381 protein-coding genes and 6 pseudogenes (2 of these 387 only partly in view) are annotated in these 460,019 nt (G+C 65.5%); 198 read left to right on the forward strand and 189 right to left on the reverse strand.

The window, feature by feature from the left end:
* The 3 genes in view from VUG52_RS11905 to VUG52_RS11915 are tightly spaced (each overlapping or abutting the next) and all read right to left on the reverse strand, a layout consistent with a single transcriptional unit that may run on beyond the window.
* Positions 1-643 carry the 5' portion of a plasmid partitioning protein RepB C-terminal domain-containing protein gene (locus VUG52_RS11905; protein WP_015270467.1) on the reverse strand. It extends 263 nt beyond the left edge of the window, so only the first 643 of its 906 coding nucleotides appear in the window; the start codon lies at positions 641-643; the stop codon falls past the left edge of the window.
* The gene (locus VUG52_RS11910) at positions 640-1,533 is read right to left on the reverse strand and encodes a ParB/RepB/Spo0J family partition protein (RefSeq protein ID WP_015270466.1); all 894 of its coding nucleotides are present in this window, start codon (positions 1,531-1,533) and stop codon (positions 640-642) included. The genes VUG52_RS11905 and VUG52_RS11910 overlap by 4 nt, the downstream gene beginning before the upstream one ends.
* Positions 1,533-3,086, reverse strand: a complete 1,554-nt coding sequence (locus VUG52_RS11915) for a recombinase family protein (protein WP_331833003.1) — start codon at positions 3,084-3,086, stop codon at positions 1,533-1,535. Before VUG52_RS11915 ends, VUG52_RS11910 begins: the two co-directional genes overlap by 1 nt.
* Positions 3,087-3,208: 122 nt before the next feature.
* Here VUG52_RS11915 and VUG52_RS11920 point away from each other — a divergent pair, with 122 nt between their 5' ends.
* Positions 3,209-3,562, forward strand: coding sequence for a hypothetical protein (locus VUG52_RS11920; RefSeq protein WP_015270464.1), 354 nt, complete (start codon positions 3,209-3,211; stop codon positions 3,560-3,562).
* A gap of 560 nt (positions 3,563-4,122) precedes the next feature.
* On the opposite strand, the gene prpR is transcribed toward VUG52_RS11920, so the two are convergent.
* The gene (gene prpR, locus VUG52_RS11925) at positions 4,123-6,075 is read right to left on the reverse strand and encodes a propionate catabolism operon regulatory protein PrpR (RefSeq protein WP_090342431.1); all 1,953 of its coding nucleotides are present in this window, start codon (positions 6,073-6,075) and stop codon (positions 4,123-4,125) included.
* A gap of 202 nt (positions 6,076-6,277) precedes the next feature.
* On the opposite strand from prpR, the gene VUG52_RS11930 reads away from it, so the two are divergent.
* The 7 genes from VUG52_RS11930 to VUG52_RS11960 all read left to right on the forward strand — a co-directional run bounded on the left by VUG52_RS11930 (position 6,278) and on the right by VUG52_RS11960 (position 13,453).
* Positions 6,278-7,336 (forward strand): phosphotransferase family protein, encoded by a 1,059-nt coding sequence (locus VUG52_RS11930; RefSeq protein ID WP_015270462.1) that lies wholly within the window; start codon positions 6,278-6,280, stop codon positions 7,334-7,336.
* Positions 7,333-7,689 carry a 4-hydroxypentanoyl-CoA kinase subunit LvaB gene (gene lvaB, locus VUG52_RS11935; RefSeq protein WP_015270461.1) on the forward strand — a complete coding sequence of 119 codons (357 nt, stop codon included), beginning with the start codon at positions 7,333-7,335 and terminating at the stop codon, positions 7,687-7,689. The genes VUG52_RS11930 and lvaB overlap by 4 nt, the downstream gene beginning before the upstream one ends.
* Positions 7,690-7,742: 53 nt before the next feature.
* Entirely contained in the window at positions 7,743-8,915 is a 1,173-nt protein-coding gene (locus VUG52_RS11940) for an acyl-CoA dehydrogenase family protein (protein WP_090342435.1), read from the forward strand.
* Positions 8,915-9,682 (forward strand): SDR family NAD(P)-dependent oxidoreductase, encoded by a 768-nt coding sequence (locus VUG52_RS11945; protein ID WP_015270459.1) that lies wholly within the window; start codon positions 8,915-8,917, stop codon positions 9,680-9,682. The genes VUG52_RS11940 and VUG52_RS11945 overlap by 1 nt, the downstream gene beginning before the upstream one ends.
* A gap of 83 nt (positions 9,683-9,765) precedes the next feature.
* A complete protein-coding gene (locus tag VUG52_RS11950; RefSeq protein WP_331833006.1) occupies positions 9,766-11,418 on the forward strand; it encodes an acyl-CoA synthetase in 1,653 nt (550 codons plus the stop codon).
* A gap of 56 nt (positions 11,419-11,474) precedes the next feature.
* A complete protein-coding gene (locus VUG52_RS11955; protein ID WP_331833007.1) occupies positions 11,475-11,798 on the forward strand; it encodes a DUF485 domain-containing protein in 324 nt (107 codons plus the stop codon).
* Positions 11,795-13,453, forward strand: a complete 1,659-nt coding sequence (locus tag VUG52_RS11960) for a cation acetate symporter (RefSeq protein ID WP_196145915.1) — start codon at positions 11,795-11,797, stop codon at positions 13,451-13,453. The genes VUG52_RS11955 and VUG52_RS11960 overlap by 4 nt, the downstream gene beginning before the upstream one ends.
* A gap of 268 nt (positions 13,454-13,721) precedes the next feature.
* Here the strand turns inward: VUG52_RS11960 and VUG52_RS11965 are convergent, their stop codons facing one another.
* The 9 genes from VUG52_RS11965 to VUG52_RS12005 all read right to left on the reverse strand — a co-directional run bounded on the left by VUG52_RS11965 (position 13,722) and on the right by VUG52_RS12005 (position 24,963).
* Positions 13,722-14,630: an NAD(P)-dependent oxidoreductase gene (locus VUG52_RS11965; RefSeq protein WP_331833008.1), complete on the reverse strand. Its 909-nt coding sequence runs from the start codon at positions 14,628-14,630 to the stop codon at positions 13,722-13,724.
* 54 nt (positions 14,631-14,684) lie between these two features.
* The gene (locus VUG52_RS11970) at positions 14,685-16,064 is read right to left on the reverse strand and encodes an aspartate aminotransferase family protein (protein ID WP_331833009.1); all 1,380 of its coding nucleotides are present in this window, start codon (positions 16,062-16,064) and stop codon (positions 14,685-14,687) included.
* Positions 16,065-16,160: 96 nt separating this feature from the next.
* A complete protein-coding gene (locus VUG52_RS11975) occupies positions 16,161-17,414 on the reverse strand; it encodes an aspartate aminotransferase family protein (RefSeq protein WP_015270453.1) in 1,254 nt (417 codons plus the stop codon).
* A gap of 45 nt (positions 17,415-17,459) precedes the next feature.
* A complete protein-coding gene (locus VUG52_RS11980; protein ID WP_015270452.1) occupies positions 17,460-18,884 on the reverse strand; it encodes a gamma-aminobutyraldehyde dehydrogenase in 1,425 nt (474 codons plus the stop codon).
* Between the two features lie 79 nt (positions 18,885-18,963).
* On the reverse strand, positions 18,964-20,295 hold the full coding sequence (locus tag VUG52_RS11985) for an APC family permease (protein WP_213660801.1): 1,332 nt from the start codon (positions 20,293-20,295) through the stop codon (positions 18,964-18,966).
* 12 nt (positions 20,296-20,307) lie between these two features.
* Positions 20,308-21,465: an iron-containing alcohol dehydrogenase gene (locus tag VUG52_RS11990; protein ID WP_331833011.1), complete on the reverse strand. Its 1,158-nt coding sequence runs from the start codon at positions 21,463-21,465 to the stop codon at positions 20,308-20,310.
* A 219-nt stretch (positions 21,466-21,684) separates the two neighbouring features.
* A complete protein-coding gene (locus VUG52_RS11995; RefSeq protein ID WP_213660803.1) occupies positions 21,685-22,560 on the reverse strand; it encodes an alpha/beta fold hydrolase in 876 nt (291 codons plus the stop codon).
* Positions 22,557-24,083 (reverse strand): flavin-containing monooxygenase, encoded by a 1,527-nt coding sequence (locus VUG52_RS12000; RefSeq protein ID WP_085663859.1) that lies wholly within the window; start codon positions 24,081-24,083, stop codon positions 22,557-22,559. Before VUG52_RS12000 ends, VUG52_RS11995 begins: the two co-directional genes overlap by 4 nt.
* A 301-nt stretch (positions 24,084-24,384) precedes the next feature.
* A complete protein-coding gene (locus VUG52_RS12005; protein WP_331833012.1) occupies positions 24,385-24,963 on the reverse strand; it encodes a TetR/AcrR family transcriptional regulator in 579 nt (192 codons plus the stop codon).
* Between the two features lie 388 nt (positions 24,964-25,351).
* Here VUG52_RS12005 and VUG52_RS12010 point away from each other — a divergent pair, with 388 nt between their 5' ends.
* The 7 genes from VUG52_RS12010 (at position 25,352) to VUG52_RS12040 (ending at position 34,312) form a co-directional block, all read left to right on the forward strand.
* On the forward strand, positions 25,352-26,239 hold the full coding sequence (locus VUG52_RS12010) for a phytanoyl-CoA dioxygenase family protein (protein WP_085663920.1): 888 nt from the start codon (positions 25,352-25,354) through the stop codon (positions 26,237-26,239).
* 71 nt (positions 26,240-26,310) lie between these two features.
* Positions 26,311-26,526, forward strand: coding sequence for a hypothetical protein (locus tag VUG52_RS12015; RefSeq protein WP_054905267.1), 216 nt, complete (start codon positions 26,311-26,313; stop codon positions 26,524-26,526).
* A gap of 177 nt (positions 26,527-26,703) precedes the next feature.
* On the forward strand, positions 26,704-27,351 hold the full coding sequence (locus VUG52_RS12020; RefSeq protein ID WP_139833475.1) for a hypothetical protein: 648 nt from the start codon (positions 26,704-26,706) through the stop codon (positions 27,349-27,351).
* Positions 27,352-27,856: 505 nt separating this feature from the next.
* Entirely contained in the window at positions 27,857-29,245 is a 1,389-nt protein-coding gene (locus VUG52_RS12025) for a DUF1329 domain-containing protein (RefSeq protein ID WP_371858537.1), read from the forward strand.
* A gap of 24 nt (positions 29,246-29,269) precedes the next feature.
* Positions 29,270-30,916, forward strand: coding sequence for a DUF1302 domain-containing protein (locus tag VUG52_RS12030; protein WP_331833015.1), 1,647 nt, complete (start codon positions 29,270-29,272; stop codon positions 30,914-30,916).
* Positions 30,917-30,924: 8 nt separating this feature from the next.
* Positions 30,925-33,339: an efflux RND transporter permease subunit gene (locus tag VUG52_RS12035; protein ID WP_331833017.1), complete on the forward strand. Its 2,415-nt coding sequence runs from the start codon at positions 30,925-30,927 to the stop codon at positions 33,337-33,339.
* Between the two features lie 10 nt (positions 33,340-33,349).
* Entirely contained in the window at positions 33,350-34,312 is a 963-nt protein-coding gene (locus VUG52_RS12040) for a WD40/YVTN/BNR-like repeat-containing protein (protein ID WP_015270442.1), read from the forward strand.
* A gap of 111 nt (positions 34,313-34,423) precedes the next feature.
* Here VUG52_RS12040 and VUG52_RS12045 read toward each other — a convergent pair whose 3' ends face one another.
* Complete coding sequence (locus VUG52_RS12045) at positions 34,424-35,293, reverse strand: phytanoyl-CoA dioxygenase family protein (RefSeq protein WP_015270441.1); 870 nt, start codon at positions 35,291-35,293, stop codon at positions 34,424-34,426.
* Between the two features lie 179 nt (positions 35,294-35,472).
* Here VUG52_RS12045 and VUG52_RS12050 point away from each other — a divergent pair, with 179 nt between their 5' ends.
* Positions 35,473-36,786, forward strand: a complete 1,314-nt coding sequence (locus VUG52_RS12050; RefSeq protein ID WP_015270440.1) for a PucR family transcriptional regulator — start codon at positions 35,473-35,475, stop codon at positions 36,784-36,786.
* Between the two features lie 60 nt (positions 36,787-36,846).
* On the opposite strand, the gene VUG52_RS12055 is transcribed toward VUG52_RS12050, so the two are convergent.
* Entirely contained in the window at positions 36,847-37,413 is a 567-nt protein-coding gene (locus tag VUG52_RS12055) for a TetR/AcrR family transcriptional regulator (RefSeq protein WP_015270439.1), read from the reverse strand.
* 94 nt (positions 37,414-37,507) lie between these two features.
* Here VUG52_RS12055 and VUG52_RS12060 point away from each other — a divergent pair, with 94 nt between their 5' ends.
* Genes VUG52_RS12060 through VUG52_RS12070 form a run of 3 tightly spaced genes read left to right on the forward strand, consistent with a single transcriptional unit; the run spans position 37,508 to position 43,188 of the window.
* The gene (locus VUG52_RS12060; protein WP_043935643.1) at positions 37,508-38,641 is read left to right on the forward strand and encodes a MexC family multidrug efflux RND transporter periplasmic adaptor subunit; all 1,134 of its coding nucleotides are present in this window, start codon (positions 37,508-37,510) and stop codon (positions 38,639-38,641) included.
* Between the two features lie 15 nt (positions 38,642-38,656).
* Entirely contained in the window at positions 38,657-41,785 is a 3,129-nt protein-coding gene (locus VUG52_RS12065; protein ID WP_015270437.1) for an efflux RND transporter permease subunit, read from the forward strand.
* Positions 41,785-43,188: an efflux transporter outer membrane subunit gene (locus tag VUG52_RS12070; RefSeq protein ID WP_015270436.1), complete on the forward strand. Its 1,404-nt coding sequence runs from the start codon at positions 41,785-41,787 to the stop codon at positions 43,186-43,188. The genes VUG52_RS12065 and VUG52_RS12070 overlap by 1 nt, the downstream gene beginning before the upstream one ends.
* Before the next feature lie 85 nt (positions 43,189-43,273).
* Here the strand turns inward: VUG52_RS12070 and VUG52_RS12075 are convergent, their stop codons facing one another.
* From VUG52_RS12075 to VUG52_RS12100, 6 genes and pseudogenes are all read right to left on the reverse strand, one after another.
* A complete protein-coding gene (locus VUG52_RS12075) occupies positions 43,274-43,831 on the reverse strand; it encodes a TetR/AcrR family transcriptional regulator (RefSeq protein ID WP_015270435.1) in 558 nt (185 codons plus the stop codon).
* Positions 43,832-44,009: 178 nt separating this feature from the next.
* The gene (locus tag VUG52_RS12080) at positions 44,010-44,414 is read right to left on the reverse strand and encodes a hypothetical protein (protein WP_003259136.1); all 405 of its coding nucleotides are present in this window, start codon (positions 44,412-44,414) and stop codon (positions 44,010-44,012) included.
* Between the two features lie 10 nt (positions 44,415-44,424).
* Positions 44,425-45,585: a porin gene (locus tag VUG52_RS12085; protein WP_080604876.1), complete on the reverse strand. Its 1,161-nt coding sequence runs from the start codon at positions 45,583-45,585 to the stop codon at positions 44,425-44,427.
* Between the two features lie 29 nt (positions 45,586-45,614).
* Positions 45,615-47,234, reverse strand: coding sequence for a methyl-accepting chemotaxis protein (locus tag VUG52_RS12090; protein ID WP_015270433.1), 1,620 nt, complete (start codon positions 47,232-47,234; stop codon positions 45,615-45,617).
* A 586-nt stretch (positions 47,235-47,820) separates the two neighbouring features.
* Positions 47,821-48,495, reverse strand: coding sequence for a TetR/AcrR family transcriptional regulator (locus VUG52_RS12095; RefSeq protein WP_015270431.1), 675 nt, complete (start codon positions 48,493-48,495; stop codon positions 47,821-47,823).
* A 113-nt stretch (positions 48,496-48,608) separates the two neighbouring features.
* Positions 48,609-48,749 (reverse strand): annotated as a pseudogene (locus VUG52_RS12100) (integrase); the annotation flags it as partial.
* A gap of 172 nt (positions 48,750-48,921) precedes the next feature.
* Here VUG52_RS12100 and VUG52_RS12105 point away from each other — a divergent pair.
* The 3 genes from VUG52_RS12105 (at position 48,922) to VUG52_RS12115 (ending at position 53,660) form a co-directional block, all read left to right on the forward strand.
* Positions 48,922-49,890 carry a DNA-binding protein gene (locus VUG52_RS12105; RefSeq protein ID WP_085588724.1) on the forward strand — a complete coding sequence of 323 codons (969 nt, stop codon included), beginning with the start codon at positions 48,922-48,924 and terminating at the stop codon, positions 49,888-49,890.
* A gap of 236 nt (positions 49,891-50,126) precedes the next feature.
* Entirely contained in the window at positions 50,127-51,938 is a 1,812-nt protein-coding gene (locus VUG52_RS12110) for an ATP-dependent nuclease (RefSeq protein WP_015270429.1), read from the forward strand.
* A 3-nt stretch (positions 51,939-51,941) separates the two neighbouring features.
* Positions 51,942-53,660: a UvrD-helicase domain-containing protein gene (locus tag VUG52_RS12115; protein WP_182329345.1), complete on the forward strand. Its 1,719-nt coding sequence runs from the start codon at positions 51,942-51,944 to the stop codon at positions 53,658-53,660.
* A 303-nt stretch (positions 53,661-53,963) separates the two neighbouring features.
* Here the strand turns inward: VUG52_RS12115 and VUG52_RS12120 are convergent, their stop codons facing one another.
* On the reverse strand, positions 53,964-54,281 hold the full coding sequence (locus VUG52_RS12120) for a hypothetical protein (RefSeq protein ID WP_015270427.1): 318 nt from the start codon (positions 54,279-54,281) through the stop codon (positions 53,964-53,966).
* The gene (locus VUG52_RS12125; RefSeq protein ID WP_085588730.1) at positions 54,278-54,679 is read right to left on the reverse strand and encodes a hypothetical protein; all 402 of its coding nucleotides are present in this window, start codon (positions 54,677-54,679) and stop codon (positions 54,278-54,280) included. Before VUG52_RS12125 ends, VUG52_RS12120 begins: the two co-directional genes overlap by 4 nt.
* Positions 54,680-55,062: 383 nt before the next feature.
* On the opposite strand from VUG52_RS12125, the gene lexA reads away from it, so the two are divergent.
* Genes lexA through VUG52_RS12145 form a run of 4 tightly spaced genes read left to right on the forward strand, consistent with a single transcriptional unit; the run spans position 55,063 to position 60,796 of the window.
* Positions 55,063-55,680, forward strand: coding sequence for a transcriptional repressor LexA (gene lexA / locus VUG52_RS12130; protein ID WP_050705618.1), 618 nt, complete (start codon positions 55,063-55,065; stop codon positions 55,678-55,680).
* Positions 55,680-56,300: a translesion DNA synthesis-associated protein ImuA gene (imuA, locus tag VUG52_RS12135; protein WP_050705619.1), complete on the forward strand. Its 621-nt coding sequence runs from the start codon at positions 55,680-55,682 to the stop codon at positions 56,298-56,300. The genes lexA and imuA overlap by 1 nt, the downstream gene beginning before the upstream one ends.
* Positions 56,301-56,306: 6 nt before the next feature.
* The gene (locus VUG52_RS12140) at positions 56,307-57,725 is read left to right on the forward strand and encodes a Y-family DNA polymerase (RefSeq protein ID WP_050705620.1); all 1,419 of its coding nucleotides are present in this window, start codon (positions 56,307-56,309) and stop codon (positions 57,723-57,725) included.
* Positions 57,722-60,796, forward strand: a complete 3,075-nt coding sequence (locus VUG52_RS12145; RefSeq protein WP_262951274.1) for an error-prone DNA polymerase — start codon at positions 57,722-57,724, stop codon at positions 60,794-60,796. Before VUG52_RS12140 ends, VUG52_RS12145 begins: the two co-directional genes overlap by 4 nt.
* 17 nt (positions 60,797-60,813) lie before the next feature.
* On the opposite strand, the gene VUG52_RS12150 is transcribed toward VUG52_RS12145, so the two are convergent.
* Both VUG52_RS12150 and VUG52_RS12155 read right to left on the reverse strand, forming a co-directional pair.
* Entirely contained in the window at positions 60,814-62,100 is a 1,287-nt protein-coding gene (locus tag VUG52_RS12150; RefSeq protein WP_050705622.1) for a sensor histidine kinase, read from the reverse strand.
* Positions 62,097-62,837 carry a response regulator gene (locus VUG52_RS12155; RefSeq protein WP_050705623.1) on the reverse strand — a complete coding sequence of 247 codons (741 nt, stop codon included), beginning with the start codon at positions 62,835-62,837 and terminating at the stop codon, positions 62,097-62,099. The genes VUG52_RS12150 and VUG52_RS12155 overlap by 4 nt, the downstream gene beginning before the upstream one ends.
* A 219-nt stretch (positions 62,838-63,056) precedes the next feature.
* On the opposite strand from VUG52_RS12155, the gene VUG52_RS12160 reads away from it, so the two are divergent.
* Complete coding sequence (locus VUG52_RS12160; RefSeq protein WP_050705624.1) at positions 63,057-63,332, forward strand: DUF2790 domain-containing protein; 276 nt, start codon at positions 63,057-63,059, stop codon at positions 63,330-63,332.
* The gene (locus VUG52_RS12165) at positions 63,322-63,867 is read left to right on the forward strand and encodes a thioredoxin family protein (protein ID WP_186714448.1); all 546 of its coding nucleotides are present in this window, start codon (positions 63,322-63,324) and stop codon (positions 63,865-63,867) included. The genes VUG52_RS12160 and VUG52_RS12165 overlap by 11 nt, the downstream gene beginning before the upstream one ends.
* A 124-nt stretch (positions 63,868-63,991) precedes the next feature.
* Here the strand turns inward: VUG52_RS12165 and VUG52_RS12170 are convergent, their stop codons facing one another.
* The 5 genes from VUG52_RS12170 to xthA all read right to left on the reverse strand — a co-directional run bounded on the left by VUG52_RS12170 (position 63,992) and on the right by xthA (position 71,476).
* Complete coding sequence (locus tag VUG52_RS12170; RefSeq protein WP_331833023.1) at positions 63,992-64,999, reverse strand: GlxA family transcriptional regulator; 1,008 nt, start codon at positions 64,997-64,999, stop codon at positions 63,992-63,994.
* 130 nt (positions 65,000-65,129) lie between these two features.
* Positions 65,130-67,574 carry a TonB-dependent siderophore receptor gene (locus VUG52_RS12175; RefSeq protein WP_050705626.1) on the reverse strand — a complete coding sequence of 815 codons (2,445 nt, stop codon included), beginning with the start codon at positions 67,572-67,574 and terminating at the stop codon, positions 65,130-65,132.
* Between the two features lie 230 nt (positions 67,575-67,804).
* The gene (locus VUG52_RS12180) at positions 67,805-69,469 is read right to left on the reverse strand and encodes a cyclic peptide export ABC transporter (protein WP_050705627.1); all 1,665 of its coding nucleotides are present in this window, start codon (positions 69,467-69,469) and stop codon (positions 67,805-67,807) included.
* Positions 69,470-69,599: 130 nt separating this feature from the next.
* Positions 69,600-70,478, reverse strand: coding sequence for a formylglycine-generating enzyme family protein (locus tag VUG52_RS12185; protein WP_331833024.1), 879 nt, complete (start codon positions 70,476-70,478; stop codon positions 69,600-69,602).
* 185 nt (positions 70,479-70,663) lie between these two features.
* Entirely contained in the window at positions 70,664-71,476 is an 813-nt protein-coding gene (xthA, locus tag VUG52_RS12190; RefSeq protein WP_050705629.1) for an exodeoxyribonuclease III, read from the reverse strand.
* A gap of 163 nt (positions 71,477-71,639) precedes the next feature.
* On the opposite strand from xthA, the gene VUG52_RS12195 reads away from it, so the two are divergent.
* From VUG52_RS12195 to VUG52_RS12205, 3 genes are read left to right on the forward strand one after another with little or no spacing between them, the layout of a single operon-like run.
* The gene (locus tag VUG52_RS12195) at positions 71,640-72,290 is read left to right on the forward strand and encodes a GNAT family N-acetyltransferase (protein WP_050705630.1); all 651 of its coding nucleotides are present in this window, start codon (positions 71,640-71,642) and stop codon (positions 72,288-72,290) included.
* A gap of 53 nt (positions 72,291-72,343) precedes the next feature.
* Positions 72,344-74,086 carry an autotransporter assembly complex protein TamA gene (locus tag VUG52_RS12200; RefSeq protein ID WP_331833025.1) on the forward strand — a complete coding sequence of 581 codons (1,743 nt, stop codon included), beginning with the start codon at positions 72,344-72,346 and terminating at the stop codon, positions 74,084-74,086.
* A complete protein-coding gene (locus VUG52_RS12205) occupies positions 74,083-77,757 on the forward strand; it encodes a translocation/assembly module TamB domain-containing protein (protein WP_442964603.1) in 3,675 nt (1,224 codons plus the stop codon). Before VUG52_RS12200 ends, VUG52_RS12205 begins: the two co-directional genes overlap by 4 nt.
* 18 nt (positions 77,758-77,775) lie before the next feature.
* Here VUG52_RS12205 and VUG52_RS12210 read toward each other — a convergent pair whose 3' ends face one another.
* Positions 77,776-78,156: a Mor transcription activator family protein gene (locus tag VUG52_RS12210; protein WP_050705633.1), complete on the reverse strand. Its 381-nt coding sequence runs from the start codon at positions 78,154-78,156 to the stop codon at positions 77,776-77,778.
* Between the two features lie 436 nt (positions 78,157-78,592).
* Here VUG52_RS12210 and VUG52_RS12215 point away from each other — a divergent pair, with 436 nt between their 5' ends.
* Positions 78,593-78,781 carry a hypothetical protein gene (locus tag VUG52_RS12215; protein WP_011533313.1) on the forward strand — a complete coding sequence of 63 codons (189 nt, stop codon included), beginning with the start codon at positions 78,593-78,595 and terminating at the stop codon, positions 78,779-78,781.
* A 36-nt stretch (positions 78,782-78,817) separates the two neighbouring features.
* Here VUG52_RS12215 and VUG52_RS12220 read toward each other — a convergent pair whose 3' ends face one another.
* Positions 78,818-79,180: a fe2+ zn2+ uptake regulation protein gene (locus VUG52_RS12220; protein ID WP_050706026.1), complete on the reverse strand. Its 363-nt coding sequence runs from the start codon at positions 79,178-79,180 to the stop codon at positions 78,818-78,820.
* A gap of 199 nt (positions 79,181-79,379) precedes the next feature.
* Between VUG52_RS12220 and pvdQ the strand changes: the two genes are divergently transcribed.
* Positions 79,380-81,686 carry a bifunctional acylase PvdQ gene (pvdQ, locus tag VUG52_RS12225; RefSeq protein ID WP_371263143.1) on the forward strand — a complete coding sequence of 769 codons (2,307 nt, stop codon included), beginning with the start codon at positions 79,380-79,382 and terminating at the stop codon, positions 81,684-81,686.
* Positions 81,687-81,834: 148 nt separating this feature from the next.
* On the opposite strand, the gene lpxH is transcribed toward pvdQ, so the two are convergent.
* Both lpxH and VUG52_RS12235 read right to left on the reverse strand, forming a co-directional pair.
* Complete coding sequence (gene lpxH / locus VUG52_RS12230; protein WP_331833027.1) at positions 81,835-82,557, reverse strand: UDP-2,3-diacylglucosamine diphosphatase; 723 nt, start codon at positions 82,555-82,557, stop codon at positions 81,835-81,837.
* Positions 82,554-83,054: a peptidylprolyl isomerase gene (locus VUG52_RS12235; protein ID WP_050706023.1), complete on the reverse strand. Its 501-nt coding sequence runs from the start codon at positions 83,052-83,054 to the stop codon at positions 82,554-82,556. The genes lpxH and VUG52_RS12235 overlap by 4 nt, the downstream gene beginning before the upstream one ends.
* Positions 83,055-83,301: 247 nt before the next feature.
* Between VUG52_RS12235 and VUG52_RS12240 the strand changes: the two genes are divergently transcribed.
* Both VUG52_RS12240 and cysS read left to right on the forward strand, forming a co-directional pair.
* Entirely contained in the window at positions 83,302-85,005 is a 1,704-nt protein-coding gene (locus VUG52_RS12240) for a glutamine--tRNA ligase/YqeY domain fusion protein (protein ID WP_050706022.1), read from the forward strand.
* A gap of 9 nt (positions 85,006-85,014) precedes the next feature.
* Positions 85,015-86,397 carry a cysteine--tRNA ligase gene (cysS, locus tag VUG52_RS12245; RefSeq protein ID WP_050706021.1) on the forward strand — a complete coding sequence of 461 codons (1,383 nt, stop codon included), beginning with the start codon at positions 85,015-85,017 and terminating at the stop codon, positions 86,395-86,397.
* A 91-nt stretch (positions 86,398-86,488) separates the two neighbouring features.
* Here cysS and VUG52_RS12250 read toward each other — a convergent pair whose 3' ends face one another.
* From VUG52_RS12250 to VUG52_RS12270, 5 genes are all read right to left on the reverse strand, one after another.
* Positions 86,489-87,868, reverse strand: coding sequence for a sensor histidine kinase (locus VUG52_RS12250; protein ID WP_331833029.1), 1,380 nt, complete (start codon positions 87,866-87,868; stop codon positions 86,489-86,491).
* Positions 87,846-88,526, reverse strand: coding sequence for a response regulator transcription factor (locus VUG52_RS12255; protein ID WP_050706019.1), 681 nt, complete (start codon positions 88,524-88,526; stop codon positions 87,846-87,848). Before VUG52_RS12255 ends, VUG52_RS12250 begins: the two co-directional genes overlap by 23 nt.
* Positions 88,527-88,800: 274 nt before the next feature.
* The gene (locus VUG52_RS12260) at positions 88,801-89,820 is read right to left on the reverse strand and encodes a branched-chain amino acid aminotransferase (protein WP_028690746.1); all 1,020 of its coding nucleotides are present in this window, start codon (positions 89,818-89,820) and stop codon (positions 88,801-88,803) included.
* Between the two features lie 587 nt (positions 89,821-90,407).
* Positions 90,408-90,761, reverse strand: coding sequence for a hypothetical protein (locus VUG52_RS12265; protein ID WP_050706018.1), 354 nt, complete (start codon positions 90,759-90,761; stop codon positions 90,408-90,410).
* The gene (locus VUG52_RS12270; protein WP_050706017.1) at positions 90,758-91,126 is read right to left on the reverse strand and encodes a glyoxalase superfamily protein; all 369 of its coding nucleotides are present in this window, start codon (positions 91,124-91,126) and stop codon (positions 90,758-90,760) included. The genes VUG52_RS12265 and VUG52_RS12270 overlap by 4 nt, the downstream gene beginning before the upstream one ends.
* 284 nt (positions 91,127-91,410) lie before the next feature.
* Between VUG52_RS12270 and VUG52_RS12275 the strand changes: the two genes are divergently transcribed.
* The 10 genes from VUG52_RS12275 (at position 91,411) to VUG52_RS12320 (ending at position 97,785) form a co-directional block, all read left to right on the forward strand.
* A complete protein-coding gene (locus tag VUG52_RS12275) occupies positions 91,411-92,244 on the forward strand; it encodes an urease accessory protein UreD (protein WP_331833030.1) in 834 nt (277 codons plus the stop codon).
* Between the two features lie 11 nt (positions 92,245-92,255).
* Entirely contained in the window at positions 92,256-92,558 is a 303-nt protein-coding gene (locus VUG52_RS12280) for an urease subunit gamma (RefSeq protein ID WP_038706005.1), read from the forward strand.
* A gap of 10 nt (positions 92,559-92,568) precedes the next feature.
* Complete coding sequence (locus tag VUG52_RS12285) at positions 92,569-92,886, forward strand: urease subunit beta (protein ID WP_050706015.1); 318 nt, start codon at positions 92,569-92,571, stop codon at positions 92,884-92,886.
* Positions 92,883-94,586, forward strand: coding sequence for an urease subunit alpha (gene ureC / locus VUG52_RS12290; protein ID WP_050706014.1), 1,704 nt, complete (start codon positions 92,883-92,885; stop codon positions 94,584-94,586). Before VUG52_RS12285 ends, ureC begins: the two co-directional genes overlap by 4 nt.
* Before the next feature lie 10 nt (positions 94,587-94,596).
* A complete protein-coding gene (gene ureE, locus VUG52_RS12295) occupies positions 94,597-95,082 on the forward strand; it encodes an urease accessory protein UreE (RefSeq protein WP_331833032.1) in 486 nt (161 codons plus the stop codon).
* A gap of 19 nt (positions 95,083-95,101) precedes the next feature.
* Positions 95,102-95,647 carry a HupE/UreJ family protein gene (locus VUG52_RS12300; RefSeq protein ID WP_050706012.1) on the forward strand — a complete coding sequence of 182 codons (546 nt, stop codon included), beginning with the start codon at positions 95,102-95,104 and terminating at the stop codon, positions 95,645-95,647.
* Entirely contained in the window at positions 95,647-96,321 is a 675-nt protein-coding gene (locus tag VUG52_RS12305; protein ID WP_050706011.1) for an urease accessory protein UreF, read from the forward strand. Before VUG52_RS12300 ends, VUG52_RS12305 begins: the two co-directional genes overlap by 1 nt.
* An 11-nt stretch (positions 96,322-96,332) precedes the next feature.
* Entirely contained in the window at positions 96,333-96,974 is a 642-nt protein-coding gene (ureG, locus tag VUG52_RS12310) for an urease accessory protein UreG (RefSeq protein ID WP_050706010.1), read from the forward strand.
* A 165-nt stretch (positions 96,975-97,139) separates the two neighbouring features.
* Positions 97,140-97,382 (forward strand): hypothetical protein, encoded by a 243-nt coding sequence (locus VUG52_RS12315; RefSeq protein ID WP_156329640.1) that lies wholly within the window; start codon positions 97,140-97,142, stop codon positions 97,380-97,382.
* A 202-nt stretch (positions 97,383-97,584) separates the two neighbouring features.
* On the forward strand, positions 97,585-97,785 hold the full coding sequence (locus VUG52_RS12320; RefSeq protein ID WP_050706009.1) for a hypothetical protein: 201 nt from the start codon (positions 97,585-97,587) through the stop codon (positions 97,783-97,785).
* A 127-nt stretch (positions 97,786-97,912) separates the two neighbouring features.
* On the opposite strand, the gene VUG52_RS12325 is transcribed toward VUG52_RS12320, so the two are convergent.
* From VUG52_RS12325 to VUG52_RS27260, 7 genes and pseudogenes are all read right to left on the reverse strand, one after another.
* On the reverse strand, positions 97,913-98,524 hold the full coding sequence (locus VUG52_RS12325; protein WP_331833033.1) for a cell wall hydrolase: 612 nt from the start codon (positions 98,522-98,524) through the stop codon (positions 97,913-97,915).
* Between the two features lie 47 nt (positions 98,525-98,571).
* Positions 98,572-99,489: an AEC family transporter gene (locus tag VUG52_RS12330; RefSeq protein ID WP_050706007.1), complete on the reverse strand. Its 918-nt coding sequence runs from the start codon at positions 99,487-99,489 to the stop codon at positions 98,572-98,574.
* A 132-nt stretch (positions 99,490-99,621) separates the two neighbouring features.
* A complete protein-coding gene (locus tag VUG52_RS12335) occupies positions 99,622-100,485 on the reverse strand; it encodes a LysR family transcriptional regulator (protein ID WP_331833034.1) in 864 nt (287 codons plus the stop codon).
* Positions 100,486-100,540: 55 nt separating this feature from the next.
* Entirely contained in the window at positions 100,541-101,389 is an 849-nt protein-coding gene (locus VUG52_RS12340) for an ABC transporter permease (RefSeq protein WP_050706005.1), read from the reverse strand.
* Positions 101,386-102,402: an ABC transporter substrate-binding protein gene (locus VUG52_RS12345; RefSeq protein WP_331833035.1), complete on the reverse strand. Its 1,017-nt coding sequence runs from the start codon at positions 102,400-102,402 to the stop codon at positions 101,386-101,388. Before VUG52_RS12345 ends, VUG52_RS12340 begins: the two co-directional genes overlap by 4 nt.
* 177 nt (positions 102,403-102,579) lie before the next feature.
* Positions 102,580-103,335: a methyl-accepting chemotaxis protein gene (locus VUG52_RS27255; RefSeq protein ID WP_371041468.1), complete on the reverse strand. Its 756-nt coding sequence runs from the start codon at positions 103,333-103,335 to the stop codon at positions 102,580-102,582.
* Positions 103,336-103,437: 102 nt separating this feature from the next.
* A pseudogene (locus tag VUG52_RS27260) lies at positions 103,438-104,727 on the reverse strand (PDC sensor domain-containing protein); the annotation flags it as partial.
* 262 nt (positions 104,728-104,989) lie between these two features.
* Here VUG52_RS27260 and VUG52_RS12355 point away from each other — a divergent pair.
* A complete protein-coding gene (locus tag VUG52_RS12355; RefSeq protein WP_050706002.1) occupies positions 104,990-106,309 on the forward strand; it encodes a Na+/H+ antiporter family protein in 1,320 nt (439 codons plus the stop codon).
* 156 nt (positions 106,310-106,465) lie between these two features.
* Here the strand turns inward: VUG52_RS12355 and VUG52_RS12360 are convergent, their stop codons facing one another.
* The 3 genes from VUG52_RS12360 to VUG52_RS12370 all read right to left on the reverse strand — a co-directional run bounded on the left by VUG52_RS12360 (position 106,466) and on the right by VUG52_RS12370 (position 109,128).
* Positions 106,466-107,467 (reverse strand): FecR family protein, encoded by a 1,002-nt coding sequence (locus VUG52_RS12360; RefSeq protein ID WP_050706001.1) that lies wholly within the window; start codon positions 107,465-107,467, stop codon positions 106,466-106,468.
* Positions 107,468-107,715: 248 nt separating this feature from the next.
* Positions 107,716-107,949: a hypothetical protein gene (locus tag VUG52_RS12365; protein ID WP_028689390.1), complete on the reverse strand. Its 234-nt coding sequence runs from the start codon at positions 107,947-107,949 to the stop codon at positions 107,716-107,718.
* 396 nt (positions 107,950-108,345) lie between these two features.
* Positions 108,346-109,128 carry an RHS repeat-associated core domain-containing protein gene (locus tag VUG52_RS12370; protein ID WP_256206001.1) on the reverse strand — a complete coding sequence of 261 codons (783 nt, stop codon included), beginning with the start codon at positions 109,126-109,128 and terminating at the stop codon, positions 108,346-108,348.
* Positions 109,129-109,235: 107 nt separating this feature from the next.
* On the opposite strand from VUG52_RS12370, the gene VUG52_RS12375 reads away from it, so the two are divergent.
* Together VUG52_RS12375 and VUG52_RS12380 are read left to right on the forward strand one after the other, a co-directional pair.
* Complete coding sequence (locus tag VUG52_RS12375; protein ID WP_050706000.1) at positions 109,236-109,868, forward strand: LysE family translocator; 633 nt, start codon at positions 109,236-109,238, stop codon at positions 109,866-109,868.
* An 87-nt stretch (positions 109,869-109,955) separates the two neighbouring features.
* On the forward strand, positions 109,956-112,130 hold the full coding sequence (locus VUG52_RS12380; RefSeq protein ID WP_331833037.1) for an ATP-binding protein: 2,175 nt from the start codon (positions 109,956-109,958) through the stop codon (positions 112,128-112,130).
* Here the strand turns inward: VUG52_RS12380 and VUG52_RS12385 are convergent.
* From VUG52_RS12385 to VUG52_RS12430, 10 genes are all read right to left on the reverse strand, one after another.
* Complete coding sequence (locus tag VUG52_RS12385) at positions 112,120-114,300, reverse strand: ATP-binding protein (protein ID WP_331833038.1); 2,181 nt, start codon at positions 114,298-114,300, stop codon at positions 112,120-112,122. The two genes, VUG52_RS12380 and VUG52_RS12385, sit on opposite strands and share 11 nt — an antisense overlap.
* Before the next feature lie 196 nt (positions 114,301-114,496).
* Positions 114,497-115,060 (reverse strand): NUDIX hydrolase, encoded by a 564-nt coding sequence (locus VUG52_RS12390; protein ID WP_050705997.1) that lies wholly within the window; start codon positions 115,058-115,060, stop codon positions 114,497-114,499.
* A 2-nt stretch (positions 115,061-115,062) separates the two neighbouring features.
* Positions 115,063-115,815, reverse strand: a complete 753-nt coding sequence (locus tag VUG52_RS12395; RefSeq protein WP_050705996.1) for a GntR family transcriptional regulator — start codon at positions 115,813-115,815, stop codon at positions 115,063-115,065.
* Positions 115,816-115,904: 89 nt separating this feature from the next.
* Positions 115,905-116,294, reverse strand: a complete 390-nt coding sequence (locus tag VUG52_RS12400) for a carboxymuconolactone decarboxylase family protein (RefSeq protein WP_050705995.1) — start codon at positions 116,292-116,294, stop codon at positions 115,905-115,907.
* A 160-nt stretch (positions 116,295-116,454) separates the two neighbouring features.
* Positions 116,455-116,940 carry a flavin reductase family protein gene (locus tag VUG52_RS12405; RefSeq protein WP_050705994.1) on the reverse strand — a complete coding sequence of 162 codons (486 nt, stop codon included), beginning with the start codon at positions 116,938-116,940 and terminating at the stop codon, positions 116,455-116,457.
* Between the two features lie 12 nt (positions 116,941-116,952).
* On the reverse strand, positions 116,953-118,434 hold the full coding sequence (locus tag VUG52_RS12410) for an aldehyde dehydrogenase (protein WP_262952635.1): 1,482 nt from the start codon (positions 118,432-118,434) through the stop codon (positions 116,953-116,955).
* Positions 118,431-119,264: an alpha/beta fold hydrolase gene (locus VUG52_RS12415; protein WP_050705992.1), complete on the reverse strand. Its 834-nt coding sequence runs from the start codon at positions 119,262-119,264 to the stop codon at positions 118,431-118,433. The genes VUG52_RS12410 and VUG52_RS12415 overlap by 4 nt, the downstream gene beginning before the upstream one ends.
* Positions 119,265-119,333: 69 nt before the next feature.
* Positions 119,334-119,930 carry an amino acid synthesis family protein gene (locus VUG52_RS12420; RefSeq protein WP_262952636.1) on the reverse strand — a complete coding sequence of 199 codons (597 nt, stop codon included), beginning with the start codon at positions 119,928-119,930 and terminating at the stop codon, positions 119,334-119,336.
* 255 nt (positions 119,931-120,185) lie between these two features.
* Positions 120,186-121,226 carry an LLM class flavin-dependent oxidoreductase gene (locus VUG52_RS12425; RefSeq protein ID WP_331833039.1) on the reverse strand — a complete coding sequence of 347 codons (1,041 nt, stop codon included), beginning with the start codon at positions 121,224-121,226 and terminating at the stop codon, positions 120,186-120,188.
* Between the two features lie 91 nt (positions 121,227-121,317).
* Positions 121,318-121,803 (reverse strand): flavin reductase family protein, encoded by a 486-nt coding sequence (locus VUG52_RS12430; RefSeq protein WP_186714394.1) that lies wholly within the window; start codon positions 121,801-121,803, stop codon positions 121,318-121,320.
* 315 nt (positions 121,804-122,118) lie between these two features.
* On the opposite strand from VUG52_RS12430, the gene VUG52_RS12435 reads away from it, so the two are divergent.
* The gene (locus tag VUG52_RS12435) at positions 122,119-123,522 is read left to right on the forward strand and encodes a purine-cytosine permease family protein (protein ID WP_331833040.1); all 1,404 of its coding nucleotides are present in this window, start codon (positions 122,119-122,121) and stop codon (positions 123,520-123,522) included.
* 64 nt (positions 123,523-123,586) lie between these two features.
* Here VUG52_RS12435 and VUG52_RS12440 read toward each other — a convergent pair whose 3' ends face one another.
* From VUG52_RS12440 to VUG52_RS12450, 3 genes are all read right to left on the reverse strand, one after another.
* Entirely contained in the window at positions 123,587-125,209 is a 1,623-nt protein-coding gene (locus VUG52_RS12440; protein ID WP_050705987.1) for a methyl-accepting chemotaxis protein, read from the reverse strand.
* 189 nt (positions 125,210-125,398) lie between these two features.
* The gene (locus VUG52_RS12445; protein WP_050705986.1) at positions 125,399-127,024 is read right to left on the reverse strand and encodes a methyl-accepting chemotaxis protein; all 1,626 of its coding nucleotides are present in this window, start codon (positions 127,022-127,024) and stop codon (positions 125,399-125,401) included.
* Positions 127,025-127,242: 218 nt separating this feature from the next.
* Entirely contained in the window at positions 127,243-128,445 is a 1,203-nt protein-coding gene (locus tag VUG52_RS12450; RefSeq protein ID WP_050705985.1) for an NAD(P)/FAD-dependent oxidoreductase, read from the reverse strand.
* 271 nt (positions 128,446-128,716) lie between these two features.
* On the opposite strand from VUG52_RS12450, the gene VUG52_RS12455 reads away from it, so the two are divergent.
* The 3 genes from VUG52_RS12455 (at position 128,717) to VUG52_RS12465 (ending at position 130,777) form a co-directional block, all read left to right on the forward strand.
* Positions 128,717-129,259, forward strand: a complete 543-nt coding sequence (locus VUG52_RS12455; RefSeq protein ID WP_050705984.1) for an RrF2 family transcriptional regulator — start codon at positions 128,717-128,719, stop codon at positions 129,257-129,259.
* Positions 129,260-129,404: 145 nt separating this feature from the next.
* Complete coding sequence (locus VUG52_RS12460) at positions 129,405-130,310, forward strand: LysR family transcriptional regulator (protein ID WP_050705983.1); 906 nt, start codon at positions 129,405-129,407, stop codon at positions 130,308-130,310.
* Between the two features lie 236 nt (positions 130,311-130,546).
* The gene (locus VUG52_RS12465; RefSeq protein WP_050706029.1) at positions 130,547-130,777 is read left to right on the forward strand and encodes a DUF1652 domain-containing protein; all 231 of its coding nucleotides are present in this window, start codon (positions 130,547-130,549) and stop codon (positions 130,775-130,777) included.
* A 4-nt stretch (positions 130,778-130,781) separates the two neighbouring features.
* Here the strand turns inward: VUG52_RS12465 and VUG52_RS12470 are convergent, their stop codons facing one another.
* Together VUG52_RS12470 and VUG52_RS12475 are read right to left on the reverse strand one after the other, a co-directional pair.
* Positions 130,782-131,069, reverse strand: a complete 288-nt coding sequence (locus tag VUG52_RS12470; protein ID WP_050705982.1) for a hypothetical protein — start codon at positions 131,067-131,069, stop codon at positions 130,782-130,784.
* A 196-nt stretch (positions 131,070-131,265) separates the two neighbouring features.
* Positions 131,266-131,616, reverse strand: coding sequence for a response regulator (locus VUG52_RS12475; RefSeq protein ID WP_050705981.1), 351 nt, complete (start codon positions 131,614-131,616; stop codon positions 131,266-131,268).
* A gap of 255 nt (positions 131,617-131,871) precedes the next feature.
* On the opposite strand from VUG52_RS12475, the gene VUG52_RS12480 reads away from it, so the two are divergent.
* From VUG52_RS12480 to VUG52_RS12500, 5 genes are read left to right on the forward strand one after another with little or no spacing between them, the layout of a single operon-like run.
* A complete protein-coding gene (locus VUG52_RS12480) occupies positions 131,872-135,339 on the forward strand; it encodes a response regulator (protein ID WP_050705980.1) in 3,468 nt (1,155 codons plus the stop codon).
* Positions 135,340-135,343: 4 nt separating this feature from the next.
* Positions 135,344-136,165 (forward strand): CheR family methyltransferase, encoded by an 822-nt coding sequence (locus VUG52_RS12485; protein ID WP_050705979.1) that lies wholly within the window; start codon positions 135,344-135,346, stop codon positions 136,163-136,165.
* Complete coding sequence (locus tag VUG52_RS12490) at positions 136,162-136,737, forward strand: chemotaxis protein CheB (protein WP_262952640.1); 576 nt, start codon at positions 136,162-136,164, stop codon at positions 136,735-136,737. Before VUG52_RS12485 ends, VUG52_RS12490 begins: the two co-directional genes overlap by 4 nt.
* Positions 136,731-137,957 (forward strand): hybrid sensor histidine kinase/response regulator, encoded by a 1,227-nt coding sequence (locus tag VUG52_RS12495; RefSeq protein WP_050705977.1) that lies wholly within the window; start codon positions 136,731-136,733, stop codon positions 137,955-137,957. Before VUG52_RS12490 ends, VUG52_RS12495 begins: the two co-directional genes overlap by 7 nt.
* A 44-nt stretch (positions 137,958-138,001) precedes the next feature.
* Complete coding sequence (locus tag VUG52_RS12500) at positions 138,002-138,379, forward strand: response regulator (RefSeq protein ID WP_050705976.1); 378 nt, start codon at positions 138,002-138,004, stop codon at positions 138,377-138,379.
* 154 nt (positions 138,380-138,533) lie between these two features.
* On the opposite strand, the gene pvdN is transcribed toward VUG52_RS12500, so the two are convergent.
* Positions 138,534-139,814: a pyoverdine-tailoring periplasmic protein PvdN gene (gene pvdN / locus VUG52_RS12505; protein ID WP_050705975.1), complete on the reverse strand. Its 1,281-nt coding sequence runs from the start codon at positions 139,812-139,814 to the stop codon at positions 138,534-138,536.
* The gene (gene pvdM, locus VUG52_RS12510) at positions 139,807-141,180 is read right to left on the reverse strand and encodes a pyoverdine-tailoring dipeptidase-like protein PvdM (protein WP_050705974.1); all 1,374 of its coding nucleotides are present in this window, start codon (positions 141,178-141,180) and stop codon (positions 139,807-139,809) included. The genes pvdN and pvdM overlap by 8 nt, the downstream gene beginning before the upstream one ends.
* A 182-nt stretch (positions 141,181-141,362) precedes the next feature.
* Here pvdM and VUG52_RS12515 point away from each other — a divergent pair, with 182 nt between their 5' ends.
* A complete protein-coding gene (locus tag VUG52_RS12515) occupies positions 141,363-141,788 on the forward strand; it encodes a hypothetical protein (protein ID WP_050705973.1) in 426 nt (141 codons plus the stop codon).
* A gap of 62 nt (positions 141,789-141,850) precedes the next feature.
* On the opposite strand, the gene pbpG is transcribed toward VUG52_RS12515, so the two are convergent.
* Positions 141,851-142,777: a D-alanyl-D-alanine endopeptidase gene (gene pbpG, locus VUG52_RS12520; protein WP_050706028.1), complete on the reverse strand. Its 927-nt coding sequence runs from the start codon at positions 142,775-142,777 to the stop codon at positions 141,851-141,853.
* Positions 142,778-142,961: 184 nt separating this feature from the next.
* Here pbpG and VUG52_RS12525 point away from each other — a divergent pair, with 184 nt between their 5' ends.
* Positions 142,962-143,387, forward strand: a complete 426-nt coding sequence (locus VUG52_RS12525; protein WP_050705972.1) for a GNAT family N-acetyltransferase — start codon at positions 142,962-142,964, stop codon at positions 143,385-143,387.
* A gap of 28 nt (positions 143,388-143,415) precedes the next feature.
* On the opposite strand, the gene VUG52_RS12530 is transcribed toward VUG52_RS12525, so the two are convergent.
* From VUG52_RS12530 to VUG52_RS12540, 3 genes are all read right to left on the reverse strand, one after another.
* Positions 143,416-144,231 (reverse strand): protein phosphatase 2C domain-containing protein, encoded by an 816-nt coding sequence (locus VUG52_RS12530; RefSeq protein ID WP_050705971.1) that lies wholly within the window; start codon positions 144,229-144,231, stop codon positions 143,416-143,418.
* Positions 144,232-144,291: 60 nt separating this feature from the next.
* Entirely contained in the window at positions 144,292-144,900 is a 609-nt protein-coding gene (locus VUG52_RS12535; RefSeq protein WP_050705970.1) for a hypothetical protein, read from the reverse strand.
* 83 nt (positions 144,901-144,983) lie between these two features.
* Positions 144,984-145,475 (reverse strand): GNAT family N-acetyltransferase, encoded by a 492-nt coding sequence (locus VUG52_RS12540; RefSeq protein ID WP_050705969.1) that lies wholly within the window; start codon positions 145,473-145,475, stop codon positions 144,984-144,986.
* Between the two features lie 155 nt (positions 145,476-145,630).
* Here VUG52_RS12540 and VUG52_RS12545 point away from each other — a divergent pair, with 155 nt between their 5' ends.
* The 3 genes from VUG52_RS12545 to VUG52_RS12555 all read left to right on the forward strand — a co-directional run bounded on the left by VUG52_RS12545 (position 145,631) and on the right by VUG52_RS12555 (position 146,879).
* Positions 145,631-146,002 carry a VOC family protein gene (locus VUG52_RS12545; RefSeq protein ID WP_050705968.1) on the forward strand — a complete coding sequence of 124 codons (372 nt, stop codon included), beginning with the start codon at positions 145,631-145,633 and terminating at the stop codon, positions 146,000-146,002.
* Positions 145,999-146,313, forward strand: a complete 315-nt coding sequence (locus tag VUG52_RS12550) for a DUF2388 domain-containing protein (protein ID WP_052895938.1) — start codon at positions 145,999-146,001, stop codon at positions 146,311-146,313. The genes VUG52_RS12545 and VUG52_RS12550 overlap by 4 nt, the downstream gene beginning before the upstream one ends.
* A gap of 86 nt (positions 146,314-146,399) precedes the next feature.
* Complete coding sequence (locus tag VUG52_RS12555; RefSeq protein ID WP_050705967.1) at positions 146,400-146,879, forward strand: VOC family protein; 480 nt, start codon at positions 146,400-146,402, stop codon at positions 146,877-146,879.
* 12 nt (positions 146,880-146,891) lie between these two features.
* Here VUG52_RS12555 and VUG52_RS12560 read toward each other — a convergent pair whose 3' ends face one another.
* Positions 146,892-147,578, reverse strand: a complete 687-nt coding sequence (locus VUG52_RS12560; RefSeq protein WP_050705966.1) for a GNAT family N-acetyltransferase — start codon at positions 147,576-147,578, stop codon at positions 146,892-146,894.
* Between the two features lie 59 nt (positions 147,579-147,637).
* Positions 147,638-148,567 (reverse strand): N-acetyl-gamma-glutamyl-phosphate reductase, encoded by a 930-nt coding sequence (gene argC, locus VUG52_RS12565; protein ID WP_050705965.1) that lies wholly within the window; start codon positions 148,565-148,567, stop codon positions 147,638-147,640.
* A gap of 275 nt (positions 148,568-148,842) precedes the next feature.
* Here argC and VUG52_RS12570 point away from each other — a divergent pair, with 275 nt between their 5' ends.
* A complete protein-coding gene (locus VUG52_RS12570; protein WP_050705964.1) occupies positions 148,843-149,724 on the forward strand; it encodes a LysR family transcriptional regulator in 882 nt (293 codons plus the stop codon).
* A gap of 59 nt (positions 149,725-149,783) precedes the next feature.
* Here VUG52_RS12570 and VUG52_RS12575 read toward each other — a convergent pair whose 3' ends face one another.
* Entirely contained in the window at positions 149,784-149,987 is a 204-nt protein-coding gene (locus VUG52_RS12575; protein ID WP_050705963.1) for a tautomerase family protein, read from the reverse strand.
* Between the two features lie 16 nt (positions 149,988-150,003).
* Entirely contained in the window at positions 150,004-150,738 is a 735-nt protein-coding gene (locus tag VUG52_RS12580; protein WP_331833044.1) for an SDR family NAD(P)-dependent oxidoreductase, read from the reverse strand.
* A 124-nt stretch (positions 150,739-150,862) separates the two neighbouring features.
* Between VUG52_RS12580 and VUG52_RS12585 the strand changes: the two genes are divergently transcribed.
* From VUG52_RS12585 to VUG52_RS12600, 4 genes are all read left to right on the forward strand, one after another.
* Positions 150,863-151,783: a LysR family transcriptional regulator gene (locus tag VUG52_RS12585; RefSeq protein ID WP_331833045.1), complete on the forward strand. Its 921-nt coding sequence runs from the start codon at positions 150,863-150,865 to the stop codon at positions 151,781-151,783.
* Between the two features lie 66 nt (positions 151,784-151,849).
* Positions 151,850-152,119 carry a hypothetical protein gene (locus VUG52_RS12590; protein ID WP_050705960.1) on the forward strand — a complete coding sequence of 90 codons (270 nt, stop codon included), beginning with the start codon at positions 151,850-151,852 and terminating at the stop codon, positions 152,117-152,119.
* Positions 152,120-152,396: 277 nt separating this feature from the next.
* The gene (locus VUG52_RS12595; protein ID WP_050705959.1) at positions 152,397-153,095 is read left to right on the forward strand and encodes an MOSC domain-containing protein; all 699 of its coding nucleotides are present in this window, start codon (positions 152,397-152,399) and stop codon (positions 153,093-153,095) included.
* Between the two features lie 40 nt (positions 153,096-153,135).
* Positions 153,136-154,071: a 5'-nucleotidase gene (locus VUG52_RS12600; RefSeq protein WP_050705958.1), complete on the forward strand. Its 936-nt coding sequence runs from the start codon at positions 153,136-153,138 to the stop codon at positions 154,069-154,071.
* Positions 154,072-154,110: 39 nt separating this feature from the next.
* Here VUG52_RS12600 and VUG52_RS12605 read toward each other — a convergent pair whose 3' ends face one another.
* Positions 154,111-154,428 (reverse strand): DUF2388 domain-containing protein, encoded by a 318-nt coding sequence (locus VUG52_RS12605; protein WP_050705957.1) that lies wholly within the window; start codon positions 154,426-154,428, stop codon positions 154,111-154,113.
* A 177-nt stretch (positions 154,429-154,605) separates the two neighbouring features.
* Between VUG52_RS12605 and VUG52_RS12610 the strand changes: the two genes are divergently transcribed.
* From VUG52_RS12610 to VUG52_RS12620, 3 genes are all read left to right on the forward strand, one after another.
* Positions 154,606-155,232 carry a glutathione S-transferase family protein gene (locus VUG52_RS12610; protein ID WP_050705956.1) on the forward strand — a complete coding sequence of 209 codons (627 nt, stop codon included), beginning with the start codon at positions 154,606-154,608 and terminating at the stop codon, positions 155,230-155,232.
* A 141-nt stretch (positions 155,233-155,373) separates the two neighbouring features.
* Positions 155,374-156,183 carry a substrate-binding periplasmic protein gene (locus VUG52_RS12615; protein ID WP_331833047.1) on the forward strand — a complete coding sequence of 270 codons (810 nt, stop codon included), beginning with the start codon at positions 155,374-155,376 and terminating at the stop codon, positions 156,181-156,183.
* A gap of 117 nt (positions 156,184-156,300) precedes the next feature.
* Positions 156,301-156,981 (forward strand): alpha/beta hydrolase, encoded by a 681-nt coding sequence (locus VUG52_RS12620; protein WP_331833048.1) that lies wholly within the window; start codon positions 156,301-156,303, stop codon positions 156,979-156,981.
* Position 156,982: 1 nt separating this feature from the next.
* Here VUG52_RS12620 and VUG52_RS12625 read toward each other — a convergent pair whose 3' ends face one another.
* On the reverse strand, positions 156,983-157,264 hold the full coding sequence (locus tag VUG52_RS12625; RefSeq protein WP_050705953.1) for a hypothetical protein: 282 nt from the start codon (positions 157,262-157,264) through the stop codon (positions 156,983-156,985).
* Positions 157,265-157,628: 364 nt separating this feature from the next.
* On the opposite strand from VUG52_RS12625, the gene VUG52_RS12630 reads away from it, so the two are divergent.
* Positions 157,629-159,716 carry a putative bifunctional diguanylate cyclase/phosphodiesterase gene (locus tag VUG52_RS12630; RefSeq protein WP_050705952.1) on the forward strand — a complete coding sequence of 696 codons (2,088 nt, stop codon included), beginning with the start codon at positions 157,629-157,631 and terminating at the stop codon, positions 159,714-159,716.
* Here the strand turns inward: VUG52_RS12630 and VUG52_RS12635 are convergent.
* On the reverse strand, positions 159,713-159,976 hold the full coding sequence (locus VUG52_RS12635; protein ID WP_050705951.1) for a DUF1652 domain-containing protein: 264 nt from the start codon (positions 159,974-159,976) through the stop codon (positions 159,713-159,715). The genes VUG52_RS12630 and VUG52_RS12635 overlap by 4 nt on opposite strands.
* Before the next feature lie 298 nt (positions 159,977-160,274).
* Between VUG52_RS12635 and VUG52_RS12640 the strand changes: the two genes are divergently transcribed.
* Complete coding sequence (locus VUG52_RS12640; RefSeq protein ID WP_262952319.1) at positions 160,275-161,504, forward strand: pyridoxal phosphate-dependent aminotransferase; 1,230 nt, start codon at positions 160,275-160,277, stop codon at positions 161,502-161,504.
* Here the strand turns inward: VUG52_RS12640 and VUG52_RS12645 are convergent.
* The gene (locus tag VUG52_RS12645; RefSeq protein ID WP_050705949.1) at positions 161,430-162,077 is read right to left on the reverse strand and encodes a DUF1345 domain-containing protein; all 648 of its coding nucleotides are present in this window, start codon (positions 162,075-162,077) and stop codon (positions 161,430-161,432) included. The genes VUG52_RS12640 and VUG52_RS12645 overlap by 75 nt on opposite strands.
* A gap of 92 nt (positions 162,078-162,169) precedes the next feature.
* A complete protein-coding gene (locus VUG52_RS12650; RefSeq protein ID WP_331833049.1) occupies positions 162,170-163,351 on the reverse strand; it encodes an NnrS family protein in 1,182 nt (393 codons plus the stop codon).
* Positions 163,352-163,566: 215 nt separating this feature from the next.
* Between VUG52_RS12650 and VUG52_RS12655 the strand changes: the two genes are divergently transcribed.
* Positions 163,567-164,481 carry a site-specific integrase gene (locus VUG52_RS12655; protein WP_050705947.1) on the forward strand — a complete coding sequence of 305 codons (915 nt, stop codon included), beginning with the start codon at positions 163,567-163,569 and terminating at the stop codon, positions 164,479-164,481.
* A 40-nt stretch (positions 164,482-164,521) separates the two neighbouring features.
* Here VUG52_RS12655 and VUG52_RS12660 read toward each other — a convergent pair whose 3' ends face one another.
* Both VUG52_RS12660 and gspG read right to left on the reverse strand, forming a co-directional pair.
* Positions 164,522-165,700, reverse strand: a complete 1,179-nt coding sequence (locus VUG52_RS12660) for a type II secretion system F family protein (protein WP_331833050.1) — start codon at positions 165,698-165,700, stop codon at positions 164,522-164,524.
* A gap of 11 nt (positions 165,701-165,711) precedes the next feature.
* A complete protein-coding gene (gene gspG, locus VUG52_RS12665) occupies positions 165,712-166,137 on the reverse strand; it encodes a type II secretion system major pseudopilin GspG (RefSeq protein WP_050705945.1) in 426 nt (141 codons plus the stop codon).
* Between the two features lie 186 nt (positions 166,138-166,323).
* Between gspG and VUG52_RS12670 the strand changes: the two genes are divergently transcribed.
* The 4 genes from VUG52_RS12670 (at position 166,324) to VUG52_RS12685 (ending at position 171,692) form a co-directional block, all read left to right on the forward strand.
* Entirely contained in the window at positions 166,324-166,923 is a 600-nt protein-coding gene (locus VUG52_RS12670; protein WP_050705944.1) for a lytic transglycosylase domain-containing protein, read from the forward strand.
* 142 nt (positions 166,924-167,065) lie between these two features.
* Entirely contained in the window at positions 167,066-168,511 is a 1,446-nt protein-coding gene (locus tag VUG52_RS12675; protein WP_050705943.1) for a sensor histidine kinase, read from the forward strand.
* 291 nt (positions 168,512-168,802) lie between these two features.
* The gene (locus tag VUG52_RS12680; RefSeq protein WP_050705942.1) at positions 168,803-170,296 is read left to right on the forward strand and encodes a sensor histidine kinase; all 1,494 of its coding nucleotides are present in this window, start codon (positions 168,803-168,805) and stop codon (positions 170,294-170,296) included.
* A complete protein-coding gene (locus VUG52_RS12685) occupies positions 170,265-171,692 on the forward strand; it encodes a sigma-54-dependent transcriptional regulator (RefSeq protein WP_262952323.1) in 1,428 nt (475 codons plus the stop codon). The genes VUG52_RS12680 and VUG52_RS12685 overlap by 32 nt, the downstream gene beginning before the upstream one ends.
* A gap of 234 nt (positions 171,693-171,926) precedes the next feature.
* On the opposite strand, the gene VUG52_RS12690 is transcribed toward VUG52_RS12685, so the two are convergent.
* The 3 genes from VUG52_RS12690 to VUG52_RS12700 form a co-directional block, all read right to left on the reverse strand.
* Positions 171,927-172,226 carry a hypothetical protein gene (locus VUG52_RS12690; protein WP_220690019.1) on the reverse strand — a complete coding sequence of 100 codons (300 nt, stop codon included), beginning with the start codon at positions 172,224-172,226 and terminating at the stop codon, positions 171,927-171,929.
* Between the two features lie 105 nt (positions 172,227-172,331).
* Positions 172,332-173,684 (reverse strand): GntP family permease, encoded by a 1,353-nt coding sequence (locus VUG52_RS12695; RefSeq protein WP_262952324.1) that lies wholly within the window; start codon positions 173,682-173,684, stop codon positions 172,332-172,334.
* Between the two features lie 114 nt (positions 173,685-173,798).
* Positions 173,799-174,338, reverse strand: a complete 540-nt coding sequence (locus VUG52_RS12700) for a gluconokinase (protein WP_262952325.1) — start codon at positions 174,336-174,338, stop codon at positions 173,799-173,801.
* Positions 174,339-174,545: 207 nt separating this feature from the next.
* Between VUG52_RS12700 and VUG52_RS12705 the strand changes: the two genes are divergently transcribed.
* The 11 genes from VUG52_RS12705 (at position 174,546) to VUG52_RS12755 (ending at position 185,746) form a co-directional block, all read left to right on the forward strand.
* On the forward strand, positions 174,546-175,565 hold the full coding sequence (locus VUG52_RS12705; RefSeq protein WP_050705105.1) for a LacI family DNA-binding transcriptional regulator: 1,020 nt from the start codon (positions 174,546-174,548) through the stop codon (positions 175,563-175,565).
* A gap of 138 nt (positions 175,566-175,703) precedes the next feature.
* The gene (locus VUG52_RS27265; RefSeq protein ID WP_082337707.1) at positions 175,704-176,504 is read left to right on the forward strand and encodes an RHS repeat-associated core domain-containing protein; all 801 of its coding nucleotides are present in this window, start codon (positions 175,704-175,706) and stop codon (positions 176,502-176,504) included.
* A 117-nt stretch (positions 176,505-176,621) separates the two neighbouring features.
* Positions 176,622-177,980, forward strand: a complete 1,359-nt coding sequence (benA, locus tag VUG52_RS12715) for a benzoate 1,2-dioxygenase large subunit (RefSeq protein ID WP_050705106.1) — start codon at positions 176,622-176,624, stop codon at positions 177,978-177,980.
* Complete coding sequence (benB, locus tag VUG52_RS12720) at positions 177,977-178,462, forward strand: benzoate 1,2-dioxygenase small subunit (protein ID WP_050705107.1); 486 nt, start codon at positions 177,977-177,979, stop codon at positions 178,460-178,462. The genes benA and benB overlap by 4 nt, the downstream gene beginning before the upstream one ends.
* Positions 178,463-178,528: 66 nt before the next feature.
* Positions 178,529-179,539, forward strand: coding sequence for a benzoate 1,2-dioxygenase electron transfer component BenC (gene benC, locus VUG52_RS12725; RefSeq protein ID WP_050705108.1), 1,011 nt, complete (start codon positions 178,529-178,531; stop codon positions 179,537-179,539).
* Between the two features lie 203 nt (positions 179,540-179,742).
* Positions 179,743-180,504, forward strand: a complete 762-nt coding sequence (locus VUG52_RS12730) for a 1,6-dihydroxycyclohexa-2,4-diene-1-carboxylate dehydrogenase (RefSeq protein WP_331833052.1) — start codon at positions 179,743-179,745, stop codon at positions 180,502-180,504.
* Between the two features lie 55 nt (positions 180,505-180,559).
* Positions 180,560-181,894, forward strand: coding sequence for an MFS transporter (locus tag VUG52_RS12735; protein ID WP_331833053.1), 1,335 nt, complete (start codon positions 180,560-180,562; stop codon positions 181,892-181,894).
* 29 nt (positions 181,895-181,923) lie between these two features.
* Positions 181,924-183,045 (forward strand): muconate cycloisomerase family protein, encoded by a 1,122-nt coding sequence (locus tag VUG52_RS12740; RefSeq protein ID WP_050705111.1) that lies wholly within the window; start codon positions 181,924-181,926, stop codon positions 183,043-183,045.
* Positions 183,046-183,061: 16 nt separating this feature from the next.
* Positions 183,062-183,352 (forward strand): muconolactone Delta-isomerase, encoded by a 291-nt coding sequence (gene catC, locus VUG52_RS12745; RefSeq protein ID WP_050705112.1) that lies wholly within the window; start codon positions 183,062-183,064, stop codon positions 183,350-183,352.
* Positions 183,353-183,388: 36 nt separating this feature from the next.
* Positions 183,389-184,303 (forward strand): catechol 1,2-dioxygenase, encoded by a 915-nt coding sequence (catA, locus tag VUG52_RS12750; protein WP_050705113.1) that lies wholly within the window; start codon positions 183,389-183,391, stop codon positions 184,301-184,303.
* Between the two features lie 192 nt (positions 184,304-184,495).
* Complete coding sequence (locus VUG52_RS12755) at positions 184,496-185,746, forward strand: OprD family porin (protein ID WP_050705114.1); 1,251 nt, start codon at positions 184,496-184,498, stop codon at positions 185,744-185,746.
* Between the two features lie 41 nt (positions 185,747-185,787).
* Here the strand turns inward: VUG52_RS12755 and VUG52_RS12760 are convergent, their stop codons facing one another.
* The 5 genes from VUG52_RS12760 to metH all read right to left on the reverse strand — a co-directional run bounded on the left by VUG52_RS12760 (position 185,788) and on the right by metH (position 193,920).
* The gene (locus tag VUG52_RS12760; RefSeq protein ID WP_050705115.1) at positions 185,788-186,645 is read right to left on the reverse strand and encodes a CAP domain-containing protein; all 858 of its coding nucleotides are present in this window, start codon (positions 186,643-186,645) and stop codon (positions 185,788-185,790) included.
* A gap of 462 nt (positions 186,646-187,107) precedes the next feature.
* Positions 187,108-188,262, reverse strand: coding sequence for a cysteine desulfurase family protein (locus VUG52_RS12765; protein ID WP_331833171.1), 1,155 nt, complete (start codon positions 188,260-188,262; stop codon positions 187,108-187,110).
* 164 nt (positions 188,263-188,426) lie between these two features.
* Positions 188,427-188,906: a DUF2269 family protein gene (locus VUG52_RS12770; RefSeq protein WP_050705116.1), complete on the reverse strand. Its 480-nt coding sequence runs from the start codon at positions 188,904-188,906 to the stop codon at positions 188,427-188,429.
* Position 188,907: 1 nt separating this feature from the next.
* Positions 188,908-190,020, reverse strand: a complete 1,113-nt coding sequence (locus VUG52_RS12775) for a saccharopine dehydrogenase family protein (protein WP_331833057.1) — start codon at positions 190,018-190,020, stop codon at positions 188,908-188,910.
* A 192-nt stretch (positions 190,021-190,212) separates the two neighbouring features.
* Entirely contained in the window at positions 190,213-193,920 is a 3,708-nt protein-coding gene (gene metH, locus VUG52_RS12780) for a methionine synthase (RefSeq protein WP_050705118.1), read from the reverse strand.
* A 174-nt stretch (positions 193,921-194,094) separates the two neighbouring features.
* Here metH and VUG52_RS12785 point away from each other — a divergent pair, with 174 nt between their 5' ends.
* The 5 genes from VUG52_RS12785 (at position 194,095) to VUG52_RS12805 (ending at position 199,681) form a co-directional block, all read left to right on the forward strand.
* Entirely contained in the window at positions 194,095-196,395 is a 2,301-nt protein-coding gene (locus VUG52_RS12785; RefSeq protein ID WP_050705119.1) for a fatty acid cis/trans isomerase, read from the forward strand.
* Positions 196,396-196,605: 210 nt separating this feature from the next.
* Positions 196,606-197,640 carry an acyltransferase family protein gene (locus VUG52_RS12790; RefSeq protein WP_050705120.1) on the forward strand — a complete coding sequence of 345 codons (1,035 nt, stop codon included), beginning with the start codon at positions 196,606-196,608 and terminating at the stop codon, positions 197,638-197,640.
* Positions 197,641-197,697: 57 nt separating this feature from the next.
* On the forward strand, positions 197,698-198,282 hold the full coding sequence (nfuA, locus tag VUG52_RS12795; protein WP_023630602.1) for a Fe-S biogenesis protein NfuA: 585 nt from the start codon (positions 197,698-197,700) through the stop codon (positions 198,280-198,282).
* A gap of 307 nt (positions 198,283-198,589) precedes the next feature.
* Positions 198,590-199,198, forward strand: a complete 609-nt coding sequence (locus VUG52_RS12800; RefSeq protein WP_050705121.1) for an SCO family protein — start codon at positions 198,590-198,592, stop codon at positions 199,196-199,198.
* A complete protein-coding gene (locus VUG52_RS12805; protein WP_331833061.1) occupies positions 199,199-199,681 on the forward strand; it encodes a copper chaperone PCu(A)C in 483 nt (160 codons plus the stop codon). It abuts the gene before it with no gap.
* 76 nt (positions 199,682-199,757) lie between these two features.
* Here the strand turns inward: VUG52_RS12805 and VUG52_RS12810 are convergent, their stop codons facing one another.
* Together VUG52_RS12810 and VUG52_RS12815 are read right to left on the reverse strand one after the other, a co-directional pair.
* The gene (locus VUG52_RS12810; protein ID WP_023630605.1) at positions 199,758-199,985 is read right to left on the reverse strand and encodes a hypothetical protein; all 228 of its coding nucleotides are present in this window, start codon (positions 199,983-199,985) and stop codon (positions 199,758-199,760) included.
* 15 nt (positions 199,986-200,000) lie between these two features.
* A complete protein-coding gene (locus VUG52_RS12815) occupies positions 200,001-201,152 on the reverse strand; it encodes an MFS transporter (RefSeq protein ID WP_331833064.1) in 1,152 nt (383 codons plus the stop codon).
* Between the two features lie 108 nt (positions 201,153-201,260).
* Here VUG52_RS12815 and VUG52_RS12820 point away from each other — a divergent pair, with 108 nt between their 5' ends.
* The gene (locus tag VUG52_RS12820; protein WP_050705124.1) at positions 201,261-202,070 is read left to right on the forward strand and encodes an AraC family transcriptional regulator; all 810 of its coding nucleotides are present in this window, start codon (positions 201,261-201,263) and stop codon (positions 202,068-202,070) included.
* On the opposite strand, the gene VUG52_RS12825 is transcribed toward VUG52_RS12820, so the two are convergent.
* The 5 genes from VUG52_RS12825 to VUG52_RS12845 all read right to left on the reverse strand — a co-directional run bounded on the left by VUG52_RS12825 (position 202,030) and on the right by VUG52_RS12845 (position 205,688).
* On the reverse strand, positions 202,030-202,863 hold the full coding sequence (locus tag VUG52_RS12825; protein ID WP_050705125.1) for an AraC family transcriptional regulator: 834 nt from the start codon (positions 202,861-202,863) through the stop codon (positions 202,030-202,032). The genes VUG52_RS12820 and VUG52_RS12825 overlap by 41 nt on opposite strands.
* Positions 202,860-203,174 carry an AzlD domain-containing protein gene (locus VUG52_RS12830; protein WP_050705126.1) on the reverse strand — a complete coding sequence of 105 codons (315 nt, stop codon included), beginning with the start codon at positions 203,172-203,174 and terminating at the stop codon, positions 202,860-202,862. Before VUG52_RS12830 ends, VUG52_RS12825 begins: the two co-directional genes overlap by 4 nt.
* The gene (locus tag VUG52_RS12835; RefSeq protein WP_050705127.1) at positions 203,171-203,869 is read right to left on the reverse strand and encodes an AzlC family ABC transporter permease; all 699 of its coding nucleotides are present in this window, start codon (positions 203,867-203,869) and stop codon (positions 203,171-203,173) included. Before VUG52_RS12835 ends, VUG52_RS12830 begins: the two co-directional genes overlap by 4 nt.
* A 104-nt stretch (positions 203,870-203,973) precedes the next feature.
* Complete coding sequence (locus VUG52_RS12840) at positions 203,974-204,795, reverse strand: aldo/keto reductase (RefSeq protein ID WP_050705128.1); 822 nt, start codon at positions 204,793-204,795, stop codon at positions 203,974-203,976.
* Positions 204,783-205,688 carry a LysR family transcriptional regulator gene (locus VUG52_RS12845; RefSeq protein WP_050705129.1) on the reverse strand — a complete coding sequence of 302 codons (906 nt, stop codon included), beginning with the start codon at positions 205,686-205,688 and terminating at the stop codon, positions 204,783-204,785. The genes VUG52_RS12840 and VUG52_RS12845 overlap by 13 nt, the downstream gene beginning before the upstream one ends.
* 118 nt (positions 205,689-205,806) lie before the next feature.
* Between VUG52_RS12845 and VUG52_RS12850 the strand changes: the two genes are divergently transcribed.
* The 8 genes from VUG52_RS12850 to VUG52_RS12885 all read left to right on the forward strand — a co-directional run bounded on the left by VUG52_RS12850 (position 205,807) and on the right by VUG52_RS12885 (position 225,868).
* Positions 205,807-206,505 carry a CoA transferase subunit A gene (locus tag VUG52_RS12850; protein ID WP_050705130.1) on the forward strand — a complete coding sequence of 233 codons (699 nt, stop codon included), beginning with the start codon at positions 205,807-205,809 and terminating at the stop codon, positions 206,503-206,505.
* Between the two features lie 35 nt (positions 206,506-206,540).
* Positions 206,541-207,197, forward strand: coding sequence for a CoA transferase subunit B (locus tag VUG52_RS12855; RefSeq protein ID WP_050705131.1), 657 nt, complete (start codon positions 206,541-206,543; stop codon positions 207,195-207,197).
* 189 nt (positions 207,198-207,386) lie between these two features.
* Entirely contained in the window at positions 207,387-208,805 is a 1,419-nt protein-coding gene (locus tag VUG52_RS12860; protein WP_050705132.1) for a short-chain fatty acid transporter, read from the forward strand.
* Positions 208,806-209,011: 206 nt separating this feature from the next.
* Complete coding sequence (locus tag VUG52_RS12865; RefSeq protein WP_220690020.1) at positions 209,012-210,721, forward strand: ShlB/FhaC/HecB family hemolysin secretion/activation protein; 1,710 nt, start codon at positions 209,012-209,014, stop codon at positions 210,719-210,721.
* Between the two features lie 23 nt (positions 210,722-210,744).
* Complete coding sequence (locus VUG52_RS12870; RefSeq protein WP_050705828.1) at positions 210,745-224,469, forward strand: two-partner secretion domain-containing protein; 13,725 nt, start codon at positions 210,745-210,747, stop codon at positions 224,467-224,469.
* Complete coding sequence (locus VUG52_RS12875; RefSeq protein ID WP_050705827.1) at positions 224,466-224,924, forward strand: Imm42 family immunity protein; 459 nt, start codon at positions 224,466-224,468, stop codon at positions 224,922-224,924. The genes VUG52_RS12870 and VUG52_RS12875 overlap by 4 nt, the downstream gene beginning before the upstream one ends.
* Before the next feature lie 380 nt (positions 224,925-225,304).
* Positions 225,305-225,568 carry a hypothetical protein gene (locus VUG52_RS12880; protein WP_050705826.1) on the forward strand — a complete coding sequence of 88 codons (264 nt, stop codon included), beginning with the start codon at positions 225,305-225,307 and terminating at the stop codon, positions 225,566-225,568.
* A 27-nt stretch (positions 225,569-225,595) separates the two neighbouring features.
* Entirely contained in the window at positions 225,596-225,868 is a 273-nt protein-coding gene (locus tag VUG52_RS12885) for a DUF3077 domain-containing protein (RefSeq protein ID WP_028691523.1), read from the forward strand.
* A 133-nt stretch (positions 225,869-226,001) separates the two neighbouring features.
* On the opposite strand, the gene VUG52_RS12890 is transcribed toward VUG52_RS12885, so the two are convergent.
* The 3 genes from VUG52_RS12890 to VUG52_RS12900 all read right to left on the reverse strand — a co-directional run bounded on the left by VUG52_RS12890 (position 226,002) and on the right by VUG52_RS12900 (position 228,386).
* Positions 226,002-226,556, reverse strand: a complete 555-nt coding sequence (locus VUG52_RS12890) for an RNA 2'-phosphotransferase (protein WP_050705825.1) — start codon at positions 226,554-226,556, stop codon at positions 226,002-226,004.
* Positions 226,557-226,679: 123 nt separating this feature from the next.
* Positions 226,680-227,570, reverse strand: coding sequence for a dihydrodipicolinate synthase family protein (locus VUG52_RS12895; RefSeq protein WP_050705824.1), 891 nt, complete (start codon positions 227,568-227,570; stop codon positions 226,680-226,682).
* 33 nt (positions 227,571-227,603) lie between these two features.
* Positions 227,604-228,386, reverse strand: a complete 783-nt coding sequence (locus VUG52_RS12900; protein WP_050705823.1) for an aldolase — start codon at positions 228,384-228,386, stop codon at positions 227,604-227,606.
* Between the two features lie 154 nt (positions 228,387-228,540).
* Here VUG52_RS12900 and VUG52_RS12905 point away from each other — a divergent pair, with 154 nt between their 5' ends.
* Both VUG52_RS12905 and VUG52_RS12910 read left to right on the forward strand, forming a co-directional pair.
* Positions 228,541-229,083, forward strand: a complete 543-nt coding sequence (locus tag VUG52_RS12905) for a helix-turn-helix domain-containing protein (RefSeq protein WP_050705822.1) — start codon at positions 228,541-228,543, stop codon at positions 229,081-229,083.
* A gap of 10 nt (positions 229,084-229,093) precedes the next feature.
* Positions 229,094-229,870: an AraC family transcriptional regulator gene (locus VUG52_RS12910; protein WP_050705821.1), complete on the forward strand. Its 777-nt coding sequence runs from the start codon at positions 229,094-229,096 to the stop codon at positions 229,868-229,870.
* 260 nt (positions 229,871-230,130) lie between these two features.
* Here VUG52_RS12910 and VUG52_RS12915 read toward each other — a convergent pair whose 3' ends face one another.
* Positions 230,131-230,712, reverse strand: a complete 582-nt coding sequence (locus VUG52_RS12915; protein ID WP_050705820.1) for a LysE family translocator — start codon at positions 230,710-230,712, stop codon at positions 230,131-230,133.
* A 260-nt stretch (positions 230,713-230,972) separates the two neighbouring features.
* Here VUG52_RS12915 and VUG52_RS12920 point away from each other — a divergent pair, with 260 nt between their 5' ends.
* A complete protein-coding gene (locus tag VUG52_RS12920) occupies positions 230,973-232,544 on the forward strand; it encodes a TerC family protein (RefSeq protein WP_050705819.1) in 1,572 nt (523 codons plus the stop codon).
* Here VUG52_RS12920 and rarD read toward each other — a convergent pair.
* Together rarD and VUG52_RS12930 are read right to left on the reverse strand one after the other, a co-directional pair.
* Positions 232,507-233,394 carry an EamA family transporter RarD gene (gene rarD / locus VUG52_RS12925; RefSeq protein ID WP_050705818.1) on the reverse strand — a complete coding sequence of 296 codons (888 nt, stop codon included), beginning with the start codon at positions 233,392-233,394 and terminating at the stop codon, positions 232,507-232,509. The two genes, VUG52_RS12920 and rarD, sit on opposite strands and share 38 nt — an antisense overlap.
* 34 nt (positions 233,395-233,428) lie before the next feature.
* Positions 233,429-235,024: an EAL domain-containing protein gene (locus VUG52_RS12930; RefSeq protein WP_050705817.1), complete on the reverse strand. Its 1,596-nt coding sequence runs from the start codon at positions 235,022-235,024 to the stop codon at positions 233,429-233,431.
* Positions 235,025-235,338: 314 nt separating this feature from the next.
* Between VUG52_RS12930 and hppD the strand changes: the two genes are divergently transcribed.
* Positions 235,339-236,415 carry a 4-hydroxyphenylpyruvate dioxygenase gene (gene hppD, locus VUG52_RS12935; RefSeq protein WP_050705816.1) on the forward strand — a complete coding sequence of 359 codons (1,077 nt, stop codon included), beginning with the start codon at positions 235,339-235,341 and terminating at the stop codon, positions 236,413-236,415.
* A 94-nt stretch (positions 236,416-236,509) separates the two neighbouring features.
* Here the strand turns inward: hppD and VUG52_RS12940 are convergent, their stop codons facing one another.
* Complete coding sequence (locus tag VUG52_RS12940) at positions 236,510-237,196, reverse strand: type 1 glutamine amidotransferase domain-containing protein (RefSeq protein ID WP_262952313.1); 687 nt, start codon at positions 237,194-237,196, stop codon at positions 236,510-236,512.
* Between the two features lie 146 nt (positions 237,197-237,342).
* Between VUG52_RS12940 and VUG52_RS12945 the strand changes: the two genes are divergently transcribed.
* The gene (locus VUG52_RS12945; protein WP_050705830.1) at positions 237,343-237,792 is read left to right on the forward strand and encodes a nucleoside deaminase; all 450 of its coding nucleotides are present in this window, start codon (positions 237,343-237,345) and stop codon (positions 237,790-237,792) included.
* Complete coding sequence (locus VUG52_RS12950) at positions 237,782-239,845, forward strand: hybrid sensor histidine kinase/response regulator (RefSeq protein ID WP_331833066.1); 2,064 nt, start codon at positions 237,782-237,784, stop codon at positions 239,843-239,845. Before VUG52_RS12945 ends, VUG52_RS12950 begins: the two co-directional genes overlap by 11 nt.
* A 9-nt stretch (positions 239,846-239,854) precedes the next feature.
* On the opposite strand, the gene VUG52_RS12955 is transcribed toward VUG52_RS12950, so the two are convergent.
* Positions 239,855-240,910, reverse strand: a complete 1,056-nt coding sequence (locus VUG52_RS12955; protein ID WP_050705814.1) for a HEAT repeat domain-containing protein — start codon at positions 240,908-240,910, stop codon at positions 239,855-239,857.
* A gap of 200 nt (positions 240,911-241,110) precedes the next feature.
* Between VUG52_RS12955 and VUG52_RS12960 the strand changes: the two genes are divergently transcribed.
* From VUG52_RS12960 to VUG52_RS12975, 4 genes are all read left to right on the forward strand, one after another.
* Entirely contained in the window at positions 241,111-266,565 is a 25,455-nt protein-coding gene (locus VUG52_RS12960; RefSeq protein WP_331833068.1) for a non-ribosomal peptide synthase/polyketide synthase, read from the forward strand.
* Positions 266,562-281,087 carry an amino acid adenylation domain-containing protein gene (locus VUG52_RS12965; RefSeq protein ID WP_331833070.1) on the forward strand — a complete coding sequence of 4,842 codons (14,526 nt, stop codon included), beginning with the start codon at positions 266,562-266,564 and terminating at the stop codon, positions 281,085-281,087. Before VUG52_RS12960 ends, VUG52_RS12965 begins: the two co-directional genes overlap by 4 nt.
* Before the next feature lie 66 nt (positions 281,088-281,153).
* Positions 281,154-282,308 carry a macrolide transporter subunit MacA gene (gene macA, locus VUG52_RS12970; protein ID WP_331833071.1) on the forward strand — a complete coding sequence of 385 codons (1,155 nt, stop codon included), beginning with the start codon at positions 281,154-281,156 and terminating at the stop codon, positions 282,306-282,308.
* A gap of 2 nt (positions 282,309-282,310) precedes the next feature.
* Positions 282,311-284,314 (forward strand): MacB family efflux pump subunit, encoded by a 2,004-nt coding sequence (locus VUG52_RS12975; protein ID WP_331833072.1) that lies wholly within the window; start codon positions 282,311-282,313, stop codon positions 284,312-284,314.
* 969 nt (positions 284,315-285,283) lie between these two features.
* On the opposite strand, the gene VUG52_RS12980 is transcribed toward VUG52_RS12975, so the two are convergent.
* From VUG52_RS12980 to VUG52_RS13025, 10 genes are all read right to left on the reverse strand, one after another.
* Entirely contained in the window at positions 285,284-285,661 is a 378-nt protein-coding gene (locus tag VUG52_RS12980; protein WP_050705681.1) for a Rho termination factor N-terminal domain-containing protein, read from the reverse strand.
* Positions 285,662-285,678: 17 nt separating this feature from the next.
* Positions 285,679-286,107, reverse strand: coding sequence for a hypothetical protein (locus VUG52_RS12985; protein WP_050705682.1), 429 nt, complete (start codon positions 286,105-286,107; stop codon positions 285,679-285,681).
* Positions 286,108-286,134: 27 nt separating this feature from the next.
* A complete protein-coding gene (locus VUG52_RS12990; RefSeq protein WP_050705683.1) occupies positions 286,135-287,094 on the reverse strand; it encodes a lysylphosphatidylglycerol synthase domain-containing protein in 960 nt (319 codons plus the stop codon).
* Positions 287,094-288,296: a cardiolipin synthase ClsB gene (gene clsB, locus VUG52_RS12995; RefSeq protein WP_050705684.1), complete on the reverse strand. Its 1,203-nt coding sequence runs from the start codon at positions 288,294-288,296 to the stop codon at positions 287,094-287,096. Before clsB ends, VUG52_RS12990 begins: the two co-directional genes overlap by 1 nt.
* Positions 288,293-289,066: an endonuclease/exonuclease/phosphatase family protein gene (locus VUG52_RS13000; protein ID WP_262952912.1), complete on the reverse strand. Its 774-nt coding sequence runs from the start codon at positions 289,064-289,066 to the stop codon at positions 288,293-288,295. The genes clsB and VUG52_RS13000 overlap by 4 nt, the downstream gene beginning before the upstream one ends.
* Positions 289,063-289,980 (reverse strand): DUF72 domain-containing protein, encoded by a 918-nt coding sequence (locus VUG52_RS13005; protein ID WP_262952911.1) that lies wholly within the window; start codon positions 289,978-289,980, stop codon positions 289,063-289,065. Before VUG52_RS13005 ends, VUG52_RS13000 begins: the two co-directional genes overlap by 4 nt.
* 137 nt (positions 289,981-290,117) lie before the next feature.
* The gene (locus VUG52_RS13010; RefSeq protein ID WP_050705687.1) at positions 290,118-290,492 is read right to left on the reverse strand and encodes an NUDIX domain-containing protein; all 375 of its coding nucleotides are present in this window, start codon (positions 290,490-290,492) and stop codon (positions 290,118-290,120) included.
* Between the two features lie 36 nt (positions 290,493-290,528).
* Complete coding sequence (locus VUG52_RS13015; protein ID WP_050705688.1) at positions 290,529-291,068, reverse strand: type 1 glutamine amidotransferase domain-containing protein; 540 nt, start codon at positions 291,066-291,068, stop codon at positions 290,529-290,531.
* 46 nt (positions 291,069-291,114) lie between these two features.
* Entirely contained in the window at positions 291,115-291,258 is a 144-nt protein-coding gene (locus VUG52_RS13020; RefSeq protein WP_156329633.1) for a hypothetical protein, read from the reverse strand.
* Between the two features lie 108 nt (positions 291,259-291,366).
* Positions 291,367-291,663: a hypothetical protein gene (locus VUG52_RS13025; protein ID WP_082337741.1), complete on the reverse strand. Its 297-nt coding sequence runs from the start codon at positions 291,661-291,663 to the stop codon at positions 291,367-291,369.
* A 231-nt stretch (positions 291,664-291,894) separates the two neighbouring features.
* On the opposite strand from VUG52_RS13025, the gene VUG52_RS13030 reads away from it, so the two are divergent.
* The 3 genes from VUG52_RS13030 to VUG52_RS13040 are packed head-to-tail and all read left to right on the forward strand — an operon-like array spanning position 291,895 to position 293,001.
* Positions 291,895-292,026 carry a hypothetical protein gene (locus VUG52_RS13030; RefSeq protein ID WP_256205991.1) on the forward strand — a complete coding sequence of 44 codons (132 nt, stop codon included), beginning with the start codon at positions 291,895-291,897 and terminating at the stop codon, positions 292,024-292,026.
* Between the two features lie 13 nt (positions 292,027-292,039).
* The gene (locus VUG52_RS13035; protein ID WP_050705690.1) at positions 292,040-292,435 is read left to right on the forward strand and encodes a low affinity iron permease family protein; all 396 of its coding nucleotides are present in this window, start codon (positions 292,040-292,042) and stop codon (positions 292,433-292,435) included.
* A 14-nt stretch (positions 292,436-292,449) separates the two neighbouring features.
* Positions 292,450-293,001: an ATP-dependent Clp protease proteolytic subunit gene (locus VUG52_RS13040; protein WP_050705691.1), complete on the forward strand. Its 552-nt coding sequence runs from the start codon at positions 292,450-292,452 to the stop codon at positions 292,999-293,001.
* Between the two features lie 46 nt (positions 293,002-293,047).
* Here the strand turns inward: VUG52_RS13040 and VUG52_RS13045 are convergent, their stop codons facing one another.
* Together VUG52_RS13045 and VUG52_RS13050 are read right to left on the reverse strand one after the other, a co-directional pair.
* Complete coding sequence (locus VUG52_RS13045; RefSeq protein WP_050705692.1) at positions 293,048-297,169, reverse strand: CheR family methyltransferase; 4,122 nt, start codon at positions 297,167-297,169, stop codon at positions 293,048-293,050.
* 76 nt (positions 297,170-297,245) lie between these two features.
* On the reverse strand, positions 297,246-297,371 hold the full coding sequence (locus VUG52_RS13050; RefSeq protein ID WP_256205992.1) for a hypothetical protein: 126 nt from the start codon (positions 297,369-297,371) through the stop codon (positions 297,246-297,248).
* Between the two features lie 223 nt (positions 297,372-297,594).
* On the opposite strand from VUG52_RS13050, the gene VUG52_RS13055 reads away from it, so the two are divergent.
* Positions 297,595-297,804, forward strand: a complete 210-nt coding sequence (locus VUG52_RS13055; RefSeq protein WP_050705693.1) for a general stress protein — start codon at positions 297,595-297,597, stop codon at positions 297,802-297,804.
* A 104-nt stretch (positions 297,805-297,908) separates the two neighbouring features.
* Entirely contained in the window at positions 297,909-298,130 is a 222-nt protein-coding gene (locus tag VUG52_RS13060) for a DUF6555 family protein (RefSeq protein WP_050705694.1), read from the forward strand.
* Positions 298,131-298,175: 45 nt separating this feature from the next.
* Here the strand turns inward: VUG52_RS13060 and VUG52_RS13065 are convergent, their stop codons facing one another.
* Both VUG52_RS13065 and VUG52_RS13070 read right to left on the reverse strand, forming a co-directional pair.
* Positions 298,176-298,343 carry a hypothetical protein gene (locus VUG52_RS13065; protein WP_156329634.1) on the reverse strand — a complete coding sequence of 56 codons (168 nt, stop codon included), beginning with the start codon at positions 298,341-298,343 and terminating at the stop codon, positions 298,176-298,178.
* A gap of 112 nt (positions 298,344-298,455) precedes the next feature.
* Positions 298,456-299,070, reverse strand: a complete 615-nt coding sequence (locus VUG52_RS13070) for a response regulator transcription factor (protein WP_331833078.1) — start codon at positions 299,068-299,070, stop codon at positions 298,456-298,458.
* Positions 299,071-299,177: 107 nt separating this feature from the next.
* Here VUG52_RS13070 and VUG52_RS13075 point away from each other — a divergent pair, with 107 nt between their 5' ends.
* Positions 299,178-300,809: an ATP-binding response regulator gene (locus VUG52_RS13075; RefSeq protein ID WP_262952907.1), complete on the forward strand. Its 1,632-nt coding sequence runs from the start codon at positions 299,178-299,180 to the stop codon at positions 300,807-300,809.
* A 5-nt stretch (positions 300,810-300,814) separates the two neighbouring features.
* Here the strand turns inward: VUG52_RS13075 and VUG52_RS13080 are convergent, their stop codons facing one another.
* The gene (locus VUG52_RS13080) at positions 300,815-301,126 is read right to left on the reverse strand and encodes a hypothetical protein (protein ID WP_050705697.1); all 312 of its coding nucleotides are present in this window, start codon (positions 301,124-301,126) and stop codon (positions 300,815-300,817) included.
* Positions 301,127-301,357: 231 nt separating this feature from the next.
* Here VUG52_RS13080 and VUG52_RS13085 point away from each other — a divergent pair.
* From VUG52_RS13085 to VUG52_RS13180, 20 genes and pseudogenes are all read left to right on the forward strand, one after another.
* Positions 301,358-301,507 (forward strand): annotated as a pseudogene (locus VUG52_RS13085) (DUF3077 domain-containing protein); the annotation flags it as partial.
* Between the two features lie 389 nt (positions 301,508-301,896).
* Positions 301,897-303,876: a cytochrome D1 domain-containing protein gene (locus VUG52_RS13090; protein ID WP_331833079.1), complete on the forward strand. Its 1,980-nt coding sequence runs from the start codon at positions 301,897-301,899 to the stop codon at positions 303,874-303,876.
* A complete protein-coding gene (locus VUG52_RS13095; RefSeq protein WP_186714338.1) occupies positions 303,873-304,526 on the forward strand; it encodes an SCO family protein in 654 nt (217 codons plus the stop codon). Before VUG52_RS13090 ends, VUG52_RS13095 begins: the two co-directional genes overlap by 4 nt.
* Complete coding sequence (locus VUG52_RS13100) at positions 304,523-305,179, forward strand: SCO family protein (RefSeq protein ID WP_050705929.1); 657 nt, start codon at positions 304,523-304,525, stop codon at positions 305,177-305,179. Before VUG52_RS13095 ends, VUG52_RS13100 begins: the two co-directional genes overlap by 4 nt.
* 83 nt (positions 305,180-305,262) lie before the next feature.
* Complete coding sequence (locus VUG52_RS13105; RefSeq protein WP_082337761.1) at positions 305,263-306,837, forward strand: cytochrome c/ABC transporter substrate-binding protein; 1,575 nt, start codon at positions 305,263-305,265, stop codon at positions 306,835-306,837.
* A gap of 21 nt (positions 306,838-306,858) precedes the next feature.
* Positions 306,859-307,500, forward strand: coding sequence for a SurA N-terminal domain-containing protein (locus tag VUG52_RS13110; RefSeq protein WP_262974518.1), 642 nt, complete (start codon positions 306,859-306,861; stop codon positions 307,498-307,500).
* Between the two features lie 239 nt (positions 307,501-307,739).
* Positions 307,740-308,273: a response regulator gene (locus tag VUG52_RS13115; protein ID WP_262952468.1), complete on the forward strand. Its 534-nt coding sequence runs from the start codon at positions 307,740-307,742 to the stop codon at positions 308,271-308,273.
* A gap of 54 nt (positions 308,274-308,327) precedes the next feature.
* Positions 308,328-310,079: a GspE/PulE family protein gene (locus VUG52_RS13120; RefSeq protein ID WP_262974517.1), complete on the forward strand. Its 1,752-nt coding sequence runs from the start codon at positions 308,328-308,330 to the stop codon at positions 310,077-310,079.
* Positions 310,060-310,842 (forward strand): hypothetical protein, encoded by a 783-nt coding sequence (locus VUG52_RS13125; protein ID WP_050705926.1) that lies wholly within the window; start codon positions 310,060-310,062, stop codon positions 310,840-310,842. Before VUG52_RS13120 ends, VUG52_RS13125 begins: the two co-directional genes overlap by 20 nt.
* Before the next feature lies 1 nt (position 310,843).
* A complete protein-coding gene (locus VUG52_RS13130; protein WP_050705925.1) occupies positions 310,844-311,386 on the forward strand; it encodes a PilN domain-containing protein in 543 nt (180 codons plus the stop codon).
* A complete protein-coding gene (gene pilO, locus VUG52_RS13135; RefSeq protein ID WP_262952471.1) occupies positions 311,373-311,924 on the forward strand; it encodes a type 4a pilus biogenesis protein PilO in 552 nt (183 codons plus the stop codon). Before VUG52_RS13130 ends, pilO begins: the two co-directional genes overlap by 14 nt.
* Positions 311,924-312,424 (forward strand): hypothetical protein, encoded by a 501-nt coding sequence (locus VUG52_RS13140; protein WP_331833081.1) that lies wholly within the window; start codon positions 311,924-311,926, stop codon positions 312,422-312,424. The genes pilO and VUG52_RS13140 overlap by 1 nt, the downstream gene beginning before the upstream one ends.
* Positions 312,421-314,298, forward strand: a complete 1,878-nt coding sequence (locus VUG52_RS13145; RefSeq protein WP_331833082.1) for a secretin N-terminal domain-containing protein — start codon at positions 312,421-312,423, stop codon at positions 314,296-314,298. Before VUG52_RS13140 ends, VUG52_RS13145 begins: the two co-directional genes overlap by 4 nt.
* A complete protein-coding gene (locus VUG52_RS13150; RefSeq protein WP_050705921.1) occupies positions 314,295-314,768 on the forward strand; it encodes a type II secretion system protein in 474 nt (157 codons plus the stop codon). The genes VUG52_RS13145 and VUG52_RS13150 overlap by 4 nt, the downstream gene beginning before the upstream one ends.
* Before the next feature lie 5 nt (positions 314,769-314,773).
* The gene (locus VUG52_RS13155; protein ID WP_050705920.1) at positions 314,774-315,148 is read left to right on the forward strand and encodes a type II secretion system protein; all 375 of its coding nucleotides are present in this window, start codon (positions 314,774-314,776) and stop codon (positions 315,146-315,148) included.
* Positions 315,123-315,644 (forward strand): type II secretion system protein, encoded by a 522-nt coding sequence (locus VUG52_RS13160; protein WP_262952473.1) that lies wholly within the window; start codon positions 315,123-315,125, stop codon positions 315,642-315,644. Before VUG52_RS13155 ends, VUG52_RS13160 begins: the two co-directional genes overlap by 26 nt.
* Positions 315,641-316,042, forward strand: coding sequence for a curli production assembly/transport protein CsgE (csgE, locus tag VUG52_RS13165; RefSeq protein ID WP_050705918.1), 402 nt, complete (start codon positions 315,641-315,643; stop codon positions 316,040-316,042). Before VUG52_RS13160 ends, csgE begins: the two co-directional genes overlap by 4 nt.
* Positions 316,039-316,458, forward strand: coding sequence for a curli assembly protein CsgF (locus VUG52_RS13170; RefSeq protein WP_050705917.1), 420 nt, complete (start codon positions 316,039-316,041; stop codon positions 316,456-316,458). The genes csgE and VUG52_RS13170 overlap by 4 nt, the downstream gene beginning before the upstream one ends.
* A 32-nt stretch (positions 316,459-316,490) precedes the next feature.
* Positions 316,491-317,342 carry a CsgG/HfaB family protein gene (locus VUG52_RS13175; protein ID WP_186735546.1) on the forward strand — a complete coding sequence of 284 codons (852 nt, stop codon included), beginning with the start codon at positions 316,491-316,493 and terminating at the stop codon, positions 317,340-317,342.
* A gap of 272 nt (positions 317,343-317,614) precedes the next feature.
* Positions 317,615-317,800 (forward strand): annotated as a pseudogene (locus VUG52_RS13180) (RHS repeat-associated core domain-containing protein); the annotation flags it as partial.
* Between the two features lie 549 nt (positions 317,801-318,349).
* Here the strand turns inward: VUG52_RS13180 and VUG52_RS13185 are convergent.
* Positions 318,350-318,538, reverse strand: a complete 189-nt coding sequence (locus VUG52_RS13185) for a winged helix-turn-helix transcriptional regulator (protein ID WP_256205988.1) — start codon at positions 318,536-318,538, stop codon at positions 318,350-318,352.
* A gap of 329 nt (positions 318,539-318,867) precedes the next feature.
* Here VUG52_RS13185 and VUG52_RS13190 point away from each other — a divergent pair, with 329 nt between their 5' ends.
* Positions 318,868-319,794: an RHS repeat-associated core domain-containing protein gene (locus VUG52_RS13190; protein WP_082337736.1), complete on the forward strand. Its 927-nt coding sequence runs from the start codon at positions 318,868-318,870 to the stop codon at positions 319,792-319,794.
* Between the two features lie 32 nt (positions 319,795-319,826).
* Positions 319,827-319,936, forward strand: a pseudogene (locus VUG52_RS27270) (curli production assembly/transport protein CsgG); the annotation flags it as partial.
* Between the two features lie 146 nt (positions 319,937-320,082).
* Here VUG52_RS27270 and VUG52_RS13195 read toward each other — a convergent pair.
* Positions 320,083-320,496 (reverse strand): winged helix-turn-helix transcriptional regulator, encoded by a 414-nt coding sequence (locus VUG52_RS13195; protein ID WP_050705640.1) that lies wholly within the window; start codon positions 320,494-320,496, stop codon positions 320,083-320,085.
* 127 nt (positions 320,497-320,623) lie between these two features.
* Here VUG52_RS13195 and VUG52_RS13200 point away from each other — a divergent pair, with 127 nt between their 5' ends.
* Entirely contained in the window at positions 320,624-321,178 is a 555-nt protein-coding gene (locus tag VUG52_RS13200; RefSeq protein WP_050705641.1) for an ester cyclase, read from the forward strand.
* Between the two features lie 135 nt (positions 321,179-321,313).
* Here VUG52_RS13200 and VUG52_RS13205 read toward each other — a convergent pair whose 3' ends face one another.
* Positions 321,314-322,288: a polysaccharide deacetylase family protein gene (locus VUG52_RS13205; RefSeq protein ID WP_050705642.1), complete on the reverse strand. Its 975-nt coding sequence runs from the start codon at positions 322,286-322,288 to the stop codon at positions 321,314-321,316.
* A 108-nt stretch (positions 322,289-322,396) separates the two neighbouring features.
* On the opposite strand from VUG52_RS13205, the gene VUG52_RS13210 reads away from it, so the two are divergent.
* Positions 322,397-323,275 carry a LysR family transcriptional regulator gene (locus VUG52_RS13210; protein WP_050705643.1) on the forward strand — a complete coding sequence of 293 codons (879 nt, stop codon included), beginning with the start codon at positions 322,397-322,399 and terminating at the stop codon, positions 323,273-323,275.
* 192 nt (positions 323,276-323,467) lie between these two features.
* Entirely contained in the window at positions 323,468-325,036 is a 1,569-nt protein-coding gene (locus VUG52_RS13215) for a sensor domain-containing diguanylate cyclase (protein ID WP_262952477.1), read from the forward strand.
* 154 nt (positions 325,037-325,190) lie between these two features.
* Here the strand turns inward: VUG52_RS13215 and VUG52_RS13220 are convergent, their stop codons facing one another.
* From VUG52_RS13220 to VUG52_RS13255, 8 genes are all read right to left on the reverse strand, one after another.
* Complete coding sequence (locus VUG52_RS13220) at positions 325,191-326,150, reverse strand: ribonuclease Z (protein ID WP_050705645.1); 960 nt, start codon at positions 326,148-326,150, stop codon at positions 325,191-325,193.
* A 122-nt stretch (positions 326,151-326,272) separates the two neighbouring features.
* Positions 326,273-327,073: a 4-hydroxy-2-oxoheptanedioate aldolase gene (gene hpaI / locus VUG52_RS13225; protein ID WP_050705646.1), complete on the reverse strand. Its 801-nt coding sequence runs from the start codon at positions 327,071-327,073 to the stop codon at positions 326,273-326,275.
* Between the two features lie 135 nt (positions 327,074-327,208).
* Positions 327,209-328,012, reverse strand: a complete 804-nt coding sequence (gene hpaH / locus VUG52_RS13230) for a 2-oxo-hept-4-ene-1,7-dioate hydratase (protein ID WP_331833086.1) — start codon at positions 328,010-328,012, stop codon at positions 327,209-327,211.
* Between the two features lie 7 nt (positions 328,013-328,019).
* Positions 328,020-328,430, reverse strand: a complete 411-nt coding sequence (locus VUG52_RS13235) for a 5-carboxymethyl-2-hydroxymuconate Delta-isomerase (protein WP_050705648.1) — start codon at positions 328,428-328,430, stop codon at positions 328,020-328,022.
* Positions 328,431-328,441: 11 nt separating this feature from the next.
* Positions 328,442-329,365 (reverse strand): 3,4-dihydroxyphenylacetate 2,3-dioxygenase, encoded by a 924-nt coding sequence (gene hpaD, locus VUG52_RS13240; RefSeq protein WP_050705649.1) that lies wholly within the window; start codon positions 329,363-329,365, stop codon positions 328,442-328,444.
* A gap of 91 nt (positions 329,366-329,456) precedes the next feature.
* A complete protein-coding gene (gene hpaE, locus VUG52_RS13245) occupies positions 329,457-330,917 on the reverse strand; it encodes a 5-carboxymethyl-2-hydroxymuconate semialdehyde dehydrogenase (RefSeq protein ID WP_262974511.1) in 1,461 nt (486 codons plus the stop codon).
* Positions 330,914-331,693, reverse strand: a complete 780-nt coding sequence (locus tag VUG52_RS13250; RefSeq protein ID WP_331833088.1) for a fumarylacetoacetate hydrolase family protein — start codon at positions 331,691-331,693, stop codon at positions 330,914-330,916. The genes hpaE and VUG52_RS13250 overlap by 4 nt, the downstream gene beginning before the upstream one ends.
* The gene (locus VUG52_RS13255) at positions 331,690-332,364 is read right to left on the reverse strand and encodes a fumarylacetoacetate hydrolase family protein (protein WP_331833089.1); all 675 of its coding nucleotides are present in this window, start codon (positions 332,362-332,364) and stop codon (positions 331,690-331,692) included. Before VUG52_RS13255 ends, VUG52_RS13250 begins: the two co-directional genes overlap by 4 nt.
* A 162-nt stretch (positions 332,365-332,526) precedes the next feature.
* Between VUG52_RS13255 and hpaA the strand changes: the two genes are divergently transcribed.
* Both hpaA and hpaR read left to right on the forward strand, forming a co-directional pair.
* Positions 332,527-333,429 (forward strand): 4-hydroxyphenylacetate catabolism regulatory protein HpaA, encoded by a 903-nt coding sequence (gene hpaA / locus VUG52_RS13260; protein WP_331833090.1) that lies wholly within the window; start codon positions 332,527-332,529, stop codon positions 333,427-333,429.
* A gap of 171 nt (positions 333,430-333,600) precedes the next feature.
* Positions 333,601-334,023, forward strand: coding sequence for a homoprotocatechuate degradation operon regulator HpaR (gene hpaR, locus VUG52_RS13265; protein WP_050705653.1), 423 nt, complete (start codon positions 333,601-333,603; stop codon positions 334,021-334,023).
* A 108-nt stretch (positions 334,024-334,131) separates the two neighbouring features.
* On the opposite strand, the gene VUG52_RS13270 is transcribed toward hpaR, so the two are convergent.
* Positions 334,132-334,728, reverse strand: coding sequence for a TetR/AcrR family transcriptional regulator (locus tag VUG52_RS13270; RefSeq protein ID WP_331833091.1), 597 nt, complete (start codon positions 334,726-334,728; stop codon positions 334,132-334,134).
* A gap of 5 nt (positions 334,729-334,733) precedes the next feature.
* A complete protein-coding gene (locus tag VUG52_RS13275) occupies positions 334,734-335,945 on the reverse strand; it encodes a multidrug effflux MFS transporter (RefSeq protein WP_331833092.1) in 1,212 nt (403 codons plus the stop codon).
* A gap of 240 nt (positions 335,946-336,185) precedes the next feature.
* Here VUG52_RS13275 and VUG52_RS13280 point away from each other — a divergent pair, with 240 nt between their 5' ends.
* The 5 genes from VUG52_RS13280 to VUG52_RS13300 are packed head-to-tail and all read left to right on the forward strand — an operon-like array spanning position 336,186 to position 340,024.
* Positions 336,186-336,353 (forward strand): general stress protein, encoded by a 168-nt coding sequence (locus VUG52_RS13280; RefSeq protein WP_050705656.1) that lies wholly within the window; start codon positions 336,186-336,188, stop codon positions 336,351-336,353.
* Between the two features lie 60 nt (positions 336,354-336,413).
* Complete coding sequence (locus VUG52_RS13285; protein WP_331833094.1) at positions 336,414-336,593, forward strand: hypothetical protein; 180 nt, start codon at positions 336,414-336,416, stop codon at positions 336,591-336,593.
* Between the two features lie 14 nt (positions 336,594-336,607).
* The gene (locus VUG52_RS13290) at positions 336,608-337,924 is read left to right on the forward strand and encodes an iron-containing redox enzyme family protein (RefSeq protein WP_050705658.1); all 1,317 of its coding nucleotides are present in this window, start codon (positions 336,608-336,610) and stop codon (positions 337,922-337,924) included.
* On the forward strand, positions 337,924-338,877 hold the full coding sequence (locus tag VUG52_RS13295) for a class I SAM-dependent methyltransferase (RefSeq protein ID WP_331833096.1): 954 nt from the start codon (positions 337,924-337,926) through the stop codon (positions 338,875-338,877). The genes VUG52_RS13290 and VUG52_RS13295 overlap by 1 nt, the downstream gene beginning before the upstream one ends.
* A gap of 7 nt (positions 338,878-338,884) precedes the next feature.
* Complete coding sequence (locus VUG52_RS13300; RefSeq protein WP_050705660.1) at positions 338,885-340,024, forward strand: carboxylate-amine ligase; 1,140 nt, start codon at positions 338,885-338,887, stop codon at positions 340,022-340,024.
* Here VUG52_RS13300 and VUG52_RS13305 read toward each other — a convergent pair.
* On the reverse strand, positions 339,972-340,379 hold the full coding sequence (locus VUG52_RS13305; RefSeq protein WP_082337738.1) for a response regulator: 408 nt from the start codon (positions 340,377-340,379) through the stop codon (positions 339,972-339,974). The genes VUG52_RS13300 and VUG52_RS13305 overlap by 53 nt on opposite strands.
* A gap of 149 nt (positions 340,380-340,528) precedes the next feature.
* Here VUG52_RS13305 and VUG52_RS13310 point away from each other — a divergent pair, with 149 nt between their 5' ends.
* The gene (locus VUG52_RS13310) at positions 340,529-341,686 is read left to right on the forward strand and encodes a sensor histidine kinase (RefSeq protein ID WP_050705661.1); all 1,158 of its coding nucleotides are present in this window, start codon (positions 340,529-340,531) and stop codon (positions 341,684-341,686) included.
* A 23-nt stretch (positions 341,687-341,709) separates the two neighbouring features.
* On the opposite strand, the gene VUG52_RS13315 is transcribed toward VUG52_RS13310, so the two are convergent.
* The gene (locus VUG52_RS13315) at positions 341,710-341,943 is read right to left on the reverse strand and encodes a hypothetical protein (RefSeq protein WP_156329632.1); all 234 of its coding nucleotides are present in this window, start codon (positions 341,941-341,943) and stop codon (positions 341,710-341,712) included.
* A 158-nt stretch (positions 341,944-342,101) separates the two neighbouring features.
* Between VUG52_RS13315 and VUG52_RS13320 the strand changes: the two genes are divergently transcribed.
* The 3 genes from VUG52_RS13320 to ku all read left to right on the forward strand — a co-directional run bounded on the left by VUG52_RS13320 (position 342,102) and on the right by ku (position 343,491).
* Positions 342,102-342,314, forward strand: coding sequence for a PLDc N-terminal domain-containing protein (locus VUG52_RS13320; protein ID WP_050705663.1), 213 nt, complete (start codon positions 342,102-342,104; stop codon positions 342,312-342,314).
* Positions 342,315-342,474: 160 nt separating this feature from the next.
* Positions 342,475-342,612 carry a PSPA7_2676 family Cys-rich small protein gene (locus VUG52_RS13325; RefSeq protein ID WP_177330844.1) on the forward strand — a complete coding sequence of 46 codons (138 nt, stop codon included), beginning with the start codon at positions 342,475-342,477 and terminating at the stop codon, positions 342,610-342,612.
* 9 nt (positions 342,613-342,621) lie between these two features.
* Positions 342,622-343,491, forward strand: coding sequence for a non-homologous end joining protein Ku (gene ku / locus VUG52_RS13330; RefSeq protein ID WP_050705664.1), 870 nt, complete (start codon positions 342,622-342,624; stop codon positions 343,489-343,491).
* Between the two features lie 16 nt (positions 343,492-343,507).
* On the opposite strand, the gene VUG52_RS13335 is transcribed toward ku, so the two are convergent.
* From VUG52_RS13335 to ligD, 5 genes are read right to left on the reverse strand one after another with little or no spacing between them, the layout of a single operon-like run.
* Positions 343,508-344,170, reverse strand: coding sequence for a glycosyltransferase (locus tag VUG52_RS13335; RefSeq protein ID WP_050705665.1), 663 nt, complete (start codon positions 344,168-344,170; stop codon positions 343,508-343,510).
* A complete protein-coding gene (locus tag VUG52_RS13340) occupies positions 344,167-344,766 on the reverse strand; it encodes a class I SAM-dependent methyltransferase (RefSeq protein WP_050705666.1) in 600 nt (199 codons plus the stop codon). Before VUG52_RS13340 ends, VUG52_RS13335 begins: the two co-directional genes overlap by 4 nt.
* Positions 344,763-345,533 (reverse strand): PIG-L deacetylase family protein, encoded by a 771-nt coding sequence (locus tag VUG52_RS13345; protein ID WP_331833099.1) that lies wholly within the window; start codon positions 345,531-345,533, stop codon positions 344,763-344,765. The genes VUG52_RS13340 and VUG52_RS13345 overlap by 4 nt, the downstream gene beginning before the upstream one ends.
* On the reverse strand, positions 345,530-346,552 hold the full coding sequence (locus tag VUG52_RS13350) for an acyl-CoA dehydrogenase (RefSeq protein ID WP_050705668.1): 1,023 nt from the start codon (positions 346,550-346,552) through the stop codon (positions 345,530-345,532). The genes VUG52_RS13345 and VUG52_RS13350 overlap by 4 nt, the downstream gene beginning before the upstream one ends.
* The gene (gene ligD, locus VUG52_RS13355; RefSeq protein WP_050705669.1) at positions 346,552-349,020 is read right to left on the reverse strand and encodes a DNA ligase D; all 2,469 of its coding nucleotides are present in this window, start codon (positions 349,018-349,020) and stop codon (positions 346,552-346,554) included. Before ligD ends, VUG52_RS13350 begins: the two co-directional genes overlap by 1 nt.
* Before the next feature lie 155 nt (positions 349,021-349,175).
* Here ligD and VUG52_RS13360 point away from each other — a divergent pair, with 155 nt between their 5' ends.
* The 3 genes from VUG52_RS13360 to VUG52_RS13370 are packed head-to-tail and all read left to right on the forward strand — an operon-like array spanning position 349,176 to position 350,426.
* Positions 349,176-349,637 carry a hypothetical protein gene (locus VUG52_RS13360; RefSeq protein WP_050705670.1) on the forward strand — a complete coding sequence of 154 codons (462 nt, stop codon included), beginning with the start codon at positions 349,176-349,178 and terminating at the stop codon, positions 349,635-349,637.
* Positions 349,637-349,867, forward strand: a complete 231-nt coding sequence (locus VUG52_RS13365; RefSeq protein ID WP_262952502.1) for a metallothionein — start codon at positions 349,637-349,639, stop codon at positions 349,865-349,867. Before VUG52_RS13360 ends, VUG52_RS13365 begins: the two co-directional genes overlap by 1 nt.
* Positions 349,812-350,426 (forward strand): hypothetical protein, encoded by a 615-nt coding sequence (locus tag VUG52_RS13370; protein ID WP_331833101.1) that lies wholly within the window; start codon positions 349,812-349,814, stop codon positions 350,424-350,426. The genes VUG52_RS13365 and VUG52_RS13370 overlap by 56 nt, the downstream gene beginning before the upstream one ends.
* Before the next feature lie 530 nt (positions 350,427-350,956).
* Here VUG52_RS13370 and VUG52_RS13375 read toward each other — a convergent pair.
* The 7 genes from VUG52_RS13375 to VUG52_RS13405 form a co-directional block, all read right to left on the reverse strand.
* A complete protein-coding gene (locus VUG52_RS13375) occupies positions 350,957-351,982 on the reverse strand; it encodes an IS110 family transposase (RefSeq protein WP_050707629.1) in 1,026 nt (341 codons plus the stop codon).
* A gap of 432 nt (positions 351,983-352,414) precedes the next feature.
* Positions 352,415-353,197, reverse strand: coding sequence for an amino acid ABC transporter ATP-binding protein (locus tag VUG52_RS13380; protein ID WP_050705672.1), 783 nt, complete (start codon positions 353,195-353,197; stop codon positions 352,415-352,417).
* 23 nt (positions 353,198-353,220) lie between these two features.
* Positions 353,221-354,465 (reverse strand): NAD(P)/FAD-dependent oxidoreductase, encoded by a 1,245-nt coding sequence (locus VUG52_RS13385; RefSeq protein ID WP_050705673.1) that lies wholly within the window; start codon positions 354,463-354,465, stop codon positions 353,221-353,223.
* 16 nt (positions 354,466-354,481) lie between these two features.
* Positions 354,482-355,192 carry an ABC transporter permease gene (locus tag VUG52_RS13390; RefSeq protein WP_050705674.1) on the reverse strand — a complete coding sequence of 237 codons (711 nt, stop codon included), beginning with the start codon at positions 355,190-355,192 and terminating at the stop codon, positions 354,482-354,484.
* Positions 355,189-355,908, reverse strand: a complete 720-nt coding sequence (locus VUG52_RS13395) for an ABC transporter permease (protein WP_050705675.1) — start codon at positions 355,906-355,908, stop codon at positions 355,189-355,191. Before VUG52_RS13395 ends, VUG52_RS13390 begins: the two co-directional genes overlap by 4 nt.
* A gap of 104 nt (positions 355,909-356,012) precedes the next feature.
* Positions 356,013-356,765: a transporter substrate-binding domain-containing protein gene (locus tag VUG52_RS13400; RefSeq protein ID WP_050705676.1), complete on the reverse strand. Its 753-nt coding sequence runs from the start codon at positions 356,763-356,765 to the stop codon at positions 356,013-356,015.
* 26 nt (positions 356,766-356,791) lie between these two features.
* Positions 356,792-357,664 carry a MurR/RpiR family transcriptional regulator gene (locus VUG52_RS13405; protein ID WP_050705677.1) on the reverse strand — a complete coding sequence of 291 codons (873 nt, stop codon included), beginning with the start codon at positions 357,662-357,664 and terminating at the stop codon, positions 356,792-356,794.
* A gap of 143 nt (positions 357,665-357,807) precedes the next feature.
* On the opposite strand from VUG52_RS13405, the gene VUG52_RS13410 reads away from it, so the two are divergent.
* Positions 357,808-358,833 carry an Ldh family oxidoreductase gene (locus tag VUG52_RS13410; protein ID WP_220690026.1) on the forward strand — a complete coding sequence of 342 codons (1,026 nt, stop codon included), beginning with the start codon at positions 357,808-357,810 and terminating at the stop codon, positions 358,831-358,833.
* Between the two features lie 36 nt (positions 358,834-358,869).
* On the opposite strand, the gene VUG52_RS13415 is transcribed toward VUG52_RS13410, so the two are convergent.
* On the reverse strand, positions 358,870-359,118 hold the full coding sequence (locus tag VUG52_RS13415; RefSeq protein WP_050705940.1) for a hypothetical protein: 249 nt from the start codon (positions 359,116-359,118) through the stop codon (positions 358,870-358,872).
* A gap of 11 nt (positions 359,119-359,129) precedes the next feature.
* The gene (locus VUG52_RS13420) at positions 359,130-359,375 is read right to left on the reverse strand and encodes a hypothetical protein (RefSeq protein WP_050705939.1); all 246 of its coding nucleotides are present in this window, start codon (positions 359,373-359,375) and stop codon (positions 359,130-359,132) included.
* Positions 359,376-359,974: 599 nt separating this feature from the next.
* Here VUG52_RS13420 and VUG52_RS13425 point away from each other — a divergent pair.
* The 8 genes from VUG52_RS13425 (at position 359,975) to feaR (ending at position 373,772) form a co-directional block, all read left to right on the forward strand.
* On the forward strand, positions 359,975-361,171 hold the full coding sequence (locus VUG52_RS13425; protein ID WP_050705938.1) for an amino acid aminotransferase: 1,197 nt from the start codon (positions 359,975-359,977) through the stop codon (positions 361,169-361,171).
* A gap of 296 nt (positions 361,172-361,467) precedes the next feature.
* Positions 361,468-362,748, forward strand: coding sequence for a serine/threonine transporter (locus VUG52_RS13430; protein ID WP_050705937.1), 1,281 nt, complete (start codon positions 361,468-361,470; stop codon positions 362,746-362,748).
* Between the two features lie 164 nt (positions 362,749-362,912).
* Positions 362,913-363,413, forward strand: coding sequence for a thiol peroxidase (tpx, locus tag VUG52_RS13435; protein ID WP_050705936.1), 501 nt, complete (start codon positions 362,913-362,915; stop codon positions 363,411-363,413).
* Between the two features lie 289 nt (positions 363,414-363,702).
* Positions 363,703-364,989, forward strand: coding sequence for an MdtA/MuxA family multidrug efflux RND transporter periplasmic adaptor subunit (locus VUG52_RS13440; RefSeq protein ID WP_050705935.1), 1,287 nt, complete (start codon positions 363,703-363,705; stop codon positions 364,987-364,989).
* Positions 364,986-368,084, forward strand: a complete 3,099-nt coding sequence (locus VUG52_RS13445) for an MdtB/MuxB family multidrug efflux RND transporter permease subunit (RefSeq protein ID WP_050705934.1) — start codon at positions 364,986-364,988, stop codon at positions 368,082-368,084. Before VUG52_RS13440 ends, VUG52_RS13445 begins: the two co-directional genes overlap by 4 nt.
* Entirely contained in the window at positions 368,081-371,191 is a 3,111-nt protein-coding gene (locus tag VUG52_RS13450) for a multidrug efflux RND transporter permease subunit (RefSeq protein ID WP_050705933.1), read from the forward strand. Before VUG52_RS13445 ends, VUG52_RS13450 begins: the two co-directional genes overlap by 4 nt.
* On the forward strand, positions 371,188-372,672 hold the full coding sequence (locus VUG52_RS13455; RefSeq protein ID WP_050705932.1) for an efflux transporter outer membrane subunit: 1,485 nt from the start codon (positions 371,188-371,190) through the stop codon (positions 372,670-372,672). The genes VUG52_RS13450 and VUG52_RS13455 overlap by 4 nt, the downstream gene beginning before the upstream one ends.
* Positions 372,673-372,806: 134 nt before the next feature.
* Positions 372,807-373,772, forward strand: a complete 966-nt coding sequence (gene feaR, locus VUG52_RS13460; RefSeq protein ID WP_082337727.1) for a transcriptional regulator FeaR — start codon at positions 372,807-372,809, stop codon at positions 373,770-373,772.
* A gap of 138 nt (positions 373,773-373,910) precedes the next feature.
* Here the strand turns inward: feaR and VUG52_RS13465 are convergent, their stop codons facing one another.
* From VUG52_RS13465 to VUG52_RS13500, 8 genes are all read right to left on the reverse strand, one after another.
* Positions 373,911-374,276 (reverse strand): cupin domain-containing protein, encoded by a 366-nt coding sequence (locus VUG52_RS13465; RefSeq protein ID WP_050705511.1) that lies wholly within the window; start codon positions 374,274-374,276, stop codon positions 373,911-373,913.
* Positions 374,277-374,306: 30 nt separating this feature from the next.
* On the reverse strand, positions 374,307-375,605 hold the full coding sequence (locus VUG52_RS13470; RefSeq protein ID WP_050705572.1) for an NAD(P)/FAD-dependent oxidoreductase: 1,299 nt from the start codon (positions 375,603-375,605) through the stop codon (positions 374,307-374,309).
* Positions 375,606-375,986: 381 nt separating this feature from the next.
* The gene (gene cprA / locus VUG52_RS13475; protein ID WP_050705512.1) at positions 375,987-377,144 is read right to left on the reverse strand and encodes a cationic peptide resistance protein CprA; all 1,158 of its coding nucleotides are present in this window, start codon (positions 377,142-377,144) and stop codon (positions 375,987-375,989) included.
* Between the two features lie 350 nt (positions 377,145-377,494).
* Positions 377,495-378,172 (reverse strand): ligase-associated DNA damage response endonuclease PdeM, encoded by a 678-nt coding sequence (gene pdeM / locus VUG52_RS13480; RefSeq protein WP_050705513.1) that lies wholly within the window; start codon positions 378,170-378,172, stop codon positions 377,495-377,497.
* Positions 378,169-380,763 carry a ligase-associated DNA damage response DEXH box helicase gene (locus tag VUG52_RS13485; protein ID WP_050705573.1) on the reverse strand — a complete coding sequence of 865 codons (2,595 nt, stop codon included), beginning with the start codon at positions 380,761-380,763 and terminating at the stop codon, positions 378,169-378,171. The genes pdeM and VUG52_RS13485 overlap by 4 nt, the downstream gene beginning before the upstream one ends.
* A 2-nt stretch (positions 380,764-380,765) precedes the next feature.
* Entirely contained in the window at positions 380,766-382,412 is a 1,647-nt protein-coding gene (locus VUG52_RS13490) for an ATP-dependent DNA ligase (RefSeq protein WP_050705514.1), read from the reverse strand.
* Positions 382,409-383,422, reverse strand: a complete 1,014-nt coding sequence (locus VUG52_RS13495; protein WP_050705515.1) for a ligase-associated DNA damage response exonuclease — start codon at positions 383,420-383,422, stop codon at positions 382,409-382,411. Before VUG52_RS13495 ends, VUG52_RS13490 begins: the two co-directional genes overlap by 4 nt.
* Positions 383,423-383,530: 108 nt before the next feature.
* The gene (locus tag VUG52_RS13500; protein ID WP_050705516.1) at positions 383,531-384,361 is read right to left on the reverse strand and encodes an alpha/beta fold hydrolase; all 831 of its coding nucleotides are present in this window, start codon (positions 384,359-384,361) and stop codon (positions 383,531-383,533) included.
* A 117-nt stretch (positions 384,362-384,478) separates the two neighbouring features.
* Here VUG52_RS13500 and VUG52_RS13505 point away from each other — a divergent pair, with 117 nt between their 5' ends.
* Positions 384,479-384,919, forward strand: a complete 441-nt coding sequence (locus tag VUG52_RS13505) for a MerR family transcriptional regulator (protein ID WP_050705517.1) — start codon at positions 384,479-384,481, stop codon at positions 384,917-384,919.
* 118 nt (positions 384,920-385,037) lie between these two features.
* Here the strand turns inward: VUG52_RS13505 and VUG52_RS13510 are convergent, their stop codons facing one another.
* A complete protein-coding gene (locus VUG52_RS13510; protein WP_082337729.1) occupies positions 385,038-385,991 on the reverse strand; it encodes an acetoacetate decarboxylase (ADC) in 954 nt (317 codons plus the stop codon).
* 207 nt (positions 385,992-386,198) lie between these two features.
* On the opposite strand from VUG52_RS13510, the gene VUG52_RS13515 reads away from it, so the two are divergent.
* From VUG52_RS13515 to VUG52_RS13530, 4 genes are all read left to right on the forward strand, one after another.
* A complete protein-coding gene (locus tag VUG52_RS13515; protein WP_050705519.1) occupies positions 386,199-387,425 on the forward strand; it encodes an NADH:flavin oxidoreductase/NADH oxidase family protein in 1,227 nt (408 codons plus the stop codon).
* 56 nt (positions 387,426-387,481) lie between these two features.
* On the forward strand, positions 387,482-387,895 hold the full coding sequence (arfB, locus tag VUG52_RS13520; RefSeq protein WP_050705520.1) for an alternative ribosome rescue aminoacyl-tRNA hydrolase ArfB: 414 nt from the start codon (positions 387,482-387,484) through the stop codon (positions 387,893-387,895).
* 168 nt (positions 387,896-388,063) lie between these two features.
* The gene (gene katB / locus VUG52_RS13525) at positions 388,064-389,605 is read left to right on the forward strand and encodes a catalase KatB (protein WP_050705521.1); all 1,542 of its coding nucleotides are present in this window, start codon (positions 388,064-388,066) and stop codon (positions 389,603-389,605) included.
* Positions 389,606-389,676: 71 nt separating this feature from the next.
* Positions 389,677-390,579, forward strand: a complete 903-nt coding sequence (locus VUG52_RS13530) for a LysR family transcriptional regulator (RefSeq protein WP_256205987.1) — start codon at positions 389,677-389,679, stop codon at positions 390,577-390,579.
* Positions 390,580-390,612: 33 nt separating this feature from the next.
* Here VUG52_RS13530 and VUG52_RS13535 read toward each other — a convergent pair whose 3' ends face one another.
* From VUG52_RS13535 to VUG52_RS13565, 7 genes are all read right to left on the reverse strand, one after another.
* Positions 390,613-391,518, reverse strand: a complete 906-nt coding sequence (locus tag VUG52_RS13535) for a MurR/RpiR family transcriptional regulator (RefSeq protein WP_050705523.1) — start codon at positions 391,516-391,518, stop codon at positions 390,613-390,615.
* Between the two features lie 78 nt (positions 391,519-391,596).
* A complete protein-coding gene (locus tag VUG52_RS13540) occupies positions 391,597-392,361 on the reverse strand; it encodes an ABC transporter ATP-binding protein (protein WP_050705524.1) in 765 nt (254 codons plus the stop codon).
* Between the two features lie 19 nt (positions 392,362-392,380).
* Positions 392,381-393,493, reverse strand: a complete 1,113-nt coding sequence (locus VUG52_RS13545; protein WP_050705525.1) for a succinylglutamate desuccinylase/aspartoacylase family protein — start codon at positions 393,491-393,493, stop codon at positions 392,381-392,383.
* Positions 393,494-393,502: 9 nt separating this feature from the next.
* Complete coding sequence (locus tag VUG52_RS13550) at positions 393,503-394,201, reverse strand: ABC transporter permease (RefSeq protein ID WP_050705526.1); 699 nt, start codon at positions 394,199-394,201, stop codon at positions 393,503-393,505.
* 12 nt (positions 394,202-394,213) lie between these two features.
* On the reverse strand, positions 394,214-394,903 hold the full coding sequence (locus tag VUG52_RS13555; protein WP_050705527.1) for an ABC transporter permease: 690 nt from the start codon (positions 394,901-394,903) through the stop codon (positions 394,214-394,216).
* 24 nt (positions 394,904-394,927) lie between these two features.
* Positions 394,928-395,704 carry an ABC transporter substrate-binding protein gene (locus VUG52_RS13560; RefSeq protein WP_050705528.1) on the reverse strand — a complete coding sequence of 259 codons (777 nt, stop codon included), beginning with the start codon at positions 395,702-395,704 and terminating at the stop codon, positions 394,928-394,930.
* Positions 395,705-395,914: 210 nt separating this feature from the next.
* A complete protein-coding gene (locus VUG52_RS13565; protein ID WP_050705530.1) occupies positions 395,915-396,700 on the reverse strand; it encodes an NAD(P)H-dependent oxidoreductase in 786 nt (261 codons plus the stop codon).
* Positions 396,701-396,784: 84 nt separating this feature from the next.
* On the opposite strand from VUG52_RS13565, the gene VUG52_RS13570 reads away from it, so the two are divergent.
* The 8 genes from VUG52_RS13570 to VUG52_RS13605 all read left to right on the forward strand — a co-directional run bounded on the left by VUG52_RS13570 (position 396,785) and on the right by VUG52_RS13605 (position 422,954).
* Positions 396,785-397,684 carry a LysR family transcriptional regulator gene (locus VUG52_RS13570; RefSeq protein ID WP_050705531.1) on the forward strand — a complete coding sequence of 300 codons (900 nt, stop codon included), beginning with the start codon at positions 396,785-396,787 and terminating at the stop codon, positions 397,682-397,684.
* A gap of 305 nt (positions 397,685-397,989) precedes the next feature.
* Positions 397,990-398,445, forward strand: a complete 456-nt coding sequence (locus VUG52_RS13575) for a hypothetical protein (RefSeq protein WP_331833107.1) — start codon at positions 397,990-397,992, stop codon at positions 398,443-398,445.
* A 19-nt stretch (positions 398,446-398,464) separates the two neighbouring features.
* Positions 398,465-398,845, forward strand: coding sequence for a hypothetical protein (locus VUG52_RS13580; RefSeq protein WP_331833108.1), 381 nt, complete (start codon positions 398,465-398,467; stop codon positions 398,843-398,845).
* Positions 398,846-399,319: 474 nt separating this feature from the next.
* The gene (locus VUG52_RS13585) at positions 399,320-408,301 is read left to right on the forward strand and encodes a non-ribosomal peptide synthetase (protein ID WP_331833109.1); all 8,982 of its coding nucleotides are present in this window, start codon (positions 399,320-399,322) and stop codon (positions 408,299-408,301) included.
* Positions 408,298-412,413 (forward strand): non-ribosomal peptide synthetase, encoded by a 4,116-nt coding sequence (locus VUG52_RS13590; RefSeq protein ID WP_050705534.1) that lies wholly within the window; start codon positions 408,298-408,300, stop codon positions 412,411-412,413. Before VUG52_RS13585 ends, VUG52_RS13590 begins: the two co-directional genes overlap by 4 nt.
* The gene (locus VUG52_RS13595) at positions 412,410-421,430 is read left to right on the forward strand and encodes a non-ribosomal peptide synthetase (protein ID WP_050705535.1); all 9,021 of its coding nucleotides are present in this window, start codon (positions 412,410-412,412) and stop codon (positions 421,428-421,430) included. Before VUG52_RS13590 ends, VUG52_RS13595 begins: the two co-directional genes overlap by 4 nt.
* Positions 421,420-422,103 (forward strand): hypothetical protein, encoded by a 684-nt coding sequence (locus VUG52_RS13600; protein WP_050705536.1) that lies wholly within the window; start codon positions 421,420-421,422, stop codon positions 422,101-422,103. Before VUG52_RS13595 ends, VUG52_RS13600 begins: the two co-directional genes overlap by 11 nt.
* Positions 422,085-422,954: a TauD/TfdA dioxygenase family protein gene (locus tag VUG52_RS13605; RefSeq protein ID WP_050705537.1), complete on the forward strand. Its 870-nt coding sequence runs from the start codon at positions 422,085-422,087 to the stop codon at positions 422,952-422,954. Before VUG52_RS13600 ends, VUG52_RS13605 begins: the two co-directional genes overlap by 19 nt.
* Here VUG52_RS13605 and VUG52_RS13610 read toward each other — a convergent pair.
* From VUG52_RS13610 to VUG52_RS13620, 3 genes are read right to left on the reverse strand one after another with little or no spacing between them, the layout of a single operon-like run.
* Positions 422,951-423,640 (reverse strand): hypothetical protein, encoded by a 690-nt coding sequence (locus VUG52_RS13610; RefSeq protein WP_331831661.1) that lies wholly within the window; start codon positions 423,638-423,640, stop codon positions 422,951-422,953. The two genes, VUG52_RS13605 and VUG52_RS13610, sit on opposite strands and share 4 nt — an antisense overlap.
* On the reverse strand, positions 423,609-424,643 hold the full coding sequence (locus tag VUG52_RS13615) for a GSCFA domain-containing protein (RefSeq protein WP_050705539.1): 1,035 nt from the start codon (positions 424,641-424,643) through the stop codon (positions 423,609-423,611). The genes VUG52_RS13610 and VUG52_RS13615 overlap by 32 nt, the downstream gene beginning before the upstream one ends.
* 3 nt (positions 424,644-424,646) lie before the next feature.
* Positions 424,647-425,165, reverse strand: a complete 519-nt coding sequence (locus tag VUG52_RS13620) for a GNAT family N-acetyltransferase (protein WP_050705540.1) — start codon at positions 425,163-425,165, stop codon at positions 424,647-424,649.
* A gap of 302 nt (positions 425,166-425,467) precedes the next feature.
* On the opposite strand from VUG52_RS13620, the gene VUG52_RS13625 reads away from it, so the two are divergent.
* Together VUG52_RS13625 and VUG52_RS13630 are read left to right on the forward strand one after the other, a co-directional pair.
* Positions 425,468-426,670, forward strand: a complete 1,203-nt coding sequence (locus tag VUG52_RS13625; RefSeq protein WP_331831662.1) for a DUF3142 domain-containing protein — start codon at positions 425,468-425,470, stop codon at positions 426,668-426,670.
* The gene (locus tag VUG52_RS13630) at positions 426,657-428,804 is read left to right on the forward strand and encodes a hypothetical protein (protein WP_050705542.1); all 2,148 of its coding nucleotides are present in this window, start codon (positions 426,657-426,659) and stop codon (positions 428,802-428,804) included. Before VUG52_RS13625 ends, VUG52_RS13630 begins: the two co-directional genes overlap by 14 nt.
* Positions 428,805-428,847: 43 nt before the next feature.
* On the opposite strand, the gene VUG52_RS13635 is transcribed toward VUG52_RS13630, so the two are convergent.
* The 6 genes from VUG52_RS13635 to VUG52_RS13660 are packed head-to-tail and all read right to left on the reverse strand — an operon-like array spanning position 428,848 to position 435,064.
* Positions 428,848-430,389 carry an ABC transporter substrate-binding protein gene (locus VUG52_RS13635; protein WP_050705543.1) on the reverse strand — a complete coding sequence of 514 codons (1,542 nt, stop codon included), beginning with the start codon at positions 430,387-430,389 and terminating at the stop codon, positions 428,848-428,850.
* A 34-nt stretch (positions 430,390-430,423) separates the two neighbouring features.
* Positions 430,424-431,398: an ABC transporter ATP-binding protein gene (locus VUG52_RS13640; protein ID WP_050705544.1), complete on the reverse strand. Its 975-nt coding sequence runs from the start codon at positions 431,396-431,398 to the stop codon at positions 430,424-430,426.
* On the reverse strand, positions 431,395-432,381 hold the full coding sequence (locus VUG52_RS13645; RefSeq protein WP_050705545.1) for an ABC transporter ATP-binding protein: 987 nt from the start codon (positions 432,379-432,381) through the stop codon (positions 431,395-431,397). Before VUG52_RS13645 ends, VUG52_RS13640 begins: the two co-directional genes overlap by 4 nt.
* Entirely contained in the window at positions 432,378-433,226 is an 849-nt protein-coding gene (locus VUG52_RS13650; protein WP_050705546.1) for an ABC transporter permease, read from the reverse strand. Before VUG52_RS13650 ends, VUG52_RS13645 begins: the two co-directional genes overlap by 4 nt.
* A complete protein-coding gene (locus tag VUG52_RS13655; protein ID WP_050705547.1) occupies positions 433,223-434,170 on the reverse strand; it encodes an ABC transporter permease in 948 nt (315 codons plus the stop codon). Before VUG52_RS13655 ends, VUG52_RS13650 begins: the two co-directional genes overlap by 4 nt.
* A 3-nt stretch (positions 434,171-434,173) precedes the next feature.
* Positions 434,174-435,064, reverse strand: a complete 891-nt coding sequence (locus VUG52_RS13660) for a proline iminopeptidase-family hydrolase (protein WP_050705548.1) — start codon at positions 435,062-435,064, stop codon at positions 434,174-434,176.
* Positions 435,065-435,236: 172 nt separating this feature from the next.
* On the opposite strand from VUG52_RS13660, the gene VUG52_RS13665 reads away from it, so the two are divergent.
* The 4 genes from VUG52_RS13665 to VUG52_RS13680 all read left to right on the forward strand — a co-directional run bounded on the left by VUG52_RS13665 (position 435,237) and on the right by VUG52_RS13680 (position 438,275).
* Positions 435,237-435,998 carry a LuxR family transcriptional regulator gene (locus tag VUG52_RS13665; RefSeq protein ID WP_050705549.1) on the forward strand — a complete coding sequence of 254 codons (762 nt, stop codon included), beginning with the start codon at positions 435,237-435,239 and terminating at the stop codon, positions 435,996-435,998.
* Positions 435,999-436,096: 98 nt separating this feature from the next.
* Positions 436,097-436,996 carry a proline iminopeptidase-family hydrolase gene (locus tag VUG52_RS13670; RefSeq protein WP_050705550.1) on the forward strand — a complete coding sequence of 300 codons (900 nt, stop codon included), beginning with the start codon at positions 436,097-436,099 and terminating at the stop codon, positions 436,994-436,996.
* Positions 436,997-437,186: 190 nt separating this feature from the next.
* A complete protein-coding gene (locus VUG52_RS13675) occupies positions 437,187-437,615 on the forward strand; it encodes a PA0061/PA0062 family lipoprotein (protein WP_050705551.1) in 429 nt (142 codons plus the stop codon).
* 42 nt (positions 437,616-437,657) lie between these two features.
* Positions 437,658-438,275: a dTMP kinase gene (locus VUG52_RS13680; RefSeq protein WP_050705552.1), complete on the forward strand. Its 618-nt coding sequence runs from the start codon at positions 437,658-437,660 to the stop codon at positions 438,273-438,275.
* On the opposite strand, the gene VUG52_RS13685 is transcribed toward VUG52_RS13680, so the two are convergent.
* On the reverse strand, positions 438,276-439,166 hold the full coding sequence (locus tag VUG52_RS13685; RefSeq protein ID WP_050705553.1) for a LysR family transcriptional regulator: 891 nt from the start codon (positions 439,164-439,166) through the stop codon (positions 438,276-438,278).
* 106 nt (positions 439,167-439,272) lie between these two features.
* Between VUG52_RS13685 and VUG52_RS13690 the strand changes: the two genes are divergently transcribed.
* Positions 439,273-440,280 carry a zinc-binding alcohol dehydrogenase family protein gene (locus VUG52_RS13690; RefSeq protein WP_050705554.1) on the forward strand — a complete coding sequence of 336 codons (1,008 nt, stop codon included), beginning with the start codon at positions 439,273-439,275 and terminating at the stop codon, positions 440,278-440,280.
* A 400-nt stretch (positions 440,281-440,680) separates the two neighbouring features.
* Positions 440,681-441,007 (forward strand): putative quinol monooxygenase, encoded by a 327-nt coding sequence (locus VUG52_RS13695; RefSeq protein ID WP_050705555.1) that lies wholly within the window; start codon positions 440,681-440,683, stop codon positions 441,005-441,007.
* A 14-nt stretch (positions 441,008-441,021) separates the two neighbouring features.
* On the opposite strand, the gene VUG52_RS13700 is transcribed toward VUG52_RS13695, so the two are convergent.
* Positions 441,022-441,792, reverse strand: a complete 771-nt coding sequence (locus VUG52_RS13700; protein ID WP_050705556.1) for an SDR family NAD(P)-dependent oxidoreductase — start codon at positions 441,790-441,792, stop codon at positions 441,022-441,024.
* 108 nt (positions 441,793-441,900) lie between these two features.
* Here VUG52_RS13700 and VUG52_RS13705 point away from each other — a divergent pair, with 108 nt between their 5' ends.
* Together VUG52_RS13705 and VUG52_RS13710 are read left to right on the forward strand one after the other, a co-directional pair.
* On the forward strand, positions 441,901-442,443 hold the full coding sequence (locus VUG52_RS13705) for a chalcone isomerase family protein (RefSeq protein WP_050705557.1): 543 nt from the start codon (positions 441,901-441,903) through the stop codon (positions 442,441-442,443).
* A 2-nt stretch (positions 442,444-442,445) separates the two neighbouring features.
* Complete coding sequence (locus tag VUG52_RS13710; RefSeq protein WP_050705558.1) at positions 442,446-442,982, forward strand: DUF3833 domain-containing protein; 537 nt, start codon at positions 442,446-442,448, stop codon at positions 442,980-442,982.
* 21 nt (positions 442,983-443,003) lie between these two features.
* Here VUG52_RS13710 and VUG52_RS13715 read toward each other — a convergent pair whose 3' ends face one another.
* Complete coding sequence (locus VUG52_RS13715) at positions 443,004-443,222, reverse strand: hypothetical protein (protein WP_050705559.1); 219 nt, start codon at positions 443,220-443,222, stop codon at positions 443,004-443,006.
* Positions 443,223-443,474: 252 nt separating this feature from the next.
* On the opposite strand from VUG52_RS13715, the gene VUG52_RS13720 reads away from it, so the two are divergent.
* Positions 443,475-444,485 (forward strand): aldo/keto reductase, encoded by a 1,011-nt coding sequence (locus tag VUG52_RS13720; protein WP_050705560.1) that lies wholly within the window; start codon positions 443,475-443,477, stop codon positions 444,483-444,485.
* An 82-nt stretch (positions 444,486-444,567) separates the two neighbouring features.
* On the opposite strand, the gene VUG52_RS13725 is transcribed toward VUG52_RS13720, so the two are convergent.
* From VUG52_RS13725 to VUG52_RS13745, 5 genes are all read right to left on the reverse strand, one after another.
* The gene (locus VUG52_RS13725; RefSeq protein ID WP_050705561.1) at positions 444,568-445,554 is read right to left on the reverse strand and encodes a zinc-binding dehydrogenase; all 987 of its coding nucleotides are present in this window, start codon (positions 445,552-445,554) and stop codon (positions 444,568-444,570) included.
* Between the two features lie 149 nt (positions 445,555-445,703).
* Positions 445,704-446,111 (reverse strand): SRPBCC family protein, encoded by a 408-nt coding sequence (locus VUG52_RS13730; RefSeq protein ID WP_050705562.1) that lies wholly within the window; start codon positions 446,109-446,111, stop codon positions 445,704-445,706.
* Positions 446,112-446,133: 22 nt separating this feature from the next.
* Positions 446,134-446,931: an SDR family NAD(P)-dependent oxidoreductase gene (locus tag VUG52_RS13735; RefSeq protein ID WP_050705563.1), complete on the reverse strand. Its 798-nt coding sequence runs from the start codon at positions 446,929-446,931 to the stop codon at positions 446,134-446,136.
* Positions 446,932-447,023: 92 nt separating this feature from the next.
* Positions 447,024-447,929 (reverse strand): LysR family transcriptional regulator, encoded by a 906-nt coding sequence (locus VUG52_RS13740; RefSeq protein WP_050705564.1) that lies wholly within the window; start codon positions 447,927-447,929, stop codon positions 447,024-447,026.
* Between the two features lie 112 nt (positions 447,930-448,041).
* On the reverse strand, positions 448,042-448,977 hold the full coding sequence (locus VUG52_RS13745; RefSeq protein ID WP_050705565.1) for a cyclase family protein: 936 nt from the start codon (positions 448,975-448,977) through the stop codon (positions 448,042-448,044).
* Positions 448,978-449,265: 288 nt separating this feature from the next.
* Between VUG52_RS13745 and VUG52_RS13750 the strand changes: the two genes are divergently transcribed.
* The 3 genes from VUG52_RS13750 to VUG52_RS13760 all read left to right on the forward strand — a co-directional run bounded on the left by VUG52_RS13750 (position 449,266) and on the right by VUG52_RS13760 (position 451,464).
* A complete protein-coding gene (locus tag VUG52_RS13750; RefSeq protein ID WP_050705566.1) occupies positions 449,266-450,399 on the forward strand; it encodes an aminotransferase class V-fold PLP-dependent enzyme in 1,134 nt (377 codons plus the stop codon).
* Between the two features lie 22 nt (positions 450,400-450,421).
* The gene (locus VUG52_RS13755; RefSeq protein WP_050705567.1) at positions 450,422-450,973 is read left to right on the forward strand and encodes a YdeI/OmpD-associated family protein; all 552 of its coding nucleotides are present in this window, start codon (positions 450,422-450,424) and stop codon (positions 450,971-450,973) included.
* 209 nt (positions 450,974-451,182) lie between these two features.
* The gene (locus tag VUG52_RS13760) at positions 451,183-451,464 is read left to right on the forward strand and encodes a hypothetical protein (RefSeq protein ID WP_052896486.1); all 282 of its coding nucleotides are present in this window, start codon (positions 451,183-451,185) and stop codon (positions 451,462-451,464) included.
* A 21-nt stretch (positions 451,465-451,485) separates the two neighbouring features.
* Here the strand turns inward: VUG52_RS13760 and VUG52_RS13765 are convergent.
* The 3 genes and pseudogenes from VUG52_RS13765 to VUG52_RS13775 all read right to left on the reverse strand — a co-directional run.
* A pseudogene (locus VUG52_RS13765) lies at positions 451,486-451,688 on the reverse strand (tyrosine-type recombinase/integrase); the annotation flags it as partial.
* 119 nt (positions 451,689-451,807) lie between these two features.
* On the reverse strand, positions 451,808-452,368 hold the full coding sequence (locus tag VUG52_RS13770; RefSeq protein WP_050705570.1) for a hypothetical protein: 561 nt from the start codon (positions 452,366-452,368) through the stop codon (positions 451,808-451,810).
* Positions 452,369-452,406: 38 nt separating this feature from the next.
* Positions 452,407-452,766 carry a hypothetical protein gene (locus VUG52_RS13775; RefSeq protein WP_050705571.1) on the reverse strand — a complete coding sequence of 120 codons (360 nt, stop codon included), beginning with the start codon at positions 452,764-452,766 and terminating at the stop codon, positions 452,407-452,409.
* 443 nt (positions 452,767-453,209) lie between these two features.
* Here VUG52_RS13775 and VUG52_RS13780 point away from each other — a divergent pair, with 443 nt between their 5' ends.
* Positions 453,210-453,446, forward strand: a complete 237-nt coding sequence (locus VUG52_RS13780; RefSeq protein WP_028688843.1) for a hypothetical protein — start codon at positions 453,210-453,212, stop codon at positions 453,444-453,446.
* Positions 453,447-453,522: 76 nt separating this feature from the next.
* Positions 453,523-453,831 carry a DUF3077 domain-containing protein gene (locus tag VUG52_RS13785; protein ID WP_050705784.1) on the forward strand — a complete coding sequence of 103 codons (309 nt, stop codon included), beginning with the start codon at positions 453,523-453,525 and terminating at the stop codon, positions 453,829-453,831.
* A 117-nt stretch (positions 453,832-453,948) separates the two neighbouring features.
* On the opposite strand, the gene VUG52_RS13790 is transcribed toward VUG52_RS13785, so the two are convergent.
* The 5 genes from VUG52_RS13790 to VUG52_RS13810 form a co-directional block, all read right to left on the reverse strand.
* The gene (locus VUG52_RS13790) at positions 453,949-454,260 is read right to left on the reverse strand and encodes a hypothetical protein (protein ID WP_050705783.1); all 312 of its coding nucleotides are present in this window, start codon (positions 454,258-454,260) and stop codon (positions 453,949-453,951) included.
* A 22-nt stretch (positions 454,261-454,282) separates the two neighbouring features.
* Positions 454,283-455,218, reverse strand: a complete 936-nt coding sequence (locus tag VUG52_RS13795) for a hypothetical protein (RefSeq protein WP_050705782.1) — start codon at positions 455,216-455,218, stop codon at positions 454,283-454,285.
* Positions 455,219-455,504: 286 nt separating this feature from the next.
* Positions 455,505-456,155 (reverse strand): hypothetical protein, encoded by a 651-nt coding sequence (locus VUG52_RS13800; protein ID WP_331831663.1) that lies wholly within the window; start codon positions 456,153-456,155, stop codon positions 455,505-455,507.
* A 197-nt stretch (positions 456,156-456,352) separates the two neighbouring features.
* Positions 456,353-457,717, reverse strand: coding sequence for an RNA-directed DNA polymerase (locus VUG52_RS13805; protein ID WP_050705780.1), 1,365 nt, complete (start codon positions 457,715-457,717; stop codon positions 456,353-456,355).
* The gene (locus tag VUG52_RS13810; RefSeq protein WP_256205994.1) at positions 457,714-458,316 is read right to left on the reverse strand and encodes an SLATT domain-containing protein; all 603 of its coding nucleotides are present in this window, start codon (positions 458,314-458,316) and stop codon (positions 457,714-457,716) included. The genes VUG52_RS13805 and VUG52_RS13810 overlap by 4 nt, the downstream gene beginning before the upstream one ends.
* Before the next feature lie 782 nt (positions 458,317-459,098).
* Between VUG52_RS13810 and VUG52_RS13815 the strand changes: the two genes are divergently transcribed.
* The 3 genes from VUG52_RS13815 to VUG52_RS13825 form a co-directional block, all read left to right on the forward strand.
* Positions 459,099-459,335, forward strand: coding sequence for a hypothetical protein (locus VUG52_RS13815; protein WP_028688843.1), 237 nt, complete (start codon positions 459,099-459,101; stop codon positions 459,333-459,335).
* A gap of 76 nt (positions 459,336-459,411) precedes the next feature.
* Positions 459,412-459,720 carry a DUF3077 domain-containing protein gene (locus VUG52_RS13820; RefSeq protein WP_050705778.1) on the forward strand — a complete coding sequence of 103 codons (309 nt, stop codon included), beginning with the start codon at positions 459,412-459,414 and terminating at the stop codon, positions 459,718-459,720.
* Positions 459,721-459,914: 194 nt separating this feature from the next.
* On the forward strand, positions 459,915-460,019 hold the 5' end (the start) of the coding sequence (locus tag VUG52_RS13825; RefSeq protein ID WP_050705777.1) for a hypothetical protein. 459 nt of this gene lie beyond the right edge of the window; the window shows 105 of its 564 coding nt (coding positions 1-105); it begins with the start codon at positions 459,915-459,917; its stop codon lies off the right edge, out of view.

Raw genomic sequence — 460,019 nt, forward strand, 5'->3', positions numbered from 1 at the left:
TCTTTGCCTCAACCAGCTGTTCAGGACGCGTTGCGGCTAATACCATTTCGGCGTAGCGACCAGTAAAGCAGTTGGCGGAAATCATCATCTCGACTAGTTCTACCTGGCGCATCGGCTTCATCTTACGCAACACGCGAAAGACCGCCTGACTAACCATTCGCGTTTTCAGCATCTCAGCGACTTCCGGCGCAATCCCCCGCAACAAATGCTGGCGCTCGCGGATGCGTCCGACGTTGACGCTCAAGACTTCGGCAATCCGCTCGGCAGTCGTTCCTTTGCGTATCGCCTCCAGAATCATCTTGTGCTCTTGAATCGGGGTAAGTCGGTTGACCTGCCGGTTGTAGGTAAAACCTTCGTCATCTGTCGCCAACAGGCACAACGTGTCTTCCGCCCCCAACTGTGCGAGCGCAGCTAGCCGCAAATGACCATCCAACAGTAGATAACGAGGCTCCCCTCCCGTCCCGTGAACCGGCTCGGGATAAACCGCGAGCGGCTCGACCACGCCCAATTCACGGATGGAGGCTAAAATCGCTGCGAATTTGACGGACGTCAGCATGTCGTGGGTGACTTGGCGAGAGGGCAAGATCAGCGGTAAGCGGACGGTAATCAACTCGGGGGCAAAGGCACGCTTGACGACAGTCATGCGTCCCCCTGAATTCGCTCGGCCAATACCTGCGGCATATCATCAATACCTTCACTGCGTAACATTGACCGGAAAAATTCATCGGCCAACAACCGACGCAATGCAGTCACGACGAAGAGCAATCTTTGCTCACCGATGTCCGCCTTCTTTACCATCAGGCGCTGACGGCGCACCTCAGTCTGATAGGCAGTCAGCAACTGGCGAGGAGTGGTCATGCGCTCGCCTCCATGCTGCCTACCATAGCCCTTGCCAAGAACGCGTCTTCGGTCGATCAGGCGGCGCACCTTGATGAGTTCATCTCCTTTTAACAATCCACTTTCATAGGCTTCGACCATGGCGGCCTGGACCTGGGCATCGTCGGACCGTGCCACATGGATCGCGACTTTAATCGGTAGCCAGCCCTTTTCGACGGCAGCGATCAGGCGCTCCTCTCCCTGCCGCAACAAGATCAAAATGCCGCCAACATAGGCACGGTCCAAGCAGGTTTTCTGGGCAATCTGCCTGATGGAGTAACCACGCTCGTGCAGTACGTTGATCGCCATCAGCAAGTCGCGGTTCGAATGCTTACGTCGCGCCAGATTCTCTACCAGGCTGATGAGATAGCGGTCTGCCTCTGCCGCCGTCACCACGACCGCTGGAATGGCCGACTCCCCCAGGACCTTGAAGGCTTCGAAGCGCCCCTGCCCACAGATCAGGTCGAAACTCGAACCGTTACGGGTCACCGTGATCGGTCGTTTCAACCCCAGACTCGCAATGTTTTCCACCAGGCGTGCAAACACTTGTTGATTGCGACTACGCGGATTGAGCACGCGAATATCCGCGAGTGGGATCTGCGCAATAGGCGCCGCCTGCGCCACATGAAGTGCAAGATGCTCTTCCGATGTGGCCATTACGCAGCGCTCCCCAGGGGTATACGTCGACTCAGGGCCGCTAGGATATCCAAGCTGTTGAACCGGTAGAGTTCCAATTCGCGCGGATTAGTATCTCCCAGACGCAGGTGAGGTGCCGCCAAATCGATCATGGGAAAGAGGTAGTAATCAAGCACCTCCTGCTCACCTGGGAGCATGCGAACAGCGACAGTAAGGTCAGGTAACAAGCCGAAATCGAAGCGTAGCTGCCAACGCCTGCGCACTGACTCTGAACATTGACAGCGGCAAAGCACCACCGAAATCGAGAACTCATCATTAACCCAAACCAGCTGGGTCTGGGGATCGACCGAGATGTGTCCACCGACAAGACGAATGCGCTCCTGTGTGTCGACCAAGATGTGCGGATACAGCTCTCGCAGCCGACGATTGGCCTCCAGAAAGCTGTAGTCCCGTCCGGGGGAATAGCCAATTAGGCTGTAGCTGCGTAGCAGACTACCAAAGCGCTGGCGATAACAACTGCTGGAGGGGCAATCCTCTTGCTCATCAATGATCAACCCAGACAGACAACCTCGCTCCGCAAATAGTTGTTTCAGCGTCGCCAGCATTTGCTCGTCAGTCCAGTGCCGTGACCGCGCTCGGATGATGGTCTGCGCCGCGAGAAACAAAGCGTGGTCGACCACAGAGGAGAAGGCACCGTCGGACCGCACCAACTGATCAACTGGATTGGATGTTCGGGGCTGTTTCAGCTTGCCAGACGTGCGATTCCAAACATTGTTACCGATGTACTTTTCGTTGATCAGGACCTGATGCACCACTCCCCGTGACCAAGGTCGCTGGAAGTCTGTAAGCAGTCCACGCCGATTCAGTTGAGTTGCAATTTCAGCTTCGGTTCGACCTTCCCTGACAAATGCCTGGTAAATGTCTTGAACGACCTGTTGTTCGGACTCAGGACCAGGCGTGAGAATCACCCGATCCGTCTGAAGGCTTTTGTACTCTCCCCGATCCAAGATTGCTTTAGGCTGCCCTGTCTGATCTATAAGTTGACGACGCAATCCATATCCAGCCGGGCCACCTTGTCGGTATCCCAGCTGGATCAAGCGCGACTGCCCCGCAAACACCTTGACGGACAGCTCACGACTGTACTCACCAGCCATCATGCGTTTAACACTCTTGATGATGCTGGATACCGGTGAGCCATCGTTAACGAACTGTTCGGCGCAATATTCGACCCTGACACCCGCCTGCCGACATCGAACTTCGTAGCTGGCGCTCACATCAGGGTCCTGAAAGCGCCCCCAGCGACTTACGTCATAGACCAAAACTACAGAGAACTCGGACTGACCAGCGTCGACATCTAGAAGTAGCTGTTGGAGAGCTTCCCGACCATCCAGGCTCAAGCCACTTTTACCCGCATCGGTGTATACCCGGACGATCTCCAGCTCATGTGCTGCCGCATAAACGCGAATGGCATCCAGCTGATTTTCAGTGGAGTACTGCTGGTGCTCCGTCGACATGCGGACATAGGCAGCAGCTCTATTGCTGCCTTCGGTCGTGGATAGATGTGCTCGTCTCATTTGTAGATCGATGCCCCCTTAGCGACTTGGGGTCTACACCCATGCCAAGCCGTAGACCGCACCACACCTACCGGCCTACATCAGATGCGCTACTCACGAATATAAAGAGGAGATACGGAAAGATGATCACTAAAATGGGTAATTCATTTCCAATCTGCGCCCAAACTTACGCCGGTGCCCTAGCTGCTGCCTTGCGCACCGAATTAGGCACGTCACATCGCGCAATCAAGACGCTGCGCCATTGGACCGATGCCAGTGAACGTACGGCTAAGCATTGGCTGGCGGGCAGCCATGGTCCGAGTGGCCTTCATTTGATTGAATTAATGCGGCATTCCGAACATGCCCTTCAGGCGGTGCTTGAGTTGGCGCAGCGGAACTCGTCCGTAGCAGTGGTCTGGCTTCCCGCTTTGCGCGAGCGTTTGCTTGACGTCGCGGAAATGATCGATGTTTGCCTGGGTCCTGGCAGCGCTCACTGACAGCCATTTGAGCGGTCTCCGGCCTCTCTATCGCTGTAGCCTGAATCCTCCGTGCTCAGAAGATTCCAACCCATTTAAAGTATGAGGATCCAGCATTTGAAGAGTGCAGGATGTCCAAGTCTAAAAAACTGGTGGCGGGACTACTGTTCAGCTGAATGTCCGTAGTTGGCCGATTGCTGCCGCTCTCCACAGGCAGCTTTGGGTCGAAAGCGGTCAGTCGCGTCCAGACCGGCTGAATATGCACATCGCGAAAACGCACCTCCGGACGCCATACTGTCCTACTCCGACTGCTCCGACTGCATCAGCATGGTCCTCAGGCGACTGAGCAAGAATGCCGGACGATACAGTACACCGCGCATAGTCGCCGGATCTGATAGAGGGCAAGCGCTCGCAGAATGAGTATCTCAGGTAACTAAACAGGTTGAGCGCCCCCACAACAAAATCGCTAGCAACCCGGCGATGTACGTCGAGCCAGTCAGTTGGCGGATGATTAGACGGTATCGGGCCTTGAGACTGTCCAACCAGACGTCATGGGTTGAACATGGGATTGGGGCTTTCATTCAATTGGCAGATCGCAAGCGCCGCCACAAGGTTGTGCGGCTGATGCCGAGACGGCGGGCGGCTTCGTCGAGGTTGCCGTGGCAGCTTTCCAGCGTTTCCTTTACATGGCGCAGTTGCGCGATCTTGCCGATGGTGTGCAGGTCCGTTTCGCCTGGCGACTTTTTCCGGGCGGGTGAACGGGGAGGGCCTTCGCACAGTTCAGGTAGCACGCGTGCCAGGTACTGCTCTTTCAAGCGGTGTTCCTCAAGCAGTTCGCGTGCCGAGAGCATCGCGCGCTCGATCACATTCTCCAGTTCCCGGACATTGCCCGGCCAGGCATAGCGTTCAAGGTACGGCAGCAGCGCGGCGGGGATGTCTGCAGCTCCCGGTGGTTGCCCCTGAACAAGCAGGCGCTGGCTAATGACCCGGCAGATCAGGGCAATGTCCTCAGGGCGCTCTCGCAGCGGGGTGGTCTGCAGACGCAGGATGTTGAGCCGGAAATACAGGTCGGTACGGAAATCGCCATCGTCCATGGCGCTGCGCAGGTCCTGGTGGGTGGCGGCAATGATGCGCACGTCGATGGCAATCGGTTCGGTGCTGCCCAGGCGCAGGACTTCGCGCTCTTGCAGCACGCGCAGAAGGCGTGTTTGCAGCGAAACCGGCATGTCGCCGATCTCGTCGAGGAACAGCGTGCCGCGGTGTGCCGCTTCGAACAGGCCTGGCTTGCCACCTTTGCGCGAGCCGCTGAAGGCGCCTTCCTCGTAGCCGAACAATTCACTTTCCAACAACGACTCGGGAAACGCCGCGCAATTGATGGCGACAAAGGGGCCCTGCCGGCGTGGGCTTTCGTTATGGATTCCCTGGGCGAGCAGTTCCTTGCCGGTGCCGCTTTCACCGGTAATCAGGATGGTCGAATGGCTGGTGGCAAAACGCTTGGCCAACTGCAGCATCTCGCGGTTGGCCTTGCTGTTGCCGTTGAGCTGGTCGAGCCGGTAACGGGCAGTGAACGCACCGGGGCGGCGGGTGGATCGGATGCGCTGGTCGGCACGTTGCACAACAGTGATGTCCTGGCAGGTCAGGACCAGGCCGGTACGTTCGCCGTTCTCCAGGATAGGCAGTAAATTGCTCACCACGACGTGCGAGCCGAGCCGCATCACACGGTTTTCTTCACCCGTGCCTTCCTGCAGCGCCTGCTGCATGTCCAGTTCCGGGCACAGCTGCTGCAGCGGCCGGCCCAACGCTGCGCTAACCGGCAGGTCCAGCAGCTGCGCAAGGGCCGGGTTGAGCGACTGCACCACGCCTTGGTTGTCGACCGCTGCAACGCCGGCGGGGATATGCCGCAGCACGGCATTCAGATGCCGCCGTTTGGCGATCTCGACGCGCTGAGTGTCGAGAATGCCCAGGGCTTCCTCCAGCGCTTTGCGCGCGGTTTCTTCGCTCAGCGACAGCACGCCATGCAGCCCTGCCTGCTCCGCCAGCCCCACCACCGTCGACGAGCCGATGATGCTGCGACAGCCTAGCTGGGCCGCCTGTTCGACGGCCTGGCGGGCCTCTTCCAGGGAGGTGTAGGCGGCCTGGTGAACCTGGACGGTGAAGAGCGCGGCCATGGCTTGCAGGTCGTGGTTGATGTGGTTGTAGCTGAGCACGGCCACTTGGGAGGAGCGTTCGCGGGCCTGCCCCAATGCCCGTAGCAGATCGCCGCTGCCCACGCGCATCGCCAGTACCGGGCGTGTCAGGTGTTTGCGCAGGTAGGCGGCGGTCGCCCCGGCGCAGACGAACACATCGACCTTACCTGCCTGCTCCAATTCTTGGGCGGTCTGCAGTGCTTCAGCCACCGAGGTGTCGAGGACTTCGATACGGGTATCGGGGTAGTCCGTCGTGAGCCCGGCCACCACATGGGCGAGCCGGCTCCGTTGTTGGGGGCGCTGCAAGTGGCTGATCAACACGACGACCTGGGAGGCAAGAGCATCCATCACGGGGCCTATTCATATTTGAAATGTTTCGATATTGAATCAATACCTTGCAAATATGCAACGAGCAGCCTGACTTTCGCTCGGCGGTGAGGCGTCAGAACCCAGGCTGTATGCGGCCTGTGGCTGACTTTTGAAGAGTTGGCCCAGGCCTTGCTCTTGGGCTTGTGCCAACCCAGAAACCAAAGGCAGGGCCTACAGACCCATGAGCAGTTCACCAACGATTTCCCCGGCCAGCGATACGTTCGCGGCCATGACTGACGATCACCGCCTGGCCGAGTTCATACGAGAGCAGGCCTCGGCAACGCGGGTGGTCATCCAGGCGCGCAAGCGCCTGAGCGGCGGTGCCATCCAGGAAAACTGGCTGCTGGACCTGCTGATCGAAGGCGGCCCGTGGGCTGGTGTCCGGCGTTGGGTACTGCGCAGCGATGCGCTTTCAGCGCTACCCGCCAGCCTTGACCGTGAACAGGAGTTCGCCGTGCTGCAGGTGGTTTACCAGGCCGGCGTGAAAGTGCCACGCCCGCTCTGGCTGTGCCGCGATGTGCGCGTGCATGGGCGGGTGTTCTTCGTGATGGAGTATGTGCCGGGTAGCGCTACCGGCCGCGCGCTCAGCACCGGCGCCGGTCCTCAGGGCCGGGCGCAACTGGCGGCGCAGCTTGGCGCCAACCTGGCGCGTCTGCATCAGGTCCGCCCGCCGTGCGCCACGCTGGGCTTCCTGTCCGTTCCGGACAGCTCGCCGGCCCTGGCGACCATCGACGCCTACCGCCGCTACCTCGACACCCTCGCCGATGCCTATCCGGTGCTGGAATGGGGCCTGCGCTGGTGCGAGCTGCATGCGCCGCGCAGCAGCACCCTGTGCTTGTTGCACCGTGACTACCGCACCGGCAACTACCTGGCCAGCGAAGAAGGGCTGGAGGCCGTGCTCGACTGGGAGTTCACCAGCTGGGGAGATCCTTGCGAGGACCTCGGCTGGTTCACCGCCCGCTGCTGGCGTTTTACCCGTCCAGACCTCGAAGCCGGCGGCATTGGCCAGCTGGAGGATTTTCTGCGTGGTTATCACGAGGTGTCTTCGCTGTGCATCGAACGCAGTCAGCTGCACTACTGGCAGGTCATGGCCACCCTGCGCTGGGCAGTCATTGCCTTGCAGCAAGGGCAGCGCCATCTGTCCGGTGAAGAACCGTCGCTCGAGTTGGCACTGACAGCCCGGCTGTTGCCGGAGCTCGAACTCGACATCCTGCACATGACTGGAGCCGAAGCGCCATGACCCAACCCAACGCCCACCAATTGCTCGAGATCGCCCGCGCGACGCTTCTGGAGCAGCTGTTGCCAGCGCTGCCCGGCGAGTTGCGTTACCCGGCCTTGATGATCGCCAACGCCATGGCCATTGCGGCCCGCGAAAGCCGCCTGGGTGCTCAGGCCGAGGATCAGGAGCAGGCGCGTCTGGTCGCCTTGGTCGATGACGCGCCGTCGACATTGCCCGACCTGCGCCGCCAACTGGCTCGCGCCATTCGCCAGGGCAGCCATGACGCCCCGCAAACCCGGCGCACCCTGGTCGAGACATTGCGCCAGATCACCGTTGCCCGATTGGCGATCAGCAACCCCAAGGCCTTGCCCTGAAACTGCATCGACCACCCCATTCCTCCGATAGACAAGAACACACAAGGACAGCCATGAACTTCACTCTCCCGGACGAACTGCTCGCCTTGCAGGCCAAGACCCGAGACTTCATTGCCGAACAGGTCATCCCGTTCGAGAACGACCCCCGCCAGGACAGCCATGGCCCCAGCGACGCCCTGCGCCAGGACCTGGTGGCCCGCGCCCGCGCCGCCGGCTTGCTGACGCCTCACGCCAGCCGCGAAATGGGCGGCCTGGAGCTGAGCCATGTGGCCAAGGCGATCGTTTTCGAAGAGGCCGGTTACTCGCCGCTGGGCCCGGTAGCGCTGAATATCCATGCGCCGGACGAAGGCAATATCCACCTGATGGACGTGGTCGCCACCGAGGCGCAGAAGGACCGCTGGTTGCGCCCGCTGGTCCAGGGCCATGCCCGTTCGTGCTTCGCCATGACCGAGCCTGCTCCGGGCTCCGGTTCGGATCCGTCGATGCTGCGTACCACTGCCACCCGCGATGGCGACGACTATCTGATCAATGGCCGCAAGTGGCTGATCACCGGGGCCGAAGGCGCGGACTTCGGCATTATCATGGCGCGCATGGAGGATGGCACCGCGACCATGTTCCTGACCGACATGAAGCGCGACGGCATCATCCATGAACGTCAGCTGGACTCGCTGGACGGCTGTTTTACCGGTGGTCACGGGCAGCTGCGTTTCGACAACCTGCGTATCCCGGCGAGCGATGTCCTCGGCGAGATCGGCAAGGGCTTCCGTTATGCCCAGGTGCGCCTGGCGCCCGCACGCTTGACTCATTGCATGCGCTGGCTCGGTGCCGCGCGCCGCGCCCACGACATCGCCTGCGACTATGCGCGCACCCGTGACGCCTTCGGCAAGCCGCTGGGCGAGCACCAGGGCGTGGGCTTCATGCTCGCCGACAACATGATGGACCTGCACGTGGTGCGCTTGGCGGTCTGGCACTGCGCCTGGGTGCTCGACCAGGGCCGGCGTGCCAATGTCGATTCGAGCATGGCCAAGGTGATCAGCGCCGAGGCGCTGTGGCGGGTGGTCGATCGTTGCGTCCAGGTATTGGGTGGCCGCGGGGTGACCGGGGACACCGTGGTGGAGCGGATCTTCCGCGACATTCGCCCGTTCCGCATCTATGACGGTCCGAGCGAAGTGCACCGCATGAGCCTGGCGAAGAAGCTGCTCGACCAGCGCCTGGAGGCCCACTGATGCAGCCGAACCTTGTCCGACTGTTCGCCCTTGACGGGCGCCGCGCCCTGGTGACCGGGGCCTCCAGCGGCCTGGGCCGTCACTTCGCCATGACCCTGGCCGCTGCAGGCGCCGAGGTGGTGGTGACCGCCAGGCGCCAGGCGCCGCTGCGGGCGTTGGTGGAGGCCATCGAGGTGGCTGGAGGGCGGGCGCAGGCCTTTGCCCTCGATGTGACCAGCCGTGAGGACATCTGCCGGGTGCTCGATGCCGCCGGCCCGCTGGATGTCCTGGTCAACAATGCGGGGGTGAGCGACAGCCAGCCTTTGCTGGCCTGCGATGATCAAACCTGGGACCACGTGCTCGACACCAACCTAAAGGGCGCCTGGGCCGTGGCCCAGGAAAGCGCCCGGCGCATGGTGGCGGCGGGGAAGGGGGGCAGCCTGATTAATGTCACCTCGATCCTCGCCTGCCGTGTGGCCGGTGCCGTAGGCCCTTACCTGGCGGCCAAGGCCGGCCTGGCCCACCTGACCCGCGCCATGGCGCTGGAGTTGGCGCGCCATGGCATCCGGGTGAACGCCCTGGCGCCCGGCTACGTGATGACTGATTTGAACGAGGCCTTCCTGGCCAGCGAGGCCGGTGACAAGTTGCGTTCGCGTATCCCCAGCCGACGCTTCAGCGTGCCGTCGGACCTGGACGGCGCCTTGCTGCTGCTCGCCAGCGATGCTGGGCGGGCGATGAGCGGCGCCGAGATCGTGGTCGATGGCGGCCATCTGTGCAGCAGCCTGTAACGCGCCCTGGCGCAATAATAACAAGAACAGGAGGTAGGTATGTGCGTGCAAAACCTGAGCAAAGTGTCGATGAGGTGTCTGCCATGATGGTTCCAACCCTCGATCACGAGCTTGCCCCCAACGAAGCCAACCATGTGCCGCTGTCGCCGCTGTCGTTTCTCAAGCGGGCCGCACAGGTATATCCGCAGCGAGATGCGGTGGTCTATGGTAGGCGGCGTTACAACTATCTTCAGTTGCACGAGCGCAGCCGTGCTCTGGCCAGTGCCCTGGAGCGGGTCGGTGTGCAACCGGGCGAACGGGTGGCGATACTGGCCCCGAACATCCCTGAAATGCTCGAAGCCCACTATGGCGTGCCCGGTGCCGGGGCGGTGCTGGTATGCATCAACATTCGGCTCGAGGCACGCAGCATCGCCTTCATCTTGCGGCACTGCGCGGCCAAGGTATTGATCTGCGACCGCGAGTTCGGTGCCGTGGCCAGTCAGGCGCTGGCCATGCTCGATGCGCCGCCCTTGCTGGTGGGCATCGACGATGATCAGGCCGAGCGCGCCGACCTGGCCCACGACCTGGACTACGAAGCGTTCCTGGCCCAGGGCGACCCCGCGCGACCCTTGAGTGCGCCACAGAACGAATGGCAGTCGATCGCCATCAACTACACCTCCGGCACCACGGGGGACCCCAAGGGCGTGGTGTTGCATCACCGCGGCGCCTACCTAAACGCCTGCGCTGGGGCGCTGATCTTCCAGTTGGGGCCGCGCAGCGTCTACCTGTGGACCTTGCCGATGTTCCACTGCAACGGCTGGAGCCATACCTGGGCGGTGACGTTGTCCGGTGGCACCCACGTGTGTCTGCGCAAGGTCCAGCCTGATGCGATCAACGCCGCCATCGCCGAGCATGCCGTGACTCACCTGAGCGCCGCCCCGGTGGTGATGTCGATGCTGATCCACGCCGAGCATGCCAGTGCCCCTCCGGTGCCGGTATCGGTGATCACTGGCGGTGCTGCCCCGCCCAGTGCGGTTATTGCGGCGATGGAGGCGCGTGGCTTCAACATCACCCATGCCTATGGCATGACCGAAAGCTATGGCCCCAGCACATTGTGCCTGTGGCAGCCGGGGGTCGACGAGTTGCCGCTTGAGGCCCGGGCGCAGTTCATGAGCCGCCAGGGTGTCGCCCACCCGATGCTCGAGGAGGCCACGGTGCTGGATACCGATACCGGCCGCCCGGTTCCAGCCGATGGCCTTACCCTTGGCGAGCTGGTGGTGCGCGGCAACACCGTGATGAAAGGCTACCTGCACAACCCAGAGGCCACCCGGGCCGCATTGGCCAATGGCTGGCTGCACACGGGCGACCTGGCCGTGCTGCACCCGGACGGTTACGTGGAAATCAAGGACCGGGCCAAGGACATCATCATTTCCGGCGGCGAGAACATCAGCTCGCTGGAGATCGAAGAAGTGCTCTACCAGCACCCCGAGGTAATCGAGGCCGCGGTGGTGGCGCGCCCGGATGCGCGCTGGGGCGAGACCCCCCATGCGTTCGTCACCCTGCGCCCAGATGCGCTGGCCACGGTCACTGAAGGGGACCTGATCTGCTGGTGCCGCGAGCGTCTGGCGCATTTCAAGGCGCCGCGGCATGTGTCGCTCACGGAGCTGCCCAAGACCGCCACCGGCAAGATCCAGAAGTTCGTCCTGCGCGAGTGGGCCCGGCAACAGGAGGCGCAGACCGCCGACGCCGAGCCTTGATCGAGCGGCAACACCTGCACGCCCCATAACAACAAGTACATTGATCGAGGTGTCCCATGTCCAGCCTGTTATACGCGCGTGTTCGCGCCAGTGCCCGGTTCCAGCAACTGGTGACGCGCAGAAACCGTTTTACCCTGAGCCTGTTCGTGCTGATCCTGACCACGTTCTATGGCTACATCGCGTTGGTATCGTTTTGGCCCGAGCTGATCGCCAGGCGCCTGGCCGAGGGGTCGAACATGACCTTCGGCGTCGCGGCCGGCGCTTTCCTGTTCGTGTTCTTTTGTGCGCTGTCGGCGTTCTATGTGTACCGGGCCAACGGCGAGTTCGACCGTCTGACGCAGGCGCTGGTTGCCGGGTTGGAAGAGGAGCCGCGCGCATGAAGAAACTACTGCCTCTGGCTTTGTTGCTGCACTCCGGCCTGTTGTTGGCTTCGCCTGCGCTCGACGCGGGTCAGCGTCAGCCGCTCAACCTGCATGCCATCGGCATGTTCATGGTGTTCGTGCTTTTCACCTTGTGCATCACCTGGTGGGCGGCGCGGCGCACCCGCTCGACGGCGGATTTCTACAGCGCCGGTGGCGGCATCCTAGGCTGGCAGAACGGCCTGGCGCTGGCCGGTGACTACATGTCCGCCTCGACGTTGCTGGGGATCACCGCGCTCATCTACACCTCCGGTATGGATGGCTACATCTACCTCATCGCTTTCTTTGCGGGCTGGCCGGTGTTGCTGCTGTTGATGACCGAGCGGCTGCGCAACCTGGGCCGCTTCACTTTCGCCGACATCACCTCGTACCGCCTCGACCAAGGTAAGGTGCGCACCATGGCCGCCATCGGCTCGCTGACCGTGGTGTGTTTCTACTTGGTGGCGCAGATGGTCGGGGCCGGGCAGCTGATCAGGCTGCTGTTCGGCCTGGACTACCACATCGCCCTGGTGATCGTCGGCGTGCTGATGATGCTGTATGTCACCTTCGGTGGCATGGTGGCGACCACCTGGGTGCAGATCATCAAGGCATTCCTGCTACTGGTAGGCGGTTCGCTGGTGCTGTTCCTGGCGCTGCGCGAGTTCGACTTCAGCTATGACACGCTGGTCACCCAGGCCATGGACACCCATGCCCTGGGCGAGCGCCTGCTGGCGCCTGGCAGCCTGTTGGCCGACCCATTGACCGCGCTGTCGCTGAGCCTGGGGCTGGTGTTCGGCACTGCCGGGCTGCCGCATATCCTGATGCGCTTCTTCACCGTGAGCGATGCCCGTGAGGCGCGCAAGTCGGTGCTCTATGCCACCGGATTCATCGGCTATTTTTTCAATGTCATTTTCCTGCTGGGCCTGGCCTCGATCGTGATCGTCAGCCAGCAGCCGCAGTTTTTCGAAGGCGGGCAGGTGGGTGGCAAGCTGCTGGGCGGGGGCAACATGGTTGTCATGCACCTGGCCCAGGCGGTAGGCGGCAACCTGCTGCTGGGCTTTTTGTCTGCCGTGACCTTCGCCACCATCCTGGCCGTGGTGTCAGGCCTGGCGCTTGCGGGTGCTTCCGCCATCGCCCATGATCTCTATGCGCGGGTGATCATGAAGGGTGCGGCCAGCGAGTCGCAGGAGCTGCGGGTGACCAAGCTGGCCACCCTCGGGCTTGGGTTGGTGGCGATAGCTCTGGGCATCGTGTTCGAAAACATCAACGTGGCCTTCATGGTCGCGCTGGCGTTCGGCATCGCCGCGTCGGCCAACTTCCCGGTACTGTTCCTGTCGATGTTCTGGTCGGGGTTGACCACGCGCGGCGCGTTGGCCGGTGGCTACGTGGGGTTGGTCAGCGCCATGGGCTTCGTGGTGTTTTCCAAGCTCGTGTGGGTGGATGTGTTGCACTTTGCCGAGCCGCTGTTCCCTTATACCCAGCCTGCGCTGTTCTCCATGCCGCTGGCGTTTGCGGTGGCGTATGGCGTTTCCCGGCTAGACCGGACTGCGCGAGCCAAGGCAGAAAGGGCGGCGTTCGCCGACCAGTTCGTAAGGGGCCAGACCGGCCTTGGTGCCAGCGGTGCGGTCGATCATTGATTACCTGCGGCCGCTGGCGGATGCGTGCCAGCGGCCAGGTGAAACCTCGTTAATACCCCCTGAAAATCTCGCCGATGCTGGTGATCGGATGCCCCATGCGCTGCGCCGCCGCTCGGTTGACGAGAGAAGGCCTGGGGGCAAGCAGGGCACTCAGGAAAACGGCCAGCGTCAACACGGCCAGTAGAAAACCAAATCGGCGCATATGATCCTCCAGCGATTTTTATTGTTGTTGTCTTCAGGTTCGATCCGAAAGGCCAGTATCACGCGGTTAGTGCCCGGGCGCTTTGTCGTGGGCGAATGACAGGGCGATGGCTGCAATGTCCTGGTTGCCATAGCCCATTGATGCCGCGCGCTGCGCGACTTGGCATACCGCGTCGAACACTGGCGTCCAGGCCCCTTGTGCATGCAGGGATTGGGCAATGTGCGCGAAGGCATCTACATGTACATCGAGCCTCGCCTGGTCGCCTGCGAAATCCTGCGCTTCGAGCCGGCGTGCCGCTTCCTCGAGTGCGTCGGCGACGAAAAAGCGTGACGTGTCGAGCAGGAGCCTGGCTGTCTTCGAAACCGACAGGCCAAACCGTTCGCTCGCACCCACGGCCTCGAAGAACGCAACCATCGCGGCAAACACATGGGCGTGGAGCACGCTCGCGAAGGCCAATGCTTCGCCCCAGGGAAGGAACACCGTATGGCCGGCGAGCCCTTCAAGCAGCGACCGGTGCTGCTCGAAGGCCTCACGATCGCCGGTATGAATACTGTGGCTTTCGCGATGGCCGACGTTGCGCGGGTAGGCCACGATCATCCCTTTGACGTAATGGCCGCCCGCCCGATTGACGAGGCCCTGAAGCGCCGGTCCCTCGTCCTGGGCGTTGGTGGTGTAATCGACGATCGTACGGTTGGCCAGTGCATGCATCACACCTGGCATCCCGAGCACCTCGTGGGTCGCGTGGTTGTCCAGGAGCACGAAGATCGTGACCGGGCTTGCAACCAGCGCGGTTTCAACGCTGTCGCACAGGTGAGCGCCAGCGGCGACGAGCGACGCAGCCTTGCCGGGTGATCGATTCCAGATCGCCACGCGTTTGCCTTGCTTGAGCAACGCGTGTGCCATGAGCGTTCCCATCGCACCGAGCCCGACCACGGACACATCAAACTCGAAACTTTCATCATTTTGTTCGCGCACGTTCAAAGCCTCTTGATTGTTGTTTTATGTGATGCCCCACGGGAGAGCCTTTGCTCACCGCAGGTTCTGCGATCGGGCCCAGTCCGTTGCATCAGCCAACGTGCGCTCGAAGGCGCTGAAGATCGCTTCGATGTCGCCCTGCGTGGTAATCAACGGCGGGCAGAACGCGATCGTGTCGTAGAGGGCGCGAATGATCAGCCCATGCTTGTGGGCCTGTTTGAACACGTAGCCACCCAGTGCACCTGGCTGGGCGAACGGTTGGCCGGTGGCCTTGTTCGCAACCAGTTCGATCCCGCCCATCAGCCCGACGCCTCGGACGTTGCCGACCAGCGGGTGGTCTTCGAACGTGCGCAGGTGGCGCTGGAACATGGGGGCCAGGCGCTGGACATGGCCAACCAGGTCGCGCTCTTCGATGATGCGGATGTTTTCCAGCGCAACCGCGGTGGCGACGGGGTGGCCCGTGCAGGTCAGGCCATGGGCGAATGCCCCCAGGCGCTGGCTCTGGCTCACCAGTACATCGTTGATGGCATCGGACACCACCACGGCCGCCAGCGGCTGGTAGGAAGAGGTGAGCTGCTTGGAGAGCACCATGATGTCGGGCTGGATGTCGTACAGCTGAGCCCCGAACATCGTGCCCAGCCTGCCAAAACCGGTGACGATCTCGTCGATCACCACAAGAATGTCGTAGCGCCTGCACACTGTCTGGATCGCCGCCCAGTAGCCAGTGGGAGGAGGGATCACGCCGCCCGCTGCGATCACCGGTTCGCCGACGAAGGCGGCAATGCTTTCCGGCCCTTCGGCGAGGATGTAGCGCTCCAGTTCGTTCGCCAGGCGGGCCGAAAAGGCTTCCTGCGTTTCCCCTGGCCGGGCGAACCGGTAGAAGTTCGGGCACGTCAGATGGTGAACCGGGATGGCCGGCAGGTCGAAGTCGCGATGAATCGAGGGGATGCCGGTCAGGCTCCCGGCAGCGATGGTGGCGCCGTGATAGGCCTGCTGGCGAGAGATGAATTTCTTCTTGTGCGGTTTGCCCAGCGCGTTGTTCACGTACCAGAGCATCTTCACCACCGAGTCGTTGGCTTCGGAGCCTGAATTGGTGAAGAAAACATGGTTCAGGTCGCCCGGCGCCAGCTCGGCCAGCTTGGCGGCGAGCGCCGCCGCCGGGGCGTTGGTCTTGTGGCTGAAGCTGTGGTAGTAGGGCAGTTGCCTGAACTGCTCGACGGCGGCGTCGACCAGGCGCTTTTCACTGAAGCCCAAGGCAACGCTCCACAGGCCCGACATCGCCTCGATGTAGGCGTTGCCTTGCTCATCGAAGACCCGCACGCCGTCGCCGCCGGCGATCACGAGGGGGCCGATTTCCTGGTGCTGCGCCAGGTTGGTGTTGGGGTGTATGAATGAAGCCAAGTCATTCTGGATGGTTGAAGTGACGTTGCTCATTGGTGTGATTTCCTGCCACGGACGGGTTGTCGACTGCACGCGATGAGCCTGCATGCGGCGCTGTATCGATACAGGCCGCACCGCAGGCCCGTGCAGTTACTGGCTAAACGCTGCCGCGACCGATTCGCCGAAGGCTTTCAGGCCTTCTTCGAGCTGGTCGGTCGGGGTGTTCACCGGTGGCATCAGCTTGATGATTTCGCCGTTCGGGCCGCAGCGGTCGACCAGCACACCCGCCTGCAGCACACGCTGCTGGGCATCCTTGGCGAATGCGACGTTGCCGCGACCGAAGTCGATGCCGGCGATCATGCCGCGACAGCGCGCGGAGGCGACGCCAGGAATTTCCGCGAAACCGGCGACCGCGCGCTCCATGGCCGCGCAGTTGGTGGCCAGCAACTTCAGGAACGACTCATCGCGCCAATAGCCGAGCGCGATCTGGGCCGTCAAGAAGGCCAGTTGATTGCCGCGGAAGGTGCCGATGTGATCGCCCGGTTGCCACACATCCAGCCCGGCGCGAATCAACACGATCGCCATCGGCAGGCCGAAGCCGCCGATCGATTTGGCGCAGGTGATCAGGTCTGGCACCACCCCGGAGCGCTCGAAGCCGAAGAAGTCGCCGGTGCGCCCGCAGCCGGCCTGGATTTCGTCGCAGATGAGCAACACGCCGTGATCGCTGGTCCACTTGCGCAAGCGTTGCAGCCATTCGTTGGAAGCCGGGTAGACGCCGGCCTGGATCTGCACGGACTCGACGATCACCGCCGCCGGTAGCTCCGAGCCGCTGCCCTGGTCGTTGGCCAGGCGCTCGAGGAAGCCAATGCTGTCGAATTCGCCGTAGGGGCTGTCTTCGTACGGCACGAACACCACATCGGTGGAAAGCCCAGGGCCACGGCGAGTGCGGTTGCCGGTGACGGCCAAGGCGCCGGCGGTCATGCCGTGGTAAGCCCCATAGAACGAGACGACCTTGGTACGCCCCGTCGCCTTGCGCGCCAGCTTCAACGCCGCCTCGACGGCGTCGGCACCGGTCGGGCCGGTGAACTGCACCTTGTAGTCCCAGCCGCGTGGCTTGAACAGGTCGCGCTCGATCGCTTCGAGAAACTGGCGCTTGGTGGTGGTGTGCAGGTCGAGGGCGTGGGTCACGCCGTTGGACGACAGATACGCGATCAAGGCATCGCGCATGCGCGGGTCGTTGTGGCCATAGTTCAGGGCGCCGGCGCCAGCGAAGAAGTCCAGGTACTCGCGGCCGTCTTCACCTCGGATCTTGCTGCCTTGGGCGGTATCGAACACCAGCGGCAAGTCACGGCAGTACATCCGCACGTTGGACTCGAGCCTTTCGAATGTCTCGATGTTGTTCATGCAAACCTCTTGAAAAATGATCTGGGCTATCTGGGTCGTGGGCGGTCAGTGCTTGAACATCACGTGGCGAACCACGGTGTAGTCTTCCAGCCCGTACATCGACAGGTCCTTGCCGTAGCCGGACAGCTTCACGCCACCATGGGGCATTTCGCTCACCAGCATGAAGTGGGTGTTGACCCAGGTGCAGCCGTATTGCAGGCGAGCGGCCAGGCGATGGGCGCGACCCACATCGGCGGTCCATACCGACGAGGCCAGGCCGTAGTCCGATTCATTGGCCCATGCCAGTGCCTGGGCTTCGTCTTCGAATGGCGAAACCGTCACCACCGGGCCGAAGATTTCACGGCACACCACCTCGTCCTCCTGCGTAGCGCCGGCCAGGACCGTCGGCTCGAAGAAGAAGCCGCCGCCCGCAGCGCGCTTGCCGCCGGTGACCACCTCAATGTGAGGCAGTTCCTTGGCACGGTTCACGAAGCCCTCGACACGCTCCAGGTGCTCTTGGGTGATCAGCGGGCCCATCTCGGTCGCCGGGTCATCCTGAAGCCCGCACTTGATGCTGGACACGGCTTCGCCGAGCTTGCGCACGAACTCCGGGTACACCGCCTTCTGCACATAGAGGCGGCATGCGGCGGTGCAGTCCTGGCCGGCGTTGTAGAAGCCGAAGGCGCGGATGCCTTCGACGGCGGCGTCGATGTCGGCATCGTCGAAGATCAACACCGGTGCCTTGCCACCGAGCTCCATGTGCATGCGTTTGACGCTGTCGGCGGTGCCTTCGATGATACGGCTGCCGGTGCGCACGGAGCCGGTCAGCGACACCATGCGTACCTGGGGGTGGCTGGTCAGCGGCTCACCCACCGAGGCGCCGCGACCGTGCACGATGTTGACCACACCGGCGGGGAAGATGTCGGCGAGCAACTCGCCCAGTTTCAAGGTGCTCATCGGCGTGTGTTCCGACGGCTTGAGCACGACGGTGTTGCCGCCGGCCAAGGCTGGGCCCAGTTTCCAGGCTGCCATCAGCAGGGGGTAGTTCCACGGCGCGATGGAGGCGACCACGCCCACCGGGTCGCGGCGGATCATCGAGGTGTGCCCCGGTATGTACTCGCCCGCCGCCGAGCCCTGCAGGCAGCGCACGGCGCCGGCAAAGAAGCGGAACACGTCGGATACGGCAGGCAGTTCGTCCTGCAGCACGGCGGTGAACGGCTTGCCGCAGTTGTCCGCCTCCAGACGGGCGAACACCGGCGCCTGGGCATCGATGCTGTCAGCGAGCTTGAGCAGCAGTGCCGCCCGGTCCTTGGGCGGTGTTTGCGACCAGGCATCGAAGGCCGCATCCGCGCTTTGCACCGCGGCATGGACCTGGGCACGGCTGGCTTCGGTGGTCTGTACCAGGACGCTGCCCAGGGACGGGTTGTACACGTCGAGGTTTTCGCCTTCGCCGGCCACCAGGGCACCGTTGATCAAGAGTTTGGTTTGCATGTCGATTCTCGCCATTGAACGGCAAGGCCAGGGCCTTGCCTTGTGGTTGTCGTCAGGGCATTCGATTGAAAGGTGGCCGCTACGCCAGCGCGTCAGGCACTGGGTTGCGGAAGAAGCTGGTCCGGCAGGCGAGGTAAACCGCGCCCAGGGCGAGCCAGCTACAACCCATGATCAGTGCGTCTTTATCCAGGCTGGCCAGCATCCAGCCGGCCGTGACCAGGCCGATGAGTGGGAAGAGCACGCCGCGTAGCAGGCCAGCCCCGTCCTTGACGCGTGCGTCGAAGGTGAGCCGCAACGCGCAGAGGTTGACGGCGGTGAAGGCCAGAAAAGCGCCGAAATTGACCAGGGACGTCGCGGTGGCGATCGTCAGGCCAAAACCTGCGGTGCCGAAAATGCCGCAGAGCAGGATGTTGAAGACCGGGGTCTTGTAGCGAGGGTGCAACGCCCCGAACAGCTTGCGTGGCAGTTGGTTGTCCCGGCCGAGGGCGTACAGCAGCCGGCCCACGCTGGCCTGGAATGACATGCCTGCGGCGAAGTGGGCGATGATGATCCCCGCCAGGACCACGGCGAAGAACAGGTCGCCGCCGATCATGCGGGCGATCTCGAAGGCAGCTCCGTCCACGAACTCGAAGGTGGGGGAGGGGTGCGCCAGGTACATGAAGTACGAGGAGCCGACGTAGACCGCCCCGCCGGTCAACGCGACCAGCAGGATGGCGCGCGGCAGTGTGCGGCCCGGGTCGCGGGTTTCCTCGCTGAGCGTGGACAGCGCGTCAAAGCCCAGGAACGAGTACGCGGCAATGGCGGCGCCGGCCATGCTGGTGGCGAAGGGCACATCCTGGTTGAAGAACGGCTTGGCCGACAACAGCCCGCCAGGGCCGTTGGCCGCGACGATGTAGTGCACGCACAGGCCGATGAACACGACGATGATGGCCAGTTGCGCGACCATCAACAGCACGTTGAAACGGTTGGCAACCTGGATACCCAGCACGTTCAGCAGCGAGGTGGAGACGATGAACCCGACGATCCACACCCACTGCGGCACTTCTGGAAACGCCATGTTGAGGTAGCTCGCGCCGAGCAGCCAGATCAGCATCGGGATGAAGAAGTAATCGAGCAGGGCGGCCCAGCCCACCATGAAGCCGAGGTTGGCGCTGAGCATCTTGCGGGTATAGGTGTAGGCCGACCCGGCCACCGGGAACACCCTGACCAGCCGGCCATAGCTCAACGCCGTGAACACCACGCCGGTCGCTGCGATCAGGTAGGCCATCGCCGTGGTGTTGCCACTGGCCTGCGAGATCACGCCATAGGTGCCGAAGACGATCAACGGGGCGAGGAAGGCCAGGCCGAACAGCAGGACCGAAAACGGGCCCAGGGTGCGCTTCAGCGAAGCGCTGGGGGTTGATTCGCTCATGACTGGCAGCCCTCACGCTACGAAGTGGTAAGCAGTGGCGACGATTTCACGGTAGGTTTCCACGGTCATCTCCTTCGCATTGCTGCCATCGGAGAAGTTCTTCTTCGACTTTTCAGCGATGGCCAGGAAGTCTTCCTCGCGCACGCCTTTCACCTCGGCGAAGCGGGGGATGCCCAGGTCCTTGCTCATCTGGAACAGGTAGCCGACGGCGGCCTCGGAGGCCTCGGCCGGCGAGAGGTTGGGGTCGATGCCCAGTGCGTAGGCGACCTGCGCGTGGCGAATGATGTCGGCATCGCGGTTATGGCCGAACACGAAGGGCAGGAAGATCGCGTTGCCCACGCCGTGTGGCGTGTCGTACATGCCACCTATGGCTTCGGAAATGCAGTGCACGCTACCTACGTCCGCATTACCGAAGGCCATGCCGGCGATCAGGCTGGCCGCCAGCATCTGCTCGCGGGCGTGCAGGTTGCCGGGTTCCAGCACGGCGGGCCTCAGGTGTTGGCTGATCAGGCGAATGGCATGCAGCGCCAGGCCGTCGCTGATGGGGTTCGACACGCGGCAGGTGTAGGCTTCGATGGCGTGGGTCAGGGCATCCATGCCGGTTGCGGCGGCAATCGACGCGGGCAGCGTGTCGAGGATATGAGAGTCAAGCAAGGCCAGAATTGGCCCGAGTCGGTAATCATGCACGCTCATCTTGTAATGACGGGCGGTGTCGGTGATTACCGAGAAGCAGGTTACTTCGCTGCCGGTGCCAGCCGTGGTCGGAATGGCAACGATAGGCGGGATGGCATGGGTGAGCGTGAACGACCCTTCGTAGTCCTCGATCCGACCCTCATGGCTGAGCAGTACGCTGATGGCCTTGGCCGCATCCATGGCACTGCCACCGCCTATGGCTAGCAAGCCATCGATACCTTTGCCGCGGTATCGCTGCGCGATCTGATTGACGTCCTCGCTGCGCGGATTGGCCTTGATATCCGACACTTCCTCGAAGGCGATGCCTGCCTTCTTCAGGCTGGCGTAGACGCTGTCCAGCAGGCCCGCCGCCTTGACCCCAGGATCGGTCACGATGAGCACGCGGGCCAGGCCAAGTGAGTGCAGGTGTTCACCGGTGCGCTCGCGCAGACCAGGTTCCATCACAACTTTGCTGGGGAGTAAAAACTTGAAGTCCATACGTACCTCTTGCTCAATTGTTGTCATTGTTGAAAGGGCAGTAGAGGAGCACTTGCGCCAGGCCGTGGATAACAGCTCGAGCGGGTGATGTGTGGCCTGGCATTTCGCGCAAGCCAGCATTTTGTTGTTGTGGGTTTTGCTTGAAGCTGTGGTCAAAGGCCTCCTTCGGGGGGAAAAAGAGGGGCGGCCAAGCTGCACGCCCCTGAAAGGGTGATCGCGCTACAGCATGTGTCCTGCCAGCAGGGACAGCAGCGTGCCGGACAGGCAAGGCGGGAAGTCGTGCCCCATCCCGGGCAGCAGCACCAGGCTGGAACCACGGATAGCTGCAGCCGTGGCGTACCCGCCGCTGGTCGCGACCATGAGATCTTCATCGCCATGGATGACCAGGGTCCGGCAACGAATCCGTTGCAGTTCCTGGGTGCGGTCGCCGGAATTGATGATCGCGCCGATCTGCCTGGCCGTGCCGATGTTGCTGGCCTCGCCACCGCCTCGCTCCCAGGCCAACAGGGCATAGTCACGGAAGGCGGGCTCATTCCACTCCAGGGGCGAGCCGATCAGGCGCATGATGTCCAGGTAGTCGCGAACGCTTTCCTGCTCGCTGCGCGGCGGGCGGCGCAGCAGCTGCCGAATGGATTTCAACGCTGGCTGGCCGACGCGCAGCGATCCGGTGGTCGAGAAGATCGAGGTGAGCGTCCTGATACGCTCGGGGTAACGGGCAGCGAGGGTCTGGGCGATCATGCCGCCCATCGACATACCCACCACGTGCGCCGTTGCCAGGTTCAGGCCGTTCATGAGCCCGATCACGTCGTTGGCCATGTCACCCAGGTCATAGCCGGGGGTGCGCTTGCGCAAGAACTGCTGCATGGCCGTGGGAGGCACCACGTCGGTGAAGAACGACCGGCCCGAGTCGCGGTTGTCCAGCGTGATGACGCGAAACCCCCTCTCGACGAGGCCGGCGATGATCGGTTGCGGCCAGTAGGTCAATTGCAGCCCCAGGCCGACGATGAGCATCACCGCTGGCGCTGATTCGGACCCGTGGCTGCGATAGCAAAGGGGGCGCTCGCCAGGCAGTTCGCAGAAGCGATCGGGGCTCATCCGCGGCTACCCTGTTGTTGCAGCTCGACGTTCGCGCGCAGGGGCGTGCTGGGTACGGAGGAGAACGCCAGGCACTTGTCAGCCACAGCGCCGCGGCGCAGGAGTTTGGTATCGCGGAAGTAGTCCATCGACATCACCCAGGGCTCGCTTGGCCCTTGGCGCGGAATGCTGTCCAAGGCGCGTTGCACATAACCGGCACCGAAATCCAGCAGAGGACGGGTCTGGATACCGTCTGGCGCCCGGGGTTCGCAAACGTTGTAGCCGTGGTTGTCCATGAAACCCAGCAAGCGACAGAAGTGATCGCACAGCAGGCACACTTTCAGGGTCCAGGAGGAGTTGGTGTAGCCCACCGCGAACGCGAAGTTGGGTACACCGGATAGCATGGTTCCTTTGTAGGCGAGAGTGTCGCTCAGCACCACTGGCTTATCGTCCTTGTACAGACTGATCCCCCCGAACATCTGCACATTCAGCCCCGTGGCGGTAATTACGATGTCAGCTTCCAACGCCTTGCCGGATTTCAGCAACAGGCCGGATTCGGTGAACCGCTCGATATGGTCGGTGACGATGTCGGCCTTACCCGCGCTGATCGCCTTGAACAGATCGCCTTCAGGTACCGTGCACAAACGCTGGTCCCAAGGGTTGTAGGGCGGATTGAAATGGACGTCGACCGGGTAGCCTTTCGGCAGCTCCTTGCGCGTCAGCCACAGCAGCAATTTGCGGGAAAGCTTGGGGAAGCGCTGGCAGAAGGCCCAGAAGGCCAGGGTGATCCTGGCGTTCTTGTAGCGTGTCAGAGAGTAAGCGGTTTGCTCGGGCAGGACCTTGCGCAGAAACGCCGCAATCGCATCATTGGCTGGTTGGTTGATGATGTAGGAGGGCGTACGCTGCAGCATGGTGATGCTGGCGACTTTGTCCGCCATCGCCGGAATCAGGGTCACTGCCGTCGCGCCGCTGCCGATCACTACGACACGTTTGCCCGTGTAATCCAGGTTCTCTGGCCAGTGTTGCGGATGAACGATCTGCCCCTTGAACTGTTCGGCTCCCTCGAAGCGGGGGCTGAATCCTTGGTCGTACCTGTAGTAGCCGCCCGCGCTGAACAGCCAGCGACATTCGATTGTGCGGGCCTGCCCCAGGTGACCGTCCTCCACCCGCACCGCCCACAAGCCCTTATCCGTTTGCCAGTTCGCCGAGATGACTTTCTGCTTGTACTGGATCAAGGATTCCAGCTCATGCTCGTCGATCGCTTCACGCAGGTACTCGAGAATGTCTGCGGCGTCCGCCAGGGATTTCGCCTTGGTCCAGGGCTTGAAGTCGAAGCCGAAGGTGTACAGGTCGGAGTCCGAGCGGATGCCGGGATAGCGGAACAGGTCCCAGGTGCCGCCCATTCGCTCACGGGACTCGAGAATCGTGAAGGTCTTGTGAGGCTGATGGCGTCGCAGATAGGCGGCCGCGCCGATGCCAGACACACCGGCTCCCATGATCAATATATCGAGTGGCTCAACCGGAAGAGCAGTGTGCGAGGACATAGGGCTTCCCATTATTGTGTTATAGGGCTGATCTTTTGACTTGATCATTTGACCATGATGAGACGACAGATTACCCGGGGCAAGGTGCAAAATGCACCGAGAAGCAATTTTTTTGGGACGATTTGAACCTGGTGGGATTGGGGTAGGGGGTATTGCGCGTCGGACGACTCCAGGTTTTGGCGTCGTTATGACAGGGCGTATGTGGGTTTGTGTGGGAAGAGGCGACAGTCCGTTTGTCTGTCAGACCCTATGGATACCGGATTGCCGTGTCACACCGGACCACGGCAATCTGAATGACGTCTCAGTAGCTGGCCACCAGCAGCTTAACCGCCTGGCAAGCCGTTTCTGTCTCAGCCTCCAGGCGTTCGAGGTTGCCGTGGGCGGTCCAGGAGAGAAGCAAACCATCGAAAAGGTTGATGAGCAGCCGACTGACTGTGGTGAGTGCGGCCTGATCCAGCGCATCGCCGGTCGCCTTCTGGATGGCCTGTTGGGTGGCTTCGATGGAAACGGTATAGATCTTCGCTGCCATTTCCGGGTCATTGCGCAGGTTCCAGAAGAACAGCTCGAACTGGGTTATGGCCCGCTCGGGGTGTGCGATGAACCACTTGACCAACTGGCGCAGCATTTCCCCTACCGATTCGGCGGGGAGAGCGTTTGCCGGAGCCTGCAGCGATTGCTGCGGCATGTTGATCAAGGACTCGTAGACCGCATAGAACAAGTCTTCCTTGGTGTGAAAAACGTAATGCAGCGAGGCCAGCGGCGAATCTGCCGCTGCAGCAATGCGCCGCGTCGTGGCGTTGGCTATGCCGTGTTCTGCGATCACCTTGATGGTCGCTTCAATGAAATCCTGTCTGCGTTCTTCCGCGCCTATCCGAGCCATTCAGCGTTCTCCCCTTTTGGCCTTGCGCCAACCGCCGGGTCCGGCGTCGGCGGTGACGAATGCTATCGCAAAGTCATGGCCCAATCCATGAGATGAGTCGATGCAACCCTTTCCGTCTGCTGTCTTGCCGTCGGTATGTGGCCATTGCCCAGAGGCAGATGCTGACTGCCGTACCTCACCGAGGCCGGGGCAGTGGCGAGGTTGTAAAAAAACCAGATCAAATGACTTGATCAAATGACTATATTCAATAATCATGGCAATGCCGAGCAGATCATTACGGGCTTCGGCAGCGGCATAAAAGGTTGCTGTGGTGGTTGCGCCGGTGGGACGAGGCGGTTGCCTGGGCTCGCTGGATAGAACAATGAAAAACCGGACAGGTAGAAGGCAGATGGATACACAAAAACTCTCGACGGTCAGCAGTGATGCGTCGGTGGAACAAGTGGTGGAAATCATTCGGCGTGACGGCGGGGTCATCATTGCTAATTTCGTCTCGCCAGAGACGCTCAAGTGCCTCACCGAAGAGCTGGACACCTACTTGAATGTCACGCCCTGCGGAGAAGACCCCTATTTCGCAGGCATGCAGACCCGTCGTATCGGTCGCATCATCGGGCGAAGCGACACGGCGGTGGAGGTGGCACTTAACCCGTTGTTCATCGGCGCGGCCAGGCAGATCCTGCAGACACCGACCCATGTCTGGGTGGGCAGCGACCGCATCGAGATGGCACCTGACATTCAACTCAGCATTACCCAGGCCATTCAGATCGGCCCGGGCCAAGGCCTTCAGCCCCTGCACCGCGACGATGCCACCTCGCTGTGGCGACATCCCCAGTTCGGGCGCGAGGCCCGCCTGCAGATCATGCTGGCCATCTCGGACTTCACCGAAGAGAACGGTGCCACGCGCGTTATTCCAGGCAGTCATCAATGGGATGACGAGCGCGGGCCGACCCAGGAAGAAACCATCGCCGCCGAGATGAAAGCAGGCTCTGCGCTGTTGTGGCTGGGGTCGGTCTATCACGGCGGTGGCGCCAATACCACAGCGTCTCCTCGTACTGGTCTGACCATGGCCTACGACTTGGCCATCCTGCGCCTCGAAGAAAATCACTTCCTTTCCATTCCCATTGAACGGGTTCGCCAGCTCCCCGCAGAAATGCAACGCCTGCTGGGCTGGAGTGTGAGCTCCACGCTGCTGGGCTGGGTGGAAATTGATGGCCAGATGCGAGACCCACAAGAGCTCTTGGGCATGCCTGCGTTTTCCGAGGCGGGAAAAGGCTTCTGAGCCCCTGAGTTTGCACAGCCTGCTGCGTATTGAATTTCTGCCCTTTTGGGCGCAACCAAGGAGATGACACCATGGCGTTCTCAATCGACTCGAAAGTTGGCGAGCTGCTGGATAACAGCACTACGAGCCAGATCCTTGAAAAGCACCTGCCCGGTATCGGTAAACACCCACAAATTGGCATGGCCCGTGGCTTTGCCTTAGTGACGGCGGCGAAATATTCTGGCGGGTTTATTTCTCAGGAAACGCTGAATAAAATCGACAGCGACCTGAGGTCTCTGGTCGACTAATCACGGCCATGCTGACCTGCTCGTATAACTTTAGTTACCGGTGCAGGTCAAATAATTCAGCCCGTATTTCCCCGCTGATCGGGTTTGCAATAGTCGTCCGATTGGCTGCCGATTTCGACGTGCAGTGTGATGTCGATCCTCAGATTGAGAGAGGCTGTTCTCGTGGAACTGATAGAAGTGAGTATCCTGGGCTCATGTATATTGCTAATCATCTGTGGTCTGTATTATGGGGCGGCATTCCTCGGGCGAAGAAATTATCTGCTTGGCGGAGAGTTTTTGATTGTCGGGATATCCGCGACGAATTTCGCGATCTTCCTCGTTACGGGCTGGCTGGAAAATTATAACGTTGCCATATTCCTCGATGCTTTTTCCCGGGGCGTTGGAATTCCTGTTATTGCAACGCTTGGCTTGATGGCGGTAACGCACGATTACAAACCGTCCCCGGTGAATGACATTGTGTTGTTCCTGGCTGGCTTTACGGTTGCAGCCATTTACTTCATGTCGAGTTCATTCAAGCAGTTCCTGCCTTATTTTTATATGGTGATGTGGCTGGCGTACACAGCGTACCTGGCCTATTTCATTTGGCGACTGGTTTGTGCCAGAGAGCTTCTGCATGCGCTGGCTACCACCTTGGGCGGTGTGGCGGGGCTAACGATAGCATTCCGGTATGACTTCTTTCCGATTCCGGGTGACGACTCAAAGATGGTATTCATGACCTTTGCTTTCTTGACTTGGTCGTACTCGATTGTGCAATCGTTCTATGCCTATGGTGCACTTCAGCGTTCTAGAAGTGCCCCAGTTGAGGCGTTACTCAATGCTCGTTGAATTGAGCGGCGCAGGTGCGCCGTTATGCCGCCAATTTCTTGATTCGAAGTAACTCCATGTCGGGCCATAGGCCCGCTTCTTTACCGCCTCCAGGGGCGGTTTTTTTATGGGTAATTGATTCATTTCCATGATTGGGTTTTCAATGGAAATATTTAAGGCTTGCTCAATGTAAACGGCAGCTTGCGATGGGTAAGTATAACTAGCAATGCATCATGGTTGGGCATGCGCTGGTAACACATGTTTCTTTACTTCCCATTAAGGTGCAGGCATCTGATGAACATAGATCGCCACTGTCGACTAAACACCTGATTTATCTAACTTAATCATTCCACGAGACTTCTGGCATATGGATTGCTTTCTGATCATTTGACATGGTCAATTGATCATGTCAAATGATCAGCTTGCGATAGGTGCCCATTTCCGTGTGGATGGTCGGGTAGCCGGTCCAGGCCCTTTGTTCGAGGAGCCTCCAATGAAAGAAGTATCTACAGGGCAGAAAGACGACATGTCCGCCCGCTGTATTTTCAGGCATCTGCTGGTTACCCTCGCGGTATCGACCGCGATGTGCTCGGTACAGGCCGCACCCCAGGGGGCGGGGGAGCTGGGTTCGAAGCTGACGCCACTGGGCGGTGAGGTGGCCGCTAGTTCAAGCGGGGATATTCCGGCCTGGACTGCTCCGGGGCCGCAAGGGGGGGGCTGGAGCTATGGCCAGGTGCGGGGGGACCACTGGAAGTTCAAGGATGACAAACCCCTCTACAGCATCGACTCGAACAGCGTGACGCAGTATACGAGCAAGCTGTCCCCCGGCCAGCTCGAACTGTTCAAGAAGATTCCGGGCTATCGCATGGACGTCTACCCGACCCGCCGCACCTGTGGCGTACCGGACTTCGTGGCGGATAACACGCGGCAGAACATTGGCTTCGCCAAGCTCGACTCCACAGGGGTTGCCCTAGAGGACGCCCATGTGCCAGGCATCCCGTTCCCTCTGCCCAGTACCGGCGCAGAGGTGATGTGGAACATGAAGATGCGCTATCGCGGCCTTGGTGTCGAAATTCCCAAAAGCATTTCAGGCATTTCACCGCGCAAGGGCGGGGAGTGGTTACGCCAGTCGTCAGACACCTTTTTCTTTACGCCCTGGGGAAAGAAAGGCAGTGCACTTTTTTCGTCCATTGGCCGCTTGGAAAACGCCACGTTCTCCAGTTACCGGGAGCCAGCGGCGCTGGCCGGCCAGGCTGGTGTGCAGACGACTGTAGCAGGCGAGCAGGCCAGCACCTTCTACTATTTCCCCGGCCAGCGTCGGGTGAGGCGCATGCCATCGTATTCCTACGACGCTCCGCAGATCGGGCTGGACAACCAGTACACCGTCGATGAGGCGAACGTGTTCTTCGGAGCCATGGACCGCTTCGATTGGAAACTGATCGGCAAGCAGGAGCTGCTGGTGCCGTACAACGCCTTTGGCGCCTATGACACCGCAGCCAAGGTGGAAAGCTTCGCTGGCGACGATTCCATCGCGCCACAGTCGCGCCGCTACGAACTGCATCGTGTCTGGGTCGTCGAGGCCAATGTTCGCCAGGGCATGCGCCACCAGGCACCCAAGCGCCTGTTCTACATCGACGAGGACAGCTGGAACCCGTTGCTGGCCGTTGACTATGACAAGCAAGGGCAGATCTGGAAGGTGCGTGAAGGGTTCTCGATCCCCGTCTACGAGATCGGCGCGTGCGACGTGCAGGCCCAGGTCCAGTACAACCTCGCCGATCATCGTTACCTGTTCGACATGACCTCGATCGGCGCGGGCAAGAACGATATTCGCTGGCTCACCGAAGACAGTGGCAACCCTCGCCTGAAACGCGACTTCTTCACCTCCGACAACCTGCGAGCCATCAGCGAGCGCTAAACCGACGCCAGATCGAGAGCCCACATGAAAAAAATAATTACGAAAGCATCAGGCCTTGTCATCGTGTGCGCAACCCCACTGGCAATGGGGTTCACATTTGAAACCGAAACCCTCAATGGCTCCTTCGACTCCACGATCACCGCAGGCATGGGCCTGCGTACCGAGTCACGGGCCTGCAACCTGATCAACCAGGGGCCGACCGGGCACAACGTGCCCTCCGGCTGCCTGGCGCAGAGTTCCGGCGTGGCGGACCAGGGCGACCTGAACTACGACCGCGGCGACATGTTCACCAACTACCTCAAGGGTACCCATGAGCTGTTGCTGAAGATGCCCGAGGACTTCACCTTCATGGCGCGCGGGACCTGGATCCGCGACTTCGCTGCCACCGATACCACCGGCACGCTGTCGTTCAACACCCCAGAGAGCGTCGGCAGCAACGGGCTGAGTGACGACGCCCGCGACGACCTCGCCTTCAAGGCTCGCCTGCTGGACCTGTGGGTGAGCAAAGGCTTCGACATGGGCGGGCAGCGGGTCCGTGCGCGCCTGGGCAACCAGGTGATCAACTGGGGCGAAAGCCTGTTCGTGGCCGGTGGCATCAACAACACCAACGCCTACGACTACCAGGCCTTGGCGCGCCCCGGCGTGCAGCTCAAGGAGGCCGTGCTGCCCGCGCCGATGCTCAGTGTCGCTTCGGGCCTTGGCTCGGGTGTTAACGTCGAGGCCTACTATCAGTTCCGCTGGAACAAGAGCGAGTTGCCGCCGGTGGGCAGCTACTGGTCCACCAACAACGCGCTGGGCGAGGGCAGGGGGGACTACGGGTTCTCCGAGAAGGACGCCCGCGACAGCGGCCAGTGGGGCCTTTCGCTGCGCTGGCAACCGGAGGACAGCGACATAAACTACGGCTTCTACGTGATGCGTTATCACGACAAGTTGCCGTCATTGCGCGTCGCCATTCTTGACCCGGACACCTTCGCCGCTGCCCCCACCTGGGAATACCAGGAAGACCGAATGATGTATGGCATCAGTGCCAACATGCCGATCGGTGACTGGGCCGTCGGTACGGAGCTTTCGTACCGGCCGAAGGACTCGGTCATGCTCAACCCGGTCATCGACCTGTGCTCCAGCAATGGCGGCAAATGCTGGAAGGACGAAAAGAAGTTCCAGTGGCACCTCACCGGCCTGTACAGCTTCACGCCTTCCAACTCCCCGACGCTGCTCGACTTCACCGGAGCCAGCACGGGCACCTTGTTGTCCGAGCTTGTGGTCATCAAATACCCAGGGCTGCATGACGAGGTCAATGGCGAGCCACTCGCTGCGGGGCTCAATACCTGGCAGTTGGACCCTGCGACAGCGCCCAAGCCCCGTGGCGACAAGACGTCCTCTGGCATCAACCTGGACTTCAGCCTGACCTATGACGGCACCTTGCTGCCGGGCTGGCAGGTCACGCCAGGTGTATTCTATTCGCGCTCGCTAGGGGGCAGGACGCCGAACCTGAGTGCGACCTTCACCGAGGACGCGAGCAGCATGAACCTGTATCTGAACTTCGTGCGAAACCCGGCCAGTTGGCAGATCTCCCTCAACTACGCAAAGTTCATGGGCGGCGACACGCCCTACGACCAGCTTTATCGTGACCGCGACTATGTCGGCGTTGCGATTTCCCGCACCTTGTGAGGCCCGCCGTGAACGGTTCTGTAAAGTTATCCGAAGCTCCGGCACCTGGCCTGCTGTCACGTGTCGAGGGTGTGTTGTTCGGGCATCGTCGTCTGGTGCTGGCGACCCTGGCGGTGTTCACGCTGATCATGGGCTGGTTCGCCGTGCAACTGCGTATGGATGCAGGCTTCGAAAAGCAATTGCCGGTAGGCCACGAATACATCAAGACATTCGAGGCCTACCGCAACGACCTGCTGGGAGCGAACCGGCTGACCATCGTGGTCAAGGCCCGACAGGGCGATATCTGGAGCGCCCCGGGCCTGAAACGGCTGTATGACGTCACCCAGGCGGTGACCTTCCTCCCGGGGGTTTCCCGCAGCAGCGTGCGTTCGTTGTGGACGCCCAATGCCTTCGTCAACGAAATCACCGAAGAAGGTTTTCGCGCTGACCCACTGGTACCAGGAACGGTTTCGCCCGAGCACCTGGATGACCAGGTCATCGCGACGATCGCCAGCTCCACCGCCCAGGGTGGTTTCATCGGCACGCTGGTTTCCCGGGATCAGAGCAGTGCGATGATCACGGTGGAACTCAACGAATACGACACCAATGGCGCGCACCTTGACTATGTGGCGTTCAACCACAGGCTGGAGAAAGAGATCCGCCAGCAATTCGAGGATGGCGATTTCGAAATCCAGATCATCGGTTTCGCCAAGCAGATCGGTGATATTGCTGACGGGGCTTCAGCCGTGCTGGAGTTCTGTCTGCTGGCGTTGCTGCTGACGGCGGGGGCGGTGTACTGGTATTGCCACTCGCTGCGCTTCACGCTGCTGGCGCTGGTCTGTTCATTGGCCTCTCTGGTGTGGCAGTTCGGTAGCCTGCGCCTGTTGGGGTACGGGCTCGACCCGTTGGCGGTGCTGGTGCCCTTCCTGGTATTCGCCATCGGGGTGTCCCATGGCGTGCAACAAATCAACTTCATCGTCCGCGAGATCGCCATCGGCAAGAGCGCCGAAGCGGCGGCGCGTTCGAGCTTCACGGGGTTGCTGATCCCCGGGACGCTGGCGCTGGTGACCGCGCTGGTTTCCTTCGTGACGCTGCTGTTGATCCCGATCCCGATGGTTCGAGAGCTGGCGATCACGGCCTCGCTTGGCGTGGCCTACAAGATCATCACCAACCTGGTGATGTTGCCGTTGATGGCGTCCTTGCTACGTGTCGATGACAAGTATGCGGCCGCCCAGGAAATTTCCCGGCAGCGGCGCACCCGCTGGCTGCGTGGCCTGGCCCGGCTCGCCGAACCGCGCAAGGCGCAGTGGGTGCTTGGCGCGGCCTTGGTGGTGTTCCTGGTGGCGATCTGGCAAAGCCATGACCGTGTCGTTGGCACGCTGCAGGCGGGCGCGCCGGAATTGCGCGAGAATTCGCGCTTCAATCGCGATGCGGTCTCCATCGCCAGCAACTACGACATAGGTCTGGACTGGCTCAGCGTGGTGTTCGAAGTCAACAAGGCCGCTTCCAGCGAAGGCAGCCAGGTGGCCTGCGAGGATGTCGCCCTGGGCCAGTACCAGGATCGCTTCGTGTGGGCCATGCAGGGGGTGCCCGGTGTCCTGTCGGTCGCGTCTTTCTCCACCAACATGCGCCAGTTCAACGAGGGCTACAACGAAGGCAACCCGAAGATGGCGGCGGTGCCCATCGACCCGATGAACTACGCCGCGCTGGCCACCGAGGTGGCGCGTACGCCCGGGCTGATGCGCACCGACTGCAACATGTCGGCGGTGCACCTGTACCTGGCAGACCACAAGGCCACCACCATCAACCGAGTGGTGGACGCCGCCAAGGCGTTTCGCAGCGAGTACCCGATGCCAGGCATTTCGGTTCGCCTCGCGTCCGGTAACGCCGGCGTCCTGGCCGCCATCAACGAAGAGGTGGAAAAAAGCGAAACCCCCATGCTGCTGTATGTCTATGCCGCCATCGCATTGCTGGTGTTCGTGGTGTACCGGGACCTGCGAGCGGTCCTGGTGTGTTGCCTGCCGCTGACTATCGGCACTTTCATTGGCTACTGGTTCATGAAGGAACTGCAGATCGGCCTGACCATCGCCACCTTGCCGGTGATGGTGCTGGCGGTGGGCATTGGCGTTGATTATGCCTTCTATATCTACAATCGCCTGCAACTGCACCTGGCCCATGGCCAGTCGATTACCAAGGCGGTCGAGTGCGCGCTACTCGAGGTGGGTGTCGCCACTATTTTCACCGCCATCACCCTGGCCGTGGGCGTGGCCACCTGGGCGTTCTCGGAGCTCAAGTTCCAGGCTGACATGGGCAAGCTGCTGGCCTTCATGTTCATCGTCAACATGGTCATGGCCATGACCGTGCTGCCGGCCTTTGCCGTCTGGCTGGAGCGGGTGTTCCCGCGTAAGCGTCCCGTGCGCATGATCGGTGCGCTGGTGCACTGAGGAGAGAAGCATGAAATTCAGGGTTTCATTCACCGCGGCCTTGCTCGCAGCAGCATTGCCGCTGATGTCTCTTCAGGCCGCGCCGTTGCAGGCCGTGCCGGCCGTACAGGCGAGCAATGCCACGCAGGCCACCATGCTGGCCGCCAGCTGGGCCGGGGAGCGCGTGGTTGCCGTGGGCGACCACGGTGTCGTGTTGTTGTCCGACGACCAGGGCAAGCAGTGGCGCCAGGCGAGGTCGGTACCGCTGTCCACGCCATTGACGGGGGTGTCGTTCGTGGATGCCAAGCGCGGGTGGGCGGTGGGCCACTGGGGCGCGATCCTGGCCACCACCGATGGTGGGGAGTCCTGGCAGGTCCAGCGCCTGGCCACCGAAGAAGACCGACCGCTGTTCGCCGTGCACTTCTTCAATGCCCGGCAGGGCGTGGCGGTAGGGCTCTGGTCGTTGGTGCTGACGACCGAGGATGGGGGGCTGACGTGGGCTGAGCAGGCGGTGCAAGCGCCGCCCGGGGCCAAGCGGGCCGACCTCAACCTGATGGGGCTGTTTGCCGACAGCCGCGGCACGCTTTACGCCACGGCCGAGCATGGGCAGGTGCTGCATTCCGAAGACCACGGGAAGAATTGGCGTTACCTGGATACCGGCTACGAAGGCACCCTGTGGTCAGGCGCGGTACTGGCCGATGGGCGTCTGCTACTGGGTGGCCAGCGCGGTACCTTGTTGCAGGGTTCAGCGGACGGCAAGGGCTTTCGCCGAGTGCCCACGCAAAGCAAGGGCTCTGTCACTTGCGTCGCGGTAGCGGGCTCTCGTGTGCTGGCGGTCGGGTTGGACGGGCTGATGGTGCAGAGCAGCGATGGTGGACACAGTTTCGAGGAAACCCAGTCGGCTGATGGCCTATCGCTGACGGCGGCGCTGTTCAATGCCGATGGCACACCGGTTCTGTTTTCACGTCGTGGGGTAATGCCTTATCGGGAGTGAAGGGCTGGCGCTCAAAGGCCAGGCATCGCAAACCGATGCCTGGCCTGTTTCCTTGCCTGGGCGTTTGGATGGTCGTGGCACCTTCAGGGCCAGGCAAGTCAACGCTGGATGCTAGAGCTGAAGGTAATCCGCCAGGTCTGCGTAGTTATGCTGCCAAAGGCCAGGGCTGCCATTGGGGTATTGGGAGCGGAAACCGAGGATCTTCTGAACGCGTGGAGAAAGCGTGCGCACCAGCTCGAGCGGCACGATCAACGGGTAGGCTTCTTCAGGCGTGATGATCGAAGCCTGCATCGGGATCGTCAGCCCGCGACGGTAATAGTCGGCGGTCACGTTGGCCCCGCCACCGTGAACGACCTTGCCGCCGAACAGCACGGCATCCCCGGCTTTCAGCAGGGCGGGGATCGTCATCTCTGGGGTTCCGACGTCGTTGAAGTCATCCCAGTCCTGGCTTCCCGGAATCAAGCGCGTGGCGCCGTTTTCCTCGGTGAAATCGGTCAGCGCCAGCATCAGGTTGGTGATGGCGCGTGGCGCATGTTTGTTCATGGCCACGAACGGTTGGTACTGCGCCATGTCGCGGTGCAGCATTTGCGCTTTGTTGCCCGGGCCGATCTCGATCAACTGGGCCGTGGTCAGCCACCAGTCTCCGCACTCCGGGGCGAAAAGCACGTTTCCCAGTTCGTGGAAGAGGTCGTCATCGAGGATTTCCTCACGAAAGGTCTTGCTGTGGGTGACGAGGTTGGTGAGCCGTTTGGTCTGATGGCCGTGGAACTCGGCGATCAGCGCGTGCTCATGCTTGGAGCCGGCATCGAGCGCGGCCAAGGGAGCGTCGAGTTCGTTGTTGATCCGCACGACTTGTTCGGGGGGCATGAAGTTGCGAATGATGACCGCTCCTGCTTGGTCGCTCAGCAGCGCAATCTCTTGCGCTGAAGTCGAGCGGGTTACCACGGGCAGGCTTGGCATGGAGTCGCGAGAGGCTGACATTGAGAACACTCCAGATTGAAAGAACGGTTGGCGCAGGCGGGTTGATCCCCCCAACTGCTGGCATCAGGAAACAAACCCGCTTGCCACTGCGCTAAACCCAAAAAAGGGACATGAAGCGTCACGGTGCCTCCTTGTATTTTTTGTTCAGGCAGTGAGTTCATGCTAGGTTTCCCCTGGCCTTGAGCCAAGGTACGAACTGCACCATTTACCAGACGATTTTTGAGCGATTTGCACTGATCATGACCAGCACGCCATTCCCCTGGCCACGCCCCTCGGAAGCCGTTCGCGAGCTCATGCGCAAAGGTGCCGAACTCGCTCAGGCGCTGCCGCCCGAGTGGATCGAGCGCCTGAACCAGGCACTGTTTTCTACACCGGAAGATGCCAAGTTGCTGGAGGATCCGGTCATCCTCGCCGCGTGCCGGCGCGCCAATCGGGCAGAGTTGCTGCACTGGGCCAATGCCAATCTGCAGCGCCCTGGGGAGCCGGTGGAGCCCTACGTGTCTGCTGACATGGTGGACACGGCCAGGGAGCTCGCCCGCAGGGGGCTCTCCGAGCTGCTGATGAATGTCGCAAGGTCGACACAGAACGCAGCCTGGGACCTGTGGATGAAGATGGCCTTCAGCCTGACGCAGGATCCCGCGCTGCTCGCGGAGTTCCTGGAGGTCTCGTCGCGGTCGATCTCGACGTTCATCGACAGCAACATGCGTGTGGTGACCCAGATCATCCTCGAAGAAAAGAGCGCCCAGGCCCATGACGACCCTATCGATAAACGCAGCCTCGTAAGCCGGCTGCTCGACGGCAGGGATGTGGACGCCGAGCAATTTGGCAGGCGACTGGGCTACAGCCTGGCTCAGAGGCATCACGCCTGCCTCGTCTGGAGCGAAACCCCGGACGCCGAGATTCGCCCGCTGGAAGATATGGCGCGAGCCCTGGCGCAGCTCACGGGTACGGTAGCGCCTCTGATCGTATTCGCGGGCCCTGCGACCCTGTGGGCCTGGTGCAATGCGGCAAAGCCGCTGGACCTGAACCTTTTGCAAGGTGTCGCTCGACAATTTCCCAAGATACGCGCGGCAATCGGTTCGGCGGGCGCGGGGATGAATGGCTTCCGGCGCTCGCACCTGGAAGCCTTGACCACCCAGCGGTTGATGGGCCGGTTGGCGGGTTCACCTGCCGTTGCCACGATCGATCAGGTGAGGATGGTGTCGCTGATGACCCAAGATGCCCGCGCGGCCAGGCAGTTCGTCTTGAGCACCCTGGGGCGCTTGGCGACCGAGCCCACGGTACTTCAGCATTCGTTGCACGCCTTCCTGGCCAATGGCTGCAACATCACCCAGACCGCCGAGGTACTGCGTACGCATCGCAACACCTTGCTGCGCCGACTGGAGCGCGCCCAGGACCTGCTGCCTGTCCCGCTTGCCGACCATCGCATCCAGATCGCCGCTGCCCTTGAGCTGGTGATCTGGAGTACGCCGCTCGATGGCGACGAGCAATAGCGTTCATTCCCTACCTTTGACGCAATAGCGGCCTCACGGCTGTTGCCTCCATGCGGGCGCTCAACAGGGCGCCCGCGCTGCAATGCCCTGCAGGAACGCGTTCTCCAGCACCGTTGCACTCTCCCTCGGCGCGCGCCCTCGTTGGCGGGCATCGACCATGCCATGCAACAGCGATACGAACATCTCGGTCAGCAATGCCGCGGTGACATCCGCGCGAAATACACCCTGTCGCTGGCCGCTGAAGAACAATGCATCGAGCCGTTCCAGATAGAACCGGAGGTCGTGCTGCACGCTCATGTGCACAGGGTAACGGGAGGCGAGGAATGCGATCAGTTCACTTTGGGCCAGGTGCGCGCGGATCAGCTGACGCAACGCGGCCAGGGGCTCTGTGGAGGCCAACGTATCGCTGTTGTCGAGGATCTGCATCAGCGTGTCTTTGGCGTGCTGTTCGAGCTGGCTATCGAGGTTGTCTCTCGTCCCGCAGTAACGGTGCAAGGTGGCCCGGCTGATGCCCGCCAACGCCGCCAGTTCACCCATGGACGCTCTGGGCCGCAAGGCGGCAGCGGCATAGAGGGCATTCACCAGCTTGGCGGGAAGCGATGAAGGTGGGAAGCCTGAAGTGATCATGAGGAGCCTTGTTTGATTTATATGAGACATCATTGACTCATCTGGGTTTGAAAAGTAGCATTCGCCCCGTTTTCAATCAAGGCTCGGGTGAGTGATGGGCAAGACAGGTTCGATAAGAGTGGGCGTACTCGCTGTGGCGATTGCCTTGGCCGGGTGCGAGCCCGCAGCAGAGCAGTACGGTGCAGCCAATGCGAGCTACCCGGTGGAAATCGTGACGTTGGCCTCCGAGCAGGTGACCTTGGCCGCTGAGTTGCCGGGCCGGGTCGAGCCGATGCGCGTCGCAGAGGTGCGGGCGCGGGTGCCGGGTATCGTGTTGCACAAGCGCTTCGAGGAAGGGGCTGACGTCAAGGCGGGGGATGTGCTGTTCCAGATCGACCCGGCGCCGTTCAAGGCCGCCCTGGCCCGCGCCGAGGCGGACCTCGCCCGTGCCCAGGCCATGCAGCAGGAAGCCCAGGCACGTGTGAAGCGCTATGAGCCGCTGGTCAAGATCGAGGCGGTCAGCCAGCAGGACTTCGACAGCGCCACTGCCGAGTTGCGCAGTGCCCGTGCGGCGGTACGTTCCGCGCAGGCCGATGTGCAGGCCGCTCGCCTTAACCTGGGCTACGCCACTGTCACTGCGCCGATCTCCGGACGCATTGGCCGTGCGCTGGCCACCGAAGGCGCGTTGGTGGGGCAGGGGGATGCGACGCTGATGGCGCGTATCCAACAACTCGACCCGATCTACATCGACTTCACGCAGTCTGCCGCTGACGCGCTGCGCCTGCGACAAGCGGTGAAGGACGGCGCACTTTCGGCCGACAGCCAGCGCCTGACCGCGCAAGTGGAAGGCACCGATTTCCAGCGCTCGGGCGAGCTCATGTTCACCGATGTGAGTGTGGACCGCGGTACCGGCCAGGTCATCCTGCGGGGGCGTTTCGACAACGCGGACGGCACCCTCTTGCCGGGCATGTATGTGCGCGTGCGCACGCCGCAAGGCACCGACAACCACGCCATCCTGGTTCCTCAGCGTGCGGTCCAGCGAGGCAGTGACGGCCAGGCGCGGGTATTGGTCGCCGCCAATGGTATCGCTGAGGCACGCGTCGTGCGAACCGGCGTGATGCAGGGTTCGCGCTGGCAGATTACCGAGGGGCTGGAGCCGGGTGATCAGGTGATCGTCGGCAGCCCGGCCGGGCTGGCCCCCGGTATGCCGGTGGCGCCTGCCCAGAAACAAACGGCTGCCGCCCAGTGATGCGAGGGAAGTGAGATGTCCAGATTCTTCATCCATCGCCCGAACTTCGCCTGGGTCGTGGCGTTGTTCGTTTCACTGGCGGGCCTGCTGGTGATTCCATCCTTGCCCGTGGCCCAGTACCCCAACGTGGCGCCACCGCAGATTTCCATCACCGCCTCCTACCCCGGCGCTTCGGCCAAGGTCATGGTGGAGTCGGTGACCAGCATCATCGAACAGTCGCTCAATGGCGCCAAGGGCCTGCTGTACTACGAGTCCACCAACAACTCCAACGGCGTGGCCGAAGTGATGGTGACCTTCGAGCCAGGCACCGACCCGGACATGGCGCAGGTCGATGTGCAGAACCGTTTGAAACAGGCCGAGGCGCGCATGCCTCAGGCGGTGCTGACCCAAGGGCTGAAAGTCGAGCAGGCCAGTTCCGGTTTCCTGCTGATCTACGCCCTGACCAGCACGGCTGGCAACCGTGGCGATACCACGGCCTTGGCCGACTATGCCGCGCGTAACATCAACAACGAACTGCTGCGCGTGCCTGGCGTGGGCAAGCTGCAGTTCTTCGCCTCGGAAGCGGCCATGCGGGTCTGGGTGGACCCACAGAAACTGGTGGGCTATGGCCTGTCCATCGACGACATCAACACGGCGATTCGCGGCCAGAACGTCCAGGTGCCGGCCGGCAGCTTCGGCAGCACGCCGGGCGCCAGCGAGCAGGAACTGACCGCCACCCTGGCGGTGCAGGGCACCCTCGACACGCCGGAGGCTTTCGCCGGCATCGTCCTGCGCGCCAACCCGGATGGCTCCAGCGTACGCCTGCGTGATGTCGCGCGCATGGCCATCGGTAGCGAGAACTACAACCTGTCGGCACGCCTGAACGGCCACCCGGCGGTGGCCGGCGCGGTGCAGCTGGCGCCGGGCGCCAACGCCATTCAGACCGCGACGCTGGTCAAGGAGCGCTTGGCCGAACTGTCGCAGTTCTTCCCCGAAGGGGTCGAGTATTCGGTGCCGTACGATACCTCGCGCTTCGTCGACGTGGCCATCGAGAAGGTGATCCACACCTTGATCGAAGCCATGGTGCTGGTGTTCCTGGTGATGTTCCTGTTCCTGCAGAACGTCCGCTACACCCTGGTGCCCTCGATCGTGGTACCGGTGTGCCTGCTCGGGACGCTGATGATCATGAAGCTGCTCGGCTTCTCGGTGAATATGATGACCATGTTCGGCATGGTGCTGGCCATCGGCATCTTGGTGGACGACGCCATCGTGGTGGTGGAGAACGTCGAGCGCTTGATGGCCGAGGAAGGCCTGTCGCCGGTGGAGGCGACCATCAAGGCCATGGGGCAGGTTTCCGGGGCCATTATTGGTATCACCCTGGTACTGGCGGCGGTATTCCTGCCTTTGGCGTTCATGTCCGGTTCGGTGGGGGTGATCTACCAGCAGTTCTCTGTGTCTCTGGCTGTCTCGATCCTGTTCTCCGGCTTCCTGGCCTTGACCTTCACCCCAGCGCTGTGCGCCACGCTGCTCAAGCCAGTGCCTCAGGGCCATCATGAGAAGGGCGGTTTCTTCGGTGCCTTCAACCGTGGCTTCGCCCATATCACCGAGCGCTATTCGTTGCTCAATAACGGGCTGGTGGCGCGTGCCGGGCGCTGGATGCTGGCGTATGTCGGCATCCTGGTGGTGCTGGGCTATTCCTACCTGCGTCTACCGGAGGCCTTCGTGCCAGCTGAAGACCTGGGCTACAGCGTCGTCGACGTACAGTTGCCGCCAGGCGCCAGCCGGGTACGCACCGACCACACCGCCGAGACGCTGGAAAAATTCCTGATGTCTCGTGAGGCGGTGGCCAACTCGTTCATCGTCAGCGGCTTCAGTTTCTCGGGTCAGGGCGACAACGCCGCGCTGGCGTTCCCCACCTTCAAGGACTGGTCGCAGCGTGACAAGACGCAATCGGCAGAGGCGGAAACGGCAGCGATCAATGCGCAGTTCGCCGCCAACGGTGATGGTGCCATCACCGCGGTTATGCCGCCGCCCATCGACGGCCTGGGCAACTCCGGCGGTTTCGCCCTGCGTCTGATGGACCGTGGTGGCCTTGGCCGTGAAGCGCTGCTCGCCGCCCGTGACCAACTGCTGGCCCGCGCCAACAGCAACCCGGTGATTCTCTATGCGATGATGGAAGGCCTGGCCGAGGCGCCGCAGTTGCGTGTGCACATCGACCGGGAAAAAGCCCGAACACTGGGGGTGAGCTTCGAGGCCATCAACAGCACCTTGGCCACGGCTTTCGGTTCGGCGGTGATCAACGACTTCACCAATGCCGGGCGCCAGCAGCGCGTGGTGGTGCAGGCTGAGCAAGGCGAACGCATGACCCCCGAAAGCGTGCTGCGCCTCTATGCCCCGAATGCCAACGGCGAGCAGGTGCCGTTCAGCGCCTTCGTCACCACCCAGTGGGAAGAGGGGCCGGTGCAACTGGTGCGCTACAACGGCTACCCGTCCATCCGCATCGCCGGCGACGCTTCGCCGGGGCATAGTACTGGCCAGGCGATGGCCGAGATGGAGCGCCTGGTCAGCGAGCTGCCGCCGGGTATCGGCTACGCCTGGACGGGCCTTTCCTACCAGGAGAAGGTGTCCAGCGGCCAGGCGGCCAGCCTGTTCGCCCTGGCCATCTTGGTGGTGTTCCTGCTGCTGGTGGCGCTGTACGAGAGCTGGGCGATCCCGCTGACGGTCATGTTGATCGTGCCGATCGGTGCTCTGGGTGCGGTGTGGGCGGTGACGCTCACCGGCATGCCCAACGACGTGTACTTCAAGGTCGGCCTGATCACCATCATTGGCCTGGCGGCGAAGAACGCCATCCTGATCGTCGAGTTCGCCAAGGAACTGTGGGAGAAGGGCTACAGCCTGAGCGACGCCGCCATCGAGGCCGCGCGCCTGCGTTTCCGCCCGATCGTGATGACCTCCATGGCCTTCATCCTCGGCGTGGTGCCGCTGGCCATCGCCACCGGCGCCGGTGCGGCCAGTCAGCGCGCCATCGGTACCGGGGTGATCGGCGGCATGCTCAGCGCCACCTTGCTGGGCGTGGTGTTCGTGCCGATCTGTTTCGTATTCGTGCTGAAGCTGCTCAAGCGCAAGCCGGCCCCCGTGCAACACGCTGTCGAGGTAACCCAGTGATGCTCATGCGCAATCTTGCAATTCCGTTCGCGCTGGCCGTCACTTTGGCCGGCTGCTCCCTGGCACCGACCTACCAGCGCCCCGAGGCGCCGGTGGCGACCGCGTGGGGCGATGCCGCCGGCCATCGCGGCCGGGCGGTGGAGCAACTGGACTGGCAGGCGTTCATCGTCGACCCGTCCCTGCGCCAGCTGGTGGGGACCGCGCTGGACAACAACCGCTCGCTGCGCCAGACCCTGCTGGATATCGAGCAGGCCCGCGCGCAGTACCGCATCCAGCGTGCCGACCGGGTCCCGGGCTTGAATGCCGGGGCTTCCGGCAACCGCCAGCACTTGCCGACCGACTTGTCGAGCGATGGCCGCGAAGGGGTCAGCAGCACCTATCAGGTGGGGTTGTCGCTGCCGGAATACGAAGTGGACCTGTTCGGCCGTGTCAAAAGCCTGAGCGATGCGGCACTGGAACAGTACCTGGCCACCGAGGAAGTCGCGCGTGCCGCGCGCATCGCCCTGATCTCCGAGGTGAGCCAGGCCTACCTGACCCTGGACGGCGCCGAGCGGCGCCTGGCGCTGACCCGCCAGACCCTGGCCAGCCGCGAGGATTCGCTGGCCCTGGTCGGCCAGCGGCGCACCGCCGGCACGGCCACGGCGCTGGATCACCAGGAGGCGCTGGGGCTGGTCGAGCAGTCGCGGGCCGAGCTGGAAGGCATCGTGCGCGAGCAGCGCCAGGCCTACAACGCCCTGGTGCTGCTGCTGGGCAGCGCGGACGCGGCGAAGGCGATCCCGGCCGAGCGCGACGAGGCGCCGATGGTCCTGCAGGACATCGCCCCGGGCGCGCCGTCGGCGCTGATCGAACGTCGCCCGGACATCCTCGCCGCCGAGCATCGGCTGCGGGCGCGCAACGCCGATATTGGCGCGGCGCGGGCAGCGTTTTTCCCGCGTATCAGCCTGACCGGCAGCTTTGGGACCGCCAGTGCGCAGATGTCCGGGCTGTTCGACGGAGGCTCGCGTAGCTGGACCTTCATGCCGCAATTGTCGCTGCCGTTGTTCGACGCCGGGCGCAACCGGGCCGGGCTCAGCCTGGCCGAGGCACGCAAGGACTCGGCTGTGGCCGCCTATGAAGGCGCGATCCAGGTGGCCTTCCGCGAAGTGGCCGATGCGCTGGCCGCCACCGACACCCTGCGCCGTGAGCAGGCTGCGCGAAGGGCCCTGGTCGATACCAGTCGTGCGACCCTGGCGCTGGCCAAGGCACGTTACGAGGGGGGAGTGGACAACCATTTGCGCTACCTGGACGCCCAGCGCAACAGCAACGTGAACGAAGCGGCCTTCATCGAAGCCAGTACCCAGCGGCAACTGGCGTTGGTCGACCTGTTCCGCGCACTCGGTGGTGGGTGGTCGGGCAAGGGCTGAAACGGCCTCCTTTGGTTGGCATGTCCAGCCACTTCGCCCTAGGGATCGATGCCCTGGGGCTTTTTTTTTTGCGTGCGCAGTCAGGTCAGCGGGCGGGTGCCGCAGCGCCGTCGAGGAACATCAGTTCCAGCGTCTGCACGGACGTCGCGCTGGCCGCCCGCCCGCGTCGTTCGGCATCGACGATGCCGTACACCATGCTCAGGAACATTTCGGTGAAGATCGCCGCGCTGATATCGATACGGAAAGCTCCCGCCTTCTGGCCGCGCAGGAAGAAGGCATCCAGGGCGTCGGCATAGGCCCGCCACGGACGGTTCGCTTCGCTGTCGTCGAACGAGTCCGGGCGGTACTGGAAGAGCAGGAAGATCATCATCTCGCGATGCTTGAGGTGCTCGACGATGAGACGATGCAGGGCTGCGGTCGGGTCGCCGCCGTGCAAGTCAGCGTTGCCGATGACCTGGGAGAGGATCTGGTCGCCATAGCGTTCCAGCATGTTCACCAGGTTGTCACGGGTGCCGCAGAAACGGTGCAGGGTCGCTTTGCTCACGCCCGCCGCCTCGGCCAGCTCCTTCAAGGTGGCTCGGGGGTGGACGACGATCGCGTCGGCCAGCGCTTTGAGCAAGCGCTCATCGGTAGGGAGGTGCATCAGAAGATTCCACACTGCATATCGTGCAGGCATTGTGAAGGAAAACGGCTCATAGGGCACCCATTTGAGTAAATAATGGCTCAACCAAGGCTTGCAGGTCGCAGCCGTGCGGGTCCTTGCTTGCGGGCACCAAGGCACCGCCTCCCTCGGCGTTCCAGGTCGAGGGAGGCGGCGAAGCTCAGGGCAGGGTGAAGAGCACTTTGACCTTGTCATTGACGGCCGAGGTGTCGACATAGCCGATGGCATTCGACTCGCTGCCCACTTTGGCAATCACTGCGGCGTCATCATCCACGCTCTGCAGTGGTTGCCCCTTGCCCGTGAACACCAGGCCTGACCAGTACGACTTGAGCTGAGATTCGTTCTTGTTGGTCAGCGCGCTGTAGAACCTTTCCTTGGTGGGGTTCCAGCCTTTCTGGTCGAGGCCCTTGAGGCTGGTGTTCTTGCCCAGGAATATGTTGGCCACCTCGGCCTGGGACGGTGCGGCGCTGGCGCTGGCATTCACGATCACGGCCACTTCGGCGCGGGCCAGGGTGCAGGCCGTGGCCAGGGCTGCGGCGAACACTGCGGTGATGAGTGGTTTCATGTGGCGCTCCTTAGAAGACGAAATCGACGCCGACGCTGACGATATCGCCGTCGTAGTTGCGCGAAGGAGTGCCGGCGGCACCGTTGCTAGCCGCGAAGACTGCCTGGTCGAAGGTCTCTTGGGCGTTCTGCACGAAGGTGCCGCGGTAGCCGTTGCCGCGCGTGTCCACCCGCTTGTACTCGCCCTTGAGCACCAGGTTCGGCGCCAGGTTGTAGTTCACGCCGTAGGTCCAGGAGCTCTGGCGGCCAGCGTCTTCGTCGAGCTGAGCGTAAGTGAGGTGGAGCAGCACGTCGCCAAAACGGCGCCCGCCCATGAGGTAGAAGGCATCGATGCTGCCTTGCTGGTCACCTTCGGTGTTGTTGCTGGTCCACTCGTTCGAAGAGACCCAGGTGCCATTGTCGTACTGGTAACCGATGGATGCGAAGCGGCCTTTCTTGCGGTTCAGGCTCAGGAAGTCGACACGCGTGGGCGCTCCCCCAGGGGCGACCACCGACGCACTGAGGTCCGTGTCGATGTCTGCTTCGGCATACCCGACGCGCAGCGTGCCGAAGTCGTAGGTTTCCAGGCTGACATTCGCCGCGAAGATTTTCTTGTAGTCGATGTCGTACAGGTCATCCATGGCGAACAGGTTGCGCTTGGCGGCTTGGCCGCCTGCCACCTGGAGCGTCACGGAGCCGATGCCGGTGGGCAGGGTGTAGAGGGCATCGGCGCCTTCGTAGTTGCTCAGTTGGACCTGGCTGTAGACCTCATCCGGCAGCCGCAACCAAGGGTGGGTGACGCCGACGTCGAGGGTTTCGGAGTACATGTAGATCGGCAGGCGCAGCCGGCCTGCGCGCAATGTCAGGCCTTCGGTCGCCTTCCAGGAGAGGTAGGCCCATTCCAGGTTGCCTTTCCAGGTGTCCTGTTCCGGCTTGAGGGTGCCCTGCACGGTCATCCCCAGCTTGTCGGTGAGCCCATATTGGAGTTGGCCGCCCAGCCGGGAGAGCTGGTCACCGCGCCAGGCGTCCGTGGTCTGCCCGCTGATGCCGAAGCTCCGTCCTTGACCCTCGCCTCCCAGGTGGGTGAGGCCGGCAGTGCCGAAGCCGTTGAATCGATAGTCTCCCTGGTCCAGGGCCATTGCCGGGGTGGTCGCGATAAGGCCTGCGATACCGAGTGCTCTAATGCCTTGCATGCTTCAACTGCTCTTGTGGTGGGTAAGGGTCAAATGCGGAACTGAGCGGTGGCGCTGCGAAGGTGGTTGCCCATACCGACCAATTGCTCACCGAGCCGTGCGGTGGCGTCGGCACCTTGCGTGGTGGCCTGGGTATCCTGTTGCAGCTTCTCGGTGTCTTGCTGGATCGAACGGGAAAGGCCGATCTGCTCGTTGGTGAAACGGGCGATGCCGGCGTTCAACTCATCGATCTGGCGAACGGTCTTGGTAATCGCCTCCAGGGTCTGCGTGGCATGTTCTGAGCGCTCGATGCTTGTCCTGGCCTTCTCGCCGTTCAGGTTCATTGCGTGCAAGACGCCGCTGGCGCTGCTTTGCAGGCGCTGGATGATGTCTTGGATCTGCGCGATGGAAGCGGCGGTTTTCTGGGCCAGGTTGCGCACTTCGTCGGCGACCACGGCGAAGCCTCGCCCTTGCTCACCGGCCCGTGCCGCCTCGATGGCGGCGTTCAGGGCGAGCAGGTTGGTCTGTTCGGCGATGCTCCGGATCACCGTCAGCACCGCGCCGACATGCTGGGTTTCTGCTTCCAGTTGTTCCATGGCCTGCACCGAGCCGAGCACGCTGTTGCCCAGGTCGCCGATGCTGGAGGACAGTATGTCGATGTTGTGCCTGGCTTCGTTCGCCTGGCGCGCCGCGGCGCTGGCTTGCTCGGAGGCCTGTCCGGAGCGCTGTGCCACTTCTTGAATGCTGTTGGTCATGGTGTCGATGTCACTGCTGATGGACTCGGTGCGCTCCTGCTGCGAGCGCGCGCTGTCCTCCGCGCCCTGGGTGAGCCGGTGCAGCTCGCGGGACATCTGCTCCAGGGGCGCGGCGGTTTCGATGACCTGGCGCAGGGTGCCTTGCAGGCTGTCCAGCAAGCCGTTGAACAGGCCGATCATTTCGCCGATTTCGTCCGAGGAGTCGACATGCACGCGGCGGGTCAGGTCGCCATCGCCGCTGGCAATGGTCCTGAGCGACGCGATGACGCCGCGGACATTGCCCATGACCTGACGAATCACCCAGGCCGCGCTGGCGCTGACCAACAGCAGCAGGCAAAAGCTGAGCAGGTAGCCGACATGCGTGGTGGTGGCGTTGTCGGCGCGGACCTGGGTCAAGCTGCTCAGGAAGTCGGCGTAGGCGTGGCTGCGAAACTGTTCGCCCAGCGCCTGGGCGTTCTTGAGGTCGCTGGCCATGCGGTCGAAATGGGGGCGCAAATCATCGAACGCGGCCCCGTCGAGCAGTTGGCCGGAGGAGGCGAGCGCGTTATCGGCGTAGCGCTTGATCGCCGCTGACCAGGCTTGAAGCTCCCGGTGTCGGTCGGCCCGTTCAGCGGTCAGCGGTTCCAGGTCGCGCAGCCGCGCATGGACGTCGGCCAGCACGTCGCTCGCTTCATCCAAGGTGTCCCGCTCGCCCGCTGCCACGGCGCTGTTGAGCAGGCCGGGCAGGCGGGAAAACTGGAAGATCACGTTGTCGGCAGCTTCCAGCGTTGGGTAGCGCTGCTTTTCGAGCGATACCAATCGGCTGTCGTTGTCGTCCAGTTGCACCGCGGTGTAGCCCACGAACAGCAACAGACCGAACAGGGCGATGGCGGGTGGCAGGAAGAGTTTCAAGGTGAGCGAGATTTTTTTGAACATGGGCTGTGCGGGCCTCGTCGGAACGAAGGGCAAATCGCAGGCAAGCAGGGCCGCAAAAGCCGGTGCGCTGTTGGCAGGGCCTGCTATCGCTACGCGTCGGACAAAGGGCTGTCCTTCGGAAGTTGGCGTTACGTGATCATGGCGCCCCTCCGTGCCCCGTTGCGAATTGGCCACCCGCTTGCGCGGAGGGTCAGGCCGAGGCCAGGTTGGGAGAGGTGGGGGAAGGTGAGGTCGTCCATTTCAGACAACCTGCGTCTTTGTGGAATAAGGAGCCGGCAGTTCTGGCATGCCTGCTCGGATCGCGACAGCGTCTTGGTGCTAAAGCCCATTTTCGCTCCTGCCACTTGGTTGTGTTTTATTTGTTATATCAAGTGTTTTGTAAAATACAGGAGTTTTGCTTACATGCAAGACGCAATGGCGCCAGAGCCTGCAAAAAAAGCAGGGCAGGCGCTATCGGGGCCTGGTGCTTGGGTTGGGTCGGCAAGGCGCGGGGCGACGGTTGCGCGACGACGGAAGGCGGCGAAGACCGAGCGGTTTGGTGGGGTGACGCCTTCCTGGGAAGGCGCCGGGTTTACCGGGAGGCGACTTAGGACTTGGCGGTTTTAGGGGGAGAAATCATGACAATGAAGGCGTCAATCAAGGCCTTCCCGCGCTCTGCGCTGACAGGCTCGGATTCGAAAGGCAGCATCATGAGCCAGCCATCACTGAACGCGGCAATGTGATCGGCCAACACATCGGCCGGCACATCTTCACGGACCTGGCCCTGGCGCTGGCCGGCCTCCAGCACCGAAGTGGCCACCTCGCGGAAGTTGGTATAGCGCTGCTTGATGACGCTGGCGAACGCGGGCTGGTGCCGGGCATGGGTGAGCAGTTGCAGCCATGCAAGCCAGTTGCCTGGCTCGTCAAGGCTGATCCATTGGTGCCACTGCTCAATGAGCGACTTGATGTCGACCTGATCGAGGTGGATGTCCAGCAGTGCGTCGACCTTGTCGAACAGGGTCTGCGCAACGGCACTGACCATTTCTTCCTTGTTGGCGAAGTAGTAGGTCACCGCGCCTGTGGTGCACCCGGCGTGCTGCGCCACCTTGCGCATGGTGGCACCGGCATAGCCTTCTTGCGCGATCACCGCGATCGCCGCCGCCAGCAACTCGGACCTTTTGGCGTCGCGATCGCCAACCGGGCGCCCACGACGGGCAATCGGTTCGGATTCGCATTCATTGGCCTTGGCGTTGGGAGCAGGGCGGGGATGTGCTTCAGGCATAGGGAGGCGATTTCATCGGACAACCAATAGAGCCGGCAGTTTGCCACAGCACAGCCGACGCGCGCGATGTCAGTGGGTGGCGAGGCTCGTGCTTTTTACCTACCAGCTTTGTGGGCCAAGTGAGCGACGATGAACTGCATTGCGACCTCTACGGTAGGGGCCGTCGCCGAGCGCCCGGTGATGCGCAGTTGAAGCCAGGCCGACCAATAGGCGAGGGCGCTCTGGTAACTGCGCACGGTATTAGCCGCCGTGCCCGGCGAAGACGCCTCGACCGAGGCGCCACTGCATCCACCGCCAGTGGAACTGAGACGGCAATCCTTAATATATTGTATTATTTGACACGTATACCGTATTGCTAATTAAGTTTAATGACGATTAGCTCGGATAAGATTTAATTATCAGACCTAAAATGGTGGAGGGCAGGGCATGGCGGTAGGCGTACCGGAAAATGACGTGTTTGCGGCGGCGGACGCGGTCCTCGCCCGTGGCGAGCGGCCAACGGTGGAGCGGGTGCGCCAAGAGTTGGGGCGCGGCAGCCCCGCGCGGGTCGGGGCCTTGCTCGATCAGTGGTGGGAGCAACTGGCAGCGCGCCTGCGCGGCGAAACGCGCTTGCCTGGATTGCCAGCGGAGGTGGCACAGGCGTTTATGGCTATCTGGCAGCAGGCCACTACCCTGGCCCAGGGTGTGGCGGAGCAAGCGTTGGCCGGCCAGCGTCAGGTCCTAGCCGAGGAGCGCGAAGTGCTGGGTGCGCTGGAAGCTCGTGCCCGACTGGAGGTTGCCCAGGCGCGACAGCAAACAACCGAGGCCGTTACCGCACGGCAGGGCGCAGAAACCCGCTTGGCAGACCTAGAACAATTGCTTGCTCAGCGTCAGGCGCAGATCGACGACCTGCGTGCGCAGCGTGATGAATTGCAGGCGCAGCGTGACGATGCCCACCAGCAACTGGAGCAGATAGAGTCGCAGTTGTATGACAGCCGTAAGCAGGCCGAACATGCGCGCGTGGAGCAGCAGCGCTACACCCGTGACGTCGAAGACCGGGCCTATCGCGAGATCGATCGAGCCCGGGAGGAGAGCAAGGCGCTGGGCGCACAACTCAAGGACGCCCAGGGCCGGCTCAGTGTGGCCCAACGCAGCCTCGAGGAGTATCAGCTCAATCTCGGCGATGCCCGTGAGCAAACGCACGTCGCGCGTACCCAGGCGCAGCTATTGGCTGCCCAGTTGATACACGCCCAGCAACAAGCGACTGGGGCGGGGGAGCAAATGGCTGTTCTGCAAAGTGCATTGCAGGCAGTGCGCGAGGAGTTGGCTGCGACCCGTGAGCGTGCGATCGCTGCCGAAGCCCGTGTTGAAACGCTGGCCAGCCGGCCCAAGCGTTCAGAGAAAAGCCGTGGATGATGCCAAGCCGCCTCCGCATATGTGCCAGTCACGCCGTTTAACCTAGTAGGCCTTTTATCAAGTCGGATGGGATCAGTGGCTGCCAAGGTTACGATGCCGAATCTGCTTCGTAGGGAGCGCAACGCGCGCTCTGCAAAAGCAGTCCCACGGAAGGCATTGGGCCAATTTCTCGACTACTGTGTGATAGCTATTGGCCTTTTTGTCTGAGGCTTACACAGGATCGGGAGCGGACGGATATGCGGGTTGCACGGCTGCAGATTGAGAATTTCCGTGGCATCAAGCGTGCGGATGTTTTGTTGCCCAAACATGCCGTCATCGTTGGTGATAACAACATTGGTAAGTCTACGCTCCTAGAGGCACTTGATCTCGTACTAGGCCCCGAGCGACTCTCCCGTAGGCCAGTGATAGATGAGCACGATTTTTATGCGGGAGAGTATGTCGATCTGCAGGGGCAGCCAGTAAACATAACCATAGAAGTGGTCATCACTGATCTGAATATGGATCAGGAAATGCGTTTTAGGGATCACATCGAGTGGTGGGATAATGGCGCGGGAGATCTGCTCGGAGGCCCGCCAGCAGAGAGTACTGACGAGCAGATGGTTCAGGCCTGTTTGCGCGTCGTTTTTATCGGCAGCTACGATGCCGATGAGGATGATTTCACTGGTACCACTTACTTCTGTTCGCCGATGAAACAGGATGGGTCCTACGATTTCTTCAGAACTGCCGATAAGCGTGTCTGTGGATTTCTGTATCTGCGCACGATCCGAACCGGCAGTCGTGCGTTGAGCCTTGAGCGTGGTTCGCTCTTGGACATCATTTTGCGGTTACAGGACGACAAGAACTTCAAAATCTGGGAAGGGCTTTTGGTTGAGCTTCGACAGTTGCAGGTTGCAGCTGATCCGGAGATCGGGATCAACGACATCCTGGCGGATGTTCAGGCCTCGATCCGCGGCTACATGCCCAGCGATGATGGTAGCGATCCCCAAATGCGTGTCACGCAACTGACTCGCGAGTCTCTGCGAAAAGCGTTAACTGTCTTCATGGCAACCGGTGCGCAGCGCAGTGATGGCGAAGCGCATGCAGCACCATTCCAGAGCCAAGGCACCGGTACTGTTAACATGATGGTACTGGCACTTCTGTCACTGATCGCGGAGCTAAAGCAGAACGTGATTTTTGCGATGGAGGAGCCAGAGATAGCAATCCCGCCGCATATTCAAAAACGCATCATCAACGGTGTGCGCAACAAGTCAGCCCAGGCGCTGTTTACCTCGCATTCGCCTTACGTGCTCGAAGAGTTCGACCCCGAGCAGGTAATCGTTATCAGCCGAAACGATGGAAACTTGAGTGCTATGCCTGCAGGGCTGCCGCCGGGCATCAAAGCAAAAATGTACCGGCAAGACATGCGGCTGCGTGTTTGTGAGGCCCTTCTGGCACGTCGGGTGCTGATTGCCGAAGGCCGGACGGAATATGACGCTTGGCCCGCCGTAGCGCGACTGCTTCATCAGCAGGAGCCGGAGTCTTTCATGCCGCTTGAGGCGTTGGGCATCCCAATCATCGATGCGACGACTGACTCGCTGATCGCTCCGATGGGGGCCTACTACCGCAGGCTCGGGAAGAAGGTCTATGCCGTTTTCGACGAGCAGGCACCCGAGCAATTGGAAGCTATTAGGGCGTCGGTCGACTACCCCTATCAAGCGCCTGAGAAAGGTTTCGAGAACGTCGTTCTCAAAGGAACCGATGAGGAAGTGTTGCGTGGCTGGGTTGCGTCTCTGGTCGACAGCGGTGCTTGGCCTTCAGACTTAAAGGACAAGGCCCCGGGCCCTGATGCCACGAAGGATGAGGTAGCAGCGATTCTAGGGGTGCTGCTGAAGCGCTGGAAAGGCGATGGTGCTGCTGCCAGCTTACTTTGTACCGCCATGACCCGACATCAACTCCCGGAATTCATTGTCAGCACCCTCGAGAGCATTACAGCCACAATTGTTCCCAAGAAGCCCGAGCCTGAACTTTCGGAACTGGATGATGACTTTCTCGATTTGGTTGGGCCTTAACAGATGATGGTGCTTGATCAGTCTCGACGGGATGTTATCGAGTCACCCAGACATCTGGTGGTGATGGGCGGCCCTGGCTCAGGGAAAACCACAGTCGCATTGCTCAAAGCTGAAGCATTTCTAGGCCGACTAGACCTCACAGAGTATCAGCAGGTGCTGTTCCTGAGCTTCGCCAGGGCAACGGTCGCGAGGGTTGCGGAACAGGCCGGGAAAATGCTGCCGAAACTTGAGCAGGCTCGGCTCGAGGTCAACACCTATCATGGCTTCACGTGGAATTTGCTGCGCAGCCATGGCTACTTGCTCCGCAACGGGCGACCCTTATCGCTTCTTCCTCCACCAGAGGCTGCTGCGCGATTGTCCACATTGAGCGAAGAACAGATAGCCTTGGAGAAAATCAGGCTGCTCGAGGAGGAGGGACTGTTGCACTTCGACCTGTTCGCCAGCAATGCTGCCATGTTGCTGGAGAGAAGCCAGTCGCTGCAGCGCATCTACGGCAACAGCTATCCACTGATCATACTCGACGAGTTCCAGGACACGAACGAGGATGAGTGGCGTTTCATTCGGGCGTTGACTCGGCATAGCCAGGTGCTGGCTTTAGCTGATCCGGAACAACGAATCTACGAATTCCGCGGTGCCAGTGCTAGCAGGATTCAAGAGTTCGAACAGGCCTACCGCCCCGCCTCCTTTTCTTTTGGAATGGAAAATCACCGGAGCACAGGGACCGACATTGTCCAGTTCGGCAACGATCTGCTGGCAGGAGTAAATAGGGGCAGAGCCTACACCCATGTGTCGGTTACACCCTATGCGCCGCGCAAGGGGATGCTCCATCGGGCTTTCAAATTTGCCATTCTGAATGCTATAGCACGGTTGAATAGATACGGACGTGATTGGTCACTAGCCATTCTGGTTCCCAGCAAAAGCTTCATGGCTGAGGTTTCTGCGTACCTTTCGAGTGATGCGGACAATCTGCCCAGGCTTTCCCATGAGGTGGCGTTCGACCAGGAGGCAGCAGCGCTCTCTGCTACGGCGATCGCCGCGTTGCTGGAAGGTGGCGCGAATGCTGAACTCATTACTGAAAGACTTCTTAGAAACCTATGTGCTCATCTGCGTGGCAGGAAAGGCGAGAAAGCCCCAAGCAAGGCTCACTTGGAATTGGTACTCGCTCTGGAGCAGTTGTTCGGTGGGCAAGCACTTCGTCGAGCGCCGCACAAGCGGGTTCTTGCTGCCGCACAGCTTATTGCAGTCCAGCGTCTTGAGTTGCAATTGACTGGCGACCCCCAAGTTGACTGGGTTGCCGCACGACAATTTCTGGATTCAAGCACCGAGCAGGTTTTCAAGCAGATCGGTATAGATGGTCGGTATGTGCGCTTGCTTGGGAAGGGGTCGCTGCTTCGAAGCCGTTTGAGCGAGATGTGGCGCTCAGCTGAAGGCTATTCAGGAGCAGAGAAGCTGGTGCGGGATGCTCTTATTCAGGACCACTTTCAAGCTGTCACCAGGGACTGGAAGGGGCTCCATCTGATGACCATGCACAAATCGAAGGGAAAGGAATTCACAGAGGTCATTCTTTATGAGGGAGTGATGAAGGGGCGTTTCTTGCCGACCGAAGCAACCCCGGATCGCGTGCGTCAGGCCCGTTTAGCCATGCGTGTCGCTGTCACTCGTGCAATGAAGAAGGCGACTATCTTGACGCCGACTGGGCGAAATCGCTGCCCGTTGATTTGAACGCAAGATTGGGGATGCCGCCAGGGACCATCGTATCATTACTGATGTGCGGCTGATCGGACGTTGCGATCCGCTAACCTAGAGTGAAAGACAAAATGCCCAGGCCCAACCACCTCGCCTTCTTTGTCTGGCGGATAATGGTGAGCGGGTTCCAGATTAGTGCAAAACGGCGCTGGTTGATCAAGGTTGTACCATTACCCCTTTCTTACAGCTCGCGGATGATACTCCGATTAATCGGCTTTCGAATAAGTACGAGTTTGATCCTGTCCGATGTCCTGTACACTAGCTCTTTTTCATTTTTCATCAGAGGCCTCGAAACTGATTGATATCTGCTGTTTGTGAATAATGATACTCCTTGGGTGAAAAGCGTCCCTGTGGGCCAAACAATAAATTGGCCGTTAGATATTCGAGATAGATGATCGCCTCCGGTTGCGCATATCGCATAAAGCACTCGCGCTGGGCCGCAGATAGACAGGCTCGGTGCTTCAGACATGTTTTCACCATTTCCGCCAGTACATAGCCGCGTATGTCGTATCGCTCATCCATGGCGCAAAGGATGGTTCGATAGCATAAGTGATAGTTCGGTTGCTGGCCGGTCTGTAGGTAGGCGTCGTTACTCATCCTTGACTCCCGGCCTGCCAGGAGGCCAGAAATTGCAGCACCTGCTCAACTTGGCCCTGACTGACTAGTTGCTCCGCAGTTCGCCCCTCGAAAGTTAACAATTGATCTTGGCGGAACCAGCCAATTGCTTGCTCGATAGTCGCACCGGTCTCAGTCACCATCAGAACCACACGTAGGACATCTGTTATGAAGCGTAGCGCTGCTTCGGAGTCAGTCGTGGTTGCACCATCTGCCTGGCTTTTGCGATACGTAGCGAGGTAAACGTCAAACTCAGCTGGGTTCAGACCAAAAGCCCTGGCGTAACGTTCCCCTGGAGAGGTTGTCCCTTTCGTGTTGCGTAGGTAATCAGCCAATTCAGCAGCTGACAGCGCGCTTATTTGAAATGCCTCTTGGTTCATGACTTGTTCCCCTCGCGACCTTTCGTTAACAGCATGCCCCCAAATCAACAGTAAGCAAAGCCATAGCTGTGTGGCTTTTATGGTCGACGTGGCAAGGGCGGTCGTTCAGCGGAAGCGTATGTACGCCACGGATGTGGAGCTTTCACGCAACGGCCTAGGAGCATCCCCCGATGACACAGTAGACACAGAGAGGGCCAGGCGGAACGACTGAGACCACGCGATGGTGGTGGGCGGCCTGGAACTAATGTTTAGGGAATGTGCGGTAGGGTCGATTTGGGGGGTTGACTTACCGCTTTTTGGCCTTTTCAGTTCTGATTACTTGAGGCAGGGCAGGGAGGCCGGCGACGAAGGGGACTGGTCAGCGTTTTGAAAAAAGAGTACAAATGTACTCCATGGACACTTTATCCCCCAAACGCCGCGCCATCCTTGGGTTCATCCGCGAGCGCATCACCGATCAAGGCCAGCCGCCGTCGCTGGCCGACATCGCCGAGCGCTTCGGTTTCGCCTCGCGCAGCGTGGCGCGCAAGCACATCACCGCCCTGAGCCAGGCCGGGTTCATCGACGTCACGCCCAACCAGGCGCGTGGCATCCGCCTGGCCGAACCCCTGCGCCGGCCCGAGATCCTCGAGATCCCGGTTCTTGGCCAGGTCGCCGCCGGTGCGCCGATCGGCCCCGACCTCGATATCCACGAGCAGTTGCTGCTCGACCCCAGCCTGTTCCGACGCACCCCCGACTACCTGCTCAAGGTGCGCGGCGATTCGATGATCGATGACGGCATCTTCGACGGCGACCTGGTCGGCATCCGCCAGCAGGGCGAGGCCCGTGACGGGCAGATCGTGGTCGCCCGGCTCGACGGCGAGGTAACCATCAAGCGCCTGCAGCGCACCCGCGACGGCTATCGCCTGCTGCCGCGCAACCCGGCCTATGCCCCCATCGACGTGACCCCCGGGCACGAGTTCTTCATCGAAGGCGTGTTCTGCGGCCTGCTGAGGCGTGACTGATGGGCGCCGTGGTCGAACTCGACCGGCTGCTCGACCAGCGCCAGGTATGGCGTGGGCGGCAGGCCCAGGCGCGTCCGCAGGGCCTGCAACCCACCGGGCATGCCAGTCTCGACCATCACCTGCCGGAAGGTGGCTGGCCGGCGGCGGCACTGAGCGAGCTGCTGCTGGCCAGCCCCGGCTGCGGAGAGCTGCAACTGCTCTGGCCGACACTCGCCCGGTTGACCGGGGAGGGGCAGCGGGTGGTGCTGGTGGCGCCGCCGTTCATTCCCTACGCGCCGGCCTGGCAGGCCGCCGGGGTGGACCTACGCTGGCTGGTGCAGGTCGATGCCGAGGCGGCCGATGCCTTGTGGGCGGCCGAGCAGTGCCTGCGCTCGGGCAGTTGCGCCGCCGTGCTGTGCTGGCCAGGGTACGCCGACGACCGTGCCCTGCGCCGCCTGCAGGTGGCCGCGGAGACAGGCGACGCGCTGGCGTTCGCCTGTCGCCCGCACCAGGCCGCGCTGAACCCGTCACCCGCCGCCCTGCGCATCGCCCTCGACCTGCGTCCGGCGCAGTGGCGCGTGCTCAAGTGCCGGGGCGGCCTGGCGCCGGCCACGCCCATCGCCTGCCCAGGGCGGGCGTGATGCGCCATGCTCTGGGCCTGCATTTTGTTGCCACAGCTGGCGCTGGACACCGTCCTGCGCGAACGCGACGACCCCGAGGCACCGCTGGTGCTGCTGGGCGGACCGCTCCAGCGCCGCGTGCTGCGGGCGGTCAACCCGTCGGCCGCTGAGCTGGGCCTGCGCGCCGGGCAGACGCTGACCGCCGCCCGCGCCCTGGCCGACGGATTCACTTGCGTCGAGGTCGAGCCGGCGCGCATCGAGCAGTTGCAGCAGTTGCTGGCAGCCTGGGCCTACCGCTTCAGCGCCCAGGTCAGCCTGCATTATCCCCGTGCGTTGCTGTTGGAGGTGGGCTCGAGCCTGCAATTGTTCGGCCCCTGGCCGTTGTTCGAGGCACGCTTGCGTCAGGAACTGGCAGCGCTGGGGCTGCGCCAGCGCATCGTCGTGGCCAGCAATCCGGTGGCGGCGAGGATGCTCGCCAATGGCCATGACGGCCTGGCGCTGACCTGCCCGCAGGCCACCCGCGCCGCCTTGCTCGAGATGCCCGTCGAGCGTGTCGGCCTACCTGTCGAGGCGGCCGAAGCCTTCGCCCGCATGGGCCTGCACCGGCTCGGGCAGGTGCTGGCATTGCCGCGCGATGCCTTGGCCAGGCGTTTCAGTGCCCAGGTGCAGTTGCACCTGGACCAGCTGCTCGGCCTGCGCAACCTGGGGCTGGACTTCTACCAGCCGCCCGATCGTTTCGAGGCGCGGCTGGAGCTGAATTTCGATGTCGAGTCACACCAGGCGCTGCTGTTCCCCTTGCGTCGCCTCATCGGCGACCTGGCGGCCTTCCTCGCCGGGCGCGACTGCGGCGTGCAGCGTTTCGAGCTGCACCTGGAGCACGCCGAAGGCGCGGACACCGTCCTCAAGGTCGGCCTGCTGGCCGCCGAGCGCGACGCCTCGCTGCTGTTCGAGCTGGCCCGTGGTCGCCTGGAGCCGCTGCGTATTCCGGCGCCGGTACGCAACCTGCGCCTGCTGGCCGCCGACCTGCCGCCATTCGTGCCGCAACGCCAGGCGCTGTTCGACCCGCGTGCACAGCAGGCCCAGCCCTGGGAGCAGCTGCGCGAACGGCTGCGGGCGCGGCTCGGTGACGAGGCGGTCAGGGGCCTGCGCGCCGAAGCCGACCATCGCCCCGAGTGCGCCTGGCAAGGCGTGGAGCAGGGCGCCCAGGGCCAACGGGTGATGGCCCCTGGTCGTCGTCCCGGTTGGCTGCTGCCCACACCCCAGCTCTTGAGCGAGACCGGCCTGCAACTGCTGGGGCAGGCCGAGCGCATCGAGTCCGGCTGGTGGGACGGTGGCGACGTGCGCCGTGACTACTACCGTATCGAGACCCGCGACGGCCTGCGCGGTTGGGCCTTCCGTGACCTGGCGGCTCCGGGGCCGCTTTGGCTGCAAGGCTGGTTCGCATGAGCAGCCTGGAGTATGCAGAGCTGCACTGCCTGTCGAACTTCAGTTTCCAGCGCGGCGCCTCCAGTGCCGACGAACTGTTCCGCCGTGCCCGCGAGCAGGGCTACCAGGCCCTGGCGATCACCGACGAATGCACGCTGGCGGGGATTGTCCGGGCCTGGCAGGCAGCGAAGCAGTATCAGCTGAAGCTGATCGTCGGCAGCGAGGTGCGGGTGCACCAGGGGCCGAAGCTGGTCCTGCTGGTGGAGGACCTTGTCGGCTACCAGAACCTCTGCGCGCTGATCACCCGCGCCCGTCGGCGTTCGGAGAAGGGCAGCTACCAGTTGCTCGCCGAGGACCTCGAGGCCCACCACCAGGGCCTGCTGGCGCTGTGGGTGGCCGAGCCCGACGATGGCGCCGCGGCCTGGTTGCGGCCGCTGTTCGGCGAGCGCCTGTGGCTGGCGGTGCACCTGCACCGCGGGGCCGACGACACGCAGCGCCTGGCGCAGCTGCGCGCCCTTGGGGCACGACTGGATATCCCGCTGGTGGCCTGCGGCGATGTGCACATGCATGTGCGCGGGCGGCGGGCGCTGCAGGACTGCATGACGGCCATCCGCGAACATTGCGCAGTCGCCGAGGCGGGGCGCTTCCTGTTCGCCAACGGCGAGCGCCACCTGCGCTCGCTCGACCAGCTGCGCGAGCTGTACCCCGCCGACTTGCTCGCGCAGACCACCCAGGTTGCCGGGCGCTGCACCTTCGACCTGTCGCAGCTGAAGTACCAGTACCCGCGGGAGCTGGTGCCCGAAGGGCAGACCCCGGCCAGCTGGTTGCGCGAACTGTGCCGGCGCGGCCTGCCCGAGCGCTGGCCCCACGGGCCGAGCGACAAGGTGCGCACGGTGCTGGAGCGGGAGCTGGCACTGATCGAGGAGCTGGGCTACGAGAGTTACTTCCTGACCGTCCACGACATCGTCGCCTTCGCCCGCCGCCAGCGCATCCTCTGCCAGGGGCGCGGTTCGGCGGCCAACTCGGTGGTGTGTTTCGTCCTCGGCATCACCGAGCTCGACCCCATGGAGCATCGCCTGCTGTTCGAGCGCTTCCTCTCCCGCGAGCGCAACGAGCCGCCGGACATCGACGTGGACTTCGAGCATGACCGCCGTGAAGAGGTGATCCAGTACGTGTTCCGTCGCTATGGCCGACACCGCGCGGCACTCACCGCCGTGGTCAGCAGCTATCACGCCGCTGGTGCGGTACGCGACGTGGCCCGGGTGCTCGGCCTGCCGACCGACCAGGTGGACGCCCTGGCCAAGTGCTGCGGGCGCTGGAGCGATCGCATCCCCGATGCCGGGCGCCTGGCCGAGGCCGGTTTCGACGCGCACAGCCCCTCGCTGCGGCGCATCCTGGTGCTGGCGGGGGAGCTGATCGGCTTTCCCCGGCACCTGTCGCAGCATCCTGGCGGCTTCGTCATCTGCGAGCAGCCGCTGGACCGGCTGGTGCCGGTGGAGAACGCGGCGATGGCCGAGCGCACGGTGATCCAGTGGGACAAGGACGACCTGGACATGGTCGGCCTGCTCAAGGTCGATGTGCTGGCGCTGGGCATGCTCAGCGCCCTGCGCCGCTGTTTCGACCTGATCGCCCGGCACCGGGGACGCGAGTACACGCTGGCGACCCTGCCCAAGGAGGACCCGGCCACCTACGCCATGATCGGCCGCGCCGAGACCATGGGCGTGTTCCAGATCGAGTCGCGGGCACAGATGGCCATGCTGCCCCGGCTCAAGCCGGTGAAGTTCTACGACCTGGTGATCGAGGTGGCCATCGTCCGTCCCGGGCCGATCCAGGGCGACATGGTCCACCCGTACCTGCGCCGCAGGCTCGAGCAGGAGCCGGTCACCTATCCTTCGGAAAAGCTCAAGGCGGTCTTCGAACGCACCCTGGGCGTGCCGCTGTTCCAGGAGCAGGTGATGGAGCTGGCCATGGTCGCCGCCGACTACAGCCCGGGCGAGGCCGACCAGTTGCGCCGCAGCATGGCCGCCTGGAAGCGCCATGGCGGCCTGGAGCCGCACCGCGAGCGGTTGATCGCGGGCATGCTGCGCAATGGCTACGACCTGGCCTTCGCCGAGCGCATCTTCGAGCAGATCAAGGGTTTCGGCAGCTACGGCTTTCCGGAATCCCACGCCGCCAGTTTCGCCCTGCTGTGCTACGCCAGCAGTTGGCTCAAGTGCCATGAGCCGGCGATCTTCACCTGCGCGCTGGTCAACAGTTGGCCGATGGGCTTCTACAGCCCCGACCAGCTACTGCAGGAGGCCCGCCGCCAAGGGATCGAAGTGCGCCCGGTGGATGTGTTCCATAGCGACTGGGACTGCACCCTGGAAGCCGTGGGTGAGGGCGCGCTGGCCATCCGCCTGGGGCTGCGTCAGATTCGTGGCTTCGGGGAAGACGATGCCCGCCGCCTGGCGCAGGCGCGGGCACAGCGTCCGTGGCGCGACGTCGAGGACCTGTGCCTGCGTGCCGGGCTCGACGCTCGGGCCCGTGCGCGCCTGGCGGATGCCGGGGCCTTGCGCGGGCTGGCCGGTGACCGCCACCAGGCGCGCTGGCAGGTGGCGGCGGTGCAGGCGCAGTTGCCGCTGTTTGCCGAGGTCGACTCCGTGCCCGAGCAGGCGGTGATGTTGCCGCTGCCGAGTGTCGCCGAGGACCTGGCCGCCGACTACGACACCCTGGGCACCACCCTCGGGCCGCATCCCTTGACCCTGCTGCGTTCTCGCTTGCGGACACTGGGTTGTCGCAGCTCGACGGAACTGGCGGGGGTCGAGCATGGCGACACGATCGCCGTGGCCGGCATCGTGGTCGGTCGGCAGCGCCCGCAGACCGCCAGCGGCGTGACCTTCGTCACCCTCGAGGATGAGCACGGGATGGTCAACGTGGTGGTCTGGCGCGAGCTGGCCGAGCGCCAGCGGCGGGCACTCGTGGGCTCGAAATTGCTCAAGGTGAGCGGGCGCCTGGAGCAGGAGAGCGGGGTTCGGCACCTGATCGCCCGACGACTGGAGGACATCAGCCCCTTGTTGCAGGGGCTGGATGTACGCAGTCGTGATTTTCACTAACAGGCAATGCAAGGACCTCAGCGCAGTTCGACTTGCGCGCACAGTCCCCCTTCGGCACGGTTGCGCAGGGTCAGGCTGCCGCCCATGGCCTGGGTCAATTGCTGGGCGATCGCCAGCCCCAGGCCGGTACCGCCGGTGCTGCGGTTGCGCGAACCCTCGACCCGGTAGAACGGCTTGAGCACGTCGTCGAGTTCCGCCTCGGGGATGCCCGGGCCATCGTCGAGCACGCGGATCAGTGTCACGCCGTTCTCGCAGCCCACCTCCAGCTGCGCGGCGCCGGAGAACTTGAGGGCATTGTCCACCAGGTTCACCAGCACCCGGCGCAAGGCATGGGGACGGGTTTGCAGGGTCGCCTGGGCGCTGCCGCAGCGGTCCACCCGGGCGCCGCTGTCCTGGTAGTCGAATACCAGGGAGTCGAGGAAGGCGTCGAGGTTGACCCGGCACGGCGCCTCGGTGCCGCTGTCCATGCTGCGGGCATAGGCCACGCCTTCGCGCACCAGGTGCTCCATGGCGTCCAGGTCGTGCGCCAGCTTGTCCTTCTCCTGGCCGTCGTCCATCTGCTCGACCCGCAGCTTCATGCGCGTGATCGGCGTCTGCAGGTCGTGGGAGATGGCGGCGAGCAGCTGCATGCGCTCCTTGAGGTAGGCGGCGATGCGTGCCTGCAGCGCATTGAAGGCCACGGCGGCGTAGCGCACCTCGCGCGGGCCGCTCTCGTCGAGCTGCGGGCCGGGGCTGTTCGGGTCGAGGTTGTCCACCGCCTGGACCAGGCGGGTCAGCGGGCCGATGGCCAGGCGCACGGCCAGCCAGGTGCAGGCCAGCAGCACCGCCAGCTGGATCAGCAACACCACCGGCAGCCAGGTGGCCACCGGCACCGGGGCAGGGGTGACGTCGATGGTCAGCGGCGCGCCGTCGGCCAGGCGCAGGTGAGCCTGGAAGTGCGCGTTGGGGCCGGGGATTTCCTGGAAGGTCAGGGCGTAGCGGTCACCGATGGCCTTGACGATGGACTCGGCGGCCATGGGCGGGTCGGCGCTGGGCATGGCTTCGCCGGGCAGGCCGCCGTCCAGCCGGTAGCGGTAGGTGCGCCGCTCCAGGCGTGACAGCCAGGCCGGGCGCTCGGCGGCGGGCAGGCGGTCGAGGATGGCCACCGAGGTCGAGACATCCAGCTCCAGGTTGCTGAGCATCATCGAGCGGCTGCTGACGTAGCGCTCGTAGGCCTGCAGGCTGAACGACAGGCCGTAGGCCAGCACCAGCCCGGTGAAGAAGATCAGGGCCAGGCGCGAGGCCAGGGTGCGGGGCCATTTCATGCCGGCGACTCCAGCAATTGCACCGGTAGCGAGAACACGTAGCCTTCGCTGCGCACGGTCTTGATGCAGGTCGGCTCGCGGGCGTCGTCGCCCAGGCGCTGGCGCAGGCGGCTGACCAGCAGGTCGATGGAGCGGTCGAAGATGTCCGCCTCGCGGCCCTGGGTGAGGTTGAGCAGTTGCTCGCGACTGAGCACCCGCTGCGGATGGTCGAGGAACACCCGCAGCAGGCGGTACTCGGCGCCCGACAGCGCCACCAGGGTGCCTTCGTTGTCGAGCAGGTGGCGGGCGGTGGTGTCCAGCCGCCATGGGCCGAAGGCGATCAGCCGGCTGCTCTCGCTGATGGTCAGGTTCGGTGGCAGCATGCGCGTGCGGCGCAGCACGGCGTTGATCCGCGCCAGCAGCTCGCGGGCGGAGAACGGCTTGGTCAGGTAGTCGTCGGCGCCCATCTCCAGGCCGATGATGCGGTCGGTCTCGTCGTTGCGCGCGGTGAGCATCAGCACCGGCGTGTTGCGGTGCTTGCCGGCGCGCAGTTCGCGGCACAGCAGCAGGCCGTCGTCGCCGGGCATCATGATGTCGAGGACGATCAGGTCGACGGCGTTGTTTTCCAGGAAGGCGCGCATCTGCCGGCCATCGGCGACGATGCTGGTGCGCAGCCCGTTCTTCTTCAGGTAGTTGCCGACCAGTTCGCGGATCTCGCGGTCGTCGTCGACGATCAGGATGTGATCGGCGTGTTCCATCGGGGTGTCCTTGTACGTGGGGAATGGGCGCAGTGTACCGAGTGGATCCGGGCTTGCCTGCCCGGGTTTGTATTGCAGTGTATCTGCTGGCGACATAGATACAGGAAGAAGCACGGCGGCCCCTGGCCGGACACATGCGCGATACCTGGCAGGCGTGAAATGGCTCTCGACCGGGGAGGGAAGCCTCGCCACACAAGACCTCGCATCAGGAGACACGCCATGACTATCAAGACCCTCGCCAGCGCCGCCCTGTTCGCCGTCCTCGGCCTTGGCTCCCTGGCTGCCCAGGCCAGCAGCAGCTCGCTCAATGACGCCAGCGTGATGCAATACCGCTACGGCGACCGGCTGGATGTGAAGAAGGTGCTATCTGTGAAGGATGCGCCAGGCACCACCTGCGGGCCAGTGAAGACCCGCATGGACTACCTCGACTCCCAGGGTAAGCCGCAGAGTGTCGAGTACCGCTCCTACGCCACCAGTGGCTGCCATGACAACTGAGGCGCGCGGCAAGCGCCGCCTGCTCAAGGCCGGCGGCGTGGCCCTGGCCCTGCTCGGGCTGGGCCTGGCCGGCCACCTGCTGGCCAGGGACAGCTACGGCCCCATGCCGTCGCTGGCGGGGGCCGAGCAGTGGCTCAACTCGCCGCCGCTGGATGGCACCGCGCTCAAGGGCAAGGTGGTGCTGGTGGACTTCTGGACCTACGACTGCATCAACTGTCGGCGCAGCCTGCCCCATGTCAACGACTGGGCGCGGCGCTACGGCGAGCAGGGGCTGGTGGTGGTCGGGGTGCATACACCGGAGTATGACTACGAGCACGACCTGGGCAATGTCCGGGCCCAGGTGCAGCAACTGGGCATCGCCTACCCGGTGGCGGTGGACAATGGCTACCGGATCTGGAACGCCTGGGGCAACCAGTTCTGGCCGGCGCATTACTTTGTCGATCGCAAGGGGCAGGTGCGTCATGTGCACTTTGGCGAGGGGGATTATGCGGGGCAGGAGCGGGTGATTCAGGCGTTGCTGAATGAGCCGGGTTGATTCGTTGTCCGCTCTGGCCCTATCGCGGGGCAAGCCCGCTCCCACGCAGGCGGCCAGATGGCGGTCGTGGGAGCGGCGGTGCGCCGATGCGACTTGCCCCGCGATAGGGCCGGCCCAGGCAACATCATTCCCCGAGCCGCTGCTCCCGTGACGGCGGATAGCCGAAATACGCCGCATAGCACTTGCTGAAGTGCGAAACCGAGACGAACCCGCAGGCCACCGCCACCTCCATCACCGACAGGTCCGAATACTGCAGCAATCGTCGGCTCTTGGTGATGCGCAGCTCCATGTAGTAGCGCCGGGGCGAGGTGCCCAGCTGGGCCTGGAACAGGCGGTCGATCTGCCGCCGCGAACGCCCGGAGTAGGTGGCCAGCTGGTCGAGGCTCAGGGTCTCCTCGAGGTTGTTCTCCATCAGCTCGACGATGGTGCGCAGGTGCAGGCTCATGGACTTCTTAGCCCCCGGCCCGACCTGGCGATAGCGCGCCCCGGAGAACGACAGGATCTCCTCGACGCCTTCGGCCAAAGCATCGCCGTACAGCCGCCGGACCAGCCCGAGCATCAGCTCCATGGCGCCGTTGGGACTGGCGGCGCTCAGGCGGTCGCGGTCGAGGGTGAAGCTGGCCGGGGTGATGCGCGTCTGCGGGCTGATCTCGGCCAGGCTGGCGCGCTGCTCGGGGTGCACGCTGCAACCATAGTCGTCGAGCACCCCGGCGCGGCCGAGGAACCAGGCGCCGTTCCACAGCCCGCCGAGGGTCATGCCGTGGCTGGCGCAATCGCCCAGCAGGCGGTCGAGGTCGGGGTATTTCAAGGGTGTGCGCAGGCCGCCGCAGATCACCAGCAGGTCGAGGTCCTGCAGGCTGCGCGGCGCCAGCGGGCTGGCCACCAGTTCCAGGCCCAGGTCGCTGAGCACGCGGTCACCCACCAGGGACAGCGGGGTGGAGGTGAAGCTGTCGGTGCGCAGCAGGTTGGCGGTGACCAGCACGTCCATCGCCACGGTAAAGCTGGCCATGGAGAAATGCTCGAGCAGGACGAAGTCGACGCGGTAGGGGCGCTGGTTGCCGGCATCGCCGGACTTGAGCCGCAGCATGTTGCTGGTGCTGGTCTTCTTGCTGAACTGGCGTGGCGTGGGCACTGCGGACTCCGCTTCCTGGCTGGCGCGCACGAGTGTGCGGCGGGACGCGGGGAAAGACAACAGGGGCGCTCGCTGGTGCTCAAAGCAAAGCGCCCCCTCGAGAGGGGGCGCCGGTCATGCAACGCGGGGCTTAGAAGTCGCCGCGCAGGGTGAACATGTAGCTGCGCGGGGTACCGTAGGTGGTGCCGCGGGTCCAGTAGCCCATGGAGTCGAAGTACTTGCGGTCGAACAGGTTCTCGACGTCCACGCCGACGGTCCAGTGCTCGTCGAGCTTGTAGGCGGCGCGGGCGTCGAAGATCGCACGGCCGCTGTTGTAGGCCTCGTTGTAGGCATCGACGTAGGAGTTCTGCGCCGAGACGCCACCACCGACGCTCAGGCGGTTCCATTCACCCGGGAAGGTGTAGTTGGTGTTCACGCGCACCATGTGTTTCGGGGTCTGTGCCGAGATCGGGCCGCCCTCGGACGAGCTGGTGGTGTTGTAGGTATAGCCAGCCGCGACCTGCAGGCCCGGCAGCAGTTCGCCGGTGGCCTCGGCTTCGAAGCCCTTGCTGCGGTTGATGCCGTCGCCGTTGGTCCAGCAGCGGCCGGCCGGGTCGGTCGGGCACTTGCCGCGGTTGGCCGTATCCTGCAGGGCTACGTCTTCCTGCTCGATGTAGAAGACGGCGAAGGACACGTTCAGGCGCTTGTCGAACAGCTCACCCTTGATACCGGTCTCGTAGTTCGAACCGACGGATGGGTCGAGCACGCTGCCGCTGACGGTGCGGTAGTTGGACTGCGGCAGGAAGATGTCGGCGTAGCTGGCGTACCAGGACCACTGGTCGTTCAGGTCGTAGATCGCACCGACGAAGGGTGTGAATTCCTCATCCTGACGACTGGTGGTCACCTTCGGGCCGTTCCAGGCTTCGTTCTTGTACCAGCTCAGGCGGCCACCGAGAACGAAACTCAGGTCTTCGGTCGCGTGCAGGCGGGCGCTCAGGTAAGTGCCGTAGCGGGTGTCGATGGTGTCGTCCATGGACTTCCAGCCGTTACGCTGCAGCTCGGGGATATTGCTGTGGTCGGGATCAAACACATTGAGCGGGATAGGGCTCGGTAGCGCGATGGTGTTGTCCTTGTCGTTCATCTTGCGCTTGGACCAGTTGGCGCCGAGGGTCAACTGGTGGGTCAGGCCGAAGGCCTCGAAGGTGCCGTCCAGGTGGCCGTCGACGGCATTGGAGGTCACATCGAACTTGTGATAGCTGACGGTGTTGACCGTCGGACCGCCGGGGGCGTTGTACTCCAGGGTTTCCCGCGCGCCCCACTCGATGGCGCTACGGTTGTAGCCACCCTCGGAATGGGACAGCGCCAGCTTGGCGGTCCAGTTGTCGTTGAAGCGGTGGGTGAGGTCGGCAAACACCTCGTCCATGTCGGTCTGCAGCTTGGTCCAGTCCTGGCCCAGGTAGGTCGAGCGTTTCAGGTGCGGGTTGCTGCCATCGGGGTTGTTGGGGATGCCCAGCACGCTGTAGCCGTCGATGCGCGAAGTCTGGCGGCGCAGGCCCAGGGCGACGGTGGTGGCATCGTTCAGGTCGGCCTCGACGATCCCGTACAGCAGTGGCCGCTTGGACTTGGTGACGTCGGTGAAGTAGCCGCGGTCCTCATAGGAGGCGACCATGCGCCCGCGCAGGGTGCCCTGGGGGTTGAGGCGGCCGCTGGCATCCAGGTCCAGGCGGTAGTTGTCCCAGGAGCCGGCGCGGGTGATCACGGTGAAGCGCGGGTCGGCGGTCGGGCGCTTGCGCACCAGGTTCACCGCGCCGCCCGGGTTGCCGGCGCCGACCAGCAGGCCGGAAGCACCACGCAGCACTTCGACGCGGTCGAAGATCGCCATGTCCGGGGTCATCCAGCCGGTGTAGGCGTAGGCCTGCCCGGGCACGCCGTCGACCATGTAGCTTTCGTCGGTGAGGTCGAAACCACGGGAGCTGAAGTGGTGGTTGCCGTAGCCGCGGTTGGCGCGGGTGATACCGGTGGTCTGGGCCATCACCTGGTCCAGCGAGACCAGGTTCTTGTCGTCCATCAGCTTGCGGGTGACCACGGTCACCGACTGCGGGGTTTCACGCAGCGATTGCGCGGTCTTGCCGATGGTCACCGCACCGGTGGTGTAGGAGTTGCTGCCCTCGGTGGTGGCGCCGAGCACCTGGCCGTTGATGGTGGTGGCGTCCAGGGTCATGGCCGAGCCGGACTCCGCCGCGCCGCTGATGATCAGGGTGTTGTCCTGCACGCTGTAGCGAATCCCGCTGTTCCTGAGCAGCTCCCCAGCTGCCTGGGTTGGCGAGAAGCGGCCCTTGACCGGGCTGCTGCGCAGGCCCTGGACGGTTTCCGGACTGAACAGCACCTGCAGGTTGCCCTGGCGACCCAGCTCTTGCAGGGCGCTGGCCAGCGACTGGGCCGGGATGTCGAAGTCCTGCTCCTGGGCCTGCACCTGGGCGGCCAGCGGCAGGGACAGGGCGAGGCCGAGGGTGGCCATGGCCGGCGAGGAGCGCAGCATCCGGCGCAGCATCAGCGCTTTGCTCAAAGGGGTCAGGGTGTTGGCTGGTATTGGCATTTTTATGCTCTGGCTCAAGGTACGCAAAGTAAATGAAAATTATTCCGTTGCGAGTAGGACGCATGCGAATGCCAAAACCGGAAAAATAATTATTGCGGTTGGTAGAGGCGTGACCTGCGACTTCCCTGTAGGCAGGGTTGATTCAGCGTGCGGCAATAGGGGAACGAGCGGTGCGGCGGGGAATTTAAGTGGCGCGGGCGGTGACAGGGCCACCGCCCGTGGAGGAGGGGTCAGGCGGGCAGGGCCGGCTCCTGGTTGCGTTCGACCAGGATCTTGCCGCTGTGCATGCGCACCAGCTGGTCGGCCACCGGGAAGTAGCGGTCGTCGTGGGAGATGACGATGATGGTCTTGCCCTGCTGCTTCAGCTCCGGCAGCAGCTCGGTGTAGAACACCCGGCGGAAGGCCGGGTCCTGGTCGGCGGCCCACTCGTCGAACACCAGCACCGGACGCTGGTCGAGCCAGGCGTTGATCAGCGCCAGGCGCTTGCGCTGGCCGGTGGACAGGTCGGTGGTGGTGAAGCTGCCGTCGCGGATCCCGACCTTGTGGGCGATGTCCAGGCGCTCGAGGTACTTGGCGGCCTCCGGCGGCAGCTCGGCGAGGCCCGGCAGCGGTTCGTCGAACAGGTAGTAGTCGGCGAAGATGGTGGTGAACAGCTGGCGGTAGTCGTCCAGGCGCTGCGGTGTGACCGCTTCGCCGTTGAGGCGCACCTCGCCCTGTTGCGGGGTGTACAGGCCCAGCAGCAGCTTGATCAGGGTGGTCTTGCCGCAGCCGTTCTCGCCGACGATGAAAACGATATCGCCCTGGCGGATGGTCAGGTCCACCGGGCCCAGGTGGAACGGCTGGCTGCCTTCGACCTGGGGATAGTCATAGCGCAGCTGGCGCAGTTCGATGGAGCTGACCTCGGTCACCTGTGGTGCGCGGTCGCTGACCAGCAGGTGTGGCTCGGGCGATGAGAAACGCTGGGACAGCTCGGCGATACGGCGCAGGGCGATCTGTGCCCGGCTGATGCTCGGCAGGTTGGTGATCAGCTGTTCCAGTGGCCCCTTCATGTACAGCATCACCAGCACAAAACCACCCAGCACGGTCTTGTCGGTGCTCGGCCACAGGGCCTGGAAGGCGATGGCGATGCCGATCACCGCGAAGAACAGCATCGAGCCGAAGGTCTCGGCGCTGACGAAGATGTTCGCCGCGCGGATGTTGGCCTTGCAGATGCGTTCGGTGGCGCCGTGGATCAGCTGGTCGTGCATATGCTGGCGGCGCTGGCGCTGGATGCGCAGCTCCTTGGCGCCGCCGGAAAGGGCCTGGTAGTGCTTCTGCAGTTCGTCTTCGTTGTTGCGCGCGGTGAGGATGTTCTTCATGCCGTGGCGGTGGGCGAGGAACTGCGCGCCGGTGCCGATCACCACGGTCAGCACGGTGACCAGCAGGATCTGCCAGGACAGCAGCGCCAGGTATGACAGGCAGCCGAGGGTGACGGTGAAGGCGATGACCATCGGCGCCACCGACAGGGCGAAGGCGCTGATGGTGCTGACGTCGTTGAGCAGTACCGGGATCAGGCGGTGGGCGCGGTAGCGCTCCAGTTGCGCGATCGGCGCCACCAGCACCTTGGCAGCCAGCTCGCGGCGCAGGCGCGCCACCACCTTCTGCCCGACGTAGTTGGTCAGCAGGTTCGAGCCGGTGGAGCAGGCCAGGGTCAGCAGGCACAGGCCGCCGAACAGCAGGGCGGTGCGGGTGTCCGGCCCGCCCACGGCGTTCATCGCGCTGTTGATGGTGGCCAGCAGGGCGGTGACGCTCAGGCCGCTGACCACGCCGAGGGCCGCCGAAAGCGCGACCAGCATCCAGAACGGCTTGAGTATCCGCAGGGTTTCCTGGGCGAGGCTGGGGGTCTTGGACGTCATGGAGTCATCTCGTGAGTATTCGTTGGCGCAGGGCGGCGGACCAGGCCCTGATCTTGGTAGACGAGAGGGTTTTGCGCGGATTTAGTGGCGAGGCGGATCCGGCGCCAGGGGCGCCGGAGGCAGGTAGGACTTAGAGCTCGCGGGCGATGCGGAAGCCGATCCAGTCGCCGCGCAGGGTGGAGCTGCGCTCATTGCGGTTGCCCGAACGGGAGAAGATCGGCGCCTCGGTGTAGTCGTTGCCACGAATCACCCGGCGATCCTCGCATTCGCTGCTGTTGGTCTGCGGGCTGCCGTCGGTGGGGGCGGTGGCGTAGCTGTCGACGTAGCAGTCGCGGGTCCACTCGTAGACGTTGCCGTGGCCGTCGTAGACGCCGAAGGCGTTGGGCGGGAAGCTGCCGACGGGCGAAGTGAAGGAGAAACCGTCCGTGGGGCCGTAGGTGTTGGCGTGCTTGGAGATCTGGTACTTCTGCTCGTCGTTGTCATCGAGCGGGAAGGGGAACGGCCCGGTGCTGCCGCCGCGCACGGCGTATTCGCGCTGGGATTCGCTGAGCACCTTGTAGACCTTGCCGGTCTTCTTCGACAGCCAGGCGGCGTAGGCCTCGGCCTCGTGGAAGTTCAGACACACGGCGGGTTGCCGGTCACCCTGCTGGTAGCGCGGCACGCCCGCGATGCATTCGCGGCCCGGGCGGGTGTCGCCGTTGGGGACCTTGTAGCCGCTGGCCTTGAGGTAGGCTTTCCATTCCCCGTTGGTGATCTGGTACTGGCTGACGGCAAAGGCTTTCTTGAAGGTCACCTGGTGCAGCGGGCCTTCGTCGTCCTGGCGGCCTTTTTCGTCATTCGGGGTACCCATCATGAAGCTGCCGGCGGGCAGCACCACCATTTCCGGGCAGGTCTTGGCGCAGTCGCGGAACACCGTGCCGGGTTTGTGCGCGGGCGCCGCGGCCAGGGCCGGCAGGCTGCAGGCGACCAGCAGGGCGGCCAGGGTGAGGCGGTTCAGGGGTGCGGTCATGGGGAAGCCTTGTTCAGGGTTGCTGGGCAGACAGCGGGAGTTCGTGCTGATGGACGAAATGAACGCGGCGATGTTTAAGGGGGATTTGTGTAAGTGTTTGACGAGAGAGGTGTGGCGCCTATGAGATCGAGCGGCGCTCGATCTCATAGGCGCTGCAAGGCTATCGTCCAGCGCCTGATAGCAGCTCAACCCAACTCAAGCCAGATCGGCGCATGGTCCGAAGGCTTTTCCATCCCGCGCAGTTCATAGTCGACCCCGGCGGCCTTGACCCGTGGCAGCAAGCCCTGGGAGGCCATGATCAGGTCGATGCGCAGGCCGCGCTTGGGCTCGTCCTCGAAGCCGCGGCTGCGGTAGTCGAACCAGCTGAAGCGGTCTGCCACTTCCGGGTACAGGTGACGGAAGCTGTCGACCAGGCCCCAGCCCTTGAGCCGCTCCATCCATTCGCGCTCCTCGGGCAGGAAGCTGCACTTGCCGGTCTTCAGCCAGCGCTTGGCGTTGTCCGCGCCGATGCCGATGTCGCAGTCCTGGGGCGAGATGTTCAGGTCACCCATCACCACCAGCGGCTGGCTGTTCTGGAACTGGCTTTCCAGCAGCGCCTGCAGGTCGCTGTAGAAGCGCTGCTTGGCCGGGAACTTGGTGGGGTGGTCGCGGCTCTCGCCCTGGGGGAAGTAACCGTTCATGACGGTGATCGGCGTGCCGTCGGCATCGGCGAAGGTGCCCCAGATGAAACGGCGCTGGGCGTCCTCTTCATCGCTGGCAAAGCCTTTGAACAACGACAGCGGCGCCTGGCGCGAGAGCAGGGCGACGCCGTAGTGGCCCTTCTGGCCGTGGTAGTGCACGTGGTAGCCGAGCGCCTCGACGTCGGCCAACGGGAACTGATCGTCGCTGACCTTGGTTTCCTGCAGGCCGATCACGTCCGGCTGGTGTTTGTCGATCAGCGCCGCCAGCTGGTGCGGACGGGCGCGCAGGCCATTGATGTTGAACGAGACGATCTTCATGGAAAGACGATCCTGGTAAAAGCCACGGATGCTAGCCGACATCGCCGGCCACGGCCAGCATGGCGCCGCGCGGCGGGCACTGCTAACGTGCTGGAGGAGGTGAACCCAGCGCCGGAATCTGGCTCCAAGGCACTGTACGCCCATTCCAGGAGGACTGCCCGCAATGCCCGACGTCATCGCCGCCCCGGCCCGCACCTGCCTGCTCGACGCCGGCTATGCCCGTGAGGCGCGTTCGCTGCTCTACCATGCCTATCGCCACGAGCCGACCTTCGCCTGGCTGTTCGAGGGCCAGCGCCCCGGTTACGAGCGTCGCCTGCGGGTGATGGTGCGCGAGTGGGTGCGCCAGCACTTCTATCTGCAGCTGCCGGCAATCGGCCTGCTGCTGGAGGACCGCCTGGTTGGCCTGGCGCTGATCGTACCGCCGCAGCGGCGCCTGGGCGTGGCCGACAGCTGGGCCTGGCGCCTGCGCATGATCCTCGGCACCGGCCTGCGCTGCACCCGGCGCTACCTGGACTACCAGGCCGCGCTGGCCGGCTGCCTGCCGGGCGACAATGTCCATGTCCTGCCGCTGCTGGGCGTGCACCCGCAGTTCCAGGGCCAGCACTACGGCGAGCAACTGCTGCAGGCCGTGCACGACTGGTGCGCGGAGGACGCCAGCACCGAGGGCGTGGTGCTGGACACCGGCAATGCGCACTACCTGGCGTTCTACCAGCGCCAGGGCTATGAAGAGATCGGCGAGATCGCGGTGGGACCGATCAGGGAGCGGGTGTTCTTCCACCCCAATCCCCGATCGTCCAGGGTGGCGAACCTGTGACAGGTGGTTGCCGACAACCCTCTTGACCCCTTTGCTCTGGTAGCATGCCGCGCATGACGTATTCAGGAAGACTTGGCTGGGGCCTGCTGTTGCTGGCCGCCAGCTCCATGGCATGGGCGCAGAGCGAATTGCTGGTGCGGGTCAAACCCGCCAACAAGGCGCTCAAGTCCAATATCGAAGGGTATATCGGCAGCCTGGGCGAGCGCGACGAAGAAGCCTTGCTGCGCTTCAGTCGGGGCGCCGAGGAGCAGACGCGCAAGGCGGCCCAGGCCCTGGGCTACTACCAGGCGCGGGTCGAGACCGAGGTCAAGCCCGCCAGCGAAAAGGACAAACCTGCGCAACTGATCATCCGGGTCGAGCCCGGGGAGCCTGTGCGCCTGCGCAACGTGACCGTGCGCGTCGACGGGCCGGCCAGCGAGCTCAAGGCCTTTCGCATCCCCGACAGCAAGGCGCTGCGCCCGGGCGAGCAACTCAACCACGGCACCTACGAGGATGCCAAGCGCCTGATCCAGAACCAGGCATCGCGCTACGGCTTTTTCGCCGGGCGCTTTGAGCGCCAGCGCTTGGCGGTGGACCCGCAGGCCGGCGTGGCAGACATCGAGCTGGTCTACCAGAGTGGCCCGCGCTACCGCCTGGGCGCGGTGACCTTCGGCGGCGACGCGCCGCTGGACAACGACCTGCTGCAGCGCATGGTGTCGTTCAAGCCCGGTACCCCCTACGACTCGGAACTGATCGCCGAACTCAACAACGACCTGCAATCGAGCGGCTACTTCGACAGCGTGCGGGTGGACGCCGCGCCCACCGCCGCGGTGGGCGAGGACATCCCGGTGGATGTGCGCCTCGATACCCGCAAACCGCGCACGCTGGGCCTGGGCCTGGGCTTTTCCACCGACGTCGGGCCGCGCGGCAAGGCCAACTGGACCCGCCACTGGGTCAACCCGCAAGGGCACAGCTATGGTTGGGAAACCGAGCTGTCGGCGCCCCGGCAGAACGTCGGGCTGTGGTACGACATCCCGCTCGACCCGCCGCTCACCGACAAGCTGCGCTTCGCCGGCGGCTACCAGAACGAGGACATTTCCGGCACCGACACCTTGAGCAAGCTGCTCACCGTCGGCCCCGAGTGGCACAGCAAGCTGCCCAGTGGCTGGCAACGGGTGATCTCGCTCAAGTACCAGCGCGAGGAATACCGCCTGGGCGACGATTCGGGCTTGAGCAACCTGCTGATGCCGGGTGTCAGCTTCTCGTACCTGCGCAGCGACAACCGCATCGATCCGCACAACGGCTACCGCCTGCAGTTCGATCTGCAGGCGGCCAAGGAAGGCCTGGGCTCGGACACCAACCTGATCCACGGCAACGTGCTGCTCAAGGGGCTCACCACCCTGGGCCAGAACCATCGCTTCCTGGGGCGCGTGCAGTTCGGCGGCAGCGCCACCAACGGCTACCAGCAGAACATCCCGCCGTCGCTGCGCTTCTTCGCCGGTGGCGACCAGAGCGTGCGCGGCTACGACTACCAGTCGCTGTCGCCAAAGAACAACCAGGGCGACCGCATCGGCGGCCGCTACCTGGTGGCCGGCAGCGCCGAGTACCAGTACTCGATCGCGGAAAAATGGCGCCTGGCGACCTTCGTCGACCAGGGCAACTCGTTCAACTCGCTGGAGTTCCCCAGCCTCAAGACCGGTGTCGGCATCGGCGTGCGCTGGGTGTCGCCGGTCGGGCCGTTGCGCCTGGACCTGGCCCGCGCGCTGGACGATGACGGTGGTTTTCGCTTGCACTTCTCCATGGGGCCCGAGCTGTGATGCGTGTGTTCAAACCGATCCTGCTGGTGCTGGCGGGCCTGCTGCTGCTGATCGTCCTGGCACTGGGACTGGTGCTCGGCACCCAGGCGGGCAGCCGCTGGGCGCTGGCGCGGGTGCCGGGGCTCGAGGTCAGCGACTTTACCGGGCGCCTTGGTGGCAGCTGGCAGGCCAGCCTGCTGCGTTGGTCCGCCGGCGACGATCGGGTCGAGCTGCTGGCGCCACAATTGGCCTGGTCGCCGACCTGTCTGCTGCGTGCCACCCTGTGCGTCGAGCGCCTGCAAGCCGAGCGCATCGACATGGCCTTCGCGCCGGGTGAGGACAGCCCCGACAGCGGCCCGCTGCAATTGCCGGCGCTGAAGCTGCCGCTGGCCATCGAACTGGGCGAGGTCAAGGTGGGCCAGTTGCGCCTGGATGGCAGCGACCTGCTGGGCGACCTGAGCCTGGCCGCACACTGGACCGCCAGCGGGCTGCGGGTGGACAGCCTGCAACTGCGCCGCGACGATCTGCGCCTGGATATCCAAGGCGACCTGACGCCCCAGGGTGACTGGCCGCTGCAACTGCAGGGCACGCTGCAACTGCCGACGGTGGATGGCAAGCCGTGGCAGCTGGCCTTGAACGCCAAGGGCGAGCTGCAGAAGACCCTCGCCATCGAGGCCACCAGCAGCGGTTACCTGGACGCCCGGCTGAACGGCGAATTGCAGGCCCTGGCCGAACACCTGCCGGCCCGCCTGAGCATCCGCTCGGAGGCCTTCAAGCCGGCGGGCGAGTTGCCCGACACCTTGCAACTGAACCAGCTCAAGCTCGATGCCCAGGGCGACCTGCTCAAGGGCTACCAGCTCTCAGGCTCGGCCACCTTGCCCGCGGAGCAAGGGCCGGTGGGCCTGGTGCTGGTCGGCAAGGTGGACGCCAAGGGCGCCCGAGTCGATGCCCTGGACCTCAACGCCAGTGACACGCAGCGCCTCAAGCTGCAGGCCAGCGCCGACTGGCAGCAGGGTCTGAGCGCCGACGCCAGCCTCGACTGGCTGGACTTCCCCTGGCTGCGCCTGTATCCGCTGGAGCAGGCGCCCCAGGTCACCCTCAAGCGCTTCAACGCCCAGGTGCAGTACCGCGACGGCAGCTACAAGGGCACATTCAACGGCGACCTGGACGGCCCGGCGGGCGCTTTCAGCCTGGCCAGCCCGTTCGAGGGCGACCTGGGCCAGGTACGCCTGCCGCAGTTGTTGCTCAGCGCGGGGCAGGGCAAGGCCGCAGGCAGTGTCGCCCTGCGTTTCGCCGACACCCTGGCCTGGGATGTCGACCTGCAATTGTCGGCGCTGGATCCGGCCTATTGGCTGGCGGAGCTGCCGGGCACCCTGGCCGGGCCGCTGCGCAGCCAGGGCGAACTGAAGCACGAGCAGCTGGCGCTCAAGGCGCAACTGGACCTCAAGGGTCGCCTGCGTGGCCAGCCGGCGCTGGTCAAGGTCGACGCCGAGGGCGCTGGCGAGCGTTGGACCCTGGGCAGCCTGGCGGTGCAACTGGGTGACAACCGCATCAGCGGCAGCGCCAGCCTGCAGCAGCGCCTGGCCGGGCGTATCGACCTCGACCTGCCGCGCCTGGGCCAGCTCTGGCCGCAACTGCAAGGGCAGGCCAAGGGCCGTCTGGACCTGGCCGGTACCCTGGCCGCGCCCCAGGGCACCCTGACCCTGCAGGGCCAGCAACTGGGCCAGGCCGACAACCGTGTGCAGCGCCTGGACCTCGATGCGCGACTGGACAACGCCCAGCGCGGCCAGCTGACGCTCAAGGCCGGTGGGATCCGCCTGGGGGACACCGCCCTGGGCAGCCTCGATGTGCAAGGCAAGGGCGATATCCGCCAGCAGGCCGCGACGCTGGCCCTCGATGGCCCGCAACTCAAGCTCGACCTGGCGCTGGACGGTGCGCTGAACAAGGGCGACTGGCGTGGCCGCCTGGCCAGCGGGCGCATCCAGGCCGGCGGCCAGGATTGGCAGTTGCAGGCACCGGCGCGCCTGCAACGCCTGGCCAGCGGCCAGCTCGACTTCGGTGCCCACTGCTGGCGCTCCGGCCAGGCCAGCCTGTGCGGCGAGGACCAGCGCCTGGCGCCGGAGCCGCGCCTGCGCTACCACCTCAAGCAGTTCCCGCTGGACAGCCTGGCCCAGTGGCTGCCCAAGGACTTCGCCTGGCAGGGCCTGCTCAATGCCGACATCAACCTCGACATCCCCGCCAGCGGGCCCAAGGGCAGCATTCGCATCGATGCCGGCGGCGGTACCCTGCGGGTGCGCGACAAGGATCGCTGGATCGACTTCCCCTACCAGGTGTTGCGCCTGGACAGCACCCTGGCGCCGCGCCGGGTCGACACCCGCGTGGATTTCCGTGGCGAGCGCCTGGGCGAGCTGAACCTGAATGCCCGCATCGACCCGCTGGGCCGCAACAAACCGTTGTCCGGCGACTTCCGCCTGGCCGGGCTCGATCTGTCGGTCATCCGCCCTTTCCTGCCGATGGTCGAGCGCCTGGCCGGCCAGCTCAACGGCAGCGGGCGCCTGTCGGGTAGCCTGCTGGCGCCCCAGGTCAATGGCAACCTGGCCTTGAGCGGCGGCGAAGTCAGCGGCGCGGAGCTGCCGGTCAGCCTCGAGGATCTGTCGCTGCAGGCACTGATTGCCGGCGAGCAGGTGCAGTTGAACGGCAACTGGCGCAGCGGCGCCGCCGGCCGTGGGCAACTGGCCGGTCACCTGACCTGGGGGCAGGCGCTGGGCATGGACCTGCGCCTGCAGGGCCAGCAACTGCCGGTCAGTGTCGAGCCGTACGCGGCATTGGAGGTGGCGCCCGACCTGACCATCCGCCTGCTGGACGATCGTTTGGCGGTCACCGGCAAGGTGCTGGTGCCCAAGGGCAAGATCACCGTGCGCGAGTTGCCGCCGTCGACGGTCAAGGTCTCGGATGACACGGTGATCGTCGGCCACCAGACCGAGCAGGGCAAGCCGCCGATGGCGGTGGCCATGGACATCGATGTCGAGGTCGGCAGCGAAAAACTGTCGTTCAAGGGCTTCGGCCTTACCGCCAACCTGCTGGGCCATGTACATATCGGCGACAACCTCGACACCCGCGGAGAACTGAGCCTGGCCGACGGGCGCTATCGGCAGTATGGGCAGAATCTGACCATCCGCCGTGCGCGCCTGTTGTTCGCCGGACCCATCGACCAGCCGTACCTGGACATCGAGGCCATCCGCCAGGTCGATGACGTGATTGCCGGTATCCGCCTGAGCGGCAGCGCCGAGCAGCCGACCACCAAGGTGTTCTCGGAGCCTGCGATGAGCCAGGAGCAGGCGTTGTCCTACCTGGTGCTGGGCAGGCCGCTGAACAGCTCCGGCGAGGACAACAACATGCTTGCCGAAGCGGCGCTGGGCCTGGGCCTGATGGGCAGCGCCGGCCTGACCGGTGGCCTGGCCTCGAACCTGGGCATCGACGACTTCCAGCTCGATACCCAGGGCACGGGCAACAAGACCAGCGTGGTGGCCAGCGGCAATCTTACCGAGCGGCTTAGCCTGCGTTATGGCGTCGGCGTATTCGAGCCGGCCAACACCATCGCCTTGCGCTACAAGCTCAGCAAGAAGGTGTACCTCGAGGCCGCCAGCGGCCTGGCCAGTTCGCTGGATATCTTCTACAAGCGCGATTTCTAAGCCCGGTGGAGTGCCTGCTCAGCGGGCATGGCACTCCTGGCGACGAATGTTGCCGATCTGCCGCAGGCTCAGACCGTACTTGTTGGCCAGCAAGCTGCGGGACAGCCCGTTGGCGCTTTCCTTCTGGATCTGCTGGTTGCGCAGCTGGCGCTGGAAGTGATCGGGCTTGGGGATTTCCAGGGCCAGGCCGGCATAGCGCTCGATCAGCGCGTCGAGCGCTTCGGACGGCAAGAGATCGGCCAGCTTGCTGCGGTCGCGGTGCTTGGGAATGTACTTGGGGCGTCCGCCAAAAGCGCAGGTCAGGCGGTAGGCGCTGTCCAGGCCGATGCACTCGATCAGCGCCTGCAGCGATTGAGGCAGTTGGGTGATGTCGATATTGCTCAGGTCTGGCTTTTCCACGAAATGGTTCCTTCCGTCATGTAGGTTTGGCAGACGCCGAGGCCCGGTTGGCTGCGGCGTGGTCGGCCACGGGTGGCGGTCCGAGTGGCGTGGTCCGATTTTCGAACAGCAGCGGAAAGGGTCGCTAGGCGCGAAGCGGACCGGAGCTTGTAGTCGCAACTGCCTGTTGTTTGCGGGCAGCCTGATCGCGTGAAGTAGGAAACGCCTTCACCCTTTAGCTACAGGCCCCAAATCGTCTAGTGAAGGGGTTCCATGATGGCGGTTTGGGTGTGTGACCCAGGCCTTCGCGCGCAGACACGCCCGGGTGTCCTGGGGTGAGGAGGTCTGTGCAGGGAAAGGGGGGCGGGCAGGAACTTCAGCGGGGGAAAAGCGGGCGAGGTATCATGGCGTCGGCTCCGCTGGAGCCTCATGTCCCCGATGTCGCAAGGAATTTCCGATGACCCACGTGCAGCGCCTCAAATACTCGATCCTGATCATCCTGGTGGTCCTGGGGATCATGCTCGGCCTAAGCTACCTGCAGAAGCAGGGCACTATCAGCGAGCAGACGTTCCAGTACATCGCCATCGCCATCGCGGTGGTCGTGGTGGTGATCAACGGGATCCTGCGGCGCAAGGTCAAGCCCTGAGACGGGCGGGCCGGCATATCCTTGCCGGCCAGGCGCTCAACGCGAGACGGGTTGCTCGAGCACGGCCCGGGCCTGGGGGTTGAGGCTGTAGCACTTGTCGCTACCCAGGCTGATGACGCCTTCGCTGCACAGGCGCTTGAGCACCTCGCGCACACTCAGGAACGACAGCGGAATATCCAGTTGCTCGAGTTGCGCATGCACGCCGCGCACGCCAATGCTGCGGCCACTGCGCCCGGCGGTGTGCAGCGCGTCGATGACCTTCAGGCGGATCAGGCTGGTGCGCAGGCCATAGGCGCGCAGCAGCTCGCGGATCTGTTCGTTGCCCACGCGTTCCTCCTGGGGGGCGGCGGCCTGGCCTGGGGCGGGCGGCGCCGATAGCGATTGTTGCGGGTTGTACATGTGAATGCTCCTTTTCGTGGACTGTCCCGAAATCATGGGTGCCTCACATCTAAAGACGAATGAGATCGACAAAACTGCAACCCTCGGTGAAAAAAATCTGACACGTTCTGTTGAGGACGTTGCAGCCTCGCGTCGACCGTAAAATTTTCATCCGGCCATTCGTCTGTTCGGGATGACCCCGATAGCACGAGGAGTGCCTGTGATCCCTCTTCCCCTGTTCCGCCTGGGCCTTGCCGCCGCCCTGGTTGCCTCCAGCCTGGCTGTCCAGGCACGGGAGGTCGCCGACGAGGCCTCTGCGCAGATCCGTCGCACCAGCTTCGGCGTGCCGCATATCCTGGCCAAGGACGAACGCGGCCTGGGCTACGGCATCGGCTATGCCTACGCCCAGGACAACCTGTGCCTGCTGGCCAACGAGGTGCTGACGGTCAATGGCGAGCGCTCGCGCTATTTCGGTGGCGACGCCAAGACGGTCGAACAGCGCGACAACCTGTCCAGCGACCTGTTCTTCACCTGGCTCAACGAGTCGGCGGCGGTGGACGCCTTCCTGCAGGCGCAGCCGGTGGCGGTACGCGACCTGCTCGACGGCTATGCCAGCGGCTACAACCGGGCCCTGGGCGAGCGGCGTGCCCAAGGCCTGCCGGCCGAGTGCGGGGCAGGGGACTGGGTGCGGCCGATCAGCAGCCGCGACCTGGTCAAGCTGACCCGGCGCCTGCTGGCCGAAGGCGGTGTCGGCCAGTTTGTCGAGGCGGTGGTGGCCGCGACCCCGCCGGAGCTGGCGGCGCAACGCCCGACGGTCGACTACAGCATGGCCTTGGCGCGCCAGGCGCAGTTCGCCGCCGAGCGTGGCAGCAACGCCGTGGCGGTGGGCAGCGAGCGTTCGGCCAATGGTCGCGGGCTGCTGCTGGCTAACCCGCATTTCCCCTGGATCGGCGGGATGCGCTTCTACCAGATGCAACTGACCATCCCCGGACAGCTGGATGTGATGGGCGCGGCCCTGCCGGGCCTGCCGGTGGTCAATATCGGTTTCAACCGCCATCTGGCCTGGACCCATACCGTCGACACCTCGAAGCATTTCACCCTCTACCGCCTGCAGCTGGACCCCAAGGACGCGACCCGTTACCTGTATGACGGCCAGTCGCTGCCACTCGAGCGCAAGCAGCTCAAGGTCAAGGTCAAGGGCAAGGACGGCACGCTGAGCGAGGTGGAGCGCACCATCCACCTGTCGAAGTTCGGCCCGGTGGTGCAATGGCCAGGGCGGCTGGACTGGGACAACCAGGCGGCCTACAGCCTGCGCGACGCCAACCTGGACAATACCCGGGTGCTGCAGCAGTGGTACCGGATCAACCGCGCCGATAGCCTGGAGGCGCTCAAGGCCTCGGTGGGGCAGTTGCAGGGTATTCCCTGGGTCAACACCCTGGCGGTGGATGCCGCCGGCCAGGCCTTGTACCTGAACCAGTCGGTGGTGCCCTATGTCGACCAGACGCTGCTGGCGCAGTGCAGTAATCCGGCGGCCTCCGGCCCGCTGGTGGTGCTCGATGGCTCGCGCAGTGCCTGCCAGTGGAAGGTCGACGCGCAGGCGGCCCAGCCGGGGATCTTCCCGGCGAACCTGCTGCCGAGCCTGGAGCGACGCGACTATGTGCAGCATGCCAACGATTCGGCGTGGATGGCCAACCCGGCCCAGCCGTTGACCGGCTTCTCACCGCTGGTCAGCCGTGCCGACCAGCCCCTGGGCATGCGCAGCCGCTTTGCCCTGCAGCGCCTGCAGGGCAAGGACAAGCTGGGTGTCGCCGAGCTGCAGCGCATGGTGTTCGATGACGAGGTGTACCAGGCCAGCTTGTTGTTGCCGGACCTGCTGCAGTGGTGCAAGGGTGTGGAGGCGGATATTGAGCCAGTGTGTGCCAGCCTGCGGGCCTGGAACGGCAAGGCCGACCTGGACAGCAGTGTCGGCCTGGTCCACTTCATCAATATCGCCGGCGCGTTGGCCGAGCACCCGCAAAGCTGGCGCGTGCCGTTCGACCCGGCCGACCCGCAGCACACCCCGCGTGGCCTGGCGGTGGAGCAGGCCGCGGTAGGCAAGCTGCTGCGCGAGGCGGCGCTGGCGTCGCTGGAGCAGGTGGGCAAGGCGGGCATCGCCGCCGATCAGCGTTGGGGGCAGATCCAGCAGGCTGCCGATGGCACGCCGGTACCCGGTGGTCCGCAGGCCCTCGGTGTCTACAACGCGATGGTCAGTGTGCCGGTGGGGCCGGGCAAGCGCCTGGTGGTCAGTGGTTCGAGCTATCTGCAGGTGGTCAGCTTCACCGAGCAAGGGCCAAAGGCTCAGGGATTGCTGGCGTTCTCGTTGTCGAGCGAAAAGGCGTCGGCGCATACCGCCGACCAGACGCGGGCCTTCGCGGCCAAGCAACTGGCGCCGATCCCGTTTACCGAGGCGCAGATCAAGGCTGATCCGCAGTATCGGCAGTATGTGATCAGCGAGCGGGACAAGGGGCGGGTGGTCAGCGCCCAGTAATCAGGCGTCCTCTGTAGGAGCGGCCTCGTGCCGCGAAAGGGCTGCAAAGCAGCCCCGGCGTTCGTTGCATAATCGCTGAAATCGGGGGCCGCTTTGCGGCCCTTTCGCGGCACAAGGCCGCTCCTACAGAGGGCTGCGCGTCTGCCGCTCAGGAAAACTCGAACGGCGCCAGCTGGAAGCCCTGTTCGTCCACCTGCAACGCCCAGCCCCGACGATCCCAGTCCCCCAGCACGATACGCCGCGCCGGCTGGCCGTCGACCACCAGCTTGTGCAACGCCGGCCGGTGGGTGTGGCCATGGACCAGGGTGCGCACGCCGTGGGCGGCCATCACCTTGGGCACTTCCTCGGGGGTGACGTCGACGATCTCGGTGCTCTTAATCCGCGTCTGCGAGCGGCTTTCGCTGCGCAGCTTGCGCGCCAGCTTGTGCCGCGTGCCCAGCGGCAGGTGCCGCAGGATCCACAAGGTCAGTGGGTTACGCAGGTAACGGCGCAGCTTCATGTAGGCCACGTCGCGGGTGCACAGGGTGTCGCCGTGCATCAGCAGCACCGCCTCGCCACCGAGTTCGACCACGCTTGGGTCGGCCAGCAGGGTGCAGCCGGCGGCGTCGCAGAACGCCTGGCCGATGAGGAAGTCGCGGTTGCCGTGCATCAGGTAGATCGCCGTGCCGCTGTCGCTCAGCCGGCGCAGGGCCTGGCAGATCGACTGCTGGAACGGCGTCATCGCATCGTCGCCGATCCAGGCTTCGAAGAAGTCGCCGAGGATGTACAGCGCCTTGGCATGGCGGGCGCGGCCGTCGAGCAGATCAAGAAACGCCCGGGTGATGTCCGGGCGTTCTTCTTGCAGGTGCAGATCGGAGATCAGCAGTATCACTCAATGATCTCGGCTTTCTCGATGATCACGTCTTCTTTCGGTACGTCCTGGTGGCCAGACTTGGAACCGGTGGCGACTTTCTCGATGGCGTCGACCACTTCCTTGCCTTCGATCACTTCACCGAATACCGCGTAGCCCCAGCCCTGCACGTTCTTGCCGCTGTGGTTGAGGAAGCCGTTGTCGGAGGCGTTGATGAAGAACTGCGCGGAGGCCGAGTGCGGCTCCATGGTACGGGCCATGGCGATGGTGTACTTGTCGTTCTTCAGGCCGTTGTCAGCTTCGTTCTGGATGCTGGCGCGGGTCTTCTTCTGGCTCATGTTTGCGTCGAAACCGCCGCCCTGGATCATGAAACCCTTGATTACACGGTGGAAGACGGTGCCATCGTAGTGGCCTTCCTTGACGTACTGAACGAAGTTCTCGGTGGTCAGCGGGGCTTTCTCTGCGTTCAGTTGCAGGACGATATCGCCGTGGTTGGTGCTCAGTTTGACTTTGGACATGCTGAAATTCGCTCTTTCAAGGCATTCGGGAAATAGGGTGCGCGGTGCGCTCGGATGACCTGACGCAGGATCAGGCCGCCGCGGCACACGCCACTGGGGCGCCATTGTGCCGGATTGTAGACCGCTGCGGCGACAAAACGCGCCACTTTGTCGGTGCTCCGGCTGTCAGCAGCTTGACTGCTTCGGCTATGATAGGCGCTTTGATTCAATCGGCCTACCCGGCCGGCTACCTGCATTCAAGGACACTATGAGCAAGCCCACTGCCGACAACGCGCCAAACGCCGCTGCCAAAGGCGCACCCGCCGTCCCTGTGAACTTCCTGCGGCCGATCGTCCAGGCCGACCTGGACTCGGGCAAGCACCAGAGCATCGTCACCCGTTTCCCGCCTGAGCCCAACGGTTACCTGCACATCGGTCACGCCAAGTCGATCTGCGTCAACTTCGGCCTGGCCAAGGAATTCGGCGGTGCCTGCCACCTGCGTTTCGACGACACCAACCCGGCCAAGGAAGACCAGGAGTACATCGACTCCATCCAGCGTGACGTCAAGTGGCTGGGCTTCGAGTGGGCGGGCCCGGTGCGCTACGCCTCGGACTACTTCGAGCAGCTGCACGCCTGGGCCGTGGAGCTGATCAAGTCGGGCAACGCCTATGTCTGCGACCTGACCCCCGAGCAGGCCAAGGAATACCGCGGCAGCCTGACCGAGGCCGGCAAGAACAGCCCGTTCCGCGAGCGCAGCGTCGAGGAGAACCTCGACCTGTTCGCGCGCATGAAGGCCGGCGAGTTCAAGGACGGCGAGCGCGTGCTGCGCGCCAAGATCGACATGGCCTCGCCGAACATGAACCTGCGCGACCCGATCCTGTACCGCATCCGCCATGCCCACCACCACCAGACCGGTGACAAGTGGTGCATCTACCCCAACTACGACTTCACCCACGGTCAGTCGGACGCCATCGAAGGCATCACCCACTCGATCTGCACCCTGGAGTTCGAAAGCCACCGTCCGCTGTACGACTGGTTCCTCGACAAGCTGCCGGTGCCGGCGCACCCGCGCCAGTACGAGTTCAGCCGCCTGAACCTGAACTACACCATCACCTCCAAGCGCAAGCTCAAGCAGCTGGTGGATGAAGGTCACGTCGAGGCCTGGGACGATCCGCGCATGTCGACCCTGTCGGGCTACCGCCGCCGTGGCTACACCCCGGCGTCGATTCGCAACTTCTGCGAGATGATCGGCACCAACCGTTCCGACGGCGTGGTCGACATGGCGATGCTCGAGTTCAGCATCCGCGACGACCTCGACCGCACCGCGCCACGCGCCATGTGCGTGCTGCGCCCGCTGAAGGTGGTGATCACCAACTACCCCGAGGGCCAGGTCGAGCAGCTCGAACTGCCGCGCCACCCGAAGGAAGACATGGGCGTGCGCGTGCTGCCGTTCGCCCGCGAGCTGTACATCGACCGCGACGACTTCATGGAAGAGCCGCCCAAGGGCTACAAGCGCCTGGAGCCGGCCGGCGAAGTGCGCCTGCGTGGCAGCTACGTGATCCGCGCCGACGAGGCGATCAAGGATGCCGACGGCAACATCGTCGAACTGCGCTGCTCGTACGATCCGGACACCCTGGGCAAGAACCCCGAGGGCCGCAAGGTCAAGGGCGTGATCCATTGGGTGCCGGCGCAAGGCAGCGTCGAGTGCGAAGTGCGCCTGTACGACCGCCTGTTCCGCTCCGCCAACCCGGAGAAGACCGAAGACGGCGGCAGCTTCCTCGACAACATCAACCCCGATTCGCTGCAGGTACTCAGCGGTTGTCGCGCGGAACCTTCCCTGGGCCAGGCCCAGCCAGAAGACCGCTTCCAGTTCGAGCGCGAAGGCTACTTCTGCGCCGACCTGAAAGACTCCCAGCCGGGTCGCCCGGTATTCAACCGGACCGTGACCCTGCGCGATTCGTGGGGCAGCTGAGGAACCTTCGTGCTTACCATCTACAACACGCTGAGCAAGACCAAGGAAGTTTTCAAGCCGCTGGACGGCAACAAGGTGCGCATGTACGTGTGCGGCATGACCGTGTACGACTACTGCCACCTGGGCCACGGCCGCAGCATGGTGGCCTTCGACCTGGTCACCCGCTGGCTGCGCAAGAGCGGCTATGAGCTGACCTATGTGCGCAACATCACCGACATCGACGACAAGATCATCAACCGGGCGAACGAGAACGGCGAGTCGTTCGACGCGCTGACCGCCCGCATGATCGACGCGATGCACGAGGACGAGCGCCGCCTGAGCATCCTCAAGCCTGACCTGGAACCACGTGCCACCGACCATATCCCCGGCATGCACGCGATGATCCAGACCCTGATCGACAAGGGCTATGCCTACGCGCCGGGCAACGGCGACGTGTACTACCGCGTCGGCAAGTTCGTCGGCTACGGCAAGCTGTCGCGCAAGAAGATCGAAGACCTGCGGATCGGTGCCCGCATCGAGGTCGACGAGGCCAAGCAGGACCCGCTGGACTTCGTCCTGTGGAAGGGCGTCAAGCCGGGCGAGCCGTACTGGGATTCGCCGTGGGGCCCGGGTCGTCCAGGCTGGCACATCGAGTGCTCGGTGATGTCCACCTGCTGCCTGGGCGAGAGCTTCGACATCCACGGTGGCGGCAGCGACCTGGAGTTCCCGCACCACGAGAACGAGATCGCCCAGAGCGAGGCGGCCACCGGCAAGCAGTACGCCAACGCCTGGATGCACTGCGGCATGATCCGTATCAATGGCGAGAAGATGTCCAAGTCGTTGAACAACTTCTTCACCATCCGTGACGTGCTCGACAAGTACCACCCGGAAGTGGTGCGTTACCTGCTGGTGGCCAGCCACTACCGCAGCGCGATCAACTACTCAGAGGACAGCCTGCGCGACGCCAAGGGCGCGCTCGAGCGCTTCTACCACGCGCTGCGCGGCTTGCCGCGGGTCGCTGCCAAGGGTGGCGAGGCATTCGTCGAGCGTTTCACCGTGGCGATGAACGACGACTTCGGCACGCCGGAAGCCTGCGCCGTGCTGTTCGACCTGGTGCGCGAGATCAACCGCCTGCGCGACAGCGACCCCGAGGCCGCCGCCGGCCTGGCGGGTCGCCTGCGCGAACTGGGGGATGTGCTGGGTGTGCTGCAACTGGAAGCCGATGACTTCCTGCGCGCCGGTGCCGAGGGCAAGGTCGATGCCGCCGAAGTGGAGGCGCTGATCCAGGCGCGTCTGCAGGCGCGCACCGACAAGAACTGGGCCGAGTCCGACCGCATCCGCGACCAGCTGACGGCCATGGGCGTGGTGCTGGAAGACAGCAAGGGCACTACCACCTGGCGCCTGGCTGACTGATTGGCTGAAGCCCTATCGCGGGGCAAGCCCGCTCCCACGCCAGCCCCCCCAAGCAGTACTGGCGTGGGAGCGGGCTTGCCCCGCGATGCTTTTAAACGACGGAACAGTGCAGCACTAATTTGGCACCACCCAGTTCGCTGGAGCCCACCTCCAGCCCGAACCCATGCAGGTCGACGATCGCCGCGACGATCGACAGCCCCAACCCGAACCCCGGGTGGCGATGGCCTTCCTCGCTGCGGTAGAAACGCTTCAACACCGCCTCGCGCTCATCCGCCGGAATCCCCGGCCCGCTGTCCTCGACGGCGATATGCACGCCTTGATCGTCTTCGCTGGCGACCATGCGCACCTGGCCGCCTTGCGGGGTGAACTTGATCGCATTGCCTACCAGGTTGGCCAGGGCCTCGAACAGCAATTCCCGATCACCATGCAGCGCCGCCAGTTGCGCGGGCTGCTCCAGCTGCAGACGGATGCCGCCATCCTCGGCCAGTGGCAGGTAGAAGTCGTGCAGCTCCACCAGCAAGGCCTGCGGGTCGAGCTGGACGAAGCCGGCGCGGCGCTGGCGGTCCTCCAGTTCGCTGATACGCAGCAGGCCACGGAAGCGTGCCATCAGCGTGTCGGTCTCGCCGATCGCCTGGTCCAGTGCTTCGCCTTCGGCAGAGTCGGCGCCGCTTTGCTGGCGAATGCGATAGAGCTGCGCGCGCAGGCGGGTGAGGGGCGTGCGCAGGTCGTGGGCGATGTTGTCACAGACCCCCTTGACCTCATGCATCAGCCTTTCGATGCGATCGAGCATGGCATTGACAATGGCCGCCAGCATGTCCAGTTCATCCCGGCGCACCGACACCGGCAGGCGGTGGGTCAGGTCACCGGCGACGATCAGTTCGGCCTGGGCCTGGATCGCCCGGATGCGTTTGAGCGGTCGGCGGCGTAGCAGGTACCAGCCGGCGAAGCCTGGAATCAGGGTCAGGGAAATGCCCCAAAGCAGCGCGTCGAGAATGATCCGGGTGACCACGAACAGCGAGCCGTTGTCGCGCACCAGCACCAGCCAGCGACCGTCCTGGACCTTGATCGCCACGGCGTCGCAGCTGTCGCGGGGCAGGTGTGGATCGTCGGCGTCCAGGCAGCGCTTGAGTTCATGGACCTTGCCGTCCAGGCCCAGCTCCGGCGGGATGCTGCGGATGCGCCCGCCAATCGGGTTGAGCTGTGGGTCGAACAGGCCGTAGGCGTCGAAGCTGCGCTCCTCGAAGGCCTGGCTTGCGATCAGCGCGTCGTCCAGCTGCTTGCCGCTCATATGGGCGAACAGGTGCTGGCGTTGCAGCATGGAATGACGGGTGAGCTTGTTCAGGTAGCTGGTGACCTCGAAGTACAGCACCCCCATGAGGATGCTGCTCCAGGCCACGAACAGGAAGCTGTACAGCGCGAGCAGGCGGCTGGTGGAGGAGCTCCAGCCCTTAGACGGGTTCGGCAATGGCATAGCCGGAGCCCCGTACGGTACGGATCAGCGGGTTCTGCCCGGGCGAGTCGATCTTCTTGCGCAGACGGCCGATGTGCACGTCGATCAGGTTGGTGCCCGGGTCGAAGTGGTAGCCCCAGACTTCCTCGAAGATCATCATCCGGGTGATCACCTGGCCGGAGTGGCGCATCAGGTACTCGAGCAGTTTATATTCGGTGGGCAGCAGGTTCAGCGCCTGTTCGCCGCGGCGCGCCTCATGGCTGATCAGGTCCAGCTCGAGGTCGGCGACCTGCAGGCGGGTCTGGGTCATCGGCACGCTGTTGCGTCGCAGCAGCACCTCGACCCGGGCGGCCATCTCGTCGGAAGCGAACGGCTTGGTCAGGTAGTCGTCGCCGCCGGCGCGCAGGCCGCGCACGCGCTCGTCGACGTCCGACAGGGCGCTGATCATCAGGATCGGCGTGGTGATCTTCAGGTTGCGCAGGGTGGTGACGATGGTCAGGCCATCGACCTCGGGCAGCATGCGGTCGAGGGTGATCAGGTCATAGCCGCCGGCGATGGCCTTGGCCAGGCCTTCACGGCCATTGTCGGCCCAGTCGACTTCCAGACCGTGGCTGGACAGTTCGGCGACGATTTCCTGGGCGGTGACGGCGTCGTCTTCGATGGTCAGTACGCGAGGCATGCTGGTTCCTGGGCGGCGAGTGGAGACCTGATTGTGCCAAAGAATAGACAACCGGCGATTTAAGAAAAATTCATCTGGCGGCAGGGGAACCCGGCATGGTCTGCACGCGCGGGCTTGATAGGAGCTTGCGAGGGGGCTTGGCGGGATAAGGTGTCGTGGGAGCGGGCTTGCCCCGCGATGGCATTCTCTCAGGCAACCCAGCCATAGCGGCTGGGCGCCATCGCGGGGCAAGCCCGCTCCCACAATGCCATCGCTGGCATGCTCTGTTGAAGCCTCAGGCGACCTTGACGATCCAGCCCGCCGGGGCTTCGACGTCACCGCTCTGGATACCGGTCAGCTCGGCATAGAGCTTCTGGGTGACCGGGCCGACTTCGGTTTCGCTGTGGAACACGTGCAGCTTGCCGTTGTACTGGATACCGCCGATCGGCGTGATCACCGCGGCGGTGCCGCAGGCGCCGGCTTCGACGAAGCGATCGAGCTTGTCGATTTCCACGTCGCCTTCGATCACTTTTAGGCCCAGGCGCGATTCGGCCAGTTCCATCAGCGACAGGCGGGTGATGCCCGGCAATACCGAGATCGACTTCGGCGTGACGAATTCGTTGTTGGCGGTGATGCCGAAGAAGTTGGCCGAGCCGACTTCCTCGATCTTCTTGTGGGTCAGCGGGTCGAGGTAGATGCAGTCGGCGAAGCCGGCTTTCTTGGCCTCGTAGCCTGGTTGCAGGCTGGCCGCGTAGTTGCCGCCGACCTTGGCTGCGCCGGTGCCTTGCGGGGCTGCGCGGTCGTAGTCGGAGATCAGGAACTTGTGCGGGGTCATGCCGCCCTTGAAGTACGAACCGACCGGGATGGCGAAGACCGAGAAGATGAACTCGGGGGCGGTGCGCACGCCGATGTTGTCACCGGTGCCGATCACGAACGGACGCAGGTACAGCGCGCCCTTGCCGTGCGGCGGAACGAATTTCTCGTTGGCCTTGACCACCTGCTTGCAGGCTTCGATGAACTGTTCGGTCGAGACCCGTGGCATCAGCAGGCGATCACAGCTGCGCTGCATGCGCGCGGCATTCTGGTCGGGGCGGAACAGGTTGATCGAACCGTCCTTGCAGCGGTAGGCCTTCAGGCCTTCGAAGCACTGCTGGCCATAGTGCAGGGCGGTGGAGCCTTCACTGATGTGCAGCACGTTGTCTTCGGTCAGGGTGCCCTTGTCCCACTCGCCGTTACGCCATACGGACAGGTAACGTTTGTCGGTCTTGATGTAGTCGAAACCCAGCTTGTCCCAGTTAATGCTTTCGTTACTCATGACACCCTCATTGCTCTGGCCCGAACACGGCGGGCTGCTTTTATATGCGCACCCCGCCACCATAATACATCCGGCGCGGATCGGGAACGGCCAGTCACACAATCCGCCGGGCGTGCGGGTGGGTGGGGGGCTTGGTTCTTGGTTGATTCGAGATTTGAGTTGGGTCATCAGGTGCATGGCGGGATATTGGGTGAGGGCCACCAGGTGCCTGGCTGTGTTTCTGTAGGGGCTATGAGATCGAGCGCCGCCCGCGCGGCGCATCGCGGGACAAGCCCGCTCCCACATTTGTTTCGGGCCAGTCTTTCCTGTGCCATCACCTGGTCCGCCTTGTTGGTCCGACGCGGTTTTGGCGTGGTCGCTAACGCTGCTCCACATGACTCAAGGCATGCACCAAGGCAGACGCAGGTACTTTCACAGGCATAATTGGCCCGAAACAAATGTGGGAGCGGGCTTGTCCCGCGATGCGCCGCGCGGGCGGCGCTCGATCTCATAGGCGCTGCAAAAACACCGACGATCACCTGGTGGCTTTCACTCTGTATCCCGGCGGGCACCTGCCGGCCCCCATACGATCCAATGTGGTCACGAACTCAGCGCAACCGCCGATTCCAGTCTCCACCATGGTCGCGCCAGCAAGCTTCTTCACTGTCATAGCGCAAATGCCAGGCCACATGGTCCAGCCGTACACCGGCCTCGGCCAGTGCCTGGGTGCTCAGCTCCAGTATCCGCGCCTTGTCCGCGCCGGCCAGTGCCCGGGCCTTGTCGGTGTCGTCGGTGAACACCCAGGTGATGCGCAGGCTGGCGGGGAAGTCGTCGAGGTCCACCTGGTGGGTGAGCCAGGCGAAACCGACGATTTCGCCCTGGGCGGTGGCGCAGGCCTCGGTCAGGCAGGCGACCATCTCCCGCTCCAGGCGCGCCAGGGCACGCTTGCCGCCGGCCATCAGACGTTGTCGATCTGCTGGCAGAAGCGCAGGCGGTTGCCGAACGGGTCGGCGACCTGCATCTCCAGGCCCCAGTCGACTGCCTCGGCGTGCGGTCGCGCATAGCCGTATTGTTTGGCCAGCAGCTCGCGCTCCAGGGCCTTGAGGTCCTCGACCCGGGCGAACACCGCCGCGCCCGGCGTGGCATCGCCGTGGTGCTCGGACAGGTGCAGGATCAGGCCGTCGCGGTGGACCTGCATGTACAGCGGCAGGTCCGGGGCGAAGCGGTGTTCCCAGTCGAGCTGGAAACCGAGGAAGTCGAGGTAGAACTCCCGGGCCTTGTCGACCGAGAAGATCCGCAGGATCGGAATGGCGGGGGCGAATTGCATGGGGGCGTCCTTGGCTCGAAAAAGGGCAGGGTGGTCACTTTAGCGCACTTCGCCATCGAGGCCGGCACCCGAATTGAGCGCCCGGGCGCAGCCGCTCTGGGCCGTAGCCTTGCGGCATGACTGACGGTTCGAAAGTTTCATCATCGTTCATCTGCGCAGTTGGCCCGCTCCCTGCTATATCCCCTCAGCGAATATTGATCGAGTGGTCAGCCCGGAATGCCCGCAAGCACTCCGCGCTTGACCCTCAATCCGGCCGCCAGGTCACGGATTTCAGGGGTTCCAGGATGTCGTTGGCGCAACAGATCGACCCACCGCAGGCAGACCCGGGCTGGAGCGCCCATCTGCAGTTGCGCTTCGTCCAGCGCGAGGGCGTGACCCGCCTTGGTGCGCGGCGTCATGTCGGACCTCTTTTGGTGCAGCGGCCGTTCTACCCGGAGGGCGCGCCGTGCCATGTCTATGTGCTGCACCCGCCCGGCGGGGTCGTTGCCGGTGACCGCCTGGAGCTGGACATCCAGCTGGAGAGCGGCAGCCACGCCTTGCTGACCATGCCCGGCGCCAGCAAGTTCTACCGCAGCATCGGCCCCACCGCGCGCCTGGCCCAGCGCTTTCACCTCGCCGCCGGCAGCACCCTGGAGTGGCTGCCCCAGGACAGCATCTTCTTCAACGGTGCCCGGGCCTGCCTGGACAGCCGTTTCACCCTCGAGCCCAGTGCCCGCCTGCTGGCCTGGGAGACGCTATGCCTGGGCCGCCCGGTGATGGGCGAGCGCTTCGAGCAGGGCGCCCTGGACAGCCGATTGCGCATCGAACTGCCCGGTGAGCCCGGCCTGCACGAGCGCCTGCGCATCGAAGGCGGGCACCTGGACAAACTGGCCGGGCATCCGCTGATCGCCACGTTCTGCGCCGCGCCGGCCGACCAGGCGCTGCTCGACCAGGTGCGCCAGGCCCTCGACGAACTGGCCACGCCCACCGGCGCGACCCTGCTCGGCCCGCTGCTGGTGATCCGCCTGCTCGACCATGACAACCAACACCTGCAACGCAACCTGCAGCGCCTCTGGCACCTGCTGCGCCCGGCCGTGCTCGGCCTGGCGCCGTGCCCGCCGCGCATCTGGGCCACCTGAAGAGAGCCGCCATGGAGCTGACCCCGCGAGAGAAAGACAAACTGCTGCTGTTCACCGCCGCCTTGCTGGCCGAGCGGCGCCTGGCCCGTGGCCTGAAACTCAACTACCCGGAAGCGGTGGCGCTGATCAGCGCCGCGGTGCTCGAAGGCGCCCGCGATGGCCGCACCGTGGCCGAGCTGATGAGCCTGGGCCGTGAGGTGCTGGTACGCGAGCAGGTGATGGCCGGCGTGCCGGAAATGCTGCACGACGTCCAGGTCGAGGCGACCTTCCCCGACGGCACCAAGCTGGTGACCGTGCATGAACCCATCGTTTGAGGAGGCCGGCATGATCCCCGGAGAAGTCCAGGTCGCCGCAGGCGACATCGAGCTAAATGTCGGCCGCCAGTCTGTCAGCGTCAGCGTGGCCAACCATGGCGACCGCCCGGTGCAGGTGGGCTCGCACTATCACTTCTATGAAGTCAACGACGCCCTGGTATTCGAGCGCGAGCCGACCCGTGGCTTTCGCCTGGACATTCCGGCCGGCACCGCGGTGCGCTTCGAGCCGGGCCAGGCGCGCACCGTGCAGCTGGTGGCCTATGCCGGCAAGCGCGAGGTGTACGGCTTCCAGGGCAAGGTGATGGGCGCGCTGGAGGGCAGGGCATGAGCCGCATTTCCCGCCAGGCCTACGCCGACATGTTCGGGCCCACCGTCGGCGACCGCGTACGCCTGGCCGACACCGCGCTGTGGGTGGAGGTGGAGAAGGACTTCACGATCTACGGCGAGGAGGTCAAGTTCGGTGGCGGCAAGGTGATCCGCGATGGCATGGGCCAGGGTCAGATGCTCGCGGCCGAGGCCATGGACCTGGTGCTGACCAACGCGCTGATCATCGACCACTGGGGCATCGTCAAGGCCGATATCGGCGTCAAGCACGGGCGTATCGCTGCCATCGGCAAGGCCGGCAACCCCGATGTGCAGCCCGGCGTCACGGTGCCGGTAGGGCCGGGTACCGAGGTGATCGCTGCCGAAGGCAAGATCGTCACCGCCGGCGGCATCGACTCGCATATCCACTTCATCTGCCCGCAGCAGGTGGAGGAGGCGCTGACCAGCGGCGTGACCACCTTCATCGGCGGCGGCACCGGCCCCGCCACCGGCACCAACGCCACTACTTGCACCCCCGGCCCCTGGTACCTGGCTCGCATGCTCCAGGCCGCCGACTGCCTGCCGATCAACATCGGCTTGCTGGGCAAGGGCAACGCCTCGCGGCCCGAGGCCCTGCGCGAGCAGATCGCCGCCGGCGCCGTGGGCCTCAAGCTGCACGAAGACTGGGGCTCGACGCCCGCCGCCATCGACTGCTGCCTGGGGGTGGCCGAGGAGATGGACATCCAGGTGGCGATCCACACCGACACCCTCAACGAGTCGGGCTGCATCGAGGACACCCTGGCCGCCATCGGCGAGCGCACCATCCATACCTTCCACACCGAAGGAGCGGGCGGTGGCCATGCACCGGACATCATCCGCGCCGCAGGCCAGGCCAATGTGCTGCCGTCCTCGACCAACCCGACGCTGCCCTACACCGTGAACACGGTGGACGAGCACCTGGACATGCTCATGGTCTGCCACCACCTGGACCCGAGCATTGCCGAGGATGTGGCCTTCGCCGAGTCGCGCATCCGCCGCGAGACCATCGCCGCCGAGGACATCCTCCACGACATGGGCGCCTTCGCCATGACCTCCTCCGACTCCCAGGCCATGGGCCGGGTCGGCGAGGTGGTGCTGCGCACCTGGCAGGTGGCGCACCAGATGAAGCTGCGCCGCGGCCCGCTGGCGCCGGACGGCACCTACAGCGACAACTTCCGGGTCAAGCGCTACATCGCCAAGTACACCATCAACCCGGCATTGACCCACGGCATCGCCCACGAGGTCGGTTCGGTGGAGGTGGGCAAGCTGGCCGACCTGGTGCTGTGGGCGCCGGCGTTCTTCGCGGTCAAGCCGGCCCTGGTGCTCAAGGGCGGGATGATCGCCACGGCGCCGATGGGCGATATCAACGGCTCGATCCCGACCCCGCAACCGGTGCACTACCGGCCGATGTTCGGCGCCCTGGGCGCGGCGCGGCACGCCACGCGCATGACCTTCCTGCCCCAGGCCGCCGTGGACCGTGGCCTGCCCCACGAGTTGAAGCTGCAGAGCCTGATCGGCGTGGCCCATGGCTGCCGGCGGGTGCGCAAGGCCGACATGGTCCACAACACCCTGCAACCGCTGATCGAGGTCGATGCCCAGACCTACCAGGTGCGCGCCGACGGCGAGCTGCTGGTGTGCGAGCCGGCCCACGAGCTGCCGCTGGCGCAGCGTTATTTCCTGTTCTGAAGGAGCGAACATGATTGTCCTCACCCGTCGCATCACCCAGACCGAGGCCATCACCGGCACGGTCACACTCGATGTCGACAGCCGCATCAAGAGCCGCCTGCGGGTCACCCTCGACGATGGCCGCGAGGCCGGGTTGATGCTCGAGCGCGGCCATCTGCTGCGTGGCGGTGAACTGCTTAGCGACGCCAACGGTACCCAGGTGATCCAGGTACTGGCCGCGCCGGAGGCGGTGTCCACGGTGCGCTGCACCGACCCGCACCTGCTGGCCCGCGCCGCCTACCACCTGGGCAACCGCCATGTGCCGCTGCAGATCGAGCAGGGTCTGTTGCGCTACCAGCACGACCATGTGCTCGACGACATGCTGTGCGGCCTGGGGCTGGAGGTGGTCGCCGAACAGGCGCCGTTCGAGCCCGAGGCCGGTGCCTACCAGAGCGCGCCCCATGGTCATTCCCATGGCCACGACCATCCGTTCGTACGTTTGCCAACCCATTCCTGACCTCACCCTGGAGCCCACAATGAAAAAGACTTTCGCCCTGGTACTGCTGATGGTGGCCCTGCCGGCCTTCGCCCACCCCGGCCATGACACCAACCCGCTGCAGGATGGGCTGCTGCATCCGCTGACCGGCCTCGACCATTTGCTGATGTTGCTCGGCACCGGTGTGCTCGCCGCGCTGACCCGACGCAACCTGACCCTGCCGCTGGCGACCCTGGCGGCGATGTTTGGCGGCGCGGTGTGTGGCCATCTGTTCGGCGACGTGGTCGGCATGGAGCAGATGATCCTCGGCTCCCTGCTGGTGGCCGCCGCTGCCATGCTGCTGCCGAGCCGCCAACTGCTGCTGTCGTTGATCATGCCGGTGTTCGCCCTGTTCCACGGCTGGGCCCATGGCGTGGAAGCCACGCCCAGCGCGTTCTGGCAGTTCAGCGCCGGCTTCGTCACGGTCAGCGGGTTGCTGCTGGCGGTGGGCTTCGGCGTTGGCTGCCTGTTGCGCCGCCATGCGGGTTTGCAGAAAGCCTTTGGCGGTGGCCTGCTGGCCGGTGCCGCGCTGGTGCTGGCCGGCTGATGAACAGCGACTTGGCGCTGCTGCGCCTGCTCCAGCTGGCCAGCCCCGGCCTGCCTGTGGGCGGCTTCACCTATTCGCAAGGGTTGGAGTGGGCCGTGGAAGCCGGCTGGGTGAAGGACGCCAAGGGCTTCGCCGCATGGCAGCGCGAGCAGTTGCACGACACCCTCGGCCATCTCGACTGGCCGCTGCTGGCGCGTCTTTACCGGGCATGCCAGGCGGACGATGCCGAGGCCTTCACCCACTGGAGCCTGTTCCTGCTGGCCAACCGCGAGACCGCCGAGTTGCGCCTCGAGGAGCGCCAGCGTGGCAGCGCCCTGGCGCGCCTGCTCGATGGCTGGCAACTGGCGCAGGCACCGGCCTGGCGGGCCAGCCTCGAACTCAGCCAGCTGGGCGGCATGGCTTGGCTCGGCGCGCACTGGTCGATCCCATTGCGCCAACTCGCCCTGGGCCATGGCTTCGCCTGGCTGGAAGGGGCGGTGATGGCGGGGGTGAAGCTGGTGCCGTTCGGCCAGCAAGCCGCACAGACCTTGCTGCGCGATCTGGGCGAGGAGCTGCCCGCCGTGCTCGATCATGCCCTGGCACTCGACGACGACCAGCTCGGCGGCGGCCTGCCGCTGCTGGCCATCGCCTCATCGCGTCACGAAACCCAATACACCCGTTTGTTCCGTTCCTGAGGACTGCCTAGATGGAAAACTACCAGCAACCCCTGCGCGTCGGAGTCGGCGGCCCGGTCGGTTCCGGCAAGACCGCGCTGCTCGAGTGCCTGTGCAAGGCCATGCGCGACCACTACCAGATCGCCGTGGTGACCAACGACATCTACACCAAGGAAGACCAGCGCATCCTCACCGAGGCCGGGGCCCTGGCGCCCGAGCGCATCGTCGGCGTCGAGACCGGCGGCTGCCCGCACACCGCCATCCGTGAGGACGCCTCGATGAACCTGGCCGCCGTCGAAGCACTGGCGCGCAGGTTCGGCAACCTCGAAGTGATCTTCGTCGAGAGTGGCGGCGACAACCTCAGCGCCACCTTCAGCCCGGAGCTGGCCGACCTGACCATCTACGTGATCGATGTGGCCGAGGGCGAGAAGATCCCGCGCAAGGGCGGGCCGGGCATCACCAAGTCGGACTTCCTGGTGATCAACAAGACCGACCTGGCGCCCTATGTCGGCGCTTCGCTGGAGGTGATGGAGCGTGATACCCGGCGCATGCGCCCGGAGCGGCCATGGACGTTCAGCAACCTGAAGAAGGGCGAGGGGTTGCAGGCGGTGATCGACTTCATTGTCGAGCGGGGGATGTTGGGGGAAAGAGGTTGTAGGAGTTACGGAGTGTGAGTGACTTGCTCGACCGATTGCCTACGGTTCTGAAGAGGGTTTCGGGCGGCGGAGTCGGCTTTTCCTAAAGCTGAATGGCCCGGCTGACAGATAAAGTCTGTCGGGCTGCAGGGGAAAGAAATCACCGGCGGTAAATGAAACCAAGACTCACTGAAAGGACACCGTATGAAAAAGGTCGTATTGGCAGCGTTTTTTGCAACTGCAGGCTTGATCCAGACCGCACATGGCAATGAGCTGGCAAGCGCTGTCGTTGCCAAAGCGCAATCGCCGTTCAGTCGCGACGACGCTGCCGAACAGAGGCTGCAGCTTGCCGCCGCCTACCTTGGCGATACCGGATACGGGGCATGTCCGAAAGGAACGGCGCGGGCACCGGCCGGAAACTGTCAGCCTCCCTTCGATTTCGATTGATTGTCGCTATTGGGGGGCGTACCAGCGACCGTAGGTATGGAACCATCGAGATGAGGGCTTTTCTCCTGGTCGTGGTTAATGTGTCCTAAAGCCAGAGTGCTGCGTGAGGGATAAATTCGATTGGGTTGTTACGCCGGAGAAGCCATAGTGTTTTGCCTGGCTGGCAGCGAAAAATCAGTAATCCTCATTCAAGGAAGCACAAATGAAAAAAGTCGTTCTGGTTGCTCTGATTGCGGCTGCGGGTATGGCCCAGGCCGCCCACAAAAATGAGAGTCTGCGTGCCGGTGTGATTGCCTCGCAGCCGGCGTTCTATACGCCGGTACCTCTGAGCTGCCCGGATGGTACCAAGGAGATTGGTGACGATTGCGTACCGACTGTCGAGCTGGATATCGATTTCGAGTAATTGTCAGTAGTGTTTCCCCATCGCCCGATACTGTCGCGTTAACGATAGTGTCGGTGCGATAAGTTTCCATGCGGCATTGCGCATGGAGGTTCGCGCATCTTCGGGTGAGGGGGGCTCCTCGCAGGCTTCACCGGGCCAGCGCCTGGTTCGGCTTGTAAAATAGAAAGTGCGTTGTCTCGGCGGTCTTGCGGTAGGCCTTGGCCCAGTCCGGGTTCACATTGCGGTCGTGGAAGTACAGCGCGCCGCCGGTGGGGTCCCGTAACTGCTGGTTGAGGGCCTTGCGGGCGATCTCCTTGGCCACCGTGTAGCGTTCCTCTTCTTCCACCTGATCGGGGCGTCCGTCGCACCACCAGGAGAACTGGCAACTCTTGCTCTCCACCCCTTGCTTGACCACCCCGCAGATGCTGTCGGGGAAGCCCTCGTGGCCCAGGCGGTTGAGCACCACGCTGGCCACCGCGCTCATGTCCTTGGCGTCGGCGCCCTTGGCTTCCCAGTAGATGGTGCGCGCCAGGCAGGTGATGCTGTCGTCCATTGGCGCCTGACCGGCCGGGTCGACGGCCTGGACTTCACCGGGGGTAAGGGTTTCCTGCTTTTTCGGCGGTGGCGCATCCTCGACCACTTTTTCTTCCAACACCTGTGCCTTGTCTTCGGCAACCGCGGCTTTCTGGCTGTCGGCGGCGGGGAGGGGGCCTGCAAGCAGGCTCAGGGACAGGCCGAGCAGCATCCACGATAGGCGCATGATCGAGTTTCCGCGAGGTTGGCTGTCCACAGTCTAGCCGTATCGCTTCAACTCAGCGTCAAGGTCAGCACCAGTGGCAGGGTCGCCGCGGCAACGACGGTTTGCAGGGCGATGATGGTGGCCATCAGCGGCGCGTTGCCGCCCATTTGCCGGGCCATCACATAGGATGACGAGGCGGTGGGCAGGGCCTGGAACAACACCGCGACCACTGCTGCCTGACCGCCCAGCCCGAGCAACCGGCACAGGGCCCAGGTAGTCAACGGCATGACCAGGAACTTGAACAGCGACGCGGCCAGCAGCGGTTTGACCTGCTGGCCCAGGCGTGCCCCGCCCAATGCCGCGCCGACGCACAGCAGGCCCAAGGGCAACGCCGCCTGGCCCAGGGCCTTCACAGTGGACTCCAGGCCGATGGGCAGGCCCAGACCGGTCACCCGCAGCAACAGCCCAGCGGCGCAGCCGATGATCAGCGGGTTGGCGAAGATCGCCCTGAGCACGGTGGCCGGTGAACTGTGGCGCGCGCTGAAACGGGCGAAGACCAGCACGCAGAGCAGGTTGACCAGGGGCACGATGGCGGCGTTGGCCACCGCCGCCAGGGCGATGCCGGCCGTGCCGTAGATACCGGCGGCCAGGGTCGCGCCGATGTAGTTGTTGAAGCGCACGCCACCCTGGAACACCGAGGTGAAGTCGGCGCCATCATGATTGGCCGCGCCCTGGTAGAGCACCAACAGTAGGGCGCCGAGCAGCGTCGAGAGCATTAGCACGCCAACCATGCCCAGCACCGGCACGCCGTCGAGGTTGGCGGTGGCCAGGCCGTGCAGGAACAGCGACGGCAGCAGCACGTAGTAGCTCAGGCGCTCGGCGCCAGGCCAGAAGGTTTCGGCGAGAAAACCACGCAACCGCAGCCAGGTGCCCAGGGCGATAAGCAGGATGATCGGAACGAGGGTGGTGAGCAGCAGATGGAGCATGGGCGTGGTTCCGTGGTCGGGTACGGCCACAGACTAGCGGAGTGAAGCGAACAGAAAAAACGGTGTTTTCTTAAGCGAATGTTGAGGAAAACTGCACGATTAAAGAGTCCGCTCCCGCAGGGCTGAGTGATCTCAGGCCTCCAGCGCGGTCCTCAGCACCGCGCTCAAATGCCGGCGCTGACTCTTCTCGTGCTCCAGCAGCACCACGCGCCGGGTCAGCTGCGGTTCGCCGAAGGGCAGCACGGTGGCGGCAGGCAGTCGTTCGACGTCGTCGTCGCTCATGGGAATGACCGCCACACCCAAGCCCATGGCCGCCATCCGCGCCAGGGCCTCCTGGCTGTCCAGTTCCATCTGCTCGTTGACCTGCAAGCGCTGGCGGCGCAGTTCCTGCTCGATTCGCCGGCCGGCCCAGGCGCGCTTGTCGAAGCGCAGGAACGGCTGGCTGGCGAGCAGCGCCGGCAGGCTCTGGCCGGCCAGGTCCGGGCTGGCGATGGCCCAGAAGCGGTCTTCGAACAGCGGCGTGTACTGCAGGCTCTGCGGGTAGGGGCTGACCGGTTCGGTGGTGATCGCCGCGTCCAGCTCGCCGTCCTCGACCCGTCGGGCGAGTTCCGCCGACATGCCCGAGACCACGCTGACATGCAGCTCGGGATGGTGCGCCTTGATCCACACCAGCGCCCTGGGCAGGCGCCGGGCGAGCACGGTGTGGATCGCACCGATGCGCAAGCGCCCGCGCAGGCTCGGGCCACTGGCCAGGGTGTCGGCCAGCTCGTCGTAGGCCGCCAGGATGCTTTCGGCACGGCCCACCGCCAGCTGGCCGGCCTCGGTCAGCACGACCTGACGGCGGCTGCGGTCGAACAGGGCGACCTGCAGCTCGTCCTCCAGGGTCTTGATGTGCAGGCTCACCGCTGACGGGGTCAGGCTCAGCAGGTCGGCGGCGCGGGCGAAGGTGCCGTGGCGGGCGATGGTGACCAGGGTGCGCAGGGCTTTGAGGGACACGCGTGGCAGGCTCCGGATGCTGGCAGGGCTCGGCTACGATACGCGAATGTGGGCCTCAGCGCCCGGGACGACCATAGGCCTGGCTGATGCGGTCGATGACCATCGCCAGGGCGACGATCGCCAGCCCTGCCTCGACGCCCTGGCCGACGTTCAGGGTCTGGATCCCGGCCAGCACGTCTTCGCCCAGGCCGCGGGCACCGATCATCGAGGCCACCACCACCATCGACAGGGCCATCATCACCGACTGGTTGAGCCCGGCCATGATGCTTGGCAAGGCCAGCGGCAGGGCGATGCGCCGCAGGCGCTGCCAGCGACTGGCGCCCAGGCCGTGGGCGGCCTGCAACAGCGACGGGTCGATCTGCGCCAGGCCCAGGTCGGTCAGGCGCACCAGCGGCGGCAAGGCATAGATCAGGGTGGCGAACACCGCCGGCACCTTGCCCAGGCCAAACAGCATCAGCACCGGGATCAGGTAGACGAAGGCCGGCAGCGTCTGCATCACGTCGAGCACCGGCAACACCAGGCGCCGGGCCAGTGGCCGAGTGGCCAGCAGGATGCCCAGCGGCACGCCGACCAGCACGCACAGGCCGGTGCTCACCAGTACCAGGGCGAGGGTCTGCAGCAGCTTGTCCCACAGGCCGAGCATGCCGATCAGCGCCAGCAGCAGCGGCAACACCAATGCCCGTGCCAGGCTGCGGCTGGCGTGCCAGGCCAAAAGCCCGACCAGCAGCAACAGCAGCCACCAGGGTAGCAACCGGAGCAGGTTTTCCAGGCCCACCAGCAGTTGCAACAGTTGGTCGGAGATGCTGCGCAGGTGATCGCCATAGTGCAGCACCAGCCAGTCGACCAGACGGTTGACCCAGGCGGCGAAGGAAAATTGCAGGGCTTCGGGGAAACCACCACTCACAGGCCGGCCTCGACCTTGGCGGCGTTTTCGGCGGGTAGCCAGGCTTTCCACACAGCGGGGTTGTCGCGCAGGAAAGCGAGGGCGGCCTCGCGCGGAGGCTGGCGGGTCTCGCTCATGCGTGCCAGGGCCTTGTTCAGGGTGGCGATGGGCAGGTCGACCTTTTCGAACACCGCGACCAGCTCGGGGTGGGCGTCACGGAATGCCTTCGACACGCCGATCGAGAGCTTGGCCGGCAATGAGCGGCTGCCTTTCGGGGTGGGGTTGGCAGCATCGGTCAAGGTGGCCCAGGCGCTGGCATCGAACGGGGGTTCCTCCAGGCGCACCAGTTCGTAGCGGCCCATCAACGGCGTCGGGCTCCAGTAGTAGAACAGCACCGGCTGGCCACGGCGGATCGCCGAGCCGATCTCGGCGTCGAGGGCGGCGCCGGAGCCGCTGCGGAAGTTGTTGTACAGCCCTTCCAGGCCATATGCCTTGAGCTTCTGGCTGTTGACGGTCTCGGAGGTCCAGCCGCTGGGGCTGTTGAGGAAGCGGCCCTTGCCGGACACCTCGGGGTCCTTGAACACCTGGGGGTAGCGCTTGAGGTCGTCGACGCTGCGCAGGTCCGGGGCCAAGGGTTTCAGGTTGCGTGCAGGGTCGCCCTTGATCACGTAGGCCGGCACCCACCAGCCTTCCTCGGCGTTCTTCACTGTGTCGCCGAGGGCGAACACCTGGCCGGCCTGCTCGGCCTTGACCCAGGCGGGGCTGCGTCCGGCCCATTCCTCGGCGATTACCTGCAGGTCGTTGCGCGCCAGGGCCACTTCCATGCTGACGGTGCTGCCGGGGAGGGTATCGGTGGGGTAGTCGTAACCGTGTTCGACGATCAGGCGCAGGATCTCGGTGGTCAGGGCACCGCTTTCCCAGCCGATGGCGCCGAAGTGGATGGGGGCGGGTTGTTCGGCGGACGCCGCGCTGTCGGTGCTGGCCAGGCCGATGGCGAGGAGCAGGCTGGCCAGCAGGGTGGGGACTTTCTTCATCGGGGCCTCGTCGGTTGCCGGTCCTTGGGTTCGGGCAGAAGTGTAGACGACGAGGTTGCCGGGACTGCTTCGCAGCCCTTTCGCGGCACAAGGCCGCTCCTACAGAGTCCGCGTCAGCCCCTGTAGGAGCGGCCTTGTGCCGCGAAAGGGCCGCAAAGCGGCCCCGACGAGGTGGACTCAAACGCGGAACTGATCCATCAGCCCCTGCTGCTGGTTGGCCAGGCTGTTGAGCGACTGGCTGACCCGCGCCGATTCGTTGGCCTGGCCGCTCAGCGACTCGGTCACGTCACGGATGGTGGCGACGTTGCTGTTGATTTCCTCGGCCACCGCGCTCTGCTCCTCGGCGGCGCTGGCGATCTGCAGGTTCATGTCGGTGATCACGGTCACCGCCTGGCCGATGCGCTGCAGCGCAGTGACGGCCTGGCCGACCTGCTCGACGCCGCCCTGGGCCTGGCGGTGGCTGCTGTCCATGGCGCCGACCACTTCCTGGGTACCGGCCTGCAGGGCCTCGATCACCTGGCGGGTTTCCTCCACCGACTCCTGGGTACGACGGGCCAGGTTGCGCACCTCGTCGGCGACCACGGCGAAGCCACGGCCGGCTTCACCGGCGCGGGCGGCCTCGATGGCGGCGTTGAGCGCCAGCAGGTTGGTCTGCTCGGCGATCGAGCGGATCACCTCGAGCACCGAGCCGATCTTCTCGCTGTTGCGCGCCAGCCCCTCGACCTGGGCCATGGCGCCGCTCATGTCGGCGGCCAGGGTGTCGATGCTGGTGGTGGTGCGGTCGATCACCGCCAGGCCTTCGCGGGTCGCCTGGTCGGCTTCGCGCGCGGCCTGGGCAGCCTGGGCCGCACTGCGGGCGACGTCCTGGGCGGTGGCGCTCATCTCGTGGGAGGCGGTGGCCACCTGGTCGACCTGGCGGTACTGCTGCTCCATGCCGGCGCTGGTCTCGGCGGCAATCGCCGCGGACTGGTCGGCGGTGCCGCGGGCGGCCTGCACCGAGCGTTTCACCTTGGCGATGGTCGGCTGCAGCTTGTCGAGGAAGCGGTTGAACCAGCCGGCCAGCTCGCCCAGTTCGTCCTGTTTGTCGTACTGCAGGCGGCGGGTCAGGTCGCCTTCGCCGCTGGCGATGTCCTTGAGCATGGTGGCCACGCCGAGGATCGGTTTGGTCACGCCGCTGGCCATCAGCCATACCAGCAGCAGGCCGGCGATGGCGGCGGCCAGGCCCAGGCCCAGCTCGAGCAGGGTGCCGCTGGTGTTGAGGGCGTCGAGTTCAACCTTGAGGGCCTCGGCAGGGCCGGTCAGGGCGCTTTCCGGTACGTCCAGCAGTACGCCCCAGGGCTTGCCGCCGGGGATTGGCTCGAAGGCGGCCAGCACCTTCAGGCGCTGCTGGTCGTGGAGGATCTGCAGCTTGCCTTCGGCGAGCTTGCGCACCAGCTCCGCGCCCTGGGTCCGGTCGACCTGGTCGAAGCGCTGGGCCAGCTTGCCGGCGTCGGCGCTGTAGCCGGCCAGCAGGCCCACGGGGCTGAGGATGCCCACGGTGGTCTGGCCTTCGTAGAGGCTGCGGCTGGCGGTCTGGCTCAGGGCCTGCAGGCTGTTGAGGTTGATGTCGATGGACAGGGTGGCGATGACCTTGTCACCGGCCTTGAGCGGGAACACGATGCTGGTCATCAGCACGCGCTGGCCGTCGATGTCATAGAAGTACGGCTCGACCACGCACACCGTGCCGGTGCTGCGCGGGCACACCCACCAGGTGTTGGCCGGCTGGCCGCTGGGGCCGATCTCGGTGTTGGCCATGTCGTGCTCGGGTAGCGCCATCGAGGTCAGCTGGCCGACCCGTGGCTGCGACCAGTACAGGGCGAAGCGCCCCGTCTCGTTGCTGCCCAGCTCGCTCTGGCCGGCGAACAGCTTGTCCTTGCCATCCAGCGCGCCCGGCTCGAACACCAGCGACAGCCCGAGCAGGTCGGGGTTGGCCTGCAGCGCGGCGCGCACCTGGGCGGTCATGTCCTGGCGCAGGTCGTAGGCATCGAGGAAGCGTTTCTCGGCCTGTTCGCGCAGGAACAGCACCTGGCGGGCGAAACCGGCGCCGTACTGGTAGGCGTCCATGAACTGGCGGCGGATATTCAGGGCCTGGACCTCACCCTGGGACTCGATGCGCGCCTGGGCCGAGTCGGAGAGCATGCGCATGCTGCTGGCTTTCACCAGGTCCGAACTGTGGTCCATGCGGTATAGAGAAAGGCCGACAAGCAGGGTGACGATGGCCGCCAGGCACAGGCCCGCCAGCAGGGTGATCTTCCATTGGATGGAGAGTTGTCGCAGCAAAGGCATGGGGAAAATCCCTTGTAATAGGTTTGATGCTGCCGACTGTGTCGGCCTGCTCGGATTTTTCTTTATTCAAACGTTCAATTAAACCCTGCGACTTTCGTCTATTCCCTACGCGATGTTGCGGCGCAGACGCTTTTGACTTCTGCCGGCCTGTGCTTCAGAGTGTGCGCCCTTCATAACAACATCCCCTGGTCCGGCCACTGCCCGCGTGCAGTCTGTCGCCGGAATGCCCGCTTTTTGTCTGTCGTAACGAGGTTCGCACACCATGAATGCAGTGATTGCCGCGGTCGGGCTCATGCTGATCCTGAGCCTGTCCCGCGTGCATGTGGTCATCGCCCTGATCATCGGCGCCCTGGCCGGAGGCCTGGTCGGTGGCTTGGGTATCGAGGGTACGCTCAAGGCCTTCAACGGCGGCCTGGGTGGCGGGGCCACGGTGGCCTTGTCCTACGCCTTGCTCGGCGCCTTCGCGGTGGCCATCGCCAAGTCCGGGTTGGCCCATGCCCTGGCCGACCGGGCCCTGGCGATGATCGATCGCCAGGGCCATGCCGACGGTGGCAAGGTCAAGTGGCTGCTGGTCGGCCTGATGCTGGTGGTGGCGGTGTCGTCGCAGAACATCCTGCCGATCCACATTGCCTTCATTCCCTTGCTGGTGCCGCCGCTGCTGTACGTGCTGACCCGCCTGCGCATCGACCGCCGGCTGATCGCCTGCGTGATCACCTTCGGCCTGATCACCCCGTACATGTTCCTGCCGGTGGGCTTCGGCAACATCTTCCTCAACGAGATCCTGCTGGCCAACGTCAGTCGCGCCGGGGTGGACGTCAGTGGTGTCAACGTGACCCATGCCATGGCCATCCCGGCGGCGGGCATGCTCGCCGGCCTGTTGCTGGCGGTGTTCTTCAGCTACCGCAAGAAGCGTGACTACGACCTGGAGCGCATCGAGCAGGTCGAGCAGGTCAGCGTGCAGTACAACCCGGTGACCCTGCTGGTGGCCGGGGTGGCGATCGCCGCCGCGTTCATCATCCAGCTGTGGCTGGATTCGATGATCATCGGCGCGATGGTCGGCTTCCTGATCTTCTCGCTGTCGGGCATCGTGCGCTGGAAGGACACCGATAGCCTGTTCACCGAAGGCATGAAGATGATGGCGATGATCGGCTTCATCATGATCGCCGCCTCCGGCTTTGCCGAAGTGATGAAGGCCACCGGCGAGGTGAAGAGCCTGGTGGAAGCCTCGGCCCAGTGGATCGACCACAGCAAGGGCGTCGGCGCGCTGCTGATGCTGCTGGTGGGGCTGCTGGTGACCATGGGCATCGGCTCGTCGTTCTCCACCGTGCCGATCCTGGCGGCGATCTTCGTGCCGCTGTGCGTGCAGCTGGGCTTCGACCCGCTGGCCACCGTGTGCATCGTCGGTACTGCGGGCGCCTTGGGCGATGCCGGTTCGCCGGCGTCGGACTCGACCCTGGGGCCGACCTCGGGGCTGAATGTGGACGGGCAGCACCATCACATCTGGGATACCGTGGTGCCGACGTTCATCCACTACAACCTGCCGCTGCTGGCGTTTGGCTGGTTGGCGGCGATGACGCTCTGATTCTGAGGGGCAGATGCCAGCGTGGGAGTGGGCTAGCCCCGCGATCACCGGCGAAGCCGGTGCCAGTTAGCGCATCGCGGGGCAAGCCCGCTCCCACGCTACCCGGTAAGATCAAACAAATACGTTTTGTTTCAGGGGCGCACAGGCCGCTTCAGGTCAGCCCCGGCTCGGCGCGGGGACGATGCGGTTGAGGACGGTGCTGCCATCCTTGCTGCGGGTCAGGTACACCGGCAGCACCTTGGGCAGGGTGTCGACCAGGCGTGCGACCTCGCTTGTGCTGTAGACGCCGCTGATGCGGATGCTGGCGGTGCTGTCGTCGGCCACCATGAGCGGCTTGTCCAGGTAGCGATTGATCACCGGCAGCGCCTGGCCGAGGCTGAGGTTGTCCAGCACCAGCTTGCCGCTGCGCCAGGCCAGGCTGTTGGCGTAATCGTCGCTCTGGTTCAGCTCCGGTTCGAAATCACCCTTGTGGTAGCTGGCCTGCATGCCCGGGCCAAGGCGGTAGCCGCCAGCGTTGCCGCCGGCGCTGACCAGCACCGAGCCTTCCACCAGCGTCACCTTGACCTGGTCCTGGTACTTCCACACGTTGAACTGGGTGCCGGTAACCCGGGTCTGGCCGTTGGCGGCGTGGACGATGAACGGGTGGTTGCTGTCGTGGATGACCTTGAAGAACGCCTCGCCCTTGATCAGCGTGACCTTGCGCTCGTCCTTGTAGTTGAGAAAACGCAATTCGCTATGCAGGTTCAGCTCGACGCTGCTGCCGTCGCTCAGGCGCACCTGACGCAGGTGGTCGGTGGCTTCGAAGTGCTGGTAGCCGTTGGGCAGCCAACCTTGCTCCCAGCCGACCCAGCCGGCCAGGGGCAGGGCGAGCAGGGCGATGGCCGCAGCCGAGGCGAACGGGCGCCAGTGACGCGTCGGCGGCGCTTGCCGGGTGGGCAGCGGGATTACCTGGGCGCTGCGCGGCAACAGGTCGGCGGTGTCCCAGATTTCCAGCATCGCCTGGTATTCCTCGGCGTGCCGCGGGTCGCTCGCCAACCATTGGCCGAACGCCTCGCGCTCACCCGCCGTGCAATCGTCGGCGTGCAGGCGCATGCACCAATGCGCGGCGGCATCGGTAATGGCATCTTCTTCGCTTGGAATGTGGCGGTCCTGGTTCATTGCGGCTCCCGGTTTTGCGGCATTCTACCCCCGGGCGGGTGCTTCCGAGAACGAGTTAATGGCGAATGACTATCAATTGTGCAGTTTTTCGTCGTATCTGCGGTTGGGTTTCATCTGCGACAGGGCAATTCGCCGGTTTGCGTGGGACATCGCCAGGCGCATGGCACCGGCTGGGCCGGTGTTCGCGGGGCAAGCCCGCTCCTACAGGGGGCCTGCGTGGGAGCGGGCTTGCCCCGCGATGAGGCCCTTCAGACGGTACGCAGGCGCGCCTTTTCCACTTGCTGCATTTCCACGCCATCGAGCAACGCCTCGACTACTGCCTTGGCCGCGTCCAGCCCGTGGTCGTTGCCCAGTAGCAGGTCGTGGCAGGTACCGGTCGCCAGCTCCATGGCCTTGAGGTTGGTGGCGAATGCGCCCTTGAGCAGGGTGGACAGGTGCACCAGCGCATCTTCGAAGTCCACGCCTTCGCGCACGGCGAACAGGGAAGGGTGGCTGCATTCGCAGTTGCCGAAGCTGGAGTGCGCCGTGGTGGCGCGGGACGGAGGATCAGGTAAGCCTTTTGTCATTGTGTCGCTCCTTGATTCAATGGAGCCGCCACAGTTCGCTACCAAACGAATGGTGACGGCTGAACGCAGGTTGGTAGACCGGGAATCAAGGAAACCGGCGCGCACGGGGGCGCCCTGCGCACAGCCGCCATTGAACGATACAGCGGACACAAAAAAGCGCCGACTGAATCGCTGAGCGGGCGCTTGTGCGCCTTGATTGATCGCGGGCTACCAAACCCGGCTGCTGGACTTACAGCAGCGCGCAAAGGTTACCGGGGCAGGGCGAGGGTTTCAAGGACGGATGTGTAAGGAATTAATCCAGGATGACACGGCTCAGGGGATACTTCGAAAATCCTCAATTGCAAACTTGTAGGCATCTATAAGGACTTCCCTGGCTTTTCCATAGTCGGACTTTTCTTCCAGGTATTTAGCTTTGTTCGACTCATTGGGAGCAGCAGAATAGACTTTGTACGCCTCACGTGCTCTCGACCCTTGGAGCACTACATCTTCAAATCGCTCCTGGTCAATACGTAGGATTCCCAGAGAGGGTGTTTCCAAGCGCACTTTATCCTGGTGTACTCGGTCTTTGTTGGGTAATGCGAGAGCATGAGATAAGGCGTTCTCAGCAGTGGTCTTTATGACCAATGGCGCAAACTCCGGGTTTGAGTTTATCAGGTTAGCCATCTGGTCATATGAAGTGGCGCTTATTTGAAGGGTTAACTCTTTTGTCGCGGAAGCGTTCGTCAAGGCTGGGTCAAACGCGAGTGCTGTTGGACGCTTGGTCATTCTCCCATCAGGATCCACATGATTCACCGGATCCCCCCCGCAATACCCATAGGCATTGATCCCACCCGCCGCAAAAGGGCTGAGTCCGTCCGGCGAGTGGAACCGCATCAATGTCGGGCTGAACGCACGATGCCCATTGCCGAGCAGGTAACAGCCCGTCAACAGTTCCCGTATCACGCCATTGAAGCCAAGCTGCGCGCGGATAACCGCCTGGACCAGATCATGGCCGTAAGCCGAGAAAACGAACCCATGGCGCAATGCCCCTCGCGACGCGATCAGCACGGAGCCTGCCAAGTCACCTGCCAGCAGCCTGGTATCTGGATCAACCACAGCCTCACCCACTGTTCAGAAATGACCAATCCACGTTAACGTGCGCCCCTGGCCAGTGAAACTGGCAAAAATGCCAGGTATGGCACTACCGACAAAGAGGACTTGCAATGCCCGAACCCTCCAACCTGCTGGCCTTCGCCCTGATCAGCCTGGGCATGGTGCTGACCCCCGGCCCCAACATGATCTACCTGATCTCCCGCTCCATTTGCCAGGGGCGCGGCGCCGGCTTGATCTCGTTGGGTGGCGTGGCGCTGGGCTTCGTCTTCTACATGCTCTGCGCAGCGCTGGGCATCACCGCGCTGGTCATGGCCGTGCCGTTTGCCTACGACGCCCTGCGCATCGGTGGCGCGCTGTACCTGCTGTACCTGGCCTGGCAGGCGCTGCGCCCAGGAGGACGCTCGCCGTTCCAGGTCCGCGACCTGCCGGCCGACAGCCCGCGGCGGCTGTTCATGATGGGGTTCCTGACCAACCTGCTGAACCCGAAGATCGCGGTCATGTACCTGTCGTTGATGCCGCAGTTCATCGACCCTGGCCACGGCAGCGTGCTGGCGCAGTCGCTGGTGCTGGGCAGCACGCAGATCGCCATCAGCGTCACGGTCAACGCGCTGATCGCGGTGATGGCCGGTTCCATCGCCCTGTTCCTGGCCGGCAGGCCGGTGTGGCAGCAGGTCCAGCGCTGGCTGATGGGCACGGTGCTGGCGGGGCTGGCGCTGCGCATGCTGGCTGAAGGGCGCCGTTGATCGTCGGCGCCGATCCGATGGAACGTTTTGCCACCGGGCGATTTCTTACCCTCAGAGGAAAGAAAACGTGCCCGGGAAAACCGAGACATGAAAGCGCGCCAGGAGAGCAAGACGGTCAACCTGAAAACACTGCCGAGCTTCCTGGGCGGCGGTGGCGAAGTCAGTTGCCTGCTGCAGGCGATGGACTGGCGACAATCCCCGCTCGGGTCACCGGACGGCTGGTCGCCGGTGCTGCAGTCGGTGGTGGCCATGCTGCTGCCGGCACAGGCGCAGATCGTGTTGTTCTGGGGGCCGCAGTACATCGCGTTGTACAACGATGCCTATTGGCCGACCATCGGTAGCAAGCACCCCGCGGCCCTGGGCCGGCCCGGACAGGAGCACTGGAGCGAATTGTGGAACGACCTCGAGCCGCTGCTGCGCGGGGTGCGTGAAACCGGGGTGACCTATTCGGCCCGGGACCGGCCGTTCTACATCGAGCGGCATGGTTCGGGCGAAACCGCCTATTTCGATGTCTCCTATTCCGCCGTGCGCGAGGCCGACGGTGGCGTGGGCGGCGTGCTGTGCATCGTTACCGATACCACCGAGCGGGTGCGTTTCCAGCAACGCCAGGCGTTTCTCCAGGAGTTGCGCCAGGCCTTGCCGGGCCTCGGCGAGGCCGAGCGCATCGAGGCCCATGCGGTGCGCCGCCTGGGGGAGGAACTGGGCGCGGCGCGGGTCTGCTTCGGCGAGGATCTGGGCGATGGCCGGCGTTATCGGGTCGCTCAGGAGTGGGCCGCCGAAGTACCGTCGATGGTCGGCTTCAACCAGTACTCGGCCCTGGACCCGGCCCTGCGCGAGGCGCTGCTGGCCGGTAAGGCGGTGCAGCGCAACTATGAGACCAGCAAGAGCATGCCGGCCCGGTTCAAGGGCCTGTGCGCCTCGCTGCACGTTCCGGTGCTGCGCGCCGAACGCCTGGAGGCGACGCTCGCGGTGCATTTCCATACCCCCCATGCCTGGACCGACAGCGAGTGCCTGCTGGTGGCGGAGGCTGCCCGGCAGGTCTGGGCGGCGGTTACCCACGCCCGTGCCGAGCGCGCACTGCATGTGCTCAACGAAAACCTGGAAGAGCGGGTGGCCAACATGCTCGCCCAGCGCGAGGCTTCACTGGTGCAACTGCACGAAGCACGCAAGATGGAGATGATCGGCCAGCTTACCGGCGGCATCGCCCATGACCTCAACAACATGCTGACACCGATCATCGCCTCCCTGGAGCTGCTGCGCCGCCATCCCCAGCCGGAGCGTGCCGAGCGCTTGATCGACGGCGGCCTGCAGGCGGCCGAGCGGGCGCGCAACCTGGTCGGGCGCCTGCTCAGCTTCGCCCGGCGCCAGACCCTCAAGCCCACCACGGTGTCGCTGGCGGTACTGGTGGGGGAGATGCGCGAACTGATCGTCCGCTCGCTGGGACCAACCATTGCCATCGAGGTCAGTGTCGAGGCGGCGTTGCCTGGGGTGCTGGTGGATCCGCATCAGCTGGAGCTGGCGTTGCTCAACCTGGTGGTCAATGCCCGTGATGCCATGGGCGAAGGCGGGAAACTGACCATCCGCGCAGGTCTCGACGGCGATGGCGCGCCCCGACCGCCTGGTCTGCAGGCAGTGCCACAAGTGTGGCTGCGGGTTGCCGACAACGGCTGCGGCATGAACGAAGACGTGCTGGCGCACTGCATCGAGCCGTTCTACTCGACCAAGGGCGTGGGCCGCGGTACCGGGCTGGGCCTGCCGATGGTGCAGGGCCTGGCGTTGCAGTCCGGCGGCGGTTTCGGTATTCGCTCGCGGGTGGGCGAAGGCACCGAAGCGACCTTATGGCTGCCGGCCAGCGAACATGAGGTGGTTGAAGAAGCGGTGAAACCTGTCGAGGTACCTCGGGCACAGCGCCAGACCCGCGTGCTCCTGGTGGACGATGAGCCACTGGTGCGCCAGGCCACGCTCCTGCAACTGCGCGCATTGGGTTACGAGGTGACCGAGGCCGAGGGGCCGGCCCAGGCACTGGCGTTGCTGGACAAGGGCCTGCTGCCCGATGTGCTGATGACCGACCATGTCATGGCCGAGACCACCGGCGTGCGCTTCGCCCAGCAGGTGCGCGAGCGGCTGGCGCAGCTGCCGGTGCTGATCATCACCGGCTACGCCAACCTCACGCCCCGTGAACTGCATGGCTTCGAGGTGCTGCGCAAGCCGTTTCGCCAGGACGAGCTGGGGCAGAGCCTGGCACGACTGCTCAAGTCCTAGCCAATACATCCCCGAGCATCTGGCACACCTGCTCGGCGGAATAGGGCTTGGCCAGGAAGGCGAAACCCTGGTGGCCTCCTTCGGCGATCGCTTCGCTGTAGCCAGAGGTCAGGATCACCGGCAGCTGCGGCTGGCTGCGACGCAGCTCCCTGGCCAGGCCCAGGCCGCCCATGCCCGGCATCACCACGTCGGAGAACACGGCGTCGAACCCGCCTCGTGCCGACGCGATCTGGGCCAGAGCGTCCTCGGCCGAGGTCGCCCAGCTGATCTGGTAACCATGGTCGCGCAGGATCTGCGCGGTGAAGCTGCCGACATCCGGATTGTCCTCCACCACCAGGATGTGCTTGCGCTGGCCATGGGGAACCAGCGGTACGGGGACCTCGGGCGTTTCACCGTCGACCTGAGGCACCTGGGGCAGGTACAGGGTAAAGGTGGTGCCCTGGCCTTCGACGCTGACCACCCGCACATCGCCACCGGACTGCTTGACGAAGCCGAACACCTGCGACAGGCCAAGCCCGGTGCCCTGGCCGGAGGACTTGGTGGTGAAGAACGGGTCGAAGATGCGTTCCAGCAGGTGTGGGGCAATGCCCACGCCGCTGTCGATGATCGAGATCGCCGCGAACGGCCCGTCCTGCGCCGCCTGGCCACGCAACGCCGGCAAATGCTGGTCGGCCTCCAGGCGCAGGCGCAGGGTGCCCGCGCCGGCCATGGCGTCGCGACCATTGATCATCAGGTTGATCACCGCGGTTTCCAGCTGGCCGAGGTCGGCGTGCACATGGCAGGGCCTGTCGGGCAGCTCCAGGCTGACCTGAATGCGTGCGCCGGTGGCGGTGTCGAGCATGTCGGCCATGGCTTCGAGCCTGGGGCCGGCCTCGAACACCTGCGGGCTCAGGGCCTGGCGACGGGCGAAGGCGAGTAGTTGCCCGGTGAGCTTGGCGCCGCGGTCGACGGTATCGGACACGGTCTTGAAGTAGCGACTGCGGCGGCTCTCGTCGAGGTCCGGGCGCTGCAGAAAATGAATGGAGGAGCGGATGATGGTCAGCAGGTTGTTGAAGTCGTGAGCCACGCCGCCGGTCAGCTGGCCGATGGCCTCGAGCTTCTGGGTCTGGCGCAGCACGGCCTCGGTGTGCAGCAACTGGCCGGTACGTTCTTCCACGCGCTGCTCGAGGGTGGCGTTGAGCGCTTCGAGGGCGGTCAGTGCCTCGCGTACCTCGGCATTGGCCTGGACCCGCTGGATATGCGCCCAGCAGCGCCCGGTCACCTCGTTGAGCAGGGTTTGTTCGTAGCGGGTCCAGGTCCTGGGCAGCTTGTCGTGGATGGCCATCAGCGCGGTCAGGCGGCCTTCCTTGATCAGTGGCATGCAGATGGTCGCGGTAATGCCGATGGCCTGGAACGTCTCCGCTTCGCGGGCCGTCAACTGTGCAAGGTTGTCGTCGATCACCAACGCCAGCCCGGCGCGCAGGCGGCTGACGGCCAGCTCGCCGAAGTCGGCCAGGCGGTACTGGCCGAGCAGGCGCGGCGAGCCTGGCGCAACCCAGTCGCCGCAGATGGTGAAACCGTCCTCGTCGGGGTCCATCACCGCATAGGCGCAGCTCGACAGGTGCAGGTGTTCGCCCAGCAGGCGCGTGGTGGTGGCCATGATCCGCTCTGGGTCGGTGGCGTTGGCCGCCGCCCGGCTGAGGGTGTCGAGAAAGTTCAGGCGCTGGTTGGCCACCACGCTGGCGGTGGTCTCGGTAACCGTATCGATCATCCCCACCACCTGGCCGTCGTGGTCGCGGATGGGGCTGTAGCAGAAGGTGAAGTAGGCGCGCTCCGGGCTGCCGTGACGCTCGATCACCAGCGGAAAGTCCTCGATGTACACCGCCTCGCCGGCGAGCGCGCGCTGGGCCAGGTGGCGGATATCGCTCCAGGCCTCCTGCCAGACCGCGCTGAAGGGCCGGCCCAGGGCCGAGGGTTTGTTGCCGAGGATTTCGCTGAAGGCGTCGTTGTGCAGGGTGATCAGCTCGTCGCCCCACAGCACGGCCTGGGGAAAGCGCGAGGCCAGGCACAGGGCAACCGTGGTCTTGAGCACATCGGGCCAGTTGGCGAGAGAGCCCAGGGTGGTCGACGACCAGTCGTGGTTGCGGATGCGTTCGGCCATGAGGCCGCCGCCGTCGAGCCATTTCGCCATAAGCTGTGCGGGTCCTTGTACGTGAGAGCATCAGGGTGCACCGAGACGCGGTGCTTGGCGAGGGGTTTTGTGTCGTCTGTGGGGGCGCCATCGCGGGGCAAGTCGCATCGGCGCACCGCCGCTCCCACGGTATGCAGCAGATGCGTGGGAGCGGCGGTGCGCCGATGCGACTTGCCCCGCGATGGGCGCGCTGCGGTCAGCGGATGAAATGCACCTTGCCGGTATCGTCGTTGCCCATGTAGATCCCGTACACGCCGGCCTGGCGCTCGAGGATGTAGCGTTCGAGGATCTGCCGGATCGCCGGGTAGTAGATTTCGTCCCAGGGAATCTCGTCCGGCGCGAAGAAGCGATAGGCCAGGGTCTCCGGCCCGAACTGCCCCGTCTCCTCGGTGGCGATGGCGCGAAAGACGATGTACACCTCGCTGATCCTGGGCACGCTGAAGATCGAGTAGGGCGAGACGATCTCGGCGCGCACGCCGCTCTCCTCCCAGACCTCGCGCAGGGCCGCCTGCTCGGTGGTCTCGCCGGCCTCCATGAACCCTGCCGGCAGGGTCCAGGTACCGGGGCGCGGCGGGATGGCGCGCTGGCACAGCAAGTATTTGCCGTCACGCTCGATGATGCAGCCGGCGATGATCTTCGGGTTGACGTAGTGCACGTAGCCACAAGCGCCGCAGTACAAGCGTTGATGGCTGTCGCCGTTGGGGACGCCCCGGTCCAGTTCCGTGGTGCAGTGCGGGCAGTAGCGCGGGGCGGTGGGCATGGTCAGCGGCCTATGCGAGGATCCTTGAGGGGCAGGGGGGCGACGATATCGCGGACCTTGGCGTTGTCGTCCTGCTTCTGGCGCAGGTAGTCCAGGGCCACCTTGGCGGCGGCGCGCACGTGGTCGACCGAGGCCTGGTGGGCGGCCTGAGGGTCGCCACTCTTGATCGCCTCGACGATCTTTTCCATTTCGCGGTTGCTGGCGCCCCGGCGGTTCTCCTGGGACACCGAAGTGGCGCGCAGGTAGCTGATGCGCGCCTGCAACTGGCGCAGCTGCTGGGCGGCGACCTGGTTGCCGGAGCCTTCGAGCAGCACGTCGTAGAAGCCCTGCACCGAATCGAGCACCTGTTGCAGCTCGCCGTCTTCGAGCGCATCGCGGTTGACGTCCAGCGCGCGTTCCAGGGCGCGGATGTCCTTGGCCTTGGCGTTGAGGGTGAACAGCTGCACGATCAGCCCTTCGAGCACGCAGCGCAGCTCGTAGATGTCGCGGGCGTCCTCCAGGGTGATGATGGCCACCCGCGGACCCTTGGCATCGGCGAACTCGACCAGCCCTTCGGACTCCAGGTGGCGCAGCGCCTCGCGCACCGAGGTGCGGCTGACGCCCAGGCGCTCGCAGAGGTCGCGCTCGACCAGGCGGTCGCCGGGCAGCAGGTGGAAGTTCATGATCGCGCCGCGCAGCTTGTCGAGCACGATTTCACGAAGGGTGACGGGGTTGCGGTTGACCTTGAAGCTGTCGTCGAGGGGCTGGCGTTTCATCAGGGGCGCTCTTCTATGCGGCTGTTGCGCCAATATCGCGGAATGCCACGAACCCGGGCATTCCTTGCAGTGGTTCACACAGTCCGCTGTTAACGGGGGGGCTGCCCATCGGCTTCGGCGAACGCCTCGCGGGCCAGGCGGAAGCTGTCCACCGCCGCGGGCACGCCGCAGTAAATGCCGACTTGCAGCAGGATCTCGCGAATCTGTTCGCGGCTCAGGCCATTACGCAAGGCGCCGCGGATGTGCAGCTTGAGTTCGTGGGGCCGGTTGAGCGCGGAAATCATCGCCAAGTTTATCATGCTGCGCTCTTTGAGCGACAAGCCCTCGCGGCCCCAGACATGGCCCCAGCAGTACTCGGTGACCAACGCCTGGAGGGGCTGGGTGAAATCGTCGGCCTGTTCGATCGAGCGCTTGACGTAGTCCTCGCCGAGCACCTGGGTGCGGATCTGCAGGCCTTTTTCGTATTTCTCGTTGTTCATGGGCCGGGTTCCTGCCTGGTGAAGAAAAATGGGGGATCGGTGTTTTGTTCTTCGCGGGTAAACCCGCTCCCAAAGGATCTTCACTGCCCTCGAGCCATGTATGGTCCCTGTGGGAGCGGGTTTACCCGCGAAGAGGCCAGCGCCGATAGCCGATAGGGCATCAACCCAGCGGCGGCAGCGCGCCGAGCTTGCCCTTGTGGTACACCATCGGTGTCACCGCCTGTTCGGGGAGCACCAGGTTCTTCACCTGGCCGACGATGATCGCGTGATCGCCGCCGTCGTACTCGCGCCACAGTTCGCACTCGATGATCGCCGTGGCCTTGGCCAGCAGCGGGTTGCCCAGTTCGCTCAGGTGCCAGTCGATGCCGTTGGCCTTGTCCTTGCCCTTGCCGGCAAAGGCGTAGGCCTCGGCGGTCTGCTCGGCGGACAGCAGGTGAATGGCGAACTGCTTGCTGTCGCGCAGCACCGGGTAGGTATCGGAGGCGTAGTTGGGGCAGAACAGCACGAGCGCCGGCTCGATCGACAGCGCGCTGAACGCGCTGGCGGTGATGCCGACGATGCCGCCGTCGGCGCCCAGGGTGGTGACCACGGTGACGCCGGATGGGAACGAGCCCATCACGTCTTTGTAGATGCCGGGTTCGATCATGGCGCAGGTCTCCTAGCGCATCACAAAGGGGTCGGGCATGGGCGCGGTGGACAGGTTGATCCACACCGTCTTCAGTTCGGTATAGGCCAGCACCGAGTCGATGCCGCTCTCACGGCCGTAGCCGCTGTTCTTGAACCCGCCGATCGGGGCCATGGCCGACACCGCGCGGTAGGTGTTGACCCAGATGATTCCCGAGCGCACGTCGCGGGCCAGGCGATGGGCGCGGCCCAGGTCGCGGGTCCAGATGCCGGCGGCCAGGCCGAACTGCGAGTCGTTGGCCATGGCCAGGGCCTGTTCCTCGGTCTTGAAACGGATCACCGCGGCGACCGGGCCGAACACCTCTTCCTGCATGATGGTCATCGAGTGGCTGTCGCATTCGAACAGGGTCGGCTCGTAGAACCAACCGTCGCCCGCGACTTCTGCGCGCTTGCCGCCCATGCGCAGGGTGGCGCCTTCGGCCTTGGCGGCGGCCACCAGGCCTTCGATCACGGCCAGTTGCTGGGCGGTGGCGATCGGGCCCATCTCGCTGTCTTCATCCTGCGGGTTGCCGATGCGGATGCTTCTGGCACGCGTGATCAGGCGCTCGACGAACTCATCGAAGATCTCGTCCTGCACCAGCAGGCGCGAGCCGGCCACGCAGCTCTGCCCGGAGGCGGCATAGATGCCGGCCACCGCGCCGTTGACGGCGCTGTCCAGGTCGGCGTCGGCAAAGATGATGTTCGGCGACTTGCCGCCCAGCTCCAGCGACAGCTTGGCGAAGTTCTCGGCGCTGCTGCGCACCACATGGCGGGCGGTGGCGGCACCGCCGGTGAAGGCGATCTTGCGCACCAGCGGATGGCGGGTCAGCGCCGCGCCGGTGCTCGGGCCGAAGCCGGTGACCACGTTGACCACGCCGGCCGGGAAGCCGGCTTCGAGTGCCAGGCGGGCCAGCTCGAGGATGGTGGCCGAGGCATGTTCGGACGGCTTGAGCACGAGGGTGTTGCCGGCGGCCAAGGCTGGGGCGAGCTTGATCGCGGTGAGGTAGAGCGGGCTGTTCCAGGGGATGATCCCGGCCACCACGCCGATCGGCTCGTGCACGGTGTAGGCGAACAGGTCGGGCTTGTCCAGCGGCAGGGTGCCGCCTTCGAGCTTGTCGGCCAGGCCCGCGGTGTAATGGAAGAACTCCGGCAGGTAGCCGACCTGGCCGCGGGTCTCGCGAATCAGCTTGCCGTTGTCACGGCTTTCCAGCTGCGCCAGGTGTTCCTTGTTGTCGGCAATCAGGTCACCGAGGCGGCGCAGCAGCTTGCCCCGGGCGGTGGCGGTGAGGCTGCGCCAGGCCTTGCTGTCGAAGGCGCGCTGGGCGGCCTGCACGGCCAGCTCGACGTCGGCTTCATCGGCGTCGGGCAGTTGCGCCCAGGCCTTGGCGGTGGCCGGGTCGAGGCTGTCGAAGGTCTTGCCGCTCTGGGCATCGCGCCATTGGCCATCGATGCACATCTGGAAACGAACGAGGGTCATGCAACTATCCCCTTGGCGGATTCGGTGAGGGTGCGGGCCTGCCTGAGGAAGTCCAGCAGCATCTTGTTGACTTCGCGCGGTGCTTCCACCGGCATCATATGCCGTTGCTCGGCCAGCACCACGCAGTGGGCGCCGGGTATGCGCGCAGCGAGCTGGCGGGCCATGGTCGGGGTGGAGCCAGCGTCGAGCTCGCCGGTGGCGATCAGCGTCGGCACCTGGAGGCTGCCCAGGTCTTCGGCGCGGTACATGTCCTGGGTGGCGAACAGCGCGTAGGTGGTGTGGTAGCCCTGCGGGTCGTTGCTCGCCAGCACCTGGCGAATGGCCGCGACCTGGGCCGGGTTGGCGGCCTTGTACTCGCGGCTGAACCAGCGCTCCAGCGCCGCGTCGACATTGGCATCCGGGCCCTGGGCCAAGGCCTGGGCGGCGCGGGCGATGACCCCGGCGCTCTGCTCGGGGCTGCGGTTGAACACACTGTTGAGCACCACCAGCGCCGCCAGGCGTTGCGGGTGGTTGAGGGCGAACGCACGCGCCACCAGGCCGCCCATGCTGAAACCGATCACGCAGGCTTGCTGGACCTGCAGGTGGTCGAGCAGTTCGGCGAGCTGGTCGGCGTAACCTTCCAGCGCGGTGTCGGCGGCGGGCACGCGGCTGTGGCCGTGGCCGAGCATGTCGTAGGCGATGACGCGGTAGTCGTTGGCCAGGCCGACGAATTGCCCGCCCCACATTTCCTTGTTCAGGCCCACGCCGTGGATCAGTACCACGGGTTGGCCCTGGCCCTGGACCATGTAGCTGGTCCCGGCCGGTGTACGTTCAGCGACAGGCTGAATCATGGAGGGCGCTCCTTGAAGGACGGGCGCGGCGGGGAGTCGCCACGCCCAGGCCCGTCTTGGTCATTGTGGTTATCGAGCGTTGGCCTTTTCGGCGGCCAGTTCTTCCAGGTCGATGTAGCGGTTGCCGATGCGCGGATGCAGGCGGCCGCCGTCGGCGGCGCCAAGCACCACGACGATCTCGTCGGCGCGCGGGGCGTCCTCGATCTGCATCTCCAGGGTGATGTAGTGCGAGCGCAGGCCCTCGTCATCCTTCTGCATCATCGGGATCTGGATCGAGGTGCCCGGGCCGCCGCGCTTGTTGGTGAAGCTCAGGTAGCTCTTGGCCTGCACGGCTTCACGGTAGTGGTTGCCGAAGCGCAGGGTGTGGATCACCGCCGAGGCGTGCTCGATCTCGCCGTCGGCGCCGACCACGGCGGCCTTGCCATAGGCTTCGATCTTTTCCGCGCCGCCGATGGCGGCGGTCAGGCGCTCGACCATCAGTGCGCCGAGGTCGGAGCAGTTGGCGCGGATCTCGGGCTTGAGGTCCTCGACGAAACCGCGACCGGCCCACGGGTTCTTGATGACCACGGCCAGGCCGACCATGGTCACCGGTTTGTCGGTGGCCTTGCCGCCTTCGATGCGGGTCTCTTCGGAGTAGGCGACGATCTTGCGGATTTCGAAACTCATGACGGGCTCCTGGGTAGGGTGATCAGCTTTTGCTGTCTGATGGTATACCATAATATTTGATGTGCAATAGCCGTTTGAAAAAAACGCTGGATGGTGTGTCTGACCATGCCAGCCCTTTCGCGGGGCAAGCCCGCTCTCACGCCGTCGGTGGGAGCGGGCTTGCCCCGCGAAAGGCCCTGAAAAAAAGCCCGCCCCGATGGGCCAGGACGACCCACCGGAGCGGGCCGATCCCGCAATCATTCAGGTAAAGGGAACTCAGGCGAACGCCGGCAGCACGTCCTTGATGAACAGTTCCAGCGATTTCTTCTTTTCGCTGTGGGGCAGGCTGTTGTCGCACCAGAAGCTGAACTCATCGACCCCCAGTTCCTGGTAGTAGCGGATGCGCGCGATGATCTCCTCGGGGGTGCCGATCATGGTGTTCCTGCGGATGTTCTCCAGCTCGAACGCCGGCACCTCGGCGAACTTCGACGCCGGGCTCGGCGCGAGGAAGCCATTGACCGGGACGGTCTTGTTGCCGAACCAGGCATCGAAGGTGCGGTAGAAGCGCGAGATGGCCTGGGCGCCGACCTTCCAGCCGTCCGGCTCGGCCGGGCTGTGCACATGGGTGTGGCGCAGCACCATCAGTTGCGGGCGGGGCACGTCCGGGTTGTTGTCCAGGGCGGCCTGGAACTTGTTCTTCAGGTCCAGCACTTCTTCGTCGCCCTTCATCAGCGGGGTGACCATGACGTTGCAACCGTTGGCCACGGCGAAGTTGTGCGAGTCCGGGTCGCGGGCGGCAATCCACATCGGCGGTGCGGCGTTGAACGGCTTCGGCACGCTGGTGGAGGTGGGGAACTTGTAGACCTCGCCGTCGTGGGCGTAGTCGCCCTGCCATAACTTGCGCACCACCGGGACCATCTCGCGCAGAGCCTTGCCGCCGTCGGTGGCCGGCATGCCATTGGCCATGCGATCGAACTCGAACTGGTAGGCGCCGCGGGCCAGGCCCACCTCCATGCGACCGTTGCTGATCACGTCGAGCAGGGCGCATTCGCCGGCCACGCGGATCGGGTTCCAGAATGGCGCGATGAGGGTGCCGGCGCCCAGGCGGATCTTCTCGGTGCGGGCGGCCAGGTAGGCCAGCAGCGGCATCGGGCTGGGCGAGATGGTGTATTCCATGGCGTGGTGTTCGCCGATCCACACGGTGCTGAAACCGCCGTCTTCGGCCATCAGGGTCAGTTCGGTGAGGTCTTCGAACAGCTGGCGGTGGCTGACCTGCTCATCCCAACGTTCCATGTGCACGAACAGCGAAAATTTCATGGGGCTTTCCTCGGAGCTTGTTGTTGTCTTGTTGTCGCCTGCCGGGGCAGGTTTCAGTGTGGAAGTGGCCAATCGATCGACAGGCGTTCTCTCAGGCGAAAGCGGGCAGGCTGGCCATCTTGCCGCGGCAGTAGACCATCGGGCGGGGCGCCTCCTCGGGCACGATCAGGTTGTGTACCTTGCCGACCATGATCGCGTGGTCGCCGCCTTCGTATTCGCGCCACAGTTCGCACTCGATCACGGCGGTGGCCCCGGCCAGGATCGGGTTGCCCAGGGCGCTCAAGGTCCAGTCGATGCCAGCGGCCTTGTCCTTGCCTTTTTTCGCGAAGGCGTAGGCCTCGGCCTGCTGCCCGCCGGAGAGCAGGTGAATGGCGAAACGCTTGTTCTTCATCAGTACAGGGTAGGAGTCGGAGCTGTAGTTGGGGCAGAACAGCACCAGCGGCGGGTCCATCGACAAGGACGAAAAGGCGCTGGCGGTGAGGCCGACGATCGAACCGTCGTCGTCCAGCGTGGTGATGACGGTGACGCCGGACGGGAAGGAGCCCAGGACGTGCTTGTAGACGGTTGCGTCGATCATGGTGTGATCCTCGAGGGGCTGCGGTGGTCCGCGGTTTTTATCGTTGATGTGTCTGATGGTATACCGTAATACCTTCTTTGCAAGCGGAATTTTCCAGGCCACGCAGAACGCGATGAACGGCACAGTCCCCGGTTTCATTGGCGTGGCCGCTGAAAACAGTGCGCGAACAGAGGAGAGAGAGCGGATCAGCTGCGCCGAAAAAGCACGGTGCAGTGTTGTCAAAAGCTTGGAATACCATAATATGGTGCGCGGCTGAGAGGCCGCCTCGAGCGGTTTCCTTACAACGATAAAAACGACCTTTCGAGCTGAAATCCTATGTCCCAACCGTCGTCGCAACACGCGTTTGTCGAAAATCACACGGTCGATTACGTGCCACCCGCCGAGCGCCACGGGAAGGCGCGCGACCTGTTCACCCTCTGGTTCAGCACCAATATCGCGCCACTGCCCATCGTCACCGGCGCCATGGTGATCCAGGTGTTCCACCTGAACCTGTTGTGGGGGCTGGTCGCCATCGTGCTGGGGCACCTGGCCGGCGGCGTGGTGATCGCCCTGGCCTCGGCGCAGGGGCCGCAGCTGGGCATTCCGCAGATGGTGCAGAGCCGGGGCCAGTTCGGCCGTTACGGTGCGCTGCTGATCGTGTTCTTTACCGCCCTGATCTATGTCGGGTTCTTCATTTCCAATATCGTCCTGGCCGGCAAGACCATCCACGGCATTACCCCGAGCGTGCCGATGCCGGGCGCGATCGTGATCGGTGCGTTGGGCGCGACGGCGATCGGCGTGATCGGTTACCGCTTCATCCATATCCTCAACCGCATCGGCACCTGGGTGATGGGTTCGGCACTGCTGGCCGGTTTCATCATGATGTTCGTCCAGGACCTGCCGGCTGATTTCTTCGGCCGTGGCGCCTTCAACCTGTCGGGCTTCATCGCCACCGTGTCGCTGGGCACTATCTGGCAGATCAGCTTCTCGCCCTACACATCCGACTATTCGCGCTACCTGCCGCGTGAAGTGGGCATCGCCAGGCCGTTCTGGGCCACCTACTTCGGCGCTACCCTGGGCACCATCCTGTGCTTCAGCTTTGGTGCCGTGGCGGTGCTGTGCGTGCCCGAAGGGACCGATGCGATGGATGCGGTCAGGCAGGCCACCGGCTGGCTGGGCCCAATCCTGATGGTGCTGTTCCTGCTCAACATCATCAGCCACAACGCCCTCAACCTGTATGGCGCGGTGCTGTCGATCGTCACCGCGATCCAGACCTTCGCGGCGCAGTGGACCCCGAGCATCAAGGTGCGGGTGGTGTTGGCTACGGTGATCCTGGCGGGTTGCGGGCTGGTGGCGCTGAATGCCTCGGCGGACTTCATCGGCCAGTTCATCGGGCTGATCCTGGCGCTGCTGCTGGTGCTGGTGCCGTGGGCGTCGATCAACCTGGTCGACTTCTATGTGATCAAGAAGGGGCAGTACGACATTGCCTCGATCTTCCATGCCGACGGCGGGATCTATGGTCGCTTCAACCCCCACGCGATCATTGCCTACACCTGCGGCATCCTGGTGCAGTTGCCGTTTGCCAACACGTCGCTGTATGTCGGGCCTTACTCGAACATCGTCGAAGGGGCGGACCTGTCGTGGCTGTTCGGCCTTTTGGTGACGGTGCCCCTCTATTATTGCCTGGCGACGCGCAGCCAGCCGACGAAGGCGGGGCAGGTGCTCGGGGTGAGTGACTGACCTTCGCAGGCTGTTGTGCAGCCCACCGCCGGCAAGCCGACGATGGGGCGTACAGCGACCTCACTCAGACCTTGAACTGCGCCACCAGCCCATTGAGTTCCAGCGCCAGGTGCGACAGGTCCTGGGCCGAGGCACTGGTCTGGTTGGCCCCGGTCGTGGTCTGCATCGACAGGTCGCGGATGTTCATCAGGTTGCGGTCCACTTCCCGCGCCACCTGGGCCTGTTGTTCCGAAGCACTGGCGATCACCAGGTTGCGCTGGTTGATCGAGGCGATGGTCCGGGCGATCAGTTCCAAGGCCTGGCCCGCCGACTGCGCCACCTCCAGGGTGCCGCTGGCACGGCCCTGGCTGCTGTGCATGGCGCTGACCGCGCGCTCGGTGCCGACCTGGATGCCACCGATCATCTGTTCGATCTCGGCAGTGGACTGCTGGGTGCGATGGGCCAGCGCCCGCACCTCGTCGGCGACCACGGCGAAGCCGCGCCCGGCTTCACCGGCACGGGCGGCCTCGATGGCGGCGTTGAGGGCCAGCAGGTTGGTCTGCCCGGCGATCGAGCCGATCACATCCAGCACCCGGGTGATCTCATTGGCGCTGCTGGCCAGCTGTTCGATCTCTTCGGCGGTACCGGTGACGTCGTCGACCAGGTGCTGGATCGAGGCCAGCGCCTGGTTGACCTGGTCGCGGCCGTCGCGGGTGGTCTGGTCCGCGCCCTGGGAGGCCTCGGCGGTGCTCACGGCATTGCTCGCCACTTCCTCGACGGCGCTGGTCATCTGGTTGACGGCGGTGGCGGCCTGGTCGATCTCGGTGCTTTGTTGCTGCAGGCCGCGGCTGGTGTCCTCGGTGACGCTGTGCAGCTCTTCGGAGGCCGAGGCCAGGCGGTCGGAGGACGCGGCGATCTTGCCGATGGTGTCGCGCAGGCTCTGCTGCATGCGGCGCAGGGCGTGCAGCAGCAATGCCGGCTCGTCGTGGCCGACCACCGTGATTTCGCGGGTCAGGTCGCCGGTGGCGATGCGCTCGGCCACCATGACGGCGTCTGCCAGCGGGGTGACGATGCTGCGGGTAAACAGGGTGGCGATGGCGATCAGCACCAGGACGATCAGCACCAGCGCGGTGATGATCACCGCATACGCCTGGTCGCTGACCGTGTCGCTGCGGTGCGAGGCCGCTTCCGCGCCCTTGTAGTTGAAGGCCACCAGTGTTGCCATGGCGTCCATCATGCGGTCGGCGCGCTGGATCAGCGGGCCGTTGATCAGGCGCCTGGCTTCGGCCATGCGCCCGGCGCCGATGTTCGCCAGCACCTGTTGCTGCTGCTGGACGTATTGCTGGCGCGCCGCGAGGAAGGCATTGAACAGACTGCGGTCCTGGGCGTCGGAAATGGTCTTCTCGTAATCCTTGAGGTCCTGCTGGATCGCTTCCTCGATACTGTTGAGCAGATTGACGCTGGCGTTCTCGTCGGTATCTTCCTCCAGCGCCGCGCGCAGCGTGGCGGCGCGTTCCTGGGCGAGGGTGCCGCCAATCTCGTTGAGGGCGATCACGGCCGGCAGCCAGTTGCGGCGGATCTCGTTGGTGGCATCGTTCATCTGCCGGGTTTCGTACAAGGCCACCAGGCCCATGGCCAGGACCAGGCCGGCCAGCAGCGTGAACAGGCTGGTCGCCCGTTTGCCGATCTTCATGTTTCTCAACAGCATGGATGTTCCTTGACGTCAGAATGCAAACGTCAGGAGCATGATCCCGGGGGCTGCGGGGAGATAGTCGCCAGGTCGCACGTGTTGCGGCGGATTTTCCTATTTGCCGGTACCTGTCCCGGCGTAGGCGGGCTCCCAGCGGACGGCGTCATCCGCCGGGAGCCCGGTTGAGCGGCAGTGTAATGCGCTTGCTCAGACCTTGAACTGCGCCACCATCCCGTTCAGCTCCACCGCCAGGCGTGACAGGTCCTGGGCCGCCGCGCTGGTCTGGTTGGCGCCGGCCGAGGTCTGCATCGCCAGGTCGCGGATGTTCACCAGGTTGCGGTCCACCTCCCGGGCCACCTGGGCCTGCTGTTCGGAGGCGGTGGCGATTACCAGGTTGCGCTGGTTGATGGTGGCGATCGCCTCGGCGATCAGCTCCAGGGCCTGGCCGGCCGACTGCGCCACGGCCAGGGTGCCGTTGGCGCGACCCTGGCTGCTGTGCATGGCGCTGACCGCACGCTCGGTGCCGGACTGGATGCCACCGATCATCTGCTCGATCTCGGCGGTGGACTGTTGGGTGCGGTGGGCCAGGGCGCGTACCTCGTCAGCGACCACCGCGAATCCTCGGCCGGCCTCACCGGCGCGGGCGGCCTCGATGGCGGCGTTGAGGGCGAGCAGGTTGGTCTGCCCGGCGATCGAGCCGATCACGTCCAAGACCTGGCTGATCTCGTTGGCGTGGCTGGCCAGTTGCTCGATCTCCCCGGAGGTGCCGGTCACGTCATCGACCAGGTGCTGGATCGAGGCCAGTGCCTGGTTGACCTGGTCGCGACCGTCGCGGGTAGTGCGGTCGGCGCCCTGGGAGGCGTCGGCGGTGCTCACGGCATTGCTCGCCACCTCTTCGACGGCGGCGGTCATCTGGTTGACCGCCGTGGCGGCCTGGTCGATCTCGGCGCTCTGCTGGTGCAGGCCGCGGCTGGTGTCCTCGGTGACGGTGTGCAGCTCCTCGGAGGCCGAGGCCAGCTGGTCGGAAGACGCGGCAATCCTGCGCAGGGTGTCGCGCAGGCTATGCTGCATGCGGCTCAGCGCGGCCAACAGCAAGGCCGGTTCGTCGTGGCCGAGCACGACGATCTCGCGGGTCAGGTCGCCGGTGGCGACCCGCTCGGCCACGGCAACGGCGTCGGCCAGGGGCACGACGATACTGCGGGTGAGCAGGGTGGCGATGCCGATCAACGCCAGGGTGATCACGGCAATGGCGCCGATGATCAGGCTGAAGGCTTCGTCGGATGCCGCGCTGCTGCGCAATGAGGCTTGCTCGGCGCCCTTGGTGTTGTAGTCGATCAGTTCGGCCAGGGCCTTCATCATGCTGTCGGCGTACTCGGCCAGCGGGCCGTTGACCAGGCGCCGGGCCTCATCCAGCTGGTCGTTGCCGGCGGCGACGCGGATGGCTTGCTGCAATGCGTGATAGCGTTCGCTCAGGCCCATGAAGGTGTCGAACAGGGCGCGGTCATCCGCGGCGAAGATGGTGCGCTCGTAGGCCTTGAGGTCGCGTTCGAGCTGCTGGTTCACCTGGACGATCTTGTCCAGCGTGGAATGGCGGGCGCTGCTGCTGTCCTCCAGGACACTGCGCAGGGTCAGGGCGCGGGCCCGGCCCAGGTTGCTGCTGACCTCGCCCAGGGCGAGCACGGCGGGCATCCAGGTGAGACGGATTTCGTCGGTGGCGCTGTCCATCCGCCGGGTTTCGTAGAGGGCGACCAGGCCCAGGGCCAGGACCAGGACCCCGAGCAGGGTGAACATTCCTGCTGCCCGAATACCGATCTTCATGTTCCGTAACTGCATGCGACGCTCCTTGACGGTGGCTGGCAGGCGTCAAGAGCTCGGACTGACCGGGCTCGGCTGGAAAGGCTCTCGATGCACTGCGAAGGGGGGTTATATCCTCACGGTTCATGTTGTTTTTTCTGAATGATGCCATAGCGCCACTATTATTGACCAGTCGTTCAATGTAATGACGCATACAAACAGGCCCGTCACTTCCGGGACGGGCCTGTTGTTTTCGTTCACTCGACGATCGGAATCAGCGGGTCGGCTGCTGCCAGGGCTTGGGCGCGGTCGGCGGCTGGCGGGTAGATCCAGACCGAGTTGATCTGGCGCTTGAGGTTCTTGCCGTCCTGGCCCTGCAGCTTCAGTTCGCGGGTCCAGCCTTCGCTGTACGCGGCGCCCCAGTCGCCCAGGTCCAGGCAGGTGACGTACTTGGGCTGGCGGTACGCTATCGGTGCCTGGCCCAGCAGGTCGGCCATGGCGTTGTTGCCGCTGTGGCGACCCATGGGGATGGCGTGCTGGCAGGTCATCAGGGCGTGGTTGCCCAGTTCGTCGACTGCGGCCCAGGCCACGTCGCCGGTGGCGTAGATGTGCGCCTGGCCGATCACCTTGAGGTGGTCGTCGACCCGCAGGCGACCGAAGCCGTCACGCTCGCCAGCGATCTGCGCGGTCAACGGGCTGGCTTTGACGCCGGCGGTCCAGATCACGGTCTTGCTGGCGATGTACTCGCCGTTGTCCAGGGTCACGCCACCGGCATCCACCGCCACCACCGAGGTGCCGGTCAGCCATTCGACGCCCGCCTGCTCGCTGGCGGCGACGATGGCCGGGGTGATCCCGGCGCCGAGGGCGGCACCGACGCTGGCGCCACGGTCGATCAGCACCACGCGGGCATGGCCTTCACCGAGGATGGCGCGCAGGCGCGGTGGCATCTCGGTGGCGGTCTCGATGCCAGTGAAGCCGCCGCCGCAGACCACCACGGTGTTGCGCGCCGGCGAGGCGGGCAGGCTGGCCAGGCCGTGCAGGTGCTGTTCCAGGCGCACGGCCGATTCCATCTGGTCGACATCGAAGCTGTGCTCGGCCAGGCCCGGCACGGCAGGACGGGCCACCTGGCTGCCGGCGGCGAGGATCAGGCGGTCGTAGGCGAGCTGCTGCGGCAGGCCATCGGCATCGCGGTAGCCGACCTGGCGGGCAGCACTGTCGATGCTGTCGGCGGTGCCAGGGATGAACTCCACGCCCACCACGTCGAACAGGGCCTCCAGCGGTGCCTGCAGCGTGTGGACGTCGGCCTCGTAGAAGCGTGGGCGGATGCGCAGTTGCGGCTGCGGGGCCAGCACGCTGATGCGCACGTCGCCGCGTTGTGCCTGGTCGAGCAGGCGGGCGGCGCTCAGGGCGCTCCAGACACCGGCAAAGCCGGCACCGATGATCAGGATACGAGAGGTCATGTGGGTGCTCCGCAAGGATAGGTAAAAGGTCTTCGATGAGGCGTTCACTGCCTATCGAATAACTACGACTGTATTGGTCGTAGTTTAGATCGACAAGTGTTTTTTTTCGGGTCGTGCGTTCGCAAGCGCTGGTGCATCGGCTGTAGCCAGCGTGTTTATTGGCTTATGCGGGGGTGTTGATGTGCTTGTGCGGCGACGGACGGCGACGACCGGCTTTGCCTGTCACCGATGAAGGGCGTACTATTTGCGACAGATCTAGTCGGAGATTGATATGTCCCTTTACAGCGCCGGTGTCGAATACGGCATCCACTGCCTGCTGTTCCTGGTGGACGAGCGCGGCGACAGCCGCGAGTCCAGCGTGCGCGACCTGGCCGAGTTGCAGGGCGTGCCCCAGGAATACCTGGCCAAGGTCTTCACCAAGCTGGCCCGCGCCGGGCTGGTGGCGGCGACCGAGGGCGTGCGTGGCGGGTTCCGCCTGGCGCGGCCTTCCGACGAGATCACCGTGCTGGATATCGTCACGGCCATCGATGGTCCGAAGAAGCTCTTCGACTGCCGGGAGATCCGCGAGCGTTGCGCGGTGTTCGAGGGCGCGGCGCCGGCCTGGGCCACCGAAGGCACCTGCGCGATCCATGCGGTGATGCTGGGGGCGCAGAAGCGCATGGAGGAGGCGCTGGCCCAGCAGACCATCCTCGACCTGGCGCGGCGCTTCGGGCGCAAGGCGCCGACCGAGTTCGGGCAGAAGGTCAATGACTGGATGAGCGAGCGCCGCGACGGCAAGGGCGCGGGCGGGGATATTCCGCTGCAGGCCGTCTGACCAATCGGCCCGGGCTGGCGGTGCAACGGAAAATTGTGCTCAGGCCCCAGGTAAATCCTTGCCTGGGTGATCGGCCCACAGGGGCCAAGCCGAGGTAAGCTGACAGAAAAAATCCGTGCGCCCCCCCGGCGCCAGAGAGGTCAGCGTGGCTTCCTACACCTTGCGCCAACTCAAGTACTTCGTCACCACGGTGGAGGCCGGCAGCGTCGCCGAGGCCTCGCGCCAGCTGTATATCGCCCAGCCGTCGATCTCCACCGCGATCAAGAGCCTGGAAGAAAGCTTCGGCGTGCAGCTGTTCATCCGCCATCACGCCCAGGGCGTGTCGCTGACGCCCAGCGGCAAGCGCTTCTACGCCAAGACCCGGGCCCTGCTGCAGATGGCCCATGAGTTCGAGCAGAACGCCCTGGCCGACAACGACACGGTGGCGGGGCAGATCGACATCGGCTGTTTCGAGACCGTGGCGCCTTTGTACCTGCCGCGGCTGATCGCCGGTTTTCGCCAGCGTTACCCGGGGGTGGACATCCGTCTGCGCGACGGCGAACAGCAGGACCTGATCCAGGGCCTGACGGCGGGCACCTTCGACCTGGCGTTCCTCTACGACCATGACCTGGACGGCACCATCGAGACCGAGCCGCTGATGCCGGCGCAGAAACCCTATGTGCTGCTGCCGGAAAACCACCGTTTCGCCGGGCAAACCCAGGTGTCGCTGCGCGACCTGTGCCCGGAGCCGATGATCCTGCTCGACGTGGCGCCGAGCCGCACCTATTTCGTCAGCCTGTTCAACGAGCTGGGGCTGACGCCGAACATCGTCTTCAGTTCGCCGTCGATCGAAATGGTTCGGGGCATGGTGGGGCAGGGCTTCGGTTTCTCGCTGCTGGTGACCCGACCGCACTCCGAATTTACCTACGACGGGCAGCGTTTGGTGACCCTAGACATCACCGAACCGGTGGCGCTGTCGGGCTTGGCGGCGGCGCACCTCAAGCGCGTACAGCTGACCAAGCCGGCGCAATTGTTCGTGGAGTTCTGTCGGGAGGAACTGGGGCGGTTATAAGCATCGACCACCTGTCGCCAAGTCGGCGTTGACGACCGAACGTTGCCCTGTCGGTGCTTTCTTCCACTAAGGTGCTAGAGGCACTTTGACGCTTTCATTGTCTGGGCGAATGGACCTGCTCCCAGGCATGGCCAATATCAATTGGCGGCTCTCCAGTGGAGGGCGTACCACACCCAACAGGCCATCCAATAACAAAGAGGATCTGTACCATGTTGATTGGCGTTTCGATGCTTGAGATGCGGCAAATGATCGAACAGGCCTGCCTGCCTGATCGCTGCGAGGTGAGCTGTACGGACGACGAACACCTGACCATTCGTCTCGGACAGGGGCAGAGCCTGGACGATTGCCTGACCGTGACCGGCGTGCCTGTGGCCAGTCTCAATTCCTGCCATGATTTATTGGGATTGGTCGCTCGCGTGAAAGCACAGCGTGACGTTCAGCCAGGTGTGCGCAAGGCTATCGCCTAGCCTTTCATTGCAGCTCAAGCAGCAGGTTGATTCCGCCATCGCCGCATTTGACGTAGTCGCGGACCACTCCGCGGTAGCTACGCCCCTCCCAGGCGAAGGCGACACTGTGGGCCTTTTCCATCTTCACCGGCAAAGGTGGTTGGATATGCAGGCGCAACGCTGGGCGGCCTTGCAGATTGACGGCGGCCAACTGAACCTGGCATTCGGCGCGCTGGGCCACCGGTCCGAACAGGGTATCGCGGACGAAGTCCAGTTCCAGCAAGGCGCAGGGGGCGCGACAGGGCATCTTCATGGTGGCTTTCCGGCGAAAGAGGCATACCTCGAACGTTGGAAGCTTAAAAGCGCAAGACGTTCAAAATATTTCAGCCTGTTACGCCTGCCTCTTCTCAGGTCGCTTTCTGGCAAAAGACATAATTGGGACTGCGTGCATTCAGATGCCCCCTGCTGTGCTCGCAACGTTCCATTTGTAGCGCGCCGTGGGCGGTCCGCTATGGCGCGCCGAGAATCTCCAGTACTTTATCGCGCAGTTGATCGATGCTGAACGGCTTGCCAATCAGGTGCATGCCTTCGGGCACGGTGAAACTCTCGGCATAGCCGCTGGCGAACAGCACCGGCAGCAATGGCCGGACTTCGCGGGCCTTGGCGGCCAGTTCCTCGCCGCGCAGGTCGGGCAGGCCGACGTCGGTCATCAAAAGCGCCAGCGGCTGGTCGGGATCCTCGATGATCTTCAGGGCCGCGCCGGCACTGTCGGCCTCAATGGTGGTGTAGCCCAGTTCGCCGAGCACTTCGACTATCAGCATGCGTACGATGTCGTCGTCTTCGACTACCAGAAGGTGCATGGTGCGGATCCTGTTTCGGTGGATTGTCTCTACTCTGTGCCCAGGGCGGTGGCAGAAGTTCCCAAGCTTACCGGCACGGGCAAATAGATGGAACGATTGTCGCAGACAGGCTTCAAATACTGGCTAAATGCCCTGCCAGATCCGCCAAAGCTGGTTAGACTCGCTGTATTCCCCCGGTCGGTCTGGCACAGGTAGCACTTACAAGACGTAGCCGTCGGACTGTTCAATGGACTTTTTTCACTCGGGCACCTTCAGATGATTCAAGCAGCCTCGATGGACCAACGCAGCTTTCGCAAACTGCTGAGCCGCAACGTCGGCCTGCCCCTGGGCGTAGGGCTCCTGGGCGCCGTGGCGTTTGTCGCGGTGATCAACTACCTGCTCTCGGCCATGCAGTGGGTCGAGCACACCGACCGGGTGATCGGCAATGCCAACGAGACGATCAAGCTGTCGATCGACATGGAAACCGGCATGCGCGGCTACCTGCTGACCGGCGAGGAGCGTTTCCTCGATCCGTACGAGGTGGCCAAGCCGCGCATCTTCGGCAGCCTGGACAGCCTGAAGGAGATGGTCGCCGACAACCCCCAGCAGGTCGACCGCATCGACCGCATCGCGGCCTTGCAGCGCGAGTGGAATACCTTCGGCAACGAGGTGATCAGCCAGCGCCGCAACCAGGCCGATGTGCAGTCGTCGATCGGCCGGGGTCGCGGCAAGCGCCTGACCGATGAGATCCGCAAGGAGTTCGACACCTTCATCAACACCGAGCAGCAACTGCGCACGGCACGCAACGAGACAGTCAGCACGGTCACCATGACCGCGATCTCGGCCTTCGTGCTGTTCATCGTCGCCCTGAGCGCCTTGCTCGCCTATCTGGGACGCCGTGACCTGCTGGCATTGTCGTCCAGCTACGTGTCGAACCTGGAGGCCCAGCAACGCGCCGCCGAGCGTCTGGAACACCAGGCCTGGCTGCGCGCCGGGCAGACCCAGCTGGCCGAGCAGGTGCTGGGCCAGCTGACCCTGCCCATGCTCGGCGACAATATCCTGCGCTTCTTCGCCGGCTACCTGGGCAGCGTGGTCGGCGCGCTGTATGTGCGGGACGAGCATGGCCAGCTGGTACGCGTCGCCACCTATGGCCTGGATGCCGAACAGCAGGGGAGCGAGCCGCGCCTGGGTGACCATGCCGGTTTGCTGGGTGAGGCGGTGACCCAGAGGCGGCTGCTGCGTCTGGATGACCTGCCGCAGGATTACTACCGTTTGAGCTCGGGCCTGGGTCGCGGCCTGCCGCGCAGCGGCGTGCTGGTGCCGTCCCAGGACGATGGGCGGGTCAACGGCGTGCTGGAGCTGGGTTTCCTGCGTGCGCTGCAGGAGCGAGACGTGGAGCTGCTGGAGCGGATCACCGAGAACCTGGGCATCTCCATCGAGAGCGCGCGCTACCGCCAGCGCCTGCAGGAGGTGCTGGCCGAGACCCAGCAGCTCAACGAGGAACTGCAGGTGCAGCAGGAGGAGCTCAAGACCGCCAACGAGGAGCTCGAGGAGCAGTCGCGGGTACTCAAGGAGTCCCAGGCCCACCTGGAGACCCAGCAGGCGGAACTGGAGCAGACCAACGAACAGCTGGCCGAGCGCACCGAGGCCCTGGACCGCAAGAACGGCGAGCTCAACCAGGCCCAGGTCGAACTGCAGGCCCGCGCCGACGACCTGCAGCGTTCGAGCAAGTACAAGTCCGAGTTCCTCGCCAACATGTCCCACGAGCTGCGCACGCCGCTCAACAGCTCGCTGATCCTGGCCAAGCTCTTGTCCGAGAACGCCGAGGGCAACCTCAGCGAGGAGCAGGTCAAGTTCGCCGAATCGATCTACTCGGCCGGCAACGACCTGCTGAACCTGATCAACGATATCCTCGACATCGCCAAGGTCGAGGCCGGCAAGCTCGAGGTGCGTGCCGAGAGCACGCCATTGGAGCGCCTGGTCGATGGCCTGCGGGGCATGTTCCAGCCGCTGGCCCAGGACAAGGGCCTGGCTTTCGAGGTCAAGCTCGAGCAGCCGCTGCCGGCGAGCCTGTTCACCGACCGCCAGCGCCTGGAACAGATCCTCAAGAACCTGCTGTCCAACGCCATCAAGTTCACCGAACGCGGCCAGGTCAGCCTGGGCATCAGCCACCAGGCCGGCCTGGGCATCGTCTTCGCCGTGCGCGACACCGGCATCGGCATCGCCGCCGACCAGCAGCAGGCGATCTTCGGCGCCTTCCACCAGGTCGATGGCACCAGCAACCGTCGCTACGGCGGCACCGGCCTGGGCCTGTCGATCTCCCGCGACCTGGCGCACCTGCTGGGCGGGCAGATCAACGTCGACAGCAGCCCGGGGCAGGGCAGCGTGTTCAGTCTGATCCTGCCGGAGCACTTCGAGCCGTCGGCGCAACAGGTCGAGGTGCACAGCCTGCGCCCGGCAGTCGACGAACTGCCACCGGCGCCGCCGGTACCGGCGCCGGTGCGCACCGAGCGTCCGGCCCCGGCCTTCGCCGACGACCGCGCCCAGGCACCGTTCGCCAACCGCTGCATCCTGGTGATCGAGGACGAGCCGAATTTCGCCCGCATCCTCTTCGACCTGGCCCACGAACTTGGCTACAGCTGCCTGGTCGCCCATGCCGCCGACGAAGGCTTCGAGCTGGCCGCGCAGTACCTGCCCGACGCGATCCTGCTGGACATGCGCCTGCCCGACCATTCCGGGCTCACCGTGCTGCAGCGCCTGAAGGAGCAGGCCGGTACCCGGCATATCCCTGTGCACATCATCTCGGTGGAGGACCGCGTCGAGGCGGCCATGCACATGGGCGCGGTGGGCTACGCGGTCAAGCCCACCAGCCGCGAGGAACTCAAGGCGGTGTTCGGCCGCCTGGAGGCCAAGCTCACGCAGAAGCTCAAGCACATCCTGCTGGTGGAGGACGATGACCTGCAGCGCGAAAGCATCGCCCGCCTGATCGGCGACGACGATATCCAGATCACCGCCGTGGCCATGGCCCAGGACGCCCTGGCGCTGCTGCGCGAGAACATCTACGACTGCATGATCATCGACCTCAAGCTGCCCGACATGCTCGGCAACGAGCTGCTCAAGCGCATGACCGCCGAGGACATCCGCAGCTTCCCGCCGGTGATCGTCTACACCGGACGCAACCTCACCCGCGAGGAAGAGGCCGACCTGCTCAAGTACTCGCGCTCGATCATCATCAAGGGCGCGCGTTCGCCCGAGCGCCTGCTCGACGAAGTCACGCTGTTCCTGCACAAGGTCGAGTCGCAGCTGTCCAACGAACGCCAGCGCATGCTCAAGACCGCGCGCAGCCGCGACAAGGTGTTCGAGGGGCGCAAGATCCTGCTGGTGGACGACGACGTGCGTAATATCTTCGCCCTGACCAGCGCCCTGGAGCACAAGGGCGCGATCGTCGAGATCGGCCGTAACGGGCGCGAGGCCATCGAGTGCCTGGAGGCCAACGACGACATCGACCTGGTGCTGATGGACGTGATGATGCCGGAGATGGACGGCTACGAGGCCACCCGCCTGATCCGCCAGCAGCCGCGCTGGCGCAAGCTGCCGATCATCGCCGTGACCGCCAAGGCCATGAAGGACGACCAGCAGCGTTGCCTGCAGGCCGGCGCCAACGACTACCTGGCCAAACCGATCGACCTGGACCGCCTGTTCTCGCTGATCCGGGTCTGGCTGCCGCAATTGGAGCGAATCTGAAATTTTGACCAGTGAACGCAACACCGATATCGAGATCCGGCTGCTGATCGAGGCGATCTACCTCAAGTACAGCTATGATTTTCGCGATTACTCAGGCGCCTCGATCAAGCGCCGGATCCTCCACGCCGTGCGCCAGTTCGACTGCCGCACGGTGTCGGCGCTGCAGGAGCGGGTGCTGCACGACCCGGGCATGTTCCTCGAGCTGCTGCAGTACCTGACGATCCCGGTCAGCGAGATGTTCCGCGACCCCGGGCATTTCCTCGCGCTGCGCAACGAAGTGGTGCCGCTGCTGCGCACGTGGCCGTCGCTGAAGCTGTGGATCGCCGGCTGCAGCACCGGCGAGGAGGTGTACTCGATGGCCATCCTGCTGCGCGAGGAAGGCCTGCTGGAGCGCACCATCCTCTACGCCACCGACATCAACCCGCATTCGCTGGAGCGCGCCAAGCAGGGCATCTACTCGATGCAGAGCATGCGCGAGTACGAGGAGAACTACCGCAAGGCCGGTGGCCGGCGTGATTTCTCCGAGTACTACACCGCCGCCTACGGCAACGCCATCATGGACTCAAGCCTGCGTGACAACGTGACCTTCGCCGACCACAGCCTGGCCACCGACAGCGTGTTTTCCGAGACCCAGCTGGTGTCGTGCCGCAACGTGCTGATCTATTTCAACAAGGATCTGCAGGACCGCGCCCTGGGCCTGTTCCACGAGTCGCTGTGCCACCGTGGTTTCCTGGTGCTGGGCAGCAAGGAGTCGGTGGACTTCTCGGCCTACAGTGAAGGCTTCGAGCCGCTGGTGCGGCCCGAGCGGATCTACCGCAAGACATGAACGGCGTGCGCGCGATCGTCATCGGCGCCTCGGCGGGCGGCGTCACGGCGCTGTTCAGCGTGCTTGGCGCATTGCCGGCCGATTTCGCCATCCCGGTGCTGTGCGTGCTGCACCTGCCGGACGACCGCCACAGCCAGCTCGCCGAAGTGCTGCAGCGGCGCCTGCGCCGGCCGGTGCACGAAGCCCTGGACAAGGCGCGGATCGAGCCGGGACTGATTTACGTGGCGGGGCCGGGTTATCACTTGTCGGTCGAGCGCGACTTCAGCTTCTCGCTCAGCCAGGAAGCGCCGGTGCATTTCTCGCGTCCGGCGATCGATTTTCTCTTCGAGTCGGCCGCCGATGCCTACGGCCCGGGCCTGCTCGGCGTGCTGCTCACCGGGGCCAATGAAGACGGTGCCCGGGGGCTGTTGCGCATCAGACAAAGCGGTGGCCGGACGGTTGTCCAGGACCCCCGCGACGCACAGGTGGCGTTGATGCCGGAGGCCGCCCTGGCCCTGCACGACCCTGACCATATTCTTTCCCTTGGCGGTATCGGGCAGTTGCTCGCTACCCTGGAACCCAGCGCATGCTAAGCCACATCACCGCGAAACTGCTGATCGTCGACGACCTGCCGGAGAACCTGCTGGCCCTCGACGCCCTGATCCAGGGCGAGGACCGCGAGGTGCATCAGGCGCAATCCGCCGAGCAGGCCTTGTCGCTGCTGCTCGAACACGAGTTCGCCCTGGCCATTCTCGATGTGCAGATGCCGGGCATGAACGGCTTCGAGCTGGCCGAACTGATGCGCGGCACGGAAAAGACCCGCAACATTCCCATCGTCTTCGTCAGCGCCGCCGGGCGCGAGATGAACTACGCCTTCAAGGGCTACGAGAGCGGCGCCGTGGACTTCCTGCACAAGCCGCTGGAAACCCTGGCGGTGAAGAGCAAGGTGTCGGTGTTCGTCGACCTGTTCCGCCAGCGCAAGGCCCTGGATCGACAGTTGCAGGCCCTGGAGCAGAGCCGCCAGGAGCAGGAGCTGCTGCTGGCCCAGCTGCAGGTGGCGCGGGGCGAGCTGGAGCGCGCGGTGCGCATGCGTGACGACTTCATGTCGATCGTCTCCCACGAAGTGCGCACGCCGCTCAACGGGCTGATCCTGGAGACCCAGCTGCGCCGCCTGCACCTGTCCCGCGGCAACCTGGCGGCGTTCAGCGAGGACAAGCTCAAGGCCATGGTCGAGCGCGACGAGCGCCAGATCAACAGCCTGATTCGCCTGGTCGAGGACATGCTCGATGTGTCGCGGATCCGTACAGGCAAGCTGTCGATCCGCCCGCGGACCTTCGACCTCGGTCAGCTTGTACGGGGCCTGGTGGAGAACTTCGCGGCCCAGGCCGGTGCCGTGGACACGCCGCTCGAACTGCAGCGCTGCGACCCCTTGCAGGGCGAGTGGGACGAGTTCCGGATTGAACAAGTGGTGGCCAACCTGTTGTCCAATGCCTTGCGCTACGGTGACCGCAAGCCGGTGCAGGTGCGGGTCTTCGAGGAGGGCGACATGGCCTGCGTGCAGGTGCAGGACCATGGCATCGGCATCGATGCCCAGCATCTGCAGCGGATCTTCCAGCAGTTCGAGCGCGTCGCCGCGCAGCAGGCCACGGGCGGCCTGGGCCTGGGGCTGTACATCTCCGAGCAGATCGTCCTCGCCCACGGCGGGCGGATCCAGGTCGACAGCCAGGCCGGCGTCGGCTCGACCTTCACTGTACGGTTGCCGATGTCGGCACAGTCGCAACATTGCGATCCGGCCCGCGCAACCTCTGCGTAGCGCTGGGGTCTGATGGCCAACCTGTTGAATGCGAAGGCGTTGTCATGAGTGAAGATGCACAAGACGTGGTACTGGTGGTTGAGGACGAACCGGCGATCCGCATGATCCTGCGCGATTACCTGGCCGGCGAGGGCTACCACGTGCTGGTGGCCGAGGACGGCGAGCAGGCGTTCGCGATCCTGGCGAGCAAGCCGCACCTGGACCTGATGGTCACCGATTTCCGCCTGCCAGGGGGGATTTCCGGAGTGGAGATCGCCGAGCCTGCGGTGAAGCTTCGCCCGGACCTGAAGGTGATCTTCATCAGTGGCTACCCGGCGGAGATTGTCGAGTCGGGCAGCCCGATCGCGCGCACGGCGCCGATCCTGGCCAAGCCGTTCGACCTGGATACCCTGCACGAGCAGATTCAGGCGTTGTTGCGTTAGCGCGAGCGCGAGCGCTAGTGCGTGGCGGGAGCGTGGGAGCGGGCTTGCCCCGCGATTGCGTACCTGCAGGATGGCACCGGCGAGGCCGGTGATCGCTGGGCAAGCCCGCTCCCACGCAGCCGTCGTCATATCAGCGGTTGGTATTGCGCCAGGCTTACCCGATCTGCTTACGCAGCAACGCCATGGCCCTATCGACCTGCTGCTCGTCGTTGAGCAGGCTGGGCGCAAAGCGGATCACTGGCCCGACATCGCGGTCCACCGCATCGACCATGACCCTGTTGGCGTTCAGGTAGGCCGCCACCGCGTCGGGGTCGCGGTCCTTGATACGGAAGAAGGTGAAGCCGGCGGAGAACTCGCGACTGGACGGGGTTACCAGCTCGATGGCGCGGTGTTCGGCCAGGCGTGCCTTGAGGTAGTCGTTGAGCTGGTGGATGCGCGCCTGGACGTCGGCCTTGCCCAGGGCCAGGTGCAGCTTGAAAGCCTCGCCCAGCGCCCAGCGGTGCTCGAAGGCGTGGTAACCGCCCGGCGTCATGATGGTGCCGAAGTCCTCGTTACGCGAGAAGGTGGCGAAGGTCGGCGTCAGGTGCTGCATCTGCTCTGACGCCGCGCAGATGATCCCCGTGCCCCGTGGGCCGAACATCCACTTGTGGGTGCCGGCGATGAACCAGTCGCAGTTGAAGTCGGCGAAGCGCACGTTTTCCACGCCGAAGCCGTGCACGCCATCGACCACGTAGAGGATGCGCTCGGCCTCGTCGCGGTTGCGGTTGTGCTGGCGCACCAGCTCGCCGATGGCGCCCACCGGCAGCTTGACGCCGCTGCCCGAGTGTACCCAGGTCATGCCCAGCACCCGGGTCTCGGGGCGGATGCTGCGGTCAATCAGGCTCAGTACGCGGTCAGTGGAAACCTCGCCGGGCTTGTCGAACAGGCGCAGCTTGCGCACCTGGGTGCCGTGCTGGCGCTGGCGGAACGCCAGGCAATTGTGGGTCGAGTAGTGCTCGTGCTCGGTGGTGAGGATTTCCTGGTGCGGCGCCACATGCAGGCCGCCGTAGATCATGCCGAGGCCCTCGGTGGTGCTGCCGGTCAGGGCGACCTGACGCGGACGCACATCCAGGTAGCGGCCCGCCCATTCGCGGACCTCGTCCTCGCGCTGCCACTCATACTCGCTTTCCCAGTCCATGCACAGGGCCGGGTTGCGGTCGAGGGTGGCGCGGTGACGGTCGATCGCCTCCTGCACTGGCCGCGGATGGGCGGTGATCAGGAAGTTGGCGAAGTGCGCGACATCGGGCGCGAGGGGGAACAGCTGGCGCAATTGGCGCCATTTGTCCGGGCCTTGCAGTGTCGGGGTTGCCGGATCGGCGGCAAGGGCGCTGGGCAGCAAGGGCAGGCTGGCCGCCAGGGCGGCGGCCTGCTTGAGGAAGGCACGGCGGTCAGTCATGGCGAGTTTCCCGGGCGCTGCTGTCGTGCTGGGCAACCGGGTTGGCGACCTTCTGCACCTGCCCCCAGACGCGCAGGAAGTTACCTGCCCAGAGCTTGGCGATATCGGTTTCGGAGTAGCCGCGGGTCAGCAGCTCGGCGGTGACGTTGCGGATTTCGCCGACGTTCATGAAACCTGTGACGCCGCCGCCATCGTTGAAGTCGGAGCTGATGCCGACATGGTCGATGCCCATCTTCTTCACGGCGTAGTCGATGGCGTCGACATACTCCTTGAGGCCGGCGCGGGGCTCTTCGTCGACGATGGCGTAGAGGCTGCTGGCGTACTCGCCGAAGCGCGCCTCGGGCCAGATGGCGATGATCGGGTCACCTGGCATCAGCGCGTTGGTCAGGCCTTGCAGCGGTTGCAGGTCGAAACGTGCGCGCAGGGCCTCGAGTTTTTCCAGGGTCGGTTTGCTCAGCGGCTTGAGGTAGGTGGTGAAGGCCACGACTTGCAGCACGCCGCCGCTGTCCTTGATCAACTGCATCTCCTTGTCGGAGAGGTTGCGCGGGATGTCCACCAGCGCCCGCGGCGCCGAGTGCGAGGCGACGAACGGGGCGCGGCTCAGGCGGGCCACGTCTTCCAGGGCCAGGGTGGACATCTGCGAGACATCGATGATCACGCCCAGGTCGTTGAGCCGCTTGACCGCCTGCTCGCCCAGCGGGGACAGGCCACCGAAGGCATCGGGGGTGTCGTTGAAGAACGGCAGCGGGCGCGAGGAGTCGGCCCAGGCGTTGTTGCCGGTGTAGCTGAAGCCGAACATGCGCATGCCGCGCTTGCTCCACAGGTCGAGCTGCGACAGGTCGTTGCCCAGCGGATAGGCGTTGAGCATGCTGATGAAAATGGCGAACTTGCCTTCGCCGTTCAGGCGGCGGAAGTCCTCGGGGGTGTAGGCGATGCCGACCTGGTTGGGGAAGTCGCGCACAATCCCGCTGATGATCTTGTAGCGCACTTCCTGCTGGTTGCGGGCCTCGTCGACGAAGCCTGGGGTCGGACGGTGCGGGGCGTTCGGGCCGTTCCACAGCTCGGGCCAGCCAAAGACGGTGAGCGCCGCGCCCGACAACCGGCCCTTGGCCGCCTTGGCCAGGTCGAACTGACCACGGCCGTCCTTGTCGGCCTCGTAGCCGTCGCTGCCGTAGCCCAGCGGCACGGTGACATGGCTGTCGAAGGAGAGCATGTGTTCGTGCAGTTCGTTGGCCTGCTGCACGATGGCGCGGGGATAGCCGCTGTCCTGCTTCCAGAAGTAATAGCCGGCGGCGCCACCCAGGGCGGCCACCAGGGCCAGGGGCAGGCCGATGTACAAGGCTTTGCGGGAACGGGTCTTGGTCATTGCCATCTCGTTGCGGGGCTGGTCGGGTCGGCCTGTCGGGTCGCCAGGGGCGCCAGGGCATGGCTCGGGTATGTGGTGGACGAATGACGAGGCGGCAAATTTATCGGCACATGGCCATCAAGTCTGCCGTGGCGCAGCCGATAGCGCTGGTATTGAAAGGACCCACCACGGAGGATTAGGGAATGGTAGGTATCAACAGTGCGACGATGGGGGTGATCACCAGTGTGGCCAATGCCCAGCCCGCAGAAAAGAAAGAAAAGCCGTTGACGAGCGTCGCGGTGGACCTGTCGGGTGAGACCACCCCGGGCAAGGCCGAGGAGGCCAAGCAGGCCGAGGGCGGTGAAGGCAGCGGCGAGCCGGGGCACATCACCCAGCTGCGCGACATGATCAAGCAATTGCAGAAGCAGCTTGCAGAGGAGCAGAAGCAACTGGCGATGCTTGCCGAGCAAGAGATGGACGAAACTTCCAAGCTGGCCATGATCACCGCCAAGCAGGCGAGCATCGCCACCCTGAGCGGGCAGATCCTGGCCGCCACGCAGCAGTTGCTCGAAGCGTTGACCAAGACCGGTGGCAGCAGCGCCGGTGGCATGATCGCCACCCAGGCCTGAGGCCCATACCGTTAAAGCAAGACGCCCCGCATCATGCGGGGCGTCGTCGTTTCAGCGGTGTGTCAGTCCTGCGCCAGGCGCGCGCGGCCCTGGCGCTCGCTCTTGTATTGCATGGCCACCGCCGGTGCCGGCTTGGCGCTGCCGGTCTCCAGCCACTGGCGCATGCGGCTGGCATCGGCGAAGTGGGTGTACTTGCCGTAGGCGTCGAGAATCACCATGGCCACCGGACGGTTGTCCATCTTCGTCAGCAGCACCAGGCAATGCCCCGCTTCGTTGGTGAAGCCGGTCTTGGTCAGGGCGATGTCCCAGTTGCTCTTGTTCACCAGGTGGTCGGTGTTGCGAAAGCCCAGGGTGTAGTTGGGCTTGCGGAACGCCACGGTCTTTTCGCGGGTGGTCGACAGCTCGCTGAGCAGCGGGTACTTGCGCGAGGCCATCAGCAGCTTGGCCAGGTCGTGGGCGGTGGAGACGTTGAGGGTCGACAGGCCGGTCGGCTCGACATAGCGGGTGTTGCTCATGCCCAGGCTGCGGGCCTTGGCGTTCATCGCCTTGATGAAGGCGCCATAGCCACCGGGGTAGTGGTTGGCCAGGGTGTTGGCCGCACGGTTTTCCGACGACATCAGGGTGATCAGCAACGTCTCGCGACGGTTCAGCTCACTGCCCAGGCGTACCCGCGAGTACACGCCCTTCATCTCCGGGTTGTTGGCGATGGTCATGCCGAGCATTTCGTCCATGGGCAGCTTGGCGTCGAGTACGACCATCGCGGTCATCAGCTTGGTGACCGAGGCGATGGGGCGCACGCGATCGGCGTGGCTGGCATACAGCTCCTTGTTGGTGTTGAGGTCGATCAACAGGGCGCTGCCGGAGGCCAGGTGCAGCTTGCTTGGGTCGCGCTGGACCTGGGCCGGGGGTTGTGCAGCAGCGGTCGACGGTAGGGTCGCGGTACCTGTGAGCAACAGCAGCAGGCTGAGGATGGACAGGGAAGTTTTCACGTTGAGGCTCACTAAATGTTGGTATGTCGTTGGCTGTGCAAGGGTTTCCCCCAAAAAACCGTTGCATTTTGGAGTATGGTCGAACGGCTGTCGAATGCCTTATATCTAAAGGGCGCAACGTGAAGTAAATTTAATCCGGCGCGCTTAGCGCCGCCTTCCTACGTGGTCAACCGGACGACCTGCCATGACGCTCACGATCGATTTCACCGACCAGGCCACCAGCCTGCATCACGATGCGATTCTCAAACCCCTGCGCGCCTTCAACGACAGCGTGATCGGTTCGCCTGGTGCGGCCACCGTCGCCTGGACGCTGCGCGATCCCGCCAGCGATGAGGTCATCGGCGGGCTCTATGCCAGGCTCGGAGGAGGTTGGTTGTTCGTCGAACTGCTGGTGGTGCCCGAGCGCATGCGCGGGCAGGGCACCGGCCGCGAGCTGATGGCCCAGGCCGAGGCGCTGGCGAAGGAGAAGGGCTGCTGCGGAATCTGGCTGGACACTTTCAGCTTCCAGGCGCCGGACTTCTACCGCAAGCTGGGGTTCGAAGTGTTCGGTGAGCTTGCCGACTTCCCGCCCGGGCATAGCCGTTATTTCCTGCATAAACGGTTGGCCTAGCCTCTGGCGCGGCGAGCTGACTCCCCGTTCAACCCACCCGCAACCAGATCGCCGAGGCGTCGTCGCTCATCTTGAACCGCGGGTAGCGCAGGCATGCGGCATCGTCGTGCTCGATGCCGCGCAGTGTCCGTGCCAGGTCATCCAGGCCGTGGCTTTGCAGGCGCTCGATGAAACCTGCCGGGTCATAGGCCCGATAGGTATCGAACAGCGCCGCGAAGCCATCGCTCATCAGCAGCACATCGTCACCCACGGCGACTGGGGCTCGAGTGTAAAAGGTGCCTTCCCGGGACAGCTCGGCATCGACGCCGAGCACGGCCCGGGGCCGCTCGCGGGCGCTGCGGCGATCGGCCAGCACCGCTGGGGTGCGCACGCCGTGGGCGCCGGTGCCGGGGCCGAGTGCGGCGGCTTCGGCTTGCTCGACCTCGCGATCGGGCTCGGGGGTGAGGAAGCGGATGCCTTGCGCGCTGCGATGCAGCACCACGCAGTCGGCCAGGTGCGCGCAGACCAGTTCCTCACCTTCGATGGCCACCGCGGCAAAGGCAGCGCGCGGCAGTTCCCAGGTGGCCAGGGGCTCGCGTCGGCGGTCCTGCCGGTAGGCCTGGGCAATCGAATCGAAGACCGTCTCGCAAACCTGCCGCAGTGGCCCCGAGGCCGTGGCGAAGGCGCGCTGGGCCGTGGCCGAGAGCCACGCGGCGCCGCCGCGCTCGCCGAGCAGGCCGGGGGCGCCAAGGTCGGTGGCGCCGTCGATGACCCAGGCGTGGCGGTCGGCGTTGCCGATACGGTCGTCATTGGGCACATCGGGCTTGCCAGCCAGGGACAAGCTCTGGATCAGGTCGAAATGCATGTCGGGCTCCATGTCGGTGGGATCACCGACCTTGAGCCCTGCGCCGTCGCGAGTCAAATTTCACGGCTTGGGCGTGCGGTCCCAGCAATGGCTGTCCAGGTCGCAGACGCCGAATTGCCGGTCCATCAGCGCCATGCGTCGCAGGTGGGCGTCGAGGATGTCGCGGCCCACTTCGCTGTCGATGATGTAGCGGCTGTAACGCTCGATCAGGCGCTGCTTCCAGGCATCGCGGGTGGCCGCGTCCAGGGTGTCGGGCGCACTGGCCAGGCGTTGCAGGGTGCTGTCGTCGACGCGCTTGAGCTGGTCGCTGAAGGTGGCGATGTAACGGGCGCGCTGTGCTTCCTTGTGACGGGAGGTTTCGGCATCGAAAGTATCGAGATTGCGTTGCCATTGCTCCCAGTAGGCATCCGGCAACTTCAGGTCGCGCTTCTGGCGCAATGCGTCGACGATCTGCGCGTTGCTCTGGCGCGGTGGTGGCTGTCGGTCCTGGCTGGCCAGAGGGTCCTGGGCCAGGATCTGCGTGATCCAGGTCGTGCGGGCTTCGCTATCCGGGCGAACCGGGCCGAGCGTCGCAGAGTCGCTGGCGTTCGAGCTTGGCAGGCCATTGCAGCCGGTGAGTGACAGCATCAGCGACAGTGCCAGCAGGGCTGGCAGGTTGTGGCGCAACATGAATCATCCTTGAGTAACTGCACAATCGTGCATCCGATCGGATGCACGAGGGTTATCGGCTCTTGCCTGGCCGACTTGAGCGTTCAGCCAAGGGCCTTGGCCATTTCCGTGGTTGCCGCCCAACCCAGCCCGGCGTAAACCGGCCTGCCCACGTCGGTGGCATGAAGCACGGCGAAGTCCAGGCCGCGCTCGGCGAACTCCGATTCGGCGAGGCGCATCAGTTTCGAGGCCAGGCCCTGACGCCGATGGGACGGCTCGACATAGACATTCAGCACGTAGCCGCGCTGTTCCTGATCGGGGTGGGCCGGATGCGGCGGCCACTCGATCGTCATCAGGCCGATCGCCGCCACCGGTTGCGCGTCGTCCAACAATACGAAGCCGTAATAGCGACCGTCCGCCAGGCGCGTCCATAGCCAGGGCCCAAAGTGCTCGGTCATGGTCTTCAGGCGGTGCGGGTCGCCACCGGCTTCCAGGAACATGGCCTGGCGATGGGCGCAGACCATGGCATGGTCGCCCGGCAACAGACGGCGCAGGGTCAGGCCGGGAAAGTCGATGGCGGTTGGCAGGTCGTTCATGGCAGTTACCTTGGGTCGAGGACCTCGATCCTAGGCGTGCACGGCGCCAGTGGTTAGATACAGATGGCCGGCAAACGCGGCATACAGCCCCTTGCCGCTCCCTGGGTTTGCGGCGATGATCCGCCGCAACCCGTTCACCGACGAGGAGGTTCCGCATGCCTGTTGCCCCGCTTTTGCGCTGCACCGACCTTGACGCTACCCGCCGTCATTACCGCGATGTGCTGCAATTTACCGTCGCCGACACCGCGCAATCGACCCTTACCGTGCAGTTGCACGACTGCAGCCTGCTGTTCACCGAGGACGACCTGTGGCGGCTGCCGCCGGGGTGTGCCGGGACCTTCTATCTGGTGGTCGAGGACGTCGACGGCTATTACGCGCAAGTCCGCGAGCTGGCGGATATCGCCTGGCCGTTGCACGACACGGAGTATGGTTCGCGGGAGTTCGGCGTGCGTGATTGCAATGGCTATTACCTGGCCTTCAGCCAGCGGCACGTCGACGTTGTGCAAACCGCACAGGTTGCCTCGTGATCCTGCGCGGCCGTGCATTGCTGGCGATATTGCTGCTTGCCGGCCCGGCCTTGGCCATGGACGGCAAGGGCAACTCGAGCGACCACTTCACCGTTGGTTCCAGCCTCGCCACCGCTGCCGTCAGTGGCTCTACCAGCCACCCTGCGCGCACTTACCAAGCCGCCCGCGACGATGCGCTGCTGTACATCGCCAGCGACGGGCGCTTGCGCGGCGCACGGTTGGAACAGGCCTTGAGCGAGTACCGCCAGCTGCATCCGGTGAGCGCGCTGAGCGACCGTGAGCTGGCCCAGGCGTTCGCCTGCCAGGGTTGATGGCTTGAGCCGCTGATCGGCCTGTCCTGGCATGCCAGGACAGGCGGCTAGACTCGTGGGCAACGAATCCCGCCAGGAGTCCGAGCATGACCGCCAAGAACAGCATTTGCCTGTGGTACGACAATGACGCCGAGGACGCGGCGAACTTCTACGCCAGCACCTTCCCCGACAGCCGGGTGACCGCCGTGCACAAGGCGCCCGCCGACTACCCCTCCGGTAAGGCAGGCGATGTGATCACGGTGGAGTTCACCGTGCTGGGCATCCCGTGCATCGGTCTCAATGGTGGCAAGGCGTTCAGCCACAGCGAGGCGTTCTCGTTCCAGGTGGCGACCGACAGCCAGGAGGAAACCGATCGCTATTGGGACGCCATCGTCGGCAACGGTGGCAGCGAGAGCGTGTGCGGCTGGTGCAAGGACAGGTGGGGGCTGTCCTGGCAGATCAGCCCGCGGGTATTGACCCAGGCGGTGGCCAGCCCCGATCGCGCCCTGGCGAAGCGGGCGTTCGAGGCGATGCTGCAGATGGGCAAGATCGACATTGCCACGATCGAGAAGGCCATCAAGGGCTGACGGCGAGGCGCCTCAATGCACGGTCTTGCGTTCCCTGACGCACGCCCGTGCCTGTTCCGTCAGGACGTCCAGTCGCTCGTCGCGCAGGCGTTCGGCGTCCAGCATCGCCGCCTCGCCCTGTTGCTTGAGCAGGTAGGCATGGATCTGCCGGACTTCGACGGTCTGGTAGATCGGCGCGATGTCCAGCCGCCCGATCAGCGCGCCGCTGGCTTGCCCGGTGCTGCTCATCAACACCTGCGGCCCGGTACAGGCGACCACCTGCAGGCCCATGTTCTCGAACCACGGTACCTGCTGGGCGAAGGTACTCAGCTCGACGCAGGCATAGCGTTCACGCACCGCGCGCAGCAGGCCAAGGGCGATGCCCTGGCGGCGGTGGCTGGGGACTACGGCGAGGTAGGCCAGGGCGCAGGCCTGCGGGTTGTCCTGGGCCGGCAGCACCAGGGCGAAGCCGAGCAACTGGTCCGGCGCCTCGGCATCCAGGGCCAGGGTCAGCTCGACGGCCAGGCCACGGGTGCCGTCCAGCGCCATCAGGTATTGGTGCACCTCCAGGCCGACTCCGTATTGGTAGAGCGGATAGAGCGGATTGTCCGGGCTGATGGCGACGCTGCTGAGCTGGCCGACATGGTCGATCACCAACTGGCGGATCTGGTTCTGGAAGGATTCGGGCGGCACGCCTTCGAGGCGGCGGAGGATGAACATCGCGGGTCGGGCTCCGGCAGGATTGAAACACCCGCCCCGGAACGAGGCGGGTGATCATTCTAGCGCAGCCCGGCCAGCATGAGGTCGAGGTTCTGCACGGCGGCGCCTGAGGCGCCCTTGCCCAGGTTGTCGAACACCGCAGTCAGCAGCACCTGGCCATGCTCGGGGTTGGCGTACAGGGCCAGGCGCAGGTCGTTGCTGTCGTTCAGCGCCTGCGGGTCCAGCGCCTGCGCCGGACCGTGCTGGTGCAGGGGCATTACCTGCACGTGGCGGGCGCCCTGGTAGTGCCGTTCCAGGCAGGCCTGCAACTGATCGGCGTCGACGCCTGGCAGCAGGCGCAGTTGCAGCGGGATACTCAGCACGATGCCTTGGCGGTAGTCGCCATAACCCGGCACGAACACCGGCCGCGCGCTCAGCCCCGCATGCTGCTGGATCTCTGGCACATGCTTGTGGGCGAGCTCCAGGCCGTACAACTGGAGGGTCGGCAGGTAGGCGTCGCTGCGCTGCTCATGCCGCTCGACGGCGGCCCGGCCGCCACCGGAGTAGCCGGAGATGGCGTGGATGCTCAGCGGGTAGTCCGCCGGCAGCAAGCCGGCCTTGACCAGGGGGTGCAGCAGGGCGATGGCGCCGGTGGGGTAGCAGCCGGGGTTGCTCACCCGGGTGGCCCGGGCGATGCGTTCGGCCTGTTGCTCGTTCAGTTCCGGCAGGCCGTAGACCCAGCCGGGCGCGGTGCGGTGCGCGGAGCTTGCGTCGATCACCCGCACCGCCGGGTTGTGCAGGGTGGCCACGGCCTCGCGGGCGGCGTCGTCGGGCAGGCAGAGCACGGCGATATCGGCGCTGTTGATCGCCTCGCTGCGCCGCGCCGGGTCCTTGCGCTCGGCTTCGGGCAGGGTGAGCAGGCGCAGGTCCTGGCGGCCGTGCAGGCGGGCATGGATCTGCAGGCCGGTGGTGCCTTGGTCGCCGTCGATGAAAACGAGGGGCTGGTGCATGTCGGTTGTCCAGTGACGAGAAGGAATGGCGGTATCCTCGTCGTTCGCTGGGCGAAATAAAATTTGAATATCATGATCACCATATTCAGAAATTCTGATTTTAAATAACGAGCCCTCTGTAGGAGCGGCCTTGTGCCGCGAAAGGGCTGCGCAGCAGCCCCGGCAATTTCGCGTCAGGCCGGTAATTCCGGGGCCGCTGCGCGCCCCTTCGCGGCGCAAGGCCGCTCCTACCCGGGGCGTGCCAGCCATCAGTACTTCATTCCTGCCGAGACCCCATGCGAGAAATCAGCCTCGACCGCCTGCGCACCCTGGTGGTGATCGCCGACCGTGCCTCCTTCGCCGACGCCGCCCGCCAGCTCAACCTGGCGCCCCCCACCATCAGCCTGCACGTGGCCGAGCTGGAGGCGCGCATCGGTGCGCCCTTGCTCACCCGCACCCGCGGCCAGGTACGCCCCACGGCCATCGGCGAGACCTTGCTGGCCCGCGCCAGGCGCCTGCTGGCCGACGCCGACCAGGCCCTGGACGAGGTGCGCCGCCAGGTCGAGGGCTTGACCGGCCGGGTGCGTCTGGGTGCTTCGACCGGCGCCATCGCGCACTTGTTACCCCAGGCCCTGGAAACGCTGCGGGTGGATCATCCGGGGATCGATGTGCAGGTTCAGGTACTTACCTCGCAGGCCTCCCTGGCGCGGCTGCGCGAGGGCACCCTGGACATCGGTCTGGTGGCGCTGCCGCAGGTCGCTGGCAAGGGCTTGCGGATCACGCCGTGGCGGCGTGACCCGATCATGGCCTATGTCCCCATCGACTGGCAGCCACCGGCACGGGTGACGCCGGCATGGCTTGGCGGACGAGCGCTGATCCTCAACGACAGCACCACGCAATTGTCGCGGGTGACGTCGGAGTGGTTCGCCGCAGCGGGGCTGTACCCCGAGCCGCGCATCGAGCTGAACTACAACGATGCGATCAAGAGCCTGGTGGCCGCGGGCTACGGCGCCACCTTGCTGCCGCAGGAAGGCGAGGTTCACCCGCCATCGCCGCGCATCGCCCGGCGGCCGTTGCGGCCGGGGTTGTGGCGTCAGTTGGGCATCGCCTGTCGCGAGGGGGATGTGGAACGGGCGACGGGGCATGTGCTGGAGGCGTTGGGAAGGTTGCGTCAGTAGCAGCCGCTCACCTTGTGGGGGCGGGCCTGCCCCGCGTTCGCGAGGCAAGCTTCAGTGTGTCATGGGTTGCGTGCACGCAACGCGGTCACCGTCTCGCCGCCTACGCCCCAATTGTCGGTGGGCACTTCCTCGATCACCACGAAGGTGCTGGCCGGCGGCTTGTTCAATACCTGCTCCAGCAGGCGGGTGGTACCTTCGATCAACTGGCGTTTGTGCTCGGCCGTGACGCCTTCATCGGTCACGCGGATATGGACATAAGGCATGTGCTTCGCTCCAGGTTCAGTGCCAGGTACCGGCGGTGCTGCCACCGTCGACAGGGAGGATGACGCCGCTGACGAAACGGGCATCGGTCAGGTACAGCACGGCGTCCACCACATCCTCGGGCTTGCCCGTGCGCCCGCTTGGCGACAGCGCGCCGAGCCCTTCGGTGTGGCCGCTGTGCAGCGGCGTGTCGATGATGCCGGGGGCCACGGCGTTAACCTGCACGCCGCTCGCTGCCAGCTCCAGGGCCAGGCCCTTGACCGCCTGGTTCAGCCCGCCCTTGACCAGCACCGGCAGCAGCGCCGGGACGCGGGTGTCCGGTTGCAGGGCCACCGAGGCGGTGATGGCGACGATATGCCCGTGGCCCTGGGCCTTCATGATTTTCGCCGCGGCCTGGGCGGGGTAGAAGAAGCCCTTGAGGTTGGTGCCGACCAGCGCGTCGACGTCGGCCTCGGTGTAGTCGGTCACCGGCTTGGGAATGAAGATGCCGGCGTTGTTGACCAGGATATCGACCTGGCCGAAGGCCTCCAGGGCGGTGGCAAACAGCCGTTCGGCGGTGGTTTTCTCGGCGATGTCGCCCGCCACGCCGATAAAGGCGGCCGGATTGCCCAGACGAGCTGCGGCTTCGTCGAGGCGAGCCTGGGTGCGGGCGTTGCCGACCACGTTATCGCCACGCTTGAGGTAGGCCTGGGCCAGGGCGAAGCCCAGGCCGCTGGAGGCGCCGGTGATGATGACGGTTCTTGCCTTGCTCATGGGAGGATCTCCGGTGGTGCGAGCCGTTGCTCGGGTGTGCAGCCACTTTAAGTTGCTATCTCAACTTGAAAAATGAGGCACAGGGCATTTCAATCGATACATCATGTAATCAATAGAGCTCGCCATGACCCGCCATTTCGATGACCTGCAACTGGGCAGCCTGGAGTTGTTCTGCCTTGCCGCCGATGCCGGCAGCTTTACCGAGGCGGCCACCTTGGCAGGGGTCACGCCCGCAGCGGTGAGCCGCTCGGTGGCGCGCCTGGAGGAGCGCCTGGGCGTTCGCCTTTTCGTGCGCACCACCCGGCAGATGCGCCTGAGCGAGGCCGGCCAGGCCTATTACCAGCACTGTCGCCAGGCGCTGGGCCAACTGGTCGAGGCCGAGCGCCAGGTCACCGGTGGCCAGCTCGAGCCCGCGGGTCGCCTGCGTATCAGCGCGCCAACGCCCTACGCCCATCACCGCCTGTTGCCACTGCTGCCGCGTTTTCGCCAGCGCTATCCAGGGGTACAGGTGGATGTGCATGTCAGCAACCGCAACGTCGATTTCGCCGAGGAGCACTTCGACCTGGCGATCCGTGGCCGCGCGCCCGCCGATTCGCGGTTGGTGGCCCGGCGCCTGGAGGACGCCGAGCTGGTGGTGGTCGCCACCCCCGGCTATCTGGCCCGGGCCGGTACGCCACGGACCCTGGAGGACCTGGCCGGGCATGAGTGCATCCAGTTCGAGCTGCCCAGCAGTGGCAGGCGGCCGCCCTGGAGCTTTCGCCGTGACGGGCTGCTGGTCGAGCTCGAGACCCAGGGTGCGCTCACTTGCCTGGGCGATTTCCTCGCCACCACCACCCTGGTGCGTCATGGGGGCGGCCTGATGCAGGCCTACCGCTTCACCGTGCAGGAGGCGCTGGACAGCGGCGAGCTGGTGGAAGTGCTGGCCGAACATGGCGGGACGTCGCGGCCGTTCATGCTGGTGTATCCGCAGGCCCGGCACATGCCGTTGAAGGTGCGGGTGTTCATCGACTTCCTGGTCGGCGAGGTTGCACGACCGTTGGGCTGAAGTCCCGTCGGGCAGGCACTGGCGGACTAAGCTCTGAGCTGCGTCGATTTCCCAGGAGAACACGCCATGAAATCCATGACACTGCTAGCGATCACCTGTGTACTGAGTTTCGCCGCCTACGCCGAGGATGGTCCGGCGACCAATTGCGATGCCAAGATCAATGATCTGGAGAGCATCAGCAAGACCGATGGCCAGGCCTTGCACGGCGGCATGGCCCATGACTATCACGAGCTGCTCAAGCAGGCCAAGGACGCACGGGACAAAGGTGACATGGCCAAGTGCCAAGCCTCGGCCGACCGCGCCAAGACCATCTACAACAAGGCGCGGGGCAAGTAACGGTCTATGATTGCGCGGCCAGCTCCCACAGGTGCTACTCCAACCTGTAGGAGCGGCCTTGTGCCGCGAAAGGGCCGCAAAAAGCGGCCCCGGCGATCTTTGCAAAAACGCTGAAATCCTGGGGCTGCTTCGCGGCCCTTTCGCGGCACAAGGCCGCTCCTACAGAGATCGCGCCAGTTGAATAAACTTAGCAAGACAGTTTCTCCCACAGGTAATGCGGTTGGGCCCTCAGGCGCGCTGGTGTAAGCTCTGGCGGACCTTTCCACGAGACCGCCGCATGACCTCGCCCAGCCCGCGCCTTGACAGCCTGCTCACCGGCTGCGCCCGGCCGTTCACCCGCCCGGGTTCGCACAGCGCCATCGACAAGCAGCCTCGCCAAGGCCCTCTGGCAGTCACCTTCCTCGGTATCGCCGGCGACGAACAGGGCGATCTGCGCGTACACGGTGGTGTCGAGAAGGCCATCCACCATTACCCCCGCGATCACTATCCCGACTGGACCGCCGAACTGGGCGAGCACCCCTTGCTGACGCGCCCTGGCGCCTTCGGCGAAAATTTCAGCAGCACCGGCTGGCGCGAGGCTGATGTCTGCCTGGGCGACCGGATCCGCGTCGGCACGGCGTTGCTGGAAATCTCCCAGGGGCGCATGCCGTGCTGGAAGCTCAACGACCGCTTCGACGTGGCGCAGATGGCGTTGCGGGTGCAGCAGAGCGGGCGTACCGGCTGGTACTACCGGGTGCTGGAGGAGGGCGTGATCGAGGCGGGCGATGCCCTGCAACTGGTCGAGCGCCCGCACGGCGACTGGTCGGTGGCGCGGCTCTCGGCAGTGCTGTTCGACAAGCGACTGGAACCCGACCTGTTGCGCGAGTGCCTGGCGCTGCCGCTGGTGCCGAACTGGCGGCGCACCCTGGAAAAACGCCTGGAGCAACACCAGGTCGAGGACTGGACCTCGCGCCTGCAGGGCCGCAGCGAAGGCTGAGCGGCGTCGCGTACAACGTTATCAATACAAGGAAAGCCCCATGGCCTTCGAACTGGATGATCGGCTGGTCATCGGTGTCGCCTCCAGCGCGGTGTTCGACCTCAGCGAGTCGGACGCGGTGTTCCGTCGAGAGGGCGAGGCGCAGTACCGCAAATACCAGGAGCAGCACCTGGACGTGCCGTTGGGAAAAGGCATTGCCTATCCCTTCATCAAGCGTCTGCTGGCCCTCAACGACCTGCGTGGCGATCCCGAGGATCCGCTGGTGGAGGTGGTGCTGCTGTCGCAGAACGACCCGGACACCGGCATGCGGGTGATGAAGACCATCGGCCATTACGGCCTGAACATGACCCGGGCGATCTTCACCCAGGGCCGCTCGCCGTACGAGTACATCCCGGCGTTGAACATCGCCCTGTTCCTCTCCGCCGACAAGCAGCACGTCGATGCGGCAATCAAGGCCGGCTATCCGGCAGGGCAGGTGCTGGATTCGAAGTTCGATGACGACGAGAGCGACGACAACCTGCGCATCGCCTTCGACTTCGACGGCGTGCTGGCCGGGGACGAGTCGGAGGCGGTGATGCAATCAGGCGGGCTGGACAGTTTCCACGCCCATGAAGTGATCAACGTCACCCAGCCGCACAACCCTGGCCCGCTCAAGGAGTTCTTCGTGCGTATCGCCCGTATCCAGGCGGCCGAGGAGCAGCACAAGCTGGCCCATCCCGGCTACGAGAACCGTCTGCGGGTATCGATCGTCACGGCGCGCAACGCGCCCTCCCATGAACGGGCGCTCAACACCCTGAAAAGCTGGGGGGTGATGGCCAACGACGCCTTCTTCCTCGGCGGCATCGAGAAGCGACGGGTGCTTCAGGTGCTCAAGCCGCACATCTTCTTCGACGACCAGTCGGGGCATCTGAAGAGCACCAGCACCGTGGCGCCGTCGGTGCATATTCCGTTCGGGGTGACCAACCGGGCGCGCTGAGCAGGCAGGGGCCGCATGACGGCCCCGGGTTTCTTGCGCTCAGTGATCCGCCAACCCGTCATCCTGAGACAGTAGCGCCCGGGCCAGCTCCTCGTCACTGGCCTGCAGCCCGGGATTGGCCTGGCGTACCTGGGCCAGCGCCGACTCCAGGTAAGCCCCGCGAATGGCACCACCACTGGCGACGAAGGCCGACAGTTCGTCACGGGCCGGAATGATCCGTTTGTCGTCCTTGAAGGTCGAGTACAGCGATGCGGAGATCCCCGCCGAGGTGGCGACATCCCCGGCATCGACGCGGGCCAGGGCGGCGCCGGCGGGGAGCAGGAGCAGCAGTGAGGGAACGAGCAGTAAATGGCGCATGGCGAGTCCTCCGGAAAGGTGATGCCCTAGGGAGTTACTGCATGATGTTAAGAGCGCAAAGGGTCGCCGGGAGTTCCACTGTGACGCCAAGGCAAACGGCTGTAGCGTTCACAGCTGTTGCAGGATTAGGATCTGGTCATTCTGCTGACCTGCATTGATCAAGGGAACCTGACACCCATGGCCGAATACACGCTCCACTGCTTTGCCGAATCCGGCAACGCCTACAAGGTCGCACTGATGCTGGAGCTCACCGGTCAGGACTGGGCACCGGTGTTCGTCGATTTCTTCCACGGTCAGACCCGTGGCCAGGACTGGCGTGATGCGGTCAATGAACAGGGCGAGGTGCCCGTGCTGGAACATGCCGGCGAGAAGCTCACCCAGTCGGCGCTGATCCTCGACTACCTGGCCGAGCGCACCGGCCGCTTTGGCCCGCGCGACGAGCATGAGAAGCGCGAGATCTGGCGCTGGATGCTGTTCGACAACCACAAGTTCACCAGCTATTACGCGGCCTTGCGTTTCATCTACTGCCTGAAGAACTTGGGTGAGTCGGATGTCACCCGCTTCTTGCGCGAGCGGGCCAGGGCGGCCTACCAGATCGTCGATGCGCACCTGGCAGACACGCCATTCATGGTGGGCGGGCGCCTGACCATCGCCGACCTGTCCCTGGCGGGATATGTGTACATGCCCGAAGACACGGGGTTGGCGCTGGACGAGTTCCGCCATATCGAAGCCTGGAAGGCACGGATACAGGCGGTTGCGGGCTGGAAACACCCCTACGACCTGATGCCGCGAGCTGCCGGCTGAGGCAGCCCGGCACGTTCTGGAACAGGCGTGACGACGTACCGCAGCACGGATCCCGACAGTGCACGTGGCGATCGGTCATTTCTCGTGCACACTGTGTAAGGCCACGTTGTCAGTGGCGTAATCCATAGCGCGAGGAACGCAATGAGCGGACGTTGTCTGGGCCTGTCTGTGATGTTGTCGTTCGCCCTGGCGATGGTGCCCAGGATCACCGTCGCCGCTGATGCCTGTCAGCACCTCACCGCCACTGGCAATCCGGAGTATCCCCCTTACCTCTGGCGAGACCCGCAGGACCCCGAGCGCCTGATCGGCGCCAATGCCGACCTGCTCAAGCAGGTGGCCAAGGAACTCGGCCTGGTGGTGGACGTGGTGTATGTCGGACCCTGGTCCAGGGCCCAGGAAGAGGTGAGCAGCGGGCGCGTCGACATGCTCGCCGGGTATTTCCGCACCCAGGCGCGAGAGCTGCTGGTGGACTTCGTCAGCCCGCCGTTCCTGTTCAACTCCAGTGTGGTCTGGGTGCGCAAGGGGGAGGGTTTCGCCTATAGCGACTGGTCCGACCTCAAGGGGCGACGTGGCGGAACGCTGGTCAACAACAGCCACGGCCAGGCCTTCGACGACTACGCCCGGGCGCAGCTCAACCTCGAGGCCGTGCCCAGCGTCACCCAGGCTTTCCAGAAGCTGCTGCTCAAACGCAGCGATTATGTGATCTTCGAACACTATCCCGGGCTGGCCCTGGCTCGCACGCTGGGTAAGGAGCAGGCGCTCGAGGTGCTTGAACCACCAGTCTCCAGCGAAGGGTTGTACCTGGCGTTGTCACACAAGTCCGGCTGCAACAAGCCGATGCTGCGCGAGCAGCTGGCGCGCAAGATGAAGGCGCTGGTTGCAGGCCCGCTGCCCGAGCAACTGGTGGTCGAGAACCTGCAACGCTGGCAACGCCAGCAGGCGGGCCAATAGGCTTTTGCGTCATTTGCGCAGGTGCCGTCCAATGCCTTTGATCCAAGGCGCGGTAATCGGTGGCCTATGCTGTTGCGGCGAATCACATCCCTGTTTCCCTAGCGAAGGTGTTCATCCATGAGCAAGCCAACGGTCGTATTGGTACACGGTTTCTGGGGTGGTGCCGCCCATTGGGGGAAGGTGATCGTCGAACTGGCGCGCAAGGGCATCAAGGATGTCCGCGCCGTGGAGTTGCTGTTGACCTCCCTGGCGGACGACGCCGAGCGCACGCGCAAGATGGTGGCGCAGGTTGGCGGGCCGGTACTGCTGGTCGGGCATTCCTATGGAGGGGCGGTGATCACCCAGGCGGGCAACCAGGACAATGTGACGGGGCTGGTCTACATCGCGGCCTTCGCACCCGATGCGGGCGAGAGCCCAGGCGCACTGACCCAGCAGCATCCACCGCTGGCGGCAGCGAACCTGGCGCCGGACAGCGACGGCTACCTGTGGATCAAGACCGACAAGTTCCACGAGAGCTTCTGCCAGGACCTGTCGGCGGACGAGGCGCTGGTCATGGCGGTGACGCAGAAGGCGCCGCTGGCGAGCACCTTTGGCGATTCGATCGTTGATCCTGCGTGGAAGCACAAACCGTCGTGGTACCAGGTCTCCAGCCAGGATCACATGATCGCGCCGGCCAACCAGCAGATGATGTCGGCGCGGTTGAAGGCACGCAAGGTCATCACCCTGGATGCCAGTCACGCGTCGCTGGCCTCGCGGGCCAAGGAGGTCGCCGCGCTGATCGAGGAGGCGTTGGGCTAGCTCAGCCCTTGCACTTGGCCACGACGACCTGGCAGGTGTGCGGCGTGCCGCCCGACCTGCCGGCGTAGCGCACGCAGCTGGCCAGTGACTTCTTGCTGGCCATGGCGAGGGTGGGGCCGAAGGCCAGGCCACCTTCACCGCTGCTGGGCAGGGCCTTGGCGTAGCAGGCGGAACCTTGTGCTGCGTAGCGGGTGGTGGCGTGTTTGTTCGAACAGCCGGCAGTCAGCGACAGTGCGAGGGCAAGCAGGGCGAGCAGCACTGCCTGCCTGGGGCGGGTGGCCATGGCGAGCTCCTGGGGCGGCGTGGTTTCTGGGTGTTGGCCTGTTGAGATTAGCTGGAGTCGCTTCGCTTGGCGTGGGTTTCGTCGTGACGCTATCGCGGGGCAAGCCCGCTCCCACGCTATCTAGCAAGTCATTCAGGCATGTTCCACAGCGTGGGAGCGGGCTTGCCCCGCGATGAGACCCGAGACGACCAATGGCAATATGCCTTCAATTACTGGGCGATGCGCTCTAGCCCAGTCCCTGCGGTGCCTGGCACCGATCATTGGATCCATTCAGACCCGCGAAAACCCCGTGCGTTTCGCCAAAGCTTGAGTACAATTATCGGCTTTTCCCGGGCCGTCCCTCGGCCTGTTCCTGGAAGTGCGAATGCTGATCGGTAGTTACTCCTCCTCGCTGGTGTTGATTTCGCTGTGCGTGGCCATCCTTGCCTCCTATACGGCCCTGGACCTTACCGGGCGCATCGCCACGGCCAAGGGGCGGGCGGTGTACCTGTGGATGGGTGGCGGGGCGTTCGCCATGGGCATCGGCATCTGGTCGATGCACTTCATCGGCATGCTGGCGTTCAGCTTGCCGATCGAGCTGGGCTACGACACCACCCTGACGGCCTTGTCGCTGCTGATCGCGGTGGCCTCCTCGGGCTTTGCCCTGTGGCTGGTGAGCCAGCCGAAGCTGCCGTGGCTGCAGTTGGCGTTCGGCGCCTTGATCATGGGCACCGGCATCGCCTGCATGCACTACATGGGCATGGCCGCGCTGCGCATGCAGCCGGGCATCGACTACGACCCGACGCTGTTCGGCGCGTCGCTGGCCATCGCCGTGGGGGCGTCGGCGGCGGCGCTGTGGATCGCCTTCCGTCTGCGCCAGCACACCCCCTATGTGCGCCAGATTCGCGGTGTTGCGGCGGTGGTGATGGGCATCGCCATCGTCGGCATGCACTACACCGGCATGGCCGCGGCCAACTTCCCGGCGGGCAGCTTCTGCGGCGCGCTGACCACGGGCCTGGCCGGCGATGGCCTGGACTACCTGGTGCTGATCACTACCTTGGCGGTGCTGGCGGTGGCCCTGCTGACCTCGGTGCTGGACGCCCGCCTGGAGGCGCGCACGGCGGAGCTGGCACGTTCGCTGACCCTGGCCAACCAGGAACTGACCCAGCTGGCCCTGCACGACACCCTGACCGGGCTGCCCAACCGCACGCTGCTGGCCGACCGTATCGACCAGGCCATGGGCCGGGTGGCGGAGCAGGGCGGCTGCTTCGCCCTGATGTTCATCGACCTGGACGGCTTCAAGCCGGTCAACGACGCCTTCGGCCACCATGTCGGCGACCTGTTGCTCAAGGCCGTGGCGGCCCGCCTGCGCGGCCATCTGCACAGCCAGGACACCCTGGCGCGGATCGGCGGCGACGAGTTCGTGCTGCTGGTGGAGCTGGACGAGCCGGACGACGCCATGAACGTCGCGGTCAAGCAGGTCAACCTGATGGCCAGGCCGTTCCGCGTGGCCGAGCACGACCTGCAACTGTCGGCAAGCCTGGGTATCGTGCTGTACCCGGGCAACGGCCTGGACCAGCACGAGCTGCTGCGCAACGCCGACGCGGCCATGTATCACGCCAAGAGCGCCGGCAAGAACGGCTACAGCTTCTTCGACGCCTCGATGAACAGCAACGCGCGCCAGCAACTGCAATTGCTGCAGGACTTGCGCACGGCCCTGGAGCACAACCAGTTCCGCCTGCACTACCAACCCAAGTTCGACGCCGTGCAGCGCCAGCCCATCGGCGCCGAGGCCCTGCTGCGCTGGGAACATCCGCAGCATGGCCTGATGCTGCCGGACCGCTTCATCGGCCTGGCCGAGAAGACCGGCCTGATCATTCCGATCGGCGAGTGGGTACTGGGCGAAGCCTGCCGACAGATGCGCCAGTGGCTCGATGAGGGCAACGACGACTGGCGCATCGCGGTCAACCTGTCGGCCATCCAGTTCTGCCATGCCGGGCTGGTCGACAGCGTGGCCCAGGCGCTGAACGAGAACGGCCTGCCGGCCAACCGCCTGACCCTGGAAATCACCGAGACCACCGCCATGCGCGATGCCGACGCCAGCCTGCATGTGCTGCAGCGTCTGTCGGACATGGGCGTGGACCTGTCCATCGACGATTTCGGCACCGGCTACTCCAGCCTGATGTACCTCAAGCGCCTGCCGGCCAACGAGCTGAAGATCGACCGCGGCTTCGTGCGCGATCTGGAGCAGGACAGCGACGACGCGGCGATCGTCTCGGCCATCGTCGCCCTGGGCCAGGCGCTGGGCTTGCGGATTGTCGCCGAAGGGGTGGAAACCGACCGCCAGCAGGACTTCCTGACCCGCCTGGGTTGCGACTCGCTGCAGGGCTACCTGCTTGGCCAGCCGGTGCCGCCCGAGCAGTTCATGAAGGGATTGCAGGTGTTAAAGGCGCGCCAGGAACAGTTGGGCTAGACGACGCTACGCAGGCGGCCGGCCAGCAGGTCGAAGGTCTCCATCTCGGCCTCCACCGCCTCGATGATCCGCTCGACATCGGCGGCGGGCATGATGGTGGCGCAGGGAATGCCGGCGATCGCCAGCAGGGTTTCGCCAGTGGCCCGGTCGAACAGCCGGGCGACCATGCTGCGCGGGGCATCCATGCTGGCCTCGAAGCCCAGCGGATGGAAATGCCAGCGCATCACCTGGCAGGCGTTGGGGAACGTCATCTTGTTCATGCCAGCCTCCTTGTTCGTGTCCTGAACGCGGTGATTCCGTAGCAGTAGCACTGTGGCCGTCCTAGCCTGTCGGGACTGTAACCATAGCACCTGCCATGGCAGCAATCGCCAGAAAATATGGCAGATGTACTAATGCATGACGGCGGTCACAGTCCTGTCACGATGAACGGTGGGTGTGTATCGGCCGGGGCAAACGTTTTCCCCGTGGGTGGACGGCAGGCAGCGAGGGTTGCTCTGCTATGTTTATCCGCAGCGCTTTTCGGACCAACGGTGTCGGCCGGCAGACAGGGAGACAGTCATGCGTTATTCCACGCTCACCCAACGTATTGCCGGCCATGCAGTTGCCGCCTGGGACATTCACTACCAGGCCCTGGAGCAGCGCCGACAGGGGCGCGAGATTATCCTGCTGTCGGTGGGCGACCCCGATTTCGACACTCCGGCCCCGGTGGTCGAGGCCGCCGTGGCCAGCCTGCGGCGTGGCGACACCCATTACAGCGATGTGCGCGGCAGCCTCGCCCTGCGTGAGGCAGTGGTGCGCCATAGCCAACTGCCCCTCGATCCCGCGCAGGTGGTGGTGACCGCAGGAGCACAGTGCGGTCTGTTCGCGACCTTCCAGTGCCTGTTCGAACCCGGCGACGAGGTGATCGTCGCTGAACCCATGTACGTGACCTATCACGGCGTGTTCGGTGCCTGCGGTGCGCAGGCCGTACCCGTCGCGGTACGCCCGGAGCAGGGGTTTCGCCTGGACCCTGCGGCGGTGGCCAGGGCGATCACCCCGCGCACCCGCGGCCTGCTGCTCAACAGTCCGCACAACCCGACGGGCGTGGTGATCGACCAGGCCGACCTGGAGCGCCTGGCGCAGTTATGTCGCCATCATGACCTGTGGCTGGTCTGCGACGATGTCTACCAGGCGCTGCTGTACGACGGTGAGGCGCCCAACCCGTTGAGCCTGCCGGGCATGGCTGAGCGCTGCGTGTCGATCGGCAGCCTGTCCAAGTCCCATGCCATGAGCGGCTGGCGGGTCGGCTGGGTGATCGGTCCGGCGCTGTTTGCCAGGCACCTCGGTACCCTGGTCATGAGCATGCTGTTCGGCCTGCCGGAGTTCGTCATGCACGCGGCTTGCGTGGCCCTGGACCAGGCGTGGGATGACGTGCGGCGGATGCGCGAGGTCTACCGGCAGCGCCGCGACCGGGTTTGCGCGGTGCTGGAGGGCTGCCCGGGCATTCATGCCCATCGGCCGGCCGGTGGCATGTTCGTGATGCTCGATATCCGTGGCAGCGGGCTCGGCGCCCAGGCGTTCGCCCAGCGCCTGCTGGACGAGGAGGGCGTGGCCCTGCTGCCGGGGGATGGTTTCGGACCGAGTGCGGCGGGGCACCTGCGCCTGGGGCTGGTGCTGGAGGCCGATGTGCTGGAGCAGGTGTGCCGGCGCATCGCCGCCTGCGCGCTGCGGGTGCTAGCCGAGCAGTCCGGCGGCGATGTTGATGGTAAAGCCGAGGATCGCCGTGTTGAACACGAAACCTACCAGTGAGTGGGCCAGCACCACCCTGCGCATGGCTCGGCCGGCGACGCCGATGTCCGAGGTCTGCACGGCGACGTTGATGGTGAACGAGAAGTAGTGGAAATCCCAGTAGTCCGGGTTGCGCTCGCCGTCGGCAAAGCGCAGGGGCGGCTCATGGCGGTCGCCGGTGTAGAACAGCCGGGCATAATGCAGGCTGAAGATGCAGCCGATCAGCAGCCATGAACCGGCCACGGTCAGCCCGGTGTACAGGTAGTGCAGGGCCATGGCGCTACCCTCCAGGCCGCGACTGGACACCAGTTGCAGGGTGACGGCGGCCAGGCTGGCGATGGCCGAGACGCAGACGGTGATCAGCACCAGGCCGGCGTTTTCATCTTCGATACGGGCGACCTTGCGCACCCGCTCGGCATTGGCCCGCAGGCTCAGCCACAGGACCATGGCCAGGTACAGCCAGACGCCGAGGTTCCAGCCGGCGAGGATATGCTGCACGGTATCGCCAGCGGGGATCAGCCAGCCACCGAGCAGGCCGGCCAGGGTGGCGATACTGAGACGGGGGTGAGTGCGGGTGAGGTGGTGGAAGGCCATGCGGTCCCTTGGCGGATGGGCGTGGGTTGAACTGTAGACTATCGCGGGGCAGGCCCGCTCCCACGCAATGCGCGACAGCCGAGGCGGGACGTTCAGCCCGGCATGCCATCCACCCGTGCCTGCAGCAGGATCGGCAGGTAGTGCCAGAGGAACAGCAGCAGCGCGGCGCTGCCGAACAGCACCGACAAGCCCAGCCCCAGCGGCGTGAACGGCACCACCACGACCCGGGCCAGCGCCGCCAGCTGGATCAGCGCGAACGCCCAGCCAATGCTGCGCGGCACCGTCAGAGGCCGCCCGGTATGCCCCAGGCTGACCCGGGCCATCATCGCCACGATCAGTCCGGTCATGGCGCCGACCGTCAGGGCGTGGGCGGCCAGGCTCGGATTGATCGCCACCCCGGCATGCCACAGCGCCAGGCCCAGGCAGGCCGGGATCAGCCAGGCGTAGGCCAGGTGCAGTGACCACAGCAGCGGCACCCGCCACAGGCCACGGTCATGCCACAGCGCCAGGCGCACGCCGTGCAGCACCGCCAGGGTGGCGAACAGCGCGGCCATCAGTGGCTGCGGCGCATCGTTGAAGCCCAGTACGTAGGTGAGCGGCAGCGCCACGCTGCCCAGCAGGCAGGCACGATCAAGCCAGGGCCGGGCCGGCGCCGGGCTCATGTTGCCCAGGCCGCGACGGGTGAAGAACGGGATCACCCGCCCGCCGATCACACTCATCATCGCCGCCACCAGCCACAGCCCGGCCAGCACGCCGCGCCGTTGCCACACCTCGTTGCCCAGCAGCCCGCCTGCCAGGGTCAGCCACTGGCAGGCGGCGATCAGCAGCACCAGGACCACGATGGGATAGTTGTTGCGCAGCCGCCGCTGAATGATCGGCCGGGCCAGGGCCAGCGCCACCAGAGGCAGGAAGGCACCCTCGATCAGGACCAGCAGCCAGGCCGACAAGGGCAGGAACCAACTGATCCGGCCCAGCAGCCAGAGCAGGAACAGCCCCTGCAGCGGCCGGCCGCTCAGGCCCGGGATGCCGCTCCAGTTCTGTACGGCGGTGAGCAGGAAGCCGGCGACGATGGCCACCGCGAAGCCGAACAGCATTTCATGGCGGTGCCAGGCGAGCATGCCGCCCGCCGGGTCGAGATGGAACGCGCCGGCCAGCACGCCGGCCCACAGCAACAGGGCAAGCAGGGCGAACAGGCTACCGCCGAGGAAGAACGGACGAAAACCCAGGGCCCAGAGGGCCTGGCGTGGGCGAGCGGTGATCGGCTGGACGAGCATGGCGGGGACCTTGGTTCGATCGGAGCGGTTGAATGGGGTACCATCACGAACCATGCCAGCGTTCAAAGGCCTTGAATATCAAGGTGATGGCACTGCGTGAAGTCATTATGACTCTTATTATTTGTAGTCTTTTTGACCTTGATCAGGGTCGAAACGACTCGCTTTACGCCGTCTTGCGCCCACCGCGCATTCGGCTTTGCTACAGGATCCCCGCTGTGACCGACCTCCTGCGCAATCCGCTGCTGCAGTACCTTGCCCGCCTGGCCCCGTCCAGCCAGCTGACCATGCGCTACATCCTGCAGGATGCCGCCGACCGCCTGGGCTTCGCCGATGGCGATATCGCCGACGTGCCCTGGCACCGTCTCGAGCCCGGCCATGTGATCGCCCTGGTCGCGGCGCTGCGCGCCGATGGCTACGCGCCCAATACCTCCTCGCTGTACGTCAATGCCGTGCGCGGGGTGATGAACGAGGCCTGGCGCCAGGGGCTGATCGACCACGAGCAGTTGCTGATGATCCGCGAGGTCAAGCCGGCCGGTGGCAGCCGCCTGCCGCCGGGACGCAACCTGCGGCGCAACCTGATCCGTGAACTGATGGATGTATGCGCCGCCGACCCGCGCCCCCAGGGCGTGCGCGACGCAGCGATCCTGGCGCTGCTCTACGGAACCGGCATGCGCAAGTCGGAATCGGTGGACGTCGACCTGGACCAGGTGGACTTCCAGGAGCGCAGCGTGCAAGTGCTGGCCAAGGGCAACCGCCAGCTGGTCAAGTACGCCCCGGCCTGGGCCTTCGACAAGCTGCAGGCCTGGCTCGACCTGCGCCGCCAGCACCTGCCAGCCGGCGAGCACGACGACAGCTTCCTGTTCAACCGCATCCGCCGCGGCAGCCATATCACCCGTGCGCGCATCACCAAGCACGCGATCTACTACATCGCCCGCCAGCGCGGGGCGCAGGTGGGGGCCAAGATCATGCCCCATGATTTTCGCCGGGCGTTCATCACCCGGGTGATCGAGGAGCACGACCTGTCGATCGCGCAGAAGCTCGCGCACCATGCCAACATCCAGACCACGGCGAGCTATGACCGGCGTGATGACAACGAGCGGCGGCGGGCGGTGGAGCGCTTCGATTACTGACCGGCGGCGAACCTCGGCAACCCGTTCTTCGCCGCCTGGCTCAGTGAATGCTCGACGCCAGCTCGAAGATCGGCATGTACATCAGGATCACGATCAGTCCGATCAGCAGGCCGATGAAGGTCATCAGCAAGGGCTCGAACAGTTTGACGAACCACTCGACCCAGCGGCCGATCTCCTGGTCGTGGAAGTCCGCACAGCGCTCGAGCATTTCGCCCAGGTTGCCCGACTGCTCGCCGGCGCGCAGCAGCCGTAGCGAAACCGGCGTGACCAGTTGCCCGGCCTGCAGCGCATCGGACAGCGGCAGGCCCTCGGCGACCCGCCGGCTGGCCTGCTCCAGGCCTTCGGCCGCGCTGCTGCCCAGCAGCCCGCGGGCCATGCCCAAGGCGGTGAGGATGGGAATGCCGCCTTGCAGGAGGATCCCCAACGAGCGATAGAAGCGCGCCAGCTCGTACATCACCAGGCGCTGGTGCAGGGCCGGTAGCCGGCGCAGCAGGCGACCGGCGCCACGGCGCAGCGCCGGATGGCGACGCAGGGCGACCAGCGCGCCGATGCCGGCGAGCGTGCCCAGGCCCAGGGGCAGTTGCTGGGCATGCAGGAACAGGCCGATCTGCATCAGCACCCGCGACAGCCAGGGCAGCTCGGTGCCCATGCCCTCGAACACCAGGCTGAAGCGCGGCACTACATAACCCAGCAGGAACAGCACCACGCCGCCGCCCACCAGCAACAGCAGCAGTGGATAGACCGAAGCGCCGACCAGTTTCTGGCGCACCAGGTCCAGCCGCTGGCGATAGCCGATGTAGCGGTTCAGGGCGTCGCCCAGGGCGCCGGTGCGCTCGCTCGACTGCACCAGGGCCACGTACAGGGCGGGAAACACCCGTGGCTGCTGGGCCAGGGCCTGGGACAGCGAGCGCCCCTCATACAGCTGGCGAACCAGCTGCTCCAGGGTCTTGCGCGTGGCGCCGCCCGGGGCTTTCTCGGCCAGGCTCTCGAGGGCGTCGATCAGCGGCAGGCCGGCGCCGAGCAGGGTGGCCAGCTCCTGGCTGAACAGCATCAGGTCGAACGCCGTCGGGCGGCGGCGCAGGGCCAGGCCCTGGCTGCGCACGCTGAGCACGCGCAAGCCCTGGTCTTCGGCCTGGCGCCGAGCCTGGTCGCTGTCCTCGGCCTCCACCTGCAATTGCACCACGCCCTGGCTGCCCAGGGCCTTGAGCTGATAGCGCATGGCCGGGCTCCTCACTGCCAGCTGGTGATCTCGGCGTTTTCCCCGTCACCGCCGGGCTGGCCGTCCTTGCCCATCGACAGCAGGTCGTACTCGCCGCCGTTCTCGCCGGGCTGCTTGTAGATATAGGGGCGTCCCCAAGGGTCCTGGGGCACCGCTTTCTGCAGGTATGGCCCCGACCAGCGCGCCTCGCCGCCGGGCGCGACCACCAGGGCCTGAAGGCCCTGTTCGCTGCTGGGGTAGTGGCCCACTTCCAGGCGATAGAGGTCCAGGGCCTTGCCCAGGCCTTCGATCTGCGCCCGTGCCACCTTGGCCTCGGAACGGCCCAGCTGGCTGAAGTACTTGGGCGCGACGATGCCGGCCAGCAGGCCCAGCACCACCAGCACCACCAACAGTTCGAGCAGGGTGAAGCCGCGTTGGCCGTGGATGTTGCGCTGCATGGTGAAACCCTCCAGTGCGTTTGCCTCTGTCATGCAACAGCCGTGCACGTCTGCGCCGGGCCCTTGCGCCATGCACGCTGGCGGGCGGCACGGCGCTTGCGTCATAGCCGTAAAGCCCGGATCCACGGGGCATTTCCCCCAACATCGGGGGCCACTCTTGATCTTCTGCGACGGGAGGCGACCGACATGCGTGGACTGATCCTGGGACTGGCGGCAGGGCTGATGGCGTTTGGTGCCCAGGCCGACATCTACATTGCCAGCGATGGCAAGGGCGGCTTCGTGTTGTCCAATGTGCATCGGCCAGGACGGCACTATGAACGGGTGATCAAGGAGCGCGGGGTGGCTGGCGGGCCGGTCAACGCCCAGTTGGTCACCGGGCGGCCCTATGCCGACCTGGTGGCGGCCGCGGCCCTGGCCAACGATGTGTCGCCGGCGCTGCTGCATGCGCTGATCAAGGCCGAGTCCGGCTACAACCCCAAGGCCCGTTCGGCCAAGGGGGCGGCGGGGTTGATGCAGCTGATGCCGGACACGGCGAAGGAGATGGGCGTCGCGGATGTGCTGGACCCGGCGTCGAACGTGCAGGGCGGGGCGCGCTATATCAAGCGCATGCTCAAGCTGTTCGACAACGACATCACCCTGGCGGTAGCGGCCTACAATGCCGGGCCCGATGCGGTGCTCAGCCGGGGGCGGGTGGTGCCGCCGTTTGCCGAGACGCGGCGATATGTGCCGGCGGTGTTGCGTGAGTATCGGTTGTTGCGGGGGTTGGCCGAGGATGCGCCGCTTTGAGGGGGTGGGTTTCAAGGTGTCCATCGCGAGCCTTGCAGCGAACACCTGGCAGCCTTCACGCGACTAATAGCCCACCCGACACCCCATGCTTCCCCCAACTCTGGGCTATAACCTCTAGAGGTGCCCAGCCGCGGAGCCCGCCATGGACCTCGCCCCCCGTCCCGACACACTGCTGCCCGCCGACACCGGCCAGGCGCGCAAGCCATTCAACCTGCTGCGCTGGTACGCCTGGGTGAGCCTGGCCATCATCCTCTCGGTGGGTGTCGGGCTGGGCCTGATCTCCAGCCGCTTCATCATCGACGAGAGCGTCGAGCGCGATGCCTTGCTCACCGCGCAGTTCATCACCTCCATCGCCGACGCCGAAGTGCGCCATGTGTCGATTCCCAACGTGCGGACCATGGGCGAATTGCTCGACCCGCGTACCGACCACGCCTTGTCGGACGTCGATCCCGAGGCCCGGCGCCGGGCCCGGGGCGAGTTCCTCGACCATATCGCCCACCTGCCGGACATGCTCCTGGCCAACATCTACGCCCCTGACCGCACGGTGATCTGGTCGAGCAACCCGGCCTTGATCGGCAAGCTGATCGAGTCGGACGACGACCTCGACCGAGCCTTCGAGTACAAGATGCGGGTGTCGGCCAGTTACCACGATTTCGAGCAGGCGCGCAGCGAACAGAAGTTCGTCACCCCGCCCGAACAGCTGTTCATCGAGAACTACATCCCCCTGTTCGATGCCGACGGCGAGCAGGTCACGGCCATGGTCGAGATCTACAAGGAGCCCCACGACCTGATCGTGCGCATCGAGCACGGCCTGCTGCTGATCTGGCTGGCCATCGCCGTGGGCGCCGGGCTGGTCTACGTCGGCCTGTACGGCATCATGCGCCGCGCTGCCCGATTGATGGCGGTGCAGCAGAAGCGGCTGATCGGCAACGAAACCTTCGTCGCCCTGGGCGAGGTGTCGTCGGCGGTGGCGCACAGCCTGCGCAACCCGCTGGCGAGCATCCGCTCCAGCGCCGAACTGGCCCAGGCGTTCGACGAAGGCCCGGCGCAGAAGAACATCAGCGACATCATCAGCCAGGTCGACCGGATGTCGCAGTGGGTGCGCGAGCTGCTGCAGTCGCTGCGCCCGCTTGGCGACGAGGCCGTGCCGGTGGATGTGGCCCAGGCCCTGCGCGACAGCCTCCAGGCCCATGGCCAGGCGCTGCAACAGGGTGGCGTGCGGTTGGTACTGGCCGACCTGCCGACGGTCCGGGTGCTGGGCCAGCCGGCCTTGCTCGGGCAGATCTTCAACAGCCTGATCGCCAACGCCCTGGAGTCAATGGAGGCGGGTGGCGAGCTACGCGTGGAGGTGATGCGTCACGACCGGCGCACCCTCAGCCTGCGCCTCTCGGACACCGGCAAGGGTATGAGCGAGCAGCAGCAGCGCATGGCTTTCCGGCCATTTTTCACCACCAAGCAGGGTGGCGTTGGGGTGGGGCTGATGCTGGTCAAGCGGATCATGGAGTGCTTTGGTGGCTCGGTGCGGTTGAGCAGTCGCGAGGGGATGGGGACACGGGTGCTGTTGAATTTTCGTGTGGCAGCAACGTGATTTTTTACTGTAAGTAAATTTCTTAACGTATTGTTTTAAAAGAAATTTATGAAATATGGGGTGCGACTCCCCAGAAGTGGGGAATTTTTCAACATTCAGCATTAATAAATCAGTTCAAGCCTATGATTTATAACAAAAAACAAAATACTCAATGCGCTGGCTGACTTTTTGCTAGACCTGACACAGGCCTGAGGTGGCACCATCTGCCCGGCCTCAATGAAGTCACTTTGCTACCATCGGTAGCAAGGGCATGCCGATAGCCCTCATCGGCCCCCAGGCGGGAGCGACGCGATGCAGACGCTCGAAAACGATGCCCCCGACAAGCCCGGCGCTTCCGCCACCGGGCTGGCCGCGCCGCTGCGCGAGTTCAACTTGCTGCGCTGGTTCTCGCTGGTCAGCCTGCTGATCATCGCCTCGGTCGCCGGCGGGCTGGGATATGTCTCGACGCGTTTCGTGGTGCGTGACAGCGTCGAGCGCGACGCCATGCTCACCGCCCAGTTCATCCAGGCCATGGCCCAGGCCGAGGTGCGCCATTCGCAGCTGCCGCCGGGCATCACCATGGGCGAGCTGCTCGACCCGCGCCTGGACCAGCAGCACCTGCAGTTCACCCCGCAACTGGCCGAGTCGACCCGGGTCGAATTCCTCGACCACGTCGAACACCTGCCCGACACCCTGCTGGCCAATGTCTATGCCCGCGACCGCCTGGTGGTCTGGTCGACCAACCCCAACCTGATCGGCAAGCGCATCGACGAGGACGACGACCTGGAGCATGCCTTCCATTCGCGCCAGTCGGTATCGGCCAGCTACCACAAGGCCGACGAGGATCGCGAGGAGCAGAAGTTCCAGCGCGAGCCCCGGCACCTGTTCATCGAGAACTACATCCCGCTGTTCGACAGTCAGGGCGAGCAGGTACTGGCGATGGTCGAGATCTACAAGGAACCCCAGGACCTGGTGCGGCGCATCCAGCGCGGCTATGTGCTGATCTGGGCCTCGACCCTGGTCGGCGGGGCGCTGATCTACTTCGGCCTGTTCTGGATCGTGCGCCGCGCCGCCAGCCTGCTGCACCACCAGCAGGACCGCCTGGTGGCCAGCGAGACCTACGTGGCCCTGGGCGAGATGTCCTCGGCGGTGGCCCACAGCCTGCGCAACCCGTTGGCCAACATCCGCTCCAGCGCGGAACTGGCGCAGGACATCGCCAGCCCGGCGGCGCAGAAGAACATCGGCGATATCATTACCCAGGTCGACCGCATGTCGCGCTGGGTCCGCGACCTGCTGGTATCGTTGCGCCCGGCCAGCGACGAGCCCGAATCGGTGGACCTGGTGGCGGCCATCGAGGATGCGCGCCAGACCTTCGCCCCGCAGATCGAGCGCAACGGCGTGCGCTTCGCCTTCGATGGGCCGCCAGCGCAATGGGTGGCCAGCCAGCCGCTGCAACTGACGCAGATCCTCAACAGCCTGTTCGCCAACGCCCTGGAGGCTATGCCCCAGGGCGGCGAGCTGCGCGCCGAGGTGCGCCAGCTGGAAGGCCAGCAGGCCCAGCTGCAGCTCAGCGACACCGGCAAGGGCATGAGCGAGCAGCAGCGGCGCATGGTGTTCAAGCCGTTCTTCACCACCAAGCAGGGCGGGCTGGGTGTCGGCCTGGCCCTGGTCAAGCGGATCATGGAACGCTTTGGCGGCGCGGTCGAACTGACCAGCCGCGAAGAGGAAGGAACCCGCGTCAGCCTGACTTTCAACATTGCAGCGGGAGGGGACCATGGAGCACAGCATCCTGGTGGTCGAGGATGATGAAATCCTTGCCGATAACATTCGCACCTACCTGAGCCTGAAAGGCTTCGAGGTCACGGTGTGCCACAGCGCGGAGCTGGCGTTGGAGCAGATCAAGCGCGCCCAGCCGGACGCCGTGCTGACCGACAACTCGCTGCCCGGCATGAGCGGCCACGACCTGCTGCGCACGCTGGTGGCACAGGCGCCGGAGCTCAAGGTGATCATGATGACCGGCTACGGCAACGTCGAGGACGCCGTGCTGGCCATGAAGGAGGGGGCATTCCACTACCTGACCAAGCCGGTGGTGCTGGCCGAGCTCAAACTGATGCTGGACAAGGCCCTGGCCGCCGAGCGCATGGAGCGCACGCTGTCGTTCTACCAGGAGCGCGAGGCGCAGAAGTCCGGACTGCAGGCGCTGATCGGCGAGTCGCCGGCCATGCTCGAGCTCAAGCACACCCTGCGCCAGCTGCTCGAAGCCGAGCAGCGCATGGCCAGCGGCGACCTGCCGCCAGTACTGGTCGAGGGCGAGACCGGCACCGGCAAGGAACTGGTGGCCCGCGCCCTGCATTTCGACGGCAGCCGGGCCAAGGGACCGTTTATCGAGTTCAACTGCGCCTCGATCCCCGCCAACTTGCTGGAGGCCGAGCTGTTCGGTCATGAAAAGGGTGCCTTCACCGATGCCAAGGAGCGCCGTGTAGGCCTGGTCGAGGCGGCCGACGGCGGCACCTTGTTCCTCGACGAGATCGGCGAGATGGACCTGGTGCTGCAGGCCAAGCTGCTCAAGCTGCTGGAGGATCGCACCATCCGCCGCATCGGCGCGGTCAAGGAGCGCAAGGTCGACCTGCGGGTGATCAGCGCCACCAACTGCAACCTCGAGCAGATGGTCCAGCAGGGCAAGTTCCGCCGCGACCTGTTCTTCCGCCTGCGCATCATCGCCCTCAAGGTGCCGCGCCTGCACGCGCGCGGGCAGGATATCCTGCGCCTGGCCCGGCATTTCCTGGCCCACCACGGGCGGCGCTACGGTAAGCCCAACCTGCGCTTCTCGGCCGAGGCCGAAGCGCTGATGCTGGGCTACGGCTGGCCGGGCAACGTGCGCGAGTTGCGCAACATGCTCGAGCAGACGGTGCTGCTGGCGCCCAGCGAGGTGATCGGCGCCCATCAGCTGAACCTGTGTCTGACCCTGGTCGACGAGCCACAGGCGCAACCGGCGCAGGTCCTGGCATTCGAAGCGCCGCGCCACGAGCCCCCGAGCGCCGCCAGCCTGCCGGACATGGAGCGCGACATGGTCTGCCGCACGCTTGATCGCACCGATTGGAACGTCACCAAGTCGGCGCGTTTGCTGGGGCTTTCGCGGGACATGCTGCGCTACAAGATCGAGAAACTCGGCCTGACCCGCCCGGACAAGCGCCAGTGGTGACCAGCCCTGCGCTCTCATGGAAAAAACTTAATTTCTTGATTTAACTGGGGAAACGTGGGAGCGGGCTTGTCGGAACGCCGCACCGCCCGGATCACCGGCTATGCCGGTGCCATACACCGCATCGCGGGGCAAGCCCGCTCCCACGCTGTTGATGCTGTCAACCCTGTTCCCTGCGCGACAGCGCAGCCCGAAGTGCGGGGCGATCTCCTACAGGGACCGAGTAGCGTTATGGGCTCAAGGTTTCCCGCCAGTCCCTGACCCACCACCGTCACGCCCCATCCCCTCCGACCCACTACCCCCCATCCCCGGCAGATCACGATCATCGTTCTGCTCGGCTGGCGGGCTGTCCGGGTCATTACCCTTGATCCGCGGGTCGGTGTCCCGTGGCATGGGCTTCTCGATCGGGTTGAGGGTGCTGTCGACCCCCGGCTGTGGCGCCGGATTGTGCGGATCGTCAGGGTAGGTGGCGCCGGTACCGGCGGCCAGGGCCAGGGGCGAGGCGAGCAGGGCGGCGAGGAGGAAGGCGTGTTTCATGGGGCAGGCTCCTTTGCGACGGAGAAAGCGGCCCTGCCTGCGCAGGGCCTCTGTCTCACTTGGGCCTGTGACCCGTCAGCAAGGTGCCATGACGGCGACCAACGGTCACACCACCAGCGACAGCAGCATGATGAAGATGATGCCGACCACCGAAAGGATGGTCTCCATCATGCTCCAGGTCTTGAAGGTCTCGGCCACGGTCATGTTGAAGTACTGCTTGACCAGCCAGAACCCGGCGTCGTTGACGTGGGACAGGATCAAGGAGCCGGCGCCGGTGGCCAGCACCAGCAGCTCACGGTTGACCCCCGGCACCAGATCGATCACCGGGGCGACGATGCCGGCGCCGGTGATGGTGGCCACGGTGGCGGAGCCGGTGGCGATGCGGATCACCGCCGCCACCAGCCAGGCCAGCAGGATCGGCGAGATCTCGGCCTGCACCGCCATCTGCCCGATCACGTTGCCGACGCCGGTGTCCACCAGCATCTGCTTGAAGCCGCCGCCGGCGCCGACGATCAGCACGATGGCGGCGGTGGGCGCCAGGCTCTGGTCGAGCATCTTCATGATCTGCTGGCGGTTGAAGCCGCGGGCCGAGCCGAAGGTGTAGAAGGCCAGCAGCAAGGCGGCGAGCAGGGCGGTGATCGGGTGGCCGATCAGGTCCATCCACTGGCGCACGATGTGCTCGGCCGGCAATACCACGTCGGCGAAGGTTTTCAGCAGCATCAGCACCACCGGCAGCAGCACGGTGATCAGGGTCACGCTGAAGCTCGGCAGGTTCTGCTGGTTCGACTCGCGGGCGATCTGGTCCATCAGCTCCTGGGACGGGTTGCCCGGGATGTAGCGCGAGATGAAGTTACCGAACAGGGGACCGGCGATCACCGCGGTCGGCAGGGCCACCAGCAGGCCGTAGAAGATGGTCTTGCCGATGTCTGCGTGGAAGATGCCGATCGCCAGCAGCGGCCCCGGGTGCGGCGGCACCAGGCCGTGCACCACCGAAAGGCCCGCCAGCAGCGGGATGCCGATCTTCACCAGCGACACGCCGGAGCGGCGGGCGACGATGAACACCAGCGGGATCAGCAGCACGAAGCCGATCTCGAAGAACAGCGGGATGCCCACCAGGAAGGCGGCGAACATCATCGCCCAGTGCACCTTCTGCTTGCCGAAGGCGCGGATCAGGGTCTGGGCGATCTGGTCGGCGCCGCCGGAGTCGGCCATCAGCTTGCCGAGCATGGTGCCCAGCGCCAGGACGATGCCGACGAAGCCGAGCACGCCGCCGAAGCCGTCCTGGAACGATTTCATCACCTTGGCCACCGGCATGCCGGAGGTCAGGCCGAGAAAGCCTGCGGCCAGGGTCAGGGCGACGAAGGGGTGAACTTTGAAATGGGTGATCAGCAGGATGAGCCCGACGATGGTGACCATCGCGTCGAGCAACAGGAAGGTATCGGTAGCCAGTCCGAACATGGTTCGTGAACCTCGGTCTTTTCGTTGTTGTTTTGGTGTCGCGTGTCTTGCGTCATTGCGTCTTGAGAAGCATGGAGACAGCGCTGTCTTTGGTGAGCCGGAAAAACCGCCGGATCAGGCAGTCCGCGCCAGCGCCTGCTCACCGCAGGGCTTTAGCCATTGGTGCACGTCCTCGGCCAGCGTCGTCAGCGGGCGGGTGGCATCCAGGGCCAGGGTCAGGGGCTCGGCGTGCGGCGGCTCCAGCGCGGCGAACTGGCTGTCGATCAGGCTGGCCGGCATGAAGTGGCCGGGGCGGGCCAGCACGCGCTTTTCCGCTTCCTGCGGGGTCAGTTCGAGGAACACGAAGCACAGCTCGGGCACGGCCTGGCGCAGGGTGTCGCGGTAGCGGCGCTTGAGGGCCGAGCAGGTCAGGATCGGGCGCTCGCCGGCGGCCAGGGTGTCTTGCAGTTCCTGGCCCAGGCGCACCAGCCAGCCGGCGCGGTCGTCGTCGTCCAGGGGAATGCCGGCACTCATCTTGGCGATGTTCGCGGCGGGGTGGAAGGCATCGCCTTCGATCAGGCGGCCGCCGCTGCGGGTGGCGATGGCGGCGCCGACGCTGCTTTTACCACAGCCGGCTACGCCCATGACCACGATCGCGGACAGGGAAGGGTTCATCTGTACCTCCTGCTGGGTGAGATAGCGCTGTCTCGGTCGGGACGAGCCGAAGGTCTTGCGCCACCCTCCCGGGTGTTATTGATCTTGTCTTTGGCAGTATGGACGCTGAACGCATGCCTGCTACCAAGATTGCATTGCCTGCATTCAGAGACAGCGCTACCTTAGTGACCGTTCCCCATTCCTGCAAGCGGTAAAATTACAACACTCATGTCCCGCACTGGCTCGCGCACTACCGGTCGTCCCACCCTGGCGGAAGTCGCCAGGCTTTCCGGGGTTTCCCCCATCACCGCCTCCCGCGCCCTGCGTGGCGTCAGCACGGTCGCGCCGGAACTGGCGCAGAAGGTCATGGCTGCGGCGGCCAGCCTCGGCTACGTCGCCAACCCGGCGGCGCGCGCCCTGGCCTCGGCGCGCAGCCAGTCGGTGGTGGTGTTGATCCCGTCGCTGTCCAACCAGCTGTTCATCGACACCCTCGAGGCCATCCACGAGGTGATGCGCCCTCGTGGCCTGGAGGTGCTGATCGGCAACTATCACTACGATATTGCCGAGGAAGAGAACCTGATCCGCAACTACCTGGCCTACCAACCGTGCGGCATGCTGCTCACCGGCTTCGAGCGCAGCGACGCCTCGCGGCAGATGCTCGCCGCCAGCCGGGTGCCGTGCGTGCATATGATGGAGCTGGGCGGCGAGGCCGATGCCCTGTCGGTGGGCTTCTCCCAACACGAGGCCGGTCGCGCCGCAGCGCGCCACCTGATCGAGCGGGGCCGTCGGCGCCTGGGGTTCATTGCCGCGCAGCTCGACCCGCGGGTGATGCAGCGCGCCGAGGGCTTCCGCCAGGCCCTGGCCGAGGCCGGCCTGCAGGCGCCCGAGCTGGAAATGCTCGATCCGCAGCCGTCTTCCATCGGCCTGGGCGGCACGCTGTTCAGCCGCTTGCTGGCCAAGGCGCCGGATGTCGACGGCATCTTCTTCTGCAACGACGACCTGGCCCAGGGCGCGGTGCTGCAGGCGCTGCGCGAGGAAGTCGAGGTGCCGCGGCGGGTGGCGATGGTCGGCTTCAACGACCTGCCGGCCTCGGCGCACATGGTCCCGCGCCTGACCTCGATCCGCACCCCGCGCGCGGCGGTCGGCCGCGGCGCGGCCCAGGCGCTGCTGGCGCTGCTCGACGGCAAGCGGGTGGCCACCGGGCAGCAGGACCTGGGGTTCGAGTTGATGGTGCGGGAGAGTTCTTAGGGCGGTAAACATTGGACCGCACTGTCGTATGGGAAATCGGTGATTTCCCATTTAATCGGTACCCACCTGATAATTTTGCCAGTTGCGTCCGTCCTCCTGACTGACAACGCTGCCAGTAGATATCAGGGGGACTGAGCCATGGTGGCAACAACCTATTTATTGCAGTTGGATAGCAAGGGTACAGTGACGTCCACCCGCTCTAACTCAGGCAATGTAGACCTTGAATACTCCGTCTACGGTTTGAATTCAGTGTCCCTGCCTTGCGCGCCATTATCTAGGTTCAACGGTCAGTTATTCGAATTGCCTTGCGGTCACTACCTGCTGGGAAACGGCTACCGAGGATACAACCCGGTATTGATGCGCTTTAACTCTCCAGACAGTTACAGTCCGTTTGGGACCGGAGGATTGAACGGATTTGCATACTGTGCCGGCGACCCCGTCAATCGAACAGACCCGTCCGGGCACATGCATCGCGTCAAATCATCGGTTAAAGGTCTGATGGGCAAAGCAGAACCCAGGCCTGCCCTGACGGGTTATCGGAGTCTGTCGGGGGATCTCGACAATGTGTCCACGTTCTCTGCGGGAGTACTCGCAACCCCCACTGCTCCGGCTTTCGATGAATTAAGTCGGCGTGACTCCCTATCATCTCTTGCATCGGGTTATACGCCCAGTGCGCCACCAGTCTCTGAGATCGTCAGGCGTCATTCGAGTGCGTCACAGGAGTCGGAACATATACCTACTGCGCCACCGGTAGTTGAGTTTGTGCGACGTACCTCCGTGGAGTCGATCATTTCAAACAACATGCCATCAGCTCCGATGTTCGACGGCACGGGTGATCAGGCGCTGCAAGCTGGGGGCGTTGTGCGCCCACAAGCTCCAACAACCGCTATGCCTCCCTCCAGCGCTGCGGTTGGACAACAGGTAAGGGAGGCGAGTTGAGCATTTACTGAATCTGCCTGCACAAAACGGATAGCACTCTGCACAATCCGGATATCCCCGTCCCACCCAGGGACCTAACCTGACCCGGCCTGAACAATAACAACGGAGGCCCTGGCCATGTCCCTGGGATTCGACTATCTCAATGCCTTGCTCGAGGATGACCGGGAGAAGGGCGTCTACCGCTGCAAGCGGGAGATGTTCACCGACCCGCGCCTGTTCGACCTGGAGATGAAGCACATCTTCGAGGGCAACTGGATCTACCTGGCCCATGAAAGCCAGATCCCCGCCAACAACGATTTCCTCACCCTGACCATGGGGCGCCAGCCGATCTTCATCGCGCGCAACAAGGACGGGGAACTCAATGCCTTCCTCAACGCCTGCAGCCACCGCGGCGCCATGCTTTGCCGGCACAAGCGCGGCAACCGGGCAAGCTACACCTGCCCGTTTCACGGCTGGACCTTCAATAACAGCGGCAAGCTGCTCAAGGTCAAGGATCCGGGCAACGCCGGCTACCCCGACAGCTTCAACTGCGACGGCTCCCACGACCTGACCAAGGTCGCCCGTTTCGAGTCGTACCGGGGCTTCCTGTTCGGCAGCCTGAATGCCGAGGTCAAGCCGCTGGTCGAGCACCTGGGCGAGTCGGCGAAGATCATCGACATGATCGTCGACCAGTCGCCCGAGGGCCTGGAAGTGCTGCGCGGTGCAAGTTCGTACATCTACGAAGGCAACTGGAAACTCACCGCCGAGAACGGCGCCGACGGCTATCACGTCAGCTCCGTGCACTGGAACTACGCCGCCACCCAGAACCAGCGCAAGCAGCGCGAGGCGGGCGACGAGATCAAGACCATGAGCGCCGGCGCCTGGGCCAAGCAGGGCGGCGGTTTCTACTCCTTCGAGCACGGCCACCTGCTGCTCTGGACCCGCTGGGCCAACCCCGAGGATCGCCCGGCCTATGAGCGACGCGAGCAACTGGCCGCTGACTTCGGCCAGGCCCGCGCCGACTGGATGATCGAGAACTCACGCAACCTGTGCCTGTACCCCAACGTCTACCTGATGGACCAGTTCAGCTCGCAGATCCGCGTGGCCCGACCGATCTCGGTGAACAAGACCGAGATCACCATCTACTGCATCGCGCCCAAGGGTGAAAGCGCCGAGGCCCGCGCCCGACGCATCCGTCAGTACGAGGACTTCTTCAACGTCAGCGGCATGGCCACCCCGGACGACCTGGAGGAGTTCCGCTCCTGCCAGACCGGCTACGGCGCCGGCGCCGGTTGGAACGACATGTCCCGGGGGGCCAAGCACTGGATCGAAGGCCCCGACGCGGCGGCCAGCGAGATCGCGCTCAAGCCGCTGCTGTCGGGCGTGCGCACCGAAGATGAAGGCTTGTTCGTGCTGCAGCACAAGTACTGGCAGGACACCATGGTCCAGGCCCTGAAGGATGAACAACAGCTGATCCCCGTGGAGGCCGTGCAATGAGCCTGCATGACACCGTGCGCGATTTCCTCTACCGCGAGGCGCGCTACCTGGACGATGCCCAGTGGGACCAGTGGCTGGAGCTGTACGCCTGTGACGCGACCTTCTGGATGCCCTCCTGGGATGACGACGACACCCTGACCGAGGACCCGCAAAGCGAGATCTCGCTGATCTGGTACGGCAACCGGGGCGGTCTCGAGGACCGGGTTTTCCGCATCAAGACCGAGCGCTCCAGCGCCACGGTCCCGGACACCCGCACCTCGCACAACCTCAGCAACATCGAGATCGTCGCGGTGGACGAGGGCAGCTGCCAGGTGCGTTTCAACTGGCACACCCTGAGCTTTCGCTACAAGACCACCGACAGTTACTTCGGCACCAGCTTCTACACCCTCGACCTGCAAGGCGAGCAGCCGCTGATCAAGGCCAAGAAGGTGGTCCTGAAGAACGACTACGTGCGCCAGGTCATCGACATCTACCACATCTGATTCACCGCCGAGCCTGTCGGTGTGCCTGAGGGCGCGCCGCGCCCAGGCTCGCCCGCGAGGTGCACCATGAGCTACCAGATCGCACTTAATTTCGAGGACGGGGTCACCCGCTTCATCGAGGCCGCCGGCCACGAGACCGTGGCCGACGCCGCCTACCGCCAGGGCATCAACATCCCGCTGGACTGCCGCGACGGCGCCTGCGGCACCTGCAAGTGCAAGGCCGAGTCCGGGCAATACGCGTTGGGCGACAACTTCATCGAGGACGCCCTGAGCGCGGAGGAAATCGCCCAGGGGTACGTGCTGACCTGCCAGATGCGCGCCGAAAGCGACTGCGTGGTGCGCATCCCGGCTTCGTCGCAAGTGTGCAAGACCGAGCAGGCCAGCTTTGAAGCGGCCATCAGCGACGTGCGCCAGCTGTCGGCCAGCACCATCGCCCTGTCGATCAAGGGCGAGGCGCTCAGCCGCCTGGCGTTCCTGCCGGGGCAGTACGTCAACCTCAAAGTGCCGGGCAGCGAGCAGAGCCGCGCCTACTCGTTCAGTTCGCTGCCCAAGGACGGCGAAGTCAGCTTCCTGATCCGCAACGTGCCGGGCGGGTTGATGAGCAGCTTCCTCACCCAACTGGCCAAGGCTGGTGACAGCATGAGCCTGGCAGGCCCGTTGGGCAGTTTCTACCTGCGGACGATCCAGCGCCCCTTGCTGCTGCTGGCCGGCGGCACGGGCCTCGCGCCATTCACCGCAATGCTGGAGAAGATCGCCGAGCAGGGCAGCGCGCATCCGCTGCACCTTGTTTACGGGGTGACCAATGACTTCGACCTGGTCGAACTGGACCGCCTGCAAGCCCTGGCCACGCGCATTCCCAACTTCACCTTCAGCGCCTGTGTGGCCAACCCCGATAGCCAGTACCCGCAAAAGGGCTACGTCACCCAGCACATCGAGCCGCGCCACCTCAATGACGGCGATGTCGATGTGTACCTGTGCGGCCCGCCGCCGATGGTCGAGGCGGTCAGCCAGTACATCCGCGAGCAGGGCATCACCCCGGCCAATTTCTACTACGAGAAGTTCGCCGCGGCGGCCTGAAGCTTTTATGGGGCTGCCCGCATCGTGCGGGTGAGGGTGGCCTCTTTTTTTCATTGGCTTCGAGAACGCCGGGGCCGCGTTGCGGCCCTTTCGCGGCACAAGGCCGCTCCTACACCAGCCGCGCAGTCCCTGTAGGAGCGGCCTTGTGCCGCGAAAGGAGGGCGCAGCCCTCCCGGCGATCTTGACTTGAACAGGACACTCAAATGAACAACCGATTCCAAGGCAAAGTCGCCCTGGTCACCGGCGCCGCCCAAGGCATCGGCCGCGCCGTGTGCTGGCGGCTCAAGGCCGAGGGCGCGCAGGTGGTGGCGGTGGACCGCTCCGAGCTGGTCCACGAACTGGCGGGCGAGGGCGTGCTGACCCTCACCGCCGACCTCGAACGGCATGCCGACTGCGCCCAGGTCATGGCCCGCGCCGTCGAGACCTTCGGCCGCCTCGACATCCTGGTCAACAACGTCGGCGGCACGATCTGGGCCAAGCCCTTCGAGCACTACCAGGTCGAACAGATCGAGGTCGAGGTACGCCGCTCGCTGTTCCCCACCCTGTGGTGCTGCCACGCCGCGCTGCCGTACATGCTCGAACGCGGCAGCGGCGCCATCGTCAACGTCTCTTCCATCGCCACCCGCGGCGTCAACCGCGTGCCCTACGGCGCGGCCAAGGGCGGCGTCAACGCGCTCACCGCGTGCCTGGCCTTCGAGACCGCCGGGCGCGGTATTCGGATCAACGCCACCGCCCCCGGCGGCACCGAGGCGCCACCACGACGCATCCCCCGCAACGAGGCCGAGCAGAGCGCCCAGGAGCGGGCCTGGTACCAGCAGATCGTCGACCAGACCCTGTCCAGCAGCCTGATGAAGCGCTACGGCAGCCTCGACGAGCAGGTCGGCGCGATCCTCTTCCTGGCTTCTGACGAGGCCTCGTACATCACCGGCGTGACCCTGCCGGTGGGCGGTGGCGACCTCGGCTGAAGGCCGCCCCGGCAAGGTTTCTCTGCACACAACAAGAACAACGGAGACAGATGCCATGCGAACACTCGACGTCCACGCGATCATCGACAATGCCCGCTTCACCCCCTTCCACTGGATGGTCATGGCCTGGTGCGGCCTGCTGCTGATCTTCGACGGCTACGACCTGTTCATCTACGGCGTGGTGCTGCCGGTGATCATGCAGGAATGGGCGCTGAGTCCGCTGCAGGCCGGCGCCCTGGGCAGCTACGCGCTGTTCGGCATGATGTTCGGCGCCCTGGCGTTCGGCAGCCTGGCCGACCGCATCGGGCGCAAGAAGGGCATCGCCCTGTGCTTCGCGCTGTTCTCGGGGGCGACCATCCTCAACGGCTTCGCCAGCAGCCCCAGCGAGTTCGGCCTCTATCGCTTTTTTGCAGGACTCGGCTGCGGCGGACTGATGCCCAACGCCGTGGCGCTGATGAACGAGTACGCGCCCAAGCGCCTGCGCAGCACCCTGGTGACGATCATGTTCAGCGGCTACTCGCTGGGCGGCATGCTCTCGGCGGGTATCGGCATTTTCCTGCTGCCGCGTTTCGGCTGGGAATCGATGTTCTTCGCCGCTGCCGTGCCGCTGCTGTTCCTTCCGGTGATCTTGTTCTACCTGCCGGAGTCCATCGGCTTCCTGGTGCGCAAGGGCCGTACCGAAGAGGCTCGCAGTCTGCTCAAGCGCCTCGACCCGACATGCGATGTCACCGAGCGCGACACACTGGTCGTGGGAGCGGGCTTGCCCCGCGAAGCTGGCAACGCCTCATCTGTACTCGAACTGTTCCGCAACGGCCTGGCCATCCGCACCCTGGCCCTGTGGCTGGCGTTCTTCTGCTGCCTGCTGATGGTCTACGCCCTCAGCTCCTGGCTGCCCAAGCTGATGGCCAGCGCCGGCTACAGCCTCGGCTCGAGCCTTTCGTTCCTGCTGGCGCTGAACTTCGGCGGCATGGCCGGGGCGATTCTCGGCGGCTGGCTGGGCGACCGTTACAACCTGGTCAAGGTCAAGGTGGCGTTCTTCCTCGCCGCCGCGCTGTCGATCAGCCTGCTGGGGGTAAACAGCCCGATGCCGGTGCTGTACCTGCTGATCTTCATCGCCGGCGCCACCACCATCGGCACGCAGATCCTGCTGTATGCCGGGGCCGCCCAGCTGTATGGCCTCTCGGTGCGCGCCACGGGCCTGGGCTGGGCCTCCGGCATCGGCCGCAACGGCGCCATCGTCGGGCCGCTGCTGGGCGGCGCGCTGATGGGCATCAACCTGCCGCTGCAACTGAACTTCATCGCCTTCGCCATCCCCGGCGCCGTCGCCGCGCTGGCCATGGCCGTGCACCTGGCCAGCGGCCGGCGCCACGCCCTGGCCGTAGCGGCCTGAACTCCCACCCTGACTGAACTGGAGCCTGCATGACACGCCCAACCATCGACCGGCTGGAGACGCTCATCGTCGACCTGCCGACCATTCGCCCGCACAAGCTGGCCATGCACACGATGCAGCGTCAGACCCTGGTGATCCTGCGCCTGCGTTGCAGCGACGGCGTGGAAGGCATCGGCGAGGCCACCACCATCGGCGGCCTGGCCTACGGCTACGAAAGCCCCGAGGGCATCAAGGCCAATATCGACGCGCACCTGGCGCCGGCACTGATCGGCCTGCCCGCGGGCAACATCAACGCCGCCATGCTCAGGCTGGACACGCTCGCCAAGGGCAACACCTTCGCCAAGTCGGCGATCGAGAGCGCCTTGCTCGACGCCCAGGGCAAGCGCCTGGGGCTGCCGGTCAGCGAACTGCTCGGCGGGCGGGTACGCGACAGCCTGGAGGTGGCCTGGACCCTGGCCAGCGGCGACACCGCCCGGGATATCGCCGAAGCCGAGCACATGCTGGAGATCCGGCGTCACCGGCTGTTCAAGCTGAAGATCGGCGCCAATCCGCTGGAGCAAGATCTCAGGCACGTGCTGGCGATCAAGCGCGAACTGGGCGAGCGCGCCAGTGTGCGGGTCGACGTCAACCAGTACTGGGACGAGTCCCAGGCGATCCGCGCCTGCCAGGTGCTGGGCGACAACGGCATCGACCTGGTCGAGCAGCCGATCTCGCGCATCAACCGGGGCGGCCAGGTGCGCCTGAACCAGCGCAGCCCGGCGCCGATCATGGCCGACGAGTCCATCGAGAGCGTGGAGGACGCCTTCAGCCTGGCCGCCGAGGGCGCGGCGAGTGTCTTCGCCCTGAAGATCGCCAAGAACGGCGGCCCCCGCGCCATGCTGCGCACCGCGCAGATCGCCGAGGCCGCCGGCATCGCCCTGTATGGCGGGACCATGCTCGAAGGGGCGGTGGGCACCCTGGCCTCGGCCCATGCCTTCCTCACCCTGCGCCAGCTGACCTGGGGCACCGAGCTGTTCGGCCCGTTGCTGCTTACCGAGGACATCGTCCGCGAAGCACCGGTCTACCGCGATTTCCACCTGCACGTTCCGGCCACCCCCGGCCTGGGCCTGACCCTGGATGAGGCGCAGCTGTCGCGCTTCGCCCGCCGCTGAGACAAGGAGAGACACCATGCTGTTCCACGTGAAGATGACCGTGAAACTGCCGGCCGACATGGACCCGGCCAAGGCCGCGCAACTGATGGCTGATGAAAAGGAACTGGCCCAGCGCCTGCAGCGCGAGGGCACCTGGCGCCACCTGTGGCGCATCGCCGGCCACTACGCCAACTACAGCGTGTTCGACGTGCCCAGCGTCGAGGCGCTGCACGACACCCTGCTGCAACTGCCGCTGTTCCCCTACATGGACATCGAGGTCGCCGGCCTGTGCCGCCACCCCTCGTCGATCCATGCCGACGACCGCTGAACTCCACAAGACAAGAACAACCAGAGGTACCTGATCATGACCGTGAAGATTTCCCATACCCCTGAAGTGCAGCAGTTCTTTGAAGAGGCCGCGGGCCTGCAAAATGACAACGGCAGTCCGCGCCTCAAGCGTATCGTCCAGCGGGTGTTGCAGGACGCCGCGCGCCTGATCGAAGACCTGGAGATCAGCGAGGACGAGTTCTGGTACGCCGTCGATTACCTCAACCGCCTGGGCGGGCGCGGCGAGGCCGGGCTGTTGGTGGCGGGGTTGGGTCTGGAGCACTTCCTCGACCTGCTGCAGGACGCCAAGGATGCCCGGGCCGGCCTGGCCGGTGGCACCCCGCGTACCATCGAAGGCCCGCTGTATGTGGCGGGCGCGCCGATCACCGAGGCCGAGGCGCGCATGGACGATGGCAGCGAGGAGGGCGTGGCCACGGTGATGTTCCTCGAGGGGCAGGTATTCGGCCCCCAGGGCCAGCCGCTGGCCGGCGCCACGGTCGACCTGTGGCACGCCAACACCCGGGGCACCTACTCGTTCTTCGACCAGAGCCAGTCCGCCTACAACCTGCGTCGGCGCATCATCACCGACGCCGATGGCCGCTACCGTGCCCGCTCGATCGTGCCGTCGGGCTACGGCTGCGACCCACAGGGGCCGACCCAGGAATGCCTGGACCGGCTTGGCCGCCACGGCCAGCGCCCGGCGCACATCCACTTCTTCATCTCTGCACAGGGGCATCGCCACCTGACCACCCAGATCAACCTCGCCGGCGACCGCTACCTGTGGGACGACTTCGCCTATGCCACCCGTGAAGGGCTCGTGGGCGAGGTGGTGTTCCGCGAAAGTGGGCAGGGGCGGGTTGCCGAACTGACCTTCGACTTCCAGTTGCAGCAGGCGCAGGACAGCGAGGCCGAGCAGCGCAGCGCAAGGCCACGGGCCTTGCAGCAGGCCTGAGGGCCTTATCGCGGGGCAAGTCCGCTCCCACAGCTCAAAACGTGGCCCTTTGGTTTGCCAAGGGCCGCGTGGGAGCGAGCTTGCCCCGCGATCGAAGGCGCAGCCTTCGCCATGCCCAGGAGGAGGGCATACCAGCGTTTCACCCCCGTTCCAGCGCTTCATCACATAACAACAAGATCAGAGAGCTTCGGAATGAACCACACCCCTTGCGTCGTCCTGGGCCTGACCCTGCTCAGCCCCTCCCTGCTGGCCGCCGAAGGCGGCTTCCTCGAAGACGCCAAAGCCAGCCTCGGCGCGCGCAACTACTATTTCAGCCGCGACTACGGCGACATCGTCGGCGCCAACCGGCAGTCCCGGGCCGAAGAGTGGGCCCAGGGCTTCATCCTCGACTTCAAGTCCGGCTATACCCCCGGCTCCGTCGGTTTCGGCGTGGATGCCCTGGGCCTGCTGGGCATCCGCCTGGACAGCAGCCCCGAGCGGGTCAACACCGGGCTGCTGCCGGTACACGGCGATGGCCGCGCCGCAGGCGAGTACAGCCGCCTGGCACCGACCTTCAAGGCGCGTTGGTCGAAAAGCGAGCTGCGCCTGGGCGAGCTGCAACCCAACCTGCCGGTCCTCACCTTCAGCGATATTCGCCTGCTGCCGCCGACCTACCAGGGCATCAGCCTCAGTTCCGCCGAGCTGGAGGGCCTGACGGTGCAGGCCGGCCACTTGAGCAGCACGCACCTGCGTAACGAGGGTGGCGATGACAGGATGAGCGCCATGCTCGGCCATGTGCCGATGCGCCAGGCACAAAGCGACGCCTTCGACTATGTGGGCGGCGACTACGGGTTCAATGCCGGCCAAAGCAGTGCAAGCCTGTGGTACGGGCAATTGCAGGATATCTACCGGCAGGGTTTTGTGGGTCTCAAGCACAGCAAGCCCGTGGGCGACTGGGTGCTCAGCGCCAATCTCGGCTACTTCAGCGCCCGCGAAGCGGGCGACGCGCTGCTGGGGCGGATCGACAACCAGGCATTCTTCTCGCTGCTGACCGCCCGGCGCGGCGGGCACGGCTTTCATATTGGCTACCAGGGCATCTACGGCGATAGCCCGTTTCCCCGGGTGTTTGCCAACATCTCGCCGCTGGGCAACGAAGTACCGACCTACGAGTTCGCCTACACCGACGAGCGCTCCTGGCAGCTGCGCTACGACTATAACTTCGCCGCCCTGGGCATCCCCGGGTTGACCGCGACGGTGCGCTACATCAGCGGCGACAATGTCGATACCGGGCAGGGCTTCGAGGGCCGGGATCGCGAGCGCGACATCGACCTGGGCTACGCCGTGCAGAGCGGGGTGCTCAAGGGGCTGGGAATTCGCGTGAGAAACGCGATGGCGCGCTCGAACTATCGCAGCGATATCGACGAGAATCGCCTGATCCTGGTGTACACCTGGCAGCTATTCTGACAATACGCCGGCAAGACGGCGATGCACCTGCCCAAGCCAATCTATTGGGGTGAGCCAAACAACCCTGTCCAGTAGATCCCGGCATCGCTCTTCGGATCCACCGCATACGCCGCCCCCAGCTCGCGGAAGTCCGGGTTCATCAGCGTGGCGCAGTGCCCTGGGCTTGCCAGCCAGCCATCGACCACCTTGCGCGCGGTGTCGCGTCCGGCGGCGATGTTTTCGCCGATCTGCCGGTACAGGTAGCCGGCCAGCTCCGCCCGGTCGCCCGGGGTGCGGCTATCGCGGTCGATATGGTCGAAGAAGTTCTGGTTGGCCATGGCCCGGGTGTGGTTGGCGGCGACGCCCGCCAGGGTCGTGTTCCAGGCCAGCGCCGGGGCGGCGGGGTAGGGCTGGCCGCCGCACTGGCGGGGCAGCTTGCGCGCGGCGTTGATCTCCTGCAGCAGCTTCTGCCCTTCGGCCTGCCAGTCGCCCAGGCGGGCGCTGAGCAGCGGCCGGGCCAGGACGATGCGCCAGTCGCGGCCCTCCTGGCTGACGCCGATGTCGACGAACTGCGGGTCGAGCACCACCTGGCAGAAGCTCTCCTCGACAGCCTTCATCGCCGCCTGGGCGTCCCGCGGGCCGGACAGGCTGATGGCCTGGACGTTGACCATCGGGTAGGCGGCGCGGGTCATGGCCTGCTGCAGGTCGCGGGTGCCTTCGGGCGACAGCGCCAGGCGGGTGTCGCTGTTGAGCGGTGGCAGCTCCAGCGAGGCTTCGCCGCCACAGCGCTGGGCCTGGCTGCGGTAGACGTTGATCGTATCGATCAGTTGCGCCTCTTCACCGGTGAAGGCCTGGGCGCTGGTCGCGCAAAGCAGGCCCAGCGTCAGGCCGAGGAGGCAGGCAACGGATGGGACGCGCATGTGGATCTCCCTGTAACTGGCAGCGTCTGGATCTGCGCTGCCCATCCTACACAAGCGCAAGGCTTTTGGCCCGGCCCTGTGCAGTGTGAAAAAGCGAGCCTTGGCAATCGATTGCACTGGCAAAAGAGGGAATAGACCGCTGGTCGACGAAAAAGTGCGATCGTGGTTGACGCGCGCTACCGCTTAAAGCTGCGTGAGAAGGTCGTGACCTTGTGAGTCAACGTGGAGAACCTGACCGACAAGGCTGCTGGGCCTCGGCCAATGGCGGGTAACTGAGCCAGGGTGGCCCGAGGCTGGTGAAGTTTCGGGGCCTGTGAATTTCTGACGTTTGTGCGGGCTGTGTGGGCCCGCATCGCCGGCAAGCCGGCTCCTACAGGGAATGCATTGATCTGTGGGAGCCGGCTTGCCGGCGATGTGGCGCGTCAGCGGCGCCATTTTGATTTGCAGGTAAAGCGGCGTGACCTACCAGAGCGCCACCGCCGCCGCCCCGACCACCCGGCCGAACACCGCCAGCGCCGTGTCCACGTCCGCCTCGCTGGTGTAGCGCCCGAGGCTCAGGCGCACGCTGTTGCGCGCCTGGCGCTCGTCGAGGCCGAGGGCCAGCAGCACGTGGGACGCGGCGTTGCTCGCCGAATTGCAGGCCGAGGTGGTGGACAGCGCCAGCTCGCCGGCAAGCGCTAGGCTGTTGAACCCCTTGGCGTCGATGCACAGGTTGAGGGTGTGGGGAATGCGCGTTACCGGGCAGCCGTTGAGGGTGACCCCGGGCAGGGCCAGCAGGCCGTCGCACAGGCGCCGGGCGAGCTGCTCCAGGCGCTGGAACTCCGCCTCGCCGGGCTGGCCGGCCAGCGCGAAGGCGCTGCCCATGCCGACGATCTGGTGGGTGGCCAGGGTGCCGGAGCGCAGGCCGCGCTCATGGCCGCCGCCGTGCATCTGCGCACGCATGGCAGGGCGGGCGCGGGGACCGACGTAGAGGGCGCCGATGCCCTTGGGGCCGTAGACCTTGTGTGCCGAGAACGACATCAGGTCGACGGCCTGGTGCGCCAGGTCGATGCGGACTTTACCCACCGCCTGCGCCGCGTCCACATGCAACAGGGCGCCATGGTCGCGGACCAGCTCGCCGATGCGGGCGAAGTCGGTCACGGTGCCCAGTTCGTTGTTCACCGCCATCAGCGACACCAGGCGCGTGTCCGGGCGCAGCGCGGCCTGCACGGCCTCGGCTTGGATCAGGCCATGGGCGTCCGGCGTCAGGCGGGTCACCGTCCAACCCTGGCGCTCCAGTTCGGTGGCGGTGTCGAGAATGGCCTTGTGTTCGAGCTGGCTGGTCAGCAGGTGCCCCGGTTCTGCGAAGCCCTGGGCGATGCCCTTGAGTGCCAGGTTGTTGGATTCGGTGGCGCCGGAGGTCCAGACCAGATCGTCTGGCTGGGCGCCGACCTGCTCGGCCACCTGGCGGCGGGCCTGTTCGACGGCCTCGCGGGCGGCCTGGCCATGGAAGTGGCCGCTGGAAGCGGGATTGCCGAAGTTGGTTTCGCGGCCCAGGCAGGTGAGCATGGCGGCAATGACTCGGTCATCGACCGGAGTGGTGGCGGCGTAATCGAAGTAGAGCGGGGTGCTGGGCATGATCGCGGGCGGGTCCGTGCGTGGACGCCGCCTGTCGGCATCCATGGACATCATCCTAGGCAATTGCCGATATGAATGTTTTTTCTTTTTCCCATGCCAGGGCGATATTCGAAAAAGATTCTATTATTTTTTGCTATGTATTTAGAATTTTTTTCTTGACTGGATCAGAGCCATTGCCACGGTGCCTGCTTGGTGATCATCACCAGCACGATCAGGAACATACCGGCAAACCCCGCGACCCCCATCCACAGCCAGGGGCGGTACAACCGCTGATAGTCCTCACCCAGCGCGGTGCCATGCTCGACGGCCTGGGTTGCGAGGCGCTGCATGCGTGTCTGCAACAGCAGCACCGGCAGCCACAGGGCGCCCACCATGAAGAAGATCAGCAGCGCGCCCTGCAGCCAGCCCGTGGACCACGGCATGCCGGTCATGCTGACCATGGCATAGCCGGTCAGCAGTTGCAGCACCCCGGCGGGCGTGGTGATCCAGGCATCGAAGCGCACCACCATCCTGGCCACGGCGGCGATCACCCGTGGGTCGTGGCTGCGGTTCGCGGCGATCAGGTACAGGTACGAGCCCATGCCGAAACCGAACAGGAACACCGCGGCGATCACATGCAGGTACTTGAGCAGCAGGTAGCTCATCTCAGCCTCGCCCGTGCTGGAAGCTGACGCTGTAGCGCACCTTGTCCGGCTCGCCGATGGCCGCCAGGTACTGCTCGACACTGATCTCGCCGACGCAGGGGCGGGCGCCCGGGGCCGGGGTGTAGCCCTCGATCACCCTGGCCATCAGCGCCACCGCCGCGCAGCTGGGGATCTCCGGGCCCTTGTCGTCACTGGCGCTGACCTGGGCCTGCAGGCGCAGCGGCTGGCCCTGCAGGTCCAGGCCGCGGACATCCAGGTACATCGCACTCATGCCATCGCCAAAGCGCTCGAAATGGCCGCCCAGGCGATGCAGGCGCCGCGCCCAGGGCAGCGGGTCGCGCACCAGGCCGTGCTTGACCAGCAACGCCAGCGCGGCATTGGCCAGGCCGCCGGCCATGAGCCCGGAGCCTGCCTTGAATGCAAGGTCACGGGCGCCGTAGCGCTCGGCGAAGATGTCCATGTCCGGCACGTCGACGTTGTTCAGCAGGCGCCAGCCCAGGCCGGGCAGGTGGCGCAGCTGCAGGCCGAGCCAGCCGTCCACGGCGTGCGGGCGCCCGTCGCGCCACTGGCGGATCGGCCGGCCAGCGTAGACCAGCACGCCTTCGATGGTGGACAGGCCGGGCATCTTCGCCGAGGAGGAAATACCGTGCTCGATGCGCTCGATGCGGCTGAAGTGATGGCGCTGCTCGTCGAGGATCGCCGACGACAGGCTGGGCACTGAGCTGCAGCCGCTGAGCAGCGCGACATTTGCTTCTCGGGCGCGGGCGTCCAGGCGCTCGATGCCGTTGACGAACACCCGGCAGTCGGAGAGGTCGCAATAGTTGGCGCCCGCCTCGATGCAGGCCTCGGCCACGCTGTAGGGCTGGCCCTGGAAGGGGCCGCCGGTGTGGATCACCCAGTCGATGCGCAGCGCGCGCAGGGCGTCGGCAAAACCGGGAGCCATGGCGTCGCCGCACCAGCTTTCGCTGCCGCTCAGTTGGGTGGCCAGTTGGGCGAGGCTGTTGGCGTTACGGCCGGCGATCACCAGTTGCACGGCGGGCATCTGCTGCAGGTGGCGGCAGATGATCCGGCCGAAGTTGCCGTAGGCGCCGATCACCAGGATTCTGCGAGACATGCGGGGGTCCTTTTGCATGTGTCTGGAAGGAAAGGCTGATTCACATCTCCCTGTAGGAGCGGCCTTGCGCCGCGAAAGGGCCGCAGAGCGGCCCCAGCGATCTTTGCATCAATATTGAGATCCTGGTGCTGCTACGCAGCCCTTTCGCGGCGCAAGGCCGCTCCTACACAGAGGGGCAACGCAGGGCTGGATTCAGCCCTCGTAGCCCAGGTTCGGCGCCAGCCAGCGCTCGCTGACGCTGATGTCCTGGCCCTTGCGCGCGCTGTACTGCTCGATCTGGTCCTTGTCCACCTTGCCCACGGCGAAGTACTGCGCCTGCGGGTGGGCGAAGTACCAGCCGCTGACTGCCGCAGCCGGGAACATGGCGAAGTGCTCGGTAAGGAACACGCCGCTCGGACCGGTCTCGCCGATGGCGGTGCCGTCGAGCAGGCGGAACAGGGTTTCCTTCTCGGTGTGGTCCGGGCAGGCCGGGTAGCCAGGTGCCGGGCGAATGCCGCTGTACTGCTCCTTGATCAGCGCCTCGTTGTCCAGGTGCTCGTCCTTGGCATAGCCCCAGTGCTCTTTGCGCACTTGCTCGTGCAGCCACTCGGCGCAGGCTTCGGCAAGGCGGTCGGCCAGGGCCTTGACCATGATCGAGCTGTAGTCGTCGCCCTTGTCCTGGTAGGCCTTGGCCACTTCCTCGGCGCCGATGCCGGCGGTGGTGATGAAGCCACCGACATAGTCGGTCACGCCGCTGTCCTTCGGCGCGACGAAGTCGGCCAGCGACCAGTTCGGCTTGCCGTCGGGCTTGATGGTCTGCTGGCGCAAGTGGTGCAGGGTGGCCAGGGTTTCACCGTTGTCGCCGTACACCTCGATGTCGTCGTGTTCGACCTGGTTGGCCGGCCAGAAGCCGAACACCGCGCGGGCGCTGATCAGCTTTTCGTCGATCAGCTTGTCGAGCATCTCGCGGGCGTCCTTGTACAGCGCCGTGGCGGCCTCGCCGACCACATCGTCGGTGAGGATGCGCGGGAACTTGCCGGCCAGGTCCCAGGAGATGAAGAACGGCGTCCAGTCGATGTACTCGGCCAGGGTGCGCAGGTCGATGTCTTCCAGCACCTTGACGCCGGTGAAGGCGGGCACCGCGGCCTGGTAGGCGGCCCAGTCGTACTGCGGCTTGGCGGCGATGGCCTGGGCGTAGCTCAGGCGCTCGGTGCGGGCGCTGCGGTTGGCGGTGCGCTCGCGCACCTCGACGTATTCCTGGCGGGTCTTCTCGACGAAGCCGCTCTTGAGTTCCTTGGACAGCAGCTGGGTGGCCACGCCCACCGCGCGCGAGGCGTCGGTGACATAAACCACGGCGTCATTGGAGTACTTCGGCTCGATCTTCACCGCCGTGTGCGCCTTGGAGGTGGTGGCGCCGCCGATCATCAGCGGCAGGTGGAAGTCCTGGCGCTGCATCTCGCGGGCGACGTGAACCATTTCGTCCAGCGACGGGGTGATCAGGCCGGACAGGCCGATGATGTCGCATTTCTGCTCGCGGGCGGTCTGCAGGATCTTCTCGGCCGGGACCATCACACCCATGTCGACGATGTCATAGCCGTTGCAACCGAGCACCACGCCGACGATGTTCTTGCCGATGTCGTGCACGTCGCCCTTGACCGTGGCCATGAGGATCTTGCCCTTGGCCTCGGGCTTGTCGCCTTTCTCGGCCTCGATGAACGGGATCAGGTGGGCCACGGCCTGTTTCATCACGCGGGCGGATTTCACCACCTGCGGCAGGAACATCTTGCCGGCGCCGAACAGGTCGCCGACCACGTTCATGCCGCTCATCAGCGGGCCTTCGATGACTTCGATCGGGCGCGCCGACTGCTGGCGGCACTCTTCGGTGTCTTCGACGATGTAGGCGGTGATGCCCTTGACCAGCGCATGCTCGAGGCGCTTGTCCACCGGCATCGAGCGCCATTCTTCGTTCTCGACTTCCTTGGTGGCGCCGCCGCCCTTGTAGTCGTCGGCAATCGCCAGCAGGGCGTCGGTGCCGTGCGGGGTGCGGTTGAGCACCACGTCCTCGACCTTCTCGCGCAGGGCCGCCGGGATCTCATCGTAGATCTCCAACTGGCCGGCGTTGACGATACCCATGGTCAGGCCGTTCTGGATCGCGTGGTAGAGGAATACCGAGTGGATCGCCTCGCGCACCGGGTTGTTGCCGCGGAACGAGAACGACACGTTGGACACGCCGCCCGAGCTCAGGGCGTAGGGCAGGTGGTCACGGATGTAGGCGCAGGCTTCGATGAAGTCGACGGCGTAGTTGTTGTGCTCTTCGATCCCGGTGGCGACGGCGAAGATGTTCGGGTCGAAGATGATGTCTTCCGGCGGGAAGCCCACCTCGTTGACCAGGATGTCGTAGCTGCGCTGGCAGATCTCGCGCTTGCGCGCCGCGGTGTCGGCCTGGCCGACCTCGTCGAAGGCCATCACCACCACGGCGGCGCCGTAGCGCTTGCACAGGCGGGCGTGGTGCTTGAACTGCTCGACGCCTTCCTTCATCGAGATCGAGTTGACGATGCCCTTGCCCTGGATGCACTTGAGGCCCGCCTCGATCACCTCCCACTTGGAGGAGTCGATCATGATCGGCACCCGGGAGATGTCCGGCTCGCCGGCGATCAGGTTGAGGAAGCGGACCATGGCGGCCTGGGAGTCGAGCATCCCTTCGTCCATGTTGATGTCGATCACCTGGGCGCCGGCCTCGACCTGCTGCAGGGCGACTTCCAGGGCCTCGGTGTAGTTCTCCTCGCGGATCAGCCGGGCGAACTTGGCGGAACCGGTGATGTTGGTACGCTCGCCGACGTTGACGAACAGCGACTGGCGATCGATGGTGAACGGCTCCAGGCCCGACAGGCGGCAGGCCTTGGGGATGTCCGGAATCGCACGCGGCTTGTACTTGGCGACCGCCTCGGCGATGGCCTGGATGTGCGGCGGGGTGGTGCCGCAGCAGCCGCCGATGATGTTGAGGAAGCCGCTGGCGGCGAACTCCTCGACCACCGCGGCCATTTCCGCCGGGGTCTCGTCGTACTCGCCGAAGGCGTTGGGCAGGCCGGCGTTGGGGTGGGCGGACACATGGGTGTCGGCCTTGGTCGCCAGTTCTTCCAGGTACGGGCGCAGGTCCTTGGCGCCGAGGGCGCAGTTCAGGCCGACGGAGATCGGCTTGGCGTGGCGCACCGAGTTCCAGAAGGCTTCGGTGGTCTGGCCCGACAGGGTGCGGCCGGAGGCGTCGGTAATGGTACCGGAGATCATGATCGGCAGTTCGACGTCGTCCTCTTCGAACACCTGCTGCACGGCGAAGATCGCCGCCTTGGCGTTGAGGGTGTCGAAGATGGTCTCGATCAGGATCAGGTCGGCGCCGCCCTCGATCAGGCCACGGGTGGCCTCGATGTAGTTCTCCACCAGTTCGTCGAAGGTGACGTTGCGATAGCCTGGGTCGTTGACGTCGGGGGAGATCGAGCAGGTGCGGCTGGTCGGGCCGAGCACGCCGGCGACGAAGCGTGGCTTGTCCGGGGTCTCGAGGGTCTTGGCGTCGGCCACCTGGCGGGCGACGCGCGCGCCCTCGACGTTGAGCTCGTAGACCAGCGCTTCCATGCCATAGTCGGCCTGGGAAATCTGCGTGGCGTTGAAGGTGTTGGTCTCGAGGATATCGGCGCCGGCGTCCAGGTAGGCTTTCTCGATCGCGGCGATGACATCCGGGCGGCTGAGCAGCAGCAGATCGTTGTTGCCTTTGACATCGCTTGGCCAATCGGCGAAGCGCGTGCCACGATAGTCGTGTTCCTCGAGGCGGTAACTCTGGATCATAGTACCCATGCCGCCGTCGAGGATCAGGATGCGCTCTTTGAGTGCTTTCTGGAGTGCTTGGTAACGAGCGCTGCGGTCGGACATAGGAACTACCTGGTCGGGCGAATATCAGAAGGTGCCGAATAATAACAAAGCTGCACGGATTTTAGGCGTACCGCCGATTTTCATGAATTTCCTTCATGTTGATGCGGCGCCCCCAACACCTCAGGACCCGCCAGGCACATCGTGATGGCTTCAAGTAACCAGGACATTCGGCACATGCTGCATCGCATATTTGCCAGCGCCTTCGCCTTGCTCATCAGTGGCGCGGCGTTCGGGCAGGCCCCCCAAGCGAGCCCGACGATTTCATACACCCGGGATATCCAACCGATCTTCACCGAGAAGTGCGTGGCCTGCCACGCCTGCAACGACGCCGCCTGCCAGCTCAACCTGGGCAGCGCCGAGGGCGCCGAGCGCGGTGCTTCCAAGGTGCCGGTCTACCAGGGCGAGCGCAGCCAGGCGGTGCCCACCACGCGGCTGTTCTACGATGCCCGCGACGAAGCCGGCTGGCGCAAGCAGGGCTTCTACTCGGTGCTGGACAAGCAGGGCAGCCAGGCGGCGCTGATGGCGCGCATGCTCGAGCTGGGCCACAAGACCCCGCTCACGCCCAATGCCAAGCTGCCCGAAGAGATCGTCCTGGGGCTCAACCGCAACAACATGTGCCCTTTGCCCCACGAGTTCGACGCCTACGCCGGCGCCCACCCCAAAGAGGGCATGCCGCTGGCGGTCACCGGCCTGACCGACCAGGAGTACCAGACCCTGCAGCGTTGGTTGGCCGCAGGCGCTCCGGTCGAGAAGACACCGATCCAGCCCAGCGCGGCAGAGGCCAAGCAGATCGCCGACTGGGAAGAGCTGCTCAATCGCCCGGGTTCGACCGAGGCGCTGGTCGGCCGTTGGCTGTACGAGCACTTGTTCCTGGCGCACATCCACTTCGTCGGCGGCGAGCCGGGTCACTTCTTCCAGTGGGTGCGTTCGCGCACGCCAAGTGGCCAGCCGGTGGACCTGATCGCCACCCGCCGTCCCAACGACCCGCCGGGCACCGATTTCTACTACCGGCTGATGCCGGTGCAGGGCGTGATCGTCCACAAGACCCACATCACCTACCCGATGGGGCCGCAGAAGCTCAAGCGGGTCAAGCAGCTGTTCTACAGCGGCGACTGGCATGCCTCGTCGCTGCCCGGCTACGGTCCGCGCCACCGCGCCAACCCGTTCGAGACCTTCGAGGCGATCCCGGCGGTGGCCCGCTACCAGTTCATGCTGGACAACGCCGAGTACTTCGTCCGCACCTTCATTCGCGGCCCGGTATGCCGCGGACAGATTGCCACCGACGTGATCCGTGACAACTTCTGGGCGCTGTTCCAGGAGCCGGCCCACGACCTGTACATCACCGACGCCCAGTACCGGGGCGAGGCCACGCCGCTGCTGGCCATGCCCGGGCAGATCGACGACGTCGGCAGCGTGCTGAGCCTGTGGCACGCCTACCGTGACAAGCGCAACGAGTACGAGGCGCTGCGCCGCGAGGCCTATGCCGAGCAACCGGCGCCGAGCTGGTCGACCCTGTGGGCCGGCAACGACAACGCGCTGCTGAGCATCTTCCGTCACTTCGACAGCGCCTCGGTGACCAAGGGCCTGATCGGTGATGTGCCGCTGACGATGTGGCTGTTCGACTACCCGCTGTTCGAGCGCACCTACTACCAGCTGGCGGTGAACTTCGATGTGTTCGGCAACGTTTCTCACCAGTTGCAGACACGCCTGTACTTCGACCTGATCCGCAATGGCGCCGAGGTCAACTTCCTGCGCCTGATGCCGGCCGGCAAGCGTAGCGAGATCCTCGGCAACTGGTACCAGAACAGTGGCAAGGTGAAGATGTGGATGGACTACGAGGACATCGACACCAGCACGCCGAGCGCGCTGAAGCTGGACAAGCACGACCCCAAGCGTGACTTCGGCCTGCAGCTGCTGCAGCGCACCGGCAGCCTGAACGTGGCGCCCGACCCGATCAACCGCTGCCAGGGCGCCTATTGCTCGCGACCCGGCCTGTCTCAGGAGTTCCGCGACGTCGAGCAGTCGCTGAGCCGCCTGGTGTCGCGCCCGGCCGCGGGCCTGAAGGTGATCGGCCAGTTGCCCGAGGCGACCATGCTGCGCATCGAGGGGCAGGGCGGCCAGCGCCAGGTCTACAGCCTGCTGCGCAACCGCGCCCACAGCAACGTGGCGTTCCTGCTCGGCGAGGCCTACCGCTATCAGCCGGGGCTGGACACCCTGACCCTGGTCCCGGGCGTGCTCAGCAGCTACCCCAACTTCATCTTCAATATCCCGGCGGCCGATGTGCCGGAGTTCGTCGAGGACATGGAAGCGGCGCGGGACGACACGGCGAAGTTCGAACGCATCGTCATGCGCTGGGGCGTGCGTCGCAGCCATCCCGAGTTCTGGCGCTACTTCCATGACCTGAACAGCTACATCAAGCAGACCGAACCGGTGGAGGCGGGGGTGCTGGACATGAACCGCTACGAGAACCTCTGATCGGTTGGCCGGGACTTTCCCGGCCTGCTGCGGTCGGAATCGGTGAACAGGTCCTTGGGGCTGCCTTGCAGCCCTTCGCGGGTAAACCCGCTCCCACAGGGATAGTGCAGGCCTTGGGTTGAGCACAGTACCTGTGGGAGCGGGTTTACCCGCGAACGAGCGCAACGCGCTCGTAAGGGCCTCAACGCACCGGTCAACACAGGGTTTTTCATGCTGTATTCGCTTCAGGCACTTCGGGCATTCGCCGCCTGGGTGGTGGTCTGCCACCACTTCATGCAGATCTTCTTCGACTTCAACGCCACCGGCCCTATCGGCCAACTGCTCGCCGATCGCGGCGCGGTAGGGGTGGACATCTTCTTCGTCATCAGCGGCCTGGTGATCTACCTCTCGACCCGCGACAAGGACATCGCGCCCGCACAGTTCCTGCTCAACCGCGCTCTGCGCATCGTGCCCGCCTACTGGTTCTACACCCTGCTGATGGCCGCGCTGATGCTGGTCGCCAGCCGCTGGATGCCGCACCAGGTGTTCGAATGGCAGCACCTGCTGCTGTCGCTGTTGTTCATCCCGGCGGAAAACCCGGGCGGCTACGGCCTGTACCCGACCCTCAACGTCGGCTGGACGCTGAACTTCGAGATGTTCTTCTACCTGTTGTTCGGCCTGGCGTTCCTGGTGCGCCAGCGCCATCACCTGCTGCTGGTGACGGCGGCGCTGCTGCTGGTCAGCGAGGTGCTGGGCCGCCTCGGCGTGCTCAGCCGCTTCTACAGCAATGACATCGTCTACGAGTTTCTGCTGGGCATCGGACTGGGCGTGCTGTACCGCCGTGGGCTGATTCGCCAAGGCCTTTGGCTGCCGCTGGGGCTGCTGGGTGTGGCGGGGTATGCACTGTACCACCTGGACGCCTCGCAACGTCTGCTGCACTGGGGCCTGCCCAGCGCCCTGGTGGTGCTGGCGTTCATCGCCCTGGAGCCCTTCTTCAAGGGCAATCGGGTGCTCAAGGTGCTGGGCGATTGCTCCTATTCGGTCTACCTGGTGCATGTCCTGGTGCTGTACGGCGGCCTGTTCGCCAGTGAACGCCTGCGCTTGAACCCGTATCTGGTATTCGCCTTGTGCGTGCCGTCAATCGGACTAATGTCGTGGCTCAGCTACCACTGGCTGGAGCGTGGCCTGTACGGGCGGCTCAAGGCCGGACTCACGGGGCGTGGCGCCCGGGAGCCCGCCCTGGCGCTATCCCGAGTCAAATGCTAGGACTTTGTTCGAGGGCCGGGTTGGCGTACACTGCCGGCAAGTCTGTGAGGAACTTCCATGAGCGCTATAACCATTACCGACGCCGCCCATGATTACCTGGCCGATCTGCTTTCCAAGCAGAACACGCCTGGCATCGGCATCCGTATTTTCATCACCCAGCCGGGTACCACCTACGCCGAGACCTGCATCGCCTACTGCAAGCCGGGCGAGGAGAAGCCCGACGACCAGCCGGTGGGCCTGAAGAGCTTCACCGCCTACCTCGACGCGGTCAGCGTGCCGTTCCTCGAGGACGCGCTGGTCGACTACGCCACCGACCGCATGGGCGGCCAGCTGACCATCAAGGCGCCGAACGCCAAGGTGCCGATGGTCAATGAAGACAGCCCGATCAACGAGCGCATCAACTACTACCTGCAGACCGAGATCAACCCGGGTCTGGCCAGCCACGGCGGCGCCGTGAGCCTGGTGGACGTGGTCGACGACGGCATCGCCGTGCTGCAGTTCGGTGGCGGCTGCCAGGGCTGCGGCCAGGCCGACGTGACGCTGAAGGAAGGCATCGAGCGCACCCTGCTCGAGCGCATTCCGGAACTCAAGGGCGTGCGTGACGTGACCGACCACAGCCAGAAGGAAAACGCCTACTACTAAGGCGGCTTTCCAATCGCGGGGCAAGCCCGCTCCCACGCCTGGGTCCCACTTGGATCACGGCGTGGGAGCGGGCTTGTCGGAACGCCGCACCGCCCGCGCTGCTTTTCAGGCGTTGTGCATTGATCCCTAGCAATAAAGTGTTACGGATTCAACCCCTGCGACAACCGGTCGCGCCCCGTAAACAAAGGGCTGCAGCCCGATTGGCCGGATGTCGGGTGGATGGTGTGGGGGGGAGCGTGACAGAATGCCCCGGTTTTCTGGCCGGCCCATCCCAGGGGTCGGCACCTTCCCTGTAAAGGATGGTTCCATGAATGATCTGTTGACCCGGCGCGCGGTAGTCGCCGGGATGGGCGTACTGGGGCTTGGCCTGCTGGCGGGTTGCAACCCGGCCCGGGGCCTGGATTTCAAGTACGGCAAGAACATGAGCAACGAGATCCTTGGGCGCAAATTCAAGCTCAAGGACACTCAAGGCAACGAGCGCACCCTGTCGAGCTTCTACGGCTCGATGCCGATGATCTTCTTCGGCTTCACCCAGTGCCCGGCGGTCTGCCCGACCGCGCTGGCGCGGATCGTCCAGATCAGGAAGATCCTCAGGGGCCGTGACCGCGAGCTGTTCCAGCCGGTGTTCATCACCCTGGACCCGGAGCGCGACACCCCCGAGGTGCTCGATGCCTACACCAAGGCCTTCGACCCGTCGATCGTCGCCCTGACCGGCACCCCCGAGGAAATCGACGCGGTGGCCCGGGAGTTCAAGGTGTTCTACGAAAAGGTCCCGGCCGGCGACACCTATACCATCTCTCACTCGTCCACCAGCTACGTCTACGATACACGTGGCACCCTGCGCCTGAGCCTGGGTCATTCCCTGAACGCCAAGGAATGCGCCGAAGACCTGGTCACCCTGATGGAGATCTGCTGAATGTCGATGCAACCGATCAAACGCGGCCTGGCCGCCCTGGCCCTGCTGGGCATGACCCTGCCGGCATTCGCCCAGACCACCGTGAGCGACGCCTGGGTCCGCGCCAGCGTGCCGCACCAGCAGTCGACCGGTGCCTTCATGACCCTGACCGCCAGCAGCGACAGCAAGCTTGTGAGCGTCGCCTCGCCCGTGGCCAAGACCGTGCAGGTGCACGAGATGACCATGAACGGCGATGTGATGGGCATGCGTGAGGTGAAGTCGGTCGAGTTGCCGGCGGGCAAGGCGGTGAAGCTGGACCCGAACGGCTACCACGTGATGCTGATGGGCCTGAACCAGCAAGTGAAGGAAGGCGAGCAGGTGCCGCTGACCCTGACCATCGAGGATGCCAAGGGCGTCAAGGAAACCCTGCAGGTGCAGGCACCGGTGCGCGCGCTCAACGCCGAGAGCGGCGGCGGGCATGACCATATGCACATGAACCACTGATACAGCCACCATCGCGGGTCAAGCCCGCTCCACGCCATCGGTGGGAGCGGGCTTGACCCGCGATGCTTTTCGGCGGTCAGCTACGAAAACGTGGCAGCGGCCGCTCGATGTTCAGCGAGGTCAGGGTCTTGCGCACCTGCGCATCCTCGGCCTCCAGCGCCTTCAGGCTGGCGCGGATCTTGCCGGCGGCGGGCACATCGCCCTGGCGGTCGATCCAGTCGGCGATCTCCTTGCAGGCGCTGCTCAGGCAGGCCTGGCGCTGGCTCATCAGCGACAGGAGCGTGGTGATTTCTCGTTCGGACATGACGCGATCCTCCATTCAGCCCCTTGAGTGTAGCAGCGCCCGGCCAGGCTGCTCGTAGCCGATGGCCAGTGCCCAGCCCGCCAGCGCACAGACAAACAGCGTCGCCCCCATAGCCTGGCAAGCACCCGCCAGCAGCAGTCCCGCGCCAATCTGCAGGTAGTAGAACAAGCCGAACAACGCGCCCGCCGTGCCACGGCAGTCGGCGTAGTCGACCAGCGCCGAGCCCAGCACCAGCGGAATCGCCATGGCGAAGGCGAACATCACCAGGGCCATGGCCAGCACCGTCCACAGGCTGTCGCCCAGCCCCAGCAGTGCCAGCGCCGCCAGCAGGTCGAGCAGGCACGCCAGGCGCAGCAGGCGCGCCGTGGCCACCCCGCGCTGCAACAGTCGTGCATTGAGGCGCGCGCCCAGCAGCGAGCCGAGCGCCAGCGCCGCGCCGGAGTAGCCCATCCACGGGCTGGCGCCGAGGCGCTCGAAAACAAACGGCGCCAGGCTGTACCAGCTGAACACGCTGATGTTGAACACCGCCACCAGGGCGCTGGCCAGCAGCACGCGACGGTCACGCAGCAGGCGCCGCAGCACTCGGCCGAGCGCGGGCGTCGCCTGCGCGGCGGGGCGCGTCTCGGGCAGGCCGCGCCAGGTCCAGGCGAGCAGCGGCGCGGCCATCAGCAGCTGGCCGGCGAGTACACCGTGATAGCCGAACAGCCGGTCCAGCCAGGCGCCGCTGATCAGCCCGAGCGCCGGGCTGAGCGCCAGGCATACGCCGATCAGCGAGAACACCCGGGCCAGTTCAGGACCGGCGTGGCGATCGCGCAGGATGGTCTGGGTGACCACGGAGCCCACCGCCGCGGCGAAGGCCGCCACGATCCGCGCCAGCAGCAGTTGGCTGAAGTCGACCGCCAGCAGCGCCGCCAGTGCTGCGGTGGTATAGAGCAACAGGCCGGCAAGCATGGCCGGGCGCCGCCCCCACAGGTCGCAGGCACGCCCCCAGGCCAGCACGCCGACGGCAAACGCGACGAAGTACAGCGAAAGGGTCAGCGAAGCCTGGGCAGCGCTGACGGCGAATGCTTCGGCCAAGGAGACCAGGGCAGGGCTGTAGAGGGTTTCGGCGACTTGCGGAAACATCAGCAGGGCGGTGGCCAGGGCCAGCCAAGAGCGGGAAAGCATGGGAGTGAACGCCTTGCAGCACAAACGGGCGCTCATGGTAGGGACGTTGTGCCGTGAGCTATTATCGCGATTCCGTTGCTCTATCGTTGAAATCGGACAATTACAGCCATGGCCTGGTTAGCCCCCGACGCCCACTTCGACCCCGATGCTTTCGACGCGCCGGTACTGGGCATCTGCTCGGCCCTGGGCGACCACGACTCGGGGCGCCACCGCCATGGCCGCGGCCAGGTGCTGTTCACCCGCCAGGGCTGTGTGCGCATCCAGACGCCCGGACGCCTGTGCCTGCTGCCACCGACCCAGGCTGCGTGGATTCCGGCGGGGCTGGAGCATCGGGCGCGCATGCGCGAAACGGTAGACTACCGCTCGCTGTATTTCAGCGCCGTGCTCAACGTGGAGCTGCCCGACGACGTGACGATCATCAGCGTCAACCCGTTGCTGCGCGAACTGCTCGAACGCATTGCCCAGGCACCGTTCGACACGGCCTGGGACCGAGGTGACCAGGCGCACCTGCTGGCGCTGTGCCTGGGCGAGCTACGGCTGGCACCGCGCCAGCCTATGTTCTTGCCACTGCCCGGCGATCGCCGCCTGGCCGGGCTGGTCGAGCGGCTCGAGCGCCTGCCGCCGGCGCTGGGTGAACTGGCGCGGCAGGTTGGCGCCAGCGAGAAGACCATCAGCCGCCTGCTGCGCCGGGATACCGGCATGTCCTATCAGCAATGGCGCCAGCAGTGGCGGTTGTTGCGGGCAATGGAACAGCTGGCGTTGCAGCGGCCGCTGGGCGCCATCGCCGACGACCTGGGCTTCGCCAGCGACAGTGCCTTCATCGCGTTCTTTCGCGGCATGACCGGCATCACGCCAGGCGCCTGGAACCGGGGCGCAGCTACAGGCCCAGACAGGCCTGGCGATAGGCCCCCGGCGTAACCCCATAGGCCTGCTTGAACTGGCGGCTGAGGTGGCTCTGGTCGGCGAAGCCCAGGGTGACGGCGACCTCCAGTGCCGGCAGGCCGCTGCGCAACAGCTCGCGGGCGCGGGCCAGGCGGCGCTGCTTGAGCCAGGCGTGGGGCGGCAGGCCGGTGGCCTGGCGGAACACCCGGGCGAAGTGGAACGGCGACAGGTTCACCGCCGCCGCCAGGGTTTCCAGCGAGGGCGGCTCGGCCAGCCGGCTCTCCAGCAGCTCGCGGGCACGGGCCACGGCCAGCGGCTCGTTGCCGGGGGCGGCGGGCTCGGCGCAGTGGCCGTGGCGCTGCACCAGCGCCAGCACCGCCTGGCGCCAGGCGGTCTGTTGCTCCAGGGCGCTGGCGCAGGACTCGGACAACTGGTGCAGATGGCTGAACGCGGCGGCCAGGGCCGGGTCCTGGATCACGCTGTCCTTGAACCGGGGCAGGCCGTGGCGGCCCAGCTCCAGTTCGTCGAGCACGCCGGTGACCCGCTCGTGCTCGGGGTAGAAGCCACGGTAGCGCCAGCCGGCCTCGTGGGCGGTGGCACCGGTGTGCAGCTCGTCGGGATTGATCAGCACCATGCTGCCCACCGGCGCCAGGTGCTCGCTGCCGCGGTGCCAGAAACGCTGGGCGCCGGATTCGATCACGGTGAACACGTAGCCTTCGTGCACATGCGGGGCGAAGCGCTGCTGGATGTAGCGGGCGTGCAGCATCTCGACGTCGCCGAGGGCGGGCGCCTGCCACAGGTGGGCCTGTTCGCGCAGGGGCGTGGTCATGCCAGCCAGCTGCGCAGGAGGAAGAAGATCAGCATGCTCGCCAGCATGCTCAGCAACACGCTGCGGGTCAACAGCACCAGGGCGATCGCCACCAGCGAACCGAGCAGGTAAGGGTTCAGCGGGCTCAGCTCGAGCTGGTGGCCGGGCAGGAAGATGATCGGCCCGCAGATCGCGGTGAGCATGCCGGGCACGGCGAAGCCGAGGAACTGCCGCGCATTGGAGCTCAGGCGCAGCGGCAGGCGCGGTTCGAGGAAGGCGTAGCGGTTGAGGAACACCAACGCGCCCATGGCGACGATCAGCAGCCAGATCATGAACGACCTCCGGAAAATTTCTGGCAGGTAAAGCCAGCGGCCATGCCCAGCAGGCCTGCCACCACCAGGGCGGTTTCCCAGTGCCAGTAGCTGAACAGCACCGAGCAGAACAGCGACACCGCCACGCACACCACGGTCGGCAGGTTGCGCACCAGCGGCGCGATCAGCGCGACGAAGGTGGCGACGATGGAGAAGTCCAGGCCCAGTTGGTCCAGGTGCGGGATGTTCTGGCCGAGGACGATGCCGGCCAGGGTGAACAGGTTCCACGCCACATAGAAGGTCAGGCCGACCCCCAGGGCGTACCAGCGGTTGAACTGCTGCTGGTCGTGGTGGCTGGTCAAGGCGAAGAATTCGTCGGTGAGCAGAAAGCCCAGGCCCAGGCGCCAGCGGGTCGGCAAGCCGGACATCACCGGGCGCATGGACAGCCCGTAGAGCAGGTGCTGCGAGGTCAGCAGCAGGGTGGTGAGCAGGATCGACAGCAGGTTGGCGCCACCCTTGAGCATGCCGATGGCCACCAGTTGCGCGGCGCCGGCGAAGACGATGGCCGACAGGCCCTGGCCTTGCCAGGCGCTGAGGTTGGCCTCGATGGCCATGGAGCCGGCCAGCAGGCCCCAGGGCGCGACGGCCAGGGACAGCGGCAGGATGGCGATGGCACCGTGGAGGAAGGCGTGGCGGGCGAGCGGTGGACTGGACATGGGAGCGACAACGAATCGACAGGGCAGGCCAGCATGACAGAGCGGCGCGGGGGCGGCTTGAACGATCTTGCTTTGTTATCGATCATGCCGGCCCCTGTAGGGGTTCAGACCATGGCCAGGCGCTGCTTGCGGGTCGGCGCGGGGAAGGCCTGGTCGATGGCCCGCAGGTCTGCTTCGCTCAACATCAGCCCTGCCGCCGCCGCGTTCAGGCGCACATGTTCCGGGTCGGTGGCCTTGGGAATGGCGATTACGCCCTCCCGGCGCGTGACCCAGGCCAGGCTCACCTGGGCCGGCGTGGCGCCATGGCGCTCGGCGATATCGCCCAGCACGGGATGTCGCAACAGGCGTCCGGCCTGGGCCAGCGGGCAGTAGGCCATGGTCGGCAGGCCCTGCTGCCGGCTCCAGGGCAGCAGGTCGAACTCGATACCGCGCTCGGCCGGGTTGTACAGCACCTGGTTGGTGGCGCAGGCGGGGTTGTCGAGTTCGCGCAGGTCGTCGAGGTCGAAGTTGGACACGCCCCAGCGGCGAATCTTGCCCTGTTCGATGAGGCGCTCGAAGGCCTCGACGGTCTCCTCCAGCGGATACTGGCCGCGCCAGTGCAGCAGGTACAGGTCGATGCAGTCGGTGCCCAGGCGTTCGAGGCTGCGCTCGCAGGCGGCCGGTACACCGCGTCGGCTGGCATTGTGCGGATAAACCTTGCTGACCAGGAACACCTGGTCGCGACGCCCGGCGATGGCCTGGCCAACCACCTGCTCGGCGCCGCCCTCGGCGTACATCTCGGCGGTGTCGATCAGGCCCAGGCCCAGTTCGATACCCTGTTGCAGGGCCGCCACCTCGGCGGCCCTGCGTCCAGGATCCTCGCCCATGTACCAGGTGCCCTGGCCGATGGCCGGAACGCGGGAACCCGCCAGATTCACGTAACGCATGTCACCTCCTGTGGATGGGTATGGGTCAGCAGCACATCGAGCAGCGCCTCGGCAGCCTTGGACAGTTTGTGATCGCTCAGGGCGATCACGCCGATGCGCCGCTCCACGGTCGGTTCGACCAACGGCACGCAGCGGGCGCCGAGCTCCTGCATCTGCCCGATGCACAGCGCCGGCACCGCGCTGACCCCCAGGCCGCTGGCGACCATGCGGCCGATGGTCGACAGCTGGTGGCTCTCGAAGGCCACCGCCAGCTTGCCATGGTTGGCGGCCAGGTGCTGCTCCAGCAGCAGGCGCACCGCGGAAGGCCGTTGCAGGGCGATGAAATCCTCGGCCAGCAGCTGCGGCCAGCGCACCTGGGGCTGGCGGGCGAGGGGCGAGTCGGCGGGCACCACCGCGACGAAACGGTCCAGGTACAGCGGGTGGAAGCGCAGCGCCTCGCTGCTCTCGGGCTCGAAGCCGATGCCCAGTTCGACGCGACGGTGGCGCACCAGTTCCAGCACCTGCTCGTTGATCACATCGTGCACGGTGACGTTGACCTTGGGGTAGCGCTGGCGGAACACCTTGAGCGACTGTGGCAGCAGGTTGCCGGCGAAGGCCGGCATGGCCGCCACCGAGACCCGCCCCAGCTGCAGGGTAAAACGCTGGCGCAGCATCTCCTCGGTGTCGTCCCAGTCGGCCAGCAGGCGTCGGGCAAGCGGCAGCAGCACCTCGCCCTCGGGGGTCAGGCTGACGCTGCGGGTGGTGCGGGTGAGCAGGGCGCCGCCGAGGTTGTCCTCCAGCGCCTTGATGGTCAGGCTCAGGGCCGGTTGCGAGACATGCAGGTGCTCGCCGGCCTGGGCGAAGCTCTGGTACTTGGCCACGGTGACGAAGGCGCGCAGCTGCTTGACGTTCATGGGGCGGGCCCTTTGTTTTGTAAAAGTTATCAATCGATGACGAAAACAAAATTAACAAATCAGTCGACTACAGTGAAGATGACCGTACGGTTCCAACAACTACAAAAGGCGACTGAGCATGGCCGGACTGGACAAGCGTGTAGCAACTTATGAAGAGGCCCTGGCGGGCCTGACCGACGACATGACCGTGCTGGCCGGCGGCTTTGGCCTGTGCGGCATCCCCGAGAACCTCATCGCCGAGATCAAGCGCCGCGGCGTCAAGGGCCTGACCGTGGTGTCCAACAACTGCGGCGTCGACGGCTTTGGCCTGGGCGTGCTGCTCGAGGACCGGCAGATCCGCAAGATGGTCGCCTCCTATGTCGGCGAGAACGCCGAGTTCGAACGCCAGCTGCTCAGCGGCGAACTGGAAGTGGAACTCACCCCGCAAGGCACCCTGGCCGAGAAGATGCGTGCCGGCGGCGCCGGCATCCCGGCCTTCTTCACCGCCACCGGCTACGGCACCCCGGTCGCCGAAGGCAAGGAAGTGCGCGAGTTCAACGGCCGCAAGTACATCCTCGAAGCATCCATCACCGGCGACTTCGCCATCGTCAAGGGCTGGAAGGCCGACCACTACGGCAACGTGGTGTACCGCAACACCGCGCAGAACTTCAACCCGCTGGCCGCCACCGCCGGCAAGATCACCGTGGTCGAGGTCGAGGAGATCGTCGAGCCCGGCGTGCTGCTGCCCAGCGAGATCCACACCCCGGGCATCTATGTCGACCGGGTCATCGTCGGCACCTTCGAGAAGCGCATCGAAAAGCGCACCGTCAAGGCCTGAGCGCCGTCCTCAAGAACAACAAAGAGATCCTGACCATGGCATTGACTCGCGAACAAATGGCGCAACGCGTCGCCCGTGAACTGAAGGACGGCTACTACGTCAACCTCGGCATCGGCATCCCCACCCTGGTGGCCAACTACGTGCCCGAGGGCATGGAAGTGATGCTGCAGTCGGAGAACGGCCTGCTGGGCATGGGCGAGTTCCCCACCGAAGCCACCATCGACGCCGACATGATCAACGCCGGCAAGCAGACCGTCACCGCCCGCCGTGGCGCGTCGATCTTCGATTCGGCGCAATCCTTCGCCATGATCCGTGGCGGTCATGTCGACCTTACCGTGCTCGGCGCCTTCGAGGTGGATGTGCAAGGCAACATCGCCTCGTGGATGATCCCCGGCAAGCTGGTCAAGGGCATGGGCGGCGCCATGGACCTGGTGGCCGGTGCCGACAACATCATCGTCACCATGACCCACGCCTCCAAGGACGGCGAGTCCAAGCTGCTGCCCAAGTGCAGCCTGCCGCTGACCGGCGCCGGCTGCATCCGCAAGGTGCTCACCGACCTGGCCTACCTTGAGATCGAAAACGGTGCCTTCATCCTGCGCGAGACCGCCCCGGGCGTGAGCGTCGAGGAAATCATCGAGAAGACCGCCGGCAAGCTGATCGTGGCGGACGATGTGAAGGAAATGACGTTCTAATCAAGCATCATCCGCCCTGTGGGGCGAACCCGTGGGAGCGGGCTTGCCCCGCGATGACGTCATTCCAGGTGCCACGACCGCCTGGTCGGACGCTATCGCGGGGCAAGCCCGCTCCCACGTTTGCGTCCCCACAGGGCTTTGCAATACCTGTTGAAAACTCCACCAATAAAACCAAAAAAGGAAAACATCGTGGCCGCTGATATCCAAGACAGCCGCTCCGCCCGCTTTGCCCTGCGCTGCTCCAACTGGGCCGAACGCTGGTTCCCCGACTCCTGGGTGTTCGCCGCCCTGGCGGTGATGCTGGTGTCCCTCGGCGCCCTGGCCATGGGCGGCAAGCCCACCGACACCGCCAAGGCCTTCGGTGACGGCTTCTGGAGCCTGATCCCGTTCACCATGCAGATGGCCTTCGTGGTCATCGGCGGCTATGTGGTGGCCAGTTCGCCGCCCGCCGCCCGGCTGATCGACCGCCTGGCGCGGCTGCCGAGAAACGGCCGCTCGGCGGTGTGCTGGGTGGCGCTGATCTCGATGCTCGCGTCCTTGCTCAACTGGGGCCTGTCGCTGGTGTTCGGCGGCCTGCTGGTGCGCGCCCTGGCCCGCCGCACCGATCTGAAGATGGACTACCGCGCCGCCGGCGCCGCCGCCTACCTGGGCCTGGGCGCGGTGTGGGCGCTGGGCCTGTCGTCGTCGGCCGCTCAGCTGCAGGCCAACCCGGCCAGCCTGCCGCCGTCGATCCTGTCGATCACCGGGGTAATTCCGTTCACCGAAACCATCTTCCTCTGGCAGTCCGGGGTGATGCTCGCCGCGCTGGTGGTCGTCTCGCTGGTCGTGGCCTATGCCACCGCGCCCGGGCCGAACAGCGCCCGCAGCGCCCAGGACTGCGGCGTCGACCCGAGCTTCAGTGCGCCGCCGTCGCCACAGCGCACCCGCCCGGGCGAGTGGCTGGAATACAGCCCGATCCTGATCCTGCTGCTGGTCGCCCTGGCCGCCGGCTGGCTGTACCAGGAGTTCGCCACCAAGCCTGCGATCACCGCGATCTCTGGCCTGAACACCTACAACCTGCTGTTCATCATGCTCGGTGCCTTGCTGCACTGGCGCCCGCGCAGCTTCCTCGACGCGGTGACCCGTGCCGTGCCGACCACCACCGGGGTGCTGATCCAGTTCCCGCTGTACGGCTCGATCGCCGCCATCCTCACCCAGGTCAAGGGCGCGGACGCCCAGACCCTGGCCCACCATATCTCGGTGTTCTTCACCCAGATCGCCACCCATGACACCTACGCGCTGCTGATGGGCGTGTACTCGGCGGTGCTCGGTTTCTTCATCCCGTCCGGCGGCGGCAAGTGGATCATCGAGGCGCCCTACGTGATGCTGGTGGCCAACGACCTGCAGTATCACCTGGGCTGGGCGGTGCAGATCTACAATGCCGCCGAGGCGCTGCCAAACCTGATCAACCCGTTCTACATGCTGCCGCTGCTGGGGGTACTGGGGCTCAAGGCGCGCGACCTGATCGGCTTCTCGTTCGTGCAGTTGCTGGTGCATGTGCCGCTGGTGCTGGTGTTGCTGTGGGCGCTGGGCACGACCTTGCAGTATGTGCCACCGGTGATGCCGTAAGACCCAGGTCGTGGAGCTGCACGGCAGCTCCACGTCGTTCACGGCGACAGGGCGAAAATTTTTCTCTGTAGCGCAACAGCTCTATCTCAATGCTTTCATTCAATACGCAGAGCCGTGTTACAAAAATCTCGGTGATGGCAAATTGACGTCAATATGATGTCAAAATAGTATGCCCGCCACTTTGCACTGTTCACCAGGGATTGGTCATGGCGGGACGTCTAGTTTCAGGGCGCAAAACGGCCCTCTGTGCGCTTGTCGGCCTGCTATGCAGCCCTGTGGCCTGGGCCGTTTCACCCGGCGACCAGGACCTGATCCGCGACCGCCAGGACCGTCTGCTCGAAGAGCAGCAGCGCCGCCTCGAAGAACTGCGCAACCTGCCCGGCAAGGCCGCCGAACCCGGTGAGTCGCAACCGGCGGCCGACAGCCGCTGCTTCACCATCCACACCATCGAGCTCAAGGGCGCCGACAGCCTGTCCGCCGCCGACCGCGACCGCCTGCTCAAGCCCTTCATCGACCAGTGCCTGGGCGTCACCCAGCTCAATGCCTTGCTCAAGGCCATCACCGACCATTACCTGGGTCGCGGCCTGGTCACCAGCCGCGCCTACCTGCCGCAGCAGGACCTGTCCTCGGGCCATCTGCAGGTACTGGTGGTGGAAGGGCGCTTGGAAGGGCTGCGCCCGGACCCGGCCAGCGGTCTGAGCGACCGTGAGCTGGGCATGGCCTTTCCCGGCGATATCGACCAGCGCCTGAACCTGCGCGAGATCGAGCAGATGGTCGACCAGCTCAACCGCCTGCCGTCGAACAAGGCGCAGATGGAGCTGACCCCGGGCAAGGCCGTCGGCGGCAGCGAAGTGCTGGTGCGCAACACCCAGCAAAAACCTTGGCGCGCCTCGCTGTCGCGCAACAACGAAGGCCAGCGCAGCACCGGCGAGCAGATGCTCAACCTCGGCCTGGAATGGGACAGCCCGCTGGGCCTGGCCGACCAGCTGATGCTGCGCGGCGGCCACGACGTGGTCAGCGACCACTCCCAGGGCTCGAAGAACGGCGTGCTGTTCTACAACCTGCCGTGGGGCTGGTGGAACTTCACCTACAGCTACAGCGAGAGCGAATACCGCTCCCTGGCCCAGGCCAACGGCTTTGCCTTCAAGCAGACCGGCGACAGCCAGAACCACCAGCTGCGCGCCGAGCGCGTGGTGCACCGCGATGCCACCAGCAAGACCTCGCTCAATGCCGGCATGGCCCACCTGCGTACCAACAACTACATCGAGGACAGCCGCCTGGCCGGCAGCAGCAACCGCCTGAGCGAGGCGCAGTTCGGCATCAACCATGGCCGGCGCCTGGGCAATGCCTTCGTCAACCTCGACCTGGGCACCCAGGAGGGCATCGGCGCCTTCGACGCCCAGGACAACGGCCATCCACGCCCGGGCCAGCCGGTGGCGCGCTACCGCAAGTACAGCGCCACGCTCAGCTACGTGCAGGGTTTCCAGCTCTTCGGCGAGCGCCTGAGTTTCAGCAGCCTGGCCACCGGCCAGCGCAGCGAGGACGTGCTGTTCAGCCCGCAACGCATCAGCCTTGGCGGTCTGTCGTCGGTGCGCGGGCTGAAGGACCAGTCGTTGTCCGGCGACAGCGGCGGCTACTGGCGCAACGACCTGCGCTGGACCCGCCCAGTGAACTGGCCGCTGCTGCAACCTCTGGTGGCCGAGTACGGCCTGGGCCTGGGCTACGACCTCGGGGTGATCCGCAACGATCGCTACAACGGTGAGTACCACGGCCGTGCCAACAGCCATTCGCTGGAGCTGTTCGCCCGTGGCCAGCACATGGCCGCCAGCGTGACCTTCGCCCACAGCCTGGAACGCCCCGACGTGCTGACCGACAAGGAACGGCCGGTGTATTTCCGCCTGGACTTCTTCATTTGACCGCCTGATTCACGAGACCTGACATGGACGTTCGCCTGTTTGCCTTCCTGGCCCGCCAACGCTCGGCCGCAATCCAGCACCGTGAGCATTTCTGCGGGTTGCCCAAGCGTGGCCTGGCCTTCCTGCTGGCCAACGCCATGTTCTGGCAGCCGCTGTGGGCGCAGGCCGCCGAAGGTGTGGTGGTCAGCGGGCCGGGGACCAGCCTCGGCCAGGCGGGTAACGGCGTGCCGATCGTCAACATCGCCGCGCCCAACGGCAGCGGGCTGTCGCACAACCAGTTCAGCGACTACAACGTCGGCCAGCAGGGGCTGATCCTCAACAACGCCACCGAGCGCACCCAGGCTACCCAGCTGGGCGGGATCATCGTCGGCAACCCGAACCTGCAAGGGGCGGCGGCCAATGTCATCCTCAACGAAGTCAACGGCGCCAACGCCAGCCAGCTGCGCGGCTATACCGAAGTGGCCGGGCATGCGGCCAAGGTCATCGTCGCCAACCCTCACGGCATCACCTGTGATGGCTGTGGCTTCATCAACACGCCACAGGTGACCCTGAGCACCGGCAAGCCGGTGCTCGACGGCCGTGGCGCGCTCAGTGGCTATCAGGTGGATGGCGGCAGCGTGGCCCTGGAAGGGACGGGGTTGAATGCCGACAACGTCGAACGCTTCGACATCATTACCCGCTCGGCACGCCTGAACGCGCAGTTGCGCGCCCGTGAACTGAACATCATCACCGGGCGCAACGACGTCGACGCCCAGACCCTGGCCGCGACACCGCGTGCAGGCAATGCGGCCGATGCGCCGGCCCTGGCCATCGACTCCAGCGCCCTGGGTGGCATGTACGCCGGAGCCATTCGCCTGGTAGGTACCGAGGCGGGCGTCGGTGTGCGCCTGGCAGGGGACGTGGCGGCCAGTGGCGGTGATATCCGCCTGGACGCCAACGGCCAGCTGAGCCTGGCCCAGGCCAGCGCCAGTGGCGCGGTCAAGCTGCAGGCCGCCGGCGTCGACCTGCAAGGGCCGGTGCATGGCGCCAGCCAGGTCGAGGTGCGCAGCAGTGCCGACCTGACCTCTCGCCAGGCGATCACTGCCGGCAACCGAATCAGCGTCCAGGCCACAGGCACACTGGTCAACCAGGGCGTGATCGAGGCCGGCGTGAATGCCGATGGCAGCCGCAACGCCCGGGGTGACGTGAGCATCGCCAGTGGGCAGTTGCTCAACAGCGGCAAGAGCATCGTCGCCAGCCGCGACCTGGATCTCGCGGTACAAGGGCAGCTGGATAACCGCAGCGGTACCCTCAGTGCCGGGCAGGACAGCCGGATCACCAGCGCCGCCCTGGACAACAGCGCCCAGGGCAGGGTGCTGGCGGGGCGCGACCAGACCGTGCAGGCGACACAGACCCTGGGCAACCAGAACGGCCTGATCAGCGCCGGCCAGGCCCAACGCATCACTGCGCAGACCCTGGACAACCGCGGCGGCGAGCTGTCGGCGCAGCGCAACACGCTGGGCGCCAACCAGCTGGACAACCAAGGCGGCCGGCTGAGCGCCGGGCAGGCGCTGGACATCACCGTCGCCGGGCGCCTGGACAACCGCGCCGGCGCCCTGGCTGCCGGGCAGGACCTGCACCTGCAGGCCGCCAGCGTCGACAACCGCAATGCCGGGCGCATCGCCAGCGATGGCCAGGCCACGGCGCGCCTGGGCCAGCTCGACCAGCGCGGCGGGGGCCAGTTGCACGGCGCCAAGGCGCTGACCCTGGACATGGCCGACGGCCACCTGGACAACAGCGAGGGCGGCCTGCTCACCACCCCGGGCCAACTGACCCTGCAACGCCTGGGCACCGTCGACAACCACGGCGGCGAGATCTCCGCCGGCCAGGCCTATGCGCTGGTGGCGCGGCAACTGGACAATACCTCCGGCAAGCTGCTCGGCGGCAATGACCTGCGGGTGCAGATTGCCGGGCAACTGGCCAACACCGCCGGCCTGATCGCCGGCCACCAGCTGACCCTGAGCGCCGCGACCCTGCTCAGCCAGGACGGCACCGTGCAGGCGCGCGGCGGCCTGCAAATGACAGTCGCCGGCCAGCTGGACAACAGCCGTGGCCGATTGCTGGCCGAGCAGGCCTTCGTGCTGCAGGCTGGCAGCCTGGTCAACCTGGAGGGGCAGATCGCCGGCAACGGCAGCCTGCTGCTGACCAGCACCGGGCTGGACAATCGCCAGGGGCGCATCAGTGCCGCCCAGGGCCTGACCCTGGATCTCTCCCGTGGTCACTGGAACAACGAGGGCGGCACGCTGCAGAGTCCGGGTACCTTGCTGCTGCGCAACCTGGCCACGGTCGGCAACCGCCGGGGTGAGATCTCCAGCCAGCAGGGCTTCAGCCTGGCTGCCGACAGCCTGGACAACCAGGACGGCAAGCTGCTTTCCGAGCAGGCGCTGACCGTGCGCATTGCCCAGGCCCTGGACAATGCCCGGGGGCGCATTGCCGCACAGGCGCTGGATGTTCATGCAAGCCGTCTGGACAACGCTGCCGGGGAACTGGTCAGCAACGCCGGACTGAGTGCGCGCATCGACGCCGAACTGCTCAATCGCGCAGGGCTGATCAGCGCCGGTGGTGCGCTGTCGCTCGCCGGCGCGGGCCTGGACAACCACACTGGCAAGCTCCTGGCTACAGGCGATATCGACCTCGACCTGCAGGCGCTGGACAACCGGGCCGGGCAGATCAAGGGCGCGGGGCGCCTGGTGTTCACGGGCCAGCGCCTGGATAACGGCGATGCCGGCGTGCTCGAAAGCACAGGGGCCGTGACGATCACCAGCGATGTGCTTGTCAACCGCCAGGCTGGTCAACTGCGCAGCGGTGACCTCCTGGTGTTGAAGGCAAGAGAGCTGGACAACAGCCAGGGCGGCCGTATCGCCAGCCACAAGGGGCTGTTGGCCGAGCTTGGACGCCTGGACCAGCAGGCGGGCGGGCACCTGGTCAGCGATGGCGACCTGACGCTCGACCTGTCGCTCGGCGCATTGGACAACCGCGGCGGCCTGATCCACACCCCCGGGCAGCTGGTGCTTCGGCAACTGGCCGGTGTCGACAACCGTGGTGGCGAGATATCCAGCGCCAGGGGATTCACCCTGGCCGCCCACAGCCTCGACAATGGCGATGGCACGCTGCACAGCGACCAGGCGCTGAAGGTGCTGGTGGAGCATGCCCTGGCCAACGCCCATGGCCTGGTCTCGGCGACCAGCCTGGAGTTGCGTGCCGCCAGCCTGGCCAACCATGGCGGGACCCTGGGGGCCGAGCGGGACCTGGACCTGGACGTCGCCGGCGCCGTGGACAACGGCGAGGGCGAAATATCCAGCGGTGGCCTGACCCAGGTGCGTGCCGCGTCCCTGGACAACCGAGGGGGGGAAGTCCTCGGCGATGTGGCTACTCACGTGAACGTCACCGGGGCCCTGGACAACCGTGCCGGGGTCCTCAGCACCGGCCAGGACCTGCGGGTCGAGGCCGGCAGCCTGGACAACAGCGGCCGTGGCAGCCTGACCAGCGATGGCGCGTTACGGGTCGGCACGGGCGCCTTGCTGAACAACCGCGAGGGTGGGCAGATCCGCGCCAAGGGGCTGATCGACCTGGCGTTCGGGCGCCTGGACAACCACGCCGGCCTGGTTAGCGGCGCCGATCTGCTGACGTTGCGCGGCACCAGTGTCGATAACCAGCAGGGTACCCTGCATGCCGACCGCCAGCTGCAATCGACCGTCGACAGCCTCGACAACCGCAAGGGCCTGTTGCGTGGCAAGGAGGGCCTGACGTTCGCCGGTCGCTACCTGGACAACCGCGAGGGCCTGCTCACCGCCGGTGCGTTGCTGCGCCTGGACGCGGCCGAGGTGGACAATGGCAAGGGCCGCATGGCCAGCCGCGGCGAGGTGAGCGCGGATGTCCGTCAGTTGCGTCAGCAAGGCGGCGAATTCGTCGCCGAAGGGCGCCTGACCCTGCGCGGTGATGCGCTCGACAACAGCGGTGGGGGGCTGGTCTCCGGCAACGCGGGACTCGATCTGCAGGTTGCCGGCACCGACAACCGTGGCGGCCGGCTGGCCAGCCTGGCGCGGGTCGACATCGCGGGCGAAAGGCTGGACAACAGCGAAGGCGGCAAGGTGCTGGCGGGCACGCGCCTGGCGCTGGTGCTGGACCGCTTGATCAACCAGAGCAAGGGGTTGCTGTTCGGTCAGCAGGTCGAGCTGGGCATGGCACAGCTGGATAACCGGGGTGGGACCATCGGCGCGGGCCAGCATCTGCAGCTTGGCCAGTCCGCCAGCGGCCAGGGCTTGGGTGCGACGCTGCTCGACAACCGCACGGGGCGGTTGTACAGCGACGGCAGCCTGAACCTCGATGGCGCGTCCCTGCTCAACCAGCAAGGCACGCTATCGGCCAAGGGCGACCTGCGCGCCACCGTCGCGCAGGGGCTGAACAACCAGGGCGGCCGCATCGAGACTGACGCCAGCCTGGTGCTGGCCAGTGCCAGCGTCGACAACCGCAACGGCGGTCGACTCACCGCCGAAGCCAACCTGAACCTCGACACCGGCACCCTGGACAATGGCCAGGCGGGTGTCGTACGCAGCGGCGAGCGTCTGCAGCTCACGGCCGGGCAGGTCGGCAACCAGGCCACCGGCAGCATTTCCGCGCGCACGCTCAAAGCCAGTGTCACCGGCCTTGACCAGCAGGGCGGGGAGCTGTTCAGCCTGCAGGGGCTGGAACTGGACCTGAACCACGGCCGGCTGGACAACAGCGGCGGCCTGATTCGTGGGCCTGGCCCGCTGGTGCTGCGCAACCTCGGCGAGGTGGTCAACCAGCGTGGCGAGATTTCCAGCCTGCAGGCCTACACGTTGCTTGCCGACAGCCTGGACAACACCGAGGGCAAACTGCTGGGCGGCGAGCACCTGACCGTGCGCATCGCCCGCCAGCTCGACAACCTGCGCGGCCAGGTCAGTGCCCGAGGGCTTGAGCTCAGTGCCGCCGGCTTGAACAACCAAGGCGGATTGCTGGGCAGTCTCGGCGGTTTGCAGCTTCAGGTTGGCGCAGCGTTGGATAACCAAGGTGGCACCGTGCAGGCCGATGGCGATCTCGACCTGGGCGCCGCCACCGTGCTCAATGCCGAGGGCAAGCTGTCGGCCAAGGGTGACTTGCAGGCACGCCTGGTGGCGCTGGACAACCGGCAAGGCAAGGTCCAGGCCGAGGGGGCGCTGGCCTTGGACGCCGACCAGGTCGACAACCGCGCGGCGGGGCTGCTGGGGGCCACCGGCGCCCTGGTGCTAAAGGCCGCGACCCTGGACAACCGCGGCGGCGAGATCAACGGCAAGGGCAGCGTCACGCTTGTCGGACAACGCCTGGACAACAGCACCGGGGGCCTGCTGCTGGCCAAGGGCCTGTTGACGCTCGAACAGCGGGTGACCCTCAACCAGCAAGGCCTGATCGGTGCCGGCAGTGTCCACCTGCGCGGTGCCAGCCTGGACAACCGCGGCGGCGAGTTGCGTGGTGACACCGGCCAGGACCTGGAGGTCGAGGGCGACCTGCTCAACGACCAGGGACGCATCACCAGCGAAGGCGGTTTGCGTCTGGTCGGCGCCCTGCTGGGCAACAACGCTGGCCTGTTGTCCAGCGCCGGCGACCTGTGGCTAGAAAGCCAGGGGGCGGTGACCAACCGCGGCGGCCAGGTGATAGCCAACGGGCGTCTCGACCTGGCCGGCGCCAGCCTCGACAGCCGGGCCGGCACGATCAGTGCCAAGGATGCACTGCGCATCACCACCGGCAATCTCGATAACCAGGAGGGTGGGCGCCTGACCAGTGGCGCCAGCCTGAGCCTCGACGCGGCCCGACTGGACAACAGCGGCGGCCGCATCACCAGCCAGCAGGCCCTGGTCGCCAACGTCACCAGCCTGCGACAGCAGGGCGGTACCCTGTACAGCGCGCAGCGCATCGAGCTGGACCTCGACCACGGCGAGCTGGATAACCAACAGGGGTTGATCAACACCCCTGGCCAGCTGCTGCTCAAGCGCCTGGCGCGTGTCGACAACCGGGGCGGTGAAATCTCCAGCGCCAGCGCCTTCAGCCTGGCGGCGACCGAGTTGGACAACGGCAACGGCAAGTTGCTCGGCCAGCAGGGTTTGAATCTGCTGGTGGAGCGCGCCTTGCTCAACCTCAAGGGGCAGATCGCCGCCGCAGGCGTGGCGCTCAAGGCGGCGAGCCTGGCCAATGCCGGCGGCCACATCAACAGCCGGGGTGACCTGCGCCTGGACGTCGCCGGCCTGCTCGGCAACCAGGCCGGCGGCCTGGTGAACGCCCGCCAGCTGCTCGAGCTGAACGCCGCCAACCTGGACAACCAGGGCGGCCAGGTGCTGACCGAGCAACGCCTGACAGTGCAAGCCGGCCAAATCGACAACAGCGCCAAGGGCCTGATTAGCAGCAAGGACAGCCTGGTGTTGAGCACCGGCCAGTTGCGCAACGATGCCGGCGAGATTTCCGCCAAGGGCGCGCTGCAGGTGCGGGCCACCCGCCTCAGCCAGCAAGGCGGACGCCTGTTGAGCGAGGGCAGCCTGGCCTTGCTGTTCGAGGGGCTGGCCGGTGATCTCGACAACCGTGCGGGGCTGATTCACGGCAAAGGTCCGTTGACCCTGGCCAACCTGCGCGACCTCGACAATCGCCAGGGCGAAATTTCCAGCGCGCAGGGCTTCAGCCTCGGCGCGCGCACCCTCGAAAACGGCGCCGGGCGGCTGATCAGTACCGGGCGCCTGACGCTGGGCGCCGACCGGCTGCTCAACCAGGGCGGCCTGGTGTCCGGCAGCCAAGGCCTGGAGGTAACCGCCAGCAGCCTGGACAACCGCAACGGCGGCACGCTCTCCAGCCGGGAGGGCGACCTGACGATCACGCTCGGCGCAGCGCTGGACAACAGCCTGGGCGGCGCGCTGGTCAGCCAGGGCCTGCTCCAGGTCAAGGCGGCCAGCCTCGACAACCGTGGCGGGTTCCTGGCCAGCGCCGCGGCGCAGCACCTGGACCTTGGCAACGGTACCCTGGACAACCGCCAGGGCGGTCGGATCGACAGCGGGGCGGCTTTCAGCCTGCGCGCCGCCGGCCTGGACAACTCAGGCGGCACGCTGGTCGGGCTGGACACCCTGACCCTGGACCTTGCCGGCCAGCTGAGCAACGTCCAGGGCAAGCTGCTCAGCGGCGCGGGCTTGCAGGTGCGGGGCACCGCCGTGGTGCTCAACCAGGGAGGGCAACTGGTCAGCCAGGCCGGGCTGCGCCTGGTCGGGGCCAGCCTCGACAATAGCGACAAGGGCACGCTGGCCGCCAATGGCGACGTCCAGCTGGACCTCACGGGCGCCATGCTCAACGACCGTGACGGCCTGATCCACGCCGATGCCGGCAGCCTCGTGGTGCACGCCGCACGCGTGAGCAACCATGGCGGCGCCGCCCAGGCCAAGAGCGCTGTCACCCTCACCAGCCTCGGCGCGCTGGACAACCAGGGCGGCAAGCTGATCGCGCAGGGCGGCAACCTGCTGCTCGAGGCTGACAGCGTCGACAACCGTGGCGGAGTGCTCGCCAGCCTGCAAGGGCTGCTCGATGCCAAGGTCGGCGGCCTGCTGGGCAACGCCCAGAACGGTATCATCCAGGCGCGCCAGCTCAAGCTGATCGCCCTCGGCGGGCTGGACAACAGCAGTGGCCGCCTGGCCGCCCAGGCCGGCGCCCTGGACGTACGCACCGCCAACCTGAACAACCGCGGTGGCAGCCTGTTTGCCCTGGGGCAGTTGGGCATCGACGCCATCGACCTGGACAACGGCGGCAATGGCCAGATCGCCGGCCAGTCCGTGGAGTTCGGGTTGCGTGGCAGCCTCATCAACACGGGCGGCATCATCGAGAGCGATAGCCGCCTGGGCCTGAGCGCAGCCGGCCTGAACAACCAGGGCGGCCAGCTGCGTACCCTGGGCAGTGCCGGCGGCACGCGCCTGCAGTTGACGGGGGCGCTGGACAACCGTGGCGGCGTGCTGGAAATCGCCAACCAGGACCTGAGCCTGCAGTCGGCGGGCTTCTTCAATGCCGGGGGGCGCCTGGTGCATGGTGGGGCTGGCACGTTCGATATCGGCCTGGCCAACCTCGGCGGGGCCGGCGGCGAAATCGTCACCCTTGGCGGCCTGACCCTGAACGCCGCGAGCTGGACCAACAGCAGCGTGATCCAGGCGGCGCGCCTGACGGTCAATGTCGGTGAGCTGGTGCAGACCGGCAGCGGTCAGTTGCTGGCAAGCGAAAGCCTGGTGGGCACGGGCACCAACTGGAGCAACGATGGCCTGATCGCCAGCAACGGCAGCCTGGCGCTGGCGCTGTCCGGCCGTTACGCCGGGGGTGGTCGCGCGACCAGCCTGGGGGCGCTGTCGCTGGATGCGGGCAGCATCGACCTGGCCAGCAGCGGCACGCTCGCCGGCGCCGGGAATGTGACCCTGGGCGGCGCGGGCAGCCTTGCGGCACTGGGCAACCTGGGCCGCGTCACGGCCGGGCAGACGCTGAAGATCAACGCCGGGCAGCTGGTCAACAGCGGCACGCTGGCAGGCTCGGGGGGCCTGCAGCTGACTGCCAGTGGCATCACCAACCAGGGCGGTGGGCTGATTTTCTCGGGTGCTGCCATGCAAGTGGCCACGGACAACCTGAACAACACCCTGGCGGACCTGTACGGCATCGGCGACATCGCCATCGGCGGCCTGCTGCCGGGTAGCCGGGCGACGCTGATCCGCAACCTGTCGGGGCAGATGCAGAGCCTGGGCAACTTCAGCCTGAATGCGACGCAGGTGGTCAACGAGCGCAACAACTTCAACGTAAACCGTGAGGTCATTTCCTCGGCGCTGGGGATTCGTTGCTATAGCTGCACGTCGCCAAGGCTGGGCATCACCAGGTCCGACCCTTCCCATTACGTCCTGGTCGAGCAAATTCGCACATCCGCGCCTACAGGTGCCGATGCCGTGGCGGCCAGCATTACCTCGGGGAAGGATCTGCATATCAGTGGCAGTCGGTTCACCAACAGCAACTCGCAGGTGGCGGCCAGCGGCAACATCAGCATCGTGGTCGATACCTTCGAGAACCAAGGTAGCGCAGTCGGGAACTTCACCAGCTTCAAGTACCTGGATGCGTCGGTCAATACGGTCGAAATGTATGCGTACAACCGGTACAACGATGCCCAGTACGCCTACGACTTCTGGTTCCTGAATGCCGACGGCCAGGCTTCGCGGATGCTGCCTCACAGTTTCAGGTGCTGTGGGCCACCCCGCGAGCAGTCCAACTGGCTCAACTTCGGCTCGGTTGCCGTGCAGTCGTGGAGGGGCAGCGATTACTACAACAGGAACTACCGTGCCCCTTCGCTGTACGCTCAGGGTGTTCGTGCCGAAGCACCCGCTGCGGTCAAGGGTGCCAACGTCTTTGGCGAAAAGATCATTGCTGGGGATGCCCAGACCTACCTGCCGGCAATCATCCAGGCCGGTGGCAATGTCTCGATCACAGCCGCCACGCGGTTGAGCAACGGGGTCGAGCAAGCCTGGAACGCACCGGGCGCCAACGCCGGGCGCACGCTGGACACACGCACGGCCGCCACCTTTACCCGTACGGTGGTGGCGCCGAACCGGCAATTGCCGCCTGACTTGGCCCAGCGCCAGGTCAACCCCCTGGATCTGCCCGGCTTTAGCCTGCCCACCAGCGGCAATGGCCTGTTCCGCCTGAGCAGCCAGGCCGCCAGCCAGGCCAGCGTGTCGGTGGCCGATCCGGCCCCCGCCAGCTGGACGCTGGGGGGCGCCAGCATCGACCTGCAACAGCGCCAGCAACCGCTGCCGCAGGTACAGGGACGCGCTGTCGATATCGCGGCGCTGGCGCCGAGCAGCGCCAGCGAGCGTCAACTGGGCGAGCGCCAGCGCCAGGGCATCGACCTGGATACGCGGATCGACACCGTCAGGGTCGAGGCGATCGCGGCGGGGCAGGGGCCACAGACGCTGCCAGGCCGCAGCGAACTGGGCGCAGGCCACCAGGCCACCCCTGTACAAGTGGAGGCGCCGCGCCTGGCCAGCGGATCGGGCGGTGGCGCCACTATCACGCAACCGGCTCCGGTACTGCCGACGGTCGCGGCCGTCAGCCCAAGCGTGGCCGCCGGCGTTTCCAGCCGGGCCAGCGCGGTCAACCCGCTGAGCATCCCCCGGGTGCAGGGCGTACCCGCCGCCACGACCGGCGCCCAGCCGCACAAGTACCTGATCGAAACCGACCCGGTGCTGACCGACCTCAAGCAGTTCATGAGTTCGGATTACCTGCTCGGCAACCTCGGCTATGACCCGGACAAGAGCTGGAAACGCCTGGGCGACGGTTTCTACGAGCAGCGCCTGATCCAGCAGGCGGTCACGGCCCGCACCGGCAAGCGCTACATCGACGGGCAGACCTCCGACGAGGCGCTGTATCGCCACCTGATGGACAACGCGCTGGCCAGCAAGCAGCAATTGAACCTGTCCGTCGGGGTGAGCCTGACGGCAGCGCAGGTGGCGGCACTGACCCACGACATCGTCTGGCTCGAAGAGCACCAGGTGATGGGTGAGAAAGTGCTGGTGCCAGTGTTGTACCTGGCCAACGCCAATGACCGGCTGGCACCCAACGGCGCCCTGATCGAAGGCAAGGACGTGACCCTGATCGCCGGCACCGACCTGATCAACCCCGGTACCGTGCGTGCCAGCAACAACCTGTCGGCCAGCGCGGGCGAGAACCTGGTCAACACCGGGCTGATCGAAGCCGGTGGGCGGGTCGACCTGCTGGCGGGCAACACCCTGTACAACGGTGCCGGCGGCATCATCAAAGGGCGTGACGTCAACCTCTCCACCTTGCTGGGCGACGTGGTCAACGAGCGCACCCAGTCGCAGGAGCAGGGCCGCTACACCACCTGGGCGACCCTGGACAGCGCCGCGCGCATCGAGGCGAGCAACGACCTGTCGATGTCCACCGGTCGCGACATGGTCAACGTCGGCGGCGTGCTGCAGGCCGGCCGCGACCTGGAGATGCGCACGGGCCGTGACCTGCTGATCGGCTCGGCCGAGCAGAGCACCCAGTACCGCAACGGGCGTCAGAGCAGCGAGAGCATCACCCAGTTCGGCTCGCAGGTTACCGCGGGCCGCGACCTGGGCATGTTCGCCGGCCACGACTTCACCGTTGTCGGCAGCGAACTGGAGGCCAAGCGCAACATCACCGTCGATGCCCTCAACGACCTGACCCTGGCCTCCGCGGCCAATGAGGAGCATTTCTACGCCAAGAGCAAAAAAGTCACGCGCCAGGAGGACCATGTCCGCCAGGTGGCGACCGACCTCAGGGCTGGCGGCGATGTCTCGCTCACGGCAGGCGAGGACCTCAGGCTTATCTCCAGCCGCGTCAGCGCGGGCGACGAGGCCTTCCTCTACGCCGGTGACCAGCTCGAACTGCTGGCCGAGACCGACAGCGATTACTCGCTGTACCAGAAAAAAAGCAAGGGCAGCTTCGGCAGCAAGAAGACCAGGCGCGATGAAGTCACCGACGTGCGTCATGTCGGCAGCGAGATCACCAGTGGTGGCGACCTGACCCTCCTCAGTGATGGCGACCAACGCTACCAGGTGGCCAAGCTCACCAGCGGCGCCGACCTGACCTTGGATAGCGGGGGCGGCATCACGTTTGAAGGAGTGAAGGACTTACATCAAGAGAGCCACGAGAAGAGCAAGTCGAGCCTTGCATGGACAAGCATGAGTGGCAAAGGCAGTACTGATGAGACCCTGCGTCAGAGCGAATTGGTCGCGAAGGGCAACCTCGCGATCAAGGCAGTCGACGGTCTGCAGATCGATATCAGACAAGTCAATCAGCAAACGGTCAGCGAAGCGATCGACGCAATGGTCAAGGCTAATCCGGACCTGGCTTGGTTGAAAGAGGCAGAGAAGCGCGGGGATGTCGATTGGAAACTGATCCAAGAAACACATGAAGCCTACAAGTACAGCCACTCAGGGCTTGGTCAGGGGGCCATGCTCGCGATCATCATCGTCGTGACTGTGCTGACGGCTGGTAGTGGCACTGCTGCAGCAATTGGCGCTTCTGCGGGGAGTGCTGCTCAAGGCGCAGCTTTGGCGGCAGGTATGTCGGCTACCACAGCAGCAACCATCGGTACAGCGGCCAGCGCAGCTGCAGTGGCGAGCTTTTCCGCAGCGGTATCGCAAGGCGCTGTCAGTGTCATCAACAACAAAGGCAACCTTGGCGCGGTAATGAAGGATGTGACCTCCGCAGATAGCATGAAAAGCTACCTGATTAGCGGGTTGGCGGCAGGGTTCGCCGCAGGTGTTCTGGACAAGGCCTTCGGTGTTTCAGGGGAAGATGTCTCAAAAGCCACGCATGGCTTTGATCTGGGCAAGATAGACGGCGCTACCAAGTTCGCAGGATATACGTTTGCCGAAAGTGGATTCGGAGCCGTTGCCAATACGGCGATAAATGGCGGTAGCCTCAAGGATAACTTGGCGCATGCGGCGATCAGCTCGGCAGCCGATGCCCTTTCTGCAGGCATATACAACCGCTTGGGTACGCAATTGGAGTTCTCTGGGCTGCCAGCCAAGCTTGGGGCGCATGCGTTGGTAGGCGGTTTGATTGCGGAACTGGCGGGAAGCGATTTCAGAACAGGGGCCTTGGCCGCGGGAGCGAACGAAGCGTTTGTCGCTACAGTTGGGGACAAGGTATTCAACAATGGTATGCATGACCAGTTACTGGCCATGACTTCGCAGTTGATCGGCCTCACGATTGCGGCGGCGGCGGGAGGTTCTGATAAGGACCAGGCCATTGCAGGTTGGGTGGCTTCGCAGGCGACGAAGTTCAATAGCCTGGATCATCCCACAGCGGAAGCTTTGCTTAATGAGCTGAAAGCCTGCAGAGCATCTGCTACCTGCAGCGAAGATAAGATCAAGGGGATTCTTGCTCGGACGGAAAAATTGTCAGCAAAGCGTTCGGCAATTATTGATGAGTGCAAAACGCGAGCCTGCGCCGACTCGATAAAGGGAAGCACGATATCTCTAGACACTCCAGTGGCCAAGGAGTTGCAGGCGTTCTTCAAGAACTCCATTGCTTATGATATGACCGGATTGCTCATCGGAGATCCAAGCAAGATCGCAATTCCATCGCAGGGTGTCGATTCCTGGGGTGCAACTTTCTTTACCGACGAACAGCTTCTTTTCGCCAAATACATCAAGGAGGGTTGGCTCACGCCTGACGAGGCCGCAAGGACAGATCAGTGGGCGAAGCAGACTGAGTGGCTGGATAAGGCGGCCGGGCGAAAACTCTCGATCAAAGAAAAAGCCTCGATGATCTCCGAGTTGAGTGCTGCGGCAGGTATGGCGATCCTGGGGGCAGGGAGAGGTGTAAAGGGGAGTGCCATTCCACAACCTGAGCTGATAGTCGCTGCAAATGGTTTGATGTATAAATCCAATCCAAAGCACACGGCTGGGCAGGCGGGGAACCGAGGTAATGCAGGCATCGAGCCCAAGGCCTCGCTTGAGCTGTTTGAAAAATCAATTCCTGCCCCCAAGACTGGTGGCAATAAGGAAACCCGGTATGCAGTGGACGCTGACGGGCAGGTGCACCGATTCATGGGCAGTAATGGCGAATACCACTGGAACGGTAGTACCGGCGACAGCCGAAGCCCTCTTCGCGGTAACCAGATACCTACGGATATACAGAAACTTTTGGGAGTGAAAATCAAGTGATTGCAGGTGATCCGGATAGGTTCGCCGTGCAGTTCCAGGTCGTTGGCGCTTGGAATGTGCAGGGTGACAGCTGGAAAAATGGTTTGCTTTGCGTGTATGCCGGTGGAGTGCGTATTTATGATGCTGTAGAAGCGTTGGAACTGCGTTCAGCGCTGAGTTTCTTCTCCGGCATCCGATTGCCTGACTCTACTGCGGATCTAATCTATGAGGATCGAGAAGTTTTCGACAATGCCAGGGCCTACTTTTCGGGGGAGATAGGCGATTTGCTACCAGGCATCGCGGACTTTTCGGCTACTGAAGCTGAAGATTCTGGTTTCATTCTGTACTTCCAAATGGAACGGGATGGCGATCGACTGGTTTGGTCGCGGGATGATGGCCATACCGTAGAAGGTTTAAAGCTTGAGACAGGTACCGTGGCTGCTGTCATCGAACAGCTCAAGACATGCAGATTGTAGCGTTCGCTCGAGAAAGGCAGCCTCGCAGACGACTTTGCTGAGGCAGCCTTCTCGTCCTGGTTTTTGGACCTGGAGCAAGGATAAGAATCGGAATTTCCTTATTCCTTGTAGTCCATTTCCGAAGCATGCTTTTACCGCCTTTCAGCCCTTGCTCCAGGTCAACTCGCCTTCTAGTCTCGGCCTGCCGCTGCCAATTCAGCGGTCGGTTTTGACAGACCGTAGACGTTGCCCTCGTAGGTTTGCTTTCATGGCGGCTGTGCGTGTGGGCACCCCGTGTGCGCCGAGTGCCAACGTCTCGGTCTGTCAACCCGCGTACAGCTGCCACCCTCTTGTTTGACAGCAAAGTGCGGCGGCTCCATTTCATACGTTGGAGTCAAGACATGCTGAAGATTGTCCCCGATCCACCTTCCTCCCAGGATCACGCCCACTTCCTCGAAGACACCCTGGTACGCGCCATCGAGTACGCCTTCTGCGCCCTCACGGTGGCCAACCAGGCCGTCCAGCTCAAGCCCCGGTCGCCCGGCGCGATCCTGGTGCTGGCCGCCGCCCACGAGATGGAGGCGGTGCGCACGTTGCTCGAATCCGCCCTGACCCAGGTGCAGCACTCGGTCCAAGCGCCGGGCGAGCCCCGCACGCTGCACTAGCCGACGACGTTTTCAGGGAGATCGATCATGACCACAGACGATGGCAAGACCCAGGTCACGCCGGGCAAGACCCGTTTTTATCAGGGCGAGGGCAAGGATGCCCAGCCGCTGTTCTGTATCGAGCCCGGCATTCCCTGCCAGCACGCTCGCGAACAGGCGTCGGAGTTGATGGATTATGTGCGGCACCTGACCTTGGTCGGGGTGATGGACGAAGATCCGCGGATGGTCTGGGCTGCCCACTATCTCAGTGCGTTGGCCAAGGCGCTGATGGATGATGCGGAGCTTGGGATGGCGCATTAGTCCCAGGCTTTGCACATTCCCCCGTAGGAGCGGCCTTGTGCCGCGAAAGGGCTGCGAAGCGGCCCCAGGATTTGTGCATCAAGCTGATATCGCCGGGGCTGCTTCGCAGCCCTTTCGCGGCACAAGGCCGCTCCTACAGGGCTTGGCGTGACAGATGGGCCGGCGGCACCTGGTCTACCAGCCAGACACCGTTGTCGGCTTGATAGAACACCGTTCCCGCTGCGCACATGGCCTGGGTATCGACCGTAAGCAGCACCGGCTGACCATATCGCTTGCCCACCGCCAGTGCGGTCTGCGGATCCTCGCTCAGGTGCACATGGTGGCGACTGCCGGGGATCAGGCCCTGGGCTTCGATGGAGGCCAGGAAGCGGCTGGCGGTGCCGTGATAGAGCAGGGCGGGTGGCGTCTTGGCGACATGGCGCACTTCGACCTGGGCGCTGCTGTGGCCCTGGGCGGCGCGGATGCGGCGGCCATCGTCGGAGAGGGTGAAACGGCGCTTGTCATTGGTCTCGACCACCTCGCGCAGGGCGTGCAGGTCGAAGGCATGGCCTTGCCGGCCGGCGCCGTGGATCAGCGCGTCGACATCGGCCCAGCCGTCGCGGTCGAGGGTCAGGTCGATGGATTCGGGGGCGTGGCGCAGTACGTAGCTGAGGAATTTGCTGAGGGTGTCGCGTTGTTTCTGGTTCACTGGAAAGGTCCTTTTCCATGGCTTCTGGTCGTTTGGGGCGTGGGCATTCTCCGGGTTTGGGGTTGAGTTCTCAAGCGTGTGGATGACCTGTGAGAGCGCACTCCCACAGGTTCGTCGCTGATGTCAGCCCTGACGCAAGGCGTCGAGCAGCGCCTTCAGCTGGTCACGGCCCTGGGCATCCAGCCCGAACACCGGCCGACGCGGTTCACCCACCGGCAGCCCGGTTATCTCCAGGCCAGCCTTGATGGTCGCCGGCAAGCCCCCCTTGAGGATGAAGTCGAGCAACGGCAGCTGGCGGTAGAACAGCGCCTTGGCCTGCTCCAGCTCACCGGCCTGCACCGCCTGGTATAGCCGCAGGTTCAGTTCGGGAATCAGGTTGGCCGCCGCCGTGCACCAGCCTGTGGCGCCCGCCACGAAGGCCTCCAGCGCCAGCGGGTTGCAGCCGTTGTAGAACGGCACCTGGCCCTCGCCGAGCAGTTGCAGCTTGTGCATGCGCTGGATGTCGCCGGTGCTCTCCTTGACCATGGTCACGTTGTCGACTTCGCGCACGATACGCAGGATCAGCTCCACCGGCATGTCGGTGCCGCTGGTGGCCGGGTTGTTGTAGAGCATGATCGGCAGATCGATGGCCGCGCCGATGGCGCGGTAGTGCTGGACGATCTCGGCTTCGCTGAGTTTCCAGTAGGCCGCCGGCAGCACCATCACTGCGTCGGCGCCGTGTTGCTGGGCGAAGCGAGCGCGGCGCACGGCACCGGCGGTGGTCAGGTCGGAGACGCTGACGATGCTCGGCACGCGCTTGGCGATGCGCTCCAGGCTGTACTGGGCGACCTGCTGCCATTCGCCGTCGCTCAGGTAGGCACCTTCGCCGGTGCTGCCCAGCGGTGCGATGGCGTGGACGTCGCCGTCGATCAGGCGGTCGATGGAGCGGCCCAGGGCCGGCAGGTCAAGCTGTTCACCGTCCTGGGTGAACGGGGTGATGGTATAGCCGATGATGCCGTGGAATCGAGTGGTCATGGTGTGTGGCTCCGCAAGCAAGGCAAGGTAGGGTCAGGCGAGGCAATCGGTGTGCTGGCGCAGGGCCTGCCGGGCGTAATAGTTGAAGGCGGCGCCGTGGCGCTTGGGCCGGTCGATCCAGTCGTGGGCGTCGCGGCCGAGCTCCGGGGCGATCGGCTTGATGGTGCCGGCGGCCATCGCCAGCAGCTGCAGGCGCGCGGCGCGCTCGATCAGCTGGGCGTAGACGCAGGCCTGCTCGATGCTGGTGCCGGTGGACAGCTGACCGTGGTGCGAGAGCAGGATGGCGCGCTTGTCGCCCAGGGCAGCGCTGATGATCTCGCCTTCCTCGTTGCCCACCGGCACGCCCGGCCAGGCTTCGAGGAACGCGCAGTCCTCGTACAGCGGGCACAGGTCCATGTGCGAGACCTGTAGCGGCACTTCGAGCATCGACAACGCGGCGACGTGGGTGGGGTGGGTGTGGATGATGCAGTTGACGTCGGGGCGGGCGCGGTACACCCAGCTGTGGAAGCGGTTGGCCGGGTTGGGCATGCCCTGGCCTTCGAGCACTTCGAGGTCTTCGTTGACCAGCAGCAGGTTGCCGGCGGTGATTTCGTCGAAGCCCAGGCCCAGTTGCTGGGTGTAGAAAGTGCCTGGCTGCGGGCCGCGGGCGCTGATCTGCCCGGCCAGGCCCGAGTCGTGGCCGTGGTCGAAGAGAATTCGGCAGGTCAGGGCCAGCTTTTCGCGCACAGTCCACGTATTATCGGCAAGCGAGCCTTGCATCTGTGTCAGTGCCTTTTGCACCAGCTGGTCTTTGCTGAGGGTAAGGGTGTTGGCCATGGGGAGCTTTCCTCTGTGGCGTGATGACGGATGTCAGGGCTGGCTCGCCCCCGAGCTTTGGACGGTGAGGGGGCGAGCCATCAGATGACACAAATAATCCTATATGACACAAAGTGTCATAAGCAAGTGCGTTTGTTCGGGAATCCCGCTTCACATGTCTATCCGACTGAAACTGCTGAGAAAGAAACTAGGCATCACCCTTGAGCAGCTGGCTGAGAAGTCCGGCATGACCAAGAGCTACCTGTCCAAGGTCGAGCGCGGCCTCAACATGCCGTCGATCGCCGCCGCGCTGAAGCTGGCGCGGGCGCTCAACGTCAATGTCGAGGAGCTGTTCGACGGCGAGCACGACGGCCAGGCGCGCTACAGCCTGGTGCGTCGCGGCGAGCGCCAGGCGCTGGTGGGCGGCGGCGAGGGGCCGGGGTATGCGGTGCTGACCTCGCAGGTCGGCCAGCGCAGCCTGCTGCCGTTCCTGATCCAGCCGCCGACCACGTTCAGCGACCCGACCTTCAAGGAACACGAAGGCGAGGAGTTCCTGTTCGTCCACGAGGGGCAGGTGGAGGTCGACTTCATGAGCGAGCGGGTGCTGCTGGAGGCGGGCGACGCCCTGCATTTCAATGCCCAGACCCCGCACCGCCTGCGTTCGGTCGGCGAGCGCCAGGCGCAGTTGCTGGTGGTGGTGCAGGGCGGCGAGGGGTGAGGGCGGGGCGATGATCGAGGTCTCGCGGTTCTGGCGTGATCCGGCATTGCCCTTCGTCGAAGCCCGGCGCGTGGGAGACGGCCGCCAGGTGTGCTACGCCGCCCATTCCCACGAAAGTTTCTCCATCGGCGTGATCACCGGCGGGCGCAGCACCTACCTGACCGGCAACGCCCGGCACGAGGTGGCGGCGGGGACCACGGTATTGATGAACCCGGGCGTGGTGCACACCTGCAATCCGATCCAGGGCGAGCCCTGGTCGTACCTGATGCTGTTCGTCGACATGCCCTGGCTGCTGGCGCGTGGCTTCGCGTTGCCCTCGGCGACCTTGAGCTCATCGACGGTGCTGTATGGGCAGTTGCTGGCGCTGTTTGCCGGGCTGTTCGAGCCTGGCAACGAGGGTCGGGAGGCGCAGCTGGAGGCGTTCTTCAAGGGTTTGCCGCAGCTGCTGGAGGCCGACGCGAGCGGCCAGCCCGCGCGCCATCCACGTGTGGAACTGGCCGCCGCGTTCATCCGTGCCCATCGCCTCGACCCGCTGACGCTGGACGACATCTGCGCCGCAGCGGGGCTGTCACGGGCCTACCTGATCCGCGCGTTCGGCAAGCGCTTCGGCCTGACGCCCCATGGCTACCTGCTCGACCAGCGGGTGCAGCACGCCCGGGCGCAACTGCGCAACGGCAGGCCGATCGCCGAGGTGGCGCTGGAGGCGGGATTCGCCGACCAGGCGCACCTGCAGCGGGCCTTCAAGCGCCACCTGGCGACCACGCCGGGGCATTACCGCAATGGCTGAATAACAGGAATGTCCCACCTGTGCGGGAGATCACCCAAGCCTTTGGGCTGTGCTGTCGCGCAGGGAACTGGGTTGCCAGCCCCACCAGCGTGGGAGCGGCGGTGCGCCGATGCGACTTGCCCCGCGATGTGGTGTATGGCACCGGCATAGCCGGTGATCGCGGGGCAAGCCCGCTCCCACGCTGCCCCAGTCACATCAAAGAACTGTGTTTAGGTCCATGAGAGCGGGCTTCCCCCGCGACAGGGCTCGAGCCAACAGCCTCACAGGATCAGGTAGACCGCACTCGCCACCAGCAACCCCGCCAGCACCCGATTCAACAGACGCATACGCCACGGCTCACCCAGGTACTGACGGATCACGCTGCCAGCCCAGGCCCAGCTGGCCACGGAAAGGAAGCAGATCGGCCCGTAGATCCAGGTGAACTGCCACAGCAACTGCTGCTCGCCGCCGGTGTAGGCACCGATCCCGGCCACCGCCGCCAGCCAGGCCTTGGGGCTCAGCCACTGCATGGCCGCGCCGTGCCAGGCGCTGGGCGCTCGCCGGTTGTCGTCGGCGCCCAGCCCGCCATCGTCACTGGCCAGCTTCCAGGCCATGTACAGCAGAAACAGCACGCCACCCCCGTGCAGTAGCCGCCCGAGCAAGGGCCAGCGCAGCAACAGTTCATGCACGCCCAGCCCCACCAGCACCAGCAGCAGGCAGAAACCCAGGGTGGCGCCGGCCGCATGCCCGATGCTGGCCCGCAGGCCGTGGCGCGCGCCGCTGCCGAGGGCGACGATGTTGACCGGGCCGGGGGAGATGGAGGCGGCCAGGGCAAAGGCCGCCATGGACAATGTCAGGCTCATCGGAGGTTTCCATGTTGGAGGAGGGTATGGCTATCCTGGCTAAAATCGTGACGGGCGTATTGAACAAAAATGCTCTGCCGCACCTGTTACAGCTTTTGTAATAGTTTTGCGCTATCAGAGAAATCTGCTTCGATTGTAGGATCGACATCCCTATTTTCTATCAAGGTCTATATGAGCACCTTCGCGGAGCCCCCCAGTCCCCGGCCGTCCCGGCCTTCCTTCCTGCGTCCTCGTGACGCCGCCCTCGTGAGTACCCGCTAATGGAATGGCTAGCCGACCCCACGGCCTGGCTGGGCCTGTTGACGCTTATCGTCCTCGAGCTGGTGCTGGGTATCGACAACCTGGTGTTCATTGCCATCCTCGCCGACAAGCTGCCGCCGCACCAACGCGACCGCGCCCGGGTGATCGGCCTGTCGCTGGCGCTGATCATGCGCCTGGGCCTGTTGGCCAGCATCTCGTGGATGGTGACCCTCACCGCGCCGCTGATCGACGTGTTCGGCAAGACCTTCTCCGGCCGTGACCTGATCATGCTGTTCGGTGGTGTGTTCCTGTTGTTCAAGGCCACCATGGAACTGCACGAACGCCTCGAGGGCCATGTCGCCCAGAGCGGCGGCGTGACCCGTCACGCGGCGTTCTGGCCGATCGTCGCGCAGATCGTGGTGCTCGACGCGGTGTTTTCGCTGGACGCGGTGATCACCGCCGTGGGCATGGTCGAGCAGCTGTCGGTGATGATGATCGCGGTGATCTTCTCCATCGGCATCATGATCGTCGCCAGCAAGCCGCTGACCCGCTTCGTCAACGCCCATCCGACGGTGATCATGCTGTGCCTGGGCTTCCTGATGATGATCGGCTTCAGCCTCACCGCCGAAGGCCTGGGTTTCCATATTCCCAAGGGCTACCTGTACGCGGCCATCGGCTTCTCGCTGCTGATCGAGCTGTTCAACCAGCTGGCCCGCGCCCGCCGCAAGCGCAGCCTGCATCAGCACCGGCCATTGCGTGAGCGCACGGCCCACGCGGTGCTGCGCCTGATGGGCGGGCGCCGGGTAGAGGCCGACGAGGTGGGCGAGGAGATCGCCGACCTGGTGGCTGGTGGCGACGAGCAGGTGGTGTTCGACCGCCGCGAGCGGGTGATGATCAGTGGCGTGCTCAACCTGGCCGAGCGGCCGATCCGCACGGTGATGACGGTGCGGGCCAAGGTCGATGCCATCGACCTGTCGCAGCCGGCCGAGGCGATCACCCAGATGCTGGTCAACTCGTCCTACTCGCGCCTGCCGCTGATCCGCGACGGGCGCATCGAGGAGCCGCTGGGCTACGTGCACAAGAAGGAGCTGCTCAAGGAACTGCTGGGCGGCAACCAGCCGGCGCTGGAGCACCTGGCGCGGGCGCCGTTGAACCTGCTGGAGAGCTTCAGCATCCTCAACGCCCTGGAGCAGATGCGCGCCCAGTCCACCCACATCGCCTTCGTGGTCAACGAGTTCGGTGACTTCACCGGGGTGCTGACCATGACCGACATCCTCGAGTCGATTGCCGGCGAGCTGCCGGACGCGAGCGAGGTGGAGGGGCCGGGCGTGGTCGAGGAGGCGGGTGGCTTCGTGGTCAGTGGCGCCCTGAACCTGGCCCAGGTCCAGGCGCGCACCGGCTTCGCCGCCCGTGCCACCGATGACTACCAGACCCTGGCGGGCCTGGTGATGAGCCTGCTGGACCGCCTGCCGGTGGTGGGCGATCACCTGGCCTGGAACGGCTGGACCATGACCGTGGTGGCGGTGGAGGAGCGTCGGGTGCGTCAGGTGCGCCTTACACCGAACGCCGACGCTGACGCAGCAGGTGCTTGATGCCTTCAAGCACCAGCACCAGCACGGCGGCCCAGATCGGCAGGTAGGTCAGCCACTGGTCGGGGCCGATGGTCTCGCCCAGCGCCAGGGCCACGCCCACCAGCAGCACCGGCTCGACGTAGCTGAGCAGGCCGAACAGGCTGAACGGCAACAGACGGCTGGCCAGCACGTAGGCGATCAGGGCGCAGGCGCTGATCGCCCCGAGCAGCGGGATAAGCCCGTACAGGGCCGGGTGCTCGGCCAGGTCCGCCGCCGACAGCGGGCCCTGGATCACGAAGTACAGGGCCCATGGCAGCAGCAGGCACATGTCGCACCACAGGCCGCCCAGGTGGTCGGTGCGGCAGCGCCGTCTGAGGACGAAGTAGATCGGGTAGCCGATCATCACCAGCAGGGTTTCCCAGGCAAAGCTACCGTGCTGGTACAGCTCGTGGCCAACCCCGAGCACGGCGAAGCTCACCGCGACCTTCTGCAGGCGCGACAGGCGTTCGCCATACACCAGCCGCCCGGTCAGCACCATGGCCAGCGGCAGCAGGAAGTAGCCCATCGACACTTCCAGGCTGCGCCCGTGCAGGGGCGCCCAGAGGAACAGCCACAATTGCACGCCCATCAGCCACGAGGTGCCGACCATGCCGAGCAGCAGCAGCGGTGTGCGGCGCACCCGCCCGAGCAGCTCGCCGACCCGTTTCCAGTCCTTCGACACCAGCATGAACAGCGTCAGGCAGGGCAGGGTCAGCAGGGTGCGCCAGCCGAAGATCTCCTCGCCGTCCAGGGGCTTGAGGAAGGAGGTATAGAAGTACATCACGGCGAACAGACAGGACGCCATGACCGACGAAAGAATGCCTTTTGACACGAATGCCTCGGAAAACGGGAAGTGAGCGGGCGGATCAGCCGCGCATGATCTCAGGGCCATTGCCCGGCGGCAACTGCGGGCTACCCGGCTGGGCGGCCAGGGCCAGCAGCAGTTCGTCGGCGGGCATCGGCCGGGCGAACAGGTAGCCCTGCTGGAAGTCCACTTCGTGGCGTGCCAGGTAGTCGCGCTGCACCTCGGTCTCCACGCCTTCGGCGACGATGCCCAGGCCCAGCTTGGCCGAGAGTTCGATGATGGTGTCGAGGATATGCTGGGACAGGGCGTCGCCGCCGATCATGGCGACGAAGCTCTGGTCGATCTTCAGGTAGTCGACCTGGAACTGGCGCAGGTAGTTGAGGCTGGACTGGCCGGTGCCGAAGTCGTCCAGGGCGATCATCACGCCCATGGCGTGCAGCTTCTCGAACAGTTCCAGGGTCACCGGGGTCGGCTCGATCAGCTTGCGCTCGGTCAGCTCCAGGGTCAGTACCACGCGCCCGGGCGGGAAGTGCTGGAGGAAGGTCTGGCAGTCGTCGAGCAGGCCCAGGTCGCGGCAGTGGTCGGCGGTGATGTTGATGCCGACATGGAAACCGTCCTCCAGCAGCGCCGCATGCGGGGCCAGGGCCTGGGCGGTGTGCAGCATCAGGGCCCGGGTCATGGCGACGATCTGGCCGCTATGCTCGGCATAGGGAATGAACAGGTCCGGGCGCACCAGCCCTTCGCGCGGATGCTGCCAGCGCATCAGCACTTCGACACCGGCCCAGCGGTAATCGCCCTTGCGTACCACCGGCTGGAAGTACGGCACGAACTCGTCGGCGTCCAGGGCCCGGTCCAGCTCGCCGCGTGATGAACTGGCGCGGCGGATCTGCCAGCGGCAGGCGGCACCGGCCGCCACCCCCAGCATCAGCAGCAAGCTCAGCAGGGCGGGGTAGCGCGAGCGCATCAATGCGGCATGCCTGCCTTCTTCGTAGCCGGCATGCACATCGAACGGATAACGGGTGGAGGCATACTGCGTGGCGGCGGTGGCCGCGAGCGGCGGCTTGCCATCGTGAACCTGGCCATCGCTGCCCATCCAGTGATTGCCGACATGCACCTTCACCAGGTTGTCGGCGCCGATCAGGTGCAGCGCGGTGAGCAGGTGGCGGCCATCCACGGTGGTGATCGCTCCCCGGTCGCCACGGCCCTCCTGGTTGACCCGGTAGACCAGCAGGGCCTGTCCCGGGGTGACCGAGTTGCCGTTCATCAGCCACAGTTGTCCATTGGTGTAGTCGCTGGCATTGACCGGCTCGTCGAAGTCGCCGAACAGCGAGGTGCAGTACAGGCGGTCGTGGTCGAACAGGTTGGTCGAACGCACGAAGGCGTTGCGCGTCACCTCGATGCGCAGGGCCAGCTGCACCTCGTCGCAGGGCAACCCGGCCTTGGGCAGCAGGTGATGGGCGGCGCTGGACAGGCTGTCGAGGATCGCTTCGACATGGACGCCCACTTCTCGGGCCGTGGCCAGGCTGCTGGCCTGCAGTTCCTGTTCGGTCTGCCAGCGCATCACCGCCAGCCCGCACAGCAGTGGCAGCACGCCGACGCCCCAGGGCAGCAGGGCGCGCCAGCTCCAGCGGGTGGGGCGTTTGGCGGTCAGGGGCATGTGCGTGTGGACCTTCTGCGAGGTGACGGGTTGCTGCTGAGAATAGCCGTTTGTCGGAACAACCTGCGAACTAAAGCGCGACAAACAAATTTACGCACTGTAGAATCGGGTTACGAATACAACAATAAGGTTCTCCGCCTCCCGGGGAATCAAGCCCGCCGAGAATGGGTCCATATGACATACCATGGGTTCAAGCTGATCATTGGTGACTTCCTGGCCCGCAGCGTGCGCGGGATCCCCTGCTCACCACCACGCCATCTCCACATCCAAAGCCTGTAATAAACCGTTTTTCGCTTATAGATGAGGACACCCACATGGCAGATATCTTCGACAACCCGATGGGCCTGGAAGGCTTCGAATTCATCGAGCTCGCTTCGCCGACCCCTGGCGTGCTGGAGCCGGTATTCCAGATTCTCGGTTTCACCAAGGTGGCCAGCCACCGCTCCAAGGATGTGCACCTGTATCGCCAGGGCGGCATCAACCTGATCCTCAACAACGAGCCCAAGAGCATCGCCTCGTACTTCGCCGCCGAGCACGGCCCGTCGGTGTGCGGCATGGCCTTCCGCGTGCGCAACGCCCATGAAGCCTACGCCCGCGCCCTGGAACTGGGCGCCCAGCCGGTGGAGATCGAAACCGGTCCGATGGAACTGCGCCTGCCGGCGATCAAAGGTATCGGTGGCGCGCCGCTGTACCTGATCGACCGCTACGAAGAAGGCAGCTCGATCTACGATATCGACTTCAAGTTCATCGAAGGCGTGGACCGCAACCCGGTCGGCGCGGGCCTGAAGATCATCGATCACCTGACCCACAACGTCTATCGCGGACGCATGGCCTACTGGGCCAACTTCTATGAAAAACTGTTCAACTTCCGCGAAATCCGTTATTTCGACATCAAGGGCGAGTACACCGGCCTGACCTCCAAGGCGATGACCGCGCCGGACGGCATGATCCGCATTCCGCTCAACGAGGAATCGTCGAAAGGGGCCGGGCAGATCGAAGAGTTCCTGATGCAGTTCAATGGCGAAGGCATCCAGCACGTGGCCTTCCTCACCGACGACCTGCTCAAGACCTGGGACGCCCTCAAGGGCCTGGGCATGCGCTTCATGACCCCGCCGCCGCAGACCTACTACGAGATGCTCGAGGAGCGCCTGCCAGGGCACGGCGAGCCGGTCGACCAGCTGCAGGCCCGCGGCATCCTGCTCGATGGCGCCTCGGCGCCGGGCGACAAGCGCCTGCTGCTGCAGATCTTCTCGGAAACCCTGCTGGGGCCGGTGTTCTTCGAGTTCATCCAGCGCAAGGGTGACGACGGCTTCGGCGAAGGCAACTTCAAGGCGCTGTTCGAGTCGATCGAGCGTGACCAGGTGCGTCGTGGCGTGCTGAACGTCGAGTAATACGCTTTACCTGCAAGACCCATCGCGGGGCCAGCCCGCTCCCAAGCCATGACGGGCGTGGGAGCGGGCTGGCCCCGCGATGCTTTTGTGGGAGCTACCGGTTGCGCAAGTAGCGAATCACCGCCTCGGCCACCCCGGTGGTGGAGGCCGGATTCTGCCCGGTGATCAGGCTGCCATCCTCCACCACGTAAGGCGCCCAGGGATCGTCCGCCTTGCTGTACTCGCCGCCGCGGGCGCCCAGCTCGTTTTCAGTCAGGAATGGCACCACCTCATCCAGTTCCGCCAGTTTCTCCTCGGTGTTGGAGAATCCGGTCACCCTGCGTCCCTTGAGCAGCAGGCTGTTGTCGCTGAGCTTGATGTTGAGCAGGCCCACTACGCCATGGCACACCGCGGCAACCGCGCCACCGCGCTCATGGATGCGCCGCGCGAGTTCTTGCAGCGGCTGGTTGTCGGGGAAGTCCCACATCACGCCATGTCCGCCGGTGTAGTAGATCGCGCTGTACTGCTCTGCCTTGACCTGGCCGGGGCTCAATGTGGCGCCCAGGCGGTTCATGAACGTCTTGTCGTCGTACCACTGCCAGTCCAGCTCCGGCGCCATGCGCAGGCTGTGCGGGTCGATGGGCACGTAGCCGCCCGCCGGGCTGACGTAGTCGACGGCAAAGCCTGCCTGCTGCACCTTGTCGATGAAGTGCACGGCCTCACCCAGCCACAGTCCTGTGGCGCGCGAGATGGTGGGGTACTTGGCGGTATTGGTCAGCACGACCAGGAGCTTCTTGTTCATGTGTGCATGCCCGTCGAATCCATGGGAAAACGGTTGGCCAGCAGGAGCGAAAGCCTTATCAGCATAGCCCTCGCCACGCAATGCGCCACGGCCGGCGGACGCTGTGCTACGCTGCTGAAAATTCGATGCATTACCGGGGAGAAACCATGGACAAGGGCACTTCCACTTTCCTGCAGGCCGCCATCGACGAGGCTCGCAAGGGACTCGAGGAGGGCGGCATCCCGATCGGCTCGGTGCTGGTGCACGACGGCAAGATCATCGGCCGCGGCCATAATCGAAGGGTGCAGAACGGCAGCGCCATCCTGCATGGCGAGATGGACGCCCTGGAAAATGCCGGTAGACAGCCTGCCCGGGTGTACCAGGAATCCACCCTCTATACCACCTTGTCGCCTTGCGCCATGTGCAGCGGGGCTATCCTGCTGTACGGCATCAAGCACGTGGTCATCGGTGAGAACACCACGTTCCTGGGAGAGGAAAAACTGCTCGGCAGCCGGGGTGTACGCTTGGAAGTACACGACGATGAGACCTGCAAGGCGCTGATGCGCCGTTTCATCGAGGAAAAGCCTGAGCTGTGGGACGAAGATATTGGCCGCTGACCTGCATGCCGGCGGGGGCGAGATCCAGGTCATTCACCTGGCGCCACCTACCTCCCCGCTGGCCACCATGGGCAAGCCCATCGCCGACTTCGACTGGTTCACGACCCCGCTGGGGCCGCTGACGTCCTGGCCGCCGGCCCTGCGTATCGCCGCCGACATGGTGTTGCTGTCTCCGTTTCCCTGTGCGCTGGTCTGGGGCCCGGCGCTGACCGTGATTCACAACCAACCTTACCAGGCCCTGCTGGGCGCTGAGGGTGGCCATCAGGGCCGGTCCTTCGATGCACTCTGGGCGCAGAACTGGGAAGGCATGGGCGCGGCGGTGTTCAAGGTGCTGGAGGGGCAGGGCAGCCTGATCGAGGACGCGCCGTTGCCTGTCAATCGAGAGGGCTTCGCGGCGACGGCCTGGGTGACGGGTTGCTATTCACCTATCCGTAACGACCAGGGTGAGGTTGCCGGCTTCCTGCATGCCCTGATCGAGACCACTGCCAGTATCGAGACCGGGCGTGAGTGGCGTGAACTGGCGCTGTCCTTCGAGGCGCGCCTGGAGCAGTACCTGAGCGATCCGCAACATACCTGGCAGCTGTCGCCCGACGTGATGCTGATGTTCGATGCCAACCTGCACGTGCGCTCGTCGAATCCGGCCTGGCATCGCTTGCTGGGCTGGGGAGAGGCGTCGCATCTGCAGGTGACCTTGCCTGAACTGTTTCACCCCGCCGATCGCACCGAAGCCCAGCTTGCATTGAAGTCGCTGCTTCAGGGACAGGGCATGACGGCATTCGATGCTCGGGTCAGGCACAACGAAGGGCACTATTGCTGGTTCCGCTGGACCGGGATTGCCGGTCCGGCACTGCCCGCGCTGGTGGGACGGGACATCACCGCTGACCGCCAGGCGGTCCAACGCCTGGCCGAGGCGGCGGTGCGGGACGGCCAGCGCATGGAATCCGTGGTGAAAGTTGCGGGTGGCCTGGCGCATGAAATGAACAACGTGCTGTCCGGTGTCGGCAGTAGCCTCGAACTGCTCGAGCGACGCCTGGCCCAGGGGCGGATGGAGCGTGTCGAGGAATATGTGCAGATGGCCCGGGAATGTGCCCAGCGCGCCATTGGCCTGACCCAGAACCTGCTGGCGTTCGCCCGTAGCCAGCCGCTGTCGCCCAACCCACTGAACATCAATCGCCTGCTGCAGGAGATGGAGCCGATGTTGCGCCAGACCCTCGGCGCCGAAATGCACCTGGATTGGCAACTGGATGTCGCGCCCTGGCTGTTGCAGGTCGACGCCGATCAGTTGCGCAACGCCCTCCTGCATCTTTGCAGCAATGCCCGGGATGCCTGTCTTGGCCAGGGCACCCTGACGATCAGAACCTCCAACGAGCGCTTGGCGTTGGCCAGCGAGGGGCCGGCCAGTGTACCGGCGGGCGACTATGTCACGTTGCAGATCGAGGACGATGGCCACGGCATGTCCCGGGAGGATGTGGCGAGGGCCTTCGAACCGTTCTTCACCACCAAGCCGTTGGGGCAGGGGGCGGGCCTGGGGCTGCCCATGGTGCATGGTTTCGTGTGCCAGTCGGGGGGCCAGGTGTGGATCGAATCGAGCTTGGATCAAGGGACTCGGGTAGTGCTGATGTTCCCGCGCCATTTGGGTGTGCTGCCCGAGAGCATCGCCCTGGACGCGCTGCCGGTTCAGGCCCGGGGCGAGCGGCTGCTGTTGGTCGATGACGAAGTCAACCTGCGCGGGCTGATGAAAGAGGCGCTGGTCGAATGCGGCTTCGAGGTGTGCGATGTGGCCGATGCCAATGGCGCACTGGGCGAGTTCCGGCATCGCGGCCCGTTCGACCTGGTGATCACCGATATCGGCTTGCCGGGAGGCTTCAGCGGGCGCCAGGTGGCCAAGGCGCTGCGGATGATGAAGCCGGAGCAGAAAATCCTGTTCATCACTGGCTTTACCAGCGACCCGGTCGAGCAGGTACTGCTCGACGAACCGGGTACGGCATTGATGTTCAAGCCGTTCTCGCTGCAGACGCTGGTGGTCAAGATCCAGCGTATGCTGCAAGCCTGAGGGCGGGTTTCAGAGTCCCTGCTGCAGGTAGGGGTCGTCCGGGTTCTGTCGTTCCAGCTCGGCCAGCAGGACCTGGACATTCTGCAGTTGGCCGGTTTCCTTCCAGTACTCGATCAGCAGCACCCGCGCCCGGCGATTGGCGGGCTGGCGATTGAGCACGGTTTCCAGCTGCTTCTGCGCGGCATCTATTTGCTCAAGCTGGTGCAGGGTGACGGCCAGGGTATAGCGGTATTCGTTGTTCTCCGGTTCCAGTTCGACCGCGCGGGCCAGCGCCAGCAGGGCGTATTCCTGCTGCTCGTGGCGGGTCAGCCACAGCCCCAGCTCGTGTTGCAGGAACGCCGAGTCGGGGCGCAGCGCCAAGGCCTTGGCCAGCACTTCACGGGAGGCGTCGTGACGGCCTTGCTGCTCCAGCAGGCGCACCTGGGTGGCCAGGGCGTCCAGCCCCTCGGGCGCCACCGCCAGGCTACGTTGCAGGGCCCTGTCGGCATCGCTGTAGGCCTGCTCATGCATGTACAGCCGGGCCAGGTGTACTTGGGCCGCGGCGTCGTCGGGCTGTTGCTCCAGGGTCTGCTCGTATTGCTCCAGGGCATCCTGCAGGGGGCCAAAGTACAGGCCGATGGCGTCGGGGTCGAGGCCCAGCAGCGCGTCTACCGCAGCGAAACGCACGCTTTGCTCGTCATCCTCCAGCAGCGGGCCCAGCACCAGGCTGCGCTGGGCGGCCGGCAGCAGGCGGCGGATGCTGGCGATGGCGGCGCGGCGGACCAGCGGGTCGGCGTGCTCCAGGTCTTGCTGGGCCAGCTTCAATGCCTGTGGCGATGGGTAGTTGGGTAGTTCGACGTAGAGCGCGGCACGGCGGATCGGTGGCAGGTCGTCGCGTTGCAGCTGCTGGTAGAGCACCCGGGCGGCGCCCGGCAGGCCATCGTGGGCCTGGCGCAGGGCCTTGGCGTAGCTGTGCGGCGGCAGGCTGGGCGCCGCGGGTTGCTGGTCACGCCACAGGTAGCCGATCGCGATGGGCAGTACCAGTACAAGCAGCAGGGCGATCAGGATCAGGTGGCGTCGTTGCATCTCGCGGTCCGGGGTGGCGGTACCGCAGAGCTTGGGGCAGGCGGGGGGCAATTGCAATGATGGGGACTAACGGGGTGGCTCCCGGGCAGCGCAACTCCCCTGTCGAACACCTGTTGTCCCCCCTTCCCATGTCAGCCCACCCCCCCTCGATCCATTAGCGTTCCGAGCATTTCCGACTGGCTAAAGCAGGATGCTCACCAATGCTCTTCAGCGAACTCATGGCAGCGCTCTCCACCCGTGCGATCCGACTCCAGCGCGAGGAGGCCGACCTGATCGTCGAAGGCGATGAAGACACCCTCGATGACGCCCTGTGGGATGCATTGGCGGCCCACAAGCCGGCACTGCTGGAGATGCTCGCCGGCCTGGATCATGGCTGGTTGAGCCCGGCGTTGCGCATCACCCCCGACATGCTGCCGCTGGCCGGCCTCGACCAGGCGGCCATCGACCGCATTGTCGCCACGGTGCCCGGCGGCGCGTCCAACCTGCAGGACATCTACCCGCTGGCACCGCTGCAGGAGGGCATGCTCTACCACCACCTCACGGCGGCCGAGGGCGACCCCTACGTGCTGCAGGCGCAGTTGCGTTTTGCCAGCCCCGCGCGCCTGCAGGCGTTCGCCGAGGCGCTCGACTGGGTGATCCAACGCCACGACATCCTGCGCACCGCGCTGGCCTGGGAATACCTCGACCAGCCGCTGCAGGTGGTGTGGCGCAAGGCACCGCTGGTCTGCGAGGCCGTCGAGCTGAACGGCGACGGGGATGTGCTGGGCCGGCTGCGCGAATGCTTCGACACGCATCACTACCGCATGGACCTGGGCCAGGCGCCGCTGCTGCGGCTAGTGCATGCCCAGTCCCGCGATGGCGAGGTTCTGGCCTTGCTGCTGTTTCATCACACCGTCATGGATCACACCGGGCTGGATATCGTGCGCCGCGAAATCCAGGCGTACCTGGCGGGTGAGGGCGAGCGACTGCCGGCCCCGGTGCCGTTCCGCGACCTGCTGGCCAGAAGTCGGCAGGCCCAGGATGAACAGGCCCATGAGGCCTTCTTCGGCGCCATGCTCGCCGATATCGACGAGCCGACCCTGGCCTTCGGCGTCCAGGAGGTGGCCGGCCAGGCCATGGAGGAAGCCAGGCTGACCCTGGCTCCGAGCCTCAGCCAGCGCCTGCGAGCCCAGGCACGGCTGCTCGGCGTGAGCCCGGCGAGCATCATGCACCTGGGGCTGGCGCGCCTGCTGGGGGCGCTGTCCGGGCGTGAGTCGGTGGTGTTCGGCAGTGTGCTGCTTGGGCGCATGGCGGCGGGTGAGGGCGGCGAACAGGCCCTGGGGATGTTCATCAATACCTTGCCGCTGCGTGTCGACCTGCGCGGGCAGGGCGTGCGTGAAGCGCTGTTGGTCACCCATCGACAACTGACGGCGTTGCTCGGCCATGAGCAGGCGCCCCTGGCCCTGGCCCAGCGCTGCAGCGGCGTGCTGGCGCCGACGCCGCTGTTCAACAGCATGCTCAACTACCGCCACAGCGCGGCGGGTGATGCGGCCGAGGTGATCGCGGTGGCGCCGGGCATCGATGTGGTGGGGGCCGAGGAACGCACCAACTACCCGTTGAGCCTGGCCGTCGACGATCTGGGCGAGGACCTGCGCCTGACGGTCCAGGCGCTCGCCGAGTGGGGCGCAGAGCGCTTGTGTGGGCAGTTGCGGCAAGTTTTTGAAGGGGTGGTGGAGGCACTCGAGCAGCAGCCCGAGCGGCCATTACTGGAGCTGCCGGTGCTGACGCTGGAGGAACGCCATCACCTGCTGGTGGACTGCAATGACACGGCGGTCGACCATGACCTGGACCTGCCGCTGCACGCCCTGTTCGAACACCAGGCGCAGCTGCGCCCCGAAGCCGTTGCGCTGGAGGCCGATGGCGAGCGACTGAGTTATCGCCAACTCGACGAGCAGGCCAACCGCCTGGCCCATCACCTGATCGAACTTGGGGTAAGACCTGACGACCGGGTGGCGATCTGCATCGAACGCGGGGTGTCGATGGTGGTCGGCCTGCTGGCCATCCTCAAGGCGGGTGGCGCCTACGTGCCGCTCGATCCGGGTTATCCTGCCGGGCGCCTTCGTCATATGCTCGAAGACAGCGCGCCACTGGCGGTGCTGGTCCATAGCGCGACCCGCGAGGTACTGGGCGAGGTGGCGGTAGCGCAAGTCGACCTCGACCAGCCGACCTGGGAAGCCTTGCCGGCCACCCGCCCACGGGTGGCCGGGCTTACCCCACGGCACCTGGCCTATGTGATCTACACCTCTGGCTCCACCGGCACGCCCAAGGGGGTGATGGTCGAGCACCGCAGCGTGGTCAACCTGGTGCGCTGGGCCGCCGGGCTGTGCCCGACCAGCGCTGACGGCGCGCTGCTGCACAAGACGCCGATCAGTTTCGACGCCTCGGTGTGGGAGCTGTTCTGGCCGCTGGGCAGCGGGTTGCGGCTGGTGCTGGCGCGACCGGACGGCCAGCGCGACGCGGATTATGTCGCACGGGAGATCATCGAACGGCAGGTCAGTGTGGTGCAGTTCGTGCCGGCGCTGTTGCAGCAGTTCGTCGAGCAGGCGCGCAGCGCGCAGTGCACCAGCCTGACCGATATCGTCTGCGGCGGCGGCGAGCTGACCGAATCCCTGGCGCGCCAGGTGCGCGAGCGCCTGCCACAGGCGCGCCTGCACAACGTCTACGGACCCACCGAAACCACGGTCGACTGCACTGTCTTCACCCTGGAGCCCGGACAACCTGTGCCCCACGGTGCGCTGCCGATTGGCCGACCCATCGACAATACCCGCCTGTACGTCCTGGACGATGCCGACCAGCCACTGCCGTGGGGCGTGGCCGGGCACCTGCACATCGGTGGCGCGGGGGTGGCGCGGGGCTATCTGGGGCTGGCCGGGCAGCAGGCTGAGCGCTTTATCGACAGTCCGTTCGTCAAGGGTGAGCGCCTGTACCGCAGCGGTGACCTGGTGCGTCAGCGCGCGGACGGGAACCTGGCGTTCCTTGGCCGTAACGACCACCAGGTCAAGCTGCGTGGCCTGCGTATCGAGCCGGGCGAGATCGAGGCCTGCCTGAACCGCCTGCCTGGCGTGCGCGAGGCGTTGGTGCTGGTTCACGAGCACCCGCACAGCGGCCCACGCCTGGTGGCCTACCACACCGGCCAAGCCCAGGTCGCGCAAGACCTGCGCGAGCATCTGCTGGTGCAACTGCCTGAGTACATGGTACCGGCGCTGTTCATCCACCTCGAGGCCATGCCGTTGACACCCAACGGCAAGGTCGACCGCAAGGCCCTGCCGGCGCCCGAAGCGCCGACGCGGCAGTACCAGGCACCCGAGGGGGCGGTCGAGACTGCCCTGGCGGCGATCTGGACGGAACTGCTGGGTGTCGAGGCGATAGGCCGTGACGACAACTTCTTCGAGTTGGGCGGTCATTCGCTGCTGGCGGTGCGTCTGGTCGAGCGCATGCGCCAGCAGGCGCTGCAAGCCGATGTGCGGGTGCTGTTCAGCCAGCCTACCTTGGCAGCGCTGGCCGCATCGGTGGGTGGGGGTGCGGCCGTCGCCGTGCCGGCCAACCGCATTCCCGCCGGCTGCACGCGGATCACCCCGGACATGCTGCCCCTGGCCAGCCTCGACCAGGACGCCATCGATGCACTGGTGCGACAGATTCCCGGTGGCCTGGCCAATGTCCAGGACATCTACGGCCTGGCGCCGTTGCAGCAGGGCATTCTCTACCATCACCTGGCCAGCGAAGGCGCCGACCCCTACGTGGTGCAGGCGCGTTTCGCCTTTGCCGGCCAGGCCGAGCTGGACGCATTCGTTGCGGCGCTGAACCAGGTCATCGCCCGCCACGACATCCTGCGCACCAGCCTGCACTGGCAGGGCCTCGACGAGGCGGTGCAGGTAGTCTGGCGCGAGGCGCCGCTGGTGCCGAGCCCGGCGCTGGAGACACTGCGGCTCGACCTGGGGCAGGCGCCATTGCTGCGCCTGAGCAGCCAGGTCCAGGCGGGTCGCCTGGAGGCGACCCTGCTGCTGCACCATATCCTCCTCGACCACACTGCCGTGGAGCAACTGGTGGCCGAGATCGGTGCCTTGCTGCAAGGGCAGACGGCGCTGCCGGACAGCGTGCCGTACCGCAACTACGTGGCCCAGGCGCGTCTGGGCGCCGACCCGCAGGCCGACGAGGCGCTGTTCCGCGAGCTGCTGGGCGATATCGACGAACCGACCGAGGTGTTCGGATTGCGCGAGGCCCAGGTTGATACGGCCCTGGTCAATGAAAGCCGCCAGCCGTTGGAGCCGGAACTGGGCGCACGCCTGCGTGGCCAGGCCAGGACGCTGGGCGTCAGCGTCGCCAGCCTGGTGCACCAGGCCTGGGGGCAGGTGCTGGCGCAGTTGTCCGGCCGCGAGGACGTGGTGTTTGGCACCGTGCTGCTCGGTCGCCTGCAGGGCGGCGAGGGCGCCGAACGGGCGCTGGGCATGTTCATCAACACCTTGCCGCTGAGGGTCAGCGTGGGTGACGCAGGCGTGGCCGATGGCGTACGCCTGACCCACCAGCGCCTGGCACGCCTGCTGGCCCACGAGCAAGCGTCCCTGGCGCTGGCCCAGCGTTGCAGTGGCGTGCCGGTGTCCCAGGCGCTGTTTACCAGCTTGTTGAACTATCGCCACAGTGCCGGTCAACCCGCCCAGGGGCCAGCCTGGGCCGGGATCGAGCTGCTGACCGCCCAAGAGCGCAGCAACTACCCGCTGGTGGTCAGTGTCGATGACTATGGTGATGACCTCAGGCTGACGGTGCAGGCCGCGGCACCCGTGGACGGTGGCCGGGTCTGCCAGCTGCTGCGCATGGCGCTGTTGCAACTGGTCACGGCGCTGGAACAGGCGCCGATGAGTGCCTTGCGCAGCCTGCATCATTTGCCGGAAGCGGAGCGCGAGCGCGTGCTGGGGCAGTTCAACGCCACGGCGCGGGAGTATCCGCGTGAACTGGCCGTGCATCGGTTGTTCGAAGCCCAGGCCATGAATTCACCGGATGCGCTGGCGGTGGTCCAGGGTCAGCGTCGATGGACCTTCGCCGAGCTCGAGGTCCAGGCCAATCGCCTGGCCTATTTCCTGCTCGAACAGGGCGTGCGGGCTGGCGATCGCGTGGCCTTGTTGCTGCCTCGTTCGTTCGATCTGCTGGCGGCCCAGCTGGCCGTCAGCAAATGCGCGGCGGTGTTCGTGCCGCTGGACGGCAACGCCCCGGCCGAACGCCAGGCGTTCATGGTGGCCGACAGCCAGGCGCGGTTAGTGCTGACCCACAGCGACCAGCCGCAAGTGGAGGGTGCGCGTCGGGTCGAACTCGACCGGCTCGAGCTGGGGGGCTACGCGGATGCGCCGCTGGGCCTGGCGGTTGACGCCGGCAGCGCGGCATACATCATGTACACCTCTGGCTCCACCGGCACGCCGAAGGGCGTGCAGGTGCCGCACCGGGCCATCGTGCGGTTGGTGATCAACAACGGTTTCGCCGATTTCAACAGCCAGGACCGCGTGGCCTTTGCTTCCAACCCGGCGTTCGACGCCAGCACCCTGGAAGTCTGGGCGCCACTGCTCAACGGCGGCGCGGTGGTGGTGATCGACCAGGACCAGGTGCTGTCGCGCCAGGGCCTGCGCGAAGTGCTGCTGGAGCAGGGCGTCACCGTGCTGTGGCTGACCGCTGGCCTGTTCCATCAGTTCGCCGATGACCTGCTGCCGGCGTTCCGAGCGCTGCGCTACCTGATGGTCGGTGGCGATGTGCTGGACCCGGCGGTGATCGCCCGGGTACTGCGCGAGGGCGCGCCCCAACACCTGCTCAATGGCTACGGCCCGACCGAGGCCACCACCTTCAGCACTACCCACGAAATCACCGAGGTGGGCGAGGGCAGCATCCCGATTGGCAAACCGATCGGCAACAGCCGCTGCTACGTGCTCGATGCCCGCCAGCAGTTGCTGCCAGTGGGCGCGGTGGGCGAGTTGTACATTGCCGGTGACGGTGTGGCCCTGGGGTATCTGGGGCAGCCGGAACTGACGGCTGAGCGCTTCCTGCCGGATCCGTTCAACGGCGGCACGATGTACCGCAGCGGCGACCTGGTGAGCTGGCAGGCCGATGGCACCCTGCGTTACCTGGGCCGTGTCGACCAGCAGATCAAGTTACGTGGTTTCCGTATCGAGCTGGGCGAGATCGAGGCGCGCCTGGGTGAGTGCCCGGGTGTGCGTGATGCCGCCGTGATCGTGCGCGAGGATGTGCCGGGCGACAAGCGCCTGGTCGCTTACTTCACCGGCCAGGCGCCGACCATCGGCGAGCTGCATGAGCGTCTGCAAGGCGTGCTGCCGGACTACATGCTGCCGTCGGCCTACGTGCGCCTGGACGCGTTGCCGCTGACTGCCAACGGCAAGCTCGACCGCCGTGCCTTGCCGCAGCCGGGCAGCGATGCGTTGGTCAGCCGTGCCTTCGAGGCGCCGCAAGGTGAGATCGAAACCGCGCTGGCTGCGATCTGGGCCGAGGTGCTCAAGGTCGAGCAGGTCGGTCGCCATGACCACTTCTTCGAACTGGGCGGCCACTCGCTGCTGGCGGTAAGCCTGATCGAGCGCATGCGCAAGGCCGGGCTGGATGCCGATGTGCGCGTGCTGTTCGCCCAGCCGACCCTGGCTGCGCTGGCGGCTGCGGTGGGCTCGGGACGTGAGATCGAGGTGCCGGCCAACCGGGTCCCAAGCGATGCGATACACATCACGCCGGACATGCTCAGCCTGATCGAGCTGGACCAGGCCAGCATCGACCGTATCGTCGCCAGCGTGCCGGGTGGTGCGGCCAACGTGCAGGAAATCTACCCGCTGGCGCCGCTTCAGGAAGGCATCCTCTACCATCACCTCAGAGCCGAGCAGGGCGACCCGTACCTGCTGCAGTCGCGCCTGGCCTTCGACAGCCTGGAGCGGCTGCGTACCTGGGCCGAGGCCCTGCAACAGGTCATCGATCGCCACGACATCCTGCGTACCTCGGTGGTCTGGGAGGGACTGGACAAGCCGGTGCAGGTGGTCTGGCGCCAGGCTCGCCTGGCGGTCAGCGAAGTCACCGGCCTGGGCGAAGAGGCGGTAATCGAGCAACTGCAGGCCCGTTTCGATGCCCGTCAGCAGCGTCTGGACCTGACCCGGGCGCCCTTGCTGCGCCTGGTCTATGCCGAGGATCCGCGCCAAGGCGAGTGGGTAGCCCTGTTGCAGTTCCACCACCTGACCCTCGACCACGCAGCCATGGCCGTGGTCGGCGAGGAGATGCAGGCGTTGCTGGACGGGCGTGGCGCCACACTGCCCGCCGCGGTGCCGTATCGCAACTATGTCGCCCAGGTCTGCCTGGGCGACGATCAGGCCGGCCATGAGGCGTTCTTCCGCGCGCAACTGGGTGATATCGACGAGCCTACCCTGCCGTACGGCCTGGCTGATGTGCAGGGGGACGGTGGGCGGGTCGAACATGCCGCGCTGATGCTGCCGGCCACCCTGGCCCATGGCTTGCGTGAGCAGGCGCGGCAGCGCGGCGTCAGCGCCGCCAGCCTGGTGCACCTGGCCTGGGCTCGCGTGGTGGGTGTGCTGGCGGGGCGTCGCGACGTGGTATTCGGTACTGTGCTGATGGGCCGTCTGCAAGCGGGCGAGGGTGCCGACCGGGCCTTGGGCATGTTCATCAATACCCTGCCATTGCGGGTGGACACCGCGTTGCCGGTTGACCAGGCGCTGCGTGTCACCCACCAGCGGCTGTCGGCCCTGCTCGGTCACGAGCATGCGCCCCTGGCGCTGGCCCAGCGTTGCAGCGGCGTCGCCGCTTCGGCGCCGCTGTTCAGTGCCTTGCTCAACTACCGCCACAGCACCGAGGGCGTCGCTCGCGACGGCGAAGGCATCTGGCAGGGCGTGCGCCAGCTCGGTGGTGAGGAGCGCAGCAACTACCCGCTGACCCTGAGCGTCGATGACCTGGGCGAAGGCTTCAGCCTGAGCGTGCTGACCGCTGCAGGACTGCCGGCTTCGCAGATCGGCGGCTGGATGGTCAACACCCTCGGCCAGCTGTTGCAGGCTCTGGAACAGCGCCCTGGGCAAATGCTGGATGACCTGCCGATGCTGGATGACGAGGCTTCGCGCCAGGTGCTGGAGGGCTTCAACGCCACAGCCGAGGCCTATCCTCAAGGGCAGACCGTGCACGTGCTGGTCGAGGCCCAAGCGCCCGAAGCATTGGCCGTTGTACAGGGTGAGCTGAGTCTGAGCTACGGCGAGCTCAACCAGTGCGCCAACCGCCTGGCTCATCACCTGATCGAGCGGGGCGTGCTCCTGGGCGACCGCGTGGCGCTATGCCTGGAGCGTGGCCCGCAACGGATGGTGGCGATGCTGGCGGTGCTCAAGGCCGGCGCGGCGTATGTGCCGGTCGATCCGGGTTATCCGGCGCAGCGGATTGCCTATCTGCTCAGCGACAGTGCGCCGGCGCTGGTGCTGGTCGAATCAGCCACCGAAGCGTTGGTCGGTGATGCAGCCAAAGTCAGGCTGGATGGCGATGACTGGCTCAACCAACCTGCCAGCAACCCAGTGGTTGCAGGGCTGGACGAAAACCAACTGGCCTATGTCATCTACACCTCCGGCTCCACCGGTCAGCCCAAGGGGGTGATGGTTGAGCACCGCACCCTGGCCAACCTGATTCACTGGCATTGCCAGGCCTTCGAGTTGGGCGCCGGCAGCCACACCTCCAGTGTCGCGGGCTTTGGCTTCGACGCCATGGCCTGGGAAGCCTGGCCGGCACTGAGCACCGGAGCGGTGCTGCACCTGCCGCCGGCGTCCATCGGCGGCGAGCATGTCGATGAACTGCTCGACTGGTGGCTGGAGCAGCCGCTGCAAGTGAGCTTCCTGCCGACACCGGTCGCCGAGCAGGCGCTGCGTCGCGAACGCCAGCACCCGACCCTGCGCACGCTGCTGGTCGGCGGCGACCGCCTGCGCCAGTTCGACCGCGATCCGGGCTTTGCGCTGGTCAACAACTATGGCCCGACCGAGACCACCGTGGTGGCGACGTCGGGGCAACTGCAACCGGGCGGTGCGCTGCATATCGGCAAGCCGACCGCCAACACCCGCGTCTATGTACTCGACGAGCAACGCCAACCCGTACCGGTGGGGGTGACCGGCGAGCTGTACATCGGTGGTGCGCAGGTCGCCCGAGGTTACCTCAACCGCCCTGAACTGACCGCCGAGCGCTTTGTCGACGATCCGTTCAACGGCGGCCGGATGTACCGCACGGGCGATCTTGTGCGCTGGAATGCCGACGGCACGCTGGACTACCAGGGCCGCAATGACGACCAGGTGAAGATCCGTGGCGTGCGGGTCGAGCTGGGCGAGATCGAGGCCGCGCTGAAGGCTCAGCCGGGTATCGCGGATGCCGTGGTGCTGGTGCGTGACGAACGTCTGCTGGCCTGGTTCACCGAAAACGCCGTGGTCGATCTCGACACCCTGCGCCAAGGACTGCAAACCCGCCTTCCGGGCCACTTGATACCACAAGCCTTCGTCCGCCTGGACGAGCTGCCACTGACCAGCCACGGCAAGCTGGACCGCAAGGCCTTGCCGGAACCGGCCATACTCACTGGTCAGGCCTACGCGAGGCCGGAAGGCGCCGTGGAAACCACTATCGCGGCACTCTGGGCCGAGGTGCTGGGCGTTGCGCAGGTCGGTCGCCACGACAACTTCTTCGAACTCGGCGGTCACTCGTTGCTGGCGGTGAGCCTCACCGCGCGCCTGCGCCAGGCCGGCCTGCAGGCCGACGTGCGCACCCTGTTCGGCCAGCCGACCGTGGCGGCGTTGGCGGCGACCCTGGGCCATGGCCGCCAGGTCGAGGTCCCGGCCAACCGGATTCCGGCCGGCTGCACCCAGATCACCCCGGACATGCTGCCACTGGTGGAGCTTGAACCAGCCGCCATCGAGCGCATCGTCGCCACGGTGCCGGGCGGCGCGGCCAACGTGCAGGACATCTACCCGCTGGCGCCGTTGCAGGAAGGCATTCTCTACCACCACCTCAGCTCGCCGGAGCATGATCCCTATGTGCTGCAGTCGCGCATGGCGTTCGACAGCCCGGCACGCCTGGAGGCGTTCGCCAGGGCCTTGCGCCAGGCCATCAGCCGTCATGACGTGCTGCGAACCGCCGTGCTCTGGGAAGGCCTGGCGCAACCGCTGCAGGTGGTCTGGCGCGAGGCGCCGCTGCTGGTCGCGCCGCTGGATGGGCAAGACCTGCAACGCCTCGACCTGGCCCGGGCGCCGCTGATCCGCCTGCTGCATCGCAACGAAGCCGGCAGCCAGCGCATCGAGGCGCTGCTGCAGTTCCACCATATCGTTCTCGACCACACCGCCCTGGAGATCATCGGCGCTGAGCTGCTGGGCTACTTGCAGGGCAGCGCCGTGCCGGTACAGGCCCCGGTGCCTTATCGCAACTACGTGGCCCAGGCGCGCCTGGGCGTCAGCCAGGCCGAGCACGAGGCGTTCTTCCGTGCGCAGTTGGGCGATATCGACGAGCCGACGCTGCCCTACGGCCTGAGCGATGTGCAGGGCGACGGTCAGGCCATCGAGGAAGCCCAGCTGTGGCTGGACGAAACCCTGGCCGCGCGGCTGCGGCAACAGGCCCGGCAGCTGGGCATCAGCCCCGCCAGCCTGTTCCACCTGGCCTTTGCCCGCCTGCTGGCGGCCGTCAGCGGCACCGACCGTGTGGTGTTCGGCACCGTGCTGCTGGGCCGCCTGGAGGCCGGCGAGGGCGCCGAGCGGGCCCTGGGCATGTTCATCAACACCTTGCCGCTGCGCCTCGACCTTGCGGGCCTCGACCTGCAGGACGCCGTACGCCTGACCCAGCAGCGCCTGAGCGCCTTGCTGGTGCACGAGCATGCGTCGCTGGCCCTGGCCCAGCGTTGCAGTGGCGTGCCGGCCCCGGCGCCGCTGTTCAGCGCCATGCTCAACTACCGCCATGGCCAGGCGGCGAGCGCAGACCGGCGCCTGGAGTGGCAGGGCATCGAGTTCCTCGATGGCCAGGAGCGCAGCAACTACCCGCTGAGCTTGAGCGTGGACGACATGGGGGAAGGCTTCCGTCTGGTGGCGATGACCCCGGCGAGCGTCGGTGCCCAGCGGATCTGCGGGCAATTGCGGTACGTGCTGCTGGGCATGGTCGAAGGTCTGGAGGCTCAGCCACGGCAAGCGCTGCTGGCGCTGCCGGTATTGCCGGACGATGAGCGTGAGCATCTGTTGCTGGCCTGCAACGCGACGGCCCAGGCCGGCGATCTCGAACAGCCTGTCCAGGCGTTGTTCGAGCAGCAGGTGGCACGCGATCCTGAGGCGGTCGCGGTGCAGTCGGAGGAAGGACAACTGAGCTATCGCCAGCTCAACGCCGAGGCCAACCGCCTGGCCCATCACCTGATCGCGCTGGGCGTGCAGCCTGACGACCGGGTGGCGATCTGTGTCGAGCGCGGCCTGTCGCTGGTGGTCGGCCTGCTGGCCATCCTCAAGGCCGGTGGCGCCTATGTGCCGCTGGACCCGGATTACCCGGCAGAACGTATCGGCCATATGCTCGCCGACAGCCAGCCGCGAGCGCTGCTGCTGCAACAAGGCACGCGGATGCTGGTCGGCGAGGCGGCGGTGCCGCAGGTCGATCTCGATCAACCGAGCTGGGGCGGGCAGCCGGACAGCGACCCACGGGTGCCTGGGCTGAACGGCGCGCACCTGGCCTATGTGATCTACACCTCCGGTTCCACCGGCCTGCCGAAGGGGGTGATGGTCGAGCACCGCAACCTGGCCAACCTGGTGCACTGGAGTGCCCGCCGGTTCCCGGCCGGCGGCGCGGTGCTGCACAAGACCCCGGTGAGCTTCGACGCCTCGGTGTGGGAGTTGTTCTGGCCGTTGTGCAGCGGGCTGCGCCTGGTGCTGGCCAAGCCGGATGGCCAGCGCGACCCGCAGTACCTGGCCGGGCTGATCCGCCAGCAGCAGGTCGGCGTGGTGCAGTTCGTGCCCGCGTTGTTGCAGCAGTTCCTCGAACAGGACGACAGTGCCGCCTGCGTCAGCCTCAGCGATATCGTCTGCGGCGGTGGCGAGCTGACCGAGGCCCTGGCCCGGCAGCTTCGCCAGCGCTTGCCGCAGGTGCGCCTGCATAACGTCTATGGTCCCACCGAGACCACGGTCGACTGCAGCGCCTGGACCCTGGAGCCCGGACAGCCGATTCCATCCGGGGCATTGCCGATCGGCCAACCCATCGACAACACCTGCCTGTACGTCCTCGATGCCCACGACCAGCCGGTACCCTGGGGCGTCGCCGGCCAGCTGCATATCGGCGGCGCCGGGGTGGCGCGTGGCTACCTGGGGTTGCCGGAGCAACAGGCCGAACGCTTTATCGCCAGCCCGTTCGTCGAGGGCGAGCGCCTGTACCGCAGCGGCGATCGGGTGCGTCAGGCCGCCGATGGCAGCCTGACCTTCCTCGGTCGTACCGACCACCAGATCAAGCTGCGTGGCCTGCGCATCGAGCCGGGCGAAATCGAGGCATGCCTGAACCACGTGGCCGGTGTGCGCGAGGCCCTGGTGCTGGTCCACCGACACCCACACGGCGGTGATCGCCTGGTCGCCTACCACCGTGGCGAGCCGCAGCCGGCCGACGCGCTGCGCCAGGCGTTGCTGGCGCGGTTGCCGGAGTACATGGTGCCGGCGCTGTTCATCCACCTCGACAGCTGGCCGCTGACCCCCAACGGCAAGCTCGACCGCCAGGCGCTGCCGTTGCCGGACCTGCAGGCGCGCCAGTATGAGGCGCCCCAAGGCGAAACCGAGGTGCTGCTGGCCGAGATCTGGTCGCAGCTGCTGGGCGTGGAGCGGGTAGGGCGGCACGACAACTTCTTCGAGCTGGGCGGCCATTCGCTGCTGGCCGTGACCCTGACCGCGCGCCTGCGCCAGGCCGGACTGCAGGTGGATGTACGCACCCTGTTCGGCCAGCCGAGCGTGGCGGCGCTGGCGGCCACCCTGGGCCAGGGCGGCGCGGTGGCGGTGCCGGCCAACCGGATCCCGGCGGGCTGCACCCATATCACCCCGGACATGCTGGCGCTGGTGAGCCTGGAGCCGGACGCCATCGAGCGGATCGTCGCCGCGGTGCCGGGTGGCGCGGCCAATGTCCAGGATATCTACCCCCTGGCGCCGTTGCAGGAGGGCATCCTCTACCTGCACTTGAGCGCCGTGGGCACCGATCCCTACGCCCTGCGCGCGCGGCTGCGCTTCGACAGCGCGGCGCGCCTGCAGGCGTTCGCACAGGCCCTGGAGCAGGTCATCGCCCGCCATGACATCCTGCGCACTGCAGTGCTCTGGGACGGTCTGCCGCAGCCGGTGCAGGTGGTCTGGCGCCAGGCGCCGCTGCAACTGGCGCCGCTCGACGATGCCCACCTGGCGCGCCTGGACCTCGGCCAGGCGCCGCTGATCCGCCTGCTGCACCGCACCGAGCCGGGCAGCCAGCGGGTCGAGGCGGTGCTGCAGTTCCACCATATCGTGCTTGACCATATCGCCATGCAGGCGGTGCAGGCCGAGCTGCGCGGCTACCTGCTGGGGCAGAGCGAGCCATTGCCGGCCTCGGTGCCGTATCGCAACTATGTGGCACAGGCGCGCCTTGGCGTCAGCGAGGCCGAGCACGAGGCGTTCTTCCGCGCCCGTCTGGGCGATATCGACGAGCCGAGCCTGCCGTTCGGCCTGCGCGAGGTACAGGGCGAAGGCCAGGCCCTCGATGAGGCCGAGGTGGAATTCGACGGTCTTCGCTATGGCCGCCTGCGCGACCATGCCCGTCAGCTGGGGGTAAGCACCGCAAGCCTGGTGCACCTGGCCTGGGCACGCCTGCTGGCGGTGGCCTGCGGCAAGGACCGCGTGGTCTTCGGCACCGTGCTGCTGGGCCGCCTGCAGGGCGGCGAGGGCAGCGAGCGGGCCCTGGGCATGTTCATCAACACCCTGCCGTTGCGGGTCGACCTGAACGGGCTGGGCGTGCGCGACGGCGTGCTGGCCACCCACCGCGAGCTGTCGGCGCTGCTGGTCCACGAGCACGCCTCGCTGGCCCTGGCCCAGCGCTGCAGCCAGGTGGCCGCGCCGCTGCCGCTGTTCAGCGCCATGCTCAACTACCGGCAGAGCACCCGCGCCACGCCGCAGCCACAGGCCTGGGAGGGGATCGAGACCCTGGGCAGCGAAGGGCGCACCAACTACCCGCTGAGCCTCAACGTCGATGACTTCGGCGATGGCTTGCGCCTGGGCGTGCAGGTGTCGGCCCAGGTGGGCGCGCAGCGGATCTGCGCGCAGATGCTGCAGGTGCTCGATGGCCTGCTGCTGGCGCTTGAACAGCGTCCGCAGCAGGCGCTGAACCGGTTGCCGGTGCTCAGCGGCGAGGAGCGGCGCCAGGTGCTGGTCGAGTTCAACGACACGGCGGTGGCGTACGACCTGGAGCAGACCCTGCACGGCATGATCGAGGCTCAGGTTCGACGCACCCCGACCGCTGTGGCGGTGAGGGCGGAGGAAGGTGAGCTGACCTATCGCCAGCTCGACGAGCAGGCCAACCGCCTGGCCCATCACCTGATTGCGCTGGGGGTAAAACCCGACGATCGCGTGGCGATCTGCGTCGAACGCGGCCTGTCGATGGTGGTAGGCCTGTTGGCCATCCTCAAGGCCGGTGGCGCCTACGTGCCGGTCGACCCGGACTACCCGGCCGAGCGCATCCGTCACATGCTCGATGACAGCGCGCCGCTGGCGGTGCTGGTGCACGGTGCCACCCGCGACGTGCCGCAGGCGAGCCGGGCGCCGCTGATCGACCTGGATCGGCCAACCTGGCAGGCGCAGCCGGCGCATGCCCCGCAGGTGATCGGGCTGACCCCGCGACACCTGGCCTATGTGATCTACACCTCCGGCTCCACCGGCCTGCCCAAGGGCGTGATGAACGAGCACGCCGGGGTGGTCAACCGCCTGCTGTGGATGCAGGACGCCTACCGGCTGGGCGTCGGTGACGTGGTGCTGCAGAAAACCCCGTTCAGCTTCGACGTGTCGGTGTGGGAGTTCCTCTGGCCGCTGCAGACCGGCGCGCGCCTGGTGATGGCGCGCCCTGGCGGGCATCGCGATCCTGAGTACCTGCGCGAGGTTATCCGTGAAGAGCAGGTCAGCACCTTGCACTTCGTGCCGTCGATGCTCGATGTGTTCCTCGCCCATGGCGAAGTTCTGCCACATCAGCTCAAGCGTGTGCTGTGCAGCGGCGAGGCCTTGCCCGGCAGCCTGGCAAGGCGTTTCCACGCACAGCTGCCGACGGTCGAGCTGCACAACCTGTACGGCCCGACCGAGGCGGCGGTGGATGTCAGCGCCTGGCACTGCGTGACGGCACCGGACAACACGCCGATCGGCAAGCCGATCGCCAATACCGCGTTGTACGTCCTGGACTCCCAGGGCCAGCCGGTACCGGTGGGCGTGGCCGGCGAGCTGTATATCGGTGGCGTGCAGGTGGCCCGCGGCTATCTCAACCGCGAGCAGTTGACCGCCGAACGTTTCCTCGATGACCCGTTCTCGCTGAGTGCCGGCGGGCGCATGTACCGCACCGGCGACCTGGCCCGCTATCTGGCCGATGGCAACCTGGAATACCTCGGGCGCAACGACGACCAGGTGAAGATCCGCGGCCTGCGCATCGAACTGGGCGAGATTCAGGCCTGCCTGACCCGTATCGAAGGGGTCAAGGAGGCGGTGGTGCTGGCCCGCGAGCAGCGCCTGGTGGCGTACTACACCGGCGCCCGGCAGGCGCCGGACACGCTGCGCGCGGCGCTGCTGGGCCAGTTGCCGGAGTTCATGGTGCCAGCTTCGTTCACCCACCTCGACGCGCTGCCGCTGAGCCCCAACGGCAAGCTCGACCGCAAGGCGCTGCCGCAGCCGGAAACCACGCAACAGGTCTACGAGGCGCCGCGAGGCGAAGTCGAGACCCTGCTGGCGCAGTTGTGGAGCGAACTGCTGGGCGTGGATCGGGTCGGTCGTCATGACAACTTCTTCGAACTCGGCGGCCACTCGCTGCTGGCCGTGACCCTGACCGCGCGCATGCGCCAGGCCGGCCTGGCGGCGGATGTGCGGGTGCTGTTCGGCCAGCCGAGCCTGGCGGCGCTGGCGGCGGCGGTGGGCGGCGCGGTGACGCTGGAAGTGCCGGCCAACCGTATCCCGGCGGGCTGCACACGCCTCACCACCGACATGCTGCCGCTGGCGACGTTGGAACAAGCTGCGCTCGACAGCCTGGTGCAGAGAATTCCCGGCGGCGCGGCCAATATCCAGGACCTGTACGCCCTGGCGCCGTTGCAGCAGGGCATTCTCTACCACCACCTGGCCAGCGCCGAGGTCGACCCCTACGTACTGCAACTGAACTTCGCCTTTGCCGGCCAAGCCGAGCTGGAGGCCTTCGTCGCGGCGCTGAACCAGGTCATCGCCCGCCACGACATCCTGCGCACCAGCGTGCACTGGCAGGGGCTCGACGAAGCGGTGCAGGTGGTCTGGCGCGAGGCGCGCCTGGACCTTGAGCCGGCACTGGACAGCCCGCGCCTGGACCTGGGCCGCGCACCGTTGATGCACTTGAGCAGCCAGGTGCAACAGGGCCGCTTGCAGGCGACCCTGCTGCTGCACCATATCCTCCTCGACCACGCCGCCATGGAACTGCTGGTGGCCGAGGTCGGCGATGCGCTGCTGGGGTGCATGCCCGAGGGCGACAGCGTGCCGTACCGCAACTATGTGGCCCAGGCGCGCCTGCGTGACGACAGCCAGGCGCAGGAGGTGTTGTTCCGCGAATTGCTCGGTGATATCGACGAGCCGACCGAAGTGTTCGGCCTGCGCGGGGCGCTGGGCGACGGCAGCCATGTGCTCGACCATCGCGAACGACTGGACGAGCCACTGGCCCTGCGCCTGCGTCAGCAGGCACGGTTGCTGGGCATCAGCGTCGCCAGCCTGGTGCACCAGGCCTGGGGGCAGGTGCTGGCGCAGCTGTCCGGCCGCGAGGACGTGGTGTTCGGCACCGTGCTGCTCGGTCGCCTGCAGGGCGGCGAGGGCGCCGAGCGGGCGTTGGGCATGTTCATCAACACCTTGCCATTGCGGGTCAGCGTGGGCGGGATGGACGTGGTCGACGGCGTGCGCCTGACCCACCAGCGCCTGGCGCGCCTGCTGGCCCATGAGCAGGCGTCCCTGGCCCTGGCACAGCGCTGCAGCGGCGTGCCGGCCTCCCAGGCGCTGTTCACCAGCCTGCTCAACTACCGCCACAGCGCGGCCTCCGGGGCGCAGCGCGCACAGGCCTGGCAGGGCATCGAACTGCTGGCCGCCCATGAGCGCAGCAACTACCCGCTGGTGGTCAGCGTCGACGACCTGGGTGACGGTTTCATCCTGACCGTGCAGGCGGTGCCGCAAGTGGAGGGGGCACTGGTCTGCCAGCTGCTGCAGACGGCCTTGGCGCGGTTGGCCGATACCCTGGCGGACACGCCGGCGGCGCCGTTGAACCGTATCAACGCCTTGCCGGACGCCGAGCGCGAGCGCGTGGCGCGGCAGTTCAATGCGACCCGTCGCGACTATCCCCGCGACCTGCCCGTGCATGCCCTGTTCGAGGCGCAGGCCAAGGCCTGTCCGGATGCGCTGGCAGTGGCCCATGGCACGCGGCGCTGGAGCTACCAGGCGCTCGACCGGCAGGCCAGCCGGCTGGCCGGGTACCTGCTGGAGCAGGGCGTACAGGCGGGTGACCGGGTAGCCTTGCTGCTGCCTCGTTCGTTCGATCTGCTGGCGGCCCAGCTGGCCGTCAGCAAATGCGCGGCGGTGTTCGTGCCGCTGGACGGCAACGCGCCGGCCGAACGCCAGGCGTTCATGGTGGCCGACAGCCAGGCGCGGTTGGTGCTGACCTACAGCGACCAGTCGCAAGTGGAGGGTGCGCGTCGGGTCGAACTCGACCGGCTCGATCTGGGGGGCTACGCGGATGCGCCGCTGGGCCTGGCGGTTGACGCCGGCAGCGCGGCATACATCATGTACACCTCTGGCTCCACCGGCACGCCGAAGGGCGTGCAGGTGCCGCACCGGGCCATCGTGCGCCTGGTGATCAACAACGGCTTTGCCGATTTCAACAGCCAGGACCGCGTTGCCTTCGCCTCCAATCCGGCGTTCGACGCCAGCACCCTGGAAGTCTGGGCGCCGTTGCTCAATGGCGGCGCTGTGGTAGTGATCGACCAGGACCAGGTGCTGTCGCGCCAGGACCTGCGCGAAGTGCTGCTGGAGCAGGGCGTCACCGTGCTGTGGCTGACCGCTGGCCTGTTCCATCAGTTCGCCGACGACCTGCTGCCGGCGTTCCGAGCGCTTCGCTACCTGATGGTCGGTGGCGATGTGCTGGACCCGGCGGTGATCGCCCGGGTACTGCGTGATGGTGCGCCGCAACACCTGCTCAATGGCTACGGCCCGACCGAGGCCACCACCTTCAGCACCACCCACGAAATCACCGAGGTGGGCGAGGGCAGCATCCCGATTGGCAAGCCGATCGGCAACAGCCGCTGCTATGTGCTCGATGCCCGCCAGCAGTTGCTGCCAGTGGGCGCGGTGGGCGAGTTGTACATTGCCGGTGACGGCGTGGCCCTGGGGTATCTGGGGCAGCCGGAACTGACGGCTGAGCGCTTCCTGCTGGATCCGTTCAACGGTGGCACGATGTACCGCAGCGGCGACCTGGTGAGCTGGCAGGCCGACGGTACCCTGCGTTACCTGGGCCGTGCCGACCAGCAGATCAAGCTGCGTGGCTTCCGTATCGAACTGGGCGAGATCGAGGCGCGCCTGGGCGAGTGCCCGGGTGTGCGCGATGCCGCCGTGATCGTGCGCGAGGATGTGCCGGGCGATAAGCGCCTGGTCGCTTACTTCACCGGCCAGGCGCCGACCATCGGCGAGCTGCATGAGCGTCTGCAAGGCGTGCTGTCGGACTACATGCTGCCGTCGGCCTATGTGCTCCTGGATGCGCTACCGTTGACCGCCAACGGCAAGCTCGACCGCCGCGCCTTGCCGCAGCCGGGCAGTGAGGCGCTGGTCAGCCGTGCCTTCGAGGCGCCGCAAGGTGAAATCGAAACCGCGCTGGCCGCGATCTGGGCCGAGGTGCTCAAAGTCGAGCAAGTGGGTCGCCATGACCACTTCTTCGAACTGGGCGGCCACTCGCTGCTGGCGGTAAGCCTGATCGAGCGCATGCGCAAGGCCGGCCTGGATGCCGATGTGCGCGTACTGTTTGCCCAGCCGACCCTGGCGGCGCTGGCGGCTGCGGTGGGCTCGGGACGTGAGATCGAGGTGCCGTCCAACCGTGTCCCAAGCGATGCGATGCACATCACCCCGGACATGCTCAGTCTGATTGATCTCGACCAGGCCAGCATCGACCGAATCGTCGCCAGCGTGCCGGGTGGCGCCGCCAACGTGCAGGAAATCTACCCGCTGGCGCCCCTGCAGGAAGGCATCCTCTACCATCACCTCAGTGCCGAGCAGGGCGACCCATACCTGCTGCAGACCCGCCTGGCCTTCGACAGCCTGGATCGCTTGCAGGCCTGCGCCGAGGCCCTGCAACAGGTCATCGACCGCCACGACATCCTGCGCACCTCGGTGGTCTGGGAAGGACTGGGCGAGCCGGTGCAGGTGGTCTGGCGCGAGGCCCAGCTGGCAGTCAGCGAAGTCACCGGGCTCGGCGAAGACGCAGTGATCGAGCGGCTGCACGCGCACTTCGATGCCCGCCTGCAGCGGCTGGACCTGACCCAGGCGCCGCTGCTGCGCCTGACCTACGCCCTGGACCCGGCCCTGCAACGGGTGGTGGCCGTCCTGCACTTCCACCACCTGGCCCTGGACCACACGGCGATGGAGGTGATCGTCCACGAACTGCAGGCGATCCTTTCCGGTCGCCAGCACCTGTTGAGCGCGCCCGTGCCGTACCGCACCTACGTGGCCCAGGTTCGCCTGGGCGCCGCCGAGGCGGGGCACGAGGCGTTCTTCCGCGACATGCTCGGCGATGTCGACGAGCCGACCTTGCCCATGGGCCTGGCCGATGTGCAGGGCGACGGGCGCGATATCGAGGAGTCGCGCCTGCCGCTGGATCCGGCCTTGTCGCGCCGGGTGCGCGAGCAGGCAAGGATGCTCGGGGTCAGCGCCGCGAGCCTGATGCACCTGGCCTGGGCACGCGTGGTGGGCGTGCTGGCGGGGCGTGCTGGCGTGGTGTTCGGCACCGTGCTGATGGGCCGTCTGCAAGGCGGCGAGGGCGCCGACCGGGCGCTGGGGGTGTTCATCAATACCTTGCCGCTGCGCATCGACACCGCCAAGGGCACCCGCGCCGCGGTGCAGGCCACCCACCAGCGGCTGTCGGCGCTGCTCGGGCATGAGCATGCATCGTTGGCGCTGGCCCAGCGTTGCAGCGGCGTGCCGGCCTCGGCGCCGCTGTTCAGTGCCTTGCTCAACTACCGTCATAGCCCGACGGATACGGCCGGTGTGGATGCCGCAAGCTTCCAGGGCATGCATCAGCTGGGCGGTGAAGAGCGCAGCAACTACCCGCTGACCCTGAGCGTGGACGACCACGGGGAAGGCTTCAGCCTCAGCGTGCTGGCCCAGCTGGGGATCGGTGCCGAACGGGTCGCAGGTTGGATGACCGCTGCCGTGAGCCAGTTGATCCAGGCGTTGGAGCAAGGTGGCGCGGCGCAGGTCGACAGGCTGCCCATCCTCGACGGCACGCAGCGGCGTCAGGTGCTCGAAGGTTTCAATGTCACGGACATGGACTACCCACGAGGGCAGACCGTGCACGCGTTGGTCGAGGCCCAAACGCCTGAAGCATTGGCCGTTGTACAGGGTGAACTGAGCCTGAGCTACGGCGAGCTCAACCAGCGTGCCAACCGCCTGGCTCATCACCTGATCGAGCGTGGCGTGAGCCTGGGCGATCGCGTGGCACTGTGCCTGGAACGTGGCCCGCAACGGTTGGTGGCGATGCTGGCCGTGCTCAAGGCCGGGGCGGCGTATGTGCCGGTCGATCCGGGCTATCCGGCGCAGCGGATTGCCTATCTGCTCAGTGACAGCGCACCGGCATTGGTGCTGGTCGAATCGGCCACCGAAGCGTTGGTCGGCGATGTAGCTAAAGTATTGATGGATGGCGATGACTGGCTCGACCACGCGGCCAGCAATCCTGTGGTTGCAGGGCTGGACGAAAATCAGCTGGCTTATGTGATCTATACCTCCGGCTCCACCGGCCAGCCCAAGGGGGTGATGGTTGAGCACCGCACCCTGGCCAACCTGGTTCACTGGCATTGCCAGGCCTTCGAGTTGGGCGCCGGCAGCCACACCTCCAGCGTCGCCGGCTTTGGCTTCGACGCCATGGCCTGGGAAGCCTGGCCGGCACTGAGCACCGGAGCGGTACTGCATCTGCCGCCGGCGTCCATCGGCGGCGAGCATGTCGATGAACTGCTCGACTGGTGGCTGGAGCAGCCGCTGCACGTGAGCTTCCTGCCGACACCGGTCGCCGAGCAGGCGCTGCGCCGTGAACGCCAGCACCCGACCCTGAGCACGCTGCTGGTCGGCGGCGATCGCCTGCGTCAGTTCGACCGCGATCCGGGCTTTGCCCTGGTCAACAACTATGGCCCGACCGAAACCACCGTGGTGGCGACATCCGGTCAGTTGCAACCGGGCGGTGCGCTGCATATCGGCAAGCCGACTGCCAACACCCGCGTCTATGTACTCGACGAGCAACGCCAGCCCGTGCCGGTGGGTGTGACCGGCGAGCTGTACATCGGTGGTGGGCAGGTCGCCCGAGGTTACTTCAACCGCCCTGAACTGACCGCCGAGCGCTTTGTCGACGATCCGTTCAACGGCGGCCGGATGTACCGCACGGGCGATCTTGTGCGCTGGAATGCCGACGGCACGCTGGACTACCAGGGCCGCAATGACGACCAGGTGAAGATCCGTGGCGTGCGGGTCGAGCTGGGCGAGATCGAGGCCGCGCTGAAGGCTCAGCCGGGTATCGCGGATGCCGTGGTACTGGTGCGCAACGAACGTCTGCTGGCCTGGTTCACCGAAGCTGCCGTGGTCGATCTCGACACCCTGCGCCAAGGACTGCAAACCCGCCTTCCGGGCCACTTGATACCACAAGCCTTCGTCCGCCTGGACGAGCTGCCACTGACCAGCCACGGCAAGCTGGACCGCAAGGCCTTGCCGGACCCTGACCCTGCAGCCCTGGCACGCCAGGCCTATGTCGCCCCGATCGGCGCGACCGAGGAGGCCATGGCCGCGATCTGGGCTGAAGTCCTGGGCATCGAACAGGTCGGTCGTCACGACAATTTCTTCGAACTCGGCGGTCACTCGTTGCTGGCGGTGAGCCTCACCGCGCGGCTGCGCCAGGCCGGCCTGCAGGCCGACGTGCGCACCCTGTTCGGCCAGCCGACGGTAGCGGCGCTGGCGGCGACCCTGGGCCATGGCCGCCAGGTCGAGGTCCCGGCCAACCGGATCCCGGCCGGCTGCACCCAGATCACCCCGGACATGCTGCCGCTGGTGGAACTGGAGCCGGCCGCCATCGAGCGCATCGTCGCCACGGTGCCGGGTGGCGCGGCCAACGTGCAGGACATCTACCCGCTGGCGCCGTTGCAGGAAGGCATTCTCTACCACCACCTCAGCTCGCCGGAGCACGACCCCTATGTGCTGCAATCGCGCATGGCCTTCGCCAGCCGTGACCGGCTGCACGCCTTCGTCGATGCCCTGGGCAAGGTCATCGCCCGTCATGACGTGCTGCGTACTTCAGTGCTGTGGGACGGCCTGCCGCAGGCATTGCAAGTGGTCTGGCGCCAGGCCGGGCTGGCGCTGATCGAGGTGGCCGACGAGACTGCGGTGCCCCATGCCCTGGCCCTCGACCGGGCGCCACTGGTGCGCCTGTACCACTGGCCGGACGCGCAGGGCGCCGGACGGCAGGCCGTGCTGCAGTTCCACCATATCGTCCTCGACCATACCGCGCTGGATGTGCTCGGCCGGGAACTGGTCGGCTATCTGCAGGGCGCGCCGGTGCCCGCCGAACAAGGCGCGCCGTACCGCAACTACGTGGCCCAGGCGCGGCTGGGCGTCAGCCAGGCCGAGCACGAGGCGTTCTTCCGCGAGCAGTTGGGGGATATCGACGAGCCGACCCTGCCGTTCGGCCTGGGTGATGTGCAGGTCGATGGCCTCGGCATCGAAGAAGCTCAACTGTGGCTGGGCGAACCGCTGGCCAGCCGTCTGCGTCAGCAGGCACGGCAGCTGGGCATCAGCGTCGCCAGCCTGTTCCACCTGGCCTACGCCCGCCTGCTGGCCGCCGCCAGCGACCGTGACAGCGTGGTATTCGGCACCGTGCTGCTCGGTCGCCTGGAAGGCGGCGCGGGAGCGGACCAGGCGCTGGGCATGTTCATCAACACCTTGCCGCTACGCCTGGACCTTGCAGGCATCGACCTGCATGACGCCGTTCGCCAGACCCAGCAGCGCCTGAGCGCCTTGCTCGCCCACGAGCATGCCTCGCTGGCCCTGGCCCAGCGCTGCAGTGGCGTGCCGGCCCCGGCGCCGCTGTTCAGCGCCATGCTCAACTACCGCCACGGCAGCCAGGCGGACGAGGAGCAGCGCCAGGCCTTGCAAGGCATCGAGACCCTCGACAGCAACGAGCGCAGCAACTATCCGCTGAGCCTGAGCGTGGACGATATCGGCGAACGCTTCCGACTGGTCGCCCTGGCCCCGGCGGAGGTTGGCGCCGCGCGTGTCTGCGAGCAGATGCGCCGGGTGCTGGAGGCCATGGCCGAGGCCTTGGCCCATCAGCCACGGCAAGCGCTGCTGCAACTGCCAGTGCTGTCGGCCGCGGAACGCGACCAGCTGGTGCACGACTTCAACCGCACGGCGCAGCCCCACGACCTGAACCGGACCCTCCAGGAACTGTTCGAGGCCCAGGCGTTGCGCACGCCCGAAGCCGTTGCGCTCAGCGCCGAGCAGGGTGAACTCAGCTACGAGCAGCTCAACGCCCAGGCCAACCGCCTGTCCCATCACCTGATCGCGCTGGGCGTGCGGCCCGACGATCGTGTGGCGATCTGTGTCGAGCGCGGTTTGTCGCTGGTGGTCGGCCTGCTGGCGATCCTCAAGGCCGGTGGCGCCTATGTGCCGCTGGACCCTGACTATCCGGCCGAACGGATCCGCCACATGCTGGTCGACAGCCAGCCACGGGCGGTCCTGGTGCAGGCGGCCACCCGGGCGCTGATGGGGGATCTGCCACTGACCCAGGTCGATCTCGACCAGGCGGACTGGACCCGTCAGCCAAGCCACAACCCGCAGGTGCCGGGCCTGACCGCCGCCAGCCTGGCCTATGTGATCTACACCTCCGGCTCCACTGGGTTGCCCAAGGGGGTGATGGTCGAGCACCGCAACGTGGTCAACCTGGTGCACTGGAGCGCCGGGCTGTTCCCGGGTGAGGGTGCGTTGTTGCACAAGACCCCGGTGAGCTTCGACGCCTCGGTGTGGGAGCTGTTCTGGCCGCTGTGCAGCGGCGTGCGCCTGGTGCTGGCGCGCCCGGACGGCCAGCGCGACCCGCAGTACCTGGCAGATCTGATCCGCCAGCAGCAGGTCGGCGTGGTGCAGTTCGTGCCGGCGCTGCTGCAGCAGTTCCTCGAACACGATGCCAGCGCGGCCTGCGGCAGCCTCAGCGATATCGTCTGCGGCGGCGGCGAGCTGACCGAGGCCCTGGTGCGCCAGGTGCGCGAGCGCCTGCCACGGGCAAGGCTGCACAACGTCTACGGGCCGACCGAGACCACGGTCGATTGCAGCGTCTGCACCTTGCACCCGCAGGACCCGCTGACGCCTGGCGCGCTGCCCATCGGTCGACCGATCGACAACACCCGGCTGTACGTGCTCGATGGCCACGACCAGCCCGTGCCGTTGGGCGTCGCCGGCCAACTGCACATCGGCGGCGCCGGGGTGGCGCGTGGCTACCTGGGGTTGCCGGAGCAACAGGCCGAACGTTTCATCGCCAGCCCGTTCGCCGACGGCGAGCGCCTGTACCGCAGTGGCGATCGGGTGCGCCAGCGCCCTGACGGCAGCCTCGAGTTCCTCGGCCGCACCGACCACCAGATCAAGCTGCGTGGCCTGCGCATCGAGCCGGGCGAGATCGAGGCCTGTCTCACTCGGATACCTGGGGTGCGCGAAGCCGTGGTGCTGGTGCACGACGCCCAGCCGGCCGGCCCGCGCCTGGTGGCCTACGTCACCGGCGACGTGCCGCCCGCCGAGGCCCTGCGCGAGGCGCTGCTGGGGCAACTGCCCGAGTACATGGTACCGGCGCTGTTCATGGCCCTCGACGCCTTGCCGCTGACCCCCAACGGCAAGCTCGACCGCAAGGCGCTGCCGCAGCCAGACCTGCCAGCGCGTGCCTACGAGGCGCCGCTGGGCGACACCGAACAGCTGCTGGCGCGTATCTGGGGCGAGCTGCTGGGCGTGGAGCGGGTAGGGCGCCACGACAACTTCTTCGAACTGGGCGGCCACTCGCTGCTGGCCGTGACCCTCACCTCGCGCTTGCGCGAGGCGGGCCTGGAAGCCGACGTGCGCAGCCTGTTCGAACACCCGACGCTGGCAGGTTATGCCGCCATCACAGACAGAATGGAGATCGTCCTGTGAGCATCAACGAACTACTGGCGACCCTGGCCGCCAACAATGTCCAGCTGGCCCTCAAGGATGGCCAGCTGGTGGTCCAGGGCAATCGCCAGGCCCTGAGCGACGCCGCGCTGGTGGCGCGGCTGCGCGAGCACAAGCCGGCGCTGCTGGAGATGCTCGAACGTGGCGAGTACGTGGCGGCGCGCCAGGGCAGCGTCGAGGTCCCGGAAAACCGCATCCCGGCCGGCTGCACGCGGATCACCCCGGCCATGCTCAGCCTGGTCGAACTCGACCAGGCCAGCATCGACCAGTTGGTTGAGGGCGTGCCCGGCGGCGCGGCCAATGTGCAGGACATCTACCCGCTGGTGCCTTTGCAGCAAGGCATGCTGTTCCACCATGCCAGCGCCGGCGCCCACGATCCCTATGTGATGCAGGCGCGCTTCGTGTTCGCCAGCAGCGCCCGGGTCGAGGCCTTCGCCCAGGCCCTGCAAGGGGTGATCGACCGTCACGACATCCTGCGCACCTCGGTGCACTGGAAGGCCCTGGAGACGCCGGTGCAGGTGGTCTGGCGCCAGGCCCGCCTGCGGGTCACCCAGCTCGCCGAGGGCCAGCTGCCGGACAGCGGCTTCGACCTGACCCAGGCACCGTTGATCCGCCTGCAATGCCAGGCCGCGCAGGTGGATGGACAGGTCCACGCGACCCTGCAGTTCCACCATGTGGCCATGGACCACAGTGCCCTTGAGGTGGTGCGTCACGAGATGCTTGCCTTCCTGCTTGGCGAAAGCGCCCGGCTGGGCCGTCCGCTGCCGTTCCGCAACCATGTGGCCCAGGCCCTGCTGGGCGTCGGCGAGGCCGAGCACGAGGCGTTCTTCCGCGACATGCTCGGCGGCGTGGATGCGCCGACCCTGGCCTATGGCCTGGCCGATGTGCAAGGGGATGGCGCGGCGCTGAACGAGCACGCGCTGGACCTCGACCTGGCGCTGTGCCGCGAGCTGCGCGCCCAGGCCCGCAGCCAGGGGGTGAGCGTCGCCAGCCTGTTCCACCTGGCCTGGGCGCGGGTGCTGGGCGGCCTGACCGGGCGCGACCAGGTGGTGTTCGGCACCGTGCTGATGGGCCGCCTGCAAGGCGCCGAGGCCACCGACCGGGCGCTGGGCATCTTTATCAATACCTTGCCGCTGCGGGTGGACCTGGACGCCGCCGACCTGGCCAGCGCAATCAAGGCCACCCACCAGCGCCTGAGCACGCTGATGCGCCATGAGCACGCGCCCTTGGCCCTGGCCCAGCGCTGCAGCGGCGTGGCGGCGCCGACGCCGCTGTTCAACGCCTTGCTCAACTACCGCCACAGCGCGGCCTCGGGGTCCGAAGCGTTGCTGCGCGCCGGCTGGGCCGGGATCGAGATCGTGCATGCCGCCGAAGCCACCAACTACCCCTTGACCCTGAGTGTCGACGACTTCGGCGAAGCCTTCCGCCTGACTTTGCTAGCCAGCCCCGAGGTGCCGGCACGGCGTGTCTGCGCCTATCTGGAGCAGACCCTGCGCAGCCTGCTCGCGGCAACGCCCACCGCTGAAATCAGGGCGCTGCCGATGGTGCCTGGCGACGAGCGTGAGGAGCTGCTGGAAACCTTCAACCAGACCCCGGGCATCGAACAGCCGCACGGTCCGTTGCATCGGCGTATCGAGGCCGTGGCCCAGGCCCATCCCCACGCCCTGGCCGCCACTGCCAATGACCAGTCGCTGACTTATCAGCAACTGAACCAGCGCGCCAATGCCCTGGCCCACCACCTGATCGGCCTGGGCGTGCGCCCCGACGACCGCGTGGCAGTGTTCGCCCGCCGCGGCCTGGACACGCTGATTGGCCTGGCCGCGGTGCTCAAGGCCGGCGCCGGCTATGTTCCGGTGGACCCGGCCCACCCGGACGAGCGGGTGCGCTACCTGCTCGACGACAGCGCGCCAGTGGCCGTGCTGACCCAACAAGCGTTGCGTGGCCGCCTGGATGGGGTCACGGTGCCCGTGCTGGCGCTTGATCAGGCTGACTGGCCGCAGCGGCTGGATGATCCCGTCGTCGCCGACCTGGGACCGGAACACCTGGCCTACGTGATCTACACCTCGGGCTCCACCGGGCAGCCCAAGGGGGTGATGGTCGAGCACCGCACCTTGAACAACCTGGTGGACTGGCACTGCCGGGCCTTCGACCTGTGCCTGGGCCGGCACACTTCGAGCCTGGCCGGCTTCGGCTTCGACGCCATGGCCTGGGAGGTCTGGCCGGCGTTGTGCGTCGGGGCCACCCTGCACCTGGCGCCCGCCGGCGAGGGCCATGAGGACCTCGATGCGTTGCTGGCCTGGTGGCGCGACCAACCGCTGGATGTCAGCTTCCTGCCGACGCCGGTGGCCGAATACGCCTTCAGCCATCAGCTCGGGCACCCGACCTTGCGTACCCTGCTGATCGGCGGCGATCGCCTGCGCCAGTTCAACCGCACCCAGACCTTTGCCGTGGTCAACAACTACGGCCCGACCGAGACCACCGTGGTGGCCAGTTCCGGGGTGGTGGAGGCGGGGGGCGCGCTGCACATCGGCGGCCCCGTGGACAATGCCCGCCTGTACGTGCTCGACGCCGGGTTGCAGCCTGTGCCATTGGGCGTGGCGGGCGAGCTGTACATTGGCGGCGCCGGGGTCGCCCGTGGCTACCTTGGCCGCCCGCAGCTGACCGCCGAGCGCTTCCTCGACGATCCGTTCGCGGCCACCCCGGGCGCGCGCATGTACCGTACCGGCGACCTGGTGCGCTGGCTGGCCGGCGGCACCCTCGATTACCTGGGGCGCAACGACGACCAGGTGAAGATTCGCGGGGTGCGTATCGAGTTGGGCGAAATCGAGAACCGCCTGAACAGCCTGCCAGGCATCGGCGAGGCCGTGGTGGTGGCCCGCGAGGACCAGCCGGGCCAGCCGCGCCTGGTGGCCTATTTCACCGCGCAAACCGGACTCGAGGCACCCTTGCCCGAGCACCTGCGCACGCAACTGCTTGTCCATCTGCCGGAGTACATGGTGCCGGTGGCCTTCGTCGCGCTGGAGGCGCTGCCGCTGACCGCCAACGGCAAGCTCGACCGCCGCGCCTTGCCGGCGCCGGAGCGTTCGGCGCTGTTCGAGCGCGGCTACGTGGCCCCCGAGGGCGAACTGGAAAGCGCCCTGGCCCAGCTGTGGGCCGAACTGCTGCAGGTGGAGCGGGTTGGCCGGCATGACCATTTCTTCGCCCTGGGTGGCCATTCGCTGCTGGCCATGCGCATGGTGTCCCAGGTGCGCCTGCGGCTCGGCGTCGAGCTGACCCTGGCCGAGCTGTTCGCCAATCCCGAGCTGGCCGCCGTGGCCCAGGTGCTGGCGAGCGCCGGGCACAGCACGCTGCCGGCCATCGTCGCGGTGTCCCGCGAGCAGCCCCTGCCGTTGTCGTTCGCCCAGCAGCGCCTGTGGTTCCTGGCCCAGCTGGAGGGCGGCAGCCAGGCCTACAACGTGCCGCTGGCCCTGGGCCTGCGTGGCTCGCTGGATGCCGACGCGCTGGAACGCGCCTTGCTGTGCATCGTCGCGCGCCATGAGGGCCTGCGCAGCCGCTTCGTGCCCGCAGGCGACAGTGCCGAGGTGCACATCGCCGAAAAACCGCAACCGGGCTGGCTGCGGCGCCTGAGCCTGGCGCCCGATGACCTGGCCGCGCACCTGCAGGCCGAGGCCAGCGCGCCGTTCGACCTGGTCGAGGGACCACTGTTGCGCGCCAGCCTGCTGCGCCTGGAGGATCAGCACCATGTGCTGCTGCTGACCCTGCACCATATCGTCGCCGACGGCTGGTCCCTCGGCGTGCTGACCCGTGAGCTGGGTGCGCTGTACCCGGCCATGTGCCAGGGCCAGGACGATCCGTTGCCGACCCTGGGGATCCAGTACGGCGACTATGCCGTGTGGCAGCGGCGCTGGCTGGCCGGTGAGCAACTGCAACGCCAGGCCGACTACTGGCGCCAGGCCCTGGACGGTGCGCCGACCCTGCTGAGCCTGCCGAGTGATCGGCCACGACCGCCACGCCAGGACTTCAGCGGCGCCAGCCTGGCGCTGCAGCTGGATGCGCGTCTCGGTGCCGGCCTGCGGGCCCTGGCCCAGCGGCATCAGGCAACACTGTACATGGTGCTGCTCAGTGCCTGGGCCGCGACCCTGGCACGGCTGTCCGGCCAAAGTGAAGTCGTGGTGGGCTGCCCAGTGGCCGGGCGCGGCCATGCCGAGCTGGAGCCGCTGGTGGGGCTGTTCGTCAACACCCTGGCGCTGGGCATCGACACGTCGGGCGCGCCGAGCAGCGAGCGCCTGCTGGCCCAGGTGAAGGCACGCCTGCTCGACGCCCAGGCGCATCAGGACCTGCCGTTCGAACAGGTGGTGGAGATCGTCCGCCCGGCGCGCAGCCTCGGCCATACGCCGTTGTTCCAGACCACCCTCAACTGGCTGGCCACCGAGGGCGCCGCGCCGAGCCTGGCGGGTTTGCGCCTGGAGGGCGTGCCCCAGGCCAACCAGGTGGCCAAGTTCGACCTGTCGCTGAGCATGGGCGAGCAGGGCGAGGCGCTAGTCGGCAGCCTCGAGTACGCCACGGCGCTGTTCGATGAAAGCACCGTGCACCGTTTCGCCGGTTACTTCGAGCGCCTGCTGCGGGCCATGGTCGCCAACGACCAGGCACCCCTGGCCGAGGTCGAACTGGTCGGTGACGTCGAACGCCGGCGCCTGCTGCATACCTTCAATGGCAGCGCCCGGGCATTCCCGGTCGACCAGACCCTGGCGACCCTGATCGAGGCCCAGGCGGCCCGTGCCCCGCAGGCGATGGCCGCCGTGGCCGGCGATGCACGCCTGAGCTACGGCGAGCTGAACCAGCGCGCCAACGCCCTGGCCCATCACCTGATCGAACGCGGCGTGGGGCCGGACGACCGGGTAGCGGTGGTCGCCCGGCGCGGCCTGGACACCCTGGTGGCGCTGCTGGCGGTGCTCAAGGCCGGTGGCGCCTATGTGCCCGTGGACCCGGCGCATCCGGATGAGCGCCTGCGCTACCTGCTCGAGGACAGCGCCCCCGTTGTGGTCCTGGCCCAGCAGGCGCTGCTGGCGCGCCTGGACGGGTTGTCCGTGCCTGTGCTGGCCCTGGACCGGCCGGACTGGCCGGCGCGCACGGACAATCCCGAGCTGCCCGGCCTGCTGGCCAGCCACCTGGCCTACGTGATCTACACCTCGGGCTCCACCGGGCAGCCCAAGGGGGTGATGGTCGAGCACCGTACCCTGGCCAACCTGGTGCACTGGCACTGCAAGGCCTTCGAGCTGGGCGCCGGCGAGCACACCGCCAGCGTCGCCGGCTTCGGCTTCGATGCCATGGCCTGGGAGGTGTGGCCGGCCCTGTGCGCCGGCGCGGTGCTGCACCTGCCGCCGGCCGAGCTGGGCAACGAGCAGCTCGACGGGCTGTTGGCCTGGTGGCTGGAGCAACCGCTGAAAGTGGCCTTCCTGCCGACACCGGTCGCCGAATATGCCTTCACCCAGGGGCTGCGCCATCCGACCCTGCGCACCCTGCTGATCGGTGGCGACCGTCTGCGCCAGTTCACCAGCGACCCGGGCTGCGTGGTGGTCAACAACTATGGTCCCACCGAGGCGACGGTGGTCGCCACCTCCGGGCTGGTGCTGCCGGGCGGGGCGCTGGACATCGGCCGGCCGATCGCCAATGCCCGGGTCTACCTGCTGGACGAGGCGCGGCAACTGGTACCGTGCGGTGTGACCGGCGAGCTCTACGTGGGCGGTGCCGGGGTGGCGCGGGGCTATCTGAACCGCGCGCAACTGACGGCCGAGCGCTTCCTCGACGACCCGTTCAGCGAGCAGCCCGGCGCACGCATGTACCGCACCGGTGACCTGGCCCGCTGGAACGCCGACGGTACCTTGGACTACCTGGGCCGCAACGACGACCAGGTGAAGGTGCGCGGCCTGCGCATCGAGCTGGGGGAGATCGAGGCACAACTGCTGGCCTTGCCCGGCGTCGCCGAAGCGCTGGTGCTGGCCCGCGAGGACCAGCCCGGCCAGCCGCGCCTGGTTGCCTACTACATTGCCGGCCCCGAGGCGCAGCCGGTCGGCGCCCTGCGCGCCGCCCTGCAACAGCGTCTGCCGGCTTACATGGTACCTGCCGCGCTGGTGCGCCTGGATGCCTGGCCATTGACCGCCAACGGCAAGGTCGACCGTCGGGCGCTGCCGTTGCCCGAGCGCGAGGCATCGGCCAGTCAGGCCCACGAGGCCGCCGAAGGCGTGCTGGAAATGGCCCTGGCCGAGCTCTGGTGCGAGCTGCTGCAGCTGGAACGGGTAGGGCGCCAGGACCGCTTCTTCGAACTGGGCGGCCATTCGCTGCTGGCCATGCGCATGGTCGGCCAGGTGCGTGCACGCCTGGGTCGGGAACTGTCGCTGGGCGAGCTGTTCGGCGACGACCGCCTGCTGGCGGTGGCGGCGACCCTGGCCGAGCGCGGTGGCGAGGTGCTGCCGGCCATCGAACCGACGTCCCGTGGCCAGTCCCTGCCGCTGTCGTTCGCCCAGCAGCGCCTGTGGTTCCTGGCGCAGATGGACGATGCCAGCGCCGCCTACCATATTCCCCTGGGCCTGGCCATGCGCGGCCCGCTGGACCGTGCGGCGCTGGAGCGGGCACTGGCGCGCATCATCGAGCGTCACGAGAGCCTGCGCAGCCACTTTACCCAGGAAGGCGCCGAGGCGCGGGTGCGGGTGGCCCCAGGGCGTGGCGGCTTCGCCCTGGCCTGGCACGACCTGCGCGGCGCCGCGCAGCAGCTGCCCGAACTGATGCAGGCCGAAGCGCTGCTGCCCTTCGACCTGGCGCACCAGTTGCCGGTGCGTGGCCGCCTGCTGTGCCTGGCGGCGGAGCATCACGTGCTGCTGCTGACCTTGCACCATATCGTCGCCGACGGCTGGTCGATGGGTGTGTTCACCCAGGAGCTGGCGGCGCTGTACCAGGCCTTCAGCGAAGGGCGCGACGATCCGCTGCCGGCGCTGGCGATCCAGTACGGCGACTACGCCCTGTGGCAGCGCCGCTGGCTGGCCGGCGACGCGCTGCAGCGCCAGGGCGAATACTGGCAACAGGCCCTGGCCGGCGCGCCGGTGCTGCTGACCCTGCCCACCGACCGGCCGCGGCCGGCCCGCCAGGACTATCAGGGTGACCGGGTCGAGATACGTTTGGACCGGCGTCTGAGCGAGGACCTCAAAGCGCTGTGCCTGCGCCATGGCGTCACCCCGTTCATGCTGTTCGGCGCTGCCTGGGCGGTGCTGCTGGCGCGCCTGTCCGGCCAGGCCGAGGTGGTGATCGGCACGCCGGTGGCCAACCGTCGGCAGGCAGAGGTCGAAGGGCTGATCGGGTTGTTCGTCAACTCCCTGGCCCTGCGCATCGATACCGCCGGACTGCCCGATGTCGGCGCGCTGCTGGCCCGGGTCAAGGCCTGCGTCAGCCAGGCCCAGGACCATCAGGACCTGCCGTTCGAACAGGTGGTGGAACTGCTGCACCCGCCGCGCAGCCTGGCCCATACCCCGTTGTACCAGGTGTCGCTGGCCTGGAACGGCGTGCCGGGCGAGGCCTTGCAACTGGGCGACCTGCAACTGGAGGCGCTGGGCGGCGCGCAGATCTTCGCCAAGTTCGACCTGACCCTGAGCCTGGGCGAGACCGCCGACGGCTACGGCGGCGCCCTGGAGTTCGCCACGGCGCTGTTCGACCGGGCGACCATCGAACGCCATGTCGGCTACCTGGAGCAATTGCTGTGGGCGATGGCCGGCAGCGACCAGGCGGTGCCGGCGAAGGTCGAGCTGCTGGGCGCCGCCGAGCGCCGCCAGGAGCTGGTGACCTGCAATGCCAGCGAATTGGTCGGTGGCCTGCAGCAACCGGTGCAGGCGTTGTTCGAGGCGCAGGTGGCGCGTATGCCGCAGGCGTTGGCGGTGCAGGCCGAGGACGGCCAGATGAGCTACCGGCAACTGAACGAGGCGGCCAACCGCCTGGCCCATCAGCTGATCGCCCAGGGCGTGGTCGCCGACAGCCGCGTCGCGGTGTGCCTGGCCCGTGGGCCGCAACTGCTGGTCGGGCTGCTGGCGGTGCTTAAGGCCGGCGGCGCCTACGTGCCGCTGGACCCGGGCTACCCCGACGAGCGCCTGGCCTACATGCTTGCCGACAGCGCGCCGCTGGCATTGCTGGTGGATGCCGGCAGCCGCGGGCGCTTCGTCGACAGCGCGGTACCGCGCCTGAACCTCGACCAGCCGACCTGGACCGGCCAGTCGCCGGATAATCCGCAGGTGAGCGGCCTGGGTGCCCGCCACCTGGCCTACGTGATCTACACCTCCGGCTCCACCGGCACGCCGAAAGGGGTGATGGTCGAGCACCGCAGCCTGTGCAACCTGGTGCACTGGAGCTCGCGGCTGATCGCCCCGACCGTCGAGGGCGCGCTGCTGCACAAGACCCCGGTGAGTTTCGACGCCTCGGTGTGGGAATTGTTCTGGCCACTGTGCGCCGGCCTGCGCCTGGTGCTGGCGCGTCCGGACGGTCAGCGCGATCCGGCCTACCTGGCGGCGCTGATCCAGCGCCAGCGGGTCAGCGTGGTGCAGTTCGTGCCGGCGCTGCTGCAGCAGTTCCTCGCCCTTGAGGCCAGCGCGGCCTGCGACAGCCTCACCGATATCGTCTGTGGCGGCGGCGAGCTGACCACGGCGTTGCTGCACCAGGTGCGCGAGCGCCTGCCGCAGGTGCGCCTGCACAACGTCTATGGCCCGACCGAGGCCACCGTCGATTGCAGCGTCTGGACCCTGGAACCCGGGCAAGCGCTGCCTGAAAGCGCGCCACCGATCGGTCGGCCGATCGCCAATACCCGGCTGTACGTGCTCGACCGCAACGGCCTGCCGGTGCCCCGTGGCGTGGTGGGCGAGCTGCACATCGGTGGCGTCGGCGTGGCCCGTGGCTACCTGGGCCTGCCGGAACTAGACGCCGAGCGCTTCGGCGACAGCCCGTTCGTGGTCGGCGAGCGCCTGTACCGCAGCGGCGATCTGGTGCGCCGCCGCGCCGACGGCGAGCTAGAGTTCCTCGGCCGCGACGACTTCCAGGTCAAGCTGCATGGCCTGCGCATCGAGTTGGGCGAGATCGAGGCCTGCCTGGCCAGTCATCCCGCCATTCGTGAAGTGGTGGTGCTGCTGCGTGGCGAGCGGTTGGTCGCCTGGTTCACCGTCCACGACGACGCGCCCGGGATCGAGGCGCTGCGCCGGCATGCCCTGGCGCGACTGCCGGACTACATGGCGCCGTCGGCCTATGTGGCGATGCCGGCCATGCCGCTGACCGCCAACGGCAAGCTCGACCGCCAGGCGTTGCCCGAGCCCGGCGCCGAAGCCGTGCTCAGCCGTGCCTATGAGGCGCCGCAAGGGGAAGCCGAAATCCATCTGGCGGCGCTGTGGGCCGAGCTGCTGAACGTGCCGAGGGTAGGGCGCCAGGACCACTTCTTCGAACTGGGTGGCCACTCGCTGCTGGCGGTGACCCTGATCGCCCGCCTGCGCGCCGAGGGCCTGGAGGCGGATATCCGCGTGCTGTTCGCCGAGCCGACCCTGGCCGCCCTGGCCGCGACCCTGGGCCAGCATGGCGGGACCCGGGTGCCGGCCAACCGTATTGGTGCCGACTGCCGACGCATCACACCGGACCTGCTGGCGCTGGTGGCGCTGGAGCAGGCGGCCATCGACCGCATCGTCGCCCAGGTCCCGGGCGGCGCCGCCAACGTGCAGGACATCTACCCGCTGGGGCCGTTGCAGGCGGGGATTCTCTACCACCACCTGGCCAGCGAGGGGGATGATCCGTACCTGTTGCAGGCGCGTTTCGCCGTGGCCGACCGCGCGCGGCTGGAGGCGCTGCAGCGGGCCTTGGACCAGGTGATCGCCCGTCACGATATCCTGCGTTCCTCGCTGTATTGGGACGGCCTCGCCGAGCCCGTACAGGTGGTGTGGCGCCAGGCCTCGCTGCCGGTACAGGAGGTGACGGCGCAGGCGCCGCAGGTCCTGCGCCTGGACCTGACCCGCGCGCCCATGCTGCGCTTGCTGCACAGCCAGGACCCGGCCAGCGGGCGCATCACCGCGACCTTGCTGTTCCACCACCTGGTCATGGACCACGTGGCCCAGGATGTGCTGCGCGCCGAGCTGCAGGCCTGCCTGCTCGGCGAGCAGCACCGGTTGCCCGCGCCGGTGCCGTACCGCAACTACATCGCCCAGGTGCTGCAGGGCGCGGGCGAGGCCGAGCACGAGGCGTTCTTCCGCGAACAACTGGGCGACATCGACGAGCCGACCTTGCCCTATGGTCCGCATCCGCTGGCCCATCAGGGCGCCGAGGCCGAAGCCCGGATACTGCTGGACGACGGGCTGGCGCGACGCCTGCGTGAGCAAGCGCGATTGCTGGGTGTCGGTGCCGCCAGCCTGATGCACCTGGCCTGGGGGATGGTGCTGGGGCAGTTGTCGGGGCGCGACAGCGTGGTGTTCGGCACCGTGCTGCTCGGTCGCCTGCAGGGTGGCGAAGGCGTGGAGCGCGCCTTGGGCGTGTTCATCAACACCTTGCCGCTGCGCCTGGAGGTGGGCCGCCTGCCGGTGCGCGAGGCGCTGCTCGACACCCACCGCCGGCTTACCGGGCTGCTGGTGCACGAGCATGCGCAACTGGCCCTGGCCCAGCGTTGCAGCGCGCTGCCGCCCGGCGCGCCGCTGTTCAGCGCCTTGCTCAACTATCGCCACAGTGCCACGGCCCTGGTCCGTGACAGTGCGGCCGGGCGTGCCTGGGAAGGCATCGAGCTGCTGCATGCCGAGGAACGCAGCAACTACCCGCTGGCCTTGAGCATCGACGATCTGGGCGAAGGCTTCGGCCTGACCGCGCAGTGTGCGCCGGGCCTGGATGCGCGGCGCCTGTGCGGTTATCTGCAGCAGGCCCTGGAAAACCTGGTCGAGGCCCTGACCGAGGATCCCGAACGAGGCCTGGAACGGCTGGATATCGTGCCAGCCGGGGAGCGCCAGCGGTTGCTGGTGGGCTTTAACGCCACGCAACGTGATTACCCGCGAGCGTTGCCGGTGCAGCGCCTGTTCGAGCAGCAGGTGGCGCGGCACCCACTGGCGCTGGCGGCGCGCCATGATGAACGCCAGCTCACCTACGGCGAGCTCAACGAGCAAGCCAACCGCCTGGCCCACTGGCTGATCGGCGAGGGCGTGGCGGCAGGTGACCCGGTGGCGATCCTGCTGCCGCGTTCGTTGCCCTTGCTGGTGGCGCAGCTGGCCGTGCTCAAGTGCGCGGCCATCTACGTGCCGCTGGACATCAACGCCCCGGCCGAACGCCAGGCGTTCATGGTCCAGGACTGCCAGGCCGTGGCGCTACTGACCCTTGGCAGCCTGGCGGCGGAATGCGAGGCGCGGCGCATCGACCTGGACTGCCTGGCCCTCGACGACCAACCGACGCACAACCCGAACCTCGCGCAGGACGCCGACGCGGTGGCCTATGTGATGTACACCTCGGGCTCCACCGGTACGCCGAAGGGCGTGCGGGTAACCCACCGCGGCATCACCCGGCTGGTGCTGAACAACGGCTATGCCGATTTCGATGCCAGCGACCGTTTCGCCTTCGTCTCCAACCCGGCGTTCGATGCCGCCACCCTGGATGTCTGGGGCGGCCTGCTCAACGGCGGCCAGGTGCTGGTGATCGATCACCAGACCCTGGTCGAGCCGACGCAGTTCGCCACCGCGTTGCGCCAGGGTGGCGCCAGCGTGATGTTCGTCACCACGGCGCTGTTCAACCAGTATGTGCAGCTGATCCCCGAGGCCCTGGCCGGGCTGCGGATCCTGCTGTGCGGCGGCGAGCGCGGCGAGCCTGCCAGCTTCCGGGCGTTGCTGGCGCGGGCGCCGAACCTGCGCCTGGTGCACTGCTACGGACCCACCGAGACCACCACCTTTGCCACCGCCTGCACCGTGCGGGCCGTGGCCGACGGCGCCGAGCATGTGTCGATCGGCGGCCCGATCGGCAACACCACGGCCTATGTCCTCGATACCCACGGGCGCCTGCTGCCCGAAGGCGTGACCGGCGAGCTGTACATTGGCGGCGACGGCGTCGCCCTGGGCTACCTGAATCGCCCGCGACTGACGGCCGAGCGTTTCCTCGACGACCCGTTCGGCACTGGGCCCGGCGCGAGGTTGTACCGCACCGGCGACCTGGCCCGCTGGCGTGATGACGGCCAGCTGGAATGCCTGGGACGCACCGACGATCAGGTGAAGATCCGTGGTTTCCGTATCGAGCTGGGCGAGATCGAGCAGCACCTGGCCCAGTGTCCGGGCGTGGACGAAGTCGTGGTCATGGCTCTGCGCCTGGAGCAGGGACCGCTGCGCCTGGTGGCCTGGTACACCCGTACCGACGCAGCCCTCGACGGCGTGGCGTTGCGCGGATTCCTGCGCCAACGGCTGCCGGAGTACATGCTGCCGGCGGCGTTCGTCGCGCTCGAGGCGCTGCCGTTGACCAACAATGGCAAGGTCGACCGCCGGGCGCTGCCGCTGCCGGGCGCGCAGGACCTGGCCGTGGCAGTGTTCGAGGCCGCCGCAACACCGGTGGAGCTGGCGTTGGCCGCGCTGTGGGCGCAGGTACTGGAAGTCGAGCGGGTCGGGCGGCATGACAGCTTCTTCGAACTGGGCGGGCATTCGCTGTCGGCGATCCGCCTGGTGGGCGAGATGCGCCAGGCCGGCCTGCACACGACCCTGGCGCAGCTGTTCCAGCACCCGACCATCGCCACCCTGGCTGCGCGCCTGGGCCAGGGTGCGGAGGAGGACGAAGGCCTGGTCACGGTGCGTGCCGCAGGCAGCCAGCCTGCATTGTTCCTGATCCACGAGTTCAGTGGCCTGGACCTGTACTTCCCGGTCCTGGGGCGGCATATCGAAGGTGATTTCCCCGTCTATGGCCTGGCTGGCGTCGCCCCCGGGGAAGCGCAGCTGAACACCATGGAGTGCCTGGCGGCACGCCTGGTACGGCGGATCCGCGCCGTGCAGCCGCACGGGCCGTATCGGCTGGCCGGCTGGTCGTTCGGCGGCGTGCTGGCCTACGAGGTGGCCGCGCAGTTGCTGGGCGCGGACGAGCCGGTGGCCTTCGTCGGCCTGATCGACACCTATGTGCCGCGCCTGAGCGACCAGGGCAAGGCGCGCTGGCAAGGGCCGCACCTGCTGCAAGGGCAGCTGTTGCTGCATTGCCGGGTGCATTGGCAGGCCCAGGGCGAGGCGGGAGCCGCGCAGTTGGCCGAGATCGTGGCATTGCAGCCCGGGGCGCTGGCGTTCGAAGCACTGCTCGCCCACTGCCGTGAGCGCCAGTTGCTGGTGCCCGGCCTGGTCCAGGCCAGCGACGGGCAATTGCGTCACTTCTTCGAGCGTCACCTGGCCCATGGGCATGCCCTGGCCCACTACCGGCTGGCACCGCTGCCGGTGCCGCTGCACCTGTTCGTGGCCGAGCAGCGCAGCGCCGGCATCGTCACCGACAGCCCGACCCTGGGCTGGGCCGAGGCCTTGCCGGGGCAGGCGTTGCAGTGCCTGAGCGTGCCGGGCGATCACCAGAGCATGGTGCAGGATCCGCAGGCGGCGGTGTTGGGTCAGGCTATCGCGCAGGCGTTGCAGGCCGCACCCGGCGCCGCTCCGCCGACACACCAGCCGCTGCTGGCGATCCAGAGCGGCACGCCGTCCCATATCCCGGTGTTCTGCGTGCCGGGGGCCGGCGACAGCGTGACCAGCTTTATCGGCCTGGCCGAAGCGCTGGGGCCGGACTGGCCGGTGCATGGCCTGCAGGCCCGGGGCCTGGCCGCGGGCGAGGTGCCGCACAGCGCCGTGGAGGCCGCCGCCGACTGCCATGTCCGGGCCATCGAGGCGCTGTACCCCGAAGGCCCGTTGAACCTGGTCGGGCATTCGTTCGGTGGCTGGGTGGCCCATGCCATGGCGCTACGCCTGCAGGCCAAGGGGCGCGAAGTGCGCTCCCTGACCCTGATCGACAGCGAGGCGCCGGGCGCGGCGGGCAGTTGCGGCAAGCCGTACACCTTTACCCAGGCCCTGCAGCGGCTGATCGAGTCGTTGCAGCTGTCCACCGGCAAGTCGTTGGGCATCGAACCTGCGGCCTTTGCCGAAACCGACGATCAGGAGCAACTGCGCCAGTTGCACGCGGCCATGGTGCGGGTCGGCTTGATGCCGTCGCGTTCCTCGGCGCAGGCGCTCGAGGGCGTGGTGCGGACCTTCGCCACGGCCCTGCGCACGGTGTACCGTCCCGAGGGCGGGTTCAACGGCCTGGCGCGGCTGGTGCTGGTGGCCGATCCGAGCCTGGACGCCGCCGGCAACCAGCGCGAGCAGCAGGCCATGGAGGAGGGCTGGCGCGATTGGCTGCCACAACTGGAGGTATGGCAGGGGCCGGGCAACCACTTCAGCATCCTCAAGGTGCCGGATGTGTTCAGCCTGGCGGCGTGGTGGCATGACGGGCAGGCCCTGTATCACGGCAGGGTGAAGCAGTAACACCGTCGTGGGCGCGGGGCATGCCTGCGCCTACGGGACCTCATCGGATTCTGGAAGAACGGTTTTATGGAAAAGACGAAGTTTCGCAAGATCACCTTTGGGGTCGCCGCGGCTCTGGTCGCCGGCATCGTGCTGTACGCGGTGAAGGCCCCGGCCAAGCCGCCGCAGTACATCACCGCCACGGTCGAGCGTGGCGACATCGAGAACGCGGTGCTGGCCACCGGCACCCTGGAGGGTATCCGTCAGGTGGACGTCGGTGCCCAGGTTTCCGGGCAGCTCAAGTCGCTGAAGGTCAAGCTCGGTGACAAGGTCAGCGAGGGCCAGTGGCTGGCCGAGATCGACCCGCTGGTGCCGCAGAACACCCTGCGCCAGGCCGAGGTCGATGAGGAGAAGCTGCAGGCCGAGCGGCGCTCGGTGCAGGCCAAGCTCAAGCAGGCCAAGCGGGTCTATGAACGTTACGAGGTGCTGCAGGACGACGAGTCGATCTCGCGCCAGGACTTCGAGAGCGCCGAGTCCGAGTTCGAGGTGCAGCAGGCCAACCTGCGCTCGCTGGACGCGCAGATCAAGAGCGCCCGGGTGCAGATCGACACCGCCAGGGTCAACCTCGGCTACACCCGCATCGTCGCGCCGATCAATGGCCATGTGGTGGGCATCGTCACCCAGGAAGGCCAGACGGTGATCTCCAACCAGTTGGCGCCGGTGATCCTCAAGCTGGCCGACCTTGACACCATGACCATCAAGGCCCAGGTGTCCGAGGCCGACGTGATCCATATCAGCCCTGGCCAGCAGGTGTACTTCACCATCCTCGGCGACGACCAGCGCTACTACGCCAAGCTGCGCGGCACGGAGCCGGCGCCGCAGAACTACCTGGAAAGCAGCGACAAGAACAGCGGCGCGGCCAAGCAGGCCAGCGCGGTGTTCTACAACGCACTGTTCGAGGTACCCAACCCCGAGCACCGCCTGCGCATCTCGATGACCGCCCAGGTGCGCATCGTCCTCGACACCGCCCAGGGCGTGCTCACCGTGCCGGTGGCGGCGCTGGGGCCGCGCGATGCCGACGGCAGCTTCCCGGTGCGGGTGATCGACGCCAAGGGCTTCGCCCAGGTACGCAAGGTCCAGGCGGGGATCAACAACAACGTCAAGGTCCAGGTCAAGGATGGCCTGGCCGAAGGCGATCGGGTGGTGATCGGCGAGCCGGTGTCGGGCGAGGCGGGGGCGTGAGCATGAACATGACCGTCGAGCTTTCACCGCACCTGACGCGGCCTGCTGACCAGCAACAGCCGTTGCTGCGCCTGCAAGGGGTCAGCCGCAGCTTCATGGCCGGCGACCGTGAGTTCCTGGCGCTCAAGGGCATCGACCTGCAGATTCATGCCGGTGAGCTGGTGGCGATCATCGGCGCCTCGGGCTCGGGCAAGTCGACCTTGATGAACATCCTCGGCTGCCTGGACCATGCCAGCGCCGGCAGCTACCAGGTCAGTGGCCAGGAAACCCGCGACCTGGACGACGACGCCCTGGCCGCGCTGCGCCGCGACCATTTCGGCTTCATCTTCCAGCGCTATCACCTGTTGCCGCACCTGGATGCCCTGCGCAACGTGGAAATCCCAGCGGTGTATGCCGGCGTGCCCCAGGCCGGACGCCATGCCCGAGCCCGTGAACTGCTGGGCCGTTTGGGCCTGGGCACCCATCTGGCCCACCGGCCGAGCCAGCTGTCCGGCGGCCAGCAGCAGCGGGTGAGCATCTGCCGGGCGTTGATGAACGGCGGCGAGGTGATCCTCGCCGACGAACCCACCGGCGCCCTCGACACCGCCAGCGGCAAGGAGGTGATGAACATCCTGCTGGAGCTGCACGCTGCCGGGCACACGGTAATCCTGGTGACCCACGACCCCAAGGTCGCCGCCCATGCCGAGCGGATCATCGAGGTCAGCGACGGTCAGATCGTCAGCGACCGCCGCACCCGGCCCGAGGCGCCCGCGCCGGCCGCCGAGGCCGCGCCGGCTGTCGAGCAGGCACCGCGGCGGCTGGTGGCCAGCCTGGGGCTGTTCCGCGAGGCCTTCAAGATGGCCTGGATCGCCCTGGTCTCGCACCGCATGCGCACCTTGCTGACCATGCTCGGGATCATCATCGGCATCACCTCGGTGGTGTCGATCTCGGCCATCGGCGAGGGCGCCAAGGGTTACGTGCTCAAGGACATCCAGGCGATCGGGAGCAACACCATCGACATCTATTCAGGCACCAGTTTCGGCGACAGCCGGGCCAAGGCCATCGAGACCTTGATGCCGGCGGATGTGACGGCGCTCAACGAGCTCTACTACGTCGACAGCGCCACCCCGGTGATCGGCCAGAGCTCGCTGGTGCGCTACCGCAACATCGACGCTGACGTGCAGCTCAACGGCGTCAGCGAGCAGTATTTCCAGGTGCGCAACATTCCGCTGGCCTCGGGGATCGTGTTCAGCGCCGACGACGCCCGGCGCCAGGCGCAGGTGGTGGTGATCGACCACAACACGCGCAAGCGCCTGTTCGGCGACGGGGTCAATCCGCTGGGGCAGGTGATCCTGGTCGGCAAGCTGCCGTGCACGGTGATCGGCGTGACCGCCGAGAACAAGAACCTGTTCGTCGCCGGCAACACCCTGAACGTGTGGATGCCCTACGAGACCGCCGCCGGGCGCGTGCTCGGCCAGCGCCACCTGGACAGCATCAGCGTGCGGATCAAGGATGGCATGCCGAGCAAGCGGGTCGAGGAGGAGGTCAACAAGCTGATGCTGCAGCGCCATGGTACCAAGGACTTCTTCACCAACAACCTCGACAGCATCATGCAGACCGTGCAGAAGACCAGCCGCTCGCTGACCCTGCTGCTGTCGCTGATCGCGGTGATTTCGCTGGTGGTGGGGGGGATCGGGGTGATGAACATCATGCTGGTGTCGGTCACCGAGCGGACCCGGGAGATTGGCATTCGCATGGCGGTGGGGGCACGGCAGTCCGACATCCGCCAGCAGTTTCTGGTGGAGGCGGTGATGGTCTGTCTGATTGGCGGGGTGATCGGGATTGGGTTGTCCTATGGGATCGGGTATTTGTTTGCGTTGTTCGTGAAGCAGTGGGAGATGGTGTTTTCGCTGGGGTCGGTTGTTACGGCGTTTGTATGTTCTACGTTGATCGGGATTGTGTTCGGGTTTGTACCGGCTCGAAATGCGGCGCGCTTGGATCCTATTGAGGCGCTGGCGCGGGATTAGTATATTTTGGTCATTGTGGTTGCATATGCATACATTGCCATTGCCATTGCCATTGCCATTGCCATTGCCATTGCCATTGTACTTGCTCTTGCTCTTGCTCTTGCTCTTGCTCTTGCTCTTGCTCTTGCTCTTGCTCTTGCTCTTGCTTCTAAGTACGCGATAGTCCAGGCGCCGCCAATTGCGACTTCAGGAGGCCGAGCGGAGTTCTTGCGGAGGGAGGTGACGGGCATGGATGCCCGTCAAGCGCTGCGCCCCAGGATGGGGCGTTCAGCGCGGTCCTCCCGGGAGCAAGAACGGAGCGAGGGAACCCCGAAGCGAAGCGTAGGGGCCGGATGAATGGAGCGAGGATTTTTTGGTTCCTTTTTGATCCTTCAAAAAGGGACCCGCCGTAAGGGCGGAAAGGTGACTTCGCGTCACCATCGCAAATGAATGCGCATATAGCTTTCAAAACACATGCTCTAAAAGTCAAAGTCAAAGTCAAAGTCAAAGTCAAAGTCAAAGTCAAAGTCAAAGTCAAAGTCGGTCAGTGCTGGTTTTAATAGTTGTAAGCGAATTCATTTGCGATGTCGACGCATAGTCACCTTTTCGCCCTTACGGCGAGTTCCTTTTTGAAGGATCAAAAAGGAACCAAAAAATCCTCGCTCCATTCATCCGGCCCTCCGCTTCGCTCCGGGTCCCCTCACTCCGGCCTTGCTCCCGGGAGGACCGCGCTGAACGCCCCATCCTGGGGCGCAGCGCTTGACGGGCATCCATGCCCGTCACCTCCCTGCGCAAGGCCTGCGTTCGGCCTCCTGAAGTCGCGAAGTTACGGGCGGCGCCTGGACAGACGCAGCTGTCGCTAGCGGGCTACGGCGCTAGACTCCTGATCGGCAACGGCAACGGCAACGGCAACGGCAACGGCAACGGCAACGGCAACGGCAACGGCAACGGCACTGCGCCGAGCTTGCCTCGTAGGGACGCCGACGCGTCTCAAGCCACCTTGCGTAAGGCCTCGATCAATTCTCCCTTGCGCATGGTCGAGCGCCCGGCAATGTGCCGCTTGCGCGCACGGTCCATCAGTTCGGCCTTGGTCATGTCCTCCAGCCGCTGTCCGGGGCGAGGCACGCCGTGCTTGGTCGCCACCGCGCGCCGAGCCGATGAAGCCCGCGCCTCGGCCTTGGCCGCCGGGCTTTTCTTCTGCCCGGAACCGCCTTTGCGCTCGCCGCCCCCGGACTGTTTGTTTACGGTGGCCCAGGCGCGGGCTTCGGCCTCGTCCTTGGACACGCCCTTGTCCTCGTAGCTCTGCTCGATATGCTCGGCCTTGCGTTTCTGCTTGTCGGTGTACTTGTCTTTGTCTCCACGTGGCATGGTCGTTCTCCTCTGCGTCAGTGAGTCTGCCAGACCCCGTTGTTGCGCTCGCAATCGCTGCGCGCCTGGCCCAGGCTCGGGGTGTCGTAGTAGTAGGTGATGATCCGCGCATCCTTCGGCACGGCTGGACGGGTGGAGGGCTCGTCACGCCCTGCGGCATCGGGGTTGGCCAGGGTCTCCTGGGTCAGCGGCGCGATGCAGCTGCCGACGCTGCCGTCGGCGCAGCGCTCGACCCTGCGTTTCTGGCTGTTGAGCATTTCCTTGCTTTCGCTGCTGCACGACCAGGCGATCGCTTCGGCCGGCATGTTGCCGTAGCTGTAGCAGGTGTGCTGCTGCACCGGCTTGACCGCCTCGCTGGATGAGCGGGTGACCACATCGCAGCCTTCGGCCAGCACCTGCCCGCTGGCCAAGGTGCCCAGCAGTGCCATACACAGAATGAACCGCATGATGTACCTCCCGGGCCCGACGGCCCATCAGCGCTTGTCGAGGGCCGGCCCGGCCTGTCGGCGCAAGGCCTTGGCACGCTTCTCGAGGATCAGGTAGGTGACCACCGCCAACAGCAGCGGAATCAGGTAGTACAAGGTTCGATAACCCAGCAGCGCGGCGACCAGCGTGCCCTGGCCGAGCTGGCCGTGGAGCAGGGCGAGGAACACGGCCTCCAGCACGCCGAGCCCGGCGGGAATATGCGCGACCACGCCCGCCACGCAACTGATCAGCAATACCCCCAGCACCGAGGGATAGAACAGTTCCGGTGGCAGCAGCAGGTGGATCAGCGCCGCCATCAGCGCCCAGTTGCTGGCTCCCAGGGCCACCTGGCACAACGCCAGGCGCAGGCTCGGCAGGGTGACTTCGTGCCCGCGCAGGTCCCACGTTCGTCGCTTGGCGAAGGCACAGGCGAACAGGTAAGCCAACGCGACCGCCACCATCAGCACGCCGATCAGACGCAGGCCGCCGGCGCCCACCGCCCAGCTATCCGGCAGCTTGACCAAGCCCAAGGCGAAAACCGTGCCGGCCAACAGCAGGTAGCCCATCCAGTTGGTCAACAGGCCCAGGGTGAGGATGCGGGTGATGGTTGGCGTATCGAGCCCCAGCCTGCCGTACAGGCGATAACGCAGGGCCACGCCACCGACCCAAGTGGTGAAGTTGAGGTTGAACGCATAGCAGACGAACGCCACCGGCAGCACCTGGCGGGCCGGCAGGCGATGGCCGGTGTAGGCGCGGGCGAGCAGGTCGTAGCTGGCGAACACCAGGTAGCTGCACAGGGCCAGCAGCAACCCCAGGGCCAGGGTCGAGGGTCGGTAGGCCAGCAGCGACTGGCGCACTTCGTTCCAGTCCAGGTTACGCGCCAGGGTGAACAGCAGCACCGGGATAAGCACCAGGAACAGCACGGTCAGCAGGCGTTTGCCCCAGGTCTTCCAGCGTGGCGTGGCCATCAGGTCTTGCCCCCGTGGTAGCCGGCCGGGGCCTCGCTGTCGGCTTGCAACGACTGCAGGCGTTGCCGGTGCGCCGGGAACCAGCCGGCGATACGCGGGAAATAGCGGGTGATATGGAAGCCCAGGAAGATCAAGGGTGCGCGCCACCAGTAGCCACGCACCATGCGTTCGAGCGTCACGGCCTTGCAGTGTTCGCGGGTGAGTTCGCTCAAGTGTTGGTAGAGCACATCGTTGAACCCACGGTCGCGGATCAGAAGATTGGCCTCGAGGTTGAACGACAGGCTCAGCGGGTCGAGATTGCTCGAGCCCACGGTGGACCAATCGTCGTCCACCAACGCCACCTTGCCGTGCAGCGGGCGCTGGCAGTACTCGTGGATGCGCACGTCGTCGCGCAGCAGGTAGTTGTAGAGCAGTCGCGAGAGCGCGCGTACCCAGCGCATGTCTGGTTGCCCCTGGAGGATCAGGGTCACTTCCACCCCCCGCCGGGCGGCGTTGCGCAGTTCACGCAGCAGGCGATAGCCAGGGAAGAAGTAGGCGTTGGCCACGATGATACGTTGCCTGGCTTCACGGAAGACCTGCAGGTAGCAGACCTCGATATCGTTGCGATGGCGCCCGTTGTCGCGTTCCACCAGCACGGCGCTGGCCGTGCCTGCGGTGGTGCAGGTCGGCTGGACCTGGCTGGCGGCGTCCAGCACCGCTGCGAGCATACGGCACGAGGAAGCGTGCACCTGGGCCACCACCGGGCCGACGACCTCCACGGCGTAGTCCTGCTTGGCCTGCGGACCGAAATCGCCGAGGTGGTCGGCGCTGTAGTTGATGCCGCCGATGAACGCGCGCTGCCCGTCGATCACCAGGATCTTGCGGTGCAGACGGCGGAACAAGTTGGTGCGCATGCCGGCCAGCCGGGGTTGCGGATCGAACGAATGGAAGCGCACCCCGGCCTCGGTCATCGAGGCGATGAAATCGTCGGGCAGGTCCGCAGTGCCGTAGCCGTCCACTGCCACTTCGACCCGCACCCCGCGCCGCGCGGCGTCGATCAGGGCCTGGCGCAAGGGTTGGCCGACCTTGTCGTCGTAGATGATGAAGGTCTCCAGGAGGATCTCCACCTGTGCCTGGGCCATGGCCTCGAACACGCGCGGGTAGTACTGCTCGCCGTTGATCAACAGTTCGACACGGTTGCCGTCGCTCCAGGACTGCTTCATAGCGTCACCTGCGCCACCAGCGGGGCATGGTCGGAGAGGTGTGACCACGGGTACCGGGACAACACCCGTGCCTGGCAGGCTTGTGCATTGCGCAGGTAGATGCGGTCCAGGCGTAGCAGCGGCAGGCGCGCGGGAAAGCTGCGCGCCGGCTTGCCAAAGGCTTCGCGCAGATGTCCCGACAGCCGCGCATCGGCTTTCAGGCGCCAGTCGTTGAAGTCGCCGGCGACGATGACCGGCTCGTCCGGCGGCAGGCTGTCGAGCAACGCCAGCAGCAGGCCGACCTGGCGCTGACGATGGTCTTCGCGCAGCCCCAGGTGCACGCAGATCGCGTGTACCTGCTCATGGCCGGGCACTTCGAGGAGGCAGTGCAATAGACCGCGCTCCTCGTTGCCGTGGATCGTGACGTCGAGGTTGTCGTGGGCGCGGATCGGAAACTTGGACAGCAGGGCGTTGCCATGGTCGCCATGGGGATAGACCGCGTTGCGCCCGTAGGCGAATTGCGGCCACATGCTGTCGGCGAGGAATTCGTACTGAGGTGCCGTCGGCCAGGTCGGATGGCGTTCGGCATGCCGCTGGTGGCTGCCGTGCACCTCCTGCAGGAACACCAGGTCGGCCCCGGTGGCGCGCACCGCCTCGCGCAGCTCCGGCAGGATGAAGCGGCGGTTGAACAGGGTGAAGCCCTTGTGCACGTTGAGGGTCAGCACCGTCAGGCGGTGCACGGCGGTCACCTTGTCGATGATGCAGCGGGGAGCAGGCAGGGTCCCGTTCATAGCGGCTCCTGCGGCTCGACGCCAGGCTCGGTCACCAGCTCGCCGTCAAGGCCGAGCTTGGCCAGCAGGCGGCGGGCATCGTAGGGGGCATGCACTTTCTGGTCGTTGTCGAAGTAGCAGTACACGTCACGAGAGGCGCGTTTTGCCGGGGCGCGGCCTACCACGCGCTGGGCATCCTCCGGCTGGCCGCCGGCAGCCCAGGCCTGGATGCGCAGGCGCCAGCGGCGTAATGCGTTGGCGGTGTAGCCGCTGCTATAGAGCTCGACATCGCCATGCAGGCGCAGGTACACGAAATCGGCCGTGACCTCCTCGACATAAGGCCATTTGCCCGCGCTGTCAGCGACCACCAAGGCAATCTTGTGCTTGCGCAGCAGGCTGATGAAGGTGTCACAGAGGAAGCTGGGGTGGCGAATCTCCACGGCGTGGCGCAGGCGTGCGTTACCTCGGATGGCAGTGCCGCCGTTGCCTTGCAGGCGCTCGGCCGCCTGGCGAGCGAGGAGGCGGGCAGCGTTGCGGTCACGCGGCAGCTTGGCCAGGAAGTCGCTGAAGCGTTGCGCGTCGAACTTCAGGTTCGGCGGAAACTGCCAGAGAAATGGCCCCAGCTTGTCGCCCAGCAGCAATGGGCCCGATGCGAAAAAGTTGGCTAGCGCTTCATCGATCTCGCGAAGCCTGCGCACATGGGTGATGTAACGCGGAGCCTTGACCGAGAACACGAAACCCTGCGGTGTCTGGTCACGCCAATGACCATAGCGCTCCGGTGTCTGCAGCGCGTAGAACGAGCCATTGATCTCTATGCTGTTGACCGCCCGCGAGGCGAACGCCAGCTCGTCGTCCTGGCGCAGTCCCTTGGGGTAGAAGTCCTTGCGCCATGGGCCATAACGCCAACCGGAAATACCAATGCGGATCTCGCTCACGAGAGCCCCCTGCGTTCGTGTACTTATCAGTAGCGACTGGTAGTGGGGTGAGAGGGTTCAGCACGATTGACGAGTGGCGCTGGTGGGAAAGCCCTGGGTCGAGCTCGGAGTTTCTGTCTGCGCCTATGAGTAACTTCCTAGCAAATTTGTCCTGCCCGCTTGAGCAGGTCCAGGTTGGTAGGCTTCACCGTCACATGAACCAACTCGACGGGTGTGAACCAGCGGCATTCGACTATCTCCCCGGATGCGCGCGGTACCTCTGAACGCTCGACAGGCATCCGGTAAAGGTAATGTTCTTCCATCGCATAGGCGTGATGGCCAAGGTGCCGAGCGTTTCGCAGCGTCAGGCTTGTCTCCTCCCGCAGTTCCCGACGGGCCGCCTCGAGTGGTTGTTCGCCCGGTTCGAGCTTGCCGCCGGGCAAAGACCACTCTGGCGCCTCTTTGCGCACGAACAGGATCTTTCCCTCCTGCGTGCAAATGACGGTTGAATGCAACTCTCGGGGTTCACTCATGAGGCCTCCTGGGGGCAAGTGGTGAATCGACAGCACTCAACCCGCCAGTGCCTTGATCAACTGCTCGTTGAAAGCCGGGATATCGTCTGGCTTGCGGCTGGTGATCAGGTTGCCGTCCACCACCACTTCTTCATCTACCCAGTTGCCACCGGCGTTGCGAATATCATCCTGCAATGTCTTGTAGCTGGTCAGCCGCCTGCCTTTGGCCAGATCACTCGACACCAGCAGCCAGGCACCGTGACAAATCACCGCCAGCGGTCTGCCTGCCGAGTTGTGGCTTTTCACCAGTTTCTGAGCCGCGGGTATCAGGCGAATGGTATCGGCGTTCTGTACGCCACCCGGCAGCACAATGGCGTCGTACAGATCAAGGTGGGCGCTCTCGAAGGTGGCGTCCACTGCAAACTCGTCGGCAGGCTTGTCGTGATGCCAGCCGCGAACGGTGCCTTCCTTGTCACTCAGAATGTCGACTATCGCCCCATTGGTTTCGAGAGCTTCGCGAGGGCCTGTCAGCTCCACCTGTTCGAAGCCATCAGTGACCAGGAAGGCCACACGCTTGCCATTCAATTGAGCTGTCATTGTTCGATCTCCGTTTTCGATGAGCCTGCGCAAGCGAAGGACTTTGTCATCCGTCGGATTGCTCCTCGGGTGGCACCTGGCCTTCCGGCCAGTCGGGCGCCTCATGTTCCGGATCGGGCGGTGGTACCTTTTCGCCGGGATCGTGCGGTACTTCATCGACGTAAGGGTCTGGATGATTGGGGTCGATCATGGGCTAATACCTCGTCAGAGAATTTTCGGCCTTGCATACCGCCAGTACCGGGATTGTCAATACGATCCCCAGGGCGAACGCTGTCGCCCTGGGTGGACCCCAGTGAAATCAGCGTTCCTTGTCCATGCCCTGGTCTTGGTCGCGTTGTTGACCCCCAACTTTTCCAGGGTCGGTAAGGTTCTCCCTGTCATCAGGCTGTTCCACCGATTGCCCGCCTTGTCGCCCGGTATCCTGGGACTGCGCCCAATCCTTGTCGGTCTTGTCCTCAGGCCGCTGCCCGCCTTGCTGCCCGCCTTTCTGCCGGTCGGTCATGTCGCCTGCCGAGCCGTGGCCCCCTTGCTGGCCGGCGTTGCCCATGTTGTTGTCGGCGTTGCGGTCGCCGCCCTTGTCTTGATTGTCAGCCATGATGGCTTACCTCTGGTCGAACACAGGAAGGTCTGTGTTCAGTTGTGACTGGGTGTTCAGTCATCGCACTGCAAATATTCTCGGTTTTTCGGACCAGTTGCCTGAAGGACCGCGAGGCAAATATTTAGCGGGTGAACAACCGCCGTACAGGTCGTGGTCTGGGAGAAAAACTGGAACTTTGCGCGCCTTGCGAGCCTCCACCGCATGGCGGCGCGTAAACCGAGGTGAGCCATGAACAGCGACGACGATTTCGACGACGATCAACCGGAACCCCCGGTGCAACCGGAGGAGGACGAGCCGGAGGTGCAACCGGACGACCCGGATATCGAAGGCCTGCCTGACGAAACCGGGCAACCGGCCTGAAGGAGATCCAGCCATGAAATTCGACCGGTTTGCCCAATGGCTGGCCAACCACAGTGGACGCCCGGTGACCTTCGCCATCGCATTGATGCTGATCATCGCCTGGGGCGTCAGCGGGCCGTTGTTCCACTTCAACGACACCTGGCAACTGGTGATCAACACCTCGACCACGATCATCACTTTCCTGATGGTGTTCCTGATCCAGAACACCCAGAACCGCGACAACGATGAGTTGCACATCAAGATCGACGAGCTGCTGCGCACCACCAAGCGGGCGCACAAGGCACTGCTCGACCTCGAGGACATGGGGCCGGCCGAACTGCATGCGCTGCGCAAGCATTACCAGCAGATGGGCGAGCACGCCCCGGCGACGCCGGGCAGTGACGCTGGGGAAAAGAACACGCCTGACTGACCCTGGAGGACGACATGGCCAGACACATCATCCACTACACCGGCCCGATCAACTCCGCGACCTGCGGCAACCTGATCAATACCTGCTCCAAGGCCCTGCAGCAGGGGGCCGAGGTATTGCAGCTGAACATCGCCACCATGGGCGGCGAATGCAGCTACGGCTTCACCCTGTACAACTTCCTGCGCGCCTTCCCGGTGCCGGTGCATACCCACAACCTGGGCACGGTCGAGTCGATGGGCAACATCCTGTTCCTGGCCGGCGTTCATCGTACGGCCTGTGCCTGCAGCAAGTTCCTGTTCCATCCCTTCCATTGGACCTTGCACGGTTCGGTGGACCATGCGCGCATGGCCGAGTACGCCATGAGCCTGGACTACGACCTGCGCCTGTATGCGCAGATCGTCGCCGAGCGCACCGAAGGCGCCAGCGACGTGCTCGACGTGCCGCGCTACCTGATGGCCTATCCGCGGATCCTGGCGCCGCAGGAGGCGCTGGCCAGCGGAATGATCCATGCCATCGACGAAATGCCCATCGCTGCGGATGCGGTGCAATGGAGCGTGCATGCGTGAGTGGGGCAGGTGCCAGTGGAATCAGCGTTGATGGCGCTGTGCTGGCTCAATAGGGCACCGACCCGCACAGTGTCTCTATGGCGTCGACCAATTCGTCGTAGCCCACCGGTTTACTGAGGTGGCGGTCGAAACCTGACTGGCGCGAGCGGTACTGGTCGGCGCTGGCGCCATACCCGGTCAGGGCAATGGCCGGTGTATAGCGCAGGTGTTCCAGGCCACGCAGCGCCTTGATCAGGGCGTGGCCGTCCATTACCGGCATGCCGATATCGGACAGGATGATATCGTAGCGCCCGCTGGCGGCGGCCTCGAGTGCCGCTTGCGGGTCGCTGTAGGCCTCGACTTCCGCGTTTTCCATCTCCAGCAACTGCTGCATGACCTCGAGAATTTCCACCGAGTCGTCCACCAGCAGCACCTTGATACCGTCCAGGCGGCCGTCGCTGGTCTGTTCGGGCGACTCCGACGGAGCCTGGCGCCCGGGCGCGCACAGTGGCAGGCAGACCGTGAAGGTCGTGCCGCAACCAAGCCCCGGGGAATACGCCGCCACTGTCCCGCCATGAGCCTCGACCAGCTGGCGCACCAGTGACAGGCCGATACCCAGGCCGTCGCGGTGGTTGCCGGACAGCTGCGGGCCGGCCTGGGTGAACAGGTCGAAAACGCGCTCCAGGCTCTCCTCGGTCAGGCCGACGCCTTGGTCGATTACCTCCAGGCGGGCCTGGGTGTCCCTTCTGCTCAGCACTACGCGGATCTCGCTGCCCGCAGGGCTGAATTTCAATGCGTTGTTCAGCAGATTCCAGACGATCTGCTCGAGCCGCGTGCCATCGGCCTCGATGTGGACAGGTGCGCCATCCGCCGGCAGTGCCAGGCGCACGGCGCAAGGATGCTGTTCGTTGAGTACCACGGCATGGATACCCTGCAACACCGCGCACAGGTCGATCACCTGGGTCTTGAGCTTGAGCTTGCCGGTGCGGATACGGGCGACATCGAGCAGGTCATCGATGATCCGCGCCTGACTGGACACTGCGTCGCAGATGATTGCGGCAGCCTTGCTGGCGGTACTGGCGGCTTTCACCGAGGGCGACCGGCGCAGGATCTCGGCGTTGAGCTGGATCAGGTTCAGCGGATGCTTGAGTTCGTGGGACATGACGGCGAAGAATTCGTCCTTCATGTGGCTGCTGCTTTGCGACTCGGCCAGTTGCTTGCTCTGCTCGTCGTGCAGGCGCTTGTGGCCGGTGAGGTCGCGAGCGATCTTGACGTAGCCCCGCAGGCTGCTGCCCTTGAGCCGCGATACCTCGCCGCTGCAGTAGAAGCGGCTGCCATCCTTGCGCACGTGCCAGCGCTCGTCCTGGCCGCGGCCATGGAGGCGGGCGCTGCGCAGTTCGCGCTCGGGTACACCGCTGGCCTGGTCCTGCTCGGTAAAGATCAGTTTGTAATGGTGGCCAAGGACCTCATCCTTGCCATAGCCGAAAATCAGCGCGGCACCGGTGTTCCAGTCGGTGATCAGGCCTTGTTCGTCAAGCAGGATGATGGCGAAGTCGTGGGTGCTCTCCGCCACCAGGCGCATGCGCTCCTCGCCCTGGCGCAGGCGTTCCTCCGCGGCGCGGCTCTGGCTGATGTCGATGAAGGTCAGCACGGTGCCGTCGACGTTGCGCTCGCTGGCCCGGTAGGGCAGCAGGCGGGCCAGGTACCAGTGCTGGTTGTGGCCGACCACCTCGCGTTCGATGGTGGTCTCGCGCTCGACTACCGCCCGGGCGTCGTCGGCCAGGCCGGGGTAGTCGAGGCGATGGGTGATGTCGAGCAACGAACGCCCGGTGTCCACCGGCAACATGCTGAAGATGTCGGTGGCCCGGGGGGTGAACCAGCGGATGCACAGGTTGCGGTCGACGAACACCGTGGCGATGTCGGTCGAGGCGATCAGGTTGCTCAGGTAGTCATTGACCTTGTCGGTTTCCTCGACCTTGGTCTTCAGCTCGTAGTTGACCGTCAGCAGCTCTTCGTTGATCGACTGCAGTTCCTCCTTGCTGGTTTCCAGTTCCTCGCTGGCCGAGCGCAGCTCCTCGTTGATCGCCTGCATTTCCTCGTTGGAGGCGGTCAGTTCCTGGCTGGAAAACTCCGATTGCTCGATGGTTTCCTGCAGTTGCAGGCGCGTGCGATGCAGTTCGCGCTCCAGGTTGGTCAGCAGCATGCCTTCGCTCTGCTCGACGGCGGGGCCGGTGTTGCTGTCGGTTTCGACGCACTGGAATATCACCAGCAGGCAGTCGGTGCCACTGGGGTCATCCTGGTGCGGCTGGATCAGGATCTGTACGGAGGTGGGGTGTTCGTCGAGGCTGACCGCGACCCTGCGCGATGTTACCGCCTGGCCGCTGCCTTGTGCCTGCAGCAAGGTGCTGCGCAGGGCAGGTCGCAACGGCGCGATGACGAGGCTGAGCAGGTTGTGGCTGAGCTCGCCACCTGCGTGACGCAGGAAACGTCCGACGCCTTCGCTCATGTGCAGGATATTGCCCTCGGTATCGACCACCAGGCTGGGCGGCGTGCAGCGGGCGAGAGCGCGGTGATGAATCTCGGCGTAGGACAAGCGGCGACTGCTGCGCGCGCGGGCAGGAGACGCGAGCACAGGTTCCGGGGCCTGCAGGCGCGCCGGATGGCTGGTGGTCTGCACCTCCCGGGCGCGGAAGATACGATTGCGTTTGTCCACGGCGACAAACAGGTCGGCGGCAAGGTCGGTCGACTCGGAGCTGCCCAGAAACAGATGGCCACCAGGACGCAGGGCGAAATGGAACAGGCGCAGGATTTCGCGCTGCACATCGCGGTCCAGGTAGATCAGCAGGTTGCGGCAGACGATCAGGTCGAGTTGGGAGAAGGGTGGATCGGACAGAAGGTTGTGGCGGGCGAACAGGACCTTTTCCCGGATTTCCTTGCGCACCCTGAAATGCTGGTCCTCCTTGATGAAGAACTGGCGCAGACGCGCCGCCGACACATCGGTGGCGATGGCGTCCGGATACCGTCCGGCGCGGCCAATGCCGATGGCACGTTCGTCGAGGTCGGTGGCGAATACCTGCACCTGGGCACTGCGCTGTTCCACCGCCGACTGCTCGGTCACCAGCATCGCCAGGCTATAGGCCTCCTCGCCAGTGGAGCAGCCAGCCGACCAGATACGTACCTCGCGCGCGGACTCTTCATTGGCATCCTTGCTGACCAGGCCCGGCATCACATGGCGCTGCAACGCGTCGAACGCCTCGCGGTCGCGGAAGAAGTTGGTCACGCCGATCAGCATGTCGGCCAGCAACGCCCGCGATTCCTCAGGGTGGCGTTGCAGGAAGTCGAGATAGCCGGCCAGGTCTGTCTGGCCGGTCACATGCAGGCGGCGCTCCAGGCGGCGCAGTACGGTGGCGCGCTTGTAATGGCTGAAGTCGTGCCCGGTCTCGCCTTGCAGCACCAGCAGGATCTCGTCCAGCAACGGGTCGCTCGCCGTCGGATCGCCCTCACGCTCCCCCAGTGGCGGCGGCAGGCTGTCGTCTTCGATTTCCGGCAGCTTCACCTGGCGCGCCGTGCGCCACAACTCGACCAGGCGCGCGGGCATCTCATCCACCGGCAGCAGCAGGTCGACCATGCCGGTGGCCAACGCCGCACGTGGCATATCGGGATACTCGGCATCGTCAGGTGCCTGCACCAGGGTCACACCACCTTGCTCCTTGATTCTCGACAGGCCTACGGCGCCGTCGCTGCCCGTACCGGAGAGCACCACGCAGAAGGCATGATCCTTGTGAACGTCGGCCAGGTCGCGAAAGAACAGGTCGATGGCCACATGATCACCGCGACTGCGCTTGGCCGGGCTGACCCGCAGGTAGCCGTCGTTGGTCGACAGGCGATTGGCCGGTGAGATGACATAGACATGGTTGCGTTCGATCGGTACCGGCTCGCTGACCTGGCGCACCGGCATGCGGGTGACGGCCTGGATGATCCGGTCGGCCTGGCTCTGATGGTCCGGGGACAGGTGCAGCACCACGACGAACGCCATGCCGGAATCGTCCGGAGTGTGCTGGAAGAACCGGCGAATCGCCTCCAGGCCGCCGGCCGAGGCGCCGAGGCCGACCACAGGGAAATCCAGGTGGCTGGGGCTGAGCGCCGGATTGTGCGGCGAGGCGAGGGGCGATTTGCTGGACGACTTCATGGCATCAGCCTTGTACGGAGCGGGAAATGGCCCTGAGCGAATCGCCGGGCACTGGGCGCAGATTATAAGCTGCTGGTCACTTTGGCGACGAGCGGTTGTCCTCGATCAGCGCAAAGGCAGCATGGTCGAGTTGGCAGGCACTGGTGAACAGCCGGCGATTCGGCTCAAGGGCGAGCTGTTGGCAGGCGCGGGTCAAGGGCATGGCGACTCCGTTATTCGATGAATGTATTCAGTGATGTGACCGCAGGCGAAGCGAATAAGTGCAAACGATCTGTCTGTTGCTGAGCGCACGCACCTCGCACGCTGATCGCCGTTGGTCAGAGCATTACGAGAATGAGTGAGTTGTCGCGAATCGCGACAACTCATAACTGTTGCACGGTGGCACTGTCTGCCACGTCCAACCAATACGTAGAAGGAGACACGTCATGGCTCGTGACCCAGACCAGACCGACCGGCGCGGCGGCACCAAGCAAACCAATCCCGGCAACTTCGCCAATGATCGCGAGCGGGCATCCCGTGCAGGTCAGAAGGGCGGCCGCAATTCAGGCGGTAACTTCGCCAATGACCGGGCTCGCGCCTCCGAGGCGGGCCGCAAGGGCGGTCGCAACAGCCATGGGGGCGGCAGCGGTTCGTAACAGGCTGGCCCTTCCTTCACAGTGTCGGACAATTTTTTTGAATTTTCATGGAGCACCGCGATCAGTCAGAGAGTCATCCATGGAGAAGAGGAGGGCCAGCGGCAATGCCAAGTCCCCAGCTATTTACCATTGAATATCGGCTGCACGGAGAGCCGCGGCGGTTCATCATCCGCCAGGAGCACATGGACAACGCCGAGGCCTGGCACTGGGCCAGTTGCGACGCGGGGTTGGGGATCATCCCGAAGTTTGGGCGGGAAAAGATCAAGAAGGTCAGCCGGCCGATGGCCGAGCGGCATGGCATCACGGATGTGCACTGGCGGGTCTGACCCGCTCCTTCGGTAAGGTATCGGCCCTTTGGGAGCGGGCAGTCTTCAAGCCCCGGATTCCGGATCACTGGCCGGTACACCGGGGCGATTCTCTTCCTCGTTCAGGTTGGGATCGGTATCCGGGTCGTCGGCTTGGTCATTGCGTCGGTCAGGCTCCAGTTCCGGCCAATCGCTCTGCACGTCACCACCACCCATCCAATGTTTCTCGTTCATGTCGGCATCCTCGTTCAACGCGTGAGGCGGAATAATCCGCTCCTCGTGAATTGGGATCGTGCAGCGGCATGGGAAGGTCTATTTCATCCGATCCTTGGCGACAAGCGGTCCCTCAGTTCCCGGAATACTTCACCGCCGCCGCCGTGCGGGTCGGTACGTTGAGGGTCTTGAGCAGCGAAGACACATGAATACGTACCGTGAACGGCGAGATATTCAGCGCCCGTGCGATCTCCTTGTTGGTCTTGCCCTGGGCGATCAGGCGCAGCACGTCCTGCTGGCGATGGGTGAGTTGTTCCAGCTCGCTGGGTGTTCCCAATTGCGGCAGCAGGCCACTGGGCAGGTAGTTGACCACCACCTCGCCGGCGCGGATGGCGAGGATGGCCGCGCCGATCTCCGCAGGGCTGACACTCTTGCCGATAAAGCCATCGACGCCGGCGGCCATGACTTCGCAGATCACCTGCGGATCGTCGACCATCGACACCACGATCAGTGTGGTGCGCGGCAACTGCCGGCGCAGCTCGGCGAGGCGGCCGATGCAGGTAAGGCCGGGAAAGCGCAGGTCGAGGATCAGGGTGTCGGGCGTCGCGCCCAAGGTGGCCAGGCGCAACACCGCGGCCAGGCTGCCGGCTTCCTCCAGCTGGGCGTCGGGCAGGATGCGTCGCACGGTGTTGACCATGGCTTCCCTGAACAGCGGATGGTCGTCCGCCACGATGATGCGGCAACTCACGTCGAGGAACTCCCTGTCGTCCGACACATGCTAATTTAGCAGTCAGGTGCGGCATTTTCCCATGATGATTGCCGCAAACGCCGACTGGCGCACAAGGACGTTACCCCATGAGGTTCGAGAAGAACAACGAACTGGACCAAGCCAACCTGCGCATCATCGTCGCCTCCTGCGCGATCAGCTACGTGGCGTTGCTGGGCTTCCTGCCGGGGCGCTCGCCGGCCACCTACCTGCCGGTACTGCTCTACTATGCCGGTTTCGTGGTGGTGTCGATCGGCCTGCGCCAGGCCATCAAGCGCTGGCCCGGGCATTACCCGGCGCGGCGGATCTTCGGCATGCTCGGCGACTACACCGGTACCTGTTTCGGCCTGGTGGTCGGCGGCGAGACCGCATTGCCGCTGTACGCGGTGATGGTGTGGATCAACCTGGGCAACGGCATGCGCTTCGGTTCGCGCTACCTGGCCATCGCCACGGTGCTGGCCCTGGGCGCGTTGCTGGTGGTGTGGCGGCTGACGCCCTACTGGCAGGAGCAGCCGTTCCTGCTGCCGATGCTGCTGACCACCAGCACCCTGATCCCGTTCTACGCCCACCTGCTGCTGGAGCGCACGCGCAAGGCCACGGCCCTGGCCGAGGCCGCGACCCGCGAGAAATCCCGCTTCCTGGCCCAGGCCAGCCACGACCTGCGCCAGCCGATCCACTCCATCGGCCTGTTCACCGCCTGCCTGCGCGAGGCGCGCCTGGGCGACGAGGAGCGGCGCCTGGTGGACAGCATCGACCGCTCGCTGCTCAACGTCTCGCAGCTGTTCCGCTCGATCCTCGACCTGTACACCCTGGACAACGGCCGGGTGCAGCCGAAATGGGAGACCTTCGCCGTGGACGGTTTCCTGCGCGAGCTGCTGCGCCAGAACAGCGAGGCGGCGCGCTGGGCCGGGGTGGAGATGCGCCTGGTGCCCAGCCGTCACTGGATCCGCGCCGACCCGGGCATGCTGGCGACCATGGTGCAGAATGTGCTGTCCAACAGCTTCAAGTATGCCGCCGGACGCCCGCTGCTGATCGGCGTGCGGCCTCGCGGGCAGGGCCTGGCCATCGTCGTCTGCGACCAGGGTCGGGGGATTGCCGAGGAGCACCAGGGCCGGGTGTTCGAGGAGTTCTACCGGGTGCGCGAGGCGCGCGACAAGGATGTCGAGGGGGTCGGCCTGGGCCTGGCCATCGTCAAGCGCCTGGGGCGGTTGATGGGCCTGGAGGTCAGCCTGCGTTCGCGCCTGGGGCATGGCACCAGCGTGATCCTGCAAGGGCTGGCCAAGGCTCCCGCCCAGGTGCCGCGAACCCCTGTCGACCAAGCCTTGCAGGCGGGTCTGCTTACCGGTCTGCGGGTTTGCCTGGTGGAGGATGACCACAACGTTCTGCAGGCCACCAGTGCCCTGCTGCAACGCTGGGGATGCGAGGTCCAGGCCGAAAGTTCGCCCCATGGGCTGGTCAGTGATTGCGATGTGATCGTCGCCGACTACGACCTGGGGCCGCAGGCCACCGGCATCGACTGCATCGACCAGTTGCGCGCGCAGCGCGGCGCCGATGTGCCGGCGCTGATCATGACCGGTCACGACATCGACAGGCTGCAGGGCGCCTTGCAGGCGCGGGGCATTGCGGTGCTGGCCAAGCCGGTGCGGCCTGCCGAGTTGCGTGCGGCGTTGCGCGCCCTGCGCGAGACGGCAGCGGCGCCGGCGGTTCAGGCCGGCGCTTGAGGGTGTCACTGGAAGACGGGGGCCTGGCCTTCCTTCCAGCAGGTGGGGGAAGGGGTGTAGATGCCCATGCCGGCCACGGCGACCAGGCCGCCGCTGGGCACCTGGCAGTCGAACTGGCCCTTGGACGTGCTGGCTGTGAAGTAGGTGGTGTTGGAGTCGCTGCGCAGGTTGCTGACCTTGCTTACCGGCACGCCGAGGGTGACCTCGGTGCGCTGCTTGAGGGTGTCGGCGCTGGGGCTGGCGGTCTGGCAACCGGCCAGTGCAGCGAGGCCGGCGAGCAGGAACAGGGACTTGAAGGGGAAGGACATGGGGATCATCGCGTTGCTTCCTTGGCATTGTTCTTGGTACTGCGCACTACTGCCAGGAAGGGGACTGGCGATAGGGCGATGGGCCGACTATAGCGCCGGGGGGCGTGGGGCGATGTAGGGCGGATGTGCGAGGTGGCATATTGCCTTTAGTATTGGGTCTTTTAAGGTCTTGGGGCGCCAGACCATTGACCGAGTGAGGGCCACCATGTGTCCGTCACAAACCTTGCAGCGCTCGATCTCAAGAGCGCTGCAAGGCTGACGTCGGACGTGCGCCACCTGACCTTGGTCGGGGTGATGGAGAGCGACCCACGGATGGTCTGGGCCGCTCACTATCTCAGCGCCTTGGCCAAGGCGTTGATGGACGATGCCGAACTGGGCATGGCGCATTAAGCCTCAACCGGCTAGGAATCGCCGGGGTCGCTTTGCGACCCTTTCGCGGCACAAGGCCGCTCCTACAGGGGCACGCGGTCTCCTGTAGGAGCGGCCTTGTGCCGCGAAAGGGCTGCAAAGCAGCCCCCGGCAATCTTGAATTGAAGCGGCCATAGTCCAAAAAACGCAAAAGCATTGAAAAGGGGCGTAAAGCGCCCCCGTCTTTGGGGCAGCCTCCCCAATACTCTCCGCTTGTTTCTCCAACGCACTGATTCAAAACAATTTTATTGATGGCATAACGCTTGCTTCCACCCTCCACAGAACCCTTGAGCCCCGTGGAGGTGCAGCATGGTCATCCCGCTCGAAGGCGCTGCTCCGTGCGCGCCCATCCCCGTCAGCGGAGCGCGGGCATGAACCGCAAGCTGCGCCCAGCCTACCTGGGCCTGCTGCTGGGCACCGCGCTGATCGGCCTCGGCGTGGCCTACGAAAAGCTCTGGTGCGACCCCCGCGAACTGCTGCAGGAGGCCGCCGATCCCCAGGCCTTGCACACGCTCAGCCGCGACGGCGTCACCGTGGAGTTCGAGGCGCGCCCCCTCGGCGGCGGTGAACTGCGCGAGGGCGACTTTGCCAACATCCGCTTCAAGGTCAGCGACCAGTCAAGCGGCCAGCCGCTGTCGGGCATGGCCCCCGGCGCCTGGCTCGACCCTGCGCAGTCGGCGCCGGTCGGCGACCGCGACAGCAGCTGCAAGGCGCGGGTGGCGTTGTTTCTCAAGAGCAGCATCGGCGCTCGCCCTTTGCTCGACCTGAACAGCTACTTCCTGCTGGTGCTGAACAAGGACGCGAGCCTCACCGTGATCGACCCGACCGTGTCGGTGGGCGGGGTCACCAGTACCCTGGCGCGCATCGACCTGCCGGGTCGGCCCATGGACTGGGTGGCCACCGGTGACGATAAGCAGGTGTTCGTGTCCATCCCCGAACGCAACCAGGTGGCGCTGATCGACACCGAGACCTTCACCCGCGTGGCCACCCTGGAGGCCGGCGAGCAGCCGCTGCGGGTGGCGCTGCAACCCGACCAGCGCCTGCTGTGGGTGGGCAACAACAGCCAGGACCCGGCCAAGGGCGGGGTGACGGTGATCGACGTGCCCAGCCGGACCATGCTCAAGTCGTTCGTCACCGGCTCCGGCCACCACGAGATCGCCTTCAGTGCCGATTCGCGCTTCGCCTTCGTCAGTAACCGCGACGGCGGCACCCTGAGCGTCATCGACACCGCCCAGATGCGCTTGGTGAAAACCCTCGAAGTCGGCCCGCATCCGCTGTCGGTGGCCTACTCGCCCTTGTCGCAGGCGGTGTACGTGGTCGATGGCCAGGAGGGCACGGTACGGGTGATCGATGCGCGCAGCCATAGCCTGCGCCACACGGTCAAGGCCGAGCAGGGCCTGGGGCCGATGCGCTTCAGCCACGATGGCCGCTACGGCGTGGTGCTCAACACCCTGGAGAACCAGGCGCTGGTGATCGATGCCAGTACCGACCAGCTGATCCACCGCATCCCGGTGGCCGCCGAGCCCTACCAGCTGACCTTTACCAAGGCCTACGCCTACGTGCGCGGCCTGGCTTCGCCGAAGGTGAGCATGATCAACCTGGCGAGCCTGGGGCAGGGGCGCACGCCGATCGTCCAGGGCTTCGAGGCCGGTCCGGCGGCGCCGCGCCAGGCCGGCGACCTGCCGCTGGCCCAGGGGGTGAGCATTTCCCGCGACGACAACTCGGTGTTCGTGGTCAATCCGGTGGACAACACCACCTACTTCTACGCCGAGGGCATGAACGCGCCGATGTCGGGCTACAACAACCGCGGCCACCAGGCGCGCGCCGCGCTGGTCATCGACCGCAGCCTGCGCGAGGTGGCGCCGGGGGTGTATGGCTCGACGGTCAAGCTGCCAGCGGCCGGCACCTTCGACGTGGCGTTCCTGCTCAACCAGCCGCAGATCATCCATTGCTTCAGCACCGAGGTCGCGGCGCTGCCGCAGTCGAGCCTGCGCAAGCGGGCCCACGCCGAGTTCATCGGCACCGCGCGGCCATTGCTGCAACACGCGCACTACATGGCCCAGGTACGCATCCTCGGCGAGGACGGCAAGCCGCGCCATGGGCTTGAAGACCTGAGCCTGCGCTACTTCCTGGCGCCTTCGTCGCTGCCGCGCGACGTGGCGCTGGTCGAGGTGGGCGACGGGCTCTACCAGGCACCGCTGGAGCTGGCCGAGGCCGGCGCCTGGTACCTGCACGTGCAGTCGCCCAGCCTCGGGCGCGCCTTCACCGAAGACAACTACACCAGCCTGCGCGTCCTGCCGAGCGCAGCAAAGCCCAGCACTTCCCAAGGGGAAGCCAGGAGTGTGCGATGACGCGTCTGCATGGCGGAAAACTGCTGGGCCTGAGCCTGCTGCTGGCCAGCAACCTGGCCCTGGCCCACGCCGGCCACGATCACGGCGGCCAGCCCGAGCCACCACCGGCCGCGCGCCAGGAGAAGGCCAGCGTGCGCTTCGCCGATGTGGCGCTGCTGGACCAGGACGGCATGCCGGTGCGCCTGGAGCAGGACCTGGTGGGGGATCACCTGGTGGTCATGGGCTTCATCTACACCAGCTGCACCACGGTGTGCCCGGTGGTCTCGTCGATCATGAGCAAGGTCCAGCAGCAGCTGGGCGGGCGGGTGGGCGAGGAGATTCGCCTGGTGTCGATCAGCGTCGACCCGCAGCGCGACGACTCGAAACGCCTGGCCGGCTATGCCCGGGCGTTCCAGCACGGGCCGGGGTGGAGCTGGCTGACCGGCTCGCCCTATGCCATAAGCGAGACGCTCAAGGGGCTGGGCAGCTTCAGCGCCAACCTCAGCGAGCACCCGCCGCTGATCCTGGTCGGTGACGGGCGCAGCGGGCATTGGACGCGCTACTACGGTTTCACCGACCCCAACGTGCTGATCGGCGAGATCAACCGCCTGAGTGCGCGCCGGGTGCACGCCAAGAGCACGGCCATCGCCGGCCAGGAGGTGCGGCCATGAGCGCGCAGACTTCCCGCCATGCCGGCATGCGCAGTCTCGACTGGCTGGTGCTCGGCGGCTGCCTGTGGATCCTCGCCTCGGTCGCGTTCGCCCACGAGGGCCACGCGCCGGCGCCGCAACCCGCGCCGCAGCCCATGGTCAGCGGCGGCGGTACCCGTGATGCCCAGACCTGGTTCACCGACACCGTGCTCACGGACCAGGACGGCCGCGAGCTGCGTTTCTACAGCGATGTGCTCAAGGACAAGGTGGTGATGCTCAATGTCATCTTCACCCACTGCAACGACGCCTGCCCGCTGATCACCCGCAAGTTGCGCGAGGTGCGCGAGGCCATGGGCGCCGAGCTTGCGGGGCAGGTGACCTTCGTCTCGGTGAGCAGCGATCCGCTGAACGACACGCCCGAGGTGCTCAAGGCGTTTGCCCGCAAGCAAGGGGTGGACGGGCCGAACTGGCTGTTCCTGACCGGCGACAAGGCCAGCGTCGACCTGGTGCTCGGGCGCCTGGGGCAGTTCCTGCCCAGCCCCGAGCAGCATTCGACGCAGTTGATCGCCGGCGACGTGGCAGGCAAGCGCTGGAGCAAGATCCGTCCGGACGCGCCACCGGCGGCAATTGCCCAGCGCATGCAACTGCTGGCCCAGCCGCTGGCGGGGCGGTGACTACCATGTACTTGCCGACCCCTGTAGGAGCGGCCTTGTGCCGCGATCGGGCGCCAAGCGGCCGTAAATCAGGCGACGCCGATATGCCTGATATACCCCATCGCCTGTCATGGCGGCCGCTGCGCGCCCGATCGCGGCACAAGGCCGCTCCTACAGGGGCACTGTGGCTGGTACTGTGGCTGCTATGCACCCCAGCTCTGGGCCTGGACCTCACCGACCACGAACAAGCCGGCAAACGCCTCTACCGCGAAGGCGTTTCCAGCAGCGACGCCCAGTTGCTGGCCCGGGTCGGCCCCGCTGACATGAGCGTGCCGGCCAGCGTGCTGCCTTGCGCCAGTTGCCACGGCAACGACGGGCGCGGTCGCAGCGAGGGCGGCGTGCGCCCGCCAAGCCTGGACTGGCAGCGCCTGGCCCTCGGCCCTGGCGATCGCGAGGTCAACAACCGACGCTACCCGGCCTATACCGAAGCCAGCCTGGCGCGGGTCGTGCGCAGCGGCATCGACCCCGCCGGCAATCGACTGGACCCGGCCATGCCGCGCTTCGAACTGAGCCTGGCCGACCAGCGCAACCTGGCGGCCTACCTCAAGCGCCTGGGCGAGGACCGCGATCCAGGCGTGGAGGAGGGCACCCTGCGCCTCGGCACCTTGCTCCCCGAACAGGGCCCGCTGGCCGAGGCCGGGCGGACGGTGAGGGCGGTGCTGGAGGATGGCATCGCCCAGCTGAACCAGACGGGGGGCATCCATGGCCGTCGCTTGCAGCTGATGGTGATGGACCCGGGACCGGATCCGGCCAGTACCGCACAGGCGCTGGACAAGCTGATACACAGAGAGCGGGTTTTCGCCCTGATTGCGCCCGTGGCACCGCTGCTCGACAGTCGCCAGCTGGAACAGGCGGGCCTGCCGCTGATCGGCGCCACGCCACGCAGTGGCAGCAGCGCCCAGGTGTTCGACCCTTTGCCGGGCGTGCCCGAGCAATTGCTCAGCGTGGCCCTGCATGCCCGCGACAGCCTTGGCCTGGCACCCGATGCCGTGCAGGTGATCTATGCCGGTGACGACCAGGCCGCGGCGGCGCAGGTCGTACAGCAGCGCTTGCGCCAGTTGGGCTTTACCGGCGTCTCCGCGCAAGCGTTCACCGGCCAGGCGCTGGCAGGCGAGGGCATCGTCTTCCTGGGGCGCGCCCAGGCGTTTGCCGAGCTGGCCGCCAGCCTGCAGGCCGCCGGCCGCAACCCCTACCTGCTGGCCGTGTCGAGCCAGGTAGCCGGTGCCGTGCCGGGGCTGGCACCGGCCTGGTCGCGGCGGGTGCTGCTGGCCTATCCGTTCGTGCCCGGCGACTGGACCGCCCGAGGTCGGGCGACCCTGGCCGGCGTGCAGCAGCGCCAGGGGCTGGAGCCGCGCCAGGCGTCGCTGCAGGTGAGCACGCTGTGCGCCTGGCAGTTGCTGGTCGAAGCCTTGAAACAGGTGGGGCGCGACGCCAGTCGTGAACAGTTGCTCGGCGCCCTGGAACAGCTGCATGACGTTGACACCGGCCTGACGCCGCTGCTGGGCTTCGGCCCCGGACGTCGACAGGGCATGGCCGGCGCCCATGTGGTGGCGGTGAGCCTGCCGGGCCCGGGCTATGTCGAGGTGGCGCCGTATCGTCCGGTACCGGACTCACCATGACCCTTTCAGGAGTGGATGACCATGCGCGTACTGATTGCCTGCCTGCTGTCGCTGCTTGCCCTGGCAAGCCACGCCGACACACCGGTGGCTCGGGTCAATGGCGTGGACATCGGCGCGCTGCGCCTGGAGCGCTATTTCAGCGAATACCTCCAGGCCCAGGGGCGGGCGGTGGCGAGCATCCGCAACCCCAACCTGTACCAGCGCCTGCGCGAGCAGGCCCTGGACGAGCTGATCGACAAGGAACTGCTGTGGCAGGAGGCCCAGCGCCAGGGTGTCGAGATCAGCGAGGCGCAGTTGACGGCGCGGGTCGGCGAGGTGGAGGCGGCCTTCGGAAGCCCCGCGGTGTTCGAGCGCCGCCTTGAGGAGGCGGGCTTCGATCGGCGCAGCTTCGCTGACTACACTCGTCAGGAGATGGCCGCCCAGCAAGTCTACGCCCGTCTGACGGCGGTGGCCGAGCCCAGCGAAGCCGAGGTCGCGGCCTTCCATCAGGCCAATCGGCAAAGACTGCAAGGGATGCAGAACCAAAGTGATAATACTTCTGTCTTACCTGAATACGGCCTGCGCCTGGCCAGGGCTGCGCTCGTCGCGCAATTGCAGGCCCAGGCGCGGCAAGCAGTGCGCCAACGTTTGCGTGATTCCGCTACAGTGGAGCGCGCCGATTGAAGCGGCGCCGGGGCGTTTCCCCACTGTTGGGGAATGCCCCAAAGGCAAAGTGCCATCAGCTTCCCCGGTTGTGGGGGACGGCTTGCCAGCACGGCCTGAAGTGGATTGAAAGCAACAACGATATCAATGACTTGGAAGCGGTGCGCAATGACTTTTCATGCCTGGCACGAAGCCTGCTCAAGCCTCTACAAGGCCGCACTTCGCAGACCGGGAAACCGGGCAGTTCATGGGAGTGGACCTTGGTGAACAGAGTATTGGTAGTCGATGACGAACAGACCCTTGCGCAGAACCTGCAAGCGTATCTGCAGGCGCAAGGCCTGGAGGTCCATCTCGCCCATGACGGTGCCAGCGGCATCGATCAGGCCGAGAGCCTGGCACCGGACGTGATCGTGCTGGATTACCGCTTGCCCGACATGGAGGGGTTTCAGGTCCTGAAGACCGTGCGCAGGAACAGGTCGTGTCATTTCGTGCTGATCACCGCCCACCCGACCGCCGAGGTCCGTGAGCGCGCCGCCGAGCTGGGTGTGACCCATGTCCTGTTCAAGCCGTTCCCGCTGATGGAACTGGCCCGCGCCGTCTTCGACCTGATGGGCATCGAGCGCCAGCGCAGGAGCACCGACCAGCCAGCCGCGGGGTTCGTCGAACGACGCCAGAACAGGAACGAGTCGTTCCCCTTGCAGTTGTTCGATGGCAGCTGGGTCCTGGCCGACCGCCGACGCATCGGCGCCAAGCCTCCCGAACCTGACGACGATCAACTGCTCACCGGGGAATAGCGGCGCCCAAGGCCCCCCAGCCTGCGGCGCCGCCCCTGAGCGGAGTCGCAGGCCATGTCCCAGGCATTCGATGCAGATCCACTGGAGCAATCGCGGGGCAAGCCCGCTACCACGCAACTGGCTACGGACTCGTGGGAGCGGGCTTGCCCCGCGATTGCTGGCTACCCCCGCGATCTCCTGACCCAGGCCCGCCAGCAAGCCGGCGAAGAGCGCCTGCTGGCCTGCCTGGAGCGTCTCTCCAGCGACACGCCCGCCACCTTTACCCAGCGCCTGGCCGCCACCCTGCATTACCCGGTCCTCGCCACCCAGACCCTGTTCGCCTGCACCCCGGCCTTCGACCAGGTCAGCCTGGCGCAATGCCTGAAGCGCGAATTTGCCCTGGTCGAGCACGATGGCGAGCGGGTCGGCGTGTTCGCCGACCCCTTCGACAGTGCCCGCCTGGCCTGGATCGACGACTGCCTGCAAGGTGCGCCGCTGTACCTGGTCCACGCCGCCGACCTGGCCGCGTTCCTGGCCCGCCACGAAGAGAGCTTCCACGCCGTCGATGCCCTCGGCCACGACAGTGAGGCCGGCGGCGAGGCCGACCCGCTGCAGCGACTGTCGCTGACCAGCATCAGCGAAGACCAGAGCCGGGTGGTCAAACTGGTCAACTCGACCCTGTATGACGCCCTCAAGCTGCACGCCAGCGACATCCACTTAGGCATGACCGGCCAGGGCCTGACCATCAAGTACCGCATCGATGGTGTGCTCAACGGCGCCGGCAAGGCCAGCGGCAGCGCCTTCGCCGAACAGGTGATCTCGCGCATCAAGGTCATGGCCGAACTGGACATCGGCGAGAAGCGCGTGCCCCAGGACGGGCGCTTCAAGGTGGCCATCGGCGAGCGGCAGATCGACTTTCGCGTCTCGATCATGCCAAGTATCTTCGGCGAGGACGCGGTGCTGCGGGTGCTGGACAAGCAGGACCTGTCCGACCAGGTCAGCGGCGTGCAGCTGCAGGCGCTGGGTTTCGAAGAGCACACCCTGCGCGCCCTGCGCCGCCTGGCCAGCGAGCCCTACGGCATGATCCTGGTCACCGGGCCCACCGGCAGCGGCAAGACCACCACGCTGTACGCCATGCTCAGCGAGATCAACCACGGCGTCGACAAGATCATCACCATCGAGGATCCGGTCGAGTACCAGCTGCCCGGCGTGCTGCAGATCCCGGTCAACGAGAAGAAGGGCCTGACCTTCGCCCGCGGCCTGCGTTCGATCCTGCGCCACGACCCGGACAAGATCCTGGTCGGCGAGATTCGTGACCCGGACACCGCGCAGATCGCCGTGCAGTCGGCGCTCACCGGGCACCTGGTGTTCACCACCATCCACGCCAACAACGTGTTCGACGTGATCGGCCGCTTCAGCCAGATGCAGGTCGACCCCTACAGCTTCGTCTCGGCGCTCAACGCCGTGCTGGCCCAGCGCCTGGTGCGCCTGGCCTGCCCGCATTGCGCGGTGCCCTGCGAGCCCGACGACGAACTGCTGGCCGCCTCGGGCCTGGCCCGTGACGCAGTGGCCGGCTGGCGCTTCGTGCGCGCCCAGGGTTGCGGCCAGTGCCGTGGCAGTGGCTTCCGCGGGCGCAACGCCATCGCCGAGCTGCTGCACCTGGACGACGACCTGCGGCAGATGATAGTCGAACGCCGCCCGCTCGCGCAGATCAAGCAGCTGGCCTGCCAACGCGGCCTGCGCCTGCTGCGCGCCTCGGCCCTGGACCTGGTTCGCGACGGCCGCACCACACTCGAGGAGATCAACCGTGTCACATTTATCGCCTGATCGGTATTGCGCCGTGCTCGGCGCCGAGGGTGTCGGCCTGGGTCGCTGGCACGGTCATCAACACCAGTGGCTGGGCAGCCGCGCCTTCAACTGCGAAGCCGCTCAGCCGGCCTGGGCCCCGGCCCTGGAGGCCCTGGCCGGCCTACTCGGCGAGCACCCGGCACGCGGCGCGCAACTGCGGGTGCTGCTCTCGGCCCGCTACAGCCGCTTCTGCCTGGTGCCCTGGAGCGACGCCATCGGCACCCCGGGCGAACTGGACAGCTACGCCCGGGCCTGCTTCGAGCATCTCTACGGGCAGACCCTGGATGACTGGCGCATCGTGCTGTCGCCGGAGCCGGCGGGCGCCGCGCGCATCGCCACCGCGCTGCCCGAGGCGCTGCTCCAGGGCCTGCAGGCCCTGGGCCGGGAAAGCCGACTGAGCCTGCGCTCGGTGCAGCCGTACCTGATGGCCGCCTACAACCGCTGCTCGGCGCAACTGACCCAGGGCGACTTCCTCTTCGTGCTCGCCGAGCCACGCCGCAGCGTGCTGCTGCTGGCCGCCGGCGGCGCCTGGCAGCAGGTGCTGGCCCAGGGCTGCGCCGACAGCGACCAGGCCCTGCAGGCGCTGATCGAGCGCACCTGCGAGCTGTACGGCGAGCAACTGCCGCGGGTGTACCTGCATGCGCCGGGACGTACCGCCGCCTCGCAGCTGGCGGCGGTGCAGCTGTGCGCGGCGAGCGCCGAGGCCGATCCGCTGTGCGCCATGTGGCGGGCGGTGGCCTGACATGCGCCGCCTCGACCTGGAATTCCAGCCCCGCCACAGCAGCCCCCTGGCCTGGTCGCTGCTGGCCTTGGGTGGTGCCGTGCTGGCGGTGCTGGTGCTGGCCCAGCAGCAACTGGTGAGCGAGCAGGTGGACCTCGAAGGCCGCGTGCATCAGCTCGAACTCAAGCTCGGCCGGCGCCCGGCCACTGCCGCCGTGCAGAGCAGCGCGGTGATCCGCGAGCAGGCCGAGCGCCTGGCCCAGATGCGCAGCGTCTCGCAGCAGCTGCAGCGGCCCTGGCAGCAACTGTTCGCCATGCTCGAGGCGATGCCCCAGGAAGACGTGGCGCTGCTCAGCCTCACCCCGGACGCGCGCAAGGGCCAGGTCCGCATCAGCGCCGAGGCGCGCAACCTCGAGGCGATGCTGCAGTACCACCAGCGCCTGGAGCGCAGCAGCGAGCTGTCCGACGTGTCGCTGCTAAACCATGAAGTGCTGGCCGGCCAGGCCGAGCATCCGGTGCGCTTCAACCTCACCGCCACCTGGGAGACCGGCCATGCGCGTCCCTAGCCTGATCGTCCATGAAGCGCTGCGGCGCCTGGGCCGGGCAGGGCTGGCCGCCGTGCTGGTCGGTGCCCTGGCGCTGGCCGTCGCCCTGGCCGGGGTGCTGCCGCAGTGGCAGGTGGTGCGCGAACTGCGCGCCAGCGAGGCCGACGCCAGTGCCCAGGTGCAGCGCCTGGCGCGCGGCGAACTGAAGGTCCAGGTCCGGCCCGAGCAGCAGGCCCTGGACGAACTGCGCCAGCAGCTGCCCGGCCAGCCCGAGGCCAGCGAGCTGATCGAGCGCCTGTACCACCTGGCCAGCGCCGAGCGCATCAGCCTGTCCCGCGGTGAGTACGCCCTTGGGGTGGACCCCAAGACCCAGCTGGCGCGCTACCAGATCGTCCTGCCGGTGCGCGGCAGCTACCCGCAAATACGCGGCTTCCTCAAAGCGCTGCTCGGCCAGTTGCCGACCCTGGTGCTGGAAGACCTGGAGCTGCAGCGCAAGCGGATCGGTGACCGGGAACTGACCGGTCGTGTGCGCATGACCCTTTACCTGTCGAGGTCGTGATGAACACTCAGCGTGCGGTGATGTGGACCGGGTTCCTGGGGTTGAGCGCCGCGCTGGCGTGGGCGCCGGGGCACTGGTTTGGTGTGGAGGAGGAGGTTGGCCCGATCGCGGGGCAAGCCCGCTCCCACGCAGCATCCACGGTCCCAGTAGGAGCGGGCTTGCCCCGCGATGAGGCTTCCAGCCCTTCACGCGACCTGTTCCCCAGCCAGCAATGGTCCCCACCCCAGGCCCTGGCCACCGTCAGCGAACAACCCGTGATCACCGCCCCGGTGGCCGCCGCGCCCACCGCCCCGACGCTGCCGTTTCGCTTCATCGGTCGCATGGGCGAGCGCGACGACCTGCAGATCTTCCTGCAGAGCGGCGACAAGCTCTACGTCGTGCGCCAGGGCGACGTGATCGATGACACCTACCGTCTGGACCATGTCTCGGCCACCGAGCTGAGCCTGGTCTACCTGCCACTGCACCAGCCACAGACCCTGTCTGTCGGGAGCGCACCATGAAATCGTCGAAGTTGTGCAAGCCTGCGCCGTTCATGCTCCTGGCCCTGTGCGTGGCCATCGGCGGATGCGGTTCGAGCGCCGCGCGCAAGGACAGCCAGGAACTGATCAAGGAAGGCCAGTACGAGGCCGGGATCGCCCGCCTGGAAGAGGCCCTGCGCGAGGACCCGCGCGACACCGAACTGAACATCGCCCTGGCCCACGGCCGCCAGGCCGCGGTCGAGGCGCTGCTGACCCAGGCCGACAGCGACCGCGTGCGCCACGACTTCGCCGGCGCGCGCATGGGCTACGGCCGGGTGCTGACCATCGAGGCGAACAACCGCCGCGCCCAGGAAGGCATCCGCCAGCTGGAGCTGATCCGCACCCTCGATGATCGCGTCGCCCTCGGCCAGGCGGCGTTGCGCCAGGGCGACTTGTTCGGCGCCGAACGCTACATGCGCGAAGTGCTGCGCCTGGATCCGCAGAACCAGAAGGGCCAGACCCTGCGCAGCGACATCGAGAACGTCCAGGCGCGCACCGCCACGCCGTACCCGCAGCTGCGCAGCAAGCTGGAGCGCCCGGTCACCCTGGAGTTTCGCGATGCCGACCTCAAGACCATCTTCGAGGTGCTGGCCCAGGTCGCCGGGATCAACTTCATCTTCGACAAGGACCTGCGCCCGGACATGAAGGCCACCATCTTCGTACGCGAGGTGCGCATCGAGGACGCCGTGGCCCTGCTGCTGGAGCAGAACCAGCTGCGCCAGAAGATCGTCAACGACAACACCCTGCTGATCTACCCCGATTCGCCGCAGAAGACCAAGGACTACCAGGAACTGGTCATGCGTACGTTCTACCTGACCAGCATCGACGCCAACACCGCGCTGAACATGGTCAAGACCATGCTCAAGACCCGTGACGTGTTCGTCGACGAGCGCCTCAACACCCTGACCATGCGCGACACCCCCGACGCCGTGCGCATGGCCGAGAAGCTGCTGCAGTCCCAGGACCAGTCCAACCCCGAGGTGGTGCTGGAGGTGGAGGTGATGGAGGTGGCCACCTCGCGCATCCTCGACCTCGGCCTGCAATGGCCCAACACCTTCGGCGTGCTGACCAGCGACGGCAAGTCGGTCAGCGTGCTCGACCAGCTGCGCGGCATCGACTCCAGCCGCATCAGCATCTCGCCGGCGCCACAGGCCAAGATCAACGCCCAGGACAAGGACATCAACACCCTGGCAAGCCCCGTGATCCGGGTCAGCAACCGCGAGCAGGCGCGCATCCACATCGGCCAGCGGGTGCCGATCATCAGCGCGACCTCGGTGCCCTCGACCCAAGGGCCGGTGATCACCGAGAGCGTCACCTACCTGGACGTCGGCCTCAAGCTCGAAGTGCAGCCCACCGTGCACCTGAACAACGAAGTGGCGATCAAGGTGGCCCTGGAAGTGAGCAACGCCACGCCCCTGGAGGCGACCCGCCAGGGCACCATCCCGGTCCAGGTCGACACCCGCAACGCCCAGACCAGCCTGCGCCTGCACGACGGCGAGACCCAGGTGCTGGCCGGGCTGGTGCGCAACGACCACAACGCCAGCGGCAACAAGATCCCGGGGCTGGGCGACATTCCCGGCCTGGGCCGGCTGTTCGGCAGCAACAAGGACGACATGAGCAAGTCCGAACTGGTGCTGGCGATCACCCCGCGCATCGTGCGCAACCTGCCGTACCAGAGCCCGTCGGACATGGAGTTCGCCACCGGCACCGAGTCGGCCCTGCAGGTGCGCCAGCTGGCCCAGCCGGTGCCGGCCAGCGCCGTGCCCACCGAGGTGCCGGGCAGCAAGTCGCAGGAGGCGCCGTTGGTGGAAGGGCAGATGGCGGTGGTGCCGGCCGGCCCGAGGCCACGGCCATGACACGCCGCCAGCAGGGCTTCAGCCTGATCGAGGTGGTGCTGACCCTGGCGCTGCTCGGGCTGCTCGCCAGCATGGCCGCGCCACTGACCGAGACCGTGGTGCGCCGGGGCAAGGAGCAGCAGCTGCGCGAGGCCCTGTACCAGATCCGTGACGCCATCGATGCCTACAAGCGCGCCTTCGACGCCGGCTACATCGAGAAGCGCCTGAACGGCAGCGGCTATCCGCCGAACCTGCAGGTGCTGGTGGACGGCGTGCGCGATGTGCGCAGCGCCAAGGGCGCGAAGTTCTACTTCCTGCGGCGCATCCCCCACGACCCGCTGCGCGCCGCCAAGGCCGACGACCAGGGTGGTTGGGGCCTGCGCGCCTACGACAGCGCGGCCGAAAGCCCGCGCGAGGGCGAGGACGTGTTCGATGTCTATTCCACGGCCGCCGGCAAGGGCCTCAACAACGTCCCCTACGGGCAATGGTGACGGCGATGAAAGCGAGCAAGGGCTTCACCCTCATCGAGCTGCTGGTGGTGATGGCGATCATCGCCACCCTGATGACCATCGCCATGCCGCGCTACTTCAACAGCCTGGAGGCCTCCCGCGAGGCCACCCTGCGCCAGAGCCTGGCGGTGCTGCGCGAGGCCCTGGATCACTACTACGGCGACACCGGGCACTACCCCGATTCCCTCGACCAGCTGGTAGAGCAGCGCTACCTGCGCAACACCCCGGTCGACCCGATCACCGAACGCCGGGATGCCTGGCAGCTGGTGCCACCGCCCGAGGGCGTGGCCGGTGGGGTGGCGGATATAAAAAGCGGAGCCAGCGGGAGGGCGCGTGATGGCAGCCTCTATGCCGAATGGTGAAACCGGCTTCACCTACCTGGGCGTGCTGCTGCTGATCGCCGTCAGCAGTGTGGCCCTGGCGGCCACCGGCACCCTGTGGGCCACCAGCGTGCAGCGCGAGCGCGAGCGCCAGTTGCTGTGGGTGGGCGGCCAGTACGCCCAGGCCCTGCGCAGCTACTACCGCGCCTCGCCGGGCCTGGCCCAGTACCCGCAGGACTTGGGCGAGCTGGTGGAGGACAACCGTTTCCCGGCGCCGCAGCGCCACCTGCGCAGGCTTTACCCAGACCCTGTCGGCGGTGGCGAGGAGTGGGGCCTGCTGCGCGCGATCGATGGCCGCATCACCGGGGTGTACAGCCGCTCCGAGGCCACGCCGCTCAAACGCAGTGGCTTCGACGCCCAGTGGAGCGCATTCGAAGGGCTGGAGCACTACAGCGACTGGCAGTTCGTCGCCGAGCAGGCCTTTGTCGAGAGCGCCGGCGGCGCTCGTCAGCACGCAGGCCCGGGAGAGGCGCCATGAAACGCCTGGCCACGTTGCTGTGCCTGTGCCTGTGCCTGGCGCTGCTGCAGGGCCAGGCCCGGGCGGGTGCCGAGGACGAGATGATGGGTTTTATCGTCGACAACACCATCTCGCACATCGGCCACGACTTCTATCACGCCTTCAGCGACCGGCTGCGCGCCACCAGCCGCCTCGACTTCAACCTGGTGGTGCGCGAGCGCCCGGATGCCCGCTGGGGCAGCCTGGTGACGGTGGAGTACGAGCGCGAGGTGCTGTACCGGCGTTTCCTGCCGCCCAACACCACGCAACTCAACGACGAGGCCATCGCGGCCGCCGACCTGGTCAGGCAGCAGATCGTCCAGCGCAAGCTGCAACGACTGCTGCAGGACACAACTGATCTTGAGAGGGACGAGCTATGAGCACCCACCTTGCGCGACGCATCGCCGCCTGCCTGCTGGCCGCCGGCCTCGGTGGCCAGGCCCTGGCCACGGAGCTGGTGTACACCCCGGTCAACCCGTCCTTCGGCGGCAACCCGATCAATGGCACCTGGCTGCTGAACAACGCCCAGGCGCAGAACGACTACGACGATCCCGACCTCAAGGACCGCAGCTCGGCGTTCGCCGGCACCTCGGCCCTGGAGCGCTTCAGCAACCAGCTCGAGTCGCGCCTGCTCGGGCAGCTGCTGGACAACATCAGCAACGGCAACACCGGCAGCATGTCCACCGACGCCTTCCTGATCGACGTCATCGACGACTCGGGGGCGCTGAGCATCAAGGTCACCGACCGGGCCACCGGGGAAGTCTCGATCATTGAGGTCAGCGGCCTGAACCCCTGAGAGGGACGGGTCTTTACTGGGGAGAGAACGCCATGAAACGCCTGCTGAGCACACTGCTGGTCCTCGCCGCCCTGGGTAGCCTGCCAGGCTGCGGCCTGCGCGAGCCGATGCCCGCCGAACAGGACCCTGAGACCCCGACGCTGACGCCGCGGGCCTCGACCTACTACGACCTGGTCAACATGCCCCGGCCGCGCGGCCGGTTGATGGCGGTGGTGTACGGCTTCCGCGACCAGACCGGGCAATACAAGCCGACCCCGGCCAGTTCGTTTTCCACCAGCGTCACCCAGGGGGCGGCGAGCATGCTGATGGACGCGCTCAACGCCAGCGGCTGGTTCGTGGTGCTGGAGCGCGAGGGCCTGCAGAACCTGCTGACCGAGCGCAAGATCATCCGCGCCTCGCAGAAAAAGCCCGACGTCGCTGAAAACATCCAGGGCGAGCTGCCGCCGCTGCAGGCGGCCAACCTGATGCTCGAGGGCGGCATCATCGCCTACGACACCAATGTGCGCAGCGGCGGCGAGGGTGCCCGCTACCTGGGCATCGGCCTGTCCCGCGAGTACCGGGTCGACCAGGTCACGGTCAACCTGCGGGCGGTGGATGTGCGCACCGGCCAGGTGCTGGCCAACGTGATGACCAGCAAGACCATCTACTCGGTCGGGCAGAACGCCGGGGTGTTCAAGTTCATCGAGTTCAAGAAGCTGCTCGAGGCCGAGGTGGGCTACACCACCAACGAGCCGGCGCAGCTGTGCGTGCTGTCGGCCATCGAAGCCGCGGTGGGCCACCTGCTGGCCCAGGGGATCGAGCGGCGGTTGTGGCAGGTGGCGGGGGATGGGGCGGGGGACAAGGCGGTGCTGGACAAGTACCTGAGTCAGTATCAGCAGCCGTAAGTCGCAGTTACGCGCTTCTCTGTAGGAGCGGCTTTGCCGAGGCGTCGGACCGGCCGGAAATGGCCGCACAGCGGCCCCGGCGATCTTTGATCGACACTGAGATCCTGAAATTTCTGCGCCGCCGTTTCGCGGCACAAGGCCCCACAAGGGGAGGACGGACACTTGGCAGATTTGCCAGTTGCGGTCTGCTGATCCACAGGTGATTGTGCAGTGACGTCGCAGGGAGGTGCGTCATGACCGTTACAACCCGAATTGTGCAAGTCGATACGCGGTTCAACGGACAGCTTCGTGAGGCGATGGGTAGCCACTATCTGTTGGGTAATGGTTATCGGGCCTATATTCGACATTGATGAGATTCAGCTCTCCAGATAGCCTCAGCCCCTTTGGGGTCGGGGGGGAATTCCTATGCCTATTGTGAGGGTAATCCAGTTTGCCAGAGTGATCCAGCGGGGCACGTATTATTGTCAGTTAATTTTAAGGGCCTTATTCTATCTGCTTCTTCCGCAGTTCCCTCTACTATTCAAACTGCGAAGGTTATGCGTGGGCGTAAACCGGGCGAGGGAGTGCACCTAAGGTCGGCGGTGTCTGAAAGGTATAATTCGAAGGGTATTGGCCAGGATATGACCTCATCTGGAGTCTCGGCAAATGTGTTGCCGCAACAAACTGCAAGTCAGTCTGGGATTAAAGTAGCGGAGCCACCTAGGAGCGAAATGTTGGGTTCTTACAAAGTGATCAATGAAGAAGCATTATTTATAACGTCTGTAGTTGAAGAGCGAATAGAGTTTTACCCATCGTCCGGGCTCCCTGAAGGTAAGCTTCCGACGGGCAGGTATAGGGAATTTGCTTAGCTTGTTGTTGGTGCTGTTCGATGGGGGCGAAAGTAAGAAGCCAGATGCGCTATTGTTTTGAGGGAGAGCGCGGAGCAACTAAGCTGCAACATAAGGCTTAAGGAAATGTGTGGATTCTAATGGTCATTTCTGGACGAAGGTCCAATCCTACCGGTCGTCCTAGCATCGCCGCGCTTTCTCAATCGCCGGCATGTTCGACTCCGCCCAATGCGCCAGTTGTTCCACCGTGCCACCCAGTGTCGCGCCCAGTTCGGTCAGGGCGTATTCGACGGTGGGCGGCACGGCCGGGTGTACCTGGCGTTCCACCCGGCCGTCGCGCTCGAGCTTCTTCAGGGGCTGCGACAGCACCTTCTGCTAGACACCGGCGATTTCACGGCGCCGCTGTGCGTGCTGTCGGCCATGCTTCAACGCAGAATGGGCGAGTGCAAATACATTTCGTATAGGGTCTAGGAGGCTGAAGCAGTTGTATAACCTGAAAGCACGCCGACGTCCCCCAAGACAATATAATTGCTTGGGTAGCGCAGATGCAAAATATGACAACTAGCAATTATGTCAGTGGTAGGTTTGACGCTTGTCTGTAATGGTTGGCGTAGGGCGACGTTGTCGATACGATTTACTGATGCGCTAGTGTTGAGTGTGAGCAGGTTTGCTGCTGACACTACGTGGCGCGTTTGGTAATGAAAACGGTGGCAGAATGTAGTGTTAAAGATTTTTCGTCCGGTAACAGTGTGAAAGGAGGGTGGATGGTTTTGTTGAGCGTGGATAAGTCGCAAACAGTACTCGGTAGGATGAATTCGCACCATTCGCTTCAGGCCTCCACCTACACAGTGTATGGCCATTGCCAAAAGGGGGATGGGTTACTCGGATTCAATGGTGAGAAAGTAGATCGCTTGATCAAAAATTACATGCTGGGTAATGGTTATAGGATGTTCTGTGTGAACTTGATGCGTTTCAATTCGCCGGATGACATCAGTCCGTTCGATTCGGGTGGTTTGAATGCATATAGTTACTGTATGGGAGACCCGGTAAATCTAACAGACGCGAGCGGGCACGCCCCCAAGCGGTCCTCGTCAACGAGTTTTAACTTTGATAGGTATAGGCAGGCTGTTATGGGTACCTACAAAGTGACAGGTGTACCTAGAACAAGATCCAACTCATTACCTTCGCTAACTGATCGCCCAGCCCAAGGCCATACACCAAAGGGCTGGGATTTGATTGGATTTCATGCTAGTTCGATAGAGAATGGTGCCAGCCTGAAATTGGGCCTGGATCCGAAATTCATCGGGAGTAATTTGGGTGGTGAGCCAGATTTTGGTCAGGGTTTTTATCTTGCGGTGATGAAATATCTGACTGGATTTGTTGGTGCTTATATTCGGGATGTTAAGGGTAAGACGCCTGGTTTGTATGGTGTGTATGTCGAAAATATGGCGCGCCTTAAACAGGGGAGAGACTTTAATTTTGGCCAGCTTCCCGAATACCCTTCTCATCGTAGAGAGATGGAAGTTGTTATAAGGGAACCTGCATATCCTTTAATAGCGGTCCGATCTCTGAGAGAAGGTGACACGCAAGTCGTCTTGCCTAGATCTAAAGAAGCCCCTTTTTGAGCCATCCATCTAATCGACTGATGGGGGATGCCAAGGCTGAGGTGCGCCACCTGTTGGTCCAGGGAATCGAGCGGCGGTTGTGGCAGGTGGCGGGGACAAGGCGATGCTGGACAAGTACCTGAGTCAGTATCAGCAGCCGTGAGTCGAGGTTACGCGCTTCTCTGTAGGAGCAGCCTTGCCGAGGCGTCGGACCGGCCGGAAAGGGCCGCATAGCGGCCCCGGGATTTCCGCATTGATGCAAAGATCGCCGGGGCTGCTTTGCAGCCCTTTCGCGACACAAGGCCGCTCCTACAGGGAAAGTGCATTGTAGGGGGATCCTGGGTCCGGCCTCTTATCGTAGCGTTGCCGAGCCTGAACAATCGCCGGTATGTTCGACTCCGCCCAATGCGCCAGTTGTTCCACCGTGCCACCCAGTGTCGCGCCCAGTTCGGTCAGGGCGTATTCGACGGTGGGCGGCACGGTCGGGTGTACCTGGCGTTCCACCAGGCCGTCGCGCTCGAGCTTCTTCAGGGTCTGCGACAGCACCTTCTGCGAGACACCGGCGATATCCCGGCGTAGCTGGTTGAAGCGCACCCGTTCGCCGGTGCTGAGGCGGTCGATGAGCAGCAGCACCCATTTGTCGGCCAGGCGGTCGAGCACCAGGCGTGCCGGGCAGTTCGGGGCGAAGACGTCGTAGGCCGGGCATTCGCGGTAGTGGGCCATGGGTTACTCCAAGGTAATCTGGTGAGTGAAAAGTGCCTTCTTGAGCGCTTCGTCGGGGCTGGTTAGGCTGTTGTCCATGGTTCGCGGCCGCGCCATGCCCCTTGTAAACGCACTGAAGGAAATCAGGATGAACACCGAAACCAAGGCTTCGGCGCTGCGTGCCGCCCGCTGGATCTCCACGTTGCTGCTGACTGCGGCGGCCAATCTGGGCAACGCCAGCGAGCTGGTGACGCCGGTCACGCTGGTGGTCGATCAGAGCCTGCCCGCGGCCCAGGCGCAGCAGCAGATCCTCGCCGCCCGCCGCTACGACACCTTCTGGAACACCGGCGACGAGGCCATGGCCCGCGCCGCGCTGGCCGCCGACTTTCGCGACAACACTCTGCCGCCGGGGCGGCCACAGGGCGTCGAAGGGCCGCTGAAGGCTTCCCGGGCATTCCGCGCGGCGGTGCCGGACCTGCGCTGCGAGGTGCTGCAGATGATCGTCGCCGGCGACCGGGTCACCGCGGCGCTGCGCTTTACCGGCCATTTCACCGGCACGCTGGGCGAGCACCAGGGTCAGGGCCAGGCCATCGACTTCATCGCCATGGACATCTATCGCATCGCCGATGGCCGGATCGCCGAGGACTGGCATCTGGAGGACAACCTGGCGTTCATGCGCCAGGCGGGCCTGGTGGGGCTGTAGGAGCGGCCTTGTGCCGCGAAAGGGCCGCAGAGCGGCCCCTGGATTTCAGCTTTAATGCAAAGGTCGCCGGGGCTGCCTTGCAGCCCTTTCGCGGCACAAGGCCGCTCCTACAGGTTGGGCCTGGCCGGCCTGCAATCAGCCGAACACCTGCGGGGGATTGACCGGCGCATCGCCCTGGGCCAGGGTCCAGCGGGCGATCTCATCCTTGCGCATGAACGCCACCCCTGCATGGCTGCGGGCATAGGCGAAGAACTGGTCCAGCGCCCGCACCACGGTGGGTGTGCCGCCGATGCGGTCATGGGCCGACAGCGACATCAGCCGACGGCGTTGGCGGCCTTCGGCGTACAGTACGTCGAACTCGTCCTTGAGCTCCTGCAGCAAGGCCGCGCCAGTCATCGCCGTGGACCCGGCGATGCGGCCGATGTCGTTGTTACGCAGGGTGTAGGGCACCACGGCGAACGGCTTGCCGCGCACCGGGGTGATCGAGGGCTCGTCACGGGCCAGGTCGTCGATGTGGTAGAGGAAGCCCAGGTCCTGGAGGATATTCAGGGTCTCGCGGGAGTGGCGCATCCAGAACGCGTTGAAGCCCAGCGGACGTTGCCCGGTGACGCGCTCGATGATGGCGCTGGCCTGCTGGTACTGGCGGCGCTCTTCGGCGGGCGTCAAGCTGTACTGGGGCGCCCAGTGCAGGCCGTGCCCGGCGGCCTCGTGACCGCGCCGGGCCACCTCGGCCGCCAGCTCCGGGTAGGCTTCCACGGCCTTGCCGACCATGTGCGAGGTGACCTTGATGCCGTGCCGGTCGAACAGCGCGAGCAGGCGCGGCACGCCTTCCAGCGGGCCGTAGCGGTACCAGCTGGGGGCGATGGTGTCGGGGTAGCGTGGGTCCAGTGGAGGGAAAGGGCTTTCGGCATGCTCCGGCTGCCCACCTGATTCGAACTGCAACGACACCGAGATCACCAGTTGCGCGCCGTTGGGCCAGAACGCCTTGCCAGCGCCGTTGCCGGGCGTCGCCCCGTTGCTGCTGCCGGGTTCGCTCGCCAGTGCCGCGCCCGCCGCCACGGCGATGCCGCCGGCGAGGGTGCCTTTCATGAAGTCTCTTCTGCTGGTCATCGGTTCGCTCCTGAGTGCGTGGGTTTCGATGCCGGGCAGTGTAATTAGCGATAAAATCGCTAATAATCAGCCGAAAGGCAAAATCATATTTCGGAAAAATCGAAAGCCATGCTGGATCAACTGGCGTTGTTCCTCACCATCATCGAGAAGGGCAGCCTGTCGGCGGCGGGCCGTGAGCGTGGGCTGTCACCGGCCACCGTGTCCGAGCGCCTGTCGGCGCTGGAGGCACATTACGGGGTGGCGTTGCTGACCCGCAGCACCCGCTCGCTCAGCCTGACCGACGCCGGTCGCCTGCTGGCCGACGGCGCCCGGCGCCTACTGGCCGAGGCTGACGAGCTTCAGAGCCAGCTGCGTCACGGCCAGCAGAAGATCTCCGGGCTGGTGCGCCTGAGCGCCCCGGTGGATCTCGGTCGGCACTGCATCGCACCGTTGCTTGACCGCTTCCTGGAGGCGCACCCCGACGTGTCGATCGACCTGGACCTGACTGATGGCTACGTCGACCTTGTCGGGCAGGGCATCGACTTCGCCATCCGCTATGGCACATTGGCCGACAGCTCCCTGCGCGCCCGAGCGCTGGGCGACAACCGCCGGGTGGTATGCGCCGCGCCTGAATACCTGAATCGGTACGGCACACCGCTGCACCCGGACGACCTGGCGCGGCACGACTGTATCGTCATGCGCTTCGGCATCCATACCGAGCGGGTCTGGCCGTTTCGCCTGGACGCGGTGGCGCATCCGGTCAGCGTGCGCGGCCGGCGGGTTGCCAACAACGGCGAGCAGGTGCGGCGCTGGGCTGTGGACGGGCATGGCCTGTGCCTGAAGTCGCTGCGTGACGTGCAGGATGACCTGGACAGTGGCAGGCTGGTGGAGGTGCTGGGCGAGTTCAGCGCCGGACCGGTGGCGCTGCAGATCGTCTATCCGCCGACCCGGGTGCAGCCGAGGCGAGTGCGGGCGCTGATGGAGGCGATCATGACGGAGCTTGGTTGAACGGGCACTTGTAGGAGCGGCCTTGTGCCGCGAAAGGGCCGCAAAGCGGCCCCTGGGTTTCAACACTCATGCATAGATCGCGGGGCCGCTCTGCGGCCCTTTCGCGGCACAAGGCCGCTCCTACAGGTGATAGACAGTGGCTTGTCTGAACTATAGTGATGAGCGGCCAGTGCGTGACGACAAGGGACTTTGATGGCAGCAGCCAGGAAACACACTGATGACGGCGTCTTCGCGGTGACCGGCGAGGGCCGCGCCGTGTCGTTGTTCCGCCTGGTGCTGGGTTTCATGGCGGTGGTCATGCTGGCATTCGTGCTGATCGAGGGCTGGCGGATCTGGCGCGAGTACCGGCAGGCGTTCGGCGATGCCGAGAATGCGGTCACCAACCTGGCCCGGGCCACGGCCCAGCACGCCGAGGACGCCATCCGCCAGGTGGACGCGATCACCGCGGTCCTGGCCGAGCGCCTCGAAGGCGATGGCATTGCCCATGTCGATCGACCGCGGATGCACGCCCTGTTAAAGCAACAGGCGCGGATCATGCCGCAGTTGCACGGCCTGTTCGTCTATGGCGCCGATGGCAGCTGGATCGTCACCGACAAGGATGCCGTACCGCCGGGGGCCAATAACGCCGACCGCGACTATTTCATCTACCACCAGACCCACGCCGATCGCCAGGTGCGTATCGGCTCCGTGGTGCGCAGCCGTTCCACGGGCGACCTGATCATCCCCATCTCGCGGCGCCTGGACCTGCCCGATGGGCGCTTCGCCGGGGTGCTGCTGGGCACCATCAAGGTCGACTGGTTCGTGCGTTACTACGGTGATTTCAAGATCGATGAACGTGGCGCCCTGGTGCTGGCCAAGCGCGACGGCACCATCCTCGTGCGCCGGCCGTTCGTCGAGCAGGTCATCGGTCGCAGTCTGGCTGGCAGCGAGATCTTCCGACGCCACCTGCCCTATGCTAGCGAAGGGGTGGCCGAGGCGGTGGCGGTGGTCGACGGCACAACCCGGTTGTACGCGTTCCGCGCGCTGTCCAGCTACCCGTTGGTGGTGCAGGCGGGCCTGTCCCGCGAGTCGATCGTCGGGCCCTGGCGGCACGATATGCTCAAGTCGGTGGCGCTGCTGGTCCTGCTGCTGGTCGGCCTGGCCGGCTTCGGTTGGATCGTCCTGCGCCAGTTGCGCGAGCGCATCGCCATCGAGCGTGCGCTGCACCAGGCCCACCAGACCCTCAAGGCGCTGGCCCTGAGCGACAGCCTGACCGGGCTGGGCAACCGCCGGCGGCTGGACGCGGTGTTCGAGCCGGAGATCCGCCGGGCACGGCGCCAGGGCCGGCCGCTGGCACTGGTGATGCTCGACCTGGATTACTTCAAGGCCTACAACGACCGCTACGGCCACCCGGCGGGCGACCAGTGCCTGCGGCGTTTCGCCGAGCTGTTGCGACAGGCGCTCAAGCGCCCGGGGGACCTGGCGGTGCGTTACGGTGGCGAGGAGTTCACCCTGTTGTTGCCTGATACCGATGTCCAGGGGGCCAGCCAGATCGTCCAGGAGATCCTGCAACTGTTGCGCCGGCTGGGCATCGAGCATGCCGGCAGCCCGTTGGGGCATGTCACGGCCAGTGCCGGTATTGCGGTGGGCGCACCGACGCTGGAGACGGTGACCCCGGAGAACCTGATGGCGGCGGCGGATGCGGCGCTTTATGAAGCCAAGCGTCAGGGGCGGGATCGCTACTGCCTGGCGGCCAGCGTGGAGAAACATCCGGCGCATTGACGCGGCAGGAGATCGCCCAGGAATCAGTAGCATTGTGCGGTCTGTCGTGGGAGCGGGCTTGCCCCGCGATAGCGTCCGATCAGGCAATGAAGGTGCCTGGACAGGCCTCATCGCGGGGCAAGCCCGCTCCCACGATAGGTCCCCGTCCGGGGCGTTACTCCACCTCGACCAACACCCCATCACGGCCAAGCCGATAACGCTGCAGGTCGCGGGCCAGGGTCAGGTGCCCGTTGTAGTGCGCCTGAGCCTCTTCACGCACCTCCTCGATGGAGCCACCACGCCCGCCGCCCGACTGGTAGCGGGCACTGAAATGCGTCAGCACCAAATTCTTCACGCCCGCCGTTTCGGCAAAGCGCGCCACCGCTGCAGCGGTGCTGTGGCCGAAGGTGGCCTGGGCACGCTCGACCACCGGCTGGGTGAAGGTCGCCTCATGGACCAGCACATCCACGTTCGCCGCCAGCGTGCTCAACAGCTCCGGGCGGTCGTTGTCGCCGCAGACGATGATCCGCTGCGCCGGGCGCGTCGGTTGCAGGTAGGCCTGCGGATCGAGCTGGCGTCCCTCGTGCTCGACAGTCCTGCCACGGGCCAGTTGCCCCCACAACGGCCCGGCGGGGATGCCGTCGGCCTGCAGGCGCTGGGTGTCCAGCCGTGGCTCTGGGTCACGCTCCTCGAACACGAAACCGTAGGACGGCACCCGGTGCGACAGCTCGACCACACCGATCTGCACATTGCCATGTTCCAGCCCGGTGAAGGTCTCGACCGGCTGCATCTGCAGCTCGAAGGGCAGGTAGGTATCGCTGACCGCCAGGCTCTGGCGCACCCAGGCCTGAAGCTCGGCCGGCAGCACCAGCTGCAAGGGTTCCTTGCGCCCCGACATGCCGGCACTGGCCAGCAGCCCCGGCAAGCCGAAGCAGTGGTCGCCGTGCACATGGGTGATGAGGATGGCGCGCAGGTCGCGCACCGACAGCGGGCTGTGCAGCAACTGGTGTTGGGTACCTTCGCCGCAATCGACCAGGTACCAGCCGGTGCCTGAGGATTCGATGACCGCGGTCGCACTGACGTTGCGGGCCTTGGTGGGCACACCGGAAGAGGTGCCCAGAAACTGCAGGTCCATTGCCTGACTCCTTGATTCGATGTTGTTGCGACCCCGCAGGGCGGGGCGCGCGGAGGCTAGCATGGCACTGTCGCAGGGGCCAGTGCGCTCCCAACATCGAGCTTACGCGCTACCAGGCCGGACTAGTAGACACCGCCCTGGGCGATGGTAGCGGCCCCTTCCTTGAACTTGCCCGCCAACCTCTGCAAGCCGCGCATCAGCACCGTGGTGTCCACCCCGACCGCGACGAACGCCGCGCCCAGTTCGATGTAATGTCGCGCCAGCGTCTCGTCGGCACTGAGGATTCCCGCCGCCTTGCCGGCGCGACCGATGCGCACGATGGCGTCGTCGATGGCGGCCTGCACTTCGGGATGCCCCGGATTACCCCGGTGTCCCATGGCCGCGCTGAGGTCGGCGGGGCCGATGAACACGCCATCGACGCCTTCGACAGCGCAGATCGCATCGAGGTTGGCCAGGCCTTCGCGGTTCTCCACCTGCACCAGCAGGCACATCTGTTCGTCGGCCTGGTCCAGGTAGTCGGGCAGGCTGTTCCAGCGCGATGCTCGTGCCAACGCGCTGCCGACACCGCGCACGCCGTGGGGCGGGTAGTGCATCGCCCGCACCAGCTGGCGTGCCTGCTCGGCGCTTTCGACCATGGGCACCAGCAGGGTCTGCGCGCCGATATCCAGCAATTGCTTGATCAGCGCGGTATCGCCGATCACCGGGCGCACGATGGGTTGGGCCGGGTAGGGCGCCACCGCCTGCAACTGGCCGAGCAGGCTGCGCAGGTCGTTGGGCGCGTGCTCGCCGTCGAGCAGCAGCCAGTCGAAACCGGCATTGGCCGCCAGCTCCGCGCAGTACGGGTCGGCCAGGCCGAGCCACAGGCCGATCTGCGCCTGGCCAGCGCGCAGGCGTTGCTTGAAGGTGTTGATGGGCATGTCCATGGGCGGTCCTCGGTGAACGTGTGGATTCGCAGGTGCTCTGTGGGAGCGGGTTCACCCGCGAATGCGATGGCGATGCTGATGATGCTTTCGCGGGTAAACCCGCTCCCACAGGAATCTCTGCTGTCTGGGCAGGCGTCAGACGAATCGGCAGGCGATCGAACCGAGTTGATCGTAGTCGACGTGGAAGGTATCGCCGGGGCGGGCGGCCACTGGGCGGGTGAACGAGCCGCCGAGAATGATCTGGCCGGCTTCGAGGCCCACGTCGTATGGCGCCAGCTTGTTGGCCAGCCAGGCCACGCCCTTGGCCGGGTGGTTGAGCACCGCCGCCGACACGCCGGACTCCTCGATCACGCCGTTGCGGTACAGCACCGCCGGCACCTTGCGCAGGTCGACGTCGCCCGGGCGCACGGCGCGACCGCCCATGACCACGCCGGCGTTGGCGGCATTGTCGGAGATGGTGTCGAACACCTTGCGGGTGGCGCCGCTGAACGGGTCGACCTGCTGGATGCGCGCATCGATGATCTCCAGGGCCGGAATCACCCACTCGGTGGCGTCGAGCACGTCGAACAGGGTCACGTTCGGCCCCTTTAGCGGCTTGCCGAGGATGAACGCCAGCTCCACCTCGACCCGCGGCACGATGAAGCGCTCGAAGGGAATGTCGCTGCCTTCGTCGAACAGCATGTCGTCGAGCAGCGCGCCGTAGTCCGGCTCGGTGATGTTCGAGGAGACCTGCATGGCCCGGGAAGTCAGGCCGATCTTGTGGCCGACCAGCTTGCGGCCGTCCTTGATCTTCTGCGCCACCCAGGCGCGCTGGATGGCGTAGGCGTCCTCGATGCTGATCGAGGGGTATTCCAGGGAGAACTGGCCGACCTGTTCGCGGATGCGTTCGGCCTGGTCGAGGCGGGCGGCGGCTTGCTGGATGATGCGGGCGTCGAGCATGGAGACCTCAGGGCTGACGGGTGAACAGGGGATGCAGGCTGCTGTGCTTGGCGTCGTACACCTGCGCCTGGCTTTCATCGATCTGCAGGGTCACGCCGACCGGGCGACGTTCCAGCAGCGCGTCCAGCTGCCGACGCAGCACCGCCAGCAGCGCATCGCCGACCTGCCGGTGCACCGCAGCGCTGCGACCGCTGCCCATGCGCAGGTTGGCGTAGACGAAGCCGTAGTCGCCGCGGCCATCGGCGATCGCCGCATGGGCGGCCGGGTAGGCCAGCACGCGGGTGCCGCCGGTGGGGAACACCTGTCGATCATCTTCATCGCGCTGGGCGAGCATGCACTCGGCCAGGGCGCGGCACAGGCCGGGCATATCGGCGTCGGCTTCGATGTCCGGGCTGTAGAGCAGGACCAGATGGGGCATGACGGTGCTCCTTACAGGCGGCTGGTGGCGGTGACACCGGCCGGGTTCGAGGCCTGGGCGGCGGGGATCGTGCTGCCGTCCTGAGGGGTGACCGGGAAGATCGCGTTGATCTGGCCGGTGCCGGAGGAGCCGAAGTACGGCGTCACCACCTCGGCCTTGCCGTCGTACTGCGACCAGCCCAGGGCGCCGAGCAGCATGGCGGTGTCGTGCATGAAACCTTCGCCGTGACCCTTGACCGCGTACTCGGGCAGCATCGCGCAGAAGTCGGCCCAGTCGCCGTCCTGCCACATGCGCACCACGCGGTGGTCGAGGGTCTCCAGGAAGGGGCTCCATACCTTGGTGGCAAAGTCCGGGGCCTGGCCGTTCTGGGCGAAGCGGTGCGACAGCGAGCCGCTGGCGAGGAAGGCCACGCTGCCGTCGTAGTGGTTCTCGACTGCTTTGCGCATGGCCCAGCCCAGGCGCGCGCTGTCGTTGAGGTAGTGCGAGGTGCACAGCGCCGAGACCGAGATCACCTTGAAGTGACGGTCGGCGTTCATGTAGCGCATCGGCACCAGGGTGCCGTATTCCGGGGCCAGGGTGGTGGCGTCGTGGGCCATGGTCTCCACGCCCAGGCGGTTGCATTCCTCGGCGAGGATCCGCCCCAGTTCGGGGTTGCCGGGGAAGCCGTAGTCCATGTTGGCGATGAAGTGCGGCAGTTCGTTGCTGGTGTACAGGCCCTCGAAATGCGCGGCGCAGTTGATGTGGTAGTTGGCGTTGACCAGCCAGTGGGTGTCGAACACGACGATGGTGTCCACGTCCAATTCGCGGCAGCGCCGGCCGATCTCGTGGTGGCCGTCGATGGCCGCCTGGCGAAAGCCCTGGCGCGGGCCGGGCAGTTCGGACAGGTACATCGAGGGTACATGGGTGATCTTGGCGGCGAGAGCGAGTTTGCCCATGGGAATCTCCTGTGATTGTTGTTGTGGCCGCATCGCGGGGCAAGCCCGCTCCCACATTGGCTTGTAGGAACGGGCTTGCCCCGCGATGACGTCAGATGCCCCAGCGCGGAATGTGATGGCTACCCATGGATATACACACGTTCTTGATCTCGGCGAAGACCTCGAAGCTGTATTGCCCACCTTCGCGCCCGGTGCCCGAGCCTTTCACCCCGCCGAACGGCTGGCGCAGGTCGCGCACGTTCTGGCTGTTGATGAACACCATGCCCGCCTCGATGCCGCGGGCCAGGCGGTGGGCCTTGCCAATGTCCTGGGTCCAGATGTATGAGGCCAGGCCGTATTCGGTGTCGTTGGCCAGCCGCAGCGCCTCGGCCTCGTCCTTGAACGGGATCAGGCAGACCACCGGGCCGAAGATCTCTTCCTGGGCGATACGCATCGAGTTGTCCACATCGGCGAACACCGTCGGCTGGATAAACTGCCCCTTGGCCAGGTGCGCCGGCAGCCCGGCCGGACGCTCCAGGCCACCGGCCACCAGGCGTGCGCCTTCCTCGAGGCCGATGCGGATGTAGCCGGTGACCTTGTCGTAGTGCTGCTGGGTGATCATCGAGCCGACCTGGGTCTTCGGATCGGTCGGGTCACCGACGATCAGGCGCCTGGCGCGGGCGGCGAACTCGGCGACGAACTGCGGGTACACGCTTTCCTGGATGAAGATGCGGCTGCCGGCGGTGCAGCGCTCGCCGTTGAGCGAGAAGATCGTGAACAGCGCGGCGTCCAGGGCACGGTCCAGGTCGGCGTCCTCGAAGACCAGTACTGGCGATTTGCCGCCCAGCTCCATGGAGTACTTCTTAAGGCCCGCCGTCTGCATGATCTTGCGGCCGGTGGCGGTGCCGCCGGTGAAGGAGATGGCGCGCACGTCCGGGTGGCGCACCAGGGCATCGCCGGCGGTGGCGCCGTAGCCCTGGATGACGTTGAGCACGCCATTGGGGATACCGGCCTCGACCGCCAGGCGTCCCAGCTCATTGGCGGTCAGCGGCGACAGCTCGCTCATCTTCAGCACCGCGGTGTTGCCCAGGGCCAGGCATGGCGCGGTCTTCCAGGTGGCGGTCATGAACGGCACGTTCCAGGGCGACACCAGCCCGCACACGCCCACCGGCTGGTACAGGGTGTAGTTGAGCATCTGGTCGTCCACCGGGTAGGTGTGGCCGTCCATGCGCGTGCACACCTCGGCGAAGAAGTCGAAATTGTGCGAGGCGCGCGGGATCAGCACGTTGCGCGTCTGGTGGATCGGCAGGCCGGTGTCCAGGGTCTCCAGCTCGGCCAGCTGTGGCACGTTCTGCTCGATCAGTTCGCCCAGGCGACGCATCAGCCGGGCGCGCTCCTTGGCCGGTGTATTGGCCCATTTCGGGAAGGCTTCCTTGGCCGCGGCCACGGCCAGGGCGACTTCCTCGGCGCCGCCGCTGGCGACTTCGCCGATGGCTTCGCCGGTGGCCGGGTTGTAGTTGATGAAAGTGTCGCGGCTCTCGACTTCGCGGCCGTTGATCCAGTGCTTGATCATGCTGTTGCCTCGTGTGCTTTGCGGGCGAAGAACTCGGCTTCGCTGACGATTCGGTTGACCAGGCGGCCGACGCCTTGCACTTCCACCACCACTTCGTCGCCCGGCACCACGTCGGCCAGGCCTTCCGGGGTGCCGGTGGCGATCATGTCGCCGGGCTGCAGGGTCATGAAGCTGGAGAAGTATTCGATCAGGTAGGGGATGTCGAAGATCATGTCGGCGGTGCTGCCTTGCTGTTTCAGCTCGCCGTTGATCCAGGTGCGCAGCGTCAGCTTCGACGGATCCGGCACGTCGGCGACGTCGACGATCCACGGACCCACTGGGGTGGTGGCGTCGCGGTTCTTCACCCGCAGGTTGGGGCGGTAGTAGTTCTCCAGATAGTCGCGGATGGCGTAGTCGTTGCACACCGTGTAGCCGGCCAGGTAGGCGAGGGCGTCCTCGCGCCGGACGTTGCGCGCCGGCTTGCCGATCACCGCCACCAGCTCGCACTCGTAGTGCATGTACTTGACGTTGTCCGGGCGCCAGGTGACCTGCTCGTGCCCGGTGTAGGTACCCGGCGACTTGATGAAGGCCAGCGGTTCGGTGGGCGGGGTGAAGGCCAGCTCGGCGGCGTGGTCGGCGTAGTTCAGGCCCAGGGCGAACATGTTGCCGGTGGCCGGCGGCAACCAGGTGACCTGGTCGGCATGGACCAGGCGGCCATCGGCCAGGCGCAGGTGCTGGTCGTCCTCGACGGTGACCTGATGGACCTGGCCATCGAACTGGATACGGGCGTGCTTCATGGGGCGAGTCCTTGTTCGGCGACGATGGGGTTGGTCAGCTGGCCGAGGCCGTCGATCTCGACCGTCACCCGGTCGCCGGGCAGCACATCGACGCGGCCTTCGGGGGTGCCGGTGATCAGCACGTCGCCGGCATGCAGGGTCATGAACTCGCTGATCTCGGCGATCAGCCGGGCCACGCCGCGCACGCAGTTGGCGGTGTTGTTCTGCTGGCGCAGCTCACCGTTGACCCACAGGCGGATGCCCAGCGCGTCGGGGTTGCCGACCTGCGCGGCGGGCACCAGTTGCGGGCCGATGGCGCAGAAGCCGTCGCGGCACTTTGCCTTGACCGCCGGGCGGTAGTAACTGTCCTCGGGCAGGCTGAACTCGTTGACGATGGTGTAGCCGGCCACATGCGCGAGGGCGTTTTCGACGCTGACGCGGCTGGCGTCCTTGCCTATCACCACGCCCAGCGCGGGGCCGGGTTGCAGGCGATCGACTGCCGAAGGGTAGGTTACCGGTCGGGCATGCTCGTTGCGGGTGTTCGGGGTCTTGATGAACAGCACCGGCTTGACCGGCGGCTGCCGGTACGGCGCTTCATGGAAGGATGCCAGATGCTGCTGCAGCAGGCCCTGGTAGTTCAGGGCGACGCCGAACAAGCTGCCGTTGGCGACCTCGTGCAAGGCACGGCTCATGCTTTTCTCCTGCGGTGATTGAGGCGACCAGGGGCGCCTCGTGGTGTTTTTGTTAATGTGTTAACGTTATATTTAATATGTTAACGATCGTCAAGGCGTCCACCGCTGGCCGGTGGTGCTACGATGGTTTCCCCGGCGCGTTTCACCGCTGCGAGAACAACAATGAAAGAACGACAGCCGATCCCCAACATCAACATCGGTCGGGTCTACGACCAGCGCTACAGCGACAGCGAGGTGCACTACGACCGCCTGGGCAACCTGGCCGGTTTCTTCGGTCGCAACATGCCGGTGCACCGCCACGACCGCTTCTTCCAGGTGCACTACGTCAAGACCGGCAGCGTACGGGTGTATCTGGATGAGCAGCGCTACCACGAGTCCGGGCCGATGTTCTTCCTCACCCCGCCGACCATTCCCCATGCCTTCGTCACAGAAGCCGACGCCGACGGCCATGTGCTGACCGTGCGTCAGCAACTGGTCTGGCAACTGCTGCAGGCCGAGCCTGGGCTGGCGTTGGGCCCGCGACTGCAATCGGCCTGCGTCGCCCTCGGTCACCTGCAGGGCGCGGCGGCCGGGGAAGTGCGGCGCCTGGAGCAGCTGTTCGACCTGCTCGGTGACGAAATCGGCCATGGCCAGGCCGGGCAGGGCACCGCCGTGCAGGACCTGGCACGCCTGGTGATGATCAGCCTGCTGCGCCTGGGCGCCAATTCCCTGGAGGCCACGCCCGCGCGGCACGAGGACCTGCAACTGTTCCATCGTTTCAACGAGCTGATCGAGCGTCATTACCTCGACCACTGGACGCTGCCGGCCTATGCGGCGGCGCTGGGGGTGACCGAGGCGCGGCTGAACGATGTGTGCCGGCGCATGGCCGACCTGCCGTCCAAGCGCCTGGTGTTCGAACGGCTGATGCAGGAGGCGCGGCGATTGCTGCTGTACACCGGCGGTTCGGCCAACGAGATCTGCTACCGGCTGGGGTTCAAGGATCCGGCGTATTTCAGCCGCTTCTTCCAGCGCCATGCGCAGATGACGCCGGGGGAGTACCGCCAGCGTCAGGCGGGATTGCGTTGACATGAGGCGACCACTTCCGGGCTGCGGGCTTCAACTGATCGTGCAACGAAGGTGGCGCCTGGAGAATGGGCGTTTGCCGGGAGCGCTGGTACTTTTCACAGGGGCTGGACAGCACGGGTGAAAATGGTTTTCACTTTATTAATATCTTAATAAAACCAGCCGTTTATCCTGATGACCAATCCTAGACCTTCCCTGACGTTGACCCTATTGCAGGCCCGCGAAGCGACCATGGCGTTCTTCCGTCCGGCCCTCAATGCCCATGACCTGACCGAGCAGCAGTGGCGGGTGATCCGCATCCTGCGCCAGCAGGGTGAGTTGGAAAGCCACCAGCTGGCGGACCTGGCCTGCATTCTCAAACCGAGCATGAGCGGCGTGCTCAAGCGCCTGGAGCGCGACGGCCTGGTGGGCCGGCGCAAGTCGCCGGAGGACCAGCGACGGATCTTCATCAGCCTGACCGTGCGCGGCCAGCAGGCGTTCCTGGCCATGAGCGAGGAGATGGAGCGCAACTACCAGGAGATCCAGCGCCAGTTCGGCGAGGACAAGTTGGAGAAGTTGATGGAGTTGTTGAACGAGCTCAAGAAGGTCAGGCCCTGATGGCGCGAGCACTGACCACCGCCATCGCGGGGCAAGCCCGCTCCCACGGGTAAACGTGGGAGCGGGCTTGCCCCGCGATAGGGCCCTTGAATCCTGTACAGGGTCACCCTACAGACCGGCAAGATACAGCGAATCATCGAGAATCTTCAGCAACGAAGCCGCCCGCCGCGCATACACCGCCGGGTTCGCATACAGCAGCTCCACATGCAGGCTGTCGATGATCCCCAGGTACGCATCGCCATACAGTTCCAGCTTGTTGCCATCGCTGCGGGCCCAGACGTGGCGCTCGCGCAGCGCCTGGCAGAAGCCCAGGCGAATCTGCTCCAGGTAGGCCTCGAAGCCGCTGGTGACGATCGAGCGGATCGGCGCAGGCGGCAGGAACGCCGTGCGCAGCACGAAGCGCAGGTTGGCCGAGGCGGCGTAGCGCTCGGCCAGGTGCAGCGGGTGCCAGTGTCCCGGTGCCTCGCGGCCCGCCGCCTCGTGGCCGAATCCGGCCTCGACGTAGGCGGTCTCGTCTGCCAGCGCCCGTTCGAAGGCGTGCACGAACAACGCATCCTTGTTAGCGAAATGGGCATAGAGCGAGGCCTTGCGAATGCCCGCCAGGGCGGCGATCTCGTTCAGCGACGAGCCGTCGTAGCCGTGTTCGGCAAAGTGCTCGACGGCATGGTCGCAGATGCGCGCGGCGGAAGGGGTCAGGGCTTTCAAGGCGGTCACTCCGGGTTGACGCTGGGATGGGGCGAGGCGCTGATTGTCTTTGCCACGGCGGCGCGGGTCAAACCGACGATGACCAGGGCAGCGGCCGCCAGCAGCCAGGCCCAGGCCAGCGGCCCCAGTGTGGCCAGGTGCCCGGCCAACGGTGTGGCACTGGACGAGATCACCAGTTGCAGGGCGCCGAGCAGGGCTGCGGTAGAGCCGACGTCACGTTGTTGCGACGACATGGCCAAGGCCATCAAGGTGGCCTCGCAAATGCCCAGGCCGAACAGCGCCACTACCACGCCCGCCAGCAGCAGCGGCAGGCCCGCGCCGGTCAGCCCGGCGGACACCGTCAGCAGCGCGCCGCCGCCCATGCACAGCGCGCCCCACCAGGCCACGCGAGCCACGCCGTGGCGCGTCACCCAGTAACCGGACAGCGCCGCGCCGAGCAGGATGGCCACGCCACAGCCCCCGAACAGCAGGCCGAAGTGGGCGCTGGAAAGGCCGAAGTGCTGCTGGTACACGTAGGCGGAGCCGGCGATGTAGGCAAACAGGAAGAAGAACACCGCCGACAAGGCCAGGGCCGGACGCAGGAACGTGCCGTCGGCGGCGATGCGCGCATAGGTGCGCCATGCGCGGGTCGGCGCCAGGCGTACCCGCTGCCCTGCAGGCAAGGTCTCGCCAAGCGTCAGCATCGAATTGAGCAGGGTCAGCAGCCCCAGCCCGGCCAGCACCAGCATGATCGCCCGCCAGCCATAGGCCGCGTCGATCACCCCGCCCAGTGCCGGGGCGAGTATCGGCGCCAGGCCTTCGATGGTCATCAGCAGGGCGAAGATCTGCGCCGCCCGCGCGCCGTCGGCGCTGTCGCGCACCATGCTCATGATCACCACCAGCGTCAGCGCGCTGGCCAGGCCCTGGACCAGGCGTGCGATCAGCAGCAGGTCCAACGAAGGCGCGGCGGCCGCGCCGAGGGAGGCCAGGCTGAACACCATCAGTCCCGCGAGCAGCGGACGACGGCGGCCCAGGGCATCGACCACGGGGCCGAACAGCAACTGGCCGGCGCCCATCGCCAGCAGGAACACGGTCAGGGTCAACTGCACCTGGGTATAGCCGGTGGCGAAGTCGCGAGCCATTTCCGGCAGGCTGGCCAAGTACATGTCGATGGCTGAAGGGCCGAGGGCGCCGATCAGGGCGAGGGATGCGGCGAAACGCAGGTTGGAGGCAGGCATGACTGGGAAATCCGTTAGAAAAATAAACCTACCGACCGGTAGGTTGTGCGGATTATGCCAGAGTGCGTGAAAGGGTCAACCATGCCTGCGTCCGCTTGCGTCCCAGATACAGGGCATTGGCATGTTTAGCGCCACCGGTCCGATCACCCCGGAATAATCCGAATCCCTCCTTATCGCCGTACTCCCAACTCTGTACGGCATGCAGCCGTGCATCCCTTAGCCACACGAGGTTTTGCAACCATGGCCAACAAAGACAGCAACAAGACCGGCAGCCAGGGTGGATCGAAGAACCCGGGCAACTTCGCCAATGACCGCGAGAAGGCATCCGAAGCCGGCCGCAAGGGCGGTCAGAGCAGTGGCGGCGACAACCGCCAGACCGAGTCCGGCCGCAAGGGTGGCCGCTCGTAAGTGAGGGCACGCGGTGCCGGGGTTGCCTGGCACCGCGCATACCCACCAAGGAGGCATTCCATGCGTATCACCCCTTTGATCTGCCTGCTGGGCAGCCTGAGCCTGCTGGGCGGTTGTTTCGACCGTGACAACGACCATCCAGCCAAGGACGCCGACCCGAGCAAGCCCTCGCTGCAGATGCAGCAGCCCGATACACCCACGACCAACCCGTCCCCTGAGACCAGACCGCAGAATCCATGAGCGAGGTACCGGGCATGCTGGCGATGACTGAGGGTGTGACCGACAAGGCGACCGATGGACTTGAGCATCGCTATCGGGTCCTGCTCAAGGGCCCTGATCCGGCAGGCGAGGCTTGGCTGCAGCAGCAACTGCGCCATGTGCGCACGCTTGCGGACGACCTGCCGGATGATCCCGGGCGCTTGCCGGAATGGGCAGAAGCTCATGCCCAGCGGGTCGCCAGTGAACACAGGGCTTATCTTGAACAACGGCGCCAGGGGGCTGCGCGGCGCTACTTCGACAACCGGGCCCATGCCTTGTGGTTCCTGCAACAGGTCGCGCCAACCAAGGCGGTCGACGGCGCATGGTTGCACGGCGCCCTGTGCCATTGGCGGGACCCGCGTTTTCACGGGTTGATCCGCACCTTTCTGGAAGAACTGGGAGATGGCGATCCGCGTTGCAACCACGTGTTGATCTATCAGCGGTTGCTCAGTCGTCTCGGCTGCCTGCAAGGGGCACCGCTACCTTCAGCACGTTACCTGCAAGGCGCGCTGCAACTGGCCTTGGGGCAGCACTGCGATCGATTTCTAGCGGAAGTGATCGGTTACAACCTGGGGTACGAGCAGCCACCGTTGCACCTGCTGATCACCATCCATGAGCTGGCAGAGCTGGGCATCGACGCCCATTATTTCCAGCTGCATGTGACCATCGACAATGCCGCCAGCGGTCATGCGCGGCGCTCACTGGAGAGCTTCATCGACCTGTCCCGTGACCAGGGGCCGGCGTTCTATGAGCGCGTCAGGCACGGCTACAGGCTCAATGACCTGGGCGTCGACACGCCGTCATTGATCGCGTCGTTCGACCTGCAGGCAGAGTTGCTCAGCACGCTGGAACGCAAGCGCGTCTATGGACAGTGCATGCATTCGGACCGCTGTCGCCTGCAGGGGCGCACCATCAACCAGTGGCTGGCCGAGCCCGGTGCGATGCCCGGGTTCCTGGATGCACTGCAAGCCCAGGGGTGGATCAAGCGCAATAGCGATCCTCGGCAGAGTCGATTCTGGTCGTTGATCGATGGTCCGGTGGCGGCCATGTTCGGCGTGTTCGATGCCTATGAAAAGCAGCTCTGGCACGACTGGATCGCCGGCACCTGGCAGGGCGCCAATGTGCGTCGGGTGTCGCCGGGGCAGTGGGAGCAGGCCTTGCAACTGGAGGAGGCGCCCGGCGTAACGCAGGCGGCCGATATGGCCGCGCTGATCGAAGCGATGGCCGGCAATCGCCATTCCACGCCCCAGGGCCTGCGCGCTACCCGTGCGTTCATCCAGGCCACCGGTTTGATGCAGGGAGGGCCGAACTGATGCTGCTCGACCAGGACCAGACCCGTGCCGACGAGGCCTTGCTGCAGCTGGGGCGGCGCCTGCGTGCCGACGGTTATCGTTTTACTTGCGTGACCCCGGCGACCCAGGCCAGGGTCAATGCCCGCGCCGAAGCACGCCAGGCTCGCACCCTGCGCGATGTGTTTGGCTGGAGCCGACCGTTCGCCGCGTCGTTGCTCAGCGCTGACGAACTGCAACACCTGCATACCGCCGGCGTGCTCGAACCACAAGGGACGCTGTGGCGCAGCAGGGTGCGCTGGTCGAGCCTGGACGACCTGCTGCTGGTGCATTCCGCCTGGCCGACCGACAGCCGCGATGCGGTGTTCTTCGGCCCCGACAGTTACCGGTTTGCCCAGGTGATCCAGGATCACCTGCGGCACAGTCCCCAGCGCGTGCAGCATGCCGTCGACATCGGCTGTGGCAGTGGCGTCGGCGCGTTGCTGATCGCCCGCGCCGCGCAGCATGCGCAGGTCAGCGCGGTGGACATCAACCCCATGGCCCTGCGCCATACCGCCATCAATGCAGCACTGGCCGGCGTGGCCAACGTCTCGGTGGAGCCCAGTGACCTGCTCGACGGTATCGTCGGCACATTCGACCTGATCGTCGCCAACCCGCCCTATATGCTCGACTTCGCCCAGCGCGCCTACCGCCATGGTGGTGGCGCGCTGGGTGCCGAACTGTCATTGCGCATCGTCGAGCAGGCCCGTGAGCGACTGTCGATCGGCGGCAGGTTGCTGCTGTACACCGGTGTCGCGATCGTCGAGGGGCGCGACGCGCTGCTCGAGGCCGTACGCCTGCGCCTGGCCGGACCTGCGTTCGGCTGGTCCTATAGGGAGCTGGACCCGGATGTGTTCGGCGAACAGTTGCTCGAGCCTGGCTACGAGCAGGTCGAGCGCATCGCCGCCGTCGCCCTGACTGTCACCCGCCGGGGCTGATGCAGCCATGGCGCGGTCTTGCACGTTCGGCATCGAGGAAGAATACCTGCTGGTGGACCTGGCCACGGGGCGTGTCTTGGCCGCGCCATCCCCGGCCGTGGCCCGTTGTTGCCGCGATGCGCTGGGGCCCTGGTTCGCCGAGGAAATGTTCCGCAGCCAGGTGGAGGTCGCCTCGCCGGTGTTCGATACGCTGCATCAGGCCCGTGGCTTTTTCACCGAGCAGCGCCAACGCCTGAGCCAGGCACTGGCGGGTGAGGGGGCCGGCCTCTACGGCGCGGGGAGCCACCCGAGTGCCCAATGGCTGCGCCAGCGTCCACGGGATACCCCGCATTACCGTCAGCTGTTCGACGACTACCGGTTGGTGGCCCGGCGCAGCCTGTTGAACGGCTTGCACGTACACGTCGGCGTGCCGGCCGGCGTCGATCGCATGCAGGTGATCAATCGGGTGTCGTACTGGCTGCCCCTGCTGTTGGCGCTCAGCACCTCGTCTGCGTACTGGAGCGGCCAGGATACGGGCTACATGAGCTACCGACGGGTGGTGTGCGGGGAGTGGCCGCACATGGGGCTGCCCGAGCCGCTGCCGGACTGGAGCGCCTACGAGCGCTACCGGGCGCTGCTGCAACGCACCGGCAGCCTGGCCGAGGACGGCGACTTCTGGTGGGCGATCCGACCCTCGCGGCGGTTTCCGACCGTCGAACTGCGTATCTGCGATGGCTGCCCCCGGTTGGACGATGCCTTGGCCATCGCCGGGCTGTTTCGCCACCTTGTCGAGCATGCGCTGGGGCGCAGTGACGCCGTCTCGAGCCGTGAGATGCGCTGGGTCACCCAGGAAAACTACTGGCGTGCCCTGCGTCAGGGCCGCCTGGGCACCTTCATCGGCGTGCACGAGCAACAGCCGGTGAGCGCCGAAGGCTGGCTGACGCAACTGCAGAGGCAATGCCCGGCCGACACCGCCGATGCCGAACGCGCCTTCATCCAGGCCCGGCGTATCTTGCGCGACGGTACCAGTGCCGATCACCAGCGCGAAACCTATGCGCTGGCCCGCGAACAAGGCCTAGATGATCGACAGGCGATGCGCAAGGTGGTCGAACAGGTCATGGACGACCACCTGTTGGTGTCCGTGGGCCATTCTGTCCAGATCGCTTAACGCAAAGCAGCTCATTCATTGTGCGACTGAGTTCATCCAGCGTGCAGGGTTTACTGATGAAGCGGGCATTCGCCGGCAGAAAACCAGGCGCCGGCGCCATATGGCCGGATACGATGATCACCGGAAGCTGTGGGCAGGCTGCCCAGATGGCTTTGGCCAAGTCGATACCATCCATGTGGCCGGGCATTCGCACATCTGTGATCACCAAGGCAAGCCGCTGGTCGCCTGAAAACTTCTCCAAGGCGTCATCCGCATTGGCGCACTCAATGACGTCATGCCCCAAGTGAGTCACCGCTTCTGTCATCAGCCATCTAAGGATGTCGTCATCCTCGACCACCAGTACCCTGCGTCGCATACCGATTACCCCGTATTTCCTCGTTAGTCAGTGCTTAGAACCAGTCGTTTCCAAAGGCTGACCAGAGGCAGGGTACCCGTTGTTATACAGTGTTGGCTTGATGGACTAGGCTGGTTGAGCGCTTGCCTGGAAGCATATTGAGGAACGTCATGAGACTGTACGATTTCATCGAGAGCAGCATGGAGGAGATTCTCCAGGCTTGGGAGAACTTCGCTCGCTCAGTCAGAACAGCACAGCCGAAACAGGACGCCGCGGGTTTGAGGAACCACGGTGAAAGGATTTTACGTACCGCTGCCGCAGATATGCGTACGGCTAAAACCGCACAGCAACAGTCCGAAAAAGCGAAGGGCCGAGGCCCACAAACGTCCAGCGAGACTGCCGCGCAGACCCACGCAATGACCCGTCTGATAGCAGGCTTCTCGATGGATCAGATGGTTTCCGAATATCGCGCACTGCGTTCCAGTGTGCTGTCGCTGTGGCTTGCTCAGGAAGGATCCACCACGAAGGATCACGTCCAGGACATGATTCGGTTCAATGAGGCCATTGACCAGGCTCTGGTCGAGTCGATTGCCGCCTACGGGGCAGCGGTGGACTCCACACGCAAAATGATTCTCGCGGTGCTTGGCCATGATCTACGTTCACCCTTGGGAGCAGTGCTGATGGCCGGCGATCTGTTACTGCGCCAGGAGGGAGTGGAAGGAAAAGGCAGAATATTGGCAACCCAGGTTTGCACGAGCGCACGCCGCGCCACTGGCATCGTCAACGATCTGCTCGACCTGGCGCGTTGCAACCTAGGGACAGGTATTCCCGTGTACCCTGAAAATGTCGAGCTCAATCCCATCTGTCGTGCGGTGATCGAGGAATTGCAAATGGCGTTTCCCGAGGCAACCATTCTCTTCAAGGAAAGAGGGCAGGTGACGGGACAATTCGACTCAGCCCGTATGGCTCAGGTTTTCTCCAACCTGATTGGCAACGCCATACACCATGGAGATAAAGCGTCTGCCATCACGGTCACCTTGACGCATAAGGCTGCCGGGCCATGTATTAACGTTCACAATTCGGGCGAGCCCATTCCGGCCGAAGCCATGCCCTATCTCTTCAGTCCAGAGGGACGGTACTCAGGCTATGCCTCAAGCGAAAAGGGTTCGGCGGCAGGGCTAGGGCTTGGGCTATTCATCGCATCGGAAATCGTCGCTGGTCACGGTGGACGAATTGAGGTCGAATCGACGGCTGAAGCGGGGACGACGTTTGAAGTGGTATTGCCTTTATCCTTCACGAGCTCGGATGCAGCCCTTGAATCCCCTTGAGCTGCCCCTCACGGCCACTGTCCTCAGTCTTGCGAGCCGTTACCTGCAACGAGTCTCGCGTAGCGGTTGGTGGCTTCGAAGATCAAGGCGTTCTTCTCCTCTTTACTTATCAGGCCGTCGTGTTGGTAGTTGTCGGCCAGCCGAACCAGCTCCTCATACTGATCTGGCGCAGCCATCCGAATCTCCGGCCTGTCAAACACCTCACGCCAGGCCGTCAGCGCTTCCTTCTTCTCATCTCTAATCATGAGCTTTTCCACCAGAGGTTTCTCGGTAGAGGCACAGGCGAGCCGCTTTGTTCAACCAGATGAGCCCCGGGACGCAAAAGCTGGCTGGCACTCAATCGAGCTGCCAAATTTGAATGAACCATGAGCCAGCCGGGTCACCCAAAGCAGAACATGCCAATGGGAGAGTGCTCATGGAAATCGCAACGATCTGGTTCTTTGTCGCCCTGATGGTCATCGCCCTTGAGATTTACGCCATCTGGCACATCATCGGCAGTGACCGGCGCGCTGAGCGCAAGATGCTCTGGGTGATCTTCGTCGTCTATGCCCCATTGCCCGGCTTGCTGGTTTGGGCCTGGTTGGGCCCCAGGGCGGTGAAGGGGCGGGCGGTGCTGCAGGAGAAGTGAACTGAGCTGGGCCCTCAAGAGCGCGTGGACCAGGCCCACGAACAGCTCGGTGTCGCCGGGGGTAGTCCACTGCCGTAGGGCAAAGTCGAATAAACCTTGGCCGCGACGCGCAGTCAGCTGTTGTAAGAGCCCCAAATCGTGCGGGCCAAGGAGGTGGCTGATGAAACTCGTCTGTCTGCTGCGTGGCTGCCAGTGGCGCAGCCTGTCGGTCCGTGAAATCGCCGGGCTTGACTGCCAGTGCTGCGAACGCTGCGGTGCGCTGCTCTACAGCCAGCCCGGCCAACCCCTCGACGCGTAGGAGCCGACCATGGCCCGGGCAATCTGGAAAGGTGCGATCAGCTTCGGCCTCGTGCATATCCCCGTCTCCCTCAATACCGCCGTGCGCACCGAGCGCGTCGATTTCGACTGGCTCGACAAGCGCAGCATGGAGCCGGTGGGCTACAAGCGGGTGAACAAGGTGACCGGCAAGGAGATCGACAAGGAGCACATCGTCAAGGGCGTGGAGTACGAGAAGGGCCGTTATGTGGTGATCAGCGAGGAGGAGATTCGCAAGGCCCGGCCCGAGGCGACCCAGACCATCGATATCTTCTCGTTCGTCGATGCCAGGGAGATCCCGCTGCAACAGTTCGACACGCCTTATTACCTGAGCCCTGACCGTCGTGGCGGCAAGGTCTATGCCTTGCTGCGCGAGACCCTGGAAAGTACCGGCAAGGTGGCCCTGGCCACCGTGGTGCTGCATACCCGCCAGCACCTGGCGCTGCTGCGCCCGCTGGAGGACGCGCTGGTGATGATTACCCTGCGCTGGCCCGAGGAGGTGCGTGACCTCGCGTCTCTGGAACTGGACAAGAGCGTGACCGACAGCAAGCTGGACAAGCGCGAACTGGACATGGCCAGGAAGCTGGACAAGCGCGAACTGGACATGGCCAGGAAGCTGGTGCAAGACATGAGCGGGCCATGGACACCCGACGAGTACCATGATGCCTTTCGCCAGACTATCCTCGACCTGGTGGAAGAGAAGGCCAGCAAGGGCAAGATCGAGACCGTGGACAAAGGCGAGGGCGCGCCGGCGGAGAAGGGCGCCGACATCATCGACCTCACCGAGCTGCTCAAGCGCAGCCTGGGTGGCAAGACCAAGGCGAAGAAGCCGGCGGCCAAGCGACCGCGCAAAGCGTCATAGCGCGGTTGCGCAGAGGTTACGGCAGTTGCCCCTCCAGTCCATTCAGGTAGTCGCCGAAGCCCTGGCGGGCGCGGCTGTCCCGGCGACTGCTGGTGGCCACGCTGTGCGCCGCCGTCCAGACGATCTGCGCGCCACTGGCCTCGAGGGCCAGCACCAGTTGCACATCTTCGTGGGCCGGCAATGGCTGGAATCCGCCGACGCGCTCATAGGCCTTGGCGCAGACACCCAGGTTGGCGCCGTGAATATGCCGATGGCCGTCCCGGGCCTGGTAACGGCTGCGGTACAACTGGCGCAGGGCGGCGCCGTGCCAGGGTTGCCAGCGCTCGATGTGCACCGTGCCGCAGACTGCGTCGGCATGCCATTGCAGTTGCGACACCAGCCAGTGCTGGGGCACGCGACTGTCGGCATCGGTAAAAGCCAGCCACTGCGCCCCGCGCTCGATCATCCACGCCGCGCCCAAGCGTCGGGCAATGCCGACGTTGCCAGCCTCCAGCTCCAGGGTGTGCACGCCATGACGGCGAGCGATGCGCGCGCTGGCATCGACGCAGCGATCGAGGACCACCAGCACCTCGACCACCAGGCCCGCCGCCTCGGCCCGCGCCACCGCCAGCTTGACGGCGGCCAGGCAGTGCCCGAGGCGGCGGGCCTCGTTGTGGGCCGGAATGATGACGGCGATCATGGGCAGGTCTCGTCCAGGTCCACGACGCTGGGTTGGCACGACCAGTACTCGAGCAGGAAATCCGCCTCCTCGTGGCGCAGCAACGGGTACAGCGGCAGGTGTCGGGCCAGCAGGGCATGGACCTCACGGCCATCCTGCGGGCAACCGGCGATGGGATGGCGCCAATGGCAGGCCAGCAGGCCGCCGTCATGGCTCAGGCTGGCCGCCGATTGCTCGATCACCTGTAGCCAGTCGGTGGGGTCCAGGTAGTAGCCGATCTCGCTGAGCACGATCAGGTCGAACTGCCCGCCCGGCCAGTCGCCCGGCAGATGTCCCTGTTCGACGCGGGCATGGCTCACGCCTGCCAGCCGTTGGCGGGCCAGGGCCACGGCGGTGGCGTCGATGTCCTGGCACAGCAGGTCGGCGCAGCGCTCGGCCAGCAGGACGCTCAGTTCGCCGTTGGCGCAGGCCGGCTCGAACACGCGCGCGTAGCACTGGCGCGGCAGGCTGGCCAGGGCCAGGTCGCGCTTGCGTCGTTCGTACCAGCGGGTCCGAAACGCCCACGGGTCATCGCTGGCGGCATACAGGTTGGCGAAGTACTGCGCGTCGAGGCTCATGGCGACTCCATTGACAGGAAGACCAGTTCGAAGGGTTGCAGCAGGCAGGTCTGCAGCTGTTCGGGCAGTACCGGCGGATGATCGCCATCGGGCTGCAACTGGCTGGCATGGGCGGCGAGGGCCTCGCGCTTGCGCGCCAGGCGCGTTTCGTCGAGCTGGAGACGATGTGCCTGGGGCCAGGGTAGGCGTGGATCGTCCGGAGTGGCCCAATGCCAGGCCCACACCGGTACCTCGGCCAACTGCGCGCGGCGTGACTGGGCCGCCCTGGCGCAGGCACGGCCGGCCGCTTCATGATCGCAGTGCCCATCGCCACGCCAGGTGGTCAGCAGCAGGTCGTCGGGCTGGAGCAACTGCTCCAGGTGCGTGACGAGGAACGCCTCATCGCGGGGCAGGACGCCGTCCTTGAGGTTGAGCCGTCGCCAATCGACGCGGTTGAGGTCCAGCTCCAGCTTTTGCAGGGCCTGGCGGCTCTCAAGGGGGCGCTGATGGCGCAGGCGGTGCTCGGTCCATTGGCTGGAATGCGGATGGCTGGCCTCGCCGTTGGTGGCGGAAATCAGCACCAGGTCCTGTTCCCGGCCGTGGAAGCTGGCCAACAGGCCGCCGGCCATGAGGATCTCGTCGTCCGGGTGCGGCGCCAGCAGCACCAGCCGTCTGCCGGGCGGGCACAGTCGGTCCGGCGTAAGCCAGGTGGCGCGTGCCAAGTGCGCGGATTGCTGCCAGGCGCTCCAGGGCGTGCCGTCAGCGGCCTCAATCAGATTCTGGCTCATAGTTGCCATGTTCCTGCAGGCATGTCGGTCAGTTGCCGCCCCAGTTCGGCCAGGTCGCGTTCAGCGTGGCTTTGCCGCAGGTATACCGGCAGGTCGGCGCTGAGGCGGGCGAAGTGGCTGCTGCAACAGAACGGCGTGGCGCCCAGCGCCCGGCCGACGTGCTGGATGACCAACTCGACCGCCTGCTCGACCTGAGCGCGGGTGTGGCGTACCTTGAAACTGGCATCGTCGCCTGGGTGCCGGTCGATCCAGGCGGCGCATTCGCGCAGGGCGGCGCGGGCTCCGAACAAGGCCGCATCGACGGCGCCCAGGTGGGCGTCGGCGTGTGGGTCGGGCCGGGGTTTGCGGCAGTGTTCGCGCAGGTAGTCCGCCAAGGCTGCGGCCGCGCCGTACCAGCAGGCGGCGATGCCCGCGCCCCCGTGCCAGAAGCCTGGGCGGGACAGGTACTGTCCGGGCTCGCCGATGGCCAGCCCTGGCGAGTCGTCGAACGTGATGGCGACACTGGCGGTGGCGGCCATGCCAACGGCCTGCCAGTGGTCGGCCTGGATACGCTGGCTGGGATGGCCCAGCTCGATGGCCACCAGTTGAGGCTGGTCGTCCTGCCAGGCGGTCAGCAGCGCACGGTCGATCTGCAATGCCCCCGAACACCAAAACTTGCGGCCTTGCAGGCGAACCTGCTCGCCGTTCCGTTCGACGATGAGGGTGCGGGCATCCGGCGGCTCGGCAGCCCACACGCCCCAGATTCCGTCGTATGCATGATGGGCGGCGCCGCATTCGGCGAGGATCGCCAAGGCGTCGGTATGGCCTTCGTAGAGCTTGGCCAGGCTGAGATCGCAAGCAGCGACCCGCGCCAGGGCCCGCCAGCGCTCCAGGGTCCGCCCCTGGCCCGGCAAGGGGAGCAGGTCGAGGTGTTCGCGCTGCAGAGCCTGCAGCAGTTCCGGCAGCAAGGGTTCGAGTTCGAGAGGCTGCGAACGGGCAGCAAGCCGGTGTAGCAGTTGATCGAAGTGAGTCGATTCCATCAGGCAATCCCCAGTTGCTTGCGCATGCGCACGGTGATCGACTGACGGGTGCTGGCCATTTCGGCCCACGGATCGTCCACCTCGGCAAGCCGGGCCTGCAGGTTGCCGATGTTCCATTGGTTGGCGCCTTTGAGCTGAGTCAGTTCCTCACGCCAGATCGGCACCGACACCGGCAGGCCCTCGCGGGCGCGCAGCGAGTAGGCGGCGACGGTGGTGGCGCCCTTGCCGTTGCGCAGGTAGTCGATGAAGATCCGCCCGACCCGGTTCTTTGGCCCGGACACGGCGCTGAGGCGATCGGGGAACAGGCCGGCCATGTGCTGGACCAAGGCATGGCTGAAGTCCTTCACTTCGTCCCAGCCGGCGCGCCGGGTCAACGGCACGACGAGGTGCATGCCCTTGCTGCCGCTGGTCTTGAGAAACACCTTCAGGCCCAGTTCGTCGAGCAAGGTGAGGGTCAGCTGGGTGGCCTCGAGCATGGCCTTCCAGGGCAGTGCGGGATCAGGGTCGAGGTCGAGCACGAAGCGGTCGGGCTTGTCGAAGTCCTTGGTGGTGGCATTCCAGGTATGCAATTCCAGTGTGTTCATCTGCACCGCGCCCAGCAGGCTGTCGGCGCGGTTGAGCACCATGGCCGCCTGGCCGGCCTGGGCCTTGCTGTAGCTGAGCACGTGGGGAATATGCAGCTGGCCGGCGTTCTTCTGGAAGAACAGCTCGCCGCCCAGGCCATCTGGTGCTCGGACCAGGGCGACAGGCCGATCCTTGAGCTGCGGCAGCAGCCGGTCGGCGACCTGGGCGTAGTACTGTGCGACCTGGCGCTTGGTGGCCCCGGTGGTCGCGTCGACCACGCGCTCGGGGTGGGTCAGGCGCAGGTTGCCCAGGCCCTCGGGTCGTGTCTGTGCTGCACGCTTGGCGGGCATCGCTCGCTCCAGGTCGATGGCGGTGGCGGGTTTGTCGTCGCGCAGACCGTGGAACACCGAATGGCGCACGATGCCTTCGCGAGTCATCTGGGCGTAGGCGACTTCCGCCAGCAGTTGCGGTTTGAGCCAGTGCACGCCGCGGGCTTCGGCCCCGCTGGGGGGGCGAGCCAAGGGCGGCTTGGCGGTCTGCAGCGGTTTCAAGCGGGCGAGGATGCTGTCCAGGGTGGCGGCGCTGAAGCCGGTGCCGACCTTGCCGGCGTAGCGCAGCTGACCGCTGTCGTGGTCGTGCAGCGCCAGCAGCAGGGCGCCGAAGCCGTTGCGACTGCCCTTGGGGTCGGTGTAGCCGACAATCACGAATTCCTGGCGCTGCTTGCACTTGAGCTTGATCCAGTCGCTGCTGCGTCGGCCGACGTAGGGGCTGTCGGCACGTTTGCCGATCAGCCCCTCGAGTTCCAGCCGACAGGCGCTGTCGAGCAGCGAGTCGACCGGCTCCTTGAAGTCGGCTGAATACCTGAGCAGTGGCGAAGCGTTATCTTCCAGCAGTTTGGCCAGGGTGTCGCGACGCGCCTTTAGCGGCAGTTCGCGCAGATCCTCACCGCCCAGCCAGGGGAGGTCGAACAGGTAATAGGTGATACGTTCGTCGTGCTTGGTGTCGAAGGCATTTTGCAGGGCCTGGAAATCGGCTGCACCGTTGTCGCCGACCACCACCATTTCGCCGTCCAGCCATGCCGCGTCGAGCCCCAGTGCCTTGAGCGCCTCGACCTGGCGGGGCATTTTCGCGCTCCAGTCGTGGCCATTGCGGGTGAACAGGCGTATGTCGTCACCGTCGATGCGGGCCAGGATCCGGTAGCCATCGAACTTGACTTCGTAACGCCAGTCGCCGCTGGGCGGGGAGTCGACCAACGTGGCCAGTTGTGGCTGGAGCAACGCCGGCAGTGCTTTGCGGCCGGCCTTGCGTTTGCGCTTGGAAGCGGTTGTCTTGGTCGGGTGCCGCGGTGGCAGGGTGCGCTCGCTCAGCACGCTGTCCGGCAGGGCCTCGACGATGCGGTAGTCGGTTTCGCTGCGCGCCTGTCCGTCATGGGACTTGACCAGCATCCACTGCTCTTTCTTGCCGGCCAGGTGGGTGCGGAACAGGTTCCAGACGCCCGACAGCTTCTCGCCTTGCAGGCGAAAGCGCAGTTTGCCTTTGGCATAGGCTTCACGCGGATCGCCTTCGGGCTCCCAGATACCCCGGTCCCAGACGATCACATCACCGGCGCCGTAATGGCCTTCGGGTATGCGTCCTTCGAAATCGGCGTAGTCCAATGGGTGATCCTCCACGTGCACCGCCAGGCGCCGGACTTTGGGATCGAGCGAGGGGCCCTTGGGGATCGCCCAGCTCTTGAGGGTGCCGTCGAGTTCCAGGCGGAAGTCGTAGTGCAGGTGGCTGGCATCGTGTTTCTGGATGCAGTACTGCAGCGCGTGGGCCGAGCGTGGCCTGGCGCGCTTGCCAGCCGGCTCGGGCGTGGCGTTGAAATCGCGCTTGCGCTGGTACTCCTGCAGGGGCTTGGCCATGGCGGGCTCCGGGAGGGTTCGGGTCTCAAGATTGGGAGGCGGCGGCGCGGCGTTGAGTTCAAAAAAACGCGCGCGGCGGTGCTTTGTGAAGAAACTCTGAATCATTGCTTCCTAGGGGCAGTCGACCGTGTGAAGCCCACTGATGGAGAACGTTAATGCCTAGACCCGATGACCCAAGACCGCAGGTGGAGATCGACGCCACCGAGGACCGCATGGGCAGTGTCCACGAGCTGGATTTCAGCGAGCGCCGCGATGAACGCCACGGGCGTGTCGGCGACGAGCGTCCGGCGCGCGAGATCGCCGAGGACTACCCGCCCCGGCGTGTCGCTGAAAGCGGCCTGACCGGTGGCGAGACCCTGAGCGACAGCCTGCACGAGGACAATGTCACCCTTGACGACCTGAGCCCGGACACACTGTTTGATGAAACCGGTGCTCGCGATCCGCATGAGCCAGGCATGGGTGGCGGACCTGCCGACCAGACCCTGCGCCAGGTGGACGCCCACGAGATCGGTGGCGGCATCGGCCTGGATGAGGCAGAACTCGCCCGCTCGGCGCCGTTGGACGGTGAGCCGTGGACCGACGACGTGGAGCCTGATGACGATAGGAGAGAGCCGTGATGAATGAGCAACGCTGTTCTTGCAACCACTGTTCTTGCACCGTGGATGCCAATGCCGTGGTCCAGGATGGCAAGGCCTATTGCTGCGAAGCCTGCGCGACGGGGCATCGCAATGGGGAGCCGTGTCGTATGGCGAACTGCAAATGTGGAGAGATGACCCAACCGAAGGAGAGTAATGTCGATAACGCGCTGGATGAAACATTCCCGGCGAGTGATCCTATATCGCCATAAGGTTCTTTCACTCTCGACGGCCCTTTCGTTGGAATCTCCGGCGAAGGAAAGTTATTACATCAACATGCCGCCGATCAATAGCAACTCTGTTGATCTTGATCTTGATCTTGATCTTGATCTTGATCTTGATCTTGATCTTGATCTTGATCTTGATCTTGATCTTGATCTTGATCTTGATCTTGATCTTGATCTTGATCTTGATCTTGATCTTGATCTTGATCTTGATCTTGATCTTGATCTTGATCTTGATCTTGATCTTGATCTTGATCTTGATCTTGATCTTGATCTTGATCTTGATCTTGATCTTGATCTTGATCTTGATCTTGATCTTGATCTTGATCTTGATCTTGATCTTGATCTTGATCTTGCTTCTAAGTGCGCGATAGTTCAGGCGACGCCAATTGCGACTTCAGGAGGCCGAGCGGAGTTCTTGCGGAGGGAGGTGACGGGCGTGGATGCCCGTCAAGCGCTGCGCCCCAGGATGGGGCGTTCAGCGCGGTCCTCCCGGGAGCAAGAACGGAGCGAGGGAACCCCGGAGCGAAGCGTAGGGGCCGGATGAATGGAGCGAGGATTTTTTGGTGACTTTTTGATCCTTCAAAAAGTTACCCGCCGTAAGGGCGGAAAGGTGACTTTGCGTCACCATCGCAAATGAATGCGCATATAATTGTCAAAACACATGCTTTAAAAGTCAAAGTCAAAGTCAAAGTCAAAGTCAAAGTCAAAGTCAAAGTTGGTCGGTGCTGGTATTAACAGTTGTAAGTGCATTCATTCGCGATGTCGACGCATAGTCACCTTTTCGCCCTTACGGCGAGTTCCTTTTTGAAGGATCAAAATCTATGGTCACCCCGTTTTCTGCAATACTGTTCATCAGATGAAATGGATGGCTTGCGTAAATCTATCCGGCGTCTGATGGGCTCGTATCCGCCCGCGCCACGATGAGCGTTCGCACCTGACAATCCTTAAAAAGTAAGCGGCTTCCAAGAGCCATTTTTGATCCCAGGATCATCGTCAGGCCGATCGGCCGTTTGTTTCATCTGTTGTACAGCTATCGCAAAACCTGATGGTGAAACACGGTGCAGCACTACGGGGTCAGGCGTTCATGGCGCCTGGCTCCGTTTTATATTGCGTGTGCCGAGTGGTAATGGCCCAAGCGATGCGTGCCAGTTTGTTGGCCAACGCGCAGGCCACCACGTTGGAGTGACGTCGAGCGAGCAGTGAGCGCACCCAATCGGCTAATGGGCCTTTCTGGTACTTCAAACGCATCAGGTAAACCCGTGCGCATTGCACCAGCAAGCGTCGAAGGTTCTTGTCGCCGCGCTTGCTAATCCCCAGCAAATTCTGTCTGCCACCGGTACTGTACTGACGGGGCACCAGACCTACAGAGGCCGCAAAGTCCCGGCTACTGCCGTATTGCTGGCCATCGCCCATTTCCACAGCCAGCAGGCTGGCGGTGATCGGTCCGACACACGGAATACTCAGCAAACGACTACCCAGATCATCGTCAGTCAGCTGGCTCACCAGCTCTTCGTCCAACAACTTGATCTGCTCGCTCAGGTAGACGAAATGCTCATGTAGCCGCTGCAACAATGCGACAAGACGTACAGGCAAGTCGTGCTCTTCAAGCACAGAAGCGAGGCGTTTGACCACTGCCAGTCCGGTCGGCAGGCTGACGCCGAATTCGAGCAGGAACCCATGCATCTGGTTCACCGTCTTGGTTCGGTCGCGGATCAATGATTCACGCATCCGATGAGAAACAGAGAGCGTTTGCTGCTCAGGCGATTTTGGCGTCACAAAGCGCATGGAAGGCCGGGAAGCAGCTTCGCAGATGGCTTGCGCATCAACGAAGTCGTTTTTGTTGCTCTTGACGAAAGGCTTAACAAACTGAGGCGAGATCAGCTTGGCTTCATGCCCCATCGCCGTGAGTTCTCGAGCCAGATAGTGCGAACCGGCACAGGCCTCCATCACCACCGTGCAGGGAGGATGATTGGCCAGAAACCGCATCATCTGCAGCCTTGAGCACTTCTTGCGCGATACCTCTTTGCCGAACTTGTCCTGGGCATGCAGGTGGAAGGTATGTTTGCCGATGTCGATGCCGATCAGTGTCACGGTGCTCATGATGACGGTCTCCGAAGAAAAAACACCCTGCGAAAGCGTACGCCTCGCAGGGTGCCGGGGTGACCATCTCATTAAGGAACCAAAAAATCCTCGCTCCATTCATCCGGCCCTCCGCTTCGCTCCGGGTCCCCTCACTCCGGCCTTGCTCCCGGGAGGACCGCGCTGCAGGGCCCATCCTGGGCCCCAGCGCTTGACGGGCATCCATGCCCGTCACCTCCCTCCGCAAGGCCTGCGTTCGGCCTCCTGAAGTCGCGAAAGTACGGGCGGCGCCTGGACTGACGCAGCTGTCGCTAGTCGACGGTGAAGTTGGACATACGGATGTCAAGATCAAGATCAAGATCAAGATCAAGATCTGCATCAGTATGAATGGCGACGCAATCTTGCAAGAGGGTGCGGTCAGGGTGGCGCTCATGCGCCCAGAACCGCTAATCGCTAATGCAGGATCTGCTTCAGAAACGCCTGTGCCCGCGCGGTCCTGGGCTGCCCGAAGAATACCTCCGGCGAACTGTCCTCGATGATCCGCCCGCCCTCGAGAAACAGCACCCGCTCGGCCACCTGCCGGGCGAAGCCCATCTCGTGGGTGACGCAAAGCATGGTCATGCCGGTGCCAGCCAACTGCACCAGCACATCCAGCACCTCGGCCACCATCTCCGGGTCGAGCGCCGAGGTCGGTTCGTCGAACAGCATGATCCTCGGTTTCATGCACAGCGCCCGGGCGATCGCCACCCGCTGCTGCTGGCCGCCGGACAGCTGGCTGGGGTACTTGTGCGCCTGGCTCTCGATGCCGACCTTGCTCAAGTAGAATCGCGCCCGTTCCTCGGCCTCCCGGCGCGACAGGCCGCGCACGCTCATCGGCGCCAGCAGGCAGTTGTCGAGCACGCTCATGTGCGGGAACAGGTTGAAGTGCTGGAACACCATGCCGATCTCGCTGCGCACCTGGTCGGCCTGGCGGCCTTTGCTGGCCAGGTCGATGCCGGCGACATGGATGCTGCCCTGCTGGGCGATCTCCAGGCGGTTGATGCAGCGGATCAGCGTCGACTTGCCCGAGCCCGACGGGCCGCAGAGCACGATACGCTCGCCCTCGCGTACCGACAGGTCGATGTCGTGCAGCACATGGAAGGCGCCGTAGTGCTTGTTCAGGCCCTCGATGCGGATCAGCTCCGGGCGCTGATCGGGGGCAGGGTGCAGGCTGGCAAGGCTCAGGGGGGCGGTCATCTTGTTGTTCTCCCGCTCAAGGTTCAGTCGAAACGTGCGGCGCTGTAGGGCGCAGGGTCGGTGAAGGGGCGCTCGCCGGTCATCAACTCCGCCAGCAGGCGGCCACTGACCGGGCCCAGGGTCAAGCCGTGGTGGGCATGGCCGAAGTTGAACCACAGGTGTTTGTGCAGGGGCGCCGGGCCGATCACCGGGCGCATGTCCGGCAGGCAGGGGCGGCGGCCCAGCCAGGGCTTGTCGTCCAGGCGCTCGCCCAGGGCCGGGAACAGCCGGCGTGCCAGGGCCTCGCAGCGGCGTAGCTGGATCTCGTTGGCGGCGGCGTCGCTCGCCGCGAACTCGATGCCGGTGGTCAGGCGCACGCCACGGGCCATCGGCGCCAGGACGTAGCCGCCCTGGGTGTCGCAGATCGAGTGCCCTAGCTCGGCGCCGTAGCGGGTGGCGTAGTGCATGTGGTAGCCGCGTTTGATGCCAAGTGGAAAGCGGTAGCCCAGCCGCTCGTAGAGGTCGGCCGACTGCGGGCCGAGGCAGGCCACCACTTCGTCGGCGATCACGCTGCCGCGACGCGTGTCCAACTGCCAGCCATCCTCGACCTGGCGCAGGCTACGGGCGTCGCCGTGGAGGAACTGCCCCCCGCGCTGCACGAACAGCGCCGCATAGCCACGGGTCAGGCCGCCGGGGTTGCTCACTGTCTTCGGGTCGAGCCAGTGGATGCCGCCGATCACGCCACCGTCCAGTTGCTGTTCGCGGGCCTGCAACTGTTCGCGTTCGAGGATCTCGTACTGCAGGCCGTAGCGGGTCAGGCCCTTAAGGTCGCGCTTGGCCTGTTCGAACAGCGCGGCATCACGGTACACCTCGATCCAGCCTTTGGCCTGTACCAGCCCCTGCAGGCCGGCGGCCTCGATCAGCGCATCGTGTTCCTCGACGCTGCGCTGCACCAGCGGCAGCATGTCGGCGGCGGCCTGGGCCAGTTGCCCGGGGGCGGACTGGCGCCAGTAGCTGAGCAGCCAGGGCGCGGCCTTGGGCAGGTGGGTCAGGCTGTAGCGCACGTCGGGCTGGCGGTTCAGGCCATAGCGCAGCAAGGCACTCCACTGGCGCGGGAAGGCGTAGGGGATCACGCTGGAGCGCTCGATAAGCCCGGCGTTGCCATGGCTGGTGCCGCTGCCCGGTTCGTCGCGGTCGACGAGGATCACCTGGCGTCCGCGGGCCTGCAGGTGCAGGGCGGTGCTGACGCCGACGATGCCGGCGCCCAGGACGATGATCTGGCAATGCATGGAAGGATTCCTTCAATCAGTTCAGGTGGCGGCCCAGGCGGGCCTCCAGGTGTTTCAGGGTGCGCCGGACCACCTCGACGATCAGCAGGTAGAGCACCGCCGCCCACAGGTAGATCTGGAAGTCGAAGCTGCGCGAGAAGGCCAGCTTGGTCACCCCCATCAGGTCGTAGAGGGTCACCAGCGAGGCGATGGCGCTGGCCTTGATCATCATGATCAGTTCGTTGCCCAGCGGGCCGATGGCCACCAGCAGCGACTGCGGCAGCACCACCTTGAAGAAGGTGGTCGAGCGCTTGAGGTTGAGGGCCTTGGCGGCCTCGTACTGGCCCGGCGCGACGGCCATCAGGCTGGCGCGGAAGATCTCGGCCTGGTACGCGGCGGTGTTGAGGGTGAAGGCGAGCAGGGCGCAGTACCAGGCCTCGCGGAAGAACCACCACAGCCCCAGGTCCTGCCAGAAGCCCTTGAACGAACCAAGCCCGTAGTACAGCAAAAACAACTGCGCCAGCAGCGGCGAGCCGCGGAAGAAGTACACGTAGCCGGCGGCCAGGCGTCGCAGCACGAGGCTCCGCGACATCCGCGCCAGGGCCAGGAGCATGCCCAGCAGCGCGCCGAGGGTGAAGGAGATCGCCACCAGCTTGGCGGTGACCAGCAGGCCATCGACGAAGCGCGCGCCGTAGCGCTCCAGCAGGTCGGGGTCAAGCACGTAGGCCAGCAGTTGCTCCGGGCTCATGGGCGGGCTCCTTGCAGATGGCGGTTGCTGCGCCGCTCCAGCAGGGCGAAGACCCTGCCCGACAGCGCCGAGAACAGCAGGTAGACCAGGCAGGCGACGCCGTAGAACAGCATCGGTTCCTTGGTCACGCTGACCGCCAGGTTGGTCTGGCGCATCAGGTCGATCAGCGAGATGGTCGAGACCAGCGAGGTGTCCTTGAGCAGGCTCAGCCAGTTGTTCGACAGGCCCGGCAGGGCGATGCGCGTCAGTTGCGGCAGCACCACCCTGAAGAACCCTGTGCGCTTGCCCAGGCCCAGGGCCGCGCAGGCCTCCAGCTGGCCCTTGGGCAGGGTCTTGAAGGCCATCAGCCAGATTTCGCTGGAAAATGCGGCGAACACCAGGCTGAAGGCGGCCATTGCGGCAAGGAAGGTGTTGATCAGCACCTCGCCCTCGTAGCCCAGCGCGGCGAGGACCTTCTGCGCGGCGATCTGGCAGCCGTAGTAGATGATCAGCAGGGTGAGCAGTTCGGGCAGGCCGCGAAACACCGTGGAAAAGGTGGTGGCCCAGGCCCGCGGCAGGCGTTTGCGCGAGCGCGCGGCCAGCGCCACCAGCAGGCCCAGCGGCAGGCCGATGGGCAGGCAGGCCAGGGCCAGCGACACGGTCACCAGGGCGCCGGCCAAGAGCGCCTGGCCCCAGCCGCCGCTGGCGAAGGAGAGCAGGGAGAGTTGATCGAGCATGTGTAACCCCCAGGATACAGGCGACCCCGTGGGAGCGGGCTTGCCCCGCGATAGCACCTGATTGACGAAGGACACCATCGCGGGGCAAGCCCGCTCCCACGAGATTACTGGTAGATATCGAAGGCGAAGTACTTGCTCGCGATCTTCTGGTACGTGCCATTGGCCACGATTGCCGCCAGGGCCTCGTTCAACCGCGTGCGCAGGACCTCGTCATCCTTGCGCACGGCAATCGCCGCGTCGGCCTTGGTACCGTCGACGTCGCCGAGGATCTTGCAGCAGTCCTTGCCATTCTTGTTCAGCCATTCGTGCAGCGGGAACTTGTCGGCGATCACCCCGTCCAGGCGCCCGGCGGCAAGGTCGGCATTGGCCTCGTCCAGGGTCGGGTACAGCTTCACGTCCGCGCCGGCCTTGCCATACACGTCCTCGGCGTAGATCGCCTGGGTCGAGGCGGACTGGGCACCGACCGTGTAGCCCTTGAAATCGGTCTGTGCGTCGCTGATCGTGCTGTCCTTGGCGACTGCCACGGTCAGCGGGGTGCGGTAGTAGCGGTCGGTGAAGGCGATCTTGCGGCGCCGCTCCTCGGTGTCGATCATCGAGGCCACCACCGCGTCGTACTTGCGCGCCATCAGCGCCGGGATGATGCCTTCCCAGTCCTGGGCCACCAGGGTGCACTCGACTTTCATCTGCTCGCACAGGGCATGGGTGATGTCGATGTCGAAGCCGTGCAGCTGGTTGTTCGCATCGACGTAGTTGAACGGCGGGTAAGCGCCTTCAGTGGCAAAACGCAGAGTCTCGGCACTGGCGCCGGCCGCCAGCAGCAGGGCGCACGCACCCACCACAGCCATGGTTCCTTTCATCTCGCACCTCGGTAGTTGCACTCTTGCTATTGTTGTTTGCCCGCCGGCCACGAGGTGTAGCCGACGAACTCGTTATGTAGAGCGGCAGTTGCTTCCAAGCGTCTTTCAACATCCGGTCCGAGCTTCTTGCAGACCTCGTTGACCATCAGGTGCACCCACGACAGCATGGTCGCGGTGGATTCCCAGAACAGGTTGAATTCGGTGGGGATGCGGAACACCTCGTCGGCGTTGGCATCGGCCCAGTCACAGAAGGTGTCGGTGACCAGGGTCACCGGGATGCCCAGCACGCGGGCCTTGTGGCACAGCTGCAGGGCATGACGGGAATAGCGGCGCGCTTCGAACACCACCAGCGCGCAGTCCTGGGGGCGCCCCAGCAGCACCTCGGCGAAGTGCCCGGCGCTGCCGTCGACCAGTTGCACGCCGTCGCGCAGGTATTGCAGCAGGTGGCTCATGCACATGGCCACGCCACGTTCGGTCTGAAAGCCGGCGACGAACACCCGCGGTTTTTCCGCCAGGCGCCGGGCCACCTGCTGCCAGGCTTCGCCGCGGCTGTATTCGTGCACGCGTACCAGCGCGGCCATTTCCAGCTCCAGGCTGCCCGAGCGCTGGTCATCCTCGGGTTGCTGGCGGAACTCCTGCAGGCGGTCGCCCACCAGCCAGGGACCGTCGCCCAGGTCGTTCTGCAGGTCCTGCTTGAGCGCCTTGAGGTGCGCGTAGCCCAGCGAGCGACAGAAGCGGCCGACGCTGGATTCACTGACGCCCAGCTTGGCGGCGATGCTGGCCGAGGTCTGGAACGGCAGTTCGTGGAGGTTGGCGAGCATGTAGCTGGCGATCTGGCGGCCCGAGGCGGCTGCGGTGTGCAGGCTGCTTTCCAGGCGTTGCTTGATCGATCGGCTCATGGTCGGTTCCGGTTGATTTCTGGCGTGGAAGCCAAAATGGCTGTTTTCTGTCATCAAGTCAATATTTGACAGATAGCTGTCATTGGCGGGAAAGTCTGTGCAGTTGCGCTGTAGCGAATCCAATTCCAAGAAAGGAGCTCCAGATGTCTTCACCTTCCACCGGCCCTGTCGTGCGCGTGCCTTTTAACGAACTGCAGGCGTTGCTGCAGTCGATCTTCGAGCGTCATGGCTGCAGCGCGGCGGTGGCCGCCGTGCTCGCCCACAATTGCGCCAGTGCCCAGCGCGACGGTGCCCACAGCCATGGGGTGTTCCGTATTCCCGGTTATGTCTCGACCCTGGCCAGTGGTTGGGTCGATGGTCGCGCCGAGCCACAGGTGAGTGATCTTGCGCCGGCCTATGTGCGAGTCGATGCCAAGGGCGGCTTTGCCCAGCCGGCATTGGCCGCAGCCCGCCCGCTGCTGGTGGAGAAGGCGCGCAGGGCCGGCATCGCGGTGCTGGCGATCCACAACTCGCACCATTTCGCCGCGCTGTGGCCGGATGTCGAACCGTTCGCCGACGAGGGCCTGGTCGCCCTGAGCGTGGTCAACAGCATGACCTGCGTGGTGCCACACGGTGCGCGCAAGCCGCTGTTCGGCACCAACCCCATTGCTTTTGCCGCGCCTTGCGCCGGGCATGATCCGATCGTCTTCGACATGGCCACCAGTGCCATGGCCCATGGCGATGTGCAGATCGCCGCGCGGGCGGGCGAGCAACTGCCGCCGGGCATGGGCGTGGATGCCGAGGGCCGGCCGACCAGCGACCCCAAGGCGATTCTCGAGGGCGGCGCCTTGCTGCCGTTCGGCGGGCACAAGGGCTCGGCGCTGTCGATGATGGTCGAACTGCTGGCGGCGGCGCTGACGGGCGGCAATTTCTCCTGGGAGTTCGACTGGTCCGGGCATCCGGGAGCCAAGACCCCCTGGACCGGGCAGTTGATCATCGTGATCGACCCGAGCAAGGCCGAGGGCGAGCGCTTTGCGCTGCGCAGCCGTGAACTGGTGGAACAGATGCAGGCAGCCGGGTTGACACGGATGCCGGGCGAGCGGCGTTATCGCGAGCGTGAAGTGGCTGGGCGAGAAGGGGTGGCGTTGAGTGAGCGGGAGTGGGGGGAGTTGCGGGGGTTGGCGGGCTGAATTGGCCTCATCTGGATCGGGATGGGGCGCAGGTCCTCAATCCCGATCACGATCAAAAAAGTGCGAGCGGTCAAACAGCAGGGTCGTGCCGAGCACGACGAAGAATAGAGCCCATTGCCCACCATCGAGATTCATGAACTCGCGTTGCCCCAGCTGTGAACAAGTGCTGATGCCCGCCACCATGAAGACGATGTACAGGATTCTGCGAAGCAGTACTGACCTGCAAAGCCAGTCGAACAGAAGGACTGCGACCGGCAGATAGATCAGCAGGTAAAGCATGGTCATGAATGCCTCCTCTATCGGTTTCGCTCATACCAACTCGAGCGTTCGAACAGCAGAGGAAATCCGGCGAGTGAAAAGAACAGGCCCCATGCCCCTCCATCCCAGTAAAGAACCTCCTGGGCACCGAGTTGGGTGCAAGCGGTGATGCCTGTGATCTGGAAAACCAGGTAGAGCCATCTGCGCACCAGAATCGGCTTGCAGATCCAGTCGAGGAACCAGCCTGTCAGTGCAGTACATACAGCCAGGTAGATGTAAGGCATCGTATGGTCCTTGTCTTTGGACGCGCCCTTCACAGGCCTTTGGCGAGAAGGCAATTGATCGCGTGATGGCGGCCAAGTGTTTGGCGATGGTCTTGCACCGCTCTCGAGATCGAGCGCCGCCCGCGCGGCGCATCGCGGACAAGCCCGCTCCCACATCTGTTTCGGGCCAGTCAATCCTGTGCCATTACCTGGTCCGCCTTGTTTGTACGACGCGGTTTTTGCGTGGTCGCTACCGCCGCTCCACATGACTCAAGACATGCACCAAGGCGGACAACCATGGCCTGGCAGGGTTGGCACGTTGCAACAAATGTGGGGGCGGGCTTGTCCCGCGATGCGCCGCGCGGGCGGCGCTCGATCTCAAGATCGCTGCTACTCTCCAGTCGTACTAGAGAATCAACAGGGACAATGACAGGCAGTTACATCGAGCGCCTATTCATCCGTTTCCGTAATTGATGTGGGAAATGTCTTTGCGTCGTGACCCCCGCTCTTGCGCCCCTGCATCGACTCCTTGCACATCGGTGATGTTCCTGACGCCTCACTGCGGGTATCCTCGCTGGAGCCTTCCCTGAACTGTCCTGATTTCCAAGGAGCTGCACGCTGTGTTCAAACATGTCGATGCCTATGCCGGCGACCCGATCCTCTCGTTGATGGAAACCTTCAAGGCCGACCCGCGCGCCGACAAGGTCAACCTGAGTATCGGCCTGTACTACGACGAAGCTGGCGTGGTGCCGCAGCTGGCGGCGGTGGGCGAGGTGGAGAAGCGCCTGGCCGGCCAGCCCCATGAAGCCTCGCTGTACCTGCCGATGGAAGGCCTGGCCGCCTACCGCCAGGCGATCCAGGCGCTGCTGTTCGGCGCAGATCACCCGGCTGTGGCCGATGGCCGCGTGGCCACCGTGCAGACCGTCGGCGGCTCCGGCGCGCTGAAAGTCGGCGCCGACTTCCTCAAGCGCTACTTCCCGGGCTCCGAGGTGTGGGTGAGCAACCCCACCTGGGACAATCACCGGGCAATCTTCGAAGGCGCGGGCTTCAAGGTGCACAGTTACCCGTACTTCGACACCGCCAGCCGTGGCGTCGATTTCGCCGGCATGCTGGCGACCCTGCAGACCCTGCCGGCCAACAGCATCGTCCTGCTGCACCCGTGCTGCCACAACCCCACCGGCGTCGACCTGGAGCAGAACCAGTGGCAGCAGGTGGTCGAGGTGGTCAAGGCGCGCCAGCTGATTCCGTTCCTCGATATCGCCTACCAGGGCTTCGGTGAAGGCCTGGTGGAAGACGCCTACGCCATTCGCGAGATGGCCCGTGCCGGCGTGCCATGCCTGGTCAGCAACTCGTTCTCGAAAATCTTCTCGCTGTACGGCGAGCGGGTAGGGGGCCTGTCGGTGGTCTGCGACGATGCCGCCACCGCCTCCAGCGTGCTCGGCCAGCTCAAGGCCACCGTGCGCCGCAACTACTCCAGCCCGCCCGCGTTCGGCGCCCAGCTGGTGGCCTGCGTGCTCGGCGACGCCGCGCTCAACGCCCAGTGGGCGGCGGAAGTGGAGGTGATGCGCAAGCGTATCCTCGACATGCGCCAGGGCCTGGTCGACCTGCTCGGCGAGCTGCTGCCGGGCCAGGACTTCCAGTTCTTCCTGCGCCAGCGCGGCATGTTCAGCTACACCGGCTTCAGCGTGGAGCAGGTGCGTCGGCTGCGTGACGAGTTCGGCGTGTACCTGATCGACAGCGGCCGGGTGTGCATGTCCGGGCTGCGTCCGGCCAACCTGCGCCAGGTGGCCGAGGCGTTTGCCGCCGTTCAGCGGTAACCGGCCTGGGGCCGCTCTGCGGCCCTTTCCGGCCGGTCCGGCGCCCCGGCAAGGCCGCTCCTACAGGGACTTGCGTTTCTCTGTAGGAGCGGCCTTGTGCCGCGAAAGGGTTGCAAAGCAGCCCCCTCCAGCACAACCTGCTTGTAAAGACAAGTGCAACCGTCCCTCGGGCGGGGCTTCCCCAAGTGCAACCTTTACATGCACAATCGCGCCCCTCTTCCCCGGTTGAGTTGGGCGAATCGTCTATTTCGCCATTCTCAGCCTGTTGCAGTCTTGCGAGTGGAGCGTCACCCGGAATGAATGAGCAGGCCCCAAGCGTTGAACAACGCTTTGTAGAATCGACCCCCGCCACCCTCGGCAGCTGGTCGCGTCAAGACACCACCTGGATGCTGGGCCTGTTCGGCACGGCCATCGGCGCCGGAACCCTGTTCCTGCCCATCAACGCCGGCCTTGGCGGTTTCTGGCCGCTGCTGGTCCTGGCCTTGCTGGCCTTCCCCATGACTTACTTCGCCCACCGCGGGCTGACCCGCTTCGTGCTCTCCGGCAGCAAGGGCGGCGACATCACCGAAGTGGTCGAAGAGCATTTCGGCATCACCGCCGGCGCGCTGATCACCGTCCTGTACTTCTTCGCCATCTTCCCGATCCTGCTGATCTACAGCGTGGCGCTGACCAACACCGTCAGCAGCTTCATGGAGCACCAGCTGCACATCGCGCCGCCACCGCGGGCGATTCTGTCGTTCGTGCTGATCCTTGGCCTCTTGGCCATCGTGCGCTGCGGCGAGCAGGCCACGGTCAAGGTCATGAGCCTGCTGGTCTACCCGTTCATCGTCGCCCTGGCGCTGCTGGCCCTGTACCTGGTGCCGCACTGGACCGGCGGCATCCTCGACACCGCCACCCAGGTGCCGTCCGGCTCGGCCTTCCTGCACACCGTGTGGCTGGCGATCCCGGTGATGGTGTTCTCGTTCAACCATTCGCCGATCATCTCGGCCTTCGCCGTCGACCAGAAGCGCCGCTACGGCGAGCACGCCGATGAGCGCAGCGGCCAGATCCTGCGTCGCGCGCACCTGCTGATGGTGCTGATGGTGCTGTTCTTCGTGTTCAGTTGCGTGCTGACCCTGAGCAGCGCCCAGCTGGCCGAGGCCAAGGCGCAGAATCTGTCGATCCTGTCGTACCTGGCCAACCACTTCGAGCAGCCGGCCATCGCCTTCGCCGCGCCCCTGATCGCCTTCATCGCCATTGCCAAGTCGTTCCTGGGCCACTACATCGGTGCCAGCGAGGGCCTCAAGGGCATGATCGTCAAGTCCGGCATGCGCCCGGGCGCCAAGGCCCTGGACCGCATCGTCGCCGCGCTGATGCTGGTGGTGTGCTGGATCGTCGCCACCCTCAACCCGAGCATCCTCGGCATGATCGAATCCCTCGGCGGCCCGATCATCGCCGTGCTGCTGTTCCTGATGCCGATGTACGCCATCCGTCGCGTGCCATCGATGCGCAAGTACAGCGGCGCGCTGTCCAACCTGTTCGTGGTGGTCGTCGGCCTGGTGGCCCTGACCTCGGTGGTGTACGGCCTGCTGGCCTGAGCCCCCGTTATGTAGGAAAAACGCCCGGGTCGACGCCAGTCACCCGGGCGTTTGTCTACAGGAATTGCCCGAACGTAGGACAATTTCATCTTTGCCCATAGGCACTTGCGTCCCTTCGTGGTTAACTCTGAAGCCTTTTCCAACCCCGTATAAGGATTTTTGCCATGGCTCAAGTGACTCTCAAAGGCAACCCGGTTCAGGTCAAAGGCAACCTGCCACAGGCTGGTGCTCAGGCGCCTGCCTTCTCCCTGGTCGCCGGCAACTTGGCCGACACCTCGCTGAAGGACTTCGCCGGCAAGCGCAAGGTGCTGAACATCTTCCCGAGCGTCGACACCCCGACCTGCGCCACCTCGGTGCGCAAGTTCAACGCCCAGGCCAATGACGTGGCCAACACCGTGGTGCTGTGCATCTCCGCCGACCTGCCTTTCGCCCAGGCGCGCTTCTGCGGCGCCGAAGGCCTGGAGAACGTGAAGAACCTGTCGACCCTGCGTGGCCGCGAGTTCCTGGAAAACTACGGCGTGGCCATCGCCGACGGCCCGCTGGCCGGCCTGGCCGCCCGCGCCGTGGTGGTGCTGGACGAAAACGACAAGGTGCTGCACAGCGAGCTGGTGGGCGAAATCGCTGACGAGCCGAACTACGAGGCGGCGCTGGCTGTCCTGAAGTAAGTGATGCTGGGGCCGCCTTGCGGCCCTTTCGCGGCACAAGGCCGCTCCTACAGAAAGCGCTGACTGCTGTAGGAGCGGCCTTGTGCCGCGAAAGGGGGCGAAGCACCCCCAGGGGTTACACCCTGTAACGGCCTGGACCCTGTTCCAGGCCGTTTTCATTTAAAGTTCACCCCTTTGCCAACGTCAGCCGAAGGTAAAGCACTGGTAAAGCCACTTTGCTAAAGCGAAGCCAGTGCTTATCGTTCACGCTCTCCACGCCGTCTTTCTCTGAACAAGGTTCGTTCGACCCATGCAAGCCTCCAATTCCCGTTCCCCTCGTCGCTGGCTGTTCGGCCTGCTGATCCTGCTGCTGGTGGCCCTGCTGGCCTGGTGGCTGTGGCCCGCGGCGACCGTCCATAAGGAAGGCGGCGGGCACCGTCCGGGCAAGGGCCTGGGCATGGGCGGGCGGCCGGGCTTCGGTGCCTCCACCGAGGCGGTCCCGGTGCGGGTCGAGCCGGTGCGGGTCGGAGACTTCCCGCTTTATTACAAGGCCCTCGGCACCGTGACCGCGACCAACACGGTCAACGTGCGCAGCCGGGTCGCCGGCGAGCTGGTCAAGGTCCACTTCAAGGAAGGCCAGCAGGTCAAGGCCGGCGATCTGCTCGCCGAGATCGACCCACGTTCCTATCGCATCGCCCTGCAGCAGGCCGAAGGCACCCTGGCGCAGAACCAGGCGCAACTGAAGAACGCCCAGGTCGACCTGGCCCGTTACAAAGGCCTGTACGCCGAGGACAGCATCGCCAAGCAGACCCTCGACACCGCCGAAGCCCAGGTCGGTCAGTTCCAGGGGCTGGTCAAGACCAACCAGGCCCAGGTCAACGACGCCCGCCTGAACCTCGAATTCACCCAGATCCGCGCACCGATCAGCGGCCGCGTGGGCCTGCGCCAGCTGGACCTGGGCAACCTGGTGGCGGCCAACGACACCACGGCGCTGGTGGTCATCACCCAGACCCAGCCGATCAGCGTTGCCTTCACTCTGCCGGAAACCCAGCTCGACACCGTGCTGGCCCGCTACCGCAGCGGCGCCAGCCTGCCGGTCGAGGCCTGGGACCGGGGCGATCAGAAGCTGCAGTCCACCGGCGTGCTGGGCAGCCTCGACAACCAGATCGACGTCGCCACCGGCACCCTGAAGTTCAAGGGCACCTTCCAGAACAGCGACCACGCGCTGTTCCCCAACCAGTTCGTCAACGTGCGCCTGCTGGCCGACACCCTCAAGCAGGTGGTGCTGGCACCGGCCGCGGCGATCCAGTTCGGCAACGACGGCACCTTCGCCTATGTGGTCAACGCCGAGAACACCATCAACGTGCGCAAGCTCAAGGTCGGCGCCAGCGATGGCGAGAACACGGTGATCGTCGAGGGCCTGGCCGCCGGCGAGCGTCTGGTGCTGGAAGGCACCGACCGCCTGCGCGAAGGCACCAAGGTCGATGTGGTCGAGGACAGCTCCCAGGTCCCCACCACCCCCGGCCAGCACCTGCAGGGGCAGGGCGCCAAGGACTCGGCCCAGACCGCTGAACCAGGCACCAAGGCGGGCGCATGAACCTCTCGCGCCTGTTCATCCTGCGGCCGGTCGCCACCACGCTGAGCATGCTGGCCATCGTCCTGGCCGGCCTGATCGCCTACAAGCTGCTGCCGGTGGCGGCCTTGCCCCAGGTCGACTACCCGACCATCCGCGTCATGACCCTGTACCCCGGCGCCAGCCCGCAGGTGATGACCAGCGCCGTCACCGCACCGCTGGAACGCCAGTTCGGGCAGATGCCGGGCCTGGAGCAGATGGCCTCGACCAGCTCCGGCGGCGCCTCGGTGCTGACCCTGCGCTTCAACCTCGACATGAACATGGATGTCGCCGAGCAGCAGGTGCAGGCCGCGATCAACGCCGCCAGCAACCTGCTGCCCAGCGACCTGCCGGCGCCGCCGGTGTACAACAAGGTCAACCCGGCCGACACCCCGGTGCTGACCCTGGCGATTTCCTCGAAGACCATGCCGCTGCCCAAGCTCAACGACCTGGTCGATACCCGCGTGGCGCAGAAGATCGCCCAGATCAGCGGCGTCGGCATGGTCAGCATCGCCGGTGGCCAGCGCCAGGCCGTGCGGATCAAGGTCAACGTCGACGCCCTGGCCGCCAACGGCCTCAACCTGGACGACGTGCGTACCCTGATCGGCGCCTCCAACGTCAACCAGCCCAAGGGCAACTTCGACGGCCCGACCCGGGTGTCGATGCTCGATGCCAATGACCAGCTGCGCTCGCCCGAGGAATATGCCAACCTCATCCTCAAGTACAGCAACGGTGCGCCGCTGCGCCTGAAGGATGTCGCCGAGATCGTCGACGGCGCCGAAAACGAACGCCTGGCCGCCTGGGCCAACCAGAACGAGGCTGTGCTGCTAAATATCCAGCGCCAGCCCGGCGCCAACGTCATCGAGGTGGTCGACCGGATCAAGGAACTGCTGCCGTCGATCACCGACAACCTGCCGGCGGGCCTGGATGTCAGCGTGCTCACCGACCGCACCCAGACTATCCGCGCCGCCGTGCGCGACGTGCAGCACGAGCTGCTGTTCGCCATCGCCCTGGTGGTGATGGTTACCTTCGTCTTCCTGCGCCGCTTCAGCGCCACCATCATTCCCTCCATCGCCGTGCCGCTGTCGCTGATCGGCACCTTCGGGGTGATGTACCTGGCCGGCTTCTCGGTCAACAACCTCACCTTGATGGCCCTGACCATCGCCACCGGTTTCGTGGTGGACGATGCCATCGTCATGCTGGAGAACATCTCCCGGCACATCGAGGAGGGCGAGACACCTATGCAGGCCGCGCTCAAGGGCGCCAAGCAGATCGGTTTCACCCTGATCTCGCTGACCTTCTCGCTGATCGCCGTGCTGATTCCGCTGCTGTTCATGGCCGATGTGGTCGGGCGGCTGTTCCGCGAGTTCGCCATCACCCTGGCGGTGGCCATCCTGATTTCCCTGGTGGTGTCGCTGACCCTGACGCCGATGATGTGCGCGCGCCTGCTCAAGCGCGAACCCAAGGAAGAGGAACAGGGTCGCTTCTACCGCGCCAGCGGCGCCTGGATCGACTGGCTGATCAAGCACTACGGCACCACCCTGACCTGGGTGCTCGAGCGCCAGCCGCTGACCCTGCTGGTGGCCGTGGCCACCCTGGCATTGACCGTGGTGCTGTACCTGATGGTGCCCAAGGGCTTCTTCCCGGCCCAGGACACCGGGGTCATCCAGGGTATCTCCGAGGCGCCGCAGTCGACCTCGTTCGCCGCCATGAGCGAGCGCCAGCAATCCCTGGCCAAGGTGATCCTGCAGGACCCGGCGGTGCAGAGCCTGTCTTCCTACATCGGCGTGGACGGCGACAACGCCACCCTCAACAGCGGCCGCCTGCTGATCAACCTCAAGCCCCACGGCGAGCGCGACGTCACTGCCTCCGAGGTGATCAACCGCCTGCAGCCGCAACTCGACAAGCTGGTCGGCATCCGCCTGTTCATGCAGCCGGTGCAGGACCTGAGCATCGAGGACCGGGTCAGCCGCACCCAGTACCAGTTCAGCCTCAGCTCGCCGGATGCCGACATGCTCGCCGAGTGGAGCGGCAAGCTGGTGCAGGCACTCAAGGGCCGCCCCGAGCTGCAGGACGTGGCCAGCGACCTGCAGGACCAGGGCCTGCAGGTATTCCTGGTGATCGACCGCGACATGGCCAGTCGCCTGGGGATCACCGTGGCGCAGATCACCAACGCGCTGTATGACGCCTTCGGCCAGCGGCAGATCTCGACCATCTACACCCAGGCCAGCCAGTACCGCGTGGTGCTGCAGTCGCAGACTGCCGCCAGCCTCGGCCCGCAGGCCCTGGAGTCGATCCACGTCAAGGCCACCGACGGCGGCCAGGTGCGCCTGTCGGCCCTGGCGCGCATCGAGCAGCGCCAGGCCCAGCTGGCGATCTCGCACATCGGCCAGTTCCCGGCGGTGATGATGTCGTTCAACCTGGCCCACGGCGCGTCCCTGGGCGAGGCGGTCAAGGTGATCGAGCAGGTGCAGCAGGACATCGGCATGCCGATCGGCGTGCAGACCCGCTTCCAGGGCGCCGCCGAGGCGTTCCAGGCCTCGCTGTCGAGCACCCTGTTGCTGATCCTGGCCGCGGTGGTGACCATGTACATCGTGCTGGGCGTGCTCTACGAGAGCTACATCCACCCGGTGACCATCCTCTCCACGCTGCCCTCGGCGGCGGTGGGGGCCTTGCTGGCGCTGCTGCTGAGCGGCAACGACCTGGGCATGATCGCCATCATCGGCATCATCCTGCTGATCGGCATCGTCAAGAAGAACGCGATCATGATGATCGACTTCGCCCTGGAGGCCGAGCGCCACCAGGGCATGAGCCCGCGCGACGCGATCTACCAGGCGGCGCTGCTGCGCTTCCGGCCGATCCTGATGACCACCCTGGCCGCGCTGTTCGGCGCCGTGCCGCTGATGCTCGCCACCGGTTCCGGCGCCGAGTTGCGCCAGCCGCTGGGCCTGGTGATGGTCGGCGGCCTGCTGGTGAGCCAGGTGCTGACCTTGTTCACCACGCCGGTCATCTACCTGTACTTCGACCGCCTGGCGCGCCGCTGGCGCCCGGCTGACGATGCGCGGCAGGCCGAAGCATGAACCTGTCCGGACCTTTCATCCGCCGGCCGGTAGCCACCATGCTGCTGAGCCTGGCGATCATGCTGCTGGGCGGGGTGAGCTTCGGCCTGCTGCCGGTGTCGCCGCTGCCGCAGATGGACTTCCCGGTGATCGTGGTGCAGGCCAGCCTGCCCGGCGCCAGCCCGGAGGTCATGGCCTCCACCGTGGCCACGCCGCTGGAGCGCAAGCTCGGCGCCATCGCCGGTGTCACCACGCTGACCAGCAGTTCCAACCAGGGCTCGACCCGGGTGATCATCGGCTTCGAGCTGGGCCGCGACATCGACGGCGCGGCGCGCGAGGTGCAGGCGGCGATCAACGCCACCCGCAACCTGCTGCCCAGCGGCATGCGCAGCATGCCCACCTACAAGAAGATCAACCCGTCCCAGGCGCCGATCATGGTGCTGTCGCTGACCTCGGACGTGCTGTCCAAGGGCAAGCTCTACGACCTGGCTGACACCATCCTGTCCCAAAGCCTGGCGCAGGTCAGCGGCGTAGGGGAGGTACAGATCGGCGGTAGCTCGCTGCCGGCGGTGCGCATCGAGCTTGAACCACAGTTGCTCAACCAGTACGGCCTGTCCCTGGACGACGTGCGTAACGCCGTGGCCAACGCCAACCAGCGCCGGCCCATGGGCTTCGTCGAAGACCATGAGCGCAACTGGCAGGTGCGGGCCAACGACCAGCTGGAAACCGCCGAGGACTACAAGCCGCTGGTGATCCGCCAGCAGAACGGCGCGATCCTGCGCCTGTCCGACGTGGCCAAGGTCAGCGATGGCGTGGAGAACCGCTACAACAGCGGCTTCTTCAACGACGAGAGCGCGGTGCTGCTGGTGGTCAACCGCCAGACCAACGCCAACATCATCCAGACCGTCGAGCAGATCAAGGCCGAGCTGCCGGCGTTGCAGTCGCTGCTGCCGGCCAGCGTCAAGCTCAACGTGGCCATGGACCGCTCGCCGGTGATCAAGGCCACCTTGAAGGAAGCCGAGCACACCCTGCTGATCGCCGTGGTGCTGGTGATCCTGGTGGTCTACCTGTTCCTTGGCAACCTGCGCGCCTCGCTGATCCCGAGCCTGGCGGTGCCGGTGTCGCTGGTGGGCACCTTCGCGGTCATGTACCTGTGCGGGTTCTCCCTGAACAACCTGTCGCTGATGGCGCTGATCCTCGCCACCGGCCTGGTGGTGGACGACGCCATCGTGGTGCTGGAGAACATCTCGCGGCATATCGAGAACGGCGAAAACCCCATGCGTGCCGCCTACAAGGGCGCGCAGGAGGTGGGTTTCACCCTGCTGTCGATGAACGTCTCGCTGGTGGCGGTGTTCGTCTCGATCCTGTTCATGGGCGGTATCGTCCGTGGGCTGTTCAAGGAGTTCTCGATCACCCTGGCGGCGGCGATCATCGTCTCGCTGGTGGTGTCGTTGACGCTGACGCCGATGCTCTGCTCGCGCTGGCTCAAGGTCCACGGCCCGCAGCAGCAGACCCGCCTGCAACGCTGGAGCGACCGCATCCACCAGCGCATGGTCGCCGGCTACGACAAGAGCCTGGGCTGGGCGCTGCGGCACAAGCGCCTGACCCTGCTCAGCCTGCTGGCCACCATCGGGCTGAATATCGCCCTGTACGTGGTAGTGCCCAAGACCTTGATGCCGCAGCAGGACACCGGCCAGTTGCAAGGCTTCATCCGTGGCGATGACGGCCTGTCGTTCACCGTGATGCAGCCGAAGATGGAGATCTACCGCCGCGCCCTGCTCAAGGACCCGGCGGTGGAGAGCGTCGCCGGTTTCATCGGCGGCAACAGCGGCACCAACAACGCCTTCGTGCTGGTGCGCCTGAAGCCGATCGCCGAGCGCAAGGAGAACGCACAGAAGGTGATCGACCGCCTGCGCAAGGACCTGCCGAAGATCCCCGGCGGGCGCCTGTACCTGATGGCCGACCAGGACCTGCAACTGGGCGGCGGCGGCCGCGACCAGAGCACCTCGCAGTACCTCTACACCCTGCAGAGCGGCGACCTGGCGGCCCTGCGCGAGTGGTTCCCGAAGGTGGCCGCCGAGCTGCGCAAGCTGCCCGAGCTGACCGCCATCGACGCCCGCGACGGCGCCGGCACCCAGCAGGTGACCCTGGTGGTCGACCGTGACCAGGCCAAGCGCCTGGGTATCGACATGGACATGGTCACCGCGGTGCTGAACAACGCCTACAGCCAGCGGCAGATCTCGACCATCTACGACAGCCTCAACCAGTACCAGGTGGTGCTGGAGATCAACCCGAAATACGCCTGGGACCCAAGTACCCTGGAGCAGGTGCAGGTGATTACCGCCGACGGCGCCCGGGTGCCGTTGTCCACCTTCGCCCGCTACGAGAACAGCCTGGCCAACGACCGCGTCAGCCACGAAGGGCAGTTCGCCTCCGAGGACATTTCGTTCGACGTCGCCGAAGGCTACAGCCCCGACCAGGCCATGGCCGCGCTGGAGCGCGCGGTAGCCAAACTGGGCCTGCCAGAGTCGGTGATCGCCAAGCTCGGCGGCGACGCCGACGCCTTTACCAAGACCACCGAAGGCCAACCGCTGATGATCCTCGGCGCCCTGGTGCTGGTGTACCTGGTGCTGGGCATCCTCTACGAGAGCTACATCCACCCGCTGACGATCCTCTCCACGCTGCCTTCGGCCGGGGTCGGCGCCTTGCTGGCGCTGTACCTGACCGGTGGCGAGTTCAGCCTGATCTCGCTGCTGGGTCTGTTCCTGCTGATCGGCGTGGTGAAGAAGAACGCCATCTTGATGATCGACCTGGCGCTGCAGCTGGAGCGCCACGACGGCCTGTCGCCGGAGGAGTCGATCCGCCGCGCCTGCCTGCTGCGCCTGCGGCCGATCCTGATGACCACCCTGGCGGCGATCCTCGGCGCGCTGCCGCTGCTGCTCAGCCGCGCCGAGGGCGCGGAGATGCGCCAGCCGCTGGGCCTGACCATCATCGGCGGCCTGGTGTTCAGCCAGATCCTCACCCTCTACACCACGCCCGTGGTCTACCTGTACCTCGATCGCCTGCGCCACCGGTTCAACCGCTGGCGCGGCGTGCGCACCGACGCTGCCCTGGATACCCCGCTATGAACTTTGCCCACACCCGAATCCACCGTGCCCTCAAGCGGCTGACCCAGGGACGCGGTTCGCGTCTGGTCAGCGCCGGGTTGTGCGTGGCCATGCTCAGCGCCTGTACCCTGAGCCCGGACTACCACCGCCCCGAGGTCAGCACCCCGGCGCAGTTCAAGCAGGCCGAAGGCTGGACCCAGGCCAACCCGTCCGACGCCATCGCCCGCGGGGCGTGGTGGGAGATCTATGGCGACAAGCAGCTCGACGCCCTGGTGGAGGAGCTCAACCGCAGCAACCAGACCGTGGCACAGTACGAGGCGCAGTACCGTCAGGCCCAGGCGCTGGTGCGCAGCAGCCGTGCCTCGCTGTTCCCTTCGCTGAACCTGACCACCAGCAAGAACCGTTCGGCCCAGGGCACCGGCAGTTCCAGCTCCAGCCTGTCGAACAACAGCAGCGGCATCCGCGACACCTACAACGCGCAGCTCGGGGTGAGCTGGGAGATCGACCTGTGGGGCAAGTTGCGTGAAACCATGAACGCCAACGAATCCAGCGCCGAGGCCAGCCTGGCCGACATGGCGGCCATCCGCCTGAGCCAGCAGTCGGAGCTGGTGCAGAACTACCTGCAACTGCGGGTGATCGACGCGCAGAAGCGCCTGCTCGAAGCCACGGTCGCGACCTATGAGCGGTCGTTGAAGATGAACGAAAACCAGTACCGCGCCGGGGTTGCCGGGCCGGATGCCGTGGCCCAGGCGCGTACCCAGCTCAAGAGCACCCAGGCCGACCTGATCGACCTGGCCTGGCAGCGCGCGCAGTACGAGAACGCCATCGCCGTGCTGATGGGCAAGGCGCCAGCCGATTTTGCCCTGGCGGCGAGCAACGACATTCCGGCGTTGCCGCAGGTTCCGCTGTCGCTGCCATCGCAGTTGCTCGAGCGGCGTCCCGACATCGCTTCGGCCGAGCGCAAGGTCATGGCGGCCAACTCGAACATCGGCGTATCGCGGGCGGCGTATTTCCCGGATCTGTCGCTGAGCATGAACGGAGGGTACTCCAGCAGCAGTTTCAATAACTGGATCGAGTTGCCCAACCGCTACTGGTCGGTAGGGCCGCAACTGGCGCTGACGCTGTTCGACGCCGGCAAGCGTAGCGCCGAGGTTGACCGGACGGTGGCGGTGTACGACCAGACCGTGGCGCAGTATCGGCAGACGGTGCTCGACGGGTTCAAGGAGGTCGAGAACTATCTGGTGCAGCTAAAGGTGTACGGGGACGAGGCAGTGGTGCGGCAGGAAGCGCTGGACGCGGCGCGGGAATCGTTGCGGTTGACCGAGAACCAGTACAAGGCAGGCTTGATCGGCTACCTGGACGTGGTCAACGTGCAGACCACGGCGCTCAGCAGCGAACGAAGTGTGCTGACATTGCTGCAGGGGCGGTTGGTGACGAGTGTGCAGTTGATCGCGGCGCTTGGGGGCGGATGGGATTTGCAGCGGGAGTTGCCGGCGGAGTGAGCCAGTGGGGCGGGGTAATCGGTTGGACCGTCAAACCCGCCCCCTGAAGACCTGTGACGAAGATCGTTGTTGTGCGTATATAGATAACATGTTAACTATTGCATCAGAACAACAATCTGCGTGTGGAGGTCGTCATGCCCCAGCCCGTCCCCCCCTTAAGCGGCAAGCCTGACCTTGACGGCCTGGAGCGCTGGACCACGGCCATGCAGAAGGTCTGCGGCCGGTTCCAGACCGAGCTTGCCTTCAACCGCTCGCTGTTTATCGGCGAGATATCGACCTTCAACCGTGCCGGGCTGGCCCTGGCCAACCTGCGCACCAACGCCGGCAATATCCGCCGGCTTGGCGACAACCCCGACCGCGACGACGACCAGCATTGCTTTTTGGTCAGCCAGCGCATGGGCCACTCGCGGATCACCCAGGATGGCGTGAGCATCCAGCTGTCGCCGGGCGAACTGCTGCTGATGGATTCGGTGGGGCCGTGTGAGATCACCCCGTTCGGTTTGATCGAGCATGTTTCGCTGTCGCTGTCCCGTGAACAGGTGCGCAAGCACGTGAGCGGGCAGGGCGCGACCTTCGGCAAGATTTCTTCGACCAATGCCTGCGGGCGCATGCTGCACCTGCTGATGGACCAGTTGTGCCGCGAGGGCGACGAGGCCGGAGAGACCCAGGGTGAGGCATTGCAGGCGGCGTTCATTGCTTTGCTGGAACCGGGCTTCGAGCGCGGCGACGACAGTCCCGGGTCACTCGCCGGGCTCAGCGGCGCGAGCCTGCGCGGCTATGTGCAGAAGGTCATCGACGAATCCCTGGGCCAGCCTGGCCTGACTCCGGCCAACCTGGCCGAGCGCCTGAGTATCTCGGTGCGCCACCTGTACCGCCTGTTCGAAGAGGAGGGCGATAGCGTCTGCCGTTACATCCAGCGCTCACGCCTCAAGCGCAGCGCGGACGACCTGTCCAACCCGTTCCTCAAGCGCGAGTCGATCACCTCGATCGCCTACAAGTGGGGGTTCACCGACTCGGCGCATTTCAGTCGGGCATTCAAGAAGCACTTTGAGCAGTCGCCGAAGGACTTCCGGGCAATGGCCCTGGTGGCTGGGCGATGATTCCGTGCCTGAAGAGTCATAGGCGTGGGAGCGGCGGTGCGCCGATGCGACTTGCCCCGCGATAGCGTCCGCTTGCCTGGCGAGGAAGTGCCGGCGCACGCTATCGCGGGGCAAGCCCGCTCCCACGGAGGCGTTTTGTCAGGCTATCGCCAGGTAATGCTTGACGAAGGTCTCGCTCAGCACCTCCCACAGCACTGGCGTGCCCTTGGTCACGAACCAGGCATCGCCTGCCTTGTAGCGCGTCACCTGACCGGTGGATTCATCGGTCAGCTGGATCTCGCCGGTCACGATCACCGCCTGCTCGCTGAACGGATAGACCATGCGGAACTTGCCCTGGGTGGTGCCGAAGTAGGCGCTGCTGACCGGGTCGGTGGGGGCGCCGTGGGTCATCTTGCCGTAGCACTTGACCTCGCCTTCGAGGATGGTCGAGCCCAGGTCGGCAACGGTGCCCCAGGCGTCGAGTTCGGACAGTTGCACACCCTGGCGGACGGCGGTAAGGGTCATGGTGGTTCTCCTGGTCTTGTTCAAAAGGAATCAACGGCGGCCGTTGAAGAAGCCCGACAGCTGATGCACGGTCTTGCCGGCGGTCAGCAGCAGCGGGCGGATATGGTCCTTGCCGAGGATGCGCGCATGCTTGACCGAGCTGATCAGGTCATAGCGGCTGGAGCCTTCGCTCATGCCTTCGGCGAGGATCTTGCAAATGATGTGGCTGGGGGTGACGCCGAAGCCCGAATAGCCCTGCACGTAGAAGGCGTTGGGACGGTTGCTCAGGGTGCCGATCTGCGGGAACAGGTTGGCGCTGGTGGCCATCGGCCCGCCCCAGGCCAGGTCGATGCGCACGTCCTTGAGGTAGGGGAAGATCTTCAGCATCAGGTTGCGGTTCCAGGCCTTCAGGTCCTTCGGGATGTGCTCCACGAACGGGGTGGCGGCGCCGAACAGCAGGCGGTTCTCGCGGGTGACGCGGTAGTAGTCGATCACCGGGCGGATGTCGCTGTAGGCACCGCGGATCGGGCTGATGCGCAGGATCTGCTCGTCTGACAGCGGTTCGGTCATCAGCTGGAAGGCGTAGGTGTTGACGGTGCGCGCATGCAGCTCGGGCTCGAGTTTGTTGAGGAAGCTGTCACAGGCCCACAGCAGTTTGCTGGCCTTGACCGAGCCGCGCCCGGTGCGCACGGTGATCCGCTCGCCGTAGTGCACCTCCAGGGCCGGACTGTGCTCGAAGATCCGCGCGCCGTGGCCGACCAGGGCCTGGGCTTCGCCGAGCAGCAGGTTCAGCGAATGCACGTGACCGCCGCCCATGTGCAGCAGGGCGCTGCTGTAGGCGTCGGAGCCGATGATCTGCTTGACCTCCGAGCCGCCGAGGAAGCGAATCTCGTCCTTGCCGTTGATCGCCTTGAAGTCCTTTTCCCAGGCGCGCAGGGTCTTTTCCTGGCGGGCGTTGAAACCCATGTAGCCGTAGCCGTGGCAGAAGTCGGCGTCGATCTGGTAGCGGGCGATGCGTTCCTTGATGATGCCGGCGCCCAGTTCGCTGATCTCGAAGATTTCGCGCAGGCCTTTCTCGCCGACGCTGCCCTTGATCTTCTCCAGGTCGTGGCCGATGCCGGCCATGATCTGCCCGCCATTGCGGCCGGTGCCGCCGAAGCCCAGGTAGCGGGCTTCGAGCACGACGACATTGGTGATGCCTTTCTCGGCCAGTTCCAGGGCGGTGTTGATGCCCGAGAAGCCGCCGCCGATCACCACGACATCGGCGTCGATGTCGCTTTCCAGGGTGGGGAAGCTCAGGTTGTACTTCTTGGTGGCGGTGTAGTAGGTAGGCGTTTCGATGTTGATCATGGCGCAGCCTGGACAGTTGGAATTGTTGGACAGCAGGGCTTGCACAAAGCGCTGGCGGTTGCAGGCATTGAGCACCTAACGGCAGGTAGGTGTCTTGCCCGGGGCTGCCAGGGTTTTGCTTCAGGCTGCCAGGGATTCCATCTCGAAAGGCATGCGGCGGCAGCATGACCTCCACGGGAGGTGTGGTGATCATGCGCCTCATGAATATGTTAAGTAAATCGCCACCAGCGGCGGCTTTCCCTGTAGGAGCGGCCTTGTGCCGCGAAAGGGCCGCAAAGCGGCCCCGGCGATCTTTGCAACAACGCTGAAATCCCGGGGCTGCTGCGCAGCCCTTTCGCGGCACGAGGCCGCCCCTACAGGGATGGCGAATGGCTTGGACTTTTACTTGAAATCCCACTGCATCTGCGTGGCGATGCTCACGCCGCTGGACGACCTGACGCACACGTCCAGGTAGTCGGTGAAGCGTGGCGGCACGGCGATGCCTTCTTCCAGCAGCCGACTGTTGTCGAACAGGTAGTTGAGGTCGGCGAAGCCGCTGTACAGGCGCAGTGCGCGCAGCACAAGGCGCGGGTTGGCGGGGCCGATGCGGGTTTCGAAGCGGCTGGCCAGCGACTTCAGATCGTCGACATCGACCTTGCGGTAGCGCTCGCCCACCGGTTGCGCGCCATTGGCCAGGGCGAAGGCTTCGTCGATCTCGGCGAAGGTGCAGGCCGAGTGATGGCCGGCGGAGATGTGGTACAGGTCATGGCCCAGGCGCGGCTTGAGCGTCAGGCCGATCAGCGCCTCGGCGCAATAGTCCACCGGGATCACGTCGATCTGCTCGTCCAGGCCGCAGGTGAAGCTTTCCAGGGCGAAGCCCATGCGGAACACCCAGAAGATGCTGCCCGACGCCTGGCAACCCAGGCTGCGGTGACCGACCACGATGGACGGCCGCGCCACTACCAGGGGCAGGGCGGGCAGCTCCTCACGCAGGCGTCGCTCAATCTCCGCTTTCGAGGCGGTGTAGTCCACCAGTTGCTGGGCCGCCTCGGGGAATTCCCAGGACTCGCTGATCGGCGACTCCCGCTGCGTGCCGCAGCACATGGCGGTGCCCACGTGCAGGAAGCGCTTCAGGCGCGCGGAGCGGCTCAGCACCTGGGCGAAGGCGAAGGTGCCCTCGACGTTCACCGGCCAGATGTTGGGGTTCTTCGAGAACGACGCCACGGCGGCGCAGTTGATCACCCGGTCGATCTGCATCAGCCGCGGGGTCTCGCGGGCCAGCCAGGCGGTGTCGAGGAAGTCGCCGCAGATGATCTGCGCCTCGCTCAGCGCCAGGCCCTGACGGTCATCGACGCCATGCTGGCGCAGGTTGTCGCGCAGGCGCTGCAGGCCCTGGGCCGGGTTGTCGGCGCGGACCAGGAAGCACAGAGCACCGGCATGGCCTTCGGCGATCATCCGGGCGGCGACGGCGCCCCCGAGAAAACCTGTGGCGCCGGTCAGCAGGATACGTTCCTGCGCTGGGTTTGAAGTGTCAGGCGCATCAGTGGCTGGGATGTTCATAGTTTCCTCGGTAGATGAGTTGTCCGTACCACAGGCCATGGAGGGGATGTAACCGTTTAGCGTACGGGTCGGCTGCCACCTGTCGCACGGGCGTGTGCATGTCCCCTTTTAATTAAAAGGCGTAGGCAGTGTTAAGGGGGCAAGAAATGCTCGGAACAGGATGAGCACTCCATGGCCAGGCCAGTGGCAGCAAAGGCTGGCAATGGATTGTCGGTCCCTTGAAACATGAATTCAATTAACTGTTTCAAGCGTTGTAATGTTTTTGGTGAAAGAATTTTAATGGGTGATACATAACTGTGAATATGTGTGTTCAATAGGTAAATATATTCAAACTTGGCTATTGGCAGCGCTCACGAAGAGGCAATAAAGGGCGCTTCCCAGATTCCGCCATCCCCGATGACGAAAACCCGTTGCCCGACAGCGGCGTGCACGGTGAAGCCGCCAGTGAAACTGCCGAATGCAGGCATAAGGGTCAGGTGCTCGTCTACCCTGAAGCAGGGCAGGCGCAGCTGTTGGCGGCCTCGCCCACGCAAGCGATAGGCAGGATGTACATGGCCCGCCAGCACGTGACGGCCTGGAAACGGGGTCGGCTCGTGCTGCAGGGCAAACGGACCGAGCAGCAAGGGTTCGGGAACGACCTCGATGCCCAGCTCCGCGGGTGGATCGCCGGCATGCCGGTCATGGTTGCCACGCACCAGCAGGAGCGGCAATGCAGGATGGCGGCCGCGCCACTCGACCAACGCCGCCAGCGTACCTGGTGTCCTGCCTGCGGCGCTGTGCAGGAAGTCACCGAGCAACACCAGCCGTTGACAGGCGAAGTTGCGCAGCAGGGTGTCGAGACGCTGCAGGTTTTCAGCGGTGGTGCCGCTGGGCACCGGTTGGCCCAGCGCCCGGTAACCGGCGGCCTTGCCCAGATGAAGGTCGGCGACCAGCAAGATGCGTTGGCCAGGCCACCACACTGCCTTGTCTGCGAGCAGCCAAAGTTCGGTGCCGGCCACCTGTACGACCTGGTGAACAGGGTGGGTCATGACTCTTTGTTCCGTGCATGGCGTGTCGGTCGAGGCCGGCCATCCTTGCGTCGCCTTTGGGCACCGGGCCGAGGCTGTTCGCACTCCACCCGTGGCGGCGCCAGGGTCGTGCTCGTGCAGACAGCGCCTCCGGCGGCCTCTTCCAGCTCGGCAACCATGCGCCGGATACGGTCTGCCAGCTTTTCCGAACTGAGGCCTTCGCGAAAGCGCTCCACCAGCAGCGGGAACGCGAACGGTGTCGCACGCATCAGCGGCCTCACCAACAGGCGCAATCCGCGCAGGCGCTGCAACGTCTGATCGAGGCGCTTTACGTCAAGCTCCTGGCTCAGCACTTCCTGGCGCGCCTGGGTGAGCAACAGGTTGTCCGGATCGTGCTGCCTGAACACATCGAAATACAACCCGCTCGAGGCCTGCAATTGGCGGGCGCTTTTGGGCGCACCGGGATAACCGGTGAACACCAGCCCGGCGACCCGGGCAATCTCGCGAAAGCGTCGCCGCGCCAGCTCGCCGGCATTAAGGCTGGCAAGCACCTCGTGCAGCAGGTCGTCGCTGGCGAACAAGGCCGGGGTCAGGGCGTCGGCGTAATCAATGGCGCTGGCACAGAGCAGCTCCAGGCCATAGTCGTTGACCGCGATCGAGAAACTCAGGGGCACATTTCGCGCCAGCCGCCAGGCCAGCAGGCTGGCGAGCCCCAGATGGACCGAGCGTCCGGCGAAGGGGTAGAGGAACAGGTGCCAGCCCTCGCGGGACTTCAGGGTTTCCGCCAGCAATGTGTCCTTGCCGGGTAACGCCGACCAGGCTTGCTGCACCTCGAGCAGCGGACGCAGCAGCTGCATTTCAGGGCCGTCGTACACGCCCTGGTCCGCTGCATCCAGCTTGGCCAGCATGGCATCGGCCAGCTCGCCGGAAAGCGGCATGCGACCGCCGTTCCAGCGGGGAATGGCGGCCTTGCGGCTGGTTGAGCGGCGCACGTAGACCGTCATTTCGCGCACCTCCACCAGTTCCAGGGGGCGACCGGCGAACAGGAACGTGTCTGCGGGACGCAGGCGGGCAATGAAGCCTTCCTCGATGGTGCCCAGCGAACCGCTACCGCCCCGACCCCAGAACTTCACCGTGAGACTGGCGTCGCTGACGATGGTACCGACGCTCATGCGGTGACGGCGCGCCAGCCGCGCGTCGCTTACCCGCCAGACGCCGCTGGAGTCCGGCTCGGCGCGACGAAAGTCAGGGTAGGCGGTGAGCGAATGGCCGCCGTGGCGAATGAAGGCCAGCGCCCACTGCCACTGGGCGTCGGTCAATGCCCGGTACGACCAGGCTTCGCGCACCTCGGCGAGCAGCTCTTCGGCACGAAAACCATCGCCAAGCGCCATGCTCACCAGGTGCTGGACCAGCACGTCCAACGGATGCTCAGGCGCCTGGCGCGCCTCGACCTTGCCTTCGGCCACGGCGGTGCGGGCGGCAGCGGCCTCCAGCAACTCCAGGGCATGGGTCGGTACCAGGGTCGCCCGAGAGGGTCGCCCCGGTGCGTGACCGGATCGCCCGGCGCGCTGCATCAGGCGCGCTACACCCTTGGCCGAACCGATCTGCAGCACCCGTTCGACCGGCAGGAAATCCACCCCAAGGTCCAGGCTGGAGGTACAGACCACCGCTTTCAGCTGGCCGAGCTTGAGCGCCTGCTCGACCCAGTCGCGTACCTCGCGCGACAGCGAGCCATGGTGTAGCGCCAGTAACCCGGCCCAGTCGGGGCGGGCTTCGAGCAGGGCCTGGTACCAGCTTTCCGCCTGCGAGCGCGTGTTGGTGAATACGAGTGTGGTGGCGCTGTTTTCCAGCTCGGCGACGACCTGTCCGAGCATGCGCAGGCCCAGGTGGCCGGCCCAGGGAAAGCGCTCGAACACAGCAGGCAGCAGTGTGTCGATGCGCAGGTCCTTGGCGGTGCGACCTTGAACCAGCCGGCCGGCGGGCATCAGCACCTGGCGGGCGTGCTGCAGGTTGCCGAGCGTGGCGGACAAGCCCCAGACCAGCAGGTCAGGCTGCCAGCGGCGTAGACGGGCGAGGGCCAACTGCAGTTGCACGCCGCGCTTGTTGCCCAGCAGCTCATGCCATTCATCCACCACCACCATGCGCAGGCTGGCAAAGGTCTCGCGGGCGCTGGCCTGGGTCAGCAGCAGGGTCAGGCTTTCCGGCGTGGTGACCAGGGCGCTGGGCAGCCGCCGCCCCTGACGCGCACGTTCGGCGCTACCGGTATCGCCGGTACGCAAGCCGACGCGCCAGTCTATCCCGAGCGCATCAAGGGGTGACTGCAGGGCTTTTGCCGTATCGGCAGCCAGTGCGCGCATAGGGGTGATCCACAGTACGGTCAGCGGGGCCATGGCCGGTTTCCTGGAACCACGCGTTGGCAGCGGCGCTGGCTGGACGAAGCGATCCAGTGCGGCGAACCATACCGCATAGGTCTTGCCGGCACCGGTGGCGGCATGCAGCAGCCCCGACTCGCCCTGACCGACGGCCCGCCAGACTTCCTTCTGGAACGCGAAGGGTTTCCAGCCTCGCTCGGCGAACCAGGTCGACGAAGGCCGCCGCCGCTTCGCGGTCATCATCAGAGCAGCCCCTGCAGCGTGGCCAGGGTGTCGGCCTGCTCGATGGTCTTGTCGGTGCGCCAGCGCAGCATGCGCGGGAAGCGCACCGCAATGCCGCTCTTGTGGCGCCTGGACAGGGAGATGCCTTCGAAGCCCAGTTCGAACACCAGGGTCGGCGTGACACTGCGCACCGGCCCGAACTTCTCCACCGTGGTCTTGCGAATGATCGCATCGACCTTGCGCATCTCATCGTCGGTGAGGCCGGAATAGGCCTTGGCGAACGGCACCAGTACCCGCTCGCCGGGAGCGCTGTCGTCCCACACCGCGAAGGTGTAGTCGCTGTACAGGCTGGCGCGGCGACCATGGCCCCGCTGGGCGTAGATCAGCACCGCATCGACGCTGAACGGGTCGATCTTCCATTTCCACCACATGCCGAGGTCGCGGGTGCGCCCGACGCCGTACAGCGAATCGCGGCGCTTGAGCATCATGCCTTCGACGCCGAGCTGGCGAGAGGACTCGCGCTGGCGCGCCAGCGCCAGCCAGTCTTCACCGCCCAGCCGGGGCGACAGACGCAAATGCGTGTCACCGACTTCGTCGACGAGTTGCTCCAGCTGTGCCCGACGTTGATCCTGGCTGCGGTTGCGCCAATCCTGGCCCTGCCATTCCAGCAGGTCATAGGCCAACAGGGCTGCCGGCAACTCCTCCAGGAGCTTCCTGCCGAGCGTCTTGCGGCCGATGCGTTGCTGCAGCAAGGCGAACGGCTGCACGCCGAACCCGTCGCCGGCGGCGTCCTTGCAGATCACCAGTTCGCCATCGAGCACCGTGCCGTCGGGCAGCGCGGCGGCCAGGGTGGCAAGCTCAGGAAAACGCTCGGTGATCAGCTCCTCGCCGCGCGACCAGAGCCAGCCATGCCCATCGCGCTTGACCAGTTGGGCGCGGATGCCATCCCATTTCCATTCCACCAGCCAGTCCTGGGCGGGTCCGAGCAAGGCGTCGAACCGCTCCACCGGCTCCTGCAACGGGTGAGCCAGGAAGAACGGGTAGGGCTGGCCGCCACGCTGGGCGTGCTCTTGGTGGGACTCCGGGGCAATCAGGGTCAGGTAGCGCTGCGGCGTCGGCCGGTGCGACAGGTCGGTATAGCCCACCATACGCTGCGCCACGCGCTTGGCGTCGACCCCGGCCAGGCTGGCCAGCGCCCGGGTCACCAGCAGTTTCGAGACGCCGACGCGAAAGGCGCCGGTCAACAGCTTCAGGCTGACCATCAGGCTCTGGCGGTCGAGCAGCGCCCACAGCTGCTGCAGGCGTTCGCCGAGCGTTTCGGGGGGAAGTCCGCGCAGCGGCAGCAACTGCTCCAGCCACCATTGCAGGCTGTGGTCCGAAGCCTGGGTGGATTCGGGTAACAGCAGCGAGATCGTTTCGGCAAGGTCGCCCACGGCTTGGTAGCTTTCTTCGAACAGCCACTCGGGCAACTGGCAGCGTTGAATGGCCAGCGCGCGCAGCAGGCGGGTCGGCACCACTTGCCGTGGGCGTCCGCCGGCCAGGAAATAAACCGCCCAGGCAGCGTCGGCTGGGGGGGCGCTGGCAAAATATTGTTGCAGCGCGGCGAGCTTGGCATTGCTCGAAGTCGTGGCGTCGAGTCGGGCGTAGAGGTCGGCGAAGGCTTTCATGACGCGGGTGCCTCCAGGGTGTCGTCTTCCTCGCCGTACTCGGTCTGGAAGGCACGGGCATCCAATCCCCGTTCACCGAGGTAACGGACCAGCACGTTGACCTGGCCGTGGGTGACCATCACCCGCTCGGCTGCGCTCTGCTCGATGGCCCAGAGCAGGCCGGGCCAGTCGGCATGGTCGGAGAGCACGAAGCCGCGGTCCACGCCGCGCCGCCGTCGGGCGCCGCGCAGCAGCATCCAGCCACTGGCGAAGCCATCGCTGTAATCGCCGAACCGTCGTAGCCAGGTGCTGCCGGCGGCCGACGGCGGGGCGAGCACCAATGCCTGGCGCAGCAGCGGATCACCGCGAGCGGTCGCGGTGGCGGACAGGGTACCGGGCAGGTGTATGCCGGCATCACGGTAGACGCGGTTAAGCGGTTCGACGGCGCCGTGCACCAGCAGCGGGCCGATGCTGGCGTCGATGCCATGCAGAATTCGCTGGGCCTTGCCGAAGGCATAGGCGAACAGCACGCTGGCGCGTCCGGCGGCGGCATTGGCGCGCCACCAGGCATCGATGTCGGCGAACAGGCGGGCCTGGGCCTGCCAGCGGTAGATCGGCAGGCCGAAGGTCGATTCGCTGATGAAGGTGTGGCAGCGCACCGGCTCGAAGGGCTCGCAGGTGCCGTCCGCCTCGATCTTGTAGTCGCCCGAGGCGACCCACACTTCGCCGTGGTATTCCAGGCGGACCTGGGCCGAGCCGAGCACATGGCCGGCCGGGTGCAGGCTCAGGGTGACGCCGTGATGCTCCAGGCGGGCGCCGTAAGGCAGGGTCTGCAGGTCGATGTCCTCGCCCAACCGGGCGCGCAGTATGCCCGCGCCGGGCGCCGCCGTCAGGTAGTGGCGGTTGCCCCGGTGGGCATGGTCGCCGTGGGCATGGGTGATGACCGCCCGGTCCACCGGGCGCCACGGGTCGATGTAGAAATCACCGGGAGGGCAGTACAGGCCCTCGGGGCGGGCGACGATCAGCTCCATGGCGCACCTTGGCCTCGGGATTAAAAGCTCAGAGCGTCGGGAGGCGAGACAGGTTCATTCGGGCCAGACGTCCGGCGTCAGGATCGACGTCGGACGTTGGCCTGCCGGCTAGGCGCGGAAGAACGCCAGCAGGTCCTGGTTGATGACTTGCGCGTGGGTGGTCGGCATGCCGTGGGGGTAGCCCTTGTAGGTCTTCAGGATGCCCTGGGGCAGCAGCTTGGCCGACAGCGGTCCCGAGTTCTCGTAGGGCACGATCTGGTCGTCGTCGCCATGCATCACCAGCACCGGGACGGTCACTTTCTTCAGCGACGCGGTGAAGTCGGTCTGGGAGAACGCGACGATGCCGTCGTAGTGCGCCTGGGCGCCGCCCATCATGCCCTGGCGCCACCAGTTGAGGATCACCCCCTGGTCCGCCTTGGCCCCGGGGCGGTTGTAACCATAGAACGGCCCCGCCGGGATATCGTGGTAGAACTGCGCCCGGTTGGCTTTCAGCTGGGCCTGCAGATCATCGAACACCGACTTGGGCAGCCCGCCGGGGTTGCCGTCGGTCTTGACCATCAGCGGCGGAACCGCGGCGATGATCGCGGCCTTGGGCACCTTGTCTTCGGGGTGGCGGGCCATGTAGTGGATCACTTCGCCGCCGCCGGTGGAGTGGCCGACATGAAACGCTCCCTCGACGCCAAGGTGCTTGACCACGGCGGCCACATCGTCGGCGTAGTGGTCCATGTCGTGGCCATCCCAGACCTGGCTCGAACGACCGTGGCCACGGCGGTCATGGGCGACCACGCGATAACCTTCGGCGACGAAGAACAGCAGCTGGGCATCCCAGTCGTCGGCGCTCAGCGGCCAGCCGTGGTGGAAGAAGATCACCTGGGCGTTACGGGGGCCCCAGTCCTTGTAGAAGATTTCGACACCGTCTTTGCTTGTGACGTATCCCATTTCGCTTCTCCTGTCTCTAGGGTGTGGAGCGCTCAGGCCGGTGACGGTTCACCTGGCCACCGGACAACTCTAGGATTAAAGTGCGCTTGAAGGTCAATGCAATTACAAAGGTGCCGGATGAGAATAGGAGAGTTGGCCAAACTTACCGGGCTGGCTGCGTCGCGCATTCGCTTCTACGAGGCCAGCGGGCTGATCAGCTCGGTCGAACGCAAGGCCAATGGTTATCGTGACTACGACGCCGACGCGGTGTGGGTGCTGGAAATGATCACCAACGCACAGGCTGCCGGGTTCTCGTTGGAGGAGATCCGCCAGTTGCTGCCGGCCAAGGCCAAGGGCTGGCAGCATGACGAACTGCTCGGCGGGCTCAAGCGCAAGGTCGAGGAAATCGAGCGGCTGCAGGAGCGTCTGGCGCGCAACAAGGCGCAGTTGCTGCTGGTGATCGAAGGGATCGAGAGCAAGCCCGAGGGCATGCCTTGCGCGGACAACTCGCAGCGGGTGCTGGGGCGGTTGCGCGAGGAGCTTGCCCAGGACAAGGCGCGGCGAGCTACTGACATGTAGGAGCGGGCTTGCCCCGCGAACACCGGCCTCGGCCGGTGCCATGCCACTGCATATTCATGGCCGGCCTCATCGCGGGGCAAGCCCGCTCCTACAGGAATCGAGCACCGTCAGTTCCGTCTCAGTCGCCCGAGGCCAGCGCCGCCAGCGGTCTGGGCGCATACAACGCGCTCTGGAACTCAGGCACATACTCGTACTTGACCATCCGCCCCAGCTGCAGATCGCGGATATAGCGCGACAGCTCGCCATCCCCCAGCACCAGCTGCGCCGAATCCCCGCTCATGCTCGAGGCATGCAGGGTCTGGCGCGAGGTGGCGTAGCCGTAGGCCAGTTGTCCCTTGTGGTCGAGGTTGGTGAAACTGTTGGTCACCAGGCCCGGTTCAGCGGACAGCCCCTCGAGTTTCTTCGCCCTGAAGATCACATCCACCTTGCCACTGCGCGCATCGCCGATGTCGTAGGTCACCGCCCGCGCATCCTCGCGGCGGTCGATCGAGGTCAGCCACTTGGGCAGGTTGTAGCCCACCACGCCGCGCACCCGCGCCAGCTCGGTATTGACCGGCAGCTTGAGCACATAACCCCAGAAATCCTTGGACATCGACTGCCCGACCACGGAGAAGGGCCCGAGATTAGCCTTGCCGGGTTTGCTGGTGATGATCGACAGGGCGATCTCGTTGTAGCTGTCGTTGTCGCAGTAGTCGTAGGTGTAGGCGGTAAACGCCACCAGCCCGCGCCCCGGCCACACCTGCAACGGTTGCACCTGTTCCAGCACTTCGGCGGGCATCAGGGCGCGCAGGCGGTCCAGGTCGGCGGTATAGACGGCGGTGACGCGGCTGTTCCTGTAGTAGAAGTTCGGCGAGTAGGAGGTGAAACCCATGTCGACCCGGGTCTTCTCCAGGCCCTTGAACCAGCTCAGGTCGATACCCGGCGCCTCTGCCTCGATCACGGCCAGCGGCGGGTTGGAACGGTAACGGTCGTACAGCCCGCCCTTGAGCACCGGCACCGAGAGCCCCGCGATGTCGATCTGCGTGGTTTCGGCGTATTCAGGGAGGCCATTGGCGGCGTGGGTGACGGGCATCAGCAGGGCGCCGGCCAAGGCGGTTGCGCTTGCGAGTTTCACGGTGCGGTATCTCCAGGAGTGGGTAAGGGCAGTCACTGCGCAATCACCCTAACGTTCAAGCCAACTTGAGAGTCAATGATCAAATTTTCGACAGTCCAGGGCTTGACCTTAAAGTTGACTTCAAGGCTAACGTCTGCGCAACGCCACTTTCTCGAGGTATTGCCGATGGACGTGTTCTCCTCCCTGACCCTGCCCAATGGCGCGGTCGTCCCCAACCGCATCGCCAAGGCCGCCATGGAAGAAAACATGGCCGATGCCGACCATGCGCCTTCGGACCGGCTGATGCGCCTGTACCAGGCCTGGGCGCAGGGCGGCGTCGGTCTGCTCATCAGCGGCAACGTCATGGTCGACCAGCGCGCCATGACCGGCCCCGGCGGCGTGGTGCTGGAGGATGACCGGCACCTGGAGCGTTTTCGCCAGTGGGCCGCCATCGGTCGCTCGAAGGGGGCGCAGTTCTGGTTGCAGATCAACCACCCCGGACGGCAGATGCCGGCGAGCCTCGGGCAGCAGACCTGGGCGCCCTCGGCCGTGGCGCTGGACCTGGGCAACATGTCCAGGCATTTCTCCACCCCGCGGGCGATGCCTGCCGAGGTGATCGACGAGGTGATCCGGCGCTTCGCCAACTCCGCGCGGCTTGCCGAGCAGGCCGGCTTCAGCGGCGTGCAGATCCACGCAGCCCATGGCTACCTACTCAGCCAGTTCCTTTCGCCGCTGAGCAACCAGCGCACCGACCAGTGGGGCGGCTCCCTGGACAACCGCGCGCGGCTGCTGCTGGAGATCGTCAAGGCGGTGCGCGCGGTGGTGTCGCCCGGTTTCGCCGTGGCGGTCAAGCTCAACTCGGCGGACTTCCAGCGTGGCGGCTTCAGTGCCGACGATGCCCGGCAAGTGGTGCGGCTGCTCAATGAGCTGGCAGTCGATCTTGTGGAGCTGTCCGGTGGCAGCTATGAGGCGCCGGCGATGCAGGGCCAGGCCCGGGATGGCCGCACGCTTGCGCGTGAAGCGTACTTCCTGGAATTTGCCCGGGACATCCGCACGGTGGCGAAGATGCCGGTGATGGTCACCGGCGGTATCCGCCGTCGACCGGTCGCCGAGCAGGTGGTGCAGAGCGGCGTCGAGATGGTCGGCATCGGCACCGCCCTGGCCATCGCGCCGGCCTTGCCCCGTGCGTGGCGGGCGGGGGAGACGGTGGTGCCGGAACTGCGCCCGATCACCTGGAAGAACAAGGCGTTGGCTTCGCTGGGCAACATGGCCATGGTCAAGTTCCAGCTGCGCAGGCTGAGCGAGGCCAAGGCGCCCGAGCCCAGGGTATCTCCATTGTGGGCGCTGCTGCGCCAGCAATGGACCGACGCCGTGCGCGCCAGGCAGTACCGGCGGCGCATGGCGCAGGCCTGACACCCCAGGGCGCCAAGGAGATGCGATAATGGCCGCGCTATCACAAGAGGCGCACCATGCTGACCATCTCCAACAACGTGCATCTGCCGGATGCCGAGATCGAACTGACCTACATCCGTGCCCAGGGCGCCGGCGGGCAGAACGTCAACAAGGTCTCCAGCGCCGTGCACCTGCGCTTCGACATCCCGGCCTCGTCGCTGCCCGCGTTCTACAAGGAGCGGCTGCTGGCGCTGCGCGACAGCCGCATTACCGGTGACGGCGTGTTGATCATCAAGGCCCAGCAGTACCGTACCCAGGAACAGAACCGCATCGATGCGCTGGAGCGTCTGGCCGAGCTGATCATCGGCGCCGGCAAGGTCGAGAAGAAGCGCCGGCCGACCAAGCCGACCCTCGGTTCAAAGACCCGCCGCCTCGATTCGAAGTCCAGGCGTGGGACGATCAAGGCAGGGCGCGGCAAGGTGGATTTCTAGTGGACTTGGCCAGGCCACCTTTGCCTGCCTATAGCATTCATGAATAAAAAACAGGATTGAAATTCCCAATTGCACTGATCAGCAGGATCAATTTAGTGATCGGTCACGGGCTCCTTACCCTTTTCGAGGCGCATCAAGACGCCTGAAAAGAACCTTTAGGAGTACCCCATGGTCCCTTTGCTCAAGCTGTTCCAACCCGGTCGCCTGCTGGTGGCGGGCAGCCTCGCCGCCAGTCTGCTGTCGCTGTCCGTGCAGGCCGCCACCCTGACCCGTGACAACGGCGCGCCGGTCGGCGACAACCAGAACTCGCAGACCGCCGGCCCCAACGGCTCGGTGCTGCTGCAGGACGTGCAACTGCTGCAGAAGCTGCAGCGTTTCGACCGTGAACGCATCCCCGAGCGCGTGGTGCACGCCCGCGGCACCGGCGCCCATGGCCAGTTCACCGCCAGCGCCGACATCAGCGACCTGAGCATGGCCAAGGTGTTCCGCCCCGGCGAGAAGACCCCGGTGTTCGTGCGCTTTTCCTCGGTGGTGCACGGCAACCACTCGCCGGAAACCCTGCGTGACCCACGCGGCTTCGCCACCAAGTTCTACACCGCCGACGGCAACTGGGACTTGGTCGGCAACAACTTCCCGACCTTCTTCATCCGCGACGCCATCAAGTTCCCGGACATGGTCCACGCCTTCAAGCCGGACCCGCGCAGCAACCTCGATGACGATTCGCGCCGCTTCGATTTCTTCTCCCATGTACCGGAAGCCACCCGCACCCTGACCCTGCTGTACTCCAACGAAGGCACGCCGGCCAGCTACCGCGAGATGGACGGCAACAGCGTGCACGCCTACAAGCTGGTCAACGCCAAGGGCCAGGTGCACTACGTCAAGTTCCACTGGAAGAGCCTGCAGGGGCAGAAGAACCTCGACCCGAAACAGGTCGCCCAAGTCCAGGGCCGCGACTATAGCCACATGACCCACGACCTGGTCAGCGCGATCAACCAGGGCAAGCTGCCGAAGTGGGACCTGTACATCCAGGTGCTCAAGCCCGAGGAGCTGGCCAGGTTCGACTTCGACCCGCTGGACGCGACCAAGATCTGGCCCGACGTGCCGGAGCGCAAGATCGGCCAGATGGTGCTCGACCGCAACGTCGACAACTTCTTCCAGGAAACCGAGCAGGTGGCCATGGCGCCGTCGAACCTGGTACCGGGCATCGAGCCGTCCGAGGACCGCCTGCTCCAGGGGCGCCTGTTCGCCTATGCCGATACCCAGATGTACCGGGTCGGCGCCAATGGCCTGAGCCTGCCGGTGAACCGCCCGCGGGCCGAGGTCAACACCGTCAACCAGGATGGCGCGATGAACGCCGGGCACACCGACAGCGGCGTGAACTACCAGCCGAGCCGCCGCCAACCGCGTGACGAGCAGGCCGACGCGCGTTACGTGCAGACCTCGCTGAGCGGTAGCACCCAGCAGGCGAAGATCCAGCGCGAGCAGAACTTCAAACAGGCGGGCGAGCTGTTCCGTTCCTACGGCAAGAAGGATCAGACCGACCTGATCAACAGCCTCGGCCAGGCCCTGGCGACGGCGGACGAGCAGAGCCGCTACATCATGCTGTCGTTCTTCTACAAGGCGGATGCGGACTACGGCACCGGCCTGGCCAAGGTGGCCAAGGCCGACCTCGAGCGGGTCCGTGAGTTGGCGGCGAAGCTCAAGGACTGAGCGGCGCGGATCCGTAGAAGCGGGTTTATCCGCGATCACCCACGAAGCTGGGCGCGTCAAGGGTAAATCCGATTCTCGGAATCGACGTCTTCGTCGCGGTGGTCGAGATGGGCAGCTTCAGCGCGGCCGCCGAGCGCCTGAGTCTCAGTGGCTCGGCGGTAAGCAAGGGGGTGGCGCGCCTGGGGGCACGATTGCTCAACCGCACTACCCGCAGGCTGTCGCTGACCGAGGCGGGCGCGCTGTTCTACAAGACCTGCACCAGCGTGCTGGCCGATCTGGAAGAGGCCGAACAGGCCATCTTCGCCGAAAGCGACACCCCCCACGGCAAGGTACGCATCGATCTGCCGGCCGCCTTTGGCCGACTGCATGTACTGCCGCTGATCGTGGCGTTCACCCGGGCGCATCCGCGGTTGCAACCGCATGTGTCGTTTTCCGACCGCTACATCGACCCGGTGCAGGAGGGCGTGGACATCCTGGTGCGCATCGGCGGCGCGCAAGCCTGGCCTGCGGCCTTGGGGCACCGGTATTTCGGTGCCCAGCGCCTGGCGTTCTGCGCCTCGCCCGACTATCTGGCGCGACACGGCACGCCACAGGACGAGCAGGCCCTGGAGCGCCACTTGTGCATCGGCTATGGCGAGGCCACAGGTCTGGTCACGCCGTGGTACCTGGGCGGTGGGTTGCCGGGCGAGATCAGGCAGCGGATCGTCCAGCCACACCTGGCCATCGGCGATGGCGAAGGCATACTCGACGCGGTCCTGGCGGGCCTGGGCATCGGCCAGTTGCCGACCTGGCTGACCCGAACGCATATCGAGCGCGGCACGCTGGTCGAGGTGTTGCCGCAGCTCACCTCGCAGGGATTGCCGATGAACCTGGTCTGGCTGAAAAGGCGGGAGGGATTGCCCAAGGTGCGGGCGTTGCTCGATTACCTGTTGCCCCGGTTGAGTGCCGAAGGCTGCTCAGGGGAAGCGGAGTAAATTCATGGGGATCTACCCAGCTGTCTGGCGCACCTACTTTCTGCTGAACTTGTCACCTGGCACATGCAGATACGACATCACGCTTTCGGTGAGTTCGGTGGCCAGTTTCACCGCCTCCTTGTTGCGCGCCATGACCCCGGCCACCAGGCCTTCGATCAATGCCAGCACGGCGATGTTGGAGCTGGTCAGCACCGGATGATCAGCAGGGGCATACAACACGTGACGGGCCAGCGGCGCCAGCGGCGAGGCCGGGGAGTCGGTGATGGCCAGCACGGTCGCCTTGCGCTCATGGGCGAAGCGTGACAGTTGCAGGGTGTCCTGGGAGTAGCGTGGCAGGGCGATGGCCAGCAGCACATCCTGCTCGGTGATCGCGGCCAGGCGGTAGGCGGCGTTCTCGTTGCCGCCTTCCATGCTGATGGCGCAGGTGTCCTTGCAGAACGGCACCAGGGTCGAGGCGGCCAGGCCCGCCAGGTAGACGCTGTTGCCGAACCCCAGCACATAGACCTTGCGCGCCTCGAGCAGGCAGCCGACGAACGCCTCGAAGGCGTCGGCCTGGTTGTTGCTGGCGGTGGTCGCCAGGTTGCTGCTGGCGCTCTGGATCTGCTCATGCAGGCCGAACTCGCCACCTGGGCGCTGGGCCAGTTCGTTGCGCAGCTTGTCCACCGGCGAGACCATCTGTTGCAGGGTCGCCACCAGCTCGGCCTTCATGCCGCTGTAGCCGCCAAGGTCCAGGGCCTTGGCCAGGCGGTTGACCGCGGCCGGTGAGGTGGCGGTGGCCTGGGCCATCTCCTCGATGGTCAGGGTCGCGGCCTTCAGCGGATGGCGCAGGATGTAGTCGGCGACCTTGCGCAGGGACGGCGGCAGTTCGCCCAGGCTCTGCGACAGCTTGCGCATGACCGCGGAGGCGTAGACGGTGGTGTTCTTGGTATGGCTCGACATCCGGCGCGACGCTCCCTGAAAGTTGCCGGTAGTGTATCCCAAGGCGCCCGGCGGCGGAGCCGCGGAGCGCCCCTGCGCTTACTTCAGGCTTCCGGCGAGGAACTGGCACAGGCGTTCGGACTGCGGCCGGGCCAGCAGTTCGCGTGGGTCGCCGCGCTCCTCGACCTGGCCCTGGTGGAGGAACAGCAGCTGGTTGGACACCTCGCGGGCGAAGCCCATCTCGTGGGTGACCACGACCATGGTGCGGCCCTCCTGGGCCAGGTCCTGCATGACCTTGAGCACCTCGCCGACCAGCTCCGGGTCGAGCGCCGAGGTCGGCTCGTCGAACAGCATCACCTCGGGCTCCATGGCCAGGGCCCGGGCAATCGCCACCCGTTGCTGTTCGCCACCGGACATGTGCGCCGGATAGGCGTCGCGGCGATGGCCGACGCCGACCTTGGCCAGGTAGTGCTCGGCCTTGTCCCGGGCCTCCTTGCGGTTCATGCCGAGCACGTGCACCGGGGCTTCCATGACGTTGTCCAGGGCGCTCATGTGCGACCACAGGTTGAAGTGCTGGAAGACCATGCTCAACCGCGCGCGCAGGCGCTGCAGCTGGCGCGGGTCCGCCGCGCGCAGCCCGCCGCGGGCGCACTCGCGCAGCTTGAGCTGTTCGCCGTTGACCAGGATCTGCCCGGCATTGGGTTGCTCGAGCAGGTTGATGCAGCGCAGGAAGGTGCTCTTGCCCGAGCCGCTGGAGCCGATGATGCTGATCACATCACCGGCGTCGGCCTGCAGCGAAACGCCCTTGAGCACCTGGTGGTTGCCGTAGCTTTTGTGCAGGTCGTGGATTTGCAGTTTGTTCATCAGTCGGTACTCGCAGGGGTCAGTCGCTGAGCAAGCGACCTTGGCGGATGGAGGTGCTGCCGGCGACCTTGGCCAGCCACAGGCCGGGCTGGGCGAAGCGCAGGCGTTCACGGGCGTAGAGGATGCCGTCGGTGGTGGCCCTGACCACGCTGTGGCGGTCGCTGAGCGGATCGAGCACTTCGAACAGCGGATCACCGACCCGCACCTGCGCGCCCAGCGGCTGCAGGTAGCTGACCACGCCCGGGTGTTCGGCGTAGGCATACTGCGCGCCGGCGAAGGGCGTGGGTTGGCAGCAGTGTTCCGGCGCGGCCGGCCACGGGCCGCTGATCAGGCCCTGGTCGGCGAGGTAGCCGAGGATCTGCTCGGCGCTGGCCTGGCACTGTTCGCGCTCGGTGTCGGCCATGCCGCGCAACTCGATGGTGGTCGCCACGCAGGCCAGGGGAATCTCGGCCTCGGGGAAGTACTCGCGCAGGTGCAGCCAAGGCGCCGCGCAGGCTTCATCGAAGGCATCGCCGCCGGCGCCCTCGGCCAGCAGCGCCGCTTGCGCACCGAGGCGGGCGGCCAGCGGGCGCAGCTGGGTCCAGTGCTGCGGCATGGCGTACAGCAGCATCACCGATTCGAAATCGCAGTGCAGGTCCAGCACCAGGTCGGCGTCGCAGGCGTGGCGCAGCAGCAGGCGGCGCAGGCCGTCGAGCTCCGAGCCGGGCGCGGGCAGTTCGTCAAGGAGTTCGAGCATGGCCCGGCGGATGGTCGTCACGTTGGCCTGGCCATCGCTGCCCAGGCGGCCTTCCAGGTGAGCGGCCAGCGCTTCGGTCAGCGCCGGGAAATCGCGATTGAAGTTCTTGCCACTGTTGAACTCGAAGCGGCCCTGGTGGGTGGCCTGGAACATCTGGCCGATGCCGATCGGGTTGGCCAGCGGCACCAGTTCGATCACTGCTGTCAGCCGACCTTGCGCCTCGAGTTCGAGCAGGCGGCGCTTGAGCTCGATGGCCACGCGCATCCCCGGCAGCTCGTCGGCGTGCAGAGAGGCCTGGATGTAGGCCTTGCGCGGGCCGCTGCCAAAGCGCAGCACGCGCAGGGAGCGCTGGGTCCCGCAGGCGCTCCAGGGCAGGATATGGTCGATGTGCTGCATGGAAGCTCCTTAGTGCTTGCGGGGGGCGAGGTAGGCCAGCCAGTGGCGCTCGGCCAGTTTGAACAGGCGTACCAGCAGGAAGGTCAGGACCAGGTAGATCAGCCCCGCGGTGATGAAGGCCTCGAACGGCAGGTAGTAGCGGGCATTGAAGGTCTTCGCCGCGCCGGTGATGTCGACCAGGGTGACGATCGAGGCCAGGCTGGTGGTCTGCAGCATCATCAGCACTTCGTTGCCGTACTGCGGCAAGGTGCGGCGCAAGGCCGAGGGCAGCAGGATGCGCCTATACAGCGTCATTCTCGACATGCCCATGGCGCGGGCCGCTTCCACCTCGCCGCGCGGCGTGGCGCGCAGGCTTCCGGCCAGCAACTCGGCGCTGTAGGCGCTGGTGTTGATGGCGAACGCCAGGCAGGTGCAGAACGTGGCGCTTGACAGGTAGGGCCACAATGGGCTCTGGCGCACCGCCTCGAACTGGGCCAACCCGTAGTAGATCAGGAACAACTGCACCAGCATCGGCGTGCCGCGGATCACATAGGTGTAGAGCCAGGCGGGATAGCGCAGCAGGCACGTGCGCGAGACCCGCATCAATCCCAGCGGGATCGCCAGGGCCAGGCCGCAGGCCAGCGAGATCAGCAGCACCTTGAGGGTCAGGGCGATGCCGTTGAGGTACAGCGGCAGGTTCTGCCAGATCAGCGGATAGTCGAGTGTCATCGGGCAGCTCCCCTAGAGCTCGGCGGCTTTGAAACCGACCGAGTAACGTTTCTCCACGCCGCGCAACAGCAACAGCGAGGCACTGGTCAGCAGCAGGTACAACGCCGCCACGGAGAGGAAGAAGGTGAACGGCTGGTGAGTGGCGTCGGCGGCGTTCTTGGCCTTGAACATCATGTCCTGCAGGCCGATCACCGAGATCAGCGCGGTGGACTTGGTCAGCACCAGCCAGTTGTTGGTGAAGCCCGGCAGCGCCAGGCGCACCATCTGTGGCAGGCTGATCCGCACAAACACCTGCAGGGCGCTCATGCCGTAGGCCATGCCGGCCTCGGCCTGGCCTTTGGGAATGGCCAGGAAGGCGCCGCGAAAGGTCTCCGAGAGGTAGGCGCCGAAGATGAAGCCCAACGTGCAGACGCCGGCGACGAAGGGGTTGATGTCGATGTACTGCTCGTAGCCCAGTGCCAGCGCCAGGCGGTTGACCAGGTCCTGGCCGCCATAGAACACCAGCAGGATCAGGACCAGGTCGGGAATGCCGCGCACCACCGTGGTGTAGACCTCGCCCGGTACCGCCAGCCATTTCAGGGGGGACAGGCGACAGGCCGCACCGAACAGGCCCAGGCCGATGGCCAGGGCCATCGCCAGCAGGGCCAGGTGGATGCTCAGCCAGGCGCCATCGAGAATGCTCGATCCGTAGCCGTGAAGCATGATGAAAACCCTCGTCAGCCTGCGCTATTGGCCGTAGATGTCGAACGGGAAGTACTTGCGCTGCACCTGCTGGTAGGTGCCATTGGCGCGGATCGCGGCGATGGCGGCGTTGAGCCGCGCCAGGTTGGCGCTGTCGCCCTTGCGCACGGCGATGCCGGCGCCGCGGCCGAAGTAGTGCGGGTCGGCGATGTCCGGGCCGACCAGGGCGAAGCCCTGGCCTGACGGGGTCTTGATGAAGCTCTCTTCGGTGTTGACGCTATCGGCGAGAGTGGCATCCAGGCGCCCGGATACCAGGTCGAGGAAGGCTTCGTTCTGCGAGGCGTAGCGGACGATCTCGACCCCCGCCGGCTCCAGCTGTTCGGTGGCGAAGCGGTCATAGGTGGACGACCTTTGAACCCCGACCTTGCGGCCCTTGAGGTCCACCGCCGGGGTGTCGAGCCGGCTGCCGGCCTTCATCGCGAACTTGCCGGGGGTCTGGTAGTACTTGTCGGTGAAGTCGACCGACTTCAAGCGATCCTCGGTGATCGACATCGACGACAGCACCGCGTCGATCTTGCGCACTTTCAACGACGGGATCATGCCGTCGAACTCCTGGATCACCCACTGGCACTTGACCTGCATCTGTGCGCACAGGGCATTGCCGATGTCGTAGTCGAAGCCGGCGAGTTCGCCTTCTGGGGTGCGATAGGAGAAGGGCGGGTAGGCGGCCTCGATGCCGAGGCGCAGGCTGGCGTCATCGGCCTGGGCGAAGGCGCTGCAGGCAAAGAGTGCCAGCGCGCCGAGAAGTCCTGTCTTGTTCATGTTCTTGACTCCGTTGGGTGGGGCGTACCGTCCAGGGCCCTGTTTGGGAGGGGCCTGGGCACGGAGAAGAAAATGACATGAAATATTTCATTTATCAATATGATGAAAATAAATGTGTCAGAGCAGTGATCGATGGTGTCCGCCGACAGGGTTGTGGCACCTATGAGATCGAGCGCTGCAGGGGTTGCGGCGGACAACTGGTGTCCCTCGCTAGACATCGTCGGCAACATGCACACCCAATCCATCCCGGCCAGGCGCAAGCTCTGGCCGCAGGGTCAACGCCGGGATCACATAATCCCCACCGTTCTGCCGCCGGAACGGAATGGGCGCATCACTCCACAATCCATCGAGCCGCTGGCCCAGCGCCTTGCACGCCGCCGCAAAGCCCGCATCATCGACCCGACTGGTGCGGTACACCGCGAATGGCGGCAGCACCTCGAACCCCGGGTAGAACAGGATGCCGTGCTGGATCGGAAACAGGATGTCGTTGAGTGGGCCATTGATGCCGCGCTCGCTGTAGTGCGAGGCCCAGCCACCCATGCTGACCATCAGCATGGCGCGCTTGCCCGCCAGCCGACCTTCGCCGTAGCGATCACCCCAGTGCCGGTCGGAGTGCTCGCCGACACCGTAGGCGAAACCATAGGCGTATACGCGCTCGACCCAGCCCTTGAGGATCGCCGGCAGGCCGAACCACCACAGCGGAAACTGCAGGATCACCGCGTCGGCCCACTGCAGCTTGGCCTGTTCGGCGATGATGTCGGGCGCCTGGGTGCCCTCGGCGAACGCGCGGCGCGAAGCGTCGGAGGGGCTGAAGCGCTCATCGGCGGGGTGTTCGACGCTGTCGTCGGCGTCCAGCACGGCCTTGAACTTCATCGCATAGAGGTCCGAGACCTGGACATGGTGGCCCTGGCTTTCCAGGTGGCGGACGGCGAAGTCCTTGAGGGCGGCATTGAGCGAGCGGGGTTCGGGATGGGCGTAGACGATCAGGATATTCATGGTCGGGCTCCGGTAGGGGATAGCCAAAGCATGCGGATACCCTGAATATTGTTGAAATGAATAGATGAAATTGCAGGTATTGCCATGCATGATTCCTTGCGAAGTCTGGACCTGAACCTGCTGGTCACCCTCGACGCGCTGCTTGCCGAGCTCAACGTCACCCGCGCCGCCGAGCGCCTGCACCTCGCCCAGCCGACGGTCAGCGTGCAGCTGGCGCGGCTGCGCGATGCACTGGGCGATCCGTTGCTGTTGCCGGGGGCTCGCGGCATGCGCCCGACCGCCCGTGCCCTGGCACTGCGCGAGCCCTTGAGCCAGGCCCTGGAAGCGTTGCGCCTGGCCATCGCCGCCGAGCGACCGTTCGACCCGGCCCGGGCACAGCTGACCTGGCGGGTGGCCGCGACCGACTACACCGAAGCGACCATCCTGCTTCCTGCGCTGGGCGCACTGCGTGCGGCCGCCCCCGGCACGCGCCTGGCCATCGTCGACATGAACCCGCCGACGCTGGTGCGCAAGGCGGAGCAGGGCGAGCTGGACCTGGCTTTCCACATCGCCATCGATGCGCCGCCCGGTTTGCGCCAGCGTCCGCTGTTCACTGACCGCTACGTGCTGGCCGGGCGTGTCGATCATCCACGTCTCAGGCGCCGGCCGACGCTCAAGCAGTTCTGTGCGCTGGAGCATGTCATCGTGTCGCCCGACGGCGGCGGCTTCAGCGGCCCCACTGACGACGCCCTGGCCGAGCAGGGCCTTGCGCGCAACGTGGTGCTGTCGGTACCGCGCTTCTCGGGCGTTGCGCCAATGCTGCTCGATAGCGACCTGGTGGCCATGCTGCCGCAGCGCCTGGTGATCGGGAATCCGGCGCTCGCGGTAGTGGAGGCACCTCTGGCGGTGCCGGGCTTCGAGATGCTGATGCTGTGGCCGGAGCGCGTGCACCGGGATCCTGCGCATCAGTGGTTGCGCGAACAGTTGGCGGGGGCCGTCGCCTGACTGGCTGCAGTGCGGCGTCAGGCGACAAGTCAGGCAATGCCTGAAACATGGTACGTATTACGTAATAGGGTGACACTCTCAATAAAATAGCCTTTGTAGAAAGGCCTAAGTACGATTAGCTAGAAAAACAGTACGATTCGAGTGCGTGGGTCCGATAGCTGTGCTGAACTGGCGGGCGAGTGACAAGCGGCAGGGTCGGTGCCGATCGACGCCATCGCCCTATCAGTAAGTCCACTGTCTTGGTTGGCATCGCAGTATCAGACAGGCGTACGCTGCCTACCGTCTATTCAAACAGTGAGCAGCGCATGAAAAAACGCCTGACCAAAACGGAAGTGGAGAAACTGGCCATTCGCTACGCCCGACTGTTTCACGGGCCAACGGTATCGGGAGGGCCAAAGACCCGAGAGTACTGGCGAGCCATGTTTCTTTTCGGCTGCCTTGCCATCTGTGCCGTGATCGGTGTTTTCGTCACTGCGCTGTGGCCGGAGTACACGCTGATCCCCGGGCTAGCGGCGCTGTGCCTTGAGGGTTGGGCGCTCTTGCTATGGGTGCGTACGTACGAGCCGCAATTCAGAGAGCATGTGCTGCGCAAAGAGGGTGTGCTCAGGTTCTCCGATGCGCAGGATGGGCGACTACAAGTCCACCTGGCTTGCTGCAAATATCCCGGTCGACTCGGGTTCCTACCTGGAAATTGCCGAGAACCTTCAAAAGGTAAGGGCGTTGAGTGGAAGCTCGCGGCAGTCGACTCGATCAAGGGCTGAACGGTTCATTGACTACCTGTTGGCGTTGAAGTTTGCCAGAAGCATCTTCACCGTGGGGTTTGCGGCATTGGCACTGAAGATTGTCGATTATGTTCCTCTGATGAAGGACAAGCTGGTGAATGTCATGCCTGCTTTCCTGCCGAAAATGGGCTTTGCCTTGTTCTTCCTGTTTTTTGCCCTGCTCATCGGTGCGCTGCTGGTGACTTGGGTTTGCGCGATTCTCAAGCGTTTTCTCGAGGTCCGTTATCAAAGATGCTCCGCGGAATCTCTCGACCTGTTCATGCAGGCGCTGCTCGACCGGGCAAGCCTGACGGTGTATGACTCGCGCATGACCGACGCCACGGCAGTTGTCGGTAAGAACGTGCTGGACCTGAAATCGAAACGTCGCCGCCAATCCTGAGGTGAGGCGGCGATGCTTTTGCCGAACACCTTGAGCGACAAGAAAACATTTCTTTTTGTTGCCTTGGCGCCAATCCTCATGGTTATCATCCGCCAGCGCCCGAGGCCAGGAGCCCGGCGTCAATGGATTGCCGCTGACCCACAGGTCGCCGGCACCGCAGCCGAAGGGACCACCCAGGCTCAACGCTCGTGGCCCTTCAACGCCCCCCCATAAGGATGGTGAGGTTTCAATTGGTCACGCAGTCTGGAATCGTCGATATGACGGGCCGTGCGCCCGTAGTCGCTGCTCTTCCCATCACGTGCGCTGCCGCCCGGCCGCACGGCGTCCCGCCCACCACTCCCGCACGCAACGGTGTAGCGCTCGGCCCCTGATCGCCGACGCATGACCGCCCCGGCCCGATGGCCGGGCCCGACAGGCAGGACGCCCGTCGTCCTGCACGTCCCATAAGAACAATACTCATGGATGGCATCCTCGATGTTCGACACCACCCCCTCGCGCGGCACGGCCGGCGCGCAGCCCGACGTTTTACCCGAGAACTGGCACCACGATGCCCCGTTCGACGCCGACCAGTGCGTCCACGGCCTGTTCGAGGCCCAGGTGCGGCGCGCGCCGCAGGCCATTGCCGTGCGCTTTGGCGAGCAGGCACTGACTTATTCCGTGCTCAACGTCCAGGCCAACCGCCTGGCCCACCACCTGCGGACCCTGGGGGTCGGGCCGGATGTGCGGGTTGGCCTGTGCCTGACGCGTTCGCCGGCCATGCTGGTGGCCGTGCTCGCCGTGCTCAAGGCCGGTGGCGCCTACGTGCCGCTGGACCCTGGCTATCCACGGGCGCGCCTGGCGCACATGCTGGCCGACAGTGCCCCGGCGGTGTTGCTCAGCCATGGCCCGGCCCGGGCGGCACTCGAGGGCCTGGCAGCGGCCTCGACGCTGCTTGATCTCGATGACAACGCGGCCTGGGCCGAGCTTGCGTCCCATGACCCGGACCCGCGAGCGATCGGGCTGACCCCCAGCCACCTGGCCTATGTGATCTACACCTCCGGTTCCACCGGCACGCCCAAGGGGGTGATGGTCGAGCACCGTGGCCTGGTCGCCCTGGGCGCGGCCTGGGCGCAGTTGTATCCGCTGCAGGCACCGCTCAATCACCTGCAGATGGCTGGTTTCTCCTTCGATGTGTTCAGCGCCGACCTGATCCGCGCCTTGGGCTTCGGCGGCACCCTGGTGCTGTGCCCACGCGAGACGCTGATGGACCCGCCCGCACTGTTCCGGCTGTTGTGCGAAGCACAGGTGGGCTTTGGCGACTTCGTGCCAGCGGTGCTCGACCCGCTGCTGGACTGGGTCGAGGCGAACGGCCGCGACCTGGCCTTCCTGCGCACGGTGGTGTGCGGCTCGGATGTCTGGAGTGCTCATAGCGCTCGCCGGCTGCGCCGTCTGTGTGGCGAACGGGTGCAGCTGGTGCAGGCGTACGGCGTCACCGAGGCGAGTATCGACAGCACCTGCCACGAACTGCCGGCACATGAGGTGGCTGATGCTGTGCTGCCTATCGGTCGACCACTGGCGAACTGCCGCGTCTATCTGCTCGATGCGCAAGGGCAAGCGAGCGAGGAGGGTGAGTTGTACCTCGGCGGTGTCGGGGTCGCGCGCGGCTACCTGAACCTGCCGCAACTGACCGCCGAGCGTTTCATCGACAACCCCTTCGTAGCCGGCGAGCGCCTGTATCGCACCGGCGACCTGGCGCGCCTGCGCGGCGATGGCCAGCTCGAATTCCTTGGTCGCGGCGATCAACAGGCCAAGCTGCGCGGCCTGCGCCTGGAACTGGGCGAGATCGAAGCGCGCCTGGCGCAGGTGCCCGGCGTGCGGCAAAGCCTGGTGCTGCTGCGCGAGGATACGCCCGGCGAGCCCCGCCTGGTGGCCTATTTCGCTCAGCAGCCGGGCGCCGGGCTGGTCCCGGCGGCCCTGCGCGAGCAATTGAGCGAACACCTGCCTGACTACATGCTGCCGAGCGCCTATGTGGAGTTGCCTGCCTTGCCGCTGACCGCCAACGGCAAGTTCGACCGCGTCGGCCTGCCCGCGCCGGACGCCGCTGCTTTCGAGCAACGTGACTACCAGGCGCCGCAGGGGGCGCTGGAAACCAGCCTGGCGGCGATCTGGGGCGAGGTACTGGGTCTTGCGCGTATCGGCCGCGACGATCACTTCTTCGCCCTGGGCGGCCATTCGCTGCTGGTCATGCGCGTGCTGGCCCGCGTGCGCCAGGACCTGGGGCGCGAAGCCGCGCCGGTGGCGCTGTTCGAAAACCCGCGGCTCTTGGACTTTGCTCAACGGCTGCAGGCCAGCCAGGACGAAGCGCGGCTGCCGATCAAGGCAGTCGAACGCACGGGCGCGCAAACGTTGTCGTCCGCCCAGCGCCGGCTGTGGTTCCTGGCACAGATGGAGGGCGGCAACGCCGCTTACCACATGCCGCTGAACCTGCGTCTCAAAGGTGCCTTGCAGGTGCAGGCGTTGACGGACAGCCTGGACAAGCTGGTAGCGCGCCATGAGGCGCTGCGCACTACCTTCGTCAGCGTCGAGGGCGAGGGGCGGCAATGCGTCGGCGCCGCAGACCAGGGCATGGCCCTGGTCCAGGTCAACCTGCAGGGCCTGCCCGATGCCACCGCACGCCTGGACGCGCTGATCGAAGAGGAGGGCGCAAGACCGTTCGACCTGGCCAAGGGACCGCTGATGCGTGCCTGCCTGGTGCGCCTGGCACCGGACGAGCACGTGCTGCTGCTGACCCAGCACCACATCATCTCCGACGGCTGGTCGGTGGGCGTGCTCACCCGAGACCTGGAGGCCCTGTATGGCGCCGCCGTGCAAGGCATCGACGCGACACTGCCGGCATTGCCGGTGCAGTACGTGGACTATGCCGCCTGGCACCCGCGCTGGCTGGCTGGCGAGCGGCTTGAGGGCCAGCGCCGGTACTGGCAGCAGGCGCTGGAAGGCGCGCCGCCGCTGCTGACCCTGGCGACCGACCACCCGCGCCCGACGGTGCAGGATTACCGGGGTGGATTCGTGCCGCTGATGCTGGATCGCGATCTGACCACGCGCCTGAAGGCGTTGTGCGGCGCCCATGGCGGCACGCTGTTCATGGGCTTGCTGAGCGCCTGGTCGCTGCTGCTGATGCGCCTGTCCGGGCAGGACGACGTGGTGGTCGGCGTGCCCACGGCCAACCGTCCGGACCCGGCGCTGGACGGGCTGATCGGTTTCTTCGTCAACACCCTGGCGCTGCGCATGACCCGCAGCGGTGCACCGACGCTGGAGCAGTGGCTGCGCCAGGCCCGCCAGGTAACCGTGCAGGCCCAGGCTCACCAGGACCTGCCGTTCGAGCAACTGGTGGAGTTGCTCAACCCGCCGCGCAGCCTGGCCTACAGCCCGGTGTTCCAGGTGCTGTTCGCCTGGGAGCAGGACCAGGGCCAGACCCTGGCCTTGCCCGGGCTGGACATCAGCCCCGTGCCGTGCAGCCAGCCGGTGGCGAAATTCGACCTGCAACTGGCCCTGAGCGAACGTGATGGCCAGATCATCGGTGGGCTGGAGTACGCCAGCGGGTTGTTCGAACGCGCCACCGTGGCGCGTATCGGCGAGTACCTGCGCCGCTTGCTGGAAGGCATGGTCGACAACCCCGGGCAGTCCATTGCCACCCTCGAGCTGCTTGATGCCGCGCAGCGCGAGCAAGTGTTGGACCGCTTCAACCGCACGGCCCGCGACACAGCCGGCCAGCCGAATTGCATGGCGCGCCTGGCGGCCATCGCCCGCCAGACACCGGATGCCGTGGCGCTGGTGGCCGACGGGCAGTCGCTGAGCTATGCCGAACTGGACCGTGCAGCCAACCGCCTGGCCCAGCACTTGGTCGCCCTGGGCATCGGCCCTGAGCAGCGGGTGGGACTGTGCCTGGAACGCTCGGCGCAGATGGTCGTCGGCCTGCTGGCGATCCTCAAGGCCGGCGCCGCCTATGTGCCGTTCGACCCGGCGTACCCGGCCGAGCGCCTGGCCTTCATGCTCGTCGACGCCGCGCCGCGCCTGGTGCTGACCCAGGCCTCGCTGCGCCCGGGCCTGCCGCAGGCGGTCGAGATGCTGTGCCTGGACGCCGACGCCGACGCCGCGCGCTGGGCCGACTGCCCGGACAGCGAGCCGCAGGTGACTGTCCATCCCGAGCACCTCGGCTATGTGCTCTACACCTCCGGCTCGACTGGCCGCCCCAAGGGCGTGGCCCACAGCCGTCGGGCCCTGGACAATCTGATTGCCTGGCAACTGGAGGACGCATCAACGCCTTGTCGCGTCCTGCAGTTCGCCTCGCTGAATTTCGACGTGTCGTTCCAGGAGATCTGCAGCACCCTGTGCCAGGGCGGCACCTTGCAGTTGATCAGCGAGGCCGAGCGCAAGGACCTGGCCACCTTGCGTCCGACCCTGGTGGCCCAGAACGTGGGGCGTGCGTTCCTGCCGTTCGCCGTGCTGCAACAACTGGCCGCCGTGACCGAGGCCGACGCGCCGATGCCGCCCGGCGGCTGCGAGATCGTCACCGCTGGCGAGGCGCTGCAGGTCAATGACGCGCTGCGCGCCTTCGTCCGTGGCCTGGGCGGCACGCGCCTGCGCAACCAGTACGGGCCGACCGAGACCCATGTGGTCAGCCAGTTCAGCCTTGATTGCGCCGATGCCGAGCACTGGCCGGAGTTGCCCGCCATCGGCAAGCCGATTGCCAATGCCCGGCTCTACGTGCTGGACGGCGACCTGAATCCATTGCCGGTGGGTGTCCCGGGCGAGCTGTATATTGCAGGCGACTGCCTGGCGCGTGGCTACCTCAACCGCCCACTCCTGAGCGCCGAGCGCTTCCTGCCCGACCCGTTCAACCCGCAGCCCGGCGCACGCATGTATCGCAGCGGCGACCTGGCCCGGCTGCAGGCCGATGGCAACGTGCAGTACCTGGGGCGTGCGGACCAGCAGGTCAAGCTGCGCGGTTTCCGTATCGAGCTGGGCGAGATCGACAGCCTGTTGCGTCAGCAGCCGGGCGTGCAGGACACCGCCGTGTTGCTGCGCGAAGACATTCCCGGTGATCCGCGACTGGTCGCCTACGTGGTGGGCAGCGGCGATCCGCAGACCCTGCGCGCCGCCTTGCAACGGCAACTGCCTGAGCACATGCTGCCCAGCGCCTGGGTCAGCCTCGCGCAGCTGCCGCTGACCCGCAACGGCAAGCTCGACCGCCAGGCGCTGCCGGCGCCCGAGCGTGGCGGTGCGGCGCATTTCGAGCCACCACGCAACGAGACCGAACGGCGCATGGCCCAGGTCTGGGCCGAGGTGCTCAAGTGCGAGCGGGTCGGTATCCATGACAACTTCTTCGACCTGGGCGGCCACTCGCTGCTGGCCACGCGCCTGGTCTACGCGATCAACCAGCGCCTGGGCGCGCAGCTGTCGCTGAGCAGTCTGTTCCAGGCACCGGTGCTGATGGACCTGGCCGCGCAGGTCGGGGTGACGCAAGAGGTACATGGCGAACCCCAGGCGCAGGCCTTGCAGACAGACCCGACCGGACGCCATGCGCCGTTCCCGCTCACCGACATCCAGCAGGCCTACTGGTTCGGCCGTGAGGCCAGCGTCAGCCTCGGCGGGGTCAGCGCCCATGGTTACGAGGAGTGGCGCATCCCCGATTTCGATGTGCCGCGCTTCGAGACGGCGCTGAACCGCATGATCCAGCGCCACGACATGCTGCGCGTGGTGTTCCTCGGCGACGGTACCCAGCAGGTGCTGGAACAGGTGCCGGTTTACCGGCTGGCCCGTTGCGACCTGCGCGGCATGAGCGGCGAGGAAGCCCGGAATGCCCTGATGGCTGTCCGCGAGCGCCAGTCGCACCAGGTGCTCGACGCCAGCCGCTGGCCGCTGTTCGACTTCAGCGTATCGCTGCTCGACGATAGTATCAGTCACCTGCACATCAGCCTCGACGCCCTGGTGGTCGATGCCGCCAGCACGCAGATCCTGGCCCGTGAGCTGATGGGGTACTACCACGAGCCCGAGTTGGAACTGCCCGATCCGGGCGTGACCTTCCGCGACTATGTGCTGGCCGAGCGCCGCTTGCGTGCCGACTCGTCCTATGAACGCGCCCTGGACTACTGGCGCGGGCGGATCGAGACCCTGGCTCCCGCCCCGGACCTGCCACGGGTATGCCAGCCGGAAAGCATCGCCAACCCGCACTTCACCCGCCGCGACCGCGACATGCCGGCAGAGCAGTGGAGCCGGCTCAAGGCCATGGCCCGGCAGTTCGGCGTCACCCCGTCGGTGATGCTGCTGACCGCGTTCAGCGAAGTGCTGGCGCTGTGGAGCCGCCAGCCGCGCTTCACCCTCAGCCTGCCGCTGTTCAACCGGCTGCCGCTGCACCCGCAGGTGGATGCGATCATCGGCGACTTCACCTCCCTGGTGCTGCTGGAAGTGGCCATCGACGGCAACGCCAGTTTCACCGACAAGGCCCGCGCCGTGCAGGCGCGCCTGTGGCAGGACATCGACCACTCGGTGGTCAGTGGCGTGCGCGTGCTGCGCGAGCTGTCCCAGGCCCGCGGCGTACAACAGACGGCGATGCCGATCGTGTTCAACAGCACCCTGTCGGAAGCGGCGCCGGAGCTGGCCGAGTTCAACCTGGGCGACGCCTTGGGCGCGACGCTGGAACACAGCATCACCCAGACCCCGCACGTATGGCTCGACCACACCCTGCTCGAACTCGAAGGCCGTCTGCTGTTCAACTGGGACAGTATCGATGCGCTGTTCCCCGAGGGCATGATCGGGCAGATGTTCGTCGCCTACAATGCGCTGCTCGACCGTTTGCTCGCCCCTGATGCCTGGGCCGCCAGCACGCCGCAGTTGCTGCCCCAGGCGCGCCTGCCGCAGGCGCCACCAGCGCCACGGGATCTGCCGTTGCTGCAGGCGCTGTTCGAGCGCCAGGCCCTGGCCACGCCACAGGCCATCGCGGTGCTGGGTGCCCGTGAGCTCAGCTACGGCCAATTGCGCCAGGAGGCCCGTCAGCTGGCCGCGCAGTTGCAATCCCGTGGCGTGCAGCCCAACCGGCTGGTCGCCGTGGTGATGGAGCGCGGCTGGGAGCAGGTGGTGGCGACGCTGGCGATCCTCTATGCCGGTGGCGCCTACCTGCCCATCGACCCGAACCTGCCCGGCGCGCGCCTGCGCCATATCCTCGAACGCGCCGAGGCCAGCCTGGCGCTGACTCAGCCGTGCCTGCTGGAGCGGGTGGCGTGGCCAACGCAGGTCACCGTGCTGCCGGTCATCGACCAGCCGGACAGTCCGGTCGAACCACTGCGCGACGCGCAGGTGCGGCCCGGCGACCTGGCCTACGTGATCTACACCTCCGGCTCCACCGGCACGCCCAAGGGCGTGGTGATCGACCACCAGGGCGCGGTGAACACCTTGCTCGACATCAACCGCCGCTTCGCCGTGGGCCCGCAGGACCGGGTGCTGGCCATCTCGTCGTTGAGCTTCGACCTGTCGGTGTACGACTTCTTCGGCACCCTGGCGGCGGGCGCGGCGGTGGTTATGCTCGAACCGCAGCTGAGCCTGGATCCTGCGCACTGGACCGCATTGATCGAACGGCACCGGGTCAGCCTGTGGAACTCGGTGCCGGCGCTGCTGGGCATGCTGGTGGAATACCTGGAGGGCGAGGGCAGGGTGCTGCCTGCGAGCCTGCGCCTGGCCATGCTCTCCGGCGACTGGATCCCGCTGGCACTGCCCGAGCGCGCCCGGGTGTTGCGTCCGGGCTTGCAAATGATGAGCCTGGGTGGGGCTACCGAAGCATCGATCTGGTCGATCGGCTACCCGATCGACCAGGTCGATCCGGACTGGCGCAGCATTCCCTATGGCCAGGCGCTGGATCACCAGCGTTTCCATGTGCTGGACGAGGCGCTGCAAGTACGCCCGACCTGGGTCACCGGTCACCTCTACATCGGTGGCATCGGCCTGGCCAAGGGCTACTGGCGCGACGAGGCGCTGAGCGCCAAAAGCTTCTTCGACCATCCGCTGACCGGCGAGCGCCTGTACCGCACCGGAGACCTGGGGCGCCTGCTGCCGGATGGCAACATCGAGTTTCTCGGTCGCGATGACAACCAGGTCAAGGTCCAGGGTTATCGGATCGAGCTGGGCGAGATCGAGGCGGTGCTCAACCGTCACCCCGGCGTGCACAGCGCGGTGGTGCGCATCCTCGGCGAGGCCCAGGCGCACAAGCGTCTGGCCGGCTATGTGCTCAAGGCCGACCCGGCGCTGCAGGCCGGCGATTTCGCCAGTTACCTGGCCGACAAGCTGCCGGCGTACATGGTGCCGGCGTCCTTCACTTTCGTGGAGGCCTGGCCACTGTCGGCCAATGGCAAGGTCGACAAGGGCCGCCTGCCCGAGCCCGAGCAGGTCCAGGCCGGTGGCCTGGCGCTGGAACTCGAAGGGCCGCAGGAGCAGCGCCTGGTGGCCATCGTCGAGCAGGTGCTGGGCAGGGCGGATATTGCCGCTGACGCCAACCTGTTGAGCCTGGGCGCCACCTCCATCGACATCGTGCGCATCAGCAACGCGCTGTCGAGCGAGCTGCGCTTCCGCCCCCATGTGGCGAACCTGCTGGCGCAGCCGACCCTGCTCAACCTGCTCGCGCTGTACCGCCAGCGCCAGGAGCAGGGCGCGTCACCGAGTACCAGTGTCGAAGCAGTGCTGGACGATCCGCAGCAGCGGGCGGCGTTCAAGGCCGAGCAGCGCGCACGGCGGCGCTTTGCCAGCGACACGCCGCAGGTGGCCCTGGCGCTGCCGGCCGATCCTGCTTTCGCCCGGCGCTACCGCGACTATCGCTCGGTGCGTCAGTACCTGGAACAGCCCATTGCCGAGCAGGCGTTCGCCGAACTGCTGGCGGTGCTGGCCCAGGGGCAGCTGGACGGCGAGGCGAAGTACCTGTTCCCGTCGGCAGGCGGCGCGTACCCGATCCAGACCTACCTCTACATCAAGCCCGGTCGGGTGCTGGGCGTACCGGGCGGTGCCTACTACCACGATCCGCTCGGGCACCGCCTGGTGGCCATGGGCGCCGGCGAGCTCGACCCGGACATCTACGACTACTTCGTCAACCGCCCGGTCTACGAGGGCGCGGCGTTCGCGCTGTTCTTCGTCGCCGACCTGGCGGCGATCCGTCCGCTGTACGGCGAGGGCAGCCATGACTTCTGCCTGATCGAGACCGGCGCCATGGCGCAATTGCTGACCATGGCCGCCGCTGACCTGGGGCTTGGCCTGTGCGGCGTCGGCTCGGTGGAGACGCGGCAGCTGGCAACGCTGTTCGACCTGGGCAGCAGCCATTCACTGATCTACTCGATGCTAGGCGGCGTACGTGCGCCTCACACGCCCCAACGCACAGCACCGGAAGCACTCGCCATCACGGCGCAGGACGACAACGACATGGAGGAATTCGAAGTATGAACGCCCATCAACTGCTGGCGTTTTTCGACCGCCATGGCGTGGCCCTCGAGGTGGACGGCGACAAGCTGCGCTGCAAGGCGCCCAAGGGGTTTCTCGACGAGGCCCTGATGCAGGCGCTGAAGACCCACAAGCAAACGCTGATCGCCTTGCTGGCCCGGCCTGACGACAACGCGCCGATCCCGCGTCGGCCGGACGGTCAGGCCCGTTTCCCGTTGTCGTTCTCGCAACGACAACTGTGGTTCCTCGACCGACTGGAACCGGGCAACCCGTTCTATAACGTGCCCTCGGCGGTGCGACTCAAGGGACGACTGGACGTGGCCGCGCTGGAACGGGCCTTGAACGCGCTGATCGAGCGCCACGCCATGCTGCGTACCACCTTCGTCAGCGTCGATGGCGAACCGCAGCAGGTGGTGCACGCCAGCAGGCCGCTGAGCCTGGCCGTGCTCGACCTGCGCCACTTGCCCGAGCCCGAGCGCCAGGCCTGCCTGACTGAGGCGGTCGAGGCCGAGGCCCGCGCCCCCTTCGACCTGGCAAGCGGCCCGCTGCTGCGGGCACGGCTGGTGCGGCTGGCCGACGAGGATCATGTGTGGCTGTACAGCGTGCACCATATCGTCGCTGACGGCTGGTCGATGGGCGTGATCCAGCAGGAGGTCGCCACCCTGTACAGTGACTTCCTGCGCGGCCAGCCGCCGAGCCTGGTACCGCTGTCTGTGCAGTACGCCGACTATGCCTGCTGGCAGCGACGACGCCTGGATGGCGAGGCACTGCAGGGCCAGCTCGACTACTGGCGCCGTGCCCTGGCCGACGCGCCGACGCTGCTGGATCTGCCCAGCGATCGTCCGCGTCCGCGGGTACAACGTTTTGTCGGTGCCACTTTCAGTTCGACGGTGGACGGCGACACCCTGGCCGAACTTGAGGCGCTGGCCCGGCATACCCAGGGTACGCTGTTCAATGTGTTGCTCGCCGCCCTGGACGTGCTGCTGTGGCGCTACAGCGGCCAGCACGACCTGTGCGTGGGCACGCCGTTCGCCAACCGGGGCAGGGTGGAACTGGAACCGCTGATCGGACACTTCGTCAACACCCTGGTGATCCGCCAGCGGCTCGATCCGCAACAGACCTTCGCCGAGCTGCTGCGCGAGGTGCGGGCGAACATGCTGGAGGTCCATGGGCACCACGATGCGCCGTTCGACCGGGTGGTCGAGGCGCTCAACCCGCCCCGTGACCCGGGTCATTCGCCGCTGTTCCAGGTGATGATGGTGTTGCAGAACACCCCCGGCTCCACACTGGCCATGCCCGGCCTCGCCTTGTCACCACATGGCACCGGCAGCGCCACGGCCAAGTTCGACCTGGCCTTCGAGTGGGTGGTGCGCGACGGCGCGTTGCATCTGCTGGTCGAGTACAACACCGACCTGTTCGACCGTACCACCATCGAGCGTCTCAGCCGCCACTACCGCCAGTTGCTCGCCCAGGGGGCCGCCGAACCCAAGCAGCCGCTGCACGCGCTGTCGTTGATGGATGCCGGCGAACGCGAAAGGGTGCTGCATGCCTGGAACCAGTCGCCCGCCCTGCAGGCACCGATCGACTGCGTGCATCGCCTGGTCGAGACACAGGCGGCGCGGTATCCGCAAGCCTGCGCGGTGGTGTTCGAGGGGCAGACCCTAAGCTATGCCGAGCTCAATGCCCAAGCCAACCGCCTGGCCCGTTACCTGCGCACCCTGGGCGTTGGCCCGGATGTGCGTGTGGCCGTGTGCATGGAGCGCTCGCTGGAACTGCCGGTGGCGCTGCTGGCGGTGCTCAAGGCCGGTGGCGCCTATGTGCCGCTGGATCCGGACTATCCGGTCGGGCGCCTGGGCCACATGCTTGGCGACAGCACCCCCGTGGCGCTGCTGACCCTGGGTTCGGCCCGGGCGACCCTGCACCAGGCCATGCAGGCCTGTGGCTGGGAGGCGCCGCTGATCGACCTGCAGGCCGACGCGCCCGGCTGGGCTGAACTGCCCGGCGACAACCTGGCGCCCCACGAGGTGGGCGTGACGCCCGAGCACCTGGCCTATGTGATCTACACCTCAGGTACTACCGGCCTGCCCAAGGGCGTGATGGTCGCGCACCGTGGGCTGGCCAACCTGCTGGTCTGGTGCCTGGGCGTCTGCGGTGAGGCCGGGACGATGCTGCACAAGATCCCGTTCGGCTTCGACGCCTCGGCTTGGGAGACCTTCTGGCCGCTGGCCACTGGTGGGCGGCTGGTGATCGCCCGGCCCGGCGGGCATTTCGAGCCGGGTTACCTGGCGCGACTGGTACGCGAGCAACAGGTCACGGCGTTGGTCTTCGTGCCGGCGATGCTGCAGCTGTTCCTGGAGGTGGAGGAGGCCAGCCAGTGCCACAGCCTCACCGACGTGTTCTGCGGCGGCGGCGAGCTGACGCCGGCCCTGGCGCGGCAGTTCCGCGCTCGACTGCCGCAGGCGCGGCTGCACAATGTCTATGGCCCCACCGAGACTACGGTGATCAACAGCATCTGGACCCTGGCGCCGGGCGATGAAATCCCGGCGCTGCGCCTGCCGATCGGCCGGCCCATCGCCAACAACCGCTTCCATGTGCTCGACGCCTTCGATGCGCCGGTGCCGCCCGGTGTCACCGGTCACCTGCATATCGGCGGCGTGGGCGTGGCTCGTGGCTACCTGGGGCTGCCGGCGCTGACCGCCGAACGCTTCATCGACAACCCGTTCGTGGCGGGCGAACGCCTGTACCGCAGCGGCGACCTGGCGCGCTACCGCGCCGACGGGCAACTGGAGTTCCTCGGGCGCGACGACTTCCAGGTCAAGCTGCGTGGCGTGCGTCTGGAACTGGGGGAAATCGAGGCGCGACTGCAGGCCTTCCCAGGCATCGCCTCCTGTGTGGTGCTGATGCTCGGCGAGCAGGCCCAGCACCAGCGCCTGGTAGCCTGCTGCGTGACGACTGCCACGCCGGACGAGCAGGCCGTGCGCGCGCACCTGGCCGAAACCTTGCCCAGTGCCGTGCTGCCCAGTGCGTACCTGTGGCTCGACGGCATGCCGCTAACCGCCAACGGCAAGGTCGACCGTCAGGCCCTGGCCGAGCGCGCGGACCTTGACCTGGCGGCGCGCCAGGTCAACCTGAGCAGTCCCCGCGACCCTATCGAGCTGGCCCTCTACCAGATCTGGAAAAGCCTGCTGCTGGCGCCGCAGATCGGCATCCGCGACAACTTCTTCGCCGTCGGTGGCACCTCCATCGCGGCGATCAAGATGGCCTACCAGATCGGCCAGGTATTCAATGTGGAGGTACCGGCCCGGGTGGTGCTCGGCCATCCGACCATCGAAGCTCAGGGTGGTTGGCTGCGGGCCGGGTCCAGTATCCAGGTGGACAATGGCAACCTGATCACCTTCCGCAGCGGTGACGGGCAGCGCAACGTGGTGTGCATCCACCCGGCCGGCGGCACCGCGTTCTGCTACCTGTCCCTGGCCAAGGTGCTGCCCGAGGCGGTTGGCGTGTACGGCGTGCAGTCGCCGGGGCTCAACCCCGGGGAGGCCACCGAGCCCACGGTCGAGGCGATGGCCGAGGCCTACCTGCGTCAGATCGAGCCCTTGCTGGAGCGGCCGCTGGTGCTCACCGGGCTGTCGTTCGGCGGCCTGGTGGCCTACGAGATGGCCCGGCGCCTGCGCGAGGCCGGGCGGGCGTCGGTCAGCGTGGTGCTGCTCGATACCCAGGGCTCGGACGATCCGGCCTTTCGCGGGCAGATCGGCACCGTCGACATGGCTGAGTTCCGCGACAAGCTGGTGCGCTTCAACGGCATGTACCCCGGTATCGAGGACGCCCAGGTCGAGCGCTACTTCCACCTGTACAACCACAATCGCCTGGCCATGGCCGCCTACACCTGTCCGCCGCAGGCCGGGCGGGTGGTGCTGGTGCAGGCCCGCGAAGACCTGCCGCGTGGCCAGCTGCGCGCCTTGCGCGGGTTCTGGCGGCGTCGCGCTGCCGACGGCTACCTGGCCACCCTGGTGCAGGGCGGTCATTGGGACATGCTCGAAAGCGCCGAGATTCATCGGGTCTCACGGACGATCCAGCGCGAACTGCAACGTTTCGATGCCCAGGAGGGGAAATGATGAGCGTGCTCCAGGACACCGTGCTTGCGCGTTTTGCCGCCCAGGTTCAACGAGATCCGCAGGCCCTGGCGGTGATCGACCGACAGTTGCACATGACTTACGCCGAGCTGGCCAGCGCCAGTGAGCGCATCGCCCGGGGGCTGCAGGCGCGGGGCGTATCGCCGGGCCAGGCCCTGGCGCTGTACCTGCCGCGCGGCTGGCAATGGCTGGCGACACTGCTTGGCGCGCTCAAGGCCGGGGCCGTGGTGATGCCGCTGGACCGGGCCAGCCCGGCCGAGCGCCGCGGGCTGATGCTGGCCGATGCCGCCTGCGTGGGCGTGCTCAGCCTCGCCGATGCGCCCCAGGGGCTGCCGGGGCCATGGGAGGCCAGTGTCGAGGCGTTGCTGGACCACCCGGACCAACCGGCCCAGCCGTTGCCGGAAACCTTTGCCGAGGTCATGTGCCTGTTCTACACCTCCGGCACCACCGGGGTGCCCAAGGGCGTGGAGGTTGGCGAGCGCGGGCTGCTGCGCCTGGCGCAGGCCGGCAGCTATATCGACATCCATCCGGGCCAGCGCTTCGCCTGCCTGTCCAACCCGGCGTTCGATGCCTGCAGCTTCGAGCTGTGGGCGCCGTTGCTCAATGGTGGCTGCGTGGTGATGGTCGCCGACGAGGAGGTGTTCGACGCCCGCCGGCTGGCCCGGCTGCTACAGGTACAGCAGGTCGACACCCTGTTCATCACGGTGTCGCTGTTCAACACCCTGAACGCGCAGTACCCGGCGTGCTTTGCCAGCTTGCGCCAGGTGCTGACCGGTGGCGAGCAGGTCAGTCCGGTGGCGGTGCGTGCCTGGTACCATGCCAACCCGGACAGCGCCTGCCGTCTGTTCAACGTCTACGGCCCCACCGAGTGCACCACCTTCGCCCTGTGCCACCCCATCCCACGTGACTTCAGCGGCGACAGCGTGCCCATCGGCCTGCCGCTGGCGGACACCGGCATGCAGGTGCTCGACCCACGCCAGCAGCCGGTGGCGCCGGGAGAAGTCGGCGAGCTGTACCTCAGCGGCAGCGGTGTGGCCCGTGGCTACCGCAACCGCCCCGAAGAGACCGCACGCGCTTTCGTGCGCCTGCCGGCGCTGGATGGCGGGCGGCAGGTGCACTACCGCACCGGCGACCTGGTGCGGGTCAATGCCCAGGGGCAGGTCGAGTGCCTGGGGCGGGTCGACCGGCAGATCAAGGTTCGCGGTTTTCGCATCGAGCCGGGCGAGGTGGAGCAGCGCCTGCTCGAACACCCCCAGGTCGCCCAGGCCTATGTCTGCAGCCGCCGGCAGGCTGCCGAGGACCATCAACTGCTGGCCTTCCTGGTGCCGTGCGGGGAACTGGACTATCGCGCGTTCGACGCCTACCTGCGTGCCCAACTGGCGCCCTGGATGCGCCCGCACCAGTTGTTCCGGGTGCCAGGCCTGCCGCTGACGGCCAACGGCAAGATCGACCAGGAGCGCCTGCTTGCCCAGGCCGACACGCCCTGGCGACCGCCTGTCGAGGCCGGCGAGCACTCGCAGGCCCTGGACTGGCTGTTGCAGCAGGCGCGCACGCTGCTTGGGCAACCCGCCCTGGGGGGCCAGGACGACTGGCTCGGCAGTGGCGGTGATTCGCTCAGGGCCATGCGCCTGAGGTCGGCGATCCGTGACCGCTGGCAGCAGGAAATCAGCATGGCGACGTTGCTCGGCGAGCCGTTCGCGGCCTTGGCCGAGCGTCTGCAAAGCGGGCAGGGCATGGCGCCGGCCTATCCCCCCGCACCGGCCGCGCAAGGCGCCCGTCGCGGTCCGGCCAGCGCCGAGCAGCGCCGGCTATGGCTGGAGCAGCAGCGCGTGCCCGACTCGACCGCGTACAACGTGCCCATGGTCCTGCACCTGGCCGCAGGCGCCGATCCGCAGGCCCTGGCCGAGGCGGTAAGGCGACTGGTGGCCAGGCACCCCGCGTTGCGCACGGCTTTCGTGGCGGGCGCCGACGGTCCGGAGCAGGTCGTCGGCGAGCAGGCGGCGGTGTGCCGGGTGCTGGCAGCGGGCGCGCTGGACGACAGCACCTGGCCAGCCTTCGCCAGCCTGGTGTTCGACACCCCGTTCGAGCTGGCAAGCCCCACGCTGCTGCGCGCCTGGGTGGCGCCCCACGCTGACGGCAGCTGCCGCCTGCTGCTGAACCTGCACCATATCGTCACCGACGGCTGGTCAATGAACCTGCTGTTCGACGACCTGGCCAGCCTGTACCAGGACGTCCTGCAAGGGCAGGACAGCACAGCAGCCACGCCGGCACTGGACACCCTGGACTTCGCCTTGTGGCAGCGGCAGTGGAGCGTCAGCCCACACTACCGGGAGCAGCGCCGCGCCTTGGCAACCCTGCACGCCCATCACGGTGAGGCGACCCCGCCGCGGCCACCCAGGTATCCCGGGGAAACAGGAGGGCGGCTGTATCGCCAGCCCCTGGGTGAACGGCGCAGCGCCGCGCTCGAACGCTTTTGCACCGAGCAGCGCCTGACCCGCTTCGACGTGCTGTTCAGCGTCTTTGCCTGGAGCCTGCACGCCCTGGTCGGCTGCGAGCGCCCACGGATCGCCAGCCCGGTGGCCAACCGCCCGCTGGCCGAGTTCGAGGCCAGCGTGGGCATGTTCGCCAACACGGTGCTGATCCCGACCGATCTGCAGGGCACGCCAGCGCTGGGCGAGCAGCTGCGCCGACAGACCGCCACCGTGCGTGACGTGCTGGCCTTGCAGGACGTGGCCCTGGCTGATCTGGTCGAGGACCTGCGGCTGTCCTCCGACCAGGCCCTGTTCGACTACCTGTTCGTACTGGAGAACACCGACTACGCCAAGCTCGCCGCCGCACCCTTGCGGGCCAGCCTGGAGCCGTACCCGACACCCCAGGCCAAGTGTCCGCTGACCTTGCTGGTGGTGGGCGGCGAGGGGCCGCTGGAGTGCTGGTGGGAATACCAGTGCAGCCATTTCGACGCTCATGAGGTGGCCGCGCTGGACCAACTGCTGCAGCGGGGGTTGGATTTGCTGCTCGACGACCCTCGGGCGACCCTCGACAGCCTGGTAATGCCTTATCGGCAAAGCCTGCCGCCGGCCAGCGAAGGCCTGGCCGCCACGCTGCCGTTCGCCACGCTGGCCGACTGGTTCGAGCATCAGGCGCAGCAGACTCCCGAGGCCACCGCGCTGGTCGCCGGGCAGCGGCAGTTGAGCTACGCGCAACTGAATGCGCTGGCCGACACCCTGGCGGCGACTTTGTCCAGCCAGCACGTACTCGACGAGTCGGCGACCATGGTGCTGTTCCTGGCGCCGTCGGTGGAGCATGTGGTGGCCTTGCTGGCCCTGGCCAAGCTCAATATCACCGCCGTGCCGCTGGACCCGAACTACCCCGTTGCGGTGCAGCGCCAGGTGCTGGCCCAGGCGCGTCCGGACTGCGTGCTGTTCAGCAGCGCCACCGAAACGGCCCTGGCGGCGCTGGACGTCGAGCGCCTCAGCCGTCACCGGGTGGACCTCGAGGCGCCGGCACGGTCCCTGGAACGCCTGCGCCACAACGGCGAGCGGCCGCTGTACACCTTGTTCACCTCGGGCTCGACCGGTACGCCGAAGGGGGTGCAGGTGGCCGACCGTACCCTGTGCAACCTGTTGCACTGGCAGCGCCACGCCGGCCAGTTGCCGGCCCGTTCGGTGACCATGCAGTTCTCCATGCTGTCGTTCGACGTGGCGTTCCAGGAGCTGTTCGGCACCCTGTGCGGCGGCGGTTGCTACCATCTGATCGAGCCCCACTGGCGCCAGGACGCCCAGGCGCTACTGGCGTACCTGCAGCAGGCGCGTATCGAGCGGCTGTTCCTGCCCTGCGTGGCCTTGCAGTATCTGGCGCAAGCCGCCGTCGCCCAGGGCATTTATCCTGCGACCCTGCGCGAGGTGGTGACGGCCGGTGAGCAGTTGCTGTGCAGCGAAGCGTTGCGCAGCTGGTTTGGCGGCATGCCCAAGGCCCGCCTGTTCAATCACTATGGCCCCACCGAAACCCATGTGGTCAGCGCCTACCGCCTGCCGGCGCAGGTGAGCGACTGGCCGCTGCGCGCGCCCATCGGGCAGGCGGTCGACAATGCCCGGCTGCTGCTGGTCGACGGCCGGGACCGTCCAGTGCCTCCTCGCAACCAGGGCTACCTGCTGGTGGCGGGGGCGATGGTCGCCCGCTGCTACCTGGCGGATGCGGCGCTCAACGCCGAGCGTTTCGTCGAACTGCCCCAGGCTGACGGCAATCGCTGCCTGTATTACCGCACCGGCGACCTGGCCTGGGTCGATGCCCAGGGTTGCCTGCACTACGTGGGTCGCGACGACCAGCAGGTCAAGCTCAGTGGCCATCGCCTGGAACTGGGGCAGGTCGAGGCGGCACTGATGGCGGTGGCCGGGGTGGCCAATGCGGTGGTGACGGTGCAGGGCGAGCCAGCGCGCCTCACCGCCTATCTGCAACTGACCGGCATGCCGCCCTCGGCGCAGGACCTCGATCGCCAGGTGGCGCGGCACCTGCCGGCCCATGTGCGCATCGACCAGTACCGACGCCTCGATAGCTGGCCGCGCACGCCCAGCGGCAAGGTCGACCGCAAGGCGCTGGTCGGGCAGGGCGAGGCCCTGGAGCGGCGGCGCGTGCAGGCGGCCACCTTGACCCCGCTGGAAAGCCAGCTGGCCGCGCTGTTCCGCGAGGTGATCGGCCACGACATCGAGCCGGCGCAGACCTTCTTCGAGGCCGGCGCCACCAGCCTGGGCCTTATGCGCCTGCAGGCGCGCTACGCCCAGGACTTGCCCGGCGCGCCCAGCATGGCCGAGCTGTTCGAGCACGTGACGATCCGTCGCCTGGCTGCGCACCTGGCCCGTGCCGAGGCCGCGCCGCAACGCCTGGAGCGCACGGTCACCGCTGGCGAACAGCCGATGGCGATCATCGGCATGGCGGTCAGCGTGGCCGGTGCCCGCAACCTGGGCGAGTTCTGGACGATGGTCCAGGGCAACGCGCTGGGCATCGAGCACTTCCAGGCCGGCGAAGGCCTGGTCGGCGCACGCAGCCAACTGCAGGGCATGCTCGACTTCGACCCCGAGTACTTCGGCATCAGCCGCCAGGAAGCGAGGCTGATGGATCCGCAGCAACGGCACCTGCTGATGGCCTGCGTGCAGGCCCTGCAGCATGCCGCCATCGTGCCGGCAGCGGGCGGCCCGCGCATCGGCCTGGTGGCCAGTTGCGGCGAGACCACCTACTTCCAGCAGCTGCTGCGCGAAAACGCTGAAGGCGACCTGCCGGACGGCTTCCAGCTGGCCCTGCACCACGACAAGGACTTCCTCGCCACCAAGGCCGCCTACCACCTGGACCTCACCGGGCCGGCGCTGAGCGTGCAGGCCGCCTGCGGCAGTTCGCTGATTGGCGTGCACCTGGCCTGCAACCTGCTGCGCCAGGGCGACAGCGACGTGATGCTGGCGGCCGGCGTGCTGATCGACCCGACCCTCAGCGACGGCTACCGCCACCGTTCGCAGCACATCTTCTCCCGCGACGGGCTGTGCCGGCCGTTCAGCGAGGATGCCAGCGGTACCCTCGGCGCCAGTGGCTACGGGGTGGTGGTGCTCAAGCCCCTGGCCCGCGCCCGTGCCGACGGCGACCGCATCTACGCGCTGGTGGAGGGCTCGGCGCTGAACAACGATGGTCGCGGCAAGATGAGCTACACCGCGCCGTCGGTGGCCGGGCAGGGCGCGGTGATTGCCCAGGCCCTGGAAAGGGCCGGGGTCGCAGGTGCCGACATCGGCTATGTCGAGGCCCACGGCACCGGCACCTTGCTCGGCGATCCGGTCGAGGTCGCCGCGTTGACCCAGGCGTTCGGCGAGGCGCCGGCGGGCAGTTGCGCTTTGGCCTCGGTGAAAAGCCAGATCGGCCACCTGGGCGCGGCGGCCGGCGTGGTCGGGCTGATCCGCGCCACGCTGGCGGTGTACCACGGGGTGATCCCGCCGAACCTGGGCTTTTCCCGGATCAATCCGCAGATCGACCTGGCGCGCTCGCCGTTCCATATCCCGACCACGGCACGTCCCTGGCCGACGGGGCGGCGGCGCATGGCCGGGGTCAGCAGCTTCGGCATCGGCGGCACCAACGCCCATGTGATCGTCGGTGCCGTGCAGGAGGAGCCACAGGTCCCTGAAGAGGCAACACCGTTGTTGCTGCTGTCCGCCCATAGCCGTGAGGCACTGGAGCGCGACATCGCCGCCACCGATGCCTGGCTGCGCGCCAACCCCGGGCAGGCACACGCGGTGTTGCGTCACCTGCAGGCCGGTCGCCGGCAGGGGCGTTGGCGCTTTGCGGCGCCGTACCGGGCGGGCGACGCCTTGCCGTTGTCGGCCATCCGCGAGGTCACGCCAACGCAGGTGCGGCTGAAGGCCTGCGAATACGCACCTGATGACCTGCTGACGGCGTGGTACGAGGGCGCGCATATCGAATGGCCGGGCCGTTCGGCGCCGCCGCCCTGGAACCTGCCGCCTGCGTCATTCGATCTGCAGGCCTTCCGTTTCCAAGGTCAAACTGCAGCGCTGCGCCAGCCACTGGCCGACTGGTTCCATCAACGGCAATGGCAGCGGGTGCGACGCCTGCGTAAATCCATGGCGCAGGGTGTCCGGCAGACGCTGGTGGCGTGCGTCCACGAGGCCGTCGACGACGCCGTGCTCGCAACCCTGGGTCGTGCCTACCGGCGGGTCGTGCAAGTGCAGGCAGGCCAGGGCTACCGCCAGCTCGCCACGGATCGCTTCGAGCTCGATGTGCTCGACACCCAGGCGCTGGGACGGTTGCTCGAGGCGCTGCCGGGTGAACTGGATTGGCTGCACGCCTTGCCCTTGTCGGTGACCGGCGCAGTCGACGAACAAAGCCTGGCAGCGGCCCAGTGGGCCTGCCTCGACACGCCCAGCAGCCTGTTGCAGGCCTGGGGCCAGGCACCGCGAGACGCCGACCTGCGCCTGTGGCTGCTGTCCTGGCAAGCGTGCCCGGTGCAGGGAGCGGTGGCGCGTCCGGAGCTTTCGGCCCTGGCCGGGGTGACCGAAGTGGCACCCCAGGAATACCCGCTGCGCTGCCACTGGCTGGATTGCCCGAGCCCATCGCTGGGCGAGCATGCCAACACCCTGGCCACGTTGCTGGCCGAACCCGAGGCATTGCCCCGGCGCATGGCGCTGCGCGAAGGCTACCTGTGGCAGCCGCGCCTGGTGCCAAGCCCGCTGCCGTCGCCCGCGGCGCCAGGCCTGGCCGAGCGCGGCACATACCTGATCCTGGGGGCTGGCGGCATCGGCCGCACCCTGTGCCAGCACCTGCTGCGCGCAGCGGACCGGCGCGTGGTGCTGCTGTCGCGTTCGCCGGTAGCGGACCTGGACCACGAGCGGGTCGATTGGGTGCAGGCCGATCTTGCCGACCTGCAGCGCTGGCCCCAGGTCCTCGAGGCGCTGGCCCGACGCTACGGGCGTTTCGACGGGGTGATCCATGCCGCCGGCATCGGCGCCGGCAGCCTGATTCGCCAGCGCGATGCCCGGCAGATGGCGATCGCCATGGCCGCCAAGACCCACGGCTTGCTTGCCGTGGAGGCGCTGATCGCACGGATGGCCCCGGATTTCGTGCTGTACTGCTCGTCCATGTCGGCGCTGTTCGGCGGTGCCGGTCACCTCGACTACGCCGCCGCCAACGCCGTGCTCGACGGCTTCAGCCATTACCGCGCAGCGGGCGACGAAGGCTGTCTGCGCCTGGGCATCAACTGGGATATCTGGCGAGATACCGGGATGGCCACGCGTGGCAACGGCAACGATGCGGCGCACCAGCAGCACCTGAAGGTCGGCCTGTCGGCGCAGGAGGGCTGCGAGGTGTTCGAGCGCGCCATGGCGGCGCAATTGCCCCAGGTGCTGGTCTCGACCACGGCACTGCACAGCGCCCGGCGTTTCTATCCGCGCCGTCATGGTGCCGTGGCCGCACCGGTCGACGAGCGGCCGCGCCAGGACGATCTGCCGACACGCCTGCGCGACTGCCTGTGCCAGTGGCTGGGGGTGGACTCGCTGGAGGACGATGACTCGTTGTATGACCTCGGCGCCGATTCCCTGACCCTGCTGGACTTGATCGACGAACTGCAGCGCGCCACCGGCGTGGTCGTGCAGCTGTCGCAGTTCAGCCCCCATGCCAGCCTGCGCGAGGTGCTGGCCCTGGTTGACGCCGACCCAGGCCAGGCCGAGTGCGGCAGCGACCCGTGGCGCGAGGCGCTGCGCATCGATCCGTGGCAGCAGGGCGATGGCCGCCACTGCCTTTACCTGATCCACCCGGTCGGTGGCGATGTCCAGGCCTACCGCGAGCTGGCCGCTACGCTGCACCCGAACCTCGGCGTGCGGGTGATCGCCGACCCGGTGCTGCGCCAGCCAGAACTGGCCAACCTTTCACTGGCAGCGCGGGCGCAGCTGTACCTGGAGGCGATACAGGCCGACCTGCCCGATGGCGCAAGCTGGGGGCTGCTCGGCTGGTCCTTCGGCGCCTGGGTGGCCCACGCTCTGTGCGCCTTGGCCCATGAGGCCGGGCACAAGCCACCGACGCTGTACCTGGTCGATCCACCCGCGCCGGACGCCGGGACAGAGTTGCGGCAGATCGACGAGGGGCAGATCCAGCAGGTGTTCGAACGGGAATTCGCCCTGCGCAACGGTGAGTCGGACAGGGCGCGCTACCTGGAGCGTCTGGTGACCTGCTGTCGCAACAACCTGGCAAGCATGCTGGGGCATGTACCGGCAACGCTGGCGGGCCCGACCGGGCGCCTGTTCATCGCCACGCACCCCAATCCCTATGGCATCGGCAGTGGCTGGCAGACCCAGGACCTGCGCCAGGCCTGGCAGGCCTTGCTGCCGGACCTGGACAGCTGGGCGGCGCTGGATACCGACCACTATGGCATCGTCACCGGCCCCTGGGCCCGGCAGATTGCCGAGGCGATCAATGCCGACCTGCTCAGGCAGGAGGAGCGTGTCCATGGTGCCTGAACACGCCACGCCACCGGCGTGGCTGAGCCCGCTGCTGCGGGTTTTGGGGGGCGGGCCCTTGGCGCAGCCGCTGGACCGTGAGGCGTACTGGCGCCTGCTGCACCTGTGGCAGGCCGAGGTGGTGCTGCCGCTGCTCACCGAGGCGCTCGCCGAACACGCTCCGGCCGTGGTCACGCTGCAACGCCTGCACCAACGTGCCAGCCTGGGCCTGTGTGGGCGCACCGGTGAATGGCGCGCTGCGCTCAGGCCGGTGCTGTTGCCGACGTTTCGCCGGGCCTACGACTTCGAGAGCGCCCATGCCCAGGCCTATGACAGCGCCCTGGCCTACGGCCGGGCGCCGTCCAACCAGGCCATGATCGCCGGGCAGTTCGGCGACGCCGAGGCCTTCGCCCGGCACTATGCGCAGTTGAGTACCGAGGCCAACGCCCAGGCATTCGCCACGGCCAACGCGGCAGCCAGCAGTGAGGTCGCCGCCCGCGCCTATGCCCACGCTGACGAACAGGCGTGCGCCAGTGTCGTCGGCGCCTTGGCGCGGGTCTGCAGTTGGGCCTGCGCGACCTCGATCGAGCAACGCATGGCGCTGACCACGCAAATGGCGGCAGGGCTCCAGCGCCTGGCGAGCCAATTCAATCAACACACATCAGGGAGGGAAGCATGGATCAACAGGGATTGAACGCCATCGAGCGGATTGCCGGCGCTCAACGCATGCCGTACCGCAGCATTAGCGTGGAACGGCTGACACCGGTCATCGGCGCCGAGATCGGCGGGGTCGACCTGTCGCGCAGTTTGCCGCCGGAGCAATTGGTGGAGATCCGCCGGGCGTTCCTGGAAAACCACGTGCTGGTATTCCGCGACCAGCAGCTGAGCGTCGAGCAGCACAAGGCCTTCGGTCGGCTGTTTGGCCAGCTGCGCGCCTTGCCGCTGGAGGACATCGACGGCGACGACCCGGAACTGGTGGTGATCCGCGCCAACGCCCAGTCGCGTTTCGTTGCCGGCGAAACCTGGCACACCGACGGCACCGCCGACCCGGAGCCGTCCATGGGCTCGATGCTGTATGTGAAGGAAACGCCGGCCATCGGCACGGGCGGCGACACCCTGTTCGCCAACATGCACCTGGCGCTGGAGATGCTGTCGCCGGCGATGCAGGGGTTTCTCGGCACCTTGACGGCCATTCATGACGGCGAGATCCCGTGGAAGGGCTACACGCCGCCGCCAGGCCTGCCCAAGACCGAACACCCGGTGGTGGTGCGCCACCCCGAAACCGGACGACCTTCTCTGTTCGTCAACTCGGGTTTCACCTCACACATCGTGCAGTTGTCCGCCGGCGAGAGCCAGGTGCTGCTGGGGATGTTGTTCGACCTGGTGGCCCGCGAGCCGGTGCTCAGTTGCCGGGTACGCTGGGCGCCGGGGACCCTGGTGTTCTGGGACAACCGCTGTACCCAGCACCATGCGGTGTGGGACTACTTTCCGCATTCGCGGTATGGCGAGCGGGTGACGATTCTTGGGGGGCGGCCCCAGGCCTAGGCCATCTGCCGCAACAACTGCCCGAGCACCAGCTCGCCAAAGGCCAGGTTGCCATGCAGCGGATCATCGACTTCACAGAACTCGACCCGCTGCAGCCCCCGGTCGTCATTGGCGGCCTCCCGCACATCGACCAGCTCGACGCCCAGGCCGCGCAGGCGCTCGACCAGCCGGGCCTGGGCGGCCATGAACACCCGCGCGTCGGACATCGGCGGCACCCTTTGCGGCGGCAGCACGGCGTATACCTTCAGGTCCAGGGCCAGTGCCTGCTCGTAGAACGCCAGGGCAGGGCGCGACAGGGTGTCGATGATCGTGGTGAACAACGGCCCTTCGAGAAAACCAGGGTCGAACTCGCCGTCCGCGCCCTGGTAGCACAGCCAGTTCTGGGTGGTGGCCAGGTAATGCACGCTCAGGCCGATGCTGGACACCAGCGGCCCGGGAATCCGTCCGAGATTGGGGGCGTCGAGCTGGGCGAGGGCCTGGCGGTACAGATGCTCGAGCTCGGCGTCGCGCATTGCCACGTCGTCCGCCGTCAGGCGGAAGAAGTCGACGCCGAAATCGCGCCCGGCACCCAGCGGCCCACCACCGAACGCCAGTCCTCGCGCCCTGGCGGCCAGGCCGACGACACCGACATGGGAGTCGCCCAGCAGCAGGAAACTAGGCGTAGTAGTCGAGTCTGGCGTCTTCACAGACAAGGTCCTCGCTGGCCAGGGATGGAGTGGCGGTGGGGGCTGCCGGCACGGTTTCGCCATCCAGGCCGGCAAAGAACTGGCGCATCACGAAGGCCACGCCCTCGGGCGTCACCTCGCGCTGGTTGGGCCGGTAGAACGCGCCCTTGAACGGTGTGCCGGTGATGATCTCGTAGGAGGGGAAGTAGTCCACTCCAGGCTGCTCATGGCACAGCTGACCAGCGACGGCGCGCAGCACTGACTTGGAATAGGTGGTGGCACTGAGCACATGTTCGCCAGTGGCGCTGGCGGTCAGCGGCACCGGCGAGACGGTGAGCAACAACTTCAGGTCCGGGTTCACCGACCGCATCAGCGCGATGGCGTCGGTCATGGCCTGGCAGGTGTCGTTGAAGCCGAAGTTGCGGAACTCGTGCACCCTTGGGTCGAATTCGCCGCGCACGGTGCCTGGGCATACCGGGTACAGCACGCCCGTGTCGCGGTTGGCCCAGGCTTCGGTCAGGCCCAGGGTGAAGACGAACACCTTGGCTCGGCGCAGCGCCAGGCGAATCGCCGTCAGGGTCTGCTTCCGGGAGTTGAACAGTGCCTGCTCGCTGGCAAAGCCGGCCGCATCCAGCGCCGGGCGGAACGGATCGAAGAAGCGCCCGTCGTGCTGCCAGGTTTCGCTCGACTGTGGCTGCCTGCCCAGCGCCCACTCCAGCCACTGGCGCAGCATCGCCGGGGTATAGAGGTTGCCGGTGCGGAACGAAAAAACGCCATACTGTTGCGCCTTGCGTTCCTGCTCGGTCATCGCGGCCGGCGCCGGCTCCGCGTCGAGCCAGTTCATCCCGCGCGCCACCAGGGCCTGGCCGATATGCTGGGCGAAGCAGGAACCTGCGGTGACGATGGCGTCCTTGGCGTCGATCTCGAAGGCGGGCGACCACAGCTCGCCGATCTGTCCGACGGGCCGCTCGGCGATCGCCGTGCGCCAGAAGGCGCGGGGTGGCAGGCATTGGTAGGGGTTCATGGGCTATCCGTGCAGCTCGAGGCTGTAGATGAGGTCGTCGTGCCAGCGGCCACCGAGCCGGTAGGCTTCCGGCACACGGCGGGCGAGGGTGAAACCGCACTTCTCCAGGACCCGGCAGGAGGCCAAGTTGCCGTCGGTGACAGTGGCCTCCAGCGAGGTGAGACCGGTGGCGATGGCGAAATCCACAATCGCTCGCAGCGATTCGCTGCCCAGGCCCTGGCCGTGCCACTCCGGCAGCAGCAGGTAGCCACTCTCGGCATGGTCTTGGCGCAGCATGCGGATGCCGGTGACCCCGACGTCCCGACCACTGGCCTTGTCGGTCATCACCAGGCACAGCCAGTGTTCGGCGCCGGGCGACCAGTCCGGCAGACGATGCTCGAACCCCCGGCGCACTTCGCTTTCCGGCAGCTCGTCGAACACATGGCGCATGGTCTCGGGCTCGCGGTGGAGCCTGAGGAACAGCGGCCAGTCGGCTTCGGTCAGGGGGCGCAGGTACAAGCGATCGGTGTACAGCTCCAGCATCCGGTGCTCCTTGCGGGATTGGGAGGGCTGGAGGATTTGTACGCCGGGTTGCCTTGAGGTTCAAGTCTTGGCGACTGTTTGCGCGATGTGCCCACACAGAGCCAAGGTCCGCAGGTACCTGGTAGATTTGCAGAGTACATGTGGGCTCATTACTTCCCGGGAGCGTGTTGATGTCACTGTTGCCGCCAGACAACCGGCCGAACGCGCTGATTTAAATAAACAGTACCGTGTCCATCCGTTGGCGCACTGGAGTAAAATCTGTACTTCACCCCGGCGCCCAGATTCGTCAGACAAAGGACTGTATGCCCGCCATCCCGCTACTGCGCCGTGTTTTCGCAGGTTTCGCCCTCGCAGTGCTCACCGGCTGCCAGCCTGACCTTGCACCGCCGCTCGACCAGCAACTCTACATCTGGCAGCGCCAGTGGCGGCCGGCCCACGAACAAGCCCTGGCCGAAAGCCGCGCCGACTTCTCGACCCTGCGTGTGCTGGCCTTGCAGGCCCAGCCCAAGGCAGGCTGGAGCAGGGCGCTGGTCAACCTGCCTCGGCTCAAGGCCGATGGCCGCCCGCTGATCGCCGTGGTGCGTATTGACGGTCAATTGCCCGCGCTCGACCTGCAGCTGGCCGGCACCCAGATCGCCCAATTGCTGGCCGACTGGCAGGCTGCCGGCTTGGCCCCAAGCGGGCTCGAAATCGACCACGACAGCGGCAGCGCCCGCCTGCCGAGATATACCGAATTCCTCTTGAAACTGCGCGAGCAACTGCCGCCAGGCCTGAAACTGAGCATCACCGCGCTGCCCGCCTGGCTCGACAGCCCGCACCTGCCGGCGCTGTTGCAGGCGGTGCACAGCAGCGTGCTGCAGGTGCACGCGGTGAGCGATCCGCGGAGGGGCCTGTTCGATCCGCTGCAGGCGAAGAGCTGGGCCGAGCGCTGGAGTCGCGTCAGTGACCGACCGTTCTACCTGGCCTTGCCCGCCTATGGCATCGCGCTGCTGCCGGATACCGGTGGTGCGCCGGTGGTGGAAAGCGAAACCCCATTGAACCGACCCGGCGAGCGCCGCGAGCTGCTGGCCGATCCGCAGCAACTGGCGGACCTGGGCAGGCAACTGCGCGACAAGCCGCCCGCGCACCTGGCCGGGCTGATCTGGTTCCGCCTGCCATTGCCCGGCGACCGCCGGGCCTGGAGCCTGGCCACCCTGAAGGCGGTGGCGCGCGGCGACACGCTCGCCAGTCAGTGGCGGGTCGAACTGGCTGGGCAAGGCGGGCTCTTCGACATCAGCCTGGTCAATGTCGGCAACCTCGACTTGGCGGTGCCCGCGCGCGTGGAACTGAACGTCGAATCGTGCGATGCCGCAGATGGGCTCAATGGCTACCGCCTGCAGCAATTCCCGCAACACCTCATCTTCATCCGCCAGTCCAGCGTGCGTGTGGCCGCTGGCGGCCGGCGCGTCCTCGGTTGGGCGCGCTGCCATGGAATCGAACAAGGAGCATGGAATGTCTACCCCTGACTGGCCCCGGCGCCTGCTGTGCCTGTCCCTGAGCGTGCCGGTAGGCACGGCGCTGGCCTGTGGCCCGGACTTCCCGATGCGCCTGCTGGATGACCGGGCGCAGACCCTGTCCGAGCTGCCGGAAGGCAACTTCGGCTTCGAGGTGAATCGCCTCGGTGAGCAGCTGGCAGGCCTCAAGCCCACCACCGAGATGACCCTGACCCCTTACTGGGACGGTGACGACAACGACCGACCTTACCGTGAGCAGCGCCGCCGGATCGAGGCCGACGAGTTGCCGGAATCGCTGCGCGAAAAGGTCGCGCAACTGCGTGCCCTGCAGGATCCGCAACAGGTGCTGGAGCAAGGCGCCGAACTGCCGGATGAACTGCGCCTGTACATTGCCGGCGCAGTGGCCTTCGACACCGACGAACACGCCCTTGCGGCGGATTACTTCGCCAAGGTGCTGGCCCTGCCTGCCGAACAACGCAAGTTGCGCAGCACCTGGGCGGCCTACTCGCTGGGGCGGGCGCTGATGGCCCGCAGCTTCGAGGCCGGCGATGATCCGCAACAGACGCCGCTGGCACTGCAAGCCCAGGCACGCGAGGCCTTCCACCAGGCCCGTACACTCGCCGCCGAAGGTTTCAGCGACCCGTTGGAGCTCGGGGTGGCCAGCCTTGGTGAGGAGGCCCGCCTGGCCAAGCTCGCCGGCGACTGGAACAGCGCGATTCAGTTGTATGCCAGCCAGAGCCGCCTGGGTTCGGGCAGCGGCTACAGCTCGCTCAGGCAGCTTGCCGACGAACTGGTAAGCCTGCCGGATGAGCAGCTGAAGGCGCTGCTGGCACAGCCGATGCCGCGCAAGCTGCTTACCGCCTACCTGCTCAGCCATGTCGGCTGGGACTACGACGGCCAGCCGCCGACCCAGGCCCGACGCCTGCCCGCGTTGCTGCAGGCCAGTGTCGGCGACAAGCTCGAAGACGCCGACCGCCTGGCCGCGTTGACCTACCAGCAAGGCAACTATGCCGCGACCAGAAGCTATCTGCAGCAGGCGGGTGACACGGGCCTTGCCTGGTGGCTGCGCGCCAAGCTGGCCTTGCGCGATGGCGACAAAAACCAGGCAGCGGCTGCCTACGCCAAGGCGGCCGCCGCGTTCCCCCGCGAAGAGTCATGGGGTTCGCGACAGACACCCGATTGGGACTACGAAAGCGTGAAGCCCGGCTGCCGGGTAGAGGGCGAGGGGGCGATCCTGGCGCTGGAGCGGGGCGACTACCTGCAGGCCTTCGACCTGCTGTATCGCAGCCAGGAAATCTACTGGCAGGACACGGCCAGCGTGGCCGACCGGGTGCTGACCCTGGATGAGCTCAAGGGCTATGTCGATGCCCATGTGCCGGCGCCGCCAGCGCCCAAGGTGGAAGAGGGCGGCTATGTGCCGCGCCCGGTAGCGACACAGTTACGCGAGCTGCTGGGGCGACGCTTGCTGCGCGAAGGACGCTACGACGAAGCGCCCGGCTACTTTGCCACGCCGCAGTTGCAGGCCGACGCCAAGGCCTACGGCCAGCACCGCCAGGATGCCGTCTCGCGCTGGACGCCTACCGGCCGGGCTGAAGCACTGTACGCCGCAGCGACCTTGGCGCGCAGCGCGGGCATGGAGATCCTCGGTTATGAAATGGCGCCCGACTATGCCTGGCTGGGCGGTGGCTACAGCCTCGGCAATGCCGAAGTGCAGCCAGGGCCTTTCCTGGCTGCTGGCGAGGTGCAGCGCCAACGGGCGACCGAGGCCAAGCCCGATCAGCGATACCACTACCGCTATGTCGCCGCCGACCTGGCCAACCAGGCCGCTGACCAACTGCCGCACAGCAGCCAGGCTTTCGCCGCGGTGCTGTGCATCGCGGCTGGATGGGTGCCCGGCAGCGAACAGGAAAGCGCGCTGTACAGGCGCTACGTGCAGCAGGGGCCGTTCGTGCAGTGGGCGGAGGATTTCGGCAAGCAATGCGAAGAGCCCCGGTTCGACCAGGCCAACAAACGCTACCTGACCGAGAAGCTGGACCGCGTGCGCACGGCGTTGCGGCCGTACAAGGCGCAGGTGCTGCCGGTGGGGTTGGTGGTGCTGGCGGGGGTTGCCTGGGCATGGATGCGGCGGCGCAAGGCAAAGGCTTGAAATGAGATCGAGCGCCGCGAGGGCGGCGCTCGATAAACCGCCGTCAGTTCTGCGCGGTCTTCTGGCCGGGCTCCAGCTTCACTGTCTCCTCCAGGGTGAAACGCCCCAGCGGGTTCTGCAGGAAGTTCTGGATATTGCTGCGCGAGATGTTGATGTACGGGCTGTAGTACAGGTCGATCCAGTGCACGTCCTGCTTGGCCAGCTTCTGCAGGTCCTGGTACATCTGCTTGCGCTTGACCGGATCGGTTTCCACCCGGGCCGCGGCCACCAGGTCCTTGACCTTGTCGTTGTGGTAGCGGGTCATGTAGTTCATGTTGGTGTCGTGGCCCAGCACGAAGGTGGTCTTCTGGTCCGGGTCGAGCACGTCGTTGGTCCAGTACATCACCGACAGGTCGTAGTCGCCATCGACCAGCATCTGCCAGCTCTGGGTCGGGTCGACCTTCTGCAGGTTGGCGGTGATGCCGACATCGGCCAGCTGCTTCTGCACCAGCACGGCGATCTGCTCGTCGGCCTCGTTGCCGGCGTTGACCACGTAGTTGACCTTCAGCCCCTCGGCGCCGGCTTTTTTCAACAGCTCGCGGGCCTTGGCCGGGTCGAACGGACGCTGCGGGTTGTCGGCGTTGTGGTAGAGCGCACCCTTGGGAATGTACGAGTAGGCCATTTCACCGTGACCGAAGGTCACCGTTTCCACCAGCGCCTTCTTGTCGATTGCCAGGTCGATCGCCTCGCGCACTTCCTGTTTGCCCAGCAGGCCCTTGGAGTGGTTGATCAGCAGGTGATCTTCACGGGTCGAGGGGTCGATATGGATGGTGATCTTCTTGTCCTTCTGCAGCTCGTCCACCTGGGTGAATGGCACAAAGATCGCCGAGTCCAGTTCGCCGGCCTGGACCTTCATCATGCGCGTGCGGTCATCCGGGATGGAGATCCACTCCACGCCATCCAGGCTGACCTTGTCGGCCTGCCAGAATTCCGGGTTCTTCTCCAGGATCACCCGGTCGCCCCGCAGCCATTCCTTGAGTTTGAAGGCCCCGGACACCACCGGGTTCTGTGCGTATTCCTCCTCGCCGAGCTTGTCCATGGCCTTTTTCGACAGGATCGAGATGTTGGCGGTGGCGAGCTGGGCCAGGAACGGCACCGACTTGCTGTGCAGGGTCACCACCAGGGTATGCGGGTCGGCGGCCTTGGCGGTGTCGATGATCTTGTACGAGTCGGCCCAGAGCGAACCCGGGTTGTCGCGGATGCGCAGCAGGGAGAAGGCGGCGTCCTCGGCGGTGATCGGCGAGCCGTCGGAGAACTTGGCCTCGCGCATCTTGAAGGTGTAGGTCAGGCCGTCGTCGGAAACCTTCCAGCTTTCGGCCAGGCCCGGCACCAGTTGGGTACCGCTGTTGTCGACGCGGATCAGCACGTCGTAGACGTTGGCGAACACCCAGCTGTCGCGGTTCTGCGCGCTCTTGATCGGGTCGAAGGTGGTGCTTTCCTCACGGCAGCCGATGGTCAGCACGCCGGCGGCCTGGGCCATGCCGCTGGCCAGGGTGCTGGCGGCCAGTATGGCGGCGGTGAGAAGTTTCAATGCGGCGGGTTTCATGCTCAAGCTCCGTTTGATGGTCATGGTGGTGAAGTCAGCAGGGCAGTTGCGTATGCACGCAGGCGTGGCGCCGGGCGCCCTGGATCTGCTCGGGTGGCGCGGTTTCGCTGCAGCCGGACAGCGCATGCCGGCAACGCGGATGGAAGGCGCAGCCGGAGGGCAGGTTCAGCGGGCTTGGAGGCTCGCCGGCCAGCGGGTCCTGCGGCAGGCGCCGGGCCGGGTCGATGTCGGCGATGGACTGGATCAGCGCGGCGGTGTAGGGGTGGCGTGGGGCGGTAAAGACCTCATGCACCGGGCCCTCCTCGACGATCTGCCCCAGGTACATCACCGCCACCCGGTCGCACAGGCGGCGCACCACGCCCAGGTCGTGGGTGATGAACAGCAGCGCCAGGCCCATGCGCTCGCGCAACTCCAGCAGCAGGTTGATGATCTGCCCCTGGATCGACACGTCCAGCGCGGCGACGCATTCGTCGGCGACGATCAGCCGGGGCTCGACGGCCAGGGCCCGGGCGATGCCGACCCGCTGGCACTGGCCACCGCTCAGCGAAGCGGGCCGGCGCTCGGCCAGCTCGGCGCGCAGACCGACCAGTTCAAGCAGTTCGCCGACCCGGGCCGGAATCTGCGCGGCGGGCACCTTGCGCTGCACCTGCAGCACCTCGGCGAGGATCTGGCCGATGCGCTGGCGTGGGTTGAGCGCGCTGTACGGGTCCTGGAAGATCATCGCGGTCTCGCGGCGCAGGCGGGCGATATCCGCCGGGCCGCCCAGGTTCATGTCGGTGCCGTCGAACAGCACCTGGCCGCCGCAGCTCGGGGTGAGCTGGAGGATGGCCCGGGCCAGGGTGCTCTTGCCGCAGCCCGACTCGCCCACCAGGCCCAGGGTCTCGCCGGCGGCGAGATTCAGCGAGGCACCGTTGACCGCGCTGACCTTGCGCGGGCGCAGGTTGAATAGGCCGCTGCCGGCGGCGGGGAACTGCACCTGCAGGTCCTTGACCTGCAACAACGTGGTCATGACAGGTCTCCGGCCAGCAGCGGGGTATGGCAGGCCAGGCGGTGGCCGGGGCTTGCTTCCAGCAGTTCAGGCAACTGTTGCCGGCAGAGCGGCATGGCCTGTGGGCAACGTGATTCGAATCTGCAGCCCGCCGGCAGGTCATCGAGCAGCGGTGGCTGCCCGGCGATGGTGGTCATGCGCTGTGCCTCGGGCTGCGCCGCTGGATGGCAGGCCAGCAGACCGGCGCTGTAGGGATGCTGGGGCCGGGCCAGCATCTGGTGCTTGGCGCCGTGTTCGCAGAGGCGCCCGGCGTACATCACGGCAATGCTGTCGCAGGTCTGCGCCACCACGCCCAGGTCGTGGCTGATCAGGATCATCGACAGGCCCCGGCGGTCGCGCAGCTCCAGCAGCAGGCGCAGGATCTGCGCCTGCACGGTGACATCCAGGGCCGTGGTCGGCTCGTCGGCGATCAGCACCTTGGGGTTGCAACCCAGGGCCACGGCGATCATCGCCCGTTGGCGCATGCCGCCGGAAAATTCATGGGGATAGTTGTCGACCCGGGATTTCGGGTCGGGGATACCGACCTGGCGCAGTACCTCGATGGCTTCGGCCCGGGCCTCGCGACGCGAAGCGCCTTGGTGCAGGCGGATGCCTTCGGCGATCTGCTCACCGATGCGCATCAGCGGGTCCAGGTGGCTGCTGGGGTTCTGGAAGATCATCCCCAGCTCACGGCCGCGCAGGCGGCGCATGCCGGCTTCGTCCAGCTGCAGCAGGTCATGGCCCGCCAGGCGCACGGCCTGGCCCTCGACCCGCAGGTTCGGCGCTGGCAGCAGGCGCATCAGGCCCCGGCAGGCCAGGGTCTTGCCCGAGCCGCTTTCGCCCACCAGGCCGAGGATCTCGCCTTCGCCAAGGTCGAAGGACAGTCGGTCGACCAGGGTGATATCCCGTTGGCCGGCGCGGGCGATGACGCTCAGGCCGCGGACCTGGAGCAGCGGCGGGGTCATGAGCGGTCTCCCAGGCGTTCGGCGACGCCGTCGGCCAGCAGGCTGAAGCCCATGGCCAGGGTCACCACCGCCAGGCCCGGGAAGGTGCAGATCCACCAGGCGCTGGTGATGAAGCTCTGCCCCTCGGCGACCATGGTGCCCCATTCCGGGGTCGGCGGCTGCACGCCCAGGCCCAGGTAGCTGACGGCGGCGCCGTTGAGCAGCACCAGCACGGCGTCCGACATGCAGAACACCACCGAGCCGAACAGCGCGTTGGGCAGCAGGTGGCCGAACAGCGTGCGCCGGTGGCTGAAGCCCAGGCTCCTGGCGGCCAGGGCGAAGTCGCTCTGCTTGAGCACGAGGATCTGCGAGCGGATCAGCCGCGCATAGGACACCCAGCCGACCAGCGCCATGGCGATATAGAAGCTGCCCAGGCCCGGGCCGAGAATGGCCATGATCGCCAGCATCAGCACCAGGAACGGGAAGGCCAGGACGATGTCGATCAGGCGCATGCAGGCGTTGTCCAGCCAGCCGCCGACGTAACCGGATACCGCGCCGATGCAGGTGCCGAGCAGGAACGGGAAGATCACCCCGATCAAGGCCATCTGCAGGTCGACCCGGGCGCCCCAGATCACCCGCGACAGCACGTCGCGGCCGAAGTTGTCGGTGCCGAAGGGGTGCGCCAGGCTCGGCGCGGCCAGGCGCAGGTCGCCGTTCTGCAGCAGCGGGTCGAATGGCGCGACCCACGGCGCGCACAGCGCCAGCAGGCACCAGCCGAGGACGATGGCCAGGCCGCAGTACAGGGTCAGGCGGCCATCGCCGAGGTTCCAGGCCAGGCGTGCGCGCAGGGCGAAGGTGGCGCTCATTGGATCTTCACCCGCGGATCGAGGACGGTGGTCGCCACATCGGCGAGGAAGTTCACTGCCACCGTGGCGCAGGCCAGCGCCATGGCTACGCCCTGGACCACCATGTAGTCACGGGTGAAGATGCCGCGCACCAGCAATTGGCCGACGCCCGGCAGGGAGAACAGGCTCTCGATCACCACCGTGCCACTGATCAGCCAGCCGATGTTGACCGCCAGCAGGTTGATGGTCGGCACCATGGAGTTGGGCAGGACATGCCGGCGCAGGATCGCCCCTTCGCCCAGGCCCCGGGCACGGGCGGCGGTGACATGGTCGGCCTGCATCTCCAGCAGGATGCTGGCACGCAGGTTGCGCACCAGCACCGCCGACAGCGCCAGGGCGATGGTCAGGCAGGGCAGCACCAGGTGGTGCAGCTTGTCGGCCCAGGTGCGGCCATAGCCGGACACCGGGAACAGCCCCCAGTGCACGCTGAACAGCAGGATCAGCATCAGCCCCAGCCAGAAGGCCGGCAAGCCGAGGCCGGCAGTGGTGAACAGGCGGATCAGGTTGTCGGCCCAGCCGCCCTTGCTGCGGGCAGCGAGAATGGCCAGCGGCACGGCGATCAGCAGCGCCAGGGCCACGCTGCCCAACACCAGCATCAGGGTCGGCTCGATGCGGCTGGCGATCAGCGGCAGGGCGTCGACCTTGTACAGCAGCGACTTGCCCAGGTCACCATTGAGCAGGTTCTTCAGGAAGTACAGGTACTGCACCCAGATCGGCTCGTCGAGGCCGAACTGGGCGCGGATCTTCTGGATCGCGTCCGGGGTGCTGCGCGCGCCCAGCAGCACCCGCGCCGGATCGCCCGGGATCGAGCGTACCAGCACGAAGGTGATGATGCTGATGCCCAGCAGCACCGGCAGCAATTGCAACGGACGGATGAGGACGAAGCGGTAACGCGCCAAGCTCATCGATCAGCCCCGGTTGCGTTGCAGGAAATCCAGCAACACCGGGAAATAGGCCTGGGGCTCTTCGTAGAACGGCATATGGCTGCTGTTGGGGAACACATGCAGCTCGGCGCGCCCGTGCAGCGCCATTTTCATGCGCATGGCGCAGGCCGGGGTCAGTTCATCGTGCTGGCCGGTGGTGATCAGCACCGGCATGCGGAACGCGCCCATCTGCTCGAGGCGGTTCCAGTCCTTGAGGTTGCCTATATAAAGGAACTCGTTGGGGCCCTGCATGGTGGTGTAGGGGCCCATGTTCCAGTCGCCCAGCGAGCGCTGGATCGGCGCCGGCCATTCATCGAGCCGGCAGACGTGGCGGTAGTTGAGCAGGGTGATGGCGGCCTGGTACTGCGGGTGGTCGAGGGTACCCATGGCCTCGTGGCGCTGCATCATCGCCACCGTTTCGCTGCCCAGGGCGCCGCGCAGGCGCTCCAGCTCGGTGATCAGGTGTGGAATATCGCCGACGGTGTTCTCGAGAATCAGACTTTTCAGCGACTGCGGGTGATGAATGGCGTACTCGATCGCCAGCCAACCGCCCCAGGAATGCCCGAGCATGTGCACACGGCCCAGGTCCAGGGCCTGGCGCACCTGCTCGACCTCGGCCACGTAGCGGCTGATGTTCCACAGGCTGTCGTCATCCGGACGATCGGAGGCGCCGGTGCCCAGTTGGTCGAAGGCGACCACGCGGATGCCCTTGTCCTTGAGCCAGGCATGGGCGTCGCGCAGGTAGTCGCAGGGCAGCCCCGGCCCGCCATTGAGGCACAGCAGCACCTCGTCCCCTTCACCAAAGCTGTACACCACGAGATTGTGGCCATCGACCGATACGTTGAACTGCTGGTCAGGTTGCATCTCACGCCACATCGCTACTCTCCTGTTGGCCATGGCTTGCAGCTATAACTAACGCAGGAGTTTTCGTCGCCTACAAGCTAGTGTTTCCTATAGGTTTCGTATGGCAGTCCCGCGCCAAGCCGTGGCATTCTACGTGCCGGACTTAGAGATGGAAATGCAAAAGGAATCACAGGGAGTGTCAGGTATGCAGGCCAAGGTGGCTGAACTCAATGCGCGTCTGGCGTCGGACGACAGCCTCGACGAGCAGATGGACAGCGTCGCCGAGCTGGCGGCGCAACTGGGCTTCGATGCCCTGGTGTACGACTACAGCCCGGTGCCGCTGGATCATGTCGGCGAGCTGATCACCCCGAGCGTGGTCCGGCTGCGCCAGACCCCGAAGGACTGGCAGGACCTGTGGTGCTCCGAGGGCTTCTACCAGATCGACCCGGTGCAGCAGGTGGCGGTGTCCTCCATTGCGCCCTTCGTCTGGTCGTACCTGCCCAAGGGCGAGACCGTCCTGCAGCGCCACATCGACCAGCGCCACGCCCCGGTGGTCGGCTACCTGCATGACGCGCAGCTGACCTGTGGCGTCACCGTGCCCATCCACCTGCCACGCGGCGGGCTGGCGACCCTGACCGGCCTACGCCCCCAGACCAGCCAGCGCGATCTGGACGACGCCCGCGAGCACCTGGGCGATTTCAGCCTCATCGCCCATGCCCTGCAGGAGGCGGCCTATCCCTTGCTGGCCAAGGAGTCCGCCACCCGCGTCATCCGCCTGACCCGCCGCGAGGTCGAATGCCTGCGCTGGGCCGCCGAAGGCCTGACGGCAGGGGAGATTGCCGAGAAGCTCAACCGCTCGCTGGCGACGATTTCCCTGCACCTGACCTCGGCCATGCACAAGCTGGGGGCGAAAAACCGCGTCCAGGCGGTCGCCCGGGCGGTGCATTACCGCCTGCTGGACCAATGAAGCAACAAAAAAGGTCGAAAACCTAGAGAACTCTCTAGTTATGCCGCGCCACGCGTAGGGTTATTGTGTGCTCCATGATTCGCACGGAGCCGGATGACATGGAACTCACCCAATCGCGTGAAGGTTTTGCCCCCTTCGGCAACTACAAGACCTGGTACCGCGTCACCGGTGACCTGGATTGCGGCCGCACCCCGCTGGTCATCCTGCACGGTGGCCCGGGTTGCACCTTTGATTATGTCGATGCCTACAAGGACGTCGCCGCCGGTGGCTACCCGGTCATCCACTACGACCAACTGGGCAACGGCCGCTCGACCCACCTGCCGCAGATGCCGGCATCGTTCTGGACGGTCAAGCTGTTCCTCGAGGAGCTCGACAACCTGCTGGAGCACCTGGGCATCAGCGAGCGCTACGCGCTGCTGGGCCAATCCTGGGGCGGCATGCTGGCCAGCGAGCACGCGGTACGCCAGCCACGGGGCCTGCGCTGCCTGGTGATCGCCAACTCGCCGGCCGACATGCGCACCTGGGTGCGCGAGGCCAACCGCTTGCGTGAAGAGCTGCCCAAGGAGGTCCAGGACACCCTGTTGCGCCACGAGGCCGTGGGCGACTACACCGCGGCCGACTACATCGCCGCCACCCGGGTGTTCTACGACCGCCACGTGTGCCGGCTCAAGCCCTGGCCGGAAGAGGTGGCGCGCACCTTCGCCCAGGTAGATGCCGACCCGACCGTGTACCACGCCATGACCGGTCCGAACGAGTTCCATATCATCGGCAGCACCAAGGACTGGACCATCGTCGACCGCCTGCCACAGATCAACGTGCCGAGCCTGCTGATCTCCGGGCGCTATGACGAGGCGACGCCGTTGGTGGTCAAGCCGTACCTGGACCTGATCCCCGGGATCCGCTGGGCGCTGTTCGAGAACTCCAGCCACATGCCTCATGTGGAGGAGCGGGTGGCGTGCATGGGGACGGTGGTGAAGTTCCTTGACGAGAGCCTGTAGCCCTTAACATCCGACAGTTTTCCCTTCCTCAGGCCTGTGCGGGCGTTGCCCGGCGGGCCTGAGTTTTATTCCCTGCCTGGTTGCAAGTCCGCTTCCACGCAGTTACCGCTAGTCCCTGATCCCGAACCTGGCGATTAACAGCCCGATGCCTCGGCGCTATCCTTGAATCATGCCCCAAGGATCACTCACCATGCGCCGGCTGCTACTGCTACTGCTGTTGCTGATCACCGCCATCCCCGGCTGCCAGGCCCCCATGCCAGCCGCCAACCCCGAGATGGCCTGGGTCGATCTTTCGCTGCCATTCCCCAACGACCGCGTGCTGCTGGCTGAACGCCTGGACAACCAACGCCTGGAGGAAGGCCGCTTCTTCCAGGTCACTCCCGGCAGCCATGAGCTGGTCGTCAGGTTCGACTACGAAACGAGTGGCGGAGGCGGGCTGAGCATGATGGGCGGCACCACCGTGCGCCAATGCTATCTGACCCTCGGCTACGCCCATTTCCAGGCCGGCCAGCGCTATGTGCTCGAAGCCCGCTCCATGGCCCTCACACCTGAGGCAAGGCTGTACAATGCCGCCCGGGAGATCGTCGCAGAGGTCAGCGCGTTCTACTGCCTGATGTAAGCCAATGCCTGTCGATGAAGGAATCCAATCGTTGTGTGAAGCATGAATCGCCCACTGTTTATTTCCCTGGATGGACCAAAAGGCACCGGCAAGACCACGCTGCTGGAGTCCGTCACCCAGGCGCTGAGGGCGGACAACAGGAAGGTGATCCGTATCAGCGAGAAGAAAAGTGATCCCTACCGGCGCGAAACCATGGCCCTGGTCAACCAGTTCGTCAGAAACCCCTGCCGGGATCTGGAGATGAAAGTCTGCGAGCGCCTTGCGCACAGCCGCGCCTGGATTACCCAGCATGTGCTGGCCATGCAGCCCAAGGACAGCATCATCCTGATCGATCGCTGGTACCCGTCCGATGCCGCGTTTCGCCGTCTGGTGCCGTTTGCCGAGATCCTGCGGCTGAACATCGAACGTGGTGTGCGGGTGCCGGACCTTCATGTGGGCGTTGTCACCGACGCAGAAATTTCCTGGGACAGGGCAGCGGCGCGCACGCGTGGCTTGGGCAGTACCGTGATGCATGAACTGCAGGAGCACGTGGCCTGCACGCAAGCTTTCGAGCAAGCCGTTACCGATCATGGTTGGGTCTTGTGCCGTAATGAAAGCACCCTGGAAGAGGCGACAGAGCAGGTGGTATCGGCTATCCAACGCGTACTGCCGGCAGGCTGATCAGTAGCGTTCGAGCGCGGCGAAGCGACTCGACAACCAGGCGTGCAGCTGTCTCACCGCGGGCGACAACTGCTTGCGGTGCGGGCACACCAGGCTCAGCGGCATGCTCGGCCCTGGGTGATCCTGCAACAGCACGACGAGCCGTCCCGCCAATACGTCGTCACTCACATCCAGCCAGGACTTGTAGGTGATCCCTTCGCCCGCCACGGCCCAGCGCCGGGCGATATCGGCATCGTCACAGAACAGGGCGCCACGCACCTGCACGGTCTGTGCCCCCAGTTGCCACTTGTCGTAGACCCGGCCCTGCTGCATGTACAGCAGGCACTGGTGCTCGCGCAGCGCCTCGGGAGTGCGCAGCGTGCCTTGCCGCGCCAGGTACTCGGGCGAGGCCACCAGCACCTTGCGGTTCCACGGTGCCAGTGGCAGGGCGATGTAGTTGGCGTCGGCGTTCAGGCCGTAGCGGATGGCGATATCCACCGGGTCGCGGAACAAGTCGGCGACCTGATCGGAGAGAAACAGGCGCAGGTTCAATTGCGGATGCTCGCGGCGAAACGCCGTCAACCAGGGCAGCAGCACGTTGCGCCCCAGGTCGGACGGCGCGGCCACCTGCAATGTTCCGCTTAGCTGGGCGCTTTCCCGCTGCAGGTTGTCCCGCCCTTGCCGGAGGGCTTCCAGGGCGGCCAGGGCCGAGGGCAGGTACTGCTCGCCTTCGGCCGTCAGGCGCAGGCTGCGCGTGGTGCGGGCAAACAGCCGCACATCCAGCTCACGCTCCAGGCGCTTGACCGCCTCGGCCGCCTGGCCGGGCAGCAGGTCGGCTTCGTGGGCGGCGGCGGTAAAGCTGCCCAGCGCGGCGCTGCGCACAAAGATGCCCAGGTCGTCGAGACGGATCATTTTCACTCCTGCAATGAAAGTATTGACGGGCACAGCCCGTTTTTCCCAAGGACCGGACACGCCAGACTGGATTCACGAATCAAACCATATCCAGCAGCGAGTGCCTATGAAAGCGATCGGTTACACCCAGAACGGCCTGCCCATCGAAGACCCTGCGTCCCTTCAGGACATCGACATGCCCAGGCCAAATCCAGGGCCCAGGGACATCCTGGTGGAGGTCAAGGCCGTGTCGGTCAACCCCGTCGATACCAAGGTGCGTGCCGGCACTTTCACGTCTGAGCCGAAAATACTCGGCTGGGACGCGGCCGGTATCGTCCGTGAAGTCGGCCCTCAGGTGACCCTGTTCAAGCCAGGTGACCAGGTGTACTACGCGGGCTCCATCGCCAGGCCCGGCAGCTACAGCGAATATCACCTGGTCGATGAACGCATCGTCGGGCACCAACCGCGCAGCCTGGGTGCGGCGCAGGCTGCAGCGCTGCCGCTGACGGCCATCACCGCCTGGGAGCTGCTGTTCGACCGCTTAGGTCTGGTCGAAGGCGGCGGGGAGGGCGATGCCCTGCTGATCGTCGGCGCCGCCGGCGGTGTCGGCTCGATGCTGGTGCAACTGGCCCGGCAACTGACCCGCCTGACGGTCATCGGCACCGCCTCCCGCGCCGAGACCGCCGACTGGGTACGCGAACTGGGCGCCCATCATGTCATCGACCACAGCGCGCCGCTGCATGGGCAACTGCAGGCCCTGGGGATCGAGTCGGTCAGCCATGTCGCCAGCCTCACCCATACCGAGCAGCACTTCGCGCAACTGGTCGAGGTGCTGCGGCCACAAGGTCGCCTGGGGGTGATCGACGACCCGCAGACCCTGGATGTCATGCCGCTCAAGCGCAAGTCGCTGTCGCTGCACTGGGAGCTGATGTTCACCCGCTCGCTGTACCAGACCGACGACATGGTGCGCCAGCACCAGCTGCTCGAGCGGGTGGCCGGGCTGATCGACCAGGGCATCCTGCGCACCACCCTGGGCGAGCATTTCGGTGCCATCAATGCCGCCAACATGCGCCGTGCCCATGCGCTGGTCGAGAGTGGCAAGTCGCGGGGCAAGATCGTTCTGGAAGGGTTCTGAAGCCAAGGTGTTCAACGTTAGATTTGCAGCGCTCTTAAGATCGAGCGCCGCCCGCGCGGCCCATCGCGGGACAAGCCCGCTCCTACATCTGTTTCGGGCCAGTCAATCCTGTGCCATTACCGGGTCCGCGTTGTTGGACCGACGAAATTTCTGCATGGGAACCACTGCCGCCCCGCACGATTTGAGGCATGCACCAAGGCGGGCGTCGCCTCATTCACAGGAAAAATTGGCACGAAACAGATGTAGGAGCGGGCTTGTCCCGCGATGCGCCGCGCGGGCGGCGCTCGATCTCATAGGCGCTGCAAGAATCACGGCGGACACCCAACGGCCCACACACGCTCAACAGCCCACCCACAAACAACCACAGTCCAGTCGATCCGCAACTGACCAGGAGCCATATATGAACCAACAAAACCATCCCCTCGTTTCCCTTGCCATCCTCAAGGCCAAGCCGGGTCAGGCAGCGTCGCTAAAAACCGCCTTGCTGACCTTGATCGAGCCGACCCGGGCGGAACCCGGCAACCGCGACTACATGCTGTTCGAGCGCAGCGATGAGCCCGGCACGTTCTACATGCGCGAGGCGTTCGACCACCAGCAGGCCCTGGACACGCACCTGGCCACCGACCACTTCCAGCGCTTTGCCGAGCAGGCCGACCAGCTGTTGGCGGAACCGCTGCAACTGATCTTCCTCGATCCGGTGTCCACTGCCGTCGCACCTCACCCTTGAGGAATGCCTGCGGATCACCAGGGGACGGGGCTGCCATCCCAGGCCCAGAACGTACCGGTCTCTGACGGCCCGCGCTGGCTGACAAGATCGAGGATGCAACTGGCGGCAAACGCGGGCGCGAACAGCTTGTCGCGCGGAACATTGCCCTGGAAAGGGCGTGAAAGCGGGGTATCGGTGGTCCCAGGGTGCAGCGCAAGCACTGTCGAGGCAGGGTTGAGCCGCTTGAGCTCGATGCTGGCCGTGCGCAACAACTGGTTGAGCGCGGCCTTGCTGGCGCGATAGCTGTACCAGCCGCCCAGCTGGTTGTCGCCAATCGACCCGACTCGTGCTGATAAGGCGGCAAAGGTGACGGGCTGCCGGCGCAGCAACGGCAACAGGTGCTTGAGCAGCAGGACAGGGGCGAAGCAGTTGGTGGCGAAACTGGCCTGCAACCCCGCCAGATCCAGTTGCGCCAGCGACTTCTCGGCCCGCGCCGGCGGTGCTTGCAGCACACCGAGGGTGCTGATGACCAGGTTCAGCTGATCGCAGCAGCCACGAACCTGATCTGCCAGTGCTTGCAGCGCCTGTTCGTCACGGGCGTCGCAGTCGAGGCGAAGCAAACGGCGGCCATGGGTCTGGGCCAGCACATCCAGCTCAGGGCTGCTGCTTGCCTGTCGCGAAACAGCGAGCAGCAGCCCGACGTCATCACGTGCCAACAGCTGCGAGCACAGGGCAAGACCGATGCCCTGGCTGGCGCCGCAGACCAGCGCGTTGGCGGGTGTATGGAGATGGGTGATCAGGCTCATTGGATGATCTACCTGATAGGTGCAATCGGCCCTTAAATCTATACATGATTTGATTTATCTGTACAGAAAACTAGTCTTGTATAAGTTAAGTCTTTCTGCAGATTCGTCATGGCACTCCTTGCTCGCTGGGCCTGTCTCTGCCTGCTGCTGACGTCGATGCCTGTGGCCATTGCGGACTGGCGTGCAGCACTGCCGGCGGCCCAGCAACTGGGTGGTGGCGACTTCACCTGGTTCGGCCTGCGGCTGTACAGCGCACGCCTGTGGACCGAGGGGCCGCGCCATGACTGGAACCAGCCTTTCGCCCTGGAACTGACCTACCACCGCTCATTGTCCCGGGACACGCTGGTGCAAGCCAGCCTTGAAGAGATGCGTCGCCTCGGCGCCGGTCGGGTGACGCCGCAACAGCTCGAAGCCTGGGCCAAGGTACTGCAGGAGGCATTCGTGGATGTACGCCCCGGCATGCGCATCACCGGCTTGTATTTGCCGGGGCAGGGCGGTCGCTTCTATGTCGATGACCAGCCGACCCGCACCCTTGCCGACCCGGCCTTTGCCCGGGCGTTCTTCGCCATCTGGCTGGACCCGCGGGCTCGGGACGCCCAGTTGCGCCTGGAACTGCTCGGCCTCGCCGGCAAGCCCCGAGGAGGATCGTGAACATGTACAGAACGCTGTTGCTGGCGGCATGCCTGGTGCTGGGCAGCTGTGGCAATGTCGAAGTCGAGCGCTACGCCGCGGAGCAACCCCGTTTCGACCTGGCGGCCTTCTTCTCGCGCCCCGTGCAGGCCTGGGGCATGTTCCAGAAGCGCTCCGGGGAAGTAGTGAAGCGCTTTCACGTTCGCATCGACAGCCGCCGGGAGGGCGAACGACTGATCCTCGACGAGCAGTTTCTCTACAGCGATGGCACACGGCAGCAGCGCACCTGGACGCTGGTGCCGGACGGCCCCGGCCACTGGCGCGGCACGGCGGGGGATGTGATCGGCGAGGCTCGTGGCGAAGTGGCCGGTAACGCACTGCGCTGGCGCTACACGCTGGATCTGCCCGTGGACGGGCGGCACTGGCAGGTGGACCTGGACGACTGGATGTACCTGATGGACGAGGACACCCTGATCAACCGCTCGCGCATGAGCAAGCTGGGCGTGGAGGTTGGTCAGATCACACTGTTCTTCCGACGCTCGCCGGAAGGCGCGCCATGAGCGCGCGTACCGAGCAGAGCGTCAGTCTTTGCTGGCGTTGAGCTTGCGCAGCTCTTCGTAGGTGGCGGACTGGACGAACCAGAAGCCGGAAACGATGCACCAGCCGAGGCTACCGGCCACGAACACACCCAGGGCTGGCAGGAATCCACCGGTGAACAGGGTGATGAGCGCGAAGAGCCAGATAACGGCCAGGGAGATGTAGAGGACGATGTTGTTGACGCTGATGACGAAGTCTTTCACGAAGCCTATTCCTTGCGGGATTTCAAAAGATTGCCCCTCCAGGGGCGCGCAGATGCTATCACATTGCCCCCACTGGGCAGGGGCTTGATGTCGGTTCCGAGCTAGCCGGACGCGTATCGGGCACCGTACAAAGGCTATGCACTAAAGGTCTCAAGTCTGTCGAATTATGACTTGGACGGTCTTGATAGGGGCGGCATAGGATTGCCGCCACTGGAGTTCACACAGCAACTCCCCTAATCAGGAAGTACACCCATGAGCCTCAAATCCCTTATCGCCAACCCGCTGGGCTTCGGCACCGCGCCACTGGGCAACATGTTCCGCAACGTACCGGAGGCCGAGGTCCAGGCCACCGTCGATGCCGCCTGGGACAACGGTGTGCGCTACTTCGACAGCGCGCCGTTCTACGGTGCCGGACTGTCCGAATCGCGCCTGGGCAATGCCCTGGCCGGTCGGCCACGTGACGAATACGTGCTCAGCAGCAAGGTCGGCCGGATCATCCTCGACGAACTGGAAGACCCCACCAGCCGGGAGCTGGGCGAAAAGAGCGGCCTGTTCGAACACGGCAACCGCAACCGTATTGTCAACGACTACAGCGCCGATGCGACCCTGCGCTCCATCGAAGACAGCCTGCGCCGGCTGAAGACCGACCGCCTGGACATCGTCTGGATCCATGACATCGCCCAGGACTTCTACGGTGACGAGTGGCTGGAGCGCTTCGAGACCGCGCGCAAGGGCGCCTTCCGCGTGCTCACCCGCCTGCGTGAAGAGGGCGTGATCAAGGCCTGGGGCCTGGGGGTGAACCGGGTCGAGCCGATCGAGCTGACCCTCGACCTGGACGAGCCGCAACCCGATGGTTTCCTGCTCGCCGGGCGCTACTCGCTGCTCGATCACGACCGCGCACTGCAGCGTGTCATGCCGCAGGCGGCGGAGCAGGGTGTCGGCATCGTCGTGGGTGGCCCCTACAGCTCTGGGGTGACCGCCGGTGGCGAGCACTTCGAGTACCAGAAGGCGACCCCGTCGGTGCTGGCCAAGCTCGAACGCATCCGCGCAGTGGCCCGAGCCCACGGTGTCGACGTCAAGGCGGCCGCCCTGCAGTTCGCCCTGGCCCACCCGGCGGTGGTAGCGGCGATCCCGGGTTCGACCCGTGTGGCTCACGCCAACGAAGACCATGCAGCCCTGGGCGCGGTCATTCCGGCGGCGTTCTGGAACGAATTGCGTCAACAAGGCCTGATCAACGCACTGGCGCCTGTTCCGGCAGCCTGAGCTTGAACAGGACAGGGCTGCAGTGCAGCCCTGCTTGAATCAACGCCGCGCTTAGCGCGGCGTTTTCATTTGTGCAACCGGATCACGCCAAGCGCGTCACCCACTTGCCCGACGCGCTGCCGTCCTTGAGTTGGCGCAATGCCTGCGGCAGCGCCTCGAAGCGAAAGTCCAGGCGCTGCGGCGCCAGCAGCCGGCCATCGGCGACCATCCTCAGCAAACGCTCCCCTTCGACCTTCAACGCTTGCCGATCGAGTAGGCGGCCATGGGCATGGACACTGTTGAGCGCTACCTCGTGCAGCGAGATCGCCGTGCTGAAGGCCGGCAGCGGGGCGTTTTCCTGGCGGTCCTGAATGCACACCAGGTGGCCGTTGTAACCCAGCAGATGGGCCAGGCTCGCGGCATGGCTGCCGCTGACCGTGTCGAACAGCGCATACAGCGGACGCTCGCCGAGGGCCGCCTGCACATCGGCCTGCCAGTCGCCAGCACGGTAGTCGAACACCCCGACCACGCCCAGTTGCCTGAGCCGATCATGGTGCTGCCGGCCCGCCGTGGCCCACACGCGCAGGCCACGCTGCAGCGCCAGCTGGACAAGGTAGAAGCCCACCGCGCCGCCCGCACCGACCACCAGCACATCGCGCGACGCGCCGTCGGCGACCTTGGCCAGGGCCTGCCAGGCCGTCAGCGCGGGGCAGGGGACGGCGGCCGCCGCCGCAATGTCGAGGTTGTCTGGAATGTGCATGACCAGGTTCGCATCGAGCAGGCAGTGCTCGGCGAAGCTGCCATCGCGGGACAGCGACTGGTGATAGGCGACGCGTGAACCCAGCGCCAGCTCGACCCCGGCACCGACCGCGACCACGGTACCCGCGCCATCGACGCCGGGCACGGTGCCCGGGTGCCAGGCGGCATGGCCCCATTCGCAGATCTTCCAGTCCACCGGGTTCAGGGCGATGGCGCGGTTGGCCACCAGCACTTGGCCGGGGCCGACTTCAGGCAGGGGTTTGTCGATGAGGTGCAGGCCGTCCAGGCCTGCGCCCGGGGTCCAACCCCAGGCGCGATGAGTGATGGACATGAGCGGTTCTCGTAGGGGCAGAAACGGGGCAGGGTAGCGAGGCGCGGGGCAGGGATACAGCGGGGTTCGGGCAAAGGTGTATTGAGCTGGAATCAGCAATGCAAAAGGGCCGCTCGAAGGCGGCCCTGCTGTGCATCTCGGGGGTTACATCAACCCAGGCTCTTGGCCAGGGCCTGCAGGCCACCTTCATAGATGCCGGTGAACAACGCAGTGGCTTCTTCGTCGCTGACGCCAACCGGGGTGAACTCGCCGAACCACTCCACCCGGCTACCCTGGCCGTCGGCCTTGACCCGCAGGGTCGACAGGTAGCCGGTCACCGGGAACGGGCTGGTGAGGATCGAGTAGCTGTAGCTGCGTTGCTGCTCATCGAAAGCCATCAGGCGCTCGACGATGCTGTTGCCGTCCGGGTCTTTCAGCGAGCGCACGCGGCCGCCTTCGCTGGACAGGCTTTCAGGGATGAACGGCAGCCAGTCGGGCAGGCTGTCGAAGCCGCCGATCAGGGCCCAGACGTGCTCGGGGCTGTGGGGGGTGTTCAGGGATGCTTGGGCGTTGGCCATGGGAAAATCTCCAGAATTGAATTCAGATTGCGAGGCTGTCGACCACGCCGCCGTCGACCCGCAGGGCCGCGCCGGTGGTGGCGGAGGAGTAAGGAGAGGCGAGGTACACCACCAGGTGGGCGACTTCGTCGACGTCGGCGGCGCGCTGGATGATCGAGCTCGGGCGGGCGCTGCGCACGAAGTGGTCGGCCTCTTCGCGAATGCTGCGCCCGGAGGCCTTGGCTGCGTCGGCCACCAGGTTGGCGACGCCATCGGTCAGGGTCGGGCCGGGCAGTACCGCGTTGACGGTGACCCCGGTGCCGGCCAGGCGCTTGGCCAGGCCATGGGAAACGGCGAGGTTGGCCGCCTTGGTCACGCCGTAGTTGATCATGTCGGCTGGGATGGCGATGCCGGATTCCGAGGAAATGAACAGGATCCGCCCCCAGCCTTTCTCGACCATGCCCGGTGCGTAGTGGCGCGCCAGGCGCACGCCGGACAGCACGTTGGTGTCGTAGAAGCGGTTCCACTCGCTGTCGTCGACGTCAAAGAAATCGACGTCATCGTAGATACCCAGGTTGTTGACCAGGATGTCGGCGCGGGGGTGAGCGGCGATCAGCGCCTGGGCGCCTTCGGCCGTGCCCAGGTCGGCGATCACCCCGTGCACCTGGCCGCGGCCACCCTGGGCGCGCAGTTCGGCCAGGGCGGCGTCGAGCGACTTCTGGCTGCGGCCGGCGATGACCACGTCGGCATGGGCGCGGGCCAGGCCGCGAGCGATGGCCAGGCCGATACCGCCGGTCGAGCCGCTGATGATGGCGGTACGCCCGCCGAGGTCGATGTTCATGGAATGGCTCCTGTGGATGAGTTGCATCGATGGGAGCCATGCTAGTGACACGCGATCAGACTGTAAAAGACTAGATTCGACTGAATTAAGACCTAGGAAGTCTGATCGGCCAGGGCCAGCACGCGCTCGCGGAATACCCCCACGATCGGCCGCAGGTCGACCTGGTGCCAGGCCGCCCACAATTGCACGCAGGGGCTGAACCACTCTAGCTTGCGCAGCACCACCGTGGGGCCGGCGCTGGCACTCAGGCTGCCCTGGACCATGGCCAGGCCGAGCCCGGCGGACACCAGGCCAAGCACGCTCAGCGGGTCGGTGGCCTCCAGCGACAGACGCGGGGTGAAGCCTGCGTCGGCGCAGCGGGCGATGAAATCATCGCGCTTGTTGAGCTGGTCGGGCTGCCCGCCGGTGATGATCCACTCCTGCTCATGCAGGTCGGCGGGACAGAGGTCGGTCTTGCCGGCCAGCGGGTGCTCGGCGGGGATGGCCAGTAGCATCGGGTCATCCAGCACCGGATGCGCCCGCAGGTCGGGGTCATTGTCGGGCGGTGGCTCGCAAACCAGGGCGATATCCAGGCTGCGCTGACGCAGGCCCTCGAACTGCTCGCTCGGGGTCATGTTGTACAGGGCGATATGAATATTCGGCCGTTCGCTGCGTATGGCCCGCACCGCGCCGGGCAGCACGCCGGCATGGATGGCATGGTTGACGTAGCCGATGCACAGCCCGCCTTCCTCGCCACGGCCCAGGCGCTTGCCCAGCGACTCCAGGCGCTCGGCGTGCTTGAGCAGGCCACGGGCCTCGGACAGGAAGGTGCGGCCATCGGCGGTCAGGAACAGGCGCTGGTTGCGCCGCTCGAACAAGGCCAAGCCGAGGTGGTCCTCGAGCTGGGCGATCTGCCTGCTCAAGGGGGATTGAGAGATATGAAGCTGCTCCGCCGCGCGGCCGACGTTTTCGCATTCGGCGACGGCGACGAAGTAGCGCAACTGACGTAGATCCTGCATGAGACCTCCAGGGGACAGCCCTGAGTTTTACTAGCGCAGCCCTCCGTTGGCTAGCCTGCATCAACGCAAATGCCCGCTGCAAGCAGCGGGCAGGGTACTCAAGGCCTGATGATCAGTGGATCGCCACCGGGTTGATGTTGACCTGGGTCGAACCCTTGTACAGCGGCTGGCCCAGCACGAACAGGAACTCGAAGGCCTTGTCGCGCACCAGGGCGCGGGTGTCGATCAGCTCCAGGTTGTAGATGCCGCGCTTGGCCAGCATGAACTGGTTGACCGGGAACTCCTCACCGGTAGGGTTCGGGTAGACCTCCGAGGCCCAGGTGTCGCCGCCGAAGGCGACGATGCCCTGGTCGGCCAGCCACTCGGCCGCCGGCAAGTCGATGCCTGGCTCGGTGGCGAGGAACTGCGCATTGTCCTTGCCAATCAGCTCCAGCCAGCCGGTGTTGAACAGCACCACGTCGCCCTTGCGCAGGGTGATGCCTTGCCGCTTTAGCACCGCCTTGATGTCGTTGACGGTGAACGACGTACCGCCCGGCACGATGGCCTTGCCGTAGTGCGCGGTCATGTCCAGCACCACGCCGCGGGTGACCATCGGCGGCACTTTTTCCACGCCGAGCTTGGTCACACCCTCGACGGTGACGAAGTCGGCGGCCTTGTTGCCGTTGTAGTAGACGTTGTCGATGCCGATATGGCCGATACCGTTGAGCTGGGTGCCGACGCCGGTCCAGCCGTTGACCAGCTCGTCGTTGAAGCTGAACTTGTTCTTGCCCAGGGTCTGGCCGGCCTGTTCGCCGGGCTGAATGTTGTAGAGGTGGAAGCTGCGGTGGCGGAAGGCGGGCAGGTCCTTGCCGACGGGGACGGCGAGGGGGTAGGTCTTGCCGGTCTTGACCAGGGTGATGGCTTGCTTGACCACCTCGGGAGTGAGGAGGTTGGCGGCACCGATTTCGTCGTTGGGGCCGTAGGGGGAGGATTGCCAGGTGGCGGCCAGGGTGGATTGGGCTGTGGTGGCCAGGGCTAGGCTGAGTAGTAGGGGTTTGAAATGGCGCAATTCTTGGGCTCCTGAACGGGAAGTGATGTCAGGGGCGGATTCTGGGTGGCGGTGGGGATGGGAAAAAGTGGTGGGTGGGACAAGGAGTTTTGCGTGTAGGGCAAGGAAGTAGACATCTCTGATGTTCATGCAGGGGAAGCTGTTGGGACTTCAACCAGTGGGCGTTTCCCTGATTTGAGTCAGGCAGAGGGCCAGGCTGACGATGCGGTGTGCCCGATGCATCTTGTCATTTGCAATAGCTTAGGGCAGGGTCGATGCCATGGACCTCTCTGCCAAAGGAACCGCACCATGTCGAAGATCTATCCCGGTATCGATCCCGAAGGGCTGGTCGAGTATTCGGTGGTCTACACGGATCGCTCGCTCAACCACATGTCCCAGTCGTTCCAAGGTGTGATGAAGAACATCTCAACCACTCTGAAACAGGTCTACAACGCCCAGGCGGTTGCGGTAGTTCCGGGCAGTGGCACGTTCGGCATGGAAGCGGTAGCTCGGCAGTTTGCCACCGGCCAGCAATGCCTGGTGATACGCAACGGCTGGTTCAGTTATCGCTGGAGCCAGATCCTCGAGATGGGCAACATCCCGGCGGCGACAACGGTGCTGAAAGCCCGGCCGGTCGAAGCGGGGCGCCAGGCTGCCTACGCCCCGGCCCCTCTGGACGAAGTGTTGGTGGCCATTGCGTCGCAGAAACCGCAGATTGTCTTCGCCCCCCACGTTGAAACCTCATCAGGGATCATCCTGCCTGATGAGTACCTGCGGGCCGTGGGCGACGCCGTGCATGCGGTGGGTGGCCTGTTCGTGCTGGACTGCATCGCCTCAGGCGCGATCTGGGTTGATATGCATAAATGCGCGGTCGACCTGCTGATCAGCGCACCGCAGAAAGGCTGGAGTGCCTCACCTTGCTGCGCCCTGGTGATGCTGAGTGCTTTGGCCCTGGAGCGCATCGAATCAACGCAAAGCACCAGCTTCGCCTGCGACTTGAAGAAGTGGCTTCAGATCATGCAGGCCTATGAGCAGGGCGGCCACGCCTACCATGCGACCATGCCCAGCGATGCCCTCGCGCGGTTCAACGAAGTGATGAAAGAGACACAGGCCTACGGTTTCGACAAGGTCTGCGACGAACAACAGGCCCTGGGTGACCGGGTGCGCGCAATGATGACCCGCAAAGGTATCAAGAGCGTGGCTGCGGCAGGCTTTCAGGCACCAGGAGTGGTGGTGAGCTACACCGATGATGCCGATATCAAGAGTGGTAAGAAGTTTGTCAGCCACGGCCTGCAGATTGCTGCCGGCGTGCCGTTGCAATGCGACGAGCCGGCCGACTTCCAGACCTTCCGCATCGGCCTGTTCGGGCTTGAAAAGCTGCACAATATCGAGCGTACGGTCAGCACCCTTGAGCAGGCGCTGGACGAGGTGATGGTTAACTAGGCGCTCGGTGGGAGAACTTGCAATGACAACAGACGATGCGAGGTCCCGATTCGAAGCCAAGCTTCTTCGTCCGTTAAAGCCCGGTGACGACAGGTCGTGGGCGTTTGCAGTTCTTCCAAGGGACGCGAGTGAACGGCTTCCGCGGCGGGGAAGGACGTCCGTTGACGGCACGATCAATGGGCATCCTTTCCGGGCAACCCTGGAACCTGATGGTCAGCTGAGCCATTGGCTGAAGGTCAGTAGCGATTTACTCGACGCGGCGGGTGTGGCTGTTGGAGATATCGTTACCCTCGAACTCGTCCCTGTGCAGAAGGAGCCCGAGCCTGATATCCCAGCGGATTTCGAGAAAGCCCTGGCAAGCACACCTGAGGCTCAAAAGGTTTGGAACAGTACGACGACCCTTGCGCGGGTGGACTGGATTCACTGGATTACTTCAGCGAAGCAACTCAAGACGCGTGAAAAACGAATAGGTGATGCCTGCGATATGCTTGCGACTGGCAAGAAGCAGGTTTGCTGTTTCGACTCGTCCGGCTACTACAGCAAAGCATTTCGGGCGCCCGAGGCAGAAGATTGACCTTAGACTGGCAATGCACAGTAGGGCACACAGCGCTGGCAGTAGCTGCGCACGGTATTGGCTGCGGTGAATGCCTTAAAGCACAGGAAATTGTCCAACTTGGTAGACCTCAAGCACTGAGCGGAGCATGTGCCGTGGATATCAAGTGTGCTGGCGGGTCATACTGGTGATGGCGTGGCCCCAACTTCTGTTAACCCGAGGATCGATCCATGACCGACGCTGCACAATCCGCCTTACTACCCACTGTGATATTCCCCCGCAAGATGTCCACAGCCTGGTGTGCGATGGCCTTCGAGGAGCTGGAAGACGCCCTGTCGTTGATGGATCCGGGCATCAATGAACTGAACCCAAAGCAGCGGTACTTGTGGGAGCGTTACAAGGTCATGACCCGCCAGTTTGCCCACGACATGCTGTTGGCCGAAGGTAATTCCGAAGAAATCGACCGGCGCTTGGGGCTGGAGCGCAGTGACTATCTGCCGCAGGCTGAGTGAGGCTGAGCCCGCCGCCACGCGTCAATATTGGACCTTGTAGGCGGGCGGACTTCCGTACGTTCACCCCGCCGATCGTACAGGCGGGTCGTGCTGATATTGACGTGACCCAGCCAGGCCTGGACCTTGGCGATATCGGCCCTGTGCTCGAGCGCGGTGGTCGCCGCCGTGGCGCGCACCCCATGCACGCCCAGGCCGTCGACCGCGATGCCAGTGGCCTTGGCCCAGCCGCGGCGCTGCGTCGGCCAAAGGCGCATAAGTCATCAAGGTTGTCGCGGTAGGCGTGACGGGCGCGCGGGTTGTCGATATTGGCGAACCACTCCGCCGCCGCCGGCGTCCAGGGTAATCAGTTCTCCTGGCATGGGCCGTACTCCGCTTCCAAGCGCGCCTTGATCACCGGCCACTCCGGCGAGGCCATCAGCGCGCGGATCTGGCGTTTGTGCTCAGGTTCGGGCACCAAATGCTGCCAGCGCCGTTGCTCGGTGTCCTGCTCGGCGGTGCGGATATCAGGGGTCACCTCGACGCCGGCAGCGGCGAAGCGCTGGCGTACCGTGCTCCAGAACCCGAACGCGGTACCGACTTCCTGCAAGGGTGTCAGCGGCACCTGGTACTGGCAGCACAATCGCCACAGCGCGGCTTGGCCGAGGCCTTGCAGGCGCTGCGCAGGGTTGATCTGGATGTGGCAGACATAGAGGCGGTCCGCGAGGGGGCTCTGGCCATATCGGACGTGGCCAGCGGGTTGGCCCTGGAAGACGAGCACGGCGGTGATGGTCGGCCCCGGGTAAAAGAAATTACCGGGCACGGCCTCATGACGTTCGGTCACCAGCTGCAGGCCGCTGGCCTGCCTATCGAGCTGGGCGGCTTGGCGGCGCTGATAGAAGTCGCGCAGGGGGTCAAACAGGGCCATGGCCGGTTCCTGGTCAACAGTGGTGGGCAGGGTAGCGGTCATCCGGGAATCCGGCTGACGTACTGCGTAGGAGAGATCATGTCATAACCGAACCGCGCCACGGCCAGGTACCACATCTGACCCTTGCCCTGGTACTTATTCGAGCCGGTGACTTGGTTGCACTCGAGGCCGGCCCTGGTTCGGTAGACGATGAAATCGCCACGGCGGATCTCCCGGGCGGGCACCCGCTCGACTGTGTAGGTGTGGCCTTTGTGGTCGTCCATGTCGACATGCACCGATAGCTGGCAGGTACGGCAGGTCCAAGTGCGGTCATCAAGGTCGGTGGGGTGGTCGGGGGTGGTGTGACCGGTGGGGCAGATGTAGGTCGTATCGTGAACAATTTCGACGCGAAATGTCATGCGGGCCGTCCAGGGTCAATTAGTTCGATAACGTATTTTATCGGTCTATGCCTTTGCCGGACAGGCAAATAACGGGGCACTGAAAAACCAGCGGCCCGCGCATGGCCGAAATGGGTTGGACTGAGTCTTTATATGTGCTCCGAATCGGACATTCCCTCTTCTCTGTAGTCCATTTCCGAAACATACTCCCAGCGCCTTACAGCCCATTGCAGCAGCCCAATCAGCCATCTAGTCTCGCCAAGTCGCCGCAAAAATCGACGACACGGTTTTGACAGACCGTCCTCTGATATACGGATCATGCGCAACGCTCTATGGCGGCTGTGCGTGGGGCACTTCGGTGCGCCGAGTTCCGATATCCTCGGTCTGTCAACCCACGTACCGCTGCCACCCATTTGTTTGACAGCAGAGATGTGGTAGCTCCAGTCAGATATCGGAGCTTTATCATGTTAAAGATCGTCCCCGATCCACCGCTACACGACAAATACACCACCCACACCCTCGAAGACCTCCTGGTCCAGATCTCCGAATACCTCGTCTGTGCTCTGACCGTCAGCCAGCAGACTGTCCTGCTCCACGCCAAACCGCCAGGCCAAGTCCTGACCCTCGCCGCCATGCACGAAATCGACAGCGCCCGCACCCTGGTGGAAGTGGCGCTGAGTCGAGTGCAGTCCCGGCATTGACCTGGGGAGCCTGGGCTCGAACTTGATGTTCACCGATCAGGCCCCGCGCCGTTCACGGGGCCGCAGGAGGAATGGTATGGATAAGGAGTTGCAAACCCCGCGCATCAGGAAGCTCGCCACCACCGGCGTCGGGCATTTCGGCGAGGCTGGAGAGGAGGGCGGTCAAGACCCGCTGTTCCGTGTTGTAGCGGGCCACTCGATGGAACATGCAGTTGAGCAGGCGACTGTGCTGATGTGTGCGGTACACAAGATCAGCGATCTGGCGATGGCGGAGACGGATCATCTGCCTACGCTGCTGACGGCGGTGCATTACCTCAGTGGCATGGCCAAGGCGCTGGCCCAGGATGTGAATCATGGGTTGATGGTTGACCGGAGGGTTGAGTAGGAATGCGCTGGCCGCTCTGGCTGGCGCCAGCCTGGAGAGCGGCCTGGCTGCAAAGGTAATGCCTGTTCTTGGCCTGCATGAGAACCTGACATTGCCTGACCCCAACATCTCCTTGAGCTATCGTTCGTAGGTCTCACCACCAGTGCTGATCTTGTAAATGGTTTCCGAATACGGCAAGCGCGCAATGATGGTAGTAGCATTCACTACTGCTGCCATGGCTGTCCCCCTGCAAAGCAGACTTACGTAACCTTGGATTCGAACGCACATGGCATCAGCACTATCAATGAAATTCGTCTTGTTGAGGCGGAGCATGATGACTGTTCTGCCTTCGGGCACCGCTCCAATTGGCGGTACGGCGAATATCGTAATCTGGGTGTATATGACCAAACACAGCAAGGCCATGCCCGCAACGATTAGAGCCTTCTTCATGATTGAGAGTCCTGTCTCGGATTCAGTCTATGCGCTTTACAATGCCGAACCGGCCTTCTTTAAAGTCGCTGGCACGGAGTACATCGGGGGCAGCTTGGTCGCAGCTGTAGGTCGAGTAGCTCACAGGTGGGTTACCAAATCGATCCGAGCTACGATCCGCGCAACCTGAAGATGAGGCAACGATGTACAACGGCTTGGTAATCGCCTCATTGGGGACTTGGAGCCCCATAGAGAATCTGATACTCGCCTTGTGAGCGAAGTCATTCGCGTCGTCGTGGTAATTACCCAGAAACGTTGCATAGCTGCTCCAGCTGACGAATTCGAAACCCATGACGCCGAGTCGTTTGAGCTCGCCACCGTTTGATGCGTAAACGACCAAAGGCGCCAGCCGAGGGTCTTTGCTCTTGGATGAGTACGTGACCTTTGCAGTGATGTACCTGGAGCCACGCTCGGCAGATCGGTACTCATACTGATCACCGTAATCGTTGAAGCTCCATTGGTCGGTTATCTGAGCAGATTGGAGTGATACAGAGCTGTCGTCCGCTGTGAATGAGCCTTTGACCGAGATCGCTTTCATCCCGAGCGCCGCAAGTCGACGCGCCTCTTGTTCTTTAGCCTCACGCTCCTTGACCATCTTCTGCAGGAAGCCGTCTCCGATTACTGCTTCAGCGGAGTCAGGGTAGCGGGAAGTCAACGACGCCAAGGCGGCTCTAGTTGCCGCTTCGTCACCACTTTCGGAGGCCTTTCTTACCTGAGCCAGCAATACGGGCGGAGTCTCTTTGAGCATCGTATTTTCCTGCTCAAGCTGCGCGATCCTGTCTTTGGCAGCGGTAACCTCTGCCTGCAGGGATTTGATGTCCGAGCGGAGGCTTTCGGCTTGCTTCTTATACACCTCACCATCCTCTCCACACCCCGCAAGCGAAAGAGCCAAGCAGGTGACTAGCAAGTCCTTTTTCAAGACGCACTCCTTTTGAGTCATTAGCCCCAATAGAGAAGATAGCAATCTGCCGTCACATTTGCATCGCCGGAGTGGGTGCCCAACGCTAGTTCGTGGGCAGCCATGCAAAGCTAAACGAAGTTACGCTTCGAGGAGACTATATTGGGACTACCAAACCAGAGGTTTCTGCTGTGTTGACCATATGCTACTCGTGACGGTGACGGGAGAGACGACACAGGCCGAAGTTAGAATCACAGCCGATCTGGTCAACTCGTACGGCTGAATGGTCGTTCCAGCCTAAGGCCATTCAGTCTTCGTCATACCAGCGCGCAAGCTTCTCCACTTCAGAAAGGGCTGCATTCAGGCTCGCGCGGGTGACGTGGACGTTCGGTTCCATAAGCCAGCTCCGGCCGTGGCGCTCTAGCAGGTCGTTCTCATACTCACTGATGAACAAGGGATTGGGGTGCTTACTCAGTGTGTCCTTGGAGTGCTTGGCATTAGGGGATATGAGGCCGGCGGAGTGCTGGCTGGCATTGCGAGCCAGCACGACCTGCTCGAGTATTTTGAAATCTGCGGGGCATGAGTTCCAATTGACCCCCTGCGCGGCAAAGCAAGTTCGATATCCTTGAATGAAGCCGTTTTTGAACGACTTCGCCCCGTAGGATGCTTGACAGTCCAGCCCCGCCAGCCGCTCAATCGTGACGAAGTATGCTTTTAACGCCTCGGAAAGCATCGACACGCTAGTCTGCCCAACGATTTCGGCTCCTGCCTGCGCCTGGAGCCATTCGTCCAGGAAAGCAGGTGACGTATCCATGGTATCCGGATCGAACTCCGGCGGTACGTAGGGTGCTTCTTCCTCCTCAATCTTGCGCATGGTTTCCAGAAACGGTGCGCTAGCGACATCAAAATAGTTGCTGATGAACGCCATGCGTTGGCGAAGGAAATAGGCTACGTTCATGTTTACTCTCCGAAGTACGTCAAAAGAACAACCCAGGTGTTGAACTCGATCAAGGTAGTCTTCCTTCAATTAGGTGCTTCGAGTTGCCGCAACTCAGCTCCTGCCTATCTTCAGGTGGTAAGCATACGGACAAGTCACTTTCCCAAACGTGTGGTGCCCTTGCGAGGGCATAATGCACAGATTGGGTATGAGGCCTATCAAGAGCGCTGGGCAATATCCTCTTCAAGCTCCCGCACGGCCTTGCTCACCTTGATCGCAAACAGCCGTTCCACCTGATCATCGCGAAGAGTGGCAACGTCATCACCTATCCAAAGCGCTAACACCTTCCGTTTATCCGCGATGCTGTGATCATCCAGGTTTGGAATGTAGGCGTGATTGCCGGCTCTTCCGCGCTTGAGCTCGTAGAAGGTCTTGATCAGGGACTTGAGCTTGATTCTTCCTTCCAGCGAGGAGCGTTTGGTCAAATTGCGTATCGTGTGATTGACCGACCGTAACTGGGCAGTCGATGTGATCTGGGAAAAGTAGGATGCCCAGCCTCGTCGTTTCCCTTCGAAGAAGCATCCGGTGATCCGCAGATTCACCTTCCATTCGCAATACGCGCGGGCGCGCTCCATATCCTTGGGCGACTTAGCGGTTGCGACCTTGTGCCGGTATGCCGTGAAGATATTGGCGATGGAGGATTCGAAACGGAGGATGCTTTCTCGCCGGATGATGACATGGCCACCTTCGATCTGGTAACCCAAGAAACTGAACGGGTCGGTCAGGGGGGCGTACTTCGATTTCGAGTCCGGGCCGAAATCGTGTGGGTGCAGCTCCATCCTTTGCAGTTCAGTGATCAGCTCTTTGGCCACTGGTTCGGAATGCCCGGCTGGTGTCAGGAGCAGAATGTCGTCCACGTAGCGCTTGTACCAGATCCCTGGCCTGCCACTGAACGCCAAGTCGATCTCCTGCAGTGCGATCTCCGCGAGCAGGTTTGAAATGGCAAGGCCTTGGGGCACTCCGATGGTCAAGTTGGGCGTGTCCTTTCTGCCTCTTGATACAGACACAGTCGGCGTGGTGATTGCCGAAGTTATCAGGTGCTTGAGCTCAGGCTTGCGAATCTTCTTTCGAATAGCGGTATCGATCAGGGTGTGGGGGATCGAGGGGTAGAAGCTCTTCAGGTCGATCTTGGCATACTCGGCATAAGCACGGGATGCGAGCGCAGTTTTCAGATCTTCAATAACAACCTGAGGCAATGAAAGCTTGGCCGTCGGGTAAACTTCCACGAGGCATTCACACAAGGCGCGCAACACGATTCGATCCCGCGCAGTCGGAATCGAGATCTGTCGGGGAAGCGAAGTCGCTCCCTTGAGAATCAGCTTTTCCTTGTAGGCAGTGAATCGATATTTCCCCTGCTTAACCTTTTTGACGATCAGTTCAAGCTCATCAGTCAGCCTAGAATCGAGCTTGGACGGGCGAGTGCGATCAAGCCCAATAGCACCGGATTTCTTGATCTTATCCGTGTAAATGCCAAGTAGTTGTTTGCGGGCAAAATATTTCTTGAAGCTACGGGCGGCACTCATTTCCCTACCCAGGCGTATGCGGCTGCTGCAAGGGGAAGGGCGTACAGGGCGACGGTAATAACTAGGCGCGCACCGAGCCAGGAAATAGCGTAGCAGCTCTCGAACGCAGTAGGGGTTCGACTGGTCAAGCCCGTCGAAAATACCCGGGCGATTCGATCATCGATCTCTCTGTGATTCTCTGACTCCGCGAGCAACTCATCATACTGCTGCGTCTGAGTGAGAGTAGGTTCGGTGTTCGGGGCAAGCTCACGGTACAGCCCCTGCAGCTGGAGGTAGTTTTTGCGCATGGCCATGGCCCGTACCCGGAAATCCCGGTTTGTAACGGCAAGCGATACGCCGAGGAGCGCAACAGAAAGTACGGTGGCCAGTACGTCGGTGTCAGGGCCGAGGATGTGTTCATAGCGGATAGCCAGGACACCCAGAACGGTGCTGAGAATTGCGTACCAGACCAGAAGCATCTGTGAGTGAAAGTCTAGCCACTCCAGGCGATTATGGGCCTGAATACGAGCTTTGTAGGTGAACCAGACACTGTCCTTCACAGATACTTCTCCATTGAATTTGGGAGAAGAGGCAAGCGGGTTTGAGTCATCTTTGAACATCCCCGAGGGGATCGGTGGGTATAAGCCCAACAGCAGAAGCTGTTAATTATCAGAGCCGCCCTCGAATGAACGAGAGGAGGTACCTGCCTCTTCAGCGCTGATCTTACAATGCCATCACGTGCCAGGGAAGGTACGTTTTGCAGGCTCAGGTTGATGGCAACGGGTATTGGCCAAGGCAGCGTTGGTAACTCTAGGTGGTGAGAGAGGACGTCTACGATCAATATGATGTCATTTGGCCGCTACGGCGATGAGTGCTGGTAGTATATATCCAAATACTGAATGTTACTGTATTTATATACAGTCTCATAATGACGATTATGTGCTCTTACCAACGTCGGGCCTATGCCTGGCGTTGGTTCTCTGTTGTGCATCCCGAAGGCATGGGCATGCTCGATTTTCTGGGCGAGTCGTTGGTCAGGGAATGCGCAACTTGGAATGTGTATGGTCAAAAAGGGCTGGACTGAGTCTTCACATGGGCTCTGAATCGGATTTTCCCTCTTCTCTGTAGTCCGTTTCCGAAACATACTTCCACCGCCTTACAGCCCATTGCAGCAGCCCTATCAGCCATCTAGTCTCGCCAAGTCGCTACCAAACCCGCGACACGGCTTTGACAGGCCGTAGCTGATAGAAGGATTGCACGTTGTCGCTTATGGCGGCTGTACGTGGGGCACCTCGTGTGCGCCGGGTTCCTTCATCCTCGGTCTGTCAACCCACGTACCGCTGCCACCATTCTGTTTGACAGCAGGATCTTGGCGGTTCAATCCCGATGAAGGAGTGTAACCATGCTAAAGATCGTTCCTGACCCACCGCTACACGACAAATACACCACCCACACCCTCGAAGACCTCCTGGTCCAGATCTCTGAATACCTCGTCTGCGCCCTGACCGTCAGCCAGCAGACTGTCCTGCTGCACGCCAAACCGCCAGGCCAAGTCCTGACCCTCGCCGCCATGCACGAAATCGACAGCGCCCGCACCCTGGTGGAGGTAGCGCTGAGTCGCGTGCAATCCCGACATTGACCTGGCGAGCCTGGGCTCGCACTTGATGTTCACCGATCAGGCCCCGCGCCGTTCGCGGGGCCGCAGGAGGAATGGTATGGATAAGGAATTGCAAACCCCGCGCATCAGCAAGCTGGCAACCACTGGCGTCGGGCATTTTGGCGAGGCCGGAGAGGAGGGCGGCCAAGACCCGCTGTTCCGTGTTGTGGCCGGCCATTCGATGGACCATGCAGTTGAGCAGGCAACCGTGCTGATGTGTGCAGTGCACAAGATCAGTGATCTCGCCATGGCGGAGACGGATCATTTGCCGACGTTGCTGACGGCGGTGCATTACCTCAGTGGCATGGCCAAGGCGTTGGCTCAGGATGTGAATCATGGGTTGATGGTTGGCCGGAGGGTTGAGTAGGAATGCGGTGGCCGCTTTGGTTGGTGTCAGTCTGTTAGACCCGGGGCCGCTTTGCGGCCATCGCCGGCAAGCCGGCTCCCACACCGCACGCATGCGTTATCAGCTGTGTATAGGACGGATGTACTAGATAGCCCTTTGCCTTATGTTCAGGCGAGAAACTATCGCCTCGAAGAATAGGCAAAGGACTGGCCCCCATGACCGCTTTCAAGAAGCAGCTCCTGCCTGTCGCCTTACTGTTTAATGTCTTCGCTGCCCAGGCGAGCGATGTGCAGATGGGCGACTTTTGGGTAGTCCACTAC

Origin of the sequence: Pseudomonas sp. LH21, from assembly GCF_036549575.1 — a bacterium.
Classification (GTDB): domain Bacteria; phylum Pseudomonadota; class Gammaproteobacteria; order Pseudomonadales; family Pseudomonadaceae; genus Aquipseudomonas; species Aquipseudomonas peradeniyensis.

Bases quoted from the DNA above. Each gene is read 5' to 3' on its own strand.
- VUG52_RS11910 (WP_015270466.1), bottom strand. From the start codon at position 1,533: ATGGCCACATCGGAAGAGCATCTTGCACTTCATGTGGCGCAGGCGGCG.
- VUG52_RS11915 (WP_331833003.1), bottom strand. From the start codon at position 3,086: ATGAGACGAGCACATCTATCCACGACCGAAGGCAGCAATAGAGCTGCT.
- VUG52_RS11920 (WP_015270464.1), top strand. From the start codon at position 3,209: ATGATCACTAAAATGGGTAATTCATTTCCAATCTGCGCCCAAACTTAC.
- prpR (WP_090342431.1), bottom strand. From the start codon at position 6,075: ATGGATGCTCTTGCCTCCCAGGTCGTCGTGTTGATCAGCCACTTGCAG.
- VUG52_RS11930 (WP_015270462.1), top strand. From the start codon at position 6,278: ATGAGCAGTTCACCAACGATTTCCCCGGCCAGCGATACGTTCGCGGCC.
- lvaB (WP_015270461.1), top strand. From the start codon at position 7,333: ATGACCCAACCCAACGCCCACCAATTGCTCGAGATCGCCCGCGCGACG.
- VUG52_RS11940 (WP_090342435.1), top strand. From the start codon at position 7,743: ATGAACTTCACTCTCCCGGACGAACTGCTCGCCTTGCAGGCCAAGACC.
- VUG52_RS11945 (WP_015270459.1), top strand. From the start codon at position 8,915: ATGCAGCCGAACCTTGTCCGACTGTTCGCCCTTGACGGGCGCCGCGCC.
- VUG52_RS11950 (WP_331833006.1), top strand. From the start codon at position 9,766: ATGATGGTTCCAACCCTCGATCACGAGCTTGCCCCCAACGAAGCCAAC.
- VUG52_RS11955 (WP_331833007.1), top strand. From the start codon at position 11,475: ATGTCCAGCCTGTTATACGCGCGTGTTCGCGCCAGTGCCCGGTTCCAG.
- VUG52_RS11960 (WP_196145915.1), top strand. From the start codon at position 11,795: ATGAAGAAACTACTGCCTCTGGCTTTGTTGCTGCACTCCGGCCTGTTG.
- VUG52_RS11970 (WP_331833009.1), bottom strand. From the start codon at position 16,064: ATGAGCAACGTCACTTCAACCATCCAGAATGACTTGGCTTCATTCATA.
- VUG52_RS11975 (WP_015270453.1), bottom strand. From the start codon at position 17,414: ATGAACAACATCGAGACATTCGAAAGGCTCGAGTCCAACGTGCGGATG.
- VUG52_RS11980 (WP_015270452.1), bottom strand. From the start codon at position 18,884: ATGCAAACCAAACTCTTGATCAACGGTGCCCTGGTGGCCGGCGAAGGC.
- VUG52_RS11985 (WP_213660801.1), bottom strand. From the start codon at position 20,295: ATGAGCGAATCAACCCCCAGCGCTTCGCTGAAGCGCACCCTGGGCCCG.
- VUG52_RS11990 (WP_331833011.1), bottom strand. From the start codon at position 21,465: ATGGACTTCAAGTTTTTACTCCCCAGCAAAGTTGTGATGGAACCTGGT.
- VUG52_RS11995 (WP_213660803.1), bottom strand. From the start codon at position 22,560: ATGAGCCCCGATCGCTTCTGCGAACTGCCTGGCGAGCGCCCCCTTTGC.
- VUG52_RS12000 (WP_085663859.1), bottom strand. From the start codon at position 24,083: ATGTCCTCGCACACTGCTCTTCCGGTTGAGCCACTCGATATATTGATC.
- VUG52_RS12005 (WP_331833012.1), bottom strand. From the start codon at position 24,963: ATGGCTCGGATAGGCGCGGAAGAACGCAGACAGGATTTCATTGAAGCG.
- VUG52_RS12010 (WP_085663920.1), top strand. From the start codon at position 25,352: ATGGATACACAAAAACTCTCGACGGTCAGCAGTGATGCGTCGGTGGAA.
- VUG52_RS12015 (WP_054905267.1), top strand. From the start codon at position 26,311: ATGGCGTTCTCAATCGACTCGAAAGTTGGCGAGCTGCTGGATAACAGC.
- VUG52_RS12025 (WP_371858537.1), top strand. From the start codon at position 27,857: ATGTCCGCCCGCTGTATTTTCAGGCATCTGCTGGTTACCCTCGCGGTA.
- VUG52_RS12030 (WP_331833015.1), top strand. From the start codon at position 29,270: ATGAAAAAAATAATTACGAAAGCATCAGGCCTTGTCATCGTGTGCGCA.
- VUG52_RS12040 (WP_015270442.1), top strand. From the start codon at position 33,350: ATGAAATTCAGGGTTTCATTCACCGCGGCCTTGCTCGCAGCAGCATTG.
- VUG52_RS12045 (WP_015270441.1), bottom strand. From the start codon at position 35,293: ATGTCAGCCTCTCGCGACTCCATGCCAAGCCTGCCCGTGGTAACCCGC.
- VUG52_RS12055 (WP_015270439.1), bottom strand. From the start codon at position 37,413: ATGATCACTTCAGGCTTCCCACCTTCATCGCTTCCCGCCAAGCTGGTG.
- VUG52_RS12060 (WP_043935643.1), top strand. From the start codon at position 37,508: ATGGGCAAGACAGGTTCGATAAGAGTGGGCGTACTCGCTGTGGCGATT.
- VUG52_RS12065 (WP_015270437.1), top strand. From the start codon at position 38,657: ATGTCCAGATTCTTCATCCATCGCCCGAACTTCGCCTGGGTCGTGGCG.
- VUG52_RS12070 (WP_015270436.1), top strand. From the start codon at position 41,785: ATGCTCATGCGCAATCTTGCAATTCCGTTCGCGCTGGCCGTCACTTTG.
- VUG52_RS12075 (WP_015270435.1), bottom strand. From the start codon at position 43,831: ATGCACCTCCCTACCGATGAGCGCTTGCTCAAAGCGCTGGCCGACGCG.
- VUG52_RS12080 (WP_003259136.1), bottom strand. From the start codon at position 44,414: ATGAAACCACTCATCACCGCAGTGTTCGCCGCAGCCCTGGCCACGGCC.
- VUG52_RS12085 (WP_080604876.1), bottom strand. From the start codon at position 45,585: ATGCAAGGCATTAGAGCACTCGGTATCGCAGGCCTTATCGCGACCACC.
- VUG52_RS12090 (WP_015270433.1), bottom strand. From the start codon at position 47,234: ATGTTCAAAAAAATCTCGCTCACCTTGAAACTCTTCCTGCCACCCGCC.
- VUG52_RS12095 (WP_015270431.1), bottom strand. From the start codon at position 48,495: ATGCCTGAAGCACATCCCCGCCCTGCTCCCAACGCCAAGGCCAATGAA.
- VUG52_RS12105 (WP_085588724.1), top strand. From the start codon at position 48,922: ATGGCGGTAGGCGTACCGGAAAATGACGTGTTTGCGGCGGCGGACGCG.
- VUG52_RS12110 (WP_015270429.1), top strand. From the start codon at position 50,127: ATGCGGGTTGCACGGCTGCAGATTGAGAATTTCCGTGGCATCAAGCGT.
- VUG52_RS12115 (WP_182329345.1), top strand. From the start codon at position 51,942: ATGATGGTGCTTGATCAGTCTCGACGGGATGTTATCGAGTCACCCAGA.
- VUG52_RS12120 (WP_015270427.1), bottom strand. From the start codon at position 54,281: ATGAGTAACGACGCCTACCTACAGACCGGCCAGCAACCGAACTATCAC.
- VUG52_RS12125 (WP_085588730.1), bottom strand. From the start codon at position 54,679: ATGAACCAAGAGGCATTTCAAATAAGCGCGCTGTCAGCTGCTGAATTG.
- lexA (WP_050705618.1), top strand. From the start codon at position 55,063: ATGTACTCCATGGACACTTTATCCCCCAAACGCCGCGCCATCCTTGGG.
- imuA (WP_050705619.1), top strand. From the start codon at position 55,680: ATGGGCGCCGTGGTCGAACTCGACCGGCTGCTCGACCAGCGCCAGGTA.
- VUG52_RS12140 (WP_050705620.1), top strand. From the start codon at position 56,307: ATGCTCTGGGCCTGCATTTTGTTGCCACAGCTGGCGCTGGACACCGTC.
- VUG52_RS12145 (WP_262951274.1), top strand. From the start codon at position 57,722: ATGAGCAGCCTGGAGTATGCAGAGCTGCACTGCCTGTCGAACTTCAGT.
- VUG52_RS12150 (WP_050705622.1), bottom strand. From the start codon at position 62,100: ATGAAATGGCCCCGCACCCTGGCCTCGCGCCTGGCCCTGATCTTCTTC.
- VUG52_RS12155 (WP_050705623.1), bottom strand. From the start codon at position 62,837: ATGGAACACGCCGATCACATCCTGATCGTCGACGACGACCGCGAGATC.
- VUG52_RS12160 (WP_050705624.1), top strand. From the start codon at position 63,057: ATGACTATCAAGACCCTCGCCAGCGCCGCCCTGTTCGCCGTCCTCGGC.
- VUG52_RS12165 (WP_186714448.1), top strand. From the start codon at position 63,322: ATGACAACTGAGGCGCGCGGCAAGCGCCGCCTGCTCAAGGCCGGCGGC.
- VUG52_RS12175 (WP_050705626.1), bottom strand. From the start codon at position 67,574: ATGCCAATACCAGCCAACACCCTGACCCCTTTGAGCAAAGCGCTGATG.
- VUG52_RS12180 (WP_050705627.1), bottom strand. From the start codon at position 69,469: ATGACGTCCAAGACCCCCAGCCTCGCCCAGGAAACCCTGCGGATACTC.
- VUG52_RS12185 (WP_331833024.1), bottom strand. From the start codon at position 70,478: ATGACCGCACCCCTGAACCGCCTCACCCTGGCCGCCCTGCTGGTCGCC.
- xthA (WP_050705629.1), bottom strand. From the start codon at position 71,476: ATGAAGATCGTCTCGTTCAACATCAATGGCCTGCGCGCCCGTCCGCAC.
- VUG52_RS12195 (WP_050705630.1), top strand. From the start codon at position 71,640: ATGCCCGACGTCATCGCCGCCCCGGCCCGCACCTGCCTGCTCGACGCC.
- VUG52_RS12200 (WP_331833025.1), top strand. From the start codon at position 72,344: ATGACGTATTCAGGAAGACTTGGCTGGGGCCTGCTGTTGCTGGCCGCC.
- VUG52_RS12215 (WP_011533313.1), top strand. From the start codon at position 78,593: ATGACCCACGTGCAGCGCCTCAAATACTCGATCCTGATCATCCTGGTG.
- VUG52_RS12220 (WP_050706026.1), bottom strand. From the start codon at position 79,180: ATGTACAACCCGCAACAATCGCTATCGGCGCCGCCCGCCCCAGGCCAG.
- VUG52_RS12235 (WP_050706023.1), bottom strand. From the start codon at position 83,054: ATGTCCAAAGTCAAACTGAGCACCAACCACGGCGATATCGTCCTGCAA.
- VUG52_RS12240 (WP_050706022.1), top strand. From the start codon at position 83,302: ATGAGCAAGCCCACTGCCGACAACGCGCCAAACGCCGCTGCCAAAGGC.
- VUG52_RS12250 (WP_331833029.1), bottom strand. From the start codon at position 87,868: ATGCCATTGCCGAACCCGTCTAAGGGCTGGAGCTCCTCCACCAGCCGC.
- VUG52_RS12255 (WP_050706019.1), bottom strand. From the start codon at position 88,526: ATGCCTCGCGTACTGACCATCGAAGACGACGCCGTCACCGCCCAGGAA.
- VUG52_RS12260 (WP_028690746.1), bottom strand. From the start codon at position 89,820: ATGAGTAACGAAAGCATTAACTGGGACAAGCTGGGTTTCGACTACATC.
- VUG52_RS12270 (WP_050706017.1), bottom strand. From the start codon at position 91,126: ATGCAATTCGCCCCCGCCATTCCGATCCTGCGGATCTTCTCGGTCGAC.
- VUG52_RS12275 (WP_331833030.1), top strand. From the start codon at position 91,411: ATGTCGTTGGCGCAACAGATCGACCCACCGCAGGCAGACCCGGGCTGG.
- VUG52_RS12280 (WP_038706005.1), top strand. From the start codon at position 92,256: ATGGAGCTGACCCCGCGAGAGAAAGACAAACTGCTGCTGTTCACCGCC.
- VUG52_RS12285 (WP_050706015.1), top strand. From the start codon at position 92,569: ATGATCCCCGGAGAAGTCCAGGTCGCCGCAGGCGACATCGAGCTAAAT.
- ureC (WP_050706014.1), top strand. From the start codon at position 92,883: ATGAGCCGCATTTCCCGCCAGGCCTACGCCGACATGTTCGGGCCCACC.
- ureE (WP_331833032.1), top strand. From the start codon at position 94,597: ATGATTGTCCTCACCCGTCGCATCACCCAGACCGAGGCCATCACCGGC.
- VUG52_RS12300 (WP_050706012.1), top strand. From the start codon at position 95,102: ATGAAAAAGACTTTCGCCCTGGTACTGCTGATGGTGGCCCTGCCGGCC.
- VUG52_RS12305 (WP_050706011.1), top strand. From the start codon at position 95,647: ATGAACAGCGACTTGGCGCTGCTGCGCCTGCTCCAGCTGGCCAGCCCC.
- ureG (WP_050706010.1), top strand. From the start codon at position 96,333: ATGGAAAACTACCAGCAACCCCTGCGCGTCGGAGTCGGCGGCCCGGTC.
- VUG52_RS12315 (WP_156329640.1), top strand. From the start codon at position 97,140: ATGAAAAAGGTCGTATTGGCAGCGTTTTTTGCAACTGCAGGCTTGATC.
- VUG52_RS12320 (WP_050706009.1), top strand. From the start codon at position 97,585: ATGAAAAAAGTCGTTCTGGTTGCTCTGATTGCGGCTGCGGGTATGGCC.
- VUG52_RS12325 (WP_331833033.1), bottom strand. From the start codon at position 98,524: ATGCGCCTATCGTGGATGCTGCTCGGCCTGTCCCTGAGCCTGCTTGCA.
- VUG52_RS12330 (WP_050706007.1), bottom strand. From the start codon at position 99,489: ATGCTCCATCTGCTGCTCACCACCCTCGTTCCGATCATCCTGCTTATC.
- VUG52_RS12345 (WP_331833035.1), bottom strand. From the start codon at position 102,402: ATGAAGAAAGTCCCCACCCTGCTGGCCAGCCTGCTCCTCGCCATCGGC.
- VUG52_RS27255 (WP_371041468.1), bottom strand. From the start codon at position 103,335: ATGGAGCAGCAGTACCGCCAGGTCGACCAGGTGGCCACCGCCTCCCAC.
- VUG52_RS12355 (WP_050706002.1), top strand. From the start codon at position 104,990: ATGAATGCAGTGATTGCCGCGGTCGGGCTCATGCTGATCCTGAGCCTG.
- VUG52_RS12360 (WP_050706001.1), bottom strand. From the start codon at position 107,467: ATGAACCAGGACCGCCACATTCCAAGCGAAGAAGATGCCATTACCGAT.
- VUG52_RS12375 (WP_050706000.1), top strand. From the start codon at position 109,236: ATGCCCGAACCCTCCAACCTGCTGGCCTTCGCCCTGATCAGCCTGGGC.
- VUG52_RS12380 (WP_331833037.1), top strand. From the start codon at position 109,956: ATGAAAGCGCGCCAGGAGAGCAAGACGGTCAACCTGAAAACACTGCCG.
- VUG52_RS12385 (WP_331833038.1), bottom strand. From the start codon at position 114,300: ATGGCGAAATGGCTCGACGGCGGCGGCCTCATGGCCGAACGCATCCGC.
- VUG52_RS12390 (WP_050705997.1), bottom strand. From the start codon at position 115,060: ATGCCCACCGCCCCGCGCTACTGCCCGCACTGCACCACGGAACTGGAC.
- VUG52_RS12395 (WP_050705996.1), bottom strand. From the start codon at position 115,815: ATGAAACGCCAGCCCCTCGACGACAGCTTCAAGGTCAACCGCAACCCC.
- VUG52_RS12400 (WP_050705995.1), bottom strand. From the start codon at position 116,294: ATGAACAACGAGAAATACGAAAAAGGCCTGCAGATCCGCACCCAGGTG.
- VUG52_RS12405 (WP_050705994.1), bottom strand. From the start codon at position 116,940: ATGATCGAACCCGGCATCTACAAAGACGTGATGGGCTCGTTCCCATCC.
- VUG52_RS12410 (WP_262952635.1), bottom strand. From the start codon at position 118,434: ATGACCCTCGTTCGTTTCCAGATGTGCATCGATGGCCAATGGCGCGAT.
- VUG52_RS12415 (WP_050705992.1), bottom strand. From the start codon at position 119,264: ATGATTCAGCCTGTCGCTGAACGTACACCGGCCGGGACCAGCTACATG.
- VUG52_RS12420 (WP_262952636.1), bottom strand. From the start codon at position 119,930: ATGAGTTTCGAAATCCGCAAGATCGTCGCCTACTCCGAAGAGACCCGC.
- VUG52_RS12425 (WP_331833039.1), bottom strand. From the start codon at position 121,226: ATGAAATTTTCGCTGTTCGTGCACATGGAACGTTGGGATGAGCAGGTC.
- VUG52_RS12430 (WP_186714394.1), bottom strand. From the start codon at position 121,803: ATGATCGACGCAACCGTCTACAAGCACGTCCTGGGCTCCTTCCCGTCC.
- VUG52_RS12435 (WP_331833040.1), top strand. From the start codon at position 122,119: ATGTCCCAACCGTCGTCGCAACACGCGTTTGTCGAAAATCACACGGTC.
- VUG52_RS12440 (WP_050705987.1), bottom strand. From the start codon at position 125,209: ATGCTGTTGAGAAACATGAAGATCGGCAAACGGGCGACCAGCCTGTTC.
- VUG52_RS12445 (WP_050705986.1), bottom strand. From the start codon at position 127,024: ATGCAGTTACGGAACATGAAGATCGGTATTCGGGCAGCAGGAATGTTC.
- VUG52_RS12450 (WP_050705985.1), bottom strand. From the start codon at position 128,445: ATGACCTCTCGTATCCTGATCATCGGTGCCGGCTTTGCCGGTGTCTGG.
- VUG52_RS12455 (WP_050705984.1), top strand. From the start codon at position 128,717: ATGTCCCTTTACAGCGCCGGTGTCGAATACGGCATCCACTGCCTGCTG.
- VUG52_RS12465 (WP_050706029.1), top strand. From the start codon at position 130,547: ATGCGGCAAATGATCGAACAGGCCTGCCTGCCTGATCGCTGCGAGGTG.
- VUG52_RS12470 (WP_050705982.1), bottom strand. From the start codon at position 131,069: ATGAAGATGCCCTGTCGCGCCCCCTGCGCCTTGCTGGAACTGGACTTC.
- VUG52_RS12475 (WP_050705981.1), bottom strand. From the start codon at position 131,616: ATGCACCTTCTGGTAGTCGAAGACGACGACATCGTACGCATGCTGATA.
- VUG52_RS12480 (WP_050705980.1), top strand. From the start codon at position 131,872: ATGATTCAAGCAGCCTCGATGGACCAACGCAGCTTTCGCAAACTGCTG.
- VUG52_RS12490 (WP_262952640.1), top strand. From the start codon at position 136,162: ATGAACGGCGTGCGCGCGATCGTCATCGGCGCCTCGGCGGGCGGCGTC.
- VUG52_RS12495 (WP_050705977.1), top strand. From the start codon at position 136,731: ATGCTAAGCCACATCACCGCGAAACTGCTGATCGTCGACGACCTGCCG.
- VUG52_RS12500 (WP_050705976.1), top strand. From the start codon at position 138,002: ATGAGTGAAGATGCACAAGACGTGGTACTGGTGGTTGAGGACGAACCG.
- pvdN (WP_050705975.1), bottom strand. From the start codon at position 139,814: ATGACTGACCGCCGTGCCTTCCTCAAGCAGGCCGCCGCCCTGGCGGCC.
- pvdM (WP_050705974.1), bottom strand. From the start codon at position 141,180: ATGACCAAGACCCGTTCCCGCAAAGCCTTGTACATCGGCCTGCCCCTG.
- VUG52_RS12515 (WP_050705973.1), top strand. From the start codon at position 141,363: ATGGTAGGTATCAACAGTGCGACGATGGGGGTGATCACCAGTGTGGCC.
- VUG52_RS12525 (WP_050705972.1), top strand. From the start codon at position 142,962: ATGACGCTCACGATCGATTTCACCGACCAGGCCACCAGCCTGCATCAC.
- VUG52_RS12530 (WP_050705971.1), bottom strand. From the start codon at position 144,231: ATGCATTTCGACCTGATCCAGAGCTTGTCCCTGGCTGGCAAGCCCGAT.
- VUG52_RS12535 (WP_050705970.1), bottom strand. From the start codon at position 144,900: ATGTTGCGCCACAACCTGCCAGCCCTGCTGGCACTGTCGCTGATGCTG.
- VUG52_RS12540 (WP_050705969.1), bottom strand. From the start codon at position 145,475: ATGAACGACCTGCCAACCGCCATCGACTTTCCCGGCCTGACCCTGCGC.
- VUG52_RS12545 (WP_050705968.1), top strand. From the start codon at position 145,631: ATGCCTGTTGCCCCGCTTTTGCGCTGCACCGACCTTGACGCTACCCGC.
- VUG52_RS12555 (WP_050705967.1), top strand. From the start codon at position 146,400: ATGACCGCCAAGAACAGCATTTGCCTGTGGTACGACAATGACGCCGAG.
- VUG52_RS12560 (WP_050705966.1), bottom strand. From the start codon at position 147,578: ATGTTCATCCTCCGCCGCCTCGAAGGCGTGCCGCCCGAATCCTTCCAG.
- argC (WP_050705965.1), bottom strand. From the start codon at position 148,567: ATGCACCAGCCCCTCGTTTTCATCGACGGCGACCAAGGCACCACCGGC.
- VUG52_RS12570 (WP_050705964.1), top strand. From the start codon at position 148,843: ATGCGAGAAATCAGCCTCGACCGCCTGCGCACCCTGGTGGTGATCGCC.
- VUG52_RS12575 (WP_050705963.1), bottom strand. From the start codon at position 149,987: ATGCCTTATGTCCATATCCGCGTGACCGATGAAGGCGTCACGGCCGAG.
- VUG52_RS12580 (WP_331833044.1), bottom strand. From the start codon at position 150,738: ATGAGCAAGGCAAGAACCGTCATCATCACCGGCGCCTCCAGCGGCCTG.
- VUG52_RS12585 (WP_331833045.1), top strand. From the start codon at position 150,863: ATGACCCGCCATTTCGATGACCTGCAACTGGGCAGCCTGGAGTTGTTC.
- VUG52_RS12590 (WP_050705960.1), top strand. From the start codon at position 151,850: ATGAAATCCATGACACTGCTAGCGATCACCTGTGTACTGAGTTTCGCC.
- VUG52_RS12595 (WP_050705959.1), top strand. From the start codon at position 152,397: ATGACCTCGCCCAGCCCGCGCCTTGACAGCCTGCTCACCGGCTGCGCC.
- VUG52_RS12600 (WP_050705958.1), top strand. From the start codon at position 153,136: ATGGCCTTCGAACTGGATGATCGGCTGGTCATCGGTGTCGCCTCCAGC.
- VUG52_RS12605 (WP_050705957.1), bottom strand. From the start codon at position 154,428: ATGCGCCATTTACTGCTCGTTCCCTCACTGCTGCTCCTGCTCCCCGCC.
- VUG52_RS12610 (WP_050705956.1), top strand. From the start codon at position 154,606: ATGGCCGAATACACGCTCCACTGCTTTGCCGAATCCGGCAACGCCTAC.
- VUG52_RS12615 (WP_331833047.1), top strand. From the start codon at position 155,374: ATGAGCGGACGTTGTCTGGGCCTGTCTGTGATGTTGTCGTTCGCCCTG.
- VUG52_RS12620 (WP_331833048.1), top strand. From the start codon at position 156,301: ATGAGCAAGCCAACGGTCGTATTGGTACACGGTTTCTGGGGTGGTGCC.
- VUG52_RS12625 (WP_050705953.1), bottom strand. From the start codon at position 157,264: ATGGCCACCCGCCCCAGGCAGGCAGTGCTGCTCGCCCTGCTTGCCCTC.
- VUG52_RS12630 (WP_050705952.1), top strand. From the start codon at position 157,629: ATGCTGATCGGTAGTTACTCCTCCTCGCTGGTGTTGATTTCGCTGTGC.
- VUG52_RS12635 (WP_050705951.1), bottom strand. From the start codon at position 159,976: ATGAACAAGATGACGTTCCCCAACGCCTGCCAGGTGATGCGCTGGCAT.
- VUG52_RS12640 (WP_262952319.1), top strand. From the start codon at position 160,275: ATGCGTTATTCCACGCTCACCCAACGTATTGCCGGCCATGCAGTTGCC.
- VUG52_RS12645 (WP_050705949.1), bottom strand. From the start codon at position 162,077: ATGGCCTTCCACCACCTCACCCGCACTCACCCCCGTCTCAGTATCGCC.
- VUG52_RS12650 (WP_331833049.1), bottom strand. From the start codon at position 163,351: ATGCTCGTCCAGCCGATCACCGCTCGCCCACGCCAGGCCCTCTGGGCC.
- VUG52_RS12660 (WP_331833050.1), bottom strand. From the start codon at position 165,700: ATGCGCTATCAGCTCAAGGCCCTGGGCAGCCAGGGCGTGGTGCAATTG.
- gspG (WP_050705945.1), bottom strand. From the start codon at position 166,137: ATGCAGCGCAACATCCACGGCCAACGCGGCTTCACCCTGCTCGAACTG.
- VUG52_RS12670 (WP_050705944.1), top strand. From the start codon at position 166,324: ATGCGTGGACTGATCCTGGGACTGGCGGCAGGGCTGATGGCGTTTGGT.
- VUG52_RS12675 (WP_050705943.1), top strand. From the start codon at position 167,066: ATGGACCTCGCCCCCCGTCCCGACACACTGCTGCCCGCCGACACCGGC.
- VUG52_RS12680 (WP_050705942.1), top strand. From the start codon at position 168,803: ATGCAGACGCTCGAAAACGATGCCCCCGACAAGCCCGGCGCTTCCGCC.
- VUG52_RS12685 (WP_262952323.1), top strand. From the start codon at position 170,265: ATGGAGCACAGCATCCTGGTGGTCGAGGATGATGAAATCCTTGCCGAT.
- VUG52_RS12690 (WP_220690019.1), bottom strand. From the start codon at position 172,226: ATGAAACACGCCTTCCTCCTCGCCGCCCTGCTCGCCTCGCCCCTGGCC.
- VUG52_RS12695 (WP_262952324.1), bottom strand. From the start codon at position 173,684: ATGTTCGGACTGGCTACCGATACCTTCCTGTTGCTCGACGCGATGGTC.
- VUG52_RS12700 (WP_262952325.1), bottom strand. From the start codon at position 174,338: ATGAACCCTTCCCTGTCCGCGATCGTGGTCATGGGCGTAGCCGGCTGT.
- VUG52_RS12705 (WP_050705105.1), top strand. From the start codon at position 174,546: ATGTCCCGCACTGGCTCGCGCACTACCGGTCGTCCCACCCTGGCGGAA.
- VUG52_RS27265 (WP_082337707.1), top strand. From the start codon at position 175,704: ATGGTGGCAACAACCTATTTATTGCAGTTGGATAGCAAGGGTACAGTG.
- benA (WP_050705106.1), top strand. From the start codon at position 176,622: ATGTCCCTGGGATTCGACTATCTCAATGCCTTGCTCGAGGATGACCGG.
- benB (WP_050705107.1), top strand. From the start codon at position 177,977: ATGAGCCTGCATGACACCGTGCGCGATTTCCTCTACCGCGAGGCGCGC.
- benC (WP_050705108.1), top strand. From the start codon at position 178,529: ATGAGCTACCAGATCGCACTTAATTTCGAGGACGGGGTCACCCGCTTC.
- VUG52_RS12730 (WP_331833052.1), top strand. From the start codon at position 179,743: ATGAACAACCGATTCCAAGGCAAAGTCGCCCTGGTCACCGGCGCCGCC.
- VUG52_RS12735 (WP_331833053.1), top strand. From the start codon at position 180,560: ATGCGAACACTCGACGTCCACGCGATCATCGACAATGCCCGCTTCACC.
- VUG52_RS12740 (WP_050705111.1), top strand. From the start codon at position 181,924: ATGACACGCCCAACCATCGACCGGCTGGAGACGCTCATCGTCGACCTG.
- catC (WP_050705112.1), top strand. From the start codon at position 183,062: ATGCTGTTCCACGTGAAGATGACCGTGAAACTGCCGGCCGACATGGAC.
- catA (WP_050705113.1), top strand. From the start codon at position 183,389: ATGACCGTGAAGATTTCCCATACCCCTGAAGTGCAGCAGTTCTTTGAA.
- VUG52_RS12755 (WP_050705114.1), top strand. From the start codon at position 184,496: ATGAACCACACCCCTTGCGTCGTCCTGGGCCTGACCCTGCTCAGCCCC.
- VUG52_RS12760 (WP_050705115.1), bottom strand. From the start codon at position 186,645: ATGCGCGTCCCATCCGTTGCCTGCCTCCTCGGCCTGACGCTGGGCCTG.
- VUG52_RS12765 (WP_331833171.1), bottom strand. From the start codon at position 188,262: ATGCCCAGCACCCCGCTCTACTTCGATTACGCCGCCACCACTCCGGTC.
- VUG52_RS12770 (WP_050705116.1), bottom strand. From the start codon at position 188,906: ATGAGCTACCTGCTGCTCAAGTACCTGCATGTGATCGCCGCGGTGTTC.
- VUG52_RS12775 (WP_331833057.1), bottom strand. From the start codon at position 190,020: ATGTCTCGCAGAATCCTGGTGATCGGCGCCTACGGCAACTTCGGCCGG.
- metH (WP_050705118.1), bottom strand. From the start codon at position 193,920: ATGTCCGACCGCAGCGCTCGTTACCAAGCACTCCAGAAAGCACTCAAA.
- VUG52_RS12785 (WP_050705119.1), top strand. From the start codon at position 194,095: ATGCTGCATCGCATATTTGCCAGCGCCTTCGCCTTGCTCATCAGTGGC.
- VUG52_RS12790 (WP_050705120.1), top strand. From the start codon at position 196,606: ATGCTGTATTCGCTTCAGGCACTTCGGGCATTCGCCGCCTGGGTGGTG.
- nfuA (WP_023630602.1), top strand. From the start codon at position 197,698: ATGAGCGCTATAACCATTACCGACGCCGCCCATGATTACCTGGCCGAT.
- VUG52_RS12800 (WP_050705121.1), top strand. From the start codon at position 198,590: ATGAATGATCTGTTGACCCGGCGCGCGGTAGTCGCCGGGATGGGCGTA.
- VUG52_RS12805 (WP_331833061.1), top strand. From the start codon at position 199,199: ATGTCGATGCAACCGATCAAACGCGGCCTGGCCGCCCTGGCCCTGCTG.
- VUG52_RS12810 (WP_023630605.1), bottom strand. From the start codon at position 199,985: ATGTCCGAACGAGAAATCACCACGCTCCTGTCGCTGATGAGCCAGCGC.
- VUG52_RS12815 (WP_331833064.1), bottom strand. From the start codon at position 201,152: ATGCTTTCCCGCTCTTGGCTGGCCCTGGCCACCGCCCTGCTGATGTTT.
- VUG52_RS12820 (WP_050705124.1), top strand. From the start codon at position 201,261: ATGGCCTGGTTAGCCCCCGACGCCCACTTCGACCCCGATGCTTTCGAC.
- VUG52_RS12825 (WP_050705125.1), bottom strand. From the start codon at position 202,863: ATGACCACGCCCCTGCGCGAACAGGCCCACCTGTGGCAGGCGCCCGCC.
- VUG52_RS12830 (WP_050705126.1), bottom strand. From the start codon at position 203,174: ATGATCTGGCTGCTGATCGTCGCCATGGGCGCGTTGGTGTTCCTCAAC.
- VUG52_RS12835 (WP_050705127.1), bottom strand. From the start codon at position 203,869: ATGTCCAGTCCACCGCTCGCCCGCCACGCCTTCCTCCACGGTGCCATC.
- VUG52_RS12840 (WP_050705128.1), bottom strand. From the start codon at position 204,795: ATGCGTTACGTGAATCTGGCGGGTTCCCGCGTTCCGGCCATCGGCCAG.
- VUG52_RS12845 (WP_050705129.1), bottom strand. From the start codon at position 205,688: ATGAACGTCAAGCAGCTGCGCGCCTTCGTCACCGTGGCCAAGTACCAG.
- VUG52_RS12850 (WP_050705130.1), top strand. From the start codon at position 205,807: ATGGCCGGACTGGACAAGCGTGTAGCAACTTATGAAGAGGCCCTGGCG.
- VUG52_RS12855 (WP_050705131.1), top strand. From the start codon at position 206,541: ATGGCATTGACTCGCGAACAAATGGCGCAACGCGTCGCCCGTGAACTG.
- VUG52_RS12865 (WP_220690020.1), top strand. From the start codon at position 209,012: ATGGCGGGACGTCTAGTTTCAGGGCGCAAAACGGCCCTCTGTGCGCTT.
- VUG52_RS12870 (WP_050705828.1), top strand. From the start codon at position 210,745: ATGGACGTTCGCCTGTTTGCCTTCCTGGCCCGCCAACGCTCGGCCGCA.
- VUG52_RS12880 (WP_050705826.1), top strand. From the start codon at position 225,305: ATGCTGAAGATTGTCCCCGATCCACCTTCCTCCCAGGATCACGCCCAC.
- VUG52_RS12885 (WP_028691523.1), top strand. From the start codon at position 225,596: ATGACCACAGACGATGGCAAGACCCAGGTCACGCCGGGCAAGACCCGT.
- VUG52_RS12895 (WP_050705824.1), bottom strand. From the start codon at position 227,570: ATGACCACTCGATTCCACGGCATCATCGGCTATACCATCACCCCGTTC.
- VUG52_RS12900 (WP_050705823.1), bottom strand. From the start codon at position 228,386: ATGGCCAACACCCTTACCCTCAGCAAAGACCAGCTGGTGCAAAAGGCA.
- VUG52_RS12905 (WP_050705822.1), top strand. From the start codon at position 228,541: ATGTCTATCCGACTGAAACTGCTGAGAAAGAAACTAGGCATCACCCTT.
- VUG52_RS12910 (WP_050705821.1), top strand. From the start codon at position 229,094: ATGATCGAGGTCTCGCGGTTCTGGCGTGATCCGGCATTGCCCTTCGTC.
- VUG52_RS12915 (WP_050705820.1), bottom strand. From the start codon at position 230,712: ATGAGCCTGACATTGTCCATGGCGGCCTTTGCCCTGGCCGCCTCCATC.
- VUG52_RS12920 (WP_050705819.1), top strand. From the start codon at position 230,973: ATGGAATGGCTAGCCGACCCCACGGCCTGGCTGGGCCTGTTGACGCTT.
- VUG52_RS12930 (WP_050705817.1), bottom strand. From the start codon at position 235,024: ATGCCCCTGACCGCCAAACGCCCCACCCGCTGGAGCTGGCGCGCCCTG.
- hppD (WP_050705816.1), top strand. From the start codon at position 235,339: ATGGCAGATATCTTCGACAACCCGATGGGCCTGGAAGGCTTCGAATTC.
- VUG52_RS12940 (WP_262952313.1), bottom strand. From the start codon at position 237,196: ATGAACAAGAAGCTCCTGGTCGTGCTGACCAATACCGCCAAGTACCCC.
- VUG52_RS12945 (WP_050705830.1), top strand. From the start codon at position 237,343: ATGGACAAGGGCACTTCCACTTTCCTGCAGGCCGCCATCGACGAGGCT.
- VUG52_RS12955 (WP_050705814.1), bottom strand. From the start codon at position 240,910: ATGCAACGACGCCACCTGATCCTGATCGCCCTGCTGCTTGTACTGGTA.
- VUG52_RS12960 (WP_331833068.1), top strand. From the start codon at position 241,111: ATGCTCTTCAGCGAACTCATGGCAGCGCTCTCCACCCGTGCGATCCGA.
- macA (WP_331833071.1), top strand. From the start codon at position 281,154: ATGGAAAAGACGAAGTTTCGCAAGATCACCTTTGGGGTCGCCGCGGCT.
- VUG52_RS12975 (WP_331833072.1), top strand. From the start codon at position 282,311: ATGAACATGACCGTCGAGCTTTCACCGCACCTGACGCGGCCTGCTGAC.
- VUG52_RS12980 (WP_050705681.1), bottom strand. From the start codon at position 285,661: ATGCCACGTGGAGACAAAGACAAGTACACCGACAAGCAGAAACGCAAG.
- VUG52_RS12985 (WP_050705682.1), bottom strand. From the start codon at position 286,107: ATGCGGTTCATTCTGTGTATGGCACTGCTGGGCACCTTGGCCAGCGGG.
- VUG52_RS12990 (WP_050705683.1), bottom strand. From the start codon at position 287,094: ATGGCCACGCCACGCTGGAAGACCTGGGGCAAACGCCTGCTGACCGTG.
- clsB (WP_050705684.1), bottom strand. From the start codon at position 288,296: ATGAAGCAGTCCTGGAGCGACGGCAACCGTGTCGAACTGTTGATCAAC.
- VUG52_RS13000 (WP_262952912.1), bottom strand. From the start codon at position 289,066: ATGAACGGGACCCTGCCTGCTCCCCGCTGCATCATCGACAAGGTGACC.
- VUG52_RS13010 (WP_050705687.1), bottom strand. From the start codon at position 290,492: ATGAGTGAACCCCGAGAGTTGCATTCAACCGTCATTTGCACGCAGGAG.
- VUG52_RS13015 (WP_050705688.1), bottom strand. From the start codon at position 291,068: ATGACAGCTCAATTGAATGGCAAGCGTGTGGCCTTCCTGGTCACTGAT.
- VUG52_RS13020 (WP_156329633.1), bottom strand. From the start codon at position 291,258: ATGATCGACCCCAATCATCCAGACCCTTACGTCGATGAAGTACCGCAC.
- VUG52_RS13025 (WP_082337741.1), bottom strand. From the start codon at position 291,663: ATGGCTGACAATCAAGACAAGGGCGGCGACCGCAACGCCGACAACAAC.
- VUG52_RS13030 (WP_256205991.1), top strand. From the start codon at position 291,895: ATGAACAGCGACGACGATTTCGACGACGATCAACCGGAACCCCCGGTG.
- VUG52_RS13035 (WP_050705690.1), top strand. From the start codon at position 292,040: ATGAAATTCGACCGGTTTGCCCAATGGCTGGCCAACCACAGTGGACGC.
- VUG52_RS13040 (WP_050705691.1), top strand. From the start codon at position 292,450: ATGGCCAGACACATCATCCACTACACCGGCCCGATCAACTCCGCGACC.
- VUG52_RS13045 (WP_050705692.1), bottom strand. From the start codon at position 297,169: ATGAAGTCGTCCAGCAAATCGCCCCTCGCCTCGCCGCACAATCCGGCG.
- VUG52_RS13050 (WP_256205992.1), bottom strand. From the start codon at position 297,371: ATGCCCTTGACCCGCGCCTGCCAACAGCTCGCCCTTGAGCCGAATCGC.
- VUG52_RS13055 (WP_050705693.1), top strand. From the start codon at position 297,595: ATGGCTCGTGACCCAGACCAGACCGACCGGCGCGGCGGCACCAAGCAA.
- VUG52_RS13060 (WP_050705694.1), top strand. From the start codon at position 297,909: ATGCCAAGTCCCCAGCTATTTACCATTGAATATCGGCTGCACGGAGAG.
- VUG52_RS13065 (WP_156329634.1), bottom strand. From the start codon at position 298,343: ATGAACGAGAAACATTGGATGGGTGGTGGTGACGTGCAGAGCGATTGG.
- VUG52_RS13075 (WP_262952907.1), top strand. From the start codon at position 299,178: ATGAGGTTCGAGAAGAACAACGAACTGGACCAAGCCAACCTGCGCATC.
- VUG52_RS13080 (WP_050705697.1), bottom strand. From the start codon at position 301,126: ATGATCCCCATGTCCTTCCCCTTCAAGTCCCTGTTCCTGCTCGCCGGC.
- VUG52_RS13090 (WP_331833079.1), top strand. From the start codon at position 301,897: ATGAACCGCAAGCTGCGCCCAGCCTACCTGGGCCTGCTGCTGGGCACC.
- VUG52_RS13095 (WP_186714338.1), top strand. From the start codon at position 303,873: ATGACGCGTCTGCATGGCGGAAAACTGCTGGGCCTGAGCCTGCTGCTG.
- VUG52_RS13100 (WP_050705929.1), top strand. From the start codon at position 304,523: ATGAGCGCGCAGACTTCCCGCCATGCCGGCATGCGCAGTCTCGACTGG.
- VUG52_RS13105 (WP_082337761.1), top strand. From the start codon at position 305,263: ATGCCTGATATACCCCATCGCCTGTCATGGCGGCCGCTGCGCGCCCGA.
- VUG52_RS13110 (WP_262974518.1), top strand. From the start codon at position 306,859: ATGCGCGTACTGATTGCCTGCCTGCTGTCGCTGCTTGCCCTGGCAAGC.
- VUG52_RS13120 (WP_262974517.1), top strand. From the start codon at position 308,328: ATGTCCCAGGCATTCGATGCAGATCCACTGGAGCAATCGCGGGGCAAG.
- VUG52_RS13130 (WP_050705925.1), top strand. From the start codon at position 310,844: ATGCGCCGCCTCGACCTGGAATTCCAGCCCCGCCACAGCAGCCCCCTG.
- pilO (WP_262952471.1), top strand. From the start codon at position 311,373: ATGCGCGTCCCTAGCCTGATCGTCCATGAAGCGCTGCGGCGCCTGGGC.
- VUG52_RS13140 (WP_331833081.1), top strand. From the start codon at position 311,924: ATGAACACTCAGCGTGCGGTGATGTGGACCGGGTTCCTGGGGTTGAGC.
- VUG52_RS13145 (WP_331833082.1), top strand. From the start codon at position 312,421: ATGAAATCGTCGAAGTTGTGCAAGCCTGCGCCGTTCATGCTCCTGGCC.
- VUG52_RS13150 (WP_050705921.1), top strand. From the start codon at position 314,295: ATGACACGCCGCCAGCAGGGCTTCAGCCTGATCGAGGTGGTGCTGACC.
- VUG52_RS13155 (WP_050705920.1), top strand. From the start codon at position 314,774: ATGAAAGCGAGCAAGGGCTTCACCCTCATCGAGCTGCTGGTGGTGATG.
- VUG52_RS13160 (WP_262952473.1), top strand. From the start codon at position 315,123: ATGGCAGCCTCTATGCCGAATGGTGAAACCGGCTTCACCTACCTGGGC.
- csgE (WP_050705918.1), top strand. From the start codon at position 315,641: ATGAAACGCCTGGCCACGTTGCTGTGCCTGTGCCTGTGCCTGGCGCTG.
- VUG52_RS13170 (WP_050705917.1), top strand. From the start codon at position 316,039: ATGAGCACCCACCTTGCGCGACGCATCGCCGCCTGCCTGCTGGCCGCC.
- VUG52_RS13175 (WP_186735546.1), top strand. From the start codon at position 316,491: ATGAAACGCCTGCTGAGCACACTGCTGGTCCTCGCCGCCCTGGGTAGC.
- VUG52_RS13190 (WP_082337736.1), top strand. From the start codon at position 318,868: ATGAAAACGGTGGCAGAATGTAGTGTTAAAGATTTTTCGTCCGGTAAC.
- VUG52_RS13195 (WP_050705640.1), bottom strand. From the start codon at position 320,496: ATGGCCCACTACCGCGAATGCCCGGCCTACGACGTCTTCGCCCCGAAC.
- VUG52_RS13200 (WP_050705641.1), top strand. From the start codon at position 320,624: ATGAACACCGAAACCAAGGCTTCGGCGCTGCGTGCCGCCCGCTGGATC.
- VUG52_RS13205 (WP_050705642.1), bottom strand. From the start codon at position 322,288: ATGACCAGCAGAAGAGACTTCATGAAAGGCACCCTCGCCGGCGGCATC.
- VUG52_RS13210 (WP_050705643.1), top strand. From the start codon at position 322,397: ATGCTGGATCAACTGGCGTTGTTCCTCACCATCATCGAGAAGGGCAGC.
- VUG52_RS13215 (WP_262952477.1), top strand. From the start codon at position 323,468: ATGGCAGCAGCCAGGAAACACACTGATGACGGCGTCTTCGCGGTGACC.
- VUG52_RS13220 (WP_050705645.1), bottom strand. From the start codon at position 326,150: ATGGACCTGCAGTTTCTGGGCACCTCTTCCGGTGTGCCCACCAAGGCC.
- hpaI (WP_050705646.1), bottom strand. From the start codon at position 327,073: ATGGACATGCCCATCAACACCTTCAAGCAACGCCTGCGCGCTGGCCAG.
- hpaH (WP_331833086.1), bottom strand. From the start codon at position 328,012: ATGCTCGACGCCCGCATCATCCAGCAAGCCGCCGCCCGCCTCGACCAG.
- VUG52_RS13235 (WP_050705648.1), bottom strand. From the start codon at position 328,430: ATGCCCCATCTGGTCCTGCTCTACAGCCCGGACATCGAAGCCGACGCC.
- hpaD (WP_050705649.1), bottom strand. From the start codon at position 329,365: ATGGGCAAACTCGCTCTCGCCGCCAAGATCACCCATGTACCCTCGATG.
- hpaE (WP_262974511.1), bottom strand. From the start codon at position 330,917: ATGATCAAGCACTGGATCAACGGCCGCGAAGTCGAGAGCCGCGACACT.
- VUG52_RS13250 (WP_331833088.1), bottom strand. From the start codon at position 331,693: ATGAAGCACGCCCGTATCCAGTTCGATGGCCAGGTCCATCAGGTCACC.
- VUG52_RS13255 (WP_331833089.1), bottom strand. From the start codon at position 332,364: ATGAGCCGTGCCTTGCACGAGGTCGCCAACGGCAGCTTGTTCGGCGTC.
- hpaA (WP_331833090.1), top strand. From the start codon at position 332,527: ATGAAAGAACGACAGCCGATCCCCAACATCAACATCGGTCGGGTCTAC.
- hpaR (WP_050705653.1), top strand. From the start codon at position 333,601: ATGACCAATCCTAGACCTTCCCTGACGTTGACCCTATTGCAGGCCCGC.
- VUG52_RS13275 (WP_331833092.1), bottom strand. From the start codon at position 335,945: ATGCCTGCCTCCAACCTGCGTTTCGCCGCATCCCTCGCCCTGATCGGC.
- VUG52_RS13280 (WP_050705656.1), top strand. From the start codon at position 336,186: ATGGCCAACAAAGACAGCAACAAGACCGGCAGCCAGGGTGGATCGAAG.
- VUG52_RS13285 (WP_331833094.1), top strand. From the start codon at position 336,414: ATGCGTATCACCCCTTTGATCTGCCTGCTGGGCAGCCTGAGCCTGCTG.
- VUG52_RS13290 (WP_050705658.1), top strand. From the start codon at position 336,608: ATGCTGGCGATGACTGAGGGTGTGACCGACAAGGCGACCGATGGACTT.
- VUG52_RS13295 (WP_331833096.1), top strand. From the start codon at position 337,924: ATGCTGCTCGACCAGGACCAGACCCGTGCCGACGAGGCCTTGCTGCAG.
- VUG52_RS13300 (WP_050705660.1), top strand. From the start codon at position 338,885: ATGGCGCGGTCTTGCACGTTCGGCATCGAGGAAGAATACCTGCTGGTG.
- VUG52_RS13305 (WP_082337738.1), bottom strand. From the start codon at position 340,379: ATGCGACGCAGGGTACTGGTGGTCGAGGATGACGACATCCTTAGATGG.
- VUG52_RS13310 (WP_050705661.1), top strand. From the start codon at position 340,529: ATGAGACTGTACGATTTCATCGAGAGCAGCATGGAGGAGATTCTCCAG.
- VUG52_RS13320 (WP_050705663.1), top strand. From the start codon at position 342,102: ATGGAAATCGCAACGATCTGGTTCTTTGTCGCCCTGATGGTCATCGCC.
- VUG52_RS13325 (WP_177330844.1), top strand. From the start codon at position 342,475: ATGAAACTCGTCTGTCTGCTGCGTGGCTGCCAGTGGCGCAGCCTGTCG.
- ku (WP_050705664.1), top strand. From the start codon at position 342,622: ATGGCCCGGGCAATCTGGAAAGGTGCGATCAGCTTCGGCCTCGTGCAT.
- VUG52_RS13335 (WP_050705665.1), bottom strand. From the start codon at position 344,170: ATGATCGCCGTCATCATTCCGGCCCACAACGAGGCCCGCCGCCTCGGG.
- VUG52_RS13340 (WP_050705666.1), bottom strand. From the start codon at position 344,766: ATGAGCCTCGACGCGCAGTACTTCGCCAACCTGTATGCCGCCAGCGAT.
- VUG52_RS13345 (WP_331833099.1), bottom strand. From the start codon at position 345,533: ATGAGCCAGAATCTGATTGAGGCCGCTGACGGCACGCCCTGGAGCGCC.
- VUG52_RS13350 (WP_050705668.1), bottom strand. From the start codon at position 346,552: ATGGAATCGACTCACTTCGATCAACTGCTACACCGGCTTGCTGCCCGT.
- ligD (WP_050705669.1), bottom strand. From the start codon at position 349,020: ATGGCCAAGCCCCTGCAGGAGTACCAGCGCAAGCGCGATTTCAACGCC.
- VUG52_RS13360 (WP_050705670.1), top strand. From the start codon at position 349,176: ATGCCTAGACCCGATGACCCAAGACCGCAGGTGGAGATCGACGCCACC.
- VUG52_RS13365 (WP_262952502.1), top strand. From the start codon at position 349,637: ATGAATGAGCAACGCTGTTCTTGCAACCACTGTTCTTGCACCGTGGAT.
- VUG52_RS13370 (WP_331833101.1), top strand. From the start codon at position 349,812: ATGTCGATAACGCGCTGGATGAAACATTCCCGGCGAGTGATCCTATAT.
- VUG52_RS13375 (WP_050707629.1), bottom strand. From the start codon at position 351,982: ATGAGCACCGTGACACTGATCGGCATCGACATCGGCAAACATACCTTC.
- VUG52_RS13380 (WP_050705672.1), bottom strand. From the start codon at position 353,197: ATGACCGCCCCCCTGAGCCTTGCCAGCCTGCACCCTGCCCCCGATCAG.
- VUG52_RS13385 (WP_050705673.1), bottom strand. From the start codon at position 354,465: ATGCATTGCCAGATCATCGTCCTGGGCGCCGGCATCGTCGGCGTCAGC.
- VUG52_RS13390 (WP_050705674.1), bottom strand. From the start codon at position 355,192: ATGAGCCCGGAGCAACTGCTGGCCTACGTGCTTGACCCCGACCTGCTG.
- VUG52_RS13395 (WP_050705675.1), bottom strand. From the start codon at position 355,908: ATGCTCGATCAACTCTCCCTGCTCTCCTTCGCCAGCGGCGGCTGGGGC.
- VUG52_RS13400 (WP_050705676.1), bottom strand. From the start codon at position 356,765: ATGAAAGGAACCATGGCTGTGGTGGGTGCGTGCGCCCTGCTGCTGGCG.
- VUG52_RS13405 (WP_050705677.1), bottom strand. From the start codon at position 357,664: ATGAGCCGATCGATCAAGCAACGCCTGGAAAGCAGCCTGCACACCGCA.
- VUG52_RS13410 (WP_220690026.1), top strand. From the start codon at position 357,808: ATGTCTTCACCTTCCACCGGCCCTGTCGTGCGCGTGCCTTTTAACGAA.
- VUG52_RS13415 (WP_050705940.1), bottom strand. From the start codon at position 359,118: ATGACCATGCTTTACCTGCTGATCTATCTGCCGGTCGCAGTCCTTCTG.
- VUG52_RS13420 (WP_050705939.1), bottom strand. From the start codon at position 359,375: ATGCCTTACATCTACCTGGCTGTATGTACTGCACTGACAGGCTGGTTC.
- VUG52_RS13430 (WP_050705937.1), top strand. From the start codon at position 361,468: ATGAATGAGCAGGCCCCAAGCGTTGAACAACGCTTTGTAGAATCGACC.
- tpx (WP_050705936.1), top strand. From the start codon at position 362,913: ATGGCTCAAGTGACTCTCAAAGGCAACCCGGTTCAGGTCAAAGGCAAC.
- VUG52_RS13440 (WP_050705935.1), top strand. From the start codon at position 363,703: ATGCAAGCCTCCAATTCCCGTTCCCCTCGTCGCTGGCTGTTCGGCCTG.
- VUG52_RS13445 (WP_050705934.1), top strand. From the start codon at position 364,986: ATGAACCTCTCGCGCCTGTTCATCCTGCGGCCGGTCGCCACCACGCTG.
- VUG52_RS13450 (WP_050705933.1), top strand. From the start codon at position 368,081: ATGAACCTGTCCGGACCTTTCATCCGCCGGCCGGTAGCCACCATGCTG.
- VUG52_RS13455 (WP_050705932.1), top strand. From the start codon at position 371,188: ATGAACTTTGCCCACACCCGAATCCACCGTGCCCTCAAGCGGCTGACC.
- feaR (WP_082337727.1), top strand. From the start codon at position 372,807: ATGCCCCAGCCCGTCCCCCCCTTAAGCGGCAAGCCTGACCTTGACGGC.
- VUG52_RS13465 (WP_050705511.1), bottom strand. From the start codon at position 374,276: ATGACCCTTACCGCCGTCCGCCAGGGTGTGCAACTGTCCGAACTCGAC.
- VUG52_RS13470 (WP_050705572.1), bottom strand. From the start codon at position 375,605: ATGATCAACATCGAAACGCCTACCTACTACACCGCCACCAAGAAGTAC.
- cprA (WP_050705512.1), bottom strand. From the start codon at position 377,144: ATGAACATCCCAGCCACTGATGCGCCTGACACTTCAAACCCAGCGCAG.
- pdeM (WP_050705513.1), bottom strand. From the start codon at position 378,172: ATGACCCACCCTGTTCACCAGGTCGTACAGGTGGCCGGCACCGAACTT.
- VUG52_RS13485 (WP_050705573.1), bottom strand. From the start codon at position 380,763: ATGACCGCGAAGCGGCGGCGGCCTTCGTCGACCTGGTTCGCCGAGCGA.
- VUG52_RS13490 (WP_050705514.1), bottom strand. From the start codon at position 382,412: ATGAAAGCCTTCGCCGACCTCTACGCCCGACTCGACGCCACGACTTCG.
- VUG52_RS13495 (WP_050705515.1), bottom strand. From the start codon at position 383,422: ATGGAGCTGATCGTCGCCCGCCCCGAGGGCCTGTACTGCCCTCCCGGT.
- VUG52_RS13500 (WP_050705516.1), bottom strand. From the start codon at position 384,361: ATGGGATACGTCACAAGCAAAGACGGTGTCGAAATCTTCTACAAGGAC.
- VUG52_RS13505 (WP_050705517.1), top strand. From the start codon at position 384,479: ATGAGAATAGGAGAGTTGGCCAAACTTACCGGGCTGGCTGCGTCGCGC.
- VUG52_RS13510 (WP_082337729.1), bottom strand. From the start codon at position 385,991: ATGCCCGTCACCCACGCCGCCAATGGCCTCCCTGAATACGCCGAAACC.
- VUG52_RS13515 (WP_050705519.1), top strand. From the start codon at position 386,199: ATGGACGTGTTCTCCTCCCTGACCCTGCCCAATGGCGCGGTCGTCCCC.
- arfB (WP_050705520.1), top strand. From the start codon at position 387,482: ATGCTGACCATCTCCAACAACGTGCATCTGCCGGATGCCGAGATCGAA.
- katB (WP_050705521.1), top strand. From the start codon at position 388,064: ATGGTCCCTTTGCTCAAGCTGTTCCAACCCGGTCGCCTGCTGGTGGCG.
- VUG52_RS13535 (WP_050705523.1), bottom strand. From the start codon at position 391,518: ATGTCGAGCCATACCAAGAACACCACCGTCTACGCCTCCGCGGTCATG.
- VUG52_RS13540 (WP_050705524.1), bottom strand. From the start codon at position 392,361: ATGAACAAACTGCAAATCCACGACCTGCACAAAAGCTACGGCAACCAC.
- VUG52_RS13545 (WP_050705525.1), bottom strand. From the start codon at position 393,493: ATGCAGCACATCGACCATATCCTGCCCTGGAGCGCCTGCGGGACCCAG.
- VUG52_RS13550 (WP_050705526.1), bottom strand. From the start codon at position 394,201: ATGACACTCGACTATCCGCTGATCTGGCAGAACCTGCCGCTGTACCTC.
- VUG52_RS13555 (WP_050705527.1), bottom strand. From the start codon at position 394,903: ATGCTTCACGGCTACGGATCGAGCATTCTCGATGGCGCCTGGCTGAGC.
- VUG52_RS13560 (WP_050705528.1), bottom strand. From the start codon at position 395,704: ATGAACAAGACAGGACTTCTCGGCGCGCTGGCACTCTTTGCCTGCAGC.
- VUG52_RS13565 (WP_050705530.1), bottom strand. From the start codon at position 396,700: ATGAATATCCTGATCGTCTACGCCCATCCCGAACCCCGCTCGCTCAAT.
- VUG52_RS13570 (WP_050705531.1), top strand. From the start codon at position 396,785: ATGCATGATTCCTTGCGAAGTCTGGACCTGAACCTGCTGGTCACCCTC.
- VUG52_RS13575 (WP_331833107.1), top strand. From the start codon at position 397,990: ATGAAAAAACGCCTGACCAAAACGGAAGTGGAGAAACTGGCCATTCGC.
- VUG52_RS13585 (WP_331833109.1), top strand. From the start codon at position 399,320: ATGTTCGACACCACCCCCTCGCGCGGCACGGCCGGCGCGCAGCCCGAC.
- VUG52_RS13590 (WP_050705534.1), top strand. From the start codon at position 408,298: ATGAACGCCCATCAACTGCTGGCGTTTTTCGACCGCCATGGCGTGGCC.
- VUG52_RS13595 (WP_050705535.1), top strand. From the start codon at position 412,410: ATGATGAGCGTGCTCCAGGACACCGTGCTTGCGCGTTTTGCCGCCCAG.
- VUG52_RS13600 (WP_050705536.1), top strand. From the start codon at position 421,420: ATGGTGCCTGAACACGCCACGCCACCGGCGTGGCTGAGCCCGCTGCTG.
- VUG52_RS13605 (WP_050705537.1), top strand. From the start codon at position 422,085: ATGGATCAACAGGGATTGAACGCCATCGAGCGGATTGCCGGCGCTCAA.
- VUG52_RS13615 (WP_050705539.1), bottom strand. From the start codon at position 424,643: ATGAACCCCTACCAATGCCTGCCACCCCGCGCCTTCTGGCGCACGGCG.
- VUG52_RS13620 (WP_050705540.1), bottom strand. From the start codon at position 425,165: ATGCTGGAGCTGTACACCGATCGCTTGTACCTGCGCCCCCTGACCGAA.
- VUG52_RS13625 (WP_331831662.1), top strand. From the start codon at position 425,468: ATGCCCGCCATCCCGCTACTGCGCCGTGTTTTCGCAGGTTTCGCCCTC.
- VUG52_RS13630 (WP_050705542.1), top strand. From the start codon at position 426,657: ATGTCTACCCCTGACTGGCCCCGGCGCCTGCTGTGCCTGTCCCTGAGC.
- VUG52_RS13635 (WP_050705543.1), bottom strand. From the start codon at position 430,389: ATGAAACCCGCCGCATTGAAACTTCTCACCGCCGCCATACTGGCCGCC.
- VUG52_RS13640 (WP_050705544.1), bottom strand. From the start codon at position 431,398: ATGACCACGTTGTTGCAGGTCAAGGACCTGCAGGTGCAGTTCCCCGCC.
- VUG52_RS13645 (WP_050705545.1), bottom strand. From the start codon at position 432,381: ATGACCCCGCCGCTGCTCCAGGTCCGCGGCCTGAGCGTCATCGCCCGC.
- VUG52_RS13650 (WP_050705546.1), bottom strand. From the start codon at position 433,226: ATGAGCGCCACCTTCGCCCTGCGCGCACGCCTGGCCTGGAACCTCGGC.
- VUG52_RS13655 (WP_050705547.1), bottom strand. From the start codon at position 434,170: ATGAGCTTGGCGCGTTACCGCTTCGTCCTCATCCGTCCGTTGCAATTG.
- VUG52_RS13660 (WP_050705548.1), bottom strand. From the start codon at position 435,064: ATGTGGCGTGAGATGCAACCTGACCAGCAGTTCAACGTATCGGTCGAT.
- VUG52_RS13665 (WP_050705549.1), top strand. From the start codon at position 435,237: ATGCAGGCCAAGGTGGCTGAACTCAATGCGCGTCTGGCGTCGGACGAC.
- VUG52_RS13670 (WP_050705550.1), top strand. From the start codon at position 436,097: ATGGAACTCACCCAATCGCGTGAAGGTTTTGCCCCCTTCGGCAACTAC.
- VUG52_RS13675 (WP_050705551.1), top strand. From the start codon at position 437,187: ATGCGCCGGCTGCTACTGCTACTGCTGTTGCTGATCACCGCCATCCCC.
- VUG52_RS13680 (WP_050705552.1), top strand. From the start codon at position 437,658: ATGAATCGCCCACTGTTTATTTCCCTGGATGGACCAAAAGGCACCGGC.
- VUG52_RS13685 (WP_050705553.1), bottom strand. From the start codon at position 439,166: ATGATCCGTCTCGACGACCTGGGCATCTTTGTGCGCAGCGCCGCGCTG.
- VUG52_RS13690 (WP_050705554.1), top strand. From the start codon at position 439,273: ATGAAAGCGATCGGTTACACCCAGAACGGCCTGCCCATCGAAGACCCT.
- VUG52_RS13695 (WP_050705555.1), top strand. From the start codon at position 440,681: ATGAACCAACAAAACCATCCCCTCGTTTCCCTTGCCATCCTCAAGGCC.
- VUG52_RS13700 (WP_050705556.1), bottom strand. From the start codon at position 441,792: ATGAGCCTGATCACCCATCTCCATACACCCGCCAACGCGCTGGTCTGC.
- VUG52_RS13705 (WP_050705557.1), top strand. From the start codon at position 441,901: ATGGCACTCCTTGCTCGCTGGGCCTGTCTCTGCCTGCTGCTGACGTCG.
- VUG52_RS13710 (WP_050705558.1), top strand. From the start codon at position 442,446: ATGTACAGAACGCTGTTGCTGGCGGCATGCCTGGTGCTGGGCAGCTGT.
- VUG52_RS13720 (WP_050705560.1), top strand. From the start codon at position 443,475: ATGAGCCTCAAATCCCTTATCGCCAACCCGCTGGGCTTCGGCACCGCG.
- VUG52_RS13725 (WP_050705561.1), bottom strand. From the start codon at position 445,554: ATGTCCATCACTCATCGCGCCTGGGGTTGGACCCCGGGCGCAGGCCTG.
- VUG52_RS13730 (WP_050705562.1), bottom strand. From the start codon at position 446,111: ATGGCCAACGCCCAAGCATCCCTGAACACCCCCCACAGCCCCGAGCAC.
- VUG52_RS13735 (WP_050705563.1), bottom strand. From the start codon at position 446,931: ATGAACATCGACCTCGGCGGGCGTACCGCCATCATCAGCGGCTCGACC.
- VUG52_RS13740 (WP_050705564.1), bottom strand. From the start codon at position 447,929: ATGCAGGATCTACGTCAGTTGCGCTACTTCGTCGCCGTCGCCGAATGC.
- VUG52_RS13750 (WP_050705566.1), top strand. From the start codon at position 449,266: ATGTCGAAGATCTATCCCGGTATCGATCCCGAAGGGCTGGTCGAGTAT.
- VUG52_RS13755 (WP_050705567.1), top strand. From the start codon at position 450,422: ATGACAACAGACGATGCGAGGTCCCGATTCGAAGCCAAGCTTCTTCGT.
- VUG52_RS13760 (WP_052896486.1), top strand. From the start codon at position 451,183: ATGACCGACGCTGCACAATCCGCCTTACTACCCACTGTGATATTCCCC.
- VUG52_RS13770 (WP_050705570.1), bottom strand. From the start codon at position 452,368: ATGGCCCTGTTTGACCCCCTGCGCGACTTCTATCAGCGCCGCCAAGCC.
- VUG52_RS13775 (WP_050705571.1), bottom strand. From the start codon at position 452,766: ATGACATTTCGCGTCGAAATTGTTCACGATACGACCTACATCTGCCCC.
- VUG52_RS13780 (WP_028688843.1), top strand. From the start codon at position 453,210: ATGTTAAAGATCGTCCCCGATCCACCGCTACACGACAAATACACCACC.
- VUG52_RS13785 (WP_050705784.1), top strand. From the start codon at position 453,523: ATGGATAAGGAGTTGCAAACCCCGCGCATCAGGAAGCTCGCCACCACC.
- VUG52_RS13790 (WP_050705783.1), bottom strand. From the start codon at position 454,260: ATGAAGAAGGCTCTAATCGTTGCGGGCATGGCCTTGCTGTGTTTGGTC.
- VUG52_RS13800 (WP_331831663.1), bottom strand. From the start codon at position 456,155: ATGAACGTAGCCTATTTCCTTCGCCAACGCATGGCGTTCATCAGCAAC.
- VUG52_RS13805 (WP_050705780.1), bottom strand. From the start codon at position 457,717: ATGAGTGCCGCCCGTAGCTTCAAGAAATATTTTGCCCGCAAACAACTA.
- VUG52_RS13810 (WP_256205994.1), bottom strand. From the start codon at position 458,316: ATGTTCAAAGATGACTCAAACCCGCTTGCCTCTTCTCCCAAATTCAAT.
- VUG52_RS13815 (WP_028688843.1), top strand. From the start codon at position 459,099: ATGCTAAAGATCGTTCCTGACCCACCGCTACACGACAAATACACCACC.
- VUG52_RS13820 (WP_050705778.1), top strand. From the start codon at position 459,412: ATGGATAAGGAATTGCAAACCCCGCGCATCAGCAAGCTGGCAACCACT.